387 protein-coding genes, 1 tRNA gene, 1 pseudogene and 1 other annotated feature (2 of these 390 running past the window's edge) are annotated in these 461,373 nt (G+C 53.2%); of the genes and pseudogenes, 100 read left to right on the forward strand and 289 right to left on the reverse strand.

Annotated elements, in window-relative coordinates; all coding sequences use genetic code 11:
* On the reverse strand, positions 1–158 hold the beginning of the coding sequence (locus MKY64_RS13320; protein ID WP_339257446.1) for a substrate-binding domain-containing protein. The gene continues 856 nt to the left of window position 1, outside the view; 158 of the gene's 1,014 nt are visible here — the first part of the coding sequence; it begins with the start codon at positions 156–158; its stop codon lies off the left edge, out of view.
* Positions 159–375: 217 nt separating this feature from the next.
* Between MKY64_RS13320 and MKY64_RS13325 the strand changes: the two genes are divergently transcribed.
* The 4 genes from MKY64_RS13325 (at position 376) to MKY64_RS13340 (ending at position 3,621) form a co-directional block, all read left to right on the forward strand.
* The gene (locus MKY64_RS13325; RefSeq protein WP_036729349.1) at positions 376–564 is read left to right on the forward strand and encodes a hypothetical protein; all 189 of its coding nucleotides are present in this window, start codon (positions 376–378) and stop codon (positions 562–564) included.
* A 140-nt stretch (positions 565–704) separates the two neighbouring features.
* Entirely contained in the window at positions 705–1,619 is a 915-nt protein-coding gene (locus tag MKY64_RS13330) for a helix-turn-helix transcriptional regulator (protein WP_339256078.1), read from the forward strand.
* On the forward strand, positions 1,616–2,623 hold the full coding sequence (locus MKY64_RS13335; protein WP_339256076.1) for a hypothetical protein: 1,008 nt from the start codon (positions 1,616–1,618) through the stop codon (positions 2,621–2,623). The genes MKY64_RS13330 and MKY64_RS13335 overlap by 4 nt, the downstream gene beginning before the upstream one ends.
* Complete coding sequence (locus tag MKY64_RS13340) at positions 2,620–3,621, forward strand: hypothetical protein (protein ID WP_339256074.1); 1,002 nt, start codon at positions 2,620–2,622, stop codon at positions 3,619–3,621. Before MKY64_RS13335 ends, MKY64_RS13340 begins: the two co-directional genes overlap by 4 nt.
* Positions 3,622–3,636: 15 nt before the next feature.
* Here MKY64_RS13340 and MKY64_RS13345 read toward each other — a convergent pair whose 3' ends face one another.
* The 7 genes from MKY64_RS13345 to MKY64_RS13375 all read right to left on the reverse strand — a co-directional run bounded on the left by MKY64_RS13345 (position 3,637) and on the right by MKY64_RS13375 (position 11,666).
* Positions 3,637–5,448 (reverse strand): LTA synthase family protein, encoded by a 1,812-nt coding sequence (locus tag MKY64_RS13345; RefSeq protein ID WP_340953446.1) that lies wholly within the window; start codon positions 5,446–5,448, stop codon positions 3,637–3,639.
* 352 nt (positions 5,449–5,800) lie between these two features.
* Positions 5,801–6,793, reverse strand: a complete 993-nt coding sequence (locus tag MKY64_RS13350) for an aldose 1-epimerase (RefSeq protein WP_339257444.1) — start codon at positions 6,791–6,793, stop codon at positions 5,801–5,803.
* 82 nt (positions 6,794–6,875) lie between these two features.
* Positions 6,876–7,598 carry an MgtC/SapB family protein gene (locus MKY64_RS13355; protein ID WP_036730147.1) on the reverse strand — a complete coding sequence of 241 codons (723 nt, stop codon included), beginning with the start codon at positions 7,596–7,598 and terminating at the stop codon, positions 6,876–6,878.
* 240 nt (positions 7,599–7,838) lie between these two features.
* Positions 7,839–8,630 carry an SDR family oxidoreductase gene (locus MKY64_RS13360; RefSeq protein ID WP_076074436.1) on the reverse strand — a complete coding sequence of 264 codons (792 nt, stop codon included), beginning with the start codon at positions 8,628–8,630 and terminating at the stop codon, positions 7,839–7,841.
* Between the two features lie 179 nt (positions 8,631–8,809).
* Positions 8,810–9,604, reverse strand: a complete 795-nt coding sequence (locus MKY64_RS13365; RefSeq protein WP_076074433.1) for an ABC transporter ATP-binding protein — start codon at positions 9,602–9,604, stop codon at positions 8,810–8,812.
* On the reverse strand, positions 9,591–10,520 hold the full coding sequence (locus tag MKY64_RS13370; protein ID WP_036729369.1) for an ABC transporter permease: 930 nt from the start codon (positions 10,518–10,520) through the stop codon (positions 9,591–9,593). Before MKY64_RS13370 ends, MKY64_RS13365 begins: the two co-directional genes overlap by 14 nt.
* Before the next feature lie 69 nt (positions 10,521–10,589).
* A complete protein-coding gene (locus tag MKY64_RS13375; protein WP_339256065.1) occupies positions 10,590–11,666 on the reverse strand; it encodes an ABC transporter substrate-binding protein in 1,077 nt (358 codons plus the stop codon).
* Positions 11,667–11,992: 326 nt separating this feature from the next.
* On the opposite strand from MKY64_RS13375, the gene MKY64_RS13380 reads away from it, so the two are divergent.
* Complete coding sequence (locus MKY64_RS13380; protein ID WP_340953449.1) at positions 11,993–12,928, forward strand: C40 family peptidase; 936 nt, start codon at positions 11,993–11,995, stop codon at positions 12,926–12,928.
* A gap of 147 nt (positions 12,929–13,075) precedes the next feature.
* Here the strand turns inward: MKY64_RS13380 and MKY64_RS13385 are convergent, their stop codons facing one another.
* Complete coding sequence (locus MKY64_RS13385; RefSeq protein ID WP_340953451.1) at positions 13,076–13,492, reverse strand: DUF2500 domain-containing protein; 417 nt, start codon at positions 13,490–13,492, stop codon at positions 13,076–13,078.
* A gap of 183 nt (positions 13,493–13,675) precedes the next feature.
* On the opposite strand from MKY64_RS13385, the gene MKY64_RS13390 reads away from it, so the two are divergent.
* Positions 13,676–14,050, forward strand: a complete 375-nt coding sequence (locus MKY64_RS13390) for a hypothetical protein (protein ID WP_340953453.1) — start codon at positions 13,676–13,678, stop codon at positions 14,048–14,050.
* A gap of 61 nt (positions 14,051–14,111) precedes the next feature.
* Positions 14,112–14,984 carry a YitT family protein gene (locus MKY64_RS13395; RefSeq protein ID WP_340953454.1) on the forward strand — a complete coding sequence of 291 codons (873 nt, stop codon included), beginning with the start codon at positions 14,112–14,114 and terminating at the stop codon, positions 14,982–14,984.
* A 114-nt stretch (positions 14,985–15,098) separates the two neighbouring features.
* Here the strand turns inward: MKY64_RS13395 and MKY64_RS13400 are convergent, their stop codons facing one another.
* The 4 genes from MKY64_RS13400 to MKY64_RS13415 form a co-directional block, all read right to left on the reverse strand.
* The gene (locus tag MKY64_RS13400; RefSeq protein WP_036729378.1) at positions 15,099–15,386 is read right to left on the reverse strand and encodes a stage VI sporulation protein F; all 288 of its coding nucleotides are present in this window, start codon (positions 15,384–15,386) and stop codon (positions 15,099–15,101) included.
* A 66-nt stretch (positions 15,387–15,452) separates the two neighbouring features.
* On the reverse strand, positions 15,453–17,504 hold the full coding sequence (recG, locus tag MKY64_RS13405; protein WP_340953456.1) for an ATP-dependent DNA helicase RecG: 2,052 nt from the start codon (positions 17,502–17,504) through the stop codon (positions 15,453–15,455).
* Between the two features lie 15 nt (positions 17,505–17,519).
* Positions 17,520–18,380 carry a DegV family protein gene (locus MKY64_RS13410; protein ID WP_340953460.1) on the reverse strand — a complete coding sequence of 287 codons (861 nt, stop codon included), beginning with the start codon at positions 18,378–18,380 and terminating at the stop codon, positions 17,520–17,522.
* Between the two features lie 50 nt (positions 18,381–18,430).
* The gene (locus MKY64_RS13415; protein ID WP_340953462.1) at positions 18,431–20,215 is read right to left on the reverse strand and encodes a DAK2 domain-containing protein; all 1,785 of its coding nucleotides are present in this window, start codon (positions 20,213–20,215) and stop codon (positions 18,431–18,433) included.
* Positions 20,216–20,406: 191 nt separating this feature from the next.
* Between MKY64_RS13415 and rpmB the strand changes: the two genes are divergently transcribed.
* Positions 20,407–20,595: a 50S ribosomal protein L28 gene (gene rpmB / locus MKY64_RS13420; RefSeq protein WP_076074411.1), complete on the forward strand. Its 189-nt coding sequence runs from the start codon at positions 20,407–20,409 to the stop codon at positions 20,593–20,595.
* A gap of 173 nt (positions 20,596–20,768) precedes the next feature.
* Here rpmB and spoVM read toward each other — a convergent pair whose 3' ends face one another.
* The 16 genes from spoVM to MKY64_RS13500 form a co-directional block, all read right to left on the reverse strand.
* Positions 20,769–20,849, reverse strand: a complete 81-nt coding sequence (gene spoVM, locus MKY64_RS13425) for a stage V sporulation protein SpoVM (RefSeq protein ID WP_020431362.1) — start codon at positions 20,847–20,849, stop codon at positions 20,769–20,771.
* Between the two features lie 213 nt (positions 20,850–21,062).
* The gene (gene rpe, locus MKY64_RS13430; protein WP_036729389.1) at positions 21,063–21,734 is read right to left on the reverse strand and encodes a ribulose-phosphate 3-epimerase; all 672 of its coding nucleotides are present in this window, start codon (positions 21,732–21,734) and stop codon (positions 21,063–21,065) included.
* A gap of 4 nt (positions 21,735–21,738) precedes the next feature.
* The gene (gene rsgA, locus MKY64_RS13435; protein ID WP_036729391.1) at positions 21,739–22,644 is read right to left on the reverse strand and encodes a ribosome small subunit-dependent GTPase A; all 906 of its coding nucleotides are present in this window, start codon (positions 22,642–22,644) and stop codon (positions 21,739–21,741) included.
* A gap of 125 nt (positions 22,645–22,769) precedes the next feature.
* Positions 22,770–25,037, reverse strand: coding sequence for a Stk1 family PASTA domain-containing Ser/Thr kinase (gene pknB, locus MKY64_RS13440; protein ID WP_340953465.1), 2,268 nt, complete (start codon positions 25,035–25,037; stop codon positions 22,770–22,772).
* The gene (locus MKY64_RS13445) at positions 25,034–25,810 is read right to left on the reverse strand and encodes a Stp1/IreP family PP2C-type Ser/Thr phosphatase (protein ID WP_036729396.1); all 777 of its coding nucleotides are present in this window, start codon (positions 25,808–25,810) and stop codon (positions 25,034–25,036) included. Before MKY64_RS13445 ends, pknB begins: the two co-directional genes overlap by 4 nt.
* A gap of 6 nt (positions 25,811–25,816) precedes the next feature.
* Positions 25,817–26,857: a 23S rRNA (adenine(2503)-C(2))-methyltransferase RlmN gene (gene rlmN / locus MKY64_RS13450; protein ID WP_036729399.1), complete on the reverse strand. Its 1,041-nt coding sequence runs from the start codon at positions 26,855–26,857 to the stop codon at positions 25,817–25,819.
* Positions 26,858–27,009: 152 nt separating this feature from the next.
* Positions 27,010–28,497: a 16S rRNA (cytosine(967)-C(5))-methyltransferase RsmB gene (gene rsmB, locus MKY64_RS13455; RefSeq protein WP_340953467.1), complete on the reverse strand. Its 1,488-nt coding sequence runs from the start codon at positions 28,495–28,497 to the stop codon at positions 27,010–27,012.
* The gene (gene fmt, locus MKY64_RS13460) at positions 28,494–29,435 is read right to left on the reverse strand and encodes a methionyl-tRNA formyltransferase (protein ID WP_340953469.1); all 942 of its coding nucleotides are present in this window, start codon (positions 29,433–29,435) and stop codon (positions 28,494–28,496) included. The genes rsmB and fmt overlap by 4 nt, the downstream gene beginning before the upstream one ends.
* Before the next feature lie 5 nt (positions 29,436–29,440).
* Complete coding sequence (gene def / locus MKY64_RS13465; protein WP_036694508.1) at positions 29,441–29,926, reverse strand: peptide deformylase; 486 nt, start codon at positions 29,924–29,926, stop codon at positions 29,441–29,443.
* A 122-nt stretch (positions 29,927–30,048) separates the two neighbouring features.
* Positions 30,049–32,580 (reverse strand): primosomal protein N', encoded by a 2,532-nt coding sequence (gene priA, locus MKY64_RS13470; protein ID WP_036729405.1) that lies wholly within the window; start codon positions 32,578–32,580, stop codon positions 30,049–30,051.
* A complete protein-coding gene (gene coaBC, locus MKY64_RS13475; protein ID WP_340953471.1) occupies positions 32,580–33,812 on the reverse strand; it encodes a bifunctional phosphopantothenoylcysteine decarboxylase/phosphopantothenate--cysteine ligase CoaBC in 1,233 nt (410 codons plus the stop codon). Before coaBC ends, priA begins: the two co-directional genes overlap by 1 nt.
* A 271-nt stretch (positions 33,813–34,083) precedes the next feature.
* The gene (gene rpoZ, locus MKY64_RS13480; RefSeq protein ID WP_036694519.1) at positions 34,084–34,284 is read right to left on the reverse strand and encodes a DNA-directed RNA polymerase subunit omega; all 201 of its coding nucleotides are present in this window, start codon (positions 34,282–34,284) and stop codon (positions 34,084–34,086) included.
* Between the two features lie 55 nt (positions 34,285–34,339).
* Positions 34,340–34,909, reverse strand: a complete 570-nt coding sequence (gene gmk / locus MKY64_RS13485; RefSeq protein ID WP_036694520.1) for a guanylate kinase — start codon at positions 34,907–34,909, stop codon at positions 34,340–34,342.
* Positions 34,910–34,927: 18 nt separating this feature from the next.
* Positions 34,928–35,188, reverse strand: coding sequence for an extracellular matrix/biofilm regulator RemA (gene remA / locus MKY64_RS13490; protein ID WP_006209218.1), 261 nt, complete (start codon positions 35,186–35,188; stop codon positions 34,928–34,930).
* 52 nt (positions 35,189–35,240) lie between these two features.
* Positions 35,241–36,131, reverse strand: a complete 891-nt coding sequence (locus MKY64_RS13495; RefSeq protein WP_340953472.1) for a YicC/YloC family endoribonuclease — start codon at positions 36,129–36,131, stop codon at positions 35,241–35,243.
* Between the two features lie 38 nt (positions 36,132–36,169).
* Entirely contained in the window at positions 36,170–38,044 is a 1,875-nt protein-coding gene (locus MKY64_RS13500) for a bifunctional homocysteine S-methyltransferase/methylenetetrahydrofolate reductase (RefSeq protein ID WP_036729413.1), read from the reverse strand.
* A gap of 166 nt (positions 38,045–38,210) precedes the next feature.
* Here MKY64_RS13500 and MKY64_RS13505 point away from each other — a divergent pair, with 166 nt between their 5' ends.
* On the forward strand, positions 38,211–38,468 hold the full coding sequence (locus MKY64_RS13505; RefSeq protein ID WP_339256031.1) for a hypothetical protein: 258 nt from the start codon (positions 38,211–38,213) through the stop codon (positions 38,466–38,468).
* Here the strand turns inward: MKY64_RS13505 and MKY64_RS13510 are convergent.
* The 5 genes from MKY64_RS13510 to MKY64_RS13530 all read right to left on the reverse strand — a co-directional run bounded on the left by MKY64_RS13510 (position 38,441) and on the right by MKY64_RS13530 (position 46,375).
* Positions 38,441–39,541 carry a GerAB/ArcD/ProY family transporter gene (locus MKY64_RS13510; RefSeq protein WP_339256029.1) on the reverse strand — a complete coding sequence of 367 codons (1,101 nt, stop codon included), beginning with the start codon at positions 39,539–39,541 and terminating at the stop codon, positions 38,441–38,443. The genes MKY64_RS13505 and MKY64_RS13510 overlap by 28 nt on opposite strands.
* 40 nt (positions 39,542–39,581) lie before the next feature.
* Positions 39,582–40,787: a Ger(x)C family spore germination protein gene (locus tag MKY64_RS13515; RefSeq protein WP_340953475.1), complete on the reverse strand. Its 1,206-nt coding sequence runs from the start codon at positions 40,785–40,787 to the stop codon at positions 39,582–39,584.
* Positions 40,777–42,444 carry a spore germination protein gene (locus tag MKY64_RS13520; protein WP_340953477.1) on the reverse strand — a complete coding sequence of 556 codons (1,668 nt, stop codon included), beginning with the start codon at positions 42,442–42,444 and terminating at the stop codon, positions 40,777–40,779. The genes MKY64_RS13515 and MKY64_RS13520 overlap by 11 nt, the downstream gene beginning before the upstream one ends.
* 168 nt (positions 42,445–42,612) lie before the next feature.
* Complete coding sequence (gene dapF, locus MKY64_RS13525; protein ID WP_340953478.1) at positions 42,613–43,449, reverse strand: diaminopimelate epimerase; 837 nt, start codon at positions 43,447–43,449, stop codon at positions 42,613–42,615.
* A gap of 115 nt (positions 43,450–43,564) precedes the next feature.
* Positions 43,565–46,375, reverse strand: coding sequence for a calcium-translocating P-type ATPase, SERCA-type (locus tag MKY64_RS13530; RefSeq protein ID WP_340953480.1), 2,811 nt, complete (start codon positions 46,373–46,375; stop codon positions 43,565–43,567).
* Positions 46,376–46,566: 191 nt separating this feature from the next.
* Here MKY64_RS13530 and MKY64_RS13535 point away from each other — a divergent pair, with 191 nt between their 5' ends.
* Positions 46,567–48,453: an Rqc2 family fibronectin-binding protein gene (locus MKY64_RS13535; RefSeq protein WP_340953481.1), complete on the forward strand. Its 1,887-nt coding sequence runs from the start codon at positions 46,567–46,569 to the stop codon at positions 48,451–48,453.
* 257 nt (positions 48,454–48,710) lie between these two features.
* Here the strand turns inward: MKY64_RS13535 and MKY64_RS13540 are convergent, their stop codons facing one another.
* From MKY64_RS13540 to MKY64_RS13590, 11 genes are all read right to left on the reverse strand, one after another.
* Entirely contained in the window at positions 48,711–49,622 is a 912-nt protein-coding gene (locus MKY64_RS13540; RefSeq protein WP_340953483.1) for a PHP domain-containing protein, read from the reverse strand.
* Between the two features lie 72 nt (positions 49,623–49,694).
* Positions 49,695–50,594 carry a selenium metabolism-associated LysR family transcriptional regulator gene (locus MKY64_RS13545; RefSeq protein WP_036729432.1) on the reverse strand — a complete coding sequence of 300 codons (900 nt, stop codon included), beginning with the start codon at positions 50,592–50,594 and terminating at the stop codon, positions 49,695–49,697.
* 85 nt (positions 50,595–50,679) lie between these two features.
* Positions 50,680–51,117, reverse strand: a complete 438-nt coding sequence (locus MKY64_RS13550; RefSeq protein ID WP_340953485.1) for a hypothetical protein — start codon at positions 51,115–51,117, stop codon at positions 50,680–50,682.
* Between the two features lie 117 nt (positions 51,118–51,234).
* Positions 51,235–52,203 carry a GGDEF domain-containing protein gene (locus MKY64_RS13555; RefSeq protein WP_340953486.1) on the reverse strand — a complete coding sequence of 323 codons (969 nt, stop codon included), beginning with the start codon at positions 52,201–52,203 and terminating at the stop codon, positions 51,235–51,237.
* 239 nt (positions 52,204–52,442) lie between these two features.
* A complete protein-coding gene (locus MKY64_RS13560; protein ID WP_340953488.1) occupies positions 52,443–53,693 on the reverse strand; it encodes an MFS transporter in 1,251 nt (416 codons plus the stop codon).
* Positions 53,694–53,852: 159 nt separating this feature from the next.
* Positions 53,853–54,338 carry a MarR family transcriptional regulator gene (locus tag MKY64_RS13565; protein ID WP_340953489.1) on the reverse strand — a complete coding sequence of 162 codons (486 nt, stop codon included), beginning with the start codon at positions 54,336–54,338 and terminating at the stop codon, positions 53,853–53,855.
* Between the two features lie 65 nt (positions 54,339–54,403).
* Entirely contained in the window at positions 54,404–54,667 is a 264-nt protein-coding gene (locus MKY64_RS13570; RefSeq protein WP_036694997.1) for a YlbG family protein, read from the reverse strand.
* A 43-nt stretch (positions 54,668–54,710) separates the two neighbouring features.
* Positions 54,711–55,148: a YlbF family regulator gene (locus tag MKY64_RS13575; protein ID WP_036729443.1), complete on the reverse strand. Its 438-nt coding sequence runs from the start codon at positions 55,146–55,148 to the stop codon at positions 54,711–54,713.
* A 46-nt stretch (positions 55,149–55,194) separates the two neighbouring features.
* Positions 55,195–57,315: a helicase-associated domain-containing protein gene (locus MKY64_RS13580; protein WP_340953490.1), complete on the reverse strand. Its 2,121-nt coding sequence runs from the start codon at positions 57,313–57,315 to the stop codon at positions 55,195–55,197.
* Positions 57,315–59,027 carry a DNA repair helicase XPB gene (locus MKY64_RS13585; RefSeq protein WP_340953491.1) on the reverse strand — a complete coding sequence of 571 codons (1,713 nt, stop codon included), beginning with the start codon at positions 59,025–59,027 and terminating at the stop codon, positions 57,315–57,317. The genes MKY64_RS13580 and MKY64_RS13585 overlap by 1 nt, the downstream gene beginning before the upstream one ends.
* A gap of 276 nt (positions 59,028–59,303) precedes the next feature.
* The gene (locus MKY64_RS13590; protein ID WP_076074347.1) at positions 59,304–60,485 is read right to left on the reverse strand and encodes an amidohydrolase; all 1,182 of its coding nucleotides are present in this window, start codon (positions 60,483–60,485) and stop codon (positions 59,304–59,306) included.
* A gap of 240 nt (positions 60,486–60,725) precedes the next feature.
* Here MKY64_RS13590 and MKY64_RS13595 point away from each other — a divergent pair, with 240 nt between their 5' ends.
* Positions 60,726–61,073, forward strand: a complete 348-nt coding sequence (locus MKY64_RS13595; RefSeq protein ID WP_036729451.1) for a YugN family protein — start codon at positions 60,726–60,728, stop codon at positions 61,071–61,073.
* Positions 61,070–62,338, forward strand: coding sequence for a putative lipid II flippase FtsW (ftsW, locus tag MKY64_RS13600; protein WP_339256003.1), 1,269 nt, complete (start codon positions 61,070–61,072; stop codon positions 62,336–62,338). Before MKY64_RS13595 ends, ftsW begins: the two co-directional genes overlap by 4 nt.
* 93 nt (positions 62,339–62,431) lie before the next feature.
* Here the strand turns inward: ftsW and MKY64_RS13605 are convergent, their stop codons facing one another.
* Positions 62,432–62,797 (reverse strand): Asp23/Gls24 family envelope stress response protein, encoded by a 366-nt coding sequence (locus MKY64_RS13605; protein WP_036695005.1) that lies wholly within the window; start codon positions 62,795–62,797, stop codon positions 62,432–62,434.
* Between the two features lie 154 nt (positions 62,798–62,951).
* Between MKY64_RS13605 and cax the strand changes: the two genes are divergently transcribed.
* Complete coding sequence (gene cax / locus MKY64_RS13610; protein ID WP_076074340.1) at positions 62,952–64,022, forward strand: calcium/proton exchanger; 1,071 nt, start codon at positions 62,952–62,954, stop codon at positions 64,020–64,022.
* A 144-nt stretch (positions 64,023–64,166) separates the two neighbouring features.
* Here the strand turns inward: cax and MKY64_RS13615 are convergent, their stop codons facing one another.
* From MKY64_RS13615 to MKY64_RS13635, 5 genes are all read right to left on the reverse strand, one after another.
* Positions 64,167–64,469 (reverse strand): YlaN family protein, encoded by a 303-nt coding sequence (locus MKY64_RS13615; protein WP_036695007.1) that lies wholly within the window; start codon positions 64,467–64,469, stop codon positions 64,167–64,169.
* A gap of 181 nt (positions 64,470–64,650) precedes the next feature.
* Entirely contained in the window at positions 64,651–64,893 is a 243-nt protein-coding gene (locus MKY64_RS13620) for an HPr family phosphocarrier protein (RefSeq protein WP_036695008.1), read from the reverse strand.
* A 139-nt stretch (positions 64,894–65,032) separates the two neighbouring features.
* The gene (locus tag MKY64_RS13625) at positions 65,033–66,148 is read right to left on the reverse strand and encodes an aminopeptidase (RefSeq protein WP_340953492.1); all 1,116 of its coding nucleotides are present in this window, start codon (positions 66,146–66,148) and stop codon (positions 65,033–65,035) included.
* A gap of 97 nt (positions 66,149–66,245) precedes the next feature.
* A complete protein-coding gene (locus tag MKY64_RS13630; RefSeq protein ID WP_340953493.1) occupies positions 66,246–67,109 on the reverse strand; it encodes a hypothetical protein in 864 nt (287 codons plus the stop codon).
* A 136-nt stretch (positions 67,110–67,245) separates the two neighbouring features.
* Positions 67,246–69,252 carry a sensor domain-containing diguanylate cyclase gene (locus tag MKY64_RS13635; protein ID WP_340953494.1) on the reverse strand — a complete coding sequence of 669 codons (2,007 nt, stop codon included), beginning with the start codon at positions 69,250–69,252 and terminating at the stop codon, positions 67,246–67,248.
* A gap of 473 nt (positions 69,253–69,725) precedes the next feature.
* Between MKY64_RS13635 and rpsD the strand changes: the two genes are divergently transcribed.
* Together rpsD and MKY64_RS13645 are read left to right on the forward strand one after the other, a co-directional pair.
* On the forward strand, positions 69,726–70,325 hold the full coding sequence (gene rpsD / locus MKY64_RS13640; protein WP_036729464.1) for a 30S ribosomal protein S4: 600 nt from the start codon (positions 69,726–69,728) through the stop codon (positions 70,323–70,325).
* A 226-nt stretch (positions 70,326–70,551) separates the two neighbouring features.
* Positions 70,552–73,512: a transglycosylase domain-containing protein gene (locus tag MKY64_RS13645; protein ID WP_340953495.1), complete on the forward strand. Its 2,961-nt coding sequence runs from the start codon at positions 70,552–70,554 to the stop codon at positions 73,510–73,512.
* Between the two features lie 78 nt (positions 73,513–73,590).
* Here the strand turns inward: MKY64_RS13645 and acsA are convergent, their stop codons facing one another.
* Entirely contained in the window at positions 73,591–75,315 is a 1,725-nt protein-coding gene (acsA, locus tag MKY64_RS13650; protein ID WP_340953497.1) for an acetate--CoA ligase, read from the reverse strand.
* Between the two features lie 160 nt (positions 75,316–75,475).
* On the opposite strand from acsA, the gene MKY64_RS13655 reads away from it, so the two are divergent.
* Entirely contained in the window at positions 75,476–76,108 is a 633-nt protein-coding gene (locus MKY64_RS13655; protein WP_209877641.1) for a GNAT family N-acetyltransferase, read from the forward strand.
* Positions 76,109–76,129: 21 nt separating this feature from the next.
* Here the strand turns inward: MKY64_RS13655 and MKY64_RS13660 are convergent, their stop codons facing one another.
* From MKY64_RS13660 to MKY64_RS13670, 3 genes are all read right to left on the reverse strand, one after another.
* The gene (locus tag MKY64_RS13660) at positions 76,130–76,825 is read right to left on the reverse strand and encodes a 5'-methylthioadenosine/adenosylhomocysteine nucleosidase (protein ID WP_340953499.1); all 696 of its coding nucleotides are present in this window, start codon (positions 76,823–76,825) and stop codon (positions 76,130–76,132) included.
* Between the two features lie 94 nt (positions 76,826–76,919).
* Complete coding sequence (gene ccpA, locus MKY64_RS13665) at positions 76,920–77,930, reverse strand: catabolite control protein A (RefSeq protein WP_036695017.1); 1,011 nt, start codon at positions 77,928–77,930, stop codon at positions 76,920–76,922.
* A gap of 318 nt (positions 77,931–78,248) precedes the next feature.
* Positions 78,249–78,686, reverse strand: a complete 438-nt coding sequence (locus MKY64_RS13670) for a hypothetical protein (protein ID WP_076074887.1) — start codon at positions 78,684–78,686, stop codon at positions 78,249–78,251.
* Positions 78,687–78,918: 232 nt separating this feature from the next.
* Here MKY64_RS13670 and MKY64_RS13675 point away from each other — a divergent pair, with 232 nt between their 5' ends.
* Positions 78,919–79,443, forward strand: a complete 525-nt coding sequence (locus MKY64_RS13675) for a type 1 glutamine amidotransferase domain-containing protein (RefSeq protein WP_036729480.1) — start codon at positions 78,919–78,921, stop codon at positions 79,441–79,443.
* A gap of 93 nt (positions 79,444–79,536) precedes the next feature.
* On the opposite strand, the gene MKY64_RS13680 is transcribed toward MKY64_RS13675, so the two are convergent.
* The 8 genes from MKY64_RS13680 to aroA all read right to left on the reverse strand — a co-directional run bounded on the left by MKY64_RS13680 (position 79,537) and on the right by aroA (position 89,087).
* The gene (locus MKY64_RS13680) at positions 79,537–80,946 is read right to left on the reverse strand and encodes a DUF4179 domain-containing protein (protein WP_340953500.1); all 1,410 of its coding nucleotides are present in this window, start codon (positions 80,944–80,946) and stop codon (positions 79,537–79,539) included.
* 1 nt (position 80,947) lies between these two features.
* Positions 80,948–81,472: a sigma-70 family RNA polymerase sigma factor gene (locus MKY64_RS13685; protein ID WP_340953501.1), complete on the reverse strand. Its 525-nt coding sequence runs from the start codon at positions 81,470–81,472 to the stop codon at positions 80,948–80,950.
* Positions 81,473–81,683: 211 nt separating this feature from the next.
* Positions 81,684–83,450 carry a phosphoenolpyruvate--protein phosphotransferase gene (gene ptsP, locus MKY64_RS13690; RefSeq protein ID WP_340953503.1) on the reverse strand — a complete coding sequence of 589 codons (1,767 nt, stop codon included), beginning with the start codon at positions 83,448–83,450 and terminating at the stop codon, positions 81,684–81,686.
* Complete coding sequence (locus tag MKY64_RS13695) at positions 83,447–85,333, reverse strand: glucose PTS transporter subunit IIA (protein ID WP_036729487.1); 1,887 nt, start codon at positions 85,331–85,333, stop codon at positions 83,447–83,449. The genes ptsP and MKY64_RS13695 overlap by 4 nt, the downstream gene beginning before the upstream one ends.
* A 417-nt stretch (positions 85,334–85,750) precedes the next feature.
* The gene (locus MKY64_RS13700; RefSeq protein WP_209877651.1) at positions 85,751–86,422 is read right to left on the reverse strand and encodes a hypothetical protein; all 672 of its coding nucleotides are present in this window, start codon (positions 86,420–86,422) and stop codon (positions 85,751–85,753) included.
* Positions 86,423–86,644: 222 nt separating this feature from the next.
* Positions 86,645–87,079 (reverse strand): CoA-binding protein, encoded by a 435-nt coding sequence (locus tag MKY64_RS13705; RefSeq protein ID WP_340953505.1) that lies wholly within the window; start codon positions 87,077–87,079, stop codon positions 86,645–86,647.
* A 161-nt stretch (positions 87,080–87,240) separates the two neighbouring features.
* The gene (locus MKY64_RS13710; RefSeq protein WP_340953507.1) at positions 87,241–87,741 is read right to left on the reverse strand and encodes a GNAT family N-acetyltransferase; all 501 of its coding nucleotides are present in this window, start codon (positions 87,739–87,741) and stop codon (positions 87,241–87,243) included.
* A gap of 53 nt (positions 87,742–87,794) precedes the next feature.
* Positions 87,795–89,087, reverse strand: coding sequence for a 3-phosphoshikimate 1-carboxyvinyltransferase (gene aroA / locus MKY64_RS13715; protein WP_340953509.1), 1,293 nt, complete (start codon positions 89,085–89,087; stop codon positions 87,795–87,797).
* A 126-nt stretch (positions 89,088–89,213) separates the two neighbouring features.
* Here aroA and MKY64_RS13720 point away from each other — a divergent pair, with 126 nt between their 5' ends.
* Entirely contained in the window at positions 89,214–89,522 is a 309-nt protein-coding gene (locus MKY64_RS13720) for a rhodanese-like domain-containing protein (protein WP_209877658.1), read from the forward strand.
* A 37-nt stretch (positions 89,523–89,559) separates the two neighbouring features.
* On the opposite strand, the gene MKY64_RS13725 is transcribed toward MKY64_RS13720, so the two are convergent.
* The 4 genes from MKY64_RS13725 to MKY64_RS13740 all read right to left on the reverse strand — a co-directional run bounded on the left by MKY64_RS13725 (position 89,560) and on the right by MKY64_RS13740 (position 94,149).
* Positions 89,560–90,066, reverse strand: a complete 507-nt coding sequence (locus tag MKY64_RS13725; protein WP_340953510.1) for a shikimate kinase — start codon at positions 90,064–90,066, stop codon at positions 89,560–89,562.
* A 191-nt stretch (positions 90,067–90,257) separates the two neighbouring features.
* On the reverse strand, positions 90,258–91,670 hold the full coding sequence (gndA, locus tag MKY64_RS13730) for an NADP-dependent phosphogluconate dehydrogenase (protein WP_339255976.1): 1,413 nt from the start codon (positions 91,668–91,670) through the stop codon (positions 90,258–90,260).
* A gap of 264 nt (positions 91,671–91,934) precedes the next feature.
* A complete protein-coding gene (locus MKY64_RS13735; protein ID WP_209877659.1) occupies positions 91,935–92,531 on the reverse strand; it encodes a hypothetical protein in 597 nt (198 codons plus the stop codon).
* Positions 92,532–92,859: 328 nt separating this feature from the next.
* Positions 92,860–94,149: an MFS transporter gene (locus MKY64_RS13740; protein WP_340953511.1), complete on the reverse strand. Its 1,290-nt coding sequence runs from the start codon at positions 94,147–94,149 to the stop codon at positions 92,860–92,862.
* Positions 94,150–94,293: 144 nt separating this feature from the next.
* On the opposite strand from MKY64_RS13740, the gene MKY64_RS13745 reads away from it, so the two are divergent.
* Complete coding sequence (locus MKY64_RS13745; protein ID WP_036729506.1) at positions 94,294–95,769, forward strand: aminotransferase class I/II-fold pyridoxal phosphate-dependent enzyme; 1,476 nt, start codon at positions 94,294–94,296, stop codon at positions 95,767–95,769.
* A gap of 75 nt (positions 95,770–95,844) precedes the next feature.
* Here the strand turns inward: MKY64_RS13745 and MKY64_RS13750 are convergent, their stop codons facing one another.
* From MKY64_RS13750 to MKY64_RS13775, 6 genes are all read right to left on the reverse strand, one after another.
* The gene (locus tag MKY64_RS13750) at positions 95,845–96,168 is read right to left on the reverse strand and encodes a DUF1292 domain-containing protein (RefSeq protein WP_036729508.1); all 324 of its coding nucleotides are present in this window, start codon (positions 96,166–96,168) and stop codon (positions 95,845–95,847) included.
* 83 nt (positions 96,169–96,251) lie between these two features.
* Entirely contained in the window at positions 96,252–96,806 is a 555-nt protein-coding gene (locus tag MKY64_RS13755; RefSeq protein WP_036729511.1) for a copper amine oxidase, read from the reverse strand.
* Between the two features lie 258 nt (positions 96,807–97,064).
* Positions 97,065–97,301 (reverse strand): DUF3892 domain-containing protein, encoded by a 237-nt coding sequence (locus MKY64_RS13760; protein ID WP_036695032.1) that lies wholly within the window; start codon positions 97,299–97,301, stop codon positions 97,065–97,067.
* A gap of 91 nt (positions 97,302–97,392) precedes the next feature.
* Positions 97,393–97,836, reverse strand: a complete 444-nt coding sequence (locus MKY64_RS13765) for a GNAT family N-acetyltransferase (protein WP_340953513.1) — start codon at positions 97,834–97,836, stop codon at positions 97,393–97,395.
* 123 nt (positions 97,837–97,959) lie between these two features.
* Complete coding sequence (locus MKY64_RS13770) at positions 97,960–98,175, reverse strand: hypothetical protein (RefSeq protein WP_076074250.1); 216 nt, start codon at positions 98,173–98,175, stop codon at positions 97,960–97,962.
* A 70-nt stretch (positions 98,176–98,245) separates the two neighbouring features.
* Complete coding sequence (locus tag MKY64_RS13775; RefSeq protein WP_340953515.1) at positions 98,246–99,322, reverse strand: site-2 protease family protein; 1,077 nt, start codon at positions 99,320–99,322, stop codon at positions 98,246–98,248.
* Positions 99,323–99,827: 505 nt separating this feature from the next.
* On the opposite strand from MKY64_RS13775, the gene metG reads away from it, so the two are divergent.
* On the forward strand, positions 99,828–101,546 hold the full coding sequence (metG, locus tag MKY64_RS13780) for a methionine--tRNA ligase (RefSeq protein ID WP_339313906.1): 1,719 nt from the start codon (positions 99,828–99,830) through the stop codon (positions 101,544–101,546).
* Between the two features lie 41 nt (positions 101,547–101,587).
* On the opposite strand, the gene MKY64_RS13785 is transcribed toward metG, so the two are convergent.
* From MKY64_RS13785 to MKY64_RS13795, 3 genes are all read right to left on the reverse strand, one after another.
* On the reverse strand, positions 101,588–102,541 hold the full coding sequence (locus tag MKY64_RS13785; RefSeq protein WP_340953516.1) for an aldo/keto reductase: 954 nt from the start codon (positions 102,539–102,541) through the stop codon (positions 101,588–101,590).
* Between the two features lie 153 nt (positions 102,542–102,694).
* Entirely contained in the window at positions 102,695–103,504 is an 810-nt protein-coding gene (locus MKY64_RS13790; RefSeq protein ID WP_340953517.1) for a helix-turn-helix transcriptional regulator, read from the reverse strand.
* Positions 103,505–103,536: 32 nt separating this feature from the next.
* Positions 103,537–103,959: an NUDIX hydrolase gene (locus MKY64_RS13795; protein WP_340953518.1), complete on the reverse strand. Its 423-nt coding sequence runs from the start codon at positions 103,957–103,959 to the stop codon at positions 103,537–103,539.
* Positions 103,960–104,154: 195 nt separating this feature from the next.
* Between MKY64_RS13795 and MKY64_RS13800 the strand changes: the two genes are divergently transcribed.
* A tRNA-Val gene (locus MKY64_RS13800) sits at positions 104,155–104,226 on the forward strand.
* 152 nt (positions 104,227–104,378) lie between these two features.
* Here MKY64_RS13800 and MKY64_RS13805 read toward each other — a convergent pair.
* A pseudogene (locus MKY64_RS13805) lies at positions 104,379–104,910 on the reverse strand (Rpn family recombination-promoting nuclease/putative transposase); the annotation flags it as partial.
* A 129-nt stretch (positions 104,911–105,039) separates the two neighbouring features.
* Positions 105,040–105,582 carry a hypothetical protein gene (locus MKY64_RS13810; protein ID WP_340953519.1) on the reverse strand — a complete coding sequence of 181 codons (543 nt, stop codon included), beginning with the start codon at positions 105,580–105,582 and terminating at the stop codon, positions 105,040–105,042.
* Between the two features lie 236 nt (positions 105,583–105,818).
* Here MKY64_RS13810 and MKY64_RS13815 point away from each other — a divergent pair, with 236 nt between their 5' ends.
* The gene (locus tag MKY64_RS13815; RefSeq protein ID WP_339255957.1) at positions 105,819–106,349 is read left to right on the forward strand and encodes a GNAT family N-acetyltransferase; all 531 of its coding nucleotides are present in this window, start codon (positions 105,819–105,821) and stop codon (positions 106,347–106,349) included.
* Between the two features lie 84 nt (positions 106,350–106,433).
* Here the strand turns inward: MKY64_RS13815 and MKY64_RS13820 are convergent, their stop codons facing one another.
* The 7 genes from MKY64_RS13820 to MKY64_RS13845 form a co-directional block, all read right to left on the reverse strand.
* Complete coding sequence (locus MKY64_RS13820; RefSeq protein WP_209877684.1) at positions 106,434–106,829, reverse strand: LytTR family transcriptional regulator DNA-binding domain-containing protein; 396 nt, start codon at positions 106,827–106,829, stop codon at positions 106,434–106,436.
* 17 nt (positions 106,830–106,846) lie between these two features.
* Complete coding sequence (locus MKY64_RS33415) at positions 106,847–106,981, reverse strand: cyclic lactone autoinducer peptide (RefSeq protein WP_081751311.1); 135 nt, start codon at positions 106,979–106,981, stop codon at positions 106,847–106,849.
* Between the two features lie 2 nt (positions 106,982–106,983).
* The gene (locus MKY64_RS13825) at positions 106,984–107,511 is read right to left on the reverse strand and encodes an accessory gene regulator ArgB-like protein (RefSeq protein ID WP_340953520.1); all 528 of its coding nucleotides are present in this window, start codon (positions 107,509–107,511) and stop codon (positions 106,984–106,986) included.
* Positions 107,504–108,127, reverse strand: a complete 624-nt coding sequence (locus MKY64_RS13830) for a hypothetical protein (protein WP_155991628.1) — start codon at positions 108,125–108,127, stop codon at positions 107,504–107,506. Before MKY64_RS13830 ends, MKY64_RS13825 begins: the two co-directional genes overlap by 8 nt.
* Before the next feature lie 182 nt (positions 108,128–108,309).
* Positions 108,310–108,876 carry a hypothetical protein gene (locus tag MKY64_RS13835; protein ID WP_036729541.1) on the reverse strand — a complete coding sequence of 189 codons (567 nt, stop codon included), beginning with the start codon at positions 108,874–108,876 and terminating at the stop codon, positions 108,310–108,312.
* 163 nt (positions 108,877–109,039) lie between these two features.
* Positions 109,040–109,711, reverse strand: a complete 672-nt coding sequence (locus MKY64_RS13840) for a stalk domain-containing protein (protein WP_036729545.1) — start codon at positions 109,709–109,711, stop codon at positions 109,040–109,042.
* 83 nt (positions 109,712–109,794) lie between these two features.
* Positions 109,795–109,929 (reverse strand): hypothetical protein, encoded by a 135-nt coding sequence (locus MKY64_RS13845; RefSeq protein WP_339255947.1) that lies wholly within the window; start codon positions 109,927–109,929, stop codon positions 109,795–109,797.
* 244 nt (positions 109,930–110,173) lie between these two features.
* Between MKY64_RS13845 and MKY64_RS13850 the strand changes: the two genes are divergently transcribed.
* Positions 110,174–111,451 carry a hypothetical protein gene (locus MKY64_RS13850; RefSeq protein ID WP_339255945.1) on the forward strand — a complete coding sequence of 426 codons (1,278 nt, stop codon included), beginning with the start codon at positions 110,174–110,176 and terminating at the stop codon, positions 111,449–111,451.
* Between the two features lie 448 nt (positions 111,452–111,899).
* Here MKY64_RS13850 and MKY64_RS13855 read toward each other — a convergent pair whose 3' ends face one another.
* From MKY64_RS13855 to MKY64_RS13885, 7 genes are all read right to left on the reverse strand, one after another.
* The gene (locus tag MKY64_RS13855; RefSeq protein ID WP_339255943.1) at positions 111,900–112,817 is read right to left on the reverse strand and encodes a glycoside hydrolase family 43 protein; all 918 of its coding nucleotides are present in this window, start codon (positions 112,815–112,817) and stop codon (positions 111,900–111,902) included.
* 40 nt (positions 112,818–112,857) lie between these two features.
* Positions 112,858–114,507 (reverse strand): MGH1-like glycoside hydrolase domain-containing protein, encoded by a 1,650-nt coding sequence (locus tag MKY64_RS13860; RefSeq protein WP_340953522.1) that lies wholly within the window; start codon positions 114,505–114,507, stop codon positions 112,858–112,860.
* A 78-nt stretch (positions 114,508–114,585) separates the two neighbouring features.
* Positions 114,586–115,902, reverse strand: coding sequence for an ABC transporter substrate-binding protein (locus MKY64_RS13865; RefSeq protein WP_445323321.1), 1,317 nt, complete (start codon positions 115,900–115,902; stop codon positions 114,586–114,588).
* A 36-nt stretch (positions 115,903–115,938) separates the two neighbouring features.
* On the reverse strand, positions 115,939–116,778 hold the full coding sequence (locus MKY64_RS13870; RefSeq protein WP_209877698.1) for a carbohydrate ABC transporter permease: 840 nt from the start codon (positions 116,776–116,778) through the stop codon (positions 115,939–115,941).
* A gap of 3 nt (positions 116,779–116,781) precedes the next feature.
* On the reverse strand, positions 116,782–117,696 hold the full coding sequence (locus MKY64_RS13875; protein ID WP_340941401.1) for a carbohydrate ABC transporter permease: 915 nt from the start codon (positions 117,694–117,696) through the stop codon (positions 116,782–116,784).
* Positions 117,697–117,760: 64 nt separating this feature from the next.
* Positions 117,761–119,395 (reverse strand): response regulator transcription factor, encoded by a 1,635-nt coding sequence (locus MKY64_RS13880; RefSeq protein ID WP_340953526.1) that lies wholly within the window; start codon positions 119,393–119,395, stop codon positions 117,761–117,763.
* Positions 119,370–121,196 carry a cache domain-containing sensor histidine kinase gene (locus tag MKY64_RS13885; RefSeq protein WP_340953527.1) on the reverse strand — a complete coding sequence of 609 codons (1,827 nt, stop codon included), beginning with the start codon at positions 121,194–121,196 and terminating at the stop codon, positions 119,370–119,372. Before MKY64_RS13885 ends, MKY64_RS13880 begins: the two co-directional genes overlap by 26 nt.
* A gap of 232 nt (positions 121,197–121,428) precedes the next feature.
* Here MKY64_RS13885 and MKY64_RS13890 point away from each other — a divergent pair, with 232 nt between their 5' ends.
* On the forward strand, positions 121,429–122,484 hold the full coding sequence (locus MKY64_RS13890; RefSeq protein ID WP_339255931.1) for a LacI family DNA-binding transcriptional regulator: 1,056 nt from the start codon (positions 121,429–121,431) through the stop codon (positions 122,482–122,484).
* 105 nt (positions 122,485–122,589) lie between these two features.
* Positions 122,590–125,025, forward strand: a complete 2,436-nt coding sequence (locus MKY64_RS13895; protein ID WP_340953528.1) for a GH36-type glycosyl hydrolase domain-containing protein — start codon at positions 122,590–122,592, stop codon at positions 125,023–125,025.
* Between the two features lie 91 nt (positions 125,026–125,116).
* Here MKY64_RS13895 and MKY64_RS13900 read toward each other — a convergent pair whose 3' ends face one another.
* Complete coding sequence (locus MKY64_RS13900; protein ID WP_340953530.1) at positions 125,117–127,111, reverse strand: glycoside hydrolase family 127 protein; 1,995 nt, start codon at positions 127,109–127,111, stop codon at positions 125,117–125,119.
* A 168-nt stretch (positions 127,112–127,279) separates the two neighbouring features.
* On the opposite strand from MKY64_RS13900, the gene MKY64_RS13905 reads away from it, so the two are divergent.
* Positions 127,280–128,152 (forward strand): helix-turn-helix transcriptional regulator, encoded by an 873-nt coding sequence (locus MKY64_RS13905; RefSeq protein ID WP_340953531.1) that lies wholly within the window; start codon positions 127,280–127,282, stop codon positions 128,150–128,152.
* 12 nt (positions 128,153–128,164) lie between these two features.
* Here MKY64_RS13905 and MKY64_RS13910 read toward each other — a convergent pair whose 3' ends face one another.
* Positions 128,165–128,380, reverse strand: coding sequence for a hypothetical protein (locus MKY64_RS13910; protein WP_036729570.1), 216 nt, complete (start codon positions 128,378–128,380; stop codon positions 128,165–128,167).
* A gap of 116 nt (positions 128,381–128,496) precedes the next feature.
* On the opposite strand from MKY64_RS13910, the gene MKY64_RS13915 reads away from it, so the two are divergent.
* From MKY64_RS13915 to MKY64_RS13925, 3 genes are all read left to right on the forward strand, one after another.
* Positions 128,497–129,078, forward strand: a complete 582-nt coding sequence (locus MKY64_RS13915; protein ID WP_339313896.1) for a YitT family protein — start codon at positions 128,497–128,499, stop codon at positions 129,076–129,078.
* A gap of 98 nt (positions 129,079–129,176) precedes the next feature.
* Positions 129,177–129,944 (forward strand): threonine/serine exporter family protein, encoded by a 768-nt coding sequence (locus tag MKY64_RS13920; protein WP_209877711.1) that lies wholly within the window; start codon positions 129,177–129,179, stop codon positions 129,942–129,944.
* 27 nt (positions 129,945–129,971) lie between these two features.
* On the forward strand, positions 129,972–130,409 hold the full coding sequence (locus tag MKY64_RS13925) for a threonine/serine exporter family protein (protein WP_036729575.1): 438 nt from the start codon (positions 129,972–129,974) through the stop codon (positions 130,407–130,409).
* 112 nt (positions 130,410–130,521) lie between these two features.
* On the opposite strand, the gene MKY64_RS13930 is transcribed toward MKY64_RS13925, so the two are convergent.
* From MKY64_RS13930 to MKY64_RS13980, 11 genes are all read right to left on the reverse strand, one after another.
* Positions 130,522–132,552, reverse strand: a complete 2,031-nt coding sequence (locus MKY64_RS13930; RefSeq protein ID WP_340953536.1) for a Na+/H+ antiporter — start codon at positions 132,550–132,552, stop codon at positions 130,522–130,524.
* Positions 132,553–132,732: 180 nt separating this feature from the next.
* Positions 132,733–133,599 (reverse strand): VOC family protein, encoded by an 867-nt coding sequence (locus MKY64_RS13935; protein ID WP_339255919.1) that lies wholly within the window; start codon positions 133,597–133,599, stop codon positions 132,733–132,735.
* Positions 133,600–133,844: 245 nt separating this feature from the next.
* Complete coding sequence (locus MKY64_RS13940) at positions 133,845–134,510, reverse strand: DUF4085 family protein (RefSeq protein ID WP_339255917.1); 666 nt, start codon at positions 134,508–134,510, stop codon at positions 133,845–133,847.
* Positions 134,511–134,540: 30 nt separating this feature from the next.
* The gene (locus MKY64_RS13945) at positions 134,541–134,936 is read right to left on the reverse strand and encodes a hypothetical protein (RefSeq protein ID WP_339255915.1); all 396 of its coding nucleotides are present in this window, start codon (positions 134,934–134,936) and stop codon (positions 134,541–134,543) included.
* A 30-nt stretch (positions 134,937–134,966) separates the two neighbouring features.
* The gene (locus tag MKY64_RS13950; protein ID WP_340953538.1) at positions 134,967–135,515 is read right to left on the reverse strand and encodes a GNAT family N-acetyltransferase; all 549 of its coding nucleotides are present in this window, start codon (positions 135,513–135,515) and stop codon (positions 134,967–134,969) included.
* 386 nt (positions 135,516–135,901) lie between these two features.
* Positions 135,902–136,324, reverse strand: a complete 423-nt coding sequence (locus tag MKY64_RS13955; RefSeq protein WP_036729584.1) for an Rrf2 family transcriptional regulator — start codon at positions 136,322–136,324, stop codon at positions 135,902–135,904.
* Positions 136,325–136,431: 107 nt separating this feature from the next.
* Entirely contained in the window at positions 136,432–136,719 is a 288-nt protein-coding gene (locus MKY64_RS13960) for a carboxymuconolactone decarboxylase family protein (protein ID WP_036695137.1), read from the reverse strand.
* Between the two features lie 153 nt (positions 136,720–136,872).
* A complete protein-coding gene (gene map / locus MKY64_RS13965) occupies positions 136,873–137,619 on the reverse strand; it encodes a type I methionyl aminopeptidase (RefSeq protein WP_036729586.1) in 747 nt (248 codons plus the stop codon).
* Positions 137,620–137,715: 96 nt separating this feature from the next.
* Positions 137,716–138,345, reverse strand: a complete 630-nt coding sequence (locus tag MKY64_RS13970) for an SGNH/GDSL hydrolase family protein (protein ID WP_036729589.1) — start codon at positions 138,343–138,345, stop codon at positions 137,716–137,718.
* A 165-nt stretch (positions 138,346–138,510) separates the two neighbouring features.
* Positions 138,511–139,689, reverse strand: a complete 1,179-nt coding sequence (locus tag MKY64_RS13975) for an NAD(P)/FAD-dependent oxidoreductase (protein ID WP_340953541.1) — start codon at positions 139,687–139,689, stop codon at positions 138,511–138,513.
* 31 nt (positions 139,690–139,720) lie between these two features.
* Entirely contained in the window at positions 139,721–140,158 is a 438-nt protein-coding gene (locus MKY64_RS13980; RefSeq protein ID WP_036729594.1) for a DUF1641 domain-containing protein, read from the reverse strand.
* A gap of 323 nt (positions 140,159–140,481) precedes the next feature.
* Here MKY64_RS13980 and MKY64_RS13985 point away from each other — a divergent pair, with 323 nt between their 5' ends.
* Positions 140,482–141,099 carry a nitroreductase family protein gene (locus MKY64_RS13985; RefSeq protein WP_340953543.1) on the forward strand — a complete coding sequence of 206 codons (618 nt, stop codon included), beginning with the start codon at positions 140,482–140,484 and terminating at the stop codon, positions 141,097–141,099.
* Between the two features lie 72 nt (positions 141,100–141,171).
* Here MKY64_RS13985 and MKY64_RS13990 read toward each other — a convergent pair whose 3' ends face one another.
* The 9 genes from MKY64_RS13990 to MKY64_RS14030 all read right to left on the reverse strand — a co-directional run bounded on the left by MKY64_RS13990 (position 141,172) and on the right by MKY64_RS14030 (position 150,958).
* A complete protein-coding gene (locus tag MKY64_RS13990; RefSeq protein WP_340953544.1) occupies positions 141,172–141,795 on the reverse strand; it encodes a hypothetical protein in 624 nt (207 codons plus the stop codon).
* Positions 141,796–142,415: 620 nt separating this feature from the next.
* A complete protein-coding gene (locus MKY64_RS13995) occupies positions 142,416–143,396 on the reverse strand; it encodes a hypothetical protein (RefSeq protein WP_340953546.1) in 981 nt (326 codons plus the stop codon).
* Positions 143,375–143,968 (reverse strand): sigma-70 family RNA polymerase sigma factor, encoded by a 594-nt coding sequence (locus MKY64_RS14000; protein ID WP_340953547.1) that lies wholly within the window; start codon positions 143,966–143,968, stop codon positions 143,375–143,377. Before MKY64_RS14000 ends, MKY64_RS13995 begins: the two co-directional genes overlap by 22 nt.
* Before the next feature lie 178 nt (positions 143,969–144,146).
* Entirely contained in the window at positions 144,147–147,524 is a 3,378-nt protein-coding gene (locus tag MKY64_RS14005) for a X2-like carbohydrate binding domain-containing protein (RefSeq protein ID WP_340953549.1), read from the reverse strand.
* 200 nt (positions 147,525–147,724) lie between these two features.
* Entirely contained in the window at positions 147,725–147,952 is a 228-nt protein-coding gene (locus MKY64_RS14010) for a bacteriocin immunity protein (RefSeq protein ID WP_036729609.1), read from the reverse strand.
* 49 nt (positions 147,953–148,001) lie between these two features.
* The gene (locus tag MKY64_RS14015; protein ID WP_036729612.1) at positions 148,002–148,268 is read right to left on the reverse strand and encodes a hypothetical protein; all 267 of its coding nucleotides are present in this window, start codon (positions 148,266–148,268) and stop codon (positions 148,002–148,004) included.
* 500 nt (positions 148,269–148,768) lie between these two features.
* Positions 148,769–149,422 (reverse strand): DUF1775 domain-containing protein, encoded by a 654-nt coding sequence (locus MKY64_RS14020; protein ID WP_340953554.1) that lies wholly within the window; start codon positions 149,420–149,422, stop codon positions 148,769–148,771.
* A gap of 29 nt (positions 149,423–149,451) precedes the next feature.
* The gene (locus tag MKY64_RS14025; protein WP_209877779.1) at positions 149,452–150,117 is read right to left on the reverse strand and encodes a response regulator; all 666 of its coding nucleotides are present in this window, start codon (positions 150,115–150,117) and stop codon (positions 149,452–149,454) included.
* The gene (locus MKY64_RS14030; RefSeq protein WP_209877781.1) at positions 150,086–150,958 is read right to left on the reverse strand and encodes a sensor histidine kinase; all 873 of its coding nucleotides are present in this window, start codon (positions 150,956–150,958) and stop codon (positions 150,086–150,088) included. The genes MKY64_RS14025 and MKY64_RS14030 overlap by 32 nt, the downstream gene beginning before the upstream one ends.
* Positions 150,959–151,198: 240 nt before the next feature.
* On the opposite strand from MKY64_RS14030, the gene MKY64_RS14035 reads away from it, so the two are divergent.
* The 4 genes from MKY64_RS14035 (at position 151,199) to MKY64_RS14050 (ending at position 154,585) form a co-directional block, all read left to right on the forward strand.
* A complete protein-coding gene (locus MKY64_RS14035; RefSeq protein WP_339255891.1) occupies positions 151,199–151,894 on the forward strand; it encodes a response regulator transcription factor in 696 nt (231 codons plus the stop codon).
* Positions 151,887–152,984, forward strand: coding sequence for a HAMP domain-containing sensor histidine kinase (locus tag MKY64_RS14040; RefSeq protein ID WP_340953560.1), 1,098 nt, complete (start codon positions 151,887–151,889; stop codon positions 152,982–152,984). The genes MKY64_RS14035 and MKY64_RS14040 overlap by 8 nt, the downstream gene beginning before the upstream one ends.
* 180 nt (positions 152,985–153,164) lie before the next feature.
* Entirely contained in the window at positions 153,165–154,022 is an 858-nt protein-coding gene (locus tag MKY64_RS14045; RefSeq protein WP_340953562.1) for a M15 family metallopeptidase, read from the forward strand.
* 47 nt (positions 154,023–154,069) lie between these two features.
* Positions 154,070–154,585, forward strand: coding sequence for a VanZ family protein (locus MKY64_RS14050; RefSeq protein ID WP_036729627.1), 516 nt, complete (start codon positions 154,070–154,072; stop codon positions 154,583–154,585).
* A 29-nt stretch (positions 154,586–154,614) separates the two neighbouring features.
* On the opposite strand, the gene MKY64_RS14055 is transcribed toward MKY64_RS14050, so the two are convergent.
* The 3 genes from MKY64_RS14055 to MKY64_RS14065 form a co-directional block, all read right to left on the reverse strand.
* A complete protein-coding gene (locus MKY64_RS14055) occupies positions 154,615–155,631 on the reverse strand; it encodes a hypothetical protein (protein ID WP_340953567.1) in 1,017 nt (338 codons plus the stop codon).
* A gap of 19 nt (positions 155,632–155,650) precedes the next feature.
* On the reverse strand, positions 155,651–156,574 hold the full coding sequence (gene cysK, locus MKY64_RS14060) for a cysteine synthase A (RefSeq protein WP_036729630.1): 924 nt from the start codon (positions 156,572–156,574) through the stop codon (positions 155,651–155,653).
* 199 nt (positions 156,575–156,773) lie between these two features.
* On the reverse strand, positions 156,774–160,670 hold the full coding sequence (locus MKY64_RS14065) for a galactose-binding domain-containing protein (RefSeq protein WP_340953570.1): 3,897 nt from the start codon (positions 160,668–160,670) through the stop codon (positions 156,774–156,776).
* Positions 160,671–160,911: 241 nt separating this feature from the next.
* Here MKY64_RS14065 and MKY64_RS14070 point away from each other — a divergent pair, with 241 nt between their 5' ends.
* On the forward strand, positions 160,912–161,994 hold the full coding sequence (locus tag MKY64_RS14070; RefSeq protein WP_340953572.1) for a nucleotidyltransferase domain-containing protein: 1,083 nt from the start codon (positions 160,912–160,914) through the stop codon (positions 161,992–161,994).
* Positions 161,995–162,047: 53 nt separating this feature from the next.
* Here MKY64_RS14070 and MKY64_RS14075 read toward each other — a convergent pair whose 3' ends face one another.
* The 3 genes from MKY64_RS14075 to MKY64_RS14085 all read right to left on the reverse strand — a co-directional run bounded on the left by MKY64_RS14075 (position 162,048) and on the right by MKY64_RS14085 (position 166,219).
* The gene (locus MKY64_RS14075) at positions 162,048–163,751 is read right to left on the reverse strand and encodes a methyl-accepting chemotaxis protein (RefSeq protein ID WP_340953574.1); all 1,704 of its coding nucleotides are present in this window, start codon (positions 163,749–163,751) and stop codon (positions 162,048–162,050) included.
* A 166-nt stretch (positions 163,752–163,917) separates the two neighbouring features.
* Complete coding sequence (locus MKY64_RS14080) at positions 163,918–164,616, reverse strand: Crp/Fnr family transcriptional regulator (RefSeq protein ID WP_340953577.1); 699 nt, start codon at positions 164,614–164,616, stop codon at positions 163,918–163,920.
* A gap of 64 nt (positions 164,617–164,680) precedes the next feature.
* Positions 164,681–166,219 carry a DUF4153 domain-containing protein gene (locus MKY64_RS14085; protein ID WP_340953580.1) on the reverse strand — a complete coding sequence of 513 codons (1,539 nt, stop codon included), beginning with the start codon at positions 166,217–166,219 and terminating at the stop codon, positions 164,681–164,683.
* Between the two features lie 123 nt (positions 166,220–166,342).
* Between MKY64_RS14085 and MKY64_RS14090 the strand changes: the two genes are divergently transcribed.
* On the forward strand, positions 166,343–168,019 hold the full coding sequence (locus tag MKY64_RS14090; protein WP_340953582.1) for an ABC transporter substrate-binding protein: 1,677 nt from the start codon (positions 166,343–166,345) through the stop codon (positions 168,017–168,019).
* 66 nt (positions 168,020–168,085) lie between these two features.
* On the opposite strand, the gene MKY64_RS14095 is transcribed toward MKY64_RS14090, so the two are convergent.
* From MKY64_RS14095 to MKY64_RS14105, 3 genes are all read right to left on the reverse strand, one after another.
* On the reverse strand, positions 168,086–168,577 hold the full coding sequence (locus MKY64_RS14095) for a DinB family protein (RefSeq protein ID WP_340953584.1): 492 nt from the start codon (positions 168,575–168,577) through the stop codon (positions 168,086–168,088).
* Between the two features lie 415 nt (positions 168,578–168,992).
* Entirely contained in the window at positions 168,993–169,841 is an 849-nt protein-coding gene (locus tag MKY64_RS14100; protein ID WP_340953587.1) for a DUF1835 domain-containing protein, read from the reverse strand.
* A 35-nt stretch (positions 169,842–169,876) separates the two neighbouring features.
* Positions 169,877–170,707, reverse strand: a complete 831-nt coding sequence (locus MKY64_RS14105) for a copper amine oxidase N-terminal domain-containing protein (protein ID WP_340953590.1) — start codon at positions 170,705–170,707, stop codon at positions 169,877–169,879.
* 228 nt (positions 170,708–170,935) lie between these two features.
* Between MKY64_RS14105 and MKY64_RS14110 the strand changes: the two genes are divergently transcribed.
* The 4 genes from MKY64_RS14110 (at position 170,936) to MKY64_RS14125 (ending at position 172,983) form a co-directional block, all read left to right on the forward strand.
* A complete protein-coding gene (locus MKY64_RS14110) occupies positions 170,936–171,262 on the forward strand; it encodes a hypothetical protein (RefSeq protein WP_340953593.1) in 327 nt (108 codons plus the stop codon).
* Positions 171,263–171,264: 2 nt separating this feature from the next.
* Positions 171,265–171,660 carry a hypothetical protein gene (locus MKY64_RS14115; protein WP_340953595.1) on the forward strand — a complete coding sequence of 132 codons (396 nt, stop codon included), beginning with the start codon at positions 171,265–171,267 and terminating at the stop codon, positions 171,658–171,660.
* Positions 171,650–171,805, forward strand: coding sequence for a hypothetical protein (locus tag MKY64_RS14120; protein ID WP_340953596.1), 156 nt, complete (start codon positions 171,650–171,652; stop codon positions 171,803–171,805). Before MKY64_RS14115 ends, MKY64_RS14120 begins: the two co-directional genes overlap by 11 nt.
* A 272-nt stretch (positions 171,806–172,077) precedes the next feature.
* On the forward strand, positions 172,078–172,983 hold the full coding sequence (locus MKY64_RS14125) for an AraC family transcriptional regulator (RefSeq protein ID WP_339313862.1): 906 nt from the start codon (positions 172,078–172,080) through the stop codon (positions 172,981–172,983).
* 409 nt (positions 172,984–173,392) lie between these two features.
* Here the strand turns inward: MKY64_RS14125 and MKY64_RS14130 are convergent, their stop codons facing one another.
* The 12 genes from MKY64_RS14130 to MKY64_RS14180 all read right to left on the reverse strand — a co-directional run bounded on the left by MKY64_RS14130 (position 173,393) and on the right by MKY64_RS14180 (position 185,733).
* Positions 173,393–174,217 (reverse strand): carbohydrate ABC transporter permease, encoded by an 825-nt coding sequence (locus MKY64_RS14130; RefSeq protein WP_036729652.1) that lies wholly within the window; start codon positions 174,215–174,217, stop codon positions 173,393–173,395.
* Complete coding sequence (locus tag MKY64_RS14135; RefSeq protein ID WP_209879802.1) at positions 174,210–175,106, reverse strand: carbohydrate ABC transporter permease; 897 nt, start codon at positions 175,104–175,106, stop codon at positions 174,210–174,212. The genes MKY64_RS14130 and MKY64_RS14135 overlap by 8 nt, the downstream gene beginning before the upstream one ends.
* A gap of 110 nt (positions 175,107–175,216) precedes the next feature.
* Complete coding sequence (locus MKY64_RS14140; RefSeq protein ID WP_340953601.1) at positions 175,217–176,545, reverse strand: ABC transporter substrate-binding protein; 1,329 nt, start codon at positions 176,543–176,545, stop codon at positions 175,217–175,219.
* A 194-nt stretch (positions 176,546–176,739) separates the two neighbouring features.
* On the reverse strand, positions 176,740–178,515 hold the full coding sequence (locus MKY64_RS14145) for a sensor histidine kinase (RefSeq protein WP_340953604.1): 1,776 nt from the start codon (positions 178,513–178,515) through the stop codon (positions 176,740–176,742).
* Between the two features lie 5 nt (positions 178,516–178,520).
* Positions 178,521–180,185: a response regulator transcription factor gene (locus MKY64_RS14150; protein ID WP_340953606.1), complete on the reverse strand. Its 1,665-nt coding sequence runs from the start codon at positions 180,183–180,185 to the stop codon at positions 178,521–178,523.
* A gap of 446 nt (positions 180,186–180,631) precedes the next feature.
* Positions 180,632–181,531, reverse strand: a complete 900-nt coding sequence (locus MKY64_RS14155) for an alpha/beta fold hydrolase (RefSeq protein WP_340953609.1) — start codon at positions 181,529–181,531, stop codon at positions 180,632–180,634.
* A gap of 13 nt (positions 181,532–181,544) precedes the next feature.
* Complete coding sequence (locus tag MKY64_RS14160; RefSeq protein ID WP_209879793.1) at positions 181,545–181,988, reverse strand: GNAT family N-acetyltransferase; 444 nt, start codon at positions 181,986–181,988, stop codon at positions 181,545–181,547.
* 37 nt (positions 181,989–182,025) lie between these two features.
* Positions 182,026–182,592, reverse strand: a complete 567-nt coding sequence (locus tag MKY64_RS33420) for a histidine phosphatase family protein (RefSeq protein ID WP_445671699.1) — start codon at positions 182,590–182,592, stop codon at positions 182,026–182,028.
* Between the two features lie 12 nt (positions 182,593–182,604).
* Positions 182,605–183,042 carry a hypothetical protein gene (locus MKY64_RS14165; protein WP_340953614.1) on the reverse strand — a complete coding sequence of 146 codons (438 nt, stop codon included), beginning with the start codon at positions 183,040–183,042 and terminating at the stop codon, positions 182,605–182,607.
* A gap of 28 nt (positions 183,043–183,070) precedes the next feature.
* A complete protein-coding gene (locus tag MKY64_RS14170) occupies positions 183,071–183,610 on the reverse strand; it encodes an AAA family ATPase (protein WP_340953615.1) in 540 nt (179 codons plus the stop codon).
* Between the two features lie 143 nt (positions 183,611–183,753).
* Positions 183,754–185,160 (reverse strand): NAD-dependent malic enzyme, encoded by a 1,407-nt coding sequence (locus MKY64_RS14175; protein WP_036729678.1) that lies wholly within the window; start codon positions 185,158–185,160, stop codon positions 183,754–183,756.
* A gap of 81 nt (positions 185,161–185,241) precedes the next feature.
* Positions 185,242–185,733, reverse strand: a complete 492-nt coding sequence (locus tag MKY64_RS14180; protein ID WP_340953617.1) for a hypothetical protein — start codon at positions 185,731–185,733, stop codon at positions 185,242–185,244.
* Between the two features lie 140 nt (positions 185,734–185,873).
* On the opposite strand from MKY64_RS14180, the gene MKY64_RS14185 reads away from it, so the two are divergent.
* The 3 genes from MKY64_RS14185 to MKY64_RS14195 all read left to right on the forward strand — a co-directional run bounded on the left by MKY64_RS14185 (position 185,874) and on the right by MKY64_RS14195 (position 188,836).
* A complete protein-coding gene (locus MKY64_RS14185; protein ID WP_340953619.1) occupies positions 185,874–186,866 on the forward strand; it encodes an acrylyl-CoA reductase family protein in 993 nt (330 codons plus the stop codon).
* A gap of 79 nt (positions 186,867–186,945) precedes the next feature.
* Positions 186,946–188,400, forward strand: a complete 1,455-nt coding sequence (locus tag MKY64_RS14190) for an alpha/beta hydrolase family protein (protein ID WP_340953621.1) — start codon at positions 186,946–186,948, stop codon at positions 188,398–188,400.
* A 37-nt stretch (positions 188,401–188,437) separates the two neighbouring features.
* A complete protein-coding gene (locus tag MKY64_RS14195; protein WP_076074036.1) occupies positions 188,438–188,836 on the forward strand; it encodes a MerR family transcriptional regulator in 399 nt (132 codons plus the stop codon).
* Positions 188,837–188,943: 107 nt separating this feature from the next.
* On the opposite strand, the gene MKY64_RS14200 is transcribed toward MKY64_RS14195, so the two are convergent.
* The 9 genes from MKY64_RS14200 to MKY64_RS14240 all read right to left on the reverse strand — a co-directional run bounded on the left by MKY64_RS14200 (position 188,944) and on the right by MKY64_RS14240 (position 196,809).
* Positions 188,944–189,717: a cupin domain-containing protein gene (locus MKY64_RS14200; RefSeq protein ID WP_445671700.1), complete on the reverse strand. Its 774-nt coding sequence runs from the start codon at positions 189,715–189,717 to the stop codon at positions 188,944–188,946.
* A gap of 562 nt (positions 189,718–190,279) precedes the next feature.
* Positions 190,280–190,831 (reverse strand): YfiT family bacillithiol transferase, encoded by a 552-nt coding sequence (locus tag MKY64_RS14205; RefSeq protein ID WP_340953624.1) that lies wholly within the window; start codon positions 190,829–190,831, stop codon positions 190,280–190,282.
* 19 nt (positions 190,832–190,850) lie between these two features.
* Entirely contained in the window at positions 190,851–191,558 is a 708-nt protein-coding gene (locus MKY64_RS14210; protein WP_340953627.1) for an HAD family hydrolase, read from the reverse strand.
* Between the two features lie 20 nt (positions 191,559–191,578).
* Positions 191,579–192,124 (reverse strand): glycoside hydrolase family 9 protein, encoded by a 546-nt coding sequence (locus MKY64_RS14215; RefSeq protein WP_340958081.1) that lies wholly within the window; start codon positions 192,122–192,124, stop codon positions 191,579–191,581.
* Positions 192,015–193,205 (reverse strand): glycoside hydrolase family 9 protein, encoded by a 1,191-nt coding sequence (locus MKY64_RS14220; protein ID WP_340953630.1) that lies wholly within the window; start codon positions 193,203–193,205, stop codon positions 192,015–192,017. Before MKY64_RS14220 ends, MKY64_RS14215 begins: the two co-directional genes overlap by 110 nt.
* Complete coding sequence (locus tag MKY64_RS14225; RefSeq protein ID WP_340953633.1) at positions 193,202–194,056, reverse strand: Cof-type HAD-IIB family hydrolase; 855 nt, start codon at positions 194,054–194,056, stop codon at positions 193,202–193,204. Before MKY64_RS14225 ends, MKY64_RS14220 begins: the two co-directional genes overlap by 4 nt.
* A 28-nt stretch (positions 194,057–194,084) precedes the next feature.
* Positions 194,085–194,825, reverse strand: coding sequence for a GTP pyrophosphokinase (locus tag MKY64_RS14230; protein WP_076074027.1), 741 nt, complete (start codon positions 194,823–194,825; stop codon positions 194,085–194,087).
* A gap of 239 nt (positions 194,826–195,064) precedes the next feature.
* The gene (locus MKY64_RS14235) at positions 195,065–196,099 is read right to left on the reverse strand and encodes an HD-GYP domain-containing protein (RefSeq protein WP_340953635.1); all 1,035 of its coding nucleotides are present in this window, start codon (positions 196,097–196,099) and stop codon (positions 195,065–195,067) included.
* Positions 196,100–196,350: 251 nt separating this feature from the next.
* Positions 196,351–196,809 carry a hypothetical protein gene (locus MKY64_RS14240; protein ID WP_340953637.1) on the reverse strand — a complete coding sequence of 153 codons (459 nt, stop codon included), beginning with the start codon at positions 196,807–196,809 and terminating at the stop codon, positions 196,351–196,353.
* A gap of 81 nt (positions 196,810–196,890) precedes the next feature.
* Between MKY64_RS14240 and MKY64_RS14245 the strand changes: the two genes are divergently transcribed.
* Positions 196,891–197,190, forward strand: a complete 300-nt coding sequence (locus MKY64_RS14245) for a Dabb family protein (RefSeq protein WP_340953640.1) — start codon at positions 196,891–196,893, stop codon at positions 197,188–197,190.
* Here MKY64_RS14245 and lepB read toward each other — a convergent pair.
* Genes lepB through MKY64_RS14290 form a run of 9 tightly spaced genes read right to left on the reverse strand, consistent with a single transcriptional unit; the run spans position 197,187 to position 205,567 of the window.
* Positions 197,187–197,684 (reverse strand): signal peptidase I, encoded by a 498-nt coding sequence (lepB, locus tag MKY64_RS14250; RefSeq protein WP_340953643.1) that lies wholly within the window; start codon positions 197,682–197,684, stop codon positions 197,187–197,189. The genes MKY64_RS14245 and lepB overlap by 4 nt on opposite strands.
* 25 nt (positions 197,685–197,709) lie before the next feature.
* Entirely contained in the window at positions 197,710–198,111 is a 402-nt protein-coding gene (locus MKY64_RS14255) for a DUF4265 domain-containing protein (protein ID WP_339313834.1), read from the reverse strand.
* A 33-nt stretch (positions 198,112–198,144) separates the two neighbouring features.
* A complete protein-coding gene (locus MKY64_RS14260; RefSeq protein ID WP_340953645.1) occupies positions 198,145–199,017 on the reverse strand; it encodes an SDR family oxidoreductase in 873 nt (290 codons plus the stop codon).
* Positions 199,018–199,063: 46 nt separating this feature from the next.
* Positions 199,064–200,209 carry a GNAT family N-acetyltransferase gene (locus tag MKY64_RS14265; RefSeq protein WP_340953647.1) on the reverse strand — a complete coding sequence of 382 codons (1,146 nt, stop codon included), beginning with the start codon at positions 200,207–200,209 and terminating at the stop codon, positions 199,064–199,066.
* Complete coding sequence (locus MKY64_RS14270; protein ID WP_340953650.1) at positions 200,206–201,522, reverse strand: F390 synthetase-related protein; 1,317 nt, start codon at positions 201,520–201,522, stop codon at positions 200,206–200,208. Before MKY64_RS14270 ends, MKY64_RS14265 begins: the two co-directional genes overlap by 4 nt.
* Entirely contained in the window at positions 201,519–202,373 is an 855-nt protein-coding gene (locus tag MKY64_RS14275; RefSeq protein ID WP_340953652.1) for an MBL fold metallo-hydrolase, read from the reverse strand. The genes MKY64_RS14270 and MKY64_RS14275 overlap by 4 nt, the downstream gene beginning before the upstream one ends.
* Positions 202,370–203,362 carry an NAD-dependent epimerase/dehydratase family protein gene (locus MKY64_RS14280; RefSeq protein WP_340953655.1) on the reverse strand — a complete coding sequence of 331 codons (993 nt, stop codon included), beginning with the start codon at positions 203,360–203,362 and terminating at the stop codon, positions 202,370–202,372. The genes MKY64_RS14275 and MKY64_RS14280 overlap by 4 nt, the downstream gene beginning before the upstream one ends.
* A complete protein-coding gene (locus tag MKY64_RS14285) occupies positions 203,359–204,576 on the reverse strand; it encodes an ATP-grasp domain-containing protein (RefSeq protein WP_340953658.1) in 1,218 nt (405 codons plus the stop codon). Before MKY64_RS14285 ends, MKY64_RS14280 begins: the two co-directional genes overlap by 4 nt.
* Entirely contained in the window at positions 204,566–205,567 is a 1,002-nt protein-coding gene (locus MKY64_RS14290; RefSeq protein ID WP_340953661.1) for a beta-ketoacyl-ACP synthase III, read from the reverse strand. The genes MKY64_RS14285 and MKY64_RS14290 overlap by 11 nt, the downstream gene beginning before the upstream one ends.
* 299 nt (positions 205,568–205,866) lie before the next feature.
* On the opposite strand from MKY64_RS14290, the gene MKY64_RS14295 reads away from it, so the two are divergent.
* Positions 205,867–206,691, forward strand: a complete 825-nt coding sequence (locus MKY64_RS14295; protein ID WP_340953665.1) for a hypothetical protein — start codon at positions 205,867–205,869, stop codon at positions 206,689–206,691.
* Between the two features lie 23 nt (positions 206,692–206,714).
* Here MKY64_RS14295 and MKY64_RS14300 read toward each other — a convergent pair whose 3' ends face one another.
* The 7 genes from MKY64_RS14300 to MKY64_RS14330 form a co-directional block, all read right to left on the reverse strand.
* Entirely contained in the window at positions 206,715–207,506 is a 792-nt protein-coding gene (locus MKY64_RS14300; RefSeq protein ID WP_209875594.1) for a lipid II flippase Amj family protein, read from the reverse strand.
* A 120-nt stretch (positions 207,507–207,626) separates the two neighbouring features.
* The gene (locus MKY64_RS14305; RefSeq protein ID WP_051478355.1) at positions 207,627–208,016 is read right to left on the reverse strand and encodes a ribosomal maturation YjgA family protein; all 390 of its coding nucleotides are present in this window, start codon (positions 208,014–208,016) and stop codon (positions 207,627–207,629) included.
* A gap of 34 nt (positions 208,017–208,050) precedes the next feature.
* A complete protein-coding gene (locus MKY64_RS14310; protein WP_339255796.1) occupies positions 208,051–208,527 on the reverse strand; it encodes an NUDIX domain-containing protein in 477 nt (158 codons plus the stop codon).
* A gap of 55 nt (positions 208,528–208,582) precedes the next feature.
* Entirely contained in the window at positions 208,583–208,828 is a 246-nt protein-coding gene (locus MKY64_RS14315; RefSeq protein ID WP_340953669.1) for a hypothetical protein, read from the reverse strand.
* Positions 208,829–209,234: 406 nt separating this feature from the next.
* Entirely contained in the window at positions 209,235–209,822 is a 588-nt protein-coding gene (locus MKY64_RS14320) for a putative ABC transporter permease (RefSeq protein WP_340953672.1), read from the reverse strand.
* A gap of 217 nt (positions 209,823–210,039) precedes the next feature.
* Positions 210,040–210,228 carry a hypothetical protein gene (locus MKY64_RS14325; RefSeq protein WP_339255790.1) on the reverse strand — a complete coding sequence of 63 codons (189 nt, stop codon included), beginning with the start codon at positions 210,226–210,228 and terminating at the stop codon, positions 210,040–210,042.
* 167 nt (positions 210,229–210,395) lie between these two features.
* Positions 210,396–211,298, reverse strand: coding sequence for an ArsR/SmtB family transcription factor (locus tag MKY64_RS14330; RefSeq protein ID WP_036729749.1), 903 nt, complete (start codon positions 211,296–211,298; stop codon positions 210,396–210,398).
* Positions 211,299–211,447: 149 nt separating this feature from the next.
* On the opposite strand from MKY64_RS14330, the gene arfA reads away from it, so the two are divergent.
* Positions 211,448–212,956, forward strand: a complete 1,509-nt coding sequence (arfA, locus tag MKY64_RS14335; RefSeq protein WP_340953677.1) for an arabinosylfuranosidase ArfA — start codon at positions 211,448–211,450, stop codon at positions 212,954–212,956.
* 18 nt (positions 212,957–212,974) lie between these two features.
* On the opposite strand, the gene MKY64_RS14340 is transcribed toward arfA, so the two are convergent.
* The 3 genes from MKY64_RS14340 to MKY64_RS14350 all read right to left on the reverse strand — a co-directional run bounded on the left by MKY64_RS14340 (position 212,975) and on the right by MKY64_RS14350 (position 215,002).
* Entirely contained in the window at positions 212,975–213,664 is a 690-nt protein-coding gene (locus MKY64_RS14340; protein ID WP_209875602.1) for an LrgB family protein, read from the reverse strand.
* Positions 213,661–214,077 carry a CidA/LrgA family protein gene (locus MKY64_RS14345; protein WP_245368333.1) on the reverse strand — a complete coding sequence of 139 codons (417 nt, stop codon included), beginning with the start codon at positions 214,075–214,077 and terminating at the stop codon, positions 213,661–213,663. Before MKY64_RS14345 ends, MKY64_RS14340 begins: the two co-directional genes overlap by 4 nt.
* 238 nt (positions 214,078–214,315) lie before the next feature.
* Positions 214,316–215,002, reverse strand: a complete 687-nt coding sequence (locus MKY64_RS14350) for an NAD(P)H-dependent oxidoreductase (protein ID WP_340953682.1) — start codon at positions 215,000–215,002, stop codon at positions 214,316–214,318.
* Between the two features lie 150 nt (positions 215,003–215,152).
* Between MKY64_RS14350 and MKY64_RS14355 the strand changes: the two genes are divergently transcribed.
* Positions 215,153–215,539: a winged helix-turn-helix transcriptional regulator gene (locus tag MKY64_RS14355; protein WP_340953683.1), complete on the forward strand. Its 387-nt coding sequence runs from the start codon at positions 215,153–215,155 to the stop codon at positions 215,537–215,539.
* A 353-nt stretch (positions 215,540–215,892) separates the two neighbouring features.
* On the opposite strand, the gene MKY64_RS14360 is transcribed toward MKY64_RS14355, so the two are convergent.
* The gene (locus MKY64_RS14360; protein WP_051493493.1) at positions 215,893–216,267 is read right to left on the reverse strand and encodes a YkvA family protein; all 375 of its coding nucleotides are present in this window, start codon (positions 216,265–216,267) and stop codon (positions 215,893–215,895) included.
* Between the two features lie 111 nt (positions 216,268–216,378).
* On the reverse strand, positions 216,379–217,341 hold the full coding sequence (locus MKY64_RS14365) for an acetylxylan esterase (protein ID WP_209875608.1): 963 nt from the start codon (positions 217,339–217,341) through the stop codon (positions 216,379–216,381).
* A gap of 97 nt (positions 217,342–217,438) precedes the next feature.
* Here MKY64_RS14365 and MKY64_RS14370 point away from each other — a divergent pair, with 97 nt between their 5' ends.
* The 3 genes from MKY64_RS14370 to MKY64_RS14380 all read left to right on the forward strand — a co-directional run bounded on the left by MKY64_RS14370 (position 217,439) and on the right by MKY64_RS14380 (position 220,437).
* The gene (locus MKY64_RS14370) at positions 217,439–218,281 is read left to right on the forward strand and encodes a sugar phosphate isomerase/epimerase family protein (protein ID WP_340953687.1); all 843 of its coding nucleotides are present in this window, start codon (positions 217,439–217,441) and stop codon (positions 218,279–218,281) included.
* Between the two features lie 123 nt (positions 218,282–218,404).
* Entirely contained in the window at positions 218,405–219,487 is a 1,083-nt protein-coding gene (locus tag MKY64_RS14375; protein ID WP_340953689.1) for a glycosyltransferase family 4 protein, read from the forward strand.
* A gap of 185 nt (positions 219,488–219,672) precedes the next feature.
* On the forward strand, positions 219,673–220,437 hold the full coding sequence (locus tag MKY64_RS14380; RefSeq protein ID WP_340953692.1) for an SGNH/GDSL hydrolase family protein: 765 nt from the start codon (positions 219,673–219,675) through the stop codon (positions 220,435–220,437).
* Positions 220,438–220,487: 50 nt separating this feature from the next.
* Here MKY64_RS14380 and MKY64_RS14385 read toward each other — a convergent pair whose 3' ends face one another.
* A complete protein-coding gene (locus MKY64_RS14385; protein ID WP_340953694.1) occupies positions 220,488–221,585 on the reverse strand; it encodes a glycosyltransferase family 2 protein in 1,098 nt (365 codons plus the stop codon).
* Between the two features lie 185 nt (positions 221,586–221,770).
* Here MKY64_RS14385 and thiD point away from each other — a divergent pair, with 185 nt between their 5' ends.
* Positions 221,771–222,583: a bifunctional hydroxymethylpyrimidine kinase/phosphomethylpyrimidine kinase gene (gene thiD, locus MKY64_RS14390; protein ID WP_036729773.1), complete on the forward strand. Its 813-nt coding sequence runs from the start codon at positions 221,771–221,773 to the stop codon at positions 222,581–222,583.
* Between the two features lie 127 nt (positions 222,584–222,710).
* On the opposite strand, the gene MKY64_RS14395 is transcribed toward thiD, so the two are convergent.
* From MKY64_RS14395 to MKY64_RS14405, 3 genes are all read right to left on the reverse strand, one after another.
* The gene (locus MKY64_RS14395; protein WP_209875639.1) at positions 222,711–223,616 is read right to left on the reverse strand and encodes a hypothetical protein; all 906 of its coding nucleotides are present in this window, start codon (positions 223,614–223,616) and stop codon (positions 222,711–222,713) included.
* 74 nt (positions 223,617–223,690) lie between these two features.
* Complete coding sequence (locus tag MKY64_RS14400) at positions 223,691–224,221, reverse strand: GNAT family N-acetyltransferase (RefSeq protein ID WP_340953695.1); 531 nt, start codon at positions 224,219–224,221, stop codon at positions 223,691–223,693.
* On the reverse strand, positions 224,221–225,054 hold the full coding sequence (locus MKY64_RS14405) for an AraC family transcriptional regulator (RefSeq protein WP_076073962.1): 834 nt from the start codon (positions 225,052–225,054) through the stop codon (positions 224,221–224,223). Before MKY64_RS14405 ends, MKY64_RS14400 begins: the two co-directional genes overlap by 1 nt.
* Before the next feature lie 120 nt (positions 225,055–225,174).
* On the opposite strand from MKY64_RS14405, the gene MKY64_RS14410 reads away from it, so the two are divergent.
* On the forward strand, positions 225,175–226,635 hold the full coding sequence (locus MKY64_RS14410; RefSeq protein ID WP_340953696.1) for an alpha-L-fucosidase: 1,461 nt from the start codon (positions 225,175–225,177) through the stop codon (positions 226,633–226,635).
* A gap of 21 nt (positions 226,636–226,656) precedes the next feature.
* Here the strand turns inward: MKY64_RS14410 and MKY64_RS14415 are convergent, their stop codons facing one another.
* Positions 226,657–227,478 (reverse strand): AraC family transcriptional regulator, encoded by an 822-nt coding sequence (locus MKY64_RS14415; RefSeq protein ID WP_340953699.1) that lies wholly within the window; start codon positions 227,476–227,478, stop codon positions 226,657–226,659.
* Positions 227,479–227,610: 132 nt separating this feature from the next.
* On the opposite strand from MKY64_RS14415, the gene MKY64_RS14420 reads away from it, so the two are divergent.
* The 3 genes from MKY64_RS14420 to MKY64_RS14430 all read left to right on the forward strand — a co-directional run bounded on the left by MKY64_RS14420 (position 227,611) and on the right by MKY64_RS14430 (position 232,601).
* Positions 227,611–230,724, forward strand: coding sequence for a glycoside hydrolase family 2 TIM barrel-domain containing protein (locus tag MKY64_RS14420; protein WP_340953700.1), 3,114 nt, complete (start codon positions 227,611–227,613; stop codon positions 230,722–230,724).
* Positions 230,725–230,992: 268 nt separating this feature from the next.
* A complete protein-coding gene (locus tag MKY64_RS14425) occupies positions 230,993–231,538 on the forward strand; it encodes a MerR family transcriptional regulator (RefSeq protein WP_340953702.1) in 546 nt (181 codons plus the stop codon).
* An 88-nt stretch (positions 231,539–231,626) separates the two neighbouring features.
* Positions 231,627–232,601, forward strand: coding sequence for a phosphotransferase (locus MKY64_RS14430; RefSeq protein ID WP_340953704.1), 975 nt, complete (start codon positions 231,627–231,629; stop codon positions 232,599–232,601).
* Between the two features lie 10 nt (positions 232,602–232,611).
* Here MKY64_RS14430 and MKY64_RS14435 read toward each other — a convergent pair whose 3' ends face one another.
* On the reverse strand, positions 232,612–233,355 hold the full coding sequence (locus MKY64_RS14435) for a glycoside hydrolase family 16 protein (protein ID WP_340953707.1): 744 nt from the start codon (positions 233,353–233,355) through the stop codon (positions 232,612–232,614).
* Between the two features lie 149 nt (positions 233,356–233,504).
* Between MKY64_RS14435 and MKY64_RS14440 the strand changes: the two genes are divergently transcribed.
* The 8 genes from MKY64_RS14440 (at position 233,505) to MKY64_RS14475 (ending at position 245,595) form a co-directional block, all read left to right on the forward strand.
* On the forward strand, positions 233,505–234,425 hold the full coding sequence (locus tag MKY64_RS14440; RefSeq protein WP_340953710.1) for an ABC transporter permease: 921 nt from the start codon (positions 233,505–233,507) through the stop codon (positions 234,423–234,425).
* A gap of 37 nt (positions 234,426–234,462) precedes the next feature.
* The gene (locus MKY64_RS14445; RefSeq protein ID WP_340953712.1) at positions 234,463–235,347 is read left to right on the forward strand and encodes a carbohydrate ABC transporter permease; all 885 of its coding nucleotides are present in this window, start codon (positions 234,463–234,465) and stop codon (positions 235,345–235,347) included.
* Positions 235,348–235,392: 45 nt separating this feature from the next.
* A complete protein-coding gene (locus MKY64_RS14450) occupies positions 235,393–237,063 on the forward strand; it encodes an extracellular solute-binding protein (RefSeq protein ID WP_340953715.1) in 1,671 nt (556 codons plus the stop codon).
* A 148-nt stretch (positions 237,064–237,211) separates the two neighbouring features.
* Entirely contained in the window at positions 237,212–239,053 is a 1,842-nt protein-coding gene (locus MKY64_RS14455; RefSeq protein ID WP_340953718.1) for a sensor histidine kinase, read from the forward strand.
* Positions 239,054–239,055: 2 nt separating this feature from the next.
* Positions 239,056–240,627 (forward strand): response regulator, encoded by a 1,572-nt coding sequence (locus MKY64_RS14460; RefSeq protein WP_340953721.1) that lies wholly within the window; start codon positions 239,056–239,058, stop codon positions 240,625–240,627.
* A 645-nt stretch (positions 240,628–241,272) separates the two neighbouring features.
* Entirely contained in the window at positions 241,273–243,930 is a 2,658-nt protein-coding gene (locus tag MKY64_RS14465) for a family 16 glycosylhydrolase (RefSeq protein ID WP_340953723.1), read from the forward strand.
* Positions 243,931–244,141: 211 nt separating this feature from the next.
* On the forward strand, positions 244,142–244,636 hold the full coding sequence (locus MKY64_RS14470; RefSeq protein ID WP_036729806.1) for an RNA polymerase sigma factor: 495 nt from the start codon (positions 244,142–244,144) through the stop codon (positions 244,634–244,636).
* On the forward strand, positions 244,633–245,595 hold the full coding sequence (locus tag MKY64_RS14475; protein ID WP_340953726.1) for a hypothetical protein: 963 nt from the start codon (positions 244,633–244,635) through the stop codon (positions 245,593–245,595). Before MKY64_RS14470 ends, MKY64_RS14475 begins: the two co-directional genes overlap by 4 nt.
* Positions 245,596–245,681: 86 nt before the next feature.
* Here the strand turns inward: MKY64_RS14475 and MKY64_RS14480 are convergent, their stop codons facing one another.
* From MKY64_RS14480 to MKY64_RS14490, 3 genes are read right to left on the reverse strand one after another with little or no spacing between them, the layout of a single operon-like run.
* On the reverse strand, positions 245,682–246,224 hold the full coding sequence (locus MKY64_RS14480; protein WP_340953729.1) for an AAA family ATPase: 543 nt from the start codon (positions 246,222–246,224) through the stop codon (positions 245,682–245,684).
* Positions 246,221–246,760: a hypothetical protein gene (locus tag MKY64_RS14485; RefSeq protein ID WP_340953731.1), complete on the reverse strand. Its 540-nt coding sequence runs from the start codon at positions 246,758–246,760 to the stop codon at positions 246,221–246,223. Before MKY64_RS14485 ends, MKY64_RS14480 begins: the two co-directional genes overlap by 4 nt.
* Positions 246,757–247,176: a MerR family transcriptional regulator gene (locus MKY64_RS14490; RefSeq protein WP_340953734.1), complete on the reverse strand. Its 420-nt coding sequence runs from the start codon at positions 247,174–247,176 to the stop codon at positions 246,757–246,759. The genes MKY64_RS14485 and MKY64_RS14490 overlap by 4 nt, the downstream gene beginning before the upstream one ends.
* Positions 247,177–247,415: 239 nt before the next feature.
* Between MKY64_RS14490 and MKY64_RS14495 the strand changes: the two genes are divergently transcribed.
* Both MKY64_RS14495 and MKY64_RS14500 read left to right on the forward strand, forming a co-directional pair.
* Positions 247,416–247,757 (forward strand): hypothetical protein, encoded by a 342-nt coding sequence (locus MKY64_RS14495; protein WP_340953736.1) that lies wholly within the window; start codon positions 247,416–247,418, stop codon positions 247,755–247,757.
* Positions 247,758–247,968: 211 nt separating this feature from the next.
* A complete protein-coding gene (locus MKY64_RS14500) occupies positions 247,969–248,853 on the forward strand; it encodes a LysR substrate-binding domain-containing protein (RefSeq protein ID WP_340953739.1) in 885 nt (294 codons plus the stop codon).
* A gap of 21 nt (positions 248,854–248,874) precedes the next feature.
* Here the strand turns inward: MKY64_RS14500 and MKY64_RS14505 are convergent, their stop codons facing one another.
* The 8 genes from MKY64_RS14505 to MKY64_RS14540 form a co-directional block, all read right to left on the reverse strand.
* The gene (locus MKY64_RS14505) at positions 248,875–249,864 is read right to left on the reverse strand and encodes an aldo/keto reductase family protein (RefSeq protein WP_340953742.1); all 990 of its coding nucleotides are present in this window, start codon (positions 249,862–249,864) and stop codon (positions 248,875–248,877) included.
* Positions 249,865–250,071: 207 nt separating this feature from the next.
* Positions 250,072–250,608 carry a hypothetical protein gene (locus MKY64_RS14510; RefSeq protein ID WP_340953744.1) on the reverse strand — a complete coding sequence of 179 codons (537 nt, stop codon included), beginning with the start codon at positions 250,606–250,608 and terminating at the stop codon, positions 250,072–250,074.
* Positions 250,609–250,754: 146 nt separating this feature from the next.
* A complete protein-coding gene (gene helD, locus MKY64_RS14515) occupies positions 250,755–253,184 on the reverse strand; it encodes an RNA polymerase recycling motor HelD (protein ID WP_340953746.1) in 2,430 nt (809 codons plus the stop codon).
* A 281-nt stretch (positions 253,185–253,465) separates the two neighbouring features.
* Entirely contained in the window at positions 253,466–254,059 is a 594-nt protein-coding gene (locus MKY64_RS14520) for a flavin reductase family protein (RefSeq protein ID WP_340953748.1), read from the reverse strand.
* 31 nt (positions 254,060–254,090) lie between these two features.
* Positions 254,091–255,029 carry a ring-cleaving dioxygenase gene (locus tag MKY64_RS14525; protein ID WP_340953750.1) on the reverse strand — a complete coding sequence of 313 codons (939 nt, stop codon included), beginning with the start codon at positions 255,027–255,029 and terminating at the stop codon, positions 254,091–254,093.
* Between the two features lie 403 nt (positions 255,030–255,432).
* Positions 255,433–255,924: a GNAT family N-acetyltransferase gene (locus MKY64_RS14530; protein ID WP_340953752.1), complete on the reverse strand. Its 492-nt coding sequence runs from the start codon at positions 255,922–255,924 to the stop codon at positions 255,433–255,435.
* Positions 255,925–255,942: 18 nt separating this feature from the next.
* Positions 255,943–256,428 carry a GNAT family N-acetyltransferase gene (locus tag MKY64_RS14535; RefSeq protein ID WP_339313777.1) on the reverse strand — a complete coding sequence of 162 codons (486 nt, stop codon included), beginning with the start codon at positions 256,426–256,428 and terminating at the stop codon, positions 255,943–255,945.
* Between the two features lie 33 nt (positions 256,429–256,461).
* Positions 256,462–257,340, reverse strand: coding sequence for a MerR family transcriptional regulator (locus tag MKY64_RS14540; RefSeq protein WP_340953755.1), 879 nt, complete (start codon positions 257,338–257,340; stop codon positions 256,462–256,464).
* A 198-nt stretch (positions 257,341–257,538) separates the two neighbouring features.
* Positions 257,539–257,795 (forward strand) — a binding site (T-box leader).
* A gap of 44 nt (positions 257,796–257,839) precedes the next feature.
* Here MKY64_RS14540 and MKY64_RS14545 point away from each other — a divergent pair.
* A complete protein-coding gene (locus tag MKY64_RS14545) occupies positions 257,840–258,841 on the forward strand; it encodes a tryptophan--tRNA ligase (RefSeq protein WP_340953756.1) in 1,002 nt (333 codons plus the stop codon).
* Positions 258,842–258,949: 108 nt separating this feature from the next.
* Here the strand turns inward: MKY64_RS14545 and MKY64_RS14550 are convergent, their stop codons facing one another.
* From MKY64_RS14550 to MKY64_RS14585, 8 genes are all read right to left on the reverse strand, one after another.
* On the reverse strand, positions 258,950–260,548 hold the full coding sequence (locus MKY64_RS14550; protein WP_340953757.1) for a hypothetical protein: 1,599 nt from the start codon (positions 260,546–260,548) through the stop codon (positions 258,950–258,952).
* Positions 260,541–261,254: an ABC transporter ATP-binding protein gene (locus MKY64_RS14555; protein ID WP_036729857.1), complete on the reverse strand. Its 714-nt coding sequence runs from the start codon at positions 261,252–261,254 to the stop codon at positions 260,541–260,543. Before MKY64_RS14555 ends, MKY64_RS14550 begins: the two co-directional genes overlap by 8 nt.
* Positions 261,255–261,328: 74 nt before the next feature.
* Complete coding sequence (locus MKY64_RS14560; protein ID WP_209875682.1) at positions 261,329–262,087, reverse strand: ABC transporter ATP-binding protein; 759 nt, start codon at positions 262,085–262,087, stop codon at positions 261,329–261,331.
* A 9-nt stretch (positions 262,088–262,096) separates the two neighbouring features.
* Entirely contained in the window at positions 262,097–264,415 is a 2,319-nt protein-coding gene (locus MKY64_RS14565; RefSeq protein ID WP_340953762.1) for an ABC transporter permease, read from the reverse strand.
* 3 nt (positions 264,416–264,418) lie between these two features.
* Positions 264,419–265,699, reverse strand: coding sequence for an MFS transporter (locus MKY64_RS14570; RefSeq protein ID WP_340958082.1), 1,281 nt, complete (start codon positions 265,697–265,699; stop codon positions 264,419–264,421).
* Complete coding sequence (locus MKY64_RS14575; RefSeq protein ID WP_340953763.1) at positions 265,692–266,357, reverse strand: TetR/AcrR family transcriptional regulator; 666 nt, start codon at positions 266,355–266,357, stop codon at positions 265,692–265,694. The genes MKY64_RS14570 and MKY64_RS14575 overlap by 8 nt, the downstream gene beginning before the upstream one ends.
* Before the next feature lie 297 nt (positions 266,358–266,654).
* Positions 266,655–267,005: an ArsR/SmtB family transcription factor gene (locus MKY64_RS14580; RefSeq protein WP_339255713.1), complete on the reverse strand. Its 351-nt coding sequence runs from the start codon at positions 267,003–267,005 to the stop codon at positions 266,655–266,657.
* Positions 267,006–267,052: 47 nt separating this feature from the next.
* Positions 267,053–267,508, reverse strand: a complete 456-nt coding sequence (locus MKY64_RS14585; protein WP_339255711.1) for a MarR family winged helix-turn-helix transcriptional regulator — start codon at positions 267,506–267,508, stop codon at positions 267,053–267,055.
* Between the two features lie 175 nt (positions 267,509–267,683).
* On the opposite strand from MKY64_RS14585, the gene MKY64_RS14590 reads away from it, so the two are divergent.
* Together MKY64_RS14590 and MKY64_RS14595 are read left to right on the forward strand one after the other, a co-directional pair.
* Positions 267,684–268,652, forward strand: coding sequence for a quinone oxidoreductase family protein (locus MKY64_RS14590; RefSeq protein ID WP_340953767.1), 969 nt, complete (start codon positions 267,684–267,686; stop codon positions 268,650–268,652).
* 178 nt (positions 268,653–268,830) lie between these two features.
* Positions 268,831–269,436, forward strand: a complete 606-nt coding sequence (locus tag MKY64_RS14595) for a histidine phosphatase family protein (RefSeq protein ID WP_340953771.1) — start codon at positions 268,831–268,833, stop codon at positions 269,434–269,436.
* Positions 269,437–269,564: 128 nt separating this feature from the next.
* Here the strand turns inward: MKY64_RS14595 and MKY64_RS14600 are convergent, their stop codons facing one another.
* Positions 269,565–270,611 (reverse strand): aromatic ring-hydroxylating oxygenase subunit alpha, encoded by a 1,047-nt coding sequence (locus MKY64_RS14600; RefSeq protein ID WP_036729879.1) that lies wholly within the window; start codon positions 270,609–270,611, stop codon positions 269,565–269,567.
* A gap of 348 nt (positions 270,612–270,959) precedes the next feature.
* Here MKY64_RS14600 and MKY64_RS14605 point away from each other — a divergent pair, with 348 nt between their 5' ends.
* The 5 genes from MKY64_RS14605 (at position 270,960) to MKY64_RS14625 (ending at position 277,019) form a co-directional block, all read left to right on the forward strand.
* Entirely contained in the window at positions 270,960–271,790 is an 831-nt protein-coding gene (locus tag MKY64_RS14605; protein WP_339255706.1) for a PRD domain-containing protein, read from the forward strand.
* Positions 271,791–271,930: 140 nt separating this feature from the next.
* Positions 271,931–273,838 carry a beta-glucoside-specific PTS transporter subunit IIABC gene (locus MKY64_RS14610; protein ID WP_340953776.1) on the forward strand — a complete coding sequence of 636 codons (1,908 nt, stop codon included), beginning with the start codon at positions 271,931–271,933 and terminating at the stop codon, positions 273,836–273,838.
* 28 nt (positions 273,839–273,866) lie between these two features.
* Complete coding sequence (locus MKY64_RS14615) at positions 273,867–275,324, forward strand: glycoside hydrolase family 1 protein (RefSeq protein ID WP_340953779.1); 1,458 nt, start codon at positions 273,867–273,869, stop codon at positions 275,322–275,324.
* 5 nt (positions 275,325–275,329) lie between these two features.
* Complete coding sequence (locus MKY64_RS14620) at positions 275,330–276,280, forward strand: 2-keto-3-deoxygluconate permease (protein ID WP_036729887.1); 951 nt, start codon at positions 275,330–275,332, stop codon at positions 276,278–276,280.
* 196 nt (positions 276,281–276,476) lie between these two features.
* The gene (locus MKY64_RS14625; RefSeq protein WP_036729889.1) at positions 276,477–277,019 is read left to right on the forward strand and encodes an NADPH-dependent FMN reductase; all 543 of its coding nucleotides are present in this window, start codon (positions 276,477–276,479) and stop codon (positions 277,017–277,019) included.
* Positions 277,020–277,148: 129 nt separating this feature from the next.
* On the opposite strand, the gene MKY64_RS14630 is transcribed toward MKY64_RS14625, so the two are convergent.
* Positions 277,149–278,210 (reverse strand): LuxR C-terminal-related transcriptional regulator, encoded by a 1,062-nt coding sequence (locus MKY64_RS14630; protein ID WP_051478362.1) that lies wholly within the window; start codon positions 278,208–278,210, stop codon positions 277,149–277,151.
* A gap of 123 nt (positions 278,211–278,333) precedes the next feature.
* Here MKY64_RS14630 and MKY64_RS14635 point away from each other — a divergent pair, with 123 nt between their 5' ends.
* The gene (locus tag MKY64_RS14635) at positions 278,334–279,470 is read left to right on the forward strand and encodes a saccharopine dehydrogenase family protein (RefSeq protein ID WP_063830945.1); all 1,137 of its coding nucleotides are present in this window, start codon (positions 278,334–278,336) and stop codon (positions 279,468–279,470) included.
* On the opposite strand, the gene MKY64_RS14640 is transcribed toward MKY64_RS14635, so the two are convergent.
* From MKY64_RS14640 to MKY64_RS14655, 4 genes are all read right to left on the reverse strand, one after another.
* On the reverse strand, positions 279,433–280,206 hold the full coding sequence (locus tag MKY64_RS14640; protein WP_339255694.1) for a DUF817 domain-containing protein: 774 nt from the start codon (positions 280,204–280,206) through the stop codon (positions 279,433–279,435). The two genes, MKY64_RS14635 and MKY64_RS14640, sit on opposite strands and share 38 nt — an antisense overlap.
* A 29-nt stretch (positions 280,207–280,235) precedes the next feature.
* On the reverse strand, positions 280,236–280,451 hold the full coding sequence (locus MKY64_RS14645; RefSeq protein WP_036729893.1) for a helix-turn-helix domain-containing protein: 216 nt from the start codon (positions 280,449–280,451) through the stop codon (positions 280,236–280,238).
* 10 nt (positions 280,452–280,461) lie between these two features.
* Entirely contained in the window at positions 280,462–280,950 is a 489-nt protein-coding gene (locus MKY64_RS14650) for a DUF2975 domain-containing protein (protein WP_340953788.1), read from the reverse strand.
* 102 nt (positions 280,951–281,052) lie between these two features.
* Positions 281,053–281,934, reverse strand: coding sequence for a LysR family transcriptional regulator (locus tag MKY64_RS14655; protein WP_340953790.1), 882 nt, complete (start codon positions 281,932–281,934; stop codon positions 281,053–281,055).
* 146 nt (positions 281,935–282,080) lie between these two features.
* Here MKY64_RS14655 and MKY64_RS14660 point away from each other — a divergent pair, with 146 nt between their 5' ends.
* Positions 282,081–282,764: an O-methyltransferase gene (locus MKY64_RS14660; protein ID WP_036729898.1), complete on the forward strand. Its 684-nt coding sequence runs from the start codon at positions 282,081–282,083 to the stop codon at positions 282,762–282,764.
* Between the two features lie 95 nt (positions 282,765–282,859).
* Here MKY64_RS14660 and MKY64_RS14665 read toward each other — a convergent pair whose 3' ends face one another.
* The 6 genes from MKY64_RS14665 to sbnA all read right to left on the reverse strand — a co-directional run bounded on the left by MKY64_RS14665 (position 282,860) and on the right by sbnA (position 291,125).
* On the reverse strand, positions 282,860–283,780 hold the full coding sequence (locus tag MKY64_RS14665; protein WP_340953793.1) for a metal ABC transporter substrate-binding protein: 921 nt from the start codon (positions 283,778–283,780) through the stop codon (positions 282,860–282,862).
* The gene (locus tag MKY64_RS14670; protein WP_036729903.1) at positions 283,777–284,619 is read right to left on the reverse strand and encodes a metal ABC transporter permease; all 843 of its coding nucleotides are present in this window, start codon (positions 284,617–284,619) and stop codon (positions 283,777–283,779) included. The genes MKY64_RS14665 and MKY64_RS14670 overlap by 4 nt, the downstream gene beginning before the upstream one ends.
* Entirely contained in the window at positions 284,612–285,355 is a 744-nt protein-coding gene (locus MKY64_RS14675; protein ID WP_200869588.1) for a metal ABC transporter ATP-binding protein, read from the reverse strand. Before MKY64_RS14675 ends, MKY64_RS14670 begins: the two co-directional genes overlap by 8 nt.
* A 756-nt stretch (positions 285,356–286,111) precedes the next feature.
* Positions 286,112–287,425 (reverse strand): alkaline phosphatase family protein, encoded by a 1,314-nt coding sequence (locus MKY64_RS14680; RefSeq protein WP_340953795.1) that lies wholly within the window; start codon positions 287,423–287,425, stop codon positions 286,112–286,114.
* 1 nt (position 287,426) lies between these two features.
* The gene (locus MKY64_RS14685; RefSeq protein WP_339255683.1) at positions 287,427–288,653 is read right to left on the reverse strand and encodes an MFS transporter; all 1,227 of its coding nucleotides are present in this window, start codon (positions 288,651–288,653) and stop codon (positions 287,427–287,429) included.
* Between the two features lie 249 nt (positions 288,654–288,902).
* Positions 288,903–291,125: a 2,3-diaminopropionate biosynthesis protein SbnA gene (gene sbnA, locus MKY64_RS14690; RefSeq protein ID WP_339255681.1), complete on the reverse strand. Its 2,223-nt coding sequence runs from the start codon at positions 291,123–291,125 to the stop codon at positions 288,903–288,905.
* 172 nt (positions 291,126–291,297) lie between these two features.
* Here sbnA and MKY64_RS14695 point away from each other — a divergent pair, with 172 nt between their 5' ends.
* Positions 291,298–292,134, forward strand: a complete 837-nt coding sequence (locus MKY64_RS14695; RefSeq protein WP_339255680.1) for a YheC/YheD family protein — start codon at positions 291,298–291,300, stop codon at positions 292,132–292,134.
* Between the two features lie 46 nt (positions 292,135–292,180).
* On the opposite strand, the gene MKY64_RS14700 is transcribed toward MKY64_RS14695, so the two are convergent.
* The 5 genes from MKY64_RS14700 to MKY64_RS14720 all read right to left on the reverse strand — a co-directional run bounded on the left by MKY64_RS14700 (position 292,181) and on the right by MKY64_RS14720 (position 298,258).
* On the reverse strand, positions 292,181–292,888 hold the full coding sequence (locus tag MKY64_RS14700; protein WP_036729911.1) for a response regulator transcription factor: 708 nt from the start codon (positions 292,886–292,888) through the stop codon (positions 292,181–292,183).
* On the reverse strand, positions 292,885–294,630 hold the full coding sequence (locus tag MKY64_RS14705; RefSeq protein ID WP_340953801.1) for a sensor histidine kinase: 1,746 nt from the start codon (positions 294,628–294,630) through the stop codon (positions 292,885–292,887). The genes MKY64_RS14700 and MKY64_RS14705 overlap by 4 nt, the downstream gene beginning before the upstream one ends.
* A gap of 96 nt (positions 294,631–294,726) precedes the next feature.
* Complete coding sequence (locus tag MKY64_RS14710) at positions 294,727–296,304, reverse strand: extracellular solute-binding protein (RefSeq protein ID WP_340953804.1); 1,578 nt, start codon at positions 296,302–296,304, stop codon at positions 294,727–294,729.
* A 69-nt stretch (positions 296,305–296,373) separates the two neighbouring features.
* On the reverse strand, positions 296,374–297,255 hold the full coding sequence (locus MKY64_RS14715; protein ID WP_036729917.1) for a carbohydrate ABC transporter permease: 882 nt from the start codon (positions 297,253–297,255) through the stop codon (positions 296,374–296,376).
* 19 nt (positions 297,256–297,274) lie between these two features.
* On the reverse strand, positions 297,275–298,258 hold the full coding sequence (locus MKY64_RS14720) for an ABC transporter permease (protein WP_036729919.1): 984 nt from the start codon (positions 298,256–298,258) through the stop codon (positions 297,275–297,277).
* 415 nt (positions 298,259–298,673) lie between these two features.
* Here MKY64_RS14720 and MKY64_RS14725 point away from each other — a divergent pair, with 415 nt between their 5' ends.
* Entirely contained in the window at positions 298,674–299,510 is an 837-nt protein-coding gene (locus MKY64_RS14725; RefSeq protein ID WP_340953808.1) for a helix-turn-helix domain-containing protein, read from the forward strand.
* Between the two features lie 229 nt (positions 299,511–299,739).
* Here MKY64_RS14725 and MKY64_RS14730 read toward each other — a convergent pair whose 3' ends face one another.
* The 8 genes from MKY64_RS14730 to MKY64_RS14765 all read right to left on the reverse strand — a co-directional run bounded on the left by MKY64_RS14730 (position 299,740) and on the right by MKY64_RS14765 (position 308,918).
* Positions 299,740–300,672, reverse strand: a complete 933-nt coding sequence (locus MKY64_RS14730) for an IS3 family transposase (RefSeq protein ID WP_340953811.1) — start codon at positions 300,670–300,672, stop codon at positions 299,740–299,742.
* A gap of 5 nt (positions 300,673–300,677) precedes the next feature.
* Positions 300,678–300,992, reverse strand: a complete 315-nt coding sequence (locus MKY64_RS14735) for a helix-turn-helix domain-containing protein (RefSeq protein WP_339313488.1) — start codon at positions 300,990–300,992, stop codon at positions 300,678–300,680.
* A gap of 491 nt (positions 300,993–301,483) precedes the next feature.
* Complete coding sequence (locus MKY64_RS14740) at positions 301,484–303,823, reverse strand: tetratricopeptide repeat protein (RefSeq protein WP_340953815.1); 2,340 nt, start codon at positions 303,821–303,823, stop codon at positions 301,484–301,486.
* A 442-nt stretch (positions 303,824–304,265) separates the two neighbouring features.
* Positions 304,266–304,790 (reverse strand): hypothetical protein, encoded by a 525-nt coding sequence (locus tag MKY64_RS14745; protein WP_340953818.1) that lies wholly within the window; start codon positions 304,788–304,790, stop codon positions 304,266–304,268.
* 47 nt (positions 304,791–304,837) lie between these two features.
* On the reverse strand, positions 304,838–305,335 hold the full coding sequence (locus tag MKY64_RS14750; RefSeq protein ID WP_340953820.1) for a hypothetical protein: 498 nt from the start codon (positions 305,333–305,335) through the stop codon (positions 304,838–304,840).
* A 12-nt stretch (positions 305,336–305,347) separates the two neighbouring features.
* Positions 305,348–307,279: a DUF3732 domain-containing protein gene (locus MKY64_RS14755; RefSeq protein ID WP_340953822.1), complete on the reverse strand. Its 1,932-nt coding sequence runs from the start codon at positions 307,277–307,279 to the stop codon at positions 305,348–305,350.
* Positions 307,276–307,791: a three component ABC system middle component gene (locus tag MKY64_RS14760; protein ID WP_340953825.1), complete on the reverse strand. Its 516-nt coding sequence runs from the start codon at positions 307,789–307,791 to the stop codon at positions 307,276–307,278. The genes MKY64_RS14755 and MKY64_RS14760 overlap by 4 nt, the downstream gene beginning before the upstream one ends.
* A complete protein-coding gene (locus MKY64_RS14765) occupies positions 307,773–308,918 on the reverse strand; it encodes a hypothetical protein (protein ID WP_340953828.1) in 1,146 nt (381 codons plus the stop codon). Before MKY64_RS14765 ends, MKY64_RS14760 begins: the two co-directional genes overlap by 19 nt.
* Before the next feature lie 604 nt (positions 308,919–309,522).
* Here MKY64_RS14765 and MKY64_RS14770 point away from each other — a divergent pair.
* Positions 309,523–310,803 carry a hypothetical protein gene (locus tag MKY64_RS14770; RefSeq protein WP_340953830.1) on the forward strand — a complete coding sequence of 427 codons (1,281 nt, stop codon included), beginning with the start codon at positions 309,523–309,525 and terminating at the stop codon, positions 310,801–310,803.
* A gap of 291 nt (positions 310,804–311,094) precedes the next feature.
* Here MKY64_RS14770 and MKY64_RS14775 read toward each other — a convergent pair whose 3' ends face one another.
* The 8 genes from MKY64_RS14775 to MKY64_RS14810 form a co-directional block, all read right to left on the reverse strand.
* Positions 311,095–312,177: an endo-1,4-beta-xylanase gene (locus MKY64_RS14775; protein ID WP_340953833.1), complete on the reverse strand. Its 1,083-nt coding sequence runs from the start codon at positions 312,175–312,177 to the stop codon at positions 311,095–311,097.
* A 44-nt stretch (positions 312,178–312,221) separates the two neighbouring features.
* Entirely contained in the window at positions 312,222–313,784 is a 1,563-nt protein-coding gene (locus MKY64_RS14780) for a glycoside hydrolase family 43 protein (RefSeq protein WP_340953836.1), read from the reverse strand.
* Between the two features lie 29 nt (positions 313,785–313,813).
* A complete protein-coding gene (locus tag MKY64_RS14785) occupies positions 313,814–315,733 on the reverse strand; it encodes a carbohydrate-binding protein (protein WP_076073792.1) in 1,920 nt (639 codons plus the stop codon).
* Between the two features lie 204 nt (positions 315,734–315,937).
* A complete protein-coding gene (locus MKY64_RS14790; RefSeq protein ID WP_340826869.1) occupies positions 315,938–316,999 on the reverse strand; it encodes an ABC transporter substrate-binding protein in 1,062 nt (353 codons plus the stop codon).
* Between the two features lie 89 nt (positions 317,000–317,088).
* Complete coding sequence (gene yjfF / locus MKY64_RS14795) at positions 317,089–318,057, reverse strand: galactofuranose ABC transporter, permease protein YjfF (protein WP_076073788.1); 969 nt, start codon at positions 318,055–318,057, stop codon at positions 317,089–317,091.
* Positions 318,047–319,087, reverse strand: a complete 1,041-nt coding sequence (locus MKY64_RS14800; protein ID WP_340953839.1) for an ABC transporter permease — start codon at positions 319,085–319,087, stop codon at positions 318,047–318,049. The genes yjfF and MKY64_RS14800 overlap by 11 nt, the downstream gene beginning before the upstream one ends.
* 7 nt (positions 319,088–319,094) lie before the next feature.
* Entirely contained in the window at positions 319,095–320,606 is a 1,512-nt protein-coding gene (locus tag MKY64_RS14805) for a sugar ABC transporter ATP-binding protein (RefSeq protein ID WP_340953841.1), read from the reverse strand.
* Between the two features lie 304 nt (positions 320,607–320,910).
* Positions 320,911–321,951, reverse strand: a complete 1,041-nt coding sequence (locus MKY64_RS14810) for an ABC transporter substrate-binding protein (protein ID WP_340953843.1) — start codon at positions 321,949–321,951, stop codon at positions 320,911–320,913.
* A 269-nt stretch (positions 321,952–322,220) separates the two neighbouring features.
* On the opposite strand from MKY64_RS14810, the gene MKY64_RS14815 reads away from it, so the two are divergent.
* From MKY64_RS14815 to MKY64_RS14825, 3 genes are read left to right on the forward strand one after another with little or no spacing between them, the layout of a single operon-like run.
* Positions 322,221–324,023 carry a cache domain-containing sensor histidine kinase gene (locus MKY64_RS14815; protein ID WP_036729936.1) on the forward strand — a complete coding sequence of 601 codons (1,803 nt, stop codon included), beginning with the start codon at positions 322,221–322,223 and terminating at the stop codon, positions 324,021–324,023.
* Positions 324,024–324,025: 2 nt separating this feature from the next.
* Positions 324,026–325,624: a response regulator transcription factor gene (locus MKY64_RS14820; protein ID WP_051478367.1), complete on the forward strand. Its 1,599-nt coding sequence runs from the start codon at positions 324,026–324,028 to the stop codon at positions 325,622–325,624.
* A complete protein-coding gene (locus MKY64_RS14825; protein ID WP_235192013.1) occupies positions 325,621–326,583 on the forward strand; it encodes a sugar ABC transporter substrate-binding protein in 963 nt (320 codons plus the stop codon). The genes MKY64_RS14820 and MKY64_RS14825 overlap by 4 nt, the downstream gene beginning before the upstream one ends.
* 3 nt (positions 326,584–326,586) lie before the next feature.
* On the opposite strand, the gene MKY64_RS14830 is transcribed toward MKY64_RS14825, so the two are convergent.
* From MKY64_RS14830 to MKY64_RS14840, 3 genes are all read right to left on the reverse strand, one after another.
* Positions 326,587–327,942 (reverse strand): hypothetical protein, encoded by a 1,356-nt coding sequence (locus MKY64_RS14830; protein WP_340953848.1) that lies wholly within the window; start codon positions 327,940–327,942, stop codon positions 326,587–326,589.
* A 917-nt stretch (positions 327,943–328,859) separates the two neighbouring features.
* Positions 328,860–336,974, reverse strand: a complete 8,115-nt coding sequence (locus MKY64_RS14835; protein WP_340953852.1) for an endo-1,4-beta-xylanase — start codon at positions 336,972–336,974, stop codon at positions 328,860–328,862.
* Positions 336,975–337,221: 247 nt separating this feature from the next.
* Positions 337,222–338,571, reverse strand: coding sequence for a glucuronoxylanase (locus MKY64_RS14840; protein WP_340953853.1), 1,350 nt, complete (start codon positions 338,569–338,571; stop codon positions 337,222–337,224).
* A 249-nt stretch (positions 338,572–338,820) separates the two neighbouring features.
* On the opposite strand from MKY64_RS14840, the gene MKY64_RS14845 reads away from it, so the two are divergent.
* Complete coding sequence (locus MKY64_RS14845; RefSeq protein ID WP_340953855.1) at positions 338,821–339,678, forward strand: AraC family transcriptional regulator; 858 nt, start codon at positions 338,821–338,823, stop codon at positions 339,676–339,678.
* A 539-nt stretch (positions 339,679–340,217) separates the two neighbouring features.
* Here the strand turns inward: MKY64_RS14845 and MKY64_RS14850 are convergent.
* Entirely contained in the window at positions 340,218–342,194 is a 1,977-nt protein-coding gene (locus tag MKY64_RS14850; RefSeq protein ID WP_340953857.1) for a hypothetical protein, read from the reverse strand.
* Between the two features lie 149 nt (positions 342,195–342,343).
* On the opposite strand from MKY64_RS14850, the gene MKY64_RS14855 reads away from it, so the two are divergent.
* Positions 342,344–343,189 carry an AraC family transcriptional regulator gene (locus tag MKY64_RS14855; protein WP_340953859.1) on the forward strand — a complete coding sequence of 282 codons (846 nt, stop codon included), beginning with the start codon at positions 342,344–342,346 and terminating at the stop codon, positions 343,187–343,189.
* Between the two features lie 491 nt (positions 343,190–343,680).
* On the opposite strand, the gene uidA is transcribed toward MKY64_RS14855, so the two are convergent.
* Genes uidA through MKY64_RS14875 form a run of 4 tightly spaced genes read right to left on the reverse strand, consistent with a single transcriptional unit; the run spans position 343,681 to position 348,632 of the window.
* Complete coding sequence (uidA, locus tag MKY64_RS14860; protein ID WP_340953860.1) at positions 343,681–345,492, reverse strand: beta-glucuronidase; 1,812 nt, start codon at positions 345,490–345,492, stop codon at positions 343,681–343,683.
* Positions 345,493–345,528: 36 nt separating this feature from the next.
* Positions 345,529–346,878, reverse strand: a complete 1,350-nt coding sequence (locus MKY64_RS14865; protein WP_340953863.1) for an ABC transporter substrate-binding protein — start codon at positions 346,876–346,878, stop codon at positions 345,529–345,531.
* Positions 346,879–346,905: 27 nt separating this feature from the next.
* Positions 346,906–347,736, reverse strand: coding sequence for a carbohydrate ABC transporter permease (locus tag MKY64_RS14870; RefSeq protein WP_036729963.1), 831 nt, complete (start codon positions 347,734–347,736; stop codon positions 346,906–346,908).
* 11 nt (positions 347,737–347,747) lie between these two features.
* Positions 347,748–348,632: a carbohydrate ABC transporter permease gene (locus MKY64_RS14875; RefSeq protein ID WP_445671724.1), complete on the reverse strand. Its 885-nt coding sequence runs from the start codon at positions 348,630–348,632 to the stop codon at positions 347,748–347,750.
* 250 nt (positions 348,633–348,882) lie between these two features.
* On the opposite strand from MKY64_RS14875, the gene MKY64_RS14880 reads away from it, so the two are divergent.
* Positions 348,883–350,682, forward strand: a complete 1,800-nt coding sequence (locus MKY64_RS14880; protein ID WP_340953867.1) for a sensor histidine kinase — start codon at positions 348,883–348,885, stop codon at positions 350,680–350,682.
* Entirely contained in the window at positions 350,672–352,279 is a 1,608-nt protein-coding gene (locus MKY64_RS14885) for a response regulator transcription factor (protein ID WP_340953870.1), read from the forward strand. Before MKY64_RS14880 ends, MKY64_RS14885 begins: the two co-directional genes overlap by 11 nt.
* A gap of 91 nt (positions 352,280–352,370) precedes the next feature.
* On the opposite strand, the gene MKY64_RS14890 is transcribed toward MKY64_RS14885, so the two are convergent.
* The 7 genes from MKY64_RS14890 to MKY64_RS14920 all read right to left on the reverse strand — a co-directional run bounded on the left by MKY64_RS14890 (position 352,371) and on the right by MKY64_RS14920 (position 362,114).
* Positions 352,371–353,489 carry a GNAT family N-acetyltransferase gene (locus tag MKY64_RS14890; RefSeq protein WP_340953872.1) on the reverse strand — a complete coding sequence of 373 codons (1,119 nt, stop codon included), beginning with the start codon at positions 353,487–353,489 and terminating at the stop codon, positions 352,371–352,373.
* A gap of 79 nt (positions 353,490–353,568) precedes the next feature.
* The gene (locus MKY64_RS14895; protein ID WP_340953874.1) at positions 353,569–354,876 is read right to left on the reverse strand and encodes an ABC transporter substrate-binding protein; all 1,308 of its coding nucleotides are present in this window, start codon (positions 354,874–354,876) and stop codon (positions 353,569–353,571) included.
* A gap of 99 nt (positions 354,877–354,975) precedes the next feature.
* Complete coding sequence (locus MKY64_RS14900) at positions 354,976–355,806, reverse strand: carbohydrate ABC transporter permease (RefSeq protein WP_339313710.1); 831 nt, start codon at positions 355,804–355,806, stop codon at positions 354,976–354,978.
* An 11-nt stretch (positions 355,807–355,817) separates the two neighbouring features.
* The gene (locus tag MKY64_RS14905; protein ID WP_339313709.1) at positions 355,818–356,729 is read right to left on the reverse strand and encodes a carbohydrate ABC transporter permease; all 912 of its coding nucleotides are present in this window, start codon (positions 356,727–356,729) and stop codon (positions 355,818–355,820) included.
* Between the two features lie 63 nt (positions 356,730–356,792).
* Positions 356,793–358,103, reverse strand: a complete 1,311-nt coding sequence (locus MKY64_RS14910; RefSeq protein WP_340953879.1) for an ABC transporter substrate-binding protein — start codon at positions 358,101–358,103, stop codon at positions 356,793–356,795.
* 601 nt (positions 358,104–358,704) lie between these two features.
* Positions 358,705–360,291: a response regulator gene (locus MKY64_RS14915; RefSeq protein WP_340953881.1), complete on the reverse strand. Its 1,587-nt coding sequence runs from the start codon at positions 360,289–360,291 to the stop codon at positions 358,705–358,707.
* Between the two features lie 2 nt (positions 360,292–360,293).
* Positions 360,294–362,114: a sensor histidine kinase gene (locus MKY64_RS14920; RefSeq protein WP_340953885.1), complete on the reverse strand. Its 1,821-nt coding sequence runs from the start codon at positions 362,112–362,114 to the stop codon at positions 360,294–360,296.
* Positions 362,115–362,551: 437 nt separating this feature from the next.
* On the opposite strand from MKY64_RS14920, the gene MKY64_RS14925 reads away from it, so the two are divergent.
* Positions 362,552–367,786, forward strand: coding sequence for an S-layer homology domain-containing protein (locus tag MKY64_RS14925; RefSeq protein ID WP_340953889.1), 5,235 nt, complete (start codon positions 362,552–362,554; stop codon positions 367,784–367,786).
* A gap of 535 nt (positions 367,787–368,321) precedes the next feature.
* Here MKY64_RS14925 and MKY64_RS14930 read toward each other — a convergent pair.
* Complete coding sequence (locus MKY64_RS14930) at positions 368,322–369,761, reverse strand: alpha-L-fucosidase (RefSeq protein ID WP_340953892.1); 1,440 nt, start codon at positions 369,759–369,761, stop codon at positions 368,322–368,324.
* Positions 369,762–369,999: 238 nt separating this feature from the next.
* Positions 370,000–372,015: a beta-galactosidase gene (locus MKY64_RS14935; protein WP_340953895.1), complete on the reverse strand. Its 2,016-nt coding sequence runs from the start codon at positions 372,013–372,015 to the stop codon at positions 370,000–370,002.
* A gap of 213 nt (positions 372,016–372,228) precedes the next feature.
* On the opposite strand from MKY64_RS14935, the gene MKY64_RS14940 reads away from it, so the two are divergent.
* The 5 genes from MKY64_RS14940 to MKY64_RS14960 are packed head-to-tail and all read left to right on the forward strand — an operon-like array spanning position 372,229 to position 379,071.
* A complete protein-coding gene (locus MKY64_RS14940; protein ID WP_340953898.1) occupies positions 372,229–373,875 on the forward strand; it encodes an extracellular solute-binding protein in 1,647 nt (548 codons plus the stop codon).
* A 39-nt stretch (positions 373,876–373,914) separates the two neighbouring features.
* Complete coding sequence (locus MKY64_RS14945; protein WP_051477977.1) at positions 373,915–374,826, forward strand: ABC transporter permease; 912 nt, start codon at positions 373,915–373,917, stop codon at positions 374,824–374,826.
* Between the two features lie 19 nt (positions 374,827–374,845).
* Positions 374,846–375,715 carry a carbohydrate ABC transporter permease gene (locus tag MKY64_RS14950; protein WP_340953901.1) on the forward strand — a complete coding sequence of 290 codons (870 nt, stop codon included), beginning with the start codon at positions 374,846–374,848 and terminating at the stop codon, positions 375,713–375,715.
* 31 nt (positions 375,716–375,746) lie between these two features.
* Positions 375,747–377,507, forward strand: a complete 1,761-nt coding sequence (locus tag MKY64_RS14955) for a sensor histidine kinase (RefSeq protein WP_340953903.1) — start codon at positions 375,747–375,749, stop codon at positions 377,505–377,507.
* Positions 377,485–379,071, forward strand: a complete 1,587-nt coding sequence (locus MKY64_RS14960) for a response regulator (RefSeq protein WP_340953906.1) — start codon at positions 377,485–377,487, stop codon at positions 379,069–379,071. Before MKY64_RS14955 ends, MKY64_RS14960 begins: the two co-directional genes overlap by 23 nt.
* A gap of 147 nt (positions 379,072–379,218) precedes the next feature.
* On the opposite strand, the gene MKY64_RS14965 is transcribed toward MKY64_RS14960, so the two are convergent.
* From MKY64_RS14965 to MKY64_RS15040, 16 genes are all read right to left on the reverse strand, one after another.
* Entirely contained in the window at positions 379,219–379,422 is a 204-nt protein-coding gene (locus MKY64_RS14965; protein WP_036724896.1) for a hypothetical protein, read from the reverse strand.
* 31 nt (positions 379,423–379,453) lie between these two features.
* A complete protein-coding gene (locus MKY64_RS14970; RefSeq protein ID WP_235191859.1) occupies positions 379,454–380,620 on the reverse strand; it encodes a glycoside hydrolase family 27 protein in 1,167 nt (388 codons plus the stop codon).
* Positions 380,621–381,466: 846 nt separating this feature from the next.
* Complete coding sequence (locus tag MKY64_RS14975) at positions 381,467–383,173, reverse strand: RICIN domain-containing protein (RefSeq protein ID WP_340953911.1); 1,707 nt, start codon at positions 383,171–383,173, stop codon at positions 381,467–381,469.
* 148 nt (positions 383,174–383,321) lie between these two features.
* Complete coding sequence (locus MKY64_RS14980) at positions 383,322–384,956, reverse strand: response regulator (protein ID WP_340953913.1); 1,635 nt, start codon at positions 384,954–384,956, stop codon at positions 383,322–383,324.
* Entirely contained in the window at positions 384,934–386,691 is a 1,758-nt protein-coding gene (locus tag MKY64_RS14985; RefSeq protein ID WP_339255597.1) for a sensor histidine kinase, read from the reverse strand. Before MKY64_RS14985 ends, MKY64_RS14980 begins: the two co-directional genes overlap by 23 nt.
* Positions 386,692–386,724: 33 nt before the next feature.
* Entirely contained in the window at positions 386,725–388,398 is a 1,674-nt protein-coding gene (locus MKY64_RS14990) for an extracellular solute-binding protein (protein WP_340958083.1), read from the reverse strand.
* 182 nt (positions 388,399–388,580) lie between these two features.
* Positions 388,581–389,837 carry an endo-1,4-beta-xylanase gene (locus tag MKY64_RS14995; protein WP_445671701.1) on the reverse strand — a complete coding sequence of 419 codons (1,257 nt, stop codon included), beginning with the start codon at positions 389,835–389,837 and terminating at the stop codon, positions 388,581–388,583.
* A gap of 13 nt (positions 389,838–389,850) precedes the next feature.
* Entirely contained in the window at positions 389,851–390,801 is a 951-nt protein-coding gene (locus MKY64_RS15000) for a carbohydrate ABC transporter permease (RefSeq protein ID WP_036724912.1), read from the reverse strand.
* 16 nt (positions 390,802–390,817) lie between these two features.
* Positions 390,818–391,723, reverse strand: coding sequence for a carbohydrate ABC transporter permease (locus MKY64_RS15005; RefSeq protein WP_245368347.1), 906 nt, complete (start codon positions 391,721–391,723; stop codon positions 390,818–390,820).
* Complete coding sequence (locus MKY64_RS15010; protein ID WP_340953923.1) at positions 391,720–394,284, reverse strand: DUF5696 domain-containing protein; 2,565 nt, start codon at positions 394,282–394,284, stop codon at positions 391,720–391,722. Before MKY64_RS15010 ends, MKY64_RS15005 begins: the two co-directional genes overlap by 4 nt.
* Positions 394,285–394,298: 14 nt before the next feature.
* Positions 394,299–394,925 carry a YIP1 family protein gene (locus MKY64_RS15015; protein WP_036724916.1) on the reverse strand — a complete coding sequence of 209 codons (627 nt, stop codon included), beginning with the start codon at positions 394,923–394,925 and terminating at the stop codon, positions 394,299–394,301.
* Positions 394,922–396,382, reverse strand: a complete 1,461-nt coding sequence (locus MKY64_RS15020; RefSeq protein WP_340953925.1) for a hypothetical protein — start codon at positions 396,380–396,382, stop codon at positions 394,922–394,924. The genes MKY64_RS15015 and MKY64_RS15020 overlap by 4 nt, the downstream gene beginning before the upstream one ends.
* 18 nt (positions 396,383–396,400) lie before the next feature.
* Complete coding sequence (locus MKY64_RS15025; protein ID WP_036724919.1) at positions 396,401–397,282, reverse strand: carbohydrate ABC transporter permease; 882 nt, start codon at positions 397,280–397,282, stop codon at positions 396,401–396,403.
* Positions 397,279–398,244 carry a carbohydrate ABC transporter permease gene (locus MKY64_RS15030; RefSeq protein WP_076073655.1) on the reverse strand — a complete coding sequence of 322 codons (966 nt, stop codon included), beginning with the start codon at positions 398,242–398,244 and terminating at the stop codon, positions 397,279–397,281. The genes MKY64_RS15025 and MKY64_RS15030 overlap by 4 nt, the downstream gene beginning before the upstream one ends.
* Positions 398,245–398,262: 18 nt before the next feature.
* Positions 398,263–401,157 (reverse strand): extracellular solute-binding protein, encoded by a 2,895-nt coding sequence (locus MKY64_RS15035; protein WP_340953927.1) that lies wholly within the window; start codon positions 401,155–401,157, stop codon positions 398,263–398,265.
* Between the two features lie 308 nt (positions 401,158–401,465).
* On the reverse strand, positions 401,466–402,854 hold the full coding sequence (locus MKY64_RS15040; protein ID WP_339313687.1) for an ABC transporter substrate-binding protein: 1,389 nt from the start codon (positions 402,852–402,854) through the stop codon (positions 401,466–401,468).
* A gap of 313 nt (positions 402,855–403,167) precedes the next feature.
* On the opposite strand from MKY64_RS15040, the gene MKY64_RS15045 reads away from it, so the two are divergent.
* The 4 genes from MKY64_RS15045 (at position 403,168) to MKY64_RS15060 (ending at position 408,075) form a co-directional block, all read left to right on the forward strand.
* A complete protein-coding gene (locus MKY64_RS15045; RefSeq protein ID WP_445165072.1) occupies positions 403,168–403,878 on the forward strand; it encodes a helix-turn-helix domain-containing protein in 711 nt (236 codons plus the stop codon).
* A gap of 478 nt (positions 403,879–404,356) precedes the next feature.
* Positions 404,357–405,271, forward strand: a complete 915-nt coding sequence (locus MKY64_RS15050; protein WP_036724924.1) for an ABC transporter permease subunit — start codon at positions 404,357–404,359, stop codon at positions 405,269–405,271.
* Positions 405,268–406,233 (forward strand): carbohydrate ABC transporter permease, encoded by a 966-nt coding sequence (locus MKY64_RS15055; protein ID WP_081751123.1) that lies wholly within the window; start codon positions 405,268–405,270, stop codon positions 406,231–406,233. The genes MKY64_RS15050 and MKY64_RS15055 overlap by 4 nt, the downstream gene beginning before the upstream one ends.
* Before the next feature lie 45 nt (positions 406,234–406,278).
* Entirely contained in the window at positions 406,279–408,075 is a 1,797-nt protein-coding gene (locus MKY64_RS15060; RefSeq protein ID WP_051477980.1) for a hypothetical protein, read from the forward strand.
* Between the two features lie 552 nt (positions 408,076–408,627).
* Here MKY64_RS15060 and MKY64_RS15065 read toward each other — a convergent pair.
* The 10 genes from MKY64_RS15065 to MKY64_RS15110 all read right to left on the reverse strand — a co-directional run bounded on the left by MKY64_RS15065 (position 408,628) and on the right by MKY64_RS15110 (position 422,574).
* Positions 408,628–409,404 (reverse strand): alpha/beta hydrolase, encoded by a 777-nt coding sequence (locus tag MKY64_RS15065; RefSeq protein ID WP_340953930.1) that lies wholly within the window; start codon positions 409,402–409,404, stop codon positions 408,628–408,630.
* 163 nt (positions 409,405–409,567) lie between these two features.
* A complete protein-coding gene (locus tag MKY64_RS15070) occupies positions 409,568–410,467 on the reverse strand; it encodes a GNAT family N-acetyltransferase (protein ID WP_340953932.1) in 900 nt (299 codons plus the stop codon).
* Between the two features lie 291 nt (positions 410,468–410,758).
* Complete coding sequence (locus MKY64_RS15075) at positions 410,759–411,106, reverse strand: hypothetical protein (protein ID WP_340953934.1); 348 nt, start codon at positions 411,104–411,106, stop codon at positions 410,759–410,761.
* Positions 411,107–411,270: 164 nt separating this feature from the next.
* Complete coding sequence (locus MKY64_RS15080) at positions 411,271–413,295, reverse strand: right-handed parallel beta-helix repeat-containing protein (RefSeq protein WP_340953936.1); 2,025 nt, start codon at positions 413,293–413,295, stop codon at positions 411,271–411,273.
* Between the two features lie 176 nt (positions 413,296–413,471).
* Positions 413,472–414,413, reverse strand: a complete 942-nt coding sequence (locus MKY64_RS15085; RefSeq protein WP_051477981.1) for a carbohydrate ABC transporter permease — start codon at positions 414,411–414,413, stop codon at positions 413,472–413,474.
* 16 nt (positions 414,414–414,429) lie between these two features.
* Entirely contained in the window at positions 414,430–415,344 is a 915-nt protein-coding gene (locus tag MKY64_RS15090; protein WP_235191873.1) for an ABC transporter permease, read from the reverse strand.
* A 158-nt stretch (positions 415,345–415,502) separates the two neighbouring features.
* Complete coding sequence (locus MKY64_RS15095) at positions 415,503–417,215, reverse strand: ABC transporter substrate-binding protein (protein WP_036724932.1); 1,713 nt, start codon at positions 417,213–417,215, stop codon at positions 415,503–415,505.
* A gap of 102 nt (positions 417,216–417,317) precedes the next feature.
* On the reverse strand, positions 417,318–419,060 hold the full coding sequence (locus MKY64_RS15100; RefSeq protein ID WP_036724933.1) for a sensor histidine kinase: 1,743 nt from the start codon (positions 419,058–419,060) through the stop codon (positions 417,318–417,320).
* Positions 419,061–419,079: 19 nt separating this feature from the next.
* Positions 419,080–420,681, reverse strand: coding sequence for a response regulator (locus tag MKY64_RS15105; RefSeq protein ID WP_155991399.1), 1,602 nt, complete (start codon positions 420,679–420,681; stop codon positions 419,080–419,082).
* Positions 420,682–420,759: 78 nt separating this feature from the next.
* Positions 420,760–422,574, reverse strand: a complete 1,815-nt coding sequence (locus MKY64_RS15110) for a family 43 glycosylhydrolase (protein WP_340953942.1) — start codon at positions 422,572–422,574, stop codon at positions 420,760–420,762.
* 171 nt (positions 422,575–422,745) lie between these two features.
* Here MKY64_RS15110 and MKY64_RS15115 point away from each other — a divergent pair, with 171 nt between their 5' ends.
* On the forward strand, positions 422,746–423,519 hold the full coding sequence (locus MKY64_RS15115; protein WP_340953944.1) for a helix-turn-helix transcriptional regulator: 774 nt from the start codon (positions 422,746–422,748) through the stop codon (positions 423,517–423,519).
* A gap of 715 nt (positions 423,520–424,234) precedes the next feature.
* Here the strand turns inward: MKY64_RS15115 and MKY64_RS15120 are convergent.
* A complete protein-coding gene (locus MKY64_RS15120; RefSeq protein ID WP_340953946.1) occupies positions 424,235–426,217 on the reverse strand; it encodes a glycoside hydrolase family 31 protein in 1,983 nt (660 codons plus the stop codon).
* A 125-nt stretch (positions 426,218–426,342) separates the two neighbouring features.
* On the opposite strand from MKY64_RS15120, the gene MKY64_RS15125 reads away from it, so the two are divergent.
* A complete protein-coding gene (locus MKY64_RS15125; RefSeq protein WP_036724938.1) occupies positions 426,343–427,233 on the forward strand; it encodes a helix-turn-helix transcriptional regulator in 891 nt (296 codons plus the stop codon).
* On the opposite strand, the gene MKY64_RS15130 is transcribed toward MKY64_RS15125, so the two are convergent.
* The 13 genes from MKY64_RS15130 to MKY64_RS15190 form a co-directional block, all read right to left on the reverse strand.
* Entirely contained in the window at positions 427,230–428,741 is a 1,512-nt protein-coding gene (locus MKY64_RS15130; protein WP_339255560.1) for a glycoside hydrolase family 43 protein, read from the reverse strand. The genes MKY64_RS15125 and MKY64_RS15130 overlap by 4 nt on opposite strands.
* A gap of 18 nt (positions 428,742–428,759) precedes the next feature.
* Positions 428,760–430,193 (reverse strand): glycoside hydrolase family 43 protein, encoded by a 1,434-nt coding sequence (locus MKY64_RS15135; protein WP_339255558.1) that lies wholly within the window; start codon positions 430,191–430,193, stop codon positions 428,760–428,762.
* A gap of 45 nt (positions 430,194–430,238) precedes the next feature.
* Complete coding sequence (locus MKY64_RS15140) at positions 430,239–431,258, reverse strand: endo-1,4-beta-xylanase (RefSeq protein WP_339255556.1); 1,020 nt, start codon at positions 431,256–431,258, stop codon at positions 430,239–430,241.
* A 116-nt stretch (positions 431,259–431,374) separates the two neighbouring features.
* Positions 431,375–432,895, reverse strand: a complete 1,521-nt coding sequence (locus MKY64_RS15145; protein ID WP_340953951.1) for a response regulator — start codon at positions 432,893–432,895, stop codon at positions 431,375–431,377.
* Complete coding sequence (locus MKY64_RS15150; protein WP_340953954.1) at positions 432,888–434,696, reverse strand: sensor histidine kinase; 1,809 nt, start codon at positions 434,694–434,696, stop codon at positions 432,888–432,890. The genes MKY64_RS15145 and MKY64_RS15150 overlap by 8 nt, the downstream gene beginning before the upstream one ends.
* Before the next feature lie 24 nt (positions 434,697–434,720).
* Positions 434,721–436,253 carry a response regulator transcription factor gene (locus tag MKY64_RS15155; RefSeq protein ID WP_340953957.1) on the reverse strand — a complete coding sequence of 511 codons (1,533 nt, stop codon included), beginning with the start codon at positions 436,251–436,253 and terminating at the stop codon, positions 434,721–434,723.
* A 131-nt stretch (positions 436,254–436,384) separates the two neighbouring features.
* The gene (locus MKY64_RS15160; protein ID WP_036724944.1) at positions 436,385–437,296 is read right to left on the reverse strand and encodes a carbohydrate ABC transporter permease; all 912 of its coding nucleotides are present in this window, start codon (positions 437,294–437,296) and stop codon (positions 436,385–436,387) included.
* Positions 437,297–437,310: 14 nt separating this feature from the next.
* On the reverse strand, positions 437,311–438,297 hold the full coding sequence (locus tag MKY64_RS15165; RefSeq protein WP_036693453.1) for an ABC transporter permease: 987 nt from the start codon (positions 438,295–438,297) through the stop codon (positions 437,311–437,313).
* Positions 438,298–438,408: 111 nt separating this feature from the next.
* On the reverse strand, positions 438,409–440,091 hold the full coding sequence (locus tag MKY64_RS15170; protein ID WP_340953960.1) for an extracellular solute-binding protein: 1,683 nt from the start codon (positions 440,089–440,091) through the stop codon (positions 438,409–438,411).
* Between the two features lie 447 nt (positions 440,092–440,538).
* Positions 440,539–442,785: a glycoside hydrolase family 95 protein gene (locus MKY64_RS15175; protein WP_340953963.1), complete on the reverse strand. Its 2,247-nt coding sequence runs from the start codon at positions 442,783–442,785 to the stop codon at positions 440,539–440,541.
* Between the two features lie 21 nt (positions 442,786–442,806).
* Positions 442,807–443,826 carry a zinc-binding alcohol dehydrogenase family protein gene (locus MKY64_RS15180; protein ID WP_036724958.1) on the reverse strand — a complete coding sequence of 340 codons (1,020 nt, stop codon included), beginning with the start codon at positions 443,824–443,826 and terminating at the stop codon, positions 442,807–442,809.
* Positions 443,826–444,785: an aldo/keto reductase gene (locus tag MKY64_RS15185; protein WP_340953965.1), complete on the reverse strand. Its 960-nt coding sequence runs from the start codon at positions 444,783–444,785 to the stop codon at positions 443,826–443,828. Before MKY64_RS15185 ends, MKY64_RS15180 begins: the two co-directional genes overlap by 1 nt.
* 5 nt (positions 444,786–444,790) lie before the next feature.
* Entirely contained in the window at positions 444,791–445,642 is an 852-nt protein-coding gene (locus tag MKY64_RS15190) for an amidohydrolase family protein (protein ID WP_340953968.1), read from the reverse strand.
* Positions 445,643–445,773: 131 nt separating this feature from the next.
* Here MKY64_RS15190 and MKY64_RS15195 point away from each other — a divergent pair, with 131 nt between their 5' ends.
* Positions 445,774–446,640 (forward strand): AraC family transcriptional regulator, encoded by an 867-nt coding sequence (locus tag MKY64_RS15195; protein ID WP_340953970.1) that lies wholly within the window; start codon positions 445,774–445,776, stop codon positions 446,638–446,640.
* A gap of 48 nt (positions 446,641–446,688) precedes the next feature.
* Here MKY64_RS15195 and MKY64_RS15200 read toward each other — a convergent pair whose 3' ends face one another.
* Positions 446,689–449,115, reverse strand: a complete 2,427-nt coding sequence (locus tag MKY64_RS15200; protein WP_340953973.1) for a glycoside hydrolase family 31 protein — start codon at positions 449,113–449,115, stop codon at positions 446,689–446,691.
* Between the two features lie 119 nt (positions 449,116–449,234).
* Between MKY64_RS15200 and MKY64_RS15205 the strand changes: the two genes are divergently transcribed.
* Complete coding sequence (locus MKY64_RS15205; protein WP_340953976.1) at positions 449,235–450,128, forward strand: helix-turn-helix transcriptional regulator; 894 nt, start codon at positions 449,235–449,237, stop codon at positions 450,126–450,128.
* Positions 450,129–450,236: 108 nt separating this feature from the next.
* Here MKY64_RS15205 and MKY64_RS15210 read toward each other — a convergent pair whose 3' ends face one another.
* Positions 450,237–451,664 carry a family 43 glycosylhydrolase gene (locus tag MKY64_RS15210; protein ID WP_340953980.1) on the reverse strand — a complete coding sequence of 476 codons (1,428 nt, stop codon included), beginning with the start codon at positions 451,662–451,664 and terminating at the stop codon, positions 450,237–450,239.
* Between the two features lie 71 nt (positions 451,665–451,735).
* Complete coding sequence (locus MKY64_RS15215) at positions 451,736–453,553, reverse strand: family 43 glycosylhydrolase (RefSeq protein WP_340953983.1); 1,818 nt, start codon at positions 453,551–453,553, stop codon at positions 451,736–451,738.
* Positions 453,554–453,778: 225 nt separating this feature from the next.
* Between MKY64_RS15215 and MKY64_RS15220 the strand changes: the two genes are divergently transcribed.
* Complete coding sequence (locus MKY64_RS15220) at positions 453,779–454,921, forward strand: glycosyl hydrolase family 8 (protein ID WP_036724968.1); 1,143 nt, start codon at positions 453,779–453,781, stop codon at positions 454,919–454,921.
* A 194-nt stretch (positions 454,922–455,115) separates the two neighbouring features.
* Here the strand turns inward: MKY64_RS15220 and MKY64_RS15225 are convergent, their stop codons facing one another.
* The 6 genes from MKY64_RS15225 to MKY64_RS15250 all read right to left on the reverse strand — a co-directional run.
* Positions 455,116–455,310 carry a hypothetical protein gene (locus MKY64_RS15225; protein WP_340953988.1) on the reverse strand — a complete coding sequence of 65 codons (195 nt, stop codon included), beginning with the start codon at positions 455,308–455,310 and terminating at the stop codon, positions 455,116–455,118.
* 115 nt (positions 455,311–455,425) lie between these two features.
* Complete coding sequence (locus MKY64_RS15230; protein WP_340953990.1) at positions 455,426–456,358, reverse strand: IS3 family transposase; 933 nt, start codon at positions 456,356–456,358, stop codon at positions 455,426–455,428.
* A gap of 5 nt (positions 456,359–456,363) precedes the next feature.
* Entirely contained in the window at positions 456,364–456,678 is a 315-nt protein-coding gene (locus tag MKY64_RS15235; RefSeq protein WP_339313488.1) for a helix-turn-helix domain-containing protein, read from the reverse strand.
* Between the two features lie 390 nt (positions 456,679–457,068).
* Complete coding sequence (locus tag MKY64_RS15240) at positions 457,069–458,697, reverse strand: response regulator transcription factor (RefSeq protein WP_340953992.1); 1,629 nt, start codon at positions 458,695–458,697, stop codon at positions 457,069–457,071.
* Positions 458,675–460,441 carry a histidine kinase gene (locus MKY64_RS15245; protein ID WP_036724971.1) on the reverse strand — a complete coding sequence of 589 codons (1,767 nt, stop codon included), beginning with the start codon at positions 460,439–460,441 and terminating at the stop codon, positions 458,675–458,677. The genes MKY64_RS15240 and MKY64_RS15245 overlap by 23 nt, the downstream gene beginning before the upstream one ends.
* Before the next feature lie 81 nt (positions 460,442–460,522).
* Positions 460,523–461,373 carry the 3' portion of a carbohydrate ABC transporter permease gene (locus tag MKY64_RS15250; protein ID WP_051478002.1) on the reverse strand. The gene runs 37 nt beyond the window's last position, so only the last 851 of its 888 coding nucleotides appear in the window; its start codon lies off the right edge, out of view; its stop codon occupies positions 460,523–460,525.

Genomic DNA, 461,373 nt, shown 5'->3' on the forward strand with positions numbered 1-461,373 from the left:
CCGATCTGGAACGTAACCATCACGTATTTGTCCTCAATATTGCCGCGCAGTCCCGCAGTCTCCCACGGGTCTGCCGCATTCCCCTGCTGCTTGTAATTCAGCACGTAGAGTACGAAGATGCCGATTAGCAGCACGTAGACAAGCCCAAGCTTTTTCACATATGTAACCCCTTTCATAACAATGAATGCTGAAGGCCCTAGGTCCCCAGGTTCTTCCATCTATGTCCAATCTAGTCTACTGGCTTGGCAGCCGTTCCGTCAATTACGTTACTGGGCCAATAGTTAAAAACTCGTTATCTGCTACGACATTTTATGTCGTACCGCTTGTTCTATACTGGACAGGTACCATCAATTCAATGAAACGAGGATTACAAGAATGTCAAAAACCAAACGCGGACGGGTACTCTGGACCCTTCCTTCCCGTGGACGCGGCACCTGTCCGGTCTGCGGGACCACCCGGATCAAGCTGCTCTACACCAAAATAAAATCCGACGGCAGCGCCCTGAAGGTCTGCAAGCGCTGCGACAAAGCGACGCAGGTTAGAGTGGACGCAGCAACCAAGTAAAATGACGCAAGGATGCCCCCTGCTTCATGCTTCGTGCATGGATGCCGGAGCATCCTTGTTTCTTTGAGAGGAACGCTCACGCTGGTCTAAAGCACCATCTCCAGCTATACTGGAGGCTGACAGAAAGGAGCGGGAGCAGCATGAGCCATATTCACCGGATTCAGTGGTTTGACCAGCAAGTCCGCCAGCTTACTTATCCGAACAGCAGCAAGCTGGCGGAGCAGTTCGAGATTTCCAGGCGCCAGGCCCAGCGGGATATTGAATACCTGGCGGAATCGCTGCGGGCCCCGCTCCGCTATGTAGCGAAGCAGCGCGGATATATCTATGAGGACAACAGCTTCGTGCTCCCACATCTGTACATTACGGACGAGGAGCAGCGGGTGCTGAAATATCTGGCTTACCGGTATAGTCACTATGATTATGAGAACGCCCAGACCATCCGCAAGGTGGGCGGTCTGCTGGAGCGGTTCACGGCGCAGCCGCTTGCGGACAGGGAGATTAAGCTGCCTGTATTTGAAGTGAATCCCCACCGACTGCAGGTCATGGAGATGCTGGAGCAGGCTATTCAGGCCCGCAGGGTGGTCCATGTTCTCTACCTGAACGGGCAGGATCCCCCGCAGGAGCTGTATCTCTGTCCCCTACAGCTAAGCCGGCGGATTGAAGATGATTATCTCGTGGCCGCTGTGGAAGGAGACGGGCGGAGTGAGTATTACAACCTGTCGGGCATCCGTGAGCTAACACTGACCAGCAGGGTTTTTATAGCCGGGGAGAACGGCCCTGCAGCTCCAGCCGGGCAGGCCAGATCCTTGAAGCCGTTCACGGCAAGAATCCGGTTACCCGGAATACCCCGGGAGCCGTCTTGGGGAGGTTACCAGCTTCGCGCCGCTGACAAGGATATCTACGAAGTTGATTTTTATGATACCAGCGCGTTCATTGCACATCTGCTCCACTCGGAGTGGAGTGCCCTCCTGGCCCCGAAATGGCTGAAGGAGAAGCTCCGCAGCATCTGTGAGACAGTAGTGAGCCGCCTGGATGAACAGGAGAATGAACATTGAGCAAACGAACAGGTGTAATCCTTGACGTCCGGATGCAGCGTGAATCGAAATCCTTTACCGATGCGCTCTATGCCGTACTGACTGCCGCCGGGTTATTCGAGGGTCCAAAATTCATGCTCTCCGGGCTAAGCGGCATGGCCTTCAAATTCACCGTACATGAGAAGCTCCTCCCCATGTCTGTTACGGCTTACGGACAGTGGGGCACAGAGCATCGCCGGGCTGTCGACAACCTCGGGATCTTCTTGGTGGATGACGGCGGGAGAACCAGACATGATTCCTTCGGGGCGTATCAACGGATCGCTATTGACTGTGTCAAGCAGAGTCTGGACCGCGGTCTGGCCTGCCTCTACTGGATACCGGAATTCGGAGTGATTCATGGTTATGATGAGGATGACCGGGTGTTCTATGTACAGGATGGCTGGTCCGATGCGACACAATATGTGCTGTATGATAACTTCGGCCTTAACTTCACGCCCTTCTGGGACTGTATGTATGTCGGAGAGCGGGTGATGATTCCGTTGCAGGATACTGTACTTGAATCACTTCGGCTTGCGCTGGAGGATTGGGAGACTCCTCACAAAACACTTCCTGACTTAAGCCTCGGTTCAGGCCGCCTGGCCTACAGCTTCCTGATCCGGGCGCTTCAGCAGGGCGGATTCGACAGCTACGGCGCTATTTACATCCTTGAATCGTATATGACTTCACGGATCGAGATCTCCGCTTATCTGCAGGAGGTTCAGTCCGTATTGCCGGGGCTGGAGGAGGTTCAACACTTGTATGCTGAGCTGGTGGAGGGGCTGAGGGGACCGTTCACGGCTGCAATCTCTGAGAAGAACAGCGGCAAGCTGCTAATGCAAGTTCAGCTTCCCTCCCTCTGCTCTGCTTTGAAGAAGGCCTTGGAGCTGGAGGAACGGGCGATGCAGCAGGTTACAAAAATTTCTGGGCAGTACCCGGACCGGAAGCGGTCCACACTGCCCAGATGGGGGGCGCACACCGCACGATGAATGAACATCATAATAAGCACGCTTCAGCCGCTGCGGATCAGCCGCGTGTGCCGCCCGCTTCTTCTTTTGCAGATGCGATGCACCAGGTCCTGTCGGCCAAAGGCTGGTTCACACTCTCCAAGCCCATGCTGGCCGGAATGACGGCCTTATGTTTCCGTCTGTCGGTACACAGGCAGCTTCACCCGGATTCTGCTACGGCATATAACTGGGCGGCTGAACATTGCGTAGCAGCAGATCTGATTGGTATTATCGCCATGCAGGGTGCAGGCTTTAACTTCAGCCCTACCTTCCCTCTCTATCAGAAGCAGGCTATTTCAGAAATCCGCAGATCACTTGAGCAAGGCACCGGTGTGGTCTGCTGGAAGGACCGTTTCATAGTGATTACCCGCTGTGATGATGAACGGCAGCTTTTCTATTACACAGAGAATGCTTCTGCCGCAGAACTGGAGCTGCCTTACGAGCAATTCGGAAGGAATGAATCGCCATATTGGTATGGCCAAATCTATGAAGGCCAGATCCGCAAGGATATCGTTCAGGTGCTCAGAGAGTCCTTCATCCAGGCGGTGTATAAGGCAGAGGTTCATGATCTGATGCTGCCGGAATCGCAATATGCCTGCGGTTTGCAGGCCTATGATGCTATGCTGGAAGCCTTGGCGGACAACACCTATGATGCTGCCGGAGCTTATGAGACGCTGCTCTTCTATGCAGGTTTGAAGCAGGACACTGCAGCCTACGCAAAAGAAGCCAGCCAATATTGGCCCGAAGTTGAAGGCGTTGCAGAGCATTATGCAGCTCTGGCTGCTGTCTATAATCAAATAACGCACAGTCTATGCAAGCAGACTGTACAAGCTCCAGAGGGTCCATGTTCGCTGGATGCCCAATCTCTGCTTCCACTCCTCCGGGAAGCGAAGCGTATCGAGACCGCAGCGATCCAGTCCATTCGTCTGCTGCTGCGGGAGCCGATTGAGAACCGCTTCCATGATGTGGGGCTGCGCTAAGCCACGGCGGAGTGCTCAGAACATCAGCGACTCCGCATATTTCTCCCCTTCCAGCAGGTCATATTCGACCAGACGGTAGTCATCCAGCAGCGCCTGCTGCTCAGGGGTCAGCTCCTGCAGAATTCCGGTATCGCCCGGCCCGATTAGCACCTTCTTGCTAAGTCCCGGAATTTCCGCCCGTACCTGCTCCAGCAGCTTATAAAAGGCCGGCAGCGTCTGCCCGGATAACCGGAAGACCGCAGGGCCGAGAAAGGCCGGGCTAAGCGTCCCGAGCGGCTCTTTCCCGATCTCAAAGTTAGCGAGTACCAACAGCTTCGTCTCATGCTTCAGCCTTGGCTCCTGATCCCAGCCTGCTGCGGTATAGATCCCGGCGCTGAGCGCAGGCAGATGATCTCCCCAGAACACCGCGATGGTGGACCGCTTGATCTTCAGCAGCTCCTGCTGGAGATAAGCCATGGCCTCGTCTGTCAGCTTGGTATCCTGCACATAAGTCTCCAGCTCATCCTTCTGCTCTGGCAGTCCGCCTTGAACGGTGATGGTATTCGGTCCGTTCAGGCCTTTGGTGAAAGGAAAATGATTCTGCATCGTCACCAGATGCAGGAATGCCGGGCCCGATGCCTCTTGAAGCTGCCGGACCGCCTCCTGTACAGCTGCTTTATCCGAGACATACCCCTCTGGAGTCAGGCGGTCAGCGTCCGGCAGATCCTTCTCACTTGTGAAGCGGTCGAACCCCAGCACCGGATAGACACGGTTACGGTTATAGAAGGTATCATCGAACGGATGCAGCGCCAGTGCCTCATACCCTCTGTCCTTCAGAATACTGACGATCGACGGCAGGGAGGACATTTTGACGATGCGCTGTTGATAAGGAATCGTTCCATCCCCCAGAAAATACATCGACAGCCCGGTCAGGGCCTCGAACTCCACATTAGCCGTATTGCCGCCGAATTCCGGGGACAGCAAATAACCGGACGGCGTCTGGCCCGCCACCCCATGGATGAACTTCAGCGGATCTTCGCTAAGCGTATATCCGGGCAGGCGCGTAGGGTCGAAGAACGCCTCATTCATCATAAACAGAATGTTCGGCTGCTCCCCTGGCGCGGCCTGTGCCGGCGCCTCCGGCAATGCCGAATACTTGGCAGCTACCGCCTCAACCGCTTCGCGGGTGTAGCCCTCCGGCTTGTCCATCAGGCTCTGCCTCAGATTCCCGGCGAACGCATACACGAACCCGTTCTGCGTATAATTCACCTTCTGATTCCAGAAGATGTTCTGATAGCTCATTGCTGCAACAACCGGAGATTGACCGGTGACCAGCACAAGAAACCATGCGCTGAGCCCTACAGAGATCCCCGCCAGCGTCACGCGCAAGGACAGTCTGATCCGGTTCTTCGGCAGCTTAATAATCACAAGGACCAGACCGGCAACCAGCAGAACAGCGGTCCCTATAGCAAACGGAGAGATCATCCCGCTGGTAATCTTGCTCATTCCTTCGGCATTCTTCAGCAGCATCAGATCCCACGGAAACAGCGGTTCTCCTCTCGTAGCCAGCTTCTGATCACTGGCAATCCCCAGCAGCACGAACAGCGCCGAGATCACCGCCGGCCCCGCATACGCATTCGGCACGATCACTGAGCTTAAGAGCAGGATGAAGAAAATAAACAAACTTCCGGTACAATACAGCCAAGGATAAGCGCCAACCCACTTTAGCGCATGAAGCACATCCATCCGAAAAGAAGCAGCCTGCAAAAACAAATTCAGCCCAAATCCTATAGCCAGTAAAATGATCAACAAATACAACAAACGCTTCGATGGCAATATCCGAGACAAGTTCATTCACTCCTAACTATTAAAGGAGTAGTATACGCCTTTAAGCTTAAAACCGCCTTAAAATTCATTTCCCAAATGAGTACAACGCTACAAAAAAGAGCAGCATCCATACATCAGACGCTGCTCTTCTCTTTTCTTTTCTATTCTCATCCCAGCGGGATAGACTGAAAAGGATAATAACTAATTAGGCCAAGGATTGAAGGGGGATTTTGGAACTGTAGGAGCGGTAGCGTCCGCCTTTGTCCCCGGATTTCCACCGCGGTAAGCGGTATAAATCAAGAAATCTGGGGGCAACAGCGGCCGGAAGTCCAAATATCCACCGGAATGACGCCTGTGCCTAAGCCGCCTAAGCCTACTTCACGTATATCCGGCTGCTCTCCTCCCAATATTCCCCAGGCTCCAGCCCGAACAAGCCGATGTCATCAGCAGGCAGATCCACCTTTGGCGCATTCACCAGGTTGATCTGCGGCTCAGGACAGAAGAAGCCTTCGGTTGCTCCGTTGTTCCAGATCATCCATTGCTTATACGAGGTACCCACATCATACACCAGCGTAACTCCGGCCTTGCGGTCGGTCAGCTCCATCCGGTTCCGTCCATTCTGGGCGGCTGCGGTATAGTGGTTGTCCATAGACGCGTAGAATGGATACAATCCTTCGCCGCGCAGAGCTACCTCATCAGCAGTCAGCTCCTGGAATTTGCCGGTTGGCAGCATCCGCTCGTTAAGCTCCCAGCGTTCGCCGATCGTTAGCTTAACACGGTAATCCTGCGCGCTGCTGCCTGGGGCGAACGGAGCATTAATAGCGGTATGGAACGCCAGCAGGCAAGGCATCAGCACATCACCGTCATTGTGGACCAGCAGCTGCTGGGACAGGCCGCCTTCACCGAGCGTGTAGCGCAGCTTGATCGTATATTTGAACGGCAAATACTGATAGGACGGATGGTTCTCATCCACCTTGATCGCTACAGTGACGAAGCTTTCGCTTGTGCCGGTACCGAATTCCTCTACCTCCCATGCTGCTGTATGTAGGAAGCCATGCAGATGATTGCCGGTTTTGGCTTCATTGACAGGCAAATGATAGGTCTGTCCATTCCACGGGAACTCTCCATCCTCATAGCGGTTCGGCGGAAACAGTACAGGAATGCCGTGAATGCCCGGGTTCGCCTTGAATGCTTCCATCTCTTCCGCGCCAGGCTCATGCAAGAAACGGTAACCGCTCTCAGTATCCCGGAAGCAGATCAGATTCCCGCCGATGCCCGGCAGAATAGCCGCTTCATAACGGCCGGCCTTCAGCCAGACAGCGGCTTCTCCCTCATAGTGTCCTTCAAATGCTGTAATCGGTGTCATTACAATAATCCCCTTCCATATGATCAAAATGACTCTCTCATAGATAGAGTACCACATCTGCCGGAATGGCAACATGCCATTTTTACAGCTGCTCGACTTCGACACTCATGACATGCTCGATTTTTTTCACATCATAATAGATTTCCGTAGCATAATCCTTGTCTGGTGCAGAAACGACCATGTCGATCATCTGCCTGCCATCCTCAAGATCCTTGATCTTCATTCGCCGGATGGTCCGGCCGGTTTTGCGCGTTTTGCGCTGGTCGGTCATGACATGCCGCTGCTCAATCTTCTGAATCACATCCGTCAGGATATAGTTCGGTTCCATAATGATTTTGATGGAGATCTCGTGCTTGTTCAGCACTTCAGGTCCGATGGCTTTGATAAGCAGAGGCACAGCGTTAACCGCGAACATAAGCAGTATAACCGCATAACCCGCCTCTACATAAAAGCCTGCGCCAACTGCAATTCCGATACCGGATGCCGTCCAGATCAGCGCGGCCGAGGTTAAGCCGGAGATCGCATCTCCGCCTCTGCGCAGAATAACACCCGCTCCCAAAAAACCGATACCGCTGACAATCTGCGCTGCCAGACGCATCGGGTCCATATTGGGATGATCCGGTCCGCCGAATTTGTCATACGCATGAATAGATACCAGGGTTACCAGACAGCTGGCGATGCTGATGACCATACTGGTCCGGATTCCCAGCGGTTTCTGTTTCAATTGGCGGTCAATGCCGATGAACAGCCCGAACAGCATGGCCACAAGCAGCTTGATGATTGATTCCATATGCAGCAGGTCCATATTCATAATTTATTTTCCTCCTTCCTCGCCCGTCATGGCACATAGAATCAGTATACCTGAAATGCGCTGCAACTTTTACTGAAATTTTCTGCTGCCCGGTCAAAACAAGAAACGGACGCCTATCCCCGCTAACCGGGATCTTCAGGCAGTACTGCCTAAGGCTCCGGCAAGGAACATCGTCCGCTTCAGAGAAGACTTCACTTATCCCATCATATGAGCGATGAGTGACTTATAGAAGGATTAGCCGTGCAGGAGGGATTCCGCTCCGTCACAGTAGATTTCCGTACCCGTGATATGATCCGAATCCTCAGAAGCCAGGAACAGCGCCAGCTTAGCCACCTGATCCGGACGCCCCGGCCCCTTCTCCAGCGGCTGCCCGCCATCCGGGAATTCCACTTCAATCTGCACTTCCTTAAGATCATCTGAAGGATAGGTATTATCATCTATATTCGTGGTAATCGCTCCCGGACAGATAGCGTTTACACGAATCTTGTACTGGGCCAGCTCAAGAGCAGCCATTTTCATAAAAGCCACCTGCCCCGCCTTGGTCGTACTATATGCAGAGAAACCGACATTGGAGAATACCCGGTTACCGTTGATCGAGCTGTTGATCAGAATGCTGCCGCCCTTCTCTTTGAGATGGGGGATGGCATACTTGACAGTGGCGAAGGTGCCCCGCAGATTAATCTGAATCGTCTGATCCCAGGACTCGATGTCCATCGTCTCAATCGGTGTCATGGCCCCGTTAATCCCGGCATTGGCGAAGACCACATCCAGCTGTCCCCACTTCTCGATAACCTGTTTCACAGCATGCTCCACCTGCGGCGGATCAGCGATATCGCATTCAAACACTGCAGCTTCCCCGCCCTCCTGCGTGATCTGAGCGGCCACCTTCTCTGCATTCTCCACCGTACGGTCCAGAAGTGCCACCTTGGCTCCGCTTCTGGCGAACTCCAGCACAGATGCCCGGCCGATGCCCGAGCCGCCTCCTGTAACAATCGCTACCTTGCCTTCCAGTTTCTTCGCAGTCATATGTCCAGTCGCCTCCATTTGGTGTTTGATGTTCAAGTTATGTTCTTTCCCTTAACTTTACCTCTCATACCCGGAAGTGAATCGGACCAGGGACACCTGAAAATGACAAAAAGCTCGATCCGCTACCGGATCAACCGGCTGCAGATCAAGCTATAACGCTAAAGACTGATGATCCCTAATCAGCCCAGCATCATCCGGTCGTCAGCCAGCTTATGGCCGCTGATCGCTTCGAATTCGCCAAGCAGACGCTCTACCGTCAGATCCTTTTTGCGCGTCTCATCGAAATCGAGGATGATCGAGCCTTTGTCCATCATGATGAGCCGGTTGCCCAGGCGGATCGCCTGATCCATGTTATGGGTAACCATCAGCGTAGTCAGCTTCATCTCACGGACAATGGATTCCGTAAGGGTGGTGATCAGTTCGGCGCGCGAAGGGTCAAGCGCAGCTGTATGCTCATCCAGCAGCAGAATCTGCGGCTGGGTGAAGGTCGCCATCAGCAGGCTCAACGCCTGCCGCTCGCCTCCTGAGAGCAGCCCCACCTTGGCGCGCAGCCGGTCCTCGAGGCCGATGCCCAGGCGGCTGAGCTGTTCGCGGAACAGCGTACGTCTGTGCGCATTGACACCCAAGGACAGCCCGCGGGGTTTGCCCCGCTTGTAGGCCATGGCCAGGTTCTCCTCAATCGTCATATGCGGCGCTGTCCCGGCCATCGGGTCCTGGAAGACCCGGCCGATCCAGCGTGCGCGCTGGTATTCCGCCAGATGGCTGATCGAGCTGCCTTCAATGCGCGCTTCCCCCAGATCGGGCTTCATCACGCCTGAGATAATATTCATCAGTGTAGATTTGCCGGCACCGTTACTGCCGATAATCGTTACGAAATCGCCCGCGTTCAGTTCAAGATCGATCCCCAGCAGCGCGACCTTCTCATCCGGCGAGCCGGGGTTGAACAGCTTACATACATTGTCAAGCTTCAACATTGGCGGCCCCTCCTCTCTGCTTACTGCGCTGAGCCAGCTCAGCAAGCTCTGCCGTCCGTCTGCGGGCCGTGCTCTTCTGCTTCACATACCGCTGAACCGACGGGAAGACGAGGGCAATAATGACGATAATTGCGGTGATCAGCTTGAGATCGGAAGGCTTGAGCCAAGACACCCGGAGTGCCAGAGCGACAACGATCCGGTACACGATGGAGCCGAGCAGCACAGCCAGTGTCGCCCGGAAGACGTTCTTCGCACCGAAGATCGCTTCCCCGATAATCACCGACGCAAGCCCGATGACAATCATACCGATCCCCATCGACGCATCGGCGAAGGAAGAATACTGGGCGATCAATGCGCCCGAGAGCGCCACCAGCCCGTTCGACAGGCTGATCCCCAGAATCGTTGTTGTATCCGTGTTCACTCCGAAGCTGCGGATCATCCGCGAGTTGTCGCCGGTGGCCCGCAGGGCCAGTCCCAGATCGGTGCGCAGGAACAGATCCATCAGGATTTTGACCAGTACAACGATAAAAGGCATGACCAGCAGCGGATTCATGGAGCTGAACAATGTGTCATCTCCCATCAAGGAGACATTCGGCTTCACCAGAATCCGCAGATTGATCGAATACAAGGCAATCATCATCAGAATCCCGGACAACAGCCCGTTGATTTTCCCTTTGGTATGGAGCAGACCGGTACACATCCCTGCCGCCATTCCCCCGAGCATTGCGCACAAGGTCGCCAGCAGCGGAGAATAACCGCTGCTGATCATCACTGCAGCAATCGCGCCGCCGGTTGTAAAGCTTCCATCCACCGTCAGATCGGGAAAATCCAGAATACGGAAGGTAATATACACCCCAAGTGCCATGAATGCGTAGAGCAGGCCCATTTCCAGAGCCCCGATTAATGAATTATACATTGCTGACTTCCTCCCTCAAGCGGCAAAGGGCGCCCAGCTCGGACGCACCCTGTTTATGAACTCTGTAGGTTATTGAATAATATTATTGCCCGGATCAGCCACTTCAGCCTTCATAGCATCCGTTACTTCAATTCCCTGTGCTGCCGCCGCCTTGAGATTAAGGACCAAGTCCAGCTTCTCCTGCATCGTCACCTTCATATCACCGGGACTTTTTCCGTTCTTAAGCACTTCTACCGCCATTTGGCCGACCTGATAGCCATGATCATAGTACTTGAAGCCTACTGTAGCAAAAGCACCCTTCTCCACCGTATCACGGTCTGCCGAGAAGAACGGAAGCTTGTTGTCGTTGGCCGTCTGGATAATCGCGTCTACGCCGCTGACCACGGAGTTATCGAGTGTAATGTACAGCGCATCCACGCGCCCTACAAGCGATTCCGCAGCCTGCTTCACTTCCGAAGTATTGGTAATCGCCGCCTTCACCAGCTCGATCCCGTGCTTGTCCAGCTCACCCTTTGCGATATCAGCCATAACTACAGCATTGGGCTCCCCTTCATTAATAACCAGACCAAGCTTCTTCACCTTGGGGAACTGCGTCGCAATGAAGTTCATCAGGCGGGTAATCGACTCCGGATTGGTATCCGATGCGCCTGACACATTACCTCCGGGATGCTCCAGATCACTGACAATCTTGGCATCGAGAGGGTCGGTTACCGCAGCGAACAGTATCGGAGTGTCCTTCACATTCTGTACGACAGCCTGAGCCGAAGGTGTAGCGATCCCCAGCACCAGATCGTTCTTGTCGCCGGCAATCTTCTGGGCAATGGACAGGTTGTTGGCCTGATCCGCCTGAGCGTTCTGAAGATCCACCTTCAGATTCTCCCCTTCAACAATCCCCGCATCCTTCAGTGCGGCCAGGAATCCCTCACGGGTAGCGTCCAATGACGGGTGCTCCACATATTGCGAGATGGCAATCTTGTAGGACTTGGCATCGCCGGAGCCTGCATTTGAGGCTGGAGCTTCTGTTGCTGCGGCCGGGGCATTCCCGGTGCCCGCGTCATTCTTCACTGCTGCATTATTGTTCCCGCAACCGGCAGCTACGAGCATCAAGGCCATACTTAGCCCCATCCAAATCTTCTTAGTCTTCATCAGATTACCCCTCTTCTTGTACGGGTTCAGCGCGAGAACCTGGGCTAGCGGTCCAGCATTATCGCTTTCATCTTTAAAAGCATTAAAGCGAAGACCCGCAGCCTGTCCCCATCCGCTCCCCGAATCTATTAAACATATATTATATGTAGGTTGATTTCCCGTCAATCATTTAAGTGAGGTCCATATTTTACAAAATACGCACAATGAGTGTCTCCTCGCTTCAACAATCTGCGGTTTCTCTTGACATTGTTTGCTAAGGCCTGCAGCACATAAAATAAGCGGTCCTGCACAAACTTACCTTAAAGTTTGAAGATGGAGCGTGCCCCATGCCAATAATCAATCTGCGTACCAGCAAAATTTTATTATCCTCCGCCATCCTAGTTACTGCCATTGCCGGAACAACCGCCTGCAGCTACACCAGCAAGGACAGCACTCCCAAGGTTAACTCGCTGACGCCAACCGGAACGTTCGCAGGCAGCTATTATGAGAAGAATTCTTTTACCGACAAAGAAGGAAAGTATTGGATTCCGCTCAAACCGGCTGTCGCCTCTATCGGCTTCCGGATGAAGGATGACACGGCAAGCGGCGGATACACCAAGCTCGGCTATAGTGATGTCATGTATATGCTGCGGCCGGATTCCAGCCAGGTGTTCTCATTGGGCCAGAAAATCACCCTTCCCGATGTCCCCGTCCGCCGCGAAGGTCAAATCTATATCACCCCCACCGCCTTGTCCAAGCTGCTGCAGACTGAGGTCGGCTGGAATCCCGTTACTGGCGAGATCAATATCGCGACTCCTTCTGATAGGGAGAATACAGAGGACTCCGCCAAGGTGGAGGCTGCGAAGCCGCTGCGGATTCAGAGTGTATCGAATGTGGACACGGGCGAGCTGGTCTCTTATGCCAAAAAATTTCTCGGTGTGCCTTATGATTTCGGTGCCGGACCGTATGAAGAGACCAAGCGCTTCGACTGCTCGTCCTTTACACGCCATGTCTTTCAGAAATTCGGGGTGGATCTGCCCCGGCTGGCCAAAGATCAGGACAATATCGGCAGACGGGTATCGCGCAGCTCGCTGGAGCCCGGCGACCTGATCTTCTTCACCGTACCCGGACGTTTCGAGAGCGACGCGGTTCCCGGTCATGTCGGTATCTACATCGGCGGCGGGAATTTCATTCACACCTGGGGTGACCCCGGCGTGCAGATCAGTGAGCTGGACAGCGGATACTGGAGCAACGTAATTCTGCACATGCAGCGCGTGCTCTAGAACAGGACACAATAAATGCAAGGCAGCTTGCCCGGGCTCGCTCACTTAGCGACCGGCCCGCTTCCTTGCATTTTTTTTGCTGCAAATAAATGCTATTCCAAAGGTTACTCCCGGCTCTTCATGGAGGCATTCTCCGTTCTTCAACAATCACCCGCTATCCCTCTGCATCCCTGCCCGCACGAACCCTTTGAACCGGCTGCCCTGGTATGACAGCTCCCCCCGGTCCCCCTCTACAATCATGGAATATGCCCTCGGCTTCACTTCAAGCTCTCTGCGGCTGCCATTATGGAATTCAAAGGTCACATAATAACTCGTATGCGTCCCCATATGCCCTCTTCCGCCCCAAACCTCTGTCCGTTTGGCAACAGCCGTAACTACCCTTGATTGCAGAGGGCTGGTCTGGTTCGTCATCCAGGTCTTGAGCCCTCTCCAAATCGTGTAAGTAACAAAGCCCGCGATCAGCAGCAGAATGAGCTTTAACAAGAATGGCCCCTCCGTGAAAAATCCGCTCTGGCTGCTGGCCGCTGCCGGATACAAACCGTTAAATACGCCTGCATTATGCAAATTAACCGCTCCTTCCGAACATTTTTTCACAAAAAGTTCAATTTACTAGAGAATACGCAGCGTAGCAGCTCCGGTTTCGTTATTCCGCAGTCGCAGGCCTTGAAATAATAGCGTATTATATTTGGTCCTGCTAAGATCCTATGATATGCTTTAACTGCGATGTACAAAAAAGGGGGTGTTCTCATGAGGAGAGATTGGACGCGTCTGACGCTGCTGGATCTGCTGAAGGCTGTGTTCCTTCCGGTGCTGCTGCTGATTTTTCTGATCATGGCCCTCCAGATGCTGCATGAACAAGAGCCTGAGATGCATTCTGTAAGACCGGACCGCTATGAGCATAAGCTGGCCCAGCCAGTGCGCGTGCATCATACGCAGATTTATGACACCCAGGCCGTCCGGCTTGCTCCCCGTGAGAACCCGCTGACGCTGGAGTCCGTACCTCCCGGGCTGCTGCTCTGTGTATCTCTGCTCCCCTTCATTTACATTCTGCTGAAGCGGCTACTGCTGTTTCCGCTGAAATATAATTCACATTTCGTAGGAGTACGGCTGTACGCTGAATGAAGCTGCAAGCGCCGTTATCCGCAACACAAATTCCGGTTTCCTGCTGAAAGGAGGAAATCTTATGAAAGTCAGATATAGAAACGCTGCACCCTTACGTTATTCCAAGACCTTGCGTCTGCTGTCCACTGTAGGCGGAGGATTACTTGCAGCCGTGGGTCTGGAGCTATTCCTGATGCCGCATAAGCTGCTTCCGGGCGGCATTGCCGGATTATCCGCCCTGCTGTCCCATGTGACAGAAATGCGGCTTGGATTATTCCTTTTCCTGTTTAACCTTCCGTTTATTCTGATGTCGCGCAGGCAGATTAATCTCCGCTTTACCTTGTATACGATGCTCGGCCTGATCTGTCTGACGGCAGGGTCTCTGGCACTGCACCATTTCCCGGCGGCAATCAGTGAGCCGCTGCCCGCGGCTATTGCCGGGGGACTATGTCTCGGGTTCGGCCTGGGCATCTCTGTACGCTTCGGTGGGCTGACCGCAGGAAGCGAGAAGCAGAGCGTACGGCTGCTGAACGGAGGGCCGCCCAAATCGGCTGAGATGCCGATCATGCTGTTCAACATGCTCATCCTGCTCTACGGCGGATCATTATTCGGCTGGGATCAGGCGATGTACAGTATCATTGCGTATCTGCTTGCCTTTGAAGCGCTGCGGTTCTCCTTAAGGGACCTCTCGCTCACGCAGGCGGTGTTCATTACCAGCAGCAAATGCGAGGAGATCCGCCGCAAGCTCCAGCAGACACTGGACCGCGAGGTGAAGCTCGTAAGATCCACAGGACCGGAGGGCGAGCCTGGTACGGTCTTCTGCCTGGCAAGCAGGCTGGAGGAAGAACAGCTCGCCTCTATCGTGCATGACTGTGATCAGGACAGCAAGATTGTGATCAATGCCGCGCGGAACAACCGCATCTCAGCGCTTTTCCGCAATAAGCCGCCGGGCTAAGCCGAATAGCCTTCAAGGGTGGCGAAGAACAAGTAAAAAGCGTTCCCGTATGTTACTTACGGGAACGCTTTTTGGATTACAAGCCTATCGGAGATTCCAGAAGCCCGCTATTTGTCAGCGGAACATCCCCCATAAGCGGATTAAGTGAAACGTATTGTTCGGATCAATCTTTTGGGCAATGACGAATTTCACAATTTGCTCTTCCTGTGCGTTCGTCAGCTTCTCATGCATCACCGACGAGGCATTACGCACCAGCTTGCGCACGACTGCTGTATCCTGCAGCTCCTGTTTGGAGATGCCGGTAATCATATTCTTGACGCGTTCCTTGACCGCCGGATTCTTCATTTTCAGCTTGATGCGATCTACCAGCTGCGGACTGATTCCATATTGCTGATAACCCAAGTACAGCACCTCCTGTCATATCCAATCATTCACAGTATATGAGGGCAGGTGCCCGGATGTGCCTGTTCAGTCAATTAAATCCCCCTGGAAAATTTGTTCCTGCTGCAAATACCCGCGCAGCGGCGCAACATCCGCCGAGGTCCAGAATGAAGCCTCCCGCAGCAGCTCAGCGGCATCATCGCGCGCCAGCTCCAGCGTCTCGAAGTCAGCGGTCATATCCGCCAGCCGGAATTCCGGCAGGCCGCTCTGCTTCGTCCCGAAGAAATCCCCCGGTCCCCGCAGCTCCAGATCCCGCCGTGATACCTCGAATCCGTCATCTGTATCTGTCATCGCAGTCATCCGCTCACGACCGATCTCCGACTTCGGATCAGCCATCAGTACACAGTAGGAAGCATGCTCCCCTCTGCCGACCCGGCCGCGCAGCTGATGCAGCTGAGACAGCCCGAAGCGGTCAGCGTCCATGATGATCATCAGCGTGGCATTCGGGACATCGACACCGACCTCTACGACCGTTGTAGACACCAGAAGCTGCAATTCGTTGCTGTAAAAGTTCCGCATTACCTCGTCCTTCTCGGACGGCGTCATTCTCCCGTGAAGCAAGCCCACCTTATAATCCGGAAAAGCCTGCGACATCTGCACATGCAGATCAATCGCATTCTGCACATCCAGCTTCTCCGACTCCTCAATCAGCGGACAGATCAGGTAAGCTTGCCGCCCCTGCCCGATCTCGCGGCTGATCAGGTTCATCACCCGCTCCATCAGATCCGGCTTCACCCAGTAGGTGGTGATCGGCACACGCCCCTTCGGCCGTTCGGACAGCGTAGACACATCCATATCGCCAAAGACGGTGATCGCCAGCGTACGCGGAATCGGAGTAGCGGTCATCGTCAGCACATCCGGATTGTAGCCCTTGCGCCGCAGAACACTGCGCTGGTTCACCCCGAAGCGGTGCTGCTCATCCGTAACCACAAGCCCCAGGCTGCGGAAGAAGACATCCTCCTGAATCAGCGCATGGGTTCCGACAACCACATCCAGCATACCCATCTGTAGAGAGGCCAGCAGGTCCTTCCGTTTGCGGCCAGATACGCTCCCGGTCAGCAAGCCCACGGTGATGCCAAACGGTTCAAAAATTCTCGTGAGCGAGCGCATATGCTGCTCTGCCAGGATTTCAGTCGGGACCATCAGTGCACCCTGAAATCCGGATCTTACAGTCGCGTAGAGCGCTATGGCCGCGAGTACAGTTTTGCCGGAGCCCACATCGCCTTGAAGCAGCCGGTTCATGCAATACCCTGAACGCATATCTTGCAGAATCTCCAGCTCTACATGCTTCTGGGCATCGGTCAGCTCAAACGGCAGGCTGCGCACGAATTGCCTTACTGTTGCATTGTCCACCGTATGAACTACACCATCCATCCGGCCACGGTTCAGCACGCGGAAGGCTTGTACCTTGAGCTGGAACAGAAACAGCTCCTCATACACCATCCGGCGCCTTCCCTGCTGGCCCTCGCGCGTATCCTCCGGCTGATGGATTGTGGCAATGGCCCGCTTGCGTGACATGAAGTCATATTTGCGCATAATGCTGTGCGGCAGAATCTCCGGGATCAGGTCCCCGTACTGCTGCAGAGCCTGGCCGATAATTCTGCGAATCCACGACTGCGTAATTTTGCCCCCGATCGAGTATACCGGTTGCAGCGTCCCTGTCTTGCCTTCGCCCCGGTCCGGGAATTCATAGTTAGTCACCGTGATCTGATTCCGCTTCTGGTCCCACTTTCCCGTCAGCACCACTTCACGGCCGACCGTCAGTTGTTCACGCGCATAATGCTGGTTGAACCACGTAGCAGTGAACATCCACGGCTCTGCCACCATCTTGCAGCTCATGCGGGACTTGCCTCCGAAGCGCTGGAGTACCGGAATACCGATGACCTTGGCTACCACGGTTGCCTTATCGCCGTGCTTGACCTCACTGAGAGATTTCGGACGGAAATCCTCATACCGGAAAGGGTAATACTCCAGCAAGTCCTTCACTGTAAAGACGCCAAAGGCGTGAAGCTCACTTTGCTTTTGAGCGCTCACGCCAGTTATTTGTTTCACTTGAATTGAATCCAAAGTAAGCACCATGTTCATCCCCTATACTTAGGCGGGCCAGATGAATACGGCTAAGGTTCCGTTCCCGACATGGCTGCCCACGACAGGGCCGACATTGGTCAGAACCTTCTCTTTCAAGGTGAAATGTCCGGCTAATTCCCGCAGGAATTCTTCGCCGGAAGCCGGTTCAGCTGTATGACCCACGGCCACATGTATTGTATTCACACCCGGCAGATCTGCCTTGAACAGCTCGATCATGCGGGCGACTGCCTTCTTGCGTCCCCTGACCTTCTCTACCGCATAGATAATGCCTTCCGCATCAATGGACAGGATCGGCTTGATATTGAGCAGCGTACCCAGGATGGCCGATGCCTTGCCGATTCTGCCGCCCTTTTGCAGATATTCCAGTGTATCCACGAGAAAATACAGCTTGCGGGATTGGCGCAGACTCTCCACCTTCGCCAGAATCTCCGCAGGAGCATGCCCCTGCTCCGCCAGCCGGGCGGCTTCCACGACCATAAACCCGAAGCCGTAGGAGGCGGAGAGGCTATCTACCACGGTGATAGCTTCGCCCTCCTCTTCCAGCATGGATTTGGCCATGACAGCAGACTGGTAGGTGCCGCTTAAGCCGGAGGAGATGTGGAAGGACAGGATTGAACTGCCCGGATGCTTCTCCTGTATACTACGGTATACATTCATATATTCTACAGGAGACGGCTGCGAAGTGGTCGGCAATTGCGGCGAGCGGGGAAGACGCTCGTAGAACTGTTCCGGAGTCATATCCACATTATCCCGGAATGCCTCTTCGCCGAACATCAGCGTCAGCGGAACGACTTCAATGCCGTACTGCTCCGCCAGAGCAGGCGGGATATCGGAGGTGCTGTCGGTAACGATTACGGTACGATTCATAATGTTCCTCCCCATGCTATGATTTGGCTGCGCCACTCACTTAAGAGATTCTACGGCTCAACTGAGAAAAGATAATAGTACAGCGGCTGGCCGCCTTCATGAATCTCTACCTCAACCTGCGGGTACGTCTCTTCCAGCCAGCTGCCGAGGGCATCCGTAATATCCGCCTCGGTGTCTGCACCGGTCAGCACAGTAACGATCTCGTCACCATTCACCAGCATGCTTGACAGCAGCTGCTTGCTGACCGTAAGCAAATCATCGGCAGCTGCAACAATCTTGGAGCTCTCGATGCCGATATACTGACCGGATTTGATCTCCAGATTCTCCATCACGGTATCCCGTACAGCATTGGTAATCTGTCCGGATTTGACCTGGGCAATCGCCTCCAGCATATTGCTGGTGTTGGTATCAACCGCATCCTCTTCCTGGAAGGCAAAGGCAGCCGAGATCCCCTGGGGGATACTCTTGCTTGGAATCACTGTAATCTCACGTTCGCCCTCCAGCAGCTCCTTGGCCTGCTGCGCAGCCAGGACGATGTTGGAGTTATTCGGCAGAATGTAGATATGCTTCGCCGAAATGGAAGAGATCGCATTCACGAAATCCTCTGTGCTGGGATTCATCGTCTGGCCGCCGGCCAGGATCGCATCGACACCCAGACTGCGGAAGATATCCGAGATTCCGTCTCCCGAGGAGACCGCAATGAAGCCGTACGGCGCCAGATCATCCGCAGGAGGAACCGCCGGCGCCTGCACGCTGGCCTTCTCTTCCGGGATATCTGCGAAGACATCAGGCATCGGTGCGATGTCCATACCGGCAGTCAACAGATCGCGGTGCTGCTCACGCATGTTAAGGATGTGAATCTGGGTAATCTCCCCGTGGACGAGCGCCAGGTTAAGCACCTCTCCGGGAGTCTTGGAATGCACATGCACCTTGATTGTCTCATCATCCGAGATGACGATGATTGAATCCCCGTTAACTGATAACGCTTTCCGAAAAGCTTCCTCATCAAAATCCGCTTTCACGGATGCGCCAAGCTGACGGTTAATGAAAAATTCCATATCATATAAAAATTCAATGTCTTCCGTATGGAGCTGTGATTGCGCGGAAGATTGTACGGAGGACAACGCATGCTCAGGTTTGGTTAGCACAGGCGCCGGCACAGATACAGGGGCCGCAGCTTGTCCTTGCACAGGAGTCTGTACAGGTGCTGAGACTGCTCCGCTGGTCAGATGCTGGTGGAAGCCTTCATAGATGTAGACCAGACCCTGGCCACCCGAATCCACCACGCCCACCTGCTTCAGCACAGGCAGCAGCTCAGGTGTATGCGCCAAGGCTTCCTTGGCTTTGGCCAGAACTTCGGTCATCAGCTCGATAATATCCGTTGTGCGGCGTGCATAATACACTGCATGTCTTGCAGCTTCCTTGGCAACCGTAAGAATGGTGCCTTCAACCGGCTTCACCACTGCCTTATAGGCGGTATCTACCCCGGTCTGCAGTGCTGCAGCGAACTGCTGTGTGTTAAGCTCATCATATTGGGCCGCATAACGTCCAAGACCTCTGAACAGCTGTGACAAAATAACGCCGGAGTTCCCCCGCGCGCCCATCAATAGTCCCTTCGACAGCACTCCCGCACATTGACCGACAGAGGCTGTGTTGTTTCTCTTCAATTCGTTCGCGCCTGCGGTCATAGTCAGATTCATGTTCGTGCCCGTATCGCCATCCGGCACCGGAAACACATTCAATGAATTGACATGCTCGGCATGCTGCTGCAGCATTTCCGCACCGGCTAGTACCATTGCGGTAAAATCTGTCCCGTTTATAGAACGCTTACTCAATGAGAATTCCCCTTCCTAACTTCATGCCTAATCAATTCGATGATCAACTGGACATAATGCACTAATTTATATTGTACTATAAGAGTCTGCAGAAATAAATGTTTTTGAATCGGTTGACGAAGCAATTTTTGCTGTGATATGATATTCAAGTATTGTTTTACGCAGGTGTAAGTAACAAGGAGGTGTAATCTATGTCCCGCACATGTACAGTAACAGGCAAGAAACCGGGCAGCGGTAACCACGTGTCTCACGCTAACAACCGCAACCGTCGCTCTTGGGGAGTTAACGTTCAGAAGGTTCGTATCTTGGTGAACGGCAAACCGAAACGCGTCTACGTCAGCACCCGTGCTTTGAAATCCGGTAAAGTTGAACGCGTCTAGTTTCCGATCATTACCGGGCCTGGCGATATCTCATACCAAGTAGAAACGGACATGCCGTTCTTACACAGACGGTATCCGTTTCAGCGAGAATAGAAGAGATATTATATTTGTAGCAAAAAGCACCCTTTACATTCGTAAGGTGCTTTTTTTCATATTTACTTGTCTTTTTTAACCTAACTCTTCTGAAACGTGTTCAAAATCGCTTTAACAAAACCTCCCAAAAATCTTGGCAGCTTGAACGTATAAAATTTCATAATTAACCCTCCCATCAATTCATGCCGTGCAGTAGGAGACTATCCTGTCTAGATGAAAAATATACCATCGATTGCAGACCTCCGCAAAAAAGGCTACATGAGATTTCTGCTCATGTAACCATATTTATGCGACCACAACTTGGCCTATACCTTCCGTATGCGAATGCAGCAGATTGAGGGTCAATTCGTTCAATAGTAAATGGGCGTCATCACCTATTGCCGGACAGCGCTGTCCGCCGCCTCTCGAATGGCCTTGATCGCTCCTGCGCGGTCGCTGCGGCCGAACACTGCATTACCTGCCACAAGCACATCCGCCCCCGCTTCAGCAACAAGCGGTGCCGTAGCTTCGGCTACTCCGCCGTCTACCTCGATAAGCAGACCCTTGTGATGGATCTCTTCAGCCCACTCCCGGAGCTGCGTAATCTTATGCAGTGTGCGCGGAATGAAGGCCTGCCCGCCGAAGCCCGGATTGACGGTCATCACAAGCACCATATCCACATCCTCCAGGACCTCACGCACCGCAGCAGCCGGCGTAGCCGGATTAATGGCCACCCCTGCCATCAGGCCGAGCTCCTTGATCTGATGGATTACACGATGCAGATGCACGCAGGCTTCGGCGTGTACCGTAATCACAGAAGCGCCCGCTGCCGCAAAATCAGCGATATAGCGTTCCGGGTTCTCAATCATTAAATGTACATCCAGAGGTAAAGAAGTATGGGATCTCACCGCGGACACAATCGCGGGACCCAGCGTAATATTCGGCACAAAATGTCCGTCCATCACATCTACATGAATCCAGTCCGCACCGCTGGCTTCCGCTTCGGCCACCTCTGCGCCCAGCGCTGCGAAATCTGCTGACAATATGGAAGGAGCAATTTTTACCATAAGTTTAGTACCTCCGCTTTTTATCTTTCATTTCATTAAAGAACAGCTTGTAATGCTCGTAACGGCTATCTGCAATATCCCCGGACTTCCAGGCTTCTATCACCTTGCAGCCCGGTTCGTGCAGATGGCTGCAGCCGCGGAATTTGCAGTTCTCCGCATAAGAGGCGAACTCCCGGAAGCACACGGACAGCTCATCCACTCCCAGCTCCAGGAAGTCCAGCTGGCTGAAGCCCGGAGTGTCGGCCACAAATCCTCCATTACCTATATCCATCAGCTCTACATGGCGTGTGGTGTGCCGTCCGCGCCCGAGACGGAGGCTGATCTCTCCTGTCTCCAGCGCCAGGCCCGGTACAAGGCGGTTGAGCAGTGTGGACTTCCCTACGCCCGACTGTCCCGAGAAGACGCTGATGATACCGGCCAGACGCTGACGCAGCTCATCCGCACCTGATCCGTTCAGCGAGCTTGTGACCATGACCTCGTAACCAATCTGCTCATATAGAGCTTTGACAGCTTCCGTAGCCTGCCCTTCATCATCGGCCAGATCCTGCTTCGTGAGCACAATCAGCGTCTCCAGGCCGGAATGCTCGATATGAACCAGGAACTTGTCCAGCAGATTAAGATTCATATCCGGCTCCCGCACGGAGAACAGCAGCACCGCGAGCTTCACGTTAGCCACCTGCGGGCGGATCAGCTCCGATTCACGGGGAAGCAGCTCATCTACCATGCCCTCCCCGTTCTCGGTCAGCACATAGATTACCCGGTCACCGACCAGCGGCGCAATTCCTTTCTTCTTCAGAATGCCGCGCCCCCGGCACTGTACCGCCTCTTCCTCAGTTACAATCTGTTCATCCTTGAGCGGCTTAACATAGTAATATCCGCTTAACGCTTTGATTATGATTCCTTCAGGCATACATGCTGAGCCTTCCTCTCCTGATATTTACGCAAATGACCCAAGTGTGTAGAACCCCGGGTCATTTCGCTGCTTCAGCCCTGCCCGTATTCCCGGCAGCCCGGCTGAAGCTTATCTCTGTTCTATTATTTATTGCCTTTATCTTTGCCTGGCTTGGTGTCAGAGCCCTTACCGTTAGCTTTTCCCTTACTGTTGCCCTTGCTGAGGGCGGAAGCCAGCTCATTGTTATTCTGTCCGTTACCCGGAACATAACCCGTCTGGTCCGTCTCGCCCGTCACCTCTCCTTCTCCTGTGTCCGGTGGAATAATCGCCGGCTCTGCTGTCGGCTCGGGAGCCGGAGTCTCAGTAGGCTGAACAGGCTCGGTAGGAGCAACTGTCGGTGCAGGCGTCTGTGTCTCCACCGGAGGCGGTTCAGGCTGCTGCACCGTGTTATTCTTGACATCGACATAAGTGATCGGATAAGTCTCCAGGAACTCTCCGTCCCGGTATACAGATACCATGCCGTCTTTATTAGGGGCAAGCAGCATGTTCACGGATAGGGTCTGGCTTTTGCCAATCGTGCGCGTGCCCCACTCCTGGTTCTCGCCTCCGTTGCGCGCATCGGCAAACACAATACGGATCTTGCTCTTCTTGCCTTCCGCAGCCGGTGCTACCGGCACATTGAACGTAAATTCCAGAGCTTCCGGAGGATATCCTGTGCTGATATAGATCGTGATCTTCTCACCTGGAGGAACCAGATCCCCCGGCTCATAGGCCCATTGCTTCGTTACCTTGCCCTTCTCGTGGATGAAGCTTGGCTCTTCCTTGACCGCGTCCAGCACTAGACCTACACTCTGCAGCGCAGCCTTGGCTTCCTTCTCCGTCTTCCCGATGAGATCCGGCATTTGGGTACTTTCTTTACCTTTGCTCACGATCAGTTTGATAGTTACCGTCTCAGGATCATACTCTGAGCCTGCAGCAGGCTCAGAGCTAATGACCTTACCTTTGGCAAACTCTTCACTATAGCGTTCATCTGGTGTTGCAATTCTATCCTGGGCAATACCAAGGGCAATCAACTCCTTGACGGCATCGTCATAACTCAGGCTAGAGACATCCTTAAGCTTGGGAAGAACCTTGGCGGAACTTACCGTCAGAATAATATGAGTTCCTTCTTTGACCATCGTATTGGTCTTGTTCTGCTTCCAGACAATATTCTCTTCGAAATTAGGATTATACTCAACCAGCGCAGGCTCCTCGGCAAACAGCCCGACAGCCTCAAGCTCAGCCTTGGCCTCCTGGAAGGTCTTCCCCGTCACCGCAGGCACCGAGACTTCATCGACCGACAGCTTGGAATTGACATACCATACAATTCCGGTCATGGCGATTAACACGACCAGCGTAAGGCTGATCCACAGCGCTGCACGGCTCTTGCGCTTCACAGCAGCAGGCGGCGGAGCTTCCTCCATACTGCGGATTCGCTCCTCTCCGCCGCCACGGCTGCTAAGCCCGCGCTGCAGCGGCTTGATCGCCGGAATGATGCGTGTTCTGTCCTCATCATCATCGTCCTGGAACAGCATCTTGGCTTCGCTGCGCCGTTCAGGCAGCAGACAGGTCTCCAGATCCTGCAGCATTTGCTTGGCCGACTGGTAGCGCTCCTCCGGGTTCTTGCGCATCGACTTCAGGATTACATTCTCCACGCTTTGCGGAATCAGCGGATTCAGCAGTCGCGGCTCCTCGAATTCCTCCTGCAGATGCTTCAGCGCCACGCTGATCGGACTCTCCCCTAAGAAAGGCAATACACCCGTAAGCATCTGATACAGTACGATGCCCAGGGAGTAGAGGTCCGACTTCTCGCCTGTAGTTACGCCCTTGGCATGCTCCGGCGAGAAATAATGCACGGAACCGACCACAGACCCCGTCTGGGTAATCGTAGTGGACGTAACCGCCCGGGCGATCCCGAAGTCGGTAACCTTAACCCGCCCGTTACGTCCAATCAGAATATTATGAGGCTTAATATCGCGGTGAATAATCTGGTTCATATGCGCATGATCCAGCGCATCACAAATCTGCGAGGCAATCCGCACGGATTCATCCACCTGCATCGGTGCCCGCTCTTTGATAATCTCATTCAGGTTCTTGCCTTCAATATATTCCATAACGATATAATGGACTTCATCTTCCTGGCCGACATCGTATATGCTGACTACGTTGGGATGAGATAATGATGCAGCTGATTGCGCCTCCCGCCGGAACCGGCGGATGAATTCCTCATCATGCACAAATTGATTGCGCAGTACTTTGATAGCAACATTCCGGTTAAGCAGAATATCATGGGCTCTATAGACAAGCGCCATGCCTCCTCCGCCGATCCGTTCGATGACTTGGTAACGGCCGCCCAATTCGTGACCGATCATCTTTCCCACTCCTTTGTCTCGGGCACTGCGGCCTCTCCTTGGTGTTCCAGCATAGCAACGCTTATATTATCGCTGCCGCCCGCAAGCAATGCCAGTTGAAGTAATCGCTCTGCTCTTTCTTCCAGAGATATTTCATTAATTCCGGCTACCTTGCCTAGATGCTCCAGACTGACATAATTGCTGAGTCCATCACTGCACAGCAGCAGGAGCTCACCAATTGCAAGCGTAACATATGCCAGATCCGCGGATACCACTGTATCCGTCCCCAGCGCCCTGGTAAGCACATTGCGGCGCGGATGATTATCCAGCTCCTCCAGACTGATCTGGCCGTTCCTGAACAGCTCATTCACCAGCGTATGGTCCTCGGTTAGCTGCCTGGCTTCACCGTCCCGGATCAGATAAGCCCTGCTGTCTCCGATATGGCCGATATAGCCTGCCGACCCTTTCAGCAGTGCAGCAACGATGGTGGTCCCCATATTATGGAGCTTCTCATCGCTCTGAGCTTCTCTGTGAACTGTGTTATTGGCTTCCATGATGGCGGTAGTCAGCGCTTCCTTCAGCTCTGCCTCCGGGAGATCAGGCTCCAGCTGGTCCAGAATACCCCTGACCGTCTCAAGTGCAAGCCTGCTCGCGGTATCGCCAGCCAGATGCCCCCCCATCCCGTCGGCAATAATGCCGAGGGTATAACCGTGGCGCGTAGCGCCGATCCAGACTGAATCCTCATTGACGGTACGTACCCGGCCAATGTCGCTGGCTTGAACTGTTCTGATCAAATATCCTCACCCCAACTCCATATGTTTGGCGCGCAGCTGTCCGCATGCGGCCGCAATATCATGGCCTTGCTCACGGCGGATGGTAACATTCACGCCATGATCGGCCAGTATACGCTGAAATTCAAAGATATCATTGCGGGAAGTCCGGACATACTTGCGCTCAGGCACATGATTGACCGGAATCAGATTCACATGGCAGAGCATGGTCTTGAGCACACCCGCCAGCTCCTCTGCATGCTCCTTCTGATCATTCACGCCGCCGATCAAGGCATACTCGAAGCTGATCCGGCGGCCTGTCTTAGCCTGATAGTAGCGCAGGGACTCGATTACATCGTCGAACGGATAACGGCGGTTCACCGGCATCAGCTTGGAACGGAGCGTATCGTTAGGAGCGTGAATCGAGATCGCCAGATTAATCTGTGTATCTTCATCCGCGAATTTGTAGATGTTCGGCACAATTCCGCTGGTGGATACGGTGATATGGCGCTGGCCAATATTCAGGCCCTTCTCATGGATCATCAGACGCAGGAATCTCATGGTTGCATCATAGTTCTCGAAGGGTTCGCCTGTACCCATAATGACAATGCTGCTTACACGTTCGCCGCGCGCATCAAGAATCTGCTGGGAACGGACAACCTGGGCAACGATCTCCCCTGCAGTCAGATCCCGCTTGAGACCGCCAAGGGTAGATGCACAGAAGGTACAGCCGATCCGGCAGCCTACCTGGGTGGTCACACACACGCTGTTGCCGTAATTATGCTTCATAATAACTGTCTCAATCGCATGATCATCATGCAGACCGAACAGGAATTTCACGGTGCCGTCCTTGGACTCCAGCTTCGTAATCTCGGTGAGTGCCGAAATACTGAACTGATCAACCAGCTTGGCTCTGAGTGCCTTGGAGAGGTTGCTCATGGATTCGAAGTCATTGACCCGCTTCACATACAGCCAGTCAAAGATCTGCCCGCCGCGAAAAGCCGGCTCTCCATTGTCCTTGGCCCATTGCTGCAACTCTTCTAAAGAAAAATCATATATTAAAGGTTTCATTGTTTTTTTGCACCTGTGCTTTCATAAATTATATGCGTATTGTTTCTCATTCTTCCTATTTTAACACAAAACTCAGAACCGGTAAAAGAAAAGCCCGCCGCGCGAAGGAATCTGCGGGCGGGAAGCTGTAGTTCTGAAGCACAATCACTATATTACAAGAGTCGCTCCAGCCGGGCAATATAGAAGCCGTCGCTGCCATAATGATGCGAGAGCAGCTGCATGCCGTCACCGGCAGCAAGCGCGGTTCCCTCCAGCCGCTCCCAGACGGCTGACTTGAAGCTGACCTGCGCGAAGCCGGGATTGCGCTCCAGGAAAGCAGCGACAACCCGGCTGTTCTCCGCCTGCTCGGTAGTGCAAGTGCTGTAGACCAGCACGCCTCCCGGCTTCAGCAGCCCGGAGACCGATTGCAGCAGCTCAAGCTGCAACGCAGCTACACTTGCAATATCCTCCGGCTGCTTGCGCCATTTCAAGTCAGGCTTGCGGCGGATGACCCCAAGCCCCGAGCAAGGAGCGTCCAGCAGAATCCGGTCATAGGATTCCGGCTGGAGGGCTGCACCCAGTTTCAGGGCATCCCCGCTTGCAGTGGTAATGCATTCCAGGCCGAGGCGTGCTGCCTGCTCGGCAATCAGCCCCGCTTTATGCTCATGCAGGTCATTAGCCAATATGGAGCCTTCGTCCTTCATCAGCTCGCCCATGTGGGCACTTTTGCCGCCGGGGGCTGCGCAGCAGTCCAGCACCTTCATTCCGGCTTCGGGAGCGACAACCTCGGCTACCAGCATCGAGCTCTCATCCTGAACGGACAGATAACCGTCCCGGTACCAGGAGGTCAGCGCCAGATTGCCGCCGCCTCTGATAACCAGCCCGGCAGGACTCACCTTCGATTCTGCGGCATCCAGACCGGCTTCAAGCAGTTCTGCCAGCATGGCCTCCCGGCTAATCATTGTTGTATTGACACGGACACTGACTGCGGGCGGCTCATTATTCGCCGCACACATGGCTTCTGCCGTATCCGGGCCGTATTCCGCCGACCAGCGCTGCACCATCCACAGGGGATGGGAGTGCAGGATGGAGATCCGCTCTTCCCGGCTCAGCCCCTCAGGCAAGACCGGCAGATCTCCGGCCCGCAGCACACTGCGCAGCACGCCATTGACCATTCCCGAGATGCCCTGATGGCCGCGTCTCTTGGAGATATTCACAGCCTCGTTAACAGCTGCATGCGAAGGCACACGGTCCAGATACATGATCTGGTACAGGCTTAGCCGCAGCAGGCTCCGTACCCAGGGCTGCAGCTTGGCCATCCCTTTGCTGACGAAGCTGCTGAGGACATAATCGAGGGTAATCATCCGTGAGAGGGTTCCGTACACCAGCTCTGTAGCAAGTCCCGTATCCTCCCGGCTGAGTTCCGCTTTCTGGAGGCTGCTTCCCAGCAGCAGGTTGCTGTAAGCACCCTGTTGCTCTACGCGCACCAGAATATCAAGAGCAACCTCACGCGCAGAAGCTGGCGCAGCAGGCTTGCCGCCCGGCCGATTCCGGCCCGCTCCGCCGGTTCTGCCCGAGGCAGGCTTTGTGCCGGAGGCCGCAGGCTGATTGCCGGAAGTATGCAGACGTTGTCCGCCGCCTCCCTTACCGCCCGCGCTCAACCGAGCACCGTGCCGGGTGCGAGGGTTGCACCACGGCTGAAGTCGGCTGCGCTCATGGCTTTTTTGCCGGCAGGCTGGACACTTGTAAGCCGAAGCGTCCCGTCACCGGTCTTCACCTCAACGCCGCGTTCGCTCACGGACAGCACGGTGCCCGGAGCCGCGCTACCGCCCGGCTGTTCCTCCGCCTGCGGCTTCACCGCTGCCCATGCCTTGAAGGTCTCGCCGTTCCACAGGGTGAACGCACCCGAGAACGGCACCAGGCCGCGAATCTGGTTGTATAGCTCCAGCGAGCTCCGACTCCAGTCGATCCGTTCATCTTCCCGGTTTAGATTCGGCGCATAGGTTGCTTCACTGTCATCCTGCACGGCAGCCTCTACACGGCCGGCTGCCAGTCGCGGCATCTCTGCCTTGAGGAGCTCCCGTCCGGCCACGCTTAGCTTCTCGAACAGCGTGCCTGAAGTATCGTCATCCTCTATCGCTACCTCCGCCCGCGAGATCATATCTCCGGTGTCCAATCCTTCCGCCATATACATCAGTGTCACACCGGTCACCTTCTCGCCATTCATGATACAGCGCTGTATCGGAGCACCGCCCCGGTACTTGGGCAGCAGCGAGCCATGAACATTCACGCATCCGTTCGCCGGCAGCTCCAGAACGCTCTTCGGAAGAATCTGTCCATAAGCGGCGGTAACAATCAGATCCGGCTCATAGGCAGCCAGCTCAGCCACCGATTCAGGGCGGCGCAGCCGTTCGGGCTGAAGAACAGGCAGTCCCAGCTCCAGGGCAGCCGCCTTCACCGGGGATGGGGCCAGTGTCTTCTTGCGGCCTTGCGGCCGGTCCGGCTGAGTCACCACAGCCACTACCTCATAACCCTCTTCCAGCAGCATCCGCAGGGAGGGGACTGCAAAGGCCGGTGTTCCCATGAACACTATTCTCATTTCATTCACTCCTCAGTTTCACTGCGTTCTGCTGTGTATTCATAGACCTTCTCAGCAATGTCTGTGAACAGCACGCCATTCAGGTGGTCGATCTCATGCTGAAAAGCCCGGGCCAGCAGGCCGCTTCCGGTAATGGTCACTTCCTCGCCCTCGCGGTTCAGGCCGCGTACAGTTACTGTCTCCGCACGGCGGACATCCCCGTTCAGGCCGGGAATACTCAGGCAGCCTTCGGGTCCGAACTGCTCCCCGTCCATACTGAGAATCTCGGGATTAATCAGCTTGATCAATCCATGCTCCTCATCGGCATCGATTACAATCAGCCGTTTCAGAATTCCTACCTGCGGGGCTGCGAGACCTACGCCTTCCGCGTCATACATCGTATCTGCCATATCATCGAGCAGTTTTTGTACATTGGGGGTAACGGTGGTTACCGTCTTCGCTTTTTTGTGCAATACTTCATCCGGTTCTTTCACAATCAGCCTGATTGCCATTTACACTAACACCATCCTTGTTCAAATATAAGAATGTATATTTTTCACGCTATACATTATCCTTCTATTTCTCGCCGAAACGGCAGGGCAAAACCGCCTTACCATTGTAACACGCCCGAGAATTACATCAACATCTGCGGATCGACATCGATGCTGATCTGCAGCCCCTTATCGCGGACAGAATCCTCCAGCTCCTCCGCCACCTGGCGGGCCAGCGCAATGGCGTCAATCGCACCGCGCCATTTGATAATACACTGGAACCGGTAACGCCCCTTCAACCGGGGCAGCGGCGAGGCCACCGGTCCCAGCAGATCCAGCGCATCCGAGGAGAGCTTGTCCAGACTTCCGTACCAGCGCAGCTGTCTGGCTTTGCCCTGAATGCTGAGCGCATAGTTCTCCGCAAGCTTCAGCAGCAGCGGAAGCTGCTCATGCGACAGGGTGACCAGAATCAGACGGCAATAGGGCGGGTAATGCAGCTCTTTGCGGTGCTTCAGCTCATCCCGGACGAATGAACGGTAATCATGCCCGCTGGCATGGATTATCGAATAATGCTCCGGTGTATACGACTGGACCACCACCTCGCCGGGGAGCTGATGCCGGCCCGCGCGGCCGGCAACCTGCGTCAAGAGCTGAAAGGTCTTCTCCGCCGCCCGGAAATCAGGCAGATTGAGTGCAGAATCCGCAGTAATGACCCCAACCAGCGTTACATCGGGGAAGTCAAGTCCTTTGGCGACCATCTGTGTGCCCAGCAGCACATCGGCCTTCTTGTCCCTGAACTGGTTCAGGAGCTTCTCATGCGAGCCTTTCTCCGTGGTCGTGTCCACATCCATACGTATAACCCGGATACCGGGGAACAGCTTGCCCAGCTCTTCTTCTACCCGTTGCGTCCCTGTCCCGAAGAAGCGGATATGCTCACTGCCGCATTCCGGGCATACCTTGGGTGCAGGTTCTGCATGCCCGCAGTAATGGCAGCGCAGATTGTCGCTTCGGCTGTGATAGGTCAGCGAGATATCGCATTCCGGGCAGCCGGCAACGTAGCCGCAGCTCCGGCACATGACGAAGGTCGAGAAGCCTCTGCGGTTGAGCAGCAGCACTGTCTGTTCGCCGCGCTCCAGCCTGCTCACCAGAGCGGCATGCAGACTGCGGCTGAACATGGAGCGGTTACCTTCCTTCAGCTCCTCACGCATGTCAACGACAGCCACCTTCGGCAGCTCGTTGCCCAGTGCGCGGCTCGGCATCTCCAGCAGAATCGGCGAGAAGTGGATATCACTCTGCGATCTGGCGGCATGATAGCTCTCCAGTGAAGGTGTTGCAGAGCCCAGAATTACCACGGCCCCGCCCTGCTCTGCCCTGCGGACAGCCACATCACGGGCATGATATTTCGGATTCTCCTCCTGCTTATAAGAGCCTTCATGCTCTTCATCCATGATAATCAGGCCCAGATTGGCGAACGGGGCGAATACGGCTGAGCGTGCTCCGACCGCAACCATCGCCTTACCTTCGCGGATCTTGCGCCACTCGTCATAACGTTCGCCGACAGACAGGCGGCTGTGCATCACCGCCACCCCGCTGCCGAACCGGCCCTTGAACCGTTCCACCATCTGCGGTGTCAGCGCAATCTCAGGCACCAGCACCACTGCCTGCCGACCCTGCTCGATACAGCGCTGGATCGTCTGGAGATAGATTTCCGTCTTCCCGCTGCCGGTCACCCCGTGCAGCAGGAAGACTTCATGCGTCTGCTGCTCCACAGTACCCACAATCCGCTCATAGACCCTCTCCTGCTCCGCTGTCAGCGGAAGCGGTGTGCTTGGCTTGAAGTCCCGTCCCCGGTAGGGGTCACGGTAGACTTCGATTTCGCTGATCTCTATATAGCCTTTGTCCGCAAGCGTCTTGAGCGTGCCCGCAGTGACCTGAAGGATCGCCAGAATATCCTTGAGCGGCATCGGCAGCATGGCTTCCATATCAATCAGGTAGGAGAGCACTTCCTTCTGGCGCGCTGAACGCGCGGGGAAGCTGGAGAGCGACTCCCGGGCTGCTGACAAGCCAATAGCCAGGTCAACGGCCTTGAGCTTCTTTTTGCCCATCTTATCCTTGATCGACTGGCTCTCTGCCAGGACTCCGCGCCGCACCATGAACTTAATCGTCTCCGCAGCCTCGGGGAAGGTACGGGTCAGCAGCTTCATGGATACTTCGCTGTGACGCCTAACGAAGTCAATGATCTGCTGTTCTTCGTTGTCCGCCTCAAGAAAGAGCGGAAACAGCTCATCTGCGGGGGCGCTGGAGGCTTCCTCTGTATCTCCAAGCGAGATCAAACGCTCCGCTTTGCCCTTCAGGGCAGTCGGAAGCATCGCCTGCAGTGCGGAGATCCGTCTGCAGGCGTATCTTTGGCTCATCCAGTCGGCCAGCTCAACCAGCTCCGGCGATAGAGGAGGAAGCAGATCCAGTACTTCTACAATCGGCTTCATCCGGGAGACACTGCCGGTCTCCCCTGATTCCAGGGACACTACGAACCCCTGGACCGTACGGGGGCCGAACGGAACAGCGACTCTGCTGCCCACTTCAATCCACAGCTTCAGAGCATCCGGGATAATATAGTCAAACGGCCGGTCGGTGCTGCGTACAGGAACATCGACAATGACCTTGGCAATATCCATTATAATAAGGCTCCGGCAACACGCTCAGCCGCCAGCCGCAGAATCCGGCGCGCCACCTCATCCTTGGAAGCCAGCGGAAGATCAAGCACCAGGCCTTCGGCATCATACACTTTGACGATGTTGGTATCCGTGCCGAATCCCGCACCCTCCATGGCCACATCATTGGCTACAATCAGATCGAGGTTCTTGCGGACCAGCTTGTCCTTGGCATAGACCTCGGCATTTCCGGTCTCGGCGGCAAAGCCGATCAGGAACTGCTTGTCTTTGATTCTGCCCAGGCTCTCCAGAATATCAGTCGTCTTCACCAGCTCAAGCGTCATGGTGCTGCCGCTCTTCTTAATCTTCGAGTCACTGCTCTCGCGTGGACGGTAATCCGCAACCGCCGCTGCTTTCACAAGAATATCGCAATGACTCCAGCGGGCCATGACTGCATCGTGCATCTCCTGTGCTGACTGGACGCGGATCAGATCGATACCGGCATCACGGGGCGGCGCCTCATCGGTACGCGCGGCAATCAGCGTCACCGCAGCACCCATGGCGCGCGCGGCGCGCGCGAGGGCGAAGCCCATTTTACCCGAGGAATCATTGGAGATATAACGGACGGGATCAATACGTTCTACCGTGCCTCCTGCGGTAATTACCACTTTTTTACCGGCAAGCGGTCCGGAGGTCTTCTCCTTCTGCAGTACAAAAAAGTTCTCAACCACCTTCACAATCTCCTCCGGCTCCTCCAGCCGTCCCTTGCCCACATACCCGCAGGCCAGCAGCCCTTCACCGGGCTCAATAAACTGAACACCTCGGTTATAGAGGGTATCCATATTGCTGAGGACCGCCGGATGCTGATACATATGGACATTCATCGCCGGAGCTACCATAATAGGCGCTGTTGTAGCAAGCAGCGTGGTGGACAGCATGTCGTCTGCCAGCCCGTGGGCCATTTTGGCGATAATGTTGGCCGTAGCCGGCGCAATCAGGACCAGGTCGGCAGCGTCAGCCAGATCAATATGTGAAATAGAAGACGGGTCCCGCTCCTGGAACGTATCGCTGTACACCCGCTGCTTCGACAATGACTGGAGCGTCAGCTCCGTAATGAACTGCTTGGCCGATGCTGTCATAATGACATGCACCTCGGCGCCCTTCTGGGTAAGCTTGCTGGTCAGCGCCGCGGCCTTATACGCAGCAATTCCGCCTGTAATTCCGAGTATAATCGACTTCCCTTGTAAGCTCTTCAATCTGATCTCCCTCCGTTCCTCAATCTGCACCCATTCTATATCCAGCTATGAAAAGAAGAAATGAAAATCTTCATATTTACGGCTTCGTTATGTCATATTTACGCTAAAAGAAGCCTGCGCTTCAAATTTTCTTTATATATAGAGAAAAAAATAACAACCTTCCGGTTGTCAGGAACAGCCCGGTACGGGCCATTATCACTTCATTGTGCAGCTTAAGCGGGCAGAAACGGCTGCGCCGCCCTTATTCAAGGGACGGCACCATTTCAGTGGACTATTCCTCGCCGCGCGTTACTATAATGCGGTCTTCATAGATTTCTTCAAGTGCAACACCGACATACTTATGCGATTTAGGCGCAACGATATCGGTCTTGCCGCCTTCACGGAGTGCTCTGGCCCGGCGGGCTGAAGCGACTACCAGGGAATACTTGCTGTCGACCTTAGTCACCAGTTCGTCAATGGATGGATATAGCATGTAAGGCACCTCTTCATCTTTTACTGTAAATATGGACCAATCCTGTAGAACTTGTTCATCGCACCTTACAATGTTCGGCGATAATAATGCTTTCTATTCGCTTGCAGGCCAGATCAATCTCATCATTCACCACGGCATAATCATAATGCCGGATCAAACCGATCTCGTCTTCAGCCACAGACATGCGGTGGCTGATTACATCAGGATGCTCTGTTCCGCGTCCGCGAATACGGTCCTTCAACTCGTCCATGGACGGGGGAAGAAGGAATACAAAGATCCCTTCGGGAAATTTCTCTTTGACCTTGAGAGCTCCCTGAACCTCGATCTCCAGAATAATATCTCTTCCGCTCTCAAGTGTTCTCTCTACAAAGTCACGCGGAGTACCGTAATAATTGCCTACGTACTCCGCATATTCCAGCAGCTTGTCGCCTTCAATCATATCGGCGAACTGCTCTCTGGATTTGAAAAAATAATTGACTCCATTCTCTTCACCTGCACGCGGAGAGCGTGTGGTGGCAGAAACGGAATAGACGAGTTCAGGCATCTTCGGCCGCAGCGCTGTGCATACCGTACCTTTGCCGACACCGGAAGGGCCGGACAGTATAATCAGCAATCCTTTTGACATAGTACACTCCAATTGTTGTTATTCGTCGTTATCGTCGTCTTTGCTGGATAGGCGGTGAGCTACCGTCTCAGGCTGTACAGCCGAGAGAATCACATGGTCGCTGTCAGTAATAATGACAGCCCGCGTCCGCCTCCCGTAGGTGGCATCGATCAGCATATGCCTGTCTCTGGCCTCCTGGATAATTCTCTTAATCGGTGCCGATTCCGGGCTGACAATGGAAATAATACGGTTGGCTGACACGATATTCCCAAAGCCGATGTTGATTAATTTGATTGCCATGTTCCGGTTGTTCCCCCCATAAGTAACATCATAGCTTGCTCCCTGGTTCCTGTCATTCCAGGTTCGCCGCCTGCTCCCGAATCTTCTCGAGCTCCGCCTTCATATCAAGCGTCAGATTCACAACCGCCAGATGACTGCACTTCGACCCTATTGTGTTGGTCTCCCTGTTCATCTCCTGGATGAGAAAATCAAGCTTGCGTCCGGCAGGCTCGCTGCCAAGCAGCAAGGCCCGGCACTGGCCGAAATGGCTGTGAAGCCGGGTCAGCTCCTCATCTATATTGCAGCGGTCGGCGAAAATAGCCATCTCCATGCCGAATTTATGCTCATCCCAGGGGAAGCTCCCGTCATTCAGCAGGTTAAGCCGTTGCCGCAGCTTCTCGCGCTGCTCCTCCACAACCAGAGGCGCATATCTGCTGATTCCGGCATGCAGCTCTTCCAGACGGTCAATTCTGTGCGTCAGATCGGCCGCCAAATAGGAGCCTTCCCGTCCGCGCATCTCCAGCAGGGCCTCCAGACCAAGCTGGAGACCCTGCTCCAGAAGATCTGCAAGTTCTCCGGAGGAGTCAGCAACAGCCGTCTCTTCCTTCGGTTCCATTACACCGGGCATAGCAAGGATATCCCGCAGGGACAACTCTCCCTTGAAGCCATACTCCCGGACCAGTACCTCCGCTGCATCAAGATAGGAGCTCACCCTGCGGCGGTCCAGCACATGCGTGTCAGCCGCCCCGTCGGTGAGTTCTCTATTAATAATAACATCTACCCGTCCCCGTCTGATATGAGCCTGAACCATTCTGCGCAGCCTATCCTCATACCCCGTCCATTCCCTGGGCAACCGCAGCACAACTTCGCAGTACCGGTTATTCACCGATTTGACCTCGAACGTTATCTTGTGTCCGCCGTATTCCAGGGCTGACTGACCGTATCCGGTCATACTATATGACAACGGAATCACATCCATTACACTATTGTAATTGATTATTACTAGCGAAACAAGGGGGATAACTTACGTCCCTGCTTCTCCCAAATATACTCCAGCAGCTGCACGCTCATATCATAGAACATAAACGGCGTAATCAGATAGATTCCGTTAAAATGTGCAATAGCCGCATCCAGCAGCTCCTTGGCGATCAGCACACCTTCGGCCCGTCCCGCTTCGCCTTCGAGTCCGGCCATCCGGCTGCGGACCTCGGCGGAGAGCTGAATGCCGGGAACCTCATTATGCAGATACTCTGCATTGCGTCCGCTGGCCAGCGGCATAATGCCGATGAAGATCGGAATATCAAGGTGCTCGGTAGCCTTGGCAATCCGGGCAATCAATTCAGGATCATACACGGGCTGAGTCATAATATAATCCGCACCCGAGGCAATCTTCTTCTCCAGGCGCTCGACCGCTTTGTCCAGATGCTTGACATTGGGATTGAACGCTGCGCCGATGACGAACTTCGCGTTCTGCTTGAGCGGCTTGCCGGAGAAGGCCACGCCGTCATTGAGCTGCTTAATCATACGTATAATTTCAAATGAAGTCAGGTCATAAATCGAGCTTGAGCCGGGCAGATCCCCGAACCGGGCAGGATCTCCGGTCACGGCCAGCACATGGTCAATCCCCAGCGCGTCGAAGCCCATCAGATGCGACTGGGTGCCAATCAGATTGCGGTCACGGCAGGCAATATGCACCAGCGGCCGCAGGCCTGTGCGGGCCTGCACCAGATGCCCCAGCGCCATATTGCTCATCCGGGTGACAGCAAGCGAATTATCGGCCAGCGTCAGCGCATCGGCTCCGGCCCGGCGCAGCGCCTCTGCCCCCTTCATGAACTTCGCGATGTCCAGATCGCGCGGAGGGTCAAGCTCTACGATAACGGTGTGGCGTTCCTTGACCAGATCGACAAGCGTCGGTTCACCGCCTCCCTGTCCCCCGTCATCCGCCAGATGCTCCTGCACCGCAATTCTCTCAGGCGCACTGAAGGCAGCGGGCTCAGGCAGCGGCTCCACCACATAGCCTTTCAGCGCAGCGGAGATCTCAGCGATATGCTTGGGGGTAGTCCCGCAGCAGCCCCCGATAATCCGGCTGCCCATATCCGCGAACACCGGAGCCATCTGTCCGAAATACTCCGGCGAGGCGCCATAGCGGTACTGGCCGTCTACATAATCGGCTACCCCCGCATTCGGATAGATCGACACCGGCAGCGCCAGCTTGCCCTGTAGCGTACCCAGCGCACGCTTGATCCCGTTCGGTCCGGTGTTGCAGTTGAAGCCGATCACATCGGCTCCGTCCTGCTGCAGAATATGGAACGCTTCCGGCAGGGTTAACCCGTCCAGCGTCCGCGCCGAATCGTCCACAGCCAGCTGACAGATCACCGGCAGCGTGCTGAGCTTGCGCACAGCCTTCAGCGCCAGATGAAGCTCCTCGACATCATAGAAGGTCTCCAGCATGATCCCGTCCGGCGCTTCCTCCAGAAGCGCGGCAATCTGCTGCGAGAAGAACTTCTTCAGCTCGGAGGAGGACAGATTCGCCCGTTTGCCGGCGCGGATCGAGCCGATCGCTCCGACTACATAACCGTTCTCGCCGGCAGCCCGGCGGGCAATGCGGACTCCTGCCCGGTTGATGTCCGCTACCTTGGCTTCCAGTCCGAACTTGGACAGCTTGTCGTAGTTCGCGGAATAGGTATTACTCTCCAGCAGTACAGCACCTGCATTGATGTAGCTCCGGTGCACATCCTCAATGACCTCCGGTGAGGTCAGATTCAATTCCTCGTAGGAGATGCCGACAGGGAAACCCTTTTGATACAAAAAGGTTCCCATCGCTCCGTCTCCGACCAACACGTTATTCTCCCATGCAGAGCGCAAATCCGGCTTCACCGCAAGAACCTCCCCTTGACTGACATTAGTTTCATACTAATGTAACATAAATCGGGATGGATGATAAGCTTTAGCAGGCAAAAGAGGCGACCGTCCGTTATTCTTGTATGCCAGTCCGGCAAATGATTCATACTACGCTTAATCTTGCCAGAAGGAGACTGTAAGAATGAAGAAAAAAATAAGAAAACTGCTGCTGCGCAAATATGCCGTAATCCTCCTGCTGTCGGCGCTCTCGCTGCTGTACCTGTACATGCTGGACTGGATGTTCGGCTACGGCACGGAGAATATCCGCTATATACTGAATTATCTGCTCTATACTACCTCGGAGAAGCTGACTGCGGCTGTGCTGGTGCTGCTCCTTATCATACCTGATGTCATCTATTGGGTTAGCGGCCGTCAGCCCGGCCGGGGGGCGGAGAAATGATCGCGGACCGCCGTTACTATTACCAGCAGCGCCGGAACGACTATCATTAAATAGGGATACACCTTGTACAGCAGGGTCCCGCCCTCATCCAGATGTTCAATGAAGCTTCGCGCATCCAGCATCGAGGTGAAGAGGATAATCAGCGCACAGGGATAGAGCATTTTCCGGTACGGTATCTTGAAGAGGTCCGAAATTCCGATAAGCGCGGCAGCGAAGAAGACAGCCATTTTGAAAAACACCCCGATGATCAGCACCATCACCACGAAAATATCCACCCGCTGGATGATATCCGAAATGGAGATCTTGCTGATTGTCGGCATCAGCGGGAGCGGCGAACGCTCTACAATATCAGCACCCAGAACCGAAACATTCAGCGCCATGGTGAAGCTGAGCAGCAGCGCGGAGAACACCATGGCGGCGGCGATAATCCAAGGCCCTTTTTTGACACTGGACAGGTACGGCATCAGCATCGTGAAGCACACCATCTCCCCGAACGGAAACATATAATTCTGATGAATCACCGAGCGAAGCACGGGCTGAAAGCCATTCTCCAGTACAGGCAGCAGTCTGTGCAGATTAATCGTACCGGAGAGTATCAGCATCACGGTCCCGAACAGGCCGATCCCCAGAACGACAAACGCAAATACCATGGACGTTCTGCTCAGCACCTCCAACCCCTTATGCAGCACATAAGCTCCCGAGAGCAGCATCAGGGTGCTTAAGATAAACAGCGGAGTATGATGCATGGTTGACATTGCGAGCATGGTGCTGCCATCGCGCAAATCCCTGGCGGCCAGGTTTATGTAGAGAATAATGTAGAGCAGGCCTACAGGTGCCCCGATATATTTTCCGAGAATTTGCCGTGTATAAGCTGTAAAAGGCTGGTCCGGATGCTTGCGGTACAGATAGGCGTATCCCGTGAACATCATCAGCCCCGCCGCGCAGCCGAGCAGGATCGAGAGCCAGGCATCCCGGCCTGCCCCCATTCCCAGATTAACCACCAGCGCCGTGCCCAGCTCGAACAGCACCGTCAGGCTGAAGAATTCGACGAGTCCGATTTTGACCTTACCCATATTCTGTGGTCCTCCCCACCCGGTTACCTTACCGGCAGACTTAATGAATCTGAAAAGAGTTGCTGCGCATATCCGTATGCCGGATGACTACATCCGCATCGAACCGGATTTCACAGTCTGCGAATACGTCCTCCCAGTGGTCCCTGACCTTCTTCCAGCCGCGCGGATCCTTCCGCTGCAATGCCCGTCCAAAGCCGAGATAATCACTGCCCAATTCTTTGGCTGTGCTTATGGCTGCTTGGATATGCTTGACGCTTTCTTTTATGAGCCGGTCTGACAGCTCTTCCAGCACTTTAGGCGAGGTAAGATCGAGCGGATTCGGAGCTTCCTTGAGCGCAGCCTGCTGCGTGATTTTGACCGTAAAGACAGGATGCTCCGGGTCAGACGACTCGACGGCAAGTGACACCTGGGACTGATAGATGTTGAAGGAGAGATAACGGCCCTCCTGCTGCTTGAGCAGAACCGGGAACTCTTTGATCCGATTATGCAAAAGAACGGTACCGAGAGCAGCGTCACCCGTAAGCCAGCCCTTCAGCTTGTCATCCTTGAATGCCGCAAGGGAGGAGACTCTTAGGATCGACCGGGGTTCGATATTCTTCAGGCTGTCATTGCTGCCCGATGAGGGAGTCCACTCTCCTCTGGTGTATACCCCGTTGATCACCGGACCGCCTCCTCTGATCTGAATGCCCCGGATCACATCATCCACGGCCATCCGGAAGTTATAGCCGAACTGCTTGGAGGTCGTCTCCAGCTTCTCCACCAGATCATTGGCCGGGATTTTGCTGAACACGGTCATTGTGGACATGATCTCACGCGCAGGCTGTCCCTTGGAGATGAAAATCAGGCTGTTCAGCCGTGTATCGCTCTCCCGCTCCAGCACATCGAGAAGGTCCTTGATGCCTTCGCGGGCGAACGCCTCCGAGATCACCAGCACCCGCACATGTCCCAGGGAGAGGAAGCGTGCCGTCTGGCGGGAAGCGTCTGCCAGCGCCTCGAACATCGTGCGGCCTGTTCCTGTGTACAGCGCAACCGGCGATATACCTCTGCTCTTCTCTCCGGAGATTTCCTCCGCCACAATCACTTGAAAGGACAGCTTGTACCGCTCAGCCTCAGTGTCTCCCTTGTCGATCGCTACCCCCGAGACAATCGCCCGCCGGTTGAGTTCAACACTGTCCCAGCAGCCGGTAAGCAACAGCATTGGAAGGACAAACAGTACACCTATGCCGCCGAAGATTCTATTCCTCACGGTTCTCCTCCTCAGTCCTGCTATTCTTGCGGATTAACGGGGGGAGCTGCTCTTCATGACCAGTCGTTAGCAGCATGTAGTCCGGCATTTCCTCGCGCATCTGTGCCGGCGGCTTGTCCGGCCCGGTCAGCCAGAGCGGCATTCTGAACAGTGTGTCCTTATGCCCTTTAATGGAGAGCGGCACGAAGGGGAAGAGATAAGGAACACCGAAGGATCTTAGGCTGCTCATATGTGCCACCAGCAGGATCAGGCCCAGAGTAATTCCATAGAAGCCGAATATACTGGCCATGATCAGAAAAGCAAACCGGATAATTCTCCCGGCAATCGCCATGTTGTAAGCCGGTAGGGCAAAGCTGGCAATCCCGGTCAACGCCACTACGATAACCATGATGGGTGTAATTATGCCGGCCTCTACCACCGCCGTACCCAGGATAAGCGCACCGACCACAGAGACCGTCTGCCCGATGGCGCGAGGCATGCGTACCCCGGCTTCGCGCAGGATTTCAAAGGCCAGCTCCATCAAGAGCAGCTCCACAAAGGCCGGGAAGGGTACATTCTCCCGCTGGGAGAGCAGATTAATCAGCAGCGTGGTCGGAATCATCTCATAATGATAGGTAGTCAGCGCAAGGTAGACCGAAGGCCCCAGAATCAGAACGAGGAAGCTCAAATAACGGACCAGCCGCATTAATATGCTAATGTCGAACCGCTGGGAATAATCCTCGGCAGACTGAAAAAACTGCGTAAACACCGCCGGAAGAATCAGCACAAACGGCGTGCCGTCCACAATAATAACCACCCGGCCTTCGAGCAGATTTCCTGCAGCCACATCCGGCCGTTCCGAGTTGTAGATCGTCGGAAACGGCGTAAAGGTCTTGTCCTGAATTAATTCCTCAATATTTCCGGATTCCAGAATCTCATTAATAACAATCTTGTTCAGCCGGTCTCTGGCTTCGCGGATCAGATCCTCCCCCGCAATCCCTTTCATGTACATCAGCGCCACATGGGTATGGGTCTCCGAACCGATCTTCAAGACCTCCAGGCGCAGCTTGGCGGATTTGATTCTGCGGCGGATCAGCGAGATGTTCGTGGCCACCGACTCGACGAACCCGTCCTTCGGCCCCCTGACCACGAGCTGGGAGGAAGGCTCACTGACCGCCCGCTGCTCCCCGCCCCTGGTTCCGCACAGAATCGCTGACCGGCAGCCCTCCAGCAGAATCGCTGTGTCCCCTGAGAGAATAGCGAGCATGATTTCCTTCCAATTCTCCTGGAGCTCCGCATCACCTGTCTCCATTGCACGGCTAAGTATCTGCTGCGGAAGTGAAGCTTCTTCCCCGCGGCTATCAGCACCGCCATCCGTTCTGTCAAGGAACAGCTCCTCCGTATGATTCAGCAGTGAACCGAGTACGAATTCATTCACTGCCGCAGGGTCCGCCAGTCCGCTTAGATGAACAGCGGCCGCTTCCAGCCGGCGTTCTCCCCCGATCTGGATTCTGCGGATCTGGAGATCTGGACTGCCGCCAAGCTCCGTCTGAATGTGAAGCAGACTTTGGGCGACCGTATCCGCGAGGCCCAAGGGAACGCTGCCCTGCGGCTGTCCCGGTCGCGGTGCAGGATCTGCTCCCGCATTCTGTGCTTTTCGGTTGGACCCTGACTTCATTTCCGCTCCTCCTCCCTGATTCTATGCAGAGTTCTATTATTCGCGGATATGCCTGCCATTATTCGGCTTTCATTTCATACTCCAGTTCCATACCGGCTCAGAATTACATAAAAAACCCCCTGCATCTGGCATGCAGGGGATTGCAAGTGTTTATATGGGAATCAAATATCAGATATCCACTGAACCGGTATATACCACCTGGGCAGGGCCGGTCATATAGACATGATTGTCTTCCTCGTTCCATTCGATGAACAAGTCACCGCCCTTCAGGCTGATGACCGCCGAGCGGTCCGTCACTCCGTTCAGCACGGAGGAGACCAGAGTCGCGCAAGCACCTGTTCCACAGGCCAGGGTGGGACCTGCACCACGCTCCCAGACGCGCATGTCCACGTGGCCACGGTTCACTACGGTGGCGAACTCCACGTTGACCTTACGCGGGAAGAGCGGGTGAACCTCAAGCTTCGGTCCCCAGGTAGCGAGATCGAACGATACTGCATCATCCACATAAATGACTGCATGCGGATTCCCCATGGAGACTGCGGTGAATCTGAACGCTGTGCCGTCTACTTCAACCGGCTGGTCCAGCACAGGCTCCGCGTCGATCGCTACAGGAATCTGCGGTCCGGACAGGACCGGCGCACCCATATCCACCGTTACGCTCTCCACGATCCCGTCCTTCACCTTCAGAGAGACCTTCTGTTCTCCGGCGCCAATCGTCTCAATGACAATCTGCTCCGATTCCACCAGACCATGCTCATATACATATTTGGATACACAGCGGATCGCATTGCCGCATTGCTCAGCCTCAGAGCCATCGGAGTTCATGATACGCATCATGTAATCGCCGCGCTGCGAAGGGAGAATGTACACCAGTCCGTCTGCGCCGATGCCGAAGAACCGGTTGCACAGCTTAACTGCCAGCTCCGGGGCATTGCCCGGCAGCTCATCCTCGCCGAATACGATAATAAAATCATTGCCCAAACCGTGCATTTTAGTAAATTCCATTGTCAGGTCCACTCCTATAAGTAAGATCAGCTGTTTCCACATTCCTGGTTCATCATAAACCAAGCTTCTCAGTGAAACCAGCATACCTTATAGGAGTGGAGTGAGGCTATTGATTTTATGCTGAAAACTTTGTACTTTTTATCATCTGGCGTCCACCGCTGCGGCTGCGGTTCTTCTTGCCGCCCCAGACGCTGCCCGCTCCCATCAGGAAGGTCGGGATTCCGGACATCACCAACACCAGGCACCATTCACGGAAGCTGAGCGGAACGGTCTTGAACACCGGCTGAAGCACAGGGAGGTACATTACAGCCAGCATTAAGATCACAGAGGACAGGACCGCCAGAACCAAATATCTGTTCTGGAACGGATTCCGGTAGAAGACCGAGCGCGAGCTGCGGCAATCGAACACATGAATGAGCTGAGCCATCACAAGGGTGGCAAAAGCAACCGACTGCGCGCGGATCAATTGCTGCGCGCTGCTTGGATCAATCCGCAGCGTCAGCCAGAAGGCGGCCAGGGTACAGAGTCCGATCAGCAGCCCGCGGCTGACAATCTTCCAGCCCAGCCGCCGGGCAAAGATGTTTTCTTTTGCACCGCGTGGCTTGTGCTCCATCAGATCCTTCTCCGGCTGGTCTACGCCCAGCGCCATTGCAGGTAAGCCGTCTGTAACCAGATTGACCCATAGAATCTGGATCGGAACCAGCGGCAGCGGCAGCCCGAGCATCATGGCGAAGAACATGGTCAGAATCTCGCCGACATTCGAGGCCAGCAGATACCGGATGAACTTGCGGATATTCTCATAGATATTCCGTCCCTCTTCAATGGCGGCCACGATGGTTGAGAAGTTATCGTCCCCGAGGACCAGGGCCGAAGCCTCCTTCGTCACATCCGTACCGGTGATTCCCATTGAGATCCCGATATCGGCGGCCTTAATTGCAGGCGCATCGTTTACTCCATCGCCAGTCATCGCTACGACATGGCCGTGGCGCTGCAGCGACTTGACGATCCGCAGCTTATGCTCCGGAGATACCCGGGCGTAGACGAAGACATTGTCCGATACCTTATCGAGCGCATCATCGTCCATCCGGGTAAGCTCGCTACCAGTCAGAACCCTGCCGCCGCGCTGCAGAATGCCGAGTTGATGGGCAATCGCCTCTGCGGTCGTCCCATGGTCGCCGGTAATCATGACCGTCTTGATGCCTGCCCGGCGGGTCACGCTGATCGCATCGCGCACTTCCTTGCGCGGCGGATCGATCATCCCGGCCAGACCCACGAAGACAAGCTGGCTCTCCGCTTCCTTCTCGCTGCCGGCCGTTTCTCCGCTCCGCAGATCGCGGTAAGCCATCCCCAGCACACGCAGTGCGCCGGAAGCCATCTGTTCATTGGCATCCAGCACCTTCTGGCGCAAGGTCGGCGTGCAGGGCACGACTCCGCCCTCCCACAGCATATACGTGCAGCAATTCAGGAGCACATCGGGTGCGCCTTTGGTGCAGATCATCCGGCCGCCGGGGTGATTCACAACCACCGACATCAGCTTGCGTTCAGAATCGAACGGAAACTCCGTCTCCCGGGTATAGGTTACGGCAAGCGTTTGGGCAGTTAGTCCCATTTTGGCAGACAAAGCGACCAGCGCACCTTCCGTAGGATCGCCCTTCAGTTCCCAGACCGGCTGGGCGTTAGCCCCTTTATCGGCCTCTGCACCTTTGCCTTTCTTTTTGCTGCGCGTGTCGGGGAAGCTCTCATAAATCTCTGCGTTGCTGCATAATGCACCCACCTGAAGCATGCGCCGGAGACTCTGGTCATTCTTCAGATCAACGGGCCGGCCTTTCTGGAGCACACTGCCTACCGGAGCATAACCTTCCCCTGATACCTCAAGGGTCCGTCCGGCGTTCCAGAGCTGGGTGACTGTCATTTTGTTCTGCGTCAGGGTTCCTGTCTTATCCGAGCAGATGACGGAGGCGCAGCCCAGCGTCTCTACCGAGGGCAGCTTGCGGACAATCGCCTTGCGCTTGATCATCCGCTGGACACCCAGCGCAAGCGCAATCGTCACAATGGCCGGAAGTCCTTCGGGAATAGCTGCCACCGCCAGACTCACCCCGGCCAGGAACATCGCCGTTGCCGGCTGACCATGCATAATTCCTGCCAGAACCACAACAATGGTCAGCCCCAGTGAGACATAGATCAGAATCTTGCCGAGCTGCTCCAGCCGGTGCTGCAGTGGGGTCTCCTGGGATTCGGTGTTCTGGATCAGATCGGCAATCTTGCCCATCTCGGTAGCCATACCGGTGCGGATGACCACAGCCCGGCCGGTTCCCCGGGTCACCATCGTCCCCATGAAGCCGATATTCTTCTGATCGCCCAGCGGGATGTCTTCAGCATAGATCGCCGAGGCATGCTTGGAGACCGGCAGCGACTCCCCCGTCAGCGCCGACTCTTCGGCATAGATGCTGCTGCAATGCAGCCAGCGGACATCTGCCGGTATCCGGTCCCCGCTCTCCAGCAGGACGATATCTCCGGGGACCAGCATTCTGGCGGGAAGCACCTCCTGCTTCCCGCCGCGCATCACTTTGGCCGTAGGCGCGGAGAGCTGCTTCAATGCTCTTAACGAACGCTCGGCGCGGAACTCCTGCACGAATCCGAGTACCCCGTTAAGCAGAATAATCGCGATAATCGTAATGGCATCTAAGTATTCGCCGAGCAGGCCGGATACCAGAGTCGCCCCCATCAGCACCAGTACCATGAAATCCTTGAACTGATTGAGCAGCAGCGTAAAAGGTGATACCCTTTTGCCCTCAGACAGCTCATTGTACCCGCTCTCTTTGCGTCTTGCGGCGGCGTCCTCGGCGCTTAGCCCCGTTCCCGGCTGAACGCCGAACATCTCCTGCAGCTCCTCTGCACCGAGCCGGTGCCAGCTTTTTTGTTCCATAACTAATCTTTCCCCTCCCGGTCGTTTCTTGACTTCCGGCGGCGCACAGCTTTTCCACCTGTTCATGTCCAAGTGTATTCATGGTCGTCCCAAAATATCACCGCATCTAGGTTTCTCCTTTTGCGCGAACCGGTAAAAGTATGGCATCATAGAGGGAGTACTTTATTATCAGGCGACAGGAGAACCTTATCATGGCATTAGACGGCATTGTTACCCAAGCGATCGTGCATGAGCTTCAGCCCTTCATCGGTGCACGCGTCGGCAAAATATATCAACCCAGCACACATGACCTCATCTTCACCCTGCGCGGTGCGGGCGGCGGCGGCAAGCTGCTGCTGTCGGCGAACCCGACCTACCCCCGGCTGCACCTGACCGAGAGAAGCAGCATCAACCCGGCGGAAGCGCCGATGTTCTGCATGCTGATGCGCAAGCATTGTGAAGGCGGCACCATCGAGAGCATTACCCAGGTGGGGCTTGAACGAATTATTCATATCACCATCAGAACACGGGATGAGCTGGGGGATGTCTCCGCCAAAAAAATCATCATCGAGCTGATGGGACGCCACAGCAACATCATTCTGACCGAGCTGGCCACGGGGACGATTATCGACGGCATTCATCATGTCACCCCGTCAATCAGCAGCTACCGGGTCGTTATGCCGGGAGCGGCTTATACCCAGCCGCCGCAGCAGCATAAGCTGAATCCGCTGCAGATCAGCCAGCCGGACTTCCTTACCCTGATAGCCTCGGCAGAGGAAGCGGCCCGCTACGCCGCCGAGCATCCTCAGGAGCCGGAGGAGGATATGATCGAGGGCGAGATCGCCGGACTGCTGGCCTCACTTGAGGCACCGCAGGCTGACGGCTCAGGCGGCCCGGCCCCTTCAGCAGAGCCGGCCGGCTGGCTGGTCCACGCCTTCAGCGGCCTGAGTCCGCTGATCGCCGGAGAGATCCTCCACCGTTACAAGGAGATGGGCGGAGAAGCTGAGGATTTCAGCAGCGGGATGGATAAGCCCGATCAGCTCTGGGAAGCCTTCCATTCCGTCATGGAGCCGGTCAGCAAGTTGGAATTCGCTCCAGTCACCGGTTGGAATGCCAAGGGCAAGCCGGTATTCTCGGCCATTCCGCTGAAGCTCATGAGCGGGAATGTGAAGCATTACAGCTCCATAAGCTTGTGCCTGGAGGATTATTACGGGGACAAGGCGGAGAAGGACACGGTTAAGCAGCGGGTTAGCGACCTGATCCGCTTCCTCAGCAACGAGCGCAGCAAGAACATCAAGAAGCTGGCCAACCTGCAAAAGGATCTGAACGAAGCCGAGGATGCAGACCAGTTCCGGATCTGGGGCGAGCTGCTGTTCGCTTCCCTGCACACCGTGAACAAAGGCGACAAGGAAGCAAAGCTAGTAAACTACTATGATGAGAATCAGGCGGAGATTACCGTTCCGCTCGACCCGCTGCTAAGCCCTACAGACAATGCACAGCGGTATTTCAAAAAATATAACAAGTACAAGAACAGCCTGCGGGTGATCGGCGAGCAGGTCAAGAAGACACACGAAGAGATTGCCTATATGGAACTGCTGCTCCAGCAATTAGCCCATGCCTCACTGAATGACATTGAGGAGATCCGCGAGGAGCTGGTTAGCCAAGGCTATCTCCGCGACCGCAGCAAAAAAGGCAAGAAGAAAAAGAAGGCTGCCAGACCTACGCTGCAGGTATTCACTTCCTCTGAAGGGGTTGACATCTATGTCGGCAAAAACAATCTGCAAAACGAGTATGTCACCAACCGCCTCGCTGCTCCGAACGATACCTGGCTGCATACCAAGGATATTCCCGGCTCGCATGTGGTGATCCGCAGTGAGGAATTCGGCGATGCCACCCTGGAGGAAGCTGCTCAGCTCGCTGCCTACTACAGCCAGGCCAAGCAATCCAGCAGTGTGCCGGTGGACTGTACGCTCATCCGTTACGTGCGCAAGCCGAGCGGAGCCAAGCCGGGCTTCGTCATCTACGATCATCAGCGGACACTCTTCGTCACGCCCGATGAAGAGCGGATCAAGCAATTGCCGAATGTGCTGCGGAGTTAAGCGGAAAACCGAATACATTGGGCTGGTGCGAAGGTGAACGGCACATTGTATGCGGAAAACCGAACACAATAGTAGGTGGTTTCCTCTTACTGATCATGCGCTTTACTAACAGTAAGGATTGCTCCTACCAAAAAACCTCCGTCCTGTAGCGCCTGCGCTAAGGGTCGGAGGTTTTTAGTGTCTTGTGTTTTGTGTTTTGTGTCTTGTGTCTGGCGTTTTGTGTTTTTGTATCCTGCGCTCTTTGCTGTGTCCTACAGTCAGCCTCTGGCAGCCTTAAGCTGCTCCAGCACAGCGGCAGGCACACTCACACTGCCGAGATCCCCGTGGAAAACAACGCCCTGCCGCGCACCATGAAAATCCGAGCCGCCGGTTACACTCAGGCCGAATTCCGCAGCCAGTGCAAGGTAGCGCTCATGCTCTGCCGGGCCATGATCGGAATGATACACCTCGATGCCGTCCAAATCACATTTCTCCACGATTCTGCGCACCAGTGCGTCATCCCCGTAGATTCCCGGATGGGCCAACACCGCTGCACCTCCTGCTTCACGAATCCACTGGCAGGCCGTCTCCGGGGTAATGCGCGGAGGCGAGACATAGGCCGCCGCACCTTCGCCCAGATACTTGTCGAAGGCATCCCGCATATCTCCGGCTGCACCCAGCCGCACCAGCTCATCCGCGATGTGCGGGCGGCCGATGCTCTCATCAGGCTTCAGCTCCCGGCCAAGCCCTGACACTACCTGCTCCAGGGTGATCGCAATGCCCAGCCCGCGCAGCTTCTCCAGAATTGCTTCATTACGCCCGAGCCGGATACCCCGCTGCTCCTCCAGGCGGGACAACAGCAGTTCCTGTTCTATGTCGATATAGTAACCGAGGACATGGATCTCCTTGCCGCTCTGCCGTGTGCTGATCTCTACTCCGGGAACTACAGTAATCCCGTACCGCTTGCCTGCTTCCAGTGCTTCCGCTACTCCGCTGACCGTATCATGATCGGTAATGGCTAGCGCTGCCAATCCAGCCTCGTAACCAAGCCGCACATTCTCTGCTGGCGGCTGCATGCCGTCCGAGGCCTGGGTATGGGTGTGCAGGTCGCATCTGCCGGCTGTATCAGCAAGACCCGCTGTAGCTAACTCCGCCTCTGAATGCCCGCTATGACTTGTAGGGTCTGTCATGGAATTCCTCCGTTCTTTCAAGTAAGTTTACATGCTTTCATGCAGCTACACACATCTAGCTATGCATATCCGTTACTGTCCACCGGCATGCTGGCGCAGGAAGCTCAGGAAGGTTACCGCCGAGATCGGCAGTAAGGTCGATTTCAGATGAATAGCGTAGAATTGCCGTTTGAAGGAGGCATCCGTCAGATTGACAATCTTCAGCAGGCCGAGCGCTACTTCATGCTTGACCGAGGAGGTCGAGATAATTGTAATCCCCAGCCCTGCCTCTACCGCCGACTTCACCGCCCCGGTACTGCCCAGCTCCATCACAATCTGCATCGCTGCAGGGTCAAGCCCGTTAGCCTCAAGCTGCTCCTCCATCACCCGCCGTGTGCCCGAGCCGCGTTCGCGCAGCACGAATGGATAGGCGAGCGCCTGAGCCAGCGTCACTTCCGCCTGACCGGCCAGTGGATGCTCATGGGGCACGATCAGCTTCAGCTCATCGCCCATTACCGGCTCAATCACCATGTCCGGGTGGGAGACCGGCGCTTCAATCAGCCCGAAATTCAGCTGATGCTTATGAATCTCATCCATAATCTGTGAAGTGTTCATCACCTTCATCATAATCGAGATATTCGGATATTCCTTGCCGAAAGGCCCCAGCAGGCGGGGAAGCACATATTCACCGATGGTCAGGCTGGCTCCGAGCATCAGGCGGCCCTCCAGCATGTGGGTGAAGGCCGACATCGCCTGATCCGTCTCGCGCATCAGCTGCATGCTGCGCACTGCGAACGGCATCAGCGTCAGGCCGGCCTCGGTGAGTATGATTTTTTTGGTGGAACGGTCGAACAGCTTGGTTCCGAAATAATCCTCAAGCGCCTGAATCTGCATCGTCACCGCAGGCTGGGTCATATGCAGAGTCTGCGCCGCCGCCGAGAAGCTGCCCCGTTCGGACACGGTATAGAAAATATGAAGCTGATGAAAATTCATACGTTACTGACTCCTTCGCTAATTTCAGTCTTCAAGCAAAAAGGCACGCAGCCCTAAGCCGCATGCCTCCCTCGTTTCAAGTATCCTACTTGCGCCTGCGGCGTTTCTTGGACAGCTTCATGCGCCGGGAATGTCGCAGCCAGGAATAGTATCGCTTGAGATCCCGGAGCTGCGGAGTCACCGATATTTTGCCCAGAAAAGACACGATTACCATGACATACAGCGGCTCTCCGGAGAGGGCCGTGACGCCCTCAAGCTGCCTGAAATCAGCCACGATCACCGTATCATTATCGATCAGATAGGCATTATAATCACTGTTCGAGTAAGGCCTCAGCCGGTTCTGCTTCAGGGCCTGCCAGATCCAGGCGGTCACCTCCACATTTCCGCTGTCCTCAGCAGCTACCCGGTCCGCATATCGGCTCTTGGCATGCCGGGTCAGCACGATGTCGGCAATCCCGTAGTTATTCAGCATGATATGGAAGGGTTCGTGCACCCCCCACCAGTCCATCCCCTTGCCCTGCATAGTCATCACACTCCACGTAAAAAGGGTCTTGGCATGCTCTTATTGTTGTCAATCTTACCGCATTGACGGCCGTTGTTCAAGCATACCGCCATCCCGGGAGAGTTACATGGCGAAACCTCAGCTGCCCGTCCGGTGCATACTGATATCGCTGTCATCGACATAGCTGCTGCCTCTGATCATTTTGCAGCTTTTTTTGAAGCGGGCCGCCTCTACAGACAGCTCCTCAATGGAAGCAAACCGGCGGCTGCGGTTCGTAACCACGGCAATCGAGATCGAGACCAGCGGGATCTCCTCCAGTTGTCCCGAACGGCTCTCGGTCAGCACGTATTTCTGGGCCAGATGTCCGGCATGATAGAAATCCTTAACTGCCGTATCGAACGCCGCGATGATGCTTCTGCAGCATTCCTCGTAGTGATAATCGCTGATAAAAATAATAAAATCATCCCCGCCGATATGCCCCAGGAATCCGTTCATCCGCAGCGCCTCACGCTTCAGCAGCTCCGCAGTGGCCTGAATCATACGGTCGCCTTCCTTGAAACCGTAGGTGTCGTTGTACGCCTTGAAATGGTCAAGATCGATGTAGAGCACACTGAATTCATCCTGCAGCAGCGACTTCACCATCCACTCGGTAATGCTGATATTCCCCGGGAGCCCTGTTAACGGATTCAGGAAGCTGGCGGCCACCGCCTGAATCTCCGCGAAGTTAAGCAGCAGATCCCGTACGCTAACCGCTCCGAACAGGGCCTTCTCATGAGTCACGATCACATAGTCGTACAGATTCTCATCCTGCCTCGACATCGCCTGCCTGCTTACCTCAATAATCGGCGTGTTATAGTCCACCACCAGCGGATTTTTGTCCATCACCAGTTCTACAGTTCTGCCCATATAGAGCGTATACCCATACAGCGTACCTATTTTCTGATAAAAGCTGATCCTCATAATCAATCCGGCGGTGCGCCCGTTTTCCGTGACGGCTACGCCTTGGAGCTGGGGATTGCTTTTGAAAATCTGGTCCACAAACCCGCATTTGTGATGAATCGAAATGTCCGGGATTTGTTCAGCGATTTCACCGATCTGCAGAAACATGCTTACACCCTCCCTTGACTGGATACTGGAGCACCGGAGACGGAAGCGCTCCACGCTCAGGCCGATGAGCCGGTCTCCCGAGCGCATAGCCAAGGGTCCCTGTCTTATTCATCTAATCCCCCGTATGCTTGTCTTCCTGAATTCAATAACTTCTCTTCAGCATAGATTGGAATTATTAAGCAGGGATAAACTTCGGGCCGGGGCATTGCCTTCTGCGCACCTTTTTTCACACTAACGACCTATTTCGACAATGCTCCTGCCCGGTTAATCGTATACAGCACAGGGATCGCCGCTCCAATGAGGATCACCCCCATGAATGCCGGTGCAGCCGGTCCAAGCAACACATAGAGCTGTCCGCCAACCAGCGGCCCGATCATTCTCGCCAGCGCCTGAATCGATTGGCTGCCCCCTTGAACCCGTCCCTGCTCGCCCGCTGCGGCAGATTTGGACAGCATTCCGTTGAACGAGGGCCCGAAGACCGAATCGCCGAAGCCGAAGATAAACATCCCTGCGATAAAAAGGGGATAAAAGGCGAACAAGGCCGACAACGCAAACAGGACATATCCAACAATTTCCGAGACCATTCCGAGGAGGGCGATTTGCCGGTCACTGTATCTTTTCAGGAGCTTCGGCATAATGAATCCTTGGGACAGAATATCCTGCAAGCCCATGATAGAGAACATCAATCCGATGATCACCGGCTTCCAGCTGAAATTATCCAATGTGAACTGTGAAAAAATAGCCTGGAATGAGCCATTCGGTATCCACAGCAGGAAGGCGGAGACAAACAGTCTATTGAGGTTCTTCATGGACAGCAGGTTCGCAAGCTGCGTGAAGGGGTTCAGCCTGACTAAGGGGATTGCCTTCAGTCTCTTACTTTTCTCCAGACTCTCCGGCATGAACAGGAAGCCATAACCCACATTCAGTAATGTTACCGCTGCGCCAGCATACATGGGCACCGAATACCCGAACTTGGCCAGCAGCCCGCCTATCGACGGACCGATAATAGTTCCCGCCCCTACCACCGCACTCACCCAGCCAAAGTACTTGGTCCTTTGCTCCGGCGGAAGAATGTCTGCAAAATAAGCGAAGATTGTACCGATGCTCCCGCCTGTGATCCCTTCAATGATCCGCCCGGCGAACAGCACCCATAAAGCCCCTCCAAGGCCAAATATGAAGTAACCGGCAGCCGAACCCAGCAAGCATAGCAGAAGCAGCGGACGTCGTCCGTATTTATCACTCAGCGCACCCAGCACAGGCGCCGCACAGAACAGGCAGGCCGCATACACTGAGGTCAACAGAGTAACCATCACCGCTTGTTTTCCGGGATCGCTAATGTAAGGCTGGACGAGGAATGGAACCACAGGAGCTATGATACTGAAGCCTATTCCGCATAAAAATACTGAGATTAGACCGAATATAAGCGCGTGCTTATCCACCGTTGGTTCTGAAGGTTGATCTTGATTGTCAGCTGGTTTGGATGTGGACATGTATCTTCTCTCCTTAGAGTTTATGATTTGTTTCCTGAGAAACAATATCATCCTAGCACACTTTTGATTCCAAGGAAACAAAATATTGAATATAAAAAAACACCCTGCCGGGTGAAAGTAACTCTGCCTGTAATATTCTGTTGAAGTATAGAGGGGAAATTAATCTTCTTCCGTGCTGTTCTCCAGCTCCAACTCCTGCTTCTTAATCTCTTCATCCAAATGCCTATTGTACTTCTCCATGAAGCTGAGCATACCGGCATACTGGCTATCGGTCACCTGCTCAAACACGGGTCTGTCCCGCTCCCGGAACTCACGGTGCAATTCGTCATGGATCTGATACACAGCCTTCCCTTGACCGGTTAGCCTGAAATAGATTTCCTTCTGATTGTCCGGCTTCTGGTAGCTCTCGATAAGCCCCTTGTGCAGGAGCTTCCGTGTAATCTTGCTGATCGCCCCTCTGGTCATGTACAAGGCCTCTGCAAGCTTGGTCACGTTGACGTCTGCATGTCGTCCGATGTATTCAATACAGTGCACCTCCGAGGGTTTATTGCCCTTAAGACTGATCTCCATCTTCGACTTGTTCAGCCAGCTCATCTTATTGAATAATTCCCGGAAAGCGGTTAAGACCTGTTCCTCTTTGTTCATTGGTGGTCCCCCTCTTAAAAAAACAGACGCCAGCGGCGTCTGTCTAAATAACCCTTATCCCTGAACTACAGACCGTAGTACTTGGACTTGTCCGGTCCGTTGCTGGTATATTCCGTCTTCAGTTCATTGCGGTACGAACGCTCAATCTTGCGCACATAAGAAAGTCTGCGGACATTCTTCATGACTTCCTCGGCGCGCTCCGCATTGACGTACATTACCGCATAGTGCATTTTACGGGAAACGTAGTGCAATGTGCCGTACTTCTCCAGGTTGCGCGCCGCCTTGACGTCGCTAACCCATACAATATAACCTGTCCGTTCCGCAAACATAAGCTCATCCGCCTCTCTTTCTCTATCTCCTCACCGGGTCAGCTTATCCGCAGGAGCATTTGCCGCCGCTGCCGCATCCGCCTTTGGGGGACGGATCATTGCTGGGGACCTTAATACTGTCCGAGACCGAGAATGCGATCGCCTCAGACATGGAATGAAGAATATCATCCAGCGTCTTCTCCGCATTCTTGAAGCGGACCACCGCTTCGAACTGCTCCAGCTCCCGCTCTACAGCCTCAACCTCATCCTTGGCCGAGTGATAGTTCGGGTGAAAATGACCAAACCGCTGTGTCTCGTCAAACAGCTCCTTCTTGCCTTGCAGCCGCTTGATCATGGCCTGGATTTGGGGATGGTTATCTACCTGTCCCTTCCAGTATAGGTAATCCGACACTTCTGCGGATTGATTAATCATATCGCCTAATTCATAGGCGTATGTCAGCACTTCAGCCATATCGACCGTATTTAATTCCGCTACGCTCATGAACTTCAACTCTTTTCTGCATTTAATGTTCTACCGCAGCGATAGACTACCTTATCATAACATATCCGCCCGCCTCAGCAGAAGAAGAATTTCTGTGCTTAAGCGGATGCAGCAGCTGAATTTCCTGCCAGTCCTCCGCTGCAAGCTCCGTCTCCTCTGCCGTCTCCGTTCCCGGGAGCAGCAGAATGCCCCGTACCTTCCATGGACGTCCGCTGATCCGCTCAGGAATGAAATCCGCCGCCTTGCCCCCGTAGGAGAGCCGGACCTTGATTCCCCAGCTTAGGGCCTGCTCCATTACCTTTTGCGCTGTAGTGATATGATACTGTCTCCACTGATTGAACCACATCTGCGGCACGGCCTCCTCACCCGGCAGCTCCAGCATCGGGGGGCCGCCCCTGTCCAGCGGCAGGAGCTTCGGGGACGGGCCCGTTCCCAGCAGGCCCCGTTCCCCGGCTGCGGCAGGGAGCTCGTAGCGCAGCACTGGCTCGTCCGGCCCAGACAGCCCGAACAGCCGCTGCTGGCCCGCAGCCCCGTTCAGGTCCCCTGTCCTTACGGACGGCGCCAGACCGGCGGCTGCTAGCTCCTTGCGCAGCTGACCGGCAGCCTCCGGCCGGACGATGAAGTGGAGCGGGCCGATGCGGGTAACGATGTCCTGCAGCCGGGGATGGGCGGCGATTATCTCGCCCTCCTGCTCTCCGGCGCAGGACAGCAGAAGAACCTCCGCCAGTTCGGTCCGCCCGATCGCTCTGGCCCACTGCCGGAGCGCCAGTAGGACCTGCTCCGGCAATCCTCCGGCGGCATGGGCGTTCAGCCAGGAGATCACTTCACCCGGGGCGAACCCCTGGTCCGCCGCGGCCTCCAGCCGCTCACGGGTCAGCCGGAAGCTCCAGAGATCCTCGTGATGCAGCAGCTCCGCACACCCGGCCAAGGTCCAGCGGACCGTATAAGGGACCTCCGGTGGTACCAGCACCTCGAAATCAGGCTGAACAATGAAGCCGGGGGACGGGGAAGCCGATGCTTGCGGCAGCGGGCTACATGCGGCTTCAGCTGCTACGGGTCTCTGCGGGCTGAGGACGGTGTCTTGAGCTTCGGCGGCGCTGTCCAGGATTGCTTGGCTGTGTGAGGCTATGCTTGGACTGCTGCTGGCTGTTTCCGGGTTACTGTCCGCTTCTTCTGCACCCTCTTGATGCTGCGGGGTTATTCCTAGGCTATGTCCCGTCAGCTGCGGCTTCCTTGCCTTCCAGCGGAAGCACTCCGCTCCTTCTGCTGAAGACCCCAGCTGACACCAGCCGAAGGCGGCCAGAAGGCGAATCCAGGCAAGTGACGCCTGCTTAAGCCCTGAGTCTGAGCCTGTCCCTGCTGCCCCCGGCACAGGCTGCTCCCCGGCTAGACCATTCTGCCTTATCCAGCTTAGAACAGGCTCTACCGCAAACCACTCGTCCGTCTTAAACTCTGCTGCCGAGAGCAAATGTCTGAAATGCTGCTCTTCAGGCAGCGGAGCACCGTAGCGGCTGATTACCAAGGTGTAGAGCGTATCCGTCATCTCTTGTGCGGTAAGAGCCAGCCAGCGTTGCAGCATCGGTCTGTCTACTCCATACCCGCTGTTATCGCGGGTAATCAGCCCCAATACGCTCAGCAGATCAATGATTAATGTAACCGGCAGCGGATAACTCTGGTGACCGGCCGAGGACTCAAGGAGGGCCAGAGACTCCCCCGGTATGGACAACTTTCCGGCTAACCGCCCAAGCTGCTTCTTATGTATCACTCCCTTAGATGTCAGAGGCAGGCCTTCCTGGGATATGAACAGCAGTCCCTGAAATAGCTCCCCTGCCAGTTCTGAACACGCTGCATGCTCAACCCGTACTGCCCCCTCCACCCGCACCTGCGGGCAGCCCGTCCAGAAGCTCCGCAGGATCAAGGGATACTGCTGCTGCGGAATCTGATACAGCCGCTCCCCCCACACCTTCTGACGCAGCTCCAGCATCCCTGTGTAAAGCAGTTCCTCCAGGGCCAGCAACTGCTCGGCTCTACACAGGAATTCAGGCCGCAGCCGCTCTGCAGAATCCTCTGTACATGGCGAAGCCGCATGCTCTGCCGCTATCCGCAGCAGCACTTCACAAGCATCCGCAGACAGCTTGCCGATATCATCTGCCGGTTCCAGTTCCATCAGAGAACAGCTCCTTCCGCCGGGTCCAGCATCCGGACCCCGTATTCGTAGCCTTGCTCTGTCAGGAACATCCGGCGGCGCAGGGCGAAGTCCTGCTCCCGGCTGTCTCCCGTGACCAGCGTGTAGAAATACGCCCGGTTATCCCCCGGCTTCGGGCGAAGGATTCGGCCCAGCCGCTGAGCCTCCTCCTGCCGGGAGCCGAAGGCGCCGGATACCTCAATTGCTACCGAGGCATCCGGCAGATTCACAGCAAAGTTCGCAACCTTGGAGACAATTAGCACCGGCAGCTTGCCATCATTGAACGCAGCGTAGAGCGCATTCCGCTCCTTCTGCGGAGTCTTGCCCGTGATCAGAGGGGCCGCCAGCTCCAGCGCCAGCTGCTCCAGCTGGTCGAGGTACTGGCCGATCACTAGAATCGACGCTGCGGGATGCGCCGCAGCAATCTGCGCTGCGGCCTGCGCCTTAGCCTGATTACCGGCCGCCAGCCGGAATTGTTCCTTCGCACCGGCATACATATATTGCTGCCGCAGCTTCTGGTTCATCGGAACGATGACCTCGATGCAATCGACAGCTGCAATCCATCCCTGCCGCTCCAGCACCTTCCAGGGCAGGTCGTAGCATCTCGGGCCGATCAGGGAGAACACATCCCCCTCCCGCCCGTCCTCCCGGACCAGCGTTGCTGTCAGCCCCAGCCGCCGCGTAGCCTGAATATCTGCGGTTGCCCGGAAGACAGGTGCCGGAAGCAGATGGACCTCGTCATAGATAATCAGCCCCCAGTTTCGTTCATGGAACAGATTCATGTGGACAAACGCTCCTCCCTTGGAGCGCCTGTGGGTCAGCATCTGATAAGTTGTAACGGTTACCGGCCGCACCTCCCGGTGCTCTCCCGTGTATTCCCCGACCTCATCTGCGCTCAGCGTGGTCCGCAGCAGCAGTTCCCCGCGCCACTGTTCTACTGAAGTCGTGCTTGAAGTAAGGATCAGTGTCTCGCACTGCAGCTGCTCTAGCACCGCAAGGCCGACAACTGTTTTGCCTGCCCCGCAGGGCAGCACGACCACACCGCTGCCGCCATGTCCGCCGGTTCCCTGGAACTTTCGGACAGCCTCCCGTTGATAATCCCGGAGCCTGAATTCGGCGCTGCTCTCTTCACCCGTTCCCCTTAGAGTTTCCCGCCAGGCCATCTTCAGCATCTGCCCGTCCCGGTACCCGGCATAGTCAAGAACCGGATAACCCAGTCTGGCCAACTCCTGCTTCAGCAGACCCCGGTTCATCTTCGGACAATGGCTATGCAGCTCCCCGGTCCGGCGCAGGCCCAGCTCCTTCAGCTTCTGAGAGTCATCCAGTTCATCCAGCCGACTCGCCCGGTCAGCGGTTAACGTAACAAGCTGCGGATCACTCTTATCCGCGTGCAGATGCAAGCTTCCGTAACGGGACATCAGCAGCTCCATCTCCGCCTCGACCCCGGAAGGAATGCCCCACCTGGACAGCCTGCGCAGTCCTTCAATGACCTCTGCCGCTGTCTGTCCCCCGGCTGCGGCGTTCCATAGGGACAACGGCGTGATCCGGTAAGTGTGGTAAGCTGGAGGACTTTTGACAAGCTCGGCAAATCCGCTTAGAATCGTCCGCGCCTCCTCAAATCCCGGATGTCCGCATTCCAGCAGAATTGTCCGGTCATTCCGTGTGATGCATGGCCCCGCCTCTGCTCCGCTCATCCTATTCCCTCCTTGTGTGCTATAGTGGTTCACCTTTGTCCCTACAACGAAAAAGCCCACCTCCGCCAAACGGATATGAGCCACTCGTCATTCTATTAATGCAGCTGCTGCCGCTGTGAGATTTCATGGAGCGGCTTCGCAGCCTCATAGATATTGTCCAGCAGAGTAACCGGCACCGGCTGCGCGGTCATCACTTCTTTGACTGTCTTCAAGAATGAACCCTCCTGTCCACGTTACCATGGCATTTGAGAGTAGTTTTTCCTGGAGCGGTAACATTTATACGGATAAGGACTCATTCAGACAGGAGTCGGCCATAGCGACCAGCAGCTTCACGCCATAGAGCATAGCATCCTCATCGAAATCAAATTTGCTGTGATGGTGCGGATAGACGGCATCCTTGGCCGCGTTGCCCGCACCGACGAAGATGAAGCAGCCGGGAATCTCCTGAACATAATAGGAAAAGTCCTCCGCCGGCATAATCTTCTCCATCAGCATCACTTGGGCATCTGTACCCAGCGCCTCAGGGGCAACACGGGCGAAGCGTTCATACTCAGCAATGTCATTCACCAGCGGCGGGTACCCCATCAGATAGTCCACCTTCGCCTCCGTCCCATAGGCTGCGGCTATGGACGCCGCCAACTCTTCAATGCGGCGGCGGATCAGATGACGTGTCTCTTCATCAAATGCCCGCACCGTCCCGGTAATCCGGCAGCGCTCGGCAATGATATTCTGGGCGGAACCGCCTTGCATCGTTCCCACGCTGACCACAGCAGGACGCAGCGGATCAACGTTGCGGCTGACAATCGTCTGCAGCCCGGTAACCAGTGCCGCACCGGCCACAATACTGTCTGCTGTGCGGTGGGGCATGCCGCCGTGTCCGCCCCGGCCGGTCAGATCAATGAAGAACTCATCGGCCGAAGCCATCAGCGGCCCCGGCGCACTGCCTACCGTCCCGAGCGGGAAAGGCGTCCACAGATGCAACCCGTAGACAGCATCCGCACCCGCAAGCACGCCTTCCGCAATCATGTCCACTGCACCGCCGGGACAGACCTCTTCCGCCGGCTGGAACAGAAAGCGGATCTCCCCCCTCAGTTCCTCCCGGCGGGAGCTGTAATACGCCGCCGCAGCCAGCAGCATGGCGGTATGCCCGTCATGCCCGCAGGCATGCATAACCCCGGGATGCTGGGAAGCATATTCCCGGCCGCTCTCCTCCGTAATACTCAGCGCGTCCATATCTGCACGCAGGACTACCGTTCTGCCAGTCTCCCGGCCCTTAAGTATGCCTGTCAATCCGTAGCCTGCTGCACTCCGCCGGACCTCAATCCCGAGCTCCGTGAGCCTTGCCCCGACATAAGCGGAGGTCTCCTTCTCCTGATAGGACAGCTCCGGATGACGGTGCAGATGGCGGCGCCATTTGATCATTTCCGGGAGCAGTTCCCCGATCTCTAACCTCTCCATAACTCTCCATTCCCTTCTCTGACAGCATCCTGCGGATAAGCCTGCGGGGCAAGCCCTTGAGCTCTATCCGCTCCGCAGCCTGCCAACTTTCTTTTATTGTAGCAGAAACGCAAAAAAGTGGGTATTAATCAGCCTGTTCTACCTTGCACAACCCCGGGAAACAGACTATCATGAGGAAGAACAATAACAAATTTTAATTACAAATGAATCATTATACTTCATTAAGGGGAGTTGTGCGCTATGATATTTGAGAACACGGGCCTCGAAGGACTGAAGAGCGACCTTCTTTATCTCGACGAGAGTGCAGCAAGGGCAGGATTCATCAGATGGCAATGGGAATACTACCGCGCGACTTATGACTGCAAGATAGAAGACCGCAAGGACGGCGGCGAATACTTCCTGCGCATTAATACCCGCGCTGTGGAGGGGAAGCTGGAGAAGTCAGATGCGGTGCTGGCGATTGAAGCCGTCTATCTGGGCAAGGCCACATTCCCCCACGGGCTGGAATATGAATCCCCGGTGCCTCAGCCGGTGCTTGAGGTAGCCCGGAAGCATATCAATGAATTGAAAGCGCTGCTGGAAGTTTGAGTGCCGCGAAGGGAAAGACGGCCGCCAAAGCCCGCCCGCCCAAAAGAGGAACGCCTGATTTCCAGCTGCTTATTCTCACCCTGCTGTTCGTGGGCTTCGGCCTGCTGATGGTGTTCAGCTCCAGTTCCAGCTTAACCCTTGCCAGTGAGAAATACAGCAACAATGCATTTTTCTTCGTCAAAAAACAACTGATCTGGGCTGTGCTGGGCAGCTTCATCATGTTCGTGGTAATGAATATCCACTACAGCAAATTCAAGAAATGGTATGCCCCGATCTTCGTGATTACACTCGTCCTGCTGCTGTTCGTAGCAACCACCGAGGGGATTAACGGCGCCAAGAGCTGGATGAGTATCGGAACCCTTGGGATTCAGCCTACCGAGCTGGCCAAGATCTCTATCATTCTCTACCTGGCTGCCCTGATCACCAAAAAAGGCGAGCGCCTGCGCGATTTGCGGACAGGGTATATCCCTGTCATGATTATCGTCGGCATCGTAGCCGGACTGATCATGCTTCAGCCGGATCTAGGCTCCTGTATGATTCTTGTCGCAACCAGCGGACTGATCATCTATGCCGGCGGCGCCAGTATGAAGCACATTATGGGCTCGATTGGCCTGTTGATTCTGGGCGTGGCTCTCGTCTGGGGTGCCAAGACCGCCATTGACTCCCTGTCGCCGCACACCGAGAAGGCTGAGATTAAGCAGGATTACCGTCAGGGCCGTATTGAAGCCTTCCTTGATCCGGCGAAAGATGCCTCCGGCAACGGCTATCATATCATGCAATCCCTTATCGCCCTAGGCGAAGGCGGAACACAAGGCTCCGGGTTTGGTAAGAGTATCCAAAAGCTTCACTACCTTCCTTATCCTTACACTGACTTTATATTTTCCGTCATCGGTGAGGAGCTCGGCTTCGTGGGAACAGCCTTGTTCCTGCTGCTCTATCTGTATTTTATCTGGAGAGGGATTCTGATTTCACTGCGGTGTACCGATCCCTTCGGCACCCTGGTCGGCATCGGAATCATGGGGCTCATCGCCATTCAGGCCTTCATCAATATCGGCGGTGTGACCAATACCATTCCGCTTACAGGGGTTACACTGCCCTTTATCAGCTACGGCGGCTCCTCGCTGCTCGTCACCATGCTCTGCATGGGGATCATGCTCAGCATCTCACGGGAGACCAACCGTCCGGCCAAGGAGGAAGTTGTGAAGTCTGTGACTACGGTCAGACAGGTACGCAACAACAGAAGTGCAGGCACCCGCGCACGCTAAGAGGCTACATACCGTCGAGGATCGAGATAATTTAAAGGCAGTCCGGAATATATTCCGGACTGCCTTTTGCATGGATGCCTAATATAATTGTGCTTAAGAAATCTCGTCGTTCTTGAAGGCTACGCCTTCGACCTTAACGTTAACCTCTACGATGTGAAGCCCGGTCATACTCTCCACAGCCTCGCGGACATTCTGCTGAAGCATGCGGCACACTTCATGAATCGGCGTTTCGTACAGTACGATGATGCGCAGATCTACTGCAGCTTCCAATTGGCCAACTTCGACAGTAACACCCTTTTGCACGTTCTTGCCGCTCAGGCGCTTTGCCCAGCCCTCTGACAAACCGCCAGACATGGCTGCAATTCCGGGAGTCTCAAGCGCGGCCAGGCCGGCAATTTTTGAGACAACGTCATTCGATATCCGTATATTTCCCAATTCCAGTTGAAGCTGTTCTGCCATGCCATATCCCCCCTACTCTCATTATCAATTATTGTAATTCCAAAGCGGCCTAAAAAGCAAATGACTTTCTCTCACCCCCGTTTACAGTCAGGAACAATTTGGGTATATTGATTATGAATTCAACCTACATATAGAGACTGGAGAGTGCTTAACCTTGAAAAAATGGATCTCACCGGCGCTGCTGGTCATCAGCTTCATCCTCAGCGCCATAGGGCATTACGCGAACTGGGATCATACCCTTCAGTTCATATTGTCTGCCGTTTCGGTCATCTTCGTGGCCGGGTTCCTCGGCCGGGCCACAGAGAGTGTAGCCCACTATGCCGGACAACGGCTTGGAGGGTTCCTGAACGCAACCTTCGGCAATGCGGCCGAGCTGATCATCGCCTTCTTCCTGGTCAAGGAAGGATTGTTTGACATGGTCAAAGCAAGTCTGACCGGCTCCATCATCGGCAACCTGCTGCTCGTCCTCGGACTCAGTATTTTTGCCGGGGGCATGAAGTTCAAGGTTCAGAACTTCAATGTCACACTCGCTGGTCTGAACGGCTCACTGATGATCGTTGCGGTTATCGCCCTGTTCGTCCCCGCCATGTTCTTCAACACGCATTCCATCACCGAGAAAGACACCAATGTGCTTAGCCTTGTCGTTGCCGGCCTCCTGATTGCCGCCTACCTCGCCTGGCTGGTCTTCTCCATGATCACACACAAGAAATACCTGGCGGATGTTACAGACGATACTGCGGAAGAGCTGCCGAATGAGCATGCTCCTGTCTGGTCCCGGAACCGTTCAATCCTCTACCTGGTCCTTGCCACAGTCATGGTCGCCTTCGTCAGTGAGTGGCTGGTCGGCACGCTGGAGACTCTCACCGAACGCTTCGGCTTCAGTGAGCTGTTCGTCGGCGCATTCCTTGTAGCGATTATCGGTAACGCCGCAGAACACAGCGCTGCCATTATGCTCGCCATGAAGAACAAGATCGGAGCCGCAGTCGAGATCGCCGTAGGCAGCAGTCTGCAGATTGCCCTGTTCGTCGCCCCTGTGCTGATCTTCGCCAGTTACTTCATGGGCAACACCATGTCGATTGTCTTCACCACGATTGAGATTGTAGCGATTGCCGTATCGGTGTTCATCGCCAAATCAATTATTCAGGATGGCGCAACCAACTGGTACGAAGGTCTCCTGCTGCTGGCGGTCTATTTGATTCTCGGTGTATCGTTCTATCTGGTCTGAAACACAAAACTTATAAATAATTGTAAAAAAACGCACATGATCGACCCCCGGGTCTTTCATGTGCGTTTTGTTGAAAATATAAGAATTAAACGGTACCGTCCTTTAACAAGGACGGCAAAGCCGTTTCCACTTGATGACCGGGACTTACATCTCCCGTTCCTCAGCCTTCTTGTTCAGTGCCTCGTATAGTACAGCCAAATTACGTTCCAGCTTGCTCAGCACCTGCTTGCCGGTAAGCTCCGGCACCAGCCCCGCTCTGACCGCAAAATCGACCTCTCTGGAGAAGCCGTACATCTGGGTATCCAGCACTTCCTCATAGAGAGGGCAGTAACGGGTTGCCAAATTCTCCATCTGTACTTCAATGAGCTTCTGAATTTTATCGGCATCTTCTTGAAGAAGATTGATTGCTTTGATATTGAGCTGTTCCTGCAAATCCGATGAAGTCATGCATTTTCCCCCCCATGTCCAAAAGTTACAGCAGCGATTGCTTATTATTCTTAATATTAGTCGAAATTAGGACCTAATACAAGATTTCAGTTTGGGTTATTCCTGAAGTTCCTGCAAAATCACCTGGTTCCACAGCAAAGACGCCCAGCCGCAAGGCCGGACGTCTGAGAAGAAACTGGAATTACTCTGCTACTACTGTAAAATTCAAATTGTGTTTGGCGAAAACTTCACTCATGGCTTTCTTGGCTTCCTCGGCATCTGTGCCATGTACATGCAGCTCATAGCTTTGGCTGGATACCAGGGTGGTGAACAAGCCCAGGATGCTCTTCACATCAATGTACTTGTTGTCCGCTTGAAGAACGATAGATGAATTAAATTGGCTTGCTGTCTGTGCAATATCCACGATTGCCGCATTGTTGGACATAGGAATCCCTCCGCAACTTGATTATATACTTATGTTCACTTGTTACCAATTCCATGATACATTGAATCCGCTTACTCACGCAAGGTGTTTCTTGGAAACCGGCCTTTACGTTCGTTTGGAATCCCGCTTTTGTACCATTTTATTTCAGGTTCTCCGGATTCAGACCTTCCAGCTCCGGCACCACAAAAATTCCGTCCTTACGGATCAGCACATCGTCGAAGTAAATTTCGCCGCCGCCGTAATCAGGACGCTGAATCAGCACGAGGTCCCAGTGAATGGACGAACGGTTGCCGTTGTCCGTCACATCATACGCCTGGCCCGGTGTGAAGTGCAGACTGCCGGCAATTTTCTCATCGAACAGAATATCCTTCATCGGATGCAGAATATAAGGGTTGAAGCCGATGGCGAACTCACCGATATGGCGCGCCCCGTCGTCGGAATCCAGAATTTCATTCAACCGCGCGGTATCATTGCTGGAAGCCTCTACGATCCGGCCGTTCTCGAACGTAAACTTCACATTCTCGAAGGTCACCCCGTTATAGATCGATGCGGCATTATAGCTGATCGTTCCATTCACGGAATCCCGGACAGGCGCGCTGTACACTTCTCCGTCCGGGATATTTTTCTGGCCGGAGCATTTCTCCGCCCCAATTCCCTTGATGGAGAATGTAAGGTCTGTTCCGGGACCTGCGATACGCACCTTGTCAGTTCTGCGCATAAGCTCAGCCAGCGAATCCTGGGCCTTATCCATTTTGGCATAATCCAGGTTGCAGACTTCGAAGTAAAAGTCCTCGAAGGCCTCAGTGCTCGTGTTGGCGAGCTGAGCCATACTGGCGTTAGGATAACGCAGCACCACCCATTTGGTGTGCTTGACGCGCTGCTCGCTATGTACCGGGTGGGAATACAGGGAGTTGTAGAGCTTCATGTTCTCTTCCGGCACATCGGACAGATCATTGACATTCTCACCTGCACGGATGCCGATATAGCAGTCCATCTGCTTCATCCGGTTCAGGTCGATCTCCGCCCAGGTCTTGATGCCTTCAGGTGTTGCATATTTGAGCATACTGCGCAGAACAGTGCGGTCGGTCAGCTGCACAAATGCACGGCCTCCGGCCCTCCCCACTTCCTCCACAACGGCTTTGATCAAATCTCGTTCACTGCCGATCATTTCGACGAGCACATTCTCGCCGGGCTGTACGTTTACGGAGTAACCTACAAGGTTCGCCGCAAGCTTTTGAATCCGGGGATCATTCATCTGTCTCTCTCTTCCTTCCTCTTGCTGAAAATAAACATACCGTTATATTGTAGCACGCCTGTCATAGAGCGCAAGCCATCTGCGGGAAGGGAACCGCTCACTGATAACCATAGAAATCCACCTGCGTAATGTAGGCTTCTTCCGTGGTCGCACCGGCCTTGCCGGGGTAGGTTAGGGTGCGGTTGCAGGTCAGCCGGGTGGGCAGATTCCGCTTCGGGTCAACCTTAAGATAATATACCGTGCGGATATCCGCCTGGTTCAGCCTCTGCTGCAGCTCTGTCTGCTTCTGTTCCCACAGTGCGGTCTTAGCCGCAAGTGCCTTAGCCTGAGTGTCAGCAGCCGCAGCAGCGCCTATTCTGGCAGCCGGCTTGATTGCCTGCATCTTCTGCGCAAGCTCTGCCGAGAGCTGTCTGCGCGCCTCCTCTGCCGTTAATTCAATCCGCAGGACCCGGGTCCCTCTGGCGCTGCCCGCTTCCTCCGTCACCTTCTTGCCCATCTTCTCCAGCTCCTCCAGCTGACGCAGCGGATTCAGCGCCTCCAGGGGATTACTGCCGCCCAGGGCCGGTGAGGCCTGCTTCATCGTCCATTTCCCGTCCTCCTTCACCATGCGTGTATAGTAGACCGGCGCATCACCCGCGCCCTGCTTCAGAGAATGCGGACCGGACTCCGCCGCAGGAGCGGGTTGTCCGCCGTCCGGCAGGAGCGAATAGAGGCTGATCTGGTTGTGATCCGCAACCTTCCCTCCATAGTAGAGCGAAGATTCCGGGACCGTCTTCCCGTCGATCAGCAGCGCAGCCGCTCCTTCAAAGGACACCCCGTCAGTGCCATCCATCCCCGCCATTACCAGATTCAAATCCTCCGTAGCCGGTTTGTCCTTCACACCCGCGCACCCGCTGAATGCAAGGCTGGAGAGCATCAGCAGGGCAAGTGTTCCCGTGCGGACGCATTGTAAGTTCATCATGGCCATCAAGCCCTTTCCGCAAGAAAGTAGAGTGTACCTGTATTCTACCTAGGGTCTCCCTGAATGCAGGGCTTATACGCCGGATGATGCCCCCCTCACAAAGCATGCTTTTGCACAAAAGAAAAATCCTTAAGGCCTAAGCCCAAGGATTCTTCGAATTATTCTCTACGGTTTTGTTATCGATCACTACCTGGTTGCGCCCGTTGTTCTTGGCTTCGTAGAGCGCCATATCCGCCCGGTAAAAGAGAGATTCGACACTGACCCGGTCATCGGTCCAGCTCCACTCGGCGACTCCGCAGGACACGGTCACACGCGGCTCTGTCTCTCCCATCACACGCTTGCGGATACGCTCTCCTACGAATACGGCCTGCTGCACCCCAAGCTGAGGCAGATAGACTGCAAGCTCTTCCCCGCCCCATCTGGCGGCGACATCCCCCTGGCGGATCGAGGTCTTCACGATGTCGCTGACCTGCTTCAGGATTTTGTCCCCCTTCTGATGTCCATAGGTGTCGTTCACCATCTTGAACTGGTCAATGTCCACCACGATCAGGGTTCCGCAAAAATCACTCGACTGCCGCTGCTTAATCTCTTCATCCAGATAGTGACGGGCAAAAAGTCCGGTCAGCGTATCCCGGTTCGCCAGGCGGCGCACCTCGGCATGCAGCCTCGCATTTCCGACAGCCAGCCCGATATGGCCGGCCATCGCCTGCAGCAGCCGGTAGCTGTCATAGGAGAAGAAGTGCGCCTGCTTATGCGCCAGCATAATGGCTCCACGCACCTCTCCCCCCACATTCAGCGGAGTAGCGATCAGCGACTGTGAGCCGGTAGCATCCATCAGCGTCGAGGTCTGCCCCGCAGCATACTTGTAATCGGACAGCAGCAGCGGCTCTCCCGTAGCGTAAACCTTACCGCCGAGTCCCTGACTGCCATCCAATATTTCACCCAGCAGCGGCAGATAATTGCAGGCGATTACCTCAAGCCCGCCGCGTTCTTCATTCTTATGGAGGATACAGCAATAATCCGCCTCGAACATCGCCAGCAGCTCTTCAAAAGCAAACTGAAAAATATCGCCGAGCCTGAGGCTCTGATTCAGCCGCTGGGTAAGCTCATTGCTCATGCGCAGCTCCCTGATCAGCTGGTTGGAGCGTTCATACAGCTTCGCATTCTCAAAGGCTGTACCGGCGGTATCCGCGACCATGGTCAGGAAGCTAAGATCCAGCTCATGGAAGGATGCCTTGTCCATAATCATATGAAATACACCATATACCCCCTGCTTGCCGCCGAGCGGAAGCGCTACCTCGACAGTCCCGTTCTCATCACGCCCGGCATGAAGCGTGACCCGCCCATCCTTGAAGGCCCGGTCACAGACATCATTGCCTGCCCATGTCAGCGGAAGCGGCTTGACCTGAGGATGCGTGCTGCGGTGGTCCTGGGACATGAACAAATCAAGCCGCGCCCCCGGATACATCGCAGCGATACTGTCAATGACCTCCGTCAGCACGGCATCTACATCAATGTTGTCATGCATACGCTGGACAATCTGAAAAAGCAGCGAACGGCGGCTGCCCTCACGCTCGGCATGCAGATGAATCCCCGCAAGATCCGAGACAAACACATGCTCAAACCGGTGATAAAAGCAGGTCTGAAAATGCATCGACATCGCTTCAGCCGTATGCTTCCCGCCCGACTCGTACTGCTTAGCAGGCATTCTGCAGCCAAGCACGGCAAAGATTTCCCGGTGCCCGCGCGTAAATACCGGCAAAGCCAGAAGGGTATAGGCTTGTCCTTCCTCCAGAACCTCGGCGGCATACATCCCGCCTGTCTGCAGGCAGATTCCCGCCGCTTCTTCCCACTCTGCTCTCCAGCGCCCCTGCCGGAATTCAGAGCCGGGTTCAATCCAATCACCTTCATAATTCAGCACACACCAGCTCCAGGCCTTCGCGAAGGAGGGAACTCCCTGTCCTTGCCATTCCCTGAAGCTCTCGGCAATCAAGCTGGCGGCGTAGGGGAAATCGTGAGACACGATATCCGTCTCCTTCAGCCAGGCGGCGGGATCTACATCTTCTCCGCCGGATTGCCTCATGTCCTGTAACAGCATACGGCTGTCCCGATCCTTATGGCCGTATGCCTCCTGCTCTGACATAAAGAGGACCTCCTTTGCATCTTCAATCAGGCCAGACCCGAGTACGCCCCCTGATTCTATAGTAGAGACATTACCAATCCAGCGTAAATATAGTCAGGATATTTGAAATCACAGTTTTCCGATAACATCCAATTAGTTATATTTTACTCCCTTTCTTGAGGTATTGCATTATATTTTCCGCAAAACCGGGATTTTTTTTAGGACCAAAGAACTAACGACAAACATAGACAAAAACTCTTTTAAGTTGCGCTTGACTTTGACTGTCATTTTCATATAATATTTATTGTTGAACAAGACTGTAACAAGTCTTATTGGGCGTAACGTTGTGTCACCCTCTACGCATTTCGTTACTGCCAGGGCAGCGGCTGAACTTCCCTCGGCAGTGTGAAACCATTTAACGCTTTCACGGATACGAATTGCGGCGCAAATAGGCCCTACAATACATTTTTTCATTAAAAGGAGTCTACTATAATATGGCACGTTACACCGGACCTAAATTCAAACTCAGCCGTCGTCTGGGCATTTCCCTTAGCGGTACAGGCAAAGACCTGAAACGCCCTTTCCCACCAGGACAGCACGGCGCTAACCAACGCAGAAAAGTAAGTAACTACGGAATGCAGCTTTTGGAAAAACAAAAACTGCGTCACATGTACGGCCTGGGCGAAAAGCAGTTTAAAACTCTTTTCACTAAGGCACAAAAGCTCCAGGGTATTGCGGGCGAAAACTTCATGTTCCTGCTCGAAAGCCGCCTGGACAACCTGGTTTACCGTCTTGGATTCGCTAACTCCCGTGCAGGCGCACGTCAGTTGGTATCCCACGGCCACGTAACCGTTAACGGCAAAAAAGTCGACATCGCTTCTTACCGTGTAAGCATTGGCGACGTTATCGGACTCCGCGAAAGAAGCCGCGCTATGACTTCGATCAAGGAAGCTCTCGAGAACCGCAACCACCTTCCGGCTTACCTGGAATATGCTGACGGATCGTTCGAAGGCAAATATATCCGTTTGCCAGAACGTGCTGAGCTGTCCCAGGATATCGATGAGAAGCAAATCGTCGAATTCTACAACCGTTAAGATTCGCTTAGAGCGGAATCTGATCAAAGCTCCCGGATTTCTATCCGGGAGCTTTTTTTATGATAAGAATGTATATGTTTTTGGGCCCACGCAAAGTTTTTGGGTCATCATCGCAAGTGGAAGTCCCCACTTTGTGGGGTTATTTTATAAATCCTCTCCGGCAGAAGCGCATTCAAAATCGCCAAATTGTGCTATAATAGTTCCGTTAAAAGGAGGATTATCGTCGATGGTTGAGGAGAAGAAAAAGAAGACCGCAAAACAGCGTCCACCGCGCAGATCCTGGCTCCGCAGGTTCGGTTCAGTTGTGAAGTGGATGTTCATACTCGGTATACTCGGCTGCCTGTTCGCCGGCGGCGCTGTAGCCGGCTACGTCACTTCAATAGTGAAGGACGACCCGGTCCGGCCCGAAGAACTAATCCAGCAGCAGGTTGGGCTGAACGCCATTACCGGCTTTGCCTATTTCAGTGACGGACAGCCGATCGGCCAGCTCCGCACAGAAGAAGACCGCAGGCTTATTGAATTCAACGATATTCCGCAGCTTGTGATTGATGCCGTTCTCGCTATAGAGGACAATAATTTCTACAATCATAAAGGGGTGGATTTCAGCGGCACCCTGCGGGCAGTCAAGCAAAAGGTACTGAATGAATCCGTTCAGACCGGGGGCAGTACCCTGACCCAGCAGCTTGCACGGCGCGTGTTCCTGAACCTGGACCGCACGGAAGACCGCAAGGTGAAGGAAATCCTGCTCTCCCTGCGGCTGGAACGTTTCTTGTCCAAGCAGGAGATTTTAACGGCTTATTTAAATAAGGTTCCTTTCGGGAACGGTTCCAACGGCTATAATGTATTTGGTATCAAGGCCGCCGCCAAAGGTATCTTCGGCCTGGATGATCTGGAGAAGCTGAATGTGGCCCAGGCGGCGTATCTCGCCGGCTTGCCTCAGCTCCCTTCCAAGTATTCTGCGTTCAACGGCGTAGGCGAATTCAACGAGACGGCCTTCGGCCGGGCGATGGACCGCCAGAAGCTGGTTTTACGGCGGATGCTGGAGGAGAACAAAATTACCACCTCCCAATACGACGCGGCGCTGCTCTTCGACATCAAGAGCTCTCTTGCACCGCATACGAAGAAGGCCTATGCCACCTTCCCTTATCTCATGATGGAGACCGAACGCAAAGCGTCCGAGATCCTGCTGAAGCTGAACCAGGGCACGGCAGACAAGGCAGCCACTGCTAACGATTCCGCCCAGCTTCTGGAGGAAGCCCGCCAGCAGCTGATGACCGGCGGCTACCGGGTGTACACCACCATAGACAAGAAAGTGTACAGTGCGATGCACAGTGTTTCGGATGACAGCAGTAATTTCACCAAGGACAGCAAGGCTAGAGGCAAGGAACAGACAGCCGGCATGATGATCAACAATAAGACCGGCGCGATTCTCGGCATGATTGAAGGGCGCGATTTCAACATCGAGCAGATGAACTATGCCACCCAGATGATCCGCCAGCCAGGCTCTACCATGAAGCCGATTGCAGCGTACCTGCCTGCACTGGATGCAGGGCTGATTCAGCCTGCCGGCATTCTGGATGATGCGCCGATTGTCATGAAGGACGGGGGTAAAGGCTACCACATTCCCAAGAATGCCAACAACCGTTATCAGGGTCTGGTTACCGCCCGGTATGCCCTGAACAAATCCCTGAACCTTCCCGCCTTGAAGCTGTTCAACGACAAGGTGGGAATTGAGAAGGCCTGGGCCTTCTCCAAGAAGCTGGGGATTACCACCATCCAGGACAATGACTATAGCGCTCAGACCGGGGTTATCGGGGGGCTGCGTTACGGGGTATCCGTGGAAGAGCTGACTAATGCTTATTCCTCCATCGGTAACGGCGGTGCCTTCAATGATGCTTATATGATCGAGAAGATCGTGGACAGTCAGGGCAAAATCGTCTACCAGCATAAAGTCAACCCGGAACAGGTCTTCTCCAAGCAGACCGCTTATCTGATGACGGATATGCTGCGTACCGTAATTACTGACGGAACAGCAACTACAGTGAAGAGGAACTACAAGCATTTCAAGGAAGTTCCAATTGTCGGCAAAACCGGCTCCACCCAGAACTACGGGGATGTCTGGTTCATGGGCTATTCCCCGGATGTCACCCTTGGAATTTGGGTGGGCTACAAAGAGCAGGTCAATACCCTTCAGGGGGATACGCAGAAGCGTCAGGCGCAGACCCTGTGGACCAAGGTAATGAATACAGTGATTGACAAGCGTCCCGAGCTGTTCACCACGAAGGAATTCGCCCAGCCGGAAGGCATCGTCAAGGCAACAGTCTCGGCATACAGCGGCAAGAAGCCTTCCAAGCTGACGGACAGATTCACAACGGATCTGTTCAACGCGAAATTTGTTCCTAAGGAGAGCGATGACGGAATCTCCAATGCCAAATACATCACTTATAACGGGGTGAACTACATCCCTCTTGAAGGAACTCCTGAGGATTTTTTGAAGGAGAAAATCGTAGTCAAGCGCGAGAAGCCGATTCAGGAGCTGGTCAAAGAACTGCTGGCCGCCTTCCCGGCGATGAAGTCGCATGAGTCGCTATCGTACTACATGCCGCAGGATGCCAAAACCGACTATCCGACCGAGGTCGATCCGCGGGTCGATGACGGCAACGGGCCAAGTGCTCCCGGTGAAGTCATGGTCTCCTACAGCACAGGCAAGGCTGTAGTTACCTTCACTCCAAGCGGTTCGCCGGATGTTGTCGGCTACCGCCTCTACCGTTCCCTGAACGGCGGATCTTTCCAGAAGCAAGCCGTTCTCGCGGCTGGAGAGAGCACCGTCTTCAGGCCGGGTACTCCGGCAGGCGCTAATGCTAGCTTCTATGTGGCTGCCGTGGACGTAGCCGGACATGAGACTGCTTCCGGCAGTGTGGCTGGCGGCATTAAGCCTACACCTGAGCCGACACCAACTCCGGAACAGACGCCGGACGCTGAGCCGACACCGGACGCCGGAATCATCCCGGACAGTACGGAAGACCCTGGCATGATCATTGTTCAGCCGCCTGCTGTGGATACTTCTACTCCATTAGGCGGTACCAATGCTGGCGGCGGAAAGCCTGCAGGCAATGCCAACGGGAATACGGGCGGGAATGCCGGAGGCAGTACCGCTACTAACGCACCAGGCAACTCCGGACGTTAAGCTCATCAGGCAGACTTCAGTAAAAGCTTCAAAAGCCCGTTCCCCGGGATAAGGGGAACGGGCTTTTTTAAATTCTGCCTAGTCTTCGATGGTAGACAGATCGCCTGCCGGAAGATGCAGCTCCCAGGCCTTCAGTACACGGCGCATAATTTTACCGGACCGGGTCTTGGGCAGCTTATCCTTGAACTCGATTTCGCGCGGTGCAGCATGGGCAGACAAGCCCGCTTTGACAAATGCCGCGATCTCTTCCTTCAGCTCAGCAGTTGGACTGTATCCATCCCGCAGCGAGATGAAGGCCTTGATGATCTCTCCGCGCATGACATCCGGCTTGCCGATTACCCCTGCCTCCGCGACAGCCGGATGCTCCACCAGCTTGCTCTCGACCTCGAAGGGTCCGATCCGCTCCCCGGAGGAATTGATCACATCATCAATCCGGCCCTGAAACCAGAAATAACCGTCTTCATCCATGTACGCCGAGTCCCCAGAGATATACCATCCGGGAATTCGGAAGTATTCATCGTATTTAGCCTGGTTATTCCACACTTTGGCCATCATAGACGGCCAGGGAGTGCGGATGGCCAGATTACCCATGGAATACGGCGGCAGTACGTTGCCGCGGTCATCAAGGATAGCTGCTTCAATCCCCGGCAGCGGCCGTCCCATGGAGCCGGGCTTGATGTCCATTCCCGGGTAGTTGCAGATGAGCTGCGCTCCCGTCTCGGTCATCCACCACGTATCATGAATCCGCTGCTGATAGATTTTATCGCCCCAGCGCACGACCTCCGGGTTCAGCGGCTCGCCGACAGACAGCACATGACGCAGACTGCTGAGATCGATCCCCTCCAGCGTCTCCTTGCCAGCCCCCATCAGCATCCGGAAAGCCGTAGGCGCACTGTACCATACCGTCACCCCGAAGCGCTCGATCGTCTTATACCAATCCAGCGGACTGAAGCGGCCTCCCCGGACTACATTGGCTACTCCATTCAGCCAGGGAGCAAAAATTCCGTAAGAGGTTCCGGTCACCCAACCCGGATCGGCCGTGCACCAGTACACATCATCCGGCCGCAGATCCAGAACTACCTTGCCTGTATAATAGTGCTGGATCATAGCTCTCTGCACATGGTAGATGCCCTTGGGCTTCCCGGTGGAGCCGGAGGTATAATGCATAATCAGACCATCCTCCAGGCTCAGCCATTCCGGTTCCAGCTCGGCGGAGGCATCAGCCATTTCCGCTTCATAGCTAAGCAACCCCGCATCCTCATCAGCAGAGGCTCCGACTACAAAGATATGGCGGAGTCCTGGGAGCTGCTCCCGCTTCACCCGGTGCAGCAGCTCCGGCGTGGTCACCAGCGCCACCGCTCCGCTGTCCTCCAGACGGTCCTTGACCGCAGTCTCCATGAATGCCTCGAACAGCGGACCCGCCACTGCTCCCGTCTTCAGAATGCCAAGCAGGCTGAAATACAGCTCCGGAGTACGCGGCATGAAGATGAACACCCGGTCGCCTTTTCCGATTTCGTATTTGCGCAGTACATTACCGAACTTATTCGAGCGTTCCCGCAAGTCAGCGAAGGTGTACCGCTCCTCGCGCACCGCATCGCTGTAGATCAGTGCCGTAGCAGCCCCCCGCCCCTCTTCGACATGACGGTCTATAGCTTCATGTGCCATATTCACCTTACCGGTCCCATGCCAGGAGAAGCTGCGCTCGACATCCTCCCACCGGAATTCATCAACTGCCCGGGAATAATCCTCCATATTCGAATGCTGCACCCGGCCCGGTAAAATTTCGCCTTGAACTTGCCCCATTACTCTTGCCTCCCCTACTGGTTTGCTTTAAGCTTTAAGGGTACCCTCTAATTCTATTAATTCCGTCAATGCTCTAAATGTGAATATTCCGTGTCGGAATCAGTATATCACAGGAAGCGGTTACATTCCATATTATAGTGAACCGGAAGGGAGCCCAAGCATGGAGCACCATAAAATCCCTGTATCCCATACCATAGAGCATCAAGGCCGGCTGATTTCTGTCCGTGGACCCTTATCTCCCGAAACGCTCCAGACCTTAAGCATGCACCGCGATCTGGACGCCTTCCGTAAGCCGCAGGAGCAGCTTGAAGCCTTGATCGAAATATCTGGCTTGCCCGAAGGGCGCATCGTAGCAGCAGTGGTCTCAGACGTTATCGTAGGCTATGTTACTTTTCATTATCCGGATGAACTGGAGTTATGGTCTCAGGGCGGGATGGAGGATCTGATTGAGCTGGGAGCCATCGAAGTGGCTGACGAGTATCGCGGAAGCGGGCTTGCGAAGCTGCTGGTTTCAAGCGCTTTTGAAAAGGGACAACTGGAGAACTGCATCGTATTCACAACCGAATATTATTGGCACTGGGACCTCAAGGGGAGCGGTCTTAATGTATGGGAGTACCGCCAGATGATGGAGAAGCTGATGAAGACGGTAGATATGGTGTGGTATGCCACCGATGACCCGGAGATCTGCTCGCATCCGGCGAATTGCCTCATGGTCCGCATGGGCCAGGATGTGCCGCTGTCCTCCCGCGAGACCTTCGACCGGGTGCGCTTCAGACAGCGGTTTATGTATTAATTCAGGCGGCCTGCCTGCAGGTTACATAGCCTTAAGCATATGCTCCAGAATGGCATGGGAATGCTGCGAGGCCGTTACGGTGAACTCACTGTAATTCACATGGGCTGAGCCGTCGGCTTTGTCCGACATTGAACGTACGATTACAAAAGGGATCCCGTTCATATGGCAGACTTGGGCGACCGCCGCACCCTCCATCTCTGCACAGGCCCCGTCCATCTGCTCACGCAGCATAGCTACGGACGCCCTGCTGGCAATGAATTGATCCCCGGACAGCACAATGCCTGTTACAGACTTCTGCTCCAGCTCTAGACAGGCCTCTTCTGCTAACTTCACCAGCAGCGGATCTGCCTGGAAGACGGAGATCTCCTGATACGGAATCACCCCTCTGGCATAGCCGAGCGCTGTAGCATCCATATCATGCTGAATGCAGGAGGACGAAATCACAATATCTCCGATGTCCAGCTCAGGATGCAGCGCCCCGGCCACACCAGTGAACAGCACCTGCTCCACGCCGAAGCTGTCCAGCAGAATCTGTGTGGTTACGGCGGCGTTCACCTTGCCTACCCCAGATTTGCAGACTACAGCTGCCTTCCCGAACACTGTCCCTGCATAAAAGGTAATTCCGGCCTTCACCGCGGTCTGCCGATTCTCCATCTCTTCCAGCAGCAGCTTGATTTCTTCATCCATTGCGCCAATCAGACCCAATACTCCGCTCATTTTATATCCCCCCCGAACTTTGTGTCCGCAAACATAAAAAGCTCCCGAAGGAGCTTCTTAAGTAACCTATGTTCACGAGCTAAACGTACTGAACTTATTTATTGACATGGTTGACAGACAGACGAAGAATGGTCTCATGCGGCAAAATAACCCGCGGATTCTCAACCGTCTCCTTCTTCATCAGCTTCGTCAGCAGTCTCATCGCTACAGCACCGAGATCATACATCGGCTGTGCTACAGTAGTGAGGAGCGGACGAACCATTGAAGCCATCCGGATGTTGTCTACACTGATAATCGAGAAGTCATCCGGCACCTTAAGACCTTCATCCTGAATACTGTGAATGGCGCCAATCGCCATCTCATCGGTAGCAGCAAAGATAGCCGTCGGCTTCTTCTTCAGACCCAGGAAGTACTTCATGGCTTCGACACCGGATTCGTAACGATAGTTACCGATGCGTACCAGATCCTCCTGATACTCGATACCTGCCGCCTCCAGCGCCTTCTTGTAGCCGTGGAACCGGGCATAGCCGTTCGCAGGGTCCTGCAGCGTACCGCTGATCATTGCGATCTCGCGGTGTCCGTGGCGGATCAGCGTATTCACCGCATCAAATGCAGCCGTCTCATGGTCGATATCCACGGAAGGATAAGTTCCCTTCTCATCGCGGGTCGCACAGAGCACGATAGGCACAGCAGAGGTCTGGAACGCCTGAATATGCTCTTCCGTAACGGTTCCGCCCATGAACAGCAGCCCGTCCACCTGCTTCTCGAGCAGTGTGTTAATGACACGAATCTCCTTCTCTTTACGCTTGTCAGCGTTACAGAGAATAATGTTGTAGTGATACATATTGGCAATATCTTCAATCCCGCGTGCAATTTCCGCAAAAATCGAGTTTGAGATATCAGGGATAACAACCCCTACGGTTGTCGTTTTCTTGCTGGCGAGACCTCTCGCCACCGCATTCGGACGATAGCCCAAACGCTCAATCGCTTCAAAAACCTTCTTCCGGGTCTGCGGTTTCACGTTGGGGTTATTATTCACAACCCGTGATACCGTAGCCATAGATACGCCTGCTTCTCGAGCTACATCGTAAATGGTTACCGTCAAATTACTCTCTCCATTGCGATAAATTTTATCGTTCGACTAATTAAAATTATGATACGACACTTTGTACAATTGTGCAATGATAACGCTTCATTTTCCTTTCAAAATTTCTTTCAAAGGTTGAAACGCCAGTCCTGGCGCGGCTTTGACGCCTTCCGCCAATTCCTGATCCTCCAATAGCTTCCAGTGGGAAGCCCTTAAAATTTCAAGAATTCTGTATGCTTTCTCTATCGTATCAAAAAGCGCGTGAAAAATCCAACATTCGTTGAAAGTTTTTCATTGTTTTTGCAGACTTTTTTTCAAAATGTCAAAAAATGCTCTTTATTTGGCACTTTCTGCCGAATGAGCCGTCAACTGGGAGAGCCGCAGGCCGATCTCTTCCATCCACTTCTTGTCAGACAGATCCGCCGCCGTGCGGTATACATCCAGCAGCAGATCAATCCGGCTCTGCATAGCCTTGCGGATAGCCTCCTCCAATTCCGGCAAGCCGCCGGCAAACAAGCCCGCAGCAAAGGTATCCTTCAGCACACTGGCCCACTCATTACGGTCCGCAAAGGACAGATGCAGCTTGCCCGCAGGGCGCTCTCCAAGCTCCCGGATCAGCAGGCCCAGGTCACGCTTAATAACCGGCAAGGGCTCATAACGGGCGCATTGCCCGCAGGTATATACAGGGACATTAGTAATTTTGATCTTCGCACTATAAATCAGTGTGTGCATATGTATGGTCATGATCCCGCCGCAGCCACAAGACTTCTTCATTAATTGTTCCTTATACATCTCCCACACCTCAGAATGATCTTTTAAAAACGCATAGCTTTGCCTTTTCCCTCTCTAGTATTCGACCTCATCCCCCTGAATCCCTGCTAGTTTGCATATCATGTTTTAATTGGCGATAGTAGTAGGAATTTCCATATCGAAAAGTGACTTCAACTGTCTCTTTTGATAGAATGACATAGATATCAGGAAGTTAAGCCGAAGGGAGCTGTACAGAATGAGACTGTCTGGTAAAAAAGTCATTGCACTGGTGGACGATGAATTTGAAGACCTTGAGCTGTGGTATCCCGTATACCGCGTGCGTGAGGAAGGGGCTGAGGTACATCTGGCAGGCCTTGAGAAGGGCAAGACGTATGTAGGCAAATATGGTGTACCCGCCACGGCTGAATACAGCTGGGACGAGCTGAAGGCTGCCGATTATGACGGCATCCTCGTTCCCGGAGGCTGGGCACCCGACAAAATCCGCCGGTACAGCGCAGTGCTGAAGCTGGTGCAGGATTTCAATACTGCGAAGAAGCCGATTGGCCAGATCTGCCATGCCGGCTGGGTCTTAATCTCCGCCAAAATTCTCGAAGGCGTAACGGTCACCTCCACGCCGGGCATCCGTGACGATATGGAGAACGCCGGAGCCATCTGGAAGGACGAGCCGCTCGTCCAGGACGGACACATCATCTCCGCCCGCCGCCCGCCGGATCTGCCGCCTTACGGCAAAGCGTTCTGCGATGCGCTGGCCGGTGAGTAGCAGGCAACATGAGATCTGCTATAAACAACAAGCCCTGCCCTGTCGTCTGACAGGGTTCAGGGCTTGTTGCCGCTTTTGCTTCTATATGGGGGATTAGCGGATAGGGACAGACAGCTTCTCTTTGATCAGGGCAGGATACGCCTCAATGGTGAACGTCAGCGGCTGCGGGTATTTATTGCTGCCCAGACCCCGGTAGTACATGTGAGGGATGGACTTCGCTTTCACCGGCTCAGTGCGCTGCGGAATATCGATATCAAATTTATCTGCTGAATGAACTGTACCTGCTCCATCGGTAAATGTTTGTCCCAGCATAAGGTCATTGTAGATGCTGTTACTCTGTGCTTGAGAATCATATTCCAGCACCATCGTGGAGCCCTTCTCCGTGTTGTGAATGGACATTTGCAAATTCTGATCTGGAGCCTTAATAATTTGTTGCTTATCCGTATCAATAATTAATTGGGTTGCCTGCTTATCCAGCGCCAGAATTCCATTGATTTGCAGCTGGAGCGATTGTGTCGAGCTCCTGTCGTTGGCAAATATCAGTCTGCCTCCACTGTCCGTAAAGCTGGCGGCGCGTAAAGCCAGATACGAATAATCACCGCTGCCGCCTGCTAAGAACCCCGGTTTGTACATAGAGAAGATCTGTTTGGAGTTCAGCGGGTCGCAGGTATAGTCCAGATAAATGCCGGAGGCGGCCAGATAGACCTCATTAATTTCAATTTTCTGACCGTCTATTTCCAGTGTTTTGTCTACATGTATGGTTTCTCCTGCCTTGGCGATCTGCTCCCGGTCCAGCGGAAGAGCTACAGAAAATTTAGCGAGAGGGCTATCTGCTGAAGCTGGCGTGAACTGCTTGTACTTACCAAGCTCAAGCTCAAACTTAATTTGATCGGGAAGAGCGCCTGCATCATCACTCTCCCACTGCCTTACCTCATAACCGTAGGTTATACGTTTTGGGGAAATTGAATTATCAGGCCCCAGGGATGTATGCAAAGGATTTGAAACAGCTGATGTTAACTGAATATGTGCTACTCGGGCATTCTCATCAGTCTTATTCTGTAATGAATACAAGACGATAATCCCCTTCTGATCCGCAGCAATTCCATCTACAGTCAGAACAAATCCGTTCTGCTCCGCAGTAACACCCGTGACGCGCTGTACAAGGCCATCCTCGATTGCCGAAGATACAGCGTTTGTGGTCATCACAGCTGGAATATACTTTTCAAAGGGTCCGTAGCTCTGAAATATTGCTGCCTGATCCGGAGCTGCCCCCTGTGACTTCAACACCTCACTCGCCCGGGGAAAGGAGAATAACAGCACAAGTCCAAGTACTGCCGCCGCTGTAGCCAGAGCATAACGCTTCCTTAATGACATAGAGCTTCTCCGGGAACGTGTTATGCCTCTGCGGATTGCCGTGTTCAGCCGCATTTCCGGGACCTCCTCCGCTTCTGCCGACAGACTGTGGTAATACTCCTTCAGCAGCTCTTCTTCTGTCTTGACCATGCTATAGTCCCCCTTTGATTTTCATTTTGTCACGTAACTGCTTAAGTCCCTTGTTCAGCCAGGTCTTGACCGTTCCTTCCGGCTTGCCCAGCACCTCGGCAATTTCTGTCAGCGTCATATCCCGGTAGTACTTCAGTACAAGCACCTGACGGTATTTGGGCTTTACCGCTTCCAGAGCCTGCTCCATATCCAGCTTACGGTCACTGGTCATCTCCTGCAGTCCAGCTCTTGCCTGTTCAGGCACAGGAGCAGCCAGCCGCTTCCTCCGTTTCAGTTCGTCCTTGCAGCAGTTGATCAGAATCCGGGTCAGCCAGGGTGCGAACCGGTCCTCATCCTTCAGGCTCCCGCGCTTCACCCAGGCCCGGTATGTAGTTTCCTGAACCATCTCGAGTGCCTCCGCCTCGCTGCGCAAGTAGCTGTACGCAATACTGTAGAGTATTTTCTTCTGCTCCAGTACCCGGTTGATAAACAGCTGCTCCTGTTCATTCAAGTGGCGCACCTGCTCGCCTTCCCACGTATGCTCCATCCAGGCTTAGTCTCCCCTTTCTTTTTTGACTTCTGTATATACTGACTGTCCCGCAGCCCAAACGGTTTTACTTTTTTGCATGGCAGGCCTGTTCCCTCAGATCTCAAAACAAAAAGTCCGGTGTGTGGCCCCCTTGACCCTCACCCGGACTTTATTTAGATATTCTTGCTGCTTGTCCTTGAAAACCCGATAACGTTCAGTTGTTACCCGGCTATGATGTCTTCTCTTTGGAATCACCGCCGGCGCCCAGCGGGAATCCGCTCCGTGAGACAAAAGCAGTAAGCTGCTCCTCTGTCTCAGAGCTGGTGCGGTTGCGGAAGCAGACCTTCGCAATCTCCCTGGCTTCAGAAGCCAGTGTGTTCAGTGTGCGGTGCTTCACCTTCAGCAAGGCTTGCGGTGACATGCTCAGCACATTGATCCCCAGTTCCAGCCAGAGCGGCAGTGAGCGCTCATCTGCGGCCATCTCACCGCATACACTGACATCGATGCCTACGCTGCGTGCCGCATCCACCGTCATGCGGATCATACGCAGCACTCCCGGATGGTACGGATGATACATATGGGCAATCTGCTCATTCATCCGGTCCACAGCCAGTACATACTGCACCAGATCATTCGTGCCGATACTGAAGAAGTCCACTTCCTCCGCCAGCAGGTCGGCAATCATCACTGCGGCCGGAACCTCGATCATTATACCTACCTTCATGTCACGGTTATACGGTACACCCCGGCTGTCGAGCTCGCTCTTTACCTCGTTCAACACTGCTTTGGCCGCCTGCACCTCTTCGACAGAAGAGATCATCGGGAACATCATCCGGACATTGCCGTAATGACTGGCCCGCAGAATGGCTGTAATCTGGGTTTTGAACATGTCCTTGCGGTCCAGGCTGATCCGGATGGCCCGGTAGCCGAGGAACGGGTTCTGCTCCTCCGGCAGCTGGAAGTAATCCAGATGCTTGTCTCCCCCGATATCAAGTGTACGGATGACTACGGTCTCCTTGCCGACTTTTTCCGCAACCAGCTTATAGACTTCGAACTGTTCATCCTCTGTCGGAAAAGTACTACGGTCCATGTACAGAAACTCTGTACGGAACAGTCCCACTCCCTCGGCCCCGTATTTCAGTGCCATGTTCAGCTCCTTCACGGAACTGATATTGCCGGCCAGCCGCAGAGACACACCGTCCTTCGTCACCGCTTCGACGGTTGCAAGCAGCTCCAATTGCTCCCGCTTCCGCTGCTGCTTCGCACGTCTGGTGTTGAAGTCCAGCAGTGTGGATTCATCTGGATGAATCATAACCGCCCCGGTCTCCCCATCGAGCACCAGCATGTCCCCTGTCTGGATAGGAGTCAGGATCTTGTTCTCCAGGCCTGCCACCAGCGGAATGCCGAGCGCACGGGCCATGATGGAGGAATGCGAGGTTTTGCCGCCCATCATCGTCACGATACCCAGCACATACGCCGGATTCAAATGCGCCAGCTGTGAGGGGGACAGCTCCTTCGCTACCAGAATGTAAGGCTGGGTATCCGACGGCAGAGTGACCTCCGGCGCACCCAGGAGATGCTTCAGCAGGCGGTTGCCGACATCCTTGATATCCACTGCACGTTCTTTCATATATTCATCGTCGAGCAAATCGAACATCGCCACGAAGTGGTCGATCGCTTCCTTGACCGCCACCTCGGCTGCCTTGTATTGGCGTTCGATAATGCCGCGGATTTCGCTCATGAACACCGGATCATCCAGGATCGCCAGATGGGCATCGAAAATGCTCGATTCCTCCGGTCCGACGACCTCGCGGAATTCTTTTTTGATAAACTCGATCTCGTCCTTGGAGGTCCGAATGCCTTCGTACAACCGTTCGAACTCCTTAGCCAGATCCACCGGATTCACCTGAGTGTCCGGCAGACTCCATTCCCAGTTCGGCAAGACAAAGGCCTTCCCAATGGCAACACCTGCTGCGGCGCCTACGCCTTGTATCATGCTTCGATCCCTCCAACATTGCTTTCATGTAGTACCACGGACATGACGGAAGACTGCCCCTTTTTCACGTTTTTGAATGGCGCGTAGCTCCAGGATTTGACCCGGTCCGGGTTGGTAATCACCATCGGTGTCGCCAGCGAAGCGGCATGCTCCTTCAAGAAGGCCAGGTCAAACTTGACCAGCAGCTGCCCCGGCTCCACGCTGTCCCCTTCCTGTACAAGCGCCTCAAACGGCCCTTTAAGCTGCGAAGTGTCGATCCCGATATGCATGAGCACCTCCAGCCCTTCGGGCGTAGCAATGCCCACTGCGTGCATCGTAGGGTATACGTGCATCACCTTGCCGAATACAGGCGAGACCAGCTCTCCTTTTTCCGGGACAAAGGCCACTCCATCCCCCACCAGCTTCGCGGCAAAAATATGATCCGGCACCTCTTCAATCGGCATCATCCGCCCCTGGATCGGCGCACTGAACAGCACCTGCGGCAGATCGCGCAGCATCAGCTTGTCGATCTCTTCGCGAATCAGCTCCGAATACGTCCCGAAGACGACCTGCACATTGCCGCCGCCCAGCTTGATAATGCCTGCGGAGCCCAGCCCCTTAAGCGCCCCTGTATCTATGAAGCGGTCATTATGCACCGTTAATCTCAGCCTGGTGATGCAGGCCTGAACCTGCACAATATTCTCCTTGCCGCCCAGCGCCTCCAGAATCAGCGGAGCCTGATACGGGATATTGCCCGCCCAGTCGCCCAGCTCAGAGCCTTCCTCACGGCCAGGGGTAGGAATTTGAAACCGGCGGATCGCCCAGCGGAACACGTTGTAATACACAATGCCATAGCCGATCCCGATTGGAATCAGCAGCCAGGCCCGCTGGGACAGATGCATGTTGAGGAAGAAATCGATGGTCCCCGCCGAATAGGAGAAGCCGTGATGAATCCCGAGCGAGTAGGTCAGCACCATCGCAAGCCCGGACATAACCACATGCAGCGCAAACAAATACGGCGACGCGAACAGGAAGGCAAATTCAATCTGCTCCGACACACCGGTCAAAAAGCACACTAAAGCTGCACGCAAAAAAGTCTTCTTGATCTTGGGCTTGAGGTCCTCGCGCGCTTCCTGAATGATTGCAAAGGCAATTGCGGGCAGAGCGAACATCATAATCGGGAACAGTCCGGCCATGAACACACCCGCTGTAGGATCACCGGCAAAAAAGCGCGGCAAATCCCCCTGTACGACTGCACTGCCGTCAGGCGTCGTAAAGGAGCCCAATTGGAACCAGAACACATTATTCAGAATATGGTGCAGGCCAAAGGCCGTCAGCACCCTGTACAGCACACCGTAGACGAACACTCCATAGCCGCCGGTCACCTGCACTACCCTGAACAGCTCATTAAGCAGTTCCTGTAGTAGCGGAGACACTCCGAGCATGACCCAGGCGAACAGCGCCGAGAATAAGCCCATGAACAGCAAAACAAAACGCGACCCGCCAAAAAACTGGATCGCCTCCGGCAGCTTGATATTCTTAAACCGGTTATGCGCTACACCGGCTACAATCCCCAGGATAATCCCAATTAATGTTGCAGGCTGTACAGCCCCGTCTCCCATGTTGGACACAATCCGGTCATAAGTGAACATCCCTGCGAGTGCGGCCAGTCCGGCCGGTCCGGCCTGATTGGACAACCCCCACGCCACACCGACAGCAAACAAATAAGGCATGAAATAGAATATTCCTTGCCCCGCGTACGTCGTCACTTCGGATACCGAAGAAAGTCCCCATGCAGACCACGGTAAGCTGCCCAGACTCAGCAGAATCGCTGCCGCCGGAAGCACCATGGTAGGAAGCATAATGGCTCTGCCCAACTGCTGCAAAGATCCGAGCCAATTCAAGGCGACCCTCTCCTTTCTTTCTATATTGAATGGTAAGCGTTACAGCAGTTTTTGTCAAAAGAATCTGGGCGTGAAAAGGACGACTCCTGTGACTCCTGTGACTCCTGTGACTCCTGTGACTCCTGTGACTCCTGTGACTCCTGTGACTCCTGTGACTCCTGTGACTCCTGTGACTCCTGTGACTGGATAAGTGTAGTTTGTACAACTATATTTGGCAATACGACCTTCTATTTTACTTTAACTGCACTCTGTACAACTATTTTTGGACAATTTAACTCTAATCGCAATAATGCGTATTTTTAGTTGTACGAAGTGCGATTAAACCCAAAAAACACCTTATCCAGCGCATTTTAGTTGTACGAACTACACTTAAGCCGATTATCGCATAGATTACATGTTACATCTTGAGCTCCTCCCTCACCATATTTGATCTAGCCGCATGGAATTCACCTCGTAATACCGTATCCGTTCTTTTGAAGAGACTGGTTTGATGAAACCCTTATCACTCAACGCCACCAGCAGCTTGTGTGCTGTCCGGTAATTAATGTGTAAAGATTCAATTAAGTCTTTAGGCCGAAGCGGTCTAGAAATCCGCCATGCCAGCCTTAGCACATCCATTTCTTTTGACAATAGTTGCTCCCTGCTGGACGAACTCCGCGCCAAATAAGGCGCCAGCGCCAGCTGCAGCAGCATCCGGCACACTTCGGGACGCTGCTGGATGTCGTCGAACGAGAAGTGGAGCATTTTCCAGCCCATGCCTGTCAGGAAGGTGTCCCGGTTAAGCGCATAGTTGAACTTCTCCCGGTCCATATCCTTGATATGGCTCTGATAGCCGTCACACTCAATCCCGAAGCGGGTCCCGTTCTGCGGCAGAAAGGCAAAATCCAGAAACTGCGATTTCCGGTTCCAGTCATACACCTCATATTCCGGGTGCAGCTGCTCCAGTGACTCGAATAGCGGCCACCATACATTCTGCAGAAATAGCTTCTCCGCATAGTTATGTCCGCGCAGCAGCCTCCCCCGCCGTTCACCCGTTCTTACAATCGTATGTGCCTCCATAAAGCTGCTGTGTGCCTGCTCAAATTCCATATCTACTTCCCCCTCCCTGAAAATACAAAAAACGCCCTTTCCCCATTTAAAATGGAGTAAAGGACGTTCTTCGTCTGTGTCAAGTATAGCAATACTTATTAGTGAAAACTAATCGAGAATGCAGCAACCAGGTCTGAGGTACGTTTGGCAAAATTTAATCTGGATAGCTCTGAACTACAAGTATATCCGGATCTGTGTACCTGATCATGCATACGATTCGTCTTACCCCCGGCTCCGGCCCTTCATGGTGATCGCTTCCTCCACCTTGATGCAGCAGTCCATGATTGCGATCATATGATTTGCAGCGGCAATCTCCGCCGCCTCCTGGCTGATGATCCCCTGCTGCAGCCAGAGAACACGCGCGCCGATATCAGCAGCCTCCTGAGCTACAGCTGCGCAGTATTCGCTGCGGCGGAACACATTCACAATATCCACCGGCTCCGGAATATCCGCCAGCGTATGGTAGCATTTCTCGCCCAGGATCTCCCCGTCTACTAACGGATTGACCGGAATGATCCGGTAGCCCCGGCTCTGCATAGCGCCTGCAACCATATATGAGGTACGGTCTGTTTTGTCGGATAGGCCAACAACAGCGATATTGCCTGCCGCAGCCAGAATCTCGCCGATTTCTTCCCTGCTTGGGTTCTCAAAGCTCATGTCTTATTCCCCTTCCGTCTGATTTCTTCCATGCCCTCCGCAGCATTACTGCCGCTTGAGTCACAGTTTTATCATTTTCAGCAACAACTACATCATACAGTGCTGCACTAGAAGTTCCAAATTCTCATCAGCTTGTGTAACCTGTCAATTCATCTCTGTGCCTACGAATCCTCCGGGTCCCCCACGCTGCATAGCCATACCATATGAACGGAACCCGGTCCCCAGTAATCCTGCACTGCTGCATAGGGCGTTCCGAATTTCCGCAGCCATCTGTCCTGGGCCCTCTTATATCCGCTGTCCAGGCAGAATTCGGAAATTCCCCGCTTTCTAAAAAATCCCATGACCTCATCAATTAACGCCGAGCCCACACCCTTGCCTTGATTCCCAGGCAGCACATACAGACTTCCCAGCTCACCCACAGCGGACAGCCGGTTATCAGTGCAGTTCCGTATGTCCTCTCCGCAAGGCGCGTAGGAAACGGTGCCGATGATTATTCCATCGGCTCTGGCAACCCAGAAATACACATCCGTCTCCAGCGGATTCAACGAGTCGTTAGCCTTTCGTATCTTGGCTGTGATCTCCTGCCGGATATCGGCCTGCAGGTGACCCAATCCTTCCCGTTCGAAGGCATCGGCGATCGTTACCTTGAATAGATTCGACACAGAAGGAATATCTTCCGGGGCAAGAGGTGTAATGCATAAAGAACCTAAAATGCTCACTTCACCCATTCCACATCCGCACCCAGCAAGCGCAGATGATCGAAGTACTGCGGATAGGACTTCGCCACATGATGGGCATCCTTGATGAGCAATGGCTGGCGTGCCCGCAGCCCTACTACAGTAAGGGCCATAATCACACGGTGGTCATAGTGGGCATTAATCGTTACGCCGCCTTCCACGCCTTCCGGTGTACCATGCACAATGATCTCGTCCCGGCGTTCCTCAACCTTCGCACCGGCCCGGGTCAGCTCTGCCAGATAATCCGTGATGCGGTCGCATTCCTTGTAGCGCAGATTCTCCACATTGTAGAAGCGTGAGGTCCCTTCGGCAAAAACCGCCGCGGCCACCATAGCCAGGACCGCATCAGTTGCCGCATCGCCGTCGAATTCCACCGCCTTCAGGACCCCGTTCCCCTGCACATGCACTGTTCCGTTCTCATGGGTGAGCGGCACCTCCATCATCCGCAGCACATCGACAATGGCCCGCTCCCCCTGCTTGCTTCTCTCAGCCAGCCGGTGAATGGTCACATCCGACTTGGTCACCGCTGCGGCCGCAAGCACTGCGGCTGATCCCGGATAATCGCCTTGCACCGTATAGGTCTTGGCAGCATAAACCTGCCGGCCCGGCACCTTAAAGGACATATAATCGTCCGCCGCATGTACGATAATCCCTGCCTGCTCCAGCACCTCCAGCGTCTGCCCGATGACCACCTTGGATTTCAGATCATCCAGCACGATGATCTCACTGTCTTCTTCAAGCAGCGGGGTCAGGAATAAAAGTGCGCTGAGATACTGCGAGCTGACGGCACCGGAGACGGTAATCCGTCCGCCCTGCGGCTTGCCGCCGCGGATCGTAATCGGCAGTCTTCCGTTATTATGCTCTACTTCCACTCCGAGCTGGCCAAGTGCCAGAATCAGGTCGTCATGCGGCCGCTTGCCCAGAGAATCGGGATACGTATTCACGAAAGTAACCTCCGGGCTAAGCGCAGCTACCGCCATCAGGAACCGGAGGACTGCGCCGGCATTCCCTACATTCAGCTCCTTGACGTCACGGGGATGGCGGCCGAACCCCTGTACTACGATTTTCTCATCATCTTCGGTCAGGACTGCGCCGAGATCGGCGATACATCTGCGGATCGCGTCGCTGTCCTCGCTGTGGGCAGGATGGTAGATCGTGCTGACTCCTTCAGAGAGAGCGGTTACCAGCAGGTAGCGCGTGGTGTAGTTTTTGGAGGACAGGGCTCCGAATTCTCCTTGCAGCGTCGGCGTAGGCCTAACAATAACGTCCATAGTATAAGCGCTCCTTCATAATATATAGTCTGTATGTACGGGCCTGTTTGACAGGGTAATCCGCAGTTGTGTTATTATTGCGTGAAGAGAATCCATTCCCATTCGGGCAGAAAAGAGGGTACTACCATGAATGAAATTCCGCAAATTACACCGCAGGAGCTGCGTAAGCGGCTCGCTGCCGGCGAAGAGCTTGTACTGATCGACGTCCGTGAAGAGGATGAGGTTGCTTTCGGCATGATTCCCGGTGCTCAGCATATCCCGATGGGCCAGATCCCGCAGCAGACGGACAAGCTTCCGTCAGACACTGAGATCATCTTCATTTGCCGTTCCGGCAACCGCAGCCAGCGGGTCTGTGAATATCTGCAGCAATTCGGCATTCAAGGCTCTAACCTGAGCGGTGGCATGATCGAGTGGGATGATACCAGCGCGGAATAACTTCATCCTGATGCATAGCGCCAACACACATAAAAGCTCAAGCGCGGTAACGCAGTAAAATGTATTGCGAGACCTCAGCCACATTCAACTCCGTTGTATCGACCGTGCAATGCGCGAAACGGTAAGCTTCCCTGCGCTGTTCCATAATGGAACGGACCCGGTTTGCCGCATTGCCGGCGAGCAGCGGCCGGTTCTCATCCCCGCTGACCCGTTCAATAATGGTATCCTCCGAAGCTGTAAGGGCCACTACGAATCCATGCTCCAGCATGACTTCGGCATTCCCCGGCGCAAGCACCGCCCCTCCGCCTGTAGAGATCACTTTGCGCTCTCCCTGCAGCATTTCCTGAAGTACCGCTGATTCAATACTCCGGAATGCCTGCTCTCCGCCTTCCGCGAAGATATCCGCAATACCACGGCCCTCTCTTCCGGTAATCACTGCATCCAGATCAACCAGTTCATAGTCAAGCTCCTCGGCCAGAATGGCGCCTACTGTGGATTTCCCCGTAGCCATCATCCCGACGAGAATGATATTTCGATCGTCCATAACAACCTCCAAGCCGCGACATTTGTCATATCATAACACAGGGTGAAAAGTTTGCACAATGCCGGCAGCCTTCATTTTCAGGCGGGCTGTGCCTGCCATGGCTATGCCTCATGGATGCAAAAAACCCGAAAGCCCTCCGCATGAAGCGGAAAGCATCTCGGGTTCCTAAGCAATAAGCTGAACGCTGCCTGTTACTCTGCCAGCCAGTTGTGGTGGAACACGCCTTCTTTGTCCACACGCTTGAAGGTGTGAGCGCCGAAGTAATCGCGCTGTGCTTGCAGCAGGTTCGCCGGAAGACGTTCTGTACGGTAGCTGTCGTAGTATGCAAGGGCGCTGGAGAATCCCGGAACCGGAATACCCAGAGTTACAGCCGAAGCGATAACCTTGCGCCATGCCGACTGGTAGTTGTCCATAACATCCTTGAAGAACGGATCAAGCAGAAGGTTCTTCAGCTCTGCATTATTGGCATAGGCATCCGTGATGTTCTGCAGGAACCGGGAACGGATGATGCAGCCTCCGCGCCAGATCTTGGCCAGCTCGCCGTACTTCAGATTCCAGCCGTATTCGTCAGAAGCCACACGCAGCTGGGCGAAGCCCTGGGCATACGATACGATCTTGCTGGCGAACAACGCTTTACGCACGTTCTCGATGAATTCAGCCTTGTCACCATCGAATGGAGCGGCAGCAGGGCCGCTCAGCACCTTGCTGGCTTCAACACGTTCTTCCTTCATGGCAGACAGGAAGCGGGAGAAGACGGATTCGGTAATCATGGACAGCGGAACGCCGAGATCCAGCGAGCTTTGGCTTGTCCACTTGCCGGTACCCTTTTGTCCGGCAGCATCAAGGATGACGTCCACCATCGGCTTGCCGGTCTCTTCGTCATACTGGGCGAAGATATCCTTCGTAATCTCGATCAGATAGCTGTCCAGCTCGCCGTTATTCCATTCTGCGAAGGTGCTGTGCAGCTCCTTGGCATCCAGACCCAGGACGTCCTTGAGCAGGTGGTAGGCTTCGCCGATCAGCTGCATGTCACCGTACTCGATGCCGTTATGCACCATTTTGACATAGTGTCCTGCACCGTCCGGCCCGATATATGTACAGCAAGGCTCTCCGCCCACGTGGGCTGAAATCGCCGTAAGGATAGGTTCAACCAGCTTATACGCACTTTCTTGACCGCCTGGCATAATCGAAGGGCCCTTGAGTGCGCCTTCTTCACCGCCGGATACGCCGGTGCCGACGAAGCGGAAGCCTTTGTCTTCAAGATATTTGCTGCGGCGTACGGTGTCAGGGAAATAAGCGTTACCGCCATCGATGATGATATCGCCTTGATCCAAGTACGGCAGAAGCTGCTCAATGGTGGCATCCGTAGCCTGGCCTGCCTGAACCATGATCAGAATCTTGCGCGGTACTTCCAGTGACCCTACGAACTCTTCAACGGAGAACGTGCCCACCAGGTTCTTGCCTGCTGCTTCTGCAACCAGATCATGTGTCTTCTCCGGGGAACGGTTAAACACGGATACGCTGAAGCCTTTGCTCTCGATGTTAAGAGCCAAATTTTTGCCCATTACCGCCAAGCCAATAACGCCGATTTGTTGTTTTGACATCTGGTTCTCCACCCTTTGCACCCTGTATTTTTGTGAAATCCATTTCTCGCAGTATAAGAATACCACCCTTTGTCAGAGACAGCAAAGTTCTGCCTGCGAAAGAGAGATCAATTTCATTGACAAACTTCGATCCATCAGGGAAATTGCTCACAATGACTATTTTAACGGTTTTGTCCGCAGAAGTGAACCCCCTCCACCAGAAAGGCACAATAAAAGGACACCCCATTATGGGATGCCCTTAATCGCCTAAGTTCACTCAGTGCACTACCACTCCAGCGCTGCCAGCTCCCTGGTCAATTGCTCAAGCCTCGCTGTGCTGGCCGCCACCGCTTCCGTATCGCGCTCACGCATAGCTTCATTCAGCAAGTCGAGCTGTTCATCCACGGCAAGCCTGCGGTCACGGATCCGCTCTTCGCCCTCTATGGAGTAGAACAGCTTCGTCAGCTCCTGATCCGACAGCAGCGGCCCCTTCTGGTACAGCACACGCTGCTGATAACCGGAAATCTCCACCAGGCGGATGACTTCACCGAATAAAATATTCTCTATAATGATCTGACGGTCGCGGAAGCGCTTGACAACGGCATGACCTCTCATATCCCCAATCAGCTTCTCCATCCATTCTGACAGGCGCGCATCACGGATCATGTAGTCTCCCACCAGCTTGAAGCCGTCCTTAATCCGCTGGAAGCGCAGCTTCACAAGCTTGCGGCCGGTGCGCACCGAAATAAGAAAAACAGTCTCGTTCTCACTCCAGTACAGGGAATAACCTTCCTTGATCAGGTCCTTGATTAGATCCTGGATATGCTGTCTGTCGAACCGCAGCTCCAGATTGCAGTACTCCACTTCATCGTTTTTGTTCACGGCACTCCCCCCTAACTGCTTGATTTAAGCATAGTCAGCTTCACGGCCTAACCTAAGAGTAGAACAGACTGCCGGACCTCCGCTTGCACCTTGATTCTTTGTGTGGCTTACACTTATTTTATACTTCATAATATGTAGCGGTAACTTGGTTTATTGACTATTTTTACCCGTTTTTAGCCTTTTCCAAACGCTGGAACCCGTTTTAGGTGAGTTGGTCCAGCCCTTTTATATGCAAAAACAGCAATAAAGCCGCATTGCGCCTCCTTTTCAGGCAGTCTGCGGCTTATTGCATTTCCACACTGGCTTCCCCCCCCTGTGTCCGCTCTACTCAGTGCGCCCTGGTGTGCTTCAGCTTCGTCCGGTGGACGATCAGCAGATGCAGGCCGAATAACACAACCATTACTCCCGCGCTGGCCAGAAAAGGGGCACCGTGGCTGACCGTATCCCACAGCTTGCCTGACACCACCGGACCGGCAACCATCCCTGAGCCCTGCAGCGTCAGGAAGAGCCCCCAGACGGTCCCGCGCTCGCCCTCCGGCACCTGCTTGGCCAGGAAGGCGTTCCACGCCGGGAGAATCAGCGCATAGCTGATCCCGACCAGCGCCACCGCCACGAAGGCCAGCGGCAGCCAGCGGACCTGTGAGAAGAAAGCCATGGAGCAGGCTGCCAGCAGGAAGCCGATATTAAGGAAGATGGAGGTGCCGACCTTATCGACCAGCTTCCCGGCGGGTATAAGGGTTAGCACGGTAATCCCTCCTCCGGCAATCAGCAGCAGGCTGAACTGGTTGGGGGTGACATGCAGCTCCGAACGTGCGAACAAGGTGACCACCGGGGTCATAAGCCCGATCGCAAAAGCCTGCAGGAACAATGCCGGGAACAGCAGGCGGCTTACCTTCAGGGAGGAGGTGACCTGCTGCCAGGTCCGCTTCAGACTCTCCAGGGGCCTTACCGGCTTACGCGGCACCGGTGGCCCCTCCGCCGATATCTCTCGGACAACGCGCGGCGCATGACCGCCGATCTTCGAGGGCAGGAACAGCGCCACGGCTACAACAGCAGCAGCGAAGCCCATCAGCACCAGGAAGACCGTCCGGTAGCCCTGTCCGCCATGATCCATCATGAAGTTGACGATAATCGGACCGACGCCGGTTCCGGCCAGTGAGGCCATCTCCACCGCCCCCATGGCTGCGCCGCTGCTGCCGCTCCGGGTAGAGCCTGCCAGCTCGGTGATGCCTGTCATCGTACAAGGCCACAGCGGCGAGGTGCCGATCCCCAGAATCAGACAGGCGAGGGACAAGCTTACGGAATCTTTGGCATAGATAATCAGCCCGACTGCCACCAGCAGCAGCAGCAGAGCTCCTGTCATCGTCCAGCGGTAGCCGATCCGCTCCATGACCCAGCCGAACGGACTGCGGAACAGGTTATCCCCGAGATACTGCAGCGCGAAGGCGAACCCGACCACCGTTACGGAGAGGCCCAGAATATTCTCCATATAGACCGGCAGCAGAGCTACCAGCAGCGATCCTTTGACGAATTCGACCAGGAAAATAATGATCCACATTTTTAATATGAACGGTGAGGCTAAACTGATATGCATACGTTCCGCTGCTTTGCCAGACATTTCATCACATCCTAGTATTATGTTGATTGATTTGTTATACTGATGCTTGCTCAAGTAGAAATAGGTATTCTGTCCCTCCGGGGACGCCTTTTGCTTCAGCGAAATCAAAAAACCACTCTTCGCGAAAGGTTGTGACAGCATTAAATGAATCAACAAGCTACTCCCCTCTTCACTGCTCTCAAAAAGCATGCCGCCGGAAATCCAGTTCAATTCCATATTCCGGGACATAAGAAGGGGCTAGGGACCGATGCCGAATTCCGTGAGTTTATCGGCGATAACGCTCTATCCATAGATTTGATCAATATTGCACCGCTTGATGATCTTCATCAGCCCACCGGGGTTATTCTTGAAGCTCAGAAGCTGGCTGCAGAGGCTTTCGGCGCCGATTACACGTATTTCAGTGTACAAGGCACGAGCAATGCCATCATGACTATGATCCTCTCTGTCTGCTCAGAAGGAGACAAAATTATTGTGCCGCGCAATATTCACAAATCGGTAATGTCGGCCATTATTTTCTCCGGAGCCAAGCCTATTTTCGTCTCTCCTGTACAGGATGAGAATCTTGGGATAGACCACGGCATAACCACCAGCTCGCTGGAACGGGCTTTAAGGCGCCATCCGGATGCCAAGGGTGTCCTCGTTATCAATCCGACGTATTTCGGCGTATGCGCCGACCTCCGTTCGATTGTCGACCTGGCCCACAGTTACGGGGTTCCCGTACTTGTGGACGAGGCACATGGAGTACTGATTCATTTTCATGAGGACTTACCGGTATCGGCCATGCAGGCCGGTGCAGATATGGCAGCAACCAGTGTGCATAAGCTGGGCGGCTCCATGACGCAGAGCTCGGTACTGAACCTCAATGCCAAGACGGGTCTTGTCAACCCACAGCGGGTACAGACCATTCTCAGCATGCTGACCACCACTTCAACCTCATATATTCTGCTTGCCTCTCTGGATACCTCCAGACGCAACCTTGCCCTGAACGGCCATGAGATGGCGGCGAGAACCATCGCCTTGTCCAATTATGCCCGCAATTCGATCAACGAGATCGAGGGGCTGTACAGCTTCGGCAAAGAAATTCTCGGAACAGAAGCCACCTTCAATCATGATCCGACGAAGCTGAACATTCATGTAAGGCATCTGGGTATTACCGGTTACGAGACCGAGAACTGGCTCCGGCAGAAGTACAACATCGAAGTTGAACTCAGCGACATGTATAATATTCTTTGCCTGATTACCCCTGGAGATACTAAGGAATCTGTAGATAAGCTGCTTGCGGCGCTGCAGGTGCTCTCAGCGATCCATTACAGCAAGGGTGAGATCTATGAGCTTAAGGTACAGGTGCCGAATATTCCGCAGCTGGCCCTAATCCCGAGAGATGCCTTCTATGCGGATACGCAGCTGATTCCCTTCCGGGAGTCTGCCGGCTACATCATTGCAGAATTCATCTACGTCTATCCGCCGGGAATTCCTATTCTTCTCCCTGGAGAAGTTATTACCCAGGATAATATCGACTATATCATTGACCATGTAGAAATCGGATTGCCCGTCAAAGGACCCGAAGACCGCAGCATTACCAATATAAAAGTAATTGTCGAAGCTGAGCCGATCTCCTAAGGCTTGTCCTATAGCAGTGCGACATGCAAAACCCCGATACGTATAGTATCGGGGTTTTGCATGAATGCCTGAAATCTATTCTTGCTGGGCAAGCAGCTCGTTATAAGCTTCTTCAACAGCTTTCCATTCAGTTTCATCTTCAATGTTGTACAGAACCATTTCCTCGTCTTCTTCTTCCATACGAAGGATGATTCCGTCTGCTTCCGGATTCTCGCGCTCAAGCAGCAGGGCGTACAACTTCTCGCCTACGTCGAACGTTTCTACCAGTACCATTTCTACATCTTCGCCCTGCTCGTTCGTCAAGGTCAGCACAAACTCCTCGTGCTCATGGTCGTGATCATGTCCGCAACCGCATGCTTCACCATGTTCATGGCCATGCTCATGTTTGTGATCGCTCATTGTAATACCTCACTTTAATTGAATTATCCTACATTTGGTATCGTAACACGTAAGATAAGGACAGGTCAATTTGCAGGAGAGACTTAATTCTTGGATGAAGCCGTAACTACCTTCTCGGACACAAGAATGTAATCTCCGTTCTTCGACGCCTTCATGAAGAAGCCTACGCTATATTTGCCCGGTTCCTTGAAATCGTAGGTGAATTCCGGTGTGGAGAACCAGAAATCCTCATTCTTGGAGCCGACGGCATCCTCGAGAATATCCTTCACATTCCCGGCAGGATCAGTGATTGCCACCTTCACGGCAGCGATGCTGTCCTTGAGGCTGTCCACCTGCGTTAGAATCTTCATCTTCAGCTTGCCTGTGTTAACATTGCCGAATACCGTGTCGCCTTTGAAGAGTACGATATGAACATTCGGCTTGAGGATCGTCACTCTGCCCGAGCCGTCCCAGCTGACGATACCCCCGGCCTCCCTGGCGGGAATATAGGTCTTGCCGTCAATCAAATAGCCGCCATCGGCTATTTCCTTTCCATTGCTCCATACTTTGATCTTCTGGTTCACAGCGTCCGCGAACAAATAGGAGCTTCCCATCATGAAAAACACAACCGTGCACAGAGCAATTTTTCTCCATCTCATTGTAAAGCCCCTCCAAATAATTCATGCTGTTAATGTATACTGCTCAGCCTTCGACAAGTTGCGCAGAATTCAGGGATTTATTTCTTTTTGCAGAAGAAAAGAAAACCAAGCCCTTCAGCAACCGGTTTCGGCATGTACAGCAGACCTTAAACGAAGTATTTTCAGAGAAGCTTGAGTCCCCCTTAGCACATAGAAACGGCCGGACTTCAGCGCCTGTAAGACGCCTGTCCGGCCGTTCCCCCTGTTATCTATGCCCGGCTAAAATTGCGGAAGCTGATCCAGATTGTTCGTAGGATCTCCATCTGCATCGCCGCGGATATACATTTCGCCGTCTTTGCCCTTAAATACATTGACCCCTGCGATGCTGCCGGACTGAACCTCCTGAAGTGCCTGCTGATAATCCAGCACGCGTCCGGAGGAGGTCTGGAACCCGGTCAGGTCCCCGTCACCGTTACGTTTGGCGGCAATAAAGCGTTCCCGTTCTTGATTCATCACTTAGGATCGTCTCCTTCGCACTAGAATTAGCCAGCTCCCCTGGCCCGATTCTAGCTTGTCCATAGCAGCGAAAGAGTATGTATCCGGCAGATTACAGGGCTTTACTCATTCTTACATGTAGAATACCGGCATCATAGAAGGGCTCCTTGGAGATTACTTCATAGCCGAGCTTGCTGTAAAATGGTTCTGCATGACACTGGGCATCCAGAATGGAAGCCTGCAGACCCAGCTCACGTGCCCGTTCTTCCATAGCCAGCAGCAGGATACGTCCGCATCCCTTAGCGCGGAAGGCTTCCCGAACGGCTATCCGCTGCATCTTGGCAGTGTCCGCTTTATAATAGATCAGCCGGCCGGTTGCAGCCGGCTGCCCGCCCTCCATGAGCAGGAAATGATGCACATGCTCACTGATGGCATCATATTCATCGATCTCCTCTTCTACCGGCACCTTCTGTTCTTCCACAAACACCTTCTTGCGGATCTCCAGCGCCATTTGAAGCTGCTCCTCTGTAGTAACATGTACGATTTCCACTGCCATCTCCCTGGCTCCTCTCTATAGCTCCAATCAATATGGAGCATTATACAGAATTATTAATATCCTGTATAGAGCCTGAGAGCTTCAGGGCAAGGCCCTTGGACAGGGAACCTCCGACCACCTTGTTTACGGAGTCTCATAGACCTCCTCGGGAATCGAGCGGTCATACACATCCCGCAGAACCGGCGAGGTCAGGCTATCCCGTGAATTCAGACTCCCGTCCAGTCCGGTCATCCTGTGAACATCCGTATATTCAGGAACCTGCTTACCTGCCGTACATCCGGCGATTCCCAGAAGGAGACATGCTCCAATCCATAAGAGACATACTCTTGCCAACCGCATTGTTGTTAACCTCCTCATCCTTCTCGGCTCTTTACAGCTTTGACGAATCGGGAGGTTCATAAACGAAGATTTACAGATTTACATTGCCAACTACATGGACAAGATACATCATCCCCCCAAGAACTCCGGCAAGGACAAAATACGCGGCCCCATATCTCCAGCGGGAAGCAGCCGGCACATCATAGTACTTATCATTGTCATATACCGTGAAGCTGATCTCACAGGTCATCTTCATCTGCAGGCTGGCATCCACATACAGCTGATCTAGCTGCACGACTTTGACTTTTCCGATCAGCGACTGCACCGGCATGGTCGTCGTTCCATAGTAATCCAGGTTATCCCAGCGTACGCCGACAAACTGCTGGCGGTTCAAATCACTGTAGGTGGTGAACGGCAGCTCCCGCTTATGCTCGGGGCCGGGGATCAGATATCCTTGCTCCTGCAGATCCCCGATGGGGATCAGGAAGCTTTTGAGCACAGTATGCATCTGATTCTTCGTCCGCCGGCTGATGTACTTCTTATACATATCATAAGCGAACATTACCCAGATTACGCCAAATAAGATAGATTTCAGATAGATAATTACAGCTAATCCTCCAATAAGCCCGACCAGCCATAACCAGCGTGTAACCGCCGTGGCAATTCTGCCCCCGTCCAGCGGATGGATCGGCAGCAGGTTAATCAGATTCAGGAAGAAGCCGATGTAGGCCAGTGAATATAACAAAGGGCTATGATAATAATAAGCTGCTCCGAACACGATCAGCGCGCCAATGCTCCCCAGTATAGGGCCGCCAAAAGCGACATAGGCTTCCTCTCTGGCATCCAGCGGCTGCTTCTTCATCGTAATCAGTGCGCCCATAAAAGGAATAAACAGCGGTGCGCTTACCGGCAGCCCGATCCGCTTAGCCGCGATAACATGGCCGATCTCATGAACGAATAATAATGCAACGAAGCCCACAGCAAATTGCCATGGTGAAATCAGTGCATAAGCCCAGATCGATACCATCATGGAGATCAGCGGACCTGCGATTTTCCCCAGCTTAAGCAGAGAGATAATGGCTTTTCCCTTGAGCAGCAGCAGTACCGCCCCACTGCCCAGCCACCCCCATGCCCCCGAGCTTTTTTTCTCCTGTTTGTTTTCCTGCAATAGTCTCAATCTCCTTTTGATCACTGTGTCGCTTCAATTCCAGGCCAGGATCAGGCACTCCTCTGCTTCCTTCCCGTTAGCCCTTACTCTCTACTGTCGCACAGGAGTGCAGTGGATTGCAAATAGACTTACGGTGTTGACAAATCTCCCGGCCTGCGTATATGATATCCAGTAATTAGGATAACCACAATAGCTGCGAAGAGAAAGAGTACCCTGGCAATTCTTCCACAGAGAGCTCCGGATGCTGAAAAGGAGCAAAGAAAACCCTCGGGAATATGGTCTCAGAGCTGCGCATCGAAGCCCGCATCGCCGGGACGTAGGCTGCGCCGGAACCCGCATCCGTTACCATGCTAGGGTATACCCGCTTTAATCTGCGGACGTACCTGAAGAGGTGGATGCTGCGAGGCATTGATGAATTTGGGTGGTAACACGTGAGCACAGGCTCTCGTCCCTTTAGGGGATGAGTGCCTTTTTTGCGTTCACATCATTTGAGGAGGAGAGAAATATGACTAACATTTTTATTGGAGGGGCTTGGCCTTATGCCAACGGCTCCCTGCATCTGGGCAGACTCGCCAGCATTCTTCCGGGAGATATTCTGGCCCGCTACCACCGTGCTAAAGGTGATGCTGTGCTCTATGTATCCGGCAGTGATTGTCACGGTACCCCCGTTGCTGTACAGGCGGCGCAGGAGGGTGTAGCCCCGGGTGAATTCGCCAGCCGGTATCATGAGGAGTTCGCCGCTTGCTTCCGCGCCATGGGCTTCACTTATGACTTGTATACCCGGACCGATCAGGCACATCACCACAATACGGTGCAGGAGCTGTTCCTTAAGCTGCTGGATCACGGGTATCTGTACCAGAAATCGAGTCTCCAGTGTTATTGTGAGCAGGACCAGCGCTTCTTGCCGGACCGTTATGTTCATGGCCTCTGCCCGGTATGCGGACAGCAGGCCCGGGGAGACCAATGCGATTACTGTTCAACGATTCTCGATCCGGTGGATCTGCTGGAGCGCACATGCGCCCTCTGCGGCTCTACGCCTGTGCTGCGCTCTACTCAGCATTACTATCTGTCGCTGTCCAGCTTCCAGCAAGCACTCACAGAATATACTGATTCCGCGCAGGGCTGGAGAGACAATGCCGTCCGTCTAACCCGCAGATATCTGCAGGAAGGCCTGCAGGACCGCGCAGCAACACGCGATCTGGACTGGGGCGTGGATGTCCCCACCCCAGGCTTCGCAGACAAAAAAATCTATGTCTGGATCGAAGCGGTCAGCGGTTATCTGTCGGCCAGCAAGCAATGGGCCGCCGAGACGGGGGGCCGCTGGGAGGATTTCTGGTCTGTAGCGTCCGCACAAGATAACGATGGGCAGCCGCCTATAACCGCTTACTATGTGCACGGGAAGGACAATATTCCTTTTCACAGCCTGATCTGGCCTGCTATCCTGCTTGGAGCTGAGGAACTACATCTGCCGGACCGGATCTTCTCTTCTGAATATCTGACCCTGGAAGGGCAGAAATTCTCCACCAGCCGCAACTGGGCGGTCTGGGTGCCGGATATTCTCAGCCGGTATGACCCGGACTCGGTCCGTTATTTCCTGACTGCGAACGGTCCCGAGAAGCGGGATGCCGACTTCTCCTGGAGAGAGTTCATCTACAGCCATAACAGCGAGCTGCTGGGCGCATTCGGCAATTTCGTCAACCGCAGCCTCGTATTCGTGAATAAGTTCTGGAACGGCAGAGTTCCAGATGGAGTCTTGGATAAAGCATGGGTTAGCAGTCTGGACCAGCTGTATAAGGAGGCAGGAAGGCTGACCCAAGCCGGACACTTCAAGGAGGCCCTGGAATTCATCTTCTCGCATATCCGCCAGGCCAATAAGTATTTCGATCAGCAGCAGCCGTGGCTCCAGATCAAGCATGATCCTGCAGCCGGGGCTAACACGCTGTACACCTGTGTTCAGATTATTGCCAATCTGTCTAACCTGCTGAACCCGTTCCTCCCCTTCTCCTGCGAGAAGATTAGAGGCTTCCTGTCCATAGAACAGCCCGTATGGCACCCGGTATCCGTCCTGGCAGAGCAGCCTATATTGGAGCTTGAGCTGCTGTTCGAGCGGATAGATGTAGAGCGCATAGAGGAGGAAATAGAGCGGATGAAAGACAAAAGCGTCCTGCCTCTCATACCGCTCACGAAAGCAAGCGGCGAAGGCAAGGACGCTCCGGGGTCTTAATATTGATGAATACACAGCGGCTGTCCGCTCTGTGTGATAACTTAGTTCTGGCCGGGGTAACGTGCTCCGGCTGCAATACCTTGCGGGGATATCCGCTCAATCCGGGCGAGATCCTCTGCCGTCAATGTAACCTGAAGCGCTCCGAGGTTCTCTTGTAACCGCTCCAGCCGCTTCGTGCCGGGAATCGGTACAATTTGATCTCCTTGTGCTAGAAGCCAGGCCAGGGCTAGCTGTGCCGGGACGTAGCCTTTCTCGGCCGCCATCTGCCCGATCAGCGAGACGACCTCCAGGTTCCGGGTGAAGTTCTCTCCCTGGAACCGAGGGTAATGGCGGCGGTAATCATCCTCCGGCAGATCATCGAAGCTCATGATCTGTCCAGTCAGAAAACCGCGGCCCAGCGGGCTATAAGGAACGAAGCCGATGCCCAGCTCCTTGACCAGCGGCAGAATCTCATCCTCCACCTCCCGGCTCCAGAGCGAATACTCTGTCTGCAGGGCGGTCAACGGATGCACCGCATGTGCCCGGCGGATCAGTTCAGGCGAAGCCTCGGATAAGCCGATATAACGGATCTTCCCTTCCTTGACGAGGTCAGCCAGGGTACCGGCGGTTTCCTCAATAGGTGTGTTCGGATCGGGACGGTGCTGATAGTACAGATCGATATAATCTGTGCCGAGATGATAGAGGCTGGCATCTACGGATTTTTTGATATAGGCCGGGTCTCCCTTGGGTCCCTGAGTATGCGTAATGCCGAATTTGGTCGCAATCACAGCCTGATCTCTCCGGCCCTTAAGTGCCCGTCCGAGAAGCCGTTCATTGCCGCCGAAGCGCTGCTGCTCGAAAGCTCCGTAGATATCCGCTGTGTCCAGCAGGGTTACGCCCAGGTCAAGCGCGCCATGAATGGTTCGTACAGACTCTTCATTATCCGGCATCATCATCATTCCGAGTCCCAGAGCCGATACGATCAGCCCTTCGTTCCCAAGTGTTCTTGTGTGCATATGGTTGCCTCCTCTTGTCCCTGTAATAGATCTTATGAACATGACCTTATTCTAACCGTCCTGCCGTGAAGCAGCCACAGTACGTTCATGCTAGTAAGATCATTACCAGGGAGCAGCAGACCAGTAAGATATGCGCCTTCAGGTGATTCTCTGCTAGGTTAAGACAGGGGTGTAGATACAAATATGCAGACCCGGGTGATCCGCCAGATTGGCCATCGAATTGATATCGTAGACTACAGGCTGGCTCGTGCCAAGACTCTCTATGACCACACGGTTGACCTTCTTGCCTTGAATATTGTGCTGCTTCCACATCTGAGCGAAATCCGCACTGTCCTCCATGAGCTGATCGACCATCTCCTTGTACCAGGGATCGTGCAGATTCATGTCATAATAGGTTCTGTACACCCCTACTGAATAGATTGCGAACTCCTCCCAGTTCCGCATCCGACGGCGCAGCTCCATATCCAGGAACAGAAGACGCATCATAATGCGCTCTGAAGCAGACAGACCTCCGAAATCACTAAGGACTTCACTCGCCTTATCATTCCAGGCCAGTACCTCAGACCGCTCATTCGTAATAAAAGACGGATAAGTCAATTGGCGGATAATATCCCGCCACTGCGAATTCAGCTCCGGACTGGCTGTATCTATAGAAGCAAGTGTATCCGGCAAGCCCGGATTCCATAGCTCAAACAGATGCTTACGCTCATCTGCCGACAACCGCAGCGCCTGACTGAGACTCTCCATGACCTCTCTGGAGGCGGTAACCTCCCTGCCCTGCTCCAGCCAAGTATAATAGGTGCTGCTGAGACCAGCCAGAACCGCAACCTCCTCCCGGCGCAGCCCTGGTGTTCTGCGCTGACTGTTCGTTTCCTTGATCCCTACAGCTTCAGGCTGCAGACGTTCCCGGCGTGATCTCAGGTAGTCGCCAAGACGCCTAAACCTCGTAATCTCGTAACTCATGAGCTGGGCCTCCTTTCAGCATTACGATGGATTCATAGATGCTTCACATATTCACACACTCTCGCATATAGCGTGGGGTAAATCCCCGGGTATGTCACCGCCTGCGGCAGCTCCTTGAAGCTTCGAAGCTCCGCCATTTCGTACGGGGGCAAATTTCCGAACCTTTTGACATCTGCATAATACAACATTCCGAAGCTCTCAACCAGCTCTTCACTGCTTACCGAATAGATGCATAACGGATGCAGTTCATATTCTTCAGCACCTGTCTCTTCGTAAAGCTCTCTTACCGCAGCTTCCCCGGGACTCTCACCCGCCTCAATATGCCCGCCGGCAAATTCCCATGTGGACCGCTCACGGTGCCGCACCAGCACCCAATCGTTCCCTTGCTTCATAAAAATCACTACATACTTGAGACTCACCCCAGGGCACTCCGCTTCATGCAATGTTACGATCATGATAGAATTCCACCTTTTATAGTTCGTTAGAATCTTCCAGAGAAGCGCCATTATTGTAATATATTATGGATGGGGTGTCGTGGGTTTTTGTCATTGTGGTGGTGTGGGAGAGTTATGATTAAAGGTATCATTTGTATCATAGTAAAAAATCTCTTGCCATTCCCTCACGTCCTGTGTTATTATAAATTTCGTTGCAGGACGGTAGCTCAGCGGGAGAGCACTATCTTGACAGGGTAGGGGTCATGGGTTCGAACCCCATCCGTCCTATATATGGAGAGTTTTAAAGAAACGAAGCCGATCTTATGATCGGCTTCGTTTTTCGTTGTTATCATTGCAACAGTTTTAAATTTTGAATTCCATTGCCCCATTGCCAAGAGCTTTCTAGCAGTTTCTCTTTTTTCTCATCGGTTCATTCACGGTCAGTGTCTACCCATTAGTGATTTCAAGCTTAAAACTTCTTGCTCTGAGAGGCCTGAGGCTCTAATAATAATGGAAGTTTCCACTCCAAGAGCAAGAAGTTCAAGCACCATTGCCTCTGCTTTTTCGCTCACCTTCTGCTCGTCCCTCAGCCCGCCCCTCAGCCTTAGCCCCATTCATCCGTGATGCCTCATCACGCAAATACTTCATCCGGGCTTCATACTCCATCCTTGTAGCGGCATCCTGACTCAGGAACTCGAGCGTATCCATTGCTTTTTTCAACATCGGTTCATTCATGGTCAGCACCTCCCAGTTTGGTTGTTCAACACCCTTGAGGAATAATAGCCAGTTGATCAGACCACCAGTTAATGGAACGGCCTGCTCCTCGAGCTTCGTTAATTCCATCACATGAATCTCAAGATCGTTATTAAGAGAAATTCCAGTGTGATCTTCCCGAAGATGAAACACATTATGATGACGGTCATTCGGCAGACAGGAGTAGTTCAATATATTAATCGTTATACACTTCTTCAAACACTGATTATATCATGGCAGAACTACTCGTTGTAGACAAGGCCAGCTTTTTGGGCTCCATATACTGCTATCCTGTCCCCTAAGCGCTATGAAACATACAAGAACATGTTTTATCTTTCAGCCCCCCCTCTACCTTAATGTTATCGCCATTCGCTTATCCACCAATACAACGGCGTCTGCTTCACCCTTACCGTTGAACATGGCTGAAATTACATATATTTTTGTGTCATCTTCCGCTTTCGCCACCCACTCTTTCTCCTGCAAATATCGCTTGTTGGTGGCATCGTAAGCATAATCCAGGTTGCGCTCCATCTCCTTCAGATATTGATCGCCATAGATTTGTTTGAAGTCATCCTTAGACATGCCAATTTTAAAACCGCCAGTGGTTTCATATGTATCTTTCGATTCCTCTGCCAGAGTAATCCCTGCCACTTTATCCTCCCGGTACATAATCCTCACGCCAGAGCTATACATGACTGAATTCGCAATATCCTTATCCTCCCCCTTACCCAATACCTCTTCCGCTTCCGCGCGGCTCATTCCATACTCAACAATGGCTTTATGATCGTTCACCTTTTGGATGGCTAAGTCTTTAGTGGTTACCCCGTCTTTGGAATCCGCACAAGCTGTCAATACAAACAAGAACAACACTACCAGTACCGTTTTTCTCATAATGCCCTCCAGATCCTTTTATCTAAAGTTTACCTTGTTAGGAGGAATACGAAACAGTAGCATCCCTGACAGGACTGTATGAAGATTTGTTGAAACGGTCCTGAATCGATCTTAACTTCCTCCCTTGCATTCTATATAATAGAGGTAGCTTACACACGGAAAGGACTGAACTATGCGCAGATATCAATAGTTGCACCTCACCAATACCATATATATTTAATGGAGGTAACTTATTGATGATTACAGAATTACAAACCGAGAGATTAGTATTAAGACAAATGCGCACCGCCGATTCAGCCAGCCTGTTCCCGATCTGGTCCGATCCTGAAGTCACCCGGTTCATGAATATCAGCAGCTTCACGGATGAGAGTCAGGCCGTGGAAATGATTGAGCTGCTGGGTAAGTTAGCCACCGAGAATCAGGCGATCCGCTATTCCATCACGGAAGCAGAATCCGGCCGGATTATCGGCTCCTGTGGTTTCAATGCGCTGGACTATGACAATGCCAAGACAGAGATCGGTTATGACCTTAGCCGCGAGTGCTGGGGAAAAGGATATGTGCCTGAAGCCCTTCGCGCACTAATAGATTATGCGTTTGATACACTGGGCTTCAATAGAATAGAAGCAAAGGCCCAGCCTGCTAATATCAATTCTATTAAGGTACTGCAGAAATTAAACTTTTCGCTGGAAGGAACACTGAGGCAGAGTGAGCGGTCCAAAGGAAGCTTCATTGATCTGTGTATGTATTCCAGATTAGCTGCAGATTAAGCTAACCTGAACAAGGGCTGACCCAAGCGCTACAGAATGAACTGCGCAGGGTCAGCCTAATTTTATATACCATAAAAAACAAAGCTACCACTGGGGCAGCTCCACTAATTGAATATCCGATGCGGATGTCTTTACGTATTTGAGAATTTCTTTATAGCCCTTCTCTGACAGAAAACACTTTTGCTCGACTCCTCTGTGGTCTTCCCCAAAATAAGCAATATGAAACGTCTTATCCAGCTGGATAATGTTAGAAACCTGAATTAACGTGTTTCTATCTGCTAGAACGAAATTATATCCTGAACTGGCCAGGGTATTAAGCCAATATTTCAGCGTACCTACTGTATAAAAGGTCTGATCGTACGTATGGACAATGATCCGATAGATAGTCCGTTCAAATTCCATAAAAGTTATTTTTTCAATATCGAGTGAGAATACACCAGTGTTTCCCTCTGTGTCTCTAGTAACAGATATCGTGCTCAAAGGGATCAACTCCAATGTTATTTAAGTAACTCTTCAGGTACCTCCGGTTGATTAATGTATAATACACTTGCTGTAACCAACACGATAAGGGCAGCCAAGGCGGACAAACCAGAAGCAAGCTTATACACTACTTTGCGCTGCAAAGCTCTCATTGTCAGATGTTCACCTCCCTTCTAGCTATAATCAGACTGATGGATTGTGCCAAAAAGCTGGCTGCGATAACAGATGAGCCTATAACGATATTGGCAGCTACCAGCAGTAACGCCACGATTCTCAGCTTAGGCCAGTGCCGCCTCGGAATCCGGGTCTGTCGTTCAATCCCAATGGGCGCCAGCCACAGAACTATTAACAGACTCGCTGCATTCAATAACATAACGTAGAAGGAGCTAAGCTCCACGAAGGACAGTACTGTGAACAAGCTTACCGTAAACAAGACACAGGCTATACCAGACTTTAGATGGACCCCGCCCGACACCTGACGTAATAAGGCAAAGGAGATCAGAATCTGCAGAGCTTCACTTGTCCTGCCTGTCAAAAGGGATACTACCAGCGTCAGCCCAATAATAAACACCACATTAAGCACTACGCTAATAGCAAATTTCAGGACAGCGTAGGATGCCGGGTGCTCAGGTACGATATTTTTAATCGTAAATGCCAGCTTGCTGGACATGAATTCAAGCATCTTCCCGCTCCCTCCGGGTGGAATAATATAGAAGGAATACAGTCATCACCAGGAAAATCAAGGCATTTAGCAGAATATCATTATAGTAGAGTAGCACTGAAATCCCTATTACGAAGCCGAAAATCAGCAGAGACAGCAGGATATCTTCTATCTTAAAGCGGAGTTTATCCAAGTCGAACGTGAAGCCCTTGCCTTTGCGGTACAGAAGCCCAAAAATACCGAACACCGCTGCCGCAGTCGCTACCTGCAGAAAATATCCGTTCGCGGTACTACCAATATTCGATATAGATCCGAACATGAGCAGGGTGAGCAGCGTCTGAATCCCGGCAAAAATAGCAAATCCCGATATTGTTGCGATGATGGATAGAATGAGCGGCATCCTCACCACCGCAGCGAAAAAGAAGATAAAAATCAAGATTAAAACAAGTGGTGCAACATTCGACATGCCCAGTTCATTGCGTAACAGATAGCTTTGCAGATTGTTCAGCAAGATGACAAATAAAGCCTGCCAGATGTACCATCTCCACTTGAATCTATAGAGAGACATAATCAGATAATAGAGCGCAAGCGTCTCTATCGTTGAGAAAAACATAAATCCTACAGGTTCCCACGACAAACCATAACACCGCCTGACTAATTTTCGTTCACAAGATTAATTATATATCCCCGCCGCACCTGACGTATACTACTTAATTACAAAATTCGACACTTTTTATCAAATCAAAAAAACATCCGTTGGCCGCTCTGAATCGAGCCTCAACGGATGTTCCTCTGGGTACAGCAGCTTGGCTGTCCGTATTAAATTTCAGACCAAATGACGTTAACCTCCACGGTTCCCTCCTGGGACGCAAGCGGACCGCCAATGATTGACCAGCTCTGCTTATCGTCCTTGGTCTTGCCTTGAATGATCAGGTTCTTAGGATCGATAGTCTTCACGGACTGATCGCCCAGCTTGGAAGCCAGATAATCATCATAGAGCTTCGTTACCGATTCCATACTATCCGTTGTTCTAAAAATCAGCAATGCCGTCTTCTTGCCCTCATTCTCCTCCGCATTCGAAAGAATGGTCTCCGTTACATTCTCCGGCATCGGGAAGTCCTCCGGCAGATATTTCGGCAGGTCCGCAGATCCGGCAGCCGTCTCGTTACTTCCGGCCGTCGCCTCAGGGGTCTGCTCCGGCTCTGTCGTTGGTGCTGGAGTCTGTTCGGCCTCTGTTGTCGGCGCTGGAGTCTGCACAGTCTCTGTTGCCGGTGCAGTGGTCTGCATCGATTCGGTGGACGGCTTATCCTCAGCATTACCGCAGGCACTGAGGGCCAATAGGGACAACGTCAAGGATAAGGACATTATTAGCTTTTTGGTGTACATCTTCTCACTCCTCGTCAATTCATTGAAAGTTACATGGCCAGTTAGATTCACAGGCTTACCGGATAGTACCCATTTTCTTTTTCCTCAAAACAACGAATAGACAAAAAGAAGCCCGGAAACCAAGGCTCCCGGGTCATTCGTGAATGATGTATAAGTTCAGAATTTATTTATAATACGATGTCGTAAGCGGAACGAAGACCGAGGTTCCATCCTTCACATCTCCGTTGACATACAGGCTGCTTACTCCGGCAATATCCACTTCGATGGTAGTAAGCCCGCTGGCAGGGTCAATGGTCTGCTTCTTCAACACAGTATTGGTGTCGCTGTCTTGTACCGCGAAGTCTTTAATCTCTCCGCCGATCGCGGCTACCTGGAGATAAAGCTTCTGATATTTTTTGTTCGGGTGGAGCATGAATGAAGTGCCTCGGTCACCACTGGCGTTATCGAAGAAGACATCCTTGTAATCCTTGTCCTTGAAGACCGTCTTGCCCGGATCTTTGGTGTGATACATGTCGTCAAAACCTGTAGCGATTGGTACGCCCGCTGTCTGCTCCCCCAGAGATATGGTGTTGGTTGCAGCATCGAACTTAACGGTAACTCCCAGCAGATCGGATACGGAACGGACCGGCAGATACGTTGTGTCCTTATAGGAAATTGGGGCAACCACCGCACCGCTGCCATTCTTAAGCTGTACGGGCTGGCCGTTCATCTTGAATTTGATGCTTGGATTGAGATATGCCTTGATCTCCTGCAGGTTGGCTCCGGCGTACACACCTGTGCCCATTCCTCCAAGTACGGCAAATGCAGTCAGTGCAGCAGTCATCTTCTTCTTCATTCGATCATACTCCTCTCCATTTATAACAAATTTGAATATTCCTTATTGGGAGTATAATAAATCCTGCCATCAGATGCAATCATTCAGAACTCATCTCTCCGGTGAGCCGCTTCGTAACGTTCGCGTATCTCCAGATTTTTGGAGTGATTGTACAAATCCAGCGCAATGATTCCCCTGCGGGCAAGCTTCACCACCAGCACAAATAAATATATCCCCATTCCCAGACAACTCAACCAGAGTAAAAGAGCAAAAATACTGAACCCTCCAGCGAGCAAGGACCCAAAACCTGTCATATACACAGCTTACATCCCCCATTCAAAATGATATAAGATCTATATCCTAATCATAACAAGTTTGGCACGTTTGTGTAAGGAATGCAAAGTTCTATTAAATTTCACTGTAGAAATAATCCAATTTTGCTATACTGGCTAAGTATGATTAAACATTTGGGGGAAATTACTGATGTACGAAAAATTATCCAAAATGACTTTAGCTTTTGCTCTTTTAGCTTCACCTGTGATATTGAGCGGATGTGGCGGGTCTGCTGAGATTACTCAAGCCGAAACGGCGACTCCTTCTGCTGCTCCGACTGCTTCTCCTACTCCAGCGCCAGAGCTGAAGAACTTCTCAGTGAAAGATAAGACGCAGGAATACCTAGAGAACTTCGGTACTAATTCATGGAATATTGAGTCGTCCAAAGAAATTGCCAATAACATCCGGATTAAGGCCCGGGAGGATAAAGAGAATACCTTCACTTACCTGGAGATTGCTGACTCTATTGAGAAAAATGATGTGCAAAATGTAAAGAAGCTTTTCACAAAAATTGGTGGAGTTCTACCTGCTTCCGTTGCCAGCCGCTACCCGGATCCCACACCTACACCCGATGAAACGGATGTACCCTCTGGCGGAGATACGGATATGACCTACCTAGAAGCAGATCAGGAGTTTGGATCGAGAGGACTTAATTTAGCGAAAAGCTATCTGGAAAAGGAGATTACCCAAGAAATTAAAGATGATATTTCAGCATATTTTCTCAGTAGCGTGGATTTTATAATTAAGGAAAATCAAAGCAAATACAAGGAAATGGCTAATGCCATTCAAAAGGATGACAAGGCAACTGTTGAAAAGCTATACGCTGAGCTGCTGCCGTTATACCAAGGGATACCTAGTTCAGCCACATCTGCAGCCGCTACGCCAGCGCCAGCAAAGGACGAAGTCATACATCTCAAAGGGAAAAAGGACCAGGCTACAGAGTTCTTCTATTTGAACAGCGGGATCGCCATAATTGAGGCAACAGACAACGGGGATTCTAACTTTGTGATCTATATGTACGATGAAACAGGAGATACCAAAAAAATGCTCGTGAATGAAATTGGGCCTTACAAAGGAAAATCTTTAGCCGTGATTCCTGACGGCGGGAAATATATGCTGAAGGTGGAGTCGGATGGCTCGTGGAAAGCAGATATTAAGCAGAGCATCCCTGAGAACGTCAAGAGCGCTCCGGTTAAATTATCCGGTAAGGGGAACGATGTTGTGTTTGCAAGGCTGCAAAGCAAGCTGACCCGGTTCACATCTAAGCACACGGGTGAATCCAATTTTGCTGTCAAAGTGAATGATAGCCTCTTGCTGGTTAATGAAATTGGGAACTACTCCGGCTCCACAGCGGAAAAAATCGAATCCGACGGAATTTATGTCTTTTCCGTGGAAGCAGACGGACAATGGAGCATTGATATCGAATAAGCTTCCGCAGGTTACCTGCACCCAAAAACGATTGCCACTTTTTAAAGGAGGGCAATCGTTTTGTTCGTTTACAGGCTTAGGTTACTCCGATAGTGCAAATCAAACTTCACCCGGGAATGGGCAGCGTTTGGAAGATAGTTGTATTTTGTACAGCTAAATGACGGCGAATTGGCTGGCGCGCAGGGATAGTTGTATTCTGTACAGCTAAATTTGAGGAAAACGCTCTTTCCCGCCATGAGAGTAACTTATAAGTGTACAGAGTGCAACTAAAGCTCTCCCTGCGCAATATTTGCCCATTTTAGTTGTACAAATTACATTTAGAGCCTAAATCGCAGGGAGAGTGATGTTCTTGCCTCGTTGCTGATTTGTTGCTGAACCGCCGCTGATTCCTCGCAGACTAGTTACCCGCAGATTTGCCCTCCCCCTGCCCGCCTGCCCGCGTAAGTGCCTACGCCTTCACTCTCATCTCACCGTCCTGCTCCTCCAGCTCCACAAACACCGGCCGTTCATCAGGCGTCTGATTCGGCGTGTGGATGGCCAGCATCAGCTGACCGCTGAAGGTGCGGAAGACCATGGCGTGACCGCCGTCCTGCTGGTAGAGCGCTTGCTCCTGATGAAGCCAGGGTCCGGTTATCTCTCCGCTCCCGGAACGGGCGATACCCAGCGCGTAGGTATTATTAATGAAGCTGGCCCACAGCAGATACAAGGTGCCGTCCGCTGAGCGGAACAGGAACGGCCCGTCCGTGACATAATTAAGCTGATTCGCATAACGCTTGGATTCAAACGGAGTGGTCCACGGGGCTTCGGATGCCCGGAACAGAACAACAGGTTCCCCAGCGGCACTCCGCAGGTCCTCTGTTAGCCGCATGGCGCAGACCTCGCCGTCCCCGGTCTGCTGCCACTCATGGCAGAAGACCATCCACGGCTGGCCCTGCCGGTCCACATACAGCGTTCCGTCGAGTGAACTCCACTCCTGCGGAGTCACCGGCCCCTCACTATGCGGGATGAACGGACCCAGCGGATGCAGCGATATCAGAACGGCGGTGCCCAGCAGATCATTGTCCTTGCGCCGGAAGGTGGCGAACATGATGTAATTGCCGCCATAACCATAGACCTCCGGTGCCCAGAAATTCCGCTCCGCATAGAAATCCGGCTCCGGCCGGAAGACCGGGAACGGGCCATCCCAGTGCTCCAGATCTGTGCCGGTGTAGGCGTTGAACCCCGTGCCCGTGCCCCAGATATTGCTGTCGGTGCTGCCATATAAATAGTAGGTGCCCGCCTCTTGCCCCTCTCCGGCCAGCGGAAGCACATACGGATCTCTGATTTGCAGCTCGCTATTCGCTGTCGTTCTCATCGGGTGGTTCATTTAGACCCTCTCCTCACTTCGCTCTTATACTCTCCCTGATCTACCTGTATTCCGGCAGTACCACTCCAATATCGCTGACGCTCACGAAACCGCCGTCCGCATATTCAAGTTGCTCGTTGCCCTTGATGGTGAACGGGAGCGTCTGGCCCTCATAGCACAGACTCCCTTCGATCTGGCGGACACTCATGCCGATCAGCTTCAGCAGTTGTCCGCCCCGGCCCAGGACCACACGCACACCATATGGAAAGGTCAGGTACTCCTCTTCATTACGGTAGATTACAGACCGCTCACGCGTAGTAACCAGCTCGAAGACCGTGTCGTCCACGGTCCGGCGGTATCCGGTCTCATGGGCCACCTCTTTGCCATGATCCATGTCATAGGGAAGCAGGCCGGTGAACCATAGCTCCTCTCCGGCTACCGGCACGATCCCGCATAGCCGCTCCATATAGTCCAGCAGGCAGAGAATCGCAGGTGAATAGGTCTCCGTATATCCCTCTTCCCCGGTCCATGGGCTTAACGTCTGCCCGAACCGGGTCATCCGCGAGAACGCTGCGAGGATCGGCAGGATGACCCAGGTCAGCTCGACATAACGCCCGTGCTGCTCGAAGGCATGCGGCGCACGGATGAGGCTGAGGAAGTTCGACGAACCTCCCCAGGTGTTATAGCTGGAGAAAGGGTCGAACCTGGGATCATCCATCGCAATGGAGGTGAAGGGATATTTGGCAAAGAACTTGCCGGTATTGAGCAGGTAACGGCGGAGGGCTGACGCAAAAAACACCCCGTCCCCCACCTCGCAGGCCAGCACACGCAGCAGAACATCCGATTGTAGACGGACGAACCGGCCTCCGCGATCCCGGTCATAGAAGAACTCATCCTCTTCGTCATAGCAATGGCTGAACAGGCTGTGGCTGCTTGCCGCTGCCCGGGCACGCCATTCGTCCCCGCTCCCGCCAAGCTCCACCGCTATCTTGGACAGGTAGAGCCGCTGACAGTAGACATTGGCCGTTAAATCCGGGGCCAGAAAAGGCAGCAGCGGCGAATCCGGGTTATATTGTCCCGCATCCTCCAGATGGGGCGTGTCGGGGACATGCCAGAAGCGCGGCGAGAGGTCATGTCCGGTATCGAACGTGCAGAAGGCTTCGACGCAGCCGGTCCCTCTAGTGTTGCGGTACATATGCAGCCAATGGTCGAACCGGCCCATCGCCTGATACATGGAGCGAAGGAAGCTCTTATCCCGCCCGTTCTCCAGATAATGATTCCAGACGCTGCGGGCCAGCGGCGTCACCATCTGAATCTGCCGGTAGGCCGGTCCCGCAGGCGTCACCTTGTAGGGCATCAGCCCATCCTGCCGCTGCTGGTCGGCGAACAGCCGGAAGGTCGCTCCCGCCACCTCCGGCATGAACCGCGACAGCCGTTCAGCGCAGATCGTACCCGTGCTCTCCAGCCAGCTCCCGAGATAGACTCCGCCTTCATGCAGCACAAGTCCGCCTCCGTCCATCGGCACGATACAGTCCAGCAGCTTGTGCAGCGCAGAGTAATAGACTTTCTCCATATTCTCCGATGAAGCCGCGAAGGCCACGCCCGATCGCTTCCACTCCTCCAGCGAATCCCGGTCCGCAGCTTTCTTAAGCACTCCGATCTGGTCGTCCACCGTTATCCTCCGCAGTCTCTCAAGTACACTACCCGTCATTCCATTCCCTCCTGTAACATTAGTTGCTCTCCAGACAGAGAAGCAGACTGCCGAGGGCAGCCTGCTTCCGGGATATGGCTACTTGGCTCCGAATAACTGCGTCGCACCTGTATAGAAATCCTCTACCCCTTGCTTGACATCCTTTTGCTCAAAACCGATCTCCTGTACAGCGGTCTCCGCCAGCTTGGTGAATTCGGTGAAATTCGGCGGATTATAGCTGACAGCAAACGGCTCCTTCTTCGTCGCTTCCGATACCCGGCTGGTGAAGTCGTATACGGTCTGTTCCAGCGGCGTAGCCTCCTTCATCAGCAGGTCACGCATCTTGGAGGTAACCGGCACACCGCGGTCACTGCCCAGAATCTGCGCGGCATCGGGATCATTGATCCAGAAGTTCATCAGCTCCGCGACTTCCTTCGGGTGCTTGGTCTTGGCATAACCGGACAAGCCTTGGCTGGATTCAAAGACAACCCCCGTTCCCTTCGGCCCGCGCGGCACCTGAATCATGGTCAGCTTATCCTGGGTCAGATTCTGATGAGCGGCGAACTGGTTGGATGGAATCAGGCTCATCGCCACCTTGCCGGTAACGACCAGGGATTTACTTGTGTCTCCCGGAGGATTGGATACCTGCAGGGATGGAGTGACCATTCCGCCGTTCTTAGTGATCCCGTGCCAGTAGTTGAACCACTCCTCTGCATCCTGCTGCCCGAAGCCCAGCGCGTCCTTCTCCATATCATAGACCTGCTTGCCGCGCTGCTTCATATAGATGTCCATCCCCTCAACGGTAAAGTTGTAGGTGCCGTAATAACCCTTGCCCAGCTTATCGGAGATTTCCTTACTGATGCGGGCGTAATCTTCCCAGCTCCAGCCGTCTGCCGGAACCTCCATTCCAGCCTTTTTGAACAGCTCTGTATTGAGCACCATCCCCCGGGCGTTCGCCCCGGCAGAGATATGCACCAGCTTGCCTCCCAGCGTTCCGTATTCCACCATCGTCTGATCCATATCCGTCAGATCCAGCTCTTGGCCGACATAGGGCTGTAAGTCCAGCAGCACGCCTTTAGCGGCGTAATCAGTTACGTTCCCTCCCAGGAAAAACACATCAGGCGCTGTGCCCGAAGCGAGCTGGGTGTTCAGCTTGTCGAAATACCCGGAGTTCGGAGCAAACTCCCCGACCACCTTAATGTTCGGGTGCTTCGACTCGAAGGCACGCAGAGCCTCGTTCGTCTTATCCGCGCGCTTCTGGTCGCCCCACCACATAATCCGCAGCTCCACCTGATCCGCAGCTCCGGCACCGCCGGAGTTGCCGGCCGCCGCAGGCTTACCGTTATTGCCGCCCGAGCAGGCGGTTGTGGCTGCCAGCAGCAGAACACTCAGCGTAAGACCTAAGCTTTTCTTCATAAACATATCCCCCCAAGAATAATTGTAATCGCTTGCTCATTTCAGACCGGTCGTGGCGATGCCCTCCAGGAAGTGCTTTTGGAAGAGCATGAAGATCGTCATAATCGGCACCAGCGACAGCACCGACATCGCCAGCAGCGCGCCCCAGTCGGAGGAGCCCGAAGGATCATAGAGCGAGCGTATGCCCAGTTGCACGGTGAACAGATTGATCCGGCTGAGGTAGATCATCTGGCTGAAGAAATCATCCCACGACCAGATGAAGGTGAAGATCGCCGTTGTAATCAGCGCCGGAACCAGCAGCGGAATAATGATCCGGAAGTACAGCTGGCCCTGGCCGCAGCCGTCAATCGTGGCACTCTCGTCCAGCTCCTTCGGGATGCCGCGGATGAACTGGATCATCAGCAGAATGAAGAACGAGTCATGCGCCAGCCATTTCGGCACGATCAGCGGCAAATAGGTGTTGACCCACTCCAGCTTGCTGAAAATAATATATTGCGGAATCAGCACGACATGGTAAGGCAGCATAATGGTCACCAGCATGCAGGCAAACAGCACACTTTTGAAGCGGAACTCCAGCCGGGCGAACGCGTAAGCCGCCAGCGAGCAGGTCAGTATGTTGCCGATGACCGACAGTACAGAGATCGTGGCAGAATTGAGGAAAAAGCGACTAAACGAGATGCCCTGCAGCCCCTTCCATCCATTCACGTAGTTCTCCAGCGTAAATTTCCCCGGCCACAGCCCCGGTTCCGAAAAGATCAGCGCATTCGGCTTGAAGGAGCTAGACAGCAGCCACAGCACCGGATACAGCATCAACAGCCCGAACAGAATAATGACGCCATGTTTGCCTAGCCTAAAGATCATTTTGTCGTCTGTCATGAATTATCGCCCGTCCTTTCCGTCGCCGTAGAACACCCAGAATTTGGAGGTCACGAACACTATGGAGGTGAACAGGCCGATGATGATCAGCATGATCCAGGCCAGAGCGGCAGCATACCCCATATCGAAGAAGGAGAAGCCTTTGAGATACAGATACAGCGTGTAAAACAGGGTGGAATTCACCGGACCGCCGCGCCCGTCTCCAATGACATATCCCGGAGTGAACACCTGAAAGGAATTGATAATCCCCATGACCAGGTTAAAAAAGATCACCGGGGAGAGCATCGGCAGCGTAATCCGGCCGAACTGGCGCAGCTTCCCGGCTCCGTCCACCTGCGCCGCTTCGTACAGGTCCGCAGGAATCTGCTTAATGCCGGCCAGGAAGATGACCATGGCGGAGCCGAACTGCCAGACGGACAACGTGACGATGGTCGAGAGAATATAGCTGGGATGGGCAATCCAGGACGGGCCTTCGATCCCAAACCAGGCCAGGAAGTGATTAATCAGCCCTTCCCCGTCGAAAATCTGCCGCCAGACGATGGCGATTGCCACACTTCCTCCCAGCAGGGACGGAATGTAATACACCGTTCTGTAGATGCCCAGCGCCCGGATGCCTTTGTTCAGGACGATGGCGACCAGGAGGGCAAAGGCCATTTTGAGCGGAACCGAGAATAGCACGTACTTGAACGTCACGGTAAGAGACTTGTAGAAGTATTCGTCTGCCGTGAAGATGTGCCTGTAATTGTTCAGGCCCAGCCACTGCGGGGCATTGAGCAGGTCGTACTTGGTCAGGGACAGATACAAGGAGCCCAGCATAGGCCCGAGTGTCAGTCCGAAAAAGCCGATCAGCCAGGGAAGCAGGAACAGGTAAGCGGTACCGCTCCTTCTCCACATCGCCGATCTGTGTGCTGTCTTCATATGCGCCTTCTCCTTCTTCATGGATATAGGCTCATTATAGAAAGCAACGCTGCTTGCTTGAATGCTATTTCTTCGGCTGTTGACTACTGAATTTTTCAGGTGGATGCTGGCGGAAGTCCGACGGGGAGGTTCCATACATTTTTTTGAATCTGGAGCTGAAGTAGCTGGCATTCGAGAAGCCGGTCAGCTCGGCGATATCCCACAGGTTAAGCGTTGTCGTCAACAGCAGATGCGTGGCCTGGGCCATGCGGATGTCAGTCAGGTAGACCATGAAGCTCCGGCCCACCTTGGCCTTGAACAGCTCCGAGAAATAGGAGGAATTGTAATTGAACCGTCTGGCAAGCTGGGTCAGGTTAAGATCATACATGTAGTTGCTGTCGATATATTGCGTCGCTGTGCGGATGACCGAATCCTCGGCATCGCCGGCCCCCTGCATCATTCGGTACACGGAGACCGCCCGCTCCAGCAGGAATTGTCCGGCCTTGTCCACCGAATCCAGCTTGTGAACCGCCTCAGGATAGAGCCATAGCTCCTGGGACTGGATGTTGACGTCTGCAGCCTCTGCACCCGCCCCGTCCACGAGCAGGCAGAGCTGGAAGATCAGCTTCACCAGGCAGGAGCGGGACTGGGAGAACGCCTGCTGCAGCTCCTGGCGGATGCTCTGCCCGAAGGCGTCCCATTCCCCCTGGATCAGAAGCCTGCGCAGGGTCCGTGTCAATTCCTCCGTAAGCACCAGTCCCGGCTCGCTTCTTCCTTCGGCCGGCGGCTGGGCCGCATTCTCCGAGAGGTTCCAGGCCAGCAAAGATTCCAGGTAGCCTTCCTTCCAGCGGAGGAATCCAAGCTTCCCGCCGCTGTAGCCGATCACCGGATTGAAGCCCAGATGGGCGGCGACGCATTCCGCCAGCTCTGCACAGAAGCGGTCCATATCGGTCAGCGCATCCTGGAGAATGAAGTGGACCAGCCCTGGATAGCTCGGGTCCCGCAGCACCTGGCAGCGCTCCCCGGAGCTGCCCGCGAATTCCCTGGTCAGCAGCTCGAACGGCAGCCGCAGCTTGCCCGGCGTACGCTCCGGCAGCGCTGAACCTTTGCCGTGCCCAGGCTCCGGCACCGCCGCCGCCGCACGCTCACGGAGTCCGGCCGTTACGAACCGCACCTGCGTCAGGTCCCAGCCGTCCAGTTCGAACAGCACAGCGCGCTCCTTCAGCGCATGGACCGGCTCCACTTCCTCTTTGACAAGCTGCACCAGGAAATGCTCCTTCATCTCCTTGTAGTACTGGGACAGCCGCCACTCATTCACCGCCTGCCGGTCACGGTCATTGCGCTCCTGATCCAGCTCGTCCTTCAGCTTCTGAAGCACGGCCGTCAGCTCATCGGCGGCCACCGGCTTGAGCAGATAATCACGCGCCTGATTGCGGATCGCTGCCTTGGCATAATGGAAATCTTCATAGCCTGTAATGACTACCAGCTTCAGCTCCGGGTACAGCCTGCGGCAATCGTCCAGGAACGATACGCCGTTCATCACCGGCATGTTCATATCCGTAATGACAATATCGACCGCCTGGCCTGCCAGCCGTTCCATGGCCTCCATGCCGTTGCCCGCCTCTCCGGTTACGCTGAGGCCCAGCGCTGCAAAGTCAGCCTTGAGCCGCAGGCCCTGGCGGATCTCCGGCTCATCATCCACGATCAATACGCGGTACATGGTCATTCCTCCTCTGAAGGGGCAGGCCCAGCGTGATGCAGGTGCCCGCCTCCTTGCTTGATTCTATGCTTAGGGTGAAGAGCCCTCCGTAATACAGCCGGCATCTGGCCAGTACATTGCGCAGTCCAATCTGATGGGTCATGCTCTGCAATAACTGCTCCGGCTGCTGGTGCATCGCCTGATCCTTCAGCTCGCGCAGCAGCTCCGGGTCCATTCCGATTCCGTTGTCGGCGACGGAGAGAACCAGCTGGTCCTTGTCCGCTCTGACGGTAATCCGTACCTTGGCCTTAGCCTGGTGAATGAAGCTGTACTTCACCGCATTCTCAATCAGCGGCTGCAGCAGGAACTTGACGATCTCCAGATCGTATGGCGCCTCCTCCTCGTCCAGCCGCAGATCCAGACCCGCACCGAAGCGGACCTCCAGGATGGACATGTAATAGCGCACGACCTTCAGCTCCTCGCGCAGCGGGATCAGATCCTCGCTGATCCGCAGCGAGAACCTGAGCATTTTACCCAGCGATTCTATGACCGTAACCGTCTCCTTCGTGCGCTGCTGGATCGCCAGGCTGCTCATCAGCTCCAGCGTATTGAACAGGAAATGCGGATTGATCTGCATCAAGAGCGCCTTGTATTCAGCTTGCTGGCGCAGGAGCTTCTGTTCAAATTCGGTACGGATCAGATGGCGTAGCTGCTGGACCATATTGCGGAAGGTATCGGTGGCGTAATCCACCTCACTCTGGATTCTGCGCTTCGGCGGGGTCAGCCGTTCCGCCTGGGCGAAGTCGCCCTTCTGCACATGGCGCATGGCCGAGACCAGCCGCGAGAGCGGCTTGGTAATGCCCGATGAGATCCAGTAGGCCAGCGCAAAGGCAGCCGCCAGCATCAGCGAAGCAAACACTATAATGCTGTTACGGAGCTTGAACAGATTGGCGTACAGGTCCTGCTCCGAGACGAAGCCGACCAGCAGCCAGTTGGTGATGGCCAGCTTTTTGTAGACCAGAATATGCGAGTCACCCTTCTGATCCTTCAGGTAGACCACCCCCTGTGCCGTACGGCCTGCCCGGACCCGTTCAACCTCCTTCGCCGCTTCGGGATAGGTACTGTACTCCTGCTGCGACAGGATTGGATGGCCCTGCTGGTTCAACAGGAAAATGGTACCGCTTTCACCCAAATGTATACGATTCAGCGGCTCCAGCAGGAACTCCGCCTTGATGTTGACCTTCATCACATTTTTGGCCAGGGACGGCTCGAAGATCCCGATCGGCAGCAGCAGGCTCACCACCTCGTATGGCTTAGCTCCCTTGATCTCCGCCTCATCGGTATGGGCCGGAACCCAGTGATTGCTGTGTTCGATGAAGTTGCGGTACCACGCTTCCTGCCTAAACGAGCTATCTGCCACCACCTGATTCTCGGCCCCGACCCGCAGCCCCTCCTTGCGGTAGATGTTGACCGAGGAGACGATCGAATAATTATTCGTCGTCTGGGTCAGGAACTTGCTCATGTTGATGCTGGCCAGCATCCTCTGCCCTTCGGTGGAAGCCGGCTGGGTAAGTATCGCATCCCACTTCTGGGTGATATCGCTGTTATAGACCAGAGAGGACAAGTCATAGCTCTGCTGGAGCGCCATATGAATAAAGGACCCGTATTCGTCCATCTTCTCCAGTGCCGACGTTTCGATATAAGAGCGGATAATCGAGCGCGCCTGATTGAACAGCAGCAGCGACATCGTGCCGAAGGACAAGACAAGCAGCACAACGAAGAATGCGATCAGTCGGTTTTTCAGCGAGTAAAAGATAGCCATCCCTCCTTCTCCTTGCTCAAATGCGAAGCGGATGCCTGTATCATGATCTGTTCCTGCCTTTCCCGTGGTACATTTTGTTTACTGCATTTATTTGTAACGCAGAACGGAGAATCCGGCAAGTGGAAACCGCTTGAATGCCTAGGTAAAAATATTGCAGAGGACGATTGACCTGCGGACCGGTTTATTTTACAATAAACTCATAAACGCGCGTTTACATTAGAGGGGGTACATTATGCGAAGCGAAGATATTGCCAAGCTAGCCGGGGTTTCGCGAAGCACCGTATCCCGTGTGATCAACAACTATTCCAATGTCCCTGAAGAGACCCGGGCCAAGGTGCTGAAGGTGATTGAACAGCATCAGTACGAGCCGAACAGCTTCGCCCGGGCGCTGGCCGGCAAGAAGACCGACACGATCGGGCTGTTTGCCATCAGCATGAACGAGAAGGAGAATGCGACGCGGATCTATCAGAACAATTATTTTGCCCCGTTCGTCGATGCTGTGGTAGATACGTCGAATGCCCGCGGCTGTTATGTTCTGATTCACACCGTCTATTCTCCCGACGACTTCCTGAAGGTCAAGCAGGCCTTCCTGCAGAAACGGATTGACGGCGGCATTATTGTCGGCACCCAGAAGGATATCGGGATCGTACGGGAAATGGTCGGTCTCAGCGCTCCGCTGGTGCTGATCGATTATGACATTTCAGAGATTATGTCAGAGCATCTGGACCGCAATCATCTCGCCATTGTGAATTCCAAGGATTATGAAGGTACGGTAGAAGCCATTGAGTACTTAATCGGTCTCGGCCATCAGGAGATCGGCATGATCTGCGGACGGATGAATACTTATTCCGGACGGGAGCGCTACATGGCTTACGAGAATACGCTAAAGCGCCATGGACTTGCCCTGCAGAAGGACTTCGTCCTTCAGGGTGATTTTCTCAAGGAAACCGCCTATCAGGAAGTGAAAAAGCTGCTCAGTTCCGGCGGCCCGCTGCCGACAGCCTTCTTCTCTTCCAATGACGATATGGCTATCTCGGCGATGGAAGCGTTCTCGGAGCATGGCATTTCCGTGCCGGAGGATATCTCCATTGCGGGGTTCGACGATGTGCAGCTTGCTGCGCGGATTCATCCCAAGCTGACCTCCGTCCGTCTGCCGATTTATGAAATGTCCAAAGCCGCTGTCGAGAAGGTCATTGAGCTGTGTGATTCACAGCAGCCTACCTTCAGCACCATCAGTTTTCCGGCGCGTCTGATTACCCGAGATTCCTGTCAGCCGCCGAAGAAGTAGAGCTACACTCCGATTCAGACAGATCCAGAAAAATCCCTTGCCCCGAGGGAATTTTTTCTCCGCTCTGTAAACGCGCGTTCACAATCGAAAGGAGACTTGTCTCTCATGAAATTCGGAACTTTTGACGACACCCGCAAAGAGTATGTAATCAACACCCCCAAAACACCTTATCCTTGGATTAACTACCTCGGCAACGAGCAGTTTTTCGGCCTGATCTCTAATACTGCCGGGGGCTATACCTTCTACCGCGATGCGCGGATGAGAAGACTTACCCGTTACCGGTATAACAATATTCCGCTGGATACCGGCGGCCGCTATTACTACCTGTACGATGGCGGGGACTTCTGGACCCCGGGCTGGATGCCAGTGAAGCGGGATCTCGACTTCTACGAATGCCGCCACGGTCTGGGCTACACTTCTATTACAGGCGAGCGTAACGGCATTTCCGTGAATCAGCTTGCTTTTGTACCGATGGGCCATAATGCGGAAGTCCACCGTCTGGTTGTTAAGAACACAGGCGATGTGAAGAAGACCGTGAAGCTGTTCTCTTTTGCCGAGTTCTGCCTGTGGAATGCCAATGATGATATGACCAACTTCCAGCGTAACCTCAGCACCGGCGAAGTAGAAGTGAAGGATTCCGTCATTTATCACAAAACAGAATACCGCGAGCGCAGAAACCACTACGCCTTCTATTCTGTAAATAAAGAAATTGCCGGCTTCGATACGGACCGCGAATCGTTCGTGGGCATGTACAATGGCCTGGATGCTCCGCAGGCGGTTGCTGCCGGTGAAGCTACTAACTCTGTCGCCAGCGGCTGGTCGCCGATCGGCTCCCACGCCCTTGACATCACGCTGGAGCCGGGCGAAGCTCAAAGTTTCATCTTCGTGCTCGGCTACATCGAGAACCCTGAGGATGAGAAATGGGAAGCCCTGAACGTTATTAACAAAAAGCCGGCCCAGGCTGTCATCGATCAGTTCGCTACCGATGCCCAGGTGGATGCCGCCCTTGCAGTTCTGGCTGCACACTGGGATAACCTGCTGTCCAAATATCAGATTAAGAGCGGGGACGACAAGCTGAACCGGATGGTGAACATCTGGAATCCGTACCAGTGTATGGTGACCTTCAACATGTCCCGTTCCGCATCGTACTTCGAATCCGGGATTGGCCGCGGTATGGGCTTCCGTGACTCCAACCAGGACTTGCTCGGCTTCGTCCACCAGATTCCTGAGCGTGCCAGAGAACGGATTCTCGATATCGCCGCTACCCAGTTCCCTGACGGCAGCGCGTATCACCAGTACCAGCCGCTAACCAAGAAGGGCAATAATGAAGTCGGCTCCGGCTTCAATGATGATCCACTCTGGCTGATCTCGGGTACAGCAGCCTATATTAAGGAGACCGGCGATTATTCGATCCTTGATGAGCAGGTTCCTTTTGACAGCAATCCGGATCACACTGCAACCCTGTTCGAGCATCTGAAGCTGAGCTTCGAGCATGTCACGAACAACCTCGGGCCTCACGGCCTGCCGCTGATTGGACGCGCGGACTGGAATGACTGTCTGAACCTGAACTGCTTCTCCACCGAACCGGGCGAATCGTTCCAGACTACGGAGAATATCGCAGGCGGCGTAGCGGAATCCGTGTTCATTGCAGGTCTGTTCGTCTTCGTTGGACCGGACTATGCCGAGATCTGCCGGATGCGCGGACTGGATGATGTAGCCGCTGACGCTGTTGCCAAGATCGAGAACATGAGTGCCATCACGTTGTCCCACGGCTTCGACGGCGACTGGTTCCTGCGCGCTTATGACCACTATGGCGACAAGATCGGCAGCAAGGAGAACGAGGAAGGCCAGATCTTCATTGAGCCGCAAGGCATGTGCGTAATGGCCGGAATCGGTGTAGAGAACGGTGAAGCAGCCCGCGCCCTGACTTCCGTGCAGGAACGTCTGGATACGGACTATGGTATCGTTTTGCAGCAGCCTCCGTATTCCAAGTACTATCTGAACCTGGGTGAAATCTCCACGTACCCTCCGGGCTACAAAGAGAATGCCGGGATCTTCTGCCATAACAACCCTTGGATCATGATTGCGGAGACGGTCCTTGGACACGGCGACAGAGCTTTTGAAATCTACAAAAAAATCGCTCCGGCCTATCTGGAGGACATCAGCGAAGTGCACCGGATGGAGCCTTATGTGTACTCCCAGATGATCGCCGGTAAAGATGCTGTACGTCACGGCGAAGCGAAGAACTCCTGGCTGACAGGAACAGCAGCATGGAACTATGTAGCGATTACACAGTCCATCCTGGGGATTCAGGCCGACTTTGCCGGGCTCAAGGTTGACCCTTGTATCCCTGCAGAATGGGACGGCTTCGAGATTACCCGCGTCTTCCGTGGCGACACTTATGTAATCTCGATCCAGAATCCGAACCATGTATCTAAAGGCGTAGCCAGCCTGACCCTCGACGGCGCTGCCGTGGAAGGCAACATTATCGCTCCTGTAGGCGACGGTGCTGTTCATCAGGTTGTAGTCACTCTCGGCTAATTATCTATCACTCCTAAAAAAGCATAACAACCCGGTTGTCCGCTTAGGCGGTACAACCGGGTTGTTCGTTCATGGACAGGCGGCCCCGGAATTACTCCGGTATCCACACCTTCATCTCTCCGCTGCCACGGTTGCCCCACAGATAGTACGGAATTGCCGTTACTTCCACCGGCTGTACTGCCGCCCTGGTACTGCCGTAGAGTCCGCCACTCCAGCTCTGTTCCTCCACCCTGTAGCCCTCCGCCCGGATTACTACAGCTCCGCCAAGCAGCTCTTCATCGTAAGCCTCCTTGAACCTGCCCTCCTTGCTTAGAGATATTGAGCTTAGCGGCTCGCCGTTATCCGCAGATTCCAGACAATAGACCAGCGGCCCGTACTGAATAGCCGTCTTCCCGGCATTAGCCCGCAGTTCCGGGTGGGCGTATACACGGTGCGCTTCCATTGGAAGCATCAGCTCCACTATGTCACCGGGCTGCCATTCCCTGCGGATTACCGCATAACCCTGCTCCAAAGCATCAAGTGCTGGAAGGAGCCCGCCATTGACGCTGATCCGGACCTTTCCGCTGCTCCACGATGGAATACGCAGGGCGATACCGAACACCCCGGCTTCCGCAGGATCAACCTTCAGTGTGACTATGCCCTCCCATGGAAGCTTGCTGGACTGAGTGACCTTCACCTCTGTTCCTCCAAGTAGGGTTATAAGCTCACTTCCGATATACAGATTCGTATAGAGCGTATCGCTGTGTTCAGTGTAGATATACTGATTCAATGAGGTCAGCAGGCGCGCCACATTCGGCGGGCAGCAGGCACAGCCGAACCAGCCCTGGCGCTGCGCCTTCACATGCTGTTTGCCGGGATTACAGGTGCAGGCCTGCGGCCAGACCTCCAGCGGATTGACGTAGAAATAATGCTTGCCGTCCTGCGCCATCGAGCCGAGTACATTATTATAGAGCGCACGCTCCATCACATCGGCATAACGGCTATCTGGAGTCAATTCCAGCATTCGTCTGGCAAAAAAGATCAGCCCGATCGAAGCACAGGTCTCCGCATAGACCGTATCGTTAGGCAGATCGTAATCAAAGGTGAATGCTTCGCCGTGATGGGTGGAGCCGATTCCGCCAGTGATATACATCTGTCTCTCTGTCATATTGTTCCACAGGCGCAGGCACGCCTCGCGAAGTGCTTCATCTCCGGTCAGGCGGGCCAAGTCGGCCATGGCGGTATACATATAGACGGCGCGGACAGAGTGGCCTATGGCTACCGTCTGCTCACGGACCGGTATATGGGACTGATTGTAGGCCATATCGATTTGATCCGTCTGGCCGCCCCAATGTGTAACCCTGCCCCGGCCCTCCCATTCCTGGCGCAGGAAGTTCGGCTCCTGCCCGCGCTGGTCAATGAAGAAGAGGCTGAGCTTCAGATACTTCTCTTCCCCTGTCAGCCGGTACAGCTTCACCAGCGCCAGCTCAATCTCCTGATGACCGTCGTAGCCCTTCAGCTTGCCTTCCTCCGTTCCGAAGACAGAGTCGATATGATCGGCCATACGGCGCATAATACTCAGCAGCTTGTCCTTACCGGTCGCTTCATAATAAGCCACTGCAGCTTCGATGAAATGTCCGGCGCAATACAGTTCATGGCAATCCTGGAGATTCGTCCAGCGCTTGCCCGGTTCCTTGACAGTGAAGTAAGTGTTCAGGTATCCGTCGGCCTGCTGTGCTTCTCCTACCAGATCGATCACCTCGTCCGCCTGGCGTTCCAGCTCCGGGTCCCGCCGGATGCTGAGGGAATAAGCCGTTGCCTCCAGCCACTTGGCTACATCGCTGTCCTGGAAGACCATGCCCCCGAACTTACCCTGTCTTCTTCCGGCAGCGATTTCAAAATTGGCAATGGCATGGCTCGGTTCAGCCCCGGCCACGCGGTCATGAAGCGCCTCATATTGATAAGGAATCACTGTCTCCTGCACCAACCGGATATAACGGCCCCAGAATTCATCCTGAACGTGCACTCTGTGGCCTCCCTGATCCGAATGACCGGAATGATCTGGTTGAACGGTTGTCCGAACCTTTGCACCTTCAAATTGACTCATTGTAGCATCTCCTCTTCAGCATTTCGTCCTCGCTAATTGCCATTATAGACGGTACAATATAACAAAAACAGAAGCATAAACAACCCCGTTTTTGTACTATTTCACACAACTTTTATATAAGGCTTAGCGAAGTTAATTCAGGACACATGCCTTTCCAAGGAGCTGCTAATGACACTTAATTCTTCCTATATTCATCTGGCCGCACCACCCTTCCCCTATTTCCTGGAATGCGGCCGTACCGTCTATTTGCCTGGAGACCAGCATCCGAACCGCAGCCGTATGGGCAAATTCGATCTGATCATCGTGGAACAGGGATGCCTGCATATTGGAGAGGAGCATACAGAATGGGCAGTGGGCGCCGGGCATACCCTGCTGCTGCTGCCTGACCGCTACCATTATTCAGTGCAGCCGTGTGATGCAGAGACGATCTTCACTTGGGTTCATTTTCACACGGTGGGAGAATGGACGGAATCAGCGGGTGAGCCGGTATATGCGGACCGGGAAACGCATTTCCGGCAGTTTCTTACCCACCCTTATACCATCCGTATTCCCCAGTTCGGACCGCTACCTGCCCCCTTCGCACGAAGCGGCCAGGCAGGGCAGTTGCTGCAGCTGAACCATAGCAGGCGCTCAAGCGCCGTGTGGCAGCAGCAGCGCATCTTCGAGGAGATGCTGCGGACGATGGATCTGGCCCGGCAAGATACGGCCGGAAGCCAGGCAGACGAGATTGCCGAGCAGACGGAGGCCTATCTGCGGAATCATTATATGGAAGAAGTCACGAATACCTCTCTGGCGGATGCCCTGCATTTTCACTACAATTACCTGGCCCGCTGCATGAAGCGTGTCTACGGGCTTACGCCCATGGAGTACCTGACCGATTACCGGCTGGAGCAGGCCAAGCTTCTGCTGCTTAAGACAGAGATCCCGATCGCGGCAATCGCAGAGCGCACCGGCTTCGAGAGTACAGCTTACTTCTCCCGGCGCTTCAGCCGCAAGGTCGGAATCTCTCCGCTGCGCTTCCGCAAGCGATATTCCCGCTGAGCATGAATGCCCTTAGGCGGAACCCGGGGCAAGGATGCGGAACTCGTGCAATTCCCGGCAGTAGGATAACCCGCGAATCCGTACGGACTGGGGCGTGTAGGCTCTGATCGGGCCCGCTTCCAGCTGCTGCTCCGGTCCGCTCTTCAGCAACACTGCCACCGGCACCTCCGATAGTGCAGCAGCCAGCAGCTCCATATCGGTCTCCAGTATTTTATAGAAATAACCCATTTCAGACTTCACCTGCTTTATGGTCAATTGATTCGGGCAGCGCAGAATTTTTAGCTATTTTTTTCCAAATGGGCGCATAAAGATTAAGACATGCCTCAATTCCGGAGATGTTGACTATGCGATCCTTCCCAAGCTATATTATTATTCTGCTGGCCAGCCTGCTGATTGCAACAGGAACGAACTTCTTCCTGGTCCCCTATAAAATCCTCGATGGAGGAATTATCGGCATTGCCCTCATTATTAATTATATCTCCGGCACCAAAATCGGACTGTGCATTATGCTATGCAGTCTGCCTATCTTCCTGCTGGCCTGGTTCCGGCAACGGGAGATCTTCTACAACAGCATTCTGGGTCTGCTGGCTTCCTCCCTGCTGATCGAGCTGCTCTTTCCGCTTCAGTATTACTTCCTGTACTATATTGAGCTGGGCTCCATCTCAAGCGCCATTATCGGCGGCTTCCTGATGGGTACCGGACTCGGGCTGATGCTGCGCTTCAAAGCCAGCACAGGCGGAACAGACCTCCTCGCCAGATTCATCCAACGCTACCTGCCGCTGAATGTCGGCCTGATTATCTTCCTGACGGACTTCCTGATCATCGGCGCTGGCGGAATTCTGATCTCCAAGGAGACCTTTTTCCATTCGATTCTGACGATTGTTTCAGGAGGGGTCGCTACGGGATTATGCACGCTGGAAGAGTAAAAACCCGGAATTTGCCGGATGCTATGAATAAAGGTTGAAATTTTCAGACTTTCAGGCGACAATCGAATAGATAACATTCCCGGGGAGGATTAGCGAAGTTGGATAGTACAAGCACGAATAGCAACACTTCCATACATGACATTGTCGATCTGTGCCTGCTGGCAGGCAAGATCATGCTGCAGAGCGGTGCAGAGACCTACCGTGTGGAGGATACCATGAGCCGGATGGCGGCGGCACTCGGCTTCCCCGGTGCGCATAGCTATGTCACGCCGACGGTCATTATGTTCACCACCAGCCGGACCGAGCCGGTAAAGCTGTTCCGGATCGCCGAACGGACGACAGACCTGCAAAAGGTATCCGAGGTCAATGACATCTCCAGGCGGCTGACCGAACGCCAGCTGACAGCCGCAGAAGCGCGGGAGCGTCTGGGCATCGTCGATGACGCAGCCCATGCTTACCCGGTATGGGTACAGATCGCAGCGGCAGCCTTGACCGGAGCCTGCTTCACGGTCATGTTCAAGGGCAGCCTGCAGGATGCTCTGCCGTCGCTGCTGATCTCTGGTACAGGCTTCGCAGCGGCCACTTATCTTCACCGTCTGGTGCAGTTTCGCTTCTTCGCGGAATTCATTGCTTCCTTCATTATCGGTCTGCTGGCCTTCTTCTCCGTCAAGCTCGGCGTGGGACGGGAGATGGACAAGATTATTATCGGCTGTGTAATGCCGCTCGTACCGGGGCTGCTCATCACCAATGCGGTCCGTGACCTGATGGCCGGGCATCTGGTATCCGGCATCTCCAAAGGTGCCGACGCCTTTCTGACTGCGTTCGCCATCGGGACCGGCATCGGGCTGGTCCTGTCCATTTTTTAACACCCACTTGAAAGAGGTCGTCCTGCCATGATTTTGCAATTGATCACCAGTTTCATCGCTGCCTCAACCTTCTGCATTCTATTCAATGCACCGGTGCGCGCGCTGCTGCAATGCGGCTTCGCCGGAATGATCGGCTGGATGCTGTACCTGCTGCTGGATTACAGTTCCGATACTGTCGTCGCAACCTTTGGTGCTACCGTTGTGATCGGACTGATCAGCCAGTTTTTTGCGCGTTCCTTCAAGATGCCCGTCATTATCTTCAGTGTCGGCGGCATCATCCCGCTTGTGCCGGGCGGTCTTGCGTATGATGCCATGCGGAGGTTCGTGGAGAATGATAATAACCTCGGCATCCAGTATGGGGTTCAGGCGCTCCTGCTGTCCGGAGCCATTGCGGCCGGTCTGGTGCTAAGCGAGGTGCTCGGACAGATGTTTTTGCGTATCAAGAAATTGCCCAAACAACCGTAAGGCTCCATTTCACAGACAAGCCCGCTTGCAGCAAGGACCCCGGGTCCCTGCGCAAGCGGGCTTTGTATATTGTATCAGGTAAAATATATTGCAACACCGGCGCTCTAACAGTCTAATCCTCCCAGATTGAGGTTTCGAGCTGATCGACGAACCGCCGCAGCCTGCCGGCAATCTTAAGATTAATTGCCCCGTTCTGATACATCTCCTGCACGGTATTCCGCTGCTCCTGAATCGCCTGCAGCTTCAGTTCCAGCTTGTCATCATCCAGTACGCCGTCATTGCTCCAGCCTTCCCCCTGCTCCAGCCTGGATTCCAGCCGTTCGTACTTGTCGATGACCTTCTGCGAGGCGAGCCGGTTCTCATCACTCATTCCTGCACTAACGGCGGATACTGCCGCCTGGCACATCGCAATCTTTGCCGTCCGCGCACTTTCGGCATTCTGCAGGGCGAGCTGTCCTTCTTCCCCGCTGAGTTTACCTGAGAACAGTCCAGAGAACAGCCGCTGAATTTCTGTTAAAGAGAATTTAATCTGCGTATTCAGCCGTTTGCACAGCAGAGACTCCGTATGATCCAGCAGCTCCTCCATCTTCACGGCAACAGGCTCCGGCAGCGCCCCGTTCTCCATGATCCGCCGCAACTCCGTGCGTTCGGCTTCGAGCGCACTCTTGCGTGCCTCGACACCCAGACGGAGGAACTGCTCATGGGCCGGGTCATGATCCGGTCTTGCAGCACATAGTCTGTCAACCTTATCTGTAAATTCCAGCAGCACAGGCTGTGTTGAGCGCTCCGGGCTCTCAGAGACCAAGCTGCGCAACATCGACATCCCGGCATCAATGACCACATTTCTGGCCGCCAGCTCCGTATTCCCGTATACAGCTCCGGCGCTCTGAACTACGGTCTCTTCACTGTCCGCAAGCAGCGGAAGGAAGATGCTGGCGATGACCAGCGACATCAGAATCACACCTGCCGCCAGCGCAATAATGAGATCCCGCTCCGGAAAAGGTGTCACCCCGTCCCCAAGCACCAGCGGAATGGAGAAGGCACCTGCAAGGGTTACAGCCCCCCTCACCCCTGAGATCGAGGTAATAATCTGTGACTTCAGCGGGGCCTTCTCTGCCTTCAGCCGCTTGCTCTCCCATAAGGAGTAACCATAGACCCACAGAAAACGCAGCACAATCAGCAGCGCCGTGATCGCCAGAACATAGCCGGCAACCATGAAGTTATTCAGCGTCTGATCCCGGTAAATCACCTCGATCACATCCGGAACGGACACACCGAGAATCAGGAAGACCAGCCCGTTCAGCACCAGCAGCAGCACTGACCAGGTACTGGCGGATACAAGCTGAAGCTTATATTGCGGAGAGACGGCCCGGTCCTTCTCAATGGCGTACATGACACCCCCTGCCACAACGGCCAGAATGCCCGAGACCCCGATCTCCTCGCTGATCAGATAAATAATGAACGGCGTAAGGATCTGCAGCAGCACATGGATGGTCACATCCTCCATACCGAACCTGCGGATGAACACGCTGAGCCGGATCAGCAGGAATGACAGCACTGCACCAAGCAGCAGTCCTCCTGCGGCAATCAGCACAAAGCTAAACGAGGCCTTAGGCAGAGAGAACACGCCGGTAACCATGGCTGCAATCGCAAATTTAAAGGCGACCAGGCCGGAGGCATCGTTCATCAGCGATTCTCCTTCGAGAATCCGGTGGATGCTTTTGGGAAGATGAACCCGTCCAGCCAGCGCGCTTACCGCTACCGCATCCGTAGGAGACAGAATAGCCGCCAGTGCGAAGGACGCTGCCAGCGGAATCGAGGGAATCATCCAGTTAATCGCATAGCCCGCCACAAATACCGTGACAAATACAAGTCCCAGCGCCAGCAGCAGAATCGGTGCCCTAAGGTTCCACAGCTCACCGCGCGGCGTCCGCCGCCCGTCATTGAAGAGCAGCGGAGCAATGAATAATACAAAAAACAGCTCAGGCTCGAAGTGCATATGTATTCCCGTCGGAATTAGTGCAGCAATGATTCCTAGTCCGATCTGAATCAGGGGAACCGGGACAAACGGAATGAAGCGGTTCAATATATTCGATACGGCGATTAATCCAAGCATCAACAGCACAGCCAGAAAAGTCTCCAATTCCATCATCTCCCCGTCTGATAATCAATTATATTATTGCAATGACCCGGCTAACGTCAACAAACGGAAGGCACAGCGGAAATTACAATCTCCGCCCGTACCTTCCGTTGCCTTATCATTCACGGCTTCCGCCGCTGGTCTAGCAGTAAATATTAACGCGATGCTGTCCGCCCTGTTATTTTAGCGTTTCACTAGCAGCTGTATGCCTATATTCCACGGGTCCCTTAGAGTAATGATACCGCCCTCTTCTTCCACACGGTATCCGGCACGCTTCACACGTTCAACCACTTCATGCACTTCCTGAATGTCAGGGAGCAATAGTGTAAAATAATCGATGCCCGCTGCATTCGCAGGAGCCGCCGGAGCCCCTTTTCCAGCCCAGGTATTCAGTCCCATATGATGATGATAGCCTCCAGCCGAAATGAACATGGCCGCATCGCCGTAATGGGCGGTCACCGTGAATCCAAGCGCATCCACATAGAATTTCTTGGCCTCTGCCAGATCGCCCACATGGAAGTGAACATGACCCATTACAGTGCCCGCAGGCAGCCCGGTCCAGCTCAGGCCCTCCGATGCAGCCAGCAGACCGTCCACATCCACCGGATCGGTGGTCATGACCACATTGCCTGTTGCTTCATACTTCCAGGTGTCACGGGGCCGGTCGCGGTACAGCTCGATTCCGTTATGATCAGGGTCTTCGATGTATAGAGCTTCGCTGACCAGATGATCCCCCTGGCCGACCGAAATCCCGGAGTCGATCAGATTGCGCAGCACCAGTCCCAGAGAAGGCCGGTCCGGCAGCAGAATCGCATAATGGTATAGTCCGGCCACCGAGTTCCGGCGCAGCACCTGAGCCTGCTCAATCTCCCGCAGGACAAGCAGCACCTGCTGGCCATCCGCCGTCAGCTCTACCACGCGCCCTTGCTGCCGCAGAATCTTCAGTCCGATTACATTCTGATAAAAGCTGAGCGAGCGCTCCAAATGACTTACACGGATCTGTACAAGTCCAATTTCCAGTTGTTGTGGTAATATAGCTGTTGCTGTCATAGGAATCCCCCCTGAAATGAATATAGGCTAATTCAAATAAAGTCCCTGGTACCAAAGCACGCATAATAACGGTTAGTGTTGACTGTTCCTATCCTGTCCATGCAAAGGTAATTTCAATTTCCGTTACACATTAACTTACTTAAGTATAGTTGCGATCTATATGTTTGTCAATTACTTTTACAATACACATTAGAGTCTACAAAAAAAGCCCAGCCGACAGGCCAGACTCCGAAGCAGTCATTTCGTTATTGAGATTCACCAAGGATCTCTATCAATACATCCTGTGCAGTAATTCTTAGTTCACTTGGCGGGGAATCCATTAGAACCCGAAGCTCGAACCCCTGCTCCGCGGCATAGATCTCGTCATACAGCCAATATTTCTTTTCAAGCGGTTCAGGCAAGCGTAGTCCGCTCACACCTTTGAACTTTAGCTTGATCTCACATTGGTAATGCATTGCCCCGCCGCAGTCCAGAATCATCTCCAGCACACCTTCTGTAGGCATAGTATAGGAGATCACTCTGGCGTCATGCAGACTCTTCTCGACTAACTGTACGGCGCTCTCCGGGAGTTCATGCTTAATGGCTTCGTACCCTTTGCGGTATTCTCTGAAGATCGCCTGCACCCGTTCATCATATTCCCTGCCCCACTGCAAGGCCCGTTGCTTGAACTCAGGCGCAGGATAAGTGGAATTTATCGTTCCGTCATGTATTGAAGCGTGGAAGTACCCGGGTAGATATTTCAGCAGATCTTTTTTCATATATTCCAGAAAATCCTTGGCCCGCTCCTCATAGCTGATCCCCTCTGCCACATGCCAGGCCACATCCTCCAGCCAGTCCTGCTCCGTCTCCGGGAAGACCATGAACCCGCGCACCTGCATTTCTTCATACCAGGGTATAGTGAAAAATTTCATCCTGAAGCTTCCTCCACTCTGTAGCGATCCTTAATTCCCGGCCAGCTTCTCCCCCGCGTATACCCTGTGCTCCTGCGTAGCGGCCAGAATCCAGACCGTCAATTGCTGCTTATTGAACAGGAACTCGTTATCTATTCTGAGATAAGGGAGCTTTGTCCCCTCGAAGGGTCCATCATTACGCAACATTGCATTCTCCGCCTTCATAATATTCTTCACCTGATCTTCACTCAGACGCAGGAACTGTGCAGTCTCTGCAAGTGTCATCAACGGATGGTCCTCAGCTTGGCTTTCCGTCTGCGCTCCGGCAGGTGTCGGCAGTTGCATCTCGTAGCCCGCTCTAATCCGATCTCCGATTACGAAGCTGCCGGCAACCAGACACAGGCCCAGAATCAGAGCAGCTCCCAGGATGGTATAATTGTTCTTCATGGGCAAAATCTCCTTATATGTATGCTTGAATCAATGTGCAGGAGTATAAGTAAGGAGCCAACAGTCCCTCCACTCCCCTTCATGCAGTTCATGCTCCGGTAAAAGCTTCCTGCGTACAAATCCGATTTTCTCATAGACTCTGAGTGCCCTGTGATTCCAGCACTGCGGGTCCATCACAATGAGGTCTGCCTGCTCTGCTTCGAGCAGATGCTTCACCATCCCACCTACCAGTAGCGAACCTATCCCCTGGCTCCATAGCTGCGGCTCACCAATGAACTGATCCATTCCGTAGACCTTTCCCGTATAATCTGCGTAGCCGTACTCCGTCAGCTCTTCCCTGCCAACAGGATAGAACTGGATATAACCTATATCCTGACCCATGAACTGCACGATTCCACGGTATAATCCCTCTTCTTCACTTTCATAAAAATGCTTCTGTACCCGTTCCAGATCATGCGGACAGTCCCGGCCTTCATAATACTCCAGCACTGCAGGGTCCGAGAGCCATCGTACGAGCAGCGGTGCATCCTCCTGTTCCAGCCTGCGGACACTGAGGTCGCCGTTCTGAAAAAGAATCATTATGAGATCACTCCTTATATTCCTCTAGTCCTGTCACATATGTGTCAGTCTAAACGATAGAAATTGAAGTGTAAAGTCAGCACCAAGCAGCTGCTCATCAAAAAAAGTGGCCCCGCCGGTAACCGGCAGGGCCAAAAGTCTATTGTAAGGGGGTCATGGGTCTACTATACTGAGCGAAGCTTAAGCCCAGATGAAAAACACATAAAGGTTTAATGAAAATAGACAGAATTCCGCAAGGATCAAAGAAAGACCCTGCCGAGGCACGGCGGGGTCTTCCACAAATGGTTCCACTGGGGGGTGGAGAACTTCACTATACTCCCCGAACCTTAAAAAAACATAAAACGGGGCTGAAGGTTTCCTTAAATTTACGTACATCAGATCCTGTCTCAAGCCACAGGAAGCTGATGAACGATCTGATCCAGGGTGACCTCCTGCAGCACATTCTCCATCGCCTTCTGTGCAAGAGAGAATACTGGAACAATAGCGCCTGCAATGTTCTTGCCTACCGGACACTCCGGGTTCGGATGCTCATGGACAGAGAACAGGGAGTCCTCTTCCACCGCATTCACCGCCTTATAAATCTGCAGCAGCGTAATATCAGCTGCACTGCGGGCAAGCTTCGCTCCGGCCACACCGGGACGAACCTCCACAAGTCCTGCCTTATTCAGCATACCCGTAAGGCGGCGAATCACTACGGGGTTCGTATTCACGCTACCGGCGATCCACTCTGAGGTGCTTTTGCCGTCTTTGTTGCTGTCAATTAAGGTTAGAATATGAATAGCCACCGCAAACCGCGTGCTAATGTTCATGTCAATCACTCCTTCACACTGGCCGGAATGCTTCCGCCAGATGCAACTATAATAGTTACATTTAGAGCAATTGTCAATCCCATGAGGAGTTTGCAGACAACAGAACACTATTCACTGTCATACGCCTGCAATGCCACCGGCAGGGCTTGAATCACCACATTACCCACTGCCGGAAGGGGCAGCAGCACTGCGCTGATGATCTCATCACGGGTTGCGCCGAGCGCTTTGGCATGCTTGACATGAAAGGGCAGTCCGCTCTCCAGCCTAACCGCCGCAAGTACGGAAATATAGGCAATCTCCTCGGTTTTGGCATCCAGGCTGCTTGCGGCATCCAGCTTCTTCACAATTTCGCCAAGGGCCTTTTGCTGCTCCGGCGCTTCCTTCATAAATGTCATAAAGGCATGACTGACTTGCGGTACATTATCCACTTTAATTAACCCTCCGATTCTGGAAACAGATTCTTGCATTCCATATGATAACATCATCTTTAGTATGAGGGTTTCTTGCGTAATGCATACATTACAACTGTTAAATATTCCTATATATCTTCAAGCACTAGTCAAAATAATCGGCTTGCCCTTGGTGACCACAATTGTGTGCTCAAACTGGGCCACGCGGCTGTTGTCGGCAACGCTGAGTGTCCAGCCATCCGGCTGCTGCTCTACGAAATCAGTGCCTGTGGACAGAAACGGTTCGATGGTAATGACCTGGCCTTCTTTCAGCACCGTCGTTACACGCGGATTATAGAAGGGCAGAATCTCAAACGGCTTCTCATGCAACGCTTTGCCAATGCCGTGGCTGCACAGGTTACGCACGACTTTATAGCCGCGCTTCCGCGCTTCGGACTCCATAACCCGGCCGATCTCGTTCACCTTCATGCCCGCCCGGAGATGATTAATCACGCTCATCATGGTCTCTTCCGTACTCCGGCAGAGGTGAATCAGCTTCTCATTATAAGGAGGCAATTGAAACGATACCCCGGCATCGCCAAAATAACCGTTCAGCTCGGCGGAGACATCAATATTGATCAGATCTCCGGCCTGAATGACACGTTGTCCCGGAATTCCATGCGCTACCTCTTCATTCACACTGATACAGGTCGTTCCGGGGAAGTTGTAGGTTACCTTTGGAGCAGATTTTGCGCCAAAATGGTTGAGAATCTTCGCCCCCACTTCATCCAGCTCCGCAGTCGTCATTCCGGGAACCACACTTTTCTTCATCTCGGCGATGGTGTGGCCTACCACTGCACCCGCCGCTTTCAGTCCTTGCATATCCTGGAGCGTATCGCTCGTCATCCCTGCTCACATTCCTCTCGTTATCAAAGCTTCACCTTGAGTATGTATCCTACAAGTATAACAGCCTTGTTACGCAGAGTGAAATCAACGTACTTCTTAGCTTATTGCACCTACAGCCTTCATCCAGGCATCGGCGATTAAGGCATGTCCGGCAGGCGAAGGGTGTACGCCATCCGCCGCCCAGTAGGCAGGTTCAGCCTTGACGGATGCCGCTGCGAACAGGCCATCCAGCGGCACGAGTACAGCGCCGTATTCACGGGCCAGCTCACGGACTACGTGGATTTTGGGGTCCAGATCCTGACGCCAGCCCTTGCGGTCTTCCGGCACCGGCAATACGAACGGCTCCACCAGCACCAGCTTGGCATCCAGATGCTGCTTGGTCCGTTCAATCAGATCACGGTAGGACGTCTCAAATTCAGCCGCTGTAGTCTCCTGCCCGGAATCATACCACCGCCAGGTATCATTTATGCCAATATAGATAGACACCCAGGTTGGCTTCAGCGCAAGACAATCCCTCTCCCAGCGCTCCTGCAGATCGACCGCCCGGTTGCCGCTGATTCCGCGGTTCAGGAACGTAAGATTCTTCTCCGCATACTGAAGGCCAAGCCGGGCACCCGCCATCAGCGCGTAACCTACACCCAGCGATGAGGCATCGGCGTAATTGCGTCCACAATCTGTGATACTATCCCCCTGAAACAGGATGATATCGTTCTTTTGAAATGGCATGCCTGAAATCCTCCTATGAAAACATCTATAGTATGTAAACATGATCATTATAGCAAATCGGCTTTCCTGCGGACACGTTTTCATTGAAAATTATTCCTTCTATTTAAACAGAAAACCCCCTCAGACTGCCATATGACAGCCCCAGGGGGATCTAAGGATAGATGATTAATAGGCCAGGCTGAACAAGCCGTGGATATGAGTCAAGTAACGGATATTGCTGGCTTCCTTCATCAGCGTTGCCGGTAGCCCCTTCAGCGGAGTGGAGTTACCGCCGACAATGGCTACCCCGTCTTTGCGTCCGAGGCTGGCGAGTGTGCCGGAATTGACCGGGCTGAAGGCTTCCTGCGGTTTATCATTAAGATAAGCGAACAGATTGTAGCCAATCAGCTCACCCATCTGCCAGGCGATCTGTGCCGTTGGCGGATAAGGACGGCCATCCGGTGCAAAGACAACAGCGCTGTCTCCGGCTACAAATACATTAGGGTGTGAAGTGGACTGCAGGAACTCATTCACCGTGGCCCGGCCGCGGTTGACTTCAAGACCGGATTCGCCAACCAGCGGATTGCCCTGTACCCCGCCGGTCCAGACGAAGGTGTTCGCCACAATCTGCTGCCCATCCTTGAGATCAATCTTATTATCGGCCACCTTCGTAACCGGAAGACCCGTCAGGAATTGCACCCCGCGCTTCTCCAGGCTGGCTGTAGCGCGCTCAATCAGATGATCCGGCAGGACAGGGAGAATCTTCGGACCCGCTTCAACAAGCAGAAGCTTGATCTCAGCAGGATTCACTCCATATTGCTTCGTCAGCTTAGGCAGAATATCGGCAATTTCGCCTACCAGCTCTACGCCAGTCAGTCCGCCGCCGCCGATCAGAATCGTTGCATCTGCTGCGTTGCGGGTTTTGGAGTAGTCACGAATCCGGTCTTCAATATGACGGCGGATCCGCAGCGCATCTGCTGCTGATTTCAGCACCATGCTGTATTCTTCAAGTCCCGGAATACCAAAGTATGCGGTGGTGCTGCCCAGACCGACAACGAGAGCATCATAGGTCAGCATGACGCCGTCCGAGAGAATAACCTGCTTGTTATCCGGGGAGAACGAATTGACCTTGGCGATTTTCAGATCAATATCTTTACCGGCGAACAGCTTCGCCAGCGGCATGGCAACCGCCTGTTCAGACGCACTGCCCGCTGCAAGCCGGTGCAATTCCGTAATAATCTGATGTGTAGGATACTGATTGACTACTGTTATTTTGGCTTCCGCTTTGCTCATATATTTACGAATGGTTAAGGCACTAAGCAGGCCGCCGTAGCCTGCACCTAGGATCACTATATGTTTTGACATGATAATTCCTCCATCATTAAGTATTACGGGCTTATTTGCCCGATTGACGTTCACCGCTGACCTGCAGATAGGCATTCATGAACCGGAGAGCCTTCTGTACCTGCGGGTCCTTGATCATCTTCATCATGCCGAACAGGCTGACTGTTTCGCTGCTTGCTTCCGCGCGGTCTTTCGCTTCAATAACAGTAGCCGCCAGATTCTTGGCAGTGCCCACCACAGGACCCGCCATTTCCTTAATCGCACCGACTGTATCATTCTTAAGTACTTCATCCGTGGCAACCGACTGCACAAAATCTAGTGATTTGGACAATACACTGACCATTTGTGTGATCTGCGGCAGCTGCTCTACCAAAAGAATCAGAGATTGCTGCACCTCCGGCTTCAAAAGCTCTTTCAGCACATCCTCTCTAGGAAGAGCTGCTTCTGGTATTTCTTGTTCAGGCAGGGTTTGGGTAACGGTTTCTGACATATCGAAGTCTCCTTTTACAAATCGTATTCTTGCACAATGACATCCAGGTGAAACTATGTGACTATTATAACACTCTCTTTGTTATTATTGTCACAATCTTTTTACCTTTGCAACCTATTTTTGTGATTATTATCACTTCATCATCGGTTTTATCGAACCCAGTCGTTTAATCAGGTTAAATTTACAAATTATTATGTTTTTCCTCATTGACGTATACAAAGAGTCGTGATATCTTAAGCAAGTAACTAAATGTAAGTTTATTAATTAATATCAGCAATTGATTATTACTAAGCAGCATACATATTAGATGGAGGTAATGACTTATGAGTACTTTTTCCGAATTGGTGCAGTCCCGCAGATCGGCTAATAATTTCGTGGAAGGTGTTACCATTCCGCAGAGTGAGCTCGAAGAGATGTTCTCCCTGGCACGTCTGGCTCCCTCGGCTTATAATCTTCAACACACCCATTATAAGGTGATCAGCGATGACAACGTAAAGGAAGCCATCCGCAAGGACGCGTATGGCCAATACAAGATTCACACCGCTTCTGCTGTTATTGTGGTGCTGGGTGACAAAAATGCCTACCTGCAGGCTCCAGAAATCTATAGCGGGCTTAAGCTGCTGGGAGCGATGAGCGAGGATGCATACGAGCAAACCATTCAATCTATCAACGATGCTTATACCGGGAATGATGCGTTCCAGCGGGATGAAGCGATCCGCAATGCTTCTCTGTCGGCGATGCAGTTCATGCTGATTGCCAAGGATAAGGGCTGGGATACCTGCCCGATGATCGGCTTTGATCCGGAGGCTGTGAAGGCTACCCTCCGTCTCGGCGACCATATGGTTCCGGTGATGCTGATTACGATCGGCAAGGATAACCAGCACAAGATCAGACCGCGTGGTTATCGCAAGCCGGTCAATGAGTTTGTTGAATTCATCTAATAAAAAGGGTCTTCCGGCTACTATGCCGAAAGACCCTTGTCTATATCATCCTGCCGTATTCTCAATCCATACTCACCGCGCATACTGCAAAATCGCCACAGCCGCACGCTCCTGCCGCTCTACATCCGTGCTGTTCAAGGCTGCCTTCAGGACAGCCAGCGCCTGCGCTACTGTAGCTTCATCCACCTGAACCGGACAGGCCCCGGCGGCACTTCCGCTATCCCCGGCCTGATTCTCTAGCCAAAGATCCATTCGGGCTGCGGGCAGCACTCCTGAATAGGCAGTTATTCTGCTGTCAGAGGCAAGCAGCCCTGCTACAGCCGGATTAACCGCAGCGAGTGGCAGACTCTTCAGCCAGGTGACACCGCGCCGGTGGGCTGTACTATCCTCTGCGCCGCTGTGCCGGGTATCATAGAAGTAATCGCCAAGGTCCCCGAGATACACCCATTCTTCATCGGCGATCAGCACATAATCCCCATCCTGCATCGCATTGACGAAGGTATCCAGAGTATGGGTTGCACCCTCCAGCTCCTGCCCGTGATAGCCGGCGGCAGCCAGCTTGCTGATGATCTCTTCTCTGCTATGCTTCTCCAGATCTCCCGTACCGGGATAGCCTGCACATATATAATTATCCTCCAAAAAGGACTTCAGCAGCCCGCTGCCGAGTTCCTCAAGCTTCATTGCATACAAGCTCATTTCCGTTTCCTTTCCCTCCAGGCAAAGCTGCCGGAGTCTACGCAGCATTGAAACCATCCTTTTCATTATACAGCAAAGGCAGCGGGATTTGAATTCGGCAGATTCTAAGGAAAACGCAGAATAATAGCGCTTACAAGACCTTTTTCCAAACAGGAAGTGCAAATTTAAAAATTTCGGCTTTTTACTATTGCCCGCACGGACGGTATAATTCAGATATCAGCTCAAGGAAACAGACACTGCAGGAAGAACGTAAGCCAGGACAGAATCTCCGGCAGCTAATCTTAAGCAGCGCTCCTCCTTGTGACTGAGACTATATCTTTGATCCTGACATTCCCGCCTGAAGTGAGTCCCTGCACGAAACGGTATGAGCTTCTTAAAGCTCACAGGCTTCACAATCCATCCTATCGTGGTTAGCGGATCAGTTTTGAGCAGTTTGAATGTGCAGGATAGGCAAATATACTGCCGCCTCGGACCATTTCTACCCGGCTGAGTACAAAGGATAGGATAAGGAGTCTGAGACTAACATGGGTATAGTGGTAACAATATAAACCTCTATTGTTGATGTACTGATCAACAATAGAGGTTTATATGTGTCTGCACGGTCTTACCGCCGCTCTAGGTTAACGCAGGCCTTCCGCCACTTGTAGCAGCATCTCTCTGGTGACTTCAGGCGATCCGGTCCCTACCTCATGCATTATATTTCTCTCCTCGTTCTCCCGAACCTCAATCCAGCGGATGTACGCATAATAGCCGTTGCTGTTATTCTCATAGGCTTGGCGGTTTTCAACATACAAGGCTGCCTGAGATTTTACCTTCAGATGCTCAACCTTTGTATCCGCCCAAACATCAGACATTAGCTGTGCCCACGGAGTAAGCGGGGAATAAGTAACGGAGATGTAATCATTTTCTCCCTTAGGACCTTGGTACACCAGCTCAGGACTGACCGTCCCGGCCTGCTGGTTGGGCACATTGAAGCTCTTGATCCAGGCGTAATGCTCACCGGGCTTCAGCCGTTTGGTAAGGACATTGGTGTATTTTTTAACCCAGGAGCTATCTGTAATGCCCACTGTACTGTCGGATCTTCCTTCGGCAAAATGGTATTCTTCCGGCATTCTGCCCGGCACGGCCAGCTTACCTGTGACAGGCTCTGTAGCCTTCTTCCAGCTTTCGATATCTGTGAATATCTGCGGACGGTTGATCATACGGAGCTCCTTCATCCCGTTTGATCTAGCAATTAACAGCATAGCCGATTCATTATCAGCAAGCTGAGACTGAATCTCTGTAATCACCCGCCGGGTCTGGTTGGCAAAAGCTGTTGACTCATTAGCGCCCTCATGAATATCCACTTCCAAACTGGTTGCACCATAGGTAACCTGCCATAGCCGCTCCGCACCATAGACCACGCCTCCGAAGAGCATCAGTCCGCAGAGTACCAGGGCGATCCTCGCTGTCCCGCGCGCGCGCACGGGCCTATTTCCTCTCTGCTGCGGCTGCTGGAATTGCTCAAAGCTCGCTGCTAACCGCTGCTCCAGCGGCTCCGGCATCGTTGTATGTTGTTTATACCTGTTGAACTCCTGCTTCAGTTGATTTCCGACAGACATGTCCATTCCCCCTTCATCTCATCGTCCGCTGTAAATACCGCATTCTGCCGCAGCTTGCGCAGCGCCTTATGGTGCCTGGATTTGGCGGTTCCCAGCGGGATGCCCAGGGCCGCAGCAATCTCATCATAGCTGCACTCTCCGTAGTAACGCAGGACAATTACGCTGCGGAGCTTAGGCGGCAGTCCGCTGACCAGCTGCATCAGCTCTCCCTGCTGTTCCTGGACCAGAAGCTGCGCGTCCGCTCCCGGATACAGACTCTCAGATGCATGCTCCCGGCTGCGGTTCATGAGCCGCAGCCTGCGCCAGCTTCTGCGGTTCCAGTTGCTGCATTGCCTGACGATCATACCGTTCAGCCAGGCTCCGAAAGGCCGTTTGCCGTCATACTGCGGCAAGCAGCGGAATAGCTCGATGTAGATTTCATTGACTACATCAGCCACATCAGCCGGCCGGTTCACCAGCAGGCTGACGGTTCCGTACACCTGCTGCCTAATGGTGTTATGTAGTAAGGTGAAGGCTTCTTTATCTCCATGTTCCAGCCTTTGCAGACATTCCCGAAGCTCTTCTTCTGTCATCTTCCTCTCCCCCTCTCTATCTTGCTTACACTCTATATTGGTCCGCTGGCGGTGGAAGGTTCCCTTGATATGCAATTTATTACATCCTGACATATCAAAAACCGGCTGCCCATGAATTTCATCATGTGCAACCGGTTCTTTTGCTGCCGCCGGAACCTCCCTGGCTATGCGTTACAGATTACAAGGGCTCATTCCCCCATACCAGACTGCCGGAGATATAGGCCGGAAGCTTGGCCCAATCCGCAGGAGCTGTGCCTGCTGGATTGAAGGAATAATCGCCGGTCTGGGAGTAATTGCTCCAATCTGCCTTGGAGGCCCGCATCTGAATATCTATGCTGGCTCCCGGAGCAAGCGAGCCTGCTGCTGCTGTGAAGCCCAGCTCCAGGTAATGATCCGCGCCGCTCAAGGCTGCCGGAAGCTTCACGAACGTCCCAGTCACATTGGCGCTCCCTACCTGCGACCAGTCACAGAAGAAATTCTGGGCCTGCTCGCCATCACTGGTGTAATAATATCTGAGCTTCACATCAGCGAGGGAGACCGCAGCAGTACCGGTATTCACCAGCTTGATCCGCGGGCTGAAGGCATTGACAGCATTAGCCGTGCTGCTATTGAACATCTGGACCTTCAGACCGCCATCCACTGGTGCAGTCGTATCTGTCACCGTGACCGCCAGGCTCTGCGGTGCGCCGGCACTGAACTGGAAGCTCAGGGTGGTTGTTCCCACAGCCTGTGCTGCCAGATAGGCCTTGTGGATCGTCACAGCCGATCCGCTTAACGTATAATCCGTTCCGGCGGTTAACGCCGCCGAACCATTTTTAATAGAAGCTAAAGTATTTCCGTTCAAGGTCATCGTCACTTCAATGTCGTTCTGATTCGCTGCCTTCTTGTCGAAGCTGGCCGTGACCGGTGTGATGGTTGAATCATTAGCCGTTGTTGTCGTATCCGCCACCGTAACCGTTAAGGTCTTCGCAGCTCCGGCACTGAAATGGAAGCTTAGGGTGGTTGTTCCCACAGCCTGTGCCGCCAGATAAGCCTTATGGATCGTCACTGTGGAACCGCTCACCGTATAATCCGTTCCAGCGGATAATGCAGAAGCACCATTGGTAATGGAATCCAGGGTATTCCCGTTCAAGGTCATCGACACTTCGATGTCGTTCTGATTCGCTGCCTTCTTATCGAAGCTGGCCGTGACCGGCGTGATGACGGAGCCTGCTGCCGGAGGGTTCACCGGATCAGCATATAAGGTCCCGCGGCCATTGGTCCCGAGATAGACGCGGCCATAGACGCGCGGATCTCCTGTAATCGCCATATTAATTCTGGCATACTGATGATTATCATCATTAATCCGCACCCAGCTGGCTCCGGCGTCATCCGAGCGGAACACTCCTCTTACTCCGTCAATCTGGGCAACAGTATATAGGGCCATATAATTCTCACCCGGCGCGGCCTTTCCGAACCCGATCAGGTCCGCTTCTTCCACATTGCTCAGCTTGGTGAAGCTTGCCCCGGAGTTCGTAGAATGCCATATGCCGTACTTATCCTGCGGATGTCCTCCGGCAAACCAGATATCGCCTTCCACGCCCGGCATGGCTTTCAGGCTCACTTGCGCCTGGTTCGGCTGCAGGCCGTTCACGTTATTGGCTGGCAAGCCGGTCGCAGCCGTAGCTGTGAAGGTAGCTCCGTTATCTGTACTGACATAGAGCTTGCCCTCATAGAAGCCATAGAATTTATTCGGATTCACCCGGTCGGATGCTATCTTCGCTCCGGCAGGAATTCCGCTGCTCGCCGTCCAGGAGTTGCCCCCTGACTTGGAGTAAAAGACCCCGATATCAGAGGTGCTCCACAGAAGCGCATTCCCACTGGCAGATACAGCTACCTGACCCTGCCCTACTGTGGTACTGCCTCCTTTGGAGGGTTCTGCATTCGGCATGTACCAGTTCTTGCCGTTGTCATTCGAGATCCCAATCGACTTACCGTTCGGATATTTCTCTTTGTCCACACCGCCGACACGGACAACATAGGCCGGGTCCAGCTCCGCATAATCGATACTGTTCGTGCTGGCCCAGGAAGGGCTGGTCTGGAACTTGACAGGTGCCGCTGTTAGATCCTCATACCGGAAGCCGGACACATCACCAAGCGCGGTAATCAGGTGGGCACCCGCTGGCGGGCTGATCAGCCCGAGCACTGCGGTCTCTTCTACCCCTTTGGCCATCACGGATATGTTGACCTTACCGCCGGTGTCCCAGTCCCCGAGGTTATTCGTACCGTAGATCGTTGCGCCGGTGCCGTACATCATCCGGTCCGAGTTGAACGGGTCAATCTCCAGATCCCCCATCATCCAGCCCAGCTTCGGCGCGGGATCAAGCGAGGTTGAGGTCAACCCGAGATTCAACCACGGTGCCGCCGTGATATCCATCTCGAACTTGTAATTGCGCTCCGGATAGAAGCCCCAATCCCAGATCCGGCTCCACGTTTCCCCGCCGTCTTTACTGCGGAAGATGACCCCGTCCGGCCACCAGGAATTTAAGCTGGTAACCATGACTGTATTCGGATGCTGGGCATCCAGCGCAAGCCCCCCGAAGCCGTAGAAGTTATCGGCCCCTGTGGAAGGGCTGATATTTTTCCAGATGCCGCTGGTTGTATTCCATTTCCAGACCTCGCCCTTGCTTCCGTCGTATGGACCCACCCCGTCACTGTAAGTAATGTACAGATCACCGGTTGCCGACAGTTCCCCATGATGCGGAAGCAGGCCTACCGGTTGCCCCGGCAGCGCTGACCAGGTTGCACCTCCATCTGTGCTGCGGAACACACTTTTTGCGGTATCCGCGACACCGACATAGATGGTCTGGGTAGCTTGTCCGGCAGAGCCCGTGCTTTTATCAAAAGTAATCCAGGACAAGCCCACGATATCACTCTGATACTCATTCCCCGGATTCTGGACATACGTCCCTACGTTAGTGAAGGAAGTAACCTTGGACCAGGTCACGCCGGAATCCACGCTCTTCCACAGGCCGTTCCCGCTCCGCGCCCCGAAGAACAGGATACTGTTCTTATTCGGGTCAATGACCAGCCGTTCCCCGGCTGAACGTCCAGGCATATTGCCTCCAACCTTGAACGGAAGCGGCGAAGATTGCCAGGTATCCCCACGGTCGCTGGAACGCATAATTTGACCATTGCCATCCCAGGAATTCGTGTACGTCCCGGTTGCCATATACACCTTGTCCGGATCAACCGGATCGGTAGCCAGCGCATCGACACCATTCTTGTTCCAATCCGCCCACCCAACGCTGTCCGTCAGCGGAATCCAGCTCCCGTCCGCCTCGTTCCAGCGGTAAGCCCCGCCAATATCCGTCCGCGCGTAGATCAGATTCGGTTCACTCTGGTTGAAAATAATCCCCGGCACAAAACCGCCGCCCGCACCGGTAACCACACTGTTCCAGCTGTAGTCTTCACTGGCTGCGGCATGGGTTACAGCGGGAGCAACGTTAAACAAAGAGCCTGACATCGCTGTCAGCAGGACGAGTATTCCTAGTCTTCGGATACGTTTTCGACTCATGATCCTAACCTCCCCAAACATACTTTGGTAACGCTTCCATTATAGAGCAGGCTTCGCCCGTTCCGTGAGAGAAAATGGTTGATTATGCGGGAATTTTGTCAGCAATTAGCACACCATTTTCACACTTGACGAAATTGGGGATTGGGGTAGTACGTAATATGAAAAAACCTCGCGATCAGCAATCGCAAGGTAGTTCAGAGCTAGTTCTCTGTTGGCGGCGGCAGCACAATCGGCTGATAACCCAACGCAGCATCTACAATCTCCTCCGGTGTCAGCTCCGGCTCATTCCAGAAGATCAGATCACTCACACCGGGATGAGGCACATTGCTCGCTACGATCTCCAGCCATTGGTCCAGCTCCTCCTCTGTTCCTTCGGCGTTCACGATCTTGGTTACGAGTGTGATTAGTTGTTGTCGGGTTAGGGACATTTCGGGGGCCTCCTTTTAGGGTGCATTTCAATCAATAAACATAACACATTTAGCGGCTTAGAATATCCCTAACATACACAGAGCATTCCTGAACCAGAGCATGTAGCATACCCGCTTCTGTACAACGCTTTTCTAACAACGGATTCTCCCAATCGTAAGCTCTAATTACATATACCGCGAACTCTTTTCTATACCAGCCAACATCAAGAGTATACTTTCCTTCGAAATAACTGACTTGAAATATATCCTCTTGATCCAAGTACCTCGTTTCATTATAAGTAATTGTACCCGGTGAAAAATCAATGTAATCAAACATAAATGCACTCCCTTATTGGAAATATTTCTGAGAGATAACTTACTTAGGGTAAGTCTTTTCAGGTCTTAGACTCCGTTATCTGCAATTATAATAAAAGGTGCTGGTAATGGATATAGTGTTAGCTCCTCAATACATTCACAGATGATGACTCCCTTTACCCTCCAAACAACAATTGGATTTCCAACACTTATTCCCTCTTTCTCCACCACAACACCGACAGCAATTGGATAAACAGCACTTAATTCTGGTCTAATTTGCTTATTATCTACTTTCGGCTAAATTAAGCAGCATTTATCCAACTGTTGGCCTGTTTGTAGGGATTTCAGCGAAAATAAATGCTGTTTTTCCACTTAGCCTCATGTTGCTTAACGGATAAGGAGCCGCGGCTTCAGCAGTATAATTTGGCACACTGGATATACCAACCACAAACAACCCCGCAGCAGATTTCACATCTGCTGCGGGGTTCTTCCATACAAGTCAATCCATCACTTACGTCCGGCCTACTCCGTGCGCCCCCGAAGCAAAGCGATCGCTGCCAGCAGGAAGGAGACCAGCGAGATGCCGAGGGTAATGTAAACCATCGGCGAGGTGCCGGTGCCTTCCTTCTCCACAATGGCCTGATGCTCGTCCATGGTCATGGTGCCGTTGCCGGACATGTCTGCGGCACCGTGGCCGTGACCGCCATCGGCGCTGCCGGAGGCTTCTGCGATGGCGGTGATGGAATGCGGGGATTCCGAGCCGAGTTCGCCGGACCATTGTACGAGGCTGCCATCGGCATAGTGCTGATAGGCATCCCAGGCGATATCGCCTGCGGAGTCCGGATTCTTGGCTGTGAAGTAGAAGCGCTGGAACTGTCCGGCCTGAATGCCGCCATCCTTGGCAATCCAGCTTACTTTATTCCCGTCCACTGTTACCTCCCAGCCGGGAGTGGCTTCATATTGCTTAAATTCCGCACCTGCGGGAATCCGCAGATCCACCTGCACGGTGGCGCTTTCTTTTTCGGACGGCACTTTCAGGGTATACGTCTCCCAGGCCCCCGTACTGGACTGCGCTGGACTTACGGTTACGTGGGCACTCGCCACGGCTGCGAACAACAGTAGTGCGGCGGCGGCCGGTGCGGCCAGTGCTGCTATTTTACGAAACAATCTATTCAAATGAATCTCTCCTTGTCTCTTGTGTATGACTATCTCTTCCCCGGAAAATCCCGCTCCCGCGAAGCCAGCCCCTGCTCCAGGGCGTACCTTGTGAGCTGCGTGCGGTTCTGAAGCTGAAGCTTCTGCAGAATGTTCTTCAGGTGATTCTTAACCGTATGCTCGGAGATCCCGAGGGTGGCGGCAATCTCCTTATTGGTAGACCCGGAGGATACACAGCCCAGTATCTCCTTCTCCCGAGCCGTTAATGCCTCCCGCTCCTCCTTGACAGAGGTGACGGCGAACTCCTTCAGAATCTGGAACGCCAGCTCCCGGCTCAGCGGAACCTCTTCGCTTACAATCGCCAGCAAATATTCGATCCAGGTAGACGGAGCCAGGTTCTTCAGGAGGTACCCCTGCGCTCCCTGCTTCAGCGCTTCGAACAGATAAGAGATCTCATCCGACACGGTGACGATGACAATCCGGACATACGGATATTCCAGCTTAATGCGCCGCGTGGTCTCCAGACCGTCCATTCCCGGCATTTCGATATCGATCAGGATCAGGTCGGGCATCCATTGCCCGGTCCAGACGATCGCCTCCGCTCCGCTGGCCACCGCACCAATCACTTCAAACCGTTCATCCAGCCCCACAATCTCGGTCATCGCTTCGCGTGCATGCGCATGGTCATCGACGATCAGCACCCGGCAGCGTTCCATCCTGCGCACCCCCTTTTACAATTTCTACAGTGGTTCCGTCCGCTCCTGAGTGAAGCCTAAGCGCCCAGCCCATACTGCGGGACCGTTCCCTCATAATCTGCAGGCCATAGCTGCCGCTCACCGCAAAAGGATCATCATGCTCAATCCCCGCACCGTCATCTGCAACGGTTACACGCCAGCCGTGCTCATTCCCTTGACCTGATACGGACACCCTGCCCGCACGTGTGTGCTTACGCACATTAATAATCGCTTCACGAATGCAGGACAACAGCTCTGCCTGTTCCGCCGCTGTCAGCGCCCGCTCTTCCAGATGCCAGTCCAGCGATACCTCGATCATGACTTCTCCGGCTATTGCCGCCAGCTGCTCATGGATAGAACGCTCCAGCGAGAAGCTCTCCGCGCCGCTCAACGGCACCTTCAAATTGGCAATGGCCTGACGTACATAACGGTTAACCTCGTGAACGGTCTTCTTGATCTGATCCACACTGTCCGCGCTGATGCCGCCATCCTTGCGGCCGTGCTCCAGCCGGTCGATCCGTACAGAGAGCAGGAACAGGGACTGGGCCATGCCGTCATGCAGCTCTTTTGCCAGTGCCTCCCGTGCTTCCATCGCTCCGGTTGCCGCCCGCTCCTGCTCCAGCTCCCGCTGATTGCGCTCCATGAGGCGAAAGAGCGGCAGCAGCAGAATAATACTGAAGAGAAATACCAATACAGGTGTTAAGAAGTTGCCTGTGTCCATAGAGATGTACGGCATCAGGAACTGATGTCTCACCCACTCCCAGATACCCACCATGACCGTTGGAATCAGCAGAATAAGCACTTTAATTCGGGTATACGTCACAGTTCCCTCCTTAATTTCTGTTCGTTATTTTACCATTTCCGGGTGATCTCCGGCATGACTCTTTAGGGCTATGCCCGTCCGCATATGTTACAGAATTAAGTATTTAAAAATTAAATCATTCTCTTCATAGCTCCCATCGTCCTATCATAACGGTTAGCGAAACAATATCCGATAGGTTACACTAGGAATGACATTTAATCAAGAATACATTCATACTGACAATACAGGAGAGATATTGAAATGAAACGGATTACGATTCTAATCGCCGACGATGATCCCGACATTGCCGATCTGATCGGACTGCATTTGGAAAAAGAAGGCTACCACCCCATAAAGGTTACAAACGGCCCGGCAGCAGTGCAGGTCATCCAGTCCAGGCATATCGACCTGGCGATTCTGGATATTATGATGCCCGGGCTGGACGGGTATGAGGTGACCCGGCAGATCCGGGAGCAGCATGGGCTGCCGATTATTTTTGTGAGCGCCAAGACTTCGGATCTAGACAAAATCACCGGTCTTGTCATCGGCGCCGACGATTATATGACCAAACCGTTCAATCCCATGGAGCTGGTCGCCAGAGTGAACGCGCAGCTTAGACGTTCTATGAAGCTGAACCAGCCGGTTACCGAGCAGAAGGCCGTGGTGGAAGCCGGGGGACTGATTGTTGATCCGGACCGCCGTTCCGTAACCTTATACGGACATCCCGTGGAGCTGACGCCGAAGGAATTCGACATCCTGTATTTGCTCGCCAGCTACCCGAAGAAAGTATTCAGCGCCGAGCAGCTTTTTCAGCAAATCTGGGGTGAGGCTTATTATGAAGGCGGGAACACCGTGATGGTCCATATCCGCACCCTGCGCAAAAAGCTCGGCGATGACCAGAATAAAAATACATGGATCAAAACGATCTGGGGAGTAGGGTACACGTTCAATGGCTAAACTTGTCCGCAGCTTCCGCTTCAAAATGATATCGCTGCTGGTACTCAGCATGATTTGCTCCGGTGCTATTACCTTTGTACTCTACAAAAGCCTGCAAATGTATTATACCTCTCAGGTGAAGTATGAAGACAAGCTGACCCGCTTCCGTTATCTGATTGCCGATTTCGGCGACCTGAATTTCTTCCTGATCTTCTTCATCCCGCTGGCGCTGCTGTTCTTCTTCCTGTTCACCAAGCCGTATGCCCGCTATTTCAAAGAAATCTCGCACCATATCCGCCTGCTGGCTAACGGGGATTTCAAAAGCCGGATTCAAATCCATTCTAACGATGAATTCGAGGATATTGCCGCTGATCTGAATCAGGCCAAGGATAAGCTGGAGGAAGCGGTGGAACGCGGGGACTTCGCGGAGAATAGCAAGGACAAGCTGGTGCTGAATCTGGCTCATGATCTGCGGACTCCGCTGACCTCTGTGCTCGGCTACCTGGATCTGGTGCTGAAGGACGGGGAGTTAACCGCTGAACAAGTGAAACATTACACCACAATTGCCTACACCAAATCACAGCGGCTGGAAAAGCTGATCGACGAGCTGTTCGAGATTACCCGGATGAACTACGGCATGCTTACCGTGGAGCAGCGCCCCCTGGATCTGAGCGAGCTGCTGGTCCAGCTGAACGAGGAATTGTATCCTCTGCTGGAGAACAACGGGCTGACTGCCCGCACCCAGGTCACTCCGCAGCTCAAAATTACCGGAGACGGGGAACTGCTGGCCCGGGTGTTCGAGAACCTGCTGACCAATGCGGTGCGTTACGGCAAAGACGGCCGTTATGTCGATGTCCGCTGCTACCCGGAGGGTGAGACTATCGTTGTCCAGGTCATGAACTACGGAGATAGGATTCCGGCGGAGGACCTGCCTTTTCTGTTCGATATGTTCTATACAGGTGACCGGGCACGGACCCATCAGGAAGGCAGTACCGGGCTGGGATTATTCATTGCCAAAAATATCGTCGAGCAGCATCAGGGGACGATCTCCGTACAGAGTGACACGATCCGCACGCTCTTCGAGGTCCGTCTGCCGGGTGTGATCCAATAGTCTGGTCCAGCTGTAGCAGTGTTACCGTCCTTTTAGAATTTAGAAGGGCGTTTTTTTGCGTTGACACTTCAGGTGGAAACGGCTTTAGTTTTATCTTTTAAGAAAAACTTTATCTTTCCCCCACTTCTATTTAAACACACTCCTCTATGCTTAAGTCATTGAAACAAGGAGGACGAGAACATGAAGAAATGGTTATTGTTAATTGTGATTGCCTTGCTGATCGGGTATGAGTGGATGTCCAGGGATAAAGAGGATGCCAAGGCAGATCTGAATATTAAGACGGTACGAGTCTCTGCAGATAATGGTTCGAAGACTCTGACAGTGATCCCGAAGGGCCAAATTTATCAGGGGAACCTGCTGCTGGTCAACAAGGATTACCCCGTTCACGATACAGGAGTCAGCCAGGATATCGTACGTCTGCTCGATCATGAGGAGCTGACTTCCGGCTACCTGCTGCTGGATCACAAAACGCTGCTCTCCAGGCAAGTCGCGGAGAAATTCACAGAGATGGTACATGCTGCAGCCGGGGATGACATCAACAGCTTCCTGATCAGCAGCGGATATAGGGACAATGACAAGCAGCAGCAGTTATACGATGAAAAAGGGGCCGACTACGCTCTTCCACCCGGATACAGCGAGCATAACCTGGGCTTGTCGCTTGACATCGGCTCCTCCCAAATGGCCATGAGCCATGCCCCTGAAGGGCAGTGGCTGCGTGAGCATGCATGGGATTACGGCTTCATTCTGCGCTATCCTGAGGATAAAACAGACATCACCGGCATCAAGTATGAGCCATGGCATTTCCGTTATGTAGGACTTCCGCACAGTGTGATTATGCGCGACAAGAACTTCACGCTTGAAGAATATCTTGAATTCCTAAAGGAGCAGAAGTCGATTGCCACTACCGTTAACGGGGTTGAATATCAGATCTCCTATATCGAAATTAACGGGAATACTCCTGTCCCTACCCCTGACGCCCAGCACGTTGAGTTCTCCGGCGACAATATGAACGGTGTGATTATGACGGTCTATCCTTAATGACTAACCCATATAACAGTACAATCTACAGAAAGCGGTGATGTAAAATGAATCAGGCACACAAGCAGACAAAGTACGGTTTGCAGGTACTGTTTACCGTCTACGTGTATATTTTGTTTAAAATCATTTTGTTCAAATTCGGGTCGATGGATCTCCCGTTTCTATGGCAGCAGCTTCAGCACAGCCCGGGCCATATTGCGGCCAGTCTGCAACGCGGAAATCTGATCCCGCTGGCCACCTTGACTAACACCTATCACCATATCAGCACTAGCACCGTCGTTAATTTCTTGGGAAATATCGCCTTGTTTATCCCTTATGGCATCTTCCTGGTGCTGCTCAACCCGAATGGAAAAGGCAGCGGCTCCTTCACCGGTGTCCTGCTGTGGTCCTTCGCGTTAAGCGCGGTGCTGGAATGCTCGCAAGCCGTCTTCTATATTGGAACGTTTGATGTGGATGATCTGCTGTTGAACACCTTCGGCGGAATACTGGGATACATGCTGATGAGGCCAATCATGATGATCTATATGTCAGGCAGACAAGGCTCCTCCGTCACCCAGAAGTAACGGGGAGCCCTGCTGTCCGTTCGCCCTGCTCACAAGGGAGAGATATAGCGGCCATATTCGATGGCTAGCTCTGTGAAGCCATTGCCTTCCTGCTTCAGGAAAAAGCTGTTCACACTCTCCGCTCCCCACCAGTTCAGCCCAAGCAGTAGTCCCTCTGCCGATTGTGCCGCGAACAGCAGGGAGAACATCTGCGGGTTCACCTCACCGCCGTCATCGACACGCCAGACTGAATATTCATTATCCGTAATCTCCGCAGGATAGTCCTTGAAGCTGAGCTTCCCGCCTTCCACCAGCACAAGGCTAAACAACATATCCTTATCTTGTCTTACGAATTGCACCAGATAGAGCTGTCTGTCCGGGCCAAGCCCGGCCAGCTTCCAGGCTGCCTGGATCTTCCGCCCTTTGGCAGTTTCTACACTCTTACGAAGCGGATCACCAGCTGCAAGCTGCGGGCCTGCCGGGTCAGCGGGCTGAAGCTCCAGCAAGGCTGCCTGCGGAAAGACCGCAGAATCAACCAGAACATAGGTCTCATCCCGCATCGCTGCGTCACCCTCTACCTTGAACAGATACCCGGACAGATTCGGAATATTATTCGCCAGCTCCCGTCCGTTGTTGTTCTCGTTACCCGTCTGCCATTTCTCCAGCTTCACAGCCAGCACCTGGCCTCCGTTCCCGATGGCAGTGTTCAGGGACTTCATCTGCTCCCCGGCGCCCTCCTCTTCCCTGGTGACCATGATATGACTCCCGGTCTCACTCGCGAATCCGAAGACTGGCTGCAGCTTGGCAGGGTCGAGCAAGGCAGCCGGGGCTGGAGAAGCCGTAGCTGACGATGATGCTGTCGGAACCGCACTTGGCGGGCTATCCGTCTGCTGAGCAGCTGGCGATGGACTGCCGGTAGACGGCCCGGCCGATGCTGCTGCACTGCTGGCAGCGTCATTGCTATTCGTTCGGGCACACCCGGTCAGGCTAAAGACTATGGCTGCTGCAAAAATAAGACTTCCGGCCGCTCTTACCCTGTGCCGGAAACTGTGCTTCGCTTGATTCATAACGGTCCTCCAATATAATTTAGTCGAAAATCCCCATGCTGAGGTAACGTTCCCCGGTATCGGGCGCGATACATAACACCCGCTTCCCCCGTCCCAGGCGCTGCGCCTCCTGCAAGGCCGTCCAGACTGCGGCTCCGCCTGAAGGTCCGAGCAGAATTCCCTCGGTACGGGCCAGTTCTCTTACCATCTCCAAGGCGTCCTCATCGGATACCTGCACGATCTCATCGTAAATGCTGGTATTCAGAATCGCCGGCACGAAGCCCGGGCTGGTCCCCACCAGCTTATGCGGCCCGGGCTGGCCGCCGGACAGCACCGGCGAACCCTGCGGCTCCACGACAACCACGCGCAGCTCCGGCAGTCGTGCGCGCAGAGCCTCGCCGGTTCCGGTGATGGTGCCGCCTGTCCCGGAAGTGGCAACGAAGACATCCAGCCTCCCTTCCATCTGTTCCAGAATTTCCGGCGCGGTGGTGGTGCGGTGAATATCCGGGTTCGCCTGATTCTCGAACTGCTGCGGGATGAAGCTGCCAGGGATCTTCCGTCCCAGCTCCACCGCCTTGGCAATCGCACCGGGCATCCGCTCCGCCGCCGGAGTAAGCACCACTTCCGCCCCGTAGGCTTTCAGGATATTGATCCGTTCCTTCGTCATATTATCCGGCATGATCAGGATCGCCTTATACCCTTTCGCTGCCGCGTTCATCGCCAGTCCAATCCCGGTATTCCCGCTGGTCGGCTCGATAATCGTCCCGCCCGGCTGCAGCCGTCCGTCCAGCTCCGCCTGCCGAATCAGATTATAAGCCGCCCGGTCCTTGACGCTGCCGCTGGGATTGAACATCTCCAGCTTCACATACAGCTCCGCGTCCTCCGGTCCGGTTACCCGGTTCAAGCGTACAACCGGCGTGCCGCCAATCAGCTCTGTAATATTATTGACTACCCGCTTCGTCATGGGTGTGCCTCCTTTGTTTCGGTCCTTATCCTATGCACGATATAACACCCATTGTATAGTTACGGGATAGCATTTGTCGATTATCAGGTGCAGCAGTAAAAGCCGCCTCCCACAAAACGGGAGACGGCTTTCTGCTCTGTTTCTGCTCAATGATACCTGCGGTAGCGGTGCAGGTTCAGTGAGATCTCTTCACGTGCCTCTAAGGATTCACCGTTATCGTGAACGTGGAGGTTGTGTTTTTGATCGGCGTTACCGTGTTCAGAATCTTCAGGTTGTTGAAGACCACGCTGCCCACTGCCGGTCCCTGGCCGGGCTCCGGCAATTCATTAGCCCAGATGCCGACACCGGATTTGGCGTCGAAGGCGTCACCACTCTTGAGGGCACCGGAAATCGTAATGTTCGAGAAGATCGTATCGGCTACGGGGAACTGCGGCGTAGAGCCGGAATAGTTCGTCTGGAACATAATTCCGTGATAGGTCGGGTCGATGATGTCCACATCGCTGACCCGGATGCCCTGGAACACCTTGGAAGCGGAGAATACCCAGATGGCCGGGAAGGTCTGTGCGCCCCAGAAATGTCCGCCTGAGCGGACGACGGAGATATTCTGGAAGTTCGTCGTCGGTGATGCCCCGAAGCCGTTCATCGGATAACCAAAGTCCAGCGAGCTGATCGTAATCCCCGAATAGCAGAGAGTATCCGCAATATAGATGTTGCGGAAGGTATTCGCATACCCGCCGTAGACGGCAAGACCGGCTGCCCGCCAGGTCAGGATGGACGTCAGATTCTCATAGACATTGTCCTTCATGTCGGAGCCGCCGGAATCGATCGCCGAGAACAAGGCGAAGCTGTCGTCTCCGGTTGCCCGGGCCTCGATGTTAGACACGAGATTGTTCGTGCTGCCGTTGGTCATATTGATGCCGTCGGCAAAGGTATTGCGGATGCGCGAGTTTTTAATGACCATATAATCGGTATTCGCGCCCCAGTACATACACACCTGATGCTCCGTCCAGATATTATCAATTGTCATGTTCGCCACATTGGAGAAGTCGAACACCTTGCCGGGGCCGTCAATCCGTGAAGTATAGTTGCCGAAGTAGGCAAACCCCGAGAAGGTTGAGCCATTCGCTGAATCTGTCGCGCGGAAGCCGATGTCTGTATTCGACTGGTTGAGCGGAGCGTAGAACCGGGTATACCACGGTCCGGCTCCGATGATCTTCACTGCCTTGCCGTAGACCTGGAATTTATTCGAGGTCTCATAGTTTCCGGCAGGAAGATAGACACCCGCAAGATTACCCGTTGTATCCATACGGACTTTATCCAGCGCATTCTGCACATCCTGATGAGTGAATCCAAGCGGAACGGTATACTTGGACGGGTCAGGATTGGCTATTGGCGATACCTGCTCCAGGCTCACGAAGTCTATCGCATATTGCGAAGTGTTGGCTGCATCCTTCTGCAGCCGGATCGTGCTGCCTGCCGGAATCGTGCTGTCGAACATGATATTCGCTTCGTCATAGATGTGACGCGGGGATCCGGCACTCGGCGAATTGCCGGGACTGGCCTCCGAGCCATACAGCCAGGCGTATTTGGAGGTCAAGGTAATAGCCTTGTTGAACACTCCATTGACGTAGATGTTGAGTGTAGCTGTAGTGCCGTCACCGCCCGGAGCATCGGGAATAGAGAACCGGGTAACCAAGGTATTCGTGCTGGCTTTGGTCGTGAATTCAACATAGCTGCCTGTGGTATTCAGCGTAACGGCCCGTCTGCCTGAAGCTTCACCGGCCAGATCGCCGATATTCCGGTTCGGTGCCAGCTTGACAGCTCCGCCGCCGATCACTCCATCCTCTGCCTCATACATGTCGTAAGGCATATTAGCCCCGCGTCCGATGTAGAGCGACTGGTTCTGGATGTTGTTGGCCCGCTTTACCGCCAGTTCGTTGCCATCCACGGCAATCTCTGTTTTGACATTATATTTTCCGTTCACCGCCGTCCAGGTCCCAAGAGCCACAGGGGCCGTAGTACTTCCGGCAGCAATGACACCGTTATAGGAGCCAGTCAACGTTCTGAGGACTGCGCCTGTCGTAGCATCGGTCAAGGTCAGCGTAATGTTGTGCGCACCGCTGGCTGAGGCCGCCGTTCCCTGATTCTTAATGGCTACCGAGAAGCTGACCGTGTTGCCTGCTGCCGGGTTGCCGGGAGACCAGCTGACCGGAGAAGCAATCAGATCCGAGCTGGATACTGGGTTCACAGTAAGGCCCGCAGGATGGGCATAGCTGTTATTGCCCTCATTCAGCTCAATGACATTGTTGTTCTCGTCAACCTTGGCGCTTACCGTATAGGTTCCGGCATCCTTGGCTCCGAGGCTGAAGGATACATTCGCGGAAGCTCCTGCGGCGAGCGCACCCACCGGTGCTGTCCCGGCAAGGGTGGTGCCGACATAGAAGCTGACTGTGGTTGCGGCCGAAGCCGCTGAGCCGATATTCTTGACGCTGGCACTCAGCGTGAGGGCATCGGTCTCCACCGGAGCGGACGGACTCCATGACATTCCGGTTACCGTCAGGTCAGGATTCGCCGCCGGTGTGCCGATGACTTGTAGCTCGGCTACCTGTCCGGCGCCTGAACCGGAATTCGCCGTAATTCTCAGCTGCAGCTCACTGACTGTAGCGGTCACCGGAATGGTCACTGAATTGCCGCTGGCCGGATTAAACGTATACTCCGCCGCAGATACCAGACTGGTGAACGTTCCTGTGGACTGGTTATGTCCCAGCACCTGGATCGTCTGGGTACGGGTTGACCAGGCGGCTGCCGGATTGAGCTTCACGACCACCGAGGTGACATTGGCATTCGCGCCGAGGCTGATGGTCAGCGTATTCGGGTAGCTGCCGCCCGCACCTTCCCAGTAGGTAGTGACATCTCCATCATTGGCATTGGAGGGGACGAAGGTGAAGACGGAAGAAGAAGCATGGATAGCCTTGCCGACCGCCAGATTCGAGCCGGGACCCGTGCTCGGGGTGGCCGTTGGCGTGATCGTCGGAGCCGGAGTCGCCGTTGGGGCTACAGTAGGTGTAGCTGTCGGTGCAACGGTCGGCGCGATCGTTGGAGCTACGGTTGGCGTAGCCGTTGGGGCTGCGGTCGGCACAGCCGTCGGAGCTGGCGTTGCCGTTGCCGTCGGCGTCGAGGAAGCGCTCAGCACAAGCTGATCCAGATTCACATTGCCGGAGTCAGACGCATCATATTTGTAAGCAATGGTGTTGGTTCCGGCGTTCAAGGCAAGAATCTCTGCCTGTGTCGACCAGGTATCCCAGTTCGAGAGATTGGCAAGCGAGGTCTGCTTGACCTTCGTGCCGTTCACGTAGATACTCAGCGTCTTCGTACTGCCGGAGGCATTGGCATACCTCAGGGCTGCGCTGTAATTCCCTGCCGCCGGAGCCGTTACCGTGAAGGTTGTGACTGCTCCCTGCGTCAGGTAGCCATCTACGAAGGCAGCACCGGTATAGCCGCTGTGATCGGTATTCGTCTTGGCCCCGCCGGATAAGGCAGCGGCCTCCGCTTCATAGGTTCCGGGTGGCGAGGCCGTGGTGCCGTACACCTCAATCTCCGACAGCTGTGCTGCGGGCCAGCCGGTGTTGCCCGTGAAGTTGATTTTGACATACCGGGCGGTTGCAGCTGTGAAGTTGATGGTGACGGAGTTCGCACTGCCCGGATTGAAGGCATACCCCGCAGACGCCGCCAGATTGCTGTAAGACGCATCATCCGTACTGCCTTGCACAGACAGCGTCTGTGTTCTGGCTTCCCAGCCCGCAGGCAGCTTCAGTACAACCTGATTCACACTGCTGCTGGCACCCAGATCCACCTTGATCCATTGCGGAAAAGCATTGCTGGCACTCTCCCAGTACGTACCCTGGTTACCGTCATTAGCATTCGCTGCTACATACACATCACCGACTGAGCTTGCGCTGATCGTCTTGCCCTGAGCCAGATTGCCTGCCGCCGCCCCCACTGCCGGAAATAACGCGAGCTGTCCCACACATAACACAAGCATCAGACCGTACATCAGGAATGTCCTTGCTACCGAAGACCTAGTTCTGCTGATCATTTGACAACCACCTCCCATAGATTATGGTGCCACCTTCGAGTATGCGCTTTCATAAAACAAATTATGGTAATAATATAAGATAGAGCCTGGCTCAGGTCGATGGCGTATTCTATGAAAAGTATGTGCGTACATACGGAGCGCTCAGGGAGAGAATGGACCTAACTGAAGTCGGCATACCCGCGGACGGCAGATGCTTTTACAATGAATACAACAACAAGCCACAGCGCAGGAGGAATCAGCTATGAATGAAAGTACCAGGCAGGAGCTATTATCCAAAAACGAAAAATTGATCAACATGGTGATCGAGCGGGCCAAACGGGATTATCCAGAGGAGATTGCGGTGATCGGGCTTACGGGCTCTTGCCGTACCGGGGATTATCATGAGAAAAGCGACCTGGATCTGATCATCATCAATAATAACAACCAAGGCTGGGGCATCTCGTCCTGCTTCATTCTGGGGGATGTCGGTTATGATATCTACTGCACTCCTTGGGAGACCCGGATCGAAGAACAGGCCGCGCTTGAAAGTCCGATGATCTCCTCTCTAATAGATTTGCAGGTGCTCTACTATGCCAAGCCTGAGGATCTGGAGAAGCTTAGGGTCTATCAGCAACGGGCGCGAGATACTCTGGCGAAGCCCATGGGGCGCGATTCTCTGGAACGGGCGAAGAAATGGATCAATCTGGCGAAGCAGGAATACGCGAATGTTTGTCTTGCGGAGGATAAGGGAGCCGTTAGGCTGGCTTCAGCGGAGTTGGTCTACAATCTGGTGAACGCTTTGACGCATATGAACAATACTTATCTGAAAAGAGGGCTGAAAAGATACCTGGAGGACACCGCAGCTTACCGCTACCTCCCTGAGAATTATGAGACGATCTATATGAATGTGATCTGCGCGATGACGACGGACGAGATCCGAAGTACCTCCGGCATTTTGCTCAAAAGTATCCTCGATCTGTACAGCACCCTGTATCAGAAATATGTGGAACAGCCTGTTCCTACCTATGATAATCTGGCGGGCACCTATGAGGAATTATGGTGCAACTACCGCAACAAGATCATTGCCAGCGCTGAAAGTAAGGATGCTTCTTACGCCTTCTACGCCGCCATGGGAGCGCAGGGTCTGCTGGATGAAATGACTGAGTCGCGGGGAACCCGGAAGTTCGAACTCATGCAGTATTTTGATGCAAGTAATCTGGATCTGTTCAAGGACCGGTTCCTCCAGGCAATGGATGACTATCTGGAGGAATATCAGCGGGTCGGCCGGCAGCCCCAGCGTTACGATACTTGTGAAGAGCTGTACCGGCAATATATGAAAAAGTAACAGATAAGCAAGATCAAGCCCCCTCCCTTCGTTCAGGTTGGGGGCTTGCCTAATTATACATTGAAGCGTGCTACCAGACCTTGCAGACCTTGCGCCAGCATGCTGAGGGCACTGGCAGAAGAGGCGATCTGTTCCACTGAAGCCATCTGCTCTTGTGATGCGGCGGATACTTGCTGTGTACTTGCCGCTGTAGTCTCCGAGATATGCGTAACGTTACGGATAGAGTCTACAATCTCTTCGGTCGCTGCCGTGATTTCTTCTACCGCGCCGGATACCTCCTGAACCTGTCCCGCTAGTGAATCAATCGAATGGCGGATGGCATTGAAGGACTGCCCGGCCTCTTCTATGATCCGGGTTCCCCCCAGCACTTCGTTCATGCTGTTCTTCATCACCTTCACTGCATGATCTGCATCGGCCTGGATACCGGTTGCCATTTCAGCAATCTGATTGGCGGAATCTGCGGACTGCTCAGCCAGTCTGCGCACTTGATCGGCTACCACAGCAAATCCTCTGCCGTGCTCTCCGGCCCGGGCCGCTTCTATGGTCGCATTCAGTGCCAGCATATTCGTCTCCGAGGCGATCCCCTTGATCACCCCGACAATGCTGCTAATGTCCTGTGAACGCTTCACGAAGCCCATAACCTTTTCCGATAAGGACTGAATGGATTCGTTGATGGAATCCATCTGCCGGACGGCAGATTGCAGGGATAGATCCCCGGCCACCGCATAATCTGCAGAACGCAGGGAAGCTTCCGAGATATCCTGTACACTGGCAGCAATCAGCTGAATACCGTCCGACATTTCAATAATGGTGTTCATGTTAGTCTGCAGGTCATTCATCTGCATGCCCGCACCACTTGCGACCTCACCCATAATTCCGGAGATCTTCTCGGTCGTTTCGGCGGTCAATCCGCTATCCGAGGTCAGCTTCACTGAAGAAGCCGCCAGACCGTTCGCGGATAGCTTCACCTGGGTGATCATCGTTGCCAGATTATCGGTCATTGTATTGAAATTCCGGGCCAGCTCACCGATCTCATCCTTCGTCTGCACACTAAGCTTGCGGGTTAGATCGGCATCGCCGTCGGCAATCTCCTGAAGCTGCCTGTTGACATCTTTCACCGGCTTCAGTATCCGGGCAGACAATACGAATGCGATCAACAGAGCCAGTACCACCGATAATCCCGTCACCCCCATGCTGGTAATCATAGAGGAGCTGCGGTGGGTTGCCGCCTGACTCTGTTCCTTCATAATTTCATCATGCAGCATCGTCTCGAACACCAGCTGTGAATCGATGATCGTCGTAAGGGAGAGGCTTGTGAACGACTTCTGCGCTTGCGGGAAGTTCCCTTCCTTGGCCAAGGCAAAAGCCTGCTCCAGCACCGTCAGATAATTGTCCCATTCTCCCTCCAGATTCTGAATTCCTGCAAGCTCCGCTTCATTCAGACCGGCTCCCTTAAGCTCTTCGACTGAGGCTGTAATCTCTGGTATCTTGGCTTCATAGGCGGTCAGATTGGCTGTTCTCTCCTCCGTGGTATTACTCATCACATACCTTGCGGCCAGACCGTCCGCCGTCCGGATATCATCGGTTAATTTCTGTACCATCGACAGCTTGCTGTAATTACGGTTGATCTGCTCTGTAAGCATAGTCACCTTAGCCTGAAAAATAGTACTGCCTAGTATAGCGAGAATGAACACGATAATTACAGCGGCGAAGCCAAACATGATTTTGGCCCGGATTCCTCTAAGTCTGTTGAACATTATAACTACCTCCACTCGATATGTAAGCTCTGCTATGTAATCTCTACGTATCGTACATCATCATTCTTAAATGAAACTGAAATATGCTGCCGGGAGCACAAAAAAACCTCCACCCCTGCCAAAAGCAGGAATGGAGGTTCTATGAATTACATCTCTTAATTCCGGTTCAATCATACAGGTTCCCGTTCGCAAGCATTGCCAGCCGCTCCTCATCCCGCACAATCAGCCGGCCGTTCCTGCGTTCAATAATCCCATCTTCAATGAGGCGGCGCACTACCCGATTCAGATGCCGGTAGCTGGTGCCGAGCAGATCGGCGGTCTCTGTCAGCGTGGAGGTGCGGATCTCTTCTACACGCTGGGCGCCAGTGTTGTCCGCGAACAGCGACATCAGATAGCTGGCGAACCGGTTCTCCACCGGATAGAGCACATTCATGGCTGAGGTCTGGCCGAGCGTGTACATTTTGTGGCTCAGCTCTCCGACCAGGAAACGCAGCAGCGCTGTATTGTCTTCAATCTCCCGGAGCAGCAGCTTCCTTCCGGCGACAAGCAGCAGGCTGTCCCCTACGGAGACCACTTCATTCTTGACGGGATACTGGCGCAGCAGCTCCACATCCCCGATCACCGACATCGGCCGGGCGAACCGGACCAGCATCGACTTGCCGTTAGGCAGCAGCGTATGAATCTTCAGCTTGCCCTGCATCAGGAAAAACATATGCTCCAGCCGGTCGCCAACCGAGCAGACTGCCTCCCCTCCGCCGTAACGCCGAAGCTCCATTTGGGCAATGGCGCTGCTGCTGAACATGGCTGTGAGACCATTCTGCGCGGTAAGGCTTCGAACCGCCTCCGGATTTATAATCGATTGCATGAGGTTCTTCTCTCCTTGTGTCATTTCTGCTGAAATTACTGTATCACAAGCCTGAGCACAGAAGCTATTTCTGCGTTACCTCTCCTGCAAAATACTCCGCAAGCGCTCTGCGCTCCCGGTGATTCGCCAGATTGAATGATGGCCAGCTCTGCTTAGGCTGAGTACGGTAAGACAGTCTGCTGCGCAGCGCCTCGTCCAGAATCCCCTTCTCCTGCTTGCTGAATTCGATCAGCTCTGGAACCACATCTGCGGAGAGTCCGGCCAGGTAACTGGCATCCAGTGTGCCGCTTGCTTCATAACGCTGGATATTCTGCTGCGCAATGATATGATCCATCCCTATATAGTTCATCAGCACGTAGGAGAGCAGGCCGAGCACGATGTAACATTTTAGAAGCGGGAAGGGTTCCCGGCTAATCCGCACGGCCGCCAGCACCAGCAGCAATCCGAGGAAGATCATGAAGGCATGCACCAGGAACCGGATGTAGGTGTAACCGTACGCCTCTTCATATAGAGTCAGCCGCGAGTACGCAGAATACAGCATGACCATGGAGCATAACACCAGAATATACAGCAGGAGCTGAATGACCCGCTTCAGAATTCCGCCCGCTTTACGCACTGCCAGCAAGGACAACAGCAAGATCGCAAAGTTAATGGATGTGACCAGAATCAGCTCCAGAAAACCGCTCCGCGCATAGTCCGCATACGTACTATTCTCCGGCAGAATCCCGTCCCAGGCGCCGAACAAATACGAGAACTGGACACTCACAAATAGCATGTACACCGCATTGATTGCGGTCAGCACGGTAGTGATAATGACCGGGTCATCAAGACCGATACCCTCCTCCCCTGCTTCAGCCGCTTCCAGCTTCTGCCCCATCGCATCAAACTCACTGACCAGAGGAGTGCGGATATAGGATTTACTCTGTACGAACCCCCAGACGAAGCCGAACATGCCCAGCCCGAGCAGCAGAACCCACAGGCCCCGGAAGATCCAGTCCCCCAGTGAAATATTGTCAAAAATCCCCGGGAGTGCTTCCAGCAGCTGACTGAACACTCCGTCCGCCGTGGAGAGCAGCGAGATCACAATCAGCAGCAGCGGCACGGAAATCAGCAGGCCGATCAGCACCCGCATCAATACCTGCTTGCGTTCATTCGGTATCCCGCCTTTGCCCCGGCGCAGCAGCCTCAATGCCGTGGCCCAGTTGCGCAGACTTTGCGGGAACAGATGCTCAAGGGCCGCGCCGATCAGTGCGAGTCCGCTCCAGGCGGGCTTGCGGTAACTAAGCATATACGTCATATGTAATAGAATGAGCACCGGAATAACAACGATATTAAGCGCAAAGAAAAACCAGTTGCCGAACAGCATATAGGTCAGGGACAACAGAAATATGGACACCATCCAAACATAGCTGAACCAGGTCTGCTTGCGCAGCTGCTCCTTGGCGAAATAGAGCATAAAAGTATAAAATAAGACCACAAAAATCGGGTATGAGATCCCCGGCATTTTGCCGTAGAACAGGTACTGATGCACAATCGCAAGCAGAAATGCGGCCAGTAAGGCTACACGCCCAAGCCCCGGTTTGGATACCGTTTGTTCGTCCATGGTAAATTCCCCCATCTTTTTACTGTCATATCCTGATTCTAGCTGATAAAATAAGAAGAAAAAGAGAAATATAATATTATTAATTTCCTATTTTATAAATTAGGCAGGAGGAGAATGTCCCATATGAAGCTGCACAGTCAATTCCTGAAGCTGCATTCGCAGCATGGAGGTCCGGCCGAGATCTCTGTCACCCTGGACGAGCTGGCCTTGACCCTTGGCTGCACCCACCGCAATGCACTGCATGTGATCCGCAAAATGGCCGATCTAGGCTGGATCACCTGGACCCCCAGCCGGGGACGGGGGCGGCGCTCCAAGCTGGTGTTCCTCGCAGCGGCCGAGGACATTGCCCTGGAATCCATGAAGCAGGCCATAAGCAGCAAGGATATCAGCAGCGCCCTGGAGGGCATCCGCGGACATGCCCGCACCTCATCGCTGCAGGACACGCTGCAAGGCTGGCTGCTGGCTTACTTCGGGCATCATGCCGAGGTGCACAGCGACAAGCGGATCGATACGCTGCGGCTGCCGGTCACCCAGCAGCTCCATACCTTCGATCCGCTCTACATGAATTTGCTGGCGGAGTCGTTTGTCTCGAGCCATGTTTTTGACGGGCTGGTCGGCCGCAGCGGTGAACGCGGCAAGGTGATCCCCGGCCTGGCCCATGCCTGGGAGATAGACGGGAGCCGGACGGCCTGGACTTTTCATCTGCGCAAGGAGGTCTTGTTCCATCATGGCAAGGTACTGACCGCCGAGGATGTCGTCTACTCGTTCGAACGGATGATGTCTACCTCGCAGCGCATGCTGTACAGCTATATTGTCAAAGAGATTCAGGAGGTCCAGGCCTTGAATGCCTCTACCGTCCGCATCCTGTTGAAGAAGCCGAATGAGCTCTTCCTTCCCTTCCTCTGCACCAGCCGGGCGGCAATTGTGCCCCGCGATCTGGAATCCATTGGAGAGAATCTGTTTGGACGCAGGCCTGCGGGCACCGGTCCGTTCAAGGTCGTAGAGATGAATGAGGATACCTGTGTGCTGGAGGTGTTCCCTTATTATTTTCAGGGGCGGGCCCATCTGGACCGTGTAGAGATTATCTATGTCCCATGGAGCCTTGACCGGGAGCCCTCAGAGACCAGATCTGCCTTCCATGTCATCCCGAATCCGTCAGCAGCGGGCGCAGACTCTCTAAGCAGAATCCACTCCGAGTCCTATGTCCGCAAATTCGTAACCTGCAACACGAAGAAAAAGGGACCGCTAAGCGATCCCCTTCTCCGTGCCGAACTGCTGTCCTGTCTGCATGAAGCGCCGAGAGTGCCCTTCCGGCATTTCGCAGCGCCTCCGGCTGAAGTCTTGCAGATTGCCACAATCCCGCAGTACGCCGGGGATGCCGAATACATCGCCGCAAGACTAACGCAGCATGGATATTCCTGCAAGGTGTTATCCGTGTCGCCGGAGGAATTCAAAGGTCCGATCCGCCTGAAGTCCGACCTGATCGTCTTCTCGCTGCTCCGCGACCAGGACGAGCAGCTCCGGCTGTACGACCTGTACCTGACCCTCTCGCAGCATATCGAGCCACGCACCCGTGCGGGCATTGAGGGCAGGCTGCGCCAGATCTCGCGGGAGCCTGACGCCGCCGTTCGGGCGGAAGGCTTCCGGGTGATCGAGGATACTCTAACCCGTGACCACCAGCTGCATATTCTCTACGAACGGCCTGCCGAGACCGCCTATCTGCCCTCCGTGCGCGGGGTGACCTTCAACAGCCAGGGCTGGGTCGATCTGCGCCATCTGTGGTTTCCGCCGGAGCTGTAGATATGAAGTAGAAGTTCGGGGGAGGCTGACTACACCGCCAGACTATATTAGGACCAGCAGCCTCCTTTATTCTGTACCGGGTAAATACGTATCCAGACCTCTGCGCACCAAATTAGGCGAGACTGGCTTCCGGCCGAGTTCCCTGGACCAGATCGAGAGCTGGCCGATGTGATGAATCTCATGCGCGGCAACATGGCGCATCACTTCGCCCCATCTATGCTGGGTAACCTGCCCATCCGGCCGCTCCTCCCTTAGAATCCTCTGTTCCAATCCCTCATTCCAGGCCACTATGAAGGACTCCACCTCCGGCCGGAAGCGTGCGTCCACCTCTCTGATTTTCTGCAAAGTATTGTACTCCGTGAAGTCTAAACGGATATCCGGCTTACCTTCCATATCCCGGACCCAGCTTAATTCCACATCCACAATATGCACCAGCGTCTGCAGGATTCCGCCCACCCCGCCAATGCGTGTCTTCACAAGTTCTTCTTCCGGCAGCTCCTCACACCATTGATACCATTCCTCGCGGACCTGCCAGTTATAACGAAATAAGGTTTGCATGGTTGTCCTCCTTAGATTTGAACTCAAAGCTTGGTCGTCGCTGCGGTGAACATTTGGACTGCTGGCCGCTGTTGCTGATTAAACCGCTGCTATATAAAATGCACTTAAGATCTGAACTCCAAGCATGGTCGTCGCTGCGGTGAACATTTGGCCCTCCGGCCGCTGTTGTGTTTGGATTTCCAGATTATAGCCGCTCCTCGCGGTAGAAATCCAAACACAAAGGCGGACGCTATCGCTCCTCCAGTTCCAAATTTCCCCTCCGCTTCTTTTTGCTTTTTGTTAATTGCTTTAGTGCTTCTTATAAAGCGGAAAATCCCGTGACATAGCGGGTGCTATCGCCCCCAGAGTTCCAAAATCCCTCTCATATTCTTTTGCTTTTTGTTAATTGCTTTAGTGCTTCTATATACTATATACCTTACCCTTTTCTTCGTCGGATGCTATAGAATCTCATCGCTGTGGGAACGCCCTTAATCTCCAGCACCCCGCTATAGATCAGCTCTCTCACCCTGTACTCAAAATAAGCATCACCGACATACTGCTCACAGTATCCGAGCGCCTCACCGACCAGCCGTGCTGATTTCAGGAATCCATCATCCCCTGGCGGCGGCTGAAGCGAGTCCAGCTTCTCCAGCAGATAGCTGTCGTAGTAATCAGCGGGCACTTCCAGCAGGGCATTCTCTTGCCAGATTCGCAGTACGCCGGACTGCCCGGAAATCGTCAGCCAATCCTGAGACACCCGCGCGATATCGCCAGCACTCAACCTGTTGCCCTCATCAATTCGCAGAAGTGCTTCCCGGAGCTTGTCTGACGGAATCTCACCGGAATGATAGTAATTTATATAAGCATCCGGCCGGTTGAACAGTTCCTCACAGATTGCGCAGGCATCACACACTATGATCTCATTCTGTCTGTTCCCCAGCAGATGAGCGGTTAGCCGCAGCGCAGTCTGCTCGCAAGCATTGCCACTGGTCCAGATCACAATTTGGGCCAGTTCGGGAATCTGCTCCAGATTGTCCAGCAGCTCCGTGTACTCTTCTTCACAATCATATGAGACATTATAGTTTTCCGTTATATTTTGGCGGAACCAGTCGCTGCGGAGCTTCCTCCCTACTGGCGTATCCAACTGCTCCAGCGGACCTATAGCATAATTCTCCCGCAGGATAATCAGCTTATGCGTATCCTTCCAGCCAAATTCTTTAAGCACCTGCTTCACACTGCCTCCGAAGGAGTCGCCGCAGAGAATGTGAATATGAGTGTCCTTCAAACGGATTCACCTCTGATTCAAAATCGAAATTGAAATTAATTTCCGGAACGGTCGAGCAGGCGCCCTTTTACAAGTAAATAAGCTGGAGTACTCGGTGTTTCGGTTTTAACGGTAACCTCAATCGTTCCATCCTTACGAACAGCTGGTCTTTCCCGCTTCTGTGCCGGAAACTGAATCAATTGATCATCATAAAGTATATACGCTGCTACATCCGCCGCTCCTTCAGAAACATCCTTACCTGTTATATTCTTCGCCTTTACCGTAAAGCTGCCTTTTTCAGGATCAAAGGTGTAAGAAACTGGCCGGAACGCATCATCGCTAATAATCTTCCCCGGCGGGGAAGTGAAGGGACCTTGCTCAATGTCCTCTAAAGAATACTTGATCATATCCGTCTGCATCAAGGTTTCACCCGTCAGCGTGTAGAGCTGATTCGACTGATCCCATTTGCTCACAATGCCCAGACGTCCGGCCAGCACACTGACCGGAATGAACATCGAATTCTGCTCCATCACCGGAACCGTATCCATTGACCCGGCAACCCCGTTAACCGAAACAGATTTGGAACCAATAGTGAACTTAACCGTTACACTATCCTTTTCGATGGCAGCTGTTCTAGCCTTAGCATCATAGCTGACCTTCGCCCCCATCAGCTCACTAATGGAGCGAAGCGGGATCATCGTCCGGTAGTTGGCATCCACATATGGCGCCTTCGGTGCTGTATAGAGCACATAATAATCGTTGATTTTCAGAAGCGCAGGGTATTTCTTAGCCGCTGCCTCTACCTTTCCCGGATTCACACCCGTCAACATGGCGAAGCTCAACCCCGCAGCCAGTAAGGCTGTCAACACTTTTTTACCTGTCTTCATCCCAAACATCCTCTCTTTTCCTCTATTTCATATTTTTCTATCATCTTTCTTATTACTCCAAATTTCCACATCAGTTGCGCCTCTCTACTAAAATCTAACAACCGGCACAGGGATGCAGTGTCATTTTCGTGACATGCCTTTTCTCAGCTTGAACACGTAAAAGCCGTTTGAATACTGACTTGAGATATTTATAATTAGAGTGAAGTTATTGCAAAGGAGATTATTATTATGAGCTATGATATTCATATTACAAGAGCAAATCATTGGACAGAGAGTACGGAAAACCCCATTTCACTTGACGAGTTAAAGGATATATTTTTGAATAAAAATGATTTCGAGTATTCGAATATTTTCACAACATCTGGCCCATTTCAAATATCAATAAGTGGTGATTTTTTCATATGGAAGGTTGATGAAGTAACGGTTCCTTTTCGTTATTCTAATGGTAGACTTACAGTTTCCGGAGCCAATGAAGGCAATGTGATTGATAAGATGAAGGAGATTGCAATTGAACTTAATGCCAAAGTACAAGGGGATGAAGGAGAATTATACTAAAAATGTCCAGAATTTATAAACCGCTCAATGATCTCTCCAGCGAGGAGATAAAGGACCGTCTAAAAAGAAATGACACCGCTCATCTTCTAACGCTCCCTCTTTCTGTCGGTGAATACCATTCGAACTGGAAGTTCGCTCAAGATATTTGTGCCCGGCTCTCTAACCATGAATCAGCTGCTGTTCGGGCTAATGCGGTTTTGGGATTCGCATATATTGCAAGGACAAAGGGACAATTAGAGAAACACATCGTTAATCCCATTGTTCTGAGAGAGCTCCGCGAAAACAAAGAGTATGAATGGAGAGTTCGCGATTCTATTGAGGATATTAATTTATTCATGAAGTGGAACATCGGAAATAGAATTATTTACGAATGCGGGGACGAACATATTGGGTGTTAATAAAAAGGGAAGAAGAAAGTTCGTTCATGGCGAAAAGAGTTATTTCTGGTATGTCAAAGAAGATGATGAAGAGCACGGACGGATCAAACTATTTATTGTTTCGGAAGATAAAAAATTTAATGTTTCCTATGAAGTTGTGGGATGACAACGTTATAACGCCGGGCCTTGTGAAAACTATAATTGAATGGAGCCTGAAGGATAAAGAAAATCTCAATTTCGTGGATTGGGAGGAGTGGCGGAAGGGATGTTTGGAACTGTAGGAGCCGCAGCGTCCGAAAGTCCAAACGATCCCTGGAGCCAAGACTATTCCCAAAGTAAAGCGGCTCCAGCTCAGATGACCACCTGACAATATGCTGCATGGATAATCAGGCTACGATTACTACCGGATGATATGCTTCTTACGAAAGGAGGGATTGCGTGGAGTGGCTGGAGCGAATGAACCGGGCGATCAGCTATATTGAAGATAACCTGGAACAAGACATTGACTACGATCAAATCGCTAAAATCGCCTTATGTTCGGTTTACCAGTTTCAACGTATGTTTTCATTTGTACTTGATGTCCCCTTATCCGAATATATCAGGCGCAGAAGGCTGACACTGGCTGCGTTTGATCTAAAGGACAGAAAAAACACTGTGATGGAGATAGCCTTGAAGTACAGGTATGAATCACCGGAAGCCTTCTCCCGTGCATTTCAGAATCTGCATGGAATGACGCCTACATTAGCGCGTAATGCCGGAAGTGAGTTAAGAGCCTATCCGCGCATCTCCTTTCAAATCATCTTAAAGGGAGTGACCGGAATGAATTACCGGATGGAGAAACGGGATGCTTTTCAAGTGTATGGGCTGGAGGACATCTACCAGTACGACACTATTGCGAATGAAGCGGGCGTAACGATCCCGGAGGTTTGGCAAAATATCTGCAAGAATGGTGAGTTCGAACGTTTAGCCCAATCAGTAAGCGGGGCTTGGAGAGACGAAGGCAATTTCAGCAAGGAACTTGGAGCAGTCTTTGCCTTCGATGCCTACACCTTCACAAGCAACATGACCTTCCCTTATCTAATCGGGTGCTACAGAGCGCCAGGCAGCCAGGTGAACGGATACACTGTCGTTGATGTTCCCGCGTCTACGTGGGCCGTGTTCTCAACACTCCATGACGGGAACGGCAGCGGCAAATACGATTTGCAGTCATTGAAGAACCGGATCTTCTCGGAATGGCTGCCAACCTCAACCTATACGATTCTGGACGGCGGTAATTTCGAGATGTATGGTACAAGCGCAGACGGCTATGAATATTGTGAGCTCTGGTATAGAGTCGGGGAATAGTTATGGAAAAGCGCGGTGTCCGGAATGTCCGGTCACCGCGCTCTTTTTGTCTTTAGAAGTACTTCTGCAAAGTTAGTAAAGCATCAAATTCAAAATCACTGAACACAAGATGTACCGAGTGCAATTAAGCAAACCCTTTTGCTTTTGCTTTTGCTTTGCTTTTGCCTTTACTCTTGCCTTTCCCCCTGCCCTACCCCAATAGTAAGTGAACTTGGTTCTCCCCCATTTGGGAGAAGTGGCGGAAGGGATGTTTGGAACTGTAGGAGCGGCAGCGTCCGCCTTTAGATTTGGATTTCTACCGCAGACTATGCGGCATAAATCAGGAAATCCAAATCTAACAGCGGCCGAAAGTCCAAACAATCCCTGGAGCCACGACTATTCCCAAGGTGTTGAATTGCCCATGTTCACCTTACTTCACCGACCCAATCATCCCAGCCACAAACTGCTTCTGCATCACAAAGAACACCAGCGCCGTCGGGATCGTACCAATCACAATCGCGATCATAATCATCCCGTAGTCCGGGGCGTAGCCCGAGCCGAGAGTGGAGATGAGCAGCGGCATGGTCTTGGTCTGCGGAGTCTGCAATACGATCAGCGGCCAGAGATAGTTGTTCCAGCTCGACATGAACGTAATGATCGCTCCGGCGGCGTAAGTCGTCTTCATGGTCGGCAGGTAGATGCGCAGGAAGATGCCCAGCTCGCTAAGCCCATCCATTCTGCCGGCCTCCAGCAGCTCCTTCGGGAACATCTTTGTGCTCTGGCGGAAGAAGAAGATCAGGAACGCGGTAGTCACCGTAGGTAGAATGACCGAGGTCATCGTATCAATGCCCATCCACGGGAAGACGTTCGAGATCTGGCCGAACATCCGGTACAGCGGGATCATCAGCGCGGCGAACGGAATCATCATCGACAGCAGCAGAATGTTGAATACAATATCCTTCGAGCGGCTGCGGAATACCTCGAAGCCGTAACCGGCCAGCGAAGCAATCAGCAGCGCCAGCAGCGTGGTGGTTATGGAGATTTTCGCTGAATTCATCAGGGATAACTGCAGGTCCGTGGTGTCCAGCAGCTTACGCAGATTCTCCAGCAGATGGGTGCCTGGCAGCAGACGCCCGCGGGTGACATCCACCGACTGGTTCGTCGAGCTGACGACCATCCACAGGAATGGAAAAATTGAGACAATGGCCGCAATGCTGAGGAACAGATACATGAAGACACGTTTACTTTTAGCCATTTTTATCACCTGCCACTTTGAACTGGATGACCGACAGCAGCGCGATCATAATGACAATCGAATACGATACGGTGGCTGCATAGCCGAAGTCTGCTGCATATTTGAATGACAAATTGTAGATGTACTGGGAGATTGTCTGGGTCGCGTTGCCCGGGCCTCCCTTCGTAATATTCATGACCTCGTCGAACAATTGCAGCGTCCCGATCGTTGAGGTAATCGAGGTGAACAGGATGATCGGCTTCAGCAGCGGGACCGTAATTCCGAAGAACTGGCGGGAAGAAGATGCCCCGTCAATTTTGGCGGCCTCGTAGATGGAGTGATCGATATTTTGCAGGGCCGACAGGTAAAAAATCATATTATAACCCGTCCAGCGCCAAGTGATCGCTAGGATAATGGTGATTTTGGCCCAGAACGGATCGGTGATCCATTCAATCGGGGCGCTGACCAGATGGAGCTTCAGCAGCATCGTATTCACCAGGCCATTACCGGAGAATAAATACTTGAATACCACAGAATACGCGACCAGTGAAGTGACACAGGGCAGGAAGATCGCCGTCCGGAAAAACCCCTTGAATCTCAGCTTGCTGTCATTCAGCAGCACCGAGATAAACAGCGCGAGGATGATCATCAGCGGCACTTGAACCAGCAGATAGATGAAGGTGTTCTTAACCGATACAATAAATGTCTTGTCAGACAGAAGCCGTGAATAGTTATCGAAGCCGGTAAACGTAAGATTGCTGCCCGTTCCCGTCTGGAACGACAGAATAAGTGCCTGAAGCATCGGATAGAAATAGAAGACGAAGATCAGAATGACCGCAAGCAGGACGAAGGACCATCCGGTCAACACGCTTTTGGTGCGGAATCTTAGTTTGGAATTAGTTTGATGCACAGCTGCCCAGTCCTTTCCTTATCATTTAAAATAAGCCCCGGGCACAGCCCGCCTCCTGAACTCCCGGAAGCTGCAGGCCACGCCCAAGGTTCACGGTGTGCACAACCTAACTATTTAATCTGTGACTCGGCCTGGGCCTGGGCATCGCTCAGCACGCTGTCAATATCCTTGCCGTTCAGATAATTCTGCATCTCTACAATCAGGATGTCTTCAATCGCATACGTGTTGATTCCGTAATTGACGCTTGGGATCTGCTCCGTCCAGGCGGCGAAATCGGATACAATCTTCTGGCCGCTGAAGAATTCATTGGCCTGGCTGTAAGCCTCTCCGCCCGCAGCCGCTTTGAAGGTACCGATGACACCGATGTCCGTGAGCAGCTTCTGGTACATTTCCACATTCGAGCCGAAGGTCTTCGCCATGAAGTCTGCTGCCGTCTCCTTACCGTCCACATTCATGACATACCAGGAGCTTCCGCCCAGGTTCGAAGCATGAACGGATTTGTTCGCAGTCAGCTTAGGAAGCGGTGCGATTCCCCACTTGCCGGATTGTGACGCTTCAGCCGTAATCGAAGGGGTGATCCAGTTGCCTGTCGGCACGGAGGCTACATCGCCGCTGTTCAGGGCGGCTACGAACTGGCTCCAGTCTGCATGTACCTTAGCTACGTTTGATTCAGTCAGTTCCTTATAGGTTTCAAAAGCTTCCTTAAGCGGTGCATTCCCCGCGATATTCGGCGTCTTGCCGTCTTCCTTCAGATACCATTTGCCTGCGGATTGAATCATCACCCGGATTAGTCCAAGGTCGTTCGGATCCAGTGTAATCAGCGCTTTGCCGGTTTTCTCTTTCACGGCTTTGCCGATTTCAATATATTGCTTCCAGTCGATATCCTGCAGATCGGCCAGCTTGTAGCCTGCCTGCTCCAGATAGTCCGTTCTGACATAGAGTCCGGTAACGCCGGAGTCAAAAGGAACCCCGTACTGCTTCCCGTCCAGGCTGGTCGGCCCGCTTTTGTAATCTGCGAAGTCAGCGCCCTTGATCGAGCTGCTCAGATCGTAGAAGGAATCCTTGTACGATTGAAGGAAGCTCTGGGAACGGTAATCCTCAATCAGCACGATGTTCGGCAGACCCTTGGTGGTTCCGGAATTCAGCCCCGTGTTCAGCTTCTGGATAATATCCGCCTGTGCATATTCCACAATGTTAATTTTCACATCCGGGTTCGTCTTGGCATATTCTGCTTTGGCCACTTCCAGTGCAGCGATGTTGAATGCAGGGTCCCAAGCCCAAATGGTGATTTCCTTCGCCTGTGCAGGCTCTGTAGCTGCTGTATTCTCTGTCTTTCCCGTGTCCGCAGCGCTATTGCTGGTGTTCTTCGACCCGGAGTTCGAGCTGCAGGCCGTAAGCAGAAGCAGGCAAATCAGGACTAACGCAAAGCCTTTTTTCATTGGTAAGCCTCCCCTTTAATGCGCTTTACTGTCTCTCGCTTGAATGTAAGCGCTTATTTATTACATAAGTAATCTTATCACCCGGTCCGGGGGACCCGTTAGAACTTACTTTATGGGGATTGGTCATTTTATCGCCTGATTGTAAGCGTTACCTTGATTGCCGTTTGTTCTTTTTTTGGAAAATGGTAATTATCTCACTCCTTCATCAGCGGCAGGCGGATTCGAATTGCAGTCCCCTCCCCCGGCGCACTCTTAATGGTGACTCCATACTCTTCGCCATACATTAGTACAAGCCGGTCATGCACATTGCGGATACCGATTCCGGTGAACAGCTGGCGCTTCCCCGCAAGGCTTGACATAGGCAGATCAGCCGCTCCGGTATCCATTCCGTCCCCGTTATCCACCACCTCACAGAGCAGAGATCCGGCATCCTGGGAGATGAGGATATGGATATATCCGCCGCTTTTGCGCGTAAACGCATGGAAGAAAGCATTCTCAATGAACGGCTGAATAATCAGCTTCGGCAGATGGTATTCCATACAGTCCGGGGAGATGAAGAAATTCACCCGGATCCGTTCGCCGTACCGCACATGGTTGATGAAGACATAGGATTTCAGATTCTCCAGTTCCTGCGTCACCGTAATGCTCTCACTGACATTGCTCAGCGCATTCTGCAGCATTGAGATCAGGGCATGAATCGTCTGCACCGCCTTCTCCTGACTGCCCTGCTGCACCAGAAAGTTGACCGAAGCCAGCGTATTGTACAGAAAATGCGGGTTAATCTGATGCTGCAAGGCCGCAAGCTCGGCATTCCGCTGCTCCTTCTGCGTCTCCACCAGCTTCTCGACATATTCATTCAGCTCGTCCAGCATATAGTTATAGGCATGACCCAGCTCCTGAAATTCAAAGCTGCCCGTAACCGTAATGTAATTGTGGAAGTTACGCTCGGTGATCTTGGACATCTGCCGGGTAAGCAGCGTGAGCGACCGGGTCAGCCTTCTGAAGATCAGGAACACCACGATCAGGGCCACGGCCACGATGGCTGAGCAGAACAGCACGACCATTTTACCGTTGACCATCTGGCCGAGGGCCGTCTGCTTATCGATCAGGTTCACAATATAGAAATCATAAGACGGCAGGTAATCCGCAATCAGAATCGAATCGGTGCCCTGGAAATCGGTGTTCTGGTAAGCAAGCTGCTGCTCCTCAATCTGCCTCGCCACCTGCAATAGATCCTCTGCCCGCTGGCCCATCAGATCACTGCGGTTGCTGGACACTATCATCCCCTGCTTATTCAGGATCACCACATCGTTCCCGGTACTGACAAAGCTGCCGTAGAAGGAGCGGAAATCCTGTTCATGAATGGTGAAATACAGCGTCCCGTAAATATCGCCCGTCGTCCGGTCCATCAGCGCTTTGCTGCCTACTATCACCGCTTCCTTCTGCGCCGAATCCGGCATCGTCTCTTCATAGAACTGATACATCAGCCGTTTCGGTTCAGCCAAAGTATTACGTGTCAGCTCATGCCGCTGCAGCTCCCGGTCACTCATCAGCAGATTGTTCGTGTTGGTGGAGTAGCTGCGGCCATTTTTGCCCATGATTTTGATCCCGACCTGGTAGGCATCGAGCGTGGACTGAATCTTCTTCATCTGCGTGGTCATATTGTAATAGGTCCGCAGCATCCGCACGGAGTCCGAGTCCTCCTCAGACAGGAAGGAACGGATCGTGCCACTCAGCTGGGTATTATTAGTAGCCGTAACGATTGAATAATGAAAAGCTTCAAAGCTCGCCTTAATCTGGCTGATCACCTTGGAATTCGTAATGCTGAACGTATTCATGAACAGCTTCTCCGACATGCGGACGGTCGTCCAGGAGGAAGCGATGGCTACGGCGATGATGCTGAACAGCATGACGAGGAAGATTTTGATGAACAGGCTGTGAAATTTGAACCGCTCCCAATATCTGCGCATACGCTCTACTCCTGCCCATAATGCTGACGCCGGTAGCCGCTCGGGGACAAGCCGTAATATTTCTTGAACACTTTGCAAAAATAGCTGTGATCGCCGTATCCGACCATGCTGCTAATCTCCGCTATGGGTGCCTCCCCGGCCCGCAGCAGCTCTGCCGCCCTGCCCGTGCGGACCGTGTTGAGATGCTCCTTGAAGCCCTCGTGATTGTAGGTCGTGAACAGGCTCGACAGATAGGAAGGATTGAAATGAAAATGACGGGCCAGCTCCGTAAGGGTTAATGGCTCAGCATAATGCTCCTCTATGTACTGAAGCAGCTTCGTCATATTCGCATTTCCGCCCTGTGCAGGCGCTGCCGATGCAGTCAGCTCCATGATCCGGCTCAGGTAATCATCCAGAATCTGCATGGCCTGCTCGGCCGTGCCCGCTTCATCGATGGCCCGGAACAGGCCGTATTTCCCCTCCTCCAGCTCCTGCAGATGACTGAACTGATTCGTAATATTGAAGATAATATTGCCCAGGAAGGACTTAAACTGATACACATCTCCATCATTCTGGCGGCTGAGCGCATCCACATGCTGATGCAGGTCACCGAATGCTTCCGCCAGCTGCTGACGCTTCAACTGCTCGGTGAATTGCGCCAGATTGAACTTCGGCAACGGAGTCTCCGGATCTGGACGTTTTTCCTGGATTAGTAGGGTCTGCTCCGGCCGGAAAAACCGGCACTGCTGTAGTCTCGCATTGCTCTCCTGCTGGACGGCCGCAAGCTCGCTGAGAGAACTGAATCTCCGGCTAAGCGTCAGACGCAGCTCCACTTCCTGCCCGGCCATCGTATCGGCCGACTGGTGTACAGCCTTTAGCAGCTGCGGCCAATGGGCTTCCTCCAGATTGATCAGCATGAATGTAGTCCCCGAAGGCTCTGCGACTGGAATAATACACTGCACCCATCCCGGTACACACTGGTTTAGTTCACGGGTAATAGTGGTAACTACGGTAGCGGATGCGGCCTCTTGTGCATTGGCTGCGTTGCTGCTGACCGCGTTAATAGCGGTATGATTCATAGCGTTGTCGCTGCTGACCGCGTTTATGGCGGTATGGTTCATGGCTTCGCCGCCCGGTGCTTGCTGCACCGGTTCCCAGCCCAGCAGCGCGAAGGCGTGATGCGGAAGCTGCTGCTTCACATACGCTTCGCTCTCCGGCGGCAGCCGGTAACCGGCCAGCATCCGGCCGAGCAGGGTATCCAGCGGCTGCGCTGCTGCCTCCGTTTGTCCTCCGGCGGCACTCAGTTCCGGGATGCGGTCCCGGGTTTTTTTTAACACCTGCAATAAGGCCCCGGCTTCCAGCTTCGGCTTCAGAATATAGTCCGCCACCCCATGCTGGAACGTCGAGCGCACATAATGGAACTCGCTGAAGCTGCTTAGCACAATCACCTCGGTAGCCGGATAATCGCGCTTCACCAGCCGGGTTAACTCCTCGCCATCCATCACCGGCATGACAATATCCGTAATGATGATATGCGGCTTCAGGGTCTGCAGCGAATTCAGCGCTTCCCGCCCGTTGGCCGCTTCACCCACGATCTTAAATCCTTCCTGCTCCCAGTCCAGCACATATTTAATCCCTTGCCGGACCAGGATTTCATCGTCCACAATCAGCACCTTGCATATTGGATTCATGATTCTCCCCCGCTTTCTGTAGTCTTTGACCTCTGGCCCTAGCCACTATGAACGGATTATAAAGCGCTATCATGGAGATGGTCAAACTTAAATTCTGGGATTTGCGGTGATAGAGCTTTCGGGACAAGTGTTCAGAGACTAATGCGGGGATGAAATCTGATGAAGTCTATAGGCTAGAGGATAGTTGTATTTCATACAGCTAAAAACGGGGAAAACCAGAACTTTTCTACTTTTATTGTATTCTGTACAGCTAAATCCAAGTAAACTCCCTCTTAAGGAGAACACTTAACATTCTAATTGCTGAAAATACAACTAAATCTCATTGAGCACTCCAATCTAAGTTTTTAATTGTAGTAAATACAATTAGAGCCGGAACTTAAACGTCCCAGCTACTGAGAATACTGAATGGTGAAGGGTAGGCATACAACCACGCTTCATCAAATGAATCAAGTAAGAATTCCAAGCATCTGCTCTATTGCATCGATAATAACCTGCGGTTTCTCAATATGTATGTTATGCCCACTGCCCTGTGCTTCAACTAAGTGACCGTTAGTGGAGGTATGCTTCAGCTCATTTGCCACTTCCTGCAGCTTCTCTCTTATGATCCGCTTCGTATCTTCCGAAGTCCCCGGATAGAAGTCATTGACTATTTCCGATTTGATAACGGTCAATGGAATATCGGTTTGCTTCAGTTCCCTAACCTGCTCATAGCCGGGCTGAACATTAGAGAACTCGCTGTGCATGGCCGCTATAGTCTTTTTTTGAAAGGATAATCTCCATAACAGCGCTTGCGTCTGCTTGGAAAAAGGCTTAATAGTAGCAGAGAATCCGGGGAAGCTTCTCAATGCGGACAAGACCTTTAACAATCCAGTTCTGGACAGCAAATTCAGGGCCCGATAGAACCTCACCGCCAAAAGCTGCCCTTTCACATGCTCTTCCGGAAACCGCGCTGTGACTTCATCCTCATGCATCGAATCTACCAGCACCACTCCCGCCACTAGCCCCGGATATCTCCCGGCAAACAGCCTTACATTTAATCCGCCATAGGAATGACCGACCAATAGATATGGACCTTCCATCCCAGATTGCTGCAACAGCTCATACAGCTCAGTTATGCACTGCTCATTGGTACGCGGAAACGGTCCTGACTCACTCCAGCCATAGCCTGCACGATCATATACAATAACTTGTGTGAGCTTAGCAACCTCAGGAGCAACAAGCGTCCAGAACAATGCGGAAGAACCACAGCCATGCTCCAACACCACTGGAGGCATGCCTTTGTCCTCACCAATAATACTGATGTACAACCTATGCTGTCCTACACTTATAAGTTTTCCATGATCCATATCCTTCTCCCACCTAATGCGAGCTGAGATGCTTGCGGTATCCCTCAACCTTTTCCTCCCTGTACCCCATCGCCTCATAGAAAATATGCGCTTCCTTCCGCTTCTCCCCCGACACGAAAATGATATAGTAACAGTCCCGTTCATGCGCAATCGCTTCGATCGCAGTCATCAGCTTCTTGCCAAGCCCCTGCCGCCGTGCGCGCGAAGACACGACCACGTTCTCAATCACCATGAACGGGCGGCAATCGCCCACCAGGTCCTGGCAGACGATCCCCATCAAGGAGCCCAGCAGTTCCCCGTCTACAAAAGCACCCAGCAGCACATACCGCTCATCCTCCCGGATTGTCCGATAAGCGGTTTCGAGCTTCACCGGGTCCGTCGGCCCGCCTATTAATTCATGGTAAAGTGTGTTTAATGCTTCAAGCGATTCAATTCCGATTTCTTCTATGGTTACCATGACAGGTGGCCTCCGCTTTCATATGGTTGTGGAACTATCACTTCATTTCATACATAAATAATTGACCATTGCGAGGATAACGCATACGTTCAGCCTCATAGCCCCTTCGCTGGAGCCTGCGGTCTAGTACTTTCATGAATGCACCATGACTGACAATTAGCACACAACCTTCTTGCGCACACGCCTCATCAACAAGCAAAGCATCAATTACTCTATCCGCTCGCCGCAGTACAGCGACTCGGCTCTCCGGTTGAGAAGAATGACCTACCGACCAGAACAAACGTCCAAGTATAAGCCAGAAAGAAACAGGCAGACGCAGTCGGCTAAGCCTAATTCTCCCGAGCCGCAGTGCTGCCACGCTAATCTCCCTTAACAGCTCTGTATACACAAACCTCTGAGCCTCAAAATAACTTGCCGTATGTACCGCCCTCGCCTGATCACTACACAGACAAAGGGTCCAACGCTGCCCCCCAATCTCATGTTCAGGAGCTTGAATTGGTGCTAATTCATACTCTTGAAGCCACTGATCGAATTGTACCCCTGTCAGCCAAGTCCGCTGCGGTTTAAGGTCTACTTTGAAATGCCTAATTAGTCCCAGCTTCAATCTTCTAATCCCCTATTTCGCATTTCTCAACTCAAACTCCTCACTCTTCCCGTCCCACTCGACAGTGACTTTAATGACGGAGTCCTCATATTCAAACGCACCATTCCCATATCCCCCCATATGCAGCATATCCCAGCGCACGGGTCCTTCCTCCGTCCGGGTGCTGCCGCCGCTGGTGCCTTTGTAGCCATATTTGAACTGCTTGATTTCTCCCAGATCAGACTGCTCACCCTTGTATTTCAAATCGAAGGTATATTGTTTGGAGCTTTCACTTGTCACTTTATCCTTCTTCGTAATCAGCTTCTGGCTGGCCTCCTGCTTATAGACGCCTGACCAGGTGTCCCCCTCGCCTTTGAAGGTATAGTTGAAATGGGTCGTTTCGGTATTGCAGGACGTCAGCAGCAGTAGCAGAATTGCCGGAAGCAGCAACGCACGCACTATCTTCTTCATGGTCAGCCCCCTTTTCCCATAGATTACATTAACGTGAACGGGATAGGTATTGCAGTACTGCCTCCACCCGTTCCTCCACCGTAAGGTCTCCTTCCAGCCGCAAAAGATCGCCGCTTAGTCCGGCCATCCACTCCTCATGCAGCATCCGGCTGCGGATCTCCATTCCGCCCGTATCGTACAGCGCTGCCCAGTCAATGAAGCTCTCAACATCCTCATACTTGTCTCCGCCCGGCAGACCCTCATCCCCGTAACGTTCATACTCCCGCGCCCGCAGCCGTTCCAGACGAATCTCCTCCGGAATCCACAGGAAAATCACCAGGTCAAAGGTGTCGCGCAGCGGATCACCCCAGCCGCAGAGCGCACCGGACAGAATCCACGGCTCATGCCGCTTGAGGTCCATCTCCAGTCTGCTCAGACGTGCGGCAACATCGCTCTTAATGCTGTATTTCTGTTCCCAATAGTAGTCGTCACTATCCAGATGTACATGCGGAAGCCTCGCCGCCAGCGCCTTGCCCAAGGTTGTTGTTCCCGCCCCGGAAGCTCCCATAATATGAATTTTGCGGTACATAGGCCCTCCTGAATGAAAGAATCATTGTATCCATTTGTATATTTTACCATGCTGCCCCTTATATATAAAGCAAATGGACCACGCAAACAAAGCCGCAGCCCCAGGCCACAGCTTGTTCACCTTCCTAATGCTCAGCGTGCTCCTCAGCTCACATCAGGCGGGATGCGCCGGGCGATGCCGGTGGCGATAGCTGCCCGGATGACAGCCAGACGTACCTGCTCCACGACCTTTTCGTTGAAAATGCTCGGAATAATATATTGCTCATTCCTTTCATCCGGGTGCACCACTGCTGCAATGGCCTGCGCCGCTGCCAGCTTCATCTCCAGATTCACCGTCTTGGCCCTGCAGTCCAGCGCCCCGCGGAAAATCCCCGGAAAACAAAGCACGTTATTAATCTGGTTAGGGTAATCGCTTCTGCCGGTTGCCAGCACCCGGACGTAAGGCTCCGCCAGATCCGGTTCAATCTCCGGGGTCGGATTAGCCATAGCGAACACGATGCTGTCCTGGGCCATGCTCTGCAGATGGCTAACCTGCAAAATCCCTCCCCTGGATACGCCGATGAAGACATCTGCCCCGCGCACCGCCTCATCCAGTCCTCCGCTCAGATTCTCGGGGTTCGTTGCTTCGGCCAGCCAGCTCCATTCAGGATTGGTGTAGGCTTCGCTGCGGTTCAGAATCCCTTCCTTGTCTACTGCGTAGAGCTGCTTCGCGCCAGCCGCCAGCAGCAGACGGCAGATCGACACACCTGCCGCACCGATGCCGACGACTACAATTCTGGAGTCTGCAATCGACTTCTCCACGACCTGGAGCGCGTTCAGCAATCCGGCCAGAGCAACTACTGCCGTTCCGTGCTGGTCATCATGGAAGACTGGAATATCCAGCTCCGCCGACAGCCGCCGTTCAATCTCGAAGCAGCGCGGAGAGCTGATGTCCTCCAGATTGATCCCTCCGAAGCCGGGAGCAACCGCTTTCACAATCTGAATGATTTCTTCCGGGTCCTTGGTATCCAGACACAGCGGGAACCCGTCAATATCCGCCAGCTGCTTGAACAGCATGGCCTTGCCCTCCATCACCGGCATCGCCGCCTCCGGTCCGATATCGCCAAGCCCCAGCACTGCGGTGCCGTCGGTGACGACCGCTACCGTATTTCTTTTCATCGTCAGGGAATACGCCTTGGACGGATCTTCGGCAATCGCCGTACAGACACGGGCAACACCAGGGGTATACACCAGTGACAGATCCTCCCGGTTCTTGATCGGCATCTTCGGGGTGACCTCGATTTTGCCGCCGAGATGGGCCAGGAAGGTTCGGTCGGAGACATTGATGACTTTGATTCCAGGCATATTCTTCAGCACACTTATAATCTCTTCATTCGCCGCATCCTGCACATTCACAGTCAGGTCACGGGTCGTCACATCCTTGCCGCCACGGATTACGTCAATCGCTACAATATCGCCCCCGGCTGCTGCCAGCCTGGACGCCACATCACCAAAAGAAGCTTCGGCCTTGCGGATTTCAAGCCGGATAATCATCGTTGTTGCAATGGACATAGAGTATGCCTCCCTCATCAGACGGATGAATTCTATCCTCAATATACTACAGTTCACATGTTGTTCACAATTAAATCCGGGTTAACCGGGAATTTCCCAGTTTTCAGCCAGCTTTAACAGCTCTGCTTCCGCAGCCTCTTCATCTTGCCCCAATACTTTTGCTTCTATATAGTAGGTGACCGTATCATCGCTGTCACTCTTGCCGGGACGTTGATAACACAGCCAATAATAAGTAACTTCAGGAGCAGGATAGACCGCGCTTCCCCCCTGTACGAACTTGATCAGCTCCCCTTCACCTTCCGGAGTCGGCACCGGCTTCCTCCATAGCAATTCTGTATGATTAGGGATGCTGATATAATTACCCGGACGGATCTGATCGCCAAGGGACAGCTCCAGCTGATCTTGAGTCACAGACTCCAACCCTTGCAAATACCGCGTAGGCTCGTCCTCACTTAGACGCAGCCGGTGTACCGCCGGGGCGGAATCAGATGCTGCGAACCCGTATAGCGCTCCTCCGCCCAGAACGAGACAGATTGCTGTGGTAAGCACGGTTTTACGTATTTTCACTCTCATATAAACGCTCCTTTGTAAGCATTTAGTGTAGGATATCATTGTGTTTCCTTAATTGACAGGGCACAATAGTAATGGCGCGAAGCCTATGAATTCTTATCTTTGAACCAAACAAATATAACACGGATTAGGAGAGAGAAGATATGATGAACCCTTTTCAAGCATTGGTAGTGGACAAGACAGAACCATTCTCCGTAGAGGTCAGACCGGTATCGCTGGAGGAACTGCCTGCCGGTGAAGTGTTAATTAAGGTAGCTTATTCCAGTGTAAACTATAAAGACGGGCTGGCAAGCATCCCGAATGGGAATATTGTGCGAAATTATCCGTTCATTCCGGGGATTGACCTGTCAGGGACGGTAGTCTCATCGAAGGACAGCCGGTTCCGCGAAGGCCAGTCTGTCATTGCCACCAGCTATGGGATCGGTGTCTCCCACTTCGGCGGCTTCAGCGAATACGCCCGCATCCCTGCGGACTGGGTTATTGAACTGCCAGAAGGCTTGACGCTGCGGGAAGCGATGATCTACGGCACAGCAGGATTCACGGCGGCACTGTCTGTGCAAGCACTGGAAGCTCAAGGAATGACCCCTGATCAGGGAAAAGTGCTCGTCACCGGTGCCACCGGCGGTGTCGGAGGTGCGGCAACCGCTATCCTGGCGAAGCTGGGCTATCAGGTCACTGCCAGTACCGGCAGAACGGATGAAGCCGGATATCTGCAGGCGCTGGGCGCTGCTGAGGTGATCTCCCGTGAAGAGGTCGCGGGCAGTGCGGTGAAGCCGCTGGACAAGCAGCTCTGGCAGGCCGCAGTAGATTCAGTCGGGGGCGCCCCGCTTGCTGCGGTCCTGAGCAAAATCGCCTACGGCGGCGCAGTGGCCGCAAGCGGCTTAACCGCAGGCACGGCTGTCCCGACCACCGTCCTGCCGTTTATCCTGCGCGGAGTCAGTCTGCTCGGCATCGATTCCGTAGCTTGTCCTATGGAGAAACGGGCCAAGCTCTGGCAGCGCATGGCAGGTGACATGAAGCCGGAGGTGCTGGATACGCTGGTGGACCGTGAGATTTCCCTGACTGAGCTGCCTGCGACGCTTCAGGATATTCTCCAGTCGGGCACCCGGGGCCGGGTGCTTGTCCGCTTATCTTAGAAATTAACCTTGACCCTGAAGTATACTTCAACCTTTATACTCTAGTTATTCCAGATGAATAGAGTTGGAGGGAGTACAAATGAGAACATTTGAGATTATAGTCATTGTGGTGATTCTGGCTGTTACAGCAGGAATGATAGGGACCAAGAAAAACCGGAGACTGGATACCCTTATGCTGCTGGCTGTCGTTATGGCTGTGGTGATGCATGGGGTGCTGGAGAATTACCGTATCCAGATGGCTCCGGCCTACGCCGCAGTGCTCGGGCTGTTGAGCATACTCGGATTCAGACTTGTGAAGCGTCCCCGGACGGGCCAGCCTAAGCAGTATGCGAAGTTATGGAAGAGTCTACTGCTTATTCTCGTCCTCCTTCTTTCAGGAGTATCCATCTATGCGTCCAGGCTGCTGCCGATGTTCACGCAACCTAAGCCAACAGGGCAATATGCCATCGGGACGATCGCACGCGAGCTTACCGATGAGCAGCGTGACGAGACGCTGAGCGCTGAGGAAGGCGGCAAACGTAAGCTGATGGTTAATGTATGGTATCCGGCCGATCCTGACCAGACTGAGGGTAAGCCTAAGGAGCATTACCCTTCCGCACTAGGCGAAGCCATTAGCCTTGTATTCGGATTGCCGAAACAGCTATTCAGCCATGTGACCGATATTCCTACTCATGTTACAGACGGAGTGAAGCTATCGGCACAAGAACCCAGCTATCCGGTCCTGCTGTTCTCGCCGGGAATCCGCTCTACCCGATTCCAGAGTATGTCGATTATCGAAGAATTGGTCAGCCACGGCTATATTGTCGTAGGGATCGATCATCCTTACACCTCAGCCAAGGTCACTTACCCGGACGGCGCTTCGGCCTACTACGTGCCTGATCCAAAGTTCGATACTTCCGGAGAGCTCTACAACTACAATGTGAGCGGAATTGCCATCCGTACAGCGGACGCCAGCTTTGTGCTGGACACCCTGACGGCTTGGAATACCCAAGACCCGAATGGATTGTTCCAAGGCAGGCTTGATCTCAGCCGTGCGGGGATCTTCGGCCATTCCTATGGCGGGGCGACAACCGCCGAAGCTTTAGCCCAGGACAAGCGGTTTAAGGCCGGTGTCAGTCTGGAAGGCGGGTTCTGGGGCAAGGTTGCCCGTGAAGGGCTGACGCAGCCTTTTATGTATATGATGTCCGGAACGACTGCGCAGAATCTTGCACATCCCGAAGCGAACACAGATCCCCTGATCTATGAAGAATTCACGCCGGATCTGAAGTCAGTTATGAGCCGCAGCACCCGGGATACCTATTATCTGACAGTGGATCATTTCATTCACCAGAGTTTTACGGATATAGCCCTGCTGTCGCCCTCCTTATTCGCCAATGGCCTTGATCCGGTGCATACTGTAGATATAAGCAGAACCTATGTCCTGTCATTTTTCGATCAGTATCTGCTAGATGAGCCGCAGGCGCTGCTGAACGGTCCATCGGCCGAATACCCGGAAGTAACCTTTGAAGCGGCCTACACGCACAAGAGACCATAGGAGCAGATAGATATCAAAATACAGGAGGTAATGCCAGATGAAGGGAATGACCCGTGGTGAGCTGGCGCGGCAGGCGGGGCTGAGTGCGGCAACCATCCGTTATTATGAGGACAGCGGCATCCTGCCAGCCCCGGAACGGACCGCTAAGGGATACCGGATCTACTCTGCAGATATTCTGGTCAAGCTGAAGTTCATCAAGGATGCCCAGTCCCTGGGCTATTCACTGAAAGAAATCCAGGCGGCGCTTGCCCTGCTCGGCTCGAAGATGGATGAAGATACCTTAAAGGAACTCGTCCGCGACAAAATCACCGAAATCGACGAAAAGGTTGCTGCCCTGTACGCTATTCAAAACATGCTGGCCGGTCTGCTTGAGACCCCGCAGGAGGATATTCAGAATTATCTGCGTTCCTTCCAGGTTCCAGATCAGCATCATTGAAGACAAGTTATCGTGTGAAACATATAATTTCTTATATTTGCAAAAAAATCGGCAGCGTCATTCTGCATTCACAGAATACGCTGCCGTTTGTGCCCTCTGGATCTCTGTTACTCGGCCCCCGCCTCATGCACTGCTTGCGGAGGAGCCTGGACGTATTGCTGCTGGCGGTAGGGCTGGGCATACGGCTGAGCATAATAACCGTGTACCGCCATCGGCTGGTATCCGAAGGATTGCGGAGCCTGCTGCGGGTGCATGTAAGGCGGCATGTTCGCATTAGCCATCATCGGCGTCATATTGGCAGGAGCGATGTGGGTTCCCTTCATATTCTCGGCTGCCGCCTTCACAGGAGGACAGCAATCCGCAGGCGGACCAATGAAGGTCTGAGGCTTCACCGGAGCGAGTGCTTCCTTAACCAGCGCTTCATTAAGGCAGTAGGTATGTGCCAGCACATTAGCCGGGGTTAAGCTCAGAAGATCCGAGCCGAGGATGACCTCCGGTGTTGGAGCATCGAAGATCGCCAGCAGATGGGTGCAATCCATCGTGGCCACTTCATAATGCCACCAGCCCTGCGGCACATTGGCAACCTGGCCCGGGGTGATCGGAAAATGCAGCAACTCGTTCGTAAACGGGTTGATCAGCGACACCACAGCCGCGCCCGAGATACAATACACCAGCTCAGCGGCATTTTGATGATAATGCGGCTCGACCACATTGGATCTGCTGAGATAGATATCGAGCAGCGAGGTATTCTCCAGGGTGTTCAGATTTTTGATGCCCAGTACGTTGATATAATTGCAGTCATCCTTCTTGAATAAGGTGTTGCCGTTCATATCAAACGTAAACTGTGTATTGGGCGACGTATAGTCCGTATAAGAGGTCACACAAATCCGTCCTTTCCTCGGGGCCGTTTTTTATCGTTCTGGTTATAGGATATGTATCCGCCCATGCCCAGGTGACGATGAATAGCTCCGCCGCACAGTAAATTTGCCCCTTAAGCCGAATAATTAGCTGGACAGGTCAATTCGACAATGGATTGGGCGGACGGGCTGGGCTGGATGAGGCTGCAACCATAAAAGGAATAACGTCTCACATGCCCCGCAGCCTCACGAATGTATACTGTTTTCATCATACATTTTGACCGGCGCCCCACTTCCGCCCGAATGTATGCTGTTTTCCACATACATTTTGCCCGGAGCCCCACTTCCGCCCGAATGTATGCTGTTTTCCGTATACATTTTGACCGGAGGCCCCGTATCTGCCCCAATGTATGCTGTTTTCCACATACATTCGGGACACCACGCCCATTGTATTCGGTTTTTCGTATACACTCCAGACTCCACGTATACTCGCCGGGCCTCCACACCCTTTTCAGGTCCCGGACAAAATAAAAAGACGGCGGGTAAACACCCTCTCCGTCTGTTCATGGTAAACCAAAGTTGTCCTTTACCAGCCGCTTCGCTGGATCAATGCTGTAATCTGGGCGATGTGATGGCGGCTGTGCCAGATGTACCTCTCCACTGCGGTATCCAGTGTCATCTCACCAAGACCACCGCTTACAAAGGTCCGGTTATAGTCCTCAGGCTGCAAGGATTCCAGTAAGTTCGCGAATCTGCGGTTAAGCAGTCCGATGAGCTGGAGTGAGGATTCCACCGGTTCGTTGGAAGAATCGCTCAGCTCCGCCCACAGATCCTGTCTGTAGCTTGGAACCTGCGGTGCTTCCTCCGTCAGCCCCCGCTTGAAGCGGAGGTATGCATACATGCCCGTATCGGCGAGATGATGCACGACCTGAACCACAGTCCAGCCGCCCGGCCGGTACGGGGTCTGCTGCTGTTCCGCCGTTAGCGGTTCTACTGCTGCCCGCAACTCCTCTGCCAACTGCCTAAAGACCGCAACCGATGCTTCCCGCACTTCTGCTGTCCGGTTCCCCTTAGCGGCGAATCTTCCAATCGGGTATTTTAACAACTCCAGCTCCTGCTCTTCCACATTGTCGTTCATTTCGCTCACAGCTCCTTTGTTATTGTTGTTTGGATATCATACCATTTTCGGGTGACAACAGCGCATAGGCCTCTTCCAGTGTTCCCGCCGTAACATCCGGCTTCACTTCCAGCTCCCAGGGCTGTCCGTTCCGGTTAAGCCAGCAGGACTTGATTCCGGCTCTGGCTGCTCCAAGAATATCTGACGCAGAATCTCCAATATGGATAATTTGCTCCGGCTCCACATCATAATGGGCTATCACCTCAGTAAACATACGGTTATGCGTGTCATTCTTATACGACTGATACGTCTCCGAAGTGAACAGCGAGATGGGATAATTCCGGTAGAACTCAGGAAGCATAAGATCATCTGTATCACTTACAATACATACCTGATAATCCCGGCATATGCGCTGTAAGAAAGTCTCGGTGTCAGCGTACATTTCAGACAGCCGATGCTGGGCAAAGAGGTTATCCACTGCCTGCCAGCAATCGTAATCCAAGCCGGACTCCTGGAATACGCTCTGAAACCCTCTGTAATAAATCTCTCTGCTGCTGATAAAAGTACCCGCCTCCCGGGCTTCGCAGGCTGCTGCATAATAACGGCTCAGCAATTGCTTACCGAGCTGGAGTGCCCTTGCTTCACTGAACTTCTGCTGGAGAATCGGCCTCCAGACCTCTGCCCGCCTGCTCTCAATATTCACCAAGGTCTGGAACATATCCAGACTAATCACTTTGAATGACTGCATGGGCCCGTCTCCTTATCTGATCAGCAATTGAATCTTGCCGTCACGAACAATGCCGGTGAATTCCAGTAGATCGTTACCTCGTTCGTGGAATAACTGTCCTCGTGATCCGCGTAACACTGGGCTGCGGGTTTGCGCCGCAAATGCTTCTTCACATATTCATCATGCAGTCCCCGGTCCGGGCCGCCAACCACCAGGCCCGGAACCGGCTCAAGCACATGATCGCCCACAGAAGGGCGGTGATGGGGATGCATGACCGCGTGTTCGCCGAACCCGCTCACATAGCTGATTCCCAGCACATTGCGGCCCAGCAGGTAATGCAGATGATCCAGAGCACATGCAGCATATTCCTGTTCCCCGCTGAAATGTTCCGCTGCCAGCAGCAGCATGGCATGGTTCATGACCAGCATATTGCTGCCCCAGATATAATCCTGCTCCAGCAGCGAGATTCTGTAGCCGTCATGACGGCTCTGCCGCAGCAGGCGGTCTGCTTCTGCCAGCAAGCCCTCCCTTAGCTCCGCATACAAGGATGGCAGCGTACCTGCTTCCCCTATGAGCAGGTAAGCCAGTGTGCCATAGCCGCCCATATCCCCCCAGCCGAAGCTGTATTATGGGTAACGGCAGCTTGGCAAGCTCAAGAGCAGCACTGTGGAATTGTTCATCTCCTGTCGTGCGGAATAGCTCTGCCGCTGCCCAAAAGCGCTCGTCACTGTCTACCTTATCACCGTATTCCCCTGTGGTAATCCCTCGCGGATTGGTGAAGCCCGGCACATGCGGATGCGCAGTCAGCCAGCTCCAGGCAGCCCACGCGGCTTCCAGACACCGCGCCGCATATGCCTCATCGAACGGCTTGTAGATCCGTGCCGCCATAGCCATCACACCGGCGAAGTCCCCGGTAGCAGCCGCAGAGACCGGCGAGAAATACAGCTCCCCAGTATCCTCCTCCGGCATCACATCAAGTCCGGGGAAATGCGCTGTGGTCAGCTTGTGGTAGACTCCTCCGCTGCCGGACTCCTGCATTTTGAATAGCCAATCCAGCTCCACGGTGCATTCCAGCAGGACATCCGGCAGGCTGCCATCACTCTCCGGTAGTGTATGTACACCAGCAAACGCTGCAGGATACAGCTCCCAGGCCAAAAGAAGATCCGCTACGGCCTTCGCTCCAGGACCGGAGTATTTACCATAGTCTCCTGCATCGTGCCACCCTCCGCTGCTGTCCAGTCTCGACCCGGGCTGGCCGATGACTGTACCTTCTGCCAGATGGCAGGCTTTATGCCCCCAGGCTCCCGCATACTCTCCCTCAAGCTCCACGCCGCAGCGGTAGTAATAGAAGGCTTTCAGCAATCCCCGCTGCAGCTCCTTATACGGCTTGTCTGCAATAACAAATGCAGCGGACTGTTCACCCTCCGCCCCCTCGATCCGGTACTTTCCGGGTGAGGTAAGCGCGGAGAAATCTCCGCTGCGCACACGGCAGCCGCTGGGCTTATCCTCAATATAAGCTCCCGTCTGTCCGGTGAATACCACATCCCCACTTCCTGTGTCAATTACATGATATCCGAGGGTGTCCCCGGAGAACAGAGCCAGCTTATCTCCTCCGCTTGAATATCCCGCCTGGTTCACTACAATGGTACGAAGACGCTTGTCACTCATCCTGTAACCGCTCCCTTGTTCATAGTCTCCGCCAGAAACACTGCTACACCATCATCATTATTGGATGCTGTAATTACATGTGCAACTGCCTTAAGCTCCTCTTGGGCATTCTCAACGGCAACACTCGTCCCGGCAGCAGCGAACAGCCCCAGATCATTCAAGTGATCGCCGAACACCACAATTTCCGTGGCAAGAAGCCCCATATGCTGTGCCCATAGCTTAAGCCCTTGACTTTTATTCGCATTCGGATGGCTAAATTCCAAAAAATAATGTTCCTCTATGTATATATCCCTCATAAAATGAATATGAACTTCTGCGCCAAAGCGCTCAAGTACCTTCTGGTGAAGAGGCTCCAGCTCCTCCATCCTGCCTATAAAAGTCATTACAACGGTCCGGTGCCCGGCAGGGCATTCAAGCATCTCTACCTCACGGAAACGCACATCATTCTTACGGGAATTATAGAATTCCACATCGCCAGTCCGGGTAGGAGCTTCATACAACACCCGCTCATTGCCTGCTCCATCCAGCAGAAAATGGAAAGGGGTAATTCCATAAGCCCGGCCCAGCGTTATAATTTCCCCGGAAATAGCCGGATCAAGCCAATAGCCGTCAATCACCCTACGTGCTACGCTGTCATAGATAAGTGCACCATTATAAAGAATCACCGGATATCTCCAGGGAATATCCGCCACTACGCTGTCAGCACTGATAAATCCTCTTGCTGTTGCAAAGCTGATAATCATTCCCTGTTCCATCGCTTCTGTAATCACCTGTATAGTGTATGCAGACAGCTTTTGTTCCGAGTTCAGCAGCGTTCCATCCAGATCAGTAACGTAGGCTTTTCTATGCATGAGCCTTCTAACAACCACCCTCCATCATCTATTCCTTCAACAGCTTAACAAAGTTATCCGGCAGACTGAACTGTTGATTGTTAAGAATCATATCCCGCAACTCGGAGAATGGATCTTCGTCCTCCTGCGAATCCTTGATTTCCTTAATTTCACGGTGCAGCCGCTCCATCTGCAGATCGAGCTCGTACGCCTTGTCAGCCGCATTCTTAAGTTCACGGGTCAGATGCTCGGGAACCGCCTGGCTGTATTTATAGAAGATTTTATGCTCCAGACTGGCCCAGAAATCCATAGCAATCGTGCGGATCTGTACCTCAACACAGACATGCTCCTGACAGTCCGACATGAATACGGGAACCTCGATAAGCAGATGCAGACTCTGATAACCGTTGGGCTTCGGGTTTTTAATGTAATCCTTAACCTCAAGCACCTTGAGATCGTCCTGCTTCTGCAGCATGGCGCTAACCTGATAAATATCCGAAATGAATGAACAGGTGATCCGCAGTCCGGCGATATCCTTGATACTGGATCTGATCTGCGGGAGGGACAGTTCACTGTTCTTGCGCAGCATTTTCTTCATAATGCTCTCCGGGGATTTGATCCGGGACTTGGTATGCTCAATCGGGCTATAGTCGTGAAGCAGCTGGAATTCCTCTTTGAGGATATCAATCTTGGTCTCCATCTCGGCAAGAGCGAACTTGTAAATCATCATAAAGCGGGTAAGCTCATATTTGAGCTGCTTCAATTTCTCTAACTGGTTGTCGGTATGCATCTTCATTTCTCCTTTGTGCTGCTGTACAGAATGACTATAATCTCCATACAACTCTTCCATCTCTCATTAATCATAGCCAATCTATGACGTGAACACAAACCTTCCTCCGGTCACCGGAACTCCTGCGTGCAACCTCCTTTCTTCTCTCTGCCTACGAAAAAAAGCCAAACCGTCCAAAAGGACAGTCTGGCCGTTCTTTAGAAGCGGGCGCTGTTGACAGCGCCTCTTCATCCGGTTATTCAGTTCACCACTTCATCGATGGATAGGCTGCGTTCACGCGACAAATCCCGGAAGCCCTCGCCTACTTTTACCAGCGGCTTAAAGAGGTCCAGCGGGTTGTTCATGACGATCATACCCACTTCTCCGTTGCTGAGCTGTACATTCTTGCCCACGAAGCTCGGCAGTAAATGCCCGGTCAATGCCTGCACCACCGTCTCATTCAGCTTGCCGAAGCCCATCTCATGCACCTTGCGCAGCACCGTAACCAGCCCCTGCTTGGGACGGTTCGCAGTAGAAGTGGTGAGCGACATATAGATGTTGGCTACCGAAACAATCTGGGCGTATGGATGAATCTCTTTTTTGAGCAGCTGATTGGGATAGCCTGAGCCATCCTCGTACTCATGATGCTGTAGAGCTACCAGCGCGGTAACCTCGTCCATCTGGGAGCCGCGGATCAGATCATAGCCATAGAAGGTGTGGCGCGCCAGCTCATCCTTCTCGGAATCCGTCAGCAGACCCTGCTTGTTCAGGATCGATAGTGGCACTTGGCTTTTGCCGATATCATGCAGATAGCCCGCACGGCTGATCTGGTAACGCTCCTCCTTGGAGTAACCCATCCACGCTGCAATGTAATAGGATAATAAGCCCACCTGTAATGAGTGGTGATATGTATCGATGTCATCCCGGTCCAGCAGGAGCAGCAGGGAGACAACATCCTTTTGCCCCTCCAAGGTCTCCAGAAGCGGCTTCAACGTATCATCGACTGCAGACTGCGAGAAGCTGCCCTTCGTCAAGGCTTCCAGAAAAATCGCTTCATAATTCAAAATAGCGAGATCAAAATCATCGTGCAGCCCGTGGCTGGGCGCAGGTTCAGCGTCCGTATACAGCCCGTTGCGCGGCTCGATATCGACATAATCAATTTTGTGCCGGATCAGGATACTAATCTCTTCCCGCTCCACACGAGTCCCCTTGGGGAGAACGTGCAGCCCTACACCATTGAAAGTGTCTGCCATGAGACAATCACCGTGCTTCAGATCCGTGACATGTACTTTCAAGTACCAGCACCCCTTTTGTATTAAATATAAGAACTTACAGGTTTCACACGGTAACTTATCCTTCTATTTCTCGCTGAAACGTGCCGTCCTTGAAAGGACGGCCAAGCTGTTTCCGCTTGATAGGAATATTCCGTTATGCTCCACTTGATCATAGTCAACAGACGGTAAAGTAACAATCCGGTCAAAGTCACAAACTCCCCGTAATCTAGTGCTATAGAATCCCTGTCTTTAGACGCCTTTCCATATTCTGTTCAGAGCCATCTGACAAATCTCTTGTATTTTAGCCTAATTTCGTTCTCTTCCGCCCAGTTCATTAGTCTCTTCCTTCCCGCTGCCGTGTCTTCTGTGAACCTGAAACAGAGATTAACCGGGACAATCCGTTTGCCAGCAGGCAATATTCCTACTATCGGACCATCTATGTAAATGGCCTTAATCCCTTGCGCGGAGATGCGCTTTTTGCGAATAATAAGCGAATCTGTCCCCCACTGAAGCTGACCTTCCTTACGCAACGCGTTGATGAGAATGAAGAGGCAGGCCGCGATGCTGAGTCCAACCCATACCTGTATGATGTAGTTTAAATAGAAATGTCTATCCGGGTCGGGGTTAGGGGGCAGTCTCAGAATAATAATGGGAATTAGCACACCTATCAAGACTCTAACAGGGTTAGGCGCTTTGATTCGGTCGGTTATGGCTAGAGAATCTCCGGTCAACGTATTCAACCTCCATCCGGCTAATTTGTAGTATAATCGCTAATGCAGTCCGACACTTTGTCCAAGGAGGATCATTCCATTATGTATGAGCATCTCGTCATCTTTCGCTTCAATGAGCAATTCGAACCAAGCCAGGAGCAAGCCCTGTTACAAGCACTGCTGGCGCTGAAAAAGCAAATCCCCGGCATCATTGACCTTACAGCAGGCGTTAATGTAACCGAGGAGCAGGAGAATGTCCACGGCTATACGCTGGGGCTCCGCGTGACCTTTGAGAATCAGGAAGCCCTGCGTGCCTACGGGCCGCATCCGGCCCATCAGAAGTTCGTGTCCATGCTGGACGGAATTCTGGAGAACGTTGTGGTGGTCGACTACCCGATTTAGAACAACTGGTTCACATCGAACAGCACCTTGCCGATCAGCGCATCCTTGTCTACGAACGGAGTCTCCCATAGGTGAGCATCATAGCTGACGTTACGGTTGTCGCCCAAGAAAAAATACTGGTCTGCGGGAACGGTGACCGGCCCGAAGCTATAGGTCATCTTTTCCTGCAGGTATGGCTCATCGACCGCCTCATGGTTACGATACAGGGTGCCTTCCTTGATCTCAATCACATCGCCCGGCAGTCCGATCAGCCGTTTTACATATCTTTTATGCGCATCTTCAGCGACCGGCGGATGGAACACCACGATATCACCATGCTTCAGCGAGGTATTCCAGAGCATTTTGTCTACCACAAGCCGGTCGTTAATCGCTATCGTCGGAATCATCGAGCCGGTAGGTACACGCATTGCTTCTGCTACGTAAGTACGGATAAATAGGGATAGAATAATGCCAATGGCAATACTCGGCACCCACTGCTTCAAGAATTTTTTCAACTTCCTTCACCTCAGATTCGTATAATTAACCTTCAAAATGCTCAATAATCTGTGACATTTCCAGCTCCGCGTCTACTAGAGAGTGCTTCGGCAGATAAATCACCAGCAGGCCGCCGAAGATCTGCTCCCATCTACCCCCATGCTCTGTAACCCGCTCCGTGAAGCTGCGGATCTCGCCGGAAGCCGCCGCCTCTTTGCTGAGCAGCCAGGCATACCGGACAAGTCCGGACTTCTTCACCGTCTCAACGTAATAAGCGATCCCCTCACGCTCACTCACTCGGATAATATCGCCAAGCGCAATCCCCGGGTTGAAAATCGGCGTCTCCTCAATCCGGTAGATATCCTTGTCGACCCGGGTCACATCCAGCACCTCAATCTCCCGGCCTTGCTCATCAAAGCATATATGTAATCCAACCGTTCCCGGCAAAAGCCTCCACCTCAATTCTGTTCTGTCATGCTATCATTTCATCGCCCGAAGTGACCTCGAAATGATGCCCTCGAGCACCTTCCAGGGAAGCAGGGCCTTGCCGATCATCAGCACCCGCGAGCCCCGGCCTACAGGATAGCGTAGCTTCGGCGCACGTAAGGCAGTGATCCTTCCAATCAGATCAGCCACCTCCTGCGGATCGGGAGCCGTCTCGGACGCCCGCCGGGAGTACCGCAGCACCTCTTCAAGCCTGGTGTGATACGGGGAGCCTTCACTTCTGTGCATCCCCGTAATCCCTTTGTCCCAGATGGGGGTACGGAAGGAGCCCGGTTCAACCAGTACAACGCGGACGCCAAAAGAGAGCATCTCCTGGCGCAGACTCTCGCTGAACCCTTCCACCGCAAACTTCGAGGCGGCATACGGACCATAGCCCGGGAATCCGCTCAGGCCGCTGACACTGCTCACGTTAATGATCAGGCCGCTGCGCTGGACCCGCATGTGGGGAAGCACCGCCTTCGTTACGGCAACCAGTCCGAAAAAGTTGGTCTCCAGCTGCCGCCGCCATTCCTCCATGCTGACCTCCTCCACGAATCCGCCTACGGCGAAGCCAGCATTGTTCACCAGCACATCCATTCTGCCGGCAAGCTCAAGACTCTCCTGAATAGCAGATGCAATCGAAGCTTCGTCCGTGACATCCAGTGCCAGCAAATGAATGCGCTCCCGTACCCCCGCCTGTTCAGCTTGCTGAACAAGCTCCTTGCTGCGGCCAAGATCCCGCATGGTGGCAATGACCCGGTACCCTCTGCGGGCCAGCGTAATTGCGGTCAGCAGCCCAAATCCGCTGGAGGTCCCTGTAACCAGCGCAACCGGATCAATTCCTTGGGGCTGGACTAAATTATTGTTCATGGGACACCCCTTTCATTTTTCTCAAGTTAACAGGTTATGAATCCGCCTACAGCTTCAGCCTCTGAATAAGCGGCATGCCGATCCGCCGGAGCAGCAGCTCCAGGAAGGACCAACCGCAGCGGTTGAGCAGTGAGGTGCCCCGGTCATACACCGCCGAATATTCGGTGGCTCCGGCCGCTCCCCGGTTGCGCTTGAACTGGCCGACGCCCGAGCTTTCGTGCAGTAATAGTTCTCTGCTGCCCGCAAGCCCGATCAGGACGGCGGACAGCATACGGTAGAGTCCTAGAGACTGAGGCAGACTTGTGTCATAACCGAATAATGGCGCAGTCATCGCTCCCTCCCGCTCATAGAAGCCAAGCACCGCATCCAGCCTTCCCTCCTTGCGCAGACCGTAGATTTGCAAGGTGCGTCGCTCCAGCGCCAGGGCAATATAGGCTTCGGTGAACTGCGGATTATAGGTCGAATATTTATCGATATACAGCAGTCTGTACAGCTCCACGATCCGGGGAATGTCCTCCCGTGTGATCTCCTCCGGGCCCACCTCAGTATAGCCGTGCTTCGCCAGCAGATTCCTGTCGCGTTTGACCAGCCACCTGGCCTTCGAGCCGGAGGTATTCGGATGCAGCAGGTAGATCTGACGGCTTGGAACCAGCTTGCAGCCATATCCTTGCAATTTGACAATGTGTTCTCCCGAAGTCTCCCGGCTAAGCGAACGACACATTAAGGTATAACCCGGATAAGTCTGCCGGAGGTAATCCAGTATCGCCGTCAGCTGTTCCGCATTTAAGGCAGGATACAGATTGGTGGACAGCAGCCAGTTATTCACCTGAACCACCCGGTTGAACCGTGCTTGTCGCAGCATCCAGCCCATGCCTGAGAGCATTAGCGACAATAGGCCCTCTAGAAGCCGGTTATTGAGCAGCGCCAGCTCCTCACGCGCATAGCTGACATAGTGGGTATAGGGTGAGCATACATACGAATTGTCATAGTCTGCTTCGTTGACCGTAATCGGAACCGGCAGACCATCAATGGTCAGCACCTTAACAGTTGTACTCACATTATCGATAAAAGGTTGCGCTCCCCGCTCCAGCAGCGGTGTAAGGTACTCCCGGGCATACCGCCCGTACTCCGTATCCGGCCAGTCCAACCCGGCAACAGAATCGCGGTCATACTGCGTTACCCGGTTCTTCACGGCTTCCAGCCCCTCTCCACACGGCGCAGCTTCACAGTTCCGGGCACGAAGCTGTAAGCGGTAAAAGTCAGCTGCGGAGGGATACAGGACAGCCTCGCGAACAAGCGTGTCAGCTCTGTTGTAATCTGCTGCTCCGTGCCTTGATCGGTGCCGGTCCGTGTACGATAGGAGATCTCCAGCTCAGTCAGGCTGTGCTGGATGACCCTGTAATGCTCAATGTCTGCGGAAGCTGCCAGCACAGCCCGGGTAACGAAATCAGGGAATACCGTAACGTGCGTGCCGTCTGCCGTATGGGGCAGATACAGAATATCATCACAGCGTCCTTCGATCCGCTCAATGGCCGTGAACAGTGAACCGCAGGGACACGGCTCTGCCGCTTCGGTCAGAATATCATTCAGCCGGTAGCGGACGATGGGCTGCACACTTCTGGAGAAATCGGTCACGATAGGCACGAACCGGCGTGATTGTTCATCCAGTATTTCTTTTTCGATATGTACAATATCTTCGTTGAGATGCAATGTTCCGTAACTACAGGTAGCTCCGAGGAAGCCCTCGGTACACTGATAAGCCTGATGCACCTTCTGCCCGAAGGTCTGCTCAATCTGCTGCCGGTCGAGCGGGTCAAGCACTTCCGCAACCGCAATGATCCGGCGGGGATGCAGATTCATCTCACCCGATTGCTGTGCCTCAGCCAGCAGACGCAGCATGGACGGCGGTGCAATCCAGATATCCGGCTGGTACTCCTTCATACGGGTCAAGAGCCTGGGAAGCGGCTCCAGCAGATCGAAATACCGGAACTGCAGCCTTCCCTGCTTCACGGATTCATACAAATTACTATTTGCCCGCAGAAAAAATGCAATGCTCGCCCGCTTCCACAGTCCACCCGGCAAAAGCTTTGCCAGCACCGTGCCGGTCCAGGCAGCCTGCTCTTCTTCTCCAACGAGAAAAATCCCCCGGTTGCCGGAGGTTCCCGAGGATAACCCGACGGTGACGCCTTGCAGCGTAGGCTTGAAGTTCCTGCTGTTCTCCGCTTCATAGGCCTCGGCAAAGGCCTGCTCCTTCGTAATACCCGCAGTGTTAAGCTGATCGAAATTCTCCATCATCTCCGGCTTCCCGATCACCGGGAAACTCCGCCATTCCTTGGACGGAATGCCTGCCCACAGCTCCCTGTAGAACTTCGAACGCTGCCTCACCTTCTCTACATGAAGCCGGATACGCTTCTCCTGCCACTGTTCGACTGCTGCCCGGTTCTTCCAGCGTCTGCCCCACTTGGTGAGAATGTAATGGGTCATTACCAGCCTTATCCGCTTCATGTCACACCTCCCGTTCCCCAGTGCGCAAGCGCCTCGCGGCAATGGCTGGGCACAATCCGAAGCAGGGGAAATTGTTCATGCAGCTGGCGCAGCCGCTCGAAATTGCGGTGGTATTCTGTGCGGCTGGACATGATCAAGCCTGCTGCCAGGTGCGGCTTGCGGTTCTCCCGGAATGCCCGGCTCGACCAGACCGTATCTGCACAGAGCAGATAATCATGCTGGGAGGTGGAGACGAATACGCCGATCATCCCGGCGGCATGGCCGGACAGCTCAACCGCCAGCAGGCTGCCGTCTCCAAGCAAATCATAGGCTTCCGTGAACGGGAGGCCTTGCGGCAACGCACGCTTCGCTGAAGCTTCATCCACAGGGAAGGAGCGGAGTCTGAAATCATCCGGCAGCAGCCCGGGCAGGAATCCCGCCTTCGTCGCCCGCACCGGACCCAACCCGCTTACGGCATCGTAAGATTTCTGCAAATAAATATACTGTGCCTGCGGGAAATCCCTTACCCCGCCGATATGGTCGGCATGAAAATGCGACAGCACCACATACCGCACCTCCTCCGGCGAGATCCCCCCTGCCTGCAACCGCCGCACTGCACTCTCTTCCTCTCTATAGACAACCGGAGTAATCTTGCGGTATAGAGAAGCTGGCAGACTAGCTGTCTCCTGAAAGAAACGCGCGCTGTAGCCTGTATCGAACAGGATGGGACCGTATTCCGGATGCCGGATCAGGGCGTAACCTGCCGGGAAGGCAACCGGCTTCAGTGTGCCTCCACGCAGCGTCAGACGCTCGGGATGCAGGCAATAGCCCGCAGACAGTATAGATAATTCAACTGGAATTTCTGTAATCATTGCTGTTCCCTCCACCATTCTGCAAAGGCACGAAGTCCCTCGTCTGTTGTTATACGCGGTTGATAACCCAGCTGCTCGCGGGCCAGTGTAATATCCAGTGTCTGGGAGATACCGAGTGCGGCTGCAGAATAACGGGTCAGCAGCGGCTCACCCGAAATAGGCAGCACCTTGTAGATCCCCTCCATTAAGGCCGCTGCGGTATAAGCTACCGGGTAGGGCAATCGCCGGGTGTGCAGCGGAACCCCGAGCAGTGAGAATAGCCGGGTGACCAGCTCTTCGAACCTTAGCGGCTCACCATTAGTAATATTGTAGACGCTGCCGGAAGCAGACACCGGGGCTTCACAGCAGAGCAGCATGGCATCGACTACATTCTCTACGCAGGTGAGATCAAGCCTGGCCGCTCCGCCATTCATCAGCGGCACCCCCTTGCTCTCATTCGCTGCCAGCAGCCGGGGGAACAGGGCGTTGTCCAGCGGGCCGAATATGGCTCTGGGCCGGAGCATGAAGGCGGTAAGCCCTTCTCTCGCTGCCTGCCGGACTACCTGCTCGGCGATCAGCTTTGTTGCGGCATAGGCATTGGCCGGCCGGCCGGGAAGCGGATCACTCTCCCGGATGCCGAAGCGGGGCCGCTGGCTGGAATACACACTGGGCGTGGAGATATGAACCAGCCTTCCTACGCCATGACGTTTGCACCCCTCAACTATATGGCTTGTAGCCTCCACATTGCATGTATAGAACTCCTTGTACTTCCCCCAAGGTGACGACAAGGCTGCACAATGGAACACCACATCCATTCCCCGGCAAAAGCCATAGGCAGTCTCCGGGTCACGCAGATCCCCGGCCAGAAACACTGCACCTTCCTGCTCCAGCTGCTTTCCCTGCTCCGGGTTGCGTCCCTGCGCGTAGACCTCCCAGCCCATCCGGGCCAGCCTCCGGGCGGTATGCCGTCCAAGAAATCCGGTTGCACCTGTTACCAGCGCTTTGGTCATGCCTCACCATTCCATTCTATATCTTCAGTTAACGCCTCTGTGATCGAGATGCGGTGCCGCCTGGCTGTCTTCCAGGCGGCGTATACTATGCGGAACTGCTCGCGGGCAGGGCGGCGGTCATCCTTGCGGTAGACCACATCTGCTGCTCCAAGCAGCGCTTGCCGCCAGCTGCCGAAGCCCCCGGGTCCCGGCTTCAGCCCGCAGCCCAGCATGGGCAGCGTCAGCATGGCTGTGCGGGCTGAACGCGGGACAATGACTGTTCCGCTCTGCACGAGCAGACCGGGATTCAGCAGCGCCTCCGTCAACCCTTCCTCCGGCGAGAACAGATGAATCCCGCTTGTAGCGCGCGGATTGCATTCAATTGGATACAGCGTCCCGTTCTCCGGTTCGATGAAATCGAATCCGATCTGGCCGCTGAAGCCGGTTGCTGCGGCGAACCGCTGTACCCATTCCAGGGCCGCAGGATGCTCCAACGGTTCAAAATACACGCTGGCCCCGCTGCGTCCCGTCCTGTACCTGCTGTCATAAGCAGCATGCGCCACAACTGTGCCTTCGTGAAGTATGCTGTACGTACAAACCGCTCTGCCTTGAATGTACTCTTGCGATACCCAGGGAGCCCCGGCCGATAGTCCGGCTGGAGGCTCTATTTCTCCCGGAACGCGGTTATGCGGATTAGTTGAAGCGGATCTTTTATCCGGGAGAATGACCTTCGAGGCAAAGCGGGAATATGCAGGTTTGTAGACCCGCTGCTCTCCCTCCTGCGCTGCCTGCATCACGGCTCTCCGCCACTCTTCTGCGCTGCTGATCAGCACCGTGTCCGGGATCTTGAATCCGAGCGAACGGAGCAGGATCATGAACTCCCCTTTATGGTGCAGCCCGGCCAGAATACTCCGGTCTGGCGTAAGTACGCGGCACCCCGTCAGATGCTCAAGACCGGCAGAGATATAGAATATCTCCTCGCAGGTCGGAATCAGGCAGTGAATGCCCAGTTCTTCCGTTAACGTTGCCAGCCGCTGGACATAGGCCTGCGGGTGATGCCTTGGGGCAGGCACCCGGAAGCTGGCCTCGACGGCAGAGGATACCCGGCACAGATGATACTCGGCGCTTTCTGCCACATATACCTGGTGGCCTGCCGCCTTGAACAGCCTTGCCAGCTCCAGGGCTACCGGGGCGCGTCCGCCGGTAATCAGAATACGCCGGGCTTCAGTACTCAATAATCATGCCTCCCAGAGACAGCCCAGCCGCTGTGCCGATCAGCATGATCCGGTCTCCGCGTGTTATCCGGCCCTGACGGATAGCTTCATGCAGCCCCATCGGAATGGATGCAGCAATCGTATTGCCATGGCCTGCGGTATTGTCGAGGAAGCGGTCCTCGGCAATTCCCAGCTTTTTACGAAGGAGACGCATCGCCATTGCACTGCCCTGGTGGGGAATGACCAGCCTGAAGTCGTCCATCTTATTGCCTGTGGCATTCAGCATGTCAGCAATGAAATCCGGAAGCAGCTTGGACGCTTTGCGGAATATAGCCTGTCCATCCATATGGAACAGATAAGGCAGTGCATCCTCGGCTGTATAATTCTGGGGATGCAGTCTGGTCCCGCCCCCGGCAATCTCCGAATAACGTGCACCGCTGCTGTAGGTTTTGAGCGAAGCATGAAGTATCCGCGAGGAATCACCGGTCTCCGCAGGCCCGATCACTACCGCTGCCGCTCCGTCACCGAACAAGGCCGAGCTCTCCTTATCCTGCCAGTTCAGCCCCACCGAGGCAATCTCAGTGGCCACCAGCAGCACATTCTTATATCTGCCCGCTTCCACCATGTAGGACATCACATCAAGCCCTACCAGAAAGCTGAGACAAGTCGCATCGATATCAAAAGCCGGCACACCGGAATCAGCCTGCCCCATGGCCTGCTGAATGAACACGGCGGTACTCGGCAGCGGCTGCTCCTTGGTTCCGCTCGTACACACCAGACAATCGACCTCACTGAAGCTGAGGCCTGCATCGGCGAGGGCCGCTTCAGCAGCTCTTGCGCCCATGAAGGAGGCGGTTTCATCTGTATTGGCATAATGGCGGGTACCGACGCCGGTGATTTTGTTCACCCAGCCCTGTGTTGTGCCAAGGATCTGATCAAGCTCTGCATCACTAACTACACGCTCCGGCAAATATTTGCCTGTTCCTTTTATTTTCACATGTCTAAGCTGCATAATGCATCTCCCATTCGTGTGAGTACCAAGATGTCGAACTTTATATAATATTGTAAACTACAGATATATTCTACTAGATTTTCCGGCAGAGTCATATACAAAAAGAAGATAAATATCCCATTACAGGAACTAATGTTCCTAAAAATGCTTGACTATGCAGGTTCACCGGGGTTATAGTAAATGCACAGGTAACACATATTAAGCGGGAGAAGCACCTCGCAGGACAGGCAGTTCATGCCTTTCTTGGAGGTGCTTCTTTGTGTCTATTACCAAATGAACAATCAGAGGAGCTGAATGCAATGTTTAAATTCACGGGTTTAACGAATTGGAGAGGTATGGGAGTTGTTACACCTTTCTCGGGAAGAGTTGTAAGAAGGCTGTTTGTGCTGGTGATACTGCTGTCACTTTGTACATCTCCCTTGTCCGGTGTCTCTGCCGATTCCGGCTGGGATGCTGCGCTGGACGAAATTCATAATCTGTATACAGACTATACGGGTCTACAGGCATCGCTGAAGTCTGACCTCCAGCGGAATCAGGAATTGCGCAAGCAGAATAACGCCGCACTTGCCGCAGTGAACAAGCAGCTTCAAGCCACTAATGCTGCCCAGCTCGCCAAGCTTAAGGCTGCCTCGGAAGCGGTGCAGAAGAAGCATGCTCCGCTCCTGGACCAGTATACTGCTCTCAGCAAACAGATCACCGCTGCCCGCAAGGTAAGCAATCTGAAGAGTGCCACTGTGCTTGAGCTGAAGCGCAATAAGCTTAAGGCTGCTGCTACCGCAGCACGGGCTGAAGTGAAGAAGGCCACCTCAGCCTTGGCAGAAGCTAAAGCTTTAACTGCCGCGAAGAACAAGCCGGCTAAGGATGCCCTTGCCCCCATCACCCTGCTCAAGAAGCAGATTGCCGCCCAGAACAAGCTATTCTCAGCCGCACTATCAGAGAGAACCGAGGCCGACAAGCGCTACAAAGCCGCGGTCCAGGCGGGAGACGCTACCCAGGCTGCGGCTGCAATGAAGCTGTCTTATAACCGGATGAAGGAGATCCGTACTATGGCCGGACAGTTGTACGGCTGGGAGCAACAGATCAGCACGGCGCTCCGTGCCGCAGAGCTTAAGCTGCCGAAGTAGCCGAAGCAGCATATTCATCAGGGTCAGAGCAGCTTCACCAGCCAGGTGATAATGAAGGCTCCCGGTACAAGCAGGGCTTGCCCCAGCAGAGATCCCAGGAAGCGCGAGCCCATCAAGAGTACATAGATCTTCCCGAGCTGGTCACGGTATTCCACATTCTCCGTTGCCTTATGGGTGATGATTCCCAGCTGCGGATCGATGAACACCGTCAGCAGTATCGTTGCTATCCCGTTAATCAGGCCCGATGCCTGGGAAGCAGTAGTGCTGAATGCCGGCAACAGCTTGGCCGCATACATCGAGGATAGTACGCCAACCGTGTAGAAGGCCGTCACGAAGACATTCATCACAATGAAGCGCTTGGGAATTCCAAGATAACGGAAGCTGCTCAGCCTGACCTTCGGTCTGCGGATATATTTGCGCGTATTCTTAAGTTGGCTGACTGTTACACTCGTCAGCAGCTTAGGGATAGATCCTTCGATCTCCAGCTTGGAAATTACTCTTGCGAACAGTCCTACGAAGGTTGGAAACAAGGCGATGGCGATCAATGTACCCAGTGAAGAAGCCAGCATAATAATCCGCAAATAGTTGAGCAGCGGGAAGCTGTCGTCAGCTTTGGCATAATCTACGAACTTCGCCGTTAAGGGGCCTTGTACCATATTTGCGGTTCTGGAGACCAGCACGATAATTCCGGTCAGGGATAAGGCGATGGCGATCTTGTTCAGCTTCACTCCGGCAAAACGCACCGAATACGACAAGGTCTCCGCCGTATGAATAATCAGAGTCAATAGACATACCACTAATAAGCTGTTCGTCATTTACGGTTACTCATCTCCAAATCAGGCAGCATTCGGCAGATGACCGGCATTCTTGTTCCAGATTATTACAGACCGGATCGCCTCACTTAATATATATTCTTCTTCCTATATAATCCAGAATCAATTTTGTAAGATTTGGTCTAACGTCCAGCAGAACAGAATTCCGGCTGTATACCGGACCAGATCAATCCAGAGGAAGCCGTGGCCGAGAATCAAGCTGCCAAGGGTTGTAGCACGCACATGCAGAATCCACTCTGCCTGATAGAGCTGGCTGAACTCAATTCCGAAGCTGAAGCACAGGCTAAGGACAAGCGACATCCATAGCGGATGCCGGATCAGCAGCACCCGGGAGGCAAGGTAAATCATCCCTGCCCAGATCGCATCCCCAAAGTGTTCGCTGACAAAGTGCGGCAACTGGTTCCCGTATGCCCTGGTCGCAAGACCCAGCAGGGCAGCTAGCAGTACTGCACCGCAGTAGATCATTCTGGATTGTAAATTCAAAATCAGCAATCGTAACTACTCCTTCATCAATCAAATACAACCTTCAATCAAATATAACCTTCCTGGGCGCAGCTGCATCCCGCATGAACAGCTTCGGGGGATAAGGGATTGTTAGCCCGGGCAGTTCATCTTCCTTGAAGAATCTCAGCTCTTCCGCCTCCCCGTCCAGGCTCCTGAGCTGGCCTTTAACAATGACACATTCAAATACAATAACCGTGTACTCTACCTGATCCCCGTTGCTATATTCATATCTGAATTTCTCACCGCCGAATACGCCGATAATCTGTTCAGGCGTAACCATTAAGCCGGTCTCTTCGAACACCTCTCTGCGCAGCGCCCTGGACGGGGTCTCTCCAGGTTCAACCGCTCCGGCCGGCAGGCCCCATAAGGTTTCATCCTTTTTGCGGATCAGCAGAATCCGATCCTGTTCATCTCTTACTACAGCCGCTACGGACGGCATCATTAACAGCCCGTTGCCGGCCTTCCCGCGCAGCTCCCGGTAATACTCAGATATTGACATGAAGCTTCCTCCTGACTTGATTTCAATTGGTCCCTATATCATTGTTAATTCCAGCCTATAGCTCATCCTTGCGGAAAGAAATCGGATGAACCACGAAATCACCCGGCTGATTCTCACAATCCGTCAGCTCAACATTATAGAACTCCTCGGTCTCGGCAAGCCGGATCGCTCTGCACACATATTCGATCTTCCCGCCGTCGCCTGCCCAGTCCCGGCTGTTGTCCACCGTCCAGTGCAGTACCCTGCCATCGTTGTAGAAATCATGAATATACGGCCCGCTGTCAACACCCCACTGAAGCATGGTGAGGTTATCTCCCTTACCTTCCTTAAATCTATGTATCATTTCTGTAATTCTGTCCAAATCCAGCTGATCAAAATGCGTAATCAAGTTCCGCTGGTCCCTGACCAGAGGGGCTGGCTTGTTGACTTCCCGTATCAGCAATAGTGAGAGTACCGCAATAAGTAGCGTTTCAAGAATTATAATAGCCCGACTGTATTTGTTGAAAAAGTTGTTCATGTGCCCTCCCGCTCCACGGTTTATGAATAAACTGGGTTAGCACTATATTTGACATGGTTGTATGATATTCCTTGTCTGACGCACAATTGTGATAGCAAAAGGTTATGTAACCCAAAAATATCTCCAGCCATAAGGCGGAGATATTTTTGGATTCTTTGTGATTTTCATATTCCCACTCTTCACTAAGTCTTCAACCTTCGCCCAGCTCCGGTGACTCCAACAGATGATCCAGCAGTTGCAGCCCGCGGCGGCGGGTGCGGAACGTCCACAGCAGATCAGCTGTGAATATAAGTAGGAACACGGGCAGTACAGGCATCCATACCCTCTCTATTTGCAGATACAGGAAGTGTACCAACGGTTGCAAGCCGAAGATGCAAGCCACTGACAGTCCCCACCAATACAGCGAGAATTTCAGGCAGATATGCCCATGCAGCTGAAACGGCATCTCAGAATAATCCCACCACTGTCTACGAAAGATTCTCTTAAGCAGCCAGCCGCTGATAAACTCAACCGCCGAAGGGACGATCAGCGCAAGCAGCAGGAATAACGGAAAGGGAAGCCTATTTTCATGTGCTGCCAGCAGCAGCAAGGGGGCGCAGCCGTACATGGGCTTGAATGGCCCTTTGAGGAAGCCCTCTTTGCGAAAGGTCCCGGTGCTGTAAAGGTTATAACTGCCTTCAAGGACCCATCCCAGGAACGAGTAGACAGTGAAACAGAACAGATAGGGACTTGCCGCAGCCACTACACTGTAACTATGCTGTAAAAGTAACGGTGTCATCGTAGTTATTCGCGCCTCCGGTCCCATTAATTTTCCAATTAGAGCTAGTATGCCTCCAGGAACCGGATGCTATGACGGGAATATCTGGCGGTTTTTCGCATACATTCCAGACTCCTTATTACCTCCGTCGGCCTGCGTCTGGTGAAATCATAATCCCTATATCAGAAAAAAGACTGCCCCAGTAGGAACAGTCTGCTATGTGCATATGCCTTATACCTTAATCCCCTACACCCGAATTCTTAGGAAGCGGGTCAGGATGAGCGGTTTCGGCCGGTTTGGCTTCCCAATCATCGGCTTCAGGTTCAATATCCACACCGTTCTCCATCTTTTTGCGTTCTGCGAGTGAATCCCCGTCTTTATTCTCTTTGTTGCGGATGTCTGCCTCATTACCGGAATGATCTGACATGTGAATTCCTCCTTGTATGCAAGTTGTGCGCGATTTGGATTACTTAGTTATAGTTACCCGCAGACCCCTTTTGCAAACATCTCATGTGAACAAAGATCCTTTTCACTTGTCTTATCCATTCACTTGTCTTTTCCATATCACTTGCCATTTCGGCAGACTGCTCCCTCTTATTCGTAATACACACGAAACACAATGTCCTGCTCGTAATTCCCGAAGCCGCGCCCGAATAACGTTAAGCCGCCCCGCCTTCGGGTGGTGTCTTCTGCCGTGAACCTGAAGCTCCACTGGTCCTGCTGCCAGCCCACCTGATCAATGGTAACTGCCGATATCTGCTGGCCGTCTATATAAGTTCCCCCTGCATTAATTCTGAGCACCTTGAGCAGCCCGTACTGGTTCACATCCGATTTCCACCAGGCTGGAGTCAGCCGGCCTCTCATTACGCCGAAGTCACCGGGGCTGGTCCATTTGCCAAGCGAAATGCCATTCATCATAAAAGAGATATCCGAAGGCCACTTCTCGTTCACACTCGGTGCCTCCGAGCCGATCTCCATGGAAATCTCAATCTCCTGGACAGTCTGATCCATGAACAGATAATTCGGAACCTTATATTCCACATATCCTTTGGCGAACCAGAGAATGCCGGCATCCACCCGCTGCGGGTCCAGGAAATAACGCGGGTCGTCATAATACCCGATCAGCTTCTCCGTTGTGGCAATGCCGCAGGTCGGTGAAGCTGCAAGGTCGGTGTAATGGCCCACAGGGACAGAGACCTCCACTACTTTGCGGGCGATGCCTTTGGCCCCGGATAATTTAATCTGCAAGAAATTCGCGGAAAGTGAGCAGAATTTATAAGTCCCCCCGTCGATCCGCTTCATCTGGGAGCTGACGATGCCGGCCTTCTGCAGCTTCGCTACATGCGAGCTGACAATGGCACTGCTGAGATACAGCCTGGCTGCAATCTCCTTAATATGCATCTCCTCGCTGCTAAGCAGATCGATGATCCGCAGCCGCACTTCACTGGCAAGTGCTTCATAGACCTTCAACGATTCAGAATCTGTGGTTAAATACATCGGTGGCCCTCCGCGCTCTTTGAATTAGTTATTAAGTTAATCCTGAAATTAGTTATTGCTTAGTATACCCCGTAATTCGTATCATGTAATCATAAACGGGCTTTAACGATTAGCTATTTCATTAATCTAATACAAAGGAGCTTCTAACTATGAGCATTCAATCCAAGATGATTGTCGACAAAGACTTCAAACTGGCCGAGGTAGATCCAAGGCTGTACGGTTCCTTCATTGAACATCTGGGCCGGGCCGTCTATGGCGGAATCTATGAGCCGGGACATCCTACCGCTGACGATAACGGGTTCCGCGGCGATGCCCTCCAGGCTATCAAGGCACTACGCGTACCGATCATCCGTTATCCGGGAGGCAACTTCGTATCCGGTTATAACTGGGAAGACGGCGTTGGACCCAAGGCGGAACGGAAGCGCTCTCTTGAACTTGCCTGGTGGGTTACAGAGACTAACCAGGTAGGCACGAATGAATTCGCCGATTGGGCCAAGCTGGCCGGTTCTGAAGTGATGATGGCAGTGAACCTGGGCACACGCGGAATCGACGCTGCAAGGAATCTGGTCGAGTACTGCAACCATCCCTCCGGCTCTTACTGGAGTGACCTGCGGATCTCCCATGGCTACAAGGATCCGCACAAATTCCGCACCTGGTGTCTGGGCAATGAAATGGACGGTCCATGGCAGATCGGAGCCAAGACTGCAGTCGAATACGGAAGACTCGCCAATGAGACCGCCAAAGCGATGCGCTGGGTGGATCCTTCTCTGGAGCTTGTCGCCTGCGGCAGCTCGGGCAGCAACATGAGCACTTTTGCCGAATGGGAAGCTACAGTTCTGGATCTCACCTATGATAATGTCGATTTCCTGTCGCTGCACACTTACTACAATAACAATGATGGAGATACAGCGAACTTCCTGGCCCAATCACTCGATATGGATCAGTTCATCGACAGCGTAGCAGCAGTATGTGATTATATCAAGGCTAAGAAGAAAAGCAAGAAAAAGATTTACCTCTCCCTCGATGAATGGAATGTGTGGAAGTCGCAGGGCTCAAGCCGTGCTGAGCAGCACTGGCAGATTGCACCGCCTGAATTCGAGGATGTCTATACCCTGGAGGATGCGCTGGTAGTGGGCTGCTGCCTGATCAGCCTGCTTAAGCATGCAGACCGGGTCAAGATGGCCTGTATCGCCCAGCTCATTAATGTCATTGCACCGATTATGACGGAGGATGGCGGACCGCTCTGGCTGCAGACCACTTATTATCCTTACATGCATGCCTCCATCTACGGCCGGGGAACGGTGCTGCACCCGCTGATTACAAGTTCCAAATATGATTCCAAGGATTTCACCGACGTTCCATATCTGGAAGCGGTCAGTGTATATAATGAGGAGCTGAACGAGGTTACTGTGTTTGCAGTGAACCGCCATCTGAGCGAAGGCATGGAGCTGGCGGTTGATCTGCGGAGCTTCGGCGCTGTAGAGGTTATTCAGCACACGGTTCTTGAGCATGAGGATCTTCAGGCGGCCAATACCCGCTCCAACCCGTCGAATGTACTTCCGCACAACCGGGGAACAGCAGCCGCAGACGGCGCCCGGGTGAGCGCAATGCTTCCGGCTGCTTCCTGGAACGTAATCCGGCTGCGTGTGAACGGCTGATTACTGAATGCTGCAAGCTTAATGGTACATGATCCAGGCGACTAGCGGTCCGGCGATGGAGCCGACAATCGCGCACACAGTCATGGCTACAGAGCTCATGGACACCGACTCTTCGCCGTATTCCAGTGCCTTGGCTGTGCCGAGGGCATGGGAAGCTGTGCCCAGGCCAATGCCGATCCCCGACTCGCTGCGGATTCTGAACAGCTTAATTATATAGGGGCCGCCGATTGCTCCCGTGAAGCCGGCAACCATCACGAACACGGAGGTCAGCGATGAATCTCCGCCGAGATTGCTGGAGATCTGGATCGCTACAGCGGTGGTAATCGACTTGGGCAGAATGGACAGCACATACAGCTTGGAGAAGCCGAGTCCGGCTGCCATCAGCAGCCCGCTGAACATTCCGACCATAAGTCCGGTGACCGTTCCGCCGAGAATGGCGGGGAGATTCTTCCACAGTACATGCCGCTGTTTGTATAAGGGATAAGCCAGCGATACTACCGCTGGTCCCAGCAGGCGGTTAATCCAGTCGCCGCCGATCATATAAGTCTCATAAGAGATATGGAAGCCCATGAGCAGCACAACAACCGTGAACGTTGCGGTGAGCGCGGGCAGGAGGACAGGAAGACGGTAACGTCTGTACAGTATGGACATGACCAGATAGATCACGACGTTCATCAGCACGAAGCTGGCAGCCAGCAGAATTCTCATGCTTCCTTCCCCTTCCCTTGGACATTACGGGCACGGTACGTCCGGCGTGTTAAGCGTTTGACGCTGCGGGCGGCAATCCACTGGCTGGAATGTGCTGTAACAACCATGGTCAGCACACTGCTGATGACGAGAATGCCGATCAGGAGCAAGCCTCTTCCGCTAAAGATATCCAGATGGTTCATGATGCCTGCGGTGGCCGGGATGAAGAACATGGGCAGATACGCCAGTATAAAGGACGAGCCGTTCTCGATCAGCTTCACGGGCACAATCTTTAGCAAAAGCAGCACGAAGAGCAGCAACAGTCCCACGATACTGCCTGGAATCGGCAAATGCAGCAGCTCTTGCAGATAGCCTCCGGCCAGGAAGAACACATACAGCAAGCAGACCTCGGCGATAATGCGGATGATTTTCATAATGCAGGAATCCCTTCAATCTTGAAATGACGATCATAAGCAGCCGCTTACCGGCAGCAGGCTGACTTCCTAAGAGTAGCAGAGTTTTCAGCAAATTTTCAATAAGTTTTCGACTCTTCTATGTACTTTCATTATTGATCTAATATTTCAAAAAAAAGAAACGGATGCAACCCCTCAGGGCAGCATCCGTTTCTTTGTGATCCTCATAACAGCCTCCGGCTCGCAGGCCTTATCGCCCTTAGACCCACTCTACCACCTGCGAAGCGTTCTGCCGGGTCTTCACACGCGGCTCATCGCTCCGGTAGCCGAAGGCTACCATGCAGGCCAGCCCGAAATGTTCAGGGTCCATAATCCCCTCGTCGGCCAGAAGCTGCTCCATTTTCTGCTTATCGAAGCCTTCAATCGGACAGGAATCGATGCCGATCAGCGCAGCTGCGGTCATCATATTGCCAAGGGGCAGATAGGTCTGACGCGCGCCCCACTCGAAGATCGCCCGCTCATTGCCAGCCAGGCCGAAATCGTTTTTCAGGAATGCGCCGTAGACCCGCTGCTTGCCCTCTGCAATCTCAACCGGCAGCTTCTGTACCTCCGACATCATACTCTGAATATATTCTGAGTCAGCTGCCAGATCACGCGGCTGTCTGGCCAGAATAAGCACGAAATGGCTTGCAGTCGGAAGCTGCTTCTGCGCGCCCCAGGCGTATGGCAGCAGCTTCTGCCGGAGCTCCGGGTTCTGGACAACTACAAACTTCCAGGGCTCGAAGCCGAACGAACTCGGCGACAGACGTCCCGTCTCCAGAATGAAGCCGAAATCCCCCCCGCTGATCTTTCTGCTGCTGTCGAATTCCTTGGTCGCATGTCTGTACTCATAGGCTGCCAAAATCTGCTCTTTCGTCATTTGAGTTGCTGTGCTTGTGTTCTCCATCCTCCATACTCCCTTTCTGTGTACCGTTCATGATAAGGAATTGACGTTTTCCTGTTCCCATGCCTATAGTAATGGATATACAACACATTTAGAAGTACGCACATTTTTGTGATGTAGTATACAAAATGATACTAAGGAGCGTGTTCAGTGATGCGCAACCGTAAAGGCGGTTTCGGCACTTGCCCTGATAGCAATGCCTTTGCTTGTCCTGTAGAATTCACCCTCGATGTTATCGGCGGTAAATGGAAGGGTGTGCTGCTGTACCATATGATGGATTCCACAGTCCGGTTCAACGAATTCCGCCGCATCTGCCCCGGCATCACCCAGCGCATGCTGACCCTGCAGCTCCGCGAGCTGGAGGAGGATGGCGTCGTACACCGTGAGGTCTATCATCAGGTGCCGCCCAAGGTCGAGTACTCCTTGACTGATTTCGGCCGGTCTCTGATTCCGATCATCAAGCTGATGAGAGATTGGGGTCTGGAGTACCAGGCGAAGCAGCAGACTTCAGAGCGTCCAACTATAGACACCGGAGTGTAACGGGGCATAGCAGAATAGGGACTGTCTCAAAGTAGATATTCTATAGACGAGTCAGATCTCAGATGTTTCAAAGGATTCAAATGTTAAAAAAGCAGCGATTCTCTCATATTGGAGAACCGCTGCTTTCTGTTTTTGTTTAAAAAATGTATTTTCGTATCCCACTTAAACAGCGGAGAGGACGAAACGATTGTGTAAAAGCGATAGCGGTCGCCTTGGTCTCCGGATTTTCACCGCTAAGGGGAATGAAAAAAATTCTTACGACCACAGCGATTGGAACAACGGTTCGTTCACGCAGCGTCCACCCAAGTACTCACGTTGATCCTGCTCAAAAAAAGAGGCTATCTTCCAGCCTATTATGAATCTTCGAAAAACTCCTCCGCCTTCTGCTTATGCTCCTCCTTGACCTGTCCGGCAATAGCCCGGATGCCCGCCGCCATGACGGCAGCATCGTCTGTGAAGCCCAGGCCGATCAGCGCATCGGGAATAGCATCGATCGGGGAAATGAAATACGCCAGCGCTCCAAAAGCAATCCCTTTCGCCCATAGCGGTGTTTTGGCATCCATAGCACAGTAATACATGGCTATCGCTTCTCTGGTGAAGGGGATTTTACCGGCGGCTTTCCTGGTTTTGCTCCAGAAGCTCTTCTTCACAAGCTCCTCATTCTTCTTGTCATACTCAAAGCTCTCCACCAATACTCCTGCCGGCAGCTTACCTGTCTGATTGTCCATCCGTAGTTCCCTCCCGGTGATTAGACTGCCTATATATGGCCTCGCGCCAACCCTTACTATATCTTCACACCATTCCCTTGCGGCTAATCACTGTGGCTTATAATGCTTCACTTAGGAGCCCAGATGCTCCTGGAAGAACAACGCCGTCTGTCTGCGCTGGAATTCGCTCACCTCATGCCCGGAGAACGGATAATCCATAATCTCCTTAGGTGATTCTATCCGGTTATACGCGGCATAGATCGTCTCCGGCATACATACCGTATCCTTCCAGCCTACGGACATCTGAACAGGGACGGTGAAGCGGTGAGCCAGATTGACGATATCGAAAAAGGCCAGATTCTCAAACACACGCTCCAGATGCTCCGGATAGCGCTTCAGGTATTCCGCGATCTCAGTAAGTGAACTGGTGGAATTCAGCACCCCGAAATCCAGCCGGCACAGATTAGGAATATCTGCGGCTACCGCAGCCACGCGGCGGCTGAGCGCTCCCGCCAACAGAGCGATCCCTCCGCCCTGGCTGGCTCCTGTAATCGCAATACGTGCCGGATCAACCCCCGGCAGCTGTGCTGCCGTCTCTATAGCCCGTACGGTATCTATGGCTAACGCCAGATAGTAGGACTGCTCCTTCTCCAGCAGCCCCTGGGTAATCCAGCCTCTGACAATCCCGTGCTCTTGCGGCAGCAGATTGCCGGTCTCTCCAAGCTGACCACGAACATCTACGGCCAGTACTGTGTATCCAAGCAGCAAGAAATCTGCGTAACGCTCGGGATATCCCCGGTCACCGGTGTAACCTGGAAAGGTCACAACACACGGCCGGTCTCCCATGCCGTCCGTATCACCGGCAGGCTGGATATACCAGGCATTGATCGTAGTCTCCCCATAGCTCATATAGCTGACCTTGCTCACCTTCATGCCCGGATAGGGGGTATCTTCAGGGGTGATGCTCACATCCAGCGGCTGCTCTTCATCTTCCGCGAGCAGATCATTCCAGAATTCATCAATCGTCTCCCGGTCCAGTGTAGGCTCTGGACGGCAGTTCTCCAGCTCTTGCTTACGCATCTCTATTGCATTCATCTCAATTCCTCCTGTGTTGCATGCATTCTTAAAACCTTGCATGTCTATGTAAGCGTCATTAATATTATAGATATAAATTCATAGAATTCCAAAGGAGTTGTTTATTATTCGTTACGGAACGTTGGCACACACTGCCGGCTGCCTGCCGCTTAAGGAATTGACCGCCGCTCTTCAGACCTACAATATTGACTTCGTACAGCTCGCCTTATCCAAAGCCATACAGGACATTGACCTCTCCCCCGGCAAGCTTAGTCCTGGACTGGCCTCATACATTGGCGAGCAATTCGACAGGGCCGGCATCCGCATCGGTGTGCTTGGCTGCTACATTAATCCGATTCACCCCGATCCTGCGGTCCGCCGGTCGGAGATTGACCGCTTCAAGGAGCATTTGCGCTACGCCCGCCAGTTCGGCGCACCTATGGTCGCTACGGAGACGGGGGCATTTACGACCTTCCAGGAAATCGACCCTTACCGCTATGAGGAGATCGGCTGGGATGCCCTTAAGGCAACCATCGAGGAGCTGGCAGAGGAGGCGGAGAAATGGGGCGTATTCCTAGGTCTCGAGGGCGTAAGCACTCATACCCTGTCCTCTCCGGCCAAAATGCGGCGTATCCTCGACGAAGTGCCTTCAAGCTCCATCGGAGTCGTATTCGACCCATGCAACCTGATCGGTGAAGAGGTTCATCTCCAGGATGAGATCGTCGATCAATCCTTCAGCCTGTTCGGCGACCGGATCATCCTCGCCCATCTCAAAGGAATCTATGAGGACGGTGGACGCATTCGTCACGGCGCTCCCGGAGCCGGACTGTTCCACACCGCTGAGTTCCTGAACAAGCTTGAGGCGCATAAGCCGATGATCGATGTCTCGCTGGAGGATGTCACCAGCCTGAAGATCCGGGACACTGTGAATCTGCTGCTTAATCTGCGCAAATCGTTATAATCCGGCCATAACCCCATTTCCTCCAAAAGTACCGCTTAGCGGTACTTTTCGCTTTTCACTGAATAAAATAGTATACCTATCGCATTTTTGCAGGGCGATGGTGCAGAAAGGAAGGGATCACAGATGCGGTTCACTTTCCCCATTCTTACCTTAAGCCATGGCGGGGCACAACGCATGCTCGTGGAGCTTACGAACGGTCTTACTGCCCGGGGCCACCAGGTTGTGATTGTCATGCCGCTGGGAGGGGATGTTTCCTATGACGTCCGTTCCACTCTGCTGATTACCGACTACCCGCTGCTCCGCGAATCCGATTTCCCCGTCAGTGATATCATCGTCTCCAATTTCTACACTACGGTTCCGGTCTCACAGGCAGCCAGCCTGAACGGCAAAGGTATGCATATCCGCCTCTCCTTATGCTATGAACCGCTGTTTCTGCCGCAGAACGAGGTATCCTTCCCCTCCTATCATATTACTGATAAGCTGATCGTCCTCTCCAGATGGCAGCAGGAGTTGATTAAGCTGGGGCACGGAATCAGCGGAAGCATTGTGCCGGTAGGGATCAGCTCTTCATTCCGGAATATGAATATCCGCAAGGAGCTTCAGGAGCCGCTGAACATTACAGCGATCCTACGGAAGGTGGAGCACGGCTTCTCCTGGCATCGCGAGCAGGATTACCTGGTGAATCAGCTGGATATCGTGAAGCAGAACTTCCCGTGGGTCAATATCAATTTCATCAGTCCGCCGGATGAATGCTTCACCTCCGATTCACTAAAAAGGATGATGAACAGCGGCAAATACCGCTTCTTCACGCCGCTCAATGACGAGGAGCTATGCTATCACTATAACGGTGCTGATATTTTTGTCAGCTCGAGCATTTTCGACACCGGCTCGTTGCCCGGGCTGGAGGCGATGCGCTGCGGGGCGGCGTTGGTCTCTGTCTATGCGGGAGGAAATCTGGAGTATGCCCGCCATGAGGAGAACTCCTTGTTGTCCTACCGGTATGAGAACCGGCTTGCGGCGGATGTGATGCGGCTCATTCAAGATCCCGCACTCCGGAGCCGGATCGCCGCGCGCGGGGAGACCGATTCAAGATCATGGACCTGGGAGAACAGTGTCAAAATCATGGAACGGACAGCCGCTGCCTTTTTAAAAGGGAACGGTGCGGGAAAATCGCGCTCCAGCCGACCTTTTGCAGAGAATGGGTAGAGGCTCCGGAGAATGCAGAAAAAGGTCCAACTTATGAGGATGGGGTTGAACCTTTTCTGTATTTTCCACTGATCCGCCAGAATACTGCCGGCAAGACTAAGAACCCATGACATCTATACATAGGCACGGCTGCACGTATGGTTTACACTGATTGTATATATACTAGGGTTATCGGAGGCGGGAGCATGAACAGGAATGAGGAGCAGCAAGAGTCCATGGGGTCTCAGTTCAAATATATGGTCAGCGGGGATTCTATCTCCAAGGGCGTTGTGTATGACGAGACCCGAAGCAAATATGTCATTCTGGAGGATAATTATGTATCCATGCTTCAGGGCAAGCTCAAGGGAGCTATGCGCAATACTGCCAGATTCGGCAATACGCTGATGAAGGGCTTCGGTAATCTGAAGCGGGATGTCCTGCAGGAGAAGCCGGATGTGGTGCTGATTGAATACGGCGGCAATGACTGTGACTACCACTGGAGTGAGATTGCGAGCAATCCCGAGGCAGAGCATAGTCCTAAGACGGATTTTCCGGCCTTCGAGCGGATGTTGGCTGATATGATTCATTTCCTGAAGAACCAGGGGATCACGCCAATTCTGATGAGTCTGCCTCCGCTGAATGCGGACAACTACTTCAAGTGGGTCAGCGGCAACAATCCCGATTCCGAAGTGAACATTATGAAGTTCCTCGGCAGCGTCACCAAAATCTACTGGTGGCAGGAGCGTTATAACTCCGCTATCCTCAAGGTCGCCGAGAGCACCAGGACCAAGATTATCGATGTCCGGGGCGCCTTCCTGCAGCAGCCGGATTACACCAAGTTCATCTGCCGGGACGGCATCCACCCCAACCGGGAGGGCCACCGGATTATCTACGACAAGGTGCTGGAATTCATCCGCATGAGTGAACCCCAGCTGCTGCTGGAGCCTGCGGCAATGCCTGGACATCCGTAGACAATAACAAGCGCTCCCCCAGCCTCGGCAGGGGAGCGCTTGTTCTGTGTTCAAGGCTGCTGCAAGGAGACATACTTGTCGCCCAGTAGCTTCTGGAAGTAATTCCGGTTATACAGCATGCTGGGATGGCTGGGGGAATGAAGCAGCGCAGTCTCATTATAGCGGTTGGCCCGCTCATGCTGGCCCAGCCGGTCATAGCAGAGTGCAAGCTGCAGATTCGGAATCCAGGTGGCGAAGGCCTCATTCTTCATCCCCATGGACTCCGCCTGTCCGGGCAGCTGAATAGCAAGCTCAAACCAGTAGATGGCCGGATGAAGCTGCCCCTTCTCCAGATGCCAGGCCCCCAGCCGGCAGCAGCCTTCAGCACGCGGGGCATCATATTGCAGCGTGCGGGTGACCGCAGTGAAGGCCGCTTCCTTGTCCCCCAGCGCTTCCAGGCATTCGGCCAGCCGCAGGCAGGCCTGAATATTATCTTCAATCCAGCCCTGCCCGCCGCTGAGGAACAGCTCGTAATACCGGCAGGCCTCCCGGTGAATTCCATGGTCGCGCAGCTCATTGGCGTAATAATATTGATCGCGCGCAGAGAAGCTCTCGCCTTCCGCTTCCCGTCTGCGGTAGATCTGCAGATTACGGTCCGTGTACGCCTTATCCTTCTCATGGGTAACACATACGGCACTTGCCAGCGCCGGGCCGTACACCTCCAGATATTCATGCACCGGACCGATCCACTTGAACCCGCAAGCCCGGCGGACCAGCCGGTTGCGCCGCAAGGAGGCCGTCACCCTTCCCTCCCCGTCAAAAGCAAGATTGTACTGCATATTCACACTGTCCACCTGTCCCGGCAGCGAAGACTTCAGCTCCTTGAACAGTACCTGATCCTCTTCTTTCAGATAGTCGTCCGCATCCAGCCAGAAGATATAGTCCCGGGTCGCCTTACTGAAGGCGAAATTACGGGCAGCAGAGAAATCGTCAATCCAGGTAAAATCATAAATTGCGGCTCCAAAGGCAGCGGCAATGTCCTTGGTGCGGTCTGCCGATCCCGTATCCACAATAATGATCTCATCGATCAGCCCTTCCACAGAAGCCAGGCAACGGGACAGGCTCTTCTCCTCATTGCGGACAATCATACATAAACTGATCTCAATCATGGCAGCCTCCTGAATACATAATCCACTAGACTATCATGATATGCAGTACAGCAGAGCGGGAACCCTTGCTCTCACCCAAGGGCTGCGGGGCGTTTTTGGAGCTTATACTTTTTTTGCGGACTAAGCCGATGATTTTTGTTATAATAAGCAGCATACTATTCATATACAAGAAGGGGACGTTACCTTTGTCAAAAATCATTAAGACATTAACCATTGCCGGCAGTGACTCCAGCGGAGGCGCAGGCATTCAGGCAGACCTCAAAACCTTTGAGGAATACGGTACTTACGGCCTTAGTGCCTTGACTACCATTGTAACGATGGACCCTGACCGGGGCTGGCATCATAATGTATACCCTGTCGATGCTGCCATCGTTGCCGAACAGCTTAAGACGATCTTCGCCGGCGGTCCTGTGGATGCCATGAAGACCGGTATGCTCGGCAGTGTGGACATTGTTAAGGTTACTGAACAGGCCCTGAAGAGCAACAAGCAGACCAATGTCGTGATCGATCCGGTTATGGTATGCAAAGGCGAGGATGAAGTACTGAACCCGGAGAGTGCAGATGCCATCCGCGATCTGCTGCTGCCGCTGGCTACGGTGGCTACTCCGAATCTGTTCGAAGCCGGAGTGCTCTCGGGTCTCGGCAAGCTGACTACGCTTGATCAGATGAAGGAAGCTGCCCGCCTGATCCATCAGCTCGGCACCCAGAATGTTGTCGTCAAGGGCGGCAAGGCGCTGGGCGGCGACAAGGCGATTGATATCTTCTTCGACGGCAGCGAATACCTCGTCCTGGAGACTGCGAAGATCGAGCCTGCCCATAACCATGGAGCGGGATGCACCTTCGCCGCAGCGATTACCGGCGGACTGGCTAACGGCTTGTCGGTGAAGGATGCTGTGGTGAAGGCGAAGGATTTCGTATCCGCCGCCATCCGCAATGGCTATGCGTTCAATGAGTATGTCGGTCCTGTATTCCATGGGGGCTACCGTCTAGAGCAGTAAGGCGAACGGGTAATCAAGCAAGCTAACAACCAGCAGACAAAAACCTCTCTTCATGATGGCGGTGTAACCAGCCATAGAAGAGAGGTTTTTGTTGTTTTTTCAAAAGGAATTTAGATCCAATTCCTGCTTACTTAACGGGCGGCTCCTCCGCAATATGCTTCACGAACGCCAGCATCTTATCCTTGTCCTTGTCATTCAGGACACCGATAATGATGGATTTCGCATTATAATTGATAGGCAGCTCTGAGATGAACGGAGATTTCAGAATATCTACACCATACAGCTCATTCTTGCCCGTGTCCTCGTTGACTCCCCACTGCATGCGGGTATCGTCAGCGGCAAGCTTCCCGTCCGCTGTGATCGGCTCCAGATTCTGGAATCCGGTCTGTCCGCCGATCCACTTGACGGTGGCCTCATCCAGAATGAGGATATCCGGCCGGTTCGCCGCCAGCTCCACAACTGCCTTTTGCATATAATTCATATCCAGTGAGTCAGAGCCTTCGCCCGTTCTGGGCAGATAAGTCATCACCGTCTCCACCCGTTTCCATTCCGGATAAGCCGCGATGATCGCCTTCTCCAGCTCCTCGGTCTTGCCGCTGGTATCCGTGACTCCGAAGCTGCCGATGAACATAATCTTAGCATCTACTGGCGGCAGAGAAGCTAGATATTGTCTATGCTGATAATTGTCATAGAGGGCCTTCCCGCCAAAAATCACTACCAGCAGCCCGATAATGCCGAGGATCACATGTGTCCGGTATAGCCGCATGAAGGTCTCCCACTTGCTTGCCGTACCGGAGAAGCGTCCATACTTGGCAAGCCGCTCATCTTCAGCCTTCTGGATCTCCTGCTCATCCCAGGTATCAAGAATCAGCTTGTACGCCCGGAAATCCGCTTCGTAGGCTGCTATCTCCTCCTCTGTGGTCAGGGCACGTCTTCGCTTCAGGAGCAGATCGAACCGCTTGTTCAGTTCCTCTCTGGTTACGGTTTCAGGTAATCCTAACTGTACATACGCTTGCTTCAGGTTCTCGTTCACATTGAATTCTCCTTTGATATGGATGATGCCGTAGTTCTATATTAACAGACTTCACCCTGAATTCTCCACTCGCGCTATAGGCGGGCAGCAATGTCCCGGGTCTCCATCAGCAGGAACTCCATTTCGCTGTCCCCGTGCTGATGTACGAAGCTATGCCGGAGGACGAAGCCTGCCTTCTTATACACGCTAACTGCCCTCAGGTTGAAGGCAGCCACCGACAATCTGAATCTCTTCGCGTCATACGTCTGCTCTGCAAACTTCATCCCCGCTTGCAGGAAGGCCAGTCCACGGCCCTGCCCGGTCAGATCCGGTCTTAGCCCCAAGCCGATATCGAGGGAAGTTCCATCCAGGTAGAGTCCGCTCTCTATCCCTTCCCCCACCTGCGCGTTCTGTCCGTAACAGAAGAACCCGATCAACGCTCCGTCCGCCGCAGCTACACTGAAATAAGAGCCGTCCAGCAGCTCCTCGATATCCTCTGCGTCATCAGCCGCATCCAGCATATTGTACAGGGCATATGGCGTCTCGTATCTCCAAATAACAATCTCCCTGGCCGCCTGCTCATCCATTAACCGGATCTGATAACCTCTGCTCTGTTCCAGAATCACTATATCATCCCTCCGCTCTTGTGTTTCCTGAATTCGGTGGGCGTAAGCCCGGCATGCTTCTTGAACTGCTTGGAGAAATAGAACAGATCGCCGAAGCCGAGCTGGTCCGCAATCGCACTGACCGAACCGGAGGTGGTGGTCAGCAGCTCTTTGGCCTTTTCAATCTTTTGCCGGGTAATGTACTGGATGGGGGGCACGCCGATCTGCTGCTTGAACAGGCGCATGAAGTAGTTCGGGTGCATGTATGCAATCTCGGCAAGATCATGAATGGTCATATTCTGCTCGATATTCTCCGCGATATAATCCAGGACAGCCGTCAGCTTCCGGGCCGCCCCGAGATTCTTATAAGACAGCTCATCCAGCTTGAGATTCATCATGTAATAAGACATCAGCTCAAGCAGCTTGCTTCTCGCCAGCAGCGGGGCGTAGACCGCGTCAGATCTGGCACTATCGGTGATCCCCTTGAACGCCGCCTCAACCGCAGCGGGATTCTCAGGAATACAGACATGACTCAGCTCAAGCACACGGAACAGGTTCATCTCCCCGACCTTGGCACTGAAATGACACCAGTATTTGAGAAAAGGACGTTCGCTGATGCAGGCATAGGATTGCCTCACACCCTCCGGCATCAGAATCAGCTCACCCGGCTTCGGATAATACTCCTTATCCCCGATCTTCAGCCAGCCTTCTCCCCCGATTATGTAATAAAACTTGCTGTAATCCGGAGTATAGTCCAGATCCCTCCAGTCCGTAGAGCATTCGTTATAGTCTGCTACGATCAGGTCAACCTTGAGATTGGCCAGGTAGCTGGTAAGCAGAGTGTGGGAGTCCATGGGACAGACCGCCTTAAAGGTTATTTTTGTACATCAAAAAGTTAGTACCGTACATTCTTACCTGTCCTGCCGCCCGGTACAATGAAGGCATTACCTCATACAAAGGGAGATGACTGGCGCATGATGAACACAACTGATTATCTGCAGGTTATTGACGAGACGATTAAGAACGGCCCTTACAAGGCGAATTGGGAGTCGCTAAGCGCTTATGAGGTGCCGCAGTGGTACCGCCAGGCCAAATTCGGGATCTTCATTCACTGGGGGCTGTATTCGGTTCCGGCCTTCAGCAATGAATGGTATTCACGCAATATGTACATTCAGGGCACGAAGGAATATGAGCATCATCTGGCAGTCTACGGGAACCACAAGGAGTTCGGGTACAAGGACTTCATTCCCCTGTTCACAGCGAAGCAGTTCGATCCGGGCGGGTGGGCTGCACTATTCAAGGCCTCCGGCGCCAGATATGTCATTCCCGTGGCGGAACACCATGACGGCTTCCAGATGTATAAAAGCGCTGTCTCTCATTATAACACTTATGACATGGGTCCCGGGCGGGATATTCTCGGCGAGCTGAAGGCGGCCTTCGCAGAGCAGGGGCTGGAGCTGGGCGTCTCCTCCCACCGTGCGGAGCACTGGTTCTTCATGTCCCACGGCAAGGCGTTCGACTCCGATATCCGCGAGCCGCTTGTCCGCGGCGACTTCTACTGGCCGGCTATGCCGGAACCGGATCATCATGATCCGTACGGCTCTCCCCCATCCAGGGAGTATCTGGAGGACTGGCTGATCCGCTGCTGCGAGCTGGTCGATCAGTACCAGCCCAAAATTTTTTACTTCGACTGGTGGATTGAGAATGCGGCCTTCCGGCCCTATCTGCAAAAGTTCGCGGCCTACTACTACAATCGCGCGGCAGAGCGCGGAATGCCGGCAGCTATTAATTATAAGCATGATGCCTTCATGTTCGGCAGTGCGGTCCCCGATGTCGAGCGCGGGCAATTCGCCGAGCTGAAGCCCTTCTTCTGGCAGACAGATACGGCGGCAGCGCGTAATTCCTGGTGTTATACGGAGAATAACGATTACAAATCCGCCGCAGAAATCATCCGCGACCTGGTTGATATCGTCAGCAAGAACGGCAATCTGCTCCTGAACGTGGGGCCCAAGGCCGATGGCAGCTTCGCAGAGGAGGATCAGGCGATTCTGACGGCCATCGGCAGCTGGCTGGGAACAAACGGAGAAGCGATCTATGATACCTCCTTCTGGCGCATATTTGGTGAAGGGCCGACACGTATTGAAGAAGGACAATTTACTGATGGCCAGGCCAAAACGTTCACACCGGAAGACATTCGCTTCACCGTGAAGGGTAGCTGCCTGTATGCAACCGTCCTGGTGTACCCGGAAGATGGTATCGTGCGCATCCAGTCGCTTAGAGAGAAATCCCCCTGCTTCGAGGGAATCCTGAGGGACATTACAGTCCTCGGATTCAGCGAGCAGCCGGCCTGGGAACGGGATACTGAGGCCTTAACGATCCGCACCACTGCGGTCACAAGCGCCTTGCCGGTTGTGTTCAAGCTGGAACTGGCGTGAGCTATCTCTGAAGCCGCTACTCTAGTCCAATCCGTGCAGTCCTCTCCACTCTTCCGGCTGCATGCCGGTAATCCGTTTGAAGACGGCGCAGAAATAGCTGACATTCTCGAAGCCTGCCCGCTGGGCGATTTCATAGATCCGCTGGCCCCGGCTGCTGAACATCAGCTGCTTGCTCCGGTTGATCCGCTGCTTGTTAATATAGGCCACCGGCCGTTCACGGACCGTCCGCTGGAACAGCCGGCACAGATACTGCGGCGAGACTGACGCCACTTCGGCCAGCTCCTTCAGCAGCAGCGGGCGGTGCAGGTGAAGCTCAATATATTGCAGGACCGGCTTCATCCGCGCAAGCTCATTGTCCTCATTCGAGGCCGGAAGCAGGCTGCGCTTCAGATCGAGCAGCAGCGCGTACAGCAGCTTGGAACGCTCCATGTTGTCCTGAAGCTCATTGCCGCAGGAGAGCGTAAGCATCTCCTCAAGCGGAGCAAGGATGGATTCTGCTCTGAGGCGTCCCACCCCGGACTCCCGTATTCCGGCGTAGAGCAGCATCTGGGCTGCTTCTCTTCCATTGAAGGAGATCCAGGCCAGCTCCCATTCGCGGGTAAGCGGCGTATAAGAGTGGGGCACATCCGGGTAGAGACAGAAGATATCGCCCGCCTCGGCAATATAGGATTTCCCCTTGATATTCACTTCACCCTTGCCGCCGAGGACCTGGTGCAGCTGATAATCCGGGAAGCCCGCAGGCCGGGACATCTCCCCCTGATGCTCCCAATACCCGATGGTCATGGGATACAGGGGCAGCAGAAGCATATCTTCCATTTCGCAAAAGATCATCGTACTGTCCATAGCAGCCTCCCTCTAGATGCAATCTGGCATCACTTAGTTTCATATTCTATTATATCTAAACAAAATCATTATATATACCCAGAACATTTCCCATTCTATAATATGAATATAACAATATAAGGAGATGTTAACTTGCGCAACAAACTCTCATATCAGCAGCCTGCCAACGGATATCCCGAATGGAACAATAATCCTGAGATTTTTCAATTGAACCGTATAGATGCCCACGCCTCCATGATGTCCTTCCCGGCAGCAGCCGACGCTCTGCAAGGGGATAAAGCGTCCTCATCCCGTTACCAGACGCTCAACGGAACATGGAAATTCGCATTTGCCGAGACACCGGATGCACGGATCAAGGACTTCTATAAGGCCGGATACGACGCTGCCGGCTGGGCAGATATCGCCGTCCCTTCCCACTGGCAGTTCCAGGGCTATGATTATCCCCAATACACCAATGTACGCTATCCTTGGGAAGTATCCGAGCCGGATCTGAAGCCTCCCTTCGCTCCGACGGTATACAATCCGGTAGGCTCCTATATCCGTTCTTTCAGCGTTCCGCAGGATTGGGACGGACAGCCGGTATTCCTCAGCTTCCAGGGTGTGGAATCCGCCTTCTATGTATGGGTGAACGGCGAACTTGCCGGATACTCCGAGGATACCTTCACACCGTCAGAATTCGATATCACCGCCTACCTGCTTCCCGGCGAGAACAAGCTGGCCGTTGAAGTCTACCGCTGGTGTGATGCAAGCTGGCTGGAAGATCAGGACTTCTGGCGTCTGAGCGGAATTTTCCGCGATGTCTATCTCTACACTGCGCCTCCAGTACGGGTAGCCGACTTCTTCGTCCGCACCGAGCTGGACAAGAGCTTCACCGATGCGGAGCTGCAGGTCGACCTGACTCTGGAGAACTATTATAACCGGGTCATCGGGGCACACACCGTTGAAGTACAGCTCTACGACAGCAAGCAGCAGCCGGTATGGGCAGCGCCGGTGTCAGCCGGATTTGCCTTTGAACAAGAAGGAACTCAGCTGCTTAAGCTGTCCGCAGCCGTGAAGAACCCGCTGAAATGGAGCGCGGAGAAGCCTAACCTCTACACCCTGCTGATTTCGGTGAAGGACGATCAGGGACAGCTGCTGGAAGCGCTCAGCTGCAAGACGGGCTTCCGGACCTTCGAAATCCGGGACGGCCTGATGAAGATTAACGGCAAACGGATTGTATTCAAAGGAACGAACCGCCATGAATTCTCCTGCGATACCGGCCGTGCGCTCTCCAAGGAAGATATGATCACCGACATTAAGCTGATGAAGCTGCACAATATCAATGCCGTGCGGACCTCCCACTATCCGAATCAACCGGTATGGTACGAGCTGTGCGATGAATATGGTCTCTATGTGATTGACGAGACGAACCTGGAGACACATGGCTCCTGGCAATACGGGCAGAAGGAGCTGCATGAGGGGAACGTTCCCGGCAGCCGCCCGGAATGGCGCGCGAACGTCATTGACCGCTGTAACTCCATGATGCAGCGCGACAAGAACCACACGTCCGTCATTATCTGGTCGCTTGGCAACGAATCCTTCGGCGGCGATAACTTCCTGGCCATGTATGACCACTTGAAGCAAGCTGACCCGACCCGTCCGGTGCATTATGAAGGCACTTATCATTACAGACCTTCGGACGCGGCCAGCGATATTGAATCGACGATGTACATCAAGCCGGATGAAGTCGTGGAGTACGCTCTCAGCAATCCGAAGAAGCCGTACATTCTATGTGAATACAGCCATGCCATGGGCAACTCCTGCGGCGGCCTGCATCTGTACACGGAGCTGTTCGACAAATATGACAGCATTCAGGGCGGATTCATCTGGGACTGGGTGGATCAGGCGATCCGTACAACCACTCCTGAAGGCGTGTCTTATCTGGCTTACGGCGGGGATTTCGGAGAGAAGCCGCATGACGGCAACTTCAGCGGCAACGGGCTGCTGTTCGCGGACCGCAGCGTGACGCCTAAGCTCTACGAGGTGAAGAAATGCTATCAGAATATCACCATCACCGCACTGGATCTGAAGAGCGGGAGCTTCGAGGCCCGCAACAACTTCCTGTTCACGGATCTGGCAGACTATCAGCTGAGATGGACGCTGGCTCTGGACGGCGTAGCGGCCCAGGAAGGACAATTGCCGCTCTCCGCAGCGCCTGGCGAAGCGGTCAGCTTCACGGTTCCGCTGGATTCAGCGCTGCTGGAATCTGACAAGGAAGCTGTACTTACGGTGTCGTTTGTTCAGGAGGGCGCAACCGCCTGGTCTGAGGCCGCGCATGAAGTTGCCTGGGAACAGTTCGTGTTAACCCCGTATATTCCGTCCCGTAACCCGGAACTTTCGGGCGGCACCCTGCAAGTGAAGGAACAGGATGGCTTCGTGAACTTCGAAGGCAACGGATTCGCGCTTGCCTTCGAGACAGCAACCGGCGCGCTTGTCTCGCTGAAGTCCTCCGGGAAGGAAGTTCTGCACGCACCGGTCAGACCTAACTTCTGGAGAGCTGTAACCGACAATGATCTGGGCAACAAGCATCCTGAGCGCTGTGCGATCTGGAAGGAAGCGTCCTACGAGCGTCAGCTGGCCCGTTTCAGCTGCCGTGTGGAAGGGGGCCTCGGATTCGTGACCGCTGACTATCTGCTGGGTACGCAGCCGCAGTCCACCCTGCGTGTTCATTACGAGATTCGTACGGATGGTTCGGTCGAGATTGTACAGGAGCTTAACCCGGGCAGCAGCACCCTGCCGGAGATCCCGGAATTCGGGATGGTCTTCGAGCTGGACAGCAGCCTGGACACGATTCTCTGGTATGGCCGCGGGCCGCATGAGAACTATTGGGACCGTAAGGCCGGAGCTCCGCTGGGACTCTACACAGGCAAGGTCAGTGAGCAGTTCACGAATTATCTCCGCCCTCAGGAGTGCGGCAACAAGACCGATGTCCGGTATGCTTCCGTCACCGCAGGAAGCGAAGGACACGGATTATCCGTGGAAGGGGCCGTACCGCTTGAAGTCAATGCGCTGCCTTGGTCTCCGGCAGAGCTTGAAGCCAGCGACCACGGCTACAAGCTGCCAGCTTCTGACAAGACCGTGCTGCGTGTCAATTACAAGCAAATGGGCGTGGGCGGCGATGACAGCTGGGGTGCGCCAACCCATGAACAGTTCACTTTACCTGCCAACCGTCCGTATACCTTCAAGTTCAAGCTCTCCCTGCTATAACTAGCCTTCTCCCTTAAGACAGCTCAGCACAATGTCTGTAATGAACTGAAGATAGCTTTTCATAATTACCCGAAAGGGGTTATGGAAAGCTTCTTCTTTTTTATAGATTCTACCTCCGTAATGTAAGTATTGCACTTCTCTCTAGAGAGCAAGAATAGTCGTAATACCACTTTGCTTGGCGAATCAGCACTTCCTTTGTCACCTGTGCAGGGAGCCGCCGAAGAATAACGAATTACTCATAGAAGACTACTACACTGGAGGGATTGAAATGGAAATTCTGAAAACTAAGGAAGCTGCGGAGCTGCTGTCCGTTAGCCAGACTACGATCAAACGCTGGGCGGCCATGTTCCCCGATTTCTTTCCAAAGGACCGTCTTGGACATTATACCTTCTCGGAGCAGCAAATCAGCCAGCTCAATCATATTAAAGACCGTATTAATCAGGGAGAAGCACTGGAAGGCATAGATCCGGATCTTACGAACGACAAGCTGCCAAGGGGCGCGCTGCATGAGAATCCAAGCCTATATAAAGACGGTGATCCTATGAATAAAATATGGTCCCGGATCGAGTATATTGAACATGCACTGGATCAAAAAGCGAGCGAGATCGTTTCGGTACAGCTGCTCCAGCAGCGTGCAGAGCTTGAGGATATGCGAGTAATGATTAAGGAATTATCCGCATCGCTGGAAACGATGCAGAAGCCCGGCAGTCCATCCCTCTCCCCGCGTGAAGAGCTTTATCCGGTTGCCGCTGGCAGGCTGACGTCTCCACCAAGGAAGCGAGGTCTATTGCGCTCTTTTTTTCCATTCCTGTAACCCTATCTCTTTCAGCATTACAGAGATTACACTAGTGTGAACACTTCGCTAACCCAGCCCCTATATTACCCCGGTGAGGAGATATTGTATGTCAGACACCGCCGCAAGAATCCGGGATGAGATCCTTGGCTCCATGACACAAAGATTCGGGTTGCATGTCACTGAAGCGGTCCAGATCGATCAGGGCTTCCTGAATCTGAAGTGGAGGCTGGACAGTGATCAAGGCCGTCTGTTCGTGAAGCAGTACAGCAAGATCCGTTACCCTGAAGCCCTCACCCTCGGACTGGAGGTCTCCTTAAGCCATCAGGATCATCTGTACCTGGAAGGCCTTCCTGTTCCGAAGCTATTTTCGCATGAGGGAAATTATGTATTGAGAACGCCTTCACAGGAACGTTATGTCCTGATGACCCTGTGTGACGGGCACAGTATTGCCCCCGGATCGGCCACGAAGCAGCAGATGTATTCGCTGGGCAGGGTAGTCGGCCGGATGCACAAGTTACTTAACGCTCAGCCTGCTTCGTTGCCGCTGTACTGGGAAGTCCGCAGTAAGGCGTCTATGGTGAGAAACTGGGAGGCACGCTATCATCAGGCCACCGCCCGGCAGAGCGAGGATACTCTATCGGCGCTTGAGCTTCAGCGGAGGATCATCGACCGGATGGACACTGGCATCTTCGCGGACTGCGAACGGGGCTGGGGGCACCGGGACCTGTTCGTGGATAATATGCTGTTCAGCGCAGATCAGGTGGCGGCGATCCTTGACTTCGACCGGCTGCATTTCGTCTACCCGGAATTCGATATAGCCCGGCCGATCCTCTCCTGCGCGTTATCTGAGGACGGAATCGGGCAGGACCGGGTACGGGCCTTCGTGACGGGCTACCGTGAATATACCCCCTTGCCCGCAAGTACACTCATCCGGTCGCTTAAATTAACCTGGTGGAAGGAAGCCGAATGGATTGCTGTGCCTCAGCAGGATGAATTCCCTCCGCTCGTCCGCTTCCGTCAGGAGAATCATTGGATCGCGGCCAACTGGGACCGCTTGAATGATATTTTTGCCGGGATCTGAGAGATAGTCCTTAGCTCTGATACAGCCAGATGCCCGACACCGTCATTACCGCAGGCAGCGCAGCTTCATCTACCGCGACAGGGTCATACCATCCGCCAACGGCAAGATTAAGCAGCAGATAAAAGGGCTGGTCGAACGGCATCCCCGGCTCAAGCCGCCGCTCGGCGAAGCAGTGCCCGTCCACCAGCCATTTCATGGAGCCTTCCTGCCATTCCAGCGTGTAATCCCGGAATTCTTCAATCGTTCCGCGCTCTAATTCGTAAGTGAACTCTTCAACAATCTTCCGCTCGATGTCTGCACCGTAATGCAGAGTTCCGGCTATCTTCCGGGGCAGACGCCCCTTCGCCTCCAGAATATCGATCTCGCCGGAAGCCGGCCAGGGTCCATACGCCTGATCCTGTGGAAGCAGCCAGATCGCAGGCCAGATTCCCTGCCCGGCCGGAAGCTTGGCGCGCACGGTCAGCCTGCCGTAGCAGAACGCGAAGTGATCTCTTGTATCGATCCGGGCCGAGGTATAAGCGTGGCTCCGCCCCTCCTGCTCTGTGACCTCACGGCGTGCACACAGCCGCAGTCCCTCCTCGCCAACCGACAGATTTCCCGGCCGCCCCGTATAGAATTGCTGCTCTCCATTCCCCCAGCCCGGGAAGATCGCATTCCCGTCATTGTCCAGCAGATCATTGCCCATGCGGATGTTCCATTGCTTCAAATCAGCAGTTCCCCCTTGGAAATCCTGCTCCCATACCAGTCTGTTCATCGTTTGGCCCACTCCCTTCATGTAATCACAGCATACTGAATTTCCGCCCCCAGCGGGAGGAATCCAAAAAATTGGGATAGGGCCAATAATCATGGCCTTTTTTTCCGCCAGCCTTTTTCATACGATGAAGAAGGAAGGGGGTACAGTACATGTTCCACACCCGAACGGGACAAATGAAAGCGCTTCTTAGGCAGTGGCAGCTGCAAAGCATGGTAATCCCGGGCATTCTCTGGATGTTTATCTTTTGTTACATCCCCATGCTCTGGCTGATCATAGCCTTTATGGATTTCAGTATCGCGAAACCAATGCTGGAATCTCCGTTTGTCGGGCTGAAGCATTTCCGCGATTTCCTGACAGATGACCGGTTCTGGCGCTCGATCCGCAACACCCTCGGGATGAGCAGCATCAAGCTCGTTCTCGGTTTTCCCATCCCTATTCTATTCGCCCTGCTGCTGAATGAAATCCGCAGCCTGCGGTTCAAGCGCACGGTGCAGACGATCTCCTACCTGCCGCATTTCATCGCTTGGACGATCTTCGGCGGCATCGCCCTCAACTGGCTGGGCGAAGGCGGTGTCATTAACCAGCTGATGATGGCGCTGGGGCTTCAGGACCGGGATATCCTGTTTAACAGTGAGCCGCAGTACTTCTGGTGGATCACCTTCTTCACCGATACGCTGAAGGAGACCGGCTGGAGCGCGATCATCTACATAGCCGCCATTGCCGGCATTGATCCCGGGCTGTATGAAGCAGCGGAGCTGGACGGCGCGAACCGCTGGCAGCGGATGTGGCATATCACGGTGCAGAGCATCCGCCCCACGATTGCGATTCTGTTCATTCTCGCCGTTAGCGGAATACTCGGCAGCAACTTTGAGCAGATCTTCATGCTGAAGAACAACATGAACATGAAGATGGCGGAGAGTCTGGACCTCTACATCTATAACATGGGGCTGGTCTCCGGGCGCCATTCCTTCTCCACTGCCGTCCTGTTCGCCCGCTCCATTGTAGCGCTGGGACTGCTGCTGTTAGCCAACCAGAGCTCCAAGAGACTTACGGGGGACAGTATTTTTTGAACACAAGAAATTCACTTGGAAAGGAGACCAACGATTCATGGCAAGACATGGAGGATTGCGGCGGATCGGCTTTTTTGAGATCTTCAATACGCTGCTGATGCTGGCCGTCTGCTTCCTGACGCTATACCCGATGTGGTTCGTGCTCGTCAATTCGCTGAATTCACCGGAGCAGGCTTCACTCGGCACCGTCAACTGGTTCCCCTCAGAGCTGTCGCTGGCCAGCTACAGTGTGGCTTTTAACGATAAGACCTTGATGAACGGGTTCTACATCACTACAATGCGGACAGTTATCGGAACGGTGGTGCATGTGCTCTTCACCGCAATCATCGCTTACGGAATCAGCAAGTCCAATCTGATCGGCCGCAAGCTCTATCTCAAAATCTCTCTGATCACCATGCTCTTCTCAGGCGGGCTCATCCCCTCCTTCATTCTCATGACGAAGCTCGGCCTGTATGATAGCTTCTGGGTGTTCATCATCCCGTCCATGTATACTTTCTTTAATATGGTCATCTTCATGAGCTTCTTCCGTACCATTCCTGACAGCCTGGAGGAGTCGGCCAAGGTAGACGGCGCTTCGGATTACGGCGTGCTGTTCCGGATTGTACTGCCCAACAGCATGGCGGTCATTGCGACCATCGCCCTGTTCTCCGCCGTCTATCACTGGAATGATTATTATCAGGGTGTTATCTACATCCATTCCCAGGAGCTGCTGCCATTGCAGACCATGCTGTACAAAATCATCGCCGAGAACTCCATGTCCTTCATGCAGCAGCAGGCTATGGCCCAATTCGGTGCCCGGCTGCCCGGCAACTCGATCAAATTCGCGTCCATGATGGTGGCTACGCTGCCGATCCTGATCTTCTACCCCTTCATTCAGCGTTATCTGGTCAAGGGTGTGATGATCGGCGCGATTAAGGGATAACCGTAGGAAGTCTAACCACACCTAACCCGAAAGGATGATTATGCTGTGAAAAGCAAACCTGTACGCCCCATCCTGGCCGCAATGATGACCGTAACCTTGGCCTTAAGCATAGCCGCCTGCAGCAGCAATTCCGCCACTAAGGAGAATATGCCGACGGCTGCGCCTCAGGCCGAAGCGTCACCGGAACCGCAGACCGAAACCAAGCTGAATGCGGAGGAGCCCGCCTGGAAGCTCGATACCAGTCCGGTGGATCTCACCTGGTTCGTCGGCGCGAACTGGTATGCCCACACCTGGGGTGAGAGTCTAGCCTCCAAGTATGTCACCGAGAAGACGGGCGTGAACGTCAAGCTGGAGGTTCCCTCAGGGGAAGCGAATGAGCAGGTTACGCTGATGATGACCTCTGGCAAGCTGCCGGACCTGATCAGCATGGGCTCCTGGGAGACCGCTGTCAAAAAGCTGTGGGAAGGTGATCATGTCTATGCGCTCAATGAACTGGCCGACAAGTATGATCCCTACTTCTTCAAGGTCGCCGGTGACGGCACGCTGAAGTGGTACCGGCAGGAGAACGGCAACACCTACGGAGTGCCCAATGATTCCTACAGCCCTAACCTGATGCACGAGACCGGCATGACGGCGGCCAACCAGACCTTCCTGGTCCGCAAGGATCTGTACGAGGAGATGGGCAAGCCGGACCTCAGTACTCCAGAGGGCTTCCTGGGTGCGCTGCAACTGCTGAAGGATAAGTACCCCGAGTATAAGGGGCAGCCGATCAGCCCCTTTTTCGCCCAGGGGAATGTGCCTTACGGGATGACGGAATACCTCCAGAATCTGCTGGCGGTTCCGCATGAGAAGGATGGCAAAGTGTATGACCGTATTACCGATCCTGATTACATCGCCTGGCTCAAAACCTTCCGCACAGCGTACGAGCGCGGACTGATTAACGTCGATTTCCTGGTGGATTCAGATACCCAGGTGGAAGAGAAAACGAACAACGCCCGCTACTTCATGATGATCCGCGAATGGACCGGCATGTCAGCGGTCAATCCGATGCTTGCTGCCGGGGCTAACCCGGACTCCTACTACATCGCGGTTGACGGCCCGCAGAATAACAAGGGCGAGAGCGCCAAGCTGTTCCCCGGCAACATGGACGGCTGGATGGTGACCATGATCAGCAAATCCACGAAGAACCCGGAGCGGGCGATCCGCTTCCTGACCTACCTCTCCAGCGAGGAGGGCCAGCGCGACCTGTTCCTCGGCAAGGAGGGCGAAACCTGGGATCCGGTGGGCGGCAAGCCGCAGCTTAAGGCCGAGTTCGCCGACATGCTGGGCAGCAATATCGAGAAGCTGGAGAAGGAATATGGCATTCTGGACACCTACTGGATGATGCGTAACCCGGTCATCGTCAACCAGTGGAGACCGGAGAAAGCCCCGGTCATCAAGCAGATGGAGGACTTCGCGAATGCGCAGGCCGATATTGACAGCGGGATCTACAAAGGCCTGGACCCGCTCGGCGATTCTGATGTGGCGGTCGCCTGGTCGCGGATCTCCCAGAACTGGGAAGAGGTGCTGCCGGAGCTGATTACGGCCAAGGATGAGGCGGCTTTTGACAAGGTGTTCGAGAGCTTCCGCTCCCGCCGCGACGGCTACGGGTTCGCGCAGGTGATGGAATACCGCCAGACCGAGCTGGATGCGCGGAAGGCCAAGATGGCGGAATAACCCGCCAAAGTAATGGAGCTGTACCGGCGGCCGTGAGGGCTGCCGGTATTTCCTGCATCAGGGAGATTCTGCTTAGGGCTGCATTGCCTTATTCCCTACCAGCCTATTTGTAATCTATACTATATTACAGGGACGGGAGGGGTTACCGATGAAGAGGCTGCTGATCACAATACGAAGACTATACCGCAATGCCCCGATCTCGCAGAAGCTGTTCCTGGCCTTCAGCCTGATGATTGCCGTTCCCGCTGTTGTGGTTTCCTTCCTGTTCATCCGCAACCAGGAGAGCCAGCTGTTCAAGCAGGCCATGGCCGAAGGCAGCAATCATGTGGCCCGGCTGAACGAACGGCTGCGCAGCCGGCTTGAACTTCTTGAGAACGCTTCCGCGACCGCCCTGACCCAGAAAGGATTCGTGGATTTCATCCACTCCAATATGCGCGCAGACGGCCTTAGGCTTGTGAGGTTCAAGCAGAACCAGTACGAACAGATGCATAACATCATTCAGAGTCATGAGATGATCAGCAGTCTGAGCTTCTATGTCGATAACCCTGAGGTCTATGAGATCTGGCCGGAAATCTATCATTACTCCAAGTTCTGGCCGCAGGACTACTGGATGACGCTGCGGGATGAGGGCGGCGCGGCGTTCCGGCTGTCTGCCTTCAAGGATGGCGCGGATACGCTGTCTTATTACAGGCTGGTGCGGCTTCAGGGCCAGCAGCAGAAGCTGCCCACCATTATGGAGGTCCGTGCGAAGCACAACGTGCTGTTCAATGACCTGCTGGAAGACAGCGGGCGCGACTTCTTCACGGTAATCATGGACGGCGCGGATGCTTCCCGCAATGTGTATCTTTCGGGGCATGAGCTGCCGCAGAAAGCCGGAGCGAAGCTGGACGATATCCTTAGCCGGGTTCATGCACAATTGGACGTACTGGAGCAGAAGAGTCCCGTTACCGTCCAGTCCGGGGATCAGTCCTACTATGCGCTGTACCGTTACATCGCTCCCCTCAACGCCTATGTGGTAGACATCGCTTCCCGCCATGAGCTGACAAAAGGTCCGCGCGACGGATACCTGCTGGTCATCGCGATCACCTCCTCCGTCCTGCTGCTGATGCTGCTGCTGGTATCGAGGATGACCCGGCGCATCTTCCGCCGGCTGGAGAAGGTGCTGGGCTCGATGCGCAAGGTGCGCAGGGGCCAGCTGGATGCCAAGATTGATACCGGCCTTGGCGCGAACGAAACCGGTGACGAAATTGACTATGTCGCCGTCAGCTACAATAGTATGCTGGACGAAATCCAGCAGCTGATGACACAGGTAGTAGATAAGCAGCTTATTGCCAAGAACGCGCAGCTCCACTCTCTCCATTCGCAGATCAACTCCCACTTTCTGTACAATGCGCTGGAATCTATCAGAATGCGCGCAGAGGTGGAACGGCAGCCTGCCATTGCAGGCGCACTGGTCTCGCTGGGCTCCCTGCTGCGGTACAGTATGCAGTGGCGCAGCGATACGGTCGCGCTCAGCGAGGAGCTGGCCAACATCCGCAGCTATATCCGGTTCATCAACTTCATGGAAGGCGGGAGCATTGAGCTCGCGGCAGATCTTCCGCCGGAGGTGCAGCGCTACCGCATCCCCAAGATGTGCATGCAGCCCATTGTCGAGAACGCCGTACACCATGCGGCCCCTTCCGGCGGCAGTATTCAGATCACCATTTCGGTACGGGTAGAGAATGACAGTCTGCTGCTGATCGAGATCCGCGATGACGGCGCCGGGGTAGCTCCCCGGATGCTGGACAGCCTGCAGTCTGTGCTGCGGGGCGATTCTGACACCCCGATTATCAGCAGCAGCAGTAGCGGGCTGGGGCTGGACAATGTACATAAGCGCCTGCAGCTCCATTACGGCATGGATTGCGGCCTGTGGATCAGCAGCGTTCAAGGGGAATATACCTGTGTAACCCTGAGGCTGCCCTGGGAAAATGAGAATCTTGGAGGTTGGTAGGCATGATCAATATTCTGGTGGTGGACGATCAAAAGCATATCCGTGACGGGCTGCAGGCGATGCTCTGCCAGTTCCCGCAACAGCCGGGGCATATGTACAGCGCCGCTAACGGGCTTGAAGCCCTGGAGCTTCTCCGGGCGCACAGCATCCAGCTCGTCATTACCGATATCCGCATGCCGGATATGGACGGCCTTGCGCTTATGGCGCAAAGCCGGCTGGAAGGCCTGAAGGCGGATTATCTGATCATTAGCGGATACAGCGATTTCGCCTATGCCCAGAAGGCCATTGAGCTCGGGGCCAAAGGGTACCTGCTCAAGCCTGTGAAGCGTGAAGACCTGCAGGTCTCGGTGGAGCATGTCTGGCAGGAGATCGAGACGCGCAGATTGCTCACCAGCAATATTGAGCGGCTCTCGCAGCGCGCCCGGGAGACGGACCGCAAGGAGCTGCGGATGTATATGCAAGGTGCGGCGGGCGATGAAGCGTGGATTGCCGCGACTGAGCAGCAGAACCCGGGGCTGTGGCGCAGCTACCGCCTCTGCCACCTGCGCGAGGAGCGCTGGATTAACCAGCCGGGGGCCAGCAGCAGTCACAGCATCGAAGCCGTGGCCTACCGTGTGTACGGCAGACAGGGCTGCATCTGTCTCCAGCACCGCCCTCACCTGGTCCTGGCCGTGGATGCAGCCATAGATCCGGGAGCCTTGCCTGCTGCGCTCAGCGAAGAGCAGATCGGGGCCGTCACGGCCATGACTGATCCGCACCAAGGATTAAGCACTCTGCCGGGCAGTTATACACAGGTGCTTGATCTGTACCGCCACAGCTTTCTTTTCCCGGATACGCGCTGCCTTCTGCCTCAACACATCGCGCGGCTGGAGCAGCACTGGGAGCTTCCCTATGAGGAGCTGTACGCCCTCTTCCAGTTAACCGGCACAAGTAACAGCGGCAGAATCACCCAAGGGATCTCCAGCCTCTTCCACAAGGAGGTGCTTCAGCGCTATCACATCCGTTACACCCAGCAGCTATGCCGCGCCGTTGTCCGGATGATGGAGGATTATGAGCGTGTCATCCGTCCTTATCTGGGTGAAGAAGCGCTGGATCTGGAGTGTCTACGCAATCTGTTCGACTATCCCGGCATCCGCGAATATATCCAGGCCTTACAGCAGCAGCTCCTGCGGCTCGACCAGTTCTACTATGAATACAAGTGCAGCTACCGCAGCTCACAGGATCTGAATGAGGCCATCCGCTTCATCCACGAGAATTACCACAAGCCGCTGGATCTCGCGATGGTGTCCAATCATGTCTCGCTGAATTACGCCTACTTCTCCAACCAGTTCAAGAAGAATATCGGCAAGGGCTTCGCCGAATACCTGCGTGATGTGCGTCTGGGCAAAGCGCGGCGTCTGCTGGCCGAGACCGATCACAAGATCATTGAGATTGCCGCCATGGTTGGCTACGAGAGCTACAAAAGCTTCACCCGCGCCTTCCGCGAAGCCATGGACATGCAGCCGACCGAATACCGTCTGCTGATCCGCCGGAAGCCTGCCATTGAAGAGGATTACCGGGACACGGTGCTGTGAAAAAAGCTGATCCCCAGTGGGCCCGCGCGGGTAGCGCGAGCTCACTGTATGCTGTTTTTCGCATACATCAGGCTCACGCGCCTTCAGCGAGCCCATTGTATGCTGTTTTTCGCATTCATTTGGCCCACGCGCCTTCAGCGAGCCCATTGTATGCTGTTTTTCGCATACATCTGGCTCACGCGCCTTCAGCGAGCCCATTGTATGCTGTTTTCCGCATACATCTGGCTCACGCGCCTTCAGCGAGCCCAATGTGTTCGGTTTTCCGCATACATTCGCCCCACGCGCCTTCAGCGAGCCCATTGTATGCTGTTTTCCGCATACATTTGGCCCACGCGCCTTCAGCGAGCCCATTGTATGCTGTTTTTCGCATACATCTGGCCCACGCGCCTTCAGCGAGCCCATTGTATGCTGTTTTCCGCATACATTCGCCCCACGCGCCTTCAGCGAGCCCATTGTATGCTGTTTTTCGCATACATCTGGCCCACGCGCCCCGCATCAACCCATCACTGGCAGCAGAACCCAAAAAATTGGGTCACAACAAAAAAGATTGTCCCTTTTAGCGAGATATAAGTTTCGATAGAATAAAGATGTTCTCTCACATGTAAGCGGTTACCTTTACTACCATTTAATTAAAGGAGGGCAAGTATGAAGCGACTTTATGTTACGCAAACACAACCCGGCTTCAAGCAGAAGGTGCTTAGTCTGTTCCTGGTCCTGCTGCTGCTATCCGGCATCGGCCAGCTCCCTGCTTCAGGCATTCAGCGCGCAGAGGCCGCAGGAACCACGGTTAGTTCGATGGCTTATTTCTCAGCGGCAGACGGTCCGGTCATCTCCAAATCAGGTGTCGGCCAGGCGAGCTACGGGTTCGTCATGCCGGTATTTAACGGAGGGTCTGCTACCTGGAGTCAGGTGTCGGACGATGTGGGCGTCAAAGTGAAAGTAAACGGCAACTGGACAGACATCGACAGCGCAGGCGGTTATGTCTACAACCAGAACTGGGGACACTGGAGCGACGGCGGCCAGCACGGCTACTGGTTCACCCTCTCGGCTACAACCGAGATCCAGCTCTACTCTAAGGCGAATAGCGGGGTTACGCTGAATTATACGCTGGCTTTTCAGAACCTGAACAAGACAACGATCAGCGCGATGACGCCGACCCAAGGACCGCAGATTGCAGCAGGCTTCACCGGCGGCGCTGGCTTCACCTACCCTACCTTCAATAATGATCCGGCGCTCACTTATGAAGCTGTAGCCGATGACCTGAAGGTCTATGTGAAGCCGGTTAACAGCAGCACCTGGATTGATATTGACAACAATGCAGCCAGCGGCTGGATCTACGACAGCAACTTCGGCCAGTTCACCGAAGGTGGCGGCGGATACTGGTTCACGATCACCGAATCGATCAATGTGAAGCTGCAATCTAAGACCTCATCAGCCAATTTGATATACACCCTTACCTTCAATCAGCCGGTTAGAAATTCCTATGTCCTCACCGCTTATGAAGGCACATCCTTTACTGCGGATAACAACGGATCGATTGGTTTTCCCCTGCCGAAGATTGACGGGGGAGCACCAATCGGCAGCGAGCTGAACAAATATGTGTATCAGATCAAAATCGGCGGCCAGTGGGTCGATCTGAGCAATTCCGCCCTGAGCGGCTTCGTCTACGCAGGCAACGGCTATAACAATATGTCTGCGGCGAACCAGTGGGGCTATTGGGCAGATTATGTGTATGGATTGTGGTTCCAGCCGATCCAGGAGAATATGGAGATCCGCATCGGCTATCCGTTAAACGGCCAGCAGGGCGGCAATATCGGCAGCAATTATGTGTATTATACCTTCACCGGCAATCCGAATGCCCCGCGTCCAGATGAAAGCGATCAGGAAGATATTACGTTGGGTACTCCGTCAGATCCTGCCGTAGCTGGCATGAACCTGCTCTGGCAGGATGAGTTCAGCGGAACCGCACTGGATACCAGCAAGTGGAACTATGAGCAGGGTTACTATATCACCAATGACCCTAACAGCTGGGGCTGGGGGAATAACGAACTGCAGCACTATACGAATAGTACCGAGAATGTATTTGTCCAGAACGGACAACTGAATATCCGGGCCAAGAACGATCCGAAGTCCTTCCCGCAGGACCCGAACCGGTATGCACAATATTCCTCCGGCAAAATCAACACCAAAGACCATCTGTCCTTCCAGTACGGCCGGGTAGACATCCGTGCCAAGCTGCCGACAGGGAACGGGATCTGGCCCGCCCTGTGGATGCTGCCACAGGATGCGGCTTACGGTGCCTGGGCGGCATCCGGCGAGATTGACATCATGGAAGCCAAGGGACGGCTGCCCGGCACGACCAGCGGCGCGGTTCACTTCGGCGGACAATGGCCGGTGAACAAGTACATCGCCGGGGAGTATCACTTCCCGCAAGGTCAGACCTTTGCGAACGACTATCACGTATATTCCATGGTCTGGGAAGAAGACAACGTGAAATGGTATGTGGACGGCAAATTCTTCTTCAAGGTCAATAGAGAGCAGTGGTATTCTGTAGCGGCACCGAACAACCCTAATGCTCCCTTCGACAAGCCCTTCTATCTGATTATGAATCTGGCAGTGGGCGGACATTTCGACGGCGGACTGACTCCGGCTCCGTCCGATATTCCGGCAACGATGCAGGTCGATTATGTACGGGTGTATAAGGAAGGCAGTGGCGGCGGAAATCCCGGGAACCCGGGCAATCCGGGTACCGTTCCGGTTAGCGGCGTTACCGTAACTCCGTCAACCTCCCAGGTGGAGATTGGGCAGAATGTCCAGTTAACAGCTAACGTAGCACCTTCTGGTGCGTCCAACAAACAGGTGAACTGGAGCGTAGCGAACAGCAACATTGCATCAGTGAGCCAGAGTGGTCTTGTTACCGGAATTGCAACGGGAACTACTACCGTTACTGCAACAACCGCGGATGGTAACAAAACCTCCAGCAGCACGATCACTGTAGTCTCCCCGCCGCCAGCAACCATTGTGATCGGAGACCAGGTGCGCGGTTTGAAGAAAACAGGCAATAACCTGCTTTTCTACGTGAACGGTGCTACCTTTGCCGATCTGCATTACAAGATCAACGGCGGCGGCCAGCAGAACGTAGCCATGACCTCCACAGGTAACGGCAACTACACCTATGCGGTCAATAACGTGCAGCAAGGCGATTCCGTAGAGTATTTCTTCACTTACAATCCGGGCCAAGGGGCGCTGGACACCCCCTGGAAGACTTATGTGCACGGTGTAACCCAGGGAACCCCCGAGTAACAGCGGGATTGCTGCAACAGACAAGTGGACCGGATGGGCCGGCCGCTTCATACGGCCTCTATCGCAGGGGATGAGGAAGTCTTGGACTTCTTCATCCTCTGTTTTTTGCTGTATCAGGATAAGCTTAAGGCAAGCAGAATAAATTCCTGGAAACAAAATGTGACCGGATGCCGTCCTAAAGGGTGTTATAGATAAAGGAGGGCATAACCTCATGCAGCAACCCATGACCCGGCCGGGCCATCCTGTGATGAAAAGCTATGAACAATATGCAGATATGCTGTACCGGATTGCCCTGGTTCATCTGGGCAGCCGCCAGGATGCCGAAGAGGCTACGCAGGACACCTTCATCAAGCTGATGGAGAAGGCTCCCGTATTCAAGGATGACGAACACCAGAAGGCCTGGCTGATCCGCGTCATCACCAATCATTGCAAGAATCTGCTGGGCAGAGGCTGGCGCAAGCGCGAGGTTAAGCTCGAAGGGGTGGAGCCGGTTACGGCCGATAACCCCGAGGAGCTGGCGGTCTTGCAGCTCGTGCTGGCACTGCCGGTGAAGTATAAAACTGTCATTCATCTGTACTATTATGAGGATTACCCTGTCCAGGAGATCAGCAGAATTCTGCAGATCAGCGAGTCTGCCGTGAAGATGAGACTTCAGCGCGGACGTCAGCTGTTAAGACTGGAGCTGGAAGGAGCAGAAGCGGAATGAAGGAAGATCAGTTTCGAACCCAATATAAGAAAGCGGTGGATACTATGAGTGCAAGCCAAGAGATGAAGCAAGGATTAGCTGATAAAATGGAACAAAAGCGCCGTCCGCGTAAAATGGTCTATATTGCAGCAAGCGTATTGGTTGCTGCCGGAATCGGCCTGGCCGGACCAAGCATGATGAAGCAGCTGGGCGGAACATCTTCCCCGAATCAAGTAGCCCAGGTAGATCCGGGCACGCCTGCGGCAGGGAATTCTGCCGGAGTCGTTATTCCCAAGATCGAGCTGCCGGATAAAAGCTCCGGTGCTGTGGCCGATATGATCGGCCTGGTCGTCTACCAGGGTAACATCTATACCCAGGCGGCGATCCGCATTGAAGCGGTCGATGCAGCAGCCCTGCTCGGAGAGAAGCTGGGCCGCACGACCAGCGGGATTGATGAATGGAGCGGCAAGGATGCGTATACGGAGCTGGCCTCGAACATCGGGGAGACGGATATCTATGCTGTCAAAGGATATGATTCCGACTTCCTGGTCATGTCCTATACAGAGGTGGACGGCCAGGTGTTCGCCGAGCTGTACGAGCATACGAACGGAATTACCGTGAACAGCGGAGCCGATCTGATCGGTAAGCTGAACCTGGACGGGCGCATCGCCTCCGCCCAGTGGGAGAGCTTCGACAGCTGGAATAACGGCAAGCAGCAATACCTGCCGCTGCCCGAAGGCGCAGCACTTGACGGCTTCCTGAGCGCGCTGAATGCCGCCAAGCCGCTGTCCGCGGACTCGCTCATGGCGCAAGGCATCTATGATAATGAGGACCGCAAGCTGGTCTACCTCCAGATGGAGGACAAAACCCGGGTGGAGCTGACCCTGTTCGGCCAGGGACTCGTGCGCTACAGCAATGCTCCGGTATTCTTCGAGGTTGAGTCCGGTGCCTTCCAGGCGCTGTGGGATAACCTAAAATAGTTCAAAGGCCATCCCTCCCGGGATGGCCTTAAGCTTTTACACACGAATTGAAAGTAAACCATCCTATACACCGCAGATTTATTCACCTAAGAGACAATTCCCGTGCTGCCCTTCCATTTTTCCTTAATATACTCCTTGATCTGTTCCGCCAGCGCGGCCGTAGGTGTAGAAGTGGAGTCAAAAGTAGGCATCGGCGGATCATATTCCGTATCGGCATGGTCCAGCAGCCACTGCGCGAATTCCTCGTGCTGCCTGAGCATATCTTCGGTCCAGGTCGCTGCATCCTCCCGGCCCCGCAGGCGGGCATTTCGGGTGGCATCGTCACAATGCAGGTTAATAAAGTGCACTTCATTGAAGGCATCGTAAACATCGCATTTCTTGGCGTCCCAGGGCATCATCGTCCCGCAAATAATCGTTCCTCTCCCGGATAACGCAACCGCACGCGCACAATGAAACAGCACATTATACCGGTCCTGATACTCTAGCTTCTTCCCCGTCGTCCCGAAATTATCGTCATCCGTACTGAAAAGAACAAATTCCGGCATCTGCTCCCTCAACTCATGCATGACCGTGGTTTTACCTACTCCGCTGGCTCCGGTGATAATGAATAATGGTAATTGGGTTCTCATATGCTCTCGATCTTAGCCCCTTCCACGCGGTATTTCTTCTCCCATTCCGACATAGTGTTGGAATCAAGCCTGATTAGCTTGGCCGGGGTGTATTCGTTATACTCATTCAGCTCACTTTTGTCTTGTGGGAGTCGCAGTTCTTTAATTCTGCGCACCACTTCCTCATCGGTATGAATCTCCACCGACTCCTCCTCAGACACGACCTTCAGCGGAATCACCTGCTTAACACTGGTACCCGTTCCATCCCTGTCCGTGTAAGACAATTCAACCGTCAGACTATACTCCCCGCAAGGGACCGGCTCCCTGGTGAAGATTTCAACGTACAGGTCCGTTACTGACTGCGTATCGTCAATCCATATTCTCCCACTGCTGTCTTCAACAGCACCATTCAGATTAGGGGACCGGTGAAGCCATGCCGGAAGGATTAATTGTAAGCGGACATTCTGCACCCCGCCGGGCAGCACGATGTGAAGCCAGAGATGATTCATTCCTTCTTCCTGCTCTATAGCAGATTTTGCAAAACGCATTTGGATCATACCTGTCCCTCCTCTTGAACTAAACGGGTGAGCGCTTCAACCATCTTCTCTTTGAGCGCCGGGGTGATCCGCGGGCTAAGAGAGAGAATGACATCCTCACTAACAACATGCATCTCACTCTGGAGCATCTGATCCGATTGGTAGAGCCGCAGGTTATCGCCCAGCTTCATGATTTCGTCCATCGTCAGTCCGGCTAACTTCTCTTGGGCCGAGGCCAGCGTCTCGCCGCTCCTGGTTAATACAAGGATCGCCCGTAAATAATGCAAATGACTATCTGTATACGCCCTCTTATTGCCCACCAGTTCCAGCGGCGGCAGCATCCCGATTTGCGTATAGTACCTGACTGTCCGCAGATTCATCTGCGGATCTTCATTCTGTAACACCTCAGCCAACTGCTTAGCAGTGTACGTATGCATCTTACTCCCCTTTCTTATCCAAACAAAAAAAGTTACACTAAACTGTATATGTTACAGTTTAGTGTAACTATATTGTGTTGTCAATATTCATGTTTTGACAGAGTGAAGTGGAATAATATCTCATCCTAATTCCCTTTACTAATAAATTAATTCATATTTTTATGTATAATCCTTTACATATGGATATTTCTTCTGTAATATTTAATAATATCCTAATATTTGAAATGGAGTGAGAATTTATGAATAAAAAATTGCTCGCCGGGTTATTGACTGTATCTGCCTTTTTTTCTTTAGGATCAACATCCTTTGCTTCTAGCGTTGAAACTACTCTGGCTCCCAACGCATTCCTTCCAACTAATGTTGCTCAATCCGCGCCTAATGATTATGTTCGCGATTTAACAATTGCCGTAGGTGAAACTGTTGAATTTTACCCTTATCTATGGCATTTCCTTCGGTGGGATGGCAGTTTGCTAGTAACAGAAGATGGAAGATTCATCGGTCTGTCTCCAGGATATTCGGTTGTAGCTGCTGAGATCACTCCACAAGGTGACAGATTGATCTTTAAAGTAACTGTACAATAACTCCTGATATTCATAATTTATGCAATTATTAAAATCATAAAACACCCTCTCTGACCAGGGACTGTCCCCTAATGTTGGTAAGGGTGTTTTTAGCTAATAGTTTCCTGGTCGAAAGAATTTACAACAATTAATTAGGCCCATACAGCGCAGCCAACCCCCTACTTCCCTTATGCTATACTAGCTTTATCTGTAGGAAAAGAGGACCACAACAATGGATATACGAAAATTACAATACTTCATTGCGGTTGCGGAAGAGCTTCATTTCCATCGTGCCGCAGAGAAATTACATATGACACAGCCTCCGTTGACCCAGCAGATTCAAGCTCTGGAACATGAGCTTGGCGTGAAGCTATTTGAACGGAACAAGCGTCAGGTCCGCCTCACACCGGCGGGAGCTGTTTTTTATGAGGAAGCCAGCCGGATTTTATCTCAACTGGAGCGGTCTATTCAAACTGTACGGCTGGCTAGCCAAGGCATCATTGGACATTTGAACATTGCATTCATCGGTTCAGCAGAAGGCGGAATCATGGTCGATGTACTCAAAATATTCCGGCAACGGTTTCCTCAAATACAGCTGAACCTGCTGGAGATGACTTCTGCCCAGCAATGGCAGGCGTTGCACGACGGTACCATCCATATTGGATTCATGCGCTTCATTGAGCCGGCACAGAATATTAATCATTGCAGCTTGATCAACGAAACTCTGGTTGCCGTATTGCCTGATCAACATCCGCTCGCCAAGCTGCCTGCATTGCCAGTCTCCGCTTTGCGTTCCGAGCCTTTTATCTTCTTTCCGCGTAAGCACGGTCTTCCTTTTCATGATCTGATTATGGGCTTTTGCGCTGAGCATGATGTCTACCCTCAGATTGTACAGGAAGCCGTACAAATGTATACCATTGTGAACCTTGTGGCAGCGAACCTGGGGGTTTCCATTGTCCCTTCTTCAGTTTCCGTCTTCCAGCGCAGCGGAGTCGTATTCAGACCCTTTGAAGACAATGTCCCGCCTGTCCCCTTCTATGCCGCCTGGAGAACGGATACGAATCAGGCCATCCTCTCTGCATTTATAGAGATTTTACAAGAACATAATTCCAGGTGAAAGGTGAGCGGACAGCGTTATTCACCCGGTTTTTGCAGGATCACGCTCAACTAGCCCCTCTAATATTCTGTCGATCTCACTCAGCAAATCAGATCCAAGATGCACCCCTGAAGCCTTAACATTCTCTTGTACCTGCTCTGGTCTGGATGCCCCAATGATTGCAGCCGATACCTGAGGATTCTGCAGCACCCATGCGATGGCCAATTGCGGCAGTGTCAGCCCCGCTTCGTGTGCAAGTGAGGACAGCCGGGAGACCGCCGTAAGAACCTCTGTGTGCAGCCACTGGCCAGCCAATCGTTCGAAGAACGGAGAACCCGCCGAAGTCGAAGCGCGGGACCCCTGCGGGACCGGTTGATTCGGCAGATATTTTCCCGACAGAATGCCTTGGGCCAGCGGTGACCAGACAACCTGCCCGATCCCTTCCCGCTCGGAAGCCTGGATAACCTCCGCTTCGATCACCCGCCATAACATCGAATATTGCGGCTGGCTAGCCACCAAGGGAACCCTCAGCTCCCGGGCCAACACCGCAGCTTGTGTGATCTGTTCCGCCGTCCATTCGCTTATCCCCACATACAGAACTTTCCCTTGACGCACCAGATCGGAGAAGGCCAGGAAGGTCTCCTCCAGCGATACCTTCTTGTCAAATCTATGAGCATAATAGATATCTATATAATCCGTCTGCAGCCTTTCCAACGAGGAGTTACAAGCTTCCATGATATGCTTCCGGGATAATCCCCGGTCATTGGGGCCTGTTCCTGTAGGCTGATAGACCTTGGTACATAACTCGATGCTCTCCCGCCGCACACCTGTTAAGACTTGTCCCAGCACCGTCTCAGCCTTCGTATCCGAATACACATCTGCGGTGTCAAATGTAGTAATTCCCGCGTCCAATGCAGCATGAACACAAGCTTTGGCTGTGTCATTGTCCACTTGAGCCCCATGCGTAATCCAGTTTCCAAAAGCAATCTCACTGACCGATAAGCCGCTGGCACCCAATTTCCGATATTCCATCTTCTTACCTCCTTTTAATAGCCATTTAAGCGTAACAAATTACTATTAATAGGTGAAATATCATTTAATGAGTGTTTTGATATGAAAAAAGTATCACAGAGCATTCACTGTGTTCTCATTGGCGGACCAGGCAGGTCTATGCTTAAAAGCCCACTAGCCGAAGCCAGCGGGCTAATTATGAAGTTTTTTATGGGATATACGTTTGTATTACTTCCTATCATAGGAAGCTTTGTGATCTGATTGAAGTATCCCCTTAACTTCTCCACTTTCATAAGCAAAACCTATTTCATAAAACTTATCTCTTTCTTCTAAGCCAACTTCCGTATCAGCAAGATATTTTTTGTTTATTGAATCATATACATAGGCCGAAACCTTTCCTTTATGTTCTATAAAATTATTTTCACCGTATATTCTTTTCAAATCATCTTGATTCATATTAATCTCAGCGCCTTGTACAGTCTTATAGACACCTTTAGAATCTTCGCCCATGTAGATAAACACTACTGCATTATCCCGGTAAAATATCCTTATACCACTCTCATAATTAAAAAAATTCGTATTACCATCTTCTTCACCTACTCCAAGCACCTTTTCTGCTAACGCACGACTCATACCGTAGCTTACAATTTGTTTTTCATCATTCACTCTCACAATTCCAAGATCATCTGTGGATAATCCTTTGTTTGATGACCCGCAGGCAGTGAGCAACACAACCATTAATAATAGAACAACACCTCGACGCATTTATATCCCCCTAAATATTTTTCTAAAGTTTACCATAGGAACTGCCGCTATGACTATGCAGCTTTTCCGAGAGTTGTACAATTTGATCTGCTAATCCAACTTCCATACAAAGACCCCTCCATTAAATTGGAGAGGCCTTCTTAGAACTATAGCGTAGCTACTGTCTGCTCATACAACCCCTGTTCTACCCCACCGACAAACGGCGTCCACTCCCCTGTAGTATACAACTGCAGCCGGTGCATAGCCCGAGTACATGCCGTATAAAAAAGCTTCCGCTCGCTCTCCCTGTGATACGTCTGCGGGGAGGCATCGTAGATCAGTACGGCATCGAACTCCACGCCTTTGGCAAGATAAGCGGGGATCACCTGTATTCCTTTTTCAAAAGTGGGCGTATTCTTCGTAATCAGCCTCAGCTCCGGGGCGCCACCTTGGGCAGTCAGGCACTCATAAGCTTCTCTGCTCTCTGCGGCCGTCTTCGTAATCACAGCGATGGAGCTATGGCCTTCAGCCTGAAGCTCCGCGAGATCTTTCACGATGCGCTCTGCCTTCAACTCACGATTGTCCAGCTTAGCTAATACCGGCTTCCGGCCCCTCCGTTCAAAAGCCACAATCGCCTCGCCGCCGGGCAGCAGCCGCTTCGTAAACTCCACAATCTCAAAGGTCGAGCGGTAGCTGCGGACCAGCAGGAACTGGCTAGTCTCTTCTTCTCCATAGAGCTTCAGCAGCGGTGAGCTGCTTCCATACAGATTCGTCGCCTGCGTGAAGATCGCCTGGCCGAAGTCTCCCAGCACCGTCATGCGGGCACGCGGAAACAGCTTTTTGAGGAACTCATACTGGAACATGGAATAATCCTGGCCTTCATCCACAAAAATATGCCGCACCTGCGTATTCGTCCGCACACCTTCGATTAGCTCTTTTAAATACAAATACGGGGTCGCATCTTCATACCAGAGTGTGCCGCTATCCAGCATCTCCCGGGTCTGCGCACAGATCTCCGGCCATAGCTCCGGCACCTCCGGTTCACCCGTCATTTCCCTGTAGGCCGTTTCATCACTGAACAATTGACGGTAGAGCCCGGCCATGTCGATAAAGGTGAACTTCCTGATCCCCCGTCTCAGCGGTTTGAACTGCTCCTTCACGATCATCTGGGCCAGCAGCTCTTCCTCCCGTTCGGCGAAATCAAAGTCACTCTCATCCTGCTCGCGCTTGTGGACCAGCAATTCCTGAAGGCGGAGGTATTTCTCGGCAAAATCAAACACGCCCCGTTCCCTGTGCAGCATCCGGTATACTTCAGCGTATTGGTCATTGTCGAGGTAATTCATCTCTTCCTCTACCCAGGCGGCTCCCTGCTCCAGCTTTTGCAGTCTGGCCAGCTCTTCGAGCAGCCATTTCTGCACCAGCGTAATCCGGTTAGGCAGACGAATCGAAGGATCAAAGCTGTATAGCTTGCTCTTGATTAGCTCCCCCGAGATTAACACGCGGTCCCGGAAGCAAATGTCCTTGAACAGCATCCCCTCCAGCTTCAGCCACTGCGCATAACCCTGAAGTGCCCGGAGGAAGGCTTCCGACGCCTTATATCCGACTCCCTTGAGACGGGCTTCATACCCCTCTTCCTGCTGAGCGGTAAGCACGTACTCCATCTGATCGAACGAATCTTCAATCCGGTAATCCTGACCCAGCCACGTTTCCAGATATTCCTGAAAGGTGACCTGCTGCATATTCTCTTCACCCAGCTCCGGAAGAACGGTAGATACATAGCTGTTGAACATCGGGTTAGGGGAAAATAACACAATCTGATCCGCCGTCAGCCGCTCGCGATGTTTGTACAGCAGGTAGGCTACGCGCTGGAGCGCTGCCGAGGTTTTGCCGCTGCCCGCCGCTCCCTGCACAATAAGCATCCGGCTCGTATCGTTACGGATAATCGCGTTCTGCTCCGCCTGAATCGTGGCTACAATGCTCTTCATTTGTGAATCTGCGCCTTTGCCAAGCACCTGCTGGAGCAGCTCATCTCCGATCGTAACGCTCGAATCGAACAAATGCTGGAGCTGACCGTCACGGATCTGGTACTGCCGCTTCAGTTCCATCGTTCCGCTAATCCGTCCTCCGGGTGTGTCGAAGGCTGCTTTTCCTGGCGGATAGTCGTAGTACAGGCTCGCAATGGGGGTCCGCCAGTCATAGACCACGAAGCTCAGACCATCCTCTTCGATGAAGGAGGACACTCCGATATAGACCTGTTCCACAGCCTTCTGACCCTCCTCGTGAAAATCAATCCGCCCAAAATAAGGCGACGGCAGCAGCCGCTGCATATTCTTCCATTGCCGCAGCTTCCGCGCATGACTGCGTTCCCGTTCTGACAGGACTGCGTCCTGCTGGGTAATGGTGAAGAAGCTCTCTTCGAAATCCTCCTCCGTACTCGTATTGACCGTAACCTCTTCCCAGAATCTCCGGCGGATGTCTGTGGCCTGCTCCTTCAGCTGGCCAACCTCCGGCTCCAGGCTTGCGATCCCCGCTTTCAGCTTCTCTTTGACCTGCTCCAGCCACTCCTGCTCCTGCTCCCAGCTGCTTACCTTCTCCATCACCTGATCACTCCTCTTTCTTGACATAGTCCCAAACAGGCGGGTTGACAAACCGGATGTCCCTTTGCTATAATTAAGATATAAATAAGATGCGTTACCTCCGATCTGATTTTTGAAAATAGTCAATAGTCTTCTAACATTAGCATATTATTTCTTTGTATGCAATACTTCCTGAATCATAATTAACCCTGGCGCTTGCGCCAGGGTTTTGTTGTTTAGGTGATAACCTGTCCTTGTATTCCCCGCTGAATCGGCTAACCGTCTGCTCACCAGCACAGCCGTTACACCGGTCTCTCGATCTCAAAAATCTCCCCAATCCCCGCATAGTTATTCCCTGCCAGACGGCTGACCGCCCCTAAGGCCACCGGATTAATTCTTCCCTGTTCGTAGATCGCTTCGTCCAGATGAAACTGCACGATCCTGCCGATCACTAAGTCATTATTCGGCAGCTCCAGGCAATGCTCCAACACACATTCCATCCGCACCTTCGCTTCCTGGACGCCGGGGACCTTAATGCGCTGGCTATCCACAAGCGTCATACCTGCTAAGGCGACCTCACTCTGGTCAGGCGGCAACGGTGCAGCAGTCATATTCACTTGTCTGACATTCTGCTCATCCACAATATGAACCACAAACTCCTTCATGTGCTTGATGTTGCGTGCAGTATCCTTGGACTGACCTCCGGCATGCTGAATAGAGATAGAGATCATCGGCGGGTTGGAGGATACAATATTGAAATAGCTGAACGGTGCACCGTTCAAGACCCCATCCTCCGACAAGGTGGTTACAAAAGCAATCGGACGCGGAATAATCGTCCCGACCAGAAGCTTATAATTATCCCGTTCGGTGCCCTGCTGCGGATCAATAGTGATCATGCTCGTGCCTCCCTTTTAATGTCAAAGCAGATTAGTCAAGCTCTCTTACAGTAACCGGCAGCAGAACTTGTTCAATCTGTGCTCTGTGCGGCTCGTATTGTTCCGGCAGCATCAGGCTGGTCCCCATCGTCTCCGGCGTTTCATCATGAGCGAAGCCCGGAGGATCGGTAGCGATCTCGAACAGAATCTCCCCATGCTCTCTGAAGTAGATGGCGTTGAAATAATTCCGATCCTGCACCGGCGTTACCCCATATCCATTATCATTTACAACTTCCTGCCATTCAAGCTGATCCTGATCATCCTTCGCTCTCCAGGCGATATGATGTACGGTGCCGACACCCATTTCACCGCGCGGTACAGCCGTTACCTTCAGCTCAACCACATTTCCCAGATCCGCAGCCGAATGGTAACGGGCGACATCACCTTCTTGCCCTGCGAATGTAAGTCCCATCACCTTCTCCAGCAGCTCCGCCGTTTGTTCAGGTTGAGTGGACAGCAGTGTTGCGCCGCCGAAGCCCTTGATCGCCACCTCGGGGGTTACCCCGCTGAAGGTCCATTCATTACGCTCACCCGCCTCCCGTTCCACCAGCTCCAGATGCAGACCGTGCGGATCATCGAATTCCAGGTAGTGCTCTCCGAACCGCTCCATCTCTGTGTAAGCCACCTTGAATGCCGTGAGCCGCTCTCTCCAGAACGCCATCGCCCCGACCGGAATCACATATGAAGTCACACCAACCTGCCCGCCGCCGATCTTACCCTGATACGCATCCGCCCACGGGAAGAAGGTAATAATCGTTCCCGGCTTCCCGCCATCATTGCCGAAGTAGAAGTGATACGTTCCCGGATCGTCGAAATTGACCGTTTGCTTCACCAGCCGCAGCCCCAGTACCCCTGCATAAAAGTCCATATTCTCCTGCGGATGCCCGACAATAGCGGTGATATGATGAATACCCATGGTTTGCTTGTTCATTTGAATTGCCTCCTAAGTTGATTCATTCGAATTATATCTTTACTTTAAGATATTTGGTTAAATATTATCTTTAAATTAAGATAATTTATATCCTCACTTTACTTTCTATAGTTACAGTTGTCAAGTACTTGAGTACAATAAATAGCCCCTTCCTAAGAAGAGGCCGCTGAACTAATAGTTTTTGAACACATTTTACTAGAGAAACTGTGACAATCCTGCACATATTGCAACATTCTGCTCACTCTATGGCCCGTAATCAAAAAATGTTGCACAAAAGGCAGCTTTCCGCATCCACCAGACAGCTGGACGGAACTATTCCTGCTTTTTATACAACATTTCTCCCGAAACTTAGGTATTAATCAACCAGAGTTGCAATTTATGCAGTATTTCTTAGCTATCAGCATTAACTTTGCTTAACAAGCTTTTTCTCATAAAAACACAAGGTCAGCCTGTCGTTGATCTGTTGGGTCTCACCCGTCCTTCTGTAGCCCAGCTTTTCATACAAGTAGCAGTTTCTTTCCTCTTGCACGATGGTAGCCAGTCCCCAGACTGTAGCGTCAGCATAGATTTGCTCGATTTGGGCGAATACCTGCTGGGCTATGCCCAGGCCTTGATATTCCGGCAAGATAAATATTTGGCCTAGCCAATATTTCTGCTCATCTGTCTTCTTGACCCTAATGCTACCTGCTGCGACACCGGCATACCGGATGATGTAATAATCTACAGAAGCCTGATTAAGCCGTTCCGCCACTCTCTCCACCGTTTCATTGGCCGGGCTTGTCTCATAATCCTGATATTTCTCCAAGAGCGGCAGAAAGGCCTGAAGCTGCATAGCATGAATATCCGCCGCATCCTCCAACGTAGCTTTACTTAATGTAACCTCTGACTTTTCCATTGTATGTACCTCCTGGCTTTATACCCTATACACGTAGTCCCAATGTTCACCCTTAAGTACAGAGCCAGGACCCATGTGCCGTTTCTGCTGCAAAACAAAACCAACGCGCTCATACATCCGCTGCGCGGGGATCAGATCATTATTAGTGGTCACCCGAATCTGCCCGACTTTATTCCGCAGGATTCGGTCGACCGCTTCTTGAAGCTGCATGGTACTGTAGCCTTTGCCTTTGTGGGCAGTCGCAATACAGTTATGGCCGATTTCAGCGTATCTGGGCATCTGCCTCGGGTCCCAGGATACGAAGCCAATAGCCTTACCATGCAGCGTAGTCATGAACCCATATTGATCCGCAAGTTGCAGATTGTCAAAGAAAAAGTGGTCGAACTCCTGCCAATCCTCCAGACAGCTCTGCTCATACCTGCGGTCGAAGGAATAAGCATCCTTCAATAGTTCAAGCAATGTTCCCCGTTCAAACAGGCTGATTTTACTGAATTCAATGCTCATTTACTTCCCTTCTTTTCTTGTGTATAGTTACTTTCACTTCAACACTACAGGTTCCAGTAAACTCAAGTCATACAAATTTCCACCGCCCGCAGGGCTGTCATTGCGGATATGTTCTTCCAGACAGAGTCTGCTGCGGTCAGAGCGGTACTTTGGGCTATGGGCTAATTGATCCATCAGCATCTTCCAGGAACCTCCAATGTCTTCACTGCTGTCCAGCTTGGCATATAGCCCGCCGGGCAGGATCATTTCCTCGAAAGGCTCGGGGACGCTGATTCCTTCGGGAATTGTCGCACACATTCCATAGCCATAGGGTTTACCTGCACTACTTGGCATAGGCTTCATATTCCCGCCGAATAACCTCGCCGTGCCCAAGAGATTTGCGGATTCCAACCAATCCATGATAGGACCCATCGCTTTGTCTTCCGGAGAAACGTCTACCACGATATGAAAGGCTACCCTCATAGTTGGCAGTGTAATCACTTTAAATGTGGACTGTCCGGTTACATTACTCATAAAGACATTCTCCATTTCGCTAAGCAGTTCCTCCTGAATGGAGGTTCTCTTATTGGAAGTATTCAGGTAATCGAGTACCTGATGTAATTGCTGTCCCATCTGTTCTAGTTCTTCCTGGTGCACCTGTAGAGCAAGTATCCTGTTCTGTATAACCTGCTTAAGCACAGGCACAGAACTTTTACCCAAGACAGCCTGTATTTCTCTGATCGGGATATCCATTCTCCGCAGCAGCGCTGTGATCCTGATACACTTAAGCGCATGTTCATCGTAGGTACGCCAGCCGGAAGATACCTCTCTCTTACTCTGAAACAATCCTTCTGCTTCCCAGTGCCGCAAGGTGCGGCTCGTCAGCCCGAGTTGCTCCGACAATTGCTGTATGCTAACAACCGTCCTGTTCATTTCTCCCTCCTTCCTGTGATCACATCCCTATCCTATCACTTGACGCAGCGGCAACTTCAAGGAGGAATTTGGATTACTGCCGTATGCTCCTCCAGCTTTGCTCGTATGGTCTGCATGGACCCACTCCTAACCCTACGCGAACTAAAGTTTGACATTCTCCAGAAAGTACTGTATAAATACACTAATTCAATATTATATAACTTTGCAATGACGAAGAGAGTACGCATAACGAATACTTCAGAGAGCTGATGGTAGGTGCGAATCAGTGTAGGGAATATGCCGAAGTGGGCTTCTGAGCATCCAAACCGAACCTTCAGGAAGTAGGCTTTGGCGAAAGTCTCGTCGTTACAAGAGACGCGTATTCAAACCTATAGTGAGGTTTCGATACGTTCAAGCGGTCCGGATCACCGTTCGGACTAACTAAGGTGGCACCACGGGGTTTTCTCGTCCTTTTCAGGATGAGAAGACCCCTTTTTGATTTTATAGACGGAGGGATAATATGAGTAATGACATTGTATTAACAGGAATTAAACCTACGGGCAAAGTCCATCTGGGGAACTACATCGGAGCAATCAAGCCTGCTCTGCAAATCGCCGGGGCCAGTGATTGCACTTCACTCTACTTCATTGCCGACTACCATGGGTTAAATTTTATACAGAATAGAGACGAGTTCAGAGATCTGTCTTATAGTATCGCAGCCACTTGGCTGGCACTCGGACTCAACCCGGACCGGGTGATTTTCTATAGACAATCTGATGTGCCGGAGATCTTCGAGCTGTGCTGGATTCTAGCCTGCCTGACGTCCAAAGGACTGATGAATCGTGCCCATGCCTACAAAGCGATTCAAGATCAAAATGAACAACTGGGCGTGGATGCGGATACTGGTGTTAATATGGGTCTGTTCACCTATCCGATTCTGATGGCTGCGGACATTCTGCTGTTCCAATCAGACAAGGTCCCTGTCGGTAAAGACCAGATTCAGCATGTGGAGATCGCCAGAGATATCGCCGAAAGCTTCAACCGGGTTTATGGAGATACGTTCAAGTTGCCTGACTATATTGTCGATGAGAGCACAGCGGTGATTCCTGGTCTTGACGGGAGGAAAATGAGCAAAAGCTATAACAATACGATTCCGCTTTTCGAAACGGCAGAGAACCTGAAGAAGCTGATCAGCAAAATCAAAACTGACTCTACACTTCCGCAGGAACCGAAAGACCCGGAGACCTCTAATATTTTCTTGTTGTATAAAGAATTTGCGACGCCCACTCAAGTGCAGGAGTTAAGAGACAAATATCTAAGTGGCATTAGCTGGGGTGAGGCCAAGCATGAGCTATTCCAGGTAGTTAATGCTGCTCTGGAGGAGCCACGGAAGAAATACTATGATCTCATGGCAGAGCCAGAGCAGATCGACACAATCTTGAGTGAAGGCGCCCGGAAGGCAAGAGCCCTGGCGGGACCGTTGCTCAAGAAGGTTAAATCGAGGATAGGACGTTATGCGTAGACCGGTTTTAAGACAGTGGTGATCATTTGTTTGTCTTTGAATACACAAAGAAACCACTCTTGGAACAGGTCAGGTCTCTTTCCGTTCCAAGAGTGGTTTCTTCAGCAGCTACAGCTTCTGAAATAACCGTTCCCCGTTGATCTGGATATATCTGTACATGCCGGCGCAGACCGCTGCCATTAGAATGCAGTATCCCAGCAGGATGAGATTTCCGCCCACCCCAGGAAGAAGCATGAACAGTACGGCGGGAACAGCCAGCGTGAGAACGCCGATAACCATCGTTACCAGCACCGACGCACTCTGCTTGATGGCCGCAACTTCACTGGTCCAGTCCAGCTTGGGTAGCTTCAGGTTCACCATAACGCCCAGCAGCGCAGAATAGCAGGCATAGATTACCGGAACGGCCAGCATCAATATACTCTCCGTCAACCCGGCACGCAGGGTATAGACCAGCAGCCCCCAGCTTACGGCTGTAACCGGTACCGTAATAGTGAGATTCACCGCCACCTTGCTGAATACAATTGCCGGTTTGGGCACGGGGGAGCTGGTCAAGATCCACAGATGATTTCCTTCCAGCGAAATGGAGCAGGCCGTGGTGCAGCTCAGAACAACGAATAGAGAGATCACCAGCGGACTCAGCGTACTTAGGGAGTCCGACAGCTGCGGGATGTCAAGAATGGTTCCCAGCTGCTCTGAGCTAACGAATAATAAGGAAATGGACATCATCAGGAGCAGTACCATCCCGATCCCTGTGTTCAGCACATAATTGACCGAGCTGAAATAACGCCGCAGCTCCTTTAGATACAAGGCCTTGAATGCTGAATTAGCCTGTAGCGGCTTCATCGTGTATCCGCGGCTTGCGCGGCTTGTCATAAGCCCTGTATGAATCGCCTTGTACCGGGTCGCCAGCAGGATTGAGAACAGCATAAAGACCAGCACAGACACAGCGATGAAGAAGAGCAAGGCACTTACCCGGTACGAGCAGACCGCATCAACATACAGGGAAGCCGGAGGATACACCTTGAAGATCATATCACCCAAGGCGGCTCCAACATCTGCAATCGCCTGCTGCCCTTGATTGAGCGTGAACGAGCCCAGCATCAGCACAATGATGAAGGCGAACGTGAGGATCATATTCAGGATTTTGCTCGACCGGAACCGGGAAGAGACCCAGCTAATGAGGGTGCCCACAAGCGTAGCCGCTATAATCGGCAGCAGAGTAATGAAGAAGAGCGTCAATAGGAAAAACAGATAGAACAGCACGCCCGGCTTCACATATATCGCATACACCGCCCCCGCCGGAAGCATGACCAGCAGCGTGAAGAACAGGTTCATCACATAAAGCTGAAGCACCCGGCTCGCCACCACATGGCTGGTCTTCACCGGGAGAGACATGATCATATCGTAGTCCTTATAACTGAATAATACCCCGCTTGCCTTATAGACCGTAGTAAAGAAGCCGACCAACGAAGTGGCCGCCATCATCACTGCCAGCAATAAGTCCATCCGCCCAAGCTGCTCGAACGACTGCGCCATCATGAAGCTGTAGCCGAATGACACGGCTCCGATCATGAGTATCCCGGCTATCATCGCAATGCTGAGCAGCAGCGCCTTCCGTCTCTGTGCAGAGTCTTTCGTATGCAGCGCTTTATTGAGGCCGAAGGAGGACAACAGCTGCAGCTTCGTTAACCTCCAGACATTAATCATGATCGATCAGCTCCATGAATACATCCTCCAGGCTGTTCTCGCCTCTGACCTCTTCGGTCTTACCATGGGCAATCAGCCGTCCGCCTTTGATGATCGCAATCTTATTGCAGAGCTTCTCAGCGGTATCCAGCACATGCGTGGAGAAGAAAATCGCACTGCCTCTGCTGCACACATCTGCCATGATCGTCTTCAGCGTATGCGCCGCTTTCGGATCAAGCCCCACAAAAGGCTCATCCAGCACTAACAGCTTCGGCTCATGGATCAGGGCAGAGATAATGGCCAGCTTCTGCTTCATGCCGTGGGAATACGAGGAGATCAGATCACCCAGACTCGCTGTAAGCTGGAAGGCATCGCCGTACTGCCCAATCAGCCGCTCCCGGTTGGCCCCCGATACACTGAAGAGATCGCCGATGAAATTCAGGTACTGAATCCCCGTCAGGTGATCGTACAAGTCCGGGTTATCCGGGATGTATGCAAGCTTCGCCTTGCAGGCTAACGGATCTTTTTTAATTGAGATGCCGTCAATTTCAATCTCCCCTTGTTCAAAATCAAGCACGCCCACCACAGCGCGGATAGTCGTGGTCTTGCCAGCGCCGTTATGGCCGATGAAGCCATAGATGTCGCCCCGTTCAACTACCAGACTGAGATCATCTACTGCTTTTTTGCCGCCCTTATAGCTCTTCGTAAAATGTCTAATCGTCAGCATTTCCTCTCACCTCTTCCTTGGTGTTAGCAAATAACTATAATACGAACAGCCCGGGCTAATGGTTCATTTCAATATTAAATCCCAATCTCCCGCATTTTTGCCGTGATCAAGTTCATGCGGGGCTCAAGCGTCCCTCCGCTGTATTTCGGCAGGCGTATCTCATCGACAATCCGGCCGTCGCACATGAACATAATCCGCTGCGTCCTGGCCGCCACAGTGGCATCATGGGTGACCAGCATGATGGCCGTCCCTTCCTCATTGATCCCGGACAGCAGGTCCATGATCTCCTCGGCAGCCTTCAGATTCAGCGCGCCGGTCGGCTCATCTCCGAAAATAATGCGCGGACTGCCCATCAGCGCCCGGCAGATGCCGGCCCGCTGCAGCTGTCCGCCCGAAGCCTCCGTGATATCACGCTTCGCCAGCTCCGCGATGCCCACCTTCTGCATAAGCTGCTGCGCCTTATCTGTAATCGCGGCAACCTTCCGCCGGTTGCCGCGCATCGATGGCAGAATGATATTATCCAGGATGTTCAGATTCTTCATCAGCGTCGGCTGCTGGAACACGAAGCCCATTTCCGTTCTGCGGAGATCCGCAAGCTCATCCTCTTCAAGTATCCCCAAATCCCTGCCCTCAAAAGTAACCAGGCCCCAGTCGATCCGGTCCATTCCGCTCAGTGCAAACAGCAGCGTGGATTTCCCTGAGCCTGAAGGTCCCATCACCGAGACGAATTCACCTTCGTGAATATCGACGGATACTTCGTCCAGCACCTTGCGCTGCTCCTCGCCGGTGCCGTATTGTTTGGTTATATTTTCACCCGAAATAATCTTCTTCATCTTCTTGATCTACTCCTTAATATTGCCGGATATTTGAATGTGGCCAATGCCCGATGTGCCGATAACCGCCCCGATGAGTACAGAACCGGTCATGATTAGCGGACACAGCAGATACGCCGAGAGTGGATGGACCACGAACTTGAACGACGAAGCCCCGAAGGAGGAGATCACAGCACCGGCAAGAATCTGCCCCAGAGTGTTCGCCAGCAGGATGCCCAGAGCCATTCCGGTCACCAGTACAAATATAGAACGCGCGTAATACTGTACAGTCAGATCTGAATTCCGGAAGCCCATCGATTTCATGACGGCAATAGAGTAACGGTCCTTGGCTACCAGCATCCGCATGAACAAGAGTGTAATCAGTACATTCAGGACCAGCATCACGGCTAGAGCAGCCCATGCAGCCTTACCGACTGAGCTAATGGTAGAGCCGAAGGTCTGCGTCACATATTCCCCGATATCGGACACCTTCGCATAACTGAACCGCTCTGCATATTCGCTCACCTTGCTGCTGATTAGCATGGAATCTGCAAGCTCCGCATAAATCACGGCCCACATGGCCTGATCAGAAGTCGTGGTGAAGGTGGCCTTGGCTGTTTTCCCGCCGTTGGTCACATCCGAATAAATCCCGGATACCGTAAGCTCCTTCGCTTCTCCGTCTACGAGCAGGGTCAGGGAATCACCGGCTTGCTTGCCCAGCTCCTTGGCATTCGCGGCGGAGAGGGCAATCTCATTCGCTGCAACCGGGCCATGTCCTTCACCATAGGCAACCGGAAAAATGGAATGGTCGCCCAGCTCAACCTTTATCCGCTCAACGACACCATTGTCCAGCTTCACGTTCAGCGCCTGAGTGGTCAGCACGGCAAAACGGAAGATCATCACATCCTGCTCCATCACCCGCGCAATATCTGCGGCCTTCTCTGCAATATGGTCCGTCTGCTGGATATCCATGCGCAGATCACTGTCACCGATGCCCATGTATGTAATGAAGCTTGGAGAGGAGATCGTATGATAGAGATTCTGGGGCACAATCATAAGGAAGGAAGAGATGACGAGCACCGCAAGCATGGTTGCATATAGAGCTTTTCTGGACAAGACATCCTTAACACCCAGGTAGACATTCGTGTTCAGCAGCCGGTTGCCGTTCAAGGTAAACCGCCCTGAGCCCGTCCGGGTCTGCTGGGATGTACCGAAACGGATGGCTTCGACCGCCGAAATCTTCCGGAAACGCTTCAGCACCCTGTTCACATAGGCAACAATAACGAGGAATACGAGCAGTACGCCAAGGATGCCGCAGGCCAGAGCAAGTGCCGGATGCGCACTTTCGCCCATATACAGCCTGATATTCTCAAGCAGCAGACCTCTGAAGCTGAACGATAATGCCAAGCCGAGGATACTGCCCAGAGCTGCTATCGCTGCATATTTAGCCAGATAGATTTTTTTGAGATCCGAGACGCGCAGGCCGATGGCCTTCATGACACCGATCTCCCGGTAATCGCTCTCGATGGTTGCCATGAGGGTGAACCGTATACATAGAAAAGCAATAATAACAACCAGCACACTCGCCAGCAGGATCACCGCAATCATCAGCCCGTCCGAGATCGCATTAAGCACTCTGAACAGGGGATATGTAATCACCGGACCGTTCCCCTCAAGTCCTGCTGCAGTATAGTCGGTCTCGAAGGCTCCCAGCATCGACAGGTCCTTCAATCTGAACTCAATCAGATATTCCGTGGTTCCGTACTGCGCCAGCTCCGCATAATCCTCCGCGCTGACGAGGAACCGCTTCGATGAAGCGAGCAGCGAGTTCATCTGTGAATCCCGCAGGAACCCCGCTACGGTGAGACTTGTATCCCCCACAGTAACCTTCCCTCCGGCCTTGACGGAGCCATCCTTCATATAACTGATCGGGACATACACCTCGCCGCCCCGTACATCAATCACATTCCCGTCCAGATCAAGCAGATAATCAAACTTCCCGCTCTGTGTGCTGAAGCCGTTATCCTGAACACTGTCCGCAAGCGTATGCCCGTCCATGACAATCCTCACGCCTTCTACATTGAGGAAATCAAGCACCTGGTAATCTTCCACCTTGTTGTTCTGCTCTGCAAAGGCCTTGAGCCGGGCTTGATCCAGCTGGCCGGAATGCATCTGCAGGAAATGAGGCGTCTTCGCTTGTGTCATCAAATGATCGATGGCCCCTGTCAGATTGACGACCAGAATGGCTGACAGAGAGACGAGCATGGCTGCAGCTGCTACGAACAGCATAGTCGTGAGCGTAATTCCCTTACTTGTGCGGATATCTCTGCGGATGATTCGGTAAAACATACGTTACCCCCTGCTCTCAAGACTTGTAATGGATTTGAGCCGATAGATCATGACCGAAGCAGCGCTTAACAGCAGCCCGGCAATGATGATGAGAAGTCCCATCCCCCGCCCGCTGCCAGTGCCGATGATCCGCCCCACACTATCCGCCAGAACTCCGCCGCTCACCAGCAAGGGAGTAAATACGTAGTCTGCCAGCACACCTGCCAGCATATAAGCCGCCACGAATCCTAGCTGTGAGAGCAGTCCGATCAATGACCAGGCTCTCCCCTGAACGGAATTGTCAATATTGGTGCGGACCAGATAATCCAGGGCCGTGTTCGTAAAGGGCAACATGGCAAAAAACATAAATCCGGCAGCGCCAATCAGCACAATATTCTCACGCAGTCCGAAGACGGCGATACTGATTCCTGAGCAAAAAAGCGACACTGCAAGCATGCGTACGAAATTTTTTTGTATATGCAGCATCCCTATAATGACACTCGACACCAGCATTCCCGATGCCATGACCGTCTCAAGCGTCCCCAGGACCGCACTGCTGGAGAACGCCAGAATCATCGGCATGGACAAGGTCTCGATGAACCCGATGAAGAAGGTCATGACCGAGGTCATAATCACCAGCACCAGTACTCCCCTATTCCCGGAGACTGCTCTCCAGCCTTCTTGAAATTCGCGGATAAAGGCCGGTGCCTGCTCCGTCTTCTTGGAGGTAAGACCGCTGCGGACCGCAAGCGTAGTAGGCACGGTTAGAAAAAAAGTACAGATGTCGATAATTAGCAGCAGCTTCACATCAGAGACTGTAAGCAGCAGCCCGGCAATGAGCGGCGAAATCAGATATTTGGCGGAGCCGGCAATCTGCACAAACCCGCTGGCCTTCGTATACTGCTCCTCGGTAAGCAGATCCGTTATCGTAGCCTTATAGGCGGGATCTAGCAACGAGGAGAATACCGAGCTTACAGTCACCCCTAAGCAGATCTGCCACAGCTGTGCATCTCCATTCAGCAGGCAGACCAGAATATAGATCAGACCTAAGGCAGAGAGCGTATCCCCCAGCACCATCAGCAGCCTGCGGTCATAGCGGTCCGCTAGCACGCCAGCGACTGGACTGAGTAGGAGGGAAGGCATGAATGCCAGTAATGTCACCAGCGCCATAGCCGAAGCCTGCCCGGTCTGCTGTAAGGTATAGATCCCCAGCCCGAACGCGGTGAGCCCGCCGCCGATAGCTGAGATCAGTTGTCCTGACCACAAAAACAGGAATCTGCCGAAGCCTGTGCCGGATCTATTCATCACCATTGCCCGCTTCCACTCCACCGGAGCCGCCGAACATCTGCATCACGCTCATCAGACTTCCGCTCCCGGCACCGAGCAGCCTTTCCACGTTGGTGATGAAGGCCAGAATGCGTGACATTCGCTCGTCCTCCGTCATTTCGACCATATCTTGGTCAAAAATGGTGGTGGCGTAGACCACAACCATCTCCATACATTCATACGGATAAGCCGTATTGAATATCCCCTGCTCGATCCCCTCGCTGATGATGGAGGCCAGAATCGGCGGAACGCCATGAATAACCGCCTTCTGAATCTTTTGATGCATCAGCGCATTCTGCGGCTTGTGGATATGCTCCATAATCTCCGTGCTGCTGCCGTCTCCGCTGCTGATGTTCAGCGCCATGACCGCACGGAGAATCCGCTCAATGACGGGGATGCTCTTGTCTTCAGCAATCTGCTGCGCGGCATGAAGGATAGTGGCATTCGTCCGCTCAATCAGCGCGTCCATAATATCCTCCTTCGACTTGAAGTGATAATACAGTGTCCCGCGCGCAATGCCGACCTTGCCCAGAATATCGCCCGTGCTGGTACCGTCGAAGCCCTTCTGTCCGAATAGCTCCTCTGCTGCGTCCAGAATCTCATTTCTGCGGGCTTCTGCTTCTTTTACAACTCTCATGGTCATGTCTCCTTATGTAAAGGTGGGATGATACTAACTTTGGGAGTAACTGTGATTGTGGCTTTGGATATAACCTTGACTGTAAGTGTACGTGCATCTTTGGGTGTAACTGTAGCTTTATTTGTAAATAAACAATCACCGACCGACTGTCTGTCTGTAAGTGATTATAGCATAGCATGCTTTTCTGAAACAAGGTAGCTTAAATTTTGCGTATACATTTGTCCAGTGCACCCACCCACCTCACAGCAGCAATTGTATTCGGTTTTTCGCATAACGCACAGCAGGGATTCTCCATAATCAGAGAATCCCTGCCTCACGCTCGCATTGTGCCAGAACCTTCTCCAGCCCGCTCACCAAGCTTTTGAGCACCATCAGCTTGCTTCCGGAGTCCAGCCGGTAATAGTTGCGGGTGCCGTCTTTTCGGACGCTAACAATTCCGGCCTCTAACAATATTCTAAGATGATGGGACACGACCGGACGGGAAAAATGGGTGATCCCTCTTATCTCGCCTACACGCATGCCCGGATCTTGCGGCCCTTGCAGCAAGGCCATCAGAATGGCTTGCCGGGTCTCGGCACCGACCGCGTTCAGCACCTTCAGCGAATTCTTGAATTGAGATGCCAGCTCATTCATAAGCTCCTGATCCATGAAAATCCCTCCTATGTGCTTCATCGTCACGAATCCTATCGTTTCGTTCAGCGGCTCATCCCTGGAGCAGTGACCAGAATCTTGCTGGCCAGGGCTATCATCTGTGCCCGCTCAACCACGGTAAGACCATCGGTTACCGCCGTAATCTGCCGCTCGATCTGCTCCCCGACCTCGTGAATAATCTTCCAGCCTGCCGGAGTAGCCCTCACATTGAATGCCCGCCGGTCACTCTCTGATACGGTACGCTCTACCAGCCCGCGGCGCTGCGCCCGGTCAACGAGCCCTGTAATACTGGATTTGTCGAGGCCCAGATGCTTGGCCAGCTGCAGCATTCCCGGCTCCCGGTCGCGCAGTATTCCCAGCAGACGGATCTGAATGATCGACAGATCATGCTCCGTGCCTATCCGGGCAAGGATATTCTGCACCAGGAAGGATAGCTGCACAAGGCTGTCTACCATCGACAGATCATCCAGCTTATCAAAAGAATTATCGTAACCGCTCATTGATTTCACTCCGCACTTTTGTATATTTCAGACCTGTTCGCTCCTATTGTACCACAGCAGCCGTTGACTTTGTACGCAATACAAACTATTATTGTTTGTATTACAAACCTTTTAGTTTGTTTCACAAACCAAAACACTCACCCGGGTAACTATCCGGGTAAATGGAGGCCTATTTATGTACGCTGCTATTGTAAGATCATTCGATTCAGGTCCGAAATACGAAAAGGTTGACGCTCCGGTACCTTCAGGAGAACACGAAGCTCTGGTGGATGTGCTGGCTGCCGGATTACATCTCCGGGTCCGGGCACAAGCCAATGGTTCTCACTACACGAGTACGGATGAACTTCCGTTAATCCCAGGAATTGACGGCGTCGGACGGCTCCCGGATGGCAAGCTGGTCTATTTTGTAGCCACCGATACGGCCCTGGGATCGTTCGCAGACCAGACCCTCATCGATCTTCGCCGTGCTGTCCCGCTACCCGGAGATGCTGATCCCGTGCTCATCGCCGCCGCGATGAATCCGGCCATGTCCTCCTGGGTAACTCTCCGCCGCCGCGTTCAGGCTAAGCCCGGGTTCAAGGTTCTTATTCTGGGTGCTACAGGCAACTCCGGGCAGATGGCCATGCAGATCGCCAAGCTTATGGGAGCCAGTCAGATCATCGCTGCCGGGCGGAACCCGGAACGTCTGCGTTCGCTTACACAGTATGGTGCAGATGTAGTCATATCGCTTACCGGAGATCCCGGGGCAGTGGCCCGGAACCTCGGCGAAGCCTCAGCTGAAGTGGATATCGTTCTCGACTATCTGTGGGGTGATCCTGCTGCACTCTCCATGCTCCCGATATTAACCCGCCGGTCCGACCGCAGCCGGCTGTTAACCTGGATTCAGATCGGTTCCATGGCAGGGGCGGACGCCGCGATTCCTTCCGCTGTACTCCGTTCTGCCAACTTCCAGATCATCGGCAGCGGCCAGGGGTCCGTTACGCCTGCCGGATATCTGGCCGAATTCCCGGCGTTGATCCAAGCGATTGCAGAGGGTCAGCTTACAGCGAACCCTGTAGTTTACCCGCTATCCGAAATTGAACAAGTATGGAAGACTCCGCCGGGCAGCCAGCAACGTATTGTCTTCGTGCCGCACAACAAGTAGTTTCCCGAACCCTCCAAGCAAGCTGTGTCCAGGTATTGTCAAGCTACGTTACTCCTACTGTAACTTCTGTTCTTGAACATTCTGGAAAGTAAGTGATAGACTTAGCAGGATATCCTTTTTGAAGGAACCTTTTAAGGAATCATACTTACGCATCATAGAACAGGGGGCCGAGGAGCAGTTGGCGATATATCTGGTAAGACACGGCAAGGATGACGAAGGATATCGCGGCGGATGGAGCCAGCGGGGACTAAATACCCAAGGCTACAGACAAGCCGAGAAGCTGGGCTGTTTTTTGAGAGAGAATTCGGCTTCATTCCCTATACAACGTATAGTTAGCAGCGATTTGCAGCGGGCGCTGGATACAGCCGGCGAGCTGGCAAGAGAGCTGGAGTTACCCTTAGAGCGCAGTATGGACTGGCGGGAGATGAACAATGGTGTGATCGCCGGTATGCCGAACGAAATCGTCAATGAACGGTACCCCGGCTTATACTTCTCAGGACTGCGGATGGACGAGTGTTACCCTGACGGAGAGAGTCCGCTCGATTTCTTCACCCGGATTCAAGAGACCTTCACCCGGCTCTGCGAAGAGCATTCGGACAGCAGCCCCGATGATAACATAATTATTGTTACACACGGCGGTGTCATAAATATCATCTATCACATCATCAAAGGGATCGATTGGAATAACCGTGGCAGTAAATTCCCGGCTTCCTATGCCAGCCTGCACAGAATTGAGCTTGTGGACGGAAGATGGAGCCTTTCTCTGGAAAATTATACGGTCTAGCTGCTGCCGCGGACTCGACGTTACGCAGGCAGCCTAGACCCATTCAACACAACAGCACACGCCCGGCTGCCGAGCTTATGCTCTCTGCTGCCGGGCGTGTGCTGTTACTGATGTTTTGAAATGATGAATCAGGACGTATAATTCTGCCCCAGCCCTAGACTGCTTAGCAGCTGTCTATAAGCAATGGAGGTGCGGTCTGCCGGAATATGGGCTTCAGCCTGCAGATCCAGCGGGAGATCCTCCGGCGTCTGCGATTCCACCATCTCCGCATCCTCCTGGAACACCTGCAGATTGAATTTCACCGTGTCCTCCAAGGGGGCGTTCTTGTCAAAATTCCGCGAGATCGGGCAGAACAGCCGGGTATAACGGGCCGACACCGGAGAAGCACAGTTCAGAATCTTCAGCCTGCCCTCATCCGGGAAATAGACAGTTAGCGAAGCGGCGAACGGTGCGAATACACGGAACTCCCGCAGCCACTGGAAGCCTTCCGGCGCAGGATTCTCCTGCCCTTTGCCATAGTTGCTGACCGTGCTCCAGTATTCGGCCACCAGCTCCGTCTCCCCTTCACGCCACACCTTGTACTGGGGGACCTCTGTATTATTGCGGTCACCGAAGGTTGCCGTATGCACGTAAGCGAAATGGGATACATCAAGGAAGCCTTCCATCTGCCGCCCGGACGAGCCGGCAATATCGAAGCTTGGGATCAGAATATTAATATAGTCGGGATCATCCCAGGCCGGGAAGGCGGGAATCTGCTCCGGCGCATCTGCCAGGCAGGTCCAGATCAGACCGTAGCGTTCGATGGCCGGATAGACAATCAATTTCAATTTGGGCGAGATTTTGGCGCTTGGATGTGCCGGTACCGCAGTACATTTCCCCTCACAATTATAGCGGAACCCGTGATACGGGCAGACAATCTCCCCGTTCTCCACCCATCCCTTACTCAGCGGGGCTCCCCGGTGAAAACACAGATCCCGGGCAATAACCACCTTGCCTCCGCTGCGGTAGCATACCAGCTTCATATCCAGCAGCTTCACAGCCACCGGCTGATCCTGTACCTCTGCTGCTGTAGCCACCGGATACCAGTACTGGGCCAGAATACGCCAGTCTTCTGGCGAGAAGGTGCAATCACGCGGGAGTTCAAGCTCTGCCTGCCGTTTCTTTTCCTCTATCATGGCTGCCCCACCTCTCCATATATTATAGATACATAAGATTCCTTAATTATATGTCAGAATAACTGACTTGTGGAGTGTATTTTAAGCTAATTCCATCATGACAATCAATTATTTAGCTTAATATTTTGTATTCGAGCCTAAAATCAGCTATTCAATGTTATGCAAAATGACATATAAATTGATTTCTAATACCCATAAAATGCATGATTGACATTTCGAAGCTGCTGATTATAATAAGGTTATATTCCTTACACGGACTGTTACTGGGCAACCAGGCATGACCGAAAACGATTACATTTTTTTGTAATCCTTTTCGGTCATTTTTATTTGGCGGGGAGGTGAGTATGTATGAAGGTCATCAAAAAAGTGAACAACAATGTAGCTATTGCTATTAATGACAACAATGAGGAAGTGTTTGTGGTTGGCAAGGGCGTTGGTTTCCCAAAGACCCCCTATCAGTTAACTGAAACCGATATGGTGGTGGAGAAAATCTTTGTCGCTCCCAAAAACATCCGCATGTACGACTTGTTGAACAGCATTCCGATTGAGCATATCTATCTGGCGGAAGAAGTCATTACCATGGGCAGCGACATTCTGCATAAGACGTTCAATACCAATCTGCTGCTCACTCTCTCTGACCATATAAGCTTTGCTCTGGCCCGTACCCGTGAAGGTGTCTCCATCAAGAATCCGTTGGAATGGGAAGTGCGCACCCTATACCCGGATGAGACCCGTGTAGGTGAAGCTGCAGTCCAGTTAATTGAAGCTACAGCGGGAGTCCGCCTCCCGGCAGCCGAAACGACCCTGATTGCCTTACATTTTGTGAATGCCCAGGTGGGGTCTGGAGAAATGAGCGATACAACCAAAATTACCACCGTTACCGGCGAGATGCTGTCCATCATCAAATACGCGCTGAAAATTGATTTTGAGGAAGAGTCCATTCACTTCATGCGCTTCGCCACCCATGTCCGCTATTTCATCATGCGGCAGATGAGCGGCAAGTCACTGAAGAAAGAGAATGAAGCGTTGTTTGAGATGGTAACAGAGAAATTCCCGCGTGAACTGGAGTGTGTGGAGAAGATCGCGGCATTCCTGCAGAACAATTACGGCTGGAGCTGCACCAATGATGAGAAGCTGTATCTGATTCTTCACATTCAAAGGTTAATCTCCAACGACTAGACCGGACCTGCCCGATAATTGCATACTATGAATTGGACTGTTACTGATTCGATCAGGCATGACCAAGCACACGGGAATGACGATTCCCTTGGCTTGGTCATTTTTTTATTCCCAGACTACTTTATGTAAGGAGAATGGTCATGAATAACAAGGAATTGGCCCAAAACGTACTGGAGCTTGTAGGCGGCGAACGTAATATCTCATCGCTCACCCACTGTGCAACACGGCTGAGATTCGTGCTTAAAGAAGACAGAAAGGCCGATCTGAAGGCGCTGGACCGACTCGAAGGCGTACTGAAGGCGCAGAATGCAGGCGGGCAGGTTCAAGTGGTGGTCGGGAACAAGGTAGATGCTGTGTATGCTGAGCTGCGCAATCTCGCCTCGGAGAACCTCCAGAGCGAAGACGGGGATGTAGCTCCCAAAAAGAAACAAAATCCGGTAAATGTGGTCCTTGAGACGATTGCAGGCATCTTCACTCCAGTGCTCCCGGCCTTAATCGGCTGCGGTATGATCAAGTGCGTGGCTACAGTATTGGCAGCGCTAGGATGGATGGAAGGCTCCGGGTTCCTGTCCATCGTCAATATGATTGGCGATCTGATTTTCTACTTCCTGCCCTTCTTCATCGCTGTAAGTGCTGCCCAGAAATTTAAAACCAATCCGTATCTGGCCGTTGCGCTTGCTGCCGGATTAATGCATCCCGTGATTCTCGATGGCGCAGCCAAAATTGCCGAAACCGGCGTGAAAACAATCGATTTCCTCGGCATGCCGATCCTGCTGATGAAATATTCCTCGTCGGTGATTCCAATCATTCTGGGCGTGTGGGTCATGAGCTATCTCTACCCTGTAGTGGACAAATTCATTCCCAAGTTTCTGCGGGTGCTCTTAACTCCAATGATTGTATTGTTCATCATGATCCCGCTGGAACTGATCGTACTTGGACCGGTCGGCTCTTATATCGGTACTTGGCTGACCGACGGCATCAACTACCTGTATGCAACCGTTGGCGTATTGGCAGGTACGATTCTCGGGTTCTTCAAGCCCATTATGGTTATGTTTGGCATGCATTACGCCATTATGCCGATCCAGATTCAACAGATTGCCAGCATAGGCTCGACCATGCTGCTGCCGGCCTCTCTTGCAGCTAACCTGGCCCAGGCGGGAGCCGCCTTCGGTGTTTTCGTTCTCACCAAGAGCAATACGATGAAATCCGCAGCCGGGTCAAGCGGCTTCACCGCCCTGTTCGGCATTACCGAGCCGGCGATTTACGGCGTCAATCTTCGTTACAAACGGCCGTTCTTTGCCGGGTGTGCGGCAGCCGGAATCGTAGGCGGTTTCTACAGTATTGTTCATGCGAGTGCAAATGCCATCGCCCTTCCGGGAGTCTTGGCCCTGGGAACGTATACAGCAGACCGTTACGTCTATATTGTGATCGGGTCCATCGCAGCAGTCGTTCTGGGATTTGTATTCACCTTGCTCGCAGGCATCAAGGAAGATGCGGACGGGCAAGCCACTACGAAGGCTAAGAAGAACGCCGCTTCGCCGGCAGCCGCTCAGGATGCCACCCCTTCGGCATCCCGCGCTGCGGATACCGCTGGTATGCTGATCGTCAGCCCGATGACAGGTGAAATTAAGCCGTTAGCCGAGGTTGAGGACCAAGCCTTTTCTCAGGAGCTGATGGGCAAAGGCATTGCCATCGTGCCAAGTGAAGGCAGAGTCTACGCACCTTTTGACGGAGTGGTTGAGGCATTGTACAGAACCAAACACGCCATCGGGCTTAAAGCAGCGAACGGCGTGGAAATACTGATTCATATCGGCGTAAATACGGTGAGCCTGAAAGGCAAGCATTTCAAATCCTATGTAGAGCAAGGTCAATCCATTCAGGCAGGCGACCTGCTGGTGGAATTCGATTCCAAAGGAATTATTGCCGATGGCTACCCTACAATTACCTCTATTGTCGTGACCAACATGCAGCAGTTCGCCGATGTACTGACGGCCTCAGATAGCGGTTCAATCCAAGAAGGCGGAGCACTGCTGAAACTGATTCCGTAACTCATACTAATTAAGGAGGAACACTATAATGACGCAATCTCTGTTTCCGGAAGGCTTCCTGTGGGGAGGCGCTCTCTCCGCCTGTCAGGCGGAGGGTGCTTACAATATAGACGGCAAGAGCCTGACCATTCCTGATGTGATGAAATTCAACTCCAATAACGATCGTAAAGTAACCAAGCAGATGAAGATTAACCGCGAGATGATTGAAGAGGCCAAAAACGATCCGGATACGGTTAAATATCCAAAACGCCGCGGCATCGACTTTTACCACACGTTCCGTGAGGATATCGCTCTGTTCGCCGAAATGGGCTTCAAGGTCTTCCGTTACTCCATCGCATGGGCCCGTGTATTCCCAGGCGGAGACGATGCCGCCCCGAACGAGAAGGCATTGCAATTCTACGATCAGGTGATTGAGGAGTGCCTGAAGCACGGCATGGAGCCGCTGATCACCATTAGCCATTTCGATACGCCGATCGTGCTGATTGACAAATTCGGCGGCTGGTATAACCGCAGGCTGGTGGACTTATATGTCAACTACTGCGAGGTGTTATTCAAGCGTTACAAGGGCAAAGTAAAGTATTGGGTGACGTTCAATGAGATCAATATGAGTGTCAAAGCCGGAGCAAAAACGCTCGGAATTATTGAATACGATGCACCGAATTATGAGGAAATGCTGTTCCAGGGGTTACACCATCAGTTCGTGGCAGCCTCTAGAGCGACCAGACTGGCACATGAGATTGATCCGGGTAACCAAATCGGCAGCATGGTCGCTTACTTCACGACCTATCCGTACACCTGCAAACCGGAGGATGCCCTTCAGATGCAGAAGGATGACCAGATGAAAAACCAGTTCTTCCTCGATGTCTTGAACCTGGGCGAATATCCTTATTACGCCAAGACTTATTTCAAAGACAAAAATATCACGCTGCACATCGAGGATGGCGATCTGGATAGCATCCGTGCACATACGGCGGATTACATCGGTATGTCCTACTACAACTCCATGATCTCCAGCAGTGACACAGAGCAGCTCGAACTGACGGCAGGCAACGTACACAGTGTCTATAAAAACCCGCATTTGCCGGAAAATGAGTGGGGCTGGCAGATCGACCCTGTGGGGCTACGGTATACGTTGAATCTGGTGTATGACCGCTACCACAAGCCTGTGTTTATTCTGGAGAACAGCTCAGGCTTCTACGACAAGTTGAATGAAGACGGTACTGTGAACGATCCTTACCGCATAGATTTCTTGAGAAAACATATCGAACAGATGGGGCTGGCCATTCAGGATGGTGTCGAAATGATAGGCTATACCATGTGGGGGCCGATTGACATGATCAGCTCTTCTACCTCGGAAATGAGCAAACGTTACGGGTTCATCTATGTGGATCAGGATGACTACGGCAACGGGACGATGAAGAGAACCCGCAAGGATTCCTTCTATTGGTATCAGAATGTTATCCGGACGAACGGGGCCGAGCTGTAGGCAGTATGAATATACTACGGTCTGTCCAAAAAATACCTGGCGGTCTGCTCATCGTCCCCATGCTGCTGGCAGCCGCCGTCAACACGGTGTTTCCGCAGCTGTTCGGCATTGGTGATCCTACAACCGCTCTGTTTACCTCCAGAGGAACGATGGTGCTTATCGGCTTGATCCTGTTTGTATCCGGGACGCAGTTGGACCTCCGCCTGCTCCCTGCTACACTGAAGCGCGCCGGGGTGCATGTTCTGGCAAGAATCCTGATCGCCTGGATGTTTGGATGGGCATTCGTTTATGGATTCGGCATCGAGGGCTTTGCCGGTATTTCTGCCATTGCCTTCATCGCAGTGCTGACTAGCTGCAATCCGGGCCTTTACCTGGCGCTGATGAATTCCTACGGAGATGAAATGGATCAGGGAGCCTTTGGTATTTTGAACCTGATCGCCGTTCCGGTCATTCCGGTCATGATTCTGAACTCAGCCAGCGGGGCAGGAATTGATTATCTTAGCGTGGCGGCCACGCTGCTCCCTTTTGCCGTAGGTATACTGCTTGGCAATCTTGATGCTAACCTTCAGAAGATGTTTGCTCCGGGAACAGTGATCCTATTGCCATTCCTCGGCATCAGCTTCGGGTCTAGCATCAACCTGAGCCTGGCCTTCCGGTCGAGCTTATCCGGCCTGCTGCTAACCTTACTCTTCTTCCTGCTTTGTCTGCTGCCGCTGGTTATGATTGACCGTCACTTGTTAAAACGCCCGGGGTATGCAGCGGCGGCTACCTGTTCAGTCGCCGGTCTATCGATGGTTGTGCCCGGGATAGCTGCCGGTTTTAACCCGGCTTATGCACCATTTGCGGATACAGCTATAGCACAGATTGCTTTTACTGTCATCCTGACTTCCATCACCATACCTTATGTGGTTAAACGGCTGGCTGGAAAAGTGAACTCGGCCGAAGCCGGCCATTAGCTGCAACCAGAGACATAATACCAATTGCGGTCCATTGCCTTCCCAGATTCGGGTCTGCGATTGGGCCGCTTTAATTTTTAGCTAAAAATTTAACTAGGTTTCAAAATTTCACTTGCTTTATTAAAGTTATCAGCTATAATAAAAAACATATCAAGCAAAACAAATTACGGAAAACAAAATTCGAGGAGGAATTACAATGACAACACTTAATATCGGAATTATTCTTGGAAGCACACGCCAGGGCCGCGTTAGCCCGCAGGTAGGCGAATGGGTGAAGGGGATCGCTGATGCCCGTGGAGATGCTAATTACGAAATCGTAGATATTGCTGACTTCAAGCTGCCGCTGCTCGGGGAGAGCGACAGCTACGCTGAAGCTCAGGCTTGGGCAGCTAAGCTGGCTACCCTGGACGGATTCGTATTCATCGTTCAGGAATATAACCACAGTCTCTCCGGTGCGCTGAAGAACGCACTGGATTCTGCCCGCGAAGAATGGAACAACAAGGCTGCCGGAATCGTCAGCTACGGCTCCGCCGGTGGCGCCCGCGCCGCTGAGCATCTGCGCGGGATTCTCGGCGAATTGTCCGTCGCCGATGTTCGTGTCCACCCGCTTCTCTCGCTGTTCACCGACTTCGAGAACGGCTCGGTGTTCAAGCCGGCTGACCTGCATGCTGCCAATGTCAATGCTATGCTGGATCAGGTCTTGGCCTGGAGCGGCGCGCTGAAGACACTGCGCCAGTAAGAATTCATTCGAAGCAGTTCCAGATCTATACAAGTCCGAACATGAAGCAAGGGGAATCTCCAGCCAAAGGCTGTGGAGATTCCCCTTATTTGTTCTACATTTGTAATTCTCATAAGTAATTCTCGACCCTTATCGCGGAAGCAGCCGGCTGATCAGCTCTCTGCGGCTGGATACGCCTGTCTTGGCGAAGATGGATTTCAAATGATCCTGTACCGTGTAGGCGGAGATATGCAGCGATTCGGCCAGCTCCTTGGTCGATAACCCCAGCGCCAGCAGCTCTGCCAGCTCCTTCTCCCGCGCGGTCAGGGCGAAGGCTTCGGCCAGCAGCCGGAAAACATCGCCGGAGCGGGCACTTACCAAGGATACGGCGAGCTGTGTCTGCGGGCCGCCAAGCAGGCTTGCGGTAACTGTCAGATACGCCCCGTCTCCGATTGGAAGACTTATTCTTGCCTGAGAAGTCCCGGCTCCGGCGGGCTTCTTCGCGCCGAGCACCCGCAGGCAGACGGCACGCACCGGGCCTGGAAGCTGCCCTTCTTCCAGCTGCTCCAGGCTCCAGATCTGCTTCAGCCAATAACGGGCTGCTGCATTCGCACTGACCGGTACCAGCCGCTCACTCAGCACCAGAATACCGTTATCCTCCGGCACTGCCCGGTCCGCTCCGGATACCGGCAGGATAGAGGAATACGCACGCAGACGTTCAGCGATCAGCGAAGCTACCGAAGCCAACAAGGCACATTCCTGCTCCTGAAACGCCGGCTGGCCCAACTGACGGAATAAGGTCAGGAACCCCCAGCAGACCCCGCCTGTGCGCAGCGCTACGCGCAGCTCATCCCCGAATCCGGCGGGCTGCAGCACCTTGCGGTACCGCGCGCTTTTCTCCAGGCTTCCCCCGGTCACTCCGCTTAAGCAGACTGCCGGAATATCCGACACCGCTAACTGCTCATACTTCATATAATCCTCATGCAGATATTCATATTCGAACAATAGCGGATGAACCTCTTCAAGTCCCTGCTCCGTGACTGCCCCTGTGGTTAAAAGCGTGTGCGGGTCTACTGTCGTACAACAGGCCGCAGCGAACGGAACCAGCAGGCGGAGCCTGGCAATTACCGCTTCGCGGTACTGCTGTGAATCCAGAACCGGACCACCCCGGACAGGGTCAAGCTGTAATAGGCTATGTACTCCCTTGTTCATCTTCTGTCCTCCCCGAAATCCCACAAATGTGGGATAGTCTGCCGCCCGCCTTAGCAGGATAATGATACGTAACGTTAATTATACCGCAGATTCTGCAATCCACCACGAAGGACGGGAATACTTATGAAAACAGATATTGTAGTAATCGGCGGCTACGGGCATGTCGGGTCACAGATATGCCGGCTACTCGGGGCACAGCACCCCGGCAAGGTCTACGCGGCAGGAAGAAACCTGAACAGGGCCGAGGAATTCTCCCGCAGTACCGGCGGATATGTGAAGCCGCTGCGCCTGTCGGCAGAGAAGCCGCTTCCCCCAGAGCTGCTGGGGAAGGTCAAGCTGGTCGTCATGTGTCTAGATCAGCAGGACACCAGGCTAGCAGAAGCCTGCCTCCAGAGCGGCACCCATTATGTAGATGTCTCGGCAAGCGGAGACTTCCTGACTATGCTGCAAAGGCTCGACCCTGTGAAGCATAAGCTCAAGGCGGCAGCAGTGCTGAGTGTCGGCCTCGCACCAGGGTTAACGAACCTGCTTGCGGCACGGGCTGTCCAGGAGCTGGACCATACAGAGCAGATCGACATCTCGATCATGCTGGGACTGGGTGACAGCCATGGACAGGCGGCTATGGAGTGGACGGTGGACAACCTTGGAGCCGACTTCGAGATTACCGAACACGGCAGACCGCGCACCGCCTCAAGCTTCACGGAGGCTAAGACTGCGGATTTCGGGTTTGCTCTGCGGACGCATAGAGCCTACCGGTTTCCTTTTTCGGATCAGATGACTCTGCCTCAGACCCTTGCCGTACCTTCTGTCTCGACCCGGCTCTGCTTCGATTCACGGAGCATGACCTCAGCCGCAGCTCTGCTGCGCCGCACCGGACTCTCCCGTCTGCTGCGTAACCGGACGCTCCGCAACCTCGCGGTCCAGGCGTTCACCCGCTTCCGCTTCGGGTCCGAGCGCTACGCGGTCAAAGTCGATGCCTGTGGCATGAAGGACGGTATACCCGCCTCCAGAGAATACGGAATCACAGGCGTACATGAAGCATCCATCACAGCAGCAACGGCTGCTGGAGTCGCCTTGAGACTCTATGAGTCAGCACCGTCTCCCGGTGTCTATCACATTGAACAGCTATTCTCCCTTGATTCCAACGGGGAACAATGTTCGCTAATCCCTTCCGTCTCCGGCGGAACGGGACCGTCCTTCCGTTATCCGCTGGACGGACTGGCTATCTGGACCCGTTCCGGCCGGCCTTCACATGCTTAAGCTGAGCGACAATAATCACGCTGATAATCACCAGCAGGAACCATGAGCTGATCTTGCCAAAGCCTACCAGCTGCCAGCTCTCGTGCTGGTCCGGGTATTGCCACGCTCCCAGGAGGGTCGCAATATTCTCGGCCAGCCAGATGAAGAAGCCTACAATGGCAAAAGCCAGCACAAGCGGCATCCGGTACGTCTTACCCTGCACCCGGTAGATGATCCAGGTTCTCCAGAATACCACTACTACAAGGGCTGTCAGCCACCAGCGGAAATCCGGAATATAGTGGTGGGTGAAGAAGTTCAGGTAGATCGCTCCTCCCAGCAGTCCCGCAGCGGCAAGACCCGGCCAGCCGGTCAACTCCATCTTCAGCCTGCGCCAGATCTGGCACATGTAGCTTGCCACACTGGCATACATGAATCCGCTGTACAGCGGCACACCGAGCAGCTTCGCATAACCGGGTTCCGGGTAGGCCCAGGAGCCCATTTTTATTTTATACATCTCCAGCACCAGTCCAATTATATGAAACACACAGATGACCTTAAGCTCATCCAGCGTCTCCAGCCCGCTCCGGTACATCAGATACTGCACAGTAAGCAGGATTAGCAGAATCAGATCATAGCGGTGGATGAACGGCAGCTCTATTGTGCGGGTCAGGATTAACGTTCCAAAGATCGCTACAGGAAAAATACAGCTCATCGCCTGATGATACCCGAAGTGCAGCAGCCGTGTCATGACTCTCAATACCGTTCCCTCCCCGCTCCCGGTGTCCATTATTCTATAGCATCCGCTGTGTATTCCAGAATATCTCCCGGCTGGCAGTCCAGCGCCTTACATATCGCCTCAAGCGTTGAGAAGCGGATCGCCTTGGCCTTGCCGTTCTTCAGAATGGACAGGTTCGCCATCGTAATTCCCACCCGCTCCGTAAGCTCTGTTACGCTCATTTTCCGCTTAGCCAGCATGACATCAATGTTGATTATAATCGCCATGGTCGTCACCTCAGACTGTCAGATCATTTTCAGATTTCAGTTCAATAGCGTCTTTCAAAAGCTTCTGGAGAACTGCCGCGAACACGGCAATGACCAGCGAGGCAAAAATAAGGATCATCCCGATGACGATGATCCCCGGGGCATCATCCTTCTCCGCCATCAGATAGAACAGCGGCATACCTATAACGAATATCCCGCTGATGGCCACTGCGCAATGCTTGATATTCTTCAGCACCTGTACCGAAGCCTCCGAGAAGGCCATGTTCTGGTCAATATACCCCAGCAGCCTGAAGGTCTGATAGAGCGCAATGTAGAAAGGTACCGCCGCCCCGTATAAATCAATCATGACCAGAGCCTTGAGGTACGCATGCTCCGGATACAGCTCGGCTGCAAAGCCGGCGATGGACGGAACCGCAAAGATACACAGGGCCAGTGCACCCATGCCCAGCAGAAGAATCACAGCCTTCAAAAAAGTGGTTGAAGCGGGTTTACGTTTCATCAAGACAAGCACCTCACTCATTAATTGTGAGTTCAATTTAACACAGTATTTATCGTTTATCAATATATTTAGATCGAATAATAATATTTAATTATTGTTTTATCATTCCCGGCAGATGTCAATAAACCGCTGTAGCCCGGCTGACAAGGCCTCATTCTTGCGTGTACAGACGGCAATATGGTTGCTAAGCTGAATACCCTCCACATGTACCCGGCATAACTGCTTCCACTCCACATAATCCCGCACAGCCAGTGAAGAGATGAAGTTGGCGCCATACCCTGCCATAACCGAACGAATGACTTCGCCCAACCCGCTGAATTGCAGGGTCACACGCGGCGGCTTCAGGCCATAGGTTGTACAGAGCGAGACCAGACGCTCCCGGGTGGAGCTGCCTTCCTCACGCATCACGAACGGCTCCTGCATCATCTCCGGCAGCGATACCGTACCATTGGCAAAAGGATGGGAAGGGGCCACTACGAACCACAGCTCATCCTCAAACAGCTCCAGCCAGTCTACATCCTCCGGCTTCTCCTTGGCTCCGCCCCCGTAAAAGGCCACATCTGCTTCATGACGCTGCAATTGTTCAAAGGCCTGCGTGGAATTGGTCGTGGTAATCTCAATCTCCATCTCGGGCTGCCCTGCCTTGAACCGGGCGGCCCAGCCCGGGACCAGGAAATTCGCCGGAAGATAGGTGGCGGCAATGCGCAGCTTCCCCTTCCGTCCCTGGCGGTAATCCTCTACGAACTCCTCAATCCGTTCTTCATAGGTGAAGAGATTGCCTGCCTGCTTCGCCAGTTCTGTCCCGAAGGGAGTCAGCGAGATTCCCCGGCCGCTGGGACTACACAGCGGCAACCCCAAATCCTTCTCCAGCCTCTTGATCTGGCTGGTCACCGCCGGCTGGCTGATCCTCAGCCGGGCAGCCGCCTTCGTAACGCTTCCCGTCTCGGCTACATAATAAAAAAGCCTCAGTGCATGAATGTTCATAAATACCCTCCTATTCACGGGTTGTATTCATAACCTATACTTATGATTATACCATTAACATATATTAGTATTATGAATGATAATCCTTTATATTTAAAGCAGTTCTAATACACCAATACAAAAACACAACTAACGGAGGGATTCACATGGAAGAACAGAACAAATGGAGCAACGTAGACGCTTATTTCAATGACCGATTATTGGCGGCAGATCCGGTCCTGGATGCTGTGCTGGATGCGAATACAGGGGCCGGCTTACCGGCGATTGATGTCGCTCCGAATCAGGGGAAGCTGCTGCATCTGCTCGCTAAAATGAAGGGAGCGTCCAACATTCTGGAGATTGGCACCCTGGGCGGTTATAGCACCATCTGGCTGGCGCGGGCGTTGCCGGAGACGGGCAGGCTGGTCTCGCTGGAATTCGAGCACAAGCATGTTGTAGTAGCTGAGGATAACCTGAGAATGGCGGGGCTGGCAGACAAGACAGAGGTAATTGAAGGCCCGGCGCTGGATTCGCTGGCGCTGCTGGAAGCCCGGGGCTATGAGCCGTTTGACTTCATCTTCATTGATGCCGACAAGCCTAATAATCCGCATTACCTGAAGTGGGCGCTGAAGCTGGCCCGGCCGGGCGCAGTCATCGTAGCCGATAACGTGGTGCGTGACGGCGAGGTTATTGACCCGGGCAGTGCGGATGACCGGGTTCAAGGCATCCGGCAGTTCATGGAGCTGCTCGCCGCAGAGCCGCGTATAGATGCTACTGCAATACAGACAGTAGGCAGCAAGGGCTATGACGGCTTCGTGCTCGGGATTGTCACCACACAAAATAACCCCTAAGGATAACGAATAACCCGCAGGCAAGGATAGCAATGCTTATCCGGCCTTGCGGGTTATTTGTTGTTGCGGGCTCTTTTTCGCACACAGGCATCTGCCTATTCCTTCGATAAGCCCTCAATCACCTGATCGATATTCCACTTAATCATCTTCAGGTAGGTGTCTCCGTCTTCCCCTTCCTTAGCCAGAGAATCCGTGAAAATCTTGGAGTGCACCGGCACCCCGGTCTCGCGGGATATGGTCTCCATCGTCTTGGGGTTGACGCTCGTCTCCAGGAATAGCGCCGGAATCTGCTTCTCCTTGATAATGCCGATGATCCGGTTCATCTGCTCCGGTGTTCCCTGGCTGTCAGTGTTGATCTCCCAGATGAAGGCGGACTCGAAGCCATAGGCCTGGGAAAAGTATTTGAACGCCCCTTCACTGGTCACCAGCACGCGCTTCTCCTGCGGGACCTTGCTCACAGCTTCCTTGGCATATTGATCCAGCTCCGTCAGCTCCTTCACGTACGCGCTCTGGTTATCCAGATAATACTGCTTGTTGTCCGGGTCCCGTTCGATCACACGTGCGGTAATGACATCCACATACTTGACCGCGTTCTGTATATCCAGCCAGGCATGAGGGTCAACCTGGGACTCCTTCCCCTTCTCGGTTAGATACATCGGCGTGACCTCTTCGGAGACGGCAAACGCGGCAGCTTCCTTTTTCGTCACCTTCAGCAGATCCTGGAACCAGCCCTTGCCGGTCTCCAGATTCAAGCCGTTATAGAAAATCAGGTCCGCACTCGAGACCTTGCCTGTATCTGCGGGCAGCGGGTCATACATATGCGGGTCAGTGCCGATAGGCACCATGCTGTAGACCTCCGCCTTATCTCCGGTGATATTCCGGGTCATGTCTGCAATAATCGAATACGTGGCCACGATCTCCAGCTTACCGTCATCCGCTCCCCCTTTACTGGTGTTGGAGCATGCTGCGAGTAGTAGAATGAGTACGGATGCCGATAGTATTTTGAACAGTCTCATGCTTGCTTCAGTCCTTTCCGCAGAAAATTATTCTTGGGCGATATGATGAATGAAATGCTGAACAGGGTGACGCCTACCAGCACGATGGTTGCACTTGTCGGCAGATTGTAGCGGAAGCTCACGTAGACGCCGATGATCCCCGAGGCTGCCCCTACTGCGGAGGCTAATACGATCATATGCAGCAAGGAATTGGACCACAGATACGAGGTGGCTGCCGGGATGACCAGCATGGCGATGACCAGCACAATCCCAACCTGGGACAGGGAGGAGACGGTCACTACGGAGAGCAGCATCATCAGCAGATAATGATAAAAACCGGTCTTCAGCCCGTAAGCCTTCGCTACCACCGGATCGAACGAGCTGATCAGCAGCTCCTTGTACAGCAGTGTAATGATGGCAAGCACCGCCAGCATGATGATGAAGGATTGCAGCAGCTCGGATTGCGGAACGGCCAGAATGTTGCCGAACAGAATATGAGTGAGATCCAGCCCGCTGCGGGCGAACGTAATCAAGACAATGCCGAGTGCAAAGAACGAACTCAGAATGATGCCGATGGAGGTATCGCTCTTGATATTGCTGCGGCTGGTGATGAATTGAATGAGAATAGCGGCTAACAGGCCGAACAACGAAGCGCCCAGCAGGATGTTGATGCCCAGAATATAAGACAGGGCGACGCCCGGAAGCACCGCGTGAGATAAGGCATCGCCCATCAGCGACATTTTGCGCAGAACGATGAAGCTGCCGAGCGCCCCCGAGACAATCCCGAGGATAATCGCAGATAACCCGGCGTTAATGGCGTACACTGGAATATTCAGCAGGCTGGATAAGGACTCAAGCATGAGCGGCACCTCCCGCCCCTTGGATCATTACATTGCCGAGGGATGTACCGTAAGCTCTGCGGATGTTCTCCGTGGTGAAAGTATCCTGCACATCTCCGAAGGCGATTAGCTGCTTGTTGAGCAGAATGATTTTGTCAAAATATTCTTCGACCTCATGCAGATCATGATGCACCACCAGGATGGTCTTGCCTTCCTCGCGGAGCTGCTTGAACAGGTTCACAATGATGCGCTCGCTGACCATATCAATGCCGACAAACGGCTCATCCAGGAAAAACACACTGGCCTCCTGAGCAAGCGCCCGGGCGATAAACACCCGCTGCAGCTGCCCGCCGGACAAATTGCTGATCTGCTTATCCGCAAGGTCACCGATCTCCACCATCGCCATGCTGCGCTCTGCAATCGCTCTCTCCTTCTTCCCCGGACGCCGGAACAGCTTCAGGTTCGGAAAAGTTCCGGTCAGGACCGTATCCTTCACTGTAATGGGAAAAGTCAGGTCGATGTCATTCTTCTGCGGCACATAGGCGATATTCCGTCTGTACAGGGCAATGTCCTTCCCCTCTGCCTTCACCGTTCCGCTTCTCTTCTTGATCACGTCCAGCAGCGCCTTAATGAATGTGGATTTACCGGCGCCATTGGGCCCGATAATGCCTACCGAATGCCCGAAGGGGATATCGAGCGTCACTCCTTCCAGCGCCGAATGGCCGAAATAATCAACATTTAAACCTTTAATCTGAATCATGTCAGCACCCCGTCTCTTATTTGGTCTATCTAGTCTTTTTAGGTTTTGGGATTGGCCGTGACTCCAGAGAAGTTTTGGACTTCCGGCCGCTACCGCTCCTCCAGTTCCAAAATCCCCCTCCGCCACTTTTCCCGCAACTTGAATTATTCAGTTTAAACTATATAGCCTATTAATGTGTCTATTGTTTCTCATCTGCATATATGTTTCCTTAAGGAAACTTTTATTCTTATGGATAATATATTTGATCATAGGCAAATTGTCAACGGTAATTTAAATTTAAATTACAGTCGTGGCGTTGGTTAATGTTCAGGGGCAGCGCCTCCCTCTTAGCGGCAAACAGGTGGAAAAACGTATCTTAATTAGACCACTTCAGGCAAATGCATGGAAACAAGTGGAAATAGTGCAACTAAAATAGTTTGTTTGGGCTTCTGCAGCTAAATGGGCTGAAATTAAGTGTTGTTTATACAACTGTTGTCCGGGAAGCGCTCATTCGTTCATTAGCAAGTGGAGGAAATTCACCTATTTCCTGCGGTAAACGCCACTCTACCTCGGCGCGCACATTGTGTTCGGTTTTCCGCATACATTCAGCTTGCGTGCACCCGCTCCACACCTCCGCATAAGCAAGCTATCCTCCTGTTCACCCACCCTATCAACAAAAAAAGCCTAACCCGGCGGCCGCGTGCGCGGACATCCTGATCAGACCGATGGAAGTTGCTCTATTCATCATTCATACTACCATTACTATCCCCCTAGCTATGCCTCAAAAATCTCCTCCAGCACCCGCCCGTCCCCCGGCCCGAACTCTATCCCCAGAATTCGTCCCATCGTCGGGGCGATGTCGACCATCTCCAGATCGCCGATGGGATAGCCCTGCTTGATCCCGGCCCCTGCGATGACGAGATTGCAGCGGTACCCGCTTGCATCCGGCGAGTAGCCATGCGTAGCATAGCGTATACCCTCAGCCTGCAGATCGGTGACCAGCGTGTCCGCCAGCGCTTCATCGAAGCTGTAGCCCCGCTGTGCTTCAAGCATGACTTTTGCCACCGGACTGGCATGAAGCTGCTTCAGCGTCTCTTCCGTATATACACTCTCAATGCCGGGTGCTCCGTCACGCCTATATTCATCCACCGCCGCCAAGGCCAGCCGCAGCGCTTCTTCATCCCCGGGCTGCACATGCAGATAAGCTGAACCGCCGCCGCTCTGGAAGTAGGCCCGCCAGTGCATCACGCCGTCCTTGTCATAGATCAGCCCCTTAGCCTGCAAAAGATTGTTCAAATGCACCTTGTAGCGCACGTTGAACTGACCATGGTCGCCCAGTACCATAATCACCGTCTCCTCCCGGATTCCGGCATCCTCTACCGCCTGCATGATCTCACCCAGCCGGTTGTCCATTCGCAGGATGACATCGTCTACTTCCCCGCTGTCCGTGCCGTACATATGCTTGGTGTCATCCAGGTCGATTAGATGCATCAGCAGCAGGTTCGGTTTCTTCCGCTTGATCGTATCGGCGGCGCATTTCGTGGTGAAGTTATCGAGCTGCGGCTGGGTGATGCCCTGCCTGATCCGTCCGTATTTCAGCTCCAGCCGGGCGCAGTACAGGGGACTGCCGCTTCGCAGTATCTTGAGCGCCTGATTCTCTCCTTTTAGCGCACGGATCTCCGGGATATTATACTGAATCGAGGACTTGCCGCTTACCGGCCAGAGCAGTCCCGCCGTACTCAGCCCCGCCTTACGCGCGGCATCATAGATTGTTGGCACCTGGACCACCTCCCGGAACCAGAACCAGCGCTGCTCCTCCTCCGGCACGAACGGCTGCAGCGGATTGTTGTGATAGATGCCGTGTTTATCCGGGTAGACGCCGGTAGCGATGGTCGTATGTACCACGTAAGTGAGCGTGGGATAGACACTTCTGAGACGGTTGCTGCAGGCACCGCTGGTGATCAGCTTGGACAGATTGGGCAGGCGGCTGGCCATCTCCCAGTGATCTTCAGAGAATGCATCATAGGAAATGACGATCAGATGCTTGGCAGCAGAGGGTGGTGGCGGTTGCAGTCCAGTAGATTCCATACTATGTCCCCTTTGGCAATGTGATGAAGATGAAGAAGCCGATCAGAAAGAGCGGGATAATCGACAAAATACTATAGCGGGCATCACCGATCAAGGTAGTGGTCAGGGACATTAAGGCAGGGCCGAGAATCGCCGCGAACTTGCCGAAGATATTATAGAACCCGAAGAATTCATTGGAATTCTCCTTCGGGATGATTTTGGCGAAATAGGACCGGCTAAGTGCCTGAATCCCGCCCTGTGCCGAGCCGATCAGCGCACCTAGCAGGAAAATATGCCACACCGAGCTAATGAAGAACGCTGCGATACAGGAAATAACATAGGTGAAGATCCCGGCAATAATCAGATTCCGGGCGGAGTAGGTTTTGGCCAGATTGCCATAGAGAATCGCGCAGGGAAAGGCAATAATCTGGATGATGAGCAGAATTCCCAGCAGCGTGAAGGTATCCAGGGCATCTGTGCCGAGGACGGAGGTGGCGTAGGGCACAACCATTTTGATAATCGTATCTACTCCGTCAATGTAGAAGAAGTAGGCGAGCAGGAACACAAAGACAATTCGGTGCTGGCGGATATTCCTGAAGGTGGCAGCGATACGCTGGAAGCTCCGGGCAACAGGCTTCGGCTCAGGCTCGATATAATATCTCTGCTTCACATCGCGGATCATTGGCACCGTCAGCAGCCCCCACCAGAGCGCCGTAATGATGAACCCAATCTGGTAGCCGATGGCCTTGTCCATTCCCAGCAGGAAGATCAGCAGCAGGCTGATGCCGAACGGAATACAACTGAAGATGTAGCCGTAGGCGAACCCTCGGGTAGACACCTTGTCCATCCGTTCATCCTCCGTAACATCCACCAGGAAGGAATCGTAGAAGATGTTGGACCCGGCGAAGCCGACCGCTGACAGAATGTAAAAGGCGATGAGCAGCTGCCATTGCCCGCTGGCCGGGGACACGAAGGCCAGGGAGGCGGTGGCAAGGATACCGAGCGCAGCGAAAAAAATAAAAAACCGCTTCTTCCGGTCCTTATAATCGGCAATCGTACCGAGAATCGGGCTGAGGACCGCGACCAGAATACTGGCGATGGAGTTGAAGTACCCCAGGTCCATGCTGCTGCCCACATTATCGAACATCCCGAAGATAATCGGCAGCAGCGCCGTAGTCACTGCCATCGAATAAGCGGAATTCCCGCAGTCGTACAGAATCCACGATCTCTCCTCTTTGCTTAGCTTCATCTCATCTTCTCCTCTTATAACCGATTGTTTCAGTTATATCACGCCAACATATTAAGGATGTTAATGGGGTGTAAAATCACGGGCGGATCTGCTATTACGATTACGTCCATCATACCATAGGCCTTCTTCCCAGGTGATGACTATATCTGAATCCGTTTGATCGGGTCGCCAAGGAACGCTAATAGTCATCTGACAATAAGCTTGGCCTTATCGGTCCCCAGCCGATAAGGCCAAGCTCAGGTAAGGTGGTCACACCAGATACTCATCCATGGCTGACAGCAGCTCCGCTCCGAATTGGCTCTGAACCCAGGTGTCTGAGTAGACCGTATCGAGATACCGTTCTCCCTTATCATGCAGGATGGCGGTGCAGACTGCGCCGGGAGGAATCTCCTCCTTAAGTTGCCGAATAGCAGCAAGCACTGCCCCGGAGGAGGCTCCGGCCAGAATGGATTCCCTGCGGGCCAGCGCCCGGCAGCCCTTCACCATATCAACGTCGGCAACATGCACAATCCGGTCGATCAGGTCCAGTCTGCATAACGGGGGCACAATACCGGCACCCAGTCCAGGGAAGAGCCGCTTCTTCGGATGGCCGCCAAAAATAACGCTACCCTCTGCATCCACCGCCACAATCCGGGTCCGCAGTCCATTGTCCTTCACGTATTCTGCCAGTCCGTTTATCGTCCCGCAGGTACTGACACTACAGAACAGGTAATCGACCTGCCCCAGCTCCGTCACGATCTCAGGCATGGTCGTATCATAATGTGATAGATAGTTATTGGGATTGGCATACTGATTTGGCCAATAGCTGCCCGGTATCTCCGCGAGCAGCTGCTGCACACGCTTCAGCCGGGCCGGCAGGAATTCCCCGGTTTCAGGATCAGGGCGGTCAATGAAATCAATGTCCGCACCCAGAGTCTTCAGCAGCTGAAGATTCATCCCGGTGGTTCTGGCATCCACCACACTGATGAAGGTCATCCCGAGCTGCTTGCATATCATGGCCAGGCTGATGGCCATATTCCCGGAGCTGGATTCAATAATGACGGTCCCCGGTCCGATAAGGCCTTCCTTCCAGGCTTCCCGGATCATCCGCAAGGCTGGGCGGTCCTTTGCGCTTCCTCCCGGGTTCATCAGCTCCATTTTGGCGTAAACGCTGAACCCGCTGGCAGCAAACAGATTATCCAGCTTCAGGAGTGGTGTATGTCCGATAGAAGATAAAATCCCGCTGGTAAGCTGAGGCTCTGCCCGCTGCTCCACTGTCTGCTGCTCCGTTTGATCTTTCCGGTAATACAGCTTCTTGTTCTTCACCTGCCCGCCGATAAGCTCCTCGTCCTCTTCCGTCAGAATGACCTCAATATCGTCAAGCAGGTGATTTGCGATCATCAGACCAATCTCCGGGATGCACGCCCTGATCTCTTCCCTGATGACCGGAATGCAGGAGGGAACTGCTGACCTGCTCTGGATATACACGGATAATGCATTATGGCTGACATGAACCCGGACCCTGGCCTGCTGAAGATGACGGTAGACCACCTGTTCAATATCGTAGATGCTGATTTTCTCCCCATGCTTCAGTTCACGGCCCACCCGTTTGACGATGGACTGGAAGCTCTGCCGCTCCACGCCGTCTACCTGCACGGTCCTGAAATCCCTCACCACATCATAGGTGACAAACCGGAGGGCAGGCAGCAGCTTACGCACGGTTGAGGTAAGCACGAGAATGCCTTCGCCGTTACCCAGCGGGTCGAGTCCTTCCCCTACGATCTCCGTTCCCACAGCTTCGGCAACGATGCCTTCAGCCAGCAGATAGCGGCCCAGCTCATGCGAATAATAAGCAATCGTGCCGATTTCAATCGAACCGTACGTATCGGTAATATCCTGCAGCCTCAGGCCGAACAGGCGGGCCATGTTCTGCTGCCACTCCCGGGTAGCGATCTCGCCGACCAGAATGATTTTGCGGATTCCAAATGCCCGGGGGTCCTCCGCAGCATATACGATATGATCCAGGATAGAGGGCATGGTGTACAGCAGGTCGGGCTGGAAAGCCTGAATACGCTCAATATGCTGTTCTACCGGCAACTCGAAGGGAATGGAGCTGTTAGCCAGTCCCAGCCGTGCAAAAATGGCCAGCGCGGTATTCGCAGCATGTCCGGTCCCCATATCCGCCAGCGCCCTTGCACATCCGCTTCCCTGAAGCAATTTTTCGAACAGCCTGGTTTTGATATCGATATAATGCTGTTCATCCTCTTCCGAATAGACGATTGATTTACGCCGTCCTGTGCTGGTGCCTGAGGTCCGGTAGACGGCATGGGAAGCATCCGGTTCGTTGTTATAATAATGAATATCCAGCAGATCCGAAGTCATCAGGGGAAGATGCTCCAGACTGCAATTCACGTGCTCATTGCCGATAAGATCCTTGTACCAGGGGAAGTACCTGATTACTTCGTTTACTTTATCCCGCCACTGCTCCGCCATTCCTTTCGACGCCTCCCGCACCGGTTGCCTGAACGCAGCCTCCCGGATGAATTACCTTCAATAAACTATGTAATAATCCGCCTGTGTGTTCAGCCCCGGGGCATCCGCCCAAGCCAAATCCGGCTCTGTACCGTACTATAGCCTATTAGAGTCCATAGAACGGGGGAGTAGCATGAAGGAGCAAATCAGCCGAATATCCAATAAATTAACGAAGACAAGGGTGCTGGCGAAGAAGTCTGAATTAAAGCGGCATATCCCGGAGACCCGAAAACTAAGCCGGAGAGTACTCCAGACCATGCTGCAAAATCATCAGATGGTCTATATTAAGCCCTGCTGCGGTTCGTTAGGCGAAGGGGTCATAAGGGTTGAACAGCGGATACTGCGGAGCAATAGCGGCGCTGGCGGAAGTGGGGCTGATTCGGGGAACGCGCGGTCCTACCGCTATCAGGCAGGGACAAGGATAAGCACATTCGGTAATTATAACGAGGCCTATCAGTCCCTCCTGGCGGAGACCCGGGGCCGGTCCTATCTGGTACAAAAGGGCATCCGGCTGCTGACTTACGGCGGACGGCCTTTTGATATCCGTGTGATGGTGCAGCGTAATCTTCAGGGAAAGTGGGAGGCTACAGGAGCGGCGGGACGCGTGGCGCATCCGCAGAAGGTGGTTACGAATGGCAGCCAGGGCGGAAGCATCTATCCGGTGGAGACGCTGCTGAAGGCCTACACCCGTTCCGAGAAGCGCAAGACTCTGCTTGCCCAAATGTACGGACTTGGCGTGAAGTGCGCCATCCAGTTAAGCTCTGCCTATCCCGGACTTAAGGAAATCGGCCTGGATGTGGCCTTGGACCGGCGGCTGACTCCCTGGATTCTGGAAGTGAACACCGCCCCTGATCCCTGCCCGTTCACCAAGTTGAAGGATACCCGGATGCTGGACCGGATCGTGAGATACGGCAAAGCCTACGGGCGTACGTACAATCTGAAGTGCCGGAAGGCCAAGAGAGGCGTGTAGGTACAGCATGCCCCATCGCGCCCGGCCTCCCGGCCGAGCGCAAGCCTTAGTGGTCTTCCCGGTAAGCGCCCGGGGTGCTGCCGGTGTATTTTTTGAACACCTTGTTGAAGTAATGTTTGTTCTCATACCCGACCCGGCGTCCGATCTCGACTATCGGCAGATCCCGGTGGAGGCTCAGCAGCTTCTGCGCTTCCTTGATCCGGGTGGTATTCAGGTAATTGACAAAGGTATCACCCGTGACCTTCTTGAACAGGCTGCTGATGTAATTCGGATGAAGGTTCATCAGCTCGGCCAGATGATCCAGGGACAGGTCATTCATATAATTCAGCCGGGTATAGGCAAGAATCCGCTTGGCATGAGGCGGACAGTCCGTACTGTCCAGGGAGGGAAGATTCCGGTTCACCTGACTCAGCAGCCGGGCTACCTCCTCCTTATCCACCGGCTTCAGCAGGTAGTCCACTACCCCGTAGCGGAGCGCCCGGCGGGCATATTCGAAGTCATCATGTCCGGTAAGAATAATGAAGCGCTCACATAAACCGTTCTCCTTCGCCTCCTCCATCATCTCGAACCCGTTTTTCTCCGGCATATGCAGATCGGTTACCGTCACATCCGGCATGTATTCCTTCATAATCTGAAGCGCCTCGAAGGCGTCACCGGCCTCGCGGATCTCAGCCCCGACCGGCGCGGCTCCGCCAATCACCTTCACCAGCCCTCCAAGGATAATCGGCTCATCGTCTACGATCAGAATTCTCATGCTTGCTCTGCCGCCCCTTTCGATAGGATGATGGTCAGGCAGGTCCCCTTGCCCTCCTCACTCTCAAGAACCAGCCGTGAGGTCCCGCCATAAAATGATTTAATTCGCTCGCTGACATTATACAGGCCCACGCCTCCCTCCGCCTCTTCCTGAGTCTTCACCTCTTCCCCGCGGGATAACCGAGCTTGAATAAGCCGCACCTGGTTCTCAGGAATGCCAATGCCGCTGTCGGATACGCTGATTCGGATCTCCTCTGCCGTCTCCTGCGCTTGAATCAGGATATGGACCGGCCGCAGCGTCACAGCAGCTCCGTGAATAATACTATTCTCAACCAGCGGCTGGAGGATGAATCTTGGACAGATCAGGGTCTTCGCAGCCACAGCGATATCGACCTCATAGGTAAGTCTTTTTTGCAGCCGCATTTTGTGAATATTGAGGTAGAAGACCACGGTCTCAAGCTCCTGGGAGAGAACGGTATGATCGTCCTGGGCGGACAGGCTGTAGCGCATCAGTTTACCGAACCAGTAAGAGATCTCCGCCACTTCCTTGTCGTTGTTCGATTCAGCCAGCATGCGGATGGTCTCCAGCGTATTATATAGAAAATGCGGCTTTATCTGGGCCTGGAGCACCTTGTAAGCGGCTTCCTTATTGCGCAGCTCGGCCCGGTGAACATTGTTGATCAGCTCATCCATGCGCAGGAGCATCGAATTATAGGTCTCGGTCAGGAAGCTGATCTCATCTCTGCGGCCCGGCTTATCTTCCTTGCTGATGGACTGCTTCAGATTATCATCATTCAAGTTGCGCATATGTCTGGCGAGCCGGAGTACGCGCTTCGTAATCGTTGATGCGAGTGTGTAATAGGCGAATGACAATAACGCAAGCAGCACCGCGAATGTCGTAATCATCACCAGCTCCTGGCTCCGGATCGAGCGGAACACCTCGGATACCTTGCCGATGACGGCGACACGTACGCCCAGTTCCTTCATATATAGCTGATTAACAATGACCTCCCGGTTGATAAAATAGGTCTGCGCTTCTCCCGAAGTCAGTCTTCTCCAGGTGGCATCGTCCACCGCTTCGGGGATACCTTCCCTCTCCAGCGGCCCGCCCTCTGCCGGCAGAAGCAGCGCGGTCCAATCCCCTCCGCCTGTCGCCCGGTAGAATTTGCGGATCAGCTCACTGCCGACCCGCAGCTCCAGCAATCCCACAATCTCGGTAAAGTCATTGTTATATATTTTCTGGTAGAATACCAGCGGGGGCGCTTCCACCTCAGGATCGGGAATGATCCACTTGCCCTGTCCCGGCCGCAGCATACGGGTAGCCTCGGCACCCTGTTCATCTAGCGCCGATAGTTCGAGCAGCCGGTCAGTAATGGGCAGCACGCCCTGCTTGGTTATATAGATTCTGAACGTGTCGATCTCAGGACTGATATTAAGCGATTGCAGAATCACCGGATTGATATAACGGTTATAGGCATATATGCTCTCTGAGTCCGTCTCATAGCTGCCATCCAGATAGTCAGTGACATACGGGTTGTACTGCAGCATACGCTGGGTGGAATCAATCCGGGCCAGATCCGCCTTCATATTGGCATAGGCCTGCTCCAGTATCTTTTGACGGCTCTCCACAAACTGGCTGCTTACACTGTCATAGATCTTACTATAATAATAGTAGCCAAACGTAACTACAGGAATAAAAATCAGAAAGATATATCCTACTATCATCTTGCGTACGATGCTCACGGCAGTCTGTCCCTCCGGTGCCCGACTTGTGTTCTCTAATCCTACCATGAACATGTAAAACCCGGTAGAGACAGGTCTCTACCGGCAGGAATTCGCTTACTTGAACAGTTCTTTCTTCTTCTGATAGGTCGCATTCGCCCAGTCGGTCAGCTTCTGCAGGCCGATGTTCTCTGCGTTCTTCAGCATATTCTCATAGGCTGCTACTGCGGCTTCCTCCGATTCAGCCAGATAGATTTTGACCTTCTCATTCTTGACCATCTCATCGATCTTGGTCTTAATGGTCTTCTCCTGTGAATCCGGCTGGGTCTGGATCAAGCCGAGCTCCGGCTTGTAGATACGGACTGCCTTCAGTTCCATCAGCGCCTGGGTCTTCTGCAGCTCAGGAACATAGGACAGCATACCTTCGGTAACCCCATCGTTATAGAGATACCACCATTTAATCCCGTTGCTGTTCACGAAATCAGCATCGGACGGATTATATTTGAAGTCGGGGTGGCCCCCTTCATTCCAGGTCCAGTGTACCCCTTCGACTCCGAACATCGTCAGCTTCTTGCCTTCATCGCTCGCCAGATACTGAAGGAATTTGATGGAGGCCTCCGGGTCCTTATTCTTCTTGGTGATGAAGGTTCCGGAGAAGCCCAGTCCTGAGCTGACTACCTTGGCATCCTTCGACAATACGCTTGGCAGCATCTTGAAGGAGAAGTTCCCCTGATTGCTCTTGATCTTGATGTTATCGGTATCTGCCGTGGATACCGTATGGCTATGGGCGAAGGCTTTGCCGCCCGTAGCATATTGATCATCAATCTGGTCATTGGCCAGTGCGAAATTCTCAGCCAGGATATAGCCATTGCGGTACAGGCTATTCATGAACTTGAAGAAGTCCAGCATCTTGGGCTGTCTGATCGCATATTCCACCTTGCCGTCCTGTTCATACCAGCCGTCGAGCAGGGTCTCCGTACCGAACTGGGCCAGGAAATACTGTTCGATCCAGTCCTTGTCCATGATCAGCGGGACCATCTCGGGATATTTCTCCTTGACCATGCCCAGCACCTTGACGAAATCATCCAGGGTCTTGATCGGCGGATTCCCCAGCTCCTTCAGAATATCCTCCCGGACCGCGATGCCCGGGTTGCCGTCGCTGCCTAACGAATATTTACTATTCTTCATCTCCTCCTGGGTCGCAAAGGAGTTCCGCACGGTATAGAACTTGCCGTCATCCATGGTATGAATGGCAATCCGGGTCTTGTCAATCTTGAAATCCGGCGCATATTTCTCAATCAGCTCATTCCAGGAATATGACAGCTTCGAGTCGGATAACCGGTCTATGTTGGAAGAGGTGAACACCAGGTCCGGTAGGTCACCGGAGGCAATCATCAGCGGAAGCTGCTTATCATCGGTAGCGACCGTAACCTTCAGCTTCACTCCTGTCTTCTCGGTAATCATGTCGGCAACCGGGCCCTTCCATTCCGTAACCGGGTACCAAGATGCATCGATGAAGAGGCTTAACTCCTTCACCTGTCCGGGCTTGGCCGGCGCATTCCCGCCTGCTGCGGCGTCCGGGCTGCCGGACGGGGCGGGCTGGCCGGTATTTCCCCCGTTACCGCCGCAGGCGGATAACACGACGGCCATTGAGAGTGCGGCTGCAACGATCTTGAAGCTTCTGCTTTTGTTCAAGCTAATCCCTCCATGATTGAATTAATGAGCTGTATGTGCAATGGAACATTTGAACACTGAAGCACTGGCCTAGCCTTTTACCGAACCCAGCATGATGCCATGTACGAAATACTTCTGCAGGAACGGGTACACACAGATAATGGGAACAATCGACACCACCATTGAAGTGACCTGTAAGGAGAAGCTGGTCACACCCGCCGAGGCACTGTTGGCTACCGCCAGCGAATCCATCGGAGAGTTGCTCTTGTTGATGACCTCCATCATGCGGAAGGCCAGCGTACGCAGCTCCTCGGACTGGACGAAATAAGCCGAATCCAGCCAGGAATTCCATTGCCCGACCCCCATGAACAAGGCCATAGTTGCCAGCACCGGCGTTGAGACCGGCAGGATGATGCGGAAGAATATCGTAAGCTCACCGGCCCCGTCTATATGCGCAGATTCTTTTAGCTCAGCGGGAATTTCACGGAAGAACGAGATCGCAATGAGCAGGAAGAACGTGCTGAGCATGGACGGGATAATGTACACCGCAAAGGAATTTAACAAGCCTAGTGAACGCAGGACTACATAATAAGGGATCAGTCCGCCGGAGAAGTACATGGCGAATACGATCACTGTGAAATAGACCTTGCTGAATAACAGATCACGATGAGATAGACCGTAAGCGACGATGCTGGTGAGCAGCAGTCCGAGCAAGGTGCCGGACACCGTCCGCAGTACGGAGATCAGGAACGCCTTCACCCACTTGGGATCATCCATGAACACCCGGTAATTCTCCAGGGTAAAGTTCCGGGGCCACAGATACACACCGCCCAGCAGCGAGTCCGAGCCTTTATTGAAGGAAGCAATTAACACATAATAGAACGGATACAGCATCGTGAGCATAATAATGAACAATACCACATAGATCACGCTGTCAAAAACCAAATCCTTCTGCCGCTGACTCTTCAGCATAGCCTTCCCTCCTCTCTCTCTAAAACAGACTGGAGCCTGATACCCGCTTGGCAATATAGTTACTGGAGAATATTAGCGCTACCGAAATCACCGATTGAATTAAATCTATCGCCGCTGCATAGGAGAACCGCCCGTCGCTTAACCCCACCCTGAATGCGTAGGTCTGGACAATCTCAGAGGTTGGATTATTGATACTGTTGCCTAACAGGTAGGCCTGCTCGAAGTTGGAGCCGACCAGTCCGCCGCCGAGAATACTCCCGATGGTCAGCACCAGCACAACAACGATAGTTCCCTTCATCCCCGGCAGGGTGATATAACGGATTCGCGCCAGCCTTCCGGCACCGTCAATCTCAGCAGCCTCATACTGGGAAGGACTGATCCCCGATATTGCCGCCAGAAAAATAATCGTCCACCAGCCCATCTCCTTCCACACCGCACTCCCTACCGCCAGCCCCCAAAAGTAATTCGGACTGGTCAGGAAGGCCAGCGGCTCATCCGTGAAGCCCATCGCCATCAGCGCCTTATTGACCACACCGACATCGGCGGACAGGAAGGCATAGGATACGCCAACCACGACCACCCAGGAGATAAAATGCGGCAGATAGCTGATTGTCTGCACAAACCGCTTGAAGGCCATGTGCTTCACTTCGTTCAGCATGATCGCCAGCAGGATCGGCGCCGGGAAGGCGAAGATGACCTTCAGCAGACTAAGGACCAGCGTGTTGCGGACCAGCTTGCCGAATTGATAGTCATGGACGAATTCATCGAAATACCTCAGCCCGACCCAATCGCTGGTGAAGATTCCTTTGATGCCGCTGGAGATGCTGTAATCCTTGAACGCCATCAGTATGCCGAACATCGGAGTATACGCGAAGATCAGCAGATAGATCATGCCTAGCCCGACGAACAAATGCAGTACTTTCTGTTTTTTAAACCGCTTCCATAATATCGACCGCCGGCCGCCGCCGGTTCCGAGACTTCTTGGCTGTGTTTCCAATTCCATATGCGCTCCTCCCTCGTACCTTTAGTTTACCTGCAAGCCCGGGGACGGCGTAAGCCAACATTCTTAAGAAAGCGTTGTCATTTTTGAATACGCTTCCTTTGTTTATTTGTTGTATTCGTCTTATAGTATAGAAGACAGACTTAAGATTTGAACTTGAAGCTTGGTCGTCACTGCGGTGAACATTTGGACTTCCGGCCGCTGTTGTATTAGGATTTCCTGATTGTATCTGCTCTTCGCGGTAGAAATCCGGTGACTAGCTGATGCTTACGATGCGAGCTTTCCTGCGGAAAGCTTTCAGGCGGTCGCTAACGCTCCTACAGTTCCAAATTTCCCCTACGCTTCTTTTTGCTTTTCGTTAATTTCATTAGTGCTTCTTATAACAGAAGTTCTAAGATGAAGGATATAGGTGCCAACTATGAACTCTAAGGAATACGGACTTGGCGAGGGTCCAATGGTAAAAGGGAACGGGTACAAGCCCCCCAATCTGCACAGATGGGGACCCGGCGTCCGTGATGTATATGCGTTGCATTATATCGTGAGCGGCAGAGGTTACTTGAAGACCGGCCAGGCGGTACACCCTGTGCAGACGGGTGAGAGCTTTATGATTTTTCCGCAGACGGAGGTGTATTATTATCCTGATCCGCAGGACCCGTGGGCGTATTGCTGGATTGAGTTCAGCGGGGCGGAGGCTCTGCGCTTACTTGCCATGATTCATATCTCACCGGACCAGCCCGTTGTAACGGCTGCCCCGCAGGATTTCAGGGCTATGTTCGATCAGGTCAAGGGGTATCAACAGGAGCCGTATGCACGGGAGCGCTCGGATGCGGCGCTTCATCTGCTGCTGTCGTATTACATGGAATATTATCCGAGTGAGCAGGCCAGTCTCAAGAAGGACTATGTAGGGTCAGCGAAGGCCTATATTGAGAGTAACTATTGGAAGTCTTCCTTATCGGTGCTGGATGTGGTGGAATATGTGTCGATTGAGCGCAGTTACCTGTTCCGGCTGTTCAAAAAAGAGACGGGCACCTCTATCTCCGGCTACCTGACCACCGTGCGCATCCGGCGGGCCTCCGAGCTGCTGGCGGAGTCGCGGTTGTCGGTGAAGTCGTTGTCTTACTCAGTCGGCTACCACGACCCGCTGTACTTCTCGAAGATATTTAAGAAGGTTACTTCGTACACGCCGTCACAGTACAGGAAGGTGTATAGGGAGGGGGAGGTGTCCCTTCCCCCGGCGGAAGGGGGTGGGGAGTAAGATTGACGGGTGAACTGGCGGGTGCGGGGATAACTTACTTGTGCGGGTGAGTGGTGCATACAATTAGCCATCTACACCCGCGCCAACTCATTGTGTTCGGTTTTTCGCATACATTTGCTCCGCCTACCTCGCGCCCGCCCAATGTGTTCGGTTTTTCGCATACAATCGGTGCGACCCCCTTATCCCGGAGTCCTCCGTATAAAATCGGTACTTGTTGTAGATATGCTCTTTATTTCGCTTTTTCTCTCGGCCAGAAGAAACTGGAGCGGTCTTCTAGAGTCTGGACCCACTCCGCAAAGGTAACTGGCGGCATGTTCCGAAGGCTTGTATGCATTCTGCGATTGTTGTAAAAGTCCATGTACCGGTCCACCGCTTCATAGGCCTCTTCGAACGTGTCGAAGGCTTCTTTGCGGAATAAATCCCGATCGATATTACTGTGGAACGATTCAATAAAAGCATTTAAATCCGGCGTTCGAGGCGGAATGCGTTCGTGGGTCATTTCCCAGCTTTCACACATGTCGCCAAACAGATGGCTGACGAACTGTGGGCCGTTGTCGGTGCGGATCACCGGGCGTGCGCTGTCAGGGGCGCAGTGTTGCTCCATGGCACGTCCCAGCGTCTGGCAGGCGTGCTTGGCCTCACACGACGATCCGCGGTGGTAGCCGACGATGACACGGGTAAACACATCGATAATGCTCAGGACAAAGAAATGCCTGCCCTGGCCCGCCACGTAACCGTACTTAATGTCCATCTGCCAGAGTTGACCCGCCCCTGTAATGACCCGGTTCTCCGGCAGCTTCCGAGGATGCTTAAAACGCTTGTGACGCTGCGGCTGCAGGATATCCAGCGCCTGACACAGCCGGTAGCTTTTCTTGTGATTGAGCCTCAGCCCGTGCTGGTTCCACAAGCACTTGGCCAGCAGTTTGTACCCGTACACGTGCTCCTCTCCAGCGATTAATTCCAGCAGCCATTCCTGGATTTCCTCGTCGCTAATCTTCTCTCCAGACTCGGTCAGGGAATAGCCGGGTACGGGTCTTCCGCGCCCCTGGGGTACGGCCTGTGCATCCTGCTTCTTGCGTTTCTTACGGTCGTAATACGTAGACTCTGCGAGCCCCACGAGACGTAGTACCAACGCTGCGGTATTCCCCTGCTTAATGAACATGTCGGCTACCTCGATTTTTTCGGATAAGCAGGGGTTGGCTTTTTTAGCAGTTCACGCAGAATCTCGATCTCTAACTCCTTTTCGCCGAGGATCTTGACGGCCTTCTCGTATTTCCGCTCCACGTCCAGGAGGCGCTTCAGTTCCTCCACCTGCTCCTGAGGATACGGATGATCTTGTTCTCCATGGGCCTCTCGGTAGTCCCTCACCCACTGATTCACCGTCGATGGAGTCACCCCATACTTTCGGGCAACCACCGCTGCCTTAATGCCAGACAACACCTCTTGCGCAGCCTTCTCTCTTGTTCCTGTTAAGTGTCCCATACCGTTCATCCTCCTCCTATATCTAGTCTACATTTTTGTGGGGGAGGACTCCAACTTCTTTAGGGGGCTGTGGAGCATTTGCTCCGCACACCTCGTGCCTGCCCAATGTATTCGGTTTTTCGCATACATTTGGTCCGCACACCTCCTGACTGCCCATTGTGTTCGGTTTTTCGCATACATTTGGTCCGCCTACCTCATGCCCGCCCAATGTGTTCAGTTTTTCGCATACATTCGGTCCGCAAACCTCGTGCCTGCCCAATGTATTCGGTTTTTGGCATACACTCGGTCCGCCTACCTCGCGTCCGCCCAATGTGTTCGGTTTTTCGCATACATTGGACCCGCACACCCCACCCCTGCCCAATGTGTTCGGTTTTTCGCATACATTTGGTCCACCTACCTCCACACTGCCCAATATGTGAACTACAAAGCCTCAAAAACAAAAAAAGTGCACAATCAGCAAATTTCATAACTGATTGTGCACTTTTTTTGTTTTATCCCTTCATCTTTGAGAGAAAGCCTTCAGCTACAGCTGCATTAAAGTTAAGGGTGGTAGAAACAAGCTTATTGCTAAAATAATGAACCAATGGCTCACAAAAACGATTAATTTCTTGAACTAGCTCTGCTTCTGGAAGCTCTGCTAATGACTCTTTGTGTTTTATGTCAACCTGTAAGTAGGCAAGCTGTTCTATTCCCATCATTATTTCCGCTACCCTGATAATTGCAGTGGACTCCGACTCAGCTTCAGATTTTAATTTGGGTTCATTTACATCCCTGTCAAACAAAGCGCCTCCGACATAAGGAACAGATATTAAATCAATCATTCTAAACATTGCTAATTTCGCAGGGCGCACTCTCTTTAGCCCTAAATATGCTTGAAACAATCCGTATTCAATATCCATATCCGTGTTGTTTTCCCCTAATATCGATTTTGCTCTTTGAAAATGAATTCGGGCATTATTGAAATCTTCTACTTTGTTATATTCCCCACCTAAAAGAGAATGGGTTTGAACCGGTGTAAATATTGAAGCTTCATCGTGAAGGATTTCTAAATGCTTGATACCTTCTTCACTTCTATCGAGACCTCCAAGACACTTTGCCATTATAAAGTGATAATAATCTTTAAAGGGTTTGATTTCTTCATCAAATATATCGGGGTTAATATTTTGTATGACTTGATACGCCTCATCAAAATCATTTTTTTCAATACACTTAAAGGTCCACATAAAATACGAAGGCATCATCTCTTTACCCTCTCTAATTTCTTTAGAAAACGTGAATAAGAGTTGTTGTGCTTCTTCATCCTTATTACACAACAATAGAGCTGCAATTAATTTTGAAGCGCTCTCTTCAGTCGGCTCTGGATATAGCCTTTTCATAACTTGGAAATATTCAGAAAGATACTTTCCGGAATTCTCTTGAAGTAATTTATACAATACTTCTGACTTCAGATGAAGGAGGTGCTCCAATGTCGGTGCCACTCCTAGTCCATCATTAATTGTTGTAATTGCATCCTCGTTAAGATTCATTTCAAAGTAACACTTTCCAATCCAATAATAGGCATATGGGAATCGAATACATTGTTCTCGCTGTTTTATAGCTTTACTATAATACTTTATAGCTTCTTCTGGTTGATTGAGATAAGCATAGTAAACCATCCCCATAGCGCATAAGGCTTCAAATAATTCAGGATTAACAACTAATGCTTTTTCATACATCTCAATTTCTTGTTCATATTGATGATTAAAACTATATGCTGTTCCAAGGTTCTTCATAACCTCTGCATTGCCTGGAAGCAGTTCGTGTGCTAGTTCGAAATATCTGATGCAACAATCAATATCATTTTGGGTTTCAAGTATAGAAAGATATGATGTTCCCATGTTGTAATAAATGTACCCAAGCTTACTTTCCTGCTCTTCTTCTGCATCTATTAAAGTTAGCTGCTCTTCAAAACATTCTATTCCTAAGCGAACTAATCCTGCGTTTTTTTCCTTTACTCCTTTTTCTGAGTATATTGAACCTTTTTGACCAAGAATGTTTATAACGAATTCATTACTAATTTCATAATCAAATTTATTTTCAATCTCAAGTATTCTTGACAACGCAAGGTCATAATTAAACTGATTGTAATAGATACTTGTTTCAATAAATTTCATGAATATATATTGCTCCGTTGATAATTCTAATCTTAGTGCTATTTGAACTGTCGATAAGCAATCTAAATAATTACCTTCTTCAAATAACTGGATACATAATTTGTAATAATATCGATAATCTTTTACCCCCTCCCTCTCCTGCCCATCTTCAATTATGTCTAGTTGTTGTTTTATTTGTTCAAGGTCTTCTTGAATTGAAGGGAGAAGAGAAACCATTTCTATAATTTTCTCAATTTTTATTTTTCCTCTAAGGTCTAAATATCCTAGTGTCTTATTATCATTCGATTGTTTAATGATGTACTCTCTTTGAGATTGGAAAATAATTTTTTCCACATGAGCTGTTTTTTCTTCTAATGTGAGATGGTGATTAGAGAGTATCAAATAAGGTTCAATATCTTTTGCTAAATCCTCAGCTTTAACAATGTGAAAACCAAAACCTCTATCTTCAGAATACTTTTTTTCAAAGTATTGTTTGAGTTTCTCCTCTTCCCAATAAATCGTTTTTTCAAATTCGTCTTGTTCCGTTTTTGTGGAAAGATAACTTAAGAAGTGCTTAGTTCCTTTATTCAATGATTTAATAATTAATTTTATAGTTTCAGTTTGTGGATTCTTTATTCGATTCCACAGGGCTGCACCACTTTTAACCAAAGTACCTAAAGCGCCAGTTATACCACTCATACCCATCACCCTACTGTTCAAATTTGCTATTTTATGATATAGCCTTATTATAAACTATTACCTCAACCCTACGCCTTATCTTCTATAATGACAATGTCTTACGCGACAAAGAGAGACTGCCACACTATTTTGAGACCTGTTTGTGCAACAAAAAAACACACTCCTTTCAGCATTTATCTGAAAAAAGTGTGTTAAATTTATTTTTCCTAACAGAGTGTTACACTTTAATTCTTAAAGAAAATTATTCGCATACTCCTCTTTAATCACTTAAAGTAGAGAATTTTATAAAACTTTCTGAAGGTAACTTCTTGATAGTCTGCCGTGTATCGCTATCCCTTATCGTCATCCCAATAGTGACATAAAAATCTTAAGCATAATGATGCCCGTATATTTCTCACCATTTTTTCAACCTATTCAGTTGGAATCTTTAAATTTCTCACTTCTAAATTATGACTGTTTCCCAGTTGTTAGATTCAAAATCTTTATACTCAACAACCGAGAATATTACTGTTAGTACAGTGTAGAACACTTCGCCAACATCTATGTTACGTAATACTTTTTCTCCATGCCCAATTTTATTTCTGATTTCTTCTATTTCTTCTACTTGTTTAATTAAAGAAAACATTTTTTTGAATTCATCATTTCCATTTATCCCGACTTCCTTCAAAGCATCTCTTAACTTTTCAATAATTCTTCTATTGTCTTTACCAATTTTTTTTATTTTAATTTTTAGAAATTCACCAATATCTGCCTTATCATCTGCTGTTTTTGAAAACTTTTTAATTATTCGATTATAGTTCGTAATATAATAATCAAATATATTTTCGTTTAGAAGTTCAATAAATTTGTCTAGTGAGGCAAAAATATTGAATAATGCCATCTTATTGTTCTTATATACAATATTAATACATCCTTCTATTAGATATTCAATCCATGAAGGAACTAACTCATCTCTTAATATCCCCATAACACGAATTTCAACCTTCTTGATTAAATCTTCGAAGACATCGTGACTTACATCAGCATTTTGAAAAAATGTGCTTTCAAAAAAATATCTTTGCTCAAATATTCATATCTCTGCACTTCAATCTCATGCTTAAAATAATATGAAACATCAATATCCTCAGAGTCAAAATATTCTATTTTGGGTCGTTCATCAACATATGTTATGACACTAAATTCGCTTGCGTTTAGTAATGCGGTGAAAGGAAAAATCTCTTTCTCTCTAAAATCTTTCGTGTCTAAATCAACACTTATCACTTGCCCTATATTTTTAGAGGCTATGTAAGGTATAAGTTCATTAATTAGAATGAACGGAGAGCTTTTGAACAGTTTAATAAGCATCTCTTTGTTTGTTTTGTTTGTACTATCATGAAATAAGGGTATGCGCTCATATGCCCTAACAAAATGATTTTTGTTAATTGTTCCAATATCCAACATGCTTTCAATTTTTCGAGTTTTCTTTATAAAGTTCATTTTTAAGATTATTATCCATTTTTTCTCCTCTTTCATGAAAAATGTCAATTAAATAAACTTATTATCTTGGCCCCTCCAATTTTTACGAACGTACTTACTAAACTTGTATCCTTCAATGTCCAATTCCCCCACATGGTCTGTTACAATAACCTGTGGTTTAAAGTGACTGCTTTTTTCTACTAAATCAATTTCCTCCAATATGGTCTTGTATATTTGTTCAACCTTTTGCACATCTTTTGATTTTTCTTTAGCATTAACGAAGATTTTATCTGGAAAATAAACTTGACTGGGTTGGTCTAAAAAAAGTATAGACGGTATCGAAGACTTACTTTGTATCGAGAAAAAATGAAGAAAGGTTAAAAATAAGCTAACATGAGAGGCAAGCCAATTTGCCCCACTTCCCATTTCGCTTAAATATACTCTAGATTTACTTTCTTTATCATGATGATACAAATCAAATGTTTCCAACAAAAAATTCATATCTGCTGGTCTAAATTCTTCTTCAAAATCAAGTTTCTCAATAATTCTACTAATGTTAGCTTTAAAGAATGTTTGCGCTTGTGCATAATATGAGGATATATTATAATCGGCCAATAATATATTAAGCTCATTGATGCGATGTTCTGACTCACTTTCCGATGAACGAAGATTATAAATCTGTTCCTCTATTCTTTTACATTCTATGTCTATTTCAGCCTTAGCATAGACAACTTCATTGTCTAGTTTGTTTGTTTTTTTCCATCTTTCTGTAATCCCCTCAATTCTACCAATCTCTACTCCCAAGGCTCTAATCTCATCATTTAATTTCTCTTTTTCCATTTTCAGATTATGAATTTGCAAATGAAATTCGTTACCTTGTCCACGAACACTTGCAAGCTCCTCAACCAACCATTTCTTTGACCCTTTGATAGATTCAATTTTCTCTGATAACGTTTCAACCGCTTGCCCGCATACGGGGCAATTATAAACATCAGTCTGATGAAGGGAATGATTTAAAATTGCTTTTAATGATTTCAAATTTGAAGAATATGAATTGCCGTGGCCATGGCTTATTTCCAGATTATTAATGCTCATTTCAATATCATATCTTTGTTGCTTTAGTTCTTCTCTTTTTAGCTTTAAAGACTCGTACCTATTCTCCATTTCCTCAGATAAATAACTATCTCTATTAAAATCAGGTAAGCTTTTTCTTAAAGAAAGCAGCCTGTGTAATGATACCGTATCATCCATCGTTCTTCCAACCAACATATAGTATCTCTTGAATGTATTTATTAAATCCTTCCGGATTTTTTCCATGGACTTGTTGTATGACTGTTGTACTTTTTCATTACGTTTCTGCTGCTTTAAAAGCTCATCTAGCTCTAGTCTATAATTGTAATATTGCTGGTCAACCCATCCTGCGAACACCGGAAACTGCTTTATAGTCTGCTCACGCTTCTGGGAATCCTCAAATCGATAAAATAATGTAAATTTATTTGCTACTAAATTTTGATGCTGAAACATATATGAAGTCATATTTCTCACAGTGGGCCTTGGTTCACTTTTGGTCGCGTCAACATTTTCAGTTGAATTGGAAACAGCGACTCCAAACTCTTTGGTTAGTTCAATTTTAGCTTGGTCCAGATGAACTACATGCTCCTCAGAAAACAAATCCATCGATAATTCTTTAGGGATAACTTCTTCTGATGTACGATACAAATACATCTGCTTTTTTCCTTCATCATCAAATTTCTTTCGCCCTACAATCAGATGATATTGAGGAAACTTTAATATTAAAACAAATAAATAACCAAATTTCGTAACTTCACCTTTCGGAATCGTTGATTTTGAACTGGCAAAGCAATAATCAATTATTTCTAATAATGCACTCTTTCCACTCTTAGACTCTCCTGTAATCACGTTTAACCCTTGTGTTAAATCAACATGCCGTTTTTCACCCTCTGCATTAAAAGCTAATATAGATTTAATATAAGCATTCATAGTAGCGTTACCCCCAATAAACGATAAATATTTGAGATTTCCATTTTAGAACAGAGTAATCCCAAATAATGTGCTGACCTGAGAAAATCTTTGACCTGTTTATTAAGATAGTCTTTATAGTCAATATTTTTAAGTGGTTCAATACGCCCTTCAGCATTTATACGAATTCTGCCCTCATTACAGGCGACAATAAAAGATTGATTTGTAAGGTTATAGAAGTAAAACAACCTTTCTTGAAGACCACCTAAAGCAGCAGCTTTCTCTACATCATCTACAAAAAGGCTTCGTAAGGAACTTCGACTCTGAGCGGTTATCAATAATTTTCTGGAAGGCCTATAGTAGATTATAGGTAAAACTATGTATATCAGATTAACTGGTACTTCTTCCTTTTGATATCCTGAGATGAATGAATGAATTATTTTACTCATAAAGAACGGGTTTAATGAAATGTTCTGGATATGGTCAGTATAGATATAATCCTTCTCTTCACTCATCACTTCATCACGTTCCATATAAATCCTCTTTCCTCCACCAATTTGTGAATAATCCCCCTTTGAAAAAAGGGCCGATTAGGTGCCACCGAACCATAATCCTGAGCTGGCATTTTCATAGCTTCGTCGTAAAGCTTTTTTGAATTTCCTATAACATCTTCAATATTTGTCTCTTCACAGTCTTCCTTGTATGTAGTCTTAAACTCAATTAAGGAATCCCTCACATCACTTTGGAATTCCCCCAGGTCAATATTGAAGATTGGATTATCGATAGAGGAATAGTAAATCGCCTGCTGTGCCCTCCAGTAATTAGAAATAGCAGTCGGTATTTTGGTATCATATTTAATTTCCCTTATTTCTCTAACAAATTTCCTTTTCATAAAACTTTCTATATCCTGTGGGCTATCAGGAGTACCAGGAGGCAACCTAAGTCCTCCAGAATCTGAAGTGAATCTATTCCTTATCTCACATGCAAGTGATTCGAAATCTTCGCATGTAATCTCCCAACGATGGGGGTACGGAACAGGAACTGTTAGTATGTGTCCCATTAGTGTATTAATGAATGATTTTCTATCCTTTTTTTTAACACTCTTAAAGAAGCTGTTTTTCATTATCTTTTCTTCAATATTAACTATGTCCGTTTGACTGGTATAAAGCTCAACTTTTTCAATGACTGATAAGATAATTTCCACTTCATTTTGAAAAAAAAACTCATATAATGGACGAAAAGTTTCTTCAGACTTTTTCAATTCTTGTCCCACTTCAACAAGAATTTTCAGTCTTTCGTGAGCCTTTATTGAATTCCAAGAGCTCAATTTACCATTTTCTGCAATCGAAGAAGTTGTATACAGAATCAGCTTTTTGAAATCTTTCATTTTTTGGTGGTATGTAATCCAGTTCTTTAAAGTTTTCCAAAAATCAATATGACGGTCATTCACAATATGCTTATCTTGATGTCTTTTTACCTCTATATTTTTAGAATCTTCATTTGATTCAATTGATATATCGCCATATTTTTCAACTAAGATTGTCTCGTTTTCCTGAAGTTCAAGGCAATAAGAAAGTACTACATAATAATGGTATATATCACCTAACTTTGTTTTTGTATCATCATTTTTCTGTTTATTATCTTTTTCGTTGGGAGACAAGAATATCACTTCCTTTGTACTAGGAGATATAACCTACATTTTCTACAATGGTACGACAATTTCCTTCATTTTCTTTTATAACCATTATTTTTGGTTACTTTTATAAAAAAATAATACCTCCACTTCCGCAAAGCAAGTGGGAGTATTATTTTTGATAAAATCTTATGTAGATGCACTATACTGTATCAACAAAAGGCAAATGAATCATTCTTAAAGTATCCTTTACTTTTTAGATTGCCTATTCGTATTCCGACTATACCAATCTCTTCGGACCTCAACTTTTTTTTGCACTGTACTTATTGGTCTTTCAATCGAAGCCGCGAATTCCGGGGCTCGTTCAGCAAGCTCCTCTTGAGAATTCAAACTATTGGCAAATTCATCTACTTTTTTATTTTCCTCTTGCGTCCAACGTTTACGGTAATTTTTAGGTAGGGTGCTAATCGGTATCATCCTTTCTACTTTCAAATCCTTAAGTATTAAATATTATTCGTTTATCTGATTTAATACTATCTCTATATATGATATAACTTTTCTACCATCTTTTTCTACACATATTATAATAAGGTATATAGCTATAACCAATGCATTAAAGGGGGCATGTGTTTTGAATACTAGTACCAAATTACAATGTGAGGTTTGTAATAATGTCGTCCTTCTAAAAGTATATGGGGGGTATGTACATGAAAACCGATTTGCATTCAATTGTCCTGAGTGCAATATTACAATTAGTGGGTATTGGATATGGAATGAAGATGTATCCCAGGGGTTTGTTAAAGAATTCAAATGTAATAATGCAAACAGGGCTGATGAAACAAGCGAACCAAGTCATATTCTTCAACTTGCAACAGAGTTCTTCACTTTTAAGATTAAGCCCTATTCGTTAAGTGACCCCACTATATTTTTATCACCTTACATACTCGAACAAATGAGTTCTAGACGTTCACAAGAAAAATCCAGCTTAGTTAGAATGATTGCCGAGGGATTTGATGAAGAATATAAAGTTGCAATGAGAATTTGGGAGTTGTTTCAAAATAAGAATTTTAAATATCTTGATAGACAGCTCATCTCAAACCATTTCGTTGAAAAACCACGCCTTGCAGTTGAGACACTTAATATTGATTATCCCAAAGTGATTCAACTGGTTATTATCAATCTATTTTCATTCATATTCAACAAACAAATCTATCTTGATAAGTTGCAAGAATTGCGAAAAATGCTTCAGACGCTATTTAAGAAGAATCCGCAGGAAATGATAGCTCTCCGAAATGACCTTTCTGAACTCGTTACCTATGCAGATAGAAGCGTTGTTCAATTATTAAAGAACTTCGCTCAATATTTCCGTTTACTTTGGCCTATCATTCTTTCTGATTTGTTTGGCCCTGATGATATTCAAAAAATTAAAGAAAAACAAGGAATTTTAACAACCAACTTTGATATGCTAAAAAACTATTATGTTGAGGCTTATGAAGCTTTGGGGTCAGTACTGCCACTACTCTTAGGAATACAAAATATTAAAATCAGGGCAGATAGAAATAAATTTGAACCAAGCATATTACACGAGTTTAACAAACTTCAAACTATTAAAGATTTTGAGAAGCAGATACAGAACAAAGGAAACAGAATCAAATTTTTTGTTAAAGAAAACATCTTCTCTCCTCTTCTTGAACCTACTATATTAGATAATATTATTAGAAACAGCATTGGACATCATTCTTATGATTATAAAGCTGACCAACAACTAATCAGGTTTAAAGACAAAAACAGGAACCACGATTTATTTCTCATTGAGTTTGGTAACCTTTTATATAAATCTGTCTTTGCAACTCTGGCCGCTTTTGAAATCAGCATGTTTCTTAAATACGAAGTGCCAGAAGATAACTCTTAATCAGCTTTAGCGTTGGTTTATCACTAAAAGCATGCTTTAAGACTCCTTATCATGTTTTGTTGTAGTACGCCCAATATGGCGTATCATATAAAAACATGCCACACCTCGCGCTGGCCCAATGTATTCGGTTTTTCGCATACATTGGGTCCACGCGCCGTCCCCCATCAAATTGTGTTCGGTTTTTCGCACATATTCTATTTCTGGCCAAAAAGGGCTGCTCCCGGCGCGCATTGCGCCACGGGAACAGCCCTTAAGTAATACTTTTATAACATACCGCGTGCCTGCCTCAGCTTACTCGGCCGGAACGGGTTCCAGCACGGGCTGGAGATCCAGTTGCAGGTCTGGCTCAACCACACTGTCCGGCTGGATCAGACTGTCGGTGATGTCCTGGGTGTCGGTGGTTTCCATCAGGGCCGACGATCCGCCCAGGTATTGCTTCAGCCATTTCAGGGCAGGGCGCTCTGTACCGTTGGAATTCACCAGATGGGTATTGGCTGCCCAGGTCTGATTCTGGATGTAGCCCCACAGGGTTACGCCCTTAACGGAAGGATGGTTCCAGAGCACAGGGAATTTCTGTTGGTATCTGGCAAGCTGGGTGTTGTCATCACCGGTAATATCCAGCTCGGAGACATAGATTGGCAGGCCTGTTGCAGCAAGCTTACCCAGTACAGTATTCATGGTGCTCACACTTACGTTATCCATATTGAAGTAGTGGCACTGAATACCAATACCATCGATCAGTCCTCTGGATTTCAGGATATTGATAATGTTCACGTACTTGTCGGCCGCACTGGGGTCACCGATAATGCCATATTCATTGATGAGCAGCTTGGAATTCGGGAACGCCGCCCGGGCTTGCTGGAAGGACCAGATGACCCAATCCCAGCCGGTGCTTCCATCACCGCCGATGGCATTGCGGTATGAAGGCTTGGCATGCAGTGGTTCATTGACAACATCCACGAAAGCTGACTTGGCCGAATAACGCTGGCCTGCCTGAGTAATAAACGAGCTGATCTCCGCCTTCTGCTCCGCTGCCGGTAAGCCGGCAACCCAGTTAGGCTCCTGGCTTCCCCAGACCAGGGTATGGAACTTGAACGGGATATTTTTGCTAATCGCATAGTTATAGATCATGTCCGCATTGCCCCAGTTCATCTGGTTGCGGTTGCCTTCAATCGCTCCCCATTTGGTGCCGTTCTCAGGGGTGACCTGATTCCAATAGGTAGTGAAGTTGCCCGGAGCACTGCCTGCAATGATATTCCCCAGGAACTTCGATCCGTTGGTAATTGCTGCACTGGCATTGCCTGCCATCACAGAGGTGAGCAGGACACTCGCTAAGGCGAGCCCGCCCACAACCTTCTTGATTCTATTCTTCAATTGGATACATCTCCTTTTTCTAATTAGGTTCAAATTCAAACAAGCTATTCCAGACGCAGATAATCAAAATCCGCATAGCCGCCCGCTGACTTCGTCGCATAATTGAACAACGCAAACCGGTAGCCCATAAAGTGAGGCAGCGTATAAGACATCTGCAGCGTATTCCCTATGGATGTCCAGTTGTTGCCGTCCAGACTATAGGAGAAGTACGCCTTATCCGTCTGATTAGTGAAATCGCAGAGCACCTTCAGATAGACTCTGTTCTGGTTGAGCGGCACACCCGCCACTTGAGTCATAGACCCGGAGCTGGCATTGACCATCACAATGGATTTGGAATTGCCGGACATTTTCACACCGACGAACCCGTATTTAGCCTGAAAAGCAGCCAGTCCGGCAACGTCCCCGTCCTTCATTCCGCCCGTCTCCAGAGCCGTGACGCCTGTGCTCTTCGGTCCGAACGTCCGCTGGGTCAGCGTGTTCCGGGCATCCAGCAGACTTGTGCTTACCTTGCCGGTCGTCAGCCGCATGAAGCCTTGGCGCTGAGTCAGCGACCACTTCGAGTTATCAGGATTGTGGTTCCACTGCCAGACCTTAGCCAGCCCTGAGCCTGAAGATGGGGCTGTGAACTCGTCTGACGCGTACACCTTCTTCACCGGATACCCTTCGGCAGGCAGGTTCAGGGTCCGCGGCGCCTTGCCCCCGCTTCCGAAAACCGGCCAGTTCCCTGACCAGGTTACCGGCACCAGATACGGCATCCGCCCGACCGCCCCGCTGTCTCTGAAGAGCATCGCGTACCAGGAGCCGGATGGCGTGTCCACGATTCCGCCCTGGGCAATGCCCGAGTCGTTAAGTGACACCTGCCCCGTATAGCCTCCAGTTAAGCTGGTGGAGCGGTAGGTCAATTGGGTGCGTCCGCTTCCCGAAGGCCAGCAGATCAGGAACACATAATAATAGCCGTTGATCTTCTGGATATGCGCGCCTTCGGCCTTCACGATGAAGCTCGAACCGGCAATATTGCTGGAATTCGGGATGATGACCTGACTGGTTCCGCCAGACTTAATCGCCTTGGCATCTGCCGTCAGCTCAATCAGGCTGATATTATCAACTCCGTATACCAGGAAGACCCGGCCATTGTCGAACAGCAGCGACGCATCGTGATAATAGCTGTTCAGGACCGATGAGGTCCAGGGGCCATTTTCAATATTCGAGGTCTGATAGATATAAGTCCGGCCGGTTGAGTTGGACCCGAAGGACACATAGTAGATCCCGTTATTGTACCGGATGCTGCTGGCCCAGGAACCCTTGCCATATTCATTCTGTCCGTTGTTCAGGTTCTGGGCATCCCCGTTCGCATACGTATCGTAGACATAGTTCACGATTTCCCAGTTCACCAGATCATAGGACTTCATGATAGGGACTCCGGGGGTCATATGCATGGTGGTACTGGTCATGTAATACACATTGCCTACCCTGATGACATCATTGTCCGGGGCATCGGCATAGATAAACGGGTTGGTGAAGGTCGCCGCCGCAGCCGTAGAAGGATTGAACAGGATGCCAAGCATGAGCGAAATTGCCAGCAGGTACAGCCCTGCCTTTTTAGCCATAATCCCATTCCTCCCGCCCCATTGCTTCGTCACTGGCTCCATTCAATATAATCCACATAGGCGTCCCAGCTTCCATTGTCCGTAGTTACGACCAGCTTGACCTCCTGATTGCCGGTGGCGTGGGCCACATTGGTCAACGTCTGTACAGAAGGGGTTGTGCCGCTAAAATTGAAGGAGCCAACGTTCACACCGCCGATCAGCAGATCCACCCGCGCCGTAGATGAATTGTTAGAAGCCCCCCGGACCGAGAAGTTATGCGTGCCATAGGCATAATATTGATTGAACGCAGCAGCGTCATCATTCCCGTACAGCGCCACTCCGCTGAAAGGGGAAGTGATCTTGCCCGCATAGGTCCCGCTGAGCGTCATATCCTCCGCTTCCACCTTGCTCACCGGAGGAGGCGTCGTGCCGCCATCACCGCCCGTCGAGAACTGCCAGTAATCAAAGTTGAACAGATTGCCGGAGCCTGATCCGGTGAAGACCAGATAGAGTCTGTGCACTCCTGTCGCATTGCTGACCGTAGTCTGTACCTCCTGCCAGGACTGGGCTCCTCCTGTATTAGGAACATTCAGCGTGCCGACCAGCGGGCCGGTTGCGCTGTCGAGCCGGATTTCGATTTTACCGCCGCCTGTGGCGGAAGCCACATTCGCCTTGAAGCTGGAAGCGCCGGAGCCGAAATCGGCATTGCCCACAGCAACCCAGTCTCCATTGTTAATATTGGTCACATTCATATTGCTGACAGGACCGCCCGCAGCCTGCGTACGTTCCGTTGTAATGCCTGCATTCCAGCCGATCGTCTCAGCTTCCACCCGGGTGTACGGATTGAGATTGGCAATCTGGGCGATGCCCGCCATGTCTCCCTGAACCTCCTGGATGGTTCCGTTCGAATTATGGACCAGCTTGTTGATATGCGGAGAACGGTAGCCTTTGCCGTCACCGAGGACAGCCTTCGCCACAGTCTGAGCGTGATAGACAACATACCATTGGTTGTTGAAGTTAAATACCGCATGGTGGTTGTTGCCGCCTACCCCGAAGAAGGTGTAAGGATTCTTCAGAAAATGTCCGGTGTACGTAAATGGCCCCATCGGACTGTTGCTGACCATGTACCCGATTTCACCTGCCGGATAGGCAGCCGGGTGCGTGCCGGAGAAGTTGAAGCAATACGAGTAATAATACTTGCCGCCGTACTTGTGGATGCCCGAATCCTCAAACATATATGGAGCATCAATAGTGGATGCGCTTCCAACAATGCTGGTCATATCCGCACCGAGTCTCAGCACGCGGGCTGTCTTGGGACTCGCGATGGATGCCGGGTCCGAAGTGTTGGGGATGCCCCCGCCCGCATACAGGTAGCCGCTGCCGTCGTCATCGACCAGCACCGCCGGGTCAAACAGCCAGGTCACCCCGGACATTCCCGGTGTACTGCCTGTCACCAGCGCTTTACCCAGCGGATCGGACCATGGGCCAATCGGAGAGTTGGCTGTAAGTACCCCGATGCCTGACGCCCCGTTGGCGAAGTACAGGAAGAACTTGTCCTGTCCGTTGATTTTCTTCACGGCTGCTGAAGGCGCCCAGGAGAGCGAGGCCCATTTGGCAATACCCGCAGAACCGTTGACATTATTGGCTCCGGCTACCGGGATGGCGCCATGGTCTGTCCAGTTCACCATATCTGCCGAAGAGATGACATTAATTTTGTTCAGTGCGCTGAAATCATTATCCTTCACGGTTCCGTTGCTGTTATAGACATAGGCATCACTCGACATATAGATATAGACTCTTCCGTTGTACGTCAATGCGAAGGGATCGGCACCCAGCTTGTGGTCCATCAGCGGATTGGAATTTCCCGGCTGTTTGGCTGTGGCATTCCCTGCCGCCTGAGCAGACAGCATAGGCAGACAGCCCAGCAGCAGAACAAAGGTGATCGCAAGCACCGAGAGCTTTTTGAACATCGGCATTCTCCTCCATTACAATTTTTTGTAAACCCTTTCAATCGGATGCGTTACTTATGCCGGAAGCTCACAATCCTCCCCTCTTATTGAATTACTTGAATGAATCTACTAATATTTGTTATTCGAGATCATCTTAATATACTTCTGCCCAATGAACAATGTAGATTTTTGTTTGAAAAGTTGAAATTTTTTGGTTTTTTTGTCTTAATATTTGCGGTTGTTGATCTCTATTACAGCCAGCTCCTGGGTGTATATATCCTCCGGGGTCACCATCCGCTTCGGCAGGGTCCGGCCGGCCATAATCTCCTTCACGGCCTGCATGAGCAGAGGCCCGAGCAGCGGATTACATTCGACCACCGCGTTGATGCTTCCCGCCACCATCTGCTCGAATGCCCGCCGCGTCCCGTCCACCGACACAATGATTATATCCTCCCCCGGCACAAGCCCGGCCTCCTTAATGGCCTCTACCGCGCCGATCGCCATATCGTCATTGTGGGAATAGAGTACGCGGGGCCACTTCTCCTTCGGCTGCTGCAGGAAGGTCTTCATCACCTCATGACCACCGCTGCGCGTGAAATCCGCCGGGGCGCTCAGGGTAATCCGCAGGTTCGGCTGATCCGCGATCAGCTTACGGAACCCTCGCCCGCGGTCGATGGACGGCGTTGAGCCTACGGTTCCCTGCAATTCGGCAATGCGGATCTCTTCGCTGTGATGGCGCATCTTGTCCCTCACATACTTGGCCGCCTTCACCCCTTCTTCGTAGAAGTCAGAGCCGATGAACGTGACATAGAGCGAGCTGTCCGGTACATTCACTGAACGGTCCAGGATAATCACCGGAATTCCGGCCTGCTTAATCTCCAGCAGAATCGGCTCCCAGCCGGTCTGCACCACAGGCGCAATGGCGATCACATCGACCCCGCTGCGGATAAAAGAGCGGATGGCCTCGAACTGCTGCTGCTGATCCTGTTCGGCGTTCTTCAGCAGCAGCGTAATCCCCGCCTCCCCGGCGGCTTCGCGGATCGAGGCGGTGTTCGCTTCCCGCCAGGTACTCTCCGACCCGAGCTGGGAGAAGCCCAGCACGATAGGCTTGTTGTCAGCGGCACTCTCCGCTGCGGATGGCAGCAGGCCTGTAAGGGCCGCAGGAGAAGGCTCGGACATGGGAATCGACTGTGGCCCGCCGTTATTTCCGCCACCCGTGCAGCCGCCCGTCAGCATCAGTGTTAGGACGAAGAACAGCAGCACCAGGCACTCTTTTACCGTTCGCAAGCAGATCCCCCCTTCCATATGATAGCGATTACAATTATATAGCAATAAAATGGAGAGACAAGTATAATTTGTCTCTCCATGCGGAGTGCTTATTCTTTTATAGTCAGCCGCCTGGAGCTTAGCACCCGCTGCAGCAGGATGAAGATGAACAGCAGCAGGCCGATGACGATCTTCGTCCACCAGGAGCTGAGCGTGCCCTCGAAGCTGATAATCGTCTGAATTACGCCTTGAATCAGTACACCGAAGAAGGTGCCCAGCACATATCCTACACCTCCGGTCAGCAGTGTGCCGCCAATGACGACCGCCGCGATAGTGTCCAGCTCGAAGCCGACGGCATGAAGCCCGTACCCCGACAGCATGTAAAAGGTGAACACCACGCCTGCCAGCGCCGAGCATAGCCCGCTAAGCGTATAGACCAGCACCTTGGTTCTCGCCACAGGCAGCCCCATCAGCAGTGCCGATTGCTCACTGCCCCCAAGGGCATACACATTGCGCCCGAACCGGGTATAGTGGGCCGTGAAGATAGCGGCTGCTACGACAAGTATAGCGATAACAGCGCTAATTGAGAGGAAGCTGCCGCCCGGCAGCGGAATTCGCGTCTGGGCCATAGCGGTATAGAAGGTGTTATCAATAGTAATGGTATCGATGCTGATCACATAGCATAAGCCTCGGGCCAGGAACATTCCGGCCAGTGTGACGATGAACGGCTGGATGGAGAAATAATGAATAATCGCTCCCATAGCCGTGCCGAATACCGCACCCATCAGGAGCACAAGCGGGATCACCACGGCGGGCGGCCAGCCCTGCTGCTGTACCAGGCTCGCCGAGACCATTGTGGATAACGCAATCACCGAGCCGACCGACAGATCGATGCCGCCGGACAGGATGACGAAGGACATGCCCACAGCCGTGATTAGCAGAAAGGCATTGTCCACCAGCAGATTCATCAGCACCTGGAGAGAGAAGAACCCGGTGTACCGGAAGGAACCGGCGGTGAACATGACGATGAACAGCAGAATGGTGACAACAATCGGAATATACTTGCGGTTAAGAGGCATGACGGCTCATCTCCTTCTCAGCGGGGTAATGCCGCGACTTCCAGCGGGCGGCAATCGCGGCGCGGAAGGTATCCGACTGGATCAGACAGACGGCCAGGACGACACAGGCCTTAACAACCAGCGTAATCTCCGGCGGCACACCGATCATATAGATGGTGGTGGTCAGCGTCTGGATGATCAGCGCTCCGATCACGGTGCCGGTAAGATAGAAGCGGCCGCCGTTCAGCGACGTCCCGCCGATGACCACGGCGAGAATAGCGTCCAGCTCATACCAGAGACCGGCATTATTGCCGTCAGCGCTGGAGACATTCGAGCTAAGCAGCAGACCGGCGATACCGGCGCATAAGCCGCAGAACACATAGACAGACAAGATGACTAAGTGGGCACGGATGCCGGACATCTTACTGGCGGCCGGATTGCAGCCCACCGATTCGATGAACAGGCCGAGGGCCGTCCGCCGGGTAAGCAGCAGAGCGATCATCAGAACCAGAGCTACGACAAAAATAGAGAAAGGCAGCGCCGCCAGTGAACCGGACCCGATGTACGCATACTTAGTGCTGGTTACCGTAATAATCTGTCCGCCGGTAATGAGCTGGGCGATGCCTCTTCCCGCAACCATCAGAATCAGCGTGGCAATAATCGGCTGAATCCCGGCCCCGGAGACCAGCAGTCCGTTCCAGGCCCCCAGCATCAGGGACAAGCCTGCGGCGAGCAGCACCGAGGTCAGGATCAGCCCCAGACTGTTCTGATCCGCTCCCCTGCTGATACTCAAGCATGCGATAGCGCCCGAGATGGCTACTATGGAACCGACCGACAGGTCGATCCCCTTGGTAGCGACTACCAGCGTCATTCCGATAGCTACGAGGATCAGCGGGGCACCGAAGTTCAGTATGTCGATCAAGCTGCCGTATAAATGCCCGTCATGGACGGTGATCGAGAAGAAATCCGGCGAATAACACAGGTTGAACAGCAGCAGTGCAGCCAGAACGCACAGCGGCCAGAATAAGTGATGCTTCATTATTGAGCTCATGATCGGTTCAGCCTCCCGCAATCGCCTGCATAATCTGCTGCTGGCTCATGTCCTTCTCTGAAATTTCCTTCACCTTGCGGCGGTCGCGCAGAATGGCGATCCGGTCGCTGACCCGCAGCACCTCCTCCAGCTCCGAGGAGATGAACAGGAACGACATCCCCTGCCGGGAGAGCGTCAGCACCAGCTTCTGAATCTCTGCCTTGGCTCCGATATCGATGCCCCGCGTCGGCTCATCGAGGATGAACAGCTCCGGCTCCGTCAGCAGCCAGCGGGCCAGCAGCACCTTCTGCTGATTGCCGCCGCTGAGGTTCTTGATCAGCTGGTCCAGGCTAGGAGGGTTGATATTCAGCATACGGATGTATTCTCCGGCCAGCTCCTCCTGCCGCTTGCGCGGGATCGTCTTGAACATCCCGTCCTTGGCCTGGAGCGCCAGAATAATGTTCTCTCTTACTGTCAGATCGCCGATGATCCCCTCGGTCTTGCGGTTCTCCGAGCAGAAGGCGATCCGCCGTCCTATGGCTTCCCGGGGGGAGTGCACCCCGCCGCCAGTTGACGGCAGGATCACTTGCCCGAAGTCCGGCTTGTCGGCACCGAACAACAGGCGGGCCGCCTCCGTCCGCCCGGAACCCAGCAGCCCGGCCAGTCCGACGACCTCTCCCTTGCGGATCGCCAGGTCGAACGGCTCGATTCCGCCCCGGCGGCCCAGCCCTTCCGCCCTCAGCAGCTCATCGCCCAGGCTGTTCTTGTCCTGTGCCGCAAGCGTTGGCAGCTCATCCAGCAGATGAAGCTCCTTGCCGATCATTTTGAGTACGAGATCCAGGCGGCTTAGCTCGTTCGCCATGTATTCACCGACCAGCTCGCCGCCGCGCAGAATAGTGACCCGGTCGGAGATTTCATACATCTGGTCCAGAAAATGCGTCACAAACAGGATCGACAGCCCCTCCTGCTGAAGCTTCTTCATAATGCGGAACAGCTGATCCACTTCGTTCTGATCCAGGCTTGAGGTCGGCTCATCCAGAATCAGCACCTTCGCCGAGATATTCAGCGCTCTGGCAATGGCAACCAATTGCTGAACCGCTACAGAATAGCTCTGTAGAGGCAGGGTGACGTCAATGTGCAGATTCATCCGTTCCCGGAGCAGCTCCGCTGCCCGCAGGTTCATCTGCTTCCACTGGATGCAGCCGAACCGCCGCGGCTCCCGGCCGATGAAGATATTCTCGGCCACGGTCAGGTTGGGGCACAGATTCACCTCCTGATACACGGTGCTGATGCCCGCAGCCTGCGACTCCTGCGGGCTGCGCATGGAGATGGCTGTGCCCTCCATCTCTACAAGGCCCTCGTCAATCGAATAGACGCCGGTCAACACCTTGATCAAGGTGGACTTGCCGGCGCCGTTCTCGCCCATCAAGGCATGAACCTCGCCGGGGAACAGGCGCAGACTCACATCTGTCAGAGCTTTCACCCCCGGAAACCGTTTATGGATCCGGGTCATTTGCAGTATGGGCTGCTGTGTGCTCATAGCTATATCCACTCCTTCTTCTCCATAGACAACCGCTCCGGCGGTTCAAGGACCGCCGGAGCAAGTTTTCTACCCGACTTACTGCTATATAAAACGCACTTAAGGTTTGAACTCGAAGCTTGGTCGTCACTGCGGTGAACATTTGGACTTCCGGCCGCTGTTGTCAACAGATTTCTTGATTTAATCCGCTCTTCGCGGTTGAAATCCGTTGACAAAGGCGGACGCTGCCGCTCCTCCAGTTCCAAATTTCCCCTCCGCTTCTTTTTGCTTTTCGTTAATTTCTTTAGTGTGTCTTATATAGTATTTAATACTGGCGGCTAGGCAAAGCTTCCTTGGCCTGCTTGGAAGTGAAGGTGGTCTCCTTGGTCACGATCCGGGCCTCTACCGGCTTGCCGTCGACCACATCTTTAACTACCTGCATCAGCTGAGGTCCAAGCAGCGGGTTGCACTCGACGATGAAGTTGATTTTACCTTCACTGGCCGCCTGCATGCCGTCCTTCACGGCATCGACAGAGATAATCTTGATATCCTGGCCCGGCTTCAGACCTGCTGCTTCAATCGCCTGAATCGCCCCCAGCGCCATATCGTCGTTATGGGCATACAGCACATCGATATCCTTATTGGCCTTCAGAAAGGCCTGCATGACTTCCTTGCCCTTGGCGCGGGTGAAGTCGCCGGTCTGTGAAGCAATGACCTTGAGGTGCGGGTTATCCTTGATGGTCTCGGCGAAGCCTGCCATCCGGTCATTAGCCGGAGCTGAGCCTGTAGTTCCCTGCAGCTCTACAATGTTAACGTCCTCGGAAGCGTCCTTATACTGCTCAGTCAGCCACTTCCCTGCCTTACGGCCTTCTTCCACGAAATCGGAGCCCAGGAAGGTAACATACAGTGAGGTATCCTTGGAATCCACCGCACGGTCTGTCAGAACAACCGGGATGCCCGCAGCCTTAGCCTCCTTCAGCACCGTATCCCAGCCGGATTCTACTACCGGAGAGAAGGAGATGACATCGACCTTTTGCTGGATAAAAGAACGCAGTGCCTTAATCTGATTCTCCTGCTTCTGCTGGGCATCCGAGAATTTCAGCGTGTAGCCTGCTTCCTTGGCTGAATCCTGAATGGACTTCGTATTCGCGCTGCGCCAGCCGCTCTCCGCCCCAACCTGTGAGAAGCCGAGCGTGATGTCCTTGGCCTCTTTGGTGGCATTGGCCGCCGGCGCCTTCGTTGCTGCACTGTCTGTCTTACCCGCATCCGCCGCCGTGTTCCCGCCGTTATTGCTGCTGCATGCCCCTAACAGGGTCATGGACAGGGTCAGGGCCAGCACAGCCCCCACTTTTCCAAGCTTCTTCATATCTCCTTATTCCTCCCCCTTGACGTTCACCTTGTTCCGGTGTTGTGCCCATTATAGAACGCTTACAGAAGAGCATTATACGGGCAGCCTTTGGCGTTTACTTTCTAATTTTGGGTTTATTCCCTCCGAATAGGTATTTTGGTGTACTTTTTTATTCAAAAGGTGGATATTTTGTTTGCGCTTTCTTTTTTGTTTCGGTATTCCAATATTTGTTATAAAATAGAGTTAGGAACGGCATCTACTCTACTTGTGAAAGGGAATTCCCGATAATGCGGATTACACGCTGGATCTCCTCCAGTCTTAGAGCCAAACTGCTGGCTTTGTTCATAGTGCTGTCCACCATACCGCTGATTGCCGTCGGCCTCATTTCCTACCAGAAATCCTACCAATCCATTTCCAGTCACAGCAAGGCTTCAAGCATGCTTCAGGCCGAAATGCTGGGAACGAATATGGACAACCTGTTCAAGGATACCGAGCGTCTGCTGGAGCTTAGCAATAATCCTCAGGTCATCCACTTTCTGTTCTCACAGTCGGAGACCTATCAGGAGGCCAAGGACATTCTGCAGACCTTCACCCTCTACCGGGACACCTACAAGTATGAGAATGTGCTCAACATCAGCCTGATTAATCTGTACGGCAAAGGCATCAGCGAGCGCCGGGGAATCTTCCAGTCGGCCAGCAACCCGCTGCGCAATCCGCATTTTCAGGCGTTATCCCAGAATCCGGAGCTGATCCTCCGGGTGCCCCCGCCGCTGATAACCGGCTATGACCGGGTGGACGGATTCACCTACGGGGACGAGGGCGTGATCTCGATTATGACGGCGGTCAAGCAGCGGATTACGCATGAGGTCATCGGTTATATCATTGTGGATCTGAGCGATTCCTTCATTAAAGAGTTCTGCGACAAGGTGACGATCGGCACTACCGGATTCTTCTACCTGCTGGACGAGCAGAACAATCCCCTCTATGTTCCTCCTGTGAGGGCGGGAGAACTTGCCGTTATTCAGGACAACCTGATTCCTGCGGGGGAACGGGGCAGAAGCGGCAGCTTCGTGCTTCAGATGGGCGGACCGCCCCGGTTCATCGTCCATACCTCGTCGCTTGCAACAGGCTGGACGATTATCGGCATAGCCCCGCTGCAGGAGATCGTGGCCGAGGCGAACCGGATCAGGCAGCTGATTATTATCAGCGTGGCCTTAAGCATTATTTTTGCGATCACGCTCCATTATCTGTTGACCCGGCGGCTAACCCGGCCCATCCAGCTGCTCCAGCACAAGATGCGCCTGACCGCAAGTGGCTATCTGGAAGCCAAAGTCAAGCCGGACGGTACCGATGAGATCGCCGATCTCGGACAGAGCTTCAACATCATGGTCGAGCAGATCAAAGAGCTGCTGGCCCAGAGCATCCGTAAGCAGCAGCAGCTGCAAAAGGCAGAGCTGCGGACGCTTCAGGCGCAGATTAACCCTCATTTTCTATATAACACGCTGGATTCTATTGTCTGGATGGCGGAAGCGGGGAATCACGATGGCGTGATCCGGCTGGTGAAGGCGTTATCCGCGTTCTTCCGGCTTAGTCTCAACAACGGGCGCGACTGGATACAGATCCGCTCCGAGCTTGCCCATGTGCAGAGCTATCTGATCATCCAGCAGATGCGCTACCACGACATCCTGGAGTTCAAGGTGGAAGTGGCGGAGGAGCTGCAGGAGTATCCGATTCTGAATATGACCCTGCAGCCGCTGGTTGAGAACGCCCTGTATCACGGAATTAAGAATAAGCGGGGCATGGGACTCATCCGCATTGGCGGGTACACCGACGGAGGCACCATTATGCTTACGGTCTCGGACAATGGCATCGGCATCCCCGCCGGGCGGCTGGAGGCGCTAAGGGAATCGGTTGAGCATCCCATTCAGTCGGAGGAACCCGAGGACACCGGCCAGGGCGGCTTCGGCCTGCAGAATGTGCATCAGCGGCTGCGGCTGTATTTCGGGCCCGAATATGGTATCCGTCTGGACAGCTCGGAAGGCTATGGCACACAGATTACGGTTCGCATACCCAAGAACAGGGGGGTCTAGTGATGAAGAAGATTATGCTGGTGGATGACGAGATCCTGATCCGCGAGAATATAAGGGAATGTATCGATTGGGAGAAGGAGGGCTTCCTCTATTGCGGTGACGCTCCCGACGGTGAGCTGGCGCTGCCTATTATTGAAGCGCAGCTGCCCGACATTCTGATTACCGATATCAAAATGCCGTTCATGAACGGCCTGGAGCTTACCTCTGTCGTCCGCCAGAAATTCCCGCAGATCAAAATCATCATTCTCAGCGGCCATGATGACTTCCAGTATGCCCAGCAGGCGCTGCGCCTGGGGGTCGAGGATTACTGCCTGAAGCCATTCAGCGCAGCCGACCTGCTGCAGCTTCTGCGCAGCGTCAGCGCACGGATTGATGAGGAATTACGGATCAGGCACAAATATGCCTACACCCCCGAGAATCTGTTCGCCGATCTGTGCGGAGGCCTGATCAGCACCGCTGCCGCCTATGAAGCGGCGGCCCAGCTTGAGCTGCAGTTAACAGCTCCTTACTACGCCGCCGCTATATTTACTCTGCATCCTCCCAATATGGAGGAGTCCCCGGAGCTTCCCCCCGCTTCACCGGATGCTGAGGCGCTGTTAGCAGGCCTGCTCAAGGAGGCGGCCGACAGCTTCATCTACAAGCGCAGCCGCATGGAGATGGTTCTGATCTATAAAGGCAGTGATCCGCTCCGGATGAACCATACTCTGGATGACCTGTGCACGGCTGCGAAGAAGCGGCTGAGGGAAGGCTGCGGGCTGGAGCTGTCCGTCAGCCGGGGCAAGGTCTGCGAACGTCTTCAGGGCATTCACCTCTCTTATCTGGAGGCTGAGAATGACCGGATGTTCAAGCAGATGTCCAGAATGCATTCCGCCGCCATGCTTGAGGCGTATTATGACCCTAGCGCCCATGGGGTTCTGCTCGATAGAAGCCGGCTGGTCCAGTTCCTGAAGTCAGGCGACCACAGGCAGATGTCCGGCTTCCTGCTGGAGCTGTCCAAGGAGCTTGAGCAGATGAACTGGAACTCAGGATATGCCTGTTACCTGATGAACGATATCACCCTGGAGCTGGTGCAGACGGCGAAGAACGGGTTCCGCGCAGCCGCAGGCCACGCCGGCATACTCCAAGAATTGCAGACAGAGCTGAAGCAAATCTCCAGTAGTGATGACGGCCTTCAGTATCTCAAGCAGCTGTACGAGCGGCTGTGGGAATGGCGGTCCGAAGGAGCAGACAAGCACCGTGAGCTGATCGACCGGGTGAAGCAGTATATCCGTGAGCAATACGACAAGGAGCAGCTCTCCCTGAATGATATCTCCAAGGTGGTCAGGGTCAGTCCCAGCCATCTGAGCAAGACCTTCAGTCAGGCGACCGGGCAGACCATCACGGAATTCCTGACGGCTACACGTATGGACCGGGCCAAGGAGCTGCTAAAATCCACGGGGCACAAAACCTTTGAAATCGCCTATCTGGTCGGCTACAACGATCAGCATTATTTCTCCAATCTGTTCAAAAAAGTAACGGGGATGACGCCCATGGAATTCCGCAGGCAGGGAAATACCGGGGAGCAGCTGCATACGATCCGCAGAGGGGCGGGACATGCGTGAGCGTAAACAGGCTTAGGGGATGGTCCGTGGTTCTCCTGCTGCTGACGGCAGGCTTCCTGCTTGGCGGCTGTCTTAAGGCAGCCGGAGCAGCGGATATTCCTGAGAAGACAACGGGAGATTCTCCGTTAAGTGCAGGTGAAGAACCTCCGCTGACCTTCGGCATTATCTACCCTATGGTGAATGCCACTTACGAGATGATCACCGGAAAAGCGGAAGCGGTAGCGCGGAAGCATAATGTAGAGCTGCTGGTGCAAGCTCCCGATGAAGCCAATCTGGAGCAGCAGATCCGCATCATGGAGATGATGATTAAGCGGGGGGTAGACGGCATTGCGATTGCTCCGGTGGATTCGCAGGCGCTCACCGCGATGATTAACAAGGCGGCCGCCCAAGGGATACCCGTGGTCTGCTTCGAATCGGATTCGCCTGCCAGCCGGAGAGCAGCCTATATCGGGGCGGATAACCGGGCAACCGGCACAGTGATGGGACAGACGGTGGAACGTCTGCTAAGCGGCAAAGGAATGATTCTGGTGGAGTCCGGGATGTCCCGGATGCAGAGCACCCGGGAACGACTGCTGGGACTTGAGACTTACCTGACTCAGCATACGGACATTGATGTACTGGAGATCCGTCACAACGACGGCAGTGAGGAGCGGGCTGCCGGGCAGCTGGAGCAGATGATCTCGGATCATCCCCATTTCAGCGCGCTGGTGAATCTGGATTTCGTCTCCAGCACCAGCTCTGTCCTGGTCTGGAAGGCCAAGGGGCTGAAGCGTTATAACCTCGCCCTCGGCCTGACCCCGGCCTTGCAGCAAGCGCTGGATAACGGCCAGATTACCCGTGTGATCTCACAGAACGAGCAGAACTGGGGCGAGGATATTATCAACACACTGCTTCTACAGGCCAAGAGTGTAGACACAGCCAAATGGATCAACACGGATATTGCGATTATTGGGGAGTAGCCATTAATAAGACCCGGCGCTCAGCTTCAGAATCGTGCCGGTGGAAGCCGGAAGGACATCCGCATAACTCCCCAGTCCGAAATAGAAATCGCCACCCTGTTCCTCGAAGGAACGGGCGAACGTGTCCCGGCTGAAGTGGAAGACTTCGCTCCAGCCCTCCCCGCCGGCTGCGAAGCTGGAGGTGCTTTTGCGGTAGACGTAATTCGTATATTGTCCCGAGGCTTCCTTGACATAACCGAGCACATATACTGTCTCCCCGCGCTCCAGAATATCCATAGGCACTACAGCAGAGTCAGGCAACAGCTCCTTGCGCACATTCTGGAAGTTGGCCGCTGCCGAGTACAGCCCTTGCGGGATAGATTGATGGTCGTTATAGATCACACCCGGAATATAGAGCAGCCGGTCGTTCACCGGGGTCGTACGCAGGAGCTTCAGCCAAGGCTGGCCGCTGACACCGGGAACATTCACTTCACCCGCTTTGATAACGAAGCTGAGACCCGGGAACAACTGGGTACTGGTAAAAGTCAGCTTGGACGTCTGAATTCCCCCGCTTGTGCTCTGCTTGATGGAGGTCATATACCCCTTTTCATTTGGAATCCCCTGGGTCTTCCCTGCCGTGGCTGAGGACGCATACAGTGTATCGCCCAGCTCGAACAGATTGTAGGCACGCATAATCCCGTACTGCGAGACGGTACCGAAGCGGGTCCAGGTGCTGCCTCCGTTAGAAGATACGTAAATCAAGGGCCCTTCGTTAGCGCCCAGTGCTGCGTACAGCTTCCCTTTGTAGTAAGCCATATCGTATACATGGATGCCTCCGGGAATGTTCATGTATTGGTCCCAGTGATCCCCGTTCAGCCGATAAAAATTCCCGTAAGCCCACCCTGGTACCCTGGAGTCATGCCCGGGAATATACAGCTCCCCATTCAGCACCTTGAAAGTGTCGATCTGCTCATCCATGACATAGACATTGGTGGTCACCTTGCCTGTCGCCGGGTTCGTATACGTAACATCCTGCACAGAGAATTTATTCTGGGCAAGATCCCAGTAATAGATTGGAACCGGCCCCGCATTGGGCGAAGGCGCATTGTTGCTGCTGTTGCCGTGGCCCAGATAGATTTTGCCGCCAAAAAGCTGCATGTCCCAGACATTACGCGCATAAGCCGCTTTCTTGAACGGGCTGCCCAGCACTGTAATGGAAGAACTGACGTCCACAGCAGCCAGAGCCGCTGCCCCTGTCCCGATCACCTGTCCACTCTGGACAGGCGAAGCCAGTACCTGCTCCCCTCCCGCATATGATACAGCACCCAGCAGCATAAGCCCCGCACACAATCGGCTTATATGTTTTATTACTCCACGCATAGTAAATCCTCCTAATCTTTGGAATGAAGCAATGATAAACTAATTATTTGTAAAAAAGAAGATGCAGAGGAAATATTAGTACTTCCGGTATAACAGCAAGGTAAACGCGTAGCGGCAGGTCTGGGCGGGAAGACCCAGAGTTGCGGGATGCGGGATGCTATGTGGAGACCCAGAGATAGGCAGGATACGCGATGTTTATTAGGCAGGCTGAATAGTTGAGTAATGACAGGGAACAAGGTAACGGGTGTGGCTCATCGGATACAGGAAGTAACCGGCTCCAACGTACAGCTTCGAGCAGTATACAGTTGGAAAAACGTATCTTAATCCACCAGTGTACATTTTCCAACTAGTTCCAGTCCCAATTCCGGTTCCGGTAGCTTCGTTTTTCCGGGCAGGATTACACGGGAGAATTACTTTAACTAATGGCTTGCTGAGGGGTTACTTCACCCCGATTAGGAGGCAAGTTGGAGGCTTAATTGCAATTCGTACAACTAAATCGTCCGATGTGCCGCCAAATCTCCGTTTAGATGTAGTTCGTGCAATTAAAATGCCCCTATACCTGGATTTTCGCCCATCCGGGCAAATGTAGTTGCACAAAATACAATTAGAAGAGGATGTCCATCCGTTTCACTGTTTTTAGTTGCACAGAATACACTTATCCCTGTTTTTTCCCTACAAACGCAGTTTCATCCCTTACCGCTTTGTTGGAATGAAATCACTTGTTTAATTCTGATGGTCTACTAGGTTGTCCGGCGGGTAGGTATGACGAGGGATTGCACTTGGTACGTGGAAGTTTATATTACTCAAAAATCCCCTCCGGCCAGCCAGCATCCGGCCCATCTTCCGATGGGTGGACACTCGCGGCCGTGAGGGTTATATGATGTGATTCTATGCTTTACCTGCAGGGTGTTACTTCTTTACTTCTTCAGTATCCGGAAGATCATGACAGCAGCTTCCGCGCGCGTGGCTGTTCCGGTGGGATGAAGGGATTTCCCGTCTCCCCGGACAATTCCCTCTTGGACCAGTGCCGCTACACTATCAATGGCATACTTCGCCACCTTCATTCTATCTGTGTAGCCTGCCAGGTCTCCGGCACTGCCGCCGGCAGATAATTTGTTCACCACCTTCAAGGCTCTGGCTGCAATCACCATCATATCCTGCCGCGAGATTTCGCCCTTCGGATTGAAGTTGCTGCCGTCTGTTCCATTGATAATCCCCAGCTGCTTCGCAATACTGAGCGCTTCATAATAGTAGGCTCCCTGGCTTACGTCTGCAAAGCCGGAACCGGATTCCGCTTCGAGACCCAATGCTCTCACTACCAGCAGCACAAAGTCCGCTCTTGTAATGTTCTTCTCCGGGCTGAAGGTGACCGCAGAGGTTCCTTGGATGATGCCCAGACTGTACAGTGTGTCAATCGCCTCCGAAGCCCAGCTGTATTTGGCACCTACATCTTTGAACGGGCTGCTTGGCACTGGTGTCTGCGTAGGTGCTGGTGTCTGTGACGCAGCCGGTGTACCTGTTGCTCCCGGCGTCGATGTTGGTGTCGGTGTTGGCGTAGCTGTTGATGTTGGTACTGACGTCGGTACTGGCGTCGGCGTAGGTGTTGGTCTTGTTGTTGGTGTTGGCGTCGGCTCAGACGGACCGCCACTGTCTTTTAGCGTAGTTACAGAGAGGGCAGGACCATTCTTGCTCCAGTTCCCGGCTTCATCCCCGGCCTGCACCGAGAAATGATACTCTGTTCCCGCAGCAAGCCCGGTTACCTCGTACCGCAGCTCTGTTCCAGACAACGCAGCGATTTCCTCTGCTCCCCTATAGACTTTGTAGCCGGTCACTCCCGTATCGTTAGCAGCCCGCGTCCAGGTTAGTGTCAGACCGGATGCTGTGATCCGTGAGGCTTCAAGCTTGCTTCCCTCCATCCAGACCGGAGGTGTGGTGTCGGTAGCAGGCAGCGTGGTTGCTGACACAGAAGGACCACCCTCGCTCCAATTGCCGCCCGTGTCTCCCGCTTCTACTTTGAACGTATACTGCTTACCCGGCTGTAATCCCGTTACTTGATGACTGTATACAGCACCGGTTACGGTCTCCGTATACACAGCATCTGTAACCGTAATCGGCTTATCTCCGGTTCCATTCGTAATCCGGTACCCGTAGATGCCGCTGTCATCTGTGGCCGTAGCCGACCAGGTCAGCGTCAGTCCGCTACTCGTGATACCGGAAGCGGCAAGCGTGCTTCCTTCCGCCCAGACCGGCGGCGTGATGTCTTCACCTGGAAGGGTGGTCACTATAACGTACGGTCCGTCCTTACTCCAGTTCCCCGCTGCATCGCCTGCCTCTACCTTGAAGGTATATGACGTGTTCGGCAGCAATCCAGCTGCCTCATAACGATATACGGCTCCGGTTGCGGTCTCCACCGGTTCGATACCGGTTACAAGCACCGGCTCGGAATCGATCCCATTGTAGATGCGGTATCCGGTAACACCCAGATTATCCATTGCAGCCGGCCACGATAAGGTAACCCCTGTAGGCGTAATACCGGTGGCTTCAAGCTTGCTTCCCTCAGCCCACACAGGCGGAGCTGCGTCTCCCTTGCCGCTGAGAGTAAGGTTGCCGAACACCTCTGTTGATTTCGCAGCCCGGCCCAGCAGATCATTCCAGGTAGCTACGCCGATCAGATTGGACCCGGTTGCATTGTTCACCTGCGCATCGAACCGGATCTGTGTCCCGTTCTCCGGCCTCAGTGTGCGGAATGGAATCTTCATCTCCACCGTATAAGCCGTCCCTTCGGTTACCGCCGCCGATTCAAATCCCGGTGAGACCGCCGGTGTCGAATTACTGAGGAACTTAAAGGACTGCTCTCCGGCATAGTTGACCCGGTATTGCCCGTCATCCTCGCGGTACGGCCAGGCGTTGATACGGTCTTCGTCCACATAAGCTTCCACGGAGTCCTGCTTCGTCTTATCCGTGCTGGCTTTGCTTAACTGCGTATCTTTGACCTGGAACAGCACATAGAGATTCTCTTCATCCCACAGCGTCCGGGCGGTTCCTGTGGTCTCCGCTGTCGCCATCAGATGATTATCAATCCGGATCTCCGGTGCATTCGCCCAGAGGTCGTCTACGCTTCCATCAATGTCAGGGGTACCATACAGCGCCGTAGAGTTCTTAGTCTCTGGAGTCACATAGAGCGGATGCCCGGCCAGATACTTCTCAGGATCAAGGATGGCATAATACGCCGGCTTCGGTGCCAGCGAGCTGATGAACGGCAACGGATTCTGACCTGCTCTCCAGCTCGCGCTGTCTGCATATCCCCAAAGGGTGACACGCGCGATTACATCCGCATGCTTCTTGTAGATCTGGAACAATTGGGCATACAGGTTCGCCTGCTTCTCTGCCCACTCTGCTGAGAGGGAATAATTCATGCCTGCCAGCACATCCAGCTCACTGATCGAGAGCTCCACGCCCAGGGAAGCATATTTCTCAATCGCCGCTTCCACATTGGCAGGCTTGGTTCTCATGTCGTAGTGGGATTGCAGCCCGATGCCGTCAACCAGCAGCTTGCCGGGATGGGCCAGCGCATAACGGTCATTGATCTCTTTGACCATGTCATAGATGGCATCCCGCTTCTCCGGGAAATCATCGTTGAAATCATTGTAATACAGCTTGATATTCCACGACGGATGCTCATCCAGCACTTCCCTGGCGGCAAGGAATGCCTGCTCTATAAAGTCAGGGCCGACAGAATAGTACCAAGGTGACTTACGCAGCGCATCCTTCCAGTCCGTTACGGCCGGAGGACCATCCTGCATCGCCTCATTGACCACATCCCAGGAGATCACCGAATCCTTGTAATGCTCCATGACCGTAAGGATATGGGTTCTCATATTTGCCAGAGCCTCACTGCGGCTAAGATAGACCGGATTCCCCGCCCCATCCTTCACGGCATTGCCTGAAGCATCCACCTGCTGTGTGAACCACGCCGGGGTCTGGCTATGCCATACCAGCACATGTCCATGGACCTCTGCCCCCATCGCCCGGGATTTGGCAACCATATCGTCTGATTTGTTAAAGGTAAAAGCACCTTTGGTCTTCTGCAGCGCGTCCGGCTTCATCTCGTTCTCGAAGGTCACGGCATTGAAGTGATAATTGAAGAACGCATTCTGTCCGTTACCCGGATTAAGATCATTAGTGCCGGGTATATTGCCGAGCAGGAAGTCGTTCTTATACACTTCTTGGAGCGGAAGAATGCTCTCCAGACCAGTGTCTGTGAAGCTGAAATCATCGATATAGTAAGACGCAGTAGTGCTATTAGGGCTCTCTACATATAAAGTGACATCATCATGCAGATAACGGTAGGTTCCCTCCAGCTTCACCCAGTCTCCGCCTGCACTAAGCGTCTGTGTAGCCAGACTGACATAGTACGGCGTAGGTGCATTGACCTGTGCCGTCAGCTTGAGCTGTGCGCTTGCCGGGCTGATCAACTTCACCCATACCGCCGCTTTGTACTCGTTGCCGATGGTGACGGTATCCTTGACCTGGACCGCAGGTCCGTCCGGGTTAGCCGCTCTGCCTGTGACCTTCAAGGCATAAGCGCCGCCCGTGGTATGGTTAGCTTCCTTGGTGACCTCCAGCTTCACGCCAGCACTTCCCTTCGGCTGGAAGCCTTGCACGGTCCCATCTTCGAAATCTCTTACCGCCTTCATCCCCGCTGCAACAGTGAACGGGCTGACCTTTATACTGACACTTCCCTTAGTTACAGTCAGCGTGAATCCGCCTCCCTGGAGAGTAATAGCGGTCTTCACTCCCAGTTGCTTCAGCGCCTCATTGCCATCCAGAATAGCCTGTGCTTTGGCCATCAGCTTAGTGTTGTCTTCACCCTCTACTGCATTAGGAACGGTAATCCGGTTGCCAATCAAGGCCGCAGCTTCCTCTACCGCCTGCTGATCTGCAGTAATTTCCCCCGTCTCTCCCAGGGTCTTCACCAGGGTAACCCCCGAGAAGGTGACTTTGAAGTCCGTTACAGCGCTCGTATTGGTTCCGTACAACTGCACCTTGGCATCCTTGAAGAAGTCCGGGGTATACGTTGAAGGATTCCCCATCGCCAGCCAGGAAGCACCACTGTTTGTGGAGAAATAGCCTTGCACCACATTGCCTTCTTTTACAATCCGCAAGAAATAGTTCGTGCCGCTCAGATTCGTCTGATTCGTATTGTTGGTGAAGGGCTGAGTACCTATCAACCCCGAATTATTCACTTTGATATTGGAGCTTACCTTTCTGGCATTGATTCTGTAAAATTCACCGTTTGTAATCCGGCTGATGCCAAGTCCAACCTGGGCATTCTCACCCATGGACGGATCATTCAGCGGTTTGTCAACGGTGAGCTTCGCTGTCAGCGTCCAGTTGCCTTCAGCAAAGCCCGGAAGCTGCAGCATATTATGGCTGCCCGGATAGTCCGTATCGCTCTTCAAGGTCTGAATTGCCGCACCCTCCGCGCTATAGCCAAGGGCAGTCTGCGGATCAGCCGGATTGATGACTTCCCAGCCCGCCGGAAGGCCAGCCGCGAAATCAATGACTTCGTTCGTACTGAAGAAGATTTTATAAGTCTTGATCTGTTCTCCTTTGACGAACCGGACCACTGCCGTGCCCTGCGCACTGTCCGCCTGCGAGATACTCACAAGCTCAGCCGGATCGCTGGTTACCGCTGTAACCTTCGGAATGGCGTTCCCGGTGACTGTATATTTATATTCATGCTTCGCTTCGTCAAAATCAGACGGCTGAACGCCATCAATAAAGAGGTTGTGCGACACGACCGCCTCAGGAGTAAGCGACATTTGGTCGGCATACAGGATGTTCGCATCCTTCGCATACACCGCCAGGACCACCTTCGCTGTGCCTGCGGGTTCCTCATACGTGAATGGCTGATTAGGCGTCTCATGCCAGTCCGCCACCTTCACATCCACGGGCTGGAAGGAGCTTAAGCTAAGCGGCCCGCCCTCAAGAATGCGTCCGACGAACTTGCCGCCCGCCCAGTATGCAGGATCACCGGCTTCACGGGCTGCGTACGGTTCAGGCATATCGCGGCCATTGATCGGAGTCATTCCGAGCTGATTCCCGTTCCCGTCGTAATACACCAGCGCCGCTTCGACATCACCCGGATGCTCTGCAGCAACATCATAGCTGTCCGGGCGGCTCATCATCGAGAGGAAGTAGCCCTTGAAGTTATAGCTCTCTCCCTTGTTCAGCTTACCGGTAACATCCTGCCACATTCCATCATACTGCTGCGCAGCGTCGATGCGGCCAGCAAGCTTGCCGGAACCGGCAACCTTCGAGGTCGAGCTGTTCTTCAAGTAACGTGACAGACCCGAATAGCTTTGTATGGTATCCGCCGTTAACACTGGTCCTGCAGCAGCAGGTTCAAAGGTTCCCTTGTTGTAACGTCCGGCAGACCAGTTGTCTGTATTGGAAGCGGTTGCCGTATCAAAATCCCCGTTGAGCAGCAGATTGCCCGGAAGGGATACTGTAGAATTGTTGGCGGCAGTACTCCAGTCGGAATCGCCTGCTCCGAACAGGAAGCGGTCAACGGTGATCGTACCCGCAGTCCCGTTCGGTTCGGCCACAATATACAGATCCTTATGGCCGTAAGCACTAAGATCGCCTGTATCGACCATGTCCTGGAATTTGCCGTAGCTGTCATTGGCCGGTACCGGAATCTCTGCGACCCGCGTACCTTGGGACAGGATATCGGCGCTGCTGCCGGCAGCGGCCCCCACCGGAAGCACATAAGCAGCAAGCTTGCCTCCCTGCGCCGACTTACTCTGGGCGGTAAGATACAGCAAGTGTCTGCGGACCACACCGCCGTTCGCCGAGCCGTCTGCAAAATTCACATTATTGTAAGCGAGATAACCGCCTGCACCCAGTGTCACTGCCTCATTGGCACGGCCCGCATTACCTGCACTGTCGCCGGGCACGCTGTTGTCATTCCCCTCTGCTTCCAGCGTGGAGAAGATATCGCGCTCCCCGTCCAGCCCCTGATAGGTGGCAAAGGTTCCCTTGGACGGAACAACCGTCACAACGCTTGCGGACGGAATATCAATGACGAACTTGCCGCCCGATACAGGAATCGTACCCAGCTTCTTCTGGTTCTCGCTTCCCGAGGTGCGGAACACCGTCACACTATCTGTTCCTGCCGGGAAGTCCTTCAAATTGAATTCCAGCGGCTGAACGCTGTCATCGTTGTTGGCACTTGATACCGTCATCGAGAAATCACCTGTAGCCGGATTCTTGAAGCCGACCACATTCAGATCAGGCGCCGGTACGCGTGTAACCTCAAAGCGCACATCGCCGGGATTCATGAACCGGGAGAAATGACCGTAGCTGTAAAAGCGCTTGAACAACCGGTATTCACCGGTCAGTGTGCTGATCCGTCCCGGCTCCTGCTGGGAGTTGGTCGTCACGAAGCGGATGAGGTCAGAGCCGTCTGCTCCGTTGCTGTCCCACATGCTCCACCAGACAAAGCCGGTGAAGCCCGGGTTGCTGGTGAACATATTGGTCATCAGATTAGACCAGCGCACGGCATCATTAATATTCTGATTGCCGTAGCGCTGCGTATACGCTCCAGCCGAACCGTCACCGGTGTCCTGGTTCATGAATTCTGCCTGCCAGAGCTTATACTTAGTAAGATATTCGGGATACTTGCTTCCATCCTTGGTATAATCCAGAGGATTCTTGGAGAAATCCCCGGTGTGGTACAGCTTGTTCTCATCCGTACCGATGCCAACTGTACCGTAGAGATGGGTAGTGAATACATCGAGATAGGGATTCTTGTCGAGCGCATTATCCGGGTCCGTCTGCGAGAACACCTCGCCGCCTCTGCTTAAGGAAGCGCCCAGATTGGTGCCGTCCACTGCGGCAAGCTGGGGAATGAAGTCAATGAGCTTGCCTTCCGGGTTCTTAATATCATAGAGGTCGCCGCCAGGCTGCATCGATTTTTTCAAGGCAGGTCCGATGTAACCGTTAATCAGTTCCGTAACGTAAGCAGCTGAGCCGCCCGCCAGATCGACTTCGTTGAAGGGGTTGATGTGGGTAACCGGAATCCCATACTGCTCCCACATCCCGCGGATATAATTGACAAGATAATCTGCATAGGCCTGATAGTATATTTTGACCGGTTTTCCGCCAATGGTGGCGATGTCGCCACGGACAATTTTGCTGGGAGAATTGGTGTTGGACTGGCTCATCCAGTAGGGTACGGTCCAGGTGCAGGCGTAGAATTGCTTGACGCCATACTGCTGTGCCTGGCGCATGGTCCAGACCTGATCGATATCGAACAGCTCTTTGCGGGTACGCGGGGAATTCTTGATGACTACAGGCTGTTCACCGGGCTTACTGAGGAGATTGGTCGGGCCGCCGTCGTCATTGCCGATCGGCTGATTCCAGGAGGGATAATCCCATACAAAGTCTTGCACAGGTACAAGCGTTCCAGGAGCATGCTCCGGTTCAACCGGCCAGATGCTGTCGGTATTGCCGTCATAATAGCGGTTCTCCGCTTCGATCTTGTAGCCGTATTGTCCTGCTGTTCCACGCATGGGAATGGCATTCCCCTCAATGTCAAAGCCGGGATTATTCACATCGGCCAGAAGACTGGTGAGCGGGTTGAACCCCGGGCTTGCCGCAGTAGCCCCGGAAGTCGTCAGGCCGCCGTTGTCACCGATGATCACCCGGACAATGTCGTGACCTGTACCCTTCTGTTCACTGAAGGTCAGATCCAGCAGATGCCGGACCGTATCCTGATGGCCGGCCGAAGCGAGCTGCAGCATATGGACGGAATCCGTATACGCATAGGCAGCTCCTACACCATCCATCGTCTGATAGCTCTTGTACCAATCGGCGGTTACCTGTGCCGGAGCAACAGCAGCCTGCATGGCAGCAGCCGGAGCAGCTTGAAGCGGGTTAGAGAATGGCATAGGGGTAATGACGGATAGCAGCAGCACACCAGCCATTGAAACTGAGAGTGCCTTTCTCCTGATCTTTTTACTCATCCTAGAGATTCCTCCTCTTGTATGCGCTTACATTGTTTTGCCTGGTAATATCCTAACAAATCAGATTGTACATTTATAGAAGAAGGATGCACGATTCATTTTAAAATAACACTATTCTCTTTCAAATTTAAACGATGACCCGAAAGCACCAAAAATCCCGGCCTGTAAACGCACTATACAAGCTGCGATTTACAGGCCGGGATGCTGAGCCTATCTGCGGTTAAGTCATAAATGCTGCGACTGTATTCTACTGGGCAAGAACTTCCTCAGCCAAGGCGGGATCTACTTCAATGTCATAGATTGCATCGGTTACTGAGCTTTTGCTGCTTCCGAGTGTGGCTACGAAGGTAGTTACACTAAGCGCAGGCAGTTGGGCGGTGAAAGCGCCGTTCGATACATTAATGTTAGAGCCGGCGGCTACCTTGCGGTTGGCGTCGGTAATCCACGAAGCAAAGCTGGAGGCTGTGCCGTTCTGCAAGACGAACCGCTGGCTGACCGCCGAATTGCTTTTATTAATAGCGACAATCACTGCCTTGTTACTGCCCTTGTAAGCCGAGACATAGACATTGGTGTTAGGGTTCTTCGTAGCATCAACTCTTACATAACCCGGGCGGACGAACTTGGAGAACTGGGCCATGCTGTCCCCGCGCTTACTGATACTGCCGTCTTCATTCATCGGGCTGTATTGGCGGCGGATATACCACCATACATAAGCCTGGAAATCCCCTTCCACCAGCGCATTGTGCATATGGTAGGCTACTTCCAGCGCTTCCGGCCACAGGTTGGCCGAGTTGTTATTGCTGTTCGGGTAATAGACCTCGGTCATCCACAGCTCTTTGCCTGCACCCTTCTGCTTGAAGAGCGGATAAGCGAAGTTGTTCACCTGAGTTCCATACAAATGTGCCCCCAGAATGTCCATATTGGCCAGCGCCTGGGAGTCATTCAGAATCGGATCGGACATATTCTTCAGATATTGGAAGGACTCCGGAGCAATGACCCGGCAGTTAATGGAACCGGCATAATTCTTCATAAAGTTCAGCATTTCGGCAGGTGTCCACCAGGTCCAGGTCTCGGCATAGTCCGGCTCGTTCTGCACCGAGATCGCATACAGGTTAACCCCGTTATTCTTCATGTACGTCACGAAGTCATTCAGATGCTGGGCGTATGCGCCGTACTGGTTATATTTGAGACGCTTGGCTGAGGTATTCCCGTTGCGGTTGAAGGTCTCCGTCATGCTGCTAGGCGGATTCCACGGCGAAGCAAAAACGATGGCTCCTTTGGCAACGGCTGCCTTGGCCGTATCCAGCTCCTTATACCAGTTGTTCTTGTTCTCGTCCACAGAGATTCTCAGAATGGAGAATCCCAACTGGTTCGCCCCGTTCCCGAAGGCGGTCTCCCGCTGCGCGGCGGTCAGATCCCCGATCCAGTTCGGATGGTTAATGCCGCCGAACCCGCGGATCACCTGCTTCTGGGCGGACAGATTGACCGTCACATCGCTGGCTGCTGAAACTTTGGGTGGCGGTGGCACCACCAGCATAGACAACATAGTTACCGTTGCCAGCAAGGTACATAGTGATTTTTTAAACGTTGATTTCATTGCTTCATCTCCTTATTATATGATTTCTGCACAACATTCCTGCCGAATTCTGCCTCTGGTCGCACCTCCTGTCTAATCGAAGCGGCAGCTGTACCCTGTACAGGCTTGTCCTTTTCCCTTGCAACACTTGCAAGCGCTTCCTATTCCTGTATTATATTAAATAGTTGATATGTCGTCGTTGCATATCAGCGATACTATATTGCGCGGATACCGATAATCCTTATATATCCAATTAAAGGAATGGATGCCATGGAGCAGCTTGCCCAGTATGTGTTCACCCCGATCCCCGAAGAAATGATCTGCTTCCACAAATCAACCACCACGGAGCAGCTCAGCCCGGCTCAGCCTTACCACCGGCACGATGCCTACGAAATCTACCTGTTCCTGAGAGGCAATACCTATATGTATGTGGAGCAGTCCTGCTACAAGCTCTCCTCCGGCGATCTGATTCTGATCCGTCCAGGTGAGATGCACCGCTGTGTCTGTGCCGACAACCAGACCTATGAACGGATCGGGCTGAACCTGCGAAGATCCGCCCTGCGGCGGCTATCCAGCAGCCGCACGAACCTGTTGGCCTGCTTCAACGCCTTTCCCTCGGGGCTGAACACGCTGATCCGGCTCTCCCGCGACCAGTGCGCCTTCTATTCCAGACTCGCGGACCAATTGATCTATAGCCTTCACTCCGAGGAGTACGGACAGGATCTGCTGGCCGATTCCTATGCCACCCGGCTGCTTGTATTCATCAACACTCTGCAGCAGTCCTCCGCCGCTTTGCCGCATAATCTCATGCCGGAGCTTGTCCGCCGGACGATGGCTTACATCGAGGAGCATCTGCTCGAACCGATCTACTCCGCCCAGCTGGAGCAGGAATTTCATTACAGCGGCAAATATATAAGCCAGCAGTTCAAAGAGCACACGGGACTTACCGTCCGCTCCTATATCGTTAACAAGCGCGTCTCCCTGGCCATGAGCCACCTTACCTCCGGCAAGAGTGTCGCGGCCGCCTGCGAGCTGTCCGGCTTCAGCGATTACGCCAACTTCATCCGCAGCTTCACCAAGGTGGCCGGTATGTCCCCAGGCAGGTACCGGGCCAGTATGCTGTCCTGAGTGCCCGGGCATTCTTTTGAAAAAGGTAACGTTAATTATAGCTGTCTTTTCACCTTACGTTCGACGTAATGTGTGATACTGTATCTTCAGGGTGTATTCGCAGAAGATGGTTCCACTGAAATTCAAGGAAATGCAGTGCAGACGATGGGTATGAAATTTACGATAGCTTAATTGGAGCTGTCCCTGAAGCCATGAAACGGCTGCTTGGGATAGCTCTTTATGCTGGAGTAGATTCAGCGTAAGCATTTGGGGGAGTGGGACGCTCCCTGCGCGTCAGCAAAATGTATGCTGTTTTTCGCATACATTCAGGCCTCACGCCTGCGCGCCAGCAAATGTATGCTGTTTTTCGCATACATTCAGGCCTCACGCCTGCGCGCCAGCAAATGTATGCTGTTTTCCGCATACATTCAGGCCTCACGCCTGCGCGTCAGCAAATGTATGCTGTTTTTCGCTTACATATTTCCCACGATAAAAGAGGCTGTCCCTTTTGGGACAGCCCCATCTTTTTGGCAGAATATCAACATTCAGAATTAACAGCGCTACTCGCTGTCCGCCTCCCAGTACTCACCAACCAGACCTTCAATAATACTGCCGCTGGCCCAAGGCATCAGACAGAACCAGGTGCTGGCCGGTGAACCGTCACTGTAGGTCTCGGTTACCAGCCCCTCGGAATGGCAGAATCTCTCGGACATCCAGCCCGTCAGGCCGTGACCGAATTCCCGGTCATACCGGTTGTAGGTCTGACAGCCCCAGCCGACGGTATCCAGCATCCGCTGCTTCACATACGGATCTTCACGCCGCTTCACATAATAATACAGCTCATCTACCACGCTGCTCGACATGGGATGAATATGCGGATTGGCGACGGAGGTCACGCTTCCCCCGCAGCTCGACCACCCCACCGTGCTTAGCGGCGGCACCTTCACTGGTGAATTGTAAGCAAATTTAAAGGTAAATTCGTAAGCAAGCGCATCCCTCATATGATCCAGATACAGCTCATCCCCAGTGAGGGCGTGCAGATATCTGACCGCTCTGATGTACGCCAGAATCCCTTCAGAATCTACCGCCTTATCTGCATCAAGCGGCGCTCCATAACATTCCATCCGCTTCACATAGGTCTCATAATAATGCCGCTCACTGCGCTTCAGGCTGTCCAGATGCGACCGGTTTCCGGTTAGCCAGCTATAGTAGGCTATGGCAGCCATGATCCAGGTTCCGCTGAAGGAATCGTATTCAAGCCCGGCACCGGTTCGCTCGGAGAGAATCGTAGGGTATTCACCGTCCGAATTCCGGCTTCTCTCCAGTACAGGGAGAATCTTCCGCACGAAGTCCACCCACTCCTCGTGAACGACATGCTTGAGCCGTTTCTCGTATTCATAGGCCTTCATAATATAGAACAAGGCCTGTCCGCATAGATAAGCGGAATGTCCGGGCGTGCGCATCCCGTCAAACCACCAGCCGTGAATGCTCCATTTCCCGTCCTGATAGGCCTCATAGGGAAGACCGGAAGCCGGGTTCAGGGAGTTCCCGATGATATGCTCAATGCAGGAGAGCGCCTGCCCGCGCATAGGCTCATCTCCCAGCCGCAGCGCAGCCATCAGCATAGGAGTGGCTACAGTCAGACCGTTTGTCCAGCTGATGGAGATGATTTTATTGTACCGGTACCCGCCCGTCTCCTTGTCCTCATAGACAAAGGTTGTGTAACTCCGGTCCTCAGGCAGCCACGCATACTGATAGATGGCCTTCGACAGATCGGCCGCAGCGCTCCTGAACCCGCTGCCGGGTCTTGGGGGCTGATGATAGCGGGAATAGATCTCTTCCAGCGCAGCATTGATGCCCAGCTCAGACTCGGCCGTGTAATCATACAGATCCAATGTGAACGCTACAGATTCCGAAGCCGCCAGTTCGAAGCAGTTCTCCTCCAGCGCTGCCCGTTCCTTGACGAGACGCGATTTGATGAACAGAAGCGGAGCATTCTCATACCCCAGCGTATAGCCGACCGTTCCCTTGGCAAGCGAGCAGGTGAAGCCGCCATACTGCAAGAACTCCCCCTCTAGCCCAGGCTTCCACTGGATCTTCTCCCCCTCCCTGTATATAAAATAAGGGCTGGCGCATAATCCGTACACTTTGCCCGTGTCATATACCAGCGCCGCCGGATGCGACAGCCGGTCGCTCCGGACCATCCACCAGGAAGAAGAAGGACGCGCGGGCTGCCCCTCCCTTAATCTCGGAAACTCATTCGGAACATTCTGCGGAGCTTCCCCCCGGTTACGGCCATACATAAATGCGGGAAGAAAAAAGCGCGGATCAGCCTTGGCAAACGGCAACTCCACATGAATGACGCCTGACCAAGGCGTGTCGTTCAGATTCGCGATCTGTACAAGAGCCTGAAAGGGATGCTGTGCACTGCCTGTCCCGCCTGTTATCTCAACGGATGCATGTAGTCCATGCCCGTTAAGTCCGGTATATTCAGGATCTTCCTGAGCCTTGCTTCTTGCCGTTATGATCAGTTCCACTATCCTGTCCTCCAGTCTGTTGTAATACGATAAAAGGGTTGCAAATCATATTCCTGCATGCTAGGATAATGTCATTTTAAAGTAGTTCCAGAGAAGAAACATTGCAGGTTCCGCTGTTATTATTGCGCGAAATGATCCGGAGGTTACCCATGAACGAGCCATTTGAGCTTCGCTATGACCCTATCCATAAAGATTACCTCTACCTGCACAGGACAACCACCTATAATATGGGAACCTTCTATCACCGCCATGAAGCGTATGAGCTGTACTTATTTCTGCGCGGCAACGTCAAGTTCTATATTGAGAACAGCTGCTACCACCTGCAGCGCGGAGATCTGCTTGTGCTGAACCCGGAAGAAATGCATCGTTCCTTCAGCCTGGATGAATCGGAATATGAACGGATTACGATCAATCTCCAAAAATCTTATCTGCACCGCCTGTCTACTCCGGCTACCCCTCTATCCTGGTGCTTCGACTACCGCCCGAAGGGTAAGGGCAACATCGTTCATCTGGAGGAAGCCGAGCTTCAGCAGGTTCACAGGTTGACCGGCGATCTGGAGGAGGTCCTCTCATCGGATGCGTATGGGGCAGATATCCTCGCCAACAGCATGCTTGCTCAATTATTGGTGCTGACCAACACCGTGTTTCATAGAACAAGCATCGTTCCTGCAGATATCATGCCGGAGCTGGTCCGCAGGACCATGGAGTATATTGATGCCCATCTGGGCCAGACCCTCACGCTTGAGCAGCTTAGCAGTACCTTTCATTTGAACAGCACCTATATTAGCCGCCAGTTCAAACAGCACACAGGCTTAACGCTCCGTTCCTATATCCTGGACCGCCGGATTTCGTTAGCCAAGGCCTGCCTCCGCGAAGGGCTTAGCATCACCGAGGCCTGTTATCAATCCGGCTTCAGCGATTATGCCAATTTCATCCGCAGCTTCACCAAGGTGGCCGGCATGTCCCCGGGCAGATACGCCAAGCAGGAACTGTAGGATGTCTCGCGGGAAGTGGAGCGGGCAGGCGCAGTGTCTGCGGAAGGCGGGACTGGATCATTAGTGGGCTGGAGATTTACAGATTCGAGAGAGTGTTGCTTACAGTTGAGAGCGCGGGGGACTTACAGCGTCTGACTCATGGCGGCGGACTTATACAAGTGGAAATTGTACATCTAATTTGGCGGTAAAGGGGTACGTAAACTAATTAGTTGGAAAAATGCAGCTTACTCAGCCCGACTTCTGCTAAATCCATCGGATTCCAGGAATTAAGTGTACTTTTTCAAACTGCTTGCTCTCAACCCTCGATTTCGGCAAAATTAAGTGCCTTTTTTCCAACTATATCCGCCCTCCCCTCTTGCAACGTATCACATAAGGCCCCCAGCCGAGCCGGGGGTTATTGTATAAAAAAGCCTCCCATAACGGGAGGCTTGAAGGGTTGGAGACTTGCAAGCTTCGAGGCTTGCAAACTTACGTTGCAACTTAAACTCAATCTACTTCTTATACCCAAAATCCGGTATCTCCGTCCATCTCCGGCGCAGCTCGTGGGCTGCCGCCTTGGGCTTGCGGTCACGGGTGAAGATGCCTTTCTTGTTCCCCTGCACCCGGATAATACCCTGGCTGGTAGCAAAGTCGGCGAAATTCCATACCTGCTCGCCCACAAACTCCTGGAACTCGTCGAAGACCTCGTGGTTAGCCTTGTAGAACGCCACCTGATACTCCTCCGTGAACATGATCGGCTCCACATCATGGAGTCCGGCTACGGTATCGGTTCCATATTCGGTCATCATCATCGGCTTGCCGGGGCACCGCCGGCTCCAAGCTTCCAGCTCCATCCGCAGCTTGACCTTCGCCGACTCCAGGTCTCCCCCGTCCACATACCAGCCGTAATACCGGTTGAAGGCCAGCACATCGATCAGCTCAGAGATTCTGTCGTTCGCCGGTGAAGCCTCGATATGTGTCACCAGGGTCACCGGACGGTGCTGCGGATCTTCCTCCCGCAGCTGCTCGATCAACGGCTTGAAATATTCGTACGCTCCATCCTCATAGGAGGCCGGTTCGTTCGCTACATTCCACATCACTACACAGGCATGGTTCTTATCCCGCTGGATCAGCTCCCGGATCACCTGCTGGTGATGCCCGAAGGTCTGGACCTCTGCCCAGGTATCCTTCTTCGAACCCCCTGAGAACATCACGAGGAAATTAAGGTCCAGGCCCACTGCCGGGGTCTCATTGATCACGACGAAGCCTTCACGGTCGGCCAGCCGCATCACTTCCTCGGCATAAGGATAATGCGCCGTGCGGAAGGAGTTGGCCCCGGACCATTTCATCAGATTGAAATCCATAATGTTCGCGGCTTCGTCCAGGCCCCGTCCATGGAACGGAGTATCCTCATGTCTGCCGTAGCCCTTGAAGTAGAAGGGCTCGCCATTGATCAGGAACTGCCCGTCCTTCACTGTGACCGTCCGCACGCCGAACGGCAGCTCATAGACATCAATCAATTGCCCGGATTGCACCAGCTCAATTCTCAGAGTATACAGATAGGCATTCAACGGCTGCCATAGTCTGACAGATGGAATATCCAGCACACCGGACGGCTCCGTGCCTGAGCAGACCATGTTCCCCTCTTCATCCAATACCGTAACCCGGACCTCAGCTTCTCCGCTAATGTCCACGCTATAGCGGACTATCCCCTGCCTCTCCTCCCCCTGCTCCTCCTTGTAATCGGTCACTACAGTGACGTCTTGAACGAAGGTGAGCGGCGTGGAATAGATCCGCACCGGCCGCTGCAATCCGGCAAAGTTGAAGAAATCAAAGTTCGGCTGGTTCTTCACCTTCAGCTTCCCGTCCGGCCCTTCGGTCTCCGTGTACAGGCCAACAGGCAATGTGGTGTAATCCACGACGTTATGAACAGCTACCGTCAGCCGGTTCGTTCCAGGCCGGATATAGTCATTTATCACTCCCTCGAAGGGAAGGAAGCCGCCGGCATGCTCCATCACCAAGCTTCCATTGATAAATACCTTCGCCTTATGGGTCGCCGACCCGAACCTCAGGACAAGCCGCTCATTCATGACGTTACGCGGAAGGGACAGCTCCCGCTCATACCAGACCCAGCCGACATGATTACGAATCTCCGGGCTTACGCCAAGATCATTGTAAGCCGAGGGCACCGCCATAGGAATCGTATCTGTGAGCTTCGATGCCTGCCAGCTCTTGTCCCAGCCGGAGCCATCGTCCAGCTTGAAATTCCATACTCCGCCCAGATCATACAGACTGCGGGTTTCCGTCATCATTGGATACAGCATGAACAACACTCCTATCTACTTTCTGTTCTCTTTTATTCAGGATTTGGAATCAATAATCTTCTGAATCTTGGTTTGTGCATGCTGAATCGTATCATCAATACTTTGACCGGACAGCATCATTTTATCGAACTCCTCCAGCAGCACTTTCTCCAGCTCAGCGTGATAAGGCACTGCCGTAGCCGCAGTAGTGGATTTGGTATTCTCCAGAACATAGAGCAGGGAAGCTTTATCGATCATCTCCGGGGTTTTGCTGCCTGCAATGATCCGGTCGACCACATCGTTCAGATTCGCTTTTTTCCAGGACGGGATATTCTTGCCTTGCAGCACGATCCCTTCGGTGGAGAACCAGCGGATGAAGGTGTAGGCCTCGTCTTTATGCTTGGACTTGCTGTAGACGCTCAGAACATCCCCGCTCACATTCGAGGACATCGGATCTTCCATCTTCATCTTCGGCAGCGGAGCGAACACGGTCTTGAAGGTAGCCGGAATGGTATCCGTTCCCCCAGTCTCCGGGATCAGGAAGGTCCCCGTAACAAGCATACTGGTGTCCTGGTTGAAATATTGCGGTCTGTAGTTCAGCTTCTGGCTGACCACCTCAGAGTAAGGGGTTGCGGAGCCTTCCGCTTCGCCCTGAAGACGCATTTCAAGGGACTTGCGCATGAACGGATTGTCGATATTGGCGGTCTTGCCGTCATCGGTAGTCAGATTGGCATTCACCGGCTGGCCGAAGTTCTGCACCACATAGCCATATTGAATCCAGCTGTGGAAGTAGGTGCCGTACCGGGTTTTATCGCTCGTTTTCTTCGTCATCGCCTTGGCGTATTCCATATACTGATCCCAGGTCCAGTCCTTGGGCAGCTCAAGTCCGGCCTCCTTCAGATGATTCTCATTGATAATAACCAGACCCTGGGAGGACTTGCCGGGCAGTCCATAGACCTTGCCGTCAATGCTGGTATCGGATGTATATTCGTCCTTGAAATTAATGCTGTCCTTGGCCAGATAATCATCCAGCGGCTCAATCATCCCCAGGCCTGCCCGCTGGGACAGGAAGGTCATGTTACTGAACATGATAATATCCAGATCATCGCCGCCGGCCACCGCCAGGTCGAGCTTCTTATAATACTCATTGGAGTTATTGTCCTCCGCAGAGGCGAATTCCACCTTAATGTTCGGATGCTGCTTCTCGAACTCGGCAATGACGATATCCCAGTTGTCCATTTTTTTGGCATACCAGTTGCTCAGCTTGATCGTTACCGGTGTATTGCCATCCTTCCCGGCACCCGTTGCCGCCGGCTCCTTCTCTGCATTGCCAGCGCCTCCGCAACCGGATACCAGCAGGGATAACAGCGGTAAGGCGATGAATAGATTACGTTTTACTTTTGACATGATTTGGCCCCCTGTAATGTAATTAGTCTAGCCTTTGACACTGCCCATCGCAACTCCCTCAATCACCTGCTTCTGGCCGATCATGAAAATAATTAACAACGGCAGAATGGCGGATACGGCACCTGCCATCATTAAGGAGTAGAACTCGCCGCTGAAATCAGCGAATTTCCGGATGCCCAGCTGCAGGGTAAACAATGAATCGGAACGAAGGAAGATCAGCGGATTCTGGTAATCATTCCAGGTCCAGATAAAGCGGAGAATCATATAGGTAGCAAGGGCTGGCTGCACCAGAGGCATGGCAATCCGCATGAAGATCGTCCAGTGGCCCGCTGCATCAATCCGCGCCGATTCAATAATTTCATCATGGATTCCCAGGAAGAACTGTCTCAGCAGGAAGGTTCCCAGCACGCCGGAGGCGGCAAGCAGCACCAGCCCGAAATGGCTGTCGAACAGTCCAAGCCAGCGGTACATAATGAACTGCGGAACCAGAATGGCCTGCGTCGGAATCATGAAGGTGGCCAGGACAACCAGAAAGAGAATATCCCGCCCTTTGAAAATGATTTTGGAGAAGCCGTAAGCTGCCATAGCGGAAATAATCAGCGACAGCGCTGTAGACATCAGGGTAACCTTCGTCGTGTTCCAGTAATAGAGTGTGAACGGCACGGCTCCCGCCCATACCTGCTTGTAGTTCTCCACCGCATTCCATTTCGAGGGAATCCATTCTATCGGATATTTCATCACATCTAGCTCGGGCTTGAAGGAGGCGGAGAGCATCCATAAGAACGGCATGATGAACAGGATGCCCGCAGCCCCCATGAAAACGGTAACAATAACACGGTTAAGCTTGATCGATCGCATGTGTATACCTCCTAGTAGTTGACCCATTTCTTTTGTCCGACCCATTGAAACAAGGTCACCAGCAGGATGAGGATCAGCAGAATAATGCCCATCGCCGAAGCATAGCCCGACTCCAGATTCACGAACGCCACCTCATACAGGTAGTAGACAATGACAGAGGTTGAGCCTGCCGGGCCGCCGCCGGTTAACACCATAATCAGATCGAAGACCTTGAAGGACCCGACAACTCCTGTGATAAGCAGGAAGAAGGACGTAGGCGACAGCATCGGCAGTGTAATTCTGAAGAATTGTCTGAGCGGTGAGGCCCCGTCCACATCGGCGGCTTCATACAGATCCCGTGAGATATTCTGAAGGCCCGCCAGATAGATGACCATATTGAAGCCGAGTGAAGTCCACACCATAATAATCATGACCGAGATCAGGGCGAACTTGGGATCAGCCAGCCACATGGGCGGATGCTCGAACCCTATAGATCTGAGGAATCCGTTGATCGGACCGTTGTTCGGGTGATAGAGTACTCTCCAGAGCAGGGCGATCGCCACGAAGCTTGAGATGAAGGGCATGAAATAGATCACTTTGAAAAAGGTTTTGAAATACGTTGCCTTGTTGATCAGCACCGCCAGCACCAGCGCCAGGAACATCGCGACCGGAACGACGGCAATCATGATCAGATTGTTATAGAGCGAGCGGTGAAAGGACTCGTCCTGCACCAGCCGGGTGTAGTTATCCAGACCGACAAACCCGAACCCGTCCAGCCCGGATACAAAGTTCCAGTTCGAGAAGCTGATCACACCGGATAGGAGAATCGGAATAATTACCAGCGTTACGGTCAGAATGAGCATGGGGGCAATGAATAAATACCCTGCAATATTGTCGTAAAAGGATTGCTTGCGCATCTTGCTTATCCCGGGGCTGCCGGACCGTTTTGCCGTCCCCTCTTCAGTAATAACCTCCACTTTATCCACCTCTTTTTATGTTTGTAGCTTTATTATAGAAGGGCAAATTTCACAGCACATGCAACGAATTTATCTGTGGCGAAAACTTTGTATAGCATTATTTTTTCTAAATCGAAAAAATTATTGGATGAGCCGAACCGCAGAATCAAGTACCATAAGTCTGTGAAGGTCTACTACTGGAGGGATATTAATGAAAGAAAAGCACAGGCTCAGTCAGCTCTCCTTCCGGCAAAAGCTAATCCTTACCTCCATTGCCTGCCTCGTAATTCCGGCACTGGGGATGCTCTATATTACCAATGTCTATTCCAAACTGATTATCCGGGAGCATTCCCTGGAGAAGTCCACGCAGTCCCTGAGGATTGTCCAGTCGCAAATTGATGTAATCTTCGAAGAGATGGTCTCGGTGTCGAACTTCGTCCATTTCGATCCGGAGATCAAGACCCTGCTGGAGGATGCCAAGACCAATCCCGTAGCTGCGCGGAACCTGACCAGCCGCCTGGAGCAGGTGGCCGGAGACACCATCGATCTGAGGATCACTCTGCTGGATAAGGAAGGACATGCCTATTCCGATTATTCCTTCTATGATTATGATCCCCGGCAATTTTTGAAGCGGCGCTGGTTCTCCACTCTGGAGCAGCTCCCGCCGTATGACACCTTATTTATGGGAGCAGAAGACAATTACCTGACCTCCCTGCAGGCTGAGCAGCCGTATATCTTCATGACAGCGCGTGCCTTAAGAGAAGAAACGACTGCCGCTCCCTACGCCTACCTGATTGTCAGCCGCAGTGAGGCTTCGATCCGTGAGCGGTTTGCTTCAATGGAAGAGGATGTGTATCTGCTGGATGAAGAGGAGAACATTCTGTCGAACCGGAACCAGGAGCTGATAGGCACAAGCTTTGATCAACTGCTGCCTGTAGATGAGCTGGTCTTCCCTGACATCGTCAAGTTCAAGGGGCAGAATCAGCTCCTCCTTGAACTGCCGCTGAAGTTTGCCAGATGGAGACTCATCAGTGTCGCTCCCTATGAGCAGCTGACGGAAAGGTTGAACGGGATTAACCGGACCGGCCTGATTATTCAGACGATATTTGCGGTCAGCTTCTTGTTCGCGCTGACGGTTCTGCTGCGGAGATTCACCAAACCTGTGCTTGTCCTGGGCAAGGCGGCCCGCCGGGTGGAGGACGGGGATCTCATGGTGCGCTCGGGCATCCGGGGAGCCGATGAGATCGGCAGCCTGGGGCACTCCTTCGATAACATGCTGGACCGGGTTCAGCTGATGCTCAGGCAGGTGGAGACGGAGCAGGAATTGAAGCGCCAGGCGGAGATTGCCATGCTGCAGGCCCAGATTAACCCTCATTTTCTATTCAATGTACTTAGTTCGATCCGGCTGAAGCTGCTGATGAAGCAGGATGAGGAGAATGCTGCGATCGTCGGCTCCCTCTCCGCTATGCTGCGGGCCAGCTTCTCCAGCCGGGAGGAATTCGTCTCCATTGCCAGTGAGCTTGATTTCACGAAGCAGTATATGGAGTTAATGCGGTTCACGATGAGATATCCTACGGAATATGCAGTGCATGTGGACAAAGAGCTGCTGCTGGAGACGGTGCCGCGGTTCATCCTGCAGCCCATTATTGAGAATGCTTACAAGCACGGGTTCTTGCAGGGCGGAGGGCGGGTCGTCATCACCATCGGACTCGTTCAGTCCAGGCTGACCATTACCATCGAGGATAACGGCACGGGAATGGAGGAGCATACGCTCGCAGCCCTGCTTCAGCACATCAGGCAGAAGGATGCGGAGTTAGGTGCCCTGAGTGCTGACGGGACGCCAGTGGCAGAGTCCGCTCGCGGCATCGGATTAATCAACGTCTACCAGCGGCTCAAGCTAATCTACGGGGAGCGCTTCGAGATGAACATTGAGAGCATTCACGGGCTACGCACCACCGTACAGTTAATCATGCCCGTGAAGCGGATAGGAGCAGATAATCATGACCTATAAAGTAGTACTGGCAGACGATCATTATCCGGTGTTGGAGTATTTAAGCACTTCGATTCCCTGGGACACCCTCGGCCTTGAACTATCGGCTTGCTGCTCGGACGGCAGACAGGCCTGGGAAGCCTGCCAGCTGCATCAGCCGGATATTCTGCTTACGGATATCGGCATGCCGGCGATGAATGGACTGGAGCTAATCCAGAAGGCGCGGGAGGTGAACCCTCAGCTGCAGACGATTATCCTGTCCTGCCACGGGGAATTCGAATATGCCCAGAAGGCTGTGAAACTGAATGTGGCCGAATATATATTGAAGGAGAGTCTGCAGATCGATCAGGTAATTGCCGTATTGACGGAGGCGGTGGCCCGGCTGGAGGTGAAATTGAAATCCCGTAACCACTATCTCCAGATGGAGAAGCTGGTCAGCCAGAACCATGCCGCCATCCGGACCCGGTTCATCCGCATGTTCGTGGAGCAGCCGGTCTGGGATGAAGCCGAGTGGTTCGGACAAGCCGAAGCGATGGGCATCCACCTCCACACAGGCACCCCGTATCTGCCTGTACTGGCGGTCCCGGAGCGCTCCTATGAGTTGGAGAGGCGGTTCGGCGGAGTGGTGAACCTGCAGTTCGTGATGGATAATGTGCTGCAGGAATTCCTGGAGATAGACGGCATTATCCAGTTCGCGCTCACGGAACGGCAGTTCATCCTGTTCATTCCTTTGCCGCATATCCTCGTCCGCAATCTTTATGAGGAGTTCCGTGATAAATTCCGGCATGTCCAGAGAATGGCGAAGCTGCATTTGCGGATGGGGATTTCCTTCTTTTACGGGGAGGCTACTCCAAGTCTGATCGACATCAAGAAGCAGATTCAGGCGCTGCTGGATTCCCATGCCCTGCGCTTCTATGCCGCCGAGGGAGCGATTATGAAGCTTGCGCCTGTCCAGACCAGCGGCGAGGACCTGTTCGTGCATTATTCGGAGATTCTCCAGCAGCTAAGGGACTGCATTCAGCAGGAGGACAGCTCACAGATTGGGGCCAAGGTCAGGGAGATTAAGCAGTATATCGGGGACCAGAAGTATCCGGTGGAGAGTGTGAAGAGCTGGCTGCTCAAGATGGTGATGGAGCTGGAATTGAAATATGTCGTCATGCAGAACTTCGTCAGCAACTTCAACAGTGAGCGGCTCCAGCGCTCGATCCAGGAATTCGAAACGCTGGAGCAGCTCATGGAATGGCTGGAGGAATTCCTGAAGGATAAAATACTCATGCTAAGCTCCATGTGGAAGCAGAATGTCCGCAAAGAAATAGCCGAAGCCAAACGTTATGTAATGAATCATATCAGCGAGAAGGCTGGCATGGAGGAGATGGCGAAGCGTCTGGGCTTGAACCCCACCCATTTCAGCCGGTTATTCCGTCTGGAGACCGGGCTGACCTTCATTGAGTATGTAACCAGGGTGAAGATGGAGCACGCCCGTGACCTCCTCAATCAGACGAACCTGACCATCGTTGAAATTGCGGAGCAGCTCGGCTATGACAACGTCAGCTACTTCATCAAGCTGTTCCGTAACTTCTCCGGCATGACTCCGGCGGAATTCCGGAAGTCCTTTTAGACTGGTGTAAAACAATACGCCGGAAGCAGACTCTAAGGGTCCGCTCCCGGCTTTTCCATTGTCCTTTAGGATTATCCAGAACTATGATTACTCAGTATTTATCAATCTTGTACCAGAACAGAGGCAGCGGGAACCAGCCTGCGGGTGCATCCACTGCCATATATCGGCCATGCTGGGTAAGCAGAAGTGTCTGAGCCTGCTGCTTGCTGAGGACAAATGCATCCGGCTTGGCAGACCGCTCGACGCTCACGCCCTCTTCGTCCACCCGCGCCGTCACCGGCTGTCCGTCCATTACTGCGGAGAATTCTCCCGGGATAATGCCTGTGGTCTTGAACTTCAGCGTAAGGTAAGCCTTCAGGATGTTGGCGAAATCCAGAATATGATACATATCCGAATTCTCGATTACGAAGTCTTCGGCAATGCTGCCAAGCGCTGTGTTCAGCGGCAGGTCATATTCCGGCGCATGCAACGTTATTCGCCCGGCTCTGCTGTAGGCCATGTAAGCCTTAATCGTACGCTGAATATCATCCGCTTTCTCCAGCGCGAATTCAGCTATATCATCGCCCGCTTCGTTGACAACCAGATACCCGATCACCTTGCCCTGATCCAGAACGCCAAGTGCCTTTTGACAGAGTGTACCGAAAATCAGCGGCAGTTGCTCTAAGCTGCGTTCAACATAAGCAAGCCGCGAGGTGTTCAGGTTATGCGCAAATTCTGCTCCTCCTTCAACCTCAAACAGCGGACGGAAGGTTATTCCGGTGTCATTCACCCCTCTTAAGCCATGGCGCACATTGGCCTCTGCCACGGTATATTTGAACTTGACACCGCCAAGCGTGAAGCCGAAATACTCATATCTCTGCCGCTGTCCATATAATACAACCATATCACAGGTACCCCGCAGCTCTTCAAGCCACAGGTTCATAAGCGCTTTCATATGCCCTTCGCCTCGCGCACGCGGATGAACAGATACCGTACCCAGATAGCCGGTGCGCAGCGTATGATCACATACCGTCAGTGACTCTGGAAAAACAGCCACCAGCGCACGCAGCCTGCCCTGCTCGTCCACAGCAACCTTATGCATGGCGGAAGAATCTACACTTGTGTCATAAGCCTTGGGCATCAGGACCTCAAAATCAAAGCGGAAGGCAAGGTTGGCCAAATCTATGTATTCCTCGCGTTCGTGCGGAGCTGCCGTTCTGTATTTAACCATTGTGTCCTACCCTTTCAGTCTATATATTCAACTGCCTCCCTGACTATATTCTAGAGGCATCTCCTATCTCCTGCTCAGGTCACTCAGATTTCCGCCGCTTGGCCGCAGCCTCATCAATCGCCTGCTGGATATTGGCCAGTGCGGTCTCCAAGGGCTGTCCGGCAAGATACTGGTTGACGCCCTCCAGAATCTTCACCTGGAGCGACTCGGTCGATACCGTATGCGGCCAATAGAGCGTGGCGTCCTCGCGCGTTACCGCAGCGGCAATGGACGAGACCGAATCGCTCCGGTCCGTCGGGGCCGAGATGACCGAAGGCACTGCCAAAGCGCCTGCGGCCAGCTTCTCCTGCGTAGCCCTGCCGTTCATGAACGCCACGAACTGCTTGGCCTCCTCGGGATGCTCCGTCCGCGAGCTGATCACCCGGTACGTGCCGACATTGATATTCGGCACCGTCCGCACACTGCCCGGCACCATCATGAAGCGGATATCCTGAGCCGGATTCCGCTCCTTGATGCTGGGGATGTCCCAGGTTCCGGTAATAATCATGGCCGCCTGGCCTGTGCCGACCAGATCCTTGGCCTGCTCATGCTTCAGGCTCTTCCAGTTCGGCGGCACGAACCCCCGGTCGATAATCTCCCGGTGCTTCTGGATGGCATCCACGAACACCGGATCATGGGTCCGGATCTCCCCGCTCTCCAGCTTCTTCGTCCAGGCGGCATCCGCCCCGTTATCCGACATGATAGACCCCCAGAAGAACTGGGCTGTGGACCACTCCGCATCCATTGCCACCGGAATAAGCCCTTCCTGCTTCAGCTTCACGCAGAGCGCAAGGAACTCGTCCCAGGTGCGCGGAACCTCCAGTCCGAGAGAGTCGAACAAGGTTTTGTTGTAGAGCAGCCCGTCACTGTGCATCACCTCAGGAGCACCGTATACCCGGCCGCCCACCGTAACCGGCAGCAGGGAGTTCGGGTAGAATTCCTTAAGGAAATCGGCTCCGGTCAGGTCCAGGTACATATCGCTCCGCAGAGCGCGGAATTCCTCGAACAGGCTGGGCGACCAAGTATCGAATACATCCATCGGCTCACCGCCAAGCAGCCTGATCTTAATCCCCGCCGTATAATTATTGTTCTGGATGAAATCTGCATCGATCTGGATATGGGGATACAGCTTCTCGAATTCGGCAATCGCATCAAAATACACTTTGCCTGCTTGCGCCGTATCCAGCAGATAGCTGGAGTACCGGAGGATGACGGGTTCGCGGGTGTCTGCCGCTCCGCCTCCGCCGGACAGCAGGGAAGCGTCTGTACTGCTCCGGGTATCACAGCCGCCAATCATGAACAGCAGCAGAATAATGCTGCCCCCGATACCGGGTCTCCACTTCTTCATGACGCTTCCCCTTCCTTAATCTATTCCCGTTCGCTTCTGTAACGTTCTTGCCCTATCGTTATATTCTGACCGATTCCATAGATTGCAGTCAACGGACAATCAGAGCTTCCCCCCTGAAGTTGCAATGCCTTCGATAAATTGCCGCTGGAACAGGATGTAGATGAGCAGCATCGGCCAAATGGCCAGCACGGAAGCCGCCATCAGCTCCGGGTAGTCCACGGCGAAAGCGCTTTGAATCTTAGCCAGGGCCGAGGAGAGGGTCGCCGCGTCCGAGCTTGTGTTGACAATCATCGGCCACATCAGGTCCTTGAAGGAGAAGAGGGCCGTGAATATCCCGAGGGCCACCAGACCGGAGCGGACCAGCGGGAGCATGATTCTGGCGAAGGTCTGGCCGATATTGCAGCCGTCGATCTTCGCCGCCTCCTCCAGCTCCTTAGGCAGGCCCATGAAGAATTGTCTCAATAAGAAGGTGCCGAAGGCACTGACCAGCCCTGGAAACAGCAACGCAAAGATCGTATTGCGCATCCCCAGCGCATCGACCATCAGATATTGCGGGATGATGAAGATCTGGGTCGGCACCATCATCTGGAACAGCACCAGACTGAAGCAGAAGTCACGCCCCGGAAATCTTAGTCTGGCAAAAGCATACGCCGCCATCGCGCTGAACATCACCGCGCACAGCACCCTTAGCGCCATCATCGCAAACGTATTCCAGTACAGGATCAGGAAGTTATTCTGCCGCCATACCTCCAGATAATTCTCCACCCGCCAAGTCTTGGGGAAAAAGATAAACGGATTCATCGAGGTGGACTCCGTAACCGACTTGAACGAGGTCAGCACCATCCAGACGAACGGAAGAATCATCGCGGCTGCTCCCAGGAGCAGCACAAGGTGGGCTAAGATACGGTTAAGTTGTTTATGTTTGGCCATAGTGCCGCCTCCTACATGTAGTTGACCCATTTTTTTTGCGCTCGCATCTGGAAGAAGGTGATGATCATGATCAGCGCGAGCAACACCATTACAATCGCTGAGCCATAACCCTTGTTCGAGTACTTGAACGAGTTATTATAGAAGAGATACACAAGCGATACTGTATGGTCATAGGCCGGGTTACTCACATCGATCATCATATAGATGACATCGAACACTTGCATGGCCTGGATAATCGTGGTCACCACAACAAAGAACAGGGTTGGCGTTACAAGCGGCAGGGTAATCACGAAAAATTGGCGCACCCGGCTGGCTCCGTCGATATCCGAAGCCTCGTAGTAGTCCTTCGGGATCTCCTGCAGACCGGCGAGCAGCAGCACCATATTATAGCCGATGACACTCCAGATTCCGATCACCGCGATGGATAAGATCGCTACCCTCGGGTCCGTCGTCCAGTTGACGGCCGGAAGGCCCAGCTTGGACAGCCCGTAATTAATGAGGCCGTAGTGCTGGTTATACATCCAGCGCCATACCATGGTCACTGCCGCAGGAGCGGCGACCATCGGAATGAAATAGATCGTGCGGTACAGCGAGCGGCCCGCGAGCTTACCGTTCAGCAGGACGGCCACCAGCATGGCGATGGCAATGCTGACAGGAACGACCAGCAAGGTGTAGAGCAGTGTATTGCCGACAGCATGCCATACCTGGGGATCTTGAATCAGCTTGCGGTAATTGTCCCACCCGATGTAGATGTTGCCTTTGCCGAAATCTCCGCTCTTGAAGAAGCTCAGGTAAGCGGTCTGCACTATTGGAATGAAGTTGAGGACGATAAGGCCGATCATCGTTGGCGCAATCAGGAACCAGCCCCAGGACCATTCATTCCAGGTTTTGGCTCCAATTTTCCTCTTGACGGTATGATTCATCTGCTTCCCTCTCCTATCAAACTTGCGGCAGCCCTATGGCTGCCGCAGGCATATGACTCTTGCTTATTTCTCTTCCGCCAGACTCTCATTCATCACCTTCGCTGCATTACGGGCTGCTTCCTCTACGGACACCTTGCCGGAGAACGCCGGCTTCAGCGCTTCATAAGCCTTGTCTTCCCAGACAGCCGTTGTATTGGAATACGGACGGATTACGCCATAGCTGACCATGTCAACGAATGCCTTGATGTTGAAGGTCTTGTTCGAATCCACCCACTTGTCAGCCGCGCCTTTGTACGCCGAGATGGCAACGCCCAGCTCCGCCTGGCGCTCCTGGCCGGTCTTGGAGCTTAAGTATTCCACGAACTTCCACGCTTCCTCCGGATGCTTCGTCTTGGCGTCAATCGCATTGCCCAGACCATTGTAGATGGAGGCCTGCGCAGCCTTCTTGGGCAGGACGGCCACATCGAAATTCTTCGCCATGAATTCGTTCTCTGTGAACCCGCTCAGGTTCCATGAACCGAACAGGCCCATCGCCGCCTTGCCGTTCTTCAGCAGATCGGCACGCTCGGCATCTCCGTACACCTCAGGGGACAGTCCGTCACGTACGAAGCTTATATAGAAATCCAGGGCTTCGATCGTCTTCGGATCGTCATAACCTGACTTCTTGTCCGCTGTAATAATGGTGCCGCCATTCTGATAGACGAAGTTGTAATACCCCTCCTGGTTATGCATCGGCGCGAGGAAGCCGTATACCCCATCCTTCGTGAGCGCTTTCGCGGCGCTGTGAAGATCATCCCAGGTCCAGTTCTCATCCGGGTATTTCACACCCGCCTGGTCAAACAGCGTCTTGTTGTACCACAGCCCGATGGTGTCGAAATCCTTCGGAACCGAATATTGCTTGCCCCCCAGATTATAGATCTGGTTCAGTCCTTCCGGGTAATTCTCCAGCTTGACGTCCTCGCTCTTACTGATGCGGTCTGTCAGGTCAAGCAGCATGCCGTTATTCGCATAGCGGTAGATCTCATTGGAATGCATCCAGAAGACATCCGGCAGCGAGCCGCCGGTGGCTCCCGCTTCCAGCATCGTCCAATAATCGGACCAGCCGGTCACCTCGATATCGACCTTGATGTCCGGGTTCTTGCTCTCGAATTCATCGGCAATGGTCCGCAGACCCTTCTCCTGATTGGAATCCCAGATCGCGTAGGTCAGCTGGACCTTCTCTCCGCTTGCCGCCTGGGTGGCCGCTGCGGCATCCGTTGCCTCTGCCGGTGGTGAAGCCGATGTATTGCTGTTGCCGTTGCCACTGCCGCAAGCGGTCAAGGTGGCCGCTGCAAGCAGGATGGACAATACGGTTGCTAAGCTTTTTTTCTTCACTAGAATTACCCCCAACTTCCATTTAGGATGTGCTGCATCTGCTGCACCTCCAATAGTAGGTGAACCCCGCCGCTCCCGGAATGGCCGTTTTTTACGGAAACATTCCCTTTTTTGACCAATCCCCGGAAGATGCAAAAAGTGCACCCGCAGCGGATGCACTTCTTTTACAGACTCTGTTCTTTTTTTGACAATTGCCGTTCTAGTACAGCGTCAGATTTATACTGGTGGATAGGCCACTATCCTGCCTGAATGACTAGAGGAGTGGAGCGCCCCTTCAGGTGCCATTCCCAGATGAAGACGGGAGTTGTCCATTAAAGGCGTAATAGCTCGGCGTAACGGACTGAGGCGCGCTTATTCTGGTTTAACATTACCACTTGGGCAAGTAACGGACCTCATGGAGCTTATTCTTGAAATCTCTACTCCTAAACCTCTCGTAGAGAGACGATAAGGGATCATCAGTCCGTTAATCCGCAAAAGGTGGCGTTTTGCTGGGAATAGGGTCTCTCAGGTCCGTTAGGAGCAAACTCATCCGGCCAGTGCAGTTCCGTTTTTCGGAACCTGCGGGATTTACTCTATTTACTGAATTAAATCTAATACTTTTCTAGCCCCGGTATTCCTCGGGACTCATCCCGCTCAGCTTCTTGAACAGCTTACTGAAGTACGCGGTGTTCGGATAACCCACACGCTCAGCAACCTCATAGACCTTGATGTTCCTGTCCCTGAGCAGGCTCTTGGCCTTCTCCATGCGCAGCCGGGTCAGGAAGCTGACGAAGTTCTCGCCGGTCTCCTGCTTGAATACCCTGCTGAGATAGGAGGCGTTCACGTTGATCCGGTCCGCTACGGATTGGAGGGAGATATCCTCCGCATACAGCTGCATGATGAGTTCACTCGCTTGCTCTGCATAGCTCCGGGAGGATTCGCCTTCCGACATCTGCGCCCTGCACTGCTCCAGATAACCGGAGACGGTCTGGTGCAGACCCTCCAGACTCTCTTCATGGAGAATGCTCTCGTACACCGTAAGCCCGGCTTCATTCGGCTCGGGAAGCGCCGGGAAGCAGGACAGAATCGCGCCAAGCATCCGTATGTAGGTCGAACGCGCCGCCTGCTTCGTGCAGCCCTCCAGCAGCATAGTATCCTTCAGGCTGTTCAGGAAGGCAAGCGCTCCTTCGCTTCCGCTCTCGGTATCCTGCCTGAACTTCCGCATGCAAGGCTTGTCGATGAACAGCCGCTCCCCCCTTCTCTGACGGCTCCTGGCCTTATCATAGAAGGACAGGCCGCTCCCGCTGGCGAAGAACAGCTCGTCAAGCGCCATGTCCGCCTCCTGATAGGCCTGCTTCAAGCCGCCAAAGCCGGGAGCCGGACCGCTGACGCCGATGGACAGCGTCAGCTTCAGGAAATCCTTCATGGCCGCCTGAATCTTGGCGGCGGCGCGTTCAATCTCCGCGCGGACAATCCGCCCCTCCGGCCCGAGGTCCAGCAGCAGCACATATTCCGCAGAGTTCATCACAATGATCTCCTTCGCCCGCTTGCGCGGAAGAATCTCTTCAAGAATATTGGTGACTGAATAACGCAGCAGCTTCTCATCCTGCTCCACATACTTGCGTCTATGCTGTTCAAAATGGTTAATCCGCAGCTTCAGGAGCACCATCGGCTCATCCGCCAGGCGGATGCGCAGAGATTCGCGGTTAACCTGCACATCCCCGGCGGCCTTGAAGCCGCTGATCAGCTCCTTAAAGAGCGTCTCCTTCAAATACCCGATGCTCTCCTTGTAGGAGCCGGGTGGCATTACGGAGGAGCTGCCTGCGGAGAGGCGGACCGCCCGCTTCTTAACCGTCTCCAGCACATGCACCAGCTCGTGCGGCTTCATATCGCTCTTGATCAGATAGTCCGCCGCCCCGAGCCTGAGCGCCTCCTGGGCGTACTGGAATTCCTCCAGACAGCTAAGGATGACGAATTGCCCGCCGATGTCCAGCCGCCGGGCCTCCCGGATCAGCTCCAGACCGTCCATCACCGGCATTTTGATATCCGTAATAATCAGATCCGGCCGGTGCGTCCCGGCCAGTTCCAGCGCTTCGCGCCCGTTTGCCGCCTCCCCCAGAATCGTAAATCCCTCATCTTCCCATTGAATAATCGATTTCAGGCCGATACGCATTAACAGCTCGTCATCCACGATAAGCACACCTAACATACTCAATAGGCCCCCTTCCTGTCCCGAATGGGAATTGTGATTACGAATACTGCACCTTGCCCCGGACTGCTCTCGAACGATACCCCGTACGGCTCGCCGTATAACCGGCGTACCCGCTGATGCACATTGATAACGCCGATGCCGCCGCTGTCCTCTGCACCGCAAAGCCTGCTGCGCAGCTTCGCTGCCGCCTCAGCGCTCATGCCCGCACCGTTGTCTCTGACCGTAATGGTGAGTTCAGCATTACCGGCCCGCCGGACCTCGATAGACAGCAGCCCGTCCTCCTGGTCGGCAATTCCGTGGAAGATCGCATTCTCGACCAGCGGCTGGATGCTCAGCTTCGGAATCTCCTGCTCCGCAAGCGTCTCCTCCACTTCCGAATGGAACTCGATCCGGTTGAAATACCGCACCTTCTGAATGATTATATAATGGCCGATGTGCTCCAGCTCCTCACGGATCGGCACCAGCCGGTTGTCCGTCTTGGCGGTATAACGGAGCATGGAGATCAGCGCCCCGGTCATCTCAACAATCTTCTCCGACTGCTGCATGGTGGCGATCCATTTGACTGAATTCAGCGTATTGTACAGAAAATGCGGACTGATCTGGGCCTGCAACGCGCGAATTTCAGCCTCGACCTTCTGCTCCTGCTCCACGTAGATCCGCTCCACCAGCTGCTTGAGTTCAGCGGACATCTGCTCGAACCGGCTGGCCATGACACCGATCTCATCATTCGAGCGGACCGCCGGGAGATTATCGAATTTCCCTTGCTCCACCAGCGTCATATTGCGGATCAGCTGCTTGATCGGCCGGGTGATCAGATTCGACATGTACACCGAGCTGGCCAGGGCGAACAGGATAAGCACGACAGCAATCGTCCACAGATTCCGCTTCAGGATATCGCCTTCCACCGCGAGCTCTTCCACGGGCATATACATATAAGTCTTCCAGTTATGTTCCTCAAATGGCGACTGGATCAGAATATAATCCTTGCCGGATACACGGACAATCTGCCTGCCTGAACCTGCGGCAAGTTCTTCCTCACGGACCGGGAAAAGTGTCCTGAACGGCTTGCCGATCAGGTTATAATTGTTGTTGAATATAATTATGCCGCTGTCATCGGTAACAGTGAAGGCCGAACGGTTGCCTGCCTCCATCCGCTTGTTCAACCGGTTGATGAAATCTATGTCTACACTTACCGCCATTACGCCGATCAGCTTGCCGTTCTCCATATCGAAGATTTTGCGCAGATTATAGATCGTCCAATTACTGTCCGCCTTGGTCTGCAGGTCCAGCCGGGTCGGCAAATCGCGCGTAATATCGTCAGAACGCAGGAATTCGGTGAACCAGTCCTCCTTGCGGGGGTTGTAGGTATAATCGACAGGTTTGTTCGGGGCCACATATAGGTCGCTGCCATTCACCAGATTGTAGACATAGATAGAGATGGCGCGGTCCTTCATAGTGATGTAATTCATCAGCAATTGCGTGGCCTGCAGTTCGTTCGTCACGGAGCTGTCGTGCAGATAGTTTTGTACCGGGTAGTTCTCCTGCGAGACCGCTGAGATGTAGCTGTTAATCCCATAACTGGCGATGAGCGAAATCTGCTTCGTGTCCTCCAGGAATTCCTCGATGCGGATATTCGACTGTCTCGTCACATCGGCCAGCAGGTCCGTATATTTACGTTCAAGCATCTGCTGGGAGGAGATATAGGAGTTAGCGAACAGAATCACAACCGGAATCAGAATGGCCAGCAGGAAAAAGAACAGCATCTTGTTCTTCACGCTCACAAAACGGCGGTTGGGCTTCAAGGTGAAGGGAGCTTTCAAGTCATAACCTCCGGCGGCAGAGTTGGTGGAATACCTTTGTAGAATACCTTTAATGATAGACTCCCGGCTGCTTTCCCGCCACCCTGCTCTGCATGTCTTTTTTTTACTCTTTTCGTTCCCTTTTTTACATGTAGGGGGATTACGGGGAAAGGGCTGGCAGGATTCTACGGCTCCCGCCTCAGCTTCCCTGTCTGCCCGCTCCAGGCAGTAACCCAGAGACGTAAAGAAAGGAACAAAAACAGTAAAAAAGCTTGATTTTATAGTAAGGGTCATTCACTTAACATTCTCGGTGAAGCGAACAGCCATGACAGGGAGGTTGCGGTGCCTATGCGGAGATAGCGGAGGAGATAAGTGTTAGTGAATAGAGAAATGTTTCAAGTGCGCAGACCGTTCTATTAGGACAGGAATCCCCAAAAAACAAAAGAGGTGAGTATCTATTGAGGCTATATCTTAAGCGTTCACTGATATCTATACTGGCAATTCTGACTCTCCTGCCCTCCAGTTTGGCAAGCGCTTCCACATCTCCGGCCGCAGACCCGGTTCCTGTGGAAGATTCTGTATGGGTGACTGATTCGGAGCTAGTGACCAATCCGGTTACGGCACCTGATTCCGATGAAACCCCTGCTTCCCCGGCGGAGCCGGATGCTGCTGCACTGCCGGAGGCTGCTCCTGTTCAGGAGACTGCGCCGGATCAGCTCCAGTTGAAGACCGCTGTTGAGGCGGCCCCGCTGTTCCAGTGGAGCTTCCGCTCCGGGCAGGTGCTTGACCGCACCTCGGTGGTAAACAGCGTCTACCCCGATGCGGCCGCTGAACGCGCCGAGCTTAAGGGAGTAGCAGCCATTGTCTATGACGACCAGCGCGGAGACGTCCTCTCTTTACCCGGCGGCGGGAACGGTACTGCCTGGCTGAAGCTGCCCGATCAGCTCTACAGCAGGATCAAGGATGAACTGTCCATCTCCTTTTGGGCCAACATCGACTCTTCGGCTAACGCCTATAACCGTCTGCTGTCCTCCACAATTGCCGAGAAGGGGCTGAGCAATGCCGGGGTAAGCGGCTGGCAGGACTCCGAGTTCATTATCATCGCCGGGGACGGCACGTTCAGCAACCGGATCTATACCGGCACGAATCCAAGTCAGATTGCCAGCTACAAAGGCGATATCGTCTGGAACCGTAACCCGGCCAAGGGCAAGTGGCAGCAGGTGACCGTCACTATGACCAGCAGCGGGGCCTATGAGGTATACCTGGACGGTGTTCCTGTTGGCATCAAAGGTCTGGATCAGAGCAAAAGCTCATCAGGAGCGACCATGCCCTCCGTTCTGGAGCATTTTTTCTCGCGTGATTATCTGAACGCCCTGAAATTCAATGATTTCGGCAGATCGCTCTATACCTCGGATGGAGATATCAAGGGGAAATTCGACGATCTGCGGATCTACAATGTCCAGTTAAATGCCAATCAGGTCAGCGCACTCTATGCAGAGACGAAGCATGAAGAGAACACTTCAGCCAAGCCGGCCAAAATCTCGGTCGATCTGGCAGACCGCTCGCTCGGACCTGTATTCCATGGCTCTTCCGGCGCACTGTATGCGATCAGCGAGCCGAATGTGCCGGATATCAATACACTCATTCCGATTAAGCCCTCGCATATCTCCCAGAAGCCGCCGAACGGCATCCAGCACCCGACTGGTGACGCGCTGCGGGTGTCAGACTATTTCTTCGAGGCTGGCGGGGAAGCTGTAAATATCGTTATGCAGGATTATTATCAGCATTGGTACTATCCGTCCAGAACGGCTAACGAATATATTCAGGAAGCCGTCATTCCGATTACAACGGCAGTCAAAGCGTATAAAGAGCAATGGGCGGCGGCGAATCCGGGGCGGGATGCGGATGCCAGATTCATCTATATCCCGTTCAATGAGCCTGAGCAGAACAATACCCGTTATCCCCAGCTGCTGGCGGATAACCAGACAGGCAAGAATTCAAGAGCTGTATTCAACAGCGACTGGCTGGCGGTAACGAAGAAAATCAAGGAGATTGACCCCGGTGCAGTCATTTCCGGAGTGAATCTGACCCAGTACGGAGCCAAGGTATTCGAGGATTTCATTCCCTACTGCGTAGAGAATGACTGTCTGCCGGACATTATCAGCTGGCATATGCTGTGGGACAAAGCCTTCAACCAGGCTCCCTCGAACGTAGCCACCTTCCGGACGGTGGAAGCGGGGTCCGTGCAGCGCTATAAAGAGCTGTACCCGGACCGGACGGTTCCCTTCCCGATCAAGGTGGACATCAACGAGTATGCCGCTACCTCGGAGATTGCCGTAGGCGGCTCGCTGATTCATTACATTGCACGTTATGATGAGCTGAAAATGAACAGCATGCTGCCGTATTGGAACACGGCCAACTCCTACGGGTCCCTGCTCGCCGGGCAGAACGAGCCTAACGGGGCATGGTGGCTCTACAAGTGGTATGCCGATATGATGGGCGGCGACATGGCCAAGATTGAGGTCATCAACGCCAGACATGAGAATGATGCCTTCGGCCCCGGCTTGTACGGGCTAAGCTCCATTCAGGACAACAAAAAGCAGGTCAGTATCGCGTTCGGAGGCACACAAGGAGACGGCCAGATCGTGTTCAATAACGTGACCGGCAATGGGAACAGCCCCTCCTTCCTCACAGAAGCAGAAGCGGTGCATATCACCGTATGGCATGCTGGATATACGGGCTTGACCGGATTTCTCGTAGAGCCTACCCAGATCCTGGACCGTGATTATCCCGTCAAGAACGGCTCGGTCACACTGGATGTCAACCTGAACGATTACACCTCGGCGTATTATGCAGTCATTACTCCGGCTGTAGATCATGCCCCGAAGGAGACTTTCTATAAGCGCTTCGAGGCTGAGAATGCGCAGGTGCGGACCAATGTGACCCTGACGGATCACTATCCGCGCAAGAGTACCGGACGCTCCGCCTCGAACGGCCAGTACGTCCAAGGCATCAAGGCTGCGGACAGCCTGGTGAAGTGGACCGATGTTACGGTTCCGGCAGACGGGAGCTACCGTCTGGATCTGATTGGCGGCAGCGGCGCAACCTCCACCCTGCGCAATCAGTCCAATACCGGAGATGCGAATCAGCGCATCAATTCCGAATGGTTCATCAAGATTGACGATCAGCCGGCAACGAAGGTGGTTCTGCGTGCGGATTACAACATGCAGCTGCTGGGAGGCAATACGATCTTTGCCGATCTGACGCAAGGAACACATTCCATCGGCATCAGCAAATACAACCCGGATACGGGAGAAGCAGGCCAGGGCGAATCCACCCTTGACGCAATCGAACTAACGTATAGCGGCTTACCGGGCGCACACCCCAACTACCGTGTGCAGGCGGAATTCGCCGACTACGACCCTGCGCTGGGGTTGTCGAGAGAGAGCAGCCTTGAAGGCTTCGAGGGCGCCGGATATGTGACCGGTTACGGCAGCAGCCAGGACGCCAATACCCGCTTTGTGGTAAGTGTGCTGCAAGACGGCATGTATGATCTGCAGATCCGCTATGCCGCATCTGGCGCGGGCAAAATGCAAATTCAACATGACCGCAAGCCGCTCGTGGATCTGCCTGTTACGGATACTGGAGGACAATGGCAGACCGCTACAGTCCCAACCTTCTTACGCACAGGCATTAACCTGGTTGATGTACGTTCCAGCGCTGCGCTTAGTCTCGATTATATTAACGCAGCTTTCGTCAGCCAGACTTCTGTATATTCCGTTGAGGCAGAGGCGGCAACGGTCGTAGGTACTCCGGCCGGCTCCGAGCTGCCGCTCATCCGTGAGGATGCCTTTGCCAAATACGCTTCCGGCGGCAAATATGTGAACGGCATTACCTCCTTCGACGGAGCAGAGCGGTATCTGGAGCTTAAGGACATCACGGTGTCCAAAGCAGGCACTTATAAACTGGTTGTTACCTACGCGAACGGTGAAAGTGCGGGGACCCATGCTTACAACAATGACGTTGTTGAACGCTATGCGCAAGTAAGCGTCAACGGCGGCGAGCCGCAGACAGTCTACTTCAAGAACACCATCTCATGGCAGCAGTTCGCCACACAGACCTTTGATGTTGAACTGAAAGCAGGCACCAACAGCATCCGTTTCTCCAATAATAATACGTATGACGGCGGCTCCAACCCTTATGGAGGAACCGGGGCGCAAGGCTTCACTCCTTACACAGCGGTTCCGCGCCAATACGCGCCTGCGTTCGACCGGTTCGATATTTATGCGCGGCATACGCTTGCGATTGACGACGGCGGCAATAACGGCGGCGGTGATCCTGGCGGCGGTAACAACGGCGGCGGTGATCCCGGCGGCGGCAACAACGGCGGCGGTGATCCCGGCGGCGGCAACAACGGCGGCGGTGATCCTGGCGGCGGTAACAACGGCGGCGGTGATCCTGGCGGCGGTAACAACGGCGGCGGCGATCCTGGCGGCGGTAACAACGGCGGCGGCGATCCTGGCGGCGGCAACAACGGTGGTACTAACGCCGGTAGTGGCAACGGCGGTAACCCTACCGTTGGTTCGGTCACCCCTGTTCAGCCGGAAGCACCAAGCGGCAGCGGCCATTTGACCGTCGAAGCAGAGGTGACAGGAACCACTGCTACAGCCACACTGGATGCGCAGAAAGTAAAAGCGGCAGAACAGATCACCGTCTCGTCTCCGCTCGGCACCTTCCACTTCCCTGTAAAAGCGGTTGATACCGCAGCTTGGGGACAGCAATTGGGAACCGGGGACTGGAAGCTTAAGGTCAGTATGACGGTCCTGCCGGAACAGCGGCAGCAAGAGATCCTTCAAGCTGTTCTGGCAGCCCAGGGCAAATTAATCAGCCCTGCCATTGAATACACGGTAACGGCTGAAGCCAACGGACGCACAGTCGAGATTCCAGGGTTCAAGGGCAGCCATTCCCGGGGCACCCTGCAGCTCGACAGTCCGGCAGACAGCCGGAATACGACCGTGGTCCGGATCGGGAAGGACGGAAGCTTCACCTTCGTCCCGGCGGTCTTCAACGGCACCGGTGTAACCTTCTACAGTCCGAACAACGGCACATTTGCGGTAATTTCAAGCAACAAGACATTCGCGGATATCAAGGGGCACTGGGCACAGGCATCCGTCGAAAAGCTGGCCTCAAAGTACATCCTCACCGGCTTAACGGACAGCAAATTCGCACCGAACGCTACCACAACGCGCGCGGAATTCGCAGCGATGATGGTTCGTGCGCTGGGCTACTCCTCCTCCTCCGGTTCGGCAGATGTTTCGTTTAAGGATACCCCCTCCGGCGCATGGTACACCGGAAGTGTCGGAACAGCCGCTGAGCTGGGTCTGGTGCAGGGCGGAACGGACAATAATTTCCGGCCGAACGACATCATTACCCGCCAGGAGATGACCATTATTCTGGTTAAGGCGATGGCCCTTGCAGGCTCGCCGCTCCCAGCTTCAGAGCTTCAGCCTGCAGCCTTCAAGGATGCAGACAAGATTGCGGGCTGGGCGCAGCAGGATGTGGCCAAGGCGGTTCAGGCCGGCCTGATCACCGGTACACCTACCGGGCAATTCCAGCCGGGTCAATCCGCAACCCGTGCGGAAGCGGCAACCGTCATCCTCCGCTTGCTTTCACAAGCGAAATTAATGAACTAAAGACATGCGGTATCATGCTCCCGCCTGCCGGGGCTGATCCAAAGGTATAATTCCGGTAAGTTGAGCAGACGATGTCCATGCCCAACAACATAAAGATCAAAAAGAGCAGCGATTCTCCCGTTACGTGGAGAATCGCTGCTCTGCTGCTTCCGGTCTTGTTTCGGTTCTACTGTAGCTTCTCGTACACCTACTGCTATTTTGCTAAAGAGCCCCAGGTTTTAGTTGGATAAACGTACCTTAATTTGGAAGGTTGGAAGCTTCTGAGGAAATCAATTGGATAAATGTCATTTAATTTCGCGCATTTCCCCTGTTCTGATCGTTTGGCAGCAAATTAAGTGTTGTTTTTCCAACTATCTCCTGACAAGGCCTGCTCCATCCCTAAGCAAGTGGAGAAAATCCAACTGCTAAGTTCCGGCCACATTCTCAGCCATACCAGCCATAGTCCCACCCGCAATCCCGGCCACATTCACGTCCTTGCTCATACTGTTCCAAGCTTCACGCACAACACGAAAGGGGTGTTTTCTTTTATTGTCTTTTAACGCTTGAGACAGCTCTCCACCGCGCTCAGATACACTTCAAATGCGGATAAGGTCGGGCACCAGCGTGATTTATCAATGGTCAGGCGGATATGCCTTGCTGTAACCTCCGGGAATTTGAGAATGCGCTTATGTCCGACGATTGTACATTCACTGAACCTTCTCCAGGTAGCTCCGTCCAGATATTCCAGATGAAGCTGTTCGATACGCTGGCCAGACTGGATATGCTCCTTGAGCACGATCGTATCGAAGGACTGCTCCGCCTTCAGATCAATCTCAATGGAAGCCTGCTCCGTACCTTCCTCCGGGCACCAGAATGTATCTTTATTCCCGTCCAATACTCGGCTGGCAGCATTGTTCTCCGACATTGTCTCCGTTGCGGCGGCCTGAGCCCCCGCAGCCAGATTATACTCGAAGGTGGACCGGATCACCTCTCCCAGCTCGGCCATTCGCCGGGCATCGTTCTCATGAATGAGACCGCGCTTGTCGGGCGGAAGATTGAGGAGGAACGTCGAGTTCCCGCCAACCGACTTATCATAGATGTCCAGCAGCTCTTCGAGGCTGCGGACCTGGTCGTCCTCAGCAGCGTGGTAGAACCAGCCGGGCCGGATCGAGGTATTCACTTCCGCCGGATACCAGACGAGCTCCTTCCCGGCGATGGCTTCCCGGCTCCCCAGATTCTCATCGCGGGAGTTGCTGCGTCTGGCGAATTCGCCGTCGTCCACATGCTGCGACTCTTCCTGGATTTTCTCGCAATCCTGCAGCTCTGCCGGAACGACACTCCACTCAGACTCACGGGTAAGGCCGGCCTCATTGCCGCACCAGCGGACGTCCGGACCGCATACGGAGATCACCGCGCCCGGCTGCAGCTCCCGGATCACCTCATAATATCCGTCCCAGTCATAGACCTGCTTCAAGCCATTCGGACCTTCACCGCATGCACCGTCGAACCAGACGCAGAAGATGTCCCCGTACCCGGTTAACAGCTCACGTAATTGATCCTTGAGATATTCGTTATACTCCGAAGTCCCGTACCGGCTGTCATGGCGGTCCCACGGAGACAAGTACACCCCGAATTTCAGTCCTCCCTCACGGCAGGCATCCGCTACCTCCTGTACCATATCGCCTTGGCCATCACGCCATGGACTGTGCTTCACGGAATGCCCGGTATGGCTGCTGGGCCAGAGACAGAAGCCGTCATGATGCTTGCAGGTCAGGATCAAGCCTCTCATTCCCGCCGATTTACACACCTCCACCCACTGTTTGGCATCAAATTCTTCGGGATTGAAGATTGCCGGTGCTTCGTCGCCGAGCCCCCATTCCTTATCGGTGAACGTATTGATTCCAAAATGTATAAATGAATAGAATTCCAGCTCCTGCCAGGCCAGCTGCCGTGGAGAAGGTACTACTTGCGCTGCGATTCTGATATTATCATTCATCCCTATGCTCCCCTTTGATAGTAGTCTATATAAGACGCACTTAAGATTTGAACTTGAAGCTTCGTCGTCACTGCGGTGAACATTTGGACTTCCGGCCGCTGTTGTCACCAGATTTCTTGATTTTGAACCGCTGTTCGCGGGTGAAATCCGTTGACAAAGGCGGACGCTACCGCTCCTACAGCTCCAAATTTCCCCTCCGCTTCTTTTGCTTTTTGTTTATTTCTTTAGTGCTTCTTATCTAGTACGTTACCAGCTCTACCTCATAAGCGCCCAAAGTCAGCGAATCCGCGAAGCGGCTGCCGGACAGCAGCCCGGATGCCTCCCTATCCAGCTGTATGGTCTGCTCTATACCGGTGGTGTTCACACAGAGTAAAGAGCCGTCTTCCAGGCTGCGTGCGACCACGCCTGAAGGGGTAACCGGACCTTTCTGGATGCCAAGCGCCGGGTACAGCCTATCAAGAAGCAGACTTAGAAAATCGGCATCTGCCGGTATCGCGACATAGATCGCCTCTCCCTTGCCATAACGGTTCCGCGTGACTGCGGGCGACTTCTCGAGTGTATTCGTGAACGAAGCCACAGTCTCTGCCGTGCGGGCTTCCAGTATCTCGTAATAGCTGATCTCAGGCTGACTTTCCTGCTCCCCGAGGAGAATAGCCGGCTTTTCCCGTTCCAGATGAAGCTCTGTCTTCTCAAGACCTCCGGCATTCTCCGCAGGCGTATGGCTTCTGGTTCTCATGAAGGCTCCGCTGCGGATGCCGAAGACATCGCTTAGCCCGCCGGGCATCGGGGTATCGAACACGCGGTTATGCTCATTGACCTTCGCAGAATACGCCGTCATCACAGCGGTGCCACCTGCCTCAACGAAAGTGCGAATAGCGGCCGCTGAGGCTGCATCCATGACGGCATGTCCCGGCACGATCAGAAGCTTGTAATCCTTGCGCAGACTGCGCAGATTCACAATATTACAGTCCAGATTGGCCCGCTCCAGAGCCTCATAAGCCTCCAGGACTTGCCGGGTATAATCGGTTTTGTAGTAACTCCGGTTGCCGTCCATCACCTTCAAGCTCTCGTACGAGTAGGCGATGGCGATCTGCGGAGAGGTCTGTCTGGGAAGCCCGCGTTCCTGCAGCAGCTTGAATTCCTCCGCGATTTGTTTGAACTCCTCATACTTCCAGCCTGGCGTGCCGTCATGATCCACCAGACCAAATACATATTGCTCCTCACCGCCCAGCATCGTCCGCCAGGTCCATGCGCAGACAGCCTGAGCCCTGTGGACAAGCGAGAGATAGGCATACATTCTCATGGCCAGGCGCGGGGAAGCGTAGCCTCCGAAGTCGCCGGTCTGGAATTCAAGGCACCAGATGGGCTGGTCAAGCTCGCCAATGCGGTGATCCATGAAGAAGCAGGCGGCGGTCAAGGCCCGTCTGTCCTCGGGATTGGTGCCGGGGTAGAACCCGATACCGGGGAGATCAATGATCTCCTCATATTGCTTCAGATAATCGAACCCGTAGCCGGGATTCTCTGACCAGTGATTCGTCGATTCCCTGGCTTCAGGCGCGAACTGCCTGACAATCCGGCTCAGACCCTGCATATAAGCCAAGACTTCATCGGAATAAAATCGCCACATGTCCAGCACCCGTTCCGGCGCGCCATGAATCTGGCCGGAGACTGGAAGCACGACATCGTGGAAGCTGCTCAATTTGCGCGACCAGCGCTGGGTAGTCCATGCCCGGTTCAACTGGTCTACCGTGCCGTACTTGTCTTTCAGCCAAGCTTCAAAGCGGTCTCTGGCCTCTCTGGAATAGGAAGGCGCTCCCGAGCCCAGCTCATTGCACAGTCCGAAGGCATACAGGGCCGGATGATTCCGGTATTTACATACCAGTGTCTCGGCGAACTTATACGCGTATTCCTGGAAGGCCGGGTGGCCGATATCCTCCATATAGCGTGTTTGCGCTTCCATACGGATGCCGTTTGTATCGGTCCGGTCAATCGCCGGATACTTCTTGTGGAGCCATGTCGGAGCCGGACGGGTTGCGATATCAAGCACGACCTGTATACCCGCCTCGTGAAACAGATCCATGACTTCATCGAACCATTCAAATGTAAAGTTGCCTTCAGAGGGCTCAAAGCTGTCCCAGCACAAATGCCCCAGCCGGACAACGTTAAAGGATGCTGCCCGCATCCATTCAATATCTTGTGCCCATCTCTCCTTGGGCCAGTCATGCGGATGGTAATTCGCTCCTGCATACAACAATCTAATCACCGCCATATAAAAATAGTAAAATACACAAACTATATTAAATGCTGCCTTGATAATATGAAATATAATAAATGAATCAATTCATATAATAAAATGAAAGTAAAATAGAACGGCCAATATATTTGCATGAATCTCGCAATATTGTTATTTATCCCTGGGTCCCATGGGCGATATACTAAACAGCATCACATACAGGGAGGTCAATACATGAAGATAAAGTTTGCGAAGCAGGCGTCTATCGCCCTAGTGGCCGGAGTCCTGCTGACAGCTGTTGCCGGCTGCAGTGCGGCATCCGATCCGGGTCAGGCTGCACAGGGGGATCAGGGAAATGCCGGGCAACAAGAGGCTACAATTACCTTAGGCCGTGTAGTCGGCTCCGACAACAAATTCAAGAATGGGGAGACCATCGAGAATAATGTCCATACCAAATGGGCCAAGGAGAAGTTCGGCATTGACTTCAAGGTAGATTGGACCGTAGGAACCGGAGATGCTTACACGACCAAGCTCCGCCTTCTGCTTAACTCCAATGAAAAGCTGCCGGATGTCTTCACCCTGAACGATCCGACGCTTGAGAATCAGGTCGTCGATTCCGGCAAGGTGATGGATATCGACGAGGCTTTTGACAAGTACGCTTCGCAGCGGCTTAAGGATCTGTACGCCCAGTACCCCGAAATATGGAATACGGTTACTTATGACGGCAAGCATTACGGCCTGCCTACCTTCAACGCCAACAGCTCTTTCAGTGTGCTCTGGATTCGCCAGGATTGGCTGGATACCTTAGGCCTGAAGGCGCCCAAGACTATCGCGGATATGGAAGCTGTAATGTATGCGTTCGTCAACCGCGACCCTGACGGCAATGGGATCAAGGATACCCTCGGATTATCCCTGTCGCTCAAAAAAGGCGTCACGGCCGTGAAGGACACCTTCATGGTATCCAGCGATTTCCTGTTCGGACAATCTGCTATCCCTACTTACTGGACAGAGGGGCCGGACGGCAAGCTTCAGTACGGCTCTGTTCAGCCTACAGTCAAGGAGGGCCTGATCAAGCTTAGCGAATGGATGAGCAAAGGCTATCTGGATAAAGACGCCGGGATCATGGATGAAGCCAAGGCGGCGGAGAGCTTTGTTCAGGGCAAATCCGGCATGGTCTTCGGCCCGACCTGGATGGCTTCCTATCCGTTCAGTGCGGATATGACCTTTGATTATGTACCGGTTCCCATTCCTGCAGGCATTGACGGCAAAATGGGCTTTGGCAGTGAACCGCAATCCTCTGTCCGCTTCTATTTCAACAAGGATTTCAAATATATGGAGGCCTTCTTCAACTATCTGGACGCCATCATGGGACCCGGCTTCTACGATCCTTCCTCCGAACTGGCTAACGGCTGGGCCGAGGGCTACGACTATGTCATCGTGGACGGCAAACCGGTCTATGACCAGGACAAAATCCCGGGCGGATGGATTGATGTGAAGAAATACACCATCTACGGCAACGACATTCAGACGCCCAAAAAGGAGCTGGAGGTCATGGCCAAGCTCGGCCAGGGAAAAACACCCGAAACCCCTTACGAAATGTATTTCTCGGCCAGACCGAAGAAATGGGCAGAGGCTGCTGCCGTACTGCAGACTTACATCGACGAAGCTTCCGTATTCGATAAATATACCGGCCCTCCGACAGCAACCATGGCCCAAAAGGGCGAGCTGCTCCGCAAAATGGAAAGTGAAGCTTTCCTGAAAATTATTTACGGGCAAGAATCGCCGGATTCGTTCGACAGCTTCGTGGAGAAATGGAAGTCCTCCGGCGGAGATGATATTACCAAAGAGGTGAACGAGTGGTATCAGGCGCTTAACCAATAGAAGACTTTTGCCAAATGAACCTATAGAGGAGTTGTCCGGATGATGGAATGGAAGAAGAGCAAGACGCGGTTTACTCGCCAGCTACCTCTTCATTTGCTCATACTGCCATCTGTAATCTGTCTGCTGATCTTCAATTATGCGCCTATGGCGGGGCTGTTGATGGCTTTTCAGGACTTCAAGCCCCGGCTTGGGTTCCTGCATTCACCATGGGTTGGCTTCGAGCATTTTCAATATATGTTTACTTATCCTGACAGCGTGCAGGTCATCTATAACACCCTGCTTATCGCTTCGCTCAAGATCACGGCCAACATTATAGTCCCGATCCTCTTTGCCTTGCTGCTGAATGAGGTTCGCGCGCTGCTGTTCAAACGGTTCGTGCAGACACTCGTATATCTCCCGCATTTCCTGTCCTGGGTGATTCTGGGAGGGATTCTGACGGATATCCTCGGCAATAAAGGAATTGTCAATCACCTGCTGACGCTCCTTGGCGCCGATACTGTATTTTTCCTTGGAGACGGAACCTGGTTTCGGATCACCGTAGTGGTCAGTGATGTCTGGAAGGAGTTCGGCTTCGCCGCGATTATCTATCTCGCTGCCATGAGCGGCATCAATATGTCGCTATATGAAGCCGCCGAGATCGACGGCGCAGGCCGGTTCAAGCAGACGCTCCATGTCACCTTGCCGGCACTGGTTCCCGTTATCCTGGTTGTGGGCACGCTCGCGCTGGGCAATATCCTCAATGCAGGCTTCGACCAGATCTTCAACCTGTACAATCCGCTGGTCTACCGTGAAGGAGATATTATAGATACCTTTGTATATAGGGTAGGTCTCATGAACGGATCTTTCAGCTTCGCGACCGCCGTCGGCTTATTCAAATCGGTCATCAGCTTCATACTGATCGTTACGGCTTACCGGCTGGCCTACCGGTTCGGAAATTATCGCATCTTTTGAGTAAAGGCAGGCGGAATCTATGTATCGGAAAACAATCTCTTACCGCTGGTTTACAGTGCTCAACACTGCGCTTCTTGCAGTCCTGGCTATATTATGTATTCTTCCTCTTGTGCACGTAGCGGCCGTATCCTTCAGTTCCAGTGCGGCGGCTACGGCTAATCAGGTGTTTTTCTGGCCGGTCGGATTCACGGCTGAAGCCTACTCCAGAACGCTTACGAATCCCTTGTTTCTGCGTTCCCTAATTCTATCTGTGGAAAGAACGCTCGCCGGAACCCTGCTGTCTATGGCGTTGACCGTTACCGCCGCTTATACCCTGTCGCGTTCATTTTACGGCAGAAGCTTCTACTCCTGGTTCTTTGTCTTCACCATGCTGTTCAACGGCGGCCTGATTCCAACCTATCTGCTGATCACGCAGCTTCATTTAACCAACACGCTGTGGGTCCTGATTCTGCCGTCTGCGGTGAACGTGTTCAATACCATTCTGATGATGCAATTCTTCCGCGCCATTCCCAAAGAGCTGGAGGAGGCGGCAAGCATTGACGGGGCGGGTTATCTGAGGTCTCTGATCACGATCTATCTTCCCTTGTCGCTTCCCTCCCTGGCCACCTTATCCTTGTTCTCGATGGTCTGGCATTGGAACTCATGGTTTGACGGGCTGATCTATATGACTGATTACCGGCAGTATCCACTGGCGACATTTCTGCAGACGATCATTCAGAGCGGCGACATGCGCAACACGAACATTGATCCCAGTCAGCTGAAAATTCTGTCGGAACGCACGGTGCGTTCTGCGCAAATCCTGATAGGAGCATTGCCGATCCTGCTCGTCTATCCGTTCCTGCAGAGGTTCTTCGTACAAGGGTTGACGATGGGCGCAGTTAAAGAATAAGATAAGCACAAAACTTAGGAGTCAGAAGCAGATGGGCAACAAGGAACGTAGTCTTTTCTCCAAGCTGGTCGGCTCGCTGGTGTTATTATTGCTGCCTGTTCTGATCTTGTCGGTGTATTCGAGCAGAGTCAATGAGAATGTCATCACCAGTCAGATCAAACAGTCGGGCATCAGCAGGCTATCTACCTTAGCCACACAACTGGACAGTATTATTACGCAGCTGGAGACCTTCACCTACCTCCTGATCCGTGATCCGAACGTCATTGAATTTCAGGATCTGTCCCTGCTGAACTCCAGCTACTACGAACAAATCAGCCGCAAAAAGCTCATTCAGGATAAGCTGTATCTGCAAAGCGCCTCGACGGAATGGATCAATGAAATCACGGTCTATTCGCCGCGTTCAGGGCAGACCATATCTACGGTCAACGGAACCTCCTATGATCTGGAGCGTCTTCAGCGGCTGAGCAAGGACAACTGGAATTTTATTATGGATGACGATCACGGAGATAAACAGGGCACGGTCATCCACTTGACCTTTGAGCCCTACCAGTCCAGCAGCGGCATCGCCAGAGCCAATTCGATCATTGAAATCAGCTTTCACATGAACCATGTGATCCGGATGCTGGAGCAGTTTCAATCGCAGGGAATCGGGGAAGCGCTTTTTTATAAACCTGATGACATCTTCTTATCCACGCCCTCTTGCCCGCCTGAGCTTCTCCAGGAGGCTGTATCCGCCTTAAAGCGGACGCAGCTGGCGCATGAGGGCAATATTACTCTGGATGTCAGCGGAATTTCCTACCTTCTGTCCTATTCCGATGTGCAGGTGCTGGACGGGTATGTGGTCAACATTGTGCCTTTATCCGAAATTCTGACGCCACTTAGGGTAACCAACCGGTTCGCCTATCTTGTCCTCGGACTGATCCTTATCGTGGGTATTGCCTTATCGTGGCTGCTATACCGGAATGTTCAGGTCCCGCTGCGCGCTCTGGTCAGAGGGGTTCAGCTCATCAAGATGGGACAATACAAGACCAGAATTCCGCTTCAGGCAAATAACGAATTCCGGCTCATTGTATCCAGATTCAATGAAATGTCGGCGCAAATCCAGCAGCTGATCGAGAATGTGCTGGAGCAGCAGCTGCTCACGCATGAAGCTGAGCTGAAGCAGCTGCAGTCACAGATTAATCCCCATTTTCTGTATAACAGCCTGTCCTACGTGATCAGCATGACCAAGCTGGAACGGAAGGATGCTGTGCTGCAAATGGCCTATCACCTGTCCGATTACTACCGCTATACGACCCGGGTGGAGAATCAGGCGGTGAGGCTGGCGGATGAGCTGAAGAACGCGGCCGATTACCTCAGCATCCACCGGATGCGGATGAGCCGCATCCGCTACAGCATCGAGGTGGCGGACCTCATGCGGGACCTTGAAGTGCCCCGGCTGATTCTCCAGCCGATCGTCGAGAATGCGCTGATTCACGGGATTGAAGCCCTGGAGGGCCCCGGGAGGATCACGATTAGCGGGAGCCTGGACGGCAGCGGATATTCGTTGATAGTTGACGACAACGGCGGTACTATGACCACTGGCCGGCTTCAGGAGCTTCAGCAGCTGCTTGCGAACCGGTATGGAGAACGGCCGGAAGCCTGCGGCCTGCTGAATGTGCACCGGCGGCTCCAGCTCCGGTACGGGGCGGACTCAGGGGTGAGGCTGTCGGTCAATGCGGACTCGGGACTGCGGGTAGAGCTGTACTGGACAGAGAAGGCGGTGGAGAATGAAGCTGTTAATCGTGGATGATGAAGAGCACTTAGTGGAGAGCATGACCGCAAGCATTGCCTGGGAGACGGCTGGCATTACCAGCGTATTCTCTGCCTGTTCCGGCAAGCAGGCTATGGAGCAGATGGACAAGAACGCCGCAGACATTGTGGTGACCGATGTCCGAATGCCCGGCATGAACGGCATTGAGCTGATCCGGGCGGTCAAGCAGAAGTGGCCGAGGACGGTTAGTATTCTGCTTACCGGCCATGCCGAATTTGAATATGCCCAGCAGGGGCTGAAAGCTAAGGCGGCACATTATTTCCTTAAGCCTGTGAAGGATGAGGAGCTGCTCGCTGCCGTCTCTGATGCGGCCCGTGCGCTGCAGGCAGAACGGGAGCAGATGACTGCCTACGTGCAGTCGCAGGCAATGGTTCACCGCAATCTGCCTATCCTGCGCTCCAACCTGCTGAACCATCTGATCCAGGGACGCATGTGGACTGAACGCAAATTGACAGAGCAGCTCCAGTTATACGGCCTTCCAATCGGATTAGGCGATACGATCTCCCTGATTCTGATCCGCATCGAGGACCCGCAGAAGCGCTACGATCCGTCCGATATGTCGCTTCCGGGCTTCGCTGTTACCAATATCGTGGAGGAGTTGGTGTCCCAGCACTTCAAAAGCTGGAGCTGCGAGGATGTATACGGCCATCTTCTGTTCATTGTGAATGGCGGCGGGGACGCAAGCGGCCGTCAACTGGAACAGACCGCGGATGAGATGAGGCAGATTGTCAGCCGGTTGCTGCATCTCACGGTCTCGGTCATTCTCTCCCCTTCCGGGACCTTTCCGGCCAGTGTGGAGGAGCTGTATCAGCGCTGCGTAGCCACGGTCCGCTCGCAGATCGGCTACGACAACGACTTCGTCGTTCAGCTCGGCGGTCATCATGTCAAACCGGCCTCCCTGGTGGTCGCTTCCCTCTACTCGCCTCCCTTGTTCCCGCATCTGCTTGAGGCCGGGAACTGGGAGGCGGCAAGAGAGAAGCTCCAGGAGGTCTTGCTGGAATGGGGCACGAAGTATAGCGGCTCGCATGAGCATTTATCGGAGATTTATTACGCCTTGAAGTCCGCGTTCTCCTACTTTGTGCATAAGAACGGCGGTCTGCTGACAGACTACCGCCTGCATACGCCGCTTGATATCAGGAGCATCGGAGAACTGGAGTACTGGGCAACGGGCTTGCTGGACAGACTTCAGCATGAGATGAACACCGAGCTGTCCGCCTCCCGTCACTCCGTTGTCGCGCAGATTCATCAATTCGTACAGGAGCATCTGTCGGAGGATGTCTCCCTTCAGGCGATCGCCGAATATGTATATATGCACCCAACCCATGTATCCAAGGTCTTCAAGCGGGAGACGGGAGAGAACCTGTCCGATTACCTGCTGCGTCTGCGGATGGAGAAGGCTGTATTCTTGCTGAAGGACAGTAAATACAGAGTTTATGAAATAGCGAACCGTCTGGGATATAAGAACCCCACGTATTTCATCAAGGTCTTCAAGGAGCATTTTGGCGTCACGCCCCAGGAATTCAGGGAGAGCACGCTTCTCTAATTGAGATCCCAGTAATTCCGGGCCAAAAAGCCCACCATAGAGGCAATCGCCTTGACGGTGAGCTTTTTGTCGTTCTATATATGCCAAAAACCCCCTACCGGCAAGCACGCGGTCCGCAGCAGTCTGTCCGCTGCTGTCTTCCGGTGACTAACGGAACAGCACGCATTTCCCCGATTCCCTGAAATACTTGATCAGCCGCTCAATCGGCTCGCGTCCGCATTTCAGCTGCTCACCAAGACAGTCGATACACAGGAAATCCTGGGCATTGCGCGTGACCAGCTTCAGGTAAATCGCCACATCATCCGTCATCAGAGGGACCCCGCATTGTCTGCAGGTTCTGTTCATGCTCATACGCTTCTCTTCTTTCTTATCTCTAGACCAATCAGACCAATTTCGCCCGCACGATCAGACAGTCATGGGCTGGAACCACCGGAGCGAACCGTTCTCTGAACACCCCAAGCTCCTTCTGCTCCCAGCAGTCATACAGGGACAGCGATTTGCCGGAGGCATACGGAAGCCCGAAATCCCAGAATTGCAGCGACATCTCTCTTTGACCATCACTCAGATTGAAGAAGCCGATCGCGAGGTCACCGTCTGCTAATACTTTTACCAGCATGAATACTTCATTGGTATGGAACCACTGCGGCTCAGGCTTAATGCGGTAAGCTCCGCGGCCCTCGATATCCTGGTTGATGGCAATCAGATCCGGGTTCAGCAGAATGTTCTTGGTCGCTTCATTCGCCTTGCGGATGTCACTGCCGATCATCAGCGGAGAGCCCAGCAGGCTCCACAGCGAGAAATGCGTCTTGTACTCTACATCCGTGCAGCCGCCGATCTGACTGCCGATGAAGTCACTGTTGCTGCCCCCATACATGCCGACTACCAGCATATCCAGATCGTTATGGCAGTAGGCCCCGGTGTAGGCGGCTTTATCAAGCTGTGACAGCGCCAGCGTCTTGATCGATTCCCAGCTGTCCTGGATATCGCCGGTGGAACGGTACATATGCGCGCCGGATTCACGAATCCACTGGTAGACGTTATCTTCACCCCAGTTACATGCGGAGAAAAGAATGTCTCTTCCGCAGTTCTTAAGTGCGAGACTCATCCGCTTATACAGTAGCTCCCCCGACATATGTCTGGGTTTGAAGCAGTAGTCATACTTCAGGAAGTCTACACCCCATTCCGCCAGCGATGCGGCATCCTGGAATTCATGCTCGAAGCTGCCCGGATACCCGGCGCAGGTATGCGTTCCCACACAAGAGTACATGCCGAACTTCAGTCCCTTGGAGTGAATATAATCTGCAACCGCCTTCATTCCGTTCGGGAATTTGTCCGGGTCAGCCACCAGCTTGCCATCCTTGTCCCGTTCCTTCAGGCTCCAGCAGTCGTCAATCACAATGTATTCGTACCCTGCATCCTTATAACCGTCCGCCACCAGCGTATCGGCCGCTTCCCGGATCAATTGCTCATTGATATCCCAAGTAAAAGTATTCCATGAATTCCATCCCATCGGCGGCGTTAAGCCAAGCTGTTGCTGTTTGTCCATCATTCGTATTCATCCTTTCGAGTCCATCATTAAATAAATAGTTACCAGCTAGTAGTCATCTGCATAAATGCTGTATTCTTTATGTATTTAATCATACCCAAGCCTTGTAATCTATAGCTTAACGTTGCTTTCTTATCGACAAATGTTGCTTTTCTTATATAAGGAGTGAGAGAGTCGCAGGTGTAAAGAGCTTGGTTGGTTTTATGCGGATTGTGATGCTTGTGGGTGCATATGCAGCAACTTCGACGGGAGTGGGCGGGTAGGCTGGTTGAAAAATCACACCTTCTCTCGCCCTGCCGCAAGCAAAACTACTTGTGTCATCTTCTCTCTCGGAAATAGGTGGACAAAGGTATCTTAATTTGCTGGATTCTCAGGATTGGGCGGGAGTAAGTGGAAAAGGAGCATCTAATTAGTTTGATCTCGTTACTTTAGTGGAAATGTGCAAAATTAAGTGTTGTTTATCCAACCATTGCCGTAGGAGGAGCCTTTTGTTCACCAGTAAGTGTATAAAAGGCAACTGTTTCCCTCCACACCTTTGCGCCCGAACCTCCAGCCTTCGCCACCCGTCCTCCACACCTCCTCGCCCGCCGTATGTATTCGGTTTTTCACACATATTTGCCCTCGCACCACCGCACACGCCGAATGTATTCGGTTGTTCACACACATTTGCTCTCGCACCCCCGCACACGCCGAATGTATTCGGTTTTTCACACACATTCGGCCTCGCACCTCCTCGCCCGCCCCCTTTCCCCTGCTTCATCACGCAAAAAGCCCCCTTCCCCCGCGCGGCAATCCGGTACTGTCCCGGACCGCCCTGCAGATGGAGAAGGGGGCTCTTACCATAAAGCTCTAGTTCACCTGAACCAGCTTCCACTGCTGGTGCAGATCGCCGCGGTAGAGGTTCTGCTGGAGCTTCGCGCCGTCTGCGGTGGAGGCTCCTGTGACTTCGACTGCCTTGTTACTGTTCACATTAAGAATGCTCCAGTAGCCGTTGCTCAGCTTGATGAGACGGAACTGCTGGGCGGTGTTGTTCAAATCCTGCATCAGCTGGATGGCTTCGCCGTTATTCTTCGTGCCGTTACGCACATCCATCACCTTATTGTCGGAAGAATTCACGCTGCGCAGCCGGTAAATATTATTGTACGTGCCCATATCCGTAACCGTCCATTGCTGAGCCAGCGCGGTGTTCTCCGGCCACTGCTGGAGCTGAAGGGCGTTCGTATTCTGCCCGTTCGGAACGTCAATCGCTTTGCCTGACGCCCGGTTGATCAGCTTATACTTCGCATTGTTGGTAACCCCGTTCCACACCCCGTTCCAGGGGTTGAACTGTGCCCGCTCGTAGTACCATTCGAAGATAAAGCGCGCCATGCCGTCCCGGGTGGCGTTGCCGTCATAGAGCAGCCCGCCGTCCGGATCGGCGAAGGAGCTTTTGGGACCGGGATCGAGCAGGAAGCCGTTCATATGGACGGCAATGCTGACATTGCCGGCGGCGGTGAAGATCGCTTTGGTATTCTTGCCGAAGCCTGCATTCGTACCGTTGAACAGATCCCAATATGCGGAGTCGCCCGGCTGGTTCTTGAACCAGGTCGTTTCAGTAATATTGATCGGGTAAGCATCGGCAGCAGGCTTGATGCTGCTATCCCAGATCTGCTGTAGCGAGTTGTAATTGTCATAAGCGCCGTAGCCCGGATACCAGTGTACGGCATAGCCGTAATTGTTCAGCGGGTCGGTCAGCGGACTCGATGCCGTCAGCTGATAATGCTGATCCCAGCCGAGGCCTGAAGCCCAGATCACATTATCCGCGCCCTTGCTGCGGATCGTAGAGATCATGGAGTTCTGGAAGTTCTTCAGCGAATTCCAGAACGCTGCGAAGTTAGGCTGGGAGGGATTGCCGCCCCATTGTCCGTTCACATCGCTCAGCACCGGCTCGTTGACCAGCTCGAACATGACATTATCCGCGCTCTTGAGTCCCGGCTGGGAGGCCAGGTAACCCCAGATCTGATTGAACTTGTCCAGATTGGCCTGGGTGGTCGCCTTATTGTCCAGCAGGGTGAAGTCCAGCCCCAGCGTGACATACAGCCCCTTAGTCTTTGCATACTCCACATAGGGAATGATCAGATTCTGGGTAGCTGCCTGAAGGCCCGCGAAGTTATACGTTCCTGCCGCGACATCGCCCATATCCTCCCGGTCGATGAACAGGCGGACCTGATTCGAGTACCAGCCGTGGCTGTTGCCGTATTTGCCGGAGGTGCTGGTGAAGGTATCCGTGATCTCCTTCAGGTACTCCAGAGTGGCCTTATGCCGGTTCCCGCCGTTGCGGTTCAGATAATAATTGCTGTTCTGATACGTCCAGTAAGCCCCGGTAGGCTGATGCCAGCCGCTCAGCAGCACAGGCTGTCCGCTGCTGTTCACCAGCTGATTGCCGCTGACATGCAGCTTGGGAACAGGCGAACCCTCCCAGGCGCTTGCCGTGCCGCCGCCGGACTGCATCGGCGTCAGCAGCAGAGCCAGCATCACCAGCAGCTTCATGGATAAGCTTAACTTCCTTTTTCTCACAGATACCCATCTCCTTCTCATTTCGTGGAATCGGCGGATGCCGTCTTAATGAAAGCGAATACATCTGAATTGTACTCTGCGGGGAGACGGGCTGAAACCTGTGTGATTATAGTTGATAGACTTACAAATTATAGTTGATAGACTCAGATTATAAATTTACATGCAGAGACTCCCTGTATTCCTGGGGGGTCATTCCCGTCATTTTTTTGAAGAACCGGGTGAAGGAATGGTGGGCCTCATAACCGACATACAGCGCCACATCGCGGATTTTGAGCGTTTCATTTCCCAGCAGCTCCTTCGCCTTGACAGCCCGGCATTGATCAATGTACTCAGACAGGTTAATACCCTGCTCCTGCTTGAAGAAGCGGGACAGGTACGACGGATTGAAATAATGCAGCTCAGCCAGCCGCACCAGAGACAGGTCTTCGCCCAAATGGCTGTGGATATAATCGCAGATCCGTTCAATAACCTCCGAGGAGCGTTCCTTCTCGGCTGTGCTTCTCTGCTCGAAGAGATCGGAGGCCAGCCTCTCCAAATAATAGATGCCCTCCCCCAGGGAAGAATGCTCGTCCAGCCGCATCAGCTTGCCATATTCATTGACAAGGCCGTAGAGCTCCGAGCGGTTCATATGGGACAGCAGCACAAGGGCAACTGTATAATACAGCTCGGCGGCTTCTTCCACGGAGACGCCCGAATGAATGCCTTCCCGGATCTCCTCCAGCGTCTCAGCGAACCGCTCCCGCCGTCCGGCATCCAGATGGGCCGCAAGATTCTCCACCCGCTGTTGGAGCCGGACCCCAGTCTCACGGACTGCGTCAGACTCCGGCGGACCGCTGCGGTCAATCTGCACCATGGAGATGCCGTCCCCGATCTTCATCTGCTGCAGCCGGTGAAGCCGCTCGTAATGGCGGCCGGTCTCTGTCCAGGCACAGGCCGAGCCGCTGACCGTAAAAGCAACCGGCAGGCCCAGCGTCTGCCGGCAGGATTCCTGGATCATCTCCAGCGTCCCCTCCAGATACCGCGCGAAATTCACGCCGAAGGCAGCCCCGGCATTATGCAGAGGCTGCAGCAGCCACAGGAGATCCCCGTGCCTGTCAAGCACCCAGGCATGCCGGGTCATCTCCGCCAGATGGGAATTCCAGATCAGCCGGGAAGAGGTCAGAAGCTCACGCCGGTCCATGTAAGAGATGCCCTCCGGGTAGGTAAGCCGTCCAAGAACGAGCATGACCGGGGTATCCGCATTAAGGCTGATACCCAGCTTGCTGAAGTCTGCACGTAACGCATCCGTATCCTTACACAAGGCCTGGCTGTCCTGAAGCAGATGGCGGAGATAATCGCCCTGCGCCGCCGTCTCCATGGAATCGCGCTGCTCCCTGGACTGCTCCAGCAGCTCGCTCAGCATGTTGCCCTGCTCAATCTCCTGCAGCACCTCCTGCACCGTCTCAATAATCTTGTCGAAGCCCTCGGTCTTCAGCAGATAACGGGCCCCGGGAAGCTGCAGCGCACTATAGGCATAATCGAATTCACTATAGCCGGTCAGAAAAACAATCCGTGACCGCGGCCAAAACTCCCGGATTTGCTCAGACATCTCCAGCCCGCTCATGCCGGGCATGCGGATATCGGTCAGCACAATATCGATCCGGGTGCGCGAGAGCCACTCCAGGGCCGCTTTGGCCGAATAGACCTTGTAGACATCAAGCTTGTCCGGAAGCAGCTGGTTGAACGCCTCGTATAAGCCGTCTGTTATTATCTCTTCATCATCAACGATCAATAGTCTGTACAAGACCTTCACCTCCCGTCAGCCTAATCCGGATCTCGACCCGGAGGCCGTTTAACATGCTTCTGTCCAGGAACAGGCCGCTGCCTTCCCCGTAGATTAATTGGATACGCCGGTGGATATTGCTCATGCCGGTGACTTCATGCGTTCCGCCGTTCTGATTCAGCCGCCTTCTCAGAGTCTCGATCCGTTCATCGGTCAGCCCGCTTCCATTATCCTCAACAATAATGCGAATCTCCCGTTCCTCCTGTTCAAAAGAAACCCGCAGCTCCCCATCCTCCGCCTGCTTCTCCAGACAATGCTCATAGGCATTCTCGATAATCGGCTGGAGAATCAGACGCGGAACCCGCAGCTCCTCCATGTCTTCCGGCAGCTCATCGAACTGAACCTGAATGCGCCTGGAGAAGCGCATCTTCTGGATCTCCGTATACATCCGGGAATGGCGCGTCTCCTCCGCAAGCCGGACATTATCCTCTCCGTTACGGGTGATGAACCGGAAATATTCGCCCAGCATGCCGGAGAATTCCTCAATCCGGGAGCTGTCCCCCTGCTTCGCCAGGGCGCTGAGAATGAAGAAACTGTTATAGAGGAAATGCGGATTGATCTGTGACTGGAGCTGCTTCAGCTCCGCCCGCTGCATCATCAGCTTCTGGGTGTAATCCTGGTCAATCAGCATCCGCAGCCGGCTGAGCATCTGGTTGAACCGGAGATACAGATAGCCGAATTCATCCTTGCGGCCATGGTCAATCTGAATATCCAGCGAGCCGCTCTCCATCCGTTTGAAGCTGCGGATCAGCACAAGCAGCGGCTTCTGGACGAACTTATAGGTCGCGTAGGAATAGATCAGCACCGCCAGGAAGGACGCCGCCGCGAACAGCCATGCCCAGACCACGAACTTGGTCAGCGGCCGCTTGACCGCCTTCTCAGGCAAATAGGTGGCCACAGCCATCCCCAGCTTGTCCGAGGTGAAACTGTCAATATGATACCGGATTCCGTCCAGCTCCCAGTTGTACAGATTCCCCTCATCGATCGCCTGGTGATAGCTCTCAATCAGCTCCGGGGAGCTGTTCTCTGTACCGAGTGCATAATCCGTCAGCCGCGAGACCAGCAGCGAGCCGCTCTCCTCGTAGGCGCTAATCGCCCGGAGCGAATCCTTCAGCTTCTCGTTGTCCAGCTCAATCTGTACGATGAAGAGCGGAGGCTCATTCCTCCTGCCGCTGGATTGGGTAACGCTTAGCTCCAGGAAGTTGTTCCAGTTGATCAGCCGGCCTTCTTTTCTGAGATCGACGGACCGGAAGAAATTGAACTTGCTGCTGTCAAAATCATCGATGCCGTTCATCGCGGACAGCGTTTTATTAATGGTACGGATATGAACGAACACATCGCCGATGTAGGCGCTGCTGTTCTTCAGAGAGGTGAGCCGCTGCGTGATGTAGTTCAGGCTCTCCCGCTTTTGAACATCGTCCATGTAATTCCAGGTCACGGCAATCTTGTTCAGCTCGGTATCCTGGGCAAGATCATACTGCTGGATCTCCATCCACTCCACCTCGCGGTTCAGGTCCTCCAGATAATAGGTTAACTGCGACAGGGTCGCTCTGGACAGGTCCTGGCTTGCATTCCTGTAGCTCCAGTTGTAGAGGTAGAGTCCCAGCAGCAGAATCGGCAGAATAATAGCAAGATAAGTGACAACCATCCGGATAAAAATCGTGTGGCGCATCGACACCGCAGGAAACTTAAGCATGTGTACCGCCTCCACTCGTCTGCTCAGGTCCGGTCATTTGCTGCTCCCGCCCTTCTCTGCGTACCAGTCGTTGACCTCAGCCGTAATCTGCTCGCCGCCCAGCTTGTTCCACTGTGCCACGAAATTATCGAACCCGCTGAGCGGTCTGCCCTGAATGATATCAAGAAAGGCATCAATCTGAAGATTATTTAGAATATTCTGCTTCTCGATCATCGTCTCTGTAGGTGCGCCGACGAAGCTCTCATAGAGCAGCTGAGATTTACGTTCATACCCGTCCAGAATGGAAAAAGCACCCGAAGGCCCGTACGTCCGCTCCCAGCCCCAGCCTGTCTCGCTGTCCGCACCTCCTGCCTCGTAAGCAGCAATCCGCTTCTGGATGGTCTTCGCTTCATCCTGAAGCACGGAGGCATCGCCGGTGCGCCGGAAGGTCTCCAGCTCCCGGAAGGCCTCCAGGTTCTTCTGCACCGGAAACGGCGTCACCGGCGACAGCTTCCACACTGCCTGCGGAGCGTTATAGTACCGCTCCACCTCACTCGTTGCCCCCCAATTCTTCTCCAGATGCAGGTTAATCAGCTTAATCAGCGCCTCCGGATGCTGGACGCCTTGCTTGACCGCCAGGAACTGGTTGGTGCTGAACGGAAGCGGCACCTTCGGCGCGGCCCCCGACTCCGAGACCAGCGGGAAGGCTTGCCACTCAGCCTGCGGATTATGCTCACGGCTGGACTGCACGAGGAAGGAGCCCCACTGCTCCCCATACATCATTCCAACCTGCTCATGCTCAATCCAGTCGCTGGCCTTGACCCCGTCCTTGAAGGCGAATTCCCTGTCAATCTGTCCTGTCCGGTACAATTCCTGAAGCACCTGCAGGGCATGCTTGACCTCCGGCTGGATCCCTCCATAGACCAGCTTGCCGGTCTTGTCCTTAATCCAGATTCCGGGATACGCACCATAACCGGCCATGAACCCGGTAAGTCCCATGACCGGGTCCCACAGATATTTGGTGACCGCAAGGCCATAGGTATCATGCTTGCCGTTACCGTCAGGATCTTGCTGCGTAAACGCTTTCGAAATAGCCAGCACCTCTGCCATCGTCTGCGGGGGCTGCAGGCCGAGACGCTCCAGCCAGTCCGTGCGAATCCACAGGAACATCGCGCCCTCAATGGACGAATTGGTCTCCGGGATCGCCATAAGCTTGCCGTCAAGGGTAACCGTCTCGAACGGGCCCGTTCCTTCCTCGCTCAGCACCTTGCGGGTTAACGGGGTTGCATACTGGTCATAGACTTCGCTCAGGTCCTGGATCAGCCCTGCATTGCTCAGCACCCTGAGCTGCGAAGCATTCACCCGCACAATATCAGGGATATCCCCGGAGGCCAGAGATACCCCCAGCTTGCGGGAGTAGATGGAGCTCCACTCCGTCCAATCATAGGTGACCCTAATGCCGAGCACCTCTTCATACAGCTCGGTCCAGCGGTTATGCTCCAGCGACTCTCCCGGCAATTCCTTCAGTATTTCTTCCAGCGCATCGTTGTTCTCACGTACGAACGACAGTTGGATGGGCGGATCATATTTGCTTAGACCCGGCTCTTCATATAACGAAGCGCTCCCCGGCTGTCCCTCAGGAACCGGAGAACGCTCCGCAAGGTTATTGCTTCTCTCACAAGCGGTTAACAGTTGTACGGCCATGCATGCAGCGACAGTCCAGGCCATTGTATTCTTGATTGTTTTGGGCACCAGTTGCAACCTCACTTTGCAAGATTATTTATTACCGGAATATTATATTATCCCGGCAAAAATAATGAAATTGTAAGGTGCATTTCTTGTTTGGCTTACCCGTTCTTTACCAATCAAGTGGAAACGGCTTTGTATGCAACATATAAATTCTTATATTTTTAAAAATCTGTGACCGCCTGGAAGGCCGGTTTGGGCTGATGCTGCCTGTCGAACAGCATCGGCGCCTCGGTCCGCTCGGTCGGGAACGTGCTCAGCCAGGTATGATCATCCGCAATGCCCCAGAACATGACCCCGCTTAACAGCTCCTTCCTGTCTCTTAGAGCAGCGAATAGCTCGCCGTACCGCGCAGCCTGCCGCTGCAGGAGATCCTCAGGAACTACAGGGCCGACATCGCTGAGATCGTTATAGACATACAGGCTCATATCCAGCTCGGTGATCTGATTATCAAGGCCGAGGGCATGGAACTTCTCCATGGACTCGATAATACTCTCCACCGAAGGATAGTCCAGATTAATATGGGTCTGGTGGCCAACCCCGTCAATCGGCACCCCCTTCGCCAGCATGTCCTTCACCAGCTCGTAGAGCCGGTCCCGCTTCTCGGGATTATCTGTGCCGTAATCATTAATATACAGCTTAAGCTCCGGCCCTCCAGCCTTGCGGGCCGCCCGGAAGGCTGTCTCGATGAATTCGGTGCCGGTAATCTTATACCAGTCGCTGGCCCGCATGCCATCCGGGTCTCCAGGCTCAATCACCTCATTCACTACATCCCAGGAGGAGATGTCGTCCTTGTAACGGCTGACAACAGCGGTAATGTAGCTGTCTAGCCGCTTCAGCAGCAGCTTCTTGTTCGCTTCGCGCCCTGCTGCATCGGTCTCATCCGCCATTGCCTGACCGGCTTCGTCCCGGAAGAACCATTCCGGTGTCTGGCTGTGCCACACCAGGGTGTGGAAGCGCAGCCCCATGCCGTTCGCCTTCGCGAAGGCGACGATCCGGTCGGCCCGTTCCCAGGTGAAGGTGCCCTCAGCCGGTGCAATTGCATCCGGCTTCATGGCATTCTCGGCCACGAGCCAGTTCACATGCCGCTTCAGCAGCTCGGCTGCGGGACCCTCCAATTGGTCCGGTTCCACTGCAGCTCCTATAGGAAAGTAATCCGCATAGGCTGCCGCCAGCGGCGGAGCCTCCTGCTGCACCGAAGCTTCTGCCGCAGCTTCAGGCGAAGCTGTAGGGGCAGCGGACGGAGTCCCGGCGGGCGAGGCCGCCGGGGATGACGCTACATTCCCTGGCGGGGATGCAGCAGGAGCCGCATCCCCGCCAGGAGCGGAGCAGCCGGATAACCATAGAAGCGCGGCTGCGAAGACTATACTCCGGGCCAGTCTGGCCGGAGTGCTTGTTCTGTTCTTTTGGTGCACAGTCATCCTCCTTCTACGGTTATCCCACAATCCCGGTACGCTCAATACTCTCCACGAAATACCGCTGCACGAACAGGTAGATAATGATCAGCGGCAGAATCGCCAGCAGAATCCCTGTATCCTGGACCATGCTGAGGTAGAACGGATCAGCCTTGGAATTGGCGCCGTCCTCCAGCAGAATCGCCAGATTATACGGCAGCGAGCCGAGCTGGGTCGCCATCACCTTGCTGGATGTCAGATAAGTCGTGGTGAAGAAGCTGTCGTTCCATTGCCACACAAACGAGAAGAGCAGTACCGTAACAATGGACGGTATCGCGTTAGGCAGCATGATCCGGTAGAAGGTCTTGCCTACCCCGGCCCCGTCGATATAAGCCGCTTCCTCCACCTCTTTGGGAATCCCCCGGAAGAACTGCCGGAAGATGAAAATGTACAGCCCCGCCTTCAGCGAATTCGCCGTAGCAGAGGTTAGAATAAACGGCCAGTAGGTGTTGAGCAGATTCACCGATTTGCCGCCCGTTAAGAGCGGAATCAGCCCCATCAGGCTGAAATCCTTCAAATTCAGGTAGACCGGAATCAGAATCGTGATCGGCGGAACCAGGATCGTCAATATGACCCCGGCGAACAGCAGCTGGCTCCCTTTGAACTTCAGCCGGGCGAAGCCATACCCTGCAAGCGCGCAGGAGATGGCGGTCAAGATTGTAGTCAACGCCGACAGGGTGAAGGTATTCAGCAAGGCCTGCCAGTAATCCATTATTCCAATCGCTTTGACGAAATTGTCGAGCGTGTAATTCTCGGGAAGCCAGACGACAATCGGTGAATACAGATCGCTCTTGGCCTTGAAGGCCGTGGATATCTTCTGGAGTACCGGATAGAGGATCACGAACGACAGGCCTGCAATGAGCGTCAGCCGCACGAAGGACCATATCCATTTCTTCCAGCGTTCGAGCGACAGTAAGCGGGTCGCATGCATTAGTCCCATCCTCCCTTTAATCATAGTAGAAGACCTTCTTCGAGATCAGATAGCTGCTGACGGCCAGAATTAAGGCCACTGCGGCGAAATACAGCCAGGCCATCGCAGAGCTTAGACCGAAGTTGAACTGGGTGAAGCCGGTCTCCCGGATCAGGTCAGTCATGGCGTTATTCGAGAAGGAATCGATAATCGTATAGATGGAATTCACCAGAATGAGCGGGCTGACCATGGGAAAAGTGATTTTCCAGAAGGCCTCATAGCCGGTTGCCCCTTCCATCTTGGACGCCTCATACAGCTGCGGCGAGATGGTCTGGATACCTGCCAGGAAAATCAGAATCTGTACGCCGGACTGGCTCACAATACTATAGATGCGGCTCACGGCGCTGGTCAGATAGTTCACTACCCATTCGCTTAAGCCCGCATCCAGCATCAGCCCCTCCAGCTCGAAGGTGCCCAGTCCCTGAATCGCTCCCGCTCCGGCATTCTGATCGTTGACCGCCTGAATCAGGCTGGTGCTCTCCAGGCTCAGGATGACCCCGGAGGCCAGAATAACGGGAAGGAAGAAAATCGAACGGGCCAGCGATCTGCCGATGAACTTCTGATTCAGCAGCACCGCCAGGAACAGGCTGAAGATGACGATCAGCGGCACATTGATGACCATATTCATAATGGCATCGGCCAGCGAGCGGTTGAATTCGGTATTCACCGTCAGTGCTTCGGCATAATTCTGGAAGCCGCTGAAATGAACAATCAGTCCGTCGGAATTAGCCTGCACCGAGCTTAAGCTGTAGCGCAGCGAAGACAACAACGGAATCAGGAAGAAGAAGATGAACCCCAGCAGCCAGGGCAGCACATAGAAGAAGCCCATTAATGCCTTTTGCTCTTTGTAGGATCTGCGGTCCAGTCTAAGTATGGATTTCAAGATTGCTCACCACCCGTAATATAGCTTTCGGCTTCAACCGTCCGGCCTTCGGCAAGGACTGCGGTCTTATTGTAGTTGACGATGACAGACATCCCGTTACCGTAAGTGCTTTTATAGACACCGTCTGCCAGCTTCTCATGACCCGTCAGCCGCTGATTCTGAACGTTCTTCATCACTCCGTTCACTTCAGTGTACATATCGGCTGCCTGGTTGATCCACTGCTCGTAATTGACCGCATACAGGTTATCGAAGTCGGTATCCTTCACCTTGTAATTAGGCGCATACATCCATTCATAATAGATACCGGAGCCGTACTCCAGACTCTTCAGGATATACTGCCTTGGATTCGTGAACGTGGACAGGTTAAAAGGCTTGCCGGTGTAATTCACATATCCCCGCACCACCATCGGATAGAACGGAATCTCCTCATCCTCCAGCTTGAACCGGCTGCTGGACACCGGAGCATCCGTAATGTCAGAGAGATACGGGAGGGCGTAAGCATTCCCGCCGTCCGCGAGAATGCGCAGGGACTGTCCGGTGATCTTCTCCAGCGATTGGACCGATATCTGCTCGGACGCAGACCGGTCGATTTCTTGATTTTTACGGAAATCGCTGTTCAATTGATCGGCCATATCCCTGAGTGAGATGCCCCCGGTCTGAAACGGCGCAATCTCCTTCAGCGTGGCATCGACATATCCGCCGATCCTGCTTGGCGAAATAATGTAGGCAGGCGTGAAGGAACGGTCCCGCCGGTTCAAAGCCATATTGTACGGATAGACGGCTGCCGGAATCTCACTGAGCATCCGGGAAGCCTTCTGATTAATACGGAAGCCTGAGGTCTGGTTCGCCCGGAGCAGAGCGATGTCAGGGAAGAGCTGAATATCTTGCTCCTTAGCGTATGCAGCCAGCCGGTTCAGTCCCTTGCTGCCGCCGATCGCCTGATCCACAGACAGCCGGTCCGGAACCTTGTGATCGAGGCCCCGGTTGAACCAGCCGGCATATTTCAGCTTGATATGATCAATGCCGCGCTGCTTCATCTGCTCCAAAATGCTCTGGGCCTCTTCGAAGGTCGTCAACGCCTCCAGCGATTGATACGGAATACCCAGGACATGCTTGGTCTTCGTGATTCCGCCCACCAGCTCCAGATAGAACGGCGTATTCACAGGAGCTTCTGCGGAAGCTGCCGGCTGCGCCTCAGGCAGTCCGCCATGCTCCGCCAGATAGCTCTGGTAATAACGCGCCATGCCCGGATAAGAGGCCTCTGCTCCGCTCAGGAACGCGTAACGGACGACATAATCTGTCTTAGGCGGCTCCTGCTGGAATTTCGGCAGGGTGCGGTTCTGATCGCTTGACGTCAGGGTAAGATCTCCCTTGGCAATCAGGGTGAAGCTCGGATACACATAGTTGTATCCATTCAATCTGCCGCTGGTATCCGCGTTGATGGTAGCCAAGGACGCACCTTGTTCAATAATGCCCAGCATGGCGCCTTCCTCCCGGATCAAGCCGAACACCGGCAGCTTGACCTCCTGCTGCTGCGCATAGGCATCTGTGGTCTCCATCGTCCCGTCCACACCATATACCGCCTGCTTATATGCGGGATAACGGATCTTTCCGTTATTGAAATGAATCAGCGCTCCTGAGCCGTCCGGCACCAGGATGGAACCCGAATCCTTGCTCCCTCCGGCACCCAGGAAGCTCAGCAGGGAGATGTCATTCACCGGATAATCCGCAGGATAGCGGATATCCGCTGCCGGAACCTTGACGACCAGCTGATCCCCGTCCAGGGCGTATTCAATGGCGAGCTGAAAAATACGCGGCGCAGGCTTGGTCTGGCTGAGTTTGTTCTCGGCGATGTCCTGCTGCAGATCTTCCTCTGTGTACCCCGCCTTCTCGAAGCCCTTCAGGGTCCGCTCCAGCTGAAGCCCCTTCAGCGCCTCATCGTTTCGCGTATATACCCCGTTCTCCTCATCGAAGGTGTAGGCAATTTTCATCGTCCGCTGCCCGGTCTTATCCATCTTGCTCATGATCTTCTCCTCGAACCGCTCCTTGCCCATCTTCATCGGCAGATCCTCCGCTGTTGCGGCGGTCGTTCCGAACTGGTAGAAGACCTTGACGCCCTCCGGCGTCAGTTCCATCTTCATTTGCTTATGGGCCACGCTGTCCGTATATGAATTGACAGAGCTGACTTGACCCAGGTTGTTATAGAAATCCAGCTTGAGCTGTGCGGACAGCAGGTCTTTATTATCCCCGCTGGCCTTGGCATCCGCTTCACGGTCCAGCGGGTTGCTGTACCAGACCGTCCCGTCCGACAGATTCTTGACGGCGATTCCTCCGGTAGCTTCATCCATGAACAGCCGGAGCTGCGCGTTCTCGAGCACCCCTGTCATGCCGCTCACCCCACTATCGGTGAAGGCAGATTTCAGCGCGCTCCCTTCCGTAAAGGACACTTCAAGATTCGGTTCATGCCCGCTGGCCTGGCTGCCTGAGCTTGACGCCGAACAGCCGGCCAGCACACTCATACTGAAGAGAATCGAGAGCAGCATGATTAACGGCTTCCTCATTCCCGGTCCTCCTCCTATCTCCTCAAGACAATTTCTTGGTATATGGTCGAGACGAATGCAATCATCTGCTGAACCAGACTGAAGAACAGCAGGGTCAGGAAAGCCATGAAGGCCATAGCGAGCAGCGTCAGCAGAATCGTCCCGATCGTTTTGGACGGAGAGAACTGATGAACGGTCATAATGCCCACATACAGCAGCAGTCCCGACCAGAGAATGGCAAAGTTTTTGAAAAAGTAATAAAAAGAGCTCTCCTGGGCCGAGATGAAATTGCTGATCCAGATCCATGGAAAATTAATCAGGACAATCGGAACCAGGGCGAAGCAGGTGGTAATAAAAATCTCCGTGAACTTCCCCTCCCCGTCCATCAGCGTAGTCAGCGACCAGTTCGCCACACACCAGAACAGAACAGGAACCAGTACATAGACCGCTTCCAGCAGGCTGTTCAGATACCGGGGATTATTCATATTGACCAGGAACCCGCTGTATTGATTGCCCAGAACATTCGTCAGAATCAGCATAAACAGAATGCCGAAGGAGATGATCAGACTGGTTTTTTGACTGCGTTCATATTTGAGGTCCCAGTATCCGTTGAACGGATGAACCATCACATACAGCGGATGTTGCAGCGCTTCTCTGTTCAATGGAGCTCCACCTTCTTTCTGGCCTTCATTTTCCGGTACATTCTCAGGCCCAGCCATAGGGCTACCAGCGCGATCAGAGCCGTCATAATGGTGGAGAAATGTCCGCGAAGCACTTCCTTACGGTAGAGCAGGAACGCTTTGGAATAGTTGGTCCGGTCCATGCTGCGCTCGAAATACTCCGCCGACTCCTTGTACTCGCCTTGCCGCAGATACGCCTTGCCTATACCCGCATAGGCATACTCCATATTCGCATTCAAGTTGACGACCTTGCTGAACTCCTGGGAAGCCATCTCCTCATCACCGTTATAGTAGCTGCGCACAGCACTGTTCAGCGTTCTTCCATACTCTGTGGTCTGGAATACCGTGATTTCACCCAGCGCCTGATCCAGCACCAGAATATCGTCACCGCTGTGCTCAATGGCAACCGGGGTGTTGAATTCACCCAGACGGTTACCAATTCCGCCGAAAATGTACAGCAGATAGCCGTCCCCGTTGTACGTGAACACCCGGCCCCGGCTGGCATCCAGCACCGCGTATATTTCACTGTCGCTCACATCAATATCCACGAGCCGCGGGGCACCCCCTGAGCGCGTGGAGTAGAGCAGATCACCGCTGGGCTTGTAATAGCCCTCTCTCCGCAGAATATCCGCCCCCTGCGCGTTCAGCTTCTTGATCGGGTCCCCGTAATCGTCACCGTTGGTAGCGTACAGAAAGCCTTCATCATTAATATCCAGATTGGTGAATTCGGTAGGCGTATACATCACCATCTGCTCACGCTGCGCCTTGGTGGAGATCGATTTCCAGAAATACTCCACCGCATCGACATGCACCCGGTTCGCGCCAATGAACGATTTGAACACACCATCCGCCCCGAATTCCATGAATCCGTCGAAGACGCCGGCCGACATCACATAGATGCGGTCCGCTTTGTCTACGGCTACACGGACAGGCTGAAATTCAAAGTTCGCCTGCAATAGCTCGGACTTCGGGGCTTCAATGATCCCCACGGCCTTGAAGTCGCTGTCGAGATGGACGATACGCTTATTGCCCGTATCCGCAACATAAATCTCCTTCTGCTGCGTCACATAGATGCCCTGCGGATTGTTGAACTTCTCCGCCTTCCCCTTGAACTGGAATGCATCTACCGTCTTGACGGACTTATAGTCCTGATCCAGAATCACAAACCGGTTATTGCCGCTATCCAGAACATAGATCTGCTTATCCGCCGTAACCTGAATATCCTGCGGATTGTTGAATGGGCCCGCACCGGAGCTGGCACCCGTGATGAGCGTAGTAGCCTGGTAGGCGGACGGAGCCGCCACCGCATTCCCCCAGTATGAATAATTGTAGGAAGGGGCTGCGCTCTCTGCCAGGGCTAGCTCTCCGCCAAGCCCCAGACTGACCAGGCAGCACAAGGCCAGCAGACCGGTTCTCAGTTTCTTTATCCTTGCGACCATTGTCACCGTTCCTCCTCTCTACTCTTTCATACCGGATGTGGCCATCGTCTGGATGACACTGCTCTGTGAAATAATGAACAACAGAATCGGCACGGTCATCAGCAGCAGAGCGACGGCCGCTCCGACCCCGGCACGCGCAATCCCGCCCTGGATGACCTGGCTGAGCGCGTAGTGAAGTGTCTTCAGGTTCTCACTGTAGATGAAGCTTCCTCCGTCTGTGCCCCACAGCGCCGGAAATTGCAGGATCATCAGCGTCAGCCAGGCCGGCTTCACATTCGGCATTACGATTTGCCAGAACACGCGGTACTCGTTCGCACCGTCGATTTTGGCCGCCTCAATCAGTGCATCCGGGATCTGCTCCATGAACTGCTTCATCAGGAACAAACCTAGTGAAAAGGCCAGTGACGGTACGATAATCGCCGCCTGGGTATTAATCCACCCCAGCTGCGACATGACCAGATAGTTCGGTATTGCCGTAACATGCGGCGAGAACATCAGGGACAGCACTACAATCTTGAACAGAATGCTGGAGCCCGGGAATTTAAACTTGGCCAGCGGATACGCCGCTGCCGACGCCAGCAGGATATGTCCTGCGGTCCCTACCAGGGTGATCAGCAGAGTATTCGCAATGTATCTGGTGAACGGCACCCAGGAATTGCCCATGATCACCATTAGATCGGTGAAGTTCTCCAGCGTCGGGTTCCGCACCAGGAATCTCGGCGGGAAGATGAACAGCTCATCCAGCGGCTTGAAGGCATTGTTCACCGTATAGATCAGCGGAAGAACCATGAACGCGCCGAAGCCCAGCAGCAGGCCGAAGAGCATAAAGCTGACAGCAAAGGAACGGTTCAGTCTTTTTTGAGGGCGAAGGGCCCCTATCACTCTTGAATACAGGGTCATTCACCCACCTTTCGAAGCAGCTTCTGGGTCATCATGTTGGTTCCGAGCATAATTGCGAAGAGAATAGTGGCAATCGCAGAGGCATAGCCCATCTCAAAGCGCAGTGTCCCGTAATCCATCAGATGCGTGACCACCGTATGTCCCGCATAGTTGACACTCGGGAAGCCCGCCAGCGCAATAGAGACTTCGGCCACCGCGAAGGAGGCGGTAATCTGCATGACCGCGCCGAACATCAGCTGCGGGCGCATGGACGGCAGGGTAATGAACCACAGCTCCTGCCAGCGGTTCCTGATTCCGTCCATCGCTCCGGCCTCGAACAGCGTCTGGTCCACGGTCTGAAGTCCGGCGATGAACGCCAGGAAGCTTGTGCCAAGACTCAGCCAGAGCTGCACAATAATGATAATGGGGAGAATGTACTTCTCATTCTGCAGCCATATAATCGGCTCCAGCAGCACCCCGATCTTCATCAGGAAGCCGTTGAGGTAACCATAGCTGTCCCCCGAGAAGACGATCAGCCAGATGAAGAACACATTGCCCGAGATGGATGGCGCATAGAAGACCAGCGTCATCAGTGACCGGACAAAGGGCGACAGCTCATTGATCAGCCAGGCGAACAGGAAGCATGCAATATAGCTTAACGGGCCTGTGATCACAGCGAACAGAAAGGTGTTCTTCAGCGCGATCATGAACACATCATCGCCCAGCAGCAGCCTGGAATAGTTCTCCCAGCCGATGAATCTCGGCGTCTCCAGCATATTGAAGTAGAAGAAGCTAAGCCCGAAGGAGACGACCACCGGGATCACCGTGAACAGGAAGAAGATGATCATATAGGGACTCATCATGAAATAATAATGCTTGCTCTTCTTGATATCTCTCCATAATTGCGCCAGGCGGGATTCCTTGACCGGACCGCCAGCCAGCCCTGGCAAGGCTGGTTCAGTGGTATTCTGTATTTGTACCATCAGCTTACAGCCTCCAACCTAATACGGAAGTTTGAATTCCTTCCGTTTGATCTGAATTTCATCGTTAATGTAGATCAGATAATCCGACAGGGCTTCACGCGGATTCACATTCCCGTTGACCACCTTGCGGAACGCATTGTCCAGATGCCGGCCTGTGAAGTACCCGCCGGGAACCTGAGGGTTACCCTTCACCCATTGCCACTGGCTCTCCAATTCCTTGTAATCCTTCACCGGCCACGGCAGCTCCTCCAGCGCTTCAATGTTCGCGGTCGGATAACGTGCCGCCGCTCCCATCAGCCCTTCCATTTCCCGGCCGTACTGGACCTGGGTGTCCTTGTCTGTCCACCACTTCATGAATTCCCAGGACGAATCCTTGTCCTTGGCATTCTCCAGCAGCATGACACCGGTTGTATGGCTGGCTACGCTATGGTCCACCGTGCCGTCCGCCTGCTTCGTTCCCGGCACCACCGTGAATTCCCACAAATTGCGGATTTCCGGCGCCATTACTGTCAGGCTGTTATAGATGGTGTAATCGGCAATCCCGATTGGGATCTCGCCTGTACGGAAACGGTTCGGAAAGTCCACCTTCACCGGGAACTTGTAATTGGTATAGAACTGGGTCCACTTGTTAAATTCACTCATGGAGGTCTCCGAGTTCAGCGCGCTTCGCTTCTGGTCGTCCGTGTAGAGCTGCCCGCCGTTCTGGTAGAGCAGCATGGTGAAGGCCGCATTGGGCACCAGCGTCGCGTTGTTCAGTGTATCCTCCAGGGGAAGATAGAACTCCAGATTATGTCTCTGCAGCACAGAGACGACATTGTAGACTTCCTCCCACGTAGTAGGGGGCTCCAGACCAAGCTCCTGCAGAATATCCTTCCGGTAAAAGAGCATCGGGAAGATCTGCTGCTCAGGCAGCCCGTAGACGCTTCCATTGTACTTATAAGGCGTAAGGGCGCTGTCGCGGAAGCGGTCAGCCACTTCTTTGAAATCGGCGAACTGGGACAGATCGGCCGATGCTTTGCGCATCGCATAGTTCACTGGAAGATCCTCGCCGATCTGCATGGCTACGTCCGGCCCTTCGCCCGCCAGGGTTGCCGGCAGCAGAATGTTCGGAGGCACCAGCCGCAGTGCCACGGAGATGCCCGAATCCGGCGTGAAGGTATCGTCAATCATGCTCTTCATCACTTGAGCCTGATCCCGGCCGGTCGAAATCCAGACCGTAATCGCCTTCTGGTTCTTCGTCACGTTACCGATACTGTCATAGTCTTCGGTATACGAGGCGCCATACGCTCTCAGCTCATGCTTCAGCTTCTGGAAGAAGGTCGCCTGCGCAGACGGAAGCGGCTTATCCGGCGCCGAGACCACCAGTGAATCCAGTGTCAGCGGCTGTTCCCGCACGCTAAGAATCCAGGTCCCCAGTCCGCCGACATTCGTCTTGAAGGAGACCAGCCGTTTGGCTACCGTGTCCGGATGCTTCGCCATATCCTCCAGCTGGGTGACCATCGAGTACAGCACGGATACCTTGTCGCTGCGTTCCCCGGTGGCCTGCTCCAGATATTCGCCGACACCGCGGATAATCTCCGCCTGCTCCCGGAATACCTTGGTCATCTCCGGTATCCGCTTCTCCAGCTGATAGTCGCGGAACTTATCCGGGTTATTCGAGGTAATCGCCAGAATATTGCGGTACATTTCATTCAAGGTCAGGACACTGGACTGGACGGTACGGACCAGCGGCGCGATATCGCCCAGGGTCACGGTCAGTCTCAGCTTGTGCGTCCCTTGTGTAAGATGGAACAGATAAGGCTCTTCCCCGCCGAGTACATTCATCTGCCAGCCGGGAGAGTAATTGAAGCGGATCTGCTTCATCTCGGTGAACGGATATTCACCATCAATGGTCAGGCTGCGGTTGGCATAGACGCCCCGGAGCTGATTCTGCTTCTCCTTGAGCGCTATCCGGTACAGACCTTCTTCAGGGACATCAATCTCCCATTCGATCCATTGTCCCGGAAGCTTCCAGTTCACCCCGCCGATGGTGTTGATCCTTAAATTTGAGACGGCATAAGGAACCACTGCCGGGCTGGATCGGTCCGATAACGGGTATAAGGTAGGCGAGGATTTGGCGGATGCCGCTTCGGCCTGGACCTCGATATAAGGCTCTTGTACCGGCTGAAGGCCTTTAGTCTCATACTCCTGCTTAGCCTCTGCATAGGAGCGCACTGTCCGGTCCTGGAACAGCTCAATATAATCAATGGCCATCGGCTCACGGAGTGCGGTCAGCGACAGGGTCTGGTTTCCCTGCTCCAGATAGAAGGCATACGGCTCCTCATAGAAGCCTTCACTGTCCGCAATGACCGTGGACTGCCACACCGGCTGCTCCACCTGTCTGGGGCGCAGATCATTGCCGCGGTCATCCTGCTTAATGACCTCCTCACGGTTCCCCCAGACCCGGTCGAAGAGCAAGGTATCCGCTCCCTTGAACGGCACCTCCCGGTTGATGGATAAGGAACGTTCAATGGACGAGCTTTTGCCTTCCACCGGATAATAATGAACCCGGATGTTGTACAGACCGGATTCCGGAACCGGCACCTCCCAGGAGATGGTTCCCGATTCCTGGGTAATGACTGCTGCTCCATCAAGCCCCTCGAATTGCTGCTTCACCTCAAAGACATCTCCGCTGCCGGGGGAATAGCTCTCCCCTTCGATGCGGATCTCCCGGTCAGGGCGCGGGGCATCCCCGTGTTGCTTCAGATAGGCTTCATAGCTGCCTTCTTCAGCATCCTGCGCGGCTGCCGTGAACTTGCCTACTGCGGGAGAGTCGGAATGCACAGGCTGCCCCGAGGAATTAAATATCCAGATCGTCCCGGCCAGCAGGACAACAACCAATATAATCGCTATGTTCCTGATTCGAATATTCAACGTACTCCTCCCTTTAAGCGATGGATCATAAGTTTATATAGATCGAACCAAGAAAAATCCCACTTAAAGGGTTAGTCGTGACTGCAGAGCAGGTTTGACTTTCGGCCGCTGTTAGGTTTGTATTTCCTGATTTAAACTGCTGTTCGCAGTAGAAATACAAACCTAAAGGCGAACGCTATCGCTCCTACAGTTCAAACCTCTCTTCCGCCACTTCACCCTAAGTGTATATTTCAAGTTCCAGCTATATAATTGCTGCAAGAATGGGAACAACAGTCCGCGGGGGACTGTTGTTCCATGCGGATATCCGTTTATTTTTTGTAGACTGCATCTACAGAAGCCTGAACCTTCGCCTTGTACTTCTGAATGACAGTAGATGCCGAGGTTCCCTTCTTCAGTTCGTCAATCATCTCGTAGTAAGGCATGGTTGAGAAGGTATTATGGTTCGTGAGCAGCATGCCGCCTTCGACCAGCTTCGCGTTGTTGATATCATCCTCGTTGTCATACGTGCTCTCCAGGGAAGCCTGCTTCGGATAATCGTAGATGGACTCGATATCGTTGATCTTCTCCCAGATATACAGCAGCTGATCCGGATTCTCGGCCTTCTTCGGGATGGTCAGGAACTGGACATTGGATTCCACACTGTGGTATTCGGTAGCATTAGGTCCTTTTGGAAAAGGAACAAAGCCGATATCATAATCCTTCATATCCGTCTTGAAGCCGTTCGCCTCATAATCTGCTCCTGCATACATCAGCGTGTTCCCCTGACGGAAGAACTGCGCCGGTTCCTGCCAGTCCCCGCCTTCTGTCGGCCGCGCTACCTTCTCGGCACCCAGCTTGGCGATGAACTTAAAGACCTCCAGCAGCTTGGGATCATCGAGATTCTGTTTATCGTCAACGGTCAGATCGGTCTCGTTGGAGGCCAGCGCCATTTCCAGGAACCCGCCTGAGGCCAAGCCCCAAACATCAAGTTTTCCGTTGTTATCTGTATCCTTGTTCGCTTCTTTGGCGACTTGGGTGAAGGTCTCCCAGTTCCAGTTATCCTCGTTCACATATTCCTGGAGCGGCTTCATGCCCAGCTTCTTCATCAGGGTGCGGTTATAGAATACTCCACTGATCAGGTTGCCCGCATTCTCCGAGAAGCCATAGCCCCGGCCCTCATATTGCGAGAATTCTGTAGTCATACGCTGATTGAAGGCATTCTCATTCTTGGTGTACTCGTCAACCGGCCAGAACATATCCTGCTTCGTCAGCACCGGAATCATATAGCCCTTGCCCATTCTGACAATATCGCCAAGCGGTTCACCGGCGACCAGTGAAGCCACAACCTTCTTCTGGTATTCACCGAAGTCCAGCGCTACATATTCAACCTTGAAATTATGCTTGGCCATCAATTCCTTCAGATTCTTCGAGCGCTGGATATTATCAGGATTGTCCTCGGGAATCGTCATATCCCACCAGGACACGATCTTGATCGTTCTGCCGCCCATATCGAAATCTTTTTCCGGTGTAGCATTGCTCGGCTCTGCAGTCGGTGTAGCTTCTGCAGTGGCTTCAGCTGCCGGAGCCTCCGTAGCCGCCGCCGGCTGGGCTGACGCTCCCCCGCCGGCGTTCCCGCCGTTCCCCGCTCCTCCACATGCCGTCGTTGCAGCTAATAACAACATACTAATGAATACTGACATTACTTTTTTTGCCCGCATAATCTGTCCCCCCAAGTATGAATGACTTACCTCGAAAGTTTAGCGCTTACATTTTCAGGCAGCAACCCGTCTAACTTCAGGTGTTCACCTGTCAAATTATAGGTCCGGCCCGCAAGTCCTTATCCACCGGGCAACCGGATTTCGATCAGGTAAACAAATGGAGCCTGGTGCAAGAATTGCACATTGTAGCGCCCGGCTCTGTTGCACATAATGAATGAAGGAAGCTTAACTTCTCTCTGAAAGCGGGGTCTTCATGTTGTACAGAATCTTATGTGTAGAGCGAAACGCCCAAGTGCGGGAGATCGCTTCTTATATGGCAGGGAGCAGACTTAAGAATTTCATCATTCATGCGCATGCTGATTATTCATCCGATATTCTGCGGCTGATCCGCAGCGAGGGGATATCACTAGTTCTTCTGAATATCAGGGATGCCCATACGCCGGGCATGAGAGTCTGTGAGCAGATCAGGCAGGGAAGCTCCGTTCCGATTATTCTGCTCGGGGGCAGCGGAGATTTCGGGCTGGCGCGCCAAGCCTTACTCTATAATGTAAGCGATTACTTAGCAGACCCGGTGGACCCGGCTGAGCTGGGCGGAAGTCTGGAGGCGGTTAGTCGGGTGCTGGCTCAGGCTGGCAGACCCGCTGCTGTAGAGCGGGATTATGCTCAGTTCACCATTCAAAAAGAGCCGTCCTCCCCGTGTCCGATCGTCAGTACGATCAAGCAATGCGTGGATGAGCAGCTCCATCATAATATTACACTCAAGCAGATCTCCGACACCCTGAACTTCAATTGCGCCTATCTCGGACAGAAATTCAAGCAGCAGGAGAAGATGTCCTTCAACGAATACCTTCTGCGCCAGCGGATGGAGAAGGCCAAGCTGCTGCTGGAAACGACCGACATGAAGATCTATGAGATTGCAGATGCTGTCGGATATTCGGAAATCGACTGGTTCTACAAGAAATTCAGAGAGTACACGGGAACCAGCGCCAATGAATACCGCAAACAATGCTTCGTCATTGCCTGAGGCAGAGGGGAACAGAGGGGGCGGCCTGTACGAAATCTGGAGCAAGGCTCTGAATAAGTACGCCCGCTGCCTGCCAGACCATCGAAGCGCTCCTCCCCGTCCATTTAATGAAATCAGGGGCACTAATGCCCCTCATCACTCTCACATTTCCACTTAGCCTCCCGCATTCCTTTCTTCCCACTCCTAAAAACTCCCGTTTCGGCTCCGACTCCTGCTTCTCTCACTCGCCCCTCCCATACACTTTCCCTTCTCATCCGCATCTCCTTCACCTGACAATAGATCAATAATTGGTGAGGATCGGTCATTGTAGGAAGATAAACGATAACTTATTATAGTTTCATACATGAAAGCGTTATCAAAAGCGGAAGTTGCTTACTGAAGAAGGGGGATGACAGACAGACAAGATGCCCGGGATTGCTTGCCCCGGCTTAGCTTCAGGAAGCAATCATACAAAGAGAATATGATGAGGAGTGAAACAATGCGCAGCCAGAGCATGAGAAGCAATTCGTTCCGGAAATTCCTTTACATCTCTCCGTTTATGCTTTTACTCGCTGTCTTTGCCTACTATCCGCTCTATGGATGGGTATATGCATTTTTTGACTACACCCCGCCTATCCCGTTGTCCCAATCTGAGTTCGTCGGCTTCAAATGGTTCCATTCCCTGGTTGAGAATCAGGTCAAGATCGACCAGCTGATGCAGGTCATCTGGAATACCTTCGGCATCAGCGGACTGGGCATCCTCTTTTCCTGGCTCCCGATGATCTTCGCCATCTTCCTGACCGAGATCAAGGCGGTACGTTTCCGCAAATTCATCCAGACGGTCACCACGCTGCCGAACTTTATCAGTTGGGTGCTTGTGTACTCCCTCGCCTTCTCCATGTTCTCCAGTGAGGGGATGGTCAACGGCTTCCTGCATATGACCGGGCTGACCGATTCACCTACAATGTTCCTGCAGAGCTCGGAGCATGTCTGGTGGACCATGTGGGCTTGGGCTACCTGGAAGACACTCGGCTGGTCCGCCATTCTGTACATCGCAGCCATCATGGGCATCGACGAATCGCTGTATGAAGCGGCTTATGTAGACGGGGCTACCCGGATGCAGGTTATCCGCCATGTCGTATTGCCAAGCATGATGCCAACCTACTTCGTCCTGCTGATGCTCCAGATTGCAAGCTTCCTGAATAACGGATTGGAGCAATATTTCGTCTTCCAAAATGCGTTTAACAAGGACACTATTCAGGTTCTTGATCTATATGTGTATAACCTCGCCATGGGCGGCGGCAGCTACTCCGTCTCCGTTGCGATCAGTATGCTGAAGAGTGTAATCAGCGTGGTGCTTCTCTTTTCGGTGAACGGGCTGTCCAAAATGCTGAGAGGAGAGGGCATTGTATGAGTGACAACCAGACCAGTCTTACGCCAAACACCCGGGAGATCGACATCACCAAAAAAACGGTAAAAATGCAGGTCAGCGCTACCGATAAAATCATCTCTACTATTATTTATATCCTGTTCTCACTGTTCGCCTTCATCTGCGTTTATCCGTTCTACTCGATCATTATCAACACGATCAGCGCGAACGACCTGAGCGCCAAGGGCGAAATTATTTTCTGGCCTAAGGGCATTCATTTCCAGAATTATATCGATGTGTTCAAAATCCCGGGTCTGGGCAATGCGTTCATGATCTCCCTCGGCAGAACTGTGATCGGTACACTGCTAACAGTCGGCGCTTCGGCCTTCCTCGGATTCATGTTTGCCCAGGAGGACATGTGGGGCAAGAAATTCTGGTACCGCTTCACCATCATCACAATGTTCTTCAACGCCGGGATCATCCCTTGGTATCTGACTATGAGATCGCTGCATCTGACGGACAACTTCCTGGCTTATATTCTTCCGTCCGTTGTTGCTCCTTTCTTCATTATCCTGGTCAAAACCTTCGTGGAGGCAACACCGAAGGAGCTTCAGCAGGCGGCCAGCATTGACGGTGCAGGAATCTTCACGATTTTCTACAAAGTCATTCTGCCGATCAGCAAGCCGATCCTTGCAACCGTTGCCATCTTCTCGGCCGTCAACCAATGGAACTCCTTCCAGGATACGCTCCTGCTGGTAACGGACAGTAAGCTCTACAGCTTACAGTTCATACTGTATAACTACATCAATCAGGCGAGCTCCTTGTCCACCATGGTCAACCTGCAGAATGCCGGCTCAACGGCGATGGCTACTCTGGCGACCAAGCAGACCTCAACCTCCATCCGCATGACAGTTACCATTATCGTAGTCGCACCAATCCTGCTGGTATATCCGATCTTCCAGAGATTTTTTGTCAAAGGAATTATAATTGGCGCTGTGAAAGGCTAACGGACCTGCGCCATTATGATACATTAATCATTCGGGGGGCTACACATGAAAACACACATTAAGCTGGGCAGAAAGTCCGCGCTGTTACTAGGGACGACCATCCTGCTGGTAACAACGGCGTTAAGTGGTTGCAGCGGTAATTCCAACAATGGAGGAACTGCTGCGGGGACGGCCGAACCCGGAACACCTACTGAGTCATCCGATCCGGGCACAAGCACAGGCATCGATCACAGCAAACCTCTAACCATTACAGTATTCGACAACGCAGCTAACTATCAAGGCGAGCAGACGGGATGGTACGGCAAGCTGCTGAAAGACAAGTTCAATATCACACTGAACATTCTGGCTCCGCAGGTAGCGGGCGACCAGCTGTACAAGACCCGCTCGGCATCCGGCGACCTCGGCGACCTCCTGATTATTGAGAACAGCCAGCTCGAGGAACTGATTCCTGCAGGCATGATTATGGATCTAACCGACATGATTAAGAACACGGAGCATCTGTCCCAATATGTAGACAATCACTTCAAGCCGTTCAATGTGGCCTTCGAGAAGCAGAATCCGGACGGTAAAATCTATGCCCTCCCGGCCTTCACCGCCGATACTTCGCCAACGACCTTTTCGGAAGAGCTGCCTTACTCCAGCCCGATTATGCCTTGGGATTATTACAAGGGCATCGGCGCGCCGAAGCTGAATAATCTGAACGACCTGATGACCGCCCTGAAGGACATGCAGACTAAATATCCGAAGACTCCGGACGGCAAGCCGATTGTTCCGATCACCCTCTGGAAGGACTGGGATGGCGGAAGCATGGAGAATGTCCGCTGGCTCAGCAACTGGTATGGCTATGAGCAGCCGAACGGCACGACAACGATTCAATTGAATGCCAAAGGTGACATCGTGCCAATCGTGGACGACAACAGCATGTACAAGAAGATTCTGCAGTTCTATTATGACGCGAACAAAATGGGTCTCGTTGACCCCGACTCTCCTTCCCAGGACTGGAACAAGGTATCTGAGAAGCTGACCAACAAGCAAGTTCTGCTTCTGTGGTACTCCTGGCAGAGAGGGTTCTACAATACGATTGAACGCGGCAACCAGGGCGACGGCAACGTAGCCGTTCCGATCGGCGATACCCACCTGATCCAGAACAGTGATGCTTACTTCGGGAACGGCAGAGTGTTCGCCATCGGCTCCAAGGCGAAAGAGCCGGAAAGAATTATGGAACTGATGGACTGGATGTCTTCACCGGAAGGTCTGCGTTACTACACCAACGGCTTCGAAGGCTTCAACTATGAGAAGACACCGGACGGTAAATTCAAGCTGACCGAAGTCGGCCAGACCGCATTCCAGGAAAACACCCCAGTCCCTGCCGAATACGGCGGCGGCGGTTACCAGGATGGCCAGAGTAAAGTCAACTCAATGATTATGAGTGATTTCGTGACCGACCCGGAAACCAAAGAATTCTACAACAGCACCTACTGGGCTTCCACCATTGAAGCGAACAAGACTGCGCTGACTACAGATTGGCAGAAGACCTATGACGCCACTACTCCGACCGAGTACTATACGAAGAACAACATGATCGATATCGTGCCGAATATCAATACCAGTCTTGGCTCCGATTCTTCTGACGTCAAGAACAAACGCAGCCAGATCTCGGATTATGTCAAGAACACCTCCTGGAAAATGATCTTCGCCAAGGACCAGGCCGAATTCGACCAGCTCTGGACCAAGCTGAAGAGCGATGTCGAAGGGCTCGGCTGGAACGATGTGTTCGCCGTAGACAAGGAAAGAGCAGAGAAAATCGTTAAAATGCGCGCTGATGCGGTTGCCAATAAGTAAGCAAATGAGCGTTACTGCGTAAGCTGTAAAAGTAAAAGAAGAGGCAGCCCCGGAGCCATGGAAATGGCTTGGGGCTGCCTTTTTCGCGCTTAAGTATGTAGAGCAACTTCTCCAGATAATGAAGCCCCTCGTCGGCAATCTGCCTACTCACATCCAGCCAACCAAGCCCCCTCATCGGCAAGCAGATGGAAAAAGGTATCTTAATTTAGCGGATTCCGGCGTTTACAGATAAGAAAGTGGAAAAACAGCATCTAATATTGTTTTTTTACCCACTTTGGTTGAATTGTGATGGATTAAGTGTTTTTTGTCCAACTACTGTTCCCGGAAGGCAGATTTGTTCACCAGCAAGTGGAGAAAATCCAACTATTTCCTCATAACGTGCTCATGGTCGCGTGTAGTGCAGTCTTGTGCAATCGGCGGACGATAGGTGATTAATTAGTAAGTGATTAGTGAGTGATTAGTTGGTGATCGGCGGATGTTGGGTGGGTGACTAATAGGCGATTGACGGTAAGCGGCATACGAGACGCCCATTTCGAACGCCCCCCTAACCATTTAGAAAATAAGCTGCGAGAACTGATACAAGCCGTTCTTCCAGACCGGCCAGTCATGGTCGCCCTGCTCTTCCACCCAGATATGCGGTACGTTGTGTTCCGAGAAGTACGCATGGGTGCGGTCGCTGACATACTTGAGGCTGTCGAGGTCTCCGCAGGATAACCAGAGCAGGTTAAGCGCGTCCGCTACCTTCTGCGGGTCGGGTACCAGCAGCTCAGGCTCCTTCGTGTTAGGTGCCGCAGAGAAGGCTCCCACCCAGGCGAAGCGGTCCAGGTTATTCAGACCCATGTTGAGCGATTGTCCTCCGCCCATGGACAACCCGGCCAGCGCACGGTGCTCCCGGTCCGTCAGCACAGAATAATTCGCTTCAATATAAGGGATCAGATCGTTCAGCAGATCAGACTCGAAGATTGCAAAGGCTTCCAACTTGTCAGGAGCGAAGATGTCACCCTCCGCCCTATCATTCAACATCGCCCGCCCGTTCGGCAATACAACAATCATGGGCTTCAGCTTGTGATCGGCATTAAGGTTGTCCAGAATAATCTGCGGCGTGCCGTGAGTGTACCATTCGTCTTCATCTCCGCCAATGCCGTGCAACAGATACAAAGCACTATATTTCTCTGTGCTAGAGTATCCAGGCGGCGTATAGACTCTGGCCTTCCGGGTGTTGCCTACTGTGGCAGAGGGATATTCGATCATTGTGATCTTACCACGCTCGATCCCTTCTCTCTCCTGATCATATCCCGCTGCTTGTGTTGTATACTTCTGATGGTTCATGTCCAAAGCTGCTCATTCCTCTCTTGGATTATATGTATTCCTCTACACTTAGTTTATTCAATAAACTAAGTGTAGAATCCTGCTGAGAAACCTGTTGCAGAAAAAATATATGTAGGATAGAAGGACTTCTGCTTTCTCCTACATTGGACAGTCCCGATTGTATTTAACCTTCGTATACATACGAATGCATCGGAGTAATCTCTACCGGCTGCAGGGATTGATATAGAGCATTAGCCTCAGCAGAAAAACCCGTTATATAAGCAGTTATCACACCTTGCTCCTTCAGCCGCAAGAAGCAGGCAGTAACAACCGCCTTGCCGAATCCGCGTTGCCGGTAGTCGGGGTGGGTCCCGATCGTCTCTATGACCGCAATCCCGTTATCCTGATCCACGAACCCGAAACAGAAGGCAATATGCCGGCCCTTATCATCAACCACAGAGAAATCAAGCTCCGCAAGATAGGACGGCAGAGTTTTTCTCCAGTACTCTACCTTGACTGGGCCGGAATCAGATGGAGAGAAGATCTGTTCAATCAACTCGCCCTTCGATTCTTCGTCTGCCCCTTCCGCCATGCACCGGATGTAGAAGCCTTCTTCCAGGTTCAAAGTGTACTCAGTATGCACAAGATCGTATCTTCTTGTATTCCCGATATGGGAATCCTGCACAAAACCATGGTCTAATAATGCCTGAACCTCCAGACCGTAGGGATAGCAATCGGTGTTGAGCTTCTTTTTCCCCTCGCCCCATACATTCCGGGTCCATGTGACCATCTCGTCCGCCAGATACGGGTAATCCGGATGAACAATTAAGCTGAAGAAACCGCCTCCGGATTCGGAAATGAACAGGCCTGTGATCTCACCTGCTTCATTCTTCCATAGGTGTGCATTATTCTCCATGAAATTAGGGTCTGCACTTTTGGGCGCTTCGTACCGGTTCCAGAACTCGAATCTGACAAATTCCCAGGTCTGAAGCTTCCCAGTCAAGGTTACCATTTTTCTCAAAAAGGTACGAACGTTGTTGAAGTTCTCCGGGGTGTCTATGTACTTTTCATTGAACGCCGTCATCTTCGCATCTCCATTCTTTTGACTCTAATCATTCACGCTTCTTCTATTATACGTAGGGCCACTTTTCCTTTATAGGCAGAGATCTGTTAGGATCATTTATTGCATTGCTCTGTATAGAACAAATTCACCCTGCGGGTGAAGGATGCTGATGCCTCATTGTATACTGTGACTTAGGCCGCATTGCTGCATTTCTTGCAGGATTTCTCTAAAAGGGTACGGGCTGCGGAGACGGGGCCCATCCCTCAGCGCAGCGGCACCGATTGTGTTCGGTTTTTGAACCACATTTGGCCCTCACACCCTCGACGCACCGATTGTGGTCGGTTTTTCGACCACATTGGGCCCACGCACCCACGCCGTGCCCAATGTGGTCAGTTTTTCGACCATATTCCGCCCACGCACCCCCGCCGTGCCCAATGTGGTCGGTTTTTCGACTACATTGGGCACGCGCACCCTCGGCGTCTCCATTGTGGTCGGTTTTTCGACCATATTCCGCCCACGCACCCCCGCCGTGCCCAATGTGGTCGGTTTTTCGACTACATTGGGCTCGCGCACCCCCGCAGTGCCCAATGTGGTCAGTTTTTCGACCATATTCCGCCCACGCAACCACGCCGTGCCCAATGTGGTCGGTTTTTCGACCATATTCCTCCCACGCATCCCCGCCGAGCACAATGTGGTCGGTTTTTCGCCTACATTCGGCACGCGCCTCATTGGGAGGGCATTTACGCACAGATAGCCGCAACTCATAAATGTCTTTAAAAAACACAAGAGCCTGTCCCCAGGGACAGGCTCTCAACCATAACCTTCTACAGCACTATTTTCACTGCAGCATTATCGGATAATTCAAACGGTCCAGGCGTCACATTCGAGTCCGGGCGCTGCTTACCGAAGAAGTCGCGGTCGAACCGGTACGCCGAGCCGTCCGGCTCCTCGTAACGCATCTCGGCGTGATAGCTTCGGCCCAGCAGATTCGTGGTGACCACGGTCGGCGCGGCAGCACGCAGCAGCTCAGGGTTCACAATATGCACCTGCACCTTGCCGGAAGCCGGATCAACCTCAATCTCAATGCCTTTGTCAGCATAGACCTTCGCGTTCGGCTCATGCGCACCCGGCACCGCATCTTTCAGATAAAGATTACCTTGAATGGCTACAGGAAGGGCCATCTGTTCAGGATGGAACGGCTTGCCGGAATCGATCATCGCCTTGATCTCTTCCTTGGTCAATTCCCACCACTGCTTATGCAGCGCATTCGGATGCTCGTCATAGCCGCCCAGTCCAACTGGATGCAGATAACAGCGGGAATTATCCGGGATACCGTCCATCACCCGTTCACCGTTATCATTAAGCTGCTCTCTCGGGGTAAGCGGCAGATGCTCGAAGAAGGTCATCGGCACTACCTCATTGCCCGTATCCTCATCACGCAGGAAGATATTGTTATAATAGCGGTCATCCCCGCCCGCGATATTGCTGTAGCCCGCAACCGCTGTCTCATGCGGCATATGGTACGGTGTATATCGGGTAAGCTCGGGGCGCACCACGAATCTTCCGGCGAACAGGTTATGGACGAACGCGCCGCCCTGGGCCATATTGCGGAAGTTCATCGGCGACAGGAATAGGTTGTGATCCACCATATAAGGACCGTGGCACACCTCCATGAAGAAATCCTCGGACAGGTTGTCGTAGAACACATTCCGGCTGATCCGGGTGCCCTGTGCCTGCCAGTCCAGCCATAACGCCCGGTAGGAGCTGTAGATGACATTTTCGCAAATCTGGGTATCCAGTGAAGCATGGAGCTTGATTCCGCCTACCTCTGCCCCGTGGAAAATCCGTTTATGATGAATATTATAAATGCGGTTCTGGACAATCTGGCTGAAGGCCCCGCCCAAATGGCCGACGACCCCCGCCTGCTCACAATCATGAATCACATTATTGCGGACGATATGGCTTCCGATGTTATCCTTATGCCAATCCTGGCGGAGTGCGCGGAAAATAACCTCCTGCTCCCGCTGCGTCCCGCCCTTCATCCGGCCATTTGACCACTCGTTATGCCCGGTTGAGATTTCTTTGCCCAGGCTCACCCCTGTGCATTTGGACTCGCAGATGTGGTTGTCCTCAATGATCCAGCCCTTGCTCCAGTGAGGTCCGATCAGCCCTTCCTGCAACGCCGTTGGCGGAGCCCACTGCGGAGAGGCCTGCCGGAGAGTGAAGCCTCTGACCGTAATGTAGCCCCGTCCCGTCTGCTCCGGCCAGAAGCAATAAGGACGAACACTGATCTCTACATTCTCGCTGCGGGGGTCCTTGCCCCCAAAGGTCGCCCAGATCCTGGTGGAAGCCGAGCCTACTTCTGCATACCACTGGAGCAGAGAGTCCGCCGGGTACTTGGCCTGCGGCCATACCTGAGGATCGCGCAGCTTGGTAACGCTGTCACATTCATACAACGATTTGCCGTCCAGGTAGACCTCCCCCAGATGCGGTTCAAACGCCCCTTCGAACAGCCAGTCGCCGTATAATTTTTCTTCAAAAGGATTGCGCACAGCAAACAGGCTGTTCGGCACCTCTGTACTCCAGACACCATCCCCTTCATCCTGCCAGTCCGCCACGGGCTCAGCACCTGTGATGATGACCTCCCCATCCCCGGCAGCCTGATAGACAATCCGCTGTTCCTCTGTTCCTCCGTTAGCCGGGCTCACCCATTCCCTGTATGTACCCGCCTGAACGGTAACCGTATCTCCAGGCTCCGCCAGCGCCGCAGCGCGGGAGATGGAGCGAAAGGGCCACTGCGCTGTACCGGGAGCCTGATCGCTCCCTCGCAATGCAACATGATATTCCATATGAGCATCCTCCTCTTTCTTGTATGTCATATGGACATTTTAAATGAAAATACTTTATTTTGCTATAACCATGTATACAATCCTCATAGAAAAGACCGCAGGCCTTGTACATCCGGCATACGATCCTTCTAAGATAATTCCCCGTAAGGAAGAACTCTTGTATACAATTAGACAACCTAACCTTTGACCCCGCCGACCATCATGCCTTTGACAAAATACTTTTGCAGGAACGGATACACCATAATAATCGGCACGGACGCTACTATCGTCATCGTTGCCCGCACGGACATCGGAGTGACCGCATTCTGCTGGCCTCCCGTTGCCCCCTGGATCATCCCGTCCAGCGACGAGGTGCCGGTGGTGGTATTGGAGTTCTGCAGAATCTTCTGCAGCTCATATTGCAGGGTACTGAGACTTGCATCAGACGAGTTATAGAGGAAGACATCGAACCACGAGTTCCACTGGAACACCCCCGAGAACAGCGCCACCGTAGCCAGCACGGGTACCGTAAGCGGCAGGATGATGCTGAAGAAGGTCCGGTAATCGCCCGCGCCGTCAATCTTAGCCGATTCGATGATGCTCTCCGGCAGATTTTCAATGAAGGAACGGATAATAATCAGGTTGAACACCCCGATGATTCCCGGAAGAATGTAGACCCAGAAGCTGCCAACCAGTCCCATATCCCGTATCAGCAGGTAATTGGGAATCAGGCCGCCGTTGAAGTACATCGTCATGATAAAAGCTACAGTGATGAATTTGCGCAGCACATAATCCTGTCTGCTAAGCGTGTAGGCCAGCATGGCCGAGCAGAAGACAGTGACTACCGTTCCGATTACGGTGCGCAGCACCGAGATGAAGGTCGCATGAAAAATTGTGGCCTCTCTCAGAATATAATTGTAATTCGCCAGCGTCCATTCTCTGGGAAGAAGGTAGATCCCGCCTTTAATGGAATCTTGCGCATTGTTAAGCGATACGGCAAGAACATTCACGAACGGATACAGGGTAACAATCATTAGTGCGATCATGAAGCAGTAGTTGCAAATGACAAACAAGCGGTCGCCGGTGGAAGAGCTTATGGGGGGCTTGCGTTTTTTCTTATGGACAGCTGCGGTCTCCATGCCTGCGCCTCCTTTATTAATACAGCCTGGCTTCGCCCATGCGCTTCGCGGCATTATTCGCCATGAACAACAGGATGAAGCTGACGACCGTCTTGAACATTCCCGCTGCGATGGACAGGGAGAAATTACTCTGGGCAATTCCGTATTTCAGTACGAATATATCAATGTTCTCGGAATAATCCACATTCATGCCGTTGCCCAGCAGGTACTGCGGCTCGAATCCCGATTCCAGCAGATAGCCGATATTCATAATGAGCAGGACAATCACAACAGACTTGATGCCCGGAAGCGTGACATAGATCATTTTCTTGAACCGGTTCGCGCCGTCAATCTCCGCTGCTTCATACTGCGTGGGATCAATTGTGGTCATAGCGGCCAGGTAGACGATGGTGTTCCAGCCGATATCCTTCCAGACGGAGCTGGCTCCGAAGATGGTCCAGAAGTATTCCGGGATTCCCAGGAACAGAATTTCATTGCCGCGGTCAAGGAAGCCCAGACCCACCAGCAGCTGGTTAATCGTACCATCCGGGGACAGCGTCGTCTGAATGATGCTCGCCGCCACGACCCAAGAGATAAAATGCGGCAAATAACTGACAGTCTGCACTACACGCTTGAAGGCAATATTGCGTATTTCATTAAGCAGCAAGGCCAGGGTGATCGCGGTGACGAAGCCGAAGAACAGGTTGATCGAGCTCATCGCCAGCGTATTGCGGAGCACCCGGAGGAAGCGGTCATCCCCGAACAGAAATTTGAAATGCTCGAAGCCAATCCAGGTCTGCTCCATGAACTTCCTGGCCGGCTTATAATCCTGGAAGGCAATGCTCCAGCCCCACAGCGGCAAGTATTTGAATACAAACAGCCAGATTAGAAAAGGGACTGACATCACTGCCAATGCCCGCTGCTGGCCCAGCTTTTTGAAAAACTGCCTCATCCGGCCCGGCTCTTTATCCGCCGCTGGCCGGAATAACGCGGGTACCGTATTTTTATCCATCCGTATCTCTCTCCTTCAGCGCACCGGGGTGTCTAAGCGGCAAGCAGGAAAGACCAGCATCTCGGTACAGCCCTGGTCTTTCCCGCCGATTCCGGCGGCTATTGGTTCGCCAGTTCGACCTTCGCTTTGACTTGCTCAGTGGTCCATTTCTCATAACCCGCAGTATCGAGCTTGCCGAATTCCTTCATGTATTCCTCCCAGACTGCTTCGAACTTATCGGGAGTCGTCAGCACCAGCTTAGGGAAATATTTCTTCGTCATTTCATCCTTGCTGGCTTCCCAGAGCTGTTCCGGGGAATTCTGCTCCTTCGCGAAGCCCCACGCCGGGAAGTATGGACGCGGAACCGGTTCAGCGAACAGCTGGCTGTAGGTCTGTACGCCGTATTTCTCTAAGATCGCCTTATCCTTGTCGGTCAGCGTCATCTGGAAGACCTCCGGCTGGCTGGCAACATTCTTGGCATTCCCGTCAGCCAGGGTAGAGGTGGTGTTGTACATCGGCCAGTTCCAGCTGAAGTACTTGAAGCCGAAGCTCTCTCTGAACGGCTCGTCAATCTTGTCGATCTGCTCCTGCGTACGGTAGTAGCGGCCCTTCTCATTCACTTCATACGTCTCGCCTTTGATGCCCCAGGACATCAGGGTCTGGTTCTCTTCGGTCAGCATGTTGTCGAAGAACTGGATGATGCGGACCGGGTCTTTGGCACTGACGGTAATCCCGATTCCGCGGTTTGTTACCAGGCCCCCAGGCGGATCAAGATAAGCATCCGGCGTGCCTTCCTCGAAGGTTACCGGCAGCGGGAAGTACTTGAAGCCATCCAGGGAAGGATCTTTACGGGCGGCGTCCTTCAGCACATTCAGCGCATTATCCACCTGCCAGCGGTAGTCGAAGAAGCCGAGCACCTTGTGGGAGGTTAATTTGGCGATATACTGGTCATAGTTATCGACGAAGGAGGCTTTATCGAACAGACCGGCAGCATTGAGGTCATTCAGCGCCTTCAGCCACTTTTTGGTGGACTCGGCACCGGCATAGGTCTTGGCTTCCCAGGTGTTCGTATCCACTGTAACGTTACCGTCATTCGGATAGCCCATCAGATGCATCGGCGGGTTGGAGGTGGCGAAGAATCTCCAGTCATGTGTAAGGGAGACCATGCCCGTCAGATTCTCATCCTTGTGCTTGTCGCGGTAATTCTTAATCAGCTCTATATATTGATCCAGCGTCTTGATCTTCGGATAACCCGCTTCCTCCAGCACGCGGCGCTGAACCCAGAACCCCGCACCGGCTTCCGGCTCAGGAATGAAATCGTTCACCTGGGCGGCAATCGGCAGGAAATAGATTTTACCGTCCTTGGAGCGCATCTGATTCAGAGACTTGCCATACACACGCTGGATGTTCGGACCGTACTTCTCAATCAGCTCATCGAGCGGGATGAATGCACCGGCATTCAGCACTTCCTCTATAGCGGCATCGGGAATCAGCACATCCGGGTAATCGTTGGCCGCAATCATGGTTCCGATCTTGGTATTGAGGTCACCCACCACGAATTCCAGCTTGAAATTGACACCGGTCTGATCCTCCAGCAGCTTGCCGATGGTCGTCTCATTGGTATTTCCGTCCTTCGAGCCGGCCACCCCGTTGAAGATTTTGAACGTTACCTTATCCTGCTTGGGTTCGGTCTCTGTGGTGGCGGCAGCGCTTGTCGGCTCCGTCGTCCCCGTATTCTTCTTGGCATTATTAGGCCCCGAGCAAGCCGTCACCACGGATAATGAGACGACTGCCGTCAGAGCGAGAAGCCATATTCTCTTGCTTTTACCCATTGCCTGTACTCCCCCTTGTATATTCATGGTTTAGTGCTTCTTTAGTATAAAAGCGTTTTCATTCCTCCGTTACCCGTGAAATTATGGCTTCTCCTTTGAAAACTATGGATTAACTGGAATTCTAAGCTCAATCCGTGTCCCTTCACCCGGTCTGCTGTCCACCTGGAAGATTGCGCGCCTGCCATACAGCATCGTTACTCTGTAGATAACATTCTGTATTCCAATACGCTCGCCGATAATCCCTTCCATGTCGAGGTATCCGTACAGAGTGTCAACCTGCTCACTGCTCATGCCAATCCCGTTGTCCGCCACTTGGAAGACCATCTCATCCCCCTCCACGCTGATGCGGATCTTAATGCTTCCGCCTTTTTTGAGCGGCTCGATGCCATGAATACTGGCGTTCTCCACGAAGGGCAGGAACACCATTTTGGGGACAACGCAGGCGTAGGCCTCAGGCTGCACATCGATATGATAGCTCAGCTTATCCTCGAACCGGTATTTCTGGATATCCAGAAAACAAAGAATGAAGCCCAGCTCCTCCTCCACGCTCACCCACTCCTTATTCCAGGTCAGCGAGCTGCGCAGGATCATCGCCATGCTCTGGATGATTTTGGCCGTCTCGTTCTCCTGCTTCAGCAGGCTCCGCATCCGAATCGTCTCCAACGCATTGAACAGGAAGTGCGGGTTAATCTGGCTCTGCAGAGCATTCAGCTGCGCCTTCCGCCGCTCCAGCTCCAGCGACTTCTTCTGAATCTCTGTAAGATACACATCGTTAATCAGAGCCTTAATCTGCATAATCATACTGTTGAACTCCAGGGTCAGCTGGCCGATCTCATCGCGCGATTCCCCGTGCATGATCATCTGGAACTGCTGCGTCTTCACCTTTTTCATATGCTTCAGGATCTCAATAATCCGGAGGTTGATCGAACGGGTAATGATCAGAATAATAACGGTGGGGACAATCATCATCAGGCAGGCCGACCAGAGGATGAAATAACGGGATTTCAGCACCTCCTTGATGATCTCCTTCTCATTCACTGTGCCGACAATCCGCCAGCCGGACAGATAGCTGATACTGCCGTATTCCTTCTCGAAATCAATGAGTTGCTCCTGCTTCAGGGAGGCATACAGCTGCCGGTCCTTCCCCTGCCAGTCTATGGCCCGGTTCGTCGTATATTCAATCCGGCCCTCCGGCCCCAGCAGATACACATCCCCCTGCACGTTCAGATTGGCGAAGACCTCCATCAGATCAATCGTCTTAAAATCAATCTTCACCAGCTTCTCCTTGACCATCCGGTCCGCGAAATAATCCATCCGCCGCAGCAGCGAGAACGACTGGAACCGGCCGCCTGCATCCTGGGTGCGGACGAACATCGGCTGGGAAGAGGCCTCCTGCATCCACTCTTTATACCAGACACTCTCCCGGACCTCCGCGGACAGAATCCCGATATTCCCAGAATTCAGCAGCGTGGGGTTATCCACATAGATGGTCTTGTTTTGCAGCGAGGAAGAGAACGGGGAATAGTTGTTCAGGGTGGACCTGAGATAGAGGTCGTAAGCCTCGACATAGTCTTCGGTCTGTGTGAAGTTACGGTCCAGCACCTCATTGGTCTTGTAATCCGCATAGAAAAAAGAGGACAAGCCCACGGCCTGATCCACCATCAGCCGGAACTCATTCTTAATCTGTTCCACCGCCAGATCGATGTCCTTGATCCGCTGCGCCTTCACATTTCCGGTAATCGTGTTGTAGAAGATCACATTCGTGAGAATAATCGGAGCGATGACCCCGAGGAAATAGACGAGGAACATTTTATTCCTGAGCCGGATATTATTCAGCAGCTTCATGCAGCGCCTCCTCCTGGCATTAACGGTTGCCCGTCCGGTTTCTATATTCTGTAGGCGTTCTCTGCTCCAGCTTCTCGAACTGGGTGACGAAATAATCGGCATTCTTGAATCCGACCTGCTCGGCGATTTCATAGATCCGCAGATCGGTCTGCCGCAGCAGCTTCTTGGCCTCGGTGATACGCAGCTGGAGCAGATAGTCATTGAAGTACATGCCGTAATTCTTCTTGAACACCTGGCCAAGATAGGCTGAGTTCATAAAGAACTGGCCTGCGATCTGCTTGAGGTTCAGGTTCTCATGGAAGTTCCGGTCCACATAGCACTTGATCCGGTACAGCCCGCTGCTGCCGTAGCTCTGGTACAGCTCTTGAATCCGCTCCGCCGCTTCCAGCGCAAAGGCTTCGAACAAGGACCTCAGCTCCGCAAGGGTGATGTTATGATCCGGCCAGTTCATCATCGGGACAAGGCTCGCCAGCTGCTTCTCATCCCCTTCCATGCTCCGTATAGTATGCAGCACACTATGGACGCATTGAATGGCTACGGCCTTCATCGCTTCCCGGGAGACCAGCTTCTCCTGAAATTCTGCGAACAGCTTACCGATCCCGCCCATGATCTCCGTGTGCTTACCCTCCTCAATCGCTTCAATCAGCGCCTGAAACACCCTACTACTGGCATGGATGTAGTTCAGGGACAGACCGGCAATATCAGAGGACAGCAGAATCGGCTGGGCAGGCCGGACATATTTGTACTCCACAGTCTGCTTGGCCGAGGTATACGAATGCTTCAGCTCCTGAAGCGTGCTCACCGGCCTGCCCGCATACGCTTGAACCTGCAAGGGATAACGCTGATAGAGCTTGCTCAGACAATCCTCCAGGAAGCTGCGCAGCTCCCCTTCATGGTTCGCCAGATAATGTTCCGGCACAATGAAGCCGAAGAACCTCCGGTGCTCATAGATAATAGGCGTCTCTGCTGTGAACTGCTGCACCGCCTGCCGGATCGCCTCCTTCAGCTCCGCCTTCCCGGGCATGGACTGCCCGCTCCAGGGGAACACATTGTTCACCTCCAGCAGCACATAGGTGAACTGGCGGGACCCCGCCTCTATCCACTGCTGCTCCCAGGCGTCAAGCACTTCATCCGCCGCTTCCCCCCGGATCAGCGCCTCCACCCGCTTCACTCCCTCATGAATGCTCAGCCGGTCCTGGAGCTGCTTGCGCGCAGTGAATAAATCGCGGAACTTATGAAGCGCTTTCACAATTTCGTGCTCATTAATCGGCTTCAGCACATAGTCCAGCACGCCATACCGGACCGCCTGCTGGGCATACCGGAAATCGTTATATCCGCTGATAATGATAAATTCCGTTCCAAGCTGCTCTGCGGTCACCGCCTCAATCAGCCCGATGCCATCCAGGACCGGCATGCGGATATCGGTGATTACGAGCTGCGGCCGCTTGACCCGGATCAGCTCCAGCGCATCTTCCCCGTTGTCCGCCTCATCCACTATCCGGAATCCACTGCCCTCCCAGTCAATCATTCCGATCAGGCCCTTGCGGACAAACAGCTCATCATCGACAATAATGATCCCGTACACTTCAGCATCCACTCCTCCGGTAAGATCGTGAAACAAAGGGAATCCCCGGCCTAAGTAAACGGTCAAGGATTCCCCGATGATAAGGAATATTATAGAGTTAGGCGGGCCCGTAGTCTAGCCTACGATGACTTCCATGGATACCTGCTTCAGGCCCGGATTCAGGTCCTTCTCCTCGGTAAGATCCAGAACTGGAGCACCATCAATGTCAAAATGCACACGGCGCAGGCCGGAGCTGCGCGGTCCCTCGATTCCCGGTCTGGCGTGGTAGGCGTTCCAGATGACCCCGTCCTCGTCCGTCACATAGGAATTATGGCCCGGCCCGTATTCTCCCGGTACGCTTCTGGAGGTCAGCAGCGGATAATTGCCCTTGGTCCAGCTCTGGATATCCAGCAAATCTACCCCCTTGTCTGCGGTCAGCAGACCGACAACATAAGTAGCATCCACCGCTGCACTGGCAAAAGTCACGTACAGCTTATCATCGGTATACAGAGCAAACGGACCTTCATCCACGAACGTATGGTTATTGGCCCAGCCGTAATCCGGCCGGGTCAACAGCACCGGATCACTCGTCAGCCTCCACGGCTCCTGCGGGTCAATCGTGGCGATATAGACCCAGGCTCCAAGATCCACCGGCAGGAATTGGCGCTCCGACCATGCCGCATAGAGCTTACCATTCCAGCGGATGACCGTCATATCCAGAGAGATCGTCTTGCCCGCTTCGCACAGATAGCTGCCGTCCTTCTTCACTACCCGGCGGGGCCTGGACCAGTCCGCAGCATTCATGGGATTCCCGCCCGAATTCAGCTTCATCACATGCGATTCCTCATGGAAGAACTCTCCTGGTGTGGCGGCATGGAAAATATACAGCTCGTCTTCAATGATATGGAGTTCCGGTGCCCACAGCAGGCCGCCAATCTCTTCATACGTGGAAGAATCGAGGATCAGGGCTTCCTCGGCTGTCACCAGCCCGGGAATCGTATCGGCTTCCCTCATATACAACGTATGTTCCTTATCCGCATCATTAGTCGCAATGAAATAATATTTCCCCCTCCACTCTGCAATGCAAGGGTCCGCACGGTTAAGTGCAACCGGGAATGGAAAGTGATCCTGATGGATCTCACCGGTGATGCTGTAGGTTCCGGCCTTGTCCCAGTTGATGGCATCCGTGTTCCAATGGACTTTTTTGACAGCCTGCGTTCCATCACTATATAGGGCCGTTGCCCGAACCGCCTTCACATCCTCCACCGATGCCGCATTCACACGGTCCGGTACTACGACAGCAATGTTCTCCGGTACCGTAAGCTTACAGAAGAGTCTACGGGCTATCTCAGGGGAGACAGCGATCCTATTACGCGGCTGGATTCCCTCGATATCAGTCTGCACTGCTTCCAGCGTGAACGGCTCCGCCTCCACCGGTGCTGAGACATTCGTAAGGCTCATGATGTCGGCAGTGAAATTCTCGTAGCCCTGACCCTGCCCGTCTATCCATTGGATCAGGTAACCGTTCCGCTCCGGGTCGTAGGTACAGGAGACATCGCTTACATGAGTGTCTGCCTTAAGCTCCAGCAGTCCAATCTCGCTGTATTGCAGCAGATCGGGAGAGGAGAACAGCAATACCTTGCCCTTGCTTTGTTCATCTGCTTCCCCGTCAGCCTCGGTGCGCACGGCGAGGACGCCGAAATTCCCGTCTGCCAAGTAGAAGAGATACGGCTGCTTCAGGCTTTTGGCCCGGAGCGTCCCATCCTCATTCTCCGTCGCCTTGGCGAACAGGACACCCGAGTTATGATTCAATGCCTGATACTGGCCCCTCTCCGTCTTGTAAGCCAGGTGCATACTATAAGCCAGCTTCGATGCATACACGATATCCTCCTGCGGCAGTCTTGTATAGCAAAGGATATCTTTCCGATCCTCGTTTTGTTGTGGTATCATGGATTCATAACCTTCCTTCATATTGATAATTACTAATAATAATAATCACGCACTGTTCGGTTAACCTTAGAATTCACTCCTATATCCACTATAAATTATAGAGATTCACCGAAATTCTAACAATGATATTTACTGACCATTAATTGATCTATCCGCAGAAAGGAGAAGCCCATGCCCACAATTCATTACGTGGAATACGATGCCGCACATCCGGCCAATTTCGTCTACAGTATCCCCGAAGGACTGGACGCCTGGCTTCTTGTCCTGACCCAGACTCCGGCGGTGTTCGAAGTGGACGGTGAATTGAAGGAATTTCCCGCTCACTCTGTCGCTTTGTATCCTCCAGGGCGCAACATCTATTACCGTGCCTGTTCCCGGAAGTATGTCAACGACTGGGTGCGTTTCGATGCGGATGAATCGTATATCACCGAAAGCGTCCTGCCGCTGGGCAGCCCGTTCTCCCTGCCCGATCCCGGGTATTGCCATCAGCTGTTCCAGCTGCTGACGCTGGAGAACTCGTTCCAGAACGATTACCGGGAGCTGTCCATTGACTACCTGTTCCGCCTCTTGTTCAACAAGCTGTCCGAAGCGTCCCAGGACAAGCTGACGCCGCAGTATTATAATCTGCTGGAGCTGCGCAAGACGCTGTACAGCAATCCGGGCCACCCTTGGACTGTATCCTCGATGGCCGGGTATCTGCACATCAGCACCGGCTACCTCCAGACCATCTACAAATCCGCCTTCGGCATCTCCTGCATGGAGGATGTCATCCAATGCCGGATTCGGCTGGCCAAGGAGAAGCTGGGCTTCGGCCAGCATAAAATCGCCGAGATCGCCGCCCTCTGCGGCTACGCCAATGTCGAGCATTTCTGCCGCCAGTTCCGCCAGCTGACCGGCTTCTCCCCCCGCGCCTACCGTGAGCGTCTGGCTTCCAAGCAACATTAATAATTATATAAATTGAACTAATGGTTTTTATGTTTTGGGATTGCCGTGACTCCAGAGAAGTTTTGGACTTCCGGCCGCTGTTGTATTTAAATTTCCTGATTAGAACCGCTCTTAGCGGTAGAAATCCAAATACAAAGGCGGTCGCTACCGCTCCTCCAGTTCCAAAATTCCCCTCCGCCACTTTTCCCTTAACTTAAGTTTTTAGTTCAATCTATATAGTTGGAAAAAAGTATCTTAATTGTGATCATTCGCAGCATCTGAAGGAAATAGTTGGATAAACGTCATTTAAATTCAAGGATTCCCTCCACTTTGAATGTTCCGCTTCAGATTAAGTGCTGTTTTTCCATCTGCTCTCTGGCTAGCGCTCCTCCGTTCCTTAACACGTGGATAATTTCCAACTAATCCTAGTTAGAGGCATGGCAAAACCCTTGCCAAGGCTGTTTCTATCTTGTATACCCCCCAATAATGCTTTACTTTTCGCTATCTACCTTCGCCCACGCCCATTGTGTTCGGTTTTTTGCTTACATTCGGCCCATACGCACTCGCACCGCCCAATGTGTTCGGTTTTCCGCATACATTCGGCCCACATAGCAGAGCAGCGACCCTCCATTATCAGGAGAATCGCTGCTCTACTTAGCTTGTACAGTTGTGAGCAAGGCAGAGTGAGTATAGCCTTAATCAATGGCCCTACTCTTCTTGCCTTATATTTTCCGCCTTACTCCTCCGCCCCGCCAAGCAGCGGCAGCACGGCACCGTCCCGCACAAATAGCGGAATCTGCGTAAGCGGCGCATCGACCATAATAGCCTGTCCGCCAGCATAGGCAGTGCCGGTATAGACATGAGTCCACTCTGAGCCGGACGGCAGGTACACCTTACGCGCCCGTTCACCCTCGCCCAGCACCGGGGCGACCAGCAGATCGGGACCGAACATATACTGGTCCTCGATATCCCAGGCCGCCGGGTCCTGAGGGAAATCATAGAACAATGGACGCATAGGCGGCGTGCCCTTCTCATGTGCCGCCTGCATCAGCCCGCGGATATACGGCTTCAGCCGCTCCCGCATCTGCATGAACTCCTTGAAAATGACATACGCCTCATCCCCGTAGCTCCACACTTCATTATCCGAGCCGCTTCCGCATACGCCCCCGCCCCGCGTTCCGGTGGGCTGAACAAAAGGTGAACGGTCCCCGTGCAGCCTGAATACCGGAGAGAATGCGCCGTACTGGAACCAGCGGACCATCAGCTCCCGGAAGGAGGCATCTGCCGGATTGCCCCCGTGGAAGCCGCCGATGTCGGTGGTCCACCAGGGAATCCCGGCCACGGCCATATTCAGTCCGGCCCGCACCTGAATGCTGAGCACCTTGAAGCTGGAGTGAATGTCTCCAGACCATACAAGCGCCCCGTAGCGCTGGCTGCCCGCCCAGGCGGTACGCACCAGATTGATAATATTCTCCTGGCCTTCAGCGGCCATGCCGTCATAGAAGGTCTGGCTGTATTTCATCGGATAGATATTGCCGATCTGCTTACTGGAGCCGATATGATAACGGTAGATATCATGGTCATAGACCGTCAGCTCCGGCTCCGCCTCATCGAGCCAGAAGACCTTGATCCCTTTATCATAATAATTCTGCTTAATCAGTCTCCATAGGAACTTGCGGGCCTCCGGATTCGTCGCATCGAAGATCGCATTCTGGCCGAGGAACTGGAATTGCGTCCGCACCCCGCGGTCCGAGCGCAACAGGTACCCTTTTTCCAGCATCTCCTTATAATTCTCGCTCTCCGTCTGGACCGTCGGCCAGACCGAGACCATCAGCTCAATGCCCAGCTCCTGCAGCTCCTGCACCATCGCCTCAGGATCGGGCCAATATTCCGGGTCAAACCGCCAGTCCCCCTGATTCGTCCAGTGGAAGAAATCAATGACGATGACGTCGATCGGCAGACCCCGCCGTTTATGCTCCCTCGCTACCTCCAGCAATTCCTCCTGCGTACGGTAGCGGAGCTTGCATTGCCAGAACCCCATGCCATACTCCGGCATCATCGGCACGGTTCCCGTAGCCTTGGCATATGCCTCCTCGATCTCGGCAGGCGAGTCACCGGCGGTGATCCAATAATCCAGCTGCTTGGTGGACGGGGCTGTCCATTCGGTCACATTCAGGCTGAAATGCGCCTGTCCGATCGCCGGATTATGCCACAGGAACCCGTAACCGGCGCTGGACAGCACGAACGGAATGCTAATCTGGCTGTTGCGGTGGGTCAGCTCCAGCGAGCAGCCCTTCAGGTTCAGGAAAGAGTGCTGATACTGCCCCATGCCATACAGCTTCTCTAGCGGGTCCGCCTCCAGCCGGAGCTTCACGGAGAAGTCACTGCTGCCGGGGATGGCGCTTAGCTCTCTGCCCCCGTATTTTAACTGATAGGTATCCTCCGTCTCGTTAAGAAGCAGCTTGCCATGCTGGTTATAGAAGAAGATCTGTCCCTTATCTGTTATTTCCGCCCGGATATTCCCGTTCACAATCGTCGCACGTTCTGGGGTAATCGATATATGACTCAGCGTCTGCACAGCAGGCAGAAGTGCCCACTGCTCATCGGTAATCTCCGCATACGAAGCCCGGATACGCAGCGAATGCTCTCCCCAAGGCTCTATCCAGACTCTCTCATGGTCATATTCTCTGATTAGTCTGCCATTCTCTTCACGAAACATAGCGCGATCCCTCCAACAGTTCTATAATAAGGTTGCAACCACATTATAAAGAGTGCAAAGCCGCTAAACTATACATAAAAGTACGCATCTATCATACGATATTACGATTGTGTGGAGGGAATAAGATGAGTGGAGCGTTCGAGGACAAGCCGTATCCATGGAAAAAAGAGCACACGGAAATTCCCGAGGGCCTGTTTCCCATCAATGTATTTCATATCTGCTTTCCGGACCGCAGTATTATTCCGCCTCACTGGCATGACCATCTCGAATGGATTCTCGTGACCAAGGGCCGCTTCCGCGTCCAGGTCGGCCCCCACTCCAGAGAGCTGGTGCAGGGTGAACTTGCCTTCGTCAGCCGTCCGCAGATTCATGCGGCCTACCCGACAGAGGATGGCAGTGAGCTGTATGCGGTTGTCTACAACGAAGCGCTGCTGAACGGTATACGGGACCTGACTGAGCTTCAGCATATCCGGCCGCTCCTCTCCGGTGAGATCCGGCTGCCCGCCTTCTATGGGGCGGACCAGCCGGTTACCCGCCAGATCAGAGGATGCATTGAACAGATTATTTACAGCTACCAGAGCAAGAGCCCCGGGTATGAATTATGTATCAAAGGCGGCCTGTTCTCTTCCCTGGGTCTAGCTTATCCCCTGGCAGAGTTCACAGCACCGCCTTCCAAAAGAGACCGGCAGGAGACGGGCATCCAGCCCCTGCTGATTCACCTTAGCAACCATTTCCATGAACCGCTGACTGTGGAGGAGGCCGCACGGATCTGCTGTGTGACCCCCAACTACTTTTGCCATCTGTTCAAAAAGAATACCGGCAAGACCTTAATCGAATATGTGAACATGCTGCGGGTGCATGAGGCCAGCCGCCTGCTCCAGCTTCGCCGGCATTCGATTCAGGAGGTGGCCTTCCGGGTCGGATTCACGGGCCTGACGTATTTCGGAAGAATATTCAAACAGCATACATCGATGACACCCAGCGAATATGCATCCCATTTCCAGACCCGGGCTTAATCCTCTCTGTGATAACGGAAATAATCGAAATCGGCATAGCCGCCGGTCTGCCGGGTCGCATAATTGAACAAGCCGATCCGGTAGCCCATGAAATGATCCAGCGAATATTCCATATGCAGCGTCTGCCCGATGGAATGCCAGACCTCCCCGCCTTGTGAGTAGAAGAACCGGGCCTCGTCCACACCATCCTTGAAGTTGAAATCAATCCTGAGGGAGAGACGCTCACCCGTGAATGGGATACTCTCCAGCACTTCAACGCCATCGTCACCCTGGATACACATATCCACGGTGAACTGTCCCTGCTCTCCGGCGGTTACCTCAACCGTGCCGTACCCGGACTGGAGAGCAACCATGCCGGCCCGGTCCCCTTCGTTCATGCCGCCCAGATACAGCAGCGTCTCGGCACTGCACGCCGGACCCTCCGTCCGCTGGGTCAGCGTATTGCGCGCCGTTACGACACTTTCAGCTGTCCGGCCTGTATGCAGCCGCAGACAGCCCGGCCGCTCGGTAACCGACCATAGCCCGTTATCGGGATTATGGTTCCATTGCCACTGAAGCGCCAGCCGGTTCTCCGTATACTCGAACTCATCGCTGATTACAAGCGGCTTCGCCTCCTCGGCGGGAAGCTTCGTATCGAAGGCCAGCGGAGCCTTGCCGCCATCCCCGATCACCGGCCAGTCGTTCTCCCAGCTCACGGGGAATACGCAGGGAACGCGTCCAACCGCCCCGTGATCCTGGAACAGCACAGCATACCAGTCGCCGTCCTCAGTATCGACCAGCCCGCCTTGCGCTACACCTCGATTCTCGTAGCCCAGGTTGTCGTCCAGAATAACCCTGCGCTCATACGGACCCAGCAGCTCCCGGGACCGGTAGCACAGTTGGCGTCTGCGCATGTTGCCCTCTGCAGGCCATTCGATGAAGAACAGGTAATAATACCCGCCCCGCTTATGGGCATGACAGCCTTCCATCCGCAGCATAATGCCCTGCCGCTCGCCTTCCAGCAGCATTTGCTCCGTTCCGAAGCGCATCCAACCTGTAAGGTTCTCATTCAGCTCCCGGATGCGGATGTCCCCGTTCCCGTAGATTACATAGTTGCGCCCGTCATCATCCAGCAGCAGCGCCGGGTCATGGTGCAGGTCCGGGATGACCGAACGCTCCCACGGTCCGTGCTCAATATCACGGGTCTGGTAGATATAGAACCGGTCCGTGTCATTGGAGGAGAAGCATACGTAGTAGATTCCGTTCTTGCACCGCAGCGAGGCAGCCCAGGAACCGCCGCCGTAAATGCCTTCGCCGTCCTCCAGCCGGAAGGCCGGAGTGTCCTCGAAGGTATCAAAGACGTAACTGACAATCTCCCAGTCCTTCAGATTCACCGATTTCATAATCGGGCAGCCTGGCATAGAGTGCATGCTGGTGCTGACCATATAGAACACAGGGCCGACCCGGATGACATCCACATCCGGGACATCTGCCCATATCACTGGATTGGTAATTCTGGCTGTATTCAATGTTCTGCCCCCTTGAAGTTAGTGTTCTTGTGCAGTGAACTGCCAAGCGGCCAGCTTGAACAGGCTCTTATCGCTCTCTCCTGTGAACACCAGATAGAGGTTGTGAACTCCCTCTGCTCCCTGGACCTCTGTCTTCAATTCTACCCATTCCTGCGAGCCGTCCGCCGCCGGAACCGTCAGTCTGCCGATAACCGGACCCGCAAGCTCATCCAAATGCAACTCCAGCACGCCGCCCGCTTCCAGGCTCAGGACCGAGACTTGGAACGACTCAGCTCCGCTGCCGAAGTCTACCCTGGAAAGTCCGATCCAGCCGCCCTGCTCCACATCCGTGACCGCCTGAACTCCGCCCTCGGCCAGGTATACTGTCTTCACCCCTGCGCTCCAGCCCATCGTTGCCGCCGGAATCCGTTCATACGGGTTCAACGCTGCAAGCTGCTGCACACCTTCGTAATCCGCATGAATCTCGGGAATGGACCCGTCCTCATGATGAGTCAGGCGGTTAAGATGGGTGGAGCGGTAGCCGTTCGCAATCCCTTGGGCCTTGGACAAGGTCTGGGCGTGATAAGCAATATACCAGCTGTCATGGAACTGGAAGACCGCATGATGGTTATTACCGGATACGCCGAAGAAATGTCCCGGATTCTTCAGGATCGTCCCCTGATAAGTCCATGGACCCATTGGGCTGCTGCTCGTCATATACGCGATCTCTCCCGCAGGAGGGCTGCCTTCCGGCCGCTGCCCGTCATAAAAGTTCGAGCAGTAGGTATAATAGTAGACTCCGTTCCACTTATGGATTCCGGCATCCTCGAACATGAACGGGGCCGGAATCACTGCCGCTGTACCCGCCACACTGGTCATGTCCTCACCCAGCGGCATTACCCGTGCTGTGCCCGGCTCGGCGAACTGTCCTTCCGGGACGCCGCCTCCGAAGTAGATATACCCCTTGCCGTCGTCATCCAACAGCACTGCCGGGTCGAACAGCCAGGTCACATCCTCTACCCCAGGCGTGGAGCGCAGAATCAGTGCCTCCCCGATCGGGTCCACCCATGGACCCACCGGACTGTCACTCGACAGAACGCCGATGCCGCTGGCATTATTGGCGAAGTAGAGGAAGAACTTGTCCTTACCGTCAATTACGGTATGAAGTGCTGCCGGTGCCCAGGACTGGGTTGCCCACTTCGCTGCACCCTCCGGTCCGGCTACAGCTATCGGACCATGATCGGTCCAGTTCACCAGGTCAGCGGACGAGATTACGGTAATCGTATTAATGCTGCTGTAGGAGTTCTCCTTCACCACACCGTTCTCATCATACTCCAGCGCATCATTGGTCATGTACAGATAGACTCTGTCCCCGAATACCAGGGCATAAGGATCGGCTCCGTATCTGTGTGCCACCAGCGGATTGCCATTTGGCTGTACCTTGCCGGCAGCCTGCTTCAATTGAGTTGTCATTGGATTCCCTCCAGATATGATATGGTGTCCAGCTTGGGACGAATATTAAGATTGCGAAGCCGCCAGCTCGGCCAGCCGGGCGAATGAAGCCTTCGGCTGCTTCTGCTCATCGAACAGGAACGGCCAGTTCTTGCGTCCCCGGACGGGGAAGCCGTCCAGCCAGGTGTAGTCATCGGCCACGCCCCAGAAGGTCACCGAGTCAATGGAGTCTCTGAATTCCAGCAGAAGAGCGAAGATCTCGGCATAACGCTCCTCCTGAAGCTTCAGCATTTCAGCTGTTGGCGCTTTCAAATCCGTGCGCTTGTCGTCATGACGGAACACGGAGAGGTCCAGCTCGGTAATATGGATCTTAAGCCCCAGCGACGCGTAGAGCTTAAGAGCACTACGGATCTCCTCAATGGAGGGACCATAGATATTCCAGTGTCCCTGCATCCCAATACCGTGAATCGGCGTATTCTGATCTAGCAGGCTGCGGACCAGCTTGTGGATTTTGACGCTTTTGACAGGATCGGTCTCATTATAGTCGTTGTAGAACAGAAGAGCGTCAGGGTCCGCCTGATGTGCCATTTCAAAGGCCTGACGGAGATAATCCTCGCCGATGATCTCAAGCCACCGCGTATCCCGCAGATACTGGTCTGTTTTATCCTCAATCGCTTCATTCACTACATCCCAGGCATAGGCCCGTCCCCGGTAACGGCCCACTACCGTGTTAATGTGGGTCTGCAGGCGGGCAAGCAGCTGCTCTCTGCTGCAGGCTCCGCCTTCCGCATCCTTGAACATCCAGTCTCCGGTCTGGTTATGCCACAGAAGCGTATGCCCCCGGACACCGATCCCGCGCGACTCTGCGAATTCGAAGATACCGTCCGCAGCCTCGAAGGAATAGCTCCCTTCCTCCGGCTGAACCTCTACCGGCTTCATTTCATTCTCGGCTGTAATGCTGTTGTAATGCTTGGCAATAAAAGAACCCTGGGCAGCTATAATGCCAGTACTGACGGCAGCCCCTATTTTAAAGGCCTCCCGGAACATCTCATGTAATGCAGGAATTTCGCTGCTGGCTTGCTTCATCTTTTCTAACCTCCATTGAATAGCAATTTTTGGACAGCTATCTCTATCATAACGTATTTGAATGCGTTTACCATCACCATAGTAAAGACTTGGACCCTAATAAATAAATGGATACCCTAGCCTTGTTCAGATTGGGCCTGTGCCCGGAACTGAACGGGCTTCAGCGCCGTCCGTTTCTCGAACTCTCTTAAGAAATGGTGATAGTGTACGTAACCGACACTCTCCACAATGCTTTTGACCGTGTCATGAGTGTCGACGAGCCGCTGCTTGGCCGCTTCGATCCGTAAATTATGAATGTATTCCAGAATGCTGATGCCGTGCTTTTTGATGAAGGCCTGGCCCAGATACACCGGATTGATATAGAAATGCTCTGCAATCTCTTTTACCGTCAGATGCTCCGCATAATGATCCCGCAGGAAGCATTCCACGCGGGTCAGCGGGTGCTCGGAGTTACGCTCCTTGTGCTGGCGGATATAGTTCATACTGGTGGAGAGCGCTGTCTCCAGGGTAACCTGCAAGTCTTCCAGGGACCTCGGCTCCGTTCTGAAAAAATCAAGCGTGCCGATCCACTGATCGTCCGCGCCGCCGAATTCCTTCAGCAGCTCCATGCTCCGCAGCATGATATCCATGCCCGTCATCTGGACGACTCCCGGATCTGTCCGGTTCTCCTTGAACCCGCGGAACAATTCGCCCAGCTTCTCCGCAGCCTTATGCTCCTGCAGCCGCTCCACTGCGCTGATGATCTCCTCAATCAGCTCTGCGGAAGGCAGCGTGTAATTAACCTGGCCCTCGGCTTCACTGGCCGAATCCACCGGACCGCACCCGTCCGAATAGAAGTAGTGGCGGGCCGCAGCGTCTGCCGCTTCGCGGTAGGAGACCGGCAGCTCGCGGAGGGACCGCACACTTGGCCCGATGCTGACCGAGCCCTTTACTCCGCTGCGGGTCAGCCCGGCGTATAGCTGCTCCGCCAGCCCTGCCGCCGCCCCCGAGCTCTCCACGACCAGCCCGGCCTGATCCCCGGGCAGATCAATGAGCATCGCACCGGCCGGTCCGGCAAGCTCCCGGCACAGCTCCGTAATCCGGCTGCTATTGCCCTCCACATGCACATACGTCCACCCAGTGGCCGCCTCATCCAGGCGGTCCATCTGCTCAGCAGCTTCTTCATCCGGCTCCGCCCAGTGTCCCTCAAGCATGCGCGCAATGGCAAGCGGCAGCAGACGGCTGGACAGCATACTCTGCTGCATCGTCTGCTTAAGGCGCAGCTCCAGCTCATCCGTAATGTCCGTAAGCACCTTATCCCATTCCGCATCCATAACCGGCTTCAGCAGGTAATGCCTTACCCCGTAACGGATGGCTGTTCTGGCATATTCAAATTCGCCGTAGCCGCTGAGCACAATGAAGACCGGCTGCTCCATATCAAGGCTGCGTACGCGCCGGATCAGCTCAAGCCCGTCAATCTCGGGCATGCGGATATCCGTAATCACAAGATCCGGCGAGCTGCGGATAACGGCAGCCAGTGCTTCCTCCCCGTTCTCACAGGCGCCGCATACCTCGAAGCCCAGTTCCTCCCAGTCGGTCAGCGTCCGCAGCCCCTCTAAGGCAATGGTCTCATCATCTGCGAGCACTACTTTATACATGAGCTCCCTCCCCCATCGGAACCAGACTCAAATCCTCGGGAATCTGGATAGTAATGACCGTACGTTCGTATTCGGTGCTCTCAATACTGAATTCGGCTCTGCCGTTATAGTACAGCATGAGGCGTTTATACACATTGCGGAGGCCAACATTCTGTCCCGTATCCTCTTCTGTCTCCAGATGAGATTTGATCCATTCCAGCTTCTCCTTCTCGATTCCTTTGCCATTATCAGTCACCACAATCAGCAGACCTGTCTCATTCCGTGAAGCGGACACGTGAATTTCCCTTGCCCATTTGACCGATTGCAGGCCATGCTTGCAGGAATTCTCCACCAGAGCCTGTATACTCATCTTGGGAATGCGGCAGTTCAGCACCTCAGGCGCAATATCCAGCACATAAGAGAAGCGGTTCTGGAAGCGGAACTTCTCAATCTGCAGATACATCTCGATGAAGGATACCTCCTCCTCCACCGTAATCAGATCATCCTTCCAGCTCAGCAGCCTGCGCATAATCAGGGCCAGATTCCTAATGACATCGGTAACCTGCTCATATTTATACTTCTTACAGATGACCAGGATCGCATTCAGCGTATTAAAAAGGAAATGAGGGTCTACCTGACTCTCCAGATATTTCAGCTCTGCCCGCACCCGTTCCAGCTCCAGATCCTTCTTCTGGATCTCCAGCTTGTAGACATCATTGATCAGATTGCGGATTTTGCCGGTCATCAGATTGAAGCTGCGGATCAGACCGCCGATCTCATCCTTCCCCTCATACATATCAATGCTCTCGAATTGTTCATATTTGACCAGCTTCATATGCTTGTAGAGCAGCCGTACCCGCAGATTGTAGGAGCGTATAATCACGATCATGAGCAGAGTGGGAAGGATGATCGTCAGCAGAACCAGAATCAGCGAGTTCCTGAGCGCACGGTCCATCTCATGGCTGATCTTACGCCCTTCCGGCGTTCCGACCAGCCGCCAGCCCTTGGTATAGGCCGCACTGCTAAGCGCCCGGACAATCTGCTTGGAAGGCTGGTCAAGACTGGTGTCCACATTCAGCAAGGCACTCGCATCCAGCGAGGAGAAGGAACGGTTCGAGTCCAGCACAACCCGGTTCTTCTCGTCCAGCAGCTTGAAATCCAGATAGTCACGTTCCTTCTGGAACAGCTCCTGTACATTGTTCAGCCGCAGATCAATCCTCAGATATTTCGTGTAGGGCTGGCCCGTGAAGTTATCCAGCTTGCGGATCAGGCTGACCAGCACCTCCTGCTGCGGCGGATTCAGCGGGTCGGTTCCCTGATAAGAAGTGAGCAGCACCTTACCTGTGCTGCTTGAGATTTTGCGGTACCATTCACTCTGCTTATCCGCGTACGACAGAATGAAGTAGCTGTTGCCGTTCTGGATGGTTGGATTAGAGGTGTATATGCCCATCCACGAAATATAGGAGTGGAGCGTGCTGTACTGCCGCAGCTTATCCTTCAGAGAATCATTATAGGCATCATAATAAGCCTCATTATCCGGATAGGCATAATCCATCATCTCCATGTAAGGCCGGTCCGCAGCCACCGTATTGCTGATCGCCACGCATTCGTTCACGATCTGCATCAGGTCATAGGCCACCCGGTCTACCGAAATCTCCAGATTCTCCCTCTCCCGTGCCTCCACATTACGGCTGATCTGCACATAAAAGAGGGCATTGATGCTAAGTATGGGGACGAGCACACACAGTAAGTAGATAAACAAAAACTTGTATTTAAGCGGAATATCATTGATGAAGGCAGATGGCTTCCGGTTATTCTTCATGCACGCCCCCTCCTTCCTCATGAATTAACTCTTCTTGTACACGGAAGGTGTAACTCCGTTAAGCGCCTTGAACTTGGCGGCGAACACATCGGCGTCTGAATAGCCCACTCTGCTTGAGATATCGGAAATCCCCATATCGGTCCGGCGCAGCAGCTTCTTCGCCTCTTCAATGCGGAATTCATGGAGATAATCGTTAAAGGAGCTGCCGTAATATTTCTTGAACCGTTGTCCCAGGTAGGCCGAATTCACATGCAGGTGCCCCGCAATATCCTGCAGCTTCAGCTTCTCCTGATAATGCCCGCGGACATACTCGATCGCTGCGGCCACGATCTGATCCTCCGCCCTGCCGCCCGCAGCCGCTGCGAACCACTCTGCAGCCTCACACAGCTCCTCCTCTATCTGACGCTCAAGCAGCGGCAGACAATTGGCCGTATGCCGTGACGGGAACCATTTCTGCACCCACTGCGCATAGTCTCCCCCTCTGGCGGTAATTTCACGTAGCAGCTCAGCTTTGACATTGGCCAGAAAAGCGTCGATCCAGGAGCTGGACGCCACCTCCGCCGAGAAAATCTTGAACACCTCGCCAAGCTGATCCGTGAGATGCTGGGCCTTCCCTTCGGTGACGGATTGCAGCAGCGATCGTCTCAGCTCTGCCGGAAGCATGGCCATCTGCGACTTATCCTGCTTCTCGAAGAAGCCGGCGGCCTCGCCCCCCGTGGTATCGTGCCTGCACAGCTCAGCAGCCAGCGCCTCACGGTATGCCGTATTCAAGGCCTCCTTGCCCTGATGCTGGAGACTTGCCGCGAAAAAGACCGGCGTGGTGTACAGCGGCCGCATCTCCTCCATCCACCGGGTAAGCAGTGTCCGGTCGAGCGCCGGCCCTTCCTGCGGTGACACCAGCAGATACCCGTGCTTCCCGCTGCCTGCGGTGAACGGATAGACTGAGATGCTGCGCAGCGGCTCCTTGCCGCTCATGGCGGCGACCTGCTTGCGCATTTGCAGGCTGTCCGGCGCGGCTCCATGGACCAGGACACAGCATAGCCGCGAGGCAGGGCCGATCCCTAACATATTCAGCCCCTTCTCCCGCTCCTCCTCCGAATTCTCCCGCATCAGGAGCCGGGATACCGTATCCTCCTGCATCAGAGCCGAGAGCGCGTCACGCCGTGAGGATGCCTTGTGTTCTTTAAGAATCTGTTCGGTTACTGTATGCAGCGCCTCCGTCAGCTCCTTTTCATCCAGAGGCTTGGTCAAATAGTTGGAGACTCCGTATTTCAGAGCCCGCTTGGCATACTCAAAGTCAGCATAGCCGCTAAAAATAATAAACTTCGGGCGGCAATCGCCTTCTGAGGATCTTCGAATGAGCTCAAGGCCATCGATGACCGGCATGCGCACATCGGTGATGACCAGATCAGGACGGGTGCTGTGAATTAGCTGCAGCGCATCCTCCCCGTCCAGCGCCTCGCCGCATACTTCATAGTTGAGTGCCTTCCAGTCCACCAGAAAGCGCAGCCCCTCCAGCATAATCGGCTCATCGTCGGCAAACAGTACCTTAAGCATGGAATCACCATCTTTGTTCTAGTTTTTTTATGATCTGCTGGCTCACCACTGTTGAACAGGAGAAACCGCTTCGGCTGCACCCGAAACGGTTATAGTATACATATTTTTCTTACTATAATACGTATTGACAATTACTCTTTTACGCTACCCAGGTTCAATCCTACCACGAAATACTTCTGCAAGAAAGGGTAGACGAACAGAATCGGAACTGCTGTAACGATCGTAATGGCTGAACGCATGGAGGCTGGCGTAACCAGCGACTGGACCTGATTGTTCTGGCCTCCCGCAAGCATCGACGGATCATTGTTCGCACTCATAATCGAGCCGAGCATCTTCATCATTTCGTATTGCAGCGTGCTGAGCTTGATATCCGAGGAGGCATAGAGGAATGTGTCAAACCAGGAATTCCATGAGCCTACCGCGATGAACAGTGCGACGGTTGCCAGGACAGGCGTACAGAGCGGGAAGATGATTTTCCAGAAAATCCTGAATTCACCTGCTCCGTCAATCTTCGCTGATTCGGTAAGGCTGAACGGAAGCCCGCGGATATACGTCCGCATGATAATCAGGTTGAACGCGCTGACCAGACTCGGCAGGATATAGACCATGAAGTTATGCAGCAGGCCCATATTCTTGATCAGGAAGTAGTTCGGAATCAGCCCGGCATTGAAATACATGGTCAGGATGAACAGCAGGCCGATCTTTTTGCGGAAAATATATTGCGGCTGCGCCAGTGCATACGCCAGCATCGTAGTAAGGAAAACACCCAGCACCGTTGAGATAATCGTACGGGAGACCGAGATAAATGCGGCATGATAGATCGTTCCTGATATAAAGACCGCCCGGTAATTCTCCAGCGTCCATACACGGGGCCAGAGGTAGATTCCCCCGGTAAGCGTGTCACTTCCGTCATTGAAGGATACGGCCAGCGTCTGGAGGAACGGATAGAGCGTGACAGTAACCACAAAGAGCATAAATATCGTGTTGAATGTATGAAATACAACCGGCTCAATCCGGCTTGAACCTTTGGTCCCGGCTTTCATATGGGCTTCCTCCTCTATAGTAATCGCTCTTCGCCGAGGCGTTTTGCGACATTGTTTGCGATGAATACGAGAATGACACTGACAATCGTTTTGAAGATCCCTGCCGCCGTAGCCAGCGAGTAGTTACCCATAGCCAGACCATACTTCACTACAAAGATATCAATGGTTTGCGAATAGTCCACAGTAAGTCCGTTGCCCAGCAGATATTGAAGCTCGAAGCCGGCATCCAGAATATGTCCAATGTTCATAATCAGCAAAATAACGAATGTAGCCTTGATTCCCGGAAGCGTGATATAACGCATCTTTTGAAACCGTTTCGCGCCGTCAATGGACGCTGCCTCGTACAGGGAAGGATCGATGGAGGTAATAGCAGCCAGATAGATAATTGTCCCCCAGCCCACCTCTTTCCACACGTTCGATGCCCCGATAATGCCCCAGAAGTATTTCCCTTCACTAAGCCACATAATCGGATCTTTAATCAGGTGAAGCTTCATTAGAACGACATTGACAATCCCGCCATCGATGGAGAGTGAAGTGGACACAATCCCCGCAGCGATAACCATGGACAGAAAGTGCGGCAAATAAGAAATCGACTGAACCGCACGCTTGAAGAACTTAAGCTTGATCTCATTCAGCAGCAGAGCCAGACCGATAGCCGTAACCGTACCCAGTACAAGGTTAATAAAACTCATCGCAATGGTATTGCGAAGCACCAGCATAAAGGTATCATCAGAGAATAAAAACTTGAATTGCTGCAAGCCTACCCATTCCTGCTGGCCGAAGGACACCGCCGGGCGGTAATTCTGAAAGGCCATGAGCCAGCCCCAGATGGGAACATAGTTGAAGATAATCAGATAGAGTGCAATGGGCACGGACATAAAAATAAGCTGTTTCTGTGTTTTCAGTGTTTTCCAGCTGAGTTCCACACCGATTTCCGGATCGATTTTGCTTTTTCGGGTCTTCTGTTTTTTGACCTGTTTGTCCAGTACGGCATCAGACATGTTGTATTCCCTCCTGTAAAAATCATTCTCTCCACGTTGTCCTATTCACGCATTCCTATTTAGGAAGAGCGGGAAACAGCATTTCCCGCTCCTAGTTCTGTATTGAATGGTTTATTTAACACTCCATTTCTCGATACGCTGCTGAATGCCTTCATTCATCCGGTCCTCATAGGCCTTGATGTCCAGCTTGTGGATTCTGTCCACATAATCCTGCCACACGCCGTCGAACTCAGCAGGGCTGGCCATAATGGCTTTCGGCAAATACTTAATCATGAGGTCATTCAGTTTGGACTGTGCGAGCTGTGCCGGTGAACCATCCTTAAGCACGATGGAATACGCAGGGAAGTAGATATTGTTCTCTTTCGGTTCCTTGAAGAATTCGGACCAGGATTTCTTGTTGTACGCCTTCAGAATCTTCTGGTCGTAAGGCTTCAGGCTGTCGAAGAATTCCTGAGGCTGTGTACCAGCATCTGCTGCGTTACCGTCGCTGTACGTACCTTGAATCTTAGGCATGTAACCGAACATCCCTGAGATTTTGTTAGCAACCTGCCAGCTGGTCTGATCTGCATTCGCCCGTTGCTCAGCCGTGCGGTAGAAGGAGCCGTCTGGGTTCACTTCATAATCTTCGCCTTTCACGCCCCATTGAAGCGTCTTCTGCCAATCCTCGGTAATCATCTTATCCCAGAATTTGATAATGCGGACAGGGTCCTTGGCATTGATCGAAATTCCGAATCCGCGGTTGGTGCCGACCGCTCCGCGGTCACGATACCATTCTTCTGCGCCCGGATAGAGCAGAGGGAAGCCGATATACGTATTTTCCAGCTTGCCTTGGGAGATCAGAGATTTCTCGCCGTCCTGGAAGTTCCAGTGCTGGTCGAACATCCCGATGACCTTACCGCTTGCTACTTTGGCCAGATACTGGTCATAGTTCTGGACGAAGGCTTCTTTATCCATCAAGCCTTGAGCATTAATCTCATTAAGCTTTTTGTAGTAGGTCTTGGAGATATCCTTGTCGGCAAAAATCTGTGCTACATTGTTATCTACAATAACGGCCCCGTCATTCGGATGCCCCGACAGATGCTCTGGGGGATTCTGCAGCGGGAACACGCGCCAGTCGAAGTTGAGTGATTCGAACCCGATCATATCCGGGTGTTTTTCTTTATATTTGGCAATGATGTCGAAATACTCATCCAGGGTCTTGGGAGTAGGGTAGCCCATTTCCTCAAGCACGCCTTTTTGCAGCCAGAAGCCTGGTCCCTGATAAGTAGGCTCGGTAATTTTACCTTGATAGACGCCATAGCTTGGCAGTACATAGATGTGGCCGTCACTCTCATCCTTGATCTGGTTCCAGACCGCACCGTAATGCTTCTTCAGGTTGGGAGCGTACTTCTCAATCAGATCCTCCAGCGGAATGTAAGCCTTGGCATTGATTAATTTGTCGTCACCCGACAGGATGTCCGGATAATCTCCCCCGGCTATCATGACCCCGAGCTTCTGCTGCAGGTCGCCGACCAGGAATTCCTGGTTGAAGGTGATTCCGGTCTCGTCTTTGATCAGCTTCAGAATCTTATTGTCAGGCGTTGGCTGTTGTCCGGGACCGTTCATGAATACCGAGAACGTTACCGGAGCCGTGTCGTCTCCGGCTGCTGCCGGGCTGGCGTTTCCTCCAGTGGCGGTATCCTTGGTGCCGGTGTTGCTGGTGTTATTGCTTGATCCACAGCCTGTCAATGCCAGTGTGAGTGCTAATACACCGGCCGCAGCGGCTGCTGCTGAACGTTTTGCCGTTTTGTGCATGTTGTTATGCCTCCCCTTTTTGGCTAATCGCTTATGCTTATCATTTCTCCTGGTGACAACTTTAATTATACGTTTTCAGAATGCGCTTACAATTCATAGAATATAGGTCTTCCCCCCTGAAAATTCATAAAAAGAAAACGCTTGCTTGCAGCGTGGCAGCGGAATTGCCGTTCTTTCAGAGCTGGCTGCGCTTGGGGATGAGCCTGCTTACGGCCTGCAAGGGTTGTCGGATTTTGGCGGAATCCGGCGGATTCCGGCGAAATCAAAGGCATTAATGCTCTTCATTGGTCCACGCGCCGCTCCCGGTTCCATTGTGATCGGTTTTTCGATTACATCCGGCCCGCTCGACGTTCTAGCCAACCACGCACGCAAAAAGGACTGGCGCAAATACGCCAATCCCACATTACTATACTATCCTATTCGTCAACTAGCCAGCCTAATATTAATCTACCCGGTGAAGGTATACGAACTACCCGCTTCTCCAGCGAACGATACCGGAGCCAGTCCCGGGCCTTCCAGGCGGCATGTGCCGGATACCGTACAGGTAACAATCACTTCAGTAACATGTCCGTCCGCCCACGAGAAGTCCAGCGTATAGCCGCCTCTTGCCCGCAGTCCCTTGACACTGCCCTCGTTCCAGTCCGCAGGCAATGCAGGCAGCAGTCTGATTCTATCTGTATGACTCTGCAGCAGCATCTCCGCGATGCCCGCTGTTCCTCCGAAGTTCCCGTCAATCTGGAACGGTGGATGGTTATCGAATAGATTCGGCAAGGTGGAATGCTCCAGCAGCGCCCGTACATTCGTATAAGCCTTGCCTTCATCCTGGAGCCGCGCCCAGAAATTAATGATCCACGCCCGGCTCCAGCCGGTATGTCCTCCGCCGCTGGCAAGTCTGCGTTCCAGCGTCGTACGGGCAGCTGCCGCCAGCTCCGGTGTATGCTCCACTGTGAAGGCATCCCCCGGATATAGCGCAAACAGATGCGAGATATGACGGTGCCCCGGCTCTACCTCTTCATAATCCTCCATCCATTCCTGAATCTGGCCGTATTTACCGATCTGCGGCCCCGGCAAGCGGTTCAGCGCTGAGCGGAGCTCTTCGCGGAATGCCTCATCCCGTCCGATGATTTCCGCGCTCTGAATGCAGGCCTTGAACAGCGCCTCAATAATCTGGAAGTCCATGGAGGCTCCGGCACACAGCACGCCCGATTCCCCGCCGGGAAGCTGGTACGTGTTCTCCGGCGAGACGGACGGGCAGGTAATCAGCCGGCCCGATTCATCCTCTATCAGGTAATCCAACAGGAACTGTGCAGATTCCTTCATCGTATCGTAGGCATTCGCCAGATACTGGCGGTCCTGGCTGAACCGGTAATGTTCCCACATATGCAGACACAGCCAAGCTGCTCCCAGCGGCCAGAACGAGGCTGACATATACGTATCCTGAGGAGCAGTATCTGCCCAGATGTCTGTATTGTGGTGTGCCGTGAAGCCGCCGCAGCCGTACATCACCTTCGCGGTCACCCGTCCCGGCTCACGCATCCGTTCGATCAGATCGAACAGCGGCTCATGGCATTCCGCCAGATTGCAGAGTTCAGCCGGCCAGTAATTCATTTGCGCGTTGATGTTAATCGTGAATTTGCTGTCCCAAGCCGGGGTGAAGCTGTCATTCCAAATGCCCTGCAGATTCGCAGGCAGAGAGCCGGGACGGCTGGAGGCGATCAGCAGATAACGGCCATACTGGAAGTAGGTTGTAATTAGCCCGTGATCCTCTCCCCCCTGCCGGAACCGATTCAGCCGTTCACTGGTCGGCAGTCCGCTCAGCTCCGGGTTCTCCGGGAGCGTCAGTGAGGTCCGGCCATATAGGCTGCGATAGTCCCCGACATGGCGGGCAAGCAGCTTGTCATAAGGAACGCTGCTTAGCTCTTCAAGCTGCAGCTTGGCATGCAGCGCCGGATCAGGATGGCGGAACGTGGTTCCTGCGGCAAGCAGCAGCGTAACCGAGCTCGCCCCCTCCACCAGCACATATTCGCCGATGTTGCGGCAGGTTCCGTCTTCTGTGACGGCCTTGAGTACGGCAGCGAAGGAGCTGCCCCCGCGCCCGCCGCATTCTCCGCCCATCACCAGCCCGCTGTCATTCCATTTCTCGGTTTTCTCCAGCATCCTCCAGTTCTGGCGGTTGAATCTGGCCTTCAGGGAGATTGCGTTCTTCCGGTCAGCGGTAATCCGCACCACGATGGCTTGATCCGGGAAGCTGGCGAACAGCTCACGGGTATACCGCACTCCGCCGGTGGAATAACTCACCTGGGATACACCGGATTCGAGATTAAGCTCCCGCTGATAGTCCTGAGCAGGCTGCTCATGTCCGCCGAACGACAGTAGCAGGTCGCCAAGCGGCAGATAATGGCGCTGCGCTTCCGGCAGCCCCATCATCGTCATGGCCGCCAGCTCCTCCGCCTCCCTCAGCTTGCCTTCAAGAATCAGCTGGCGGAGCTTCGGCAAGTGGGGCAGCGCATCTTCATTGTTGCGGTCACGCGGACCTCCGTACCATACGGAATCCTCATTAAGCTGCAGCTTCTCCTCAGCCACCCTGCCAAAGATCATCGCCCCGAGCCGGCCGTTGCCGATCGGCAGCGCCTCATTCCAATTCTGTGCCGGTTCACTATACCATAACCGCTGGTTCTGTTCTGTGCTTGTCATCTCTATTACGCTCCTTCGCAGTTAATTCAGTTCCACCAGCGCCTTGATCACCTTGGTTTCAGGATTCAGCCAGCTCTCGAACTGCAAGGTCATCTCCCCGAAGGAGCAGCGGTGGGAAATATAGCGGTCCACATCAATATAACCGTCCCTAATAGCGTTAATCACCCGTTCGAAGTCCTCGCGGGTCGCATTTCTGCTGCCCTGCACCGTCATCTCACGGGCATGGAAATCAGGGTCACTGAAGGTAATGTTCCCTTTGACCAAGCCAACATAAGTCAACGTACCGCCATGCCCGACCAGTCCGAAAGCCCCTTCCATAGAAGAGATGTTGCCGGTGGAATCAATGACATGCGGCAGGAAATTGCCGTCTGTAAGCGCCGATAGCTGTTCCTTCGGCTCCTTCAAGGCGCTTACCGTATGCTCTGCCTGCGCCCAGCCCTTGCAGAAGGCCAGACGTTCATCGTTGACATCCATCGCAATGACCTTCGCCCCAGCGTACCGGGCCATGGCCATCACGCCCAGTCCGATCGGTCCGGCCCCGATCACCAGCACCTGCTCCCCCTCACCGACACCCGAGCGCCGCACCGCATGGGCACCGATCGCCAGCGGCTCCAGCATGGCCGCCTGATCCAGCGTCAGCCCGTCTGTCTTCAGCAGATTGCCGACAGGCAGACTCACCCGTTCCCGCATTCCGCCATCCAGGTGAACACCGAACACTCTCATTTTCTGGCAGCAATTCGTTTTACCGCTCAGACAGGCCCGGCACTCTCCGCAATGCAGATACGGAATGACACTGACCTGGTCACCGGCCTGTAGCCCTTGCGCGTTGTCGCCAATGCGCTCAATAATCCCGGACAGCTCATGCCCCAGCACACGCGGATAAGTGAAATAAGGCTGGTTGCCCCGGTAAGCGTGGAGATCTGTCCCGCAGATGCCGATCCGGCGTATGCTTACAACCGCTTCCCCGTCCACCAGCTCCGGCTCCGGCAGATCTTCCCTGAATACGAATTTTCCGATCTCCTCACAAATAATTCCCTTCATTATAAGCGCTCCCCGTTCCGGCCTGGTGCTTCGTTCCATTCTGCCCGGCCGCTCGGCCAAGTAGCCCCATCAATCGGCTTCAGAATATCGCGTACTTCTGCCAGTAATTGTTCGTCCATCGGCTCTTCGGTCCACTTGATATTGTTGCGGATATTGGCTGGTGTCGCCGTGCTGACCAAGGTCGTAGGAATCTGCTCGTTCGCGGTGGAGAACTGGACCGCCAGCTTGGCGATGTCTTCTCCCTTGTCCCTGCAATACTCAGCGGCGCGCTGACATGCGGCCTGAATCTCCGCTCCTGCCGGATGCCAATCCGGCACCTTACGGTTGCTGAGCAGCCCCATCGAGATGGGCGACGCATTCATCAGCCCTGTGCCGCTCTCCTCCAGCAGCGGAAGGAGCCGGAGCAGTGTGGTATCGTTCAGCGAATAATGACAATAGGACAGAATGACATCCAGCTTGGTCTGCGGCAGCACCTTCTCGAATACACTCAGCGGCAGGCCGCTGACGCCGAAGTAACGGATTTTGCCCGCCTGCTTCAGCTCTTCCAACGCCGGAATCCCCTCCTCCATCACCTGTGTAAGCGAGCCGAATTCAACATCATGCAGCAGCAGAATATCCAGGTAATCCGTGCCCAGGCGGGCCATGCTTTCTTCCGCGCTGCGGATGATCCGCTCTCTTGAGAAATCGAATTCCCCCTCGCTGTAACGTCCGGCCTTCGTGCTCAGGATATACTTGTCGCGCGGTACCGTCTGGAGTGCCTCACCCAGCACTGTCTCCGCCTTCATCAGGCCGTAGTAAGGGGAGACGTCAATGAGGTTAATCCCCAGATCAATCGCCGTATGAACCGTGAGGATAGCCTCATCCTTCGGAACCTCCCGGAACACGCTGCCCAGCGAAGAGGCCCCGAAGCTTAATGCGGAGACATCCAGTCCCGTATTGCCCAGCTTTCTGTATTTCATATCGCTCAACCTCCTATAATTAGTGAATCCAGCTTATAAAATCTAGCAGCATTCGCTCCAAATACCGGCTCCATCTCTTCCGAAGACAATCGTCCTTGCAGTGCTGTGCGCAGAATCCCCACAACCTCCTCATAGGTTGCCGCCATCAGGCACACAGGCCAGTCGCTGCCGAACATCACCCGCCCGGGTCCGAACAGCTCCAGCACAGCATGTACGTAATCCGTGAAATCCTCCTGCGTCCAGCCCTGGGGATCTGCTTCAGTGACCATCCCGGACAGCTTGCAGTAAATTCCCGGATGCTTGGCAACCTCCGCCATCAGGCTTCGCCACGGCTCCAGGCTACCCGAAGCAATCGGCGGCTTGGCCAGGTGATCAATGACTCCCCGCAGTCCCGGAACCTGTTCCAGCATCTCAATGAGCTGCGGAAGCTGATCGGCCAGCACCAGCAGGTCCACCGGCATATCCCGCTCCGCAAGGTATGAGAGCGCTTCTATATAAGGCCGGGTCAAAAGCACACCGGGGTCCGCCATCTCCTGAATCATCACCCGCAGCCCGGTGAACTTCGGATGTCTGCTGAGACGCTCGAATTCGGCCTGGAAGGAAGGGCTTGCCAGATCCAGCCAGCCAATCACGCCCGCGACAGACTCCGCCTGCCCGCTGAGTTCCAGAATATATTCCGTCTCCTCCACCGTAGGCGCAGCCTGTACAACAATCGTACGGCTGATCCCGTGCTTCATCAGCTCCGGCTCCAGATCAGCGGGCAGATAATCCCGGAACAGCACCGGAATCTCCGGCGTAATCCAGCCATAATCATCCCTGTCTATCTTCCAATAATGCTGGTGAGCATCAATATACATGATAACGCCTCCATTCCACCTTATTGTAAACATCCGATAAAGGAATAAAAATAGCTTAAACAAACAAATCTATACCTTATTTTGATATGATGTGGGTAAGAATGCAGAGATTTAACTCAGGGGGCGACTTCATGGAACCGATCCGCAGGCATTTTGACCATCAATTGCTGGTTACGCTGCTGCTGGACTATAAGGAAACGAAAAGTCCGCAGCGCGAGCTGCCCGACCACCAGCATGACTGGTACGAATTCATTTACGTCTACGGCGGCAAAGGAAGCTTTTTCATCGATCAGACCTTTTATGAGATGCATCCGGGTGACATTATTGTCGTTCCCGGAAACACGGTACACCGGGGATTTCCCGATAATGAGGAGCCGGTGACCTCCTCCGCCCTTTTTTTCAGCCCGGCTCTGATCCATAACCATACCTACAGTGAGTCTTATCCCTATCTGAAGCTGTTCGACGCTGCCAAGACAAACAAGCAGTACAAGTATACCCTGTCTCCAGAGCATGCTGAAATTCTGCAAAATGATATCGATGCGATCCACCGGGAACGTGAGCAGAATCAGCCGGACGGCGGGCAGGCGCTTACGCTGCTGCTTCATCTTACATTGCTGCATCTGAACCGCTACTGCCTGCCGCAAGCCGCTGAGCCTGTCGCTTCAAGTCCCTTGCTGCCGGAGTGGTTCCGTGAGGCGCTCAGCTATATCAACGATCATCTGGATCAGCCGCTGGAGCTAAGCTCTCTGGCTGCACGGGCGTCGATCTCACCGGCCCACTTCAGCCGGGTCTTCAAGCAGCGTCTGGGCATGAATGTGACGGATTATATTGCGACGAAGCGGATTTTTGCCGCCAAGGACAGCCTGCTGCAATCAAGCTATACCATCGAGCAGATTGCCATGGCCTGCGGCTTCGAGAGCCTGCCCCATTTCTACCGTACATTCAAAAGAATCACCAGCATGACACCCGCCGCCTACCGCAAGAGTAACAGAGCCTAGTAGAGCTTCTCTATCAAGCGTACAATGAGTCACACATCGAATGAAGTCTCAGCTCTGCAGGTCCGCTTCACGGACAATTACAGCTTCCCCTTCATAAGTGACGATGCGGCTTCCCGCATAACCGGCCAGCTCTACGGCAAATTGCCTTACCGCCTGCATTCCGGCATAGTCTCCGGCCCGCTTCCCGATAGTCAGGCTGCGGTCCGCTTCACACCAGCTCAGCTCAATCATGGCATAGGCGCCGGTCTCATAATTATAATTATCGCCTTCATCTTCATACAGGGTGAAGGCTGCATCCTTGCCGCCATATACCTTGAGTCTCGTCACCGCCTCCGGCTGTTCATCCGTATATTGAACATCGGGGCCGAGCGGAACAATGGACCCTGCACGGACATACAGGGGAAGCGTCTCCAGATCCGCCTTGGCTTCAATCGTCACGCCGCCCTCCAGCCGTTCATCGCTCCAATAATCATACCATTCGCCTTCAGGGAGGTAGACCCGGCGCTGCTTAAGAACCCCCTCAAGCTCGCGGGAGCCGGGACCGTAATACATGGCCTCTGTCACAGGAGCCACCATGAAGGCCGGACCGAACATGAACTGGTCGCCGATGGCATGGACCTGCACATCTTCCCGGTAATCGAAAGCCAGCGCACGGAACATAGTATAGCTGCGGTGTGCTACAGCTCCGGCCAGGGAGTAGATGTATGGCATCAGCCTGTAACGGAGCTTCAGATAGTTCACCAGCGTGTCATACATCAGCTCACCCTCCTGGCCGAACTGCCATATCTCCCTCGGCGTATCCGTGCCATGGGAACGGAACATCGGCAGGAAGGCTCCGAGCTGGAACCAGCGGACATACAGCTCCCGGTAGCCCAGATCCGCAACACCTTCGTCATAATCCCCGCTACAGAACCATTGCTCCTTGTGATTCTTCACGAAGAACGCCCCGATATCCAAAGTCCAATAAGGCGAACCGGTCATGCAAAAGTTAAGGCCGTCTGCTATCTGCTTCCTCAGCGTCTCCCAGTTGGCGGCTATATCGCCTGACCATGTAATCGTGCCGTAGCGGTGCTGTCCTGCGAACGCGGAGCGTGTCAGATTGATCACCCGTTTCGCAGAGGTCGCTGCACGCTGGCCTTCATAGATCCCTTTGGAGTGCTGCATGGAATAAGCATTGATCAAGCCCGGATCGAGATACCGCTTCGATTCTTCCGTATTAATCAGCAGCCGCTGCTCCGGCTCCGGCTTCACCGCACCCTTCCAGTCCGCTTCGAACGGCTCGGTGCAATCGCACCACCAGGCATCAATGCCGTGGGCGAACAGCCCTTCGTTGGCCTGCTTCCAGTACAGCGCACGAGCCTCCTCCGAGAAGGCATCATAAGTCGCCTGATTGCCGAGCAGGAAACCGCGTGCCTTCATCTCTTCATGATTCTCCCCGCCCGCGCCCATAATCGGCCAGATGGATACCATCAGCTTGGCGTTCATAGCGTGCAGGCTGTTCATCATCTGCGAGGGATCGGGGAAGCGCTCAGGATCGAAAGTCTTTTGCCCCCACAGATTGCCCGTCCAGGACTGCCAGTCGAGTACGATACAGTCGAGGGGAAGCGAACGCTCACGATACTCTTGCACGATGGCGATCAGTTCCGCCTGAGAGACATATCTTTCCTTGGACTGCACATACCCGAAGGACCACTTCGGCAGCATTGGTGCTTCTCCGGTCAGGTAGCGGATTCCCGCCGTAATCTGATCGAATTCCGGACCATAAATGAAATAATAATCCATCTCTTCATCCGCATCGCTCCAGAGGTACGAGCCAAAGGCATCATCATGAAAAGTCATATAAGATCCCGAATCTACCAGAATCCCGTAGCCGCGTGTAGACACCAGTACCGGTACAACCGCCTTCATATTCTGCTGGTACAAGTATTGCTGCCGTCCCCGGAGGTTCATCATCCCCTCTTCATGGGAGCCCAGTCCGTACAGAGCTTCGCCTTCCTGCCATTCGAATTCCAGCTTTGTATGAAAAGCTTCCCGGTCCAGCCTCCGGTTGATGCCCTCCGCTCTTGCCCGCAGCCCATCCGCACCCTGTCCGGTCTCTACCGTGTCTGCCGAAGCATCGAATACCGTATGATAGACCTCTGTGCGCTCCAGGGTTTTGCCGCCTCTGGCCGGCTCCCGTGTCAGCAGCGTGCCGTCCGCAGCTCTGTAGCTGAAGGCACAGGTCTCTTTATCCACTTCAATCATTAGCTGCGCCGTTGAGATCTGCAGATGGCCGGGCGGTTCTGTGATAGTGTAAGGTACGGTCTCGGCTTCTGGCCGGCTTACCACCATCAGACTCTCTTTACCGCTCAGCTCAGCATTCAGCGTATAGCGGATTCTGGCAATCCCCGGCGTACACCAGGCAATATGCATTATTCCCTCACTAGTCTCCAGCCTTACGCCAGCCTCGCCGGATTGAACAGTTATCAGTTTCATTATGGTTCCACCCTTCCTTATGACTTCCTCTGGTTATAATGATATTATTATTGATAGCGGTTCATCTAACATATATTTGCGCGATATCATCACAATATAGCGATTCAGAGGAGGGCATCATGTACGAACACCGTTACCGGGAGAACAAGCTGCACGGCCAGCCGGAATTCCCGCTGCATATCTACCGGGTGGAGCATCAGGCCCGCGTGCATTCCATTCTTCCGGTGCACTGGCATAACGAAATGGAGATGATCTATCTGGCAGAGGGCAACGCTACCTTCCATATTGAGAGCCGCGAGTTCTCCATTCAGGCTGGAGATGCCCTGATCGTTCATCCCGGTGAGCTTCATTCGGGCATGGACACCGCAATGGGCGGCACCTGTTATTATTCCATCGTGTTCAAAGGCTCCTGGCTGTCTTCGCCGCAGCCCGACCGGGTCCAGGAGCTGTTCCTGGACCCCGTGCTGCAAGGGAAGGTCCGGCTTCCCGCTCTGTTATCTGCTGCAGATGCCGCCCACTCCCCCTTGCTTCAGCTGATCAGGGAGCTGTTAAGCCGCTATGAGCGTAAGCCCGGGGCATACGAAATGAGCCTGAAGGCGCTCTTACTGCTGTTCATCGCAGACAGCTATCAATACGGGCTGACCACGCTGAACCCGGCCGCGGAGACCCGGCACGGCCGGGAATATAACCGGCAGATCCGGGAGGTGCTGAGCTATATGGAGGCGCATTCCCGCGACAGGCTGGAGCTGGATCAGCTTGCCGCCGTGGTAGCGCTGAGCCGCTCGCATTTCTGCAAGTTTTTCAAAGCTCAGACAGGGATGCGCCCGATGGAGTATCTGAATTATATCCGCATCAGCCAGGCGGCCAGTCTGCTCCGCAGCGGATCATACAATGTGCTGGAGGCTGCACTGGAGTCAGGCTACCAGCATGTCAGCTATTTCTCCAAATGGTTCAAGCATTATATGAACATGACCCCCTCAGAATACAAGGCCCGGTATTCTTCCGGCGTGTAGCAGCAGGTTGAGAGTGTACGCTCTACGATGTGAACGACAAAACAGCAGCACCGGGAACACACTCCCTGGTCCTGCTGTCTGTGTCATGCCTGGTCTGATGCCTCCGGTCTATTCCAGTGTAAATGAAGCAAACTGAGCGCCGCCGCCTCCGGTGTATGTGAAATACAAGGCCTGCACGCCGTCCGGAATCGCCACTTCCGCAGCATATTTTTTCCAGACATTAGTGAAGCCTACCGGAATAGAAGCAAGCACAGGTCCGTCCCAAGCCGTCTTCACCTGGAACTCCCCATGGCAATATCCCCGCACCTTGATGGAGATCCGGCTAACCCCCTTGCAGTCAAAATACTTGAATCCGGCGGTCGCCGACTCCGTCATATTGGCAATATAACCAACCTCTTCGTCTCCGTCTCTGCCGTCCTGGGTAATCTTCGGGAACCTGCTGTCCATCCACGCACCCACCTTGCCAAACCCTCCGGTATACATCTCCTGATCCTTCGTGAACAAATGACAGGCCAGGTAAGCCGGATATTCTCCGCGTCCTTCCAGCGGGCCGCCGTTCGGGCCGGAGGTTGTAATCTCCACCTGCGGGATGGAGCCGTCTTCACGGAACGTAATCGGCTCGATGCAGCCCTGGCGCGAGAAAGCGGTCCCGTTGGTATGCCGGTGATAGAAGATATACCACGCTCCATTAACCTCCACGATGCTGCCGTGGTTATTGCCGCCGTAATACATCGTCCGGTCCGCAGGCTTATACGTATCGATATGCAGATCACAGTTGCTCACAATGACTCCCTGATACACGAAATCCCGGGTGGGATGACTGCTGGTGGCATAACACAGCTCATGCATCGAGATGGAGGAATAGATCAGGTAGTAGATATCCCCTCTTTTGCGGATGGAAGGGGCCTCGAAAAACTCATAGCCCTCGAAGCCGGTCCCCTGGCTGTAAGGCTGGCTCGGTGCAACGAACACAGGCTCTTCAATAATCGTAAGCATATCGGGACCCAGTACGGTAGCCATCGCGCCGTGTCTGGACTTGTCGCCGTATCCGCAGAAGCCGGTGTACAGGTAAGTGGTGTCTCCTTCGGTCAATACCCCCGGGTCAAACTGCGGCTCATCGCCTTCCCGTTCGCCCAGACGCGTGCCGTCCCCGTAGGTTACATGGCCGTAGAATTCATATTTGCCGCCCGGCTTATCGCAGACCGCTACCGATACGACAGAAACCTTGTCCAGTACATAGTAGAGATAGTAGCGCCCGTCCGGTCCCTGCGTCACATCCGGTGCATAGAGACACATGCTGCCTTCCGGGTTGAGCGGGTCATCTGTCGTCTTGTAGATCACCCCTTCATACTGCCAATCGCCCAGATTGTCCTCCGGCGCTGACCAGCAGACATAGTCGTTCAGACAGAAGGCGTGTCCGTTGAACCGGTCATGTGAACCATAGACATATACTCTTCCTTCAAAAACATAAGGCTCCGCATCCGGCACGTACTCCCAGGAAGGCAGATAGGGGTTGAATCCTTGTTGTTGTGTCATTCTAACATCCTCCATTTGTTATATAGATTGTCGTTGTTAATTTTTCATTCTCGGATGGCCGTGACTCCAGACTAAGCAAGCACTGTCACCTGTATCGTGCAGTCGGCGTAATCCGGATGTACATCTCTCTCCCCGGCCACATCGAGCAGTGGAACTCCGTTACTGTTGTAATGCACTCTGTGGATCGCCGAGCATCTCGTTCCATGCTTCACCAGTTGCTCTTCCCCGTGGTAGAGGACTAGCGTAGTACCATCTGTATCCTGGAAAAAGGAATTATGCCCCGGGCCATACACCCCGTCCAGCGAATAATAAGAAAGTGCCGGCGTGCCCGCCTTGCTCCAGGCACCGGCGTCCAGAACATCGCCGCCCCGTGGAATGCTTAACCAGCCCACCGCATAGGTATATCCCGTTGCCGCCCCCCCGGAATAGGCAATATACACGGTATCTTCCGTCAGGAGCGGATACGGGCCTTCGTTATTAATCGTGCCCTGAACATTCTCCCACCCCAGCAGAGGACGCGACAGCAGCACCGGTTCACTGGTTAATACCGCCGGGTTCGCTTCATCTACAGTGGCGATGTATAGCATGGAGCCGGTATCCAGCGGCGTTCCGATCCCTTTGCGGTAAGACCAGACTACACAGGAGGTGCCGTCTGCCTTGAAATAAGTCATATCCAGCGTAATGCCGTCTGCGGCCAATGGAGTACCGTCCATCCGCTTCACCCGGACCGGCGTGCTCCAATCCCCGGCCTTCATAATATCGCCGCCGGGGTTCAGCTTCATCAGATGGCATTGCGGTCCCCATACCTTGCCGCCAACAGCGAACAGGATGTACAGCTCCCCGCCGATGACATGGAATTCCGGTGCCCAGAAGGTCTGGATGAAGTTCAGCTCCTCATTCAGGTCCAGTATAACGGCTTCCTGGAAGCCCGGAGCGAATAAGTCCTGCAAGGTATCTGCCACGCGGACATAGATGCCGATATTATTGACATTGTCATTGGTAGCCAGGAAGTAATACCTGCCGTTCCAGGGGAGAATCACCGGGTCTGCATAGCCGCTTGCTAACGGGAACGGCAAGTCATGAGTGACCACTTTGCCATGTATGGTATGTGTTCCCGGCAAGGTGAAATCAATCCCTGCGGTATCCCAGGCCACCCGCTTATCGGCAGTGGAGCCGTCAGAATATAGCGCTGTGGCTCTGACCTTTGTCAATTCGCCGGCGGAGTGGACACTGACCTGTTCCGCCACGCGAATACCGGTGTTATGCACCGGGGTCCAGGCCGCCTGAACCTTGCGGCCGGCGGGACCGTCTACAGTCAGCACATTCCCCGGACGGGTTCCGGGCAGCGGCTGAGCGGGCCGCTCTACTGTGTAAGCTTCCGCAGGCTCCGGCGGCGAGATCCCTTCCGGCTTCCGCAGATCGGCCAGCCGGTTCACATAATAGCTGCCGTCATTGTCCTGCCAGCGGATCTCATATCCGCCAGTGCTGTCCAGTGCGCAGACGGCTTCTTTTACATAGCGTTCATTATCGAGCCGGACAAGCCGCTGGACATCGAAGGTCACCAGATCCGGCGAGGTCCACAGCAGAATCTGCCCCCTGCTCTCCCCGTCATCCTCCCCCGAGGCGTCAATCCTTACCGCAATCATCCCGAAAGCACCATCCTGTGTACGGAACAGATAGGGGTTTTTGAGTCCTTTTTCATGAATCACATTGTTCTCATCCACGGTGGCCACGGCAAATAATAGGCCATAGTTCCGGTTAAGGGGCTGAAATTCATTAGTGTCATCTGCACAGGCCATATGAACACTGTTGGCGAGAGACCCGGTGTAATCCTGGTTCGGTATGCGCGTGTAGACTGTAAGCTTCATTAGCTCTGCAACCTCATTCATAGCTCTATCACCCTTACCTTGTTATTCATCTTGCAGCATGTCCCTATCAGTATAGAGAAGCTTTTGGCGTGAAGTCCATGACATATAGACACCTAAGCTTGATCTATCCTTAGATAATGGGCTGGAGCCGGAATCCTCTATAAAATATCTGGAAAACGCTTTAATCTCTATACTGCCGCTTATGATATACTTGGGCAAAATAAAATTCACCTGGAGGATGTTATGATGAATACTACAGAGGGCTCTTTTTACACAGGGGAGTACAGAAATCTGTTCCTTGAGAACGGACTGCGTCCGGAGGCGATTCAGCAGCGGCTGGAAGATACCTGGAACGAAATGTTCTACGGCGCCCCTGATGTCCGGCTCTATCATACTATGGATGAGGATAAGGGTTATATCGTAGATACAGGCAATACCGATGTGCGCACAGAGGGCATGTCCTACGGGATGATGATGGCGGTTCAGATGGATAAAAAGGAGGAGTTCGACCGGCTCTGGAATTTCGCCAAGGTATTCATGCAGCATACGGAGGGCCGATATAAGGATTATTTCGCCTGGCAATGCAAGCTGGATGGTACACGGTTGTCTCCCGGCCCCGCGCCGGATGGAGAAGAGTTCTTCGCGATGGCACTATTCTTCGCTTCCCGCCGCTGGGGTGACGGGGCCGCGCCATTCAATTATTCCGAGCAGGCCAGAATCATTCTCCGCGCTTGTGTGCACAAGGGAGAAGACGGGGAAGGCCATCCGATGTGGGACCCGGAGACCCGGCTGATCAAGTTCATCCCGGAGACTCCGTTCAGCGATCCCTCCTATCATTTGCCGCATTTCTATGATTTGTTTGCGCTGCAAGCGGATGAAGCAGACCGGGCGTTCTGGAAGGATGCCGCTGCTCGGAGTCGGGATTACCTGCATCTGGCCTGCCACCCGGTTACCGGGCTGTCGCCGGAATACGCCAACTATGACGGAACTCCGGCGGAACCTCAACCGCATGGCGACTTCCGCCACTTCTTCAGTGATGCTTACCGGGTCGCCGCCAACATTGGGCTGGATTATGAATGGTTCCGCTGCGATCCTTGGCAGGTAGAGCAGTCTAACCGCATTCAGGCTTTCTTCCGCGATATCGATCCGGCTGATTACCGGCGGTATACCATTGACGGTCAGCCGTTCGACGAGCCTTCGCTGCATCCGGTCGGCCTGCTATCCACTCTGGCCATGGCCTCGCTTGCCGCCGATGGCCCGGATGCCGGGCATTTCGTCAAGCTATTCTGGGACACTCCGCTGCGCACCGGAGAACGGCGGTATTACGACAACTGTCTATACTTCTTCACCATGCTGGCGCTGAGCGGGAATTATCGGATTTACTTATAAAAGAAACTAACTAAAGCTGGCCTCACTGTCCTCCATTGGCTTACTTCTGGCGGGGCAGATGGACTATGTAGAGTGAAATCGGGGGCACTTGTGCTCCTGATTTGTTCGTTTAGCCAACTTCTGCTCCTCGTTCACTCATTTAGCCAACTTCAACCAATATCAGGGGCACTTCTGCTCCTCATTCACTCATTTAGCTAACTTCTGCCGATATCAGGGGCACTTGCGGTGCTCCTCGTTACTCTAATACCATCACTGTCGCCTGCATCAATGGGATTTATCCCTTTCATTTCTCCATCTAGCCCACTTTCGGCTGCATTAATGGGATTTTTCCCTTTCATTCGCCCATCCAGCCAACTTTTGGCTGCATTAATGGGATTTTTCCCTTTCATTCGCCCATCCAGCCAACTTTTGGCTGCATTAATGGGATTTATCCCTTTCTTTCGGTGCGACCCCCTTATCCCGGAGTCCTCCGTATAAAATCGGTACTTGTTGTAGATATGCTCTTTATTTCGCTTTTTCTCTCGGCCAGAAGAAACTGGAGCGGTCTTCTAGAGTCTGGACCCACTCCGCAAAGGTAACTGGCGGCATGTTCCGAAGGCTTGTATGCATTCTGCGATTGTTGTAAAAGTCCATGTACCGGTCCACCGCTTCATAGGCCTCTTCGAACGTGTTGAAGGCTTCTTTGCGGAATAAATCCCGATCGATATTACTGTGGAACGATTCAATAAAAGCATTTAAATCCGGCGTTCGAGGCGGAATGCGTTCGTGGGTCATTTCCCAGCTTTCACACATGTCGCCAAACAGATGGCTGACGAACTGTGGGCCGTTGTCGGTGCGGATCACCGGGCGTGCGCTGTCAGGGGCGCAGTGTTGCTCCATGGCACGTCCCAGCGTCTGGCAGGCGTGCTTGGCCTCACACGACGATCCGCGGTGGTAGCCGACGATGACACGGGTAAACACATCGATAATGCTCAGGACAAAGAAATGCCTGCCCTGGCCCGCCACGTAACCGTACTTAATGTCCATCTGCCAGAGTTGACCCGCCCCTGTAATGACCCGGTTCTCCGGCAGCTTCCGAGGATGCTTAAAACGCTTGTGACGCTGCGGCTGCAGGATATCCAGCGCCTGACACAGCCGGTAGCTTTTCTTGTGATTGAGCCTCAGCCCGTGCTGGTTCCACAAGCACTTGGCCAGCAGTTTGTACCCGTACACGTGCTCCTCTCCAGCGATTAATTCCAGCAGCCATTCCTGGATTTCCTCGTCGCTAATCTTCTCTCCAGACTCGGTCAGGGAATAGCCGGGTACGGGTCTTCCGCGCCCCTGGGGTACGGCCTGTGCCTCCTGCTTCTTGCGTTTCTTACGGTCGTAATACGTAGACTCTGCTAGCCCCACGAGACGTAGTACCAACGCTGCGGTATTCCCCTGCTTAATGAACATGTCGGCTACCTCGATTTTTTCGGATAAGCAGGGGTTGGCTTTTTTAGCAGTTCACGCAGAATCTCGATCTCTAACTCCTTTTCGCCGAGGATCTTGACGGCCTTCTCGTATTTCCGCTCCACGTCCAGGAGGCGCTTCAGTTCCTCCACCTGCTCCTGAGGATACGGATGATCTTGTTCTCCATGGGCCTCTCGGTAGTCCCTCACCCACTGATTCACCGTCGATGGAGTCACCCCATACTTTCGGGCAACCACCGCTGCCTTAATGCCAGACAACACCTCTTGCGCAGCCTTCTCTCTTGTTCCTGTTAAGTGTCCCATACCGTTCATCCTCCTCCTATATCTAGTCTACATTTTTGTGGGGGAGGACTCCAACTTCTTTAGGGGGCTGTGGAGCTTTTTGCCCATCCAGCCAACTTTTGGCTGCATTAATGGGATTAATCCCTTTCATTCGCCCGTCCAGCCGACTTTTGGCTGCATTAATGGGATTTATCCCTCTCATTTACTCTCCTCAACGAACAATCGCTCCCCCGGACGATGGAGGCAACGCCATCCATCCGAAGGAGCGACTATATCTTCCTCTAATATTTCTCATCCAATGTATCTCATTCTTACGTCTCTCATCCTGTCGCTCTCACCCAATGGGCCTTCCCCGTTATCTCTCCCCTGCTCCACCCTCGCTCGTGGCCGCCAGCCACGAGCGCAGGACATTTACCCGCCAACCACATCCATACGGTATTCCTGGGGCGTGGTTCCGGTCCACTTTTTGAATACGCGGGTGAAGGATTGCGGGGTGACGTAGCCGATTAGCGAGCCGACCTCCGCCACTTTCAGCTCCCCCCTCCGCAGCAGATCTTTGGCCTGGCGGACGCGCAACTCCTCGATATACTCGGACAGATTAATTCCCCGTTCCTGCTTGAACAGGCGGGACAGATAGGAAGGATTGAAGTGGATCACATCGGCCAGACGGACCAGCGACAGGTCCTGGTCGAGATTCTCTTCTATATATATGCAGATCCGGTCGATAACACCCGCCGCCCGCTTCTGCTCGCCGCTCCTGCGGACAGAGAACAGATTCCCGGCGGTGTCCTCCAGATAGCGGAAGGCTTCTCCCCATGTCCGGTGGACCTCCAGCTGCATCAGCCCGCTTGCCCCGATCTCCTGATCCGCTTCCCATCTGTTCGTATACGACATGAGCATCAGAGCAATGGTGTAATACAGCTCAGTCAAATAAGGGTTGCCCCGCGTGCATTCCTGCCCAGCAGGTTCAGCCATCTCCCCGAACAGCCGGAGGAATTCCTCCTTACGGCCCGCCTCCAGATGTGCAGCCAGAGTCTCCACCTTGCCCTGCATGAACCGGTCACGCATGGTATCCGGCGCCGCCGCTTCATTCAGCTGCACCTTCTGCACCATCCGCTCTCCGTCTCCTGCCCGGTAATGCTGAACCTGCCTCGCTTTATCGTACACTACCTGAAGCCTGGACCAGGCAGACTCCTCCGCACTGAGAGTGATGGCCATCCCGACCTCCAGCGATTCCCTGCACGACTGCTGAATCAGCTCGAAGGTGCCTTCCAGAAATTTAATCATCTGCTCCAAATCCTCCGGCTGCGAAGCCTCTCCCGTCCCGCCCGGCTGAATCAGCCAGATCAGGTCACCGTACCGGTCGATAACCCCAAGGCTGACCGTCCGCTCCTTCAGCAGCTTCTCCGACAGGAACTTGACCGCAAGCGCTGTCTCCCGGCGGTCCATATACGTGCGCGAGGATTCAGGATCACTGATACTGCCCAGAGCGATCAGCACCGGCCGCGAAGCATCCAGCGGAATGTTCAGACGGACGAAGTCCCCGGCCATATCCTGATCCGCCTTGACGCTGTGAATGAGATGGCGGAAATAATCGCCCTGTGCCAAGGTCTCTAGCGTGTTCAGCTGCTCCTTGGATTCACGGATCAGATCATTCACCTGCATGGTGTCGTTCAATTCCTGTAGCGCACGCATCACCGCTTCAATCAGCTTCGGATAACCTTCATTCTTGAGCACATACTGGACGCCCGGAGCCTGAATCGCCTGGTAGACATAATTGAAGTCGCTGTGTCCGGTCAGGAAGACGATTTTGCATTGCGGCCAGCTCCGGCGGATATGCTCCATCAGCTCCAGTCCGTCCATCTCGGGCATGCAGATATCAGACAGGACAATATCCACCCGGGTCCGGTGCAGCAGATTTAGCGCTTCACAGCCCGAGTAGGCCTTGTAGATGTCCAGCTCAAGCTCCATTTTGCCGAAAATTACCGCTAGTCCATCTGTGATAATCTCTTCATCATCAACGATAAGCATCCTGTACATCAGCATTCTCACCTCCAGCTCTAAGCAGGATGGTTACCCTTAGTCCGCCCAGCTCACTCCGGTCTGCCAGCAAGCCGCTCTCTTCCCCGAAGGTTATGCGGATGCGCCGGTGAATGTTCACAAGGCCGGTGGTCTCCGCCTGCTCCTGATAGACATTAAGGGACTCTTTCAGTTGCTCCAGCATGTCATCGCTCAGCCGGTCCCCGTTATCCTCAACGATAATGCGGATATCCGGGCCTTCCTGCGCGAAGCGGACAATGATCAGGCCCTCCATGGCTTTCTTTTCCAGGCTGTGCTTGAACGCGTTCTCAATAATCGGCTGCACAATCAGCCGCGGAACGGACACTTTCTTCAGCTCCTCTGACAAGGCATCGAACCGGACCCCAATTCTGCGGGAGAAGCGCATGGCCTGAATCTCTGTATACATCCTTGCATGGTGAATCTCCTGCTCCAATGACACCAGATCGGAAGCGTTACGGGTGACAAACTGGAAGTATTCCCCCAGCATCGTAGTAAGCTGTTCGATCCGCTCGGTATCGCCGGTCTTCGCCATTGTGTTCAGAATGAAGAAGCTGTTGTACAGAAAATGCGGGTTAATCTGTGATTGCAGCTGCTTCAGCTCTGCCCGCTGGGCCATAATCTTCTGCTTGTACACCTGGTCGATCAGGGAGTGCAGATTGCTCACCATCTGGTTGAAGCGGCTGTACAGATAACGGAATTCATCCTTCGACTCATGCTGGATATGAATGTCCAGATCACCCTGCTCCATTCTCCGGAAGCTCTTCACCAGCGTCAGCATCGGCTTATGAATGAACTTGTAGGTCGATAGTGCAAAAGCAATGATGATGGCAAGCGCAGCCACGGCGAACACCCAGGCCCAGGTATAGAATTTGCTCAGCGGATTCTTGATAATAGCCTCCGGGATGATCCGGTAGATGGACAAGCCAAGCTCCTGTGAGCCGGTCTGGACGATATAATAAGGCGCACCTGCGATCCTCAGCCTCTCCCCGGAGGCCACCGCGCGGATATCCCGGGCATACTGGGACGGTTCCGCCTGCGCCAGCTCGCCGGTCATGCTGTAGAGCGCGAATCTCGCACTATGGGAGAGCAACAGCGTTCCACTGCCGGGATACGTATTGAATTGGCCCAGCGCCGCCCGCAGCTCCTGGGTGTCCAGCTCAATCTCAACCGTCAGCAGCGGCTCCGCCCCCTTGATGCCCCGCTGCTTCATCGCACTAAGGTACAGGCCGCCATCCCACTCAATCACCTGGGAACGGCGGTCCCCGAAGACCGAGCGGATCTCGCGGAAGCGCTTCAGTTCAATCTCACGCACGCCGCCAACTGATGAGATAGTGCGGCCTATAGTCATGATATGAACCCTGACGTCCTTGATATACGTGCTGCTGTTCTGCACGATGAACAGCCGCTTCATCAGCGAATTCAGATTCTCCGTGCGGTCAATGGTCGGCAGCGTCTCCCAGGTCAGAGCCAGCTTGTTCAGATCCTCATCCTCCAGCAGACTGTATTGCAGCAGCTTCATCCGCTCGATCTCATTCTCCATATCATTTAAGTAGAAGACGGTTTGCGCGCTGGCCGAGCTTCGGATATCGCTGCTGGCCGTTTGCACAATCCACTGATACAGATAAGCGGCGAAGACAAGAATAGGCAGCATAATGAGCAGAAAGGTCACAATCAGCCGCAGAAATATCGTATTGCGCAGTGAGTAATCCTTTTTGAACAACAATCCCAGGCCCCCAGCAATCATTTTCACCATTATAGCCTGAATCCGGGGAGAGCCGCAGGCTTATGCATAACTTCCGGGAGGTTAACCTTTGACACTGCCGAGTACAATCCCCTTCACGAAATATTTCTGCAGGAACGGATAGGCCAGAATAATCGGTAGGGAGCCGAGGAAGATCTGGGAAGACTTCAGCGTCCGGTCCGAGATCAGCGCCAGATCAAGCATGGCATCACGCGACATATTCGACAGGTTCTGCTGGATCACTATCGTCTGAATATAGCTCTGCAGCGGATAGTTGGCCGGATTCCCCATGAGTAGCAGGCCGTCGAACCAGCTGTTCCAGTGCTCCACCATTGAGAACAAGGCCAGTGTAGCCAGCGCAGGCTTGGAGATCGGCACGAAGATAGACCAGACCGTCCGGAAGTGGCCGGCCCCGTCAATCAGCGCCGCCTCTTCCAGCTCCTTCGGAATCTCCCGGAAGAAGTTAAGCAGCAGCACCACACTGAACACAGGAACTGCACCGGGCAGCACCAGCGCCCAGATGGAATCCAGCAGGCCATACTCCTTGAGCGTGGTATACCAGGGGATCAGCCCGCCGTTAAACAGCATCGTGACGAAGAAGGCCCAGGCATAGACGCTGCGGAACCGCAGAGCGTGTGATTCCTTGGATAGCGGGTAGGCCACGAGGATCGTCAGCAACAAGTTCAGCGGCGTCCCAATCCCGATCCGGGTCAGCGATACAAGCATTGACTGCCAGAATTCTGTGCGGCTCATCGTATACATATACGAGGCGAAGGTGAAATCTACCGGCCAGAGCCTGACATACCCTGCGGAGGCGGCCGCGCTGGAGCTGAAGGACACCGCTATAATATGAATAAGCGGGAGGATACAGAGCAGTGAGACCAGAATGAGAAAGGTGGCGTTCAGCACCGATA

The sequence above is a fragment of the Paenibacillus sp. FSL R7-0210 genome, assembly GCF_038009085.1.
Lineage (GTDB): Bacteria > Bacillota > Bacilli > Paenibacillales > Paenibacillaceae > Paenibacillus_AQ > Paenibacillus_AQ silagei.

Excerpts from the sequence above, each read along its gene's own strand:
- MKY64_RS15200 (WP_340953973.1), bottom strand. The coding sequence starts at position 449,115 with ATGAAACTGATAACTGTTCAATCCGGCGAGGCTGGCGTAAGGCTGGAG.
- MKY64_RS14055 (WP_340953567.1), bottom strand. The coding sequence starts at position 155,631 with ATGAATCAAGCGAAGCACAGTTTCCGGCACAGGGTAAGAGCGGCCGGA.
- MKY64_RS13655 (WP_209877641.1), top strand. The coding sequence starts at position 75,476 with ATGGAGCACCATAAAATCCCTGTATCCCATACCATAGAGCATCAAGGC.
- MKY64_RS14245 (WP_340953640.1), top strand. The coding sequence starts at position 196,891 with ATGTATGAGCATCTCGTCATCTTTCGCTTCAATGAGCAATTCGAACCA.
- MKY64_RS14105 (WP_340953590.1), bottom strand. The coding sequence starts at position 170,707 with ATGAAGACAGGTAAAAAAGTGTTGACAGCCTTACTGGCTGCGGGGTTG.
- MKY64_RS13620 (WP_036695008.1), bottom strand. The coding sequence starts at position 64,893 with ATGTCCAACAATGCGGCAATCGTGGATATTGCACAGACAGCAAGCCAA.
- MKY64_RS15110 (WP_340953942.1), bottom strand. The coding sequence starts at position 422,574 with ATGATACCACAACAAAACGAGGATCGGAAAGATATCCTTTGCTATACA.
- MKY64_RS14005 (WP_340953549.1), bottom strand. The coding sequence starts at position 147,524 with ATGAGTCGAAAACGTATCCGAAGACTAGGAATACTCGTCCTGCTGACA.
- MKY64_RS14360 (WP_051493493.1), bottom strand. The coding sequence starts at position 216,267 with ATGGACAATCAGACAGGTAAGCTGCCGGCAGGAGTATTGGTGGAGAGC.
- MKY64_RS15240 (WP_340953992.1), bottom strand. The coding sequence starts at position 458,697 with ATGTACAGGATGCTTATCGTTGATGATGAAGAGATTATCACAGATGGA.
- arfA (WP_340953677.1), top strand. The coding sequence starts at position 211,448 with ATGAGCATTCAATCCAAGATGATTGTCGACAAAGACTTCAAACTGGCC.
- MKY64_RS14475 (WP_340953726.1), top strand. The coding sequence starts at position 244,633 with ATGAAGGAAGATCAGTTTCGAACCCAATATAAGAAAGCGGTGGATACT.
- MKY64_RS13880 (WP_340953526.1), bottom strand. The coding sequence starts at position 119,395 with ATGTACCGCGTATTGATCGTGGATGATGAGCCGGAGATCCGCCAGGGC.
- MKY64_RS13790 (WP_340953517.1), bottom strand. The coding sequence starts at position 103,504 with ATGAGTTACGAGATTACGAGGTTTAGGCGTCTTGGCGACTACCTGAGA.
- MKY64_RS14835 (WP_340953852.1), bottom strand. The coding sequence starts at position 336,974 with ATGAGTAAAAAGATCAGGAGAAAGGCACTCTCAGTTTCAATGGCTGGT.
- MKY64_RS15160 (WP_036724944.1), bottom strand. The coding sequence starts at position 437,296 with ATGAAAGCCGGGACCAAAGGTTCAAGCCGGATTGAGCCGGTTGTATTT.
- MKY64_RS14645 (WP_036729893.1), bottom strand. The coding sequence starts at position 280,451 with ATGGCGATTATAATCAACATTGATGTCATGCTGGCTAAGCGGAAAATG.
- gmk (WP_036694520.1), bottom strand. The coding sequence starts at position 34,909 with ATGTCAAAAGGATTGCTGATTATACTGTCCGGCCCTTCCGGTGTCGGC.
- MKY64_RS14865 (WP_340953863.1), bottom strand. The coding sequence starts at position 346,878 with ATGTCAAAAGTAAAACGTAATCTATTCATCGCCTTACCGCTGTTATCC.
- MKY64_RS13325 (WP_036729349.1), top strand. The coding sequence starts at position 376 with ATGTCAAAAACCAAACGCGGACGGGTACTCTGGACCCTTCCTTCCCGT.
- MKY64_RS14970 (WP_235191859.1), bottom strand. The coding sequence starts at position 380,620 with ATGATGGACAAACAGCAACAGCTTGGCTTAACGCCGCCGATGGGATGG.
- MKY64_RS14435 (WP_340953707.1), bottom strand. The coding sequence starts at position 233,355 with ATGAACAGACTGGTATGGGAGCAGGATTTCCAAGGGGGAACTGCTGAT.
- MKY64_RS15085 (WP_051477981.1), bottom strand. The coding sequence starts at position 414,413 with ATGGAGACCGCAGCTGTCCATAAGAAAAAACGCAAGCCCCCCATAAGC.
- MKY64_RS13395 (WP_340953454.1), top strand. The coding sequence starts at position 14,112 with ATGAAAGTCAGATATAGAAACGCTGCACCCTTACGTTATTCCAAGACC.
- MKY64_RS14375 (WP_340953689.1), top strand. The coding sequence starts at position 218,405 with ATGCGGTTCACTTTCCCCATTCTTACCTTAAGCCATGGCGGGGCACAA.
- MKY64_RS14095 (WP_340953584.1), bottom strand. The coding sequence starts at position 168,577 with ATGCAAACCTTATTTCGTTATAACTGGCAGGTCCGCGAGGAATGGTAT.
- MKY64_RS13990 (WP_340953544.1), bottom strand. The coding sequence starts at position 141,795 with ATGAGCTTGTATGCAATGAAGCTTGAGGAACTCGGCAGCGGGCTGCTG.
- MKY64_RS14695 (WP_339255680.1), top strand. The coding sequence starts at position 291,298 with ATGAAGGAGCAAATCAGCCGAATATCCAATAAATTAACGAAGACAAGG.
- MKY64_RS13350 (WP_339257444.1), bottom strand. The coding sequence starts at position 6,793 with ATGACACCGATTACAGCATTTGAAGGACACTATGAGGGAGAAGCCGCT.
- MKY64_RS14580 (WP_339255713.1), bottom strand. The coding sequence starts at position 267,005 with ATGGATCAGGAGCTTATGAATGAGCTGGCATCTCAATTCAAGAATTCG.
- MKY64_RS14320 (WP_340953672.1), bottom strand. The coding sequence starts at position 209,822 with ATGACACCGTTACTTTTACAGCATAGTTACAGTGTAGTGGCTGCGGCA.
- MKY64_RS13740 (WP_340953511.1), bottom strand. The coding sequence starts at position 94,149 with ATGTCTGGCAAAGCAGCGGAACGTATGCATATCAGTTTAGCCTCACCG.
- MKY64_RS15220 (WP_036724968.1), top strand. The coding sequence starts at position 453,779 with ATGAATACTACAGAGGGCTCTTTTTACACAGGGGAGTACAGAAATCTG.
- MKY64_RS13615 (WP_036695007.1), bottom strand. The coding sequence starts at position 64,469 with ATGACTTCATCGGATTTGCAGGAACAGCTCAATATCAAAGCAATCAAT.
- MKY64_RS14275 (WP_340953652.1), bottom strand. The coding sequence starts at position 202,373 with ATGATTACAGAAATTCCAGTTGAATTATCTATACTGTCTGCGGGCTAT.
- MKY64_RS13565 (WP_340953489.1), bottom strand. The coding sequence starts at position 54,338 with ATGAACAAAGAGGAACAGGTCTTAACCGCTTTCCGGGAATTATTCAAT.
- MKY64_RS13905 (WP_340953531.1), top strand. The coding sequence starts at position 127,280 with ATGACACTTAATTCTTCCTATATTCATCTGGCCGCACCACCCTTCCCC.
- MKY64_RS15175 (WP_340953963.1), bottom strand. The coding sequence starts at position 442,785 with ATGACAAGCACAGAACAGAACCAGCGGTTATGGTATAGTGAACCGGCA.
- uidA (WP_340953860.1), bottom strand. The coding sequence starts at position 345,492 with ATGCTGTATCCAATGATGACGGAAACCCGCAGTCTGTATGATCTGGGC.
- MKY64_RS15050 (WP_036724924.1), top strand. The coding sequence starts at position 404,357 with ATGCGCAGCCAGAGCATGAGAAGCAATTCGTTCCGGAAATTCCTTTAC.
- MKY64_RS14540 (WP_340953755.1), bottom strand. The coding sequence starts at position 257,340 with ATGAACAGGACGGTTGTTAGCATACAGCAATTGTCGGAGCAACTCGGG.
- MKY64_RS14890 (WP_340953872.1), bottom strand. The coding sequence starts at position 353,489 with ATGGTTAAATACAGAACGGCAGCTCCGCACGAACGCGAGGAATACATA.
- MKY64_RS14535 (WP_339313777.1), bottom strand. The coding sequence starts at position 256,428 with ATGAGCATTGAATTCAGTAAAATCAGCCTGTTTGAACGGGGAACATTG.
- MKY64_RS14015 (WP_036729612.1), bottom strand. The coding sequence starts at position 148,268 with ATGTTTGATTACATTGATTTTTCACCGGGTACAATTACTTATAATGAA.
- MKY64_RS14415 (WP_340953699.1), bottom strand. The coding sequence starts at position 227,478 with ATGGACAGTACGATGATCTTTTGCGAAATGGAAGATATGCTTCTGCTG.
- MKY64_RS14555 (WP_036729857.1), bottom strand. The coding sequence starts at position 261,254 with ATGCTGACGATTAGACATTTTACGAAGAGCTATAAGGGCGGCAAAAAA.
- MKY64_RS13575 (WP_036729443.1), bottom strand. The coding sequence starts at position 55,148 with ATGAGCGTAGCGGAATTAAATACGGTCGATATGGCTGAAGTGCTGACA.
- MKY64_RS14145 (WP_340953604.1), bottom strand. The coding sequence starts at position 178,515 with ATGCGCAGATATTGGGAGCGGTTCAAATTTCACAGCCTGTTCATCAAA.
- MKY64_RS13945 (WP_339255915.1), bottom strand. The coding sequence starts at position 134,936 with ATGAAGAACAATTATACCATCCTGGGAGCTGCTCTGATTCTGGGCCTG.
- MKY64_RS14815 (WP_036729936.1), top strand. The coding sequence starts at position 322,221 with ATGCGGATTACACGCTGGATCTCCTCCAGTCTTAGAGCCAAACTGCTG.
- MKY64_RS14385 (WP_340953694.1), bottom strand. The coding sequence starts at position 221,585 with ATGATTGAGATCAGTTTATGTATGATTGTCCGCAATGAGGAGAAGAGC.
- MKY64_RS13700 (WP_209877651.1), bottom strand. The coding sequence starts at position 86,422 with ATGGAATTTGAGCAGGCACACAGCAGCTTTATGGAGGCACATACGATT.
- MKY64_RS14000 (WP_340953547.1), bottom strand. The coding sequence starts at position 143,968 with ATGACAGAAGAAGAGCTTCGGGAATGTCTGCAAAGGCTGGAACATGGA.
- rpmB (WP_076074411.1), top strand. The coding sequence starts at position 20,407 with ATGTCCCGCACATGTACAGTAACAGGCAAGAAACCGGGCAGCGGTAAC.
- priA (WP_036729405.1), bottom strand. The coding sequence starts at position 32,580 with ATGGATATTGCCAAGGTCATTGTCGATGTTCCTGTACGCAGCACCGAC.
- MKY64_RS15055 (WP_081751123.1), top strand. The coding sequence starts at position 405,268 with ATGAGTGACAACCAGACCAGTCTTACGCCAAACACCCGGGAGATCGAC.
- MKY64_RS13720 (WP_209877658.1), top strand. The coding sequence starts at position 89,214 with ATGAATGAAATTCCGCAAATTACACCGCAGGAGCTGCGTAAGCGGCTC.
- MKY64_RS15010 (WP_340953923.1), bottom strand. The coding sequence starts at position 394,284 with ATGAGGAAGCCGTTAATCATGCTGCTCTCGATTCTCTTCAGTATGAGT.
- MKY64_RS14575 (WP_340953763.1), bottom strand. The coding sequence starts at position 266,357 with ATGAGAGTTGTAAAAGAAGCAGAAGCCCGCAGAAATGAGATTCTGGAC.
- MKY64_RS13855 (WP_339255943.1), bottom strand. The coding sequence starts at position 112,817 with ATGAACCACCCGATGAGAACGACAGCGAATAGCGAGCTGCAAATCAGA.
- MKY64_RS13625 (WP_340953492.1), bottom strand. The coding sequence starts at position 66,148 with ATGAATGATCCCCGGATTCAAAAGCTTGCGGCGAACCTTGTAGGTTAC.
- MKY64_RS13530 (WP_340953480.1), bottom strand. The coding sequence starts at position 46,375 with ATGGAACAAAAAAGCTGGCACCGGCTCGGTGCAGAGGAGCTGCAGGAG.
- MKY64_RS14315 (WP_340953669.1), bottom strand. The coding sequence starts at position 208,828 with ATGCTTCAGTGGGGTGTTGACAGCGGGCCGTATATTCATGATTTCTAC.
- MKY64_RS14930 (WP_340953892.1), bottom strand. The coding sequence starts at position 369,761 with ATGAATGATAATATCAGAATCGCAGCGCAAGTAGTACCTTCTCCACGG.
- MKY64_RS15145 (WP_340953951.1), bottom strand. The coding sequence starts at position 432,895 with ATGTATAAAGTAGTGCTCGCAGATGATGAGACCATTGCCTTAGAGGGG.
- MKY64_RS13390 (WP_340953453.1), top strand. The coding sequence starts at position 13,676 with ATGAGGAGAGATTGGACGCGTCTGACGCTGCTGGATCTGCTGAAGGCT.
- MKY64_RS14280 (WP_340953655.1), bottom strand. The coding sequence starts at position 203,362 with ATGACCAAAGCGCTGGTAACAGGTGCAACCGGATTTCTTGGACGGCAT.
- rpsD (WP_036729464.1), top strand. The coding sequence starts at position 69,726 with ATGGCACGTTACACCGGACCTAAATTCAAACTCAGCCGTCGTCTGGGC.
- MKY64_RS14165 (WP_340953614.1), bottom strand. The coding sequence starts at position 183,042 with ATGAAGAAGATAGTGCGTGCGTTGCTGCTTCCGGCAATTCTGCTACTG.
- MKY64_RS14665 (WP_340953793.1), bottom strand. The coding sequence starts at position 283,780 with ATGAGACTGTTCAAAATACTATCGGCATCCGTACTCATTCTACTACTC.
- MKY64_RS13705 (WP_340953505.1), bottom strand. The coding sequence starts at position 87,079 with ATGAGCTTTGAGAACCCAAGCAGGGAAGAAATCGGCGAGATTCTGGCT.
- MKY64_RS14505 (WP_340953742.1), bottom strand. The coding sequence starts at position 249,864 with ATGGAATATCGGAAATTGGGTGCCAGCGGCTTATCGGTCAGTGAGATT.
- MKY64_RS14990 (WP_340958083.1), bottom strand. The coding sequence starts at position 388,398 with ATGGCCTGGACTGTCGCTGCATGCATGGCCGTACAACTGTTAACCGCT.
- MKY64_RS13960 (WP_036695137.1), bottom strand. The coding sequence starts at position 136,719 with ATGACATTTATGAAGGAAGCGCCGGAGCAGCAAAAGGCCCTTGGCGAA.
- MKY64_RS14895 (WP_340953874.1), bottom strand. The coding sequence starts at position 354,876 with ATGAAGAAGTGGAGACCCGGTATCGGGGGCAGCATTATTCTGCTGCTG.
- MKY64_RS15080 (WP_340953936.1), bottom strand. The coding sequence starts at position 413,295 with ATGGAATATCATGTTGCATTGCGAGGGAGCGATCAGGCTCCCGGTACA.
- MKY64_RS13570 (WP_036694997.1), bottom strand. The coding sequence starts at position 54,667 with ATGTTTGCGGAACGGACAGGTTATATTGTATGGGTTAGCGACGTCAAG.
- MKY64_RS15020 (WP_340953925.1), bottom strand. The coding sequence starts at position 396,382 with ATGGTCGCAAGGATAAAGAAACTGAGAACCGGTCTGCTGGCCTTGTGC.
- MKY64_RS15210 (WP_340953980.1), bottom strand. The coding sequence starts at position 451,664 with ATGACACAACAACAAGGATTCAACCCCTATCTGCCTTCCTGGGAGTAC.
- MKY64_RS14050 (WP_036729627.1), top strand. The coding sequence starts at position 154,070 with ATGAATCAGGCACACAAGCAGACAAAGTACGGTTTGCAGGTACTGTTT.
- MKY64_RS14800 (WP_340953839.1), bottom strand. The coding sequence starts at position 319,087 with ATGAGCTCAATAATGAAGCATCACTTATTCTGGCCGCTGTGCGTTCTG.
- MKY64_RS14760 (WP_340953825.1), bottom strand. The coding sequence starts at position 307,791 with ATGGAACGTGATGAAGTGATGAGTGAAGAGAAGGATTATATCTATACT.
- MKY64_RS15125 (WP_036724938.1), top strand. The coding sequence starts at position 426,343 with ATGAGTGGAGCGTTCGAGGACAAGCCGTATCCATGGAAAAAAGAGCAC.
- MKY64_RS14965 (WP_036724896.1), bottom strand. The coding sequence starts at position 379,422 with ATGAGCATGAACAGAACCTGCAGACAATGCGGGGTCCCTCTGATGACG.
- MKY64_RS13850 (WP_339255945.1), top strand. The coding sequence starts at position 110,174 with ATGTACGAAAAATTATCCAAAATGACTTTAGCTTTTGCTCTTTTAGCT.
- MKY64_RS15100 (WP_036724933.1), bottom strand. The coding sequence starts at position 419,060 with ATGAAGCTGCTGAATAATATCCGGCTCAGGAATAAAATGTTCCTCGTC.
- MKY64_RS14845 (WP_340953855.1), top strand. The coding sequence starts at position 338,821 with ATGGAGCAGCTTGCCCAGTATGTGTTCACCCCGATCCCCGAAGAAATG.
- MKY64_RS14185 (WP_340953619.1), top strand. The coding sequence starts at position 185,874 with ATGATGAACCCTTTTCAAGCATTGGTAGTGGACAAGACAGAACCATTC.
- MKY64_RS14160 (WP_209879793.1), bottom strand. The coding sequence starts at position 181,988 with ATGGTAACCATAGAAGAAATCGGAATTGAATCGCTTGAAGCATTAAAC.
- MKY64_RS13885 (WP_340953527.1), bottom strand. The coding sequence starts at position 121,196 with ATGGCTATCTTTTACTCGCTGAAAAACCGACTGATCGCATTCTTCGTT.
- rsgA (WP_036729391.1), bottom strand. The coding sequence starts at position 22,644 with ATGCCTGAAGGAATCATAATCAAAGCGTTAAGCGGATATTACTATGTT.
- MKY64_RS15170 (WP_340953960.1), bottom strand. The coding sequence starts at position 440,091 with ATGCACAAAACGGCAAAACGTTCAGCAGCAGCCGCTGCGGCCGGTGTA.
- MKY64_RS14655 (WP_340953790.1), bottom strand. The coding sequence starts at position 281,934 with ATGAACATTCATGCACTGAGGCTTTTTTATTATGTAGCCGAGACGGGA.
- MKY64_RS14425 (WP_340953702.1), top strand. The coding sequence starts at position 230,993 with ATGGAAATTCTGAAAACTAAGGAAGCTGCGGAGCTGCTGTCCGTTAGC.
- MKY64_RS13915 (WP_339313896.1), top strand. The coding sequence starts at position 128,497 with ATGCGATCCTTCCCAAGCTATATTATTATTCTGCTGGCCAGCCTGCTG.
- MKY64_RS14175 (WP_036729678.1), bottom strand. The coding sequence starts at position 185,160 with ATGTCCATTGCAACAACGATGATTATCCGGCTTGAAATCCGCAAGGCC.
- MKY64_RS13590 (WP_076074347.1), bottom strand. The coding sequence starts at position 60,485 with ATGGAGAGGTTAGAGATCGGGGAACTGCTCCCGGAAATGATCAAATGG.
- MKY64_RS13725 (WP_340953510.1), bottom strand. The coding sequence starts at position 90,066 with ATGGACGATCGAAATATCATTCTCGTCGGGATGATGGCTACGGGGAAA.
- MKY64_RS14355 (WP_340953683.1), top strand. The coding sequence starts at position 215,153 with ATGCGCAACCGTAAAGGCGGTTTCGGCACTTGCCCTGATAGCAATGCC.
- MKY64_RS13835 (WP_036729541.1), bottom strand. The coding sequence starts at position 108,876 with ATGTACACCAAAAAGCTAATAATGTCCTTATCCTTGACGTTGTCCCTA.
- MKY64_RS14730 (WP_340953811.1), bottom strand. The coding sequence starts at position 300,672 with ATGTTCATTAAGCAGGGGAATACCGCAGCGTTGGTACTACGTCTCGTG.
- MKY64_RS13995 (WP_340953546.1), bottom strand. The coding sequence starts at position 143,396 with ATGTCTGTCGGAAATCAACTGAAGCAGGAGTTCAACAGGTATAAACAA.
- MKY64_RS14670 (WP_036729903.1), bottom strand. The coding sequence starts at position 284,619 with ATGCTTGAGTCCTTATCCAGCCTGCTGAATATTCCAGTGTACGCCATT.
- MKY64_RS14830 (WP_340953848.1), bottom strand. The coding sequence starts at position 327,942 with ATGCGTGGAGTAATAAAACATATAAGCCGATTGTGTGCGGGGCTTATG.
- MKY64_RS14445 (WP_340953712.1), top strand. The coding sequence starts at position 234,463 with ATGGCAAGACATGGAGGATTGCGGCGGATCGGCTTTTTTGAGATCTTC.
- MKY64_RS13410 (WP_340953460.1), bottom strand. The coding sequence starts at position 18,380 with ATGAATCGTACCGTAATCGTTACCGACAGCACCTCCGATATCCCGCCT.
- MKY64_RS14150 (WP_340953606.1), bottom strand. The coding sequence starts at position 180,185 with ATGAATCCAATATGCAAGGTGCTGATTGTGGACGATGAAATCCTGGTC.
- MKY64_RS13550 (WP_340953485.1), bottom strand. The coding sequence starts at position 51,117 with ATGCAGGGCAAGGGGATGGACTGGTGGGGGGTGCACGAACCCTTCCAT.
- MKY64_RS13540 (WP_340953483.1), bottom strand. The coding sequence starts at position 49,622 with ATGACAGACCCTACAAGTCATAGCGGGCATTCAGAGGCGGAGTTAGCT.
- MKY64_RS13755 (WP_036729511.1), bottom strand. The coding sequence starts at position 96,806 with ATGAGATGGAGAAAAATTGCTCTGTGCACGGTTGTGTTTTTCATGATG.
- MKY64_RS14480 (WP_340953729.1), bottom strand. The coding sequence starts at position 246,224 with ATGAGAACCCAATTACCATTATTCATTATCACCGGAGCCAGCGGAGTA.
- MKY64_RS15090 (WP_235191873.1), bottom strand. The coding sequence starts at position 415,344 with ATGAGGCAGTTTTTCAAAAAGCTGGGCCAGCAGCGGGCATTGGCAGTG.
- MKY64_RS13365 (WP_076074433.1), bottom strand. The coding sequence starts at position 9,604 with ATGTTGAAGCTTGACAATGTATGTAAGCTGTTCAACCCCGGCTCGCCG.
- MKY64_RS13685 (WP_340953501.1), bottom strand. The coding sequence starts at position 81,472 with ATGGAGCATACGTGGGAAGGCGAGCAGGTGCGCCACTTGAATGAACAG.
- recG (WP_340953456.1), bottom strand. The coding sequence starts at position 17,504 with ATGGTGCTTACTTTGGATTCAATTCAAGTGAAACAAATAACTGGCGTG.
- MKY64_RS14950 (WP_340953901.1), top strand. The coding sequence starts at position 374,846 with ATGTATCGGAAAACAATCTCTTACCGCTGGTTTACAGTGCTCAACACT.
- MKY64_RS14270 (WP_340953650.1), bottom strand. The coding sequence starts at position 201,522 with ATGAAGCGGATAAGGCTGGTAATGACCCATTACATTCTCACCAAGTGG.
- MKY64_RS14380 (WP_340953692.1), top strand. The coding sequence starts at position 219,673 with ATGAACAGGAATGAGGAGCAGCAAGAGTCCATGGGGTCTCAGTTCAAA.
- MKY64_RS14525 (WP_340953750.1), bottom strand. The coding sequence starts at position 255,029 with ATGAACAAGCAAACCATGGGTATTCATCATATCACCGCTATTGTCGGG.
- MKY64_RS14585 (WP_339255711.1), bottom strand. The coding sequence starts at position 267,508 with ATGAGCGGTTACGATAATTCTTTTGATAAGCTGGATGATCTGTCGATG.
- MKY64_RS14330 (WP_036729749.1), bottom strand. The coding sequence starts at position 211,298 with ATGTATTTAACCACAGATTCTGAATCGTTGAAGGTCTATGAAGCACTT.
- rlmN (WP_036729399.1), bottom strand. The coding sequence starts at position 26,857 with ATGAAACCTTTAATATATGATTTTTCTTTAGAAGAGTTGCAGCAATGG.
- MKY64_RS14260 (WP_340953645.1), bottom strand. The coding sequence starts at position 199,017 with ATGAACAATAATTTAGTCCAGCCCCAAGGAATTGATCCGGTTGCGCTG.
- MKY64_RS14600 (WP_036729879.1), bottom strand. The coding sequence starts at position 270,611 with ATGATAGAGGAAAAGAAACGGCAGGCAGAGCTTGAACTCCCGCGTGAT.
- MKY64_RS13980 (WP_036729594.1), bottom strand. The coding sequence starts at position 140,158 with ATGTCAGAAACCGTTACCCAAACCCTGCCTGAACAAGAAATACCAGAA.
- MKY64_RS15225 (WP_340953988.1), bottom strand. The coding sequence starts at position 455,310 with ATGAAAGGGAAAAATCCCATTAATGCAGCCAAAAGTTGGCTGGATGGG.
- MKY64_RS13825 (WP_340953520.1), bottom strand. The coding sequence starts at position 107,511 with ATGCTTGAATTCATGTCCAGCAAGCTGGCATTTACGATTAAAAATATC.
- MKY64_RS14820 (WP_051478367.1), top strand. The coding sequence starts at position 324,026 with ATGAAGAAGATTATGCTGGTGGATGACGAGATCCTGATCCGCGAGAAT.
- MKY64_RS14630 (WP_051478362.1), bottom strand. The coding sequence starts at position 278,210 with ATGAACAAGGGAGTACATAGCCTATTACAGCTTGACCCTGTCCGGGGT.
- MKY64_RS14880 (WP_340953867.1), top strand. The coding sequence starts at position 348,883 with ATGAAAGAAAAGCACAGGCTCAGTCAGCTCTCCTTCCGGCAAAAGCTA.
- MKY64_RS15075 (WP_340953934.1), bottom strand. The coding sequence starts at position 411,106 with ATGGTCGAAAAACCGACCACATTGGGCACGGCGTGGTTGCGTGGGCGG.
- MKY64_RS14180 (WP_340953617.1), bottom strand. The coding sequence starts at position 185,733 with ATGAGAGTGAAAATACGTAAAACCGTGCTTACCACAGCAATCTGTCTC.
- MKY64_RS14155 (WP_340953609.1), bottom strand. The coding sequence starts at position 181,531 with ATGGATCATGGAAAACTTATAAGTGTAGGACAGCATAGGTTGTACATC.
- helD (WP_340953746.1), bottom strand. The coding sequence starts at position 253,184 with ATGGAGAAGGTAAGCAGCTGGGAGCAGGAGCAGGAGTGGCTGGAGCAG.
- MKY64_RS14905 (WP_339313709.1), bottom strand. The coding sequence starts at position 356,729 with ATGAATCATACCGTCAAGAGGAAAATTGGAGCCAAAACCTGGAATGAA.
- MKY64_RS14110 (WP_340953593.1), top strand. The coding sequence starts at position 170,936 with ATGAGCTATGATATTCATATTACAAGAGCAAATCATTGGACAGAGAGT.
- MKY64_RS14565 (WP_340953762.1), bottom strand. The coding sequence starts at position 264,415 with ATGTTTTACCGAATCATCCGCAGAGATATCCGCACAAGTAAGGGAATT.
- MKY64_RS13605 (WP_036695005.1), bottom strand. The coding sequence starts at position 62,797 with ATGGCAGAACAGCTTCAACTGGAATTGGGAAATATACGGATATCGAAT.
- MKY64_RS14040 (WP_340953560.1), top strand. The coding sequence starts at position 151,887 with ATGGCTAAACTTGTCCGCAGCTTCCGCTTCAAAATGATATCGCTGCTG.
- MKY64_RS14660 (WP_036729898.1), top strand. The coding sequence starts at position 282,081 with ATGGAAGAACAGAACAAATGGAGCAACGTAGACGCTTATTTCAATGAC.
- MKY64_RS14720 (WP_036729919.1), bottom strand. The coding sequence starts at position 298,258 with ATGGAATTGGAAACACAGCCAAGAAGTCTCGGAACCGGCGGCGGCCGG.
- MKY64_RS13675 (WP_036729480.1), top strand. The coding sequence starts at position 78,919 with ATGAGACTGTCTGGTAAAAAAGTCATTGCACTGGTGGACGATGAATTT.
- MKY64_RS14035 (WP_339255891.1), top strand. The coding sequence starts at position 151,199 with ATGAAACGGATTACGATTCTAATCGCCGACGATGATCCCGACATTGCC.
- MKY64_RS13940 (WP_339255917.1), bottom strand. The coding sequence starts at position 134,510 with ATGAAATTTTTCACTATACCCTGGTATGAAGAAATGCAGGTGCGCGGG.
- MKY64_RS14075 (WP_340953574.1), bottom strand. The coding sequence starts at position 163,751 with ATGTTCAACAGACTTAGAGGAATCCGGGCCAAAATCATGTTTGGCTTC.
- sbnA (WP_339255681.1), bottom strand. The coding sequence starts at position 291,125 with ATGGCGGAGCAGTGGCGGGATAAAGTAAACGAAGTAATCAGGTACTTC.
- gndA (WP_339255976.1), bottom strand. The coding sequence starts at position 91,670 with ATGTCAAAACAACAAATCGGCGTTATTGGCTTGGCGGTAATGGGCAAA.
- MKY64_RS14085 (WP_340953580.1), bottom strand. The coding sequence starts at position 166,219 with ATGGACGAACAAACGGTATCCAAACCGGGGCTTGGGCGTGTAGCCTTA.
- MKY64_RS33415 (WP_081751311.1), bottom strand. The coding sequence starts at position 106,981 with ATGAGAGCTTTGCAGCGCAAAGTAGTGTATAAGCTTGCTTCTGGTTTG.
- MKY64_RS14940 (WP_340953898.1), top strand. The coding sequence starts at position 372,229 with ATGAAGATAAAGTTTGCGAAGCAGGCGTCTATCGCCCTAGTGGCCGGA.
- MKY64_RS14090 (WP_340953582.1), top strand. The coding sequence starts at position 166,343 with ATGAAGCTGCACAGTCAATTCCTGAAGCTGCATTCGCAGCATGGAGGT.
- def (WP_036694508.1), bottom strand. The coding sequence starts at position 29,926 with ATGGCAATCAGGCTGATTGTGAAAGAACCGGATGAAGTATTGCACAAA.
- MKY64_RS14785 (WP_076073792.1), bottom strand. The coding sequence starts at position 315,733 with ATGTTCAAAAAGCTCTCGGTGCTTGCGATCACCTTTGTTCTGCTGCTG.
- MKY64_RS13815 (WP_339255957.1), top strand. The coding sequence starts at position 105,819 with ATGATTACAGAATTACAAACCGAGAGATTAGTATTAAGACAAATGCGC.
- yjfF (WP_076073788.1), bottom strand. The coding sequence starts at position 318,057 with ATGCCTCTTAACCGCAAGTATATTCCGATTGTTGTCACCATTCTGCTG.
- MKY64_RS14960 (WP_340953906.1), top strand. The coding sequence starts at position 377,485 with ATGAAGCTGTTAATCGTGGATGATGAAGAGCACTTAGTGGAGAGCATG.
- map (WP_036729586.1), bottom strand. The coding sequence starts at position 137,619 with ATGACGAGCGATACGCTCCAGGATATGCAAGGACTGAAAGCGGCGGGT.
- MKY64_RS15040 (WP_339313687.1), bottom strand. The coding sequence starts at position 402,854 with ATGCGGGCAAAAAAAGTAATGTCAGTATTCATTAGTATGTTGTTATTA.
- MKY64_RS15030 (WP_076073655.1), bottom strand. The coding sequence starts at position 398,244 with ATGGTACAAATACAGAATACCACTGAACCAGCCTTGCCAGGGCTGGCT.
- MKY64_RS13795 (WP_340953518.1), bottom strand. The coding sequence starts at position 103,959 with ATGATCGTAACATTGCATGAAGCGGAGTGCCCTGGGGTGAGTCTCAAG.
- MKY64_RS13560 (WP_340953488.1), bottom strand. The coding sequence starts at position 53,693 with ATGTCCACATCCAAACCAGCTGACAATCAAGATCAACCTTCAGAACCA.
- MKY64_RS13925 (WP_036729575.1), top strand. The coding sequence starts at position 129,972 with ATGATTTTGCAATTGATCACCAGTTTCATCGCTGCCTCAACCTTCTGC.
- MKY64_RS14045 (WP_340953562.1), top strand. The coding sequence starts at position 153,165 with ATGAAGAAATGGTTATTGTTAATTGTGATTGCCTTGCTGATCGGGTAT.
- MKY64_RS13845 (WP_339255947.1), bottom strand. The coding sequence starts at position 109,929 with ATGGGGATATATTTATTTGTGCTGGTGGTGAAGCTTGCCCGCAGGGGA.
- rpoZ (WP_036694519.1), bottom strand. The coding sequence starts at position 34,284 with ATGCTATATCCATCCATTGACGAACTGGTGACTAAGGTCGACAGCAAG.
- MKY64_RS13340 (WP_339256074.1), top strand. The coding sequence starts at position 2,620 with ATGAATGAACATCATAATAAGCACGCTTCAGCCGCTGCGGATCAGCCG.
- MKY64_RS14065 (WP_340953570.1), bottom strand. The coding sequence starts at position 160,670 with ATGATCAGCAGAACTAGGTCTTCGGTAGCAAGGACATTCCTGATGTAC.
- rpe (WP_036729389.1), bottom strand. The coding sequence starts at position 21,734 with ATGGTAAAAATTGCTCCTTCCATATTGTCAGCAGATTTCGCAGCGCTG.
- MKY64_RS13505 (WP_339256031.1), top strand. The coding sequence starts at position 38,211 with ATGAAGAAAAAAATAAGAAAACTGCTGCTGCGCAAATATGCCGTAATC.
- MKY64_RS15180 (WP_036724958.1), bottom strand. The coding sequence starts at position 443,826 with ATGAAGGGAATTATTTGTGAGGAGATCGGAAAATTCGTATTCAGGGAA.
- MKY64_RS13975 (WP_340953541.1), bottom strand. The coding sequence starts at position 139,689 with ATGTCAAAACATATAGTGATCCTAGGTGCAGGCTACGGCGGCCTGCTT.
- MKY64_RS13360 (WP_076074436.1), bottom strand. The coding sequence starts at position 8,630 with ATGACTGCGAAGAAACTGGAAGGCAAGGTAGCGATTGTTACAGGAGGC.
- MKY64_RS14410 (WP_340953696.1), top strand. The coding sequence starts at position 225,175 with ATGATGAACACAACTGATTATCTGCAGGTTATTGACGAGACGATTAAG.
- MKY64_RS14590 (WP_340953767.1), top strand. The coding sequence starts at position 267,684 with ATGTACGCTGCTATTGTAAGATCATTCGATTCAGGTCCGAAATACGAA.
- MKY64_RS14520 (WP_340953748.1), bottom strand. The coding sequence starts at position 254,059 with ATGATCACTATTGATCCGCAGCAGGGCACCGAACGGGATAATTATAAG.
- MKY64_RS13355 (WP_036730147.1), bottom strand. The coding sequence starts at position 7,598 with ATGGACCTGCTGCATATGGAATCAATCATCAAGCTGCTTGTGGCCATG.
- MKY64_RS14440 (WP_340953710.1), top strand. The coding sequence starts at position 233,505 with ATGTTCCACACCCGAACGGGACAAATGAAAGCGCTTCTTAGGCAGTGG.
- MKY64_RS14210 (WP_340953627.1), bottom strand. The coding sequence starts at position 191,558 with ATGCAGTCATTCAAAGTGATTAGTCTGGATATGTTCCAGACCTTGGTG.
- MKY64_RS14885 (WP_340953870.1), top strand. The coding sequence starts at position 350,672 with ATGACCTATAAAGTAGTACTGGCAGACGATCATTATCCGGTGTTGGAG.
- MKY64_RS13330 (WP_339256078.1), top strand. The coding sequence starts at position 705 with ATGAGCCATATTCACCGGATTCAGTGGTTTGACCAGCAAGTCCGCCAG.
- dapF (WP_340953478.1), bottom strand. The coding sequence starts at position 43,449 with ATGGAATTTACTAAAATGCACGGTTTGGGCAATGATTTTATTATCGTA.
- MKY64_RS13910 (WP_036729570.1), bottom strand. The coding sequence starts at position 128,380 with ATGGGTTATTTCTATAAAATACTGGAGACCGATATGGAGCTGCTGGCT.
- MKY64_RS14605 (WP_339255706.1), top strand. The coding sequence starts at position 270,960 with ATGAAGGTCATCAAAAAAGTGAACAACAATGTAGCTATTGCTATTAAT.
- MKY64_RS13545 (WP_036729432.1), bottom strand. The coding sequence starts at position 50,594 with ATGAATTTTCATCAGCTTCATATTTTCTATACCGTGTCCGAACGGGGC.
- MKY64_RS13970 (WP_036729589.1), bottom strand. The coding sequence starts at position 138,345 with ATGCCATTTCAAAAGAACGATATCATCCTGTTTCAGGGGGATAGTATC.
- MKY64_RS15135 (WP_339255558.1), bottom strand. The coding sequence starts at position 430,193 with ATGACAACTCAATTGAAGCAGGCTGCCGGCAAGGTACAGCCAAATGGC.
- MKY64_RS14915 (WP_340953881.1), bottom strand. The coding sequence starts at position 360,291 with ATGTTAGGTGTGCTTATCGTGGATGACGAGCTGTTAATGCGTATCGGC.
- MKY64_RS15165 (WP_036693453.1), bottom strand. The coding sequence starts at position 438,297 with ATGTCTGATGCCGTACTGGACAAACAGGTCAAAAAACAGAAGACCCGA.
- MKY64_RS14680 (WP_340953795.1), bottom strand. The coding sequence starts at position 287,425 with ATGGAATCTACTGGACTGCAACCGCCACCACCCTCTGCTGCCAAGCAT.
- MKY64_RS14510 (WP_340953744.1), bottom strand. The coding sequence starts at position 250,608 with ATGCGTCGAGGTGTTGTTCTATTATTAATGGTTGTGTTGCTCACTGCC.
- MKY64_RS14735 (WP_339313488.1), bottom strand. The coding sequence starts at position 300,992 with ATGGGACACTTAACAGGAACAAGAGAGAAGGCTGCGCAAGAGGTGTTG.
- MKY64_RS14985 (WP_339255597.1), bottom strand. The coding sequence starts at position 386,691 with ATGCTTAAGTTTCCTGCGGTGTCGATGCGCCACACGATTTTTATCCGG.
- MKY64_RS14340 (WP_209875602.1), bottom strand. The coding sequence starts at position 213,664 with ATGAGAATTCTGCTGGCTGCCAGCTTCGTGCTGATGAACGTCGTGATC.
- MKY64_RS14290 (WP_340953661.1), bottom strand. The coding sequence starts at position 205,567 with ATGCAGCTTAGACATGTGAAAATAAAAGGAACAGGCAAATATTTGCCG.
- MKY64_RS14500 (WP_340953739.1), top strand. The coding sequence starts at position 247,969 with ATGGATATACGAAAATTACAATACTTCATTGCGGTTGCGGAAGAGCTT.
- MKY64_RS13670 (WP_076074887.1), bottom strand. The coding sequence starts at position 78,686 with ATGAAGAAGTCTTGTGGCTGCGGCGGGATCATGACCATACATATGCAC.
- MKY64_RS13860 (WP_340953522.1), bottom strand. The coding sequence starts at position 114,507 with ATGACGGGTAGTGTACTTGAGAGACTGCGGAGGATAACGGTGGACGAC.
- MKY64_RS14750 (WP_340953820.1), bottom strand. The coding sequence starts at position 305,335 with ATGAAAGAGGAGAAAAAATGGATAATAATCTTAAAAATGAACTTTATA.
- MKY64_RS15205 (WP_340953976.1), top strand. The coding sequence starts at position 449,235 with ATGTACGAACACCGTTACCGGGAGAACAAGCTGCACGGCCAGCCGGAA.
- MKY64_RS14545 (WP_340953756.1), top strand. The coding sequence starts at position 257,840 with ATGAGTAATGACATTGTATTAACAGGAATTAAACCTACGGGCAAAGTC.
- MKY64_RS13770 (WP_076074250.1), bottom strand. The coding sequence starts at position 98,175 with ATGCGGTTGGCAAGAGTATGTCTCTTATGGATTGGAGCATGTCTCCTT.
- MKY64_RS14365 (WP_209875608.1), bottom strand. The coding sequence starts at position 217,341 with ATGAATGCAATAGAGATGCGTAAGCAAGAGCTGGAGAACTGCCGTCCA.
- MKY64_RS13520 (WP_340953477.1), bottom strand. The coding sequence starts at position 42,444 with ATGAAGTCAGGGTCCAACCGAAAAGCACAGAATGCGGGAGCAGATCCT.
- MKY64_RS15150 (WP_340953954.1), bottom strand. The coding sequence starts at position 434,696 with ATGAAGAATAACCGGAAGCCATCTGCCTTCATCAATGATATTCCGCTT.
- MKY64_RS15060 (WP_051477980.1), top strand. The coding sequence starts at position 406,279 with ATGAAAACACACATTAAGCTGGGCAGAAAGTCCGCGCTGTTACTAGGG.
- MKY64_RS13950 (WP_340953538.1), bottom strand. The coding sequence starts at position 135,515 with ATGATTCTTTTTCAGAACGGCGACCTCAGTGTCCGCAGGCTGGAACAG.
- MKY64_RS14025 (WP_209877779.1), bottom strand. The coding sequence starts at position 150,117 with ATGGAACGCTGCCGGGTGCTGATCGTCGATGACCATGCGCATGCACGC.
- MKY64_RS13875 (WP_340941401.1), bottom strand. The coding sequence starts at position 117,696 with ATGAAGACAGCACACAGATCGGCGATGTGGAGAAGGAGCGGTACCGCT.
- MKY64_RS13635 (WP_340953494.1), bottom strand. The coding sequence starts at position 69,252 with ATGTCAGAGCAGGAGGCATACGGCCATAAGGATCGGGACAGCCGTATG.
- MKY64_RS14130 (WP_036729652.1), bottom strand. The coding sequence starts at position 174,217 with ATGGCTAAAAGTAAACGTGTCTTCATGTATCTGTTCCTCAGCATTGCG.
- MKY64_RS15195 (WP_340953970.1), top strand. The coding sequence starts at position 445,774 with ATGGAACCGATCCGCAGGCATTTTGACCATCAATTGCTGGTTACGCTG.
- MKY64_RS13375 (WP_339256065.1), bottom strand. The coding sequence starts at position 11,666 with ATGAAGACTAAGAAGATTTGGATGGGGCTAAGTATGGCCTTGATGCTC.
- MKY64_RS14745 (WP_340953818.1), bottom strand. The coding sequence starts at position 304,790 with ATGGGGATATTAAGAGATGAGTTAGTTCCTTCATGGATTGAATATCTA.
- MKY64_RS13895 (WP_340953528.1), top strand. The coding sequence starts at position 122,590 with ATGAAATTCGGAACTTTTGACGACACCCGCAAAGAGTATGTAATCAAC.
- MKY64_RS14625 (WP_036729889.1), top strand. The coding sequence starts at position 276,477 with ATGACAACACTTAATATCGGAATTATTCTTGGAAGCACACGCCAGGGC.
- MKY64_RS14870 (WP_036729963.1), bottom strand. The coding sequence starts at position 347,736 with ATGCGATCGATCAAGCTTAACCGTGTTATTGTTACCGTTTTCATGGGG.
- MKY64_RS13865 (WP_445323321.1), bottom strand. The coding sequence starts at position 115,902 with ATGAAGAAAAGCTTAGGTCTTACGCTGAGTGTTCTGCTGCTGGCAGCC.
- MKY64_RS15140 (WP_339255556.1), bottom strand. The coding sequence starts at position 431,258 with ATGAAGCAAGCCAGCAGCGAAATTCCTGCATTACATGAGATGTTCCGG.
- cysK (WP_036729630.1), bottom strand. The coding sequence starts at position 156,574 with ATGACGAAGCGGGTAGTCAATAATATTACAGAGCTGATTGGCGGCACG.
- MKY64_RS14325 (WP_339255790.1), bottom strand. The coding sequence starts at position 210,228 with ATGTCAGATCATTCCGGTAATGAGGCAGACATCCGCAACAAAGAGAAT.
- spoVM (WP_020431362.1), bottom strand. The coding sequence starts at position 20,849 with ATGAAATTTTATACGTTCAAGCTGCCAAGATTTTTGGGAGGTTTTGTT.
- MKY64_RS13380 (WP_340953449.1), top strand. The coding sequence starts at position 11,993 with ATGCCAATAATCAATCTGCGTACCAGCAAAATTTTATTATCCTCCGCC.
- MKY64_RS14900 (WP_339313710.1), bottom strand. The coding sequence starts at position 355,806 with ATGGCCAAACATAAACAACTTAACCGTATCTTAGCCCACCTTGTGCTG.
- MKY64_RS14140 (WP_340953601.1), bottom strand. The coding sequence starts at position 176,545 with ATGAAAAAAGGCTTTGCGTTAGTCCTGATTTGCCTGCTTCTGCTTACG.
- MKY64_RS13745 (WP_036729506.1), top strand. The coding sequence starts at position 94,294 with ATGAATCAACAAGCTACTCCCCTCTTCACTGCTCTCAAAAAGCATGCC.
- MKY64_RS14115 (WP_340953595.1), top strand. The coding sequence starts at position 171,265 with ATGTCCAGAATTTATAAACCGCTCAATGATCTCTCCAGCGAGGAGATA.
- MKY64_RS14295 (WP_340953665.1), top strand. The coding sequence starts at position 205,867 with ATGTTTAAATTCACGGGTTTAACGAATTGGAGAGGTATGGGAGTTGTT.
- MKY64_RS13535 (WP_340953481.1), top strand. The coding sequence starts at position 46,567 with ATGGCATTAGACGGCATTGTTACCCAAGCGATCGTGCATGAGCTTCAG.
- MKY64_RS14190 (WP_340953621.1), top strand. The coding sequence starts at position 186,946 with ATGAGAACATTTGAGATTATAGTCATTGTGGTGATTCTGGCTGTTACA.
- MKY64_RS14635 (WP_063830945.1), top strand. The coding sequence starts at position 278,334 with ATGAAAACAGATATTGTAGTAATCGGCGGCTACGGGCATGTCGGGTCA.
- MKY64_RS14485 (WP_340953731.1), bottom strand. The coding sequence starts at position 246,760 with ATGATCCAAATGCGTTTTGCAAAATCTGCTATAGAGCAGGAAGAAGGA.
- MKY64_RS13555 (WP_340953486.1), bottom strand. The coding sequence starts at position 52,203 with ATGTTTCTGCAGATCGGTGAAATCGCTGAACAAATCCCGGACATTTCG.
- MKY64_RS14225 (WP_340953633.1), bottom strand. The coding sequence starts at position 194,056 with ATGCATAGAAAAGCCTACGTTACTGATCTGGATGGAACGCTGCTGAAC.
- acsA (WP_340953497.1), bottom strand. The coding sequence starts at position 75,315 with ATGGGGCAAGTTCAAGGCGAAATTTTACCGGGCCGGGTGCAGCATTCG.
- ptsP (WP_340953503.1), bottom strand. The coding sequence starts at position 83,450 with ATGATACAAGGCGTAGGCGCCGCAGCAGGTGTTGCCATTGGGAAGGCC.
- MKY64_RS15230 (WP_340953990.1), bottom strand. The coding sequence starts at position 456,358 with ATGTTCATTAAGCAGGGGAATACCGCAGCGTTGGTACTACGTCTCGTG.
- MKY64_RS15115 (WP_340953944.1), top strand. The coding sequence starts at position 422,746 with ATGCCCACAATTCATTACGTGGAATACGATGCCGCACATCCGGCCAAT.
- MKY64_RS14755 (WP_340953822.1), bottom strand. The coding sequence starts at position 307,279 with ATGAATGCTTATATTAAATCTATATTAGCTTTTAATGCAGAGGGTGAA.
- MKY64_RS14350 (WP_340953682.1), bottom strand. The coding sequence starts at position 215,002 with ATGGAGAACACAAGCACAGCAACTCAAATGACGAAAGAGCAGATTTTG.
- MKY64_RS14345 (WP_245368333.1), bottom strand. The coding sequence starts at position 214,077 with ATGAAAATCATCCGCATTATCGCCGAGGTCTGCTTGCTGTATGTGTTC.
- MKY64_RS14740 (WP_340953815.1), bottom strand. The coding sequence starts at position 303,823 with ATGAGTGGTATAACTGGCGCTTTAGGTACTTTGGTTAAAAGTGGTGCA.
- MKY64_RS13595 (WP_036729451.1), top strand. The coding sequence starts at position 60,726 with ATGATATTTGAGAACACGGGCCTCGAAGGACTGAAGAGCGACCTTCTT.
- MKY64_RS14955 (WP_340953903.1), top strand. The coding sequence starts at position 375,747 with ATGGGCAACAAGGAACGTAGTCTTTTCTCCAAGCTGGTCGGCTCGCTG.
- MKY64_RS13660 (WP_340953499.1), bottom strand. The coding sequence starts at position 76,825 with ATGAGCGGAGTATTGGGTCTGATTGGCGCAATGGATGAAGAAATCAAG.
- MKY64_RS13785 (WP_340953516.1), bottom strand. The coding sequence starts at position 102,541 with ATGCACACAAGAACACTTGGGAACGAAGGGCTGATCGTATCGGCTCTG.
- MKY64_RS14495 (WP_340953736.1), top strand. The coding sequence starts at position 247,416 with ATGAATAAAAAATTGCTCGCCGGGTTATTGACTGTATCTGCCTTTTTT.
- MKY64_RS15190 (WP_340953968.1), bottom strand. The coding sequence starts at position 445,642 with ATGTATATTGATGCTCACCAGCATTATTGGAAGATAGACAGGGATGAT.
- MKY64_RS14700 (WP_036729911.1), bottom strand. The coding sequence starts at position 292,888 with ATGAGAATTCTGATCGTAGACGATGAGCCGATTATCCTTGGAGGGCTG.
- MKY64_RS13890 (WP_339255931.1), top strand. The coding sequence starts at position 121,429 with ATGCGAAGCGAAGATATTGCCAAGCTAGCCGGGGTTTCGCGAAGCACC.
- aroA (WP_340953509.1), bottom strand. The coding sequence starts at position 89,087 with ATGGACGTTATTGTTAGGCCTACGCCGACGCTGCAAGGAGAATTCGGA.
- MKY64_RS13645 (WP_340953495.1), top strand. The coding sequence starts at position 70,552 with ATGGTTGAGGAGAAGAAAAAGAAGACCGCAAAACAGCGTCCACCGCGC.
- MKY64_RS14550 (WP_340953757.1), bottom strand. The coding sequence starts at position 260,548 with ATGATTAATGTCTGGAGGTTAACGAAGCTGCAGCTGTTGTCCTCCTTC.
- MKY64_RS15000 (WP_036724912.1), bottom strand. The coding sequence starts at position 390,801 with ATGCATGCGACCCGCTTACTGTCGCTCGAACGCTGGAAGAAATGGATA.
- MKY64_RS15185 (WP_340953965.1), bottom strand. The coding sequence starts at position 444,785 with ATGAAATACAGAAAGCTGGGCAATACGGGACTGGATGTCTCCGCATTA.
- MKY64_RS14080 (WP_340953577.1), bottom strand. The coding sequence starts at position 164,616 with ATGCAATCGATTATAAATCCGGAGGCGGTTCGAAGCCTTACCGCGCAG.
- MKY64_RS14010 (WP_036729609.1), bottom strand. The coding sequence starts at position 147,952 with ATGTCCCTAACCCGACAACAACTAATCACACTCGTAACCAAGATCGTG.
- MKY64_RS14195 (WP_076074036.1), top strand. The coding sequence starts at position 188,438 with ATGAAGGGAATGACCCGTGGTGAGCTGGCGCGGCAGGCGGGGCTGAGT.
- MKY64_RS14170 (WP_340953615.1), bottom strand. The coding sequence starts at position 183,610 with ATGTACCGCAAAATTCATATTATGGGAGCTTCCGGGGCGGGAACAACA.
- MKY64_RS15065 (WP_340953930.1), bottom strand. The coding sequence starts at position 409,404 with ATGAACCATCAGAAGTATACAACACAAGCAGCGGGATATGATCAGGAG.
- fmt (WP_340953469.1), bottom strand. The coding sequence starts at position 29,435 with ATGAGAATAGTGTTCATGGGAACACCGGCCTTTGCAGTCCCCTCCCTG.
- MKY64_RS14405 (WP_076073962.1), bottom strand. The coding sequence starts at position 225,054 with ATGGACTCCCACACTCTGCTTACCAGCTACCTGGCCAATCTCAAGGTT.
- MKY64_RS14840 (WP_340953853.1), bottom strand. The coding sequence starts at position 338,571 with ATGAAATCAACGTTTAAAAAATCACTATGTACCTTGCTGGCAACGGTA.
- MKY64_RS13955 (WP_036729584.1), bottom strand. The coding sequence starts at position 136,324 with ATGAACATTAGCACGCGGTTTGCGGTGGCTATTCATATTCTAACCTTA.
- MKY64_RS14855 (WP_340953859.1), top strand. The coding sequence starts at position 342,344 with ATGAACGAGCCATTTGAGCTTCGCTATGACCCTATCCATAAAGATTAC.
- MKY64_RS13750 (WP_036729508.1), bottom strand. The coding sequence starts at position 96,168 with ATGAGCGATCACAAACATGAGCATGGCCATGAACATGGTGAAGCATGC.
- MKY64_RS14875 (WP_445671724.1), bottom strand. The coding sequence starts at position 348,632 with ATGCGCAAGCAATCCTTTTACGACAATATTGCAGGGTATTTATTCATT.
- MKY64_RS14685 (WP_339255683.1), bottom strand. The coding sequence starts at position 288,653 with ATGAAGCTAAGCAAAGAGGAGAGATCGTGGATTCTGTACGACTGCGGG.
- MKY64_RS15025 (WP_036724919.1), bottom strand. The coding sequence starts at position 397,282 with ATGACCCTGTATTCAAGAGTGATAGGGGCCCTTCGCCCTCAAAAAAGA.
- MKY64_RS14610 (WP_340953776.1), top strand. The coding sequence starts at position 271,931 with ATGAATAACAAGGAATTGGCCCAAAACGTACTGGAGCTTGTAGGCGGC.
- MKY64_RS14070 (WP_340953572.1), top strand. The coding sequence starts at position 160,912 with ATGAATGAAAGTACCAGGCAGGAGCTATTATCCAAAAACGAAAAATTG.
- MKY64_RS15120 (WP_340953946.1), bottom strand. The coding sequence starts at position 426,217 with ATGTTTCGTGAAGAGAATGGCAGACTAATCAGAGAATATGACCATGAG.
- MKY64_RS14530 (WP_340953752.1), bottom strand. The coding sequence starts at position 255,924 with ATGGAAAAGTCAGAGGTTACATTAAGTAAAGCTACGTTGGAGGATGCG.
- MKY64_RS15045 (WP_445165072.1), top strand. The coding sequence starts at position 403,168 with ATGGCAGGGAGCAGACTTAAGAATTTCATCATTCATGCGCATGCTGAT.
- MKY64_RS14220 (WP_340953630.1), bottom strand. The coding sequence starts at position 193,205 with ATGAGTGACAAGCGTCTTCGTACCATTGTAGTGAACCAGGCGGGATAT.
- MKY64_RS14310 (WP_339255796.1), bottom strand. The coding sequence starts at position 208,527 with ATGTCAATATCTGAGTATTACCGGGAGCTGCGCGGGAAGGCCGGCAAC.
- MKY64_RS13935 (WP_339255919.1), bottom strand. The coding sequence starts at position 133,599 with ATGACAGCAACAGCTATATTACCACAACAACTGGAAATTGGACTTGTA.
- MKY64_RS14490 (WP_340953734.1), bottom strand. The coding sequence starts at position 247,176 with ATGCATACGTACACTGCTAAGCAGTTGGCTGAGGTGTTACAGAATGAA.
- MKY64_RS13580 (WP_340953490.1), bottom strand. The coding sequence starts at position 57,315 with ATGGAACTGGAACCGGCAGATGATATCGGCAAGCTGTCTGCGGATGCT.
- MKY64_RS14460 (WP_340953721.1), top strand. The coding sequence starts at position 239,056 with ATGATCAATATTCTGGTGGTGGACGATCAAAAGCATATCCGTGACGGG.
- MKY64_RS14455 (WP_340953718.1), top strand. The coding sequence starts at position 237,212 with ATGAAGAGGCTGCTGATCACAATACGAAGACTATACCGCAATGCCCCG.
- MKY64_RS15235 (WP_339313488.1), bottom strand. The coding sequence starts at position 456,678 with ATGGGACACTTAACAGGAACAAGAGAGAAGGCTGCGCAAGAGGTGTTG.
- pknB (WP_340953465.1), bottom strand. The coding sequence starts at position 25,037 with ATGATCGGTCACGAATTGGGCGGCCGTTACCAAGTCATCGAACGGATC.
- MKY64_RS13900 (WP_340953530.1), bottom strand. The coding sequence starts at position 127,111 with ATGAGTCAATTTGAAGGTGCAAAGGTTCGGACAACCGTTCAACCAGAT.
- MKY64_RS13585 (WP_340953491.1), bottom strand. The coding sequence starts at position 59,027 with ATGAGCGGAGCAGAGGCGGGGCCATGCATCACACGGAATGACCGGACA.
- MKY64_RS14470 (WP_036729806.1), top strand. The coding sequence starts at position 244,142 with ATGCAGCAACCCATGACCCGGCCGGGCCATCCTGTGATGAAAAGCTAT.
- MKY64_RS14945 (WP_051477977.1), top strand. The coding sequence starts at position 373,915 with ATGATGGAATGGAAGAAGAGCAAGACGCGGTTTACTCGCCAGCTACCT.
- MKY64_RS14810 (WP_340953843.1), bottom strand. The coding sequence starts at position 321,951 with ATGAAGAAGCTTGGAAAAGTGGGGGCTGTGCTGGCCCTGACCCTGTCC.
- MKY64_RS14300 (WP_209875594.1), bottom strand. The coding sequence starts at position 207,506 with ATGACGAACAGCTTATTAGTGGTATGTCTATTGACTCTGATTATTCAT.
- MKY64_RS14205 (WP_340953624.1), bottom strand. The coding sequence starts at position 190,831 with ATGAACGACAATGTGGAAGAGCAGGAGCTGGAGTTGTTAAAATACCCG.
- MKY64_RS15155 (WP_340953957.1), bottom strand. The coding sequence starts at position 436,253 with ATGCTTAAGGTACTGTTTGCCGACGATGAGCCGATTATGCTGGAGGGG.
- MKY64_RS13870 (WP_209877698.1), bottom strand. The coding sequence starts at position 116,778 with ATGACAGACGACAAAATGATCTTTAGGCTAGGCAAACATGGCGTCATT.
- MKY64_RS14805 (WP_340953841.1), bottom strand. The coding sequence starts at position 320,606 with ATGAGCACACAGCAGCCCATACTGCAAATGACCCGGATCCATAAACGG.
- MKY64_RS14570 (WP_340958082.1), bottom strand. The coding sequence starts at position 265,699 with ATGAATAGATCCGGCACAGGCTTCGGCAGATTCCTGTTTTTGTGGTCA.
- MKY64_RS13765 (WP_340953513.1), bottom strand. The coding sequence starts at position 97,836 with ATGGCAGTGGAAATCGTACATGTTACTACAGAGGAGCAGCTTCAAATG.
- MKY64_RS13810 (WP_340953519.1), bottom strand. The coding sequence starts at position 105,582 with ATGAGAAAAACGGTACTGGTAGTGTTGTTCTTGTTTGTATTGACAGCT.
- MKY64_RS13985 (WP_340953543.1), top strand. The coding sequence starts at position 140,482 with ATGAGTACTTTTTCCGAATTGGTGCAGTCCCGCAGATCGGCTAATAAT.
- MKY64_RS13680 (WP_340953500.1), bottom strand. The coding sequence starts at position 80,946 with ATGGTCAAGACAGAAGAAGAGCTGCTGAAGGAGTATTACCACAGTCTG.
- MKY64_RS14615 (WP_340953779.1), top strand. The coding sequence starts at position 273,867 with ATGACGCAATCTCTGTTTCCGGAAGGCTTCCTGTGGGGAGGCGCTCTC.
- MKY64_RS13840 (WP_036729545.1), bottom strand. The coding sequence starts at position 109,711 with ATGAAGAAGAAGATGACTGCTGCACTGACTGCATTTGCCGTACTTGGA.
- MKY64_RS13510 (WP_339256029.1), bottom strand. The coding sequence starts at position 39,541 with ATGGGTAAGGTCAAAATCGGACTCGTCGAATTCTTCAGCCTGACGGTG.
- MKY64_RS15070 (WP_340953932.1), bottom strand. The coding sequence starts at position 410,467 with ATGACGGCGTTCAATGAAAAGTACATAGACACCCCGGAGAACTTCAAC.
- MKY64_RS14620 (WP_036729887.1), top strand. The coding sequence starts at position 275,330 with ATGAATATACTACGGTCTGTCCAAAAAATACCTGGCGGTCTGCTCATC.
- MKY64_RS14650 (WP_340953788.1), bottom strand. The coding sequence starts at position 280,950 with ATGAAACGTAAACCCGCTTCAACCACTTTTTTGAAGGCTGTGATTCTT.
- MKY64_RS14780 (WP_340953836.1), bottom strand. The coding sequence starts at position 313,784 with ATGGCTAAAAAGGCAGGGCTGTACCTGCTGGCAATTTCGCTCATGCTT.
- remA (WP_006209218.1), bottom strand. The coding sequence starts at position 35,188 with ATGGCAATCAAATTAATCAACATCGGCTTTGGGAATATCGTGTCAGCC.
- MKY64_RS14230 (WP_076074027.1), bottom strand. The coding sequence starts at position 194,825 with ATGCATACCGACAACCAGTTAGAGAAATTGAAGCAGCTCAAATATGAG.
- MKY64_RS14995 (WP_445671701.1), bottom strand. The coding sequence starts at position 389,837 with ATGACTGTGCACCAAAAGAACAGAACAAGCACTCCGGCCAGACTGGCC.
- MKY64_RS14465 (WP_340953723.1), top strand. The coding sequence starts at position 241,273 with ATGAAGCGACTTTATGTTACGCAAACACAACCCGGCTTCAAGCAGAAG.
- MKY64_RS15215 (WP_340953983.1), bottom strand. The coding sequence starts at position 453,553 with ATGAATGAGGTTGCAGAGCTAATGAAGCTTACAGTCTACACGCGCATA.
- metG (WP_339313906.1), top strand. The coding sequence starts at position 99,828 with ATGACTAACATTTTTATTGGAGGGGCTTGGCCTTATGCCAACGGCTCC.
- MKY64_RS14725 (WP_340953808.1), top strand. The coding sequence starts at position 298,674 with ATGAACTCTAAGGAATACGGACTTGGCGAGGGTCCAATGGTAAAAGGG.
- MKY64_RS14715 (WP_036729917.1), bottom strand. The coding sequence starts at position 297,255 with ATGCTGAAGAGTCAGCGGCAGAAGGATTTGGTTTTTGACAGCGTGATC.
- MKY64_RS13370 (WP_036729369.1), bottom strand. The coding sequence starts at position 10,520 with ATGTATAATTCATTAATCGGGGCTCTGGAAATGGGCCTGCTCTACGCA.
- MKY64_RS14560 (WP_209875682.1), bottom strand. The coding sequence starts at position 262,087 with ATGAAGAAGATTATTTCGGGTGAAAATATAACCAAACAATACGGCACC.
- MKY64_RS14430 (WP_340953704.1), top strand. The coding sequence starts at position 231,627 with ATGTCAGACACCGCCGCAAGAATCCGGGATGAGATCCTTGGCTCCATG.
- MKY64_RS13630 (WP_340953493.1), bottom strand. The coding sequence starts at position 67,109 with ATGATGAACTTACAATGCGTCCGCACGGGAACACTTGCCCTGCTGATG.
- MKY64_RS15095 (WP_036724932.1), bottom strand. The coding sequence starts at position 417,215 with ATGGGTAAAAGCAAGAGAATATGGCTTCTCGCTCTGACGGCAGTCGTC.